The sequence below is a fragment of the Streptomyces nidicola genome (assembly GCF_050106155.1).
Taxonomy (GTDB): domain Bacteria; phylum Actinomycetota; class Actinomycetes; order Streptomycetales; family Streptomycetaceae; genus Streptomyces.
The window spans coordinates 1174477-1621652 of record NZ_JBNBPI010000001.1 but is presented as its reverse complement, the minus strand read 5'-3'; the positions used below and the strand labels follow the sequence as shown (position 1 = coordinate 1621652).

The window sequence follows — 447176 nt, the reverse complement described above, 5'->3', positions numbered from 1 at the left end:
TGATTTTGCCCACCCGCCCCCAACCCAGCAGGAGCCCGAGCGCCATGACCTCGCAAGCGCACACCACCACTGTCGCCGGAGTCCCCGTCGACACCCGCCACTACATCGGCGGCGAACGCGTCGCCTCCGCCGACACCTTCACCGATGTCTCGCCCATCGACGGCGCCGTACTCGGCGAGATCGCCCGCGGCGCGAAGAGCGAGGCCGACGCCGCCGTCGCCGCCGCCAAGGCCGCCTTCCCCGGCTGGGCCGCCACGCCGCCCGCCGAGCGCGGCCGGCTGCTGCACGCCCTCGCCGACGGCGTCGACAAGCGCATCGAAGAGCTCGCCATCGTCGAGACCACCGACAACGGCGCGCTCCTTCGCTCCCACCGCCGCGGTGTCATGCCGCGCGTCGCGCACAACTTCCGCTTCTTCGCGGACTGGCTGACCGAAAACCTCGGCCACGACGACTTCGACACGCGCGGACACACCAACCACGTCAGCTGGGACCCGGCGGGCCCCTGTGTGCTGATCACGCCGTGGAACGCCCCGCTGATGCTGTCCAGTTGGAAGCTCGCCCCGGCCCTCGCCGCCGGCAACACCGTCGTCCTCAAGCCCGCCGAGTGGACCCCGCTCACGGCCTCGCTGTTCGCCGACATCGCCGAGGAGGCGGGCCTGCCGCCGGGTGTGGTGAACATCGTCCAGGGCTACGGATCCGAGATCGGCGACGCCCTCACCTCCCACCCCGACGTGCGCCGCGTCAGCTTCACCGGCTCGGTGCCCACCGCGCAGCACATCGCCGCGCAGGCCGCCCCCAACCTCACCCCGCTCAGCCTCGAACTCGGCGGCAAGTCACCGCTGTTGGTGTTCGCCGACGCCGACCTCGACCTGGCCGTCGACCTCGCCGTCGAGCAGTTCGACAACGCCGGGCAGGTCTGCCTCGCCGCCACCCGTATCCTCGTGGACGAAACGATCGCCGACGAATTCACTCGTCGATTCGTCGACAAGGCGGCCCAGTTGCAGCAGGGCGACCCGCGTGACGAGGCCACCGACATCGGCCCCAACATCCACCCCCGTCAGCTCGACAAGATCGACGGCTTTGTGCGGCGGGCGCTCGACGCCGGCGCCCGCGCCGTCATCGGGGGCCGGCGCGGCGAGGGCAACTACTATGCCCCCACGCTCCTCACCGACGTCGCCCAGGACTCCGAGATCGTGCAGGAGGAGGTCTTCGGGCCCGTCCTCACCCTCCAGACCTTCGCGGACGAGGACGAGGCCGTCCGCCTCGCCAACGACACCCGCTTCGGCCTCGCCGCCACCGTCGCCACCGGCGACCACGCGCGCGCCGAGCGCATCACCGCACAGCTCGTCGCGGGCACCGTCTGGGTCAACTGCTTCTTCGTACGCGACCTGCAGGCGCCCTTCGGCGGCTCCCGCCAGTCGGGCGTCGGCCGCGAGGGCGGCACGTGGAGCTTCGACTTCTACTGCGACCTCAAGAACACCGTGACCGCCCCGAAGGGCTTCCAGCAGCAGAAGGGTACGGACCATGGGTGACATCGTCGGCGCGGGCCTGCTCGCGCACGTCCCGACCATCGTGCTGCCGGAGGGCGACCGCCTGGAGCTGAACGAGGGCAAGGAGATCACCCTCGTCACCGGCCTGCACCAGCTCCGCAAGGACGTCTTCGACCGCGACGACTACGACACCGTCGTCGTGCTCGACTCCCACTGGGCCACCACCGTCGAGTTCGTCGTCACCGCGCAGGACCAGCGTGCCGGCCTGTTCACCTCGGAGGAGCTGCCGCGCGGCATGTGCCGCATGCCGTACGACTTCCCCGGGGATCCCGAACTCGCTGAGAACATCGCCCAGTTCGCCGACAAGTACGGCACCTGGATCACCCCGATCGCCGACCCGTACCTGCCGATCTACTACGCCACCATCAACCTGTGGAAGTTCCTCGGCGAGGGCTTGCCCGACAAGCGGTGGGTCACCATCGGGGTCTGCCAGACCGGTGACGTGGAGGACCATCTGCGGCTCGGCCGCGCGCTCGCCGACGGCATCGCCGCCACCCCCGGCCGCCGCGTCCTGCTCATCGCCTCCGGCGCCCTCTCGCACACCTTCTGGCCGCTGCGCGAACTGCGCGACCACGAATCCAGCGACCCCTCGCACATCTTCACCCCGGAGGCCCGCGCGGCCGACGAGGAGCGCATCGCCTGGTTCAAGGAGGGCCGCCACGACCGGGTCCTCGACACCATGGACGAGTTCTACAAGTTCAAGCCGGAAGCCAAGTTCTTCCACTACCTGATGATGGCCGGCGCCCTCGGCGAGCGGGCCTGCACCGCCCCGGCCCGCCAGTACGGCGCGTACGAGAACTCCGTCGGTACCGGACAGGTCCACCTCTGGTTCGACTGCCCCGCCGACGGCTGGACGTCCCCCGCCCCCACCCGCGTACAGGAGAACACCGCACATGCCTGAGTACCGCCGCATCCTCCTCGACGGCGCCGCCGTCCAGGTCACCGTCGACGGCGACGAGCTGGTCGCGGGCGACGGCCGCCGCGTCAAGACGGACGAGGCCCAGCACCTGCCCCCGGTGATCCCCTCCAAGGTGATCGCCGTGCACCTCAACCACCGCAGCCGCGTCGACGAGTTCCAGATCGGCCTGCCCGACACACCCACCTACTTCCACAAGCCGACCTCCGCGCTGAACAGCCACAAGGGCGCCGTCGTCCGCCCCGACGGCTGCAAGTGGCTCAACTACGAGGGCGAGGTCGCCATCGTCATCGGGAAGACCGCGCGCAACATCGCCCCGGAAGACGCGGGGGAGTACATCGCCGGCTACACCGTCGCCAACGACTACGGCCTGCACGACTTCCGGGACACCGACGCCGGTTCCATGCTCCGCGTCAAGGGCTCCGACACCCTGTGCCCGCTCGGCCCGGGCCTGGCCACCGACTGGGACTTCCACGGCAAGCGCCTGCGCACCTACGTCAACGGCGAGGTCGTCCAGGACGGCTCGACCGACGAGATGAAGTGGGACATGCACTATCTCGTCGCCGACATCGCCCGCACCATCACCCTGTACCCCGGCGACGTCGTGCTGTCCGGTACGCCCGCCAACTCCCGCCCCGTCAAGCCCGGCGACGTCGTCGAGGTCGAGGTCGAGGGCCTCGGCCGGCTTACCAACCACATCGTGACCGGCCCCACCGCCGTCCGCACGGACGTCGGCGCCCAGCCCACTGAGTCCGAGGAGGTCCTGTCCACCGCGCTCGGCGGCGACTGGGAGTTCCGCGGCATCAGGCCGCCGAAGCGCTGACATGGGCGCCGCCGTCCGGGCCGGTAGGCTCGACACCATGTCCGACTCCGCCCCGCCCACCGGCGAGCAGAGCCGGTCCCGTAAGCGCGTGAAGAGCTACGGGACCGGCCGCACCGCCCTGCTCGACGCCGCGGTGCGCGTGGTGGCCCGGGGCGGGCTGCGGGGGCTCACCTACCGGGCCGTCGCCCAGGAGGCCGGAGTCACCCACGGGCTCGTCGTCCACCACTTCGGTTCGCGCGACGCGCTCATCGAGGAGGCGGTCAGCCACGCCATCCACACCTCGCTCGGCAGCAGCTCCCTCGACGTCGGCACGGGCGACCCCGCGGACTTCTCCGCGAGCCTCGTCGACATGGTCGAGTCCGATCCCGAACTCCAGGCGTTCCAGTACGAGTTGCTGCTCGAAGCCCGCCGCAGGCCCGAGCTGCTCCCGCGGCTGCGGGACCTGTACGAGGAGTACTTCGAGGCCACCCGCCGGGAGCTGGACCGGATGCTGCCGGGGACGGTGGACCGGGGCACGTACCGCCTCGTCTTCGCCGCCCTGGAGGGCCTGGTCCTGCACCAGCTCGTCTTCGGCGAGCGCGAGGTCACCGAAGAGGCGCTGACCCGGCTGCGGGAGCTGCTGGCGGACCTGGCCCGCGGCTGACGCCACCCCGCTCTCCCTCTTCTTCCTTCACGCAACACCCGTGGTCCGGAGGACAACCGACGATGACCCCTGCCGCCATGCCCACCTACGACACCTGGCAGCGCCGCGCCAAGGAGCTCACCCCGAACGGAACACACCTCATCGACGGCGCCGACGAAGCGGGCGGCGGCGCCACCTTCGAGGGGCTGTCACCACGCGACGGGCAGCGGATCGCCGAGGTCGCCGACGGCGGTCAGGCCGAGGTGAACGCCGCGGTGGCCGCGGCCCGCCGCGCCTTCGACCAGGGCCCGTGGCCGCGCCTGGCCCCCGCCGAACGCGGCCGGGTCCTCGGACGAATCGCCGACCTCCTGGAAGAACACCGCGCCGAACTGGCCCTCACGGTCAGTCTGGAGATGGGCAAGACCATCTCCGACGCCCATGACATCGAACTGCGCGCCGTCATCAACACCTTCCGCTGGTACGGGCAGTTGGCGGACAAGCTCACCGACGAATCCCCGCACACCGCCCCCGACGCGCTCGCGCTCGTGACGCGGGAGCCGGCCGGCGTCGTCGGCGCCGTCGTCCCCTGGAACTTCCCCCTCACCCTTGCCGGTTGGAAGCTCGCGCCCGCCCTCGCGGCCGGCTGCACGGTCGTCCTCAAGCCCTCCGAGAACTCGCCGCTGTCCGCGCTGCGGCTCGGCCGCCTCGCCCTGGAGGCCGGACTACCGCCCGGCGTCCTCAACGTGGTGAACGGCAACGGTCCCGTCGCGGGCAAGGCCCTCGGCCTGCACCCCGACGTCGACGTCCTGGCCTTCACCGGCTCCACCGCCGTCGGCCGCCACTTCCTCCACTACGCCGCCGACTCCAACCTCAAGCGGATCTGGCTGGAGCTCGGCGGGAAGTCCCCCAACATCGTGCTGCCCGACGCCCCCGACCTGGACAAGGCCGCGGCCACCGCCGCCTGGGGCATCTTCTTCAACCAGGGCGAGATGTGCACCGCGCCCTCCCGCCTGCTCGTCCACTCCTCCATCGCCGAACAGGTGACGGAGGCGGTCGTGGAGCGCGCCCGAGCCCTGCGTGTCGGCGATCCGCTCGACCCGGCGACCGAGATGGGGGCCCTGGTGAGCGAGCGCCACCTCGACCGCGTCCTCGACCACGTACGGGACGGGGTGGCGGGCGGCGCCCGACTGCGCACCGGCGGCGCCCGCACCCGCACCGAGGCCGGCGGGATCCACATGGAACCCACCGTCCTCGACCGGGTCGCCCCCGACAGCCGCACGGCCCGCGAGGAGATCTTCGGCCCGGTCCTGTCGATCCTCACCTTCGACGACCTCGACGAGGCGATCACCCTCGCCAACGCCACCGAGTACGGCCTGGCGGCAGGCCTGTGGACCTCCGACCTCACCACAGCCCACCAGGTCTCCCGCGCCCTCAAGGCAGGCACGGTCTGGGTCAACTGCTACGAGGAGGGCGACCTGACCGTCCCCTTCGGCGGCATGAAGCAGTCCGGCAACGGCCGCGACAAGTCGGCCCACGCCCTGGAGAAGTACATGGAACTCAAGACCACGTGGATCCAACTGTGAGCGAACTCCCGCACGTGCGAAGCCCGTTGATCGCCATCCCGGCCCGCTTCTCGGCCACGACCTCCGCGCTGCGCTACGCCGCCGAGGTCAACGCCCGCGCCCTCATCGAGGCCGTGTGGCGCGCGGGCGGCGAACCCGCCACCCTCCACCCGCACGCCCCCGGCGGCATCGCCGACCCCGCCGAGGTCGCCTCCCGCCTCGCCCGCTTCGACGGCCTGCTCCTCCCCGGCGGCGGCGACCTCGCCCCGCACCGCTACGGAGCGGAGCACGCCCACGAGGCGGTGTACGACGTGGACGACGAACAGGACGCCTTCGACCTGGAGTTGGCCCGCCAGGCCCTGGCCTCGGGCCTCCCGCTCCTCGCCGTCTGCCGCGGCCTGCAGGTGGTCAACACGGCCCTCGGCGGCACCCTCCACCAGGACATGGGCGGCCCCGACAGGGAACACCGCCACGTCCGCCATCCGGTCGCCCTCACCCCCGACTCGGCCCTGGCTCGCGCCACACGCACCGACAAGGTCGAGGCCTCCTGCTACCACCACCAACAGGTTGACCGCCCGGGAGAGGGCCTGCACATCACGGCCCGCGCCACCGACGGCACCATCGAGGCCCTCGAACTCCCCACCCACGACGGCCTGTTCCTGGCGGTGCAGTGGCACCCCGAGGACACGGCCCATGAGGATCCGGTGCAGCAGCGGGTGTTCGGGGCGCTGGTGGAGGCGTCAGCGCGCCGCTGACGGGTCGGCGAGGCGGAGGGTCCCCGCCCAGGTGAGGGCCGCGCCGAGCGCGCAGCCGGTCAGGACACCCACACCGTGGTTGTTGGCAAGCAGGCACAGGACCACGCCGCTCGCGGGGACCAGTGGGGCCACGCGCCGCACGGCGGTCAGCGCGCCGCGCAGCGCGTACGTCGTGGCCAGCGCGCCGACCAGACCGCAGATAGCGACCGAGTCACCGCCGCCCCGTGGGCCCCAGCCCGCCACGCTCACCGCCTGCGCCGCCACACCACTCACCACGTAGACGGCGAGCATGCGCGCAGGGCCGAACGCACGCTCCGCGACCGGGGCGACGACGAACAGCGCGGCCAGATTGAAGACGACCTGGAACCAGCCGGAGGACTGCACCAGCAAAGCGGTCGGCACCCGCCACCACGGCCCGTCCGGCACCCGCTCGAGCCCGCCGACCAGGGCCGGAACGACGGTCTGCGCGACGGCGAGGACGACCATCAAGGCCACCAGGACTGCGGCCGTCCACGGCACCGGCCGGCGCCAGATCAGGCGCGGCGTCGGCGGCCCCGCCGCGTCGCGCGACGGTGCGGCGACGGCCGCCAGTATCTGGGTGCTGGGCACGATGACGGCTATCGCACAGCCGTAGAGGAGAAGGGTTCGCAAGTCCACGACCGGCAGTCTCGCAGGCCGCGGGCGGCCGTGTGATCAGGACTTGGAACGCCGCCCACTGAGGAGCCGGTGCAGCAGCGGGTGTTCGGGGCGCTGGAGGAGGCGTCAGCGTCACACGGGCCGGAGCGCCTCCCATAGCCGGCCGCCGCCTGCTGCCACAGAATCCTTGACTCACGTCACGCGTCATGTTGCCCTCGCCTCCTGCGGCGAGACGCTGGGTCTGCCCTTCGTGAATGTCCCTCACCCGCTCCCAGCCGGGCTTGGCCGGCGGCCCGAGCCGCGGGTCATCGGGAGCACAGCCGTCTCGCAGGGCATGCATGTACCCCAGATCCGGGGCGACCCGTGCGCGGATCTCATCGCCCTGGGCGACGGACCCGTGACCGGGCACGAGGACATCGAAGCCGTCCGCCACGTCCGCGAGCAGCCGCAGCCCGACGAGGTAGTCCTCCAACGCGTCGGCGGTGCCGTCGAGCATCGGAACAGGCACATCGGACAGCATGCGGCCGGCAACGAGAACCCCGCATTCCTCGATCAACAACGCTGCATGGCCCGGAGCATGCGTCGGATGCTCAACGATCCGGACCTCCGGTCCGTCACAGGGAATCCGCTCAGTTCCCGCAGCCAGGCCGGTGACGAGGCGGAACAGGTCCAGCGGTGTCTTGTCGGCGATCTCCGGCGGCAGTCCCTCCGCGATATGCACCTGCCAGTCTCCAGGATGGCGAACAGGGCCTCGGTCAGCTTCGGCCGGGCCGCCGAATCCGCCGAGCGCAAGGACGCGTCCAGTGCTCTTCCCAGGCGCGGCGCCATCACTGGACCGAACGGACGCTGACCCGCAGCCGTTTGGTCACCTCAGCATTGTCGACCCCAGTAGCGAACAGCCCGGCCGCCTGCAGACGGATGCCCTCGCGAAATGCCCGCCGCTCGGCCGTCAGGCTACCGCCTCGCGGATACCTCATAAACCGGGCATACCGCCATCGCCACCATCTGTCAGCCCCCACGACAACACGCCAACGAAGTCAGTAACTGCTGCTCAGCAGCGTCTGCCCGAGAAGTTCCTGCGTGCACCGGGAGTGCCGGTAGAGCCTGCTGACCGAAAGGTCGACGGCCGTGGCGATGTCCTCCATCCCGGTGGCCCGGTACCCGGAACGCTGCAAGCACTCCATCGCGGCGGCCAGGATCTGAGCCTTGCGGTCGCGCGGGCGGCGGGCTGGCTGGGGCGTCACGGGCGTCACATCGGGCATCCGATGGGTGAGCGTCGCCGGCGTCCCCCTTCCCGGCGGCGGGGAGCTACCCCTTCGAACGCCGCCCACTGCGCCGCGGCGCGGGCTCCGCACCGTCGAGCAGTGAGAGGCGGCGCTCCTCGCCGTGCTGCTCCACCTGCAGCACCACGCGGCGCAGCGCGTCCGCGACGGAGCGGCACTCGGCGTCGTCGAGTTGGCCGGCGACGAAGGCCTCCTCGTCGTTGAAGCGGGGGAAGAGGTGCTGCATCATCTCCTCGCCCTCGTCGGTGAGGCTGAGCAGCACGAGTCGGCCGTCCTCGGGATGGCCGGCCCGGCGCACGAGCCTGCGGGATTCCAGGGTGCGGGCGACACCCGTGAGCGTGCCCTTGGAGATGCCGGCCTCCTCCGCCACGTGCCGGGTCTCCGACTCGCCCCACACCCAGACCACCCACAGCACCACGAAGGCGGTCCAGGTCAGTTCGGACTCGCGCAGCACCGAGTTCTCCAGGTGCTGGCGCACGGCCGCGGCGGCGCGGTGGATATTGGCCACCACGGCCATCTGCTCGTGCCGGATCGGCAGCCCGCCGAGCTTCGCCTCGACCAGCTTCTCGGCCGCGCTGATGGATCGTTCGCCGGGCACGGGCACACTCCTTCGATGCCGCCGCGCGGTCCGGGCAGCCATACGTTCGGGCTCAAATTATAGGGAGTGCCGATCGTCGTCCGTGGTGCCCGTCCGCGTCACGCCTTCGTGGAGGTCAGCCGCGCGACCACTCCGCCCACGCCCCCTCGCCTTCCCGCGCCACCCGCACCGCGAGATCCAGCAGATGCCGGTCGCTGCCCTGCGGCCCCACCAGGCAGAGCCCCACCGGCGCGGTGCGGCTGGGCACGGGGACGCCGACGGCGGGGCGGCCGGTGAGACCGGCCAGGGGGGGTGAGTTGGAAGGTCTGGGCCCTGGCCTGTTCGATGACCGGGCCGCCGATCGCGGTCTCCTCGCAGGTCGGGGCGGCCGAGGGCGCGGAGGACAGCAGCAGGATGCGGTCGCCGAGCAGGTCGTCCACGCGGGAGGGCGCCTCGCGCAGGACCGCTTCGGCCGCGGCGAGGTCGCTTTGCGTGTACGCCGATGGATGACATTTTCGGCAGGCGCAACGTTCCCCAAACTCGAAGACCAGATGGTCACCTGGCTCGTCGGTAAGGACTCACCCGACCGCATGGACGCCGCAGTACACGCCTTCACCGAACTCGCCGACCCCGACCAGCTCGATACCGGCATCACCACTGCACGCGACAATCGTCTTACCGGCCACAGATGAATGCGTAACGACCCCAACAGATAACTGTTCCGCGGGCTATGGACGGTCAGTTGGCTGCCAGTCCTGCGGGAGCACCACTCCCGGTGGATACGGACCGCGGTGGTCGTTCAGTAGATCCCGGGGGCGATCGCCTCGGACAGTCGAAAAGTCGACTTGGCCGCCAATGAACTCCGCCTGCGAAAAAGATATTTCACCTTGGAACTGTGATTCCCTGAAGGATGTGGTGCCGTTGGTGAATTTGGCGTTTGCGAAGGAGATATTTCCCGAAAAGCGCGCACCGTCAAACGATACGACACTGCCGTCAAACTGGGCTTCAGGGAAGTCGATGTGTCCGGCGAAGTTTGAGTCGTCGAATGTTACAAAACTCCCGACGAATTTTCCTCCGGGGAAGGATGTGTGTCCAAGGAAGCCGCATTCACCGAAGAGGACGGAGCCGCCAAGAAATTCGGTTCTTTGGAAGGTGGAGTGCCCGGAGAAGGTGGCTCTGCGAAAGTCTACTCTGCTGGTGGCGAAGTGTGTCTCCGTGAAGACGTTGCTGCTTTTAAATGTTGCTGCGAAGAATGTGACTTGCGTGCCACTGAATCGTACGCCCGTGAAGAACGTGTGCTCCCCCTCGAATACTGCTTGCTCGAAGGAGACAGTGCCACTCAGGAATTTGGAATAGGAGAAGAAGGTGTTATCGCCCTCGAACTGTGCTCCATAGAAGACGACGGAGGATCCATCGAATATTGCGTTGCGAAACGATGTTGCACCAGCGAAAATTACCGCTGTAAAGGAGACGGTGCCGCCGGTAAACTGTGCCCCTGTGAAATCGGCTGCGTCGAGGACGGCTCCGGTGAAATCGAAGTCGTGGCCTCGCCAGGAGCGAGTTTGGCGGAGATCTAGTTGTAGGTGGTCGCGTATGAGCCGGATAATCGTATTGCGCACCTCTCGGTGTGCAACGAAATCCTGATGTCCTTCCGGGTCAGATAGTCCGGGATCTGGGATGTAGGGCATGCGTAGGTACGCGCACAAAACGTCGATGCAGGTTTGACGTAGCTCATCAGTGGGGGCGTCATCGGCAAGTCCTGCTAGGGCGTGAACGGCGCCGAGTCGCACAGCAGGCGATGGGTCACCGAGGTGAGTGAATGCAGAGGTAAAACGCTCGGTGTGCAACCGGGTCGCGTCGCGTAAGGCGCTTTCTTCATCAACACGTTGCTTGCGATAGGCAACGACGAGGGCGACGAGTGCCCCGGCCCCTGCAACCACACCGAAGGACAACTTGACCATGTCGAACAAAGTCTTCGATGTCAGGCGTGTCTCAGTCTTCAGGTGACGAACATCGAGTACGTCCACGAGCGCCGTGAACACGCCGCCAGCGACGGTCACCGAGGCGACGAAGACGAGGGCAAGGACAAGTCCTACCGGCCACAGCTTTCGGCTACGCCTCTTGCTTCTTCGCGGCTGTGATGCGGCAGTTGGCGTGCTCATGGTGTGACCCTATGTGGACCTGGGGGCCGTGTGCCGGTTTCTGATGATTGAACTGGGGAACTGCGAGCCAGCCGCGGTTACCGTCCGCGCTCATGGGGGGGGTGCCTCTATGTCCTTCGTCAAGCGAGGCGAGGCGTTCGGGGTTCGTAGAAGGTGCCGTCGCGGAGCATTGCGAAGAGCACGTTGATGCGTTGTCTGGCGAGGCGGAGGAGGGCTTGGGTGTTTGTGTCCTGAACGTGAAAGGGATCTGTTTGTAGGGCAGTTCCCGGAAGCGGTGCTGTGCGGAAGATGAAGGTGTGGCCCTTCGAAGTCGCCCTGCGGGGGGGGCTTCAAACCACCTCATGCTGCGTTGGCTGAAGACCGTCGTGGTGAGCGATGAGGAAAAGGCATCCAAGAGGTGTCAGGTGGGGACTGGGAAGACGAGTGCAAGCGAATCACTGCTGACGTGTCGTAAGACCTTCAGATGACATCAAAACCGGGGTGTATACCCAGCTCCGGGATAAGCCTGGGGATCAGCCGCAGGGCGGTGAAGGCGTGGGAGACGGCGATGCAGGCCAGGCGTAGGAGCATGGACAGTGATCATTGCCGACCGCTGTCGTCGGCGCGATAGCGGTGCTGAACTGCACCGACGTAATATTCGGCACCCACAGGGCGAAGGAGTGGGCCCCGGCGACGACTGCGAAGCTCAGCGAGATAAGGAACTCCCTCAGTCTCGGTGGACTCAGGTAGGCGGAGAAGGAAACGGACACCCGTGACGGCGTGGTCGGCCTCGTCCAGATGATCGGCGCTGCCAGCTGCCTCCTCGCCGCCCGTCACGATCGAGATCACGAACTACGGCTGGAGTACTAGCCAGGAGCGGCTGACCTCAGAGGCCCTCGGGGCCACGCTCTGGCTCGTTGGTGCCACTGTCGGGAGTCATCAGCAAGGTAAGGCGCCGGATCAGCGCCTCGGCGTCTCTTGCGGAGAGTCCGGTTCGAGTCTCGAATTCGGACCTGCCCAAGTGGTGAAGCGTCGTCGTGGCCGCCGAAAGCGTCTTCAGGAACGTGTCTGCCTGGACCGCGAGGGATTGAGGCGAGGCGACGGATTGCATTCTTTTGGCTTTGCGGATTGCGCGTACATCGTCGACGAGTGCGCGCGCGTCAGCGATGACTCGGGCATCGTCGATGATGTACGACGCCTGGACAACCTCCTTGAGGACGTGGAAGAGGATGCTTCCCTCTCCAGTGGAGAGGTCCAGGGTCGGCCCGCCGCGAACGTTGATTTGCATGGGTGTCAGCTACTCCAGGTCTTCAAAGTATGTGTGTCCCTCCTGGGGTGTGAAAACGGAGCCTCCGTGAGGACTACCGGGGTCCTCAATAACGACGGCTCCAGTGTCTGGGTCCCAGTAGGCCGTTCTTCCGCTGTTCAGCCCGTATCGCGTCTCGACCCCGTCGATGTCACCTTCAAGGACGTTGGAGACGTAATTTGCCAGCTTGTCTTGGGGGATGTTCTTGACGTGATGATCCAGTGCGCCGTCGCTGAATCTCTCGTTTGCGTGCTGCGCAATGCTATTCGCCTCAGGCAGCGGGTCTTCGCACTTGAGGCCCAAGGCATCGATCCACGCGAGTGGATTGGCGACGTACGCGTGGTGATTTACGGCGGGCCGGAGACCGAGCGGGTCAGGGCTGAGGTATCGGGCGGTTTCGGGGTCGTAGTAGCGCTGATTGTTGTAGTAAAGGCCAGTTTCGGTGTCAATGTACTGGCCGGGGAAGCGTAGGGGGCAGTCGACGATGTCGGCCGTCGTGACAGCGGGGAAGGGCGCGCCCCACAAGGTCGTGCGCTGTTGCCATTCGATCTCGCCGTCGGGGGTGACGAGTTCCGTCGGGGTGCCGACCAGGTCGGTGACGATCGCGTGGAAGCGGGCGTCGACGTCTGCCTGGGTGAGGGTTTGGGCCAGGGGGCGGTGGGTGCCGGGGGTGTAGTCCCAGGTAGTGACGGTGCCATCGGCGGTGGCTTGTTCGGCGAGGCGGGTACCGTCCCAGGTGAAGTGGACGGATTCGGTACTTGCGCCGGTGTCGTCGAGGCGGTGCTTGGCGGTGCGGCGGCCTGTTGGGTCGTACGTGTACCGCCAGCGCGTGCCGTCAGGGGTGGTCGCTTCGGTGAGGCGGTCCTCGGTGTTCCAGGCGTAGGTCCAGGTGCGCTTCTGGCCGTTGAGGAGCCGGCGAGTGCGGCGGGTCAGGCGGCCCTGGGTGTCATACGTGTAGTGAGTGCGGCCGGCGCGGTGGAGCAGGGTGCCGGTCGTCTCGCGGAGGCCGTCGGAGTCCTCGGTGACGGGGGTTGCGGCCGAGGAGAGGTTGCCGGTGGAGTCGTAGGCGTACGACTCGCTCCAGCCGGTGGCACGGACCACGGTGGCCCGGCCGGTGGGGGTCAGGTCGAAGCGGCGGGTGCTGGTGGCCGTTCCGGATTCGGTGATCTCGGTGAGGTAGCCGTCCGCACGGTAGGTGTAACTGCGGTGCTGGAGTGGGGCAGTGTCCAGGTCGTGGGTGTGCAGGGACTGGGTGCTGAGGTGGCCTGCTGCGTCGAAGGTCTGAAGGAAGAAGGCGCTGTCGTCGACGGTGCGGGTGATCTCGTTGCCTGCGGCGTCGTAGCCGAAGTCGAGGCGGTGGCCGGTCGAGGTGGACAGCGCCTCGGGGTTGTTTCCGGCACCGTAGGTCCAGGTGGATATGTGGCCGCTCGGGGTGGTGCGGGAGGTGCGGCGACCGAGTGCGTCGTAGCCGTACGCCGTGGTGCGACCGTTGACCGTCTCTGACAGGACGCGACCCAGTGGGTCGTGCGTGTAGGTGACAGCTGCGTCCAGGTTGGACATTGCGGTCAGCTGTCCGCCGGGCGTGTAGTCGAACGTGGTGCGGCGGCCGTCGTCCGTGAGACGTGCGGTGGTACGGCCGAATGCGTCGCGCTGGAAGGTCTCGGTCTCGTCTGCGCCGTTGGTGCGTGAAGCCAGACGGCCCGCTGCGTCGTGGGTGTAGGTGAGGGTGCGGCCGTTGAAGTCGGTCTCGGCGCGCAGGTGTCCGGCCGCGTCGTAGGAGTAGCTCCAGTTCAGCCCGGCCGGGTTGGTGACCTGAGTGAGACGCAGTTCGGTGTCGTACGTGAACGTGAACTCGGCGCCATCCGCGTCGGTACGGTTGGCCGGCAGGTCGAAGTGTGTATAGGTGTGGTGGGTGGTGTGTCCGGCGCGGTTGGTGTGCGTGAGGAGGTTGCCCTCGCCGTCCCAGGCCCACGTATCGCATGTGCCGTCGGGGTGCCGGCGCGACAGGGGCTTGCCCTCGACGGACCAGGTGGTGTGTGTGGTGCAGCCGCGGGCATCGGTGACGGTCACCGGGCGGCCGAACGCGTCGCGGGTGGCTGTTGTGGTGTGACCGTCCGCACCGGTGACGGTGAGGGGCAGGCCTGCCGCGTCGTTGGTGATGTGGCGACTGTGGCCGAGTGCATCGGTGACTGCGACCAGGTGCCCGAGCGTGTCGTACGCGTAGGTGGTGGTCGCGCCCGTCGGGTCGGTGGCCGAGAGGCGATTGCCGTGGATGTCGTAGGTGTAATGCCAGGTGGCGCCGCCCGGCTGGGTGACTTGCACGGGCTGGTGCAGTGTGTTGTAAAGAGCTGTCGCGCGGGTGCCGTCGGGCAGTAGTACCCCGGTGAGATTGCCGTCCGTGTCGCGTTCGTAGCGAGTGGTGTTTCCGAGCGGGTCGATCACCGCAGTGAGGTGGCGGCCATCCGGTGTCCACTCCTGCGACGTCGCGTTGCCCAGCGGATCGGTGGTCCGCAGCAGCTTGTTGCGCTCGTCGTACTCGTACAGCGTCGCGTGGCCGAGGGAGTCGGTGTAGGTGGTGCGGCGCTGGGCGGGTTCGTAGCGGAAGGTGCCGGACCACATGCCGTCCGGGCCGAGGGTGCGCAGGACGCGGCCGGCGTGGTCGTAGACGTAGGCGAACGTGGTGTCGTTGCGGTCGGTCCAGGACGTGACACGGTCGGCGTCGTCGTAGGTGAAGCGCAGAGGTGTGCCGGAGGAGTTGGTCACTCCGGTGAGGTTGCCGAGTGCGTCGTACTCGTACGTGACGATCAGTGTGTCGGCCATACGCAGGGCCGTGATGCGCGGCAGGTCCGGGTGGGTCTCGACGGTGACGTGGTAGCCGCCGGAGTGGCGCAGCGCGATCGGGCAGCCGGTCTCGGTGTCGTAGTCCAGGTCGATACGACGGCCGGAGCGGTCCTCGATCCCGGTCAACGGGTAGCCGGTGTGCGGATGTTCGGCGAAATGGAGGGTGCGGCCGGTATGCGGGTCGGTGAGGCGGAAGTCGCTCTCGTCGTCGCGGTGCAGGGGCCATTGCGCGCCGTGGGTGGGGTAGGCGGTCTCGCCGGTCTTGGGCAGCGGGTAGGCGAGCAGCACGCCGTCCGCCGCGGCGAACACGACGGTGTCCTCGTCGACTTCGAGGTGCTGGTCGAGAGTGGCGGCCCAGGAGCGGCCGAACCAGCCGCCCGCTCCGTAGTTGGACAGGTGGGTGCGGGTGAGGACGAGGGGGAGGGCGCCGGGGAGGGTGAGGTCGGTGTGGGTGAGGGACATCTCGCCGGTGGCGATGTCGATCGGCTCGCCGGCCTTGCACTTGTCGCCGTCCGCGCGGCACACGTCGTCGGGGCGGGTGTCGGTGTCCTCGCGGCCCTTGCCGTCGCGGCGCAGATTGGACACCCGGTCGGCGATCCGGTCCGCGGCACGGGCACCTCGCGTGGCGGCGGCGCTGGCGCCTCCGGTGACCAGGGCTGCGGCGGCGTCGGGCAGGATACGGCCGACCCAACGTGCGGGTTCACTCTTGAGCGTGTCCCAGTCGGCTACGGCCTTGGCGAACTCGACGGGGTGCTGGGCCCCGTACACCATGCTGTCGGTGGCGCTGGCCAACGTCATGCCCCAACGGGAGGGATGGACGAGGATATTGGTCAGCTGCCCCATGCCTTCGAGGCCTTCGTAGCCACCCTTGAGGATGTTCTTGCCGCCGCCGAGCAGCTTGCTGAACCAGCCGGGTTCGTCCGGAGCCGCCTCGGCTGCCGAGTCCAGATGCTTCTTGGCGCGGTGAGCGGCCTCTTCGACCTGCTCGCGCAGCTTGTCGATCTGGGCTTGGCAGTGGTCCATCGCCGCTGCTCCCGGGTCGGTCTCCGGCGGGCGGGTGGGAAGCGGGTCGGCGTCGCGGTCGACGGCGGCGTTGTAGTCGTCGACGTCCTGCTGGTGGGTGTGCGAGGCGCGACGGGCGTCGGCTGCGTCCTCGATGATCGGCCGCACTTTGTGCTGTGCCTCGGCGAGCACGTCGGCGTAGTCGGTGACCGCTTTGGCGGCCCGGTCGAAGGACTCGTGCGCCGTGTCCAATGTGTCGGGGATGTGGCGTACGGCGGAGCGGAAGTCCATCGCCGCGGCGCCCTGCCAGTCGTCCGCGTCCACGGTGCGCAGCCGCAGCTTGGCGTCGGCGAACGCACCCGCGTAAGCGCGCAGCGTCGCCCGCAGGGTCTCCAGCTGTTCGACATCGCCGGGTATGAGGTCCTTGGGCGTGCTGTCCGCGCCGATCGTGCCGCTCATCCGAACGCCCAGTCCTCGAAGCCCTGCTGCCAGCCGTCGGCGCCTTTCTCCCAGCCGGGCTTGTTCCCGGGCAGGTCCGGGTGGGTTTGGTCGTACTGCCACTGGCCGACCGGGCCGGAGGGCAGCGAGGCGAGGTTCTCGTCGGTGGGCGTGAAGTTGTCGATGCCCAGCTCCTCGGCCTGTTCGTAGCCGGCGATGGTCTCGTTCAGCTTGTCGACGATGTCCTCGGAGTACTTGATCAGCTCGCCCATGCCGTAGTCCCAGGACTCCAGGAAGCCGTCGACCGCCGAGGTGACAACTTCTGATCCGGCGTGCGTGGCATGGGAGGCGATGTCGCTCTTCTTGGCGCGGACGTCCTTGGCCGCGACCATCGACTCCTCCAGCGGTGCCACTGTGCGCTGCAACGCGGAGATCTCGACCTTGTAGCCGTCACTCACCGGGGATCGCTCCCCTTGCTGGGTTCGGCGCTGTCCGCGGGATCGGGGCGCAGTGGGTCCAGAAGCTCGGCGGGCAGTAGCTGCGGTGCGCTTCCGGCAAGATCCACGACCAGTCCGTGATCCTCGGGCAGCAGTGTCATCAGGTCCGCACCCAGAGTGGAGAACCACTCGCACGCCCCGGCGTAGCGGGCCAGCTCCGCCACGGACGAGAACACCGCGACCAGTGGCCCCTCCGGCCCCTCGACCGCAAAGAACCCAGGCTCCTCGCCCCGCTGGAAGTACCAGCGGCCCCGCAGGAGCGCCTCACGTATCTCGCCGGGCAAATCCGCCTCGGCCGTCCCCCGACCTGCCATGCGCAACATCCAATCATGGGCGCATGATGTGTCGGCGTGCCGGGTCGTCCGGAGGCAGCGGCCCCGCAGGCCGGGATGGCCGGCCGGCGGCTTACGGCAGCAAGGTGCGGCCGGCGGCGGAATCTTGCACGCTCGCCGCGGTGACCAGCACCGCCAGAGGCAGTCCGAGGGTGTCGGTGATGATGCTGTGTTTGCATCCGACGATCTTCTTGCCCGCCTCGGATCGGCGGCGACAAAACGGGCGCGGTGCAGAACGTGGTCGGCCAGAACATCTCCAATGTTCACCAGCACGCCGCGCCTCACACGACCACAGACCCCGCCGCCGTGCGAGACCTCTTGGCTGCGTTCCGCGTACAGGTCGACCAGACGTCACTGGAGAATGCCGACGTGCTGCGCGCCATGGTCACTGGCATCGACACTCAACTCGCCGACCCAGCTGGACACGCGGAAGGTTTGCGGGGAGTCGCCGGGGCCTGCCTGCGCTTGTGGGCGGGACGGTCGTGCAGCAGGGAGGGGAGGCGTTGGCCAACCCGGCGTGACCTGCGGGTCAGCGTGCGTCGTCGTTCCCGGGGCGTTTGCTCAGGAACTCGTTGGCAGCCTCGACTGCTTGCCGGTTGAGCTTTGCACGCGAGATGTCCCAGTTCTCTTCCCAGTCGTCCAGGTTGTGGGCGTAGTGGACGAGCGGTTCCAGGTCTTCCGGATATCCAAGGTCGTAGGCGATGTCTGTCCGGATGAGGTGTGTCCCGGTGGCCGGGTCGAGCGAGCCGTCGGCGATCTGGCCGACGATCCAGTGTGCCATCGCCCACTTCGCGGCCCTGGGGTCGGCCGGCGGGTGAAAGGCCAGCCCCAACTCGTCCAGCACCTGGTCGTAGAGTTCGGGTGCTTCGGGCTCCTCGCTGGGAAGGAGACCCGCCAGCAGGGCGAGTGAAGGGCTCTCGACGCCGGCGATCAGGGCGTCCAGCCCGGCCTGAATGAGGCGGTCGGATCCGACATGCGTTCCGAATGTCCTCTCGCGTGCCAGGTGGCTGAGCTGCTTGAGCGCCTCGTCGTGCGTCATCTGGGCTTCTTCTTCGGTGGCATGGTGCGGCAGCCTCGCATCCCCGCCGCGTCAGCGCCAACGGTTTCGGGCATGCTTCTGCCGCGCTGAAGCTCGTACAGCTGATGGAGGGCTGCGAACGTGCAGGCGCTCAGCGCCGTGCAGAGGCGATTCTTCGAGGGGCGCTTCTCGGCGGTGCTCGGGGAAGTTGTCCAGTCCTGCCATGCCCACACTCTTGTGACTGAGTACTTCAGTTGGCCGCTTAGCGGTTCAGTTGGCCGTTCATGCCTCGTTTCAGTGCCTTCACTGAGGCTCGTCCGCGTCCGCGGGTCAGTCCTGACCATTACTTCGATGACAGTCGTAGTATGGGTGGGTTGCCGGTATCGCTTTTAGGAGTTGTCTGTGGCCCGCCCCCGTTCCGCCCCCCGGACAGTGGATCATCCCGACCTTGCCCAGGTGGATCTCCAGCAGGTGATGGAGGCGCTGGCGGACCCGGTGCGCCGGATGGTGGTCTCCCAGCTCGCACGCAAGGGCGAGGATATGAGCTGTGGCACGTTCGAGGCGCCGGTCTCCATCTCCACGCTCACCCACCATTTCAACGTGCTGCGGGAAGCGGGGGTGATCCGGCAGTACTACGCGGGCGTGACCAAGATGAACACGCTGCGCACCGAGGAGATGGAGGAGCGGTTCCCCGGCCTGCTTCCGGCCGTGATCGCGGCCTGTACGGCGAAGACCGGCTCGGGCGTCGACTGAGGGAGGGCGCCGCCCCCGATGTACATCTTTCGATGGTGGTCATAGTTTGACCCTCATCGAACCTTGGGGCAGGGTGGAGGAGGAAGCCGGTGCCACACCGGTTCCCCCAGCGCACCCAACCGCACCAAGGAGCCACGCATGAACCGCGCCGTCCGTTTCCACCAGACCGGCGGACCCGACGTCCTGCATCTGGAGGAGGCCCCCGTGCCCGAGCCCGGGGCGGGTGAGGTCTTGATCCGGACCCGGGCGCTGGGCCTGAACCGGGCGGAGTCGATGTTCCGGCTGGGCCAGTACGGGGTCGATCCCGTCTTCCCCTCCGGCATCGGCTACGAGGCGGCCGGAGTGGTCGAGGCCCTCGGTGACGGCGTGCGCGGGCTGAGCGTGGGTGAGCCGGTCAGCGTGGTGCCGTCCTTCGCCATGACCGACTACGGCGTGCACGGGGAGGCGGTGCTCGCCCCCGCCCACGCGGTCGTCGCCCACCCCGAGCGGCTCTCCTTCGAGGAGGCGGCCTCGGTGTGGATGCAGTTCATCACCGCCTATGGCGGCCTGGTCGACCTCGCGGGTGTCCGCCCCGGCGACACCGTCCTGATCTCCGCGGCCTCCAGCAGCGTCGGCCTCGCCGCCATCCAGGTCGCCCACAAGGCCGGCGCCCGCGCCGTCGCCCTGACCCGCACCAGCGCCAAGCGGCAGCAGCTCCTGGACGCCGGCGCGGACGAGGTCATCGCCACCGCCGAGGAAGACGTGCCCGCCCGGGTGCGGGAGCTGACCGACGGCCAGGGCGCCCGCATCATCTTCGACCCCGTCGGCGGCGCAGCCCTGGCCGACCTCGTCACCGCCGCCGCCCACGAGGCCCACCTCGTCCTCTACGGCGTCCTCGACCGCACCCCCACCCCGCTCAACGTCGGTGAGGTCCTCTTCAAGCACCTCACCATCCGGGGATTCGAACTCTTCGAGATCACCACCGACGACCGGCGACGCGCCGAAGCGGTCGCCTTCGTGGCCGACGGTCTCGCCAAGGGCGAGCTGACCCCCACCATCGACAAGACGTTCCCTCTGGAAGACATCGCCGAGGCGCACCGCTACCTGGAAGCCGGCGGACAGGTCGGCAAAATCGTCGTCACCGTTCCCGGCAACTGACCCTTCTCAGCGGGCGCGCACCTCGCCGGGCCGGGGGGTGGGGCACCTGCGGCCTCTTGCCCTGCATCCTGAGCCGAGCACTCCGCGAGCACTCCATCCATCCGACTGGTCAGCTCGACGCTGAGTGCGAGAGCGGCCAACTGAACCGCTAAGACGTTGTCCTATGTGGTGAGGCGGAGTAGTCGCTTGTAGCAGCACAGGGCGGCGGCGAGGCCGAGGAGGCCAGGTAGTTGCGGGGGGGCGTTCGTAGCGGGGGCTGAGTCTGCGGGATCCGGACAGCTAGGACAGGGTGCGCTCGATCACCCAGCGGCGGCGTCCTAATCGTTCGCTGGACTCGGTGCCTTTGCGTGCGATGCGCACACCGATGTGTTTTCCCCACAGCTATCTCCGCAGGTGGGGAATGTCGTAGGCCTTGTCGGCGTGGAGGCGTTGGGGTTTGAAGTACCGATCCGGTCCCGTGCGGCTGGCCGCGTTCGGCGATCGCCGGACGAATCCCGCGCTGTCGTACCTGGCGGCGGTAGATGTCGTGGTCATAGCCCCGGTCGGCGAACAACAAGTCCGGTTTCCTGCGGGGCCGTCCGACCATGCCAGCCACCGGTGGAACCTTGTCGAGCAGGGGCAGGAGTTGAGTGACGTCGTTGCGGTTGCCGACGGTCAGCGACACCGCGAGCGGGATGCCCTGGCCGTCGGTGAGCACATGGTGCTTGCTGCCCGGCCGCGCGCGGTCGACCGGGCTCGGCCCGCTTTTGGGCCACGCCGAGCGGCCCGGACGTGCGAGGAATCGATCACCGCCCGGGACCAGTCCAGCTTGCCCGCCGACCGCAGCTTCTTCAGCAGCACCAGGTGCAGTTCGTCCCACACACCCGCCTCGTTCCAGGCGGCCAGCCGGCGCCAGCAGGTCATGCCCGAGCCGAAGCCCAACTCCTGGGGCGGGTACTCCCATTGGATGCCGGTGTGCAGGACGAAGAGGATCCCGCACAGTGCCTGCCGGTCCGGGACCCGTGGTCTTCCCTCGACCTTCTTCGGGCCCGGTTTCGGCAGCAACGGCTCGATCATCGACCACAGTTCGTCCGACACGATCCATGGCCGCGACTGACGCTCTCCCATGACCAGACCTACGAGCAGGCAGACCGAAACACTCATGATCAGCAGCTTTTGTTAGAGCCACTTATGTAGGCGAAGCAGGCGACTGATGCCCCCCTTGCCGCTCCTCCCGTTCGAGATCACGGCCCCGAACCACAGGGGGAACCAGCGAACCGACTCTGGCAGGGCGGACGTGAGGACGAGCCCCCCACGGAACAGCGTGCTGCCCACCACGTTGCCGCAGCGCTTCACCTTCGCGCTCGCACCCTGCTGCATCGATTCCATGGCCATCCTGCGACGGTATGCGGGAGCCTCACCACCCGTCTGAGTACGCATACTCACAGGGCTTGCCAGTTGAGTGTGGTCAGATCCCGCGGTGGAAATCAGATGAGACAACTTCAGGCGTCTGGAGAACCGTCAAACTTCAGTTCGAACCACCAGTCAGGACCGGAGGGCAGCGTGGGCGGCGTTCTCGGCGAGCGCGACGGCGACGGGATACTCCACGTCCACAGGCCCAGTTGACGGGGCGCCGGGCGCCTGCGCTGCTGGGCCGGACGCCGCAGTCAGGCCGCCTCGTAGCGGTACGCCCGGCCACCGCGCCACTTCGCCCAGGACGATTTTGAGTGGTCCAGGAGGAGGCAGGGTGATCAGGCCTGGGGTGTGACAGTGCGCTTTATGACGATCATGGCGGCGTCGTCGTTCAGGTGTCCGCCGACATGGTTCAGCAGGTCACGCCGCAAGCGACCGAGGAAGGCGGCGGGGTCGTTCTCGGTCCAGCCTGTGATGCGCTCGGCGAGCGGGTAGAAGGTGCCGGTGGAGTCGCGGGCCTCGGTGACGCCGTCGGTGTACAGCAGCAGAAGGTCTCCCTCCCCGAACGGGAAGCTGTCGACGTGGTAGCGCGGATGCGCCAGTTCGCCCAGGCCTAACGGAGGTGCGGGATGAAGAGTGTCCATCGTCGTCGGTCGGCCGTTGCGCTGGACGAGCGGCGGGGGGTGGCCGCAGGCGACCATCTGGACCCGGCCGCCGTGGTCGGGAATGTCCAGGATGGTGGCGGTGATGAAGGTTTCTCCGTAGCGGCCCGTCTCACCCGGCTCCATCAGGTCCCAGCACACGCTCTGGTCTAAGTAGGTCACCAGCTCACCCAGGCTCGCCTGGCGGTGAGCAGCGATGCGGAACGCTCCCAGCAGCAGAGCGGCGTCATTGACCGCAGTCATCCCCTTGCCTTGCACGTCGCCGACGATCAGCCGGGTGCCGGAGGTGGTGCGCGCCGCCGCGTACAGATCCCCGCCGATCTGGGCCTCGGCCTCTGCGGCAAGGTAGAGGGAGGCCACTCGCAGCGGCCCGATCTCCTCGGGCAGCGGCGGCAGGACCACCCGTTGGGCGGCCTCGGCCACGTACCGCACTTGCGCCATCACCTTTGCGCGGCGCTCCCGCACTACACAGAAGATCACCAGGCTCGTGCCGACCAGCACGAGGGCGATGATCTGTGCCTGGTGGTTGGCCGAGAACATCTGCTCAGGCTCGCGCACGATCCCGATGATCGTCTGCGCGATCACCGCCAGTGCAGAGACCAGGCCCACCGTCCGGGGCCCGCCGAACAACGGTGTGATCGCCGGGGCCGCGACGAGCAGCGGACCCAGATGAATGTCGGGCGGAGCAAGAAGGTCGATCACGGACACCGCAAAAATCCACGCGATCGGGATGACGAGCAACGCCCGACCCGCTCGCACCGGCCGTCGAAGTCCTTCGCCGCGCTGCGACATGATTCCTGTCTACATCGCCCTTGCTCGGCTCGCATCGGCGGAGTCGGGCAGCGCGGTCGCCTGCCGCCGGGCACGCGGCTACACCTCACCGAGTGGGACCGCGGGCGGGAGTGGCCGCTCCGCGAGTGGCCTGCCGCTGCGGCGACTGCAGGTGTCGGGTGATCTTGCGGATCTGCTGCGTCTACTCGTGGTCGAGGCGCTCGACTGTCGAAATGTGTGAGGCGTGCAACGAACACCCATGATCAATTTCCGCCGCGCCCGGCACGCCGCCTAGCGTCCCCCGGACACATCGGCAGTCGGGGGGCTAATTCGAGCGGAGCACGGACCATGCTGTATCTCGCACGAGGCAGGGGCGGGGGCCTCATCGCCGACCTGCTGCCCGACTGGGCGGCTCTGCCGACCCTGGTGCTCATCTTCGTCGTGCTGATCGGCCTATGCGTCTACGGCCGCTACAAGCAGCGCCGCGAGGGCGCCAAGCCCCTTCCCACCGTGAACGTCGCGCTGCTCCGGGCCTCGGCCTGGGGCGTCGTGTGCGCGGCCTCCCTCGGCGAGATCCTCGGCGTGATCTCGTTCTTTGCTCTCGGGGCTACGTGGTGGGTAGCCGTCCTGCCGCTGCTCCTGGTCCCCTGCGGGGTCTTCCTGGTCCAGAGCGCCCGCGAGGCGGCGGAGCAGCGCAAGTGAACGGGTCCATCCCGAGTGGGTACCTCCCGCCCGACCTAACGCACGACCAAGGGCTCGTGGTCCTGATCATGGGGACCGCCATCGCGGTCGGCGTCTTCGTCTACATGTTCCGGAGGCGCAAGTGACGCGTACACAGCTCGGGATGATCCTGGGCGGCATATCCCTGGCCCTGGTCGGGAGCGCCTTGAGCGTCGTGATGGCACCAGAGGTGTCGGCCTGGACGCTCACGGTGCTCATCGTCGGCGGCACGTGCGGCGTCGGCGCCTGCGGCATAGCCCTGCGCGAGTACCGCCGTGGGTGGCCCAAGTGAAGCCGCTCTCGGACAAGTGGATGGACGTTTTCATCTCGGCCGTGGCGGTCGTCGTCACCGTTCACATCGCGACGGATCCCAGAAACTCACCCTGGGGCCCCGTGTACGGGCTGGCCGCCACCCTCTACATCCTCGGCTGCCTGTGCTGGCGGTATGTGAAGCGCCGCCGTATGCGCGATGAGGTGAAGCGCCGATGATCAAGCGTCTGAAGAAGCTCGCAACAACGCCCGCCAGTGGACCGGCCGCAGCGAGCGGGGCCGGTGGCGGCGTTGGCGCCTGGAGCGGACTCGGTTCCGACGCCCCCCTGGTTATGCCGGGGTGGCTGTGGGCCCTGTTGGGGGCCGTCCTCGCCGTGCTGGTCGTGGCCACCGTCAAGAACATCCGTGACGTCTTCCGGCTGGAAAGGGAGAGCCGATGAAGTCGCGTTGGGAACGGTGGCAGTCGGCGGAGCCGCCGAAGAAGCTCACCCTCCGGCAGGCCGTGGCGACCGTCGTCGTGTTTGCCGTCGTCTTCGGCGTCTATGGGCTCATCACCGGCGACTGGGACGGTGCGATCGGCGGAGGGGTCAGCGCCGGTGGGGGCAACCTGCTGTACCAGTGGTGGAACGGCCGCACCGACCAGCCCGAGTACGAAGAGGAAGACAATGAGTAGCCCCATGGGGCCGATAGGGCCCTTCCAGACGGAAGACCGTGCCGAAGCCATGGGCTGCGTCAGCGGCTGCTTCATCTACGTCTTCGCCGTCGTCCTCGCGGTCCCCGTCGGGGCCGTCGTACAGGCCGTGTGGCACACGAATTGGCTGACGCTCGCGGTCGGGGCGCTCGTGCTGGCCGGTGGGTGCTGGCTCGGCTCCCGGCTGTGGCCGCGCGTGGAGCGCTTCGTGCCCGACCCGTACCCGGAGGATGACGACGATGATCAATAAGGTGCTCGTCCGGATCATGTACGCGCTGTTCTTCGGCGGCATGGTCGCCTACGTAGCCCAGGGCGTCTTCCACGACGGCCGGGTGTCCGCAGGCTTCGGGGCCGCCACCGCCGCCGTCTTCGGCGCCTGGAATCTGCGCCGGGCCACCGTGCCCCGCGACCGGCAGCTCGGCCGCGTCGGCAGGTTCCTGATCACCCCGGCTGGCCTGGCCGTCGGCCTCGGCCTGGTGGCGCTGGCCGGGGTGCTGGTCGGGCTCGGCCTGGGCGACTGTCCTCCGTCGCCTGGCCCCATGACCTGCGATCTGCCCAGCCACATGAATTGGTAGCCAAGCAAGGAGCCGGGATGGCTACCCTTTCGGCGGCTGCGGGTGTCGGGTGACCTGCCGGAGCTGCTTCTCGGCGTCGTGCCGGTTGAGGTCGTTGTCCTGCGCGAACTTGGTGACCGCGGCCTGAGCTTTCGCCGCGGCCTCGAACCACACCTCGCGCTGCTTCTCGCGTTCATCGTTGTCGAGGTGTTCCAGCTTCTTGCCCTCGTCGTCGGCCGCGCGCTGCAACCTGATCAGGTCATCCGGAAGTTCGATCGCCACGAGCGGATCTTAAGCGGCGGGGTTTCGACCCGCGCGACGAGCCACACCCAGCGCGCGTCGACGCCCGAAACCGCGCACGCTGAAGTCATGTAGGACGGGCTTTGGCAGGTCATCGGTACCGCGCTTGGCGGTTTGATCTCTCTCGCAGCCACGTGGTTCACCATCCAGCACCAGCGCAAGTCGTCCGCATCGCAAGCCGGCGTCGCCGCGGTCGAACTTGCCCTCGCGGAACTCGACGGAGTGCACGAGCTCGCAACCCGGCCCCCCCACCGGGGAATGGGACACACGGGAGGCAGAAGCCAAGCAGCGACTTAGACGCCATTTCAGTTGGTCAGTCTGCGGTGACAAATGAGGGTCGCGGCGATGGAGGTGAAGGCGAGGAAGTGTTCTGGCTTTCGCTCGTAGCGGCGGTGGAGGCGTCGGCAGCCGGATAGCCAGGACGTTGGGTCGGCCGCGCGGCGAGGTGCCTGCCGTGGCAGGTCCTTTTCCTCGCGGCCTCCCGCCGAACCGGACTTGACGGTTTCCCGGTCATCCGGCTCTCCAGTGATCACGGCGTGAATGATCTGGTCGCCCGTGCCTCATGGATGCGGTCGTGGCAGGTATCGCAGGCCACGACCGTTTTGCGGCGCCGGTCGAGCATGACGCGCGCCCAGTCAGACGGCGGCCATCCGGCATGAGCAAGATCGGCAAGGACACGAATGTGATGCACCGTGACATCACCGGTGCTCCCGCAGACCTCACAGGTGTCCGCCAAGAGCCGTGTGACCAGCTCTTTATGCGGATAGTCCACCCAGACCGGCCGACGGTCCACGATCAACGCCGACCGCTGCCGGTCTAGGGGAATTCCTCCGAACCGCGCCACCAGTGGCTTCCTGTTCATCCGCTCGATGCGGGCCTCAAAACAAACTCGGGGCCCCTGCTCTGTGTCGATTCTGGCCTTGTGCTTGGCGGCCATTTTCGACACAGACGAACGGTGCTTTGCCGCAAGGGTCTTGAGCATGGACGTCTCCATGACCCATCGCAGGCGGTGCAGTCGGGAAACATCCCCGGCGAGCAGGTAGTACTGGACGATGCCCCGATATACGGACCCGAACGTAGCGACGATTGCATGGTCGTTGCTGTTGACGAGTTCCTTTCGCTTCGCGGGCCTGCCGCGGGCGAGATAGGGCACGCACTTGGCCTTGATCACATCCAGGGGGACACGCAGTGCGATCTGACCGTTGACCCGTCGGTAACGGCCAGTCCTCTTTGTGTCGTTGTGCTGGATCGTGATCTCATAGCCGAGGAACCTCGCTGCCCCGGTTCGGGCATGAGTGATCAATGTCTTCTCCTGGGAAAGTTCCAGCTTGAGTTCGTCATGCAGGAACGCTGCCAGGCGCTGCTTGATCTGCTCGGCCTCGGCCTTCGGTCCGGTGAATCCAAGGAGATGATCGTCCGCGTAACGGACGTAGCGCAGCCTCCGGTAGCCCGGATCATTGGGGTCCGAGCTCGGCAGGCTGGTCATCTGTTGACGCAGATTCCGGGCCTGGGCCCGATCGCCGCGCCGGCGAGCTTTCGCCAGCCGGTTCGCCAACTCCAAATACGCCGGGTTTCGGGCCCGACGTTCCCCTCGGGTGTACTCCGGAATCAGTACCGACTCTACGAACTCGTCCAACTTGTGCAGGTAGATGTTGGACAGGATCGGGGAGGCCACTCCGCCCTGCGGTGCCCCGGAGAGCGTGGCGCCCCACCTCCAGTCCTCCAGATATCCGGCTGTCAGCATGTTCCGCACCAGCCGCAGAAACCGCTGGTCACGGATCCTCTCGCCGAGAATCACCAGGAGAATCTGGTGGTCCAAACTGCCGAAGCAGTCGGCGATATCGCCCTCGATGAACCAGGCTGTCCCGGTCCAAGTGTGGTCGACCTCCCGCAAGGCGGTATGGCAGCCACGCCGGGGGCGAAACCCGTGCGAGCGATCGGAGAACGTCGGCTCGTAATACGCCTCCAGCAGGAGGCGCACGACTTCGCCAACGAGTTTGTCCGACCAGGTCGGTAGGCCCAGCGGACGCGTCTTGCCATTCCTTTTCGGAATATGGACACGCCGGACCGGACGGAAACGATAGCGCTCGTGGCGCATCGCCTCAATGGTCCGTTCAATTTTCCGCTGCGACATGCCGTCCACAGTTTCCGACGTGACTCCGGGCGTCATCGCACCGTGGTTGGCGTAGATGCGTCCGTAAGCCAGCAGATACAACTGCGGGTTGAACAACTGTCGATACAGTTCATTACACGGCAAGCCCCGCCTGCCGCGTTCGCGCAGGACACCCAGCACCGTTGCGGCGCTCTGCATTTCGCATACCTCCCGAGTTCGGGTGTCCGAACCACCTGGCCCCCTTCGCCCTGCGGACGGCTTTCCCGTCCTCCCTGGCCGGGCGCTACTCCGACGACTACTACGAGGCCTCCGTCGCCGTAGGACTCGCGTCCCGTAGGCGATCCCACGTTCGTCTCTGTCTGTACGTTCTAGCGTGACGTAGGCGTCCCACTCATCTCCTTGAATGTCCTCGTTGGACATCGCTCCGTGCTCCGGAAGTTGCCCCGACCACACGAATCGAAGTCAGTGCAGAGCGCGGCGTCGGTTTCAGCTGCCTTTCCGACGGATGGGAACTTGCATCTTCTGGAGATTGGGCTTCAAACAATCCAGTCTTCGCCATATCACGCGGGCCACCCAGTGCACCGTGTCGGACAACTGGCCCCGGTCACTGGTTTCCTGACATGCTTTTGTCCCTTTCACTTTCAGATCCAGGTAAGTCATCGGGCCCAGGAACCTCCTTCCGAGTTCCTCCCGGCTCAGCTGGGGATACAAACAGAGCGCCTCGTGGCGCACACGGTCCGCTCCACGACCCAGCGGTTCCGGGCCAGGTGTCGGGATGACTCGATGCCCCTGCGGGCGAGGCGGTGTTGGATGCCGCGGGATGCCAGCCACCGTCGCAGGTGGCGGTAGTCGTAGCCCTTGTCACCGTGCAGCTTGCCGGGCCGCCGGCGTCGCCGGCCGCGACGTGAGCGGATCGGAGGGATGCCCCGGACCAGCGGGATGAGTGCCTGACTGTCGTGGAGATTCGCGGCAGAGATGCCGATCGACAGGGGCAACCCGCGACGGTCGACGATCAAATGGATTTTCGACCCGTTCTTGCCACGGTCGGTCGGATTCGGTCCCGTCAGCAGCCCCCTTTGAGGGCCCGGACGCTGACGGAGTCGATCGCACACCGCGACCAGTTCAGCCCGCCCTGGGAACCGAGTTCGTCCAGGACCAGGCGGTGGAGCTTGGCCCACACCCGGGCTTCGGTCCACTCGGTGAACCGGCGGAAGGCGGTCACCCCCGACAGCCCGAAGCCGGGCGGCAGTTGGTTCCACGTGCAGCCCGAGGTGGCCACAAAAATGATTGCGGCCAGCACCTCTCGGTCACCTCGTCGACGATGGCCTCCACCCTGCGGGCGAACCGGTGCCGGCGGCACCACCCGTTGGAACAACTCCCACAGGTCTTCCGGCGCCATCCGTTCGACAAGCGCAGCAGTCATCACCCCAGACTGCCGCAAGATCACGCCAATTGAAATGGCTTCTTAGCCGGGCGGATCGTGCCGTGTTGCGGATTCCCAATAGGGACCTGCGCGTCCGAGTCCACGAACTCACCCGCCTCGCTGGCAGCGCGATGTCGTGGTGCGAACATCTCCCAGATAGTCGATCAATCCCGGACACTGTGGCCCAACCGGGCGAGGAGTTGAGCCAGCTACTCTTTGCCTACATTCGCGGAGACGACCTCCCGTCACCCAGCAGGTTCGCCGCCGATCTTCGACTCGACCTCGATGACCATTACGCGACGCTCGCCGACACCCCCGACTATGACGACTACGTAGCCGAGGTCGAGGATAGAGAGCGGCGACGCAGACGCGCCGACTGACTCGCGGCCGTACAGCCGCCACACCTTGCGTCAGCCGACGGGGCAGTCCGGCAGCGCGCCCTGCAAATCTCACGCCGCCCTCTCCAACGCGGCGGCACGGAAAGAAGCTGCCCCAGCTACTGACGTCCCGCCGTTATAGGGCCACACTGCTACTTGCCTGCACCGAAGTGCCGGTTCCCTTTTAACCGACGCCCCGAGGGGCACCGAACGAGGGAGTCCGGCCATGGAGCCTATTTCGCTGCTGATGATCGCGATCATTCTTCTGATCGTGAACAACAATCTGCGATAGGTGGTGCAGGTGCCGAAGGCCCGTCCGGGGGTCTTCGGTCTGTCGAAACGTCGCAGCCCTTCTCTCGCTGCCGCTGCGCTTCCGTAGCCTGTCGACGCCTACGTTCCTTCACTGCAAGCAGCGCGCCGCCCTCGCCGTACAAGCGGTACACGGCAGCCCGCCTAGCCTGCCCCGTCTCCGCGCTCAGCGCCATCATCGACTGCACCCTTCGTCGGCGGACCAAGCCGGTCCGTTCGGTGCCCCTGCCGCGTCTTCCTGCTCCGGAAGCACGGCTCAAGCACGCGCCAGTCGAAGAGCCGGATGCGTCCAACCTTCGGGGCCTGGTCCAAAGGGACGGGCCAGTCCGGGTCTGTCTCGGCGAGCTTCCGGATCCGCTGGACGGTGAGCGGAGTGATTCTCGCGCGGACCAGTCGGTCGGGCATCGCGCGCGCCGTGCCGTTGTACCCAAGCCTTGCCCCGAGGAGTTCCGCGAGGGTGTCGTACGAGTGGCGCGCACCCGCGGACCGAGAGGTGACGCTGGAGCAGAAGGCTGCCGACTTCGGTGTCCGGGTGATGACGTTGTCGAAGCGTATGCGCCGTGCCCGCATCGTGGACGAGGGGGAAACCCGGAATGACCGGCCGGAAAGGTGCGAAATTGAGGGAAGCCCACCGACGTTAGCGGAGGGGGGGCGGAAGTGGTGCTCGTTCCAGGTGAGGGTGCGGTTCGGGAGTTCGTGGCGGCAAGTCTGAAGCCGGCCTGCGCTCGGACATCTGCGGACTCCGGTGGCCCAATCATCCGCCGGTCATCCAATGCTTCGACTCGTGCGTGCTCTGTGGGCATTTCCTTGATCAATTACGCTCGCCAGGCGGACCCAGCCAGGGGGTGGGACGTCCGCGAATACGTCAACGGTGGACGGCCGATTTGAAGGCGTTGTCCAGAGTTGGGCCCGTCGCCCTCCGCCCATTTCAAGTGCCATCCTGCTGGGGTAGACATCGCGGCAAGCTCCCTCGACTGCAGGGATCAGCCCCTGGTTCTCCAGGTCTCGTCGCACGTTGACGAGGGCAGTAAAGAGATTCCAGGCCGTGTGCTCCGAAGTGTGCTGGTTCCAGCTGATACGGACGGTGTAGCCGGGACCGGACATGGAGACGAACAGATGGCCGGCGATCTCGTCCTCCGGCGAAACGAGTGTGACGGTCTTCTGGTACAGAATCTCGACTTCATCGGCCATAGGGAGCCTCGGGAGCTGTCGTGAACGGATGGGGGGCAAGACGTCGAGCTCAAGCAGTCGGGACCCCATCGAGTTTGGGCGCGGAGCTCCAGCGGTGGCCGACAGGTCGTGGTTACCGCAGCCCCGCTGCGCTGGTGCGGCTCTTGAGGTGTTCGGTCAGGGTGCGGAGTGTTGCCCAGGCGTCGGCGCTGGTGCCATCGCCCAGCGGATAGTGGAGCGATGGCGCTGCGGTGGCGCCGAGTTGTACCGGCTTCATCGCGAGCGGTGGGCGGCGGGCGTAGGCGAGGCCGATGGCGCGGACGTCGGACGCACCGAGGGTGAACGTCACCGGGAGCGGTGGGGCGGTCAGGAGCGGTGGCACGGTGAGGTCGGAGCGGGCCGCGCGGAGGGTGGTGAGCATCGTAGCGAGGTTGTGGGCGTCGACGAGTTCGGCGGCGAGGGGCTCGATGGCGTCCAGAGGGACGGTCTCGTCGGCGTCGTAGCCGACCGTGAGGGTGATGTCCTCGGTGATGCTGGTCGTGGTGCGTGTGGTGCGGTGGGTGGCGATGGCCGGGCGGTCCGGGGTGCCGATCGCGAGGGTGTGGGTGGGCTCGGGGGCGCGGTCGCGGGCCAGGTCGGTCAACTGGCGGGGTGACCAGGGGAGGTTGATGGGTTCGGCGGTGCCCCAGCCGGCCGGTGGTGTGCCCACGAGGTGGCGCCAGGCGGTCTCCAGTGCGGTGCCGAGCGTCAGGTCCGCGTCCGGTGAGTGGAGCGTGCGGAATGACACCGTGAGTTGGTGCTCTTGGGTGGGCTCGACGCCGGTCGTGAAGGCGGTGGCGACCTTGCCGATGCCGGCCGGTGTGAACGTGCCCTCTCGCCATGTGAGTTGGGCGCCGGACAGGCCGTCGTAGTAGCCGTCTTGTGGGTGTTGGATGACCCAGCGGTTGGGGGCGCCGCCCAGCGCTGTCCGTAGGGGCAGGGTGAGGCGGGCGTGGGGTGGTGTCACGATGTGCAGGGCGCGGTTGGCTGCGGTTGTGATGCGTAGGACGTCGGCGAGCCAGGTGGTCAGGCCCAGGACGGGCCGGTCCGCGATGACGACTGCTGTGGAGTCGGTCAGGGCGTCGACGATGGGGAGAGCACCCGCTGCGGCGGGCGTGGGGGTGATGTCGGCTGGTGGCGTCTCGGCCGTGTCTACGACGGCCGTGGTGTGCGTGTCCCGTGGCCAGGTGGTGCCGCCCAGCAGCATCGTCAGGCGGGCGGCCACCGAGGCGGCGATGCTTTCGGCCTCGGGGACGGCGCTGGATGCGCGGAGTTCGGTCCACCAGAACGGCGGTTCCGGCGCGGCGAGTTGAGGGCCGAGGAGGCGTTCCGCCTCGCCGGCCGTGTGGACGAGTACCGGTGCCTCGACGGAGACCAGGGGGCGGCCTGCCGCGGTGCACAGGTGGATGACCGCGTCGTCGTCGGTGGTCGTCAGGGTGAGGTCGGGGCCGCCGGCGTGCAGGGCTGCGAGGAGGGCTGCGGGGTCGGGCATCTTCGGGGTGAGGGCGATGATGTCCTGGGTCACGCCGGGGCCTCCTCGTGAGATTCGGCTTCGGGCGCGATGGCGGTCTGGATGAGTTGGTGGCGGCGGCCGCGGCGGGCCAGGGTGCCGCGGCCGGGCGGCTGCGGGGATGCGTAGAGGCCGGGCAGGAGTTGGCCCTCGCTGCGGTCACCGGTCATGACCAGGGCGGTGGCGCCGGTTTCGCGCAGGGCCATGAGGAACGGGTCGTACAGGGCGCGGGAGGAGCCCGCGACGCGGCGGGTGACGACGAAGTGCAGGCCGATGTCCTGGGCCGAGGAGATGTACGGCAGGAACGGGTCCAGGGGGTGCTGGCCGGCGGCGGTGAGGATGTCGTAGTCGTCGACGAGGATCACGATGCGTGGGCCGGTGAACGACGGTTCCGTGTCTGTCGCGTCAGGGTCGGCGGTTTCCGGGAGGCGTTTTTCCAGTTCGGTCGAGATGCCGGTTGCGAGTGCGTTCGCGAGCTTGGAGTTGTGGGCGTAGCCGCCGCGGTACGGCTCGGGGATCGCGCCTCGTAGGCCGCGACGCGGGTCGAAGACACCGAAGACCAACTCCTTGTCTCCGTAGCGGTCGACGAGGGAGCGGGAGATGAGAGTCAGGAGGTTGGTCTTGCCGCACTCGTTGTCGCCGAGGATCAGCAGGTGCTGGTCGGTGCCGAACAGGTTCAGAACGGCGGGGGAGAGGGAGTCCTGGTCGAGGCCGATGGGTACCGCGTGCGGTTCCGCGGTGGCGGACGGCAGACGTTGTGCGGGAAGACGGGTCGGCAATACCCGTACAGGGGCGGCGAGTTCGCCGTGCCAGGTGGCGCGGATGGTGCGGGCGGCCTCCTCCAGGGCGGGGCCGATGTCCGTGGTGGTGGTCCTGGTGTCGATGCGCGGCAGGGCCGTGTGCGCGAAGAGTTTGCCGTCGGTGAGGGCGCGTCCCGGGGTGTCCGGTGACAGTGTCTCGGAGAGTTTGCGGTCGATGGAGGAGTCGGCGGGGTCGTTGAGGCGCAGTTCGATGCGGCTGCCGAACATGGACTGGGCGGCGATACGGACGTCGTTCCAGCGGAGCATGCCGGCCACGATGTGGATGCCATAGCCGCTGCCGCGCTTGAGGAGGTCGGCAACCGTCTCGTCGAGGTGGGCGAACTCGTCGCGAAGCGCGCCGTAGCCGTCGATGAGCAACACGATGTCGGTGGAGCCGAGTTCGGGCAGGCGGCCCTGGGCGCGCAGGGTGCGCAGTTGGTCGACGGAGTCGATGCCGTGCTCGCGGAACGCGGTCTCGCGGCGGTCCAGCATGGCGCGGACCTCGGCGACGGTGCGTGCGGCGCGTTCGTGGTCGGCGCGGCCCGCGATGCCGCCGACGTGCGGCAGGTCCGCCAGCGCACTCAGGCCGCCGCCGACCAAGTCCAGGCCGTAGAGGGCGACATCGGTGGGGGTGTGGGTGAGCGCGAGGGACAGGGCGAGGGTGCGCAGCAGGGTTGTTTTGCCGGACTGGGGGCCGCCGATGATCGCGGTGTGTCCGCCGGCCGTGTTGAGGTCGTGGATCCAGGGGCCCTGCCACTGGCGGGCCGGGTCATCGAGGATGCCGAGCGGTGCGCGCAATCCGCCTTCTGCTGTGGCGAGTTGGAGGCCGTCGGTCGAGGCCTGGATGGGGCCCGCGGCCGTGTCCAGGGTGGTCGCCTCAGGGAGCGGGGGCAGCCAGATGCGGCGCACCGGCTGGACGGCGGCTTCGGTGAGTTGGGCGACCGCGGTGGACAGGACCGTCGGTCCCGTCTCGCGTTCCCGCATCGTCGTCGGTTCGGTGTCCTCCGGTGAACTCCCCCGTGCCTGGGGTGTGTTGAAGGCCGGGTACGGCCATACGTGAGGTGTGTCGTCGGCCGTGGTGTCGTGGAGTGCCGGGCCGCGGTAGGCGCCGGAGACGTAGCCCGCCTTGAACCGGGTGTACGTGGAGGTGTCGACCTTGAGGTAGCCGAAGCCGGGCAGGGGCGGCAGGTGGAAGGCGTCCGTGGTCTCCAGGACCGTACGGGACTCGTCGGCGGAGAAGGTGCGCAGGCCCAGGCGGTAGGACAGGTAGGTTTCCAGGCCCTTGAGGTTGCCGCCCTCGATGCGCTGGCTGGACAGCAGCAGGTGCACGCCGATCGAGCGGCCGATCCGGCCGATGGACAGGAACAGGTCGATGAAGTCCGGTTTCGCCGTGAGGAGTTCACCGAATTCGTCGATGACGACGAAGAGGTGGGGGAGCGGCTCGAGATCGGGCCGCTCGTTCGCGCGCAGGGCGCGGTAGTGGCCGATGTCGGCGATGTTGCCCGCGTCCTTCAACACCTGTTGGCGGCGCTTGATCTCACCGGCGAGGGAGGTGTGGACGCGCTCGACGAGTCCGGCCTGGTTTTCCAGGTTGGTGATGACACCGGCGACGTGCGGCAGGCCGGTGAACGGGGCGAAGGTGGCGCCGCCCTTGTAGTCGACGAGGACCATCGCCAGGTCGTCCGGCGCGTGCGTGGCGGTGAGTGCGAGGACGAGGGTGCGCAGGAGTTCGCTCTTGCCGGAGCCGGTGGCGCCGACGCACAACCCGTGGGGGCCCATGCCGAGTTCGGAGGATTCCTTGAGGTCGAGGAGGATCGGCTGGTGGCGGTCGTCGAGGCCGATTGGGACGCGGAGGAAGTCGCGCTCACTGCGTGGTGCCCACTGGCGGGGCAGGTCGAGGGCCGCCATGTCCTCGATGCCCAACAGGTGGGGGAAGTCGACGGGGCCGGACACCGGGGCGCCTTCGGCCGCGGATTCGGCCGACAGGCGCAGTGGGGCCAGGACGCGGGCGAGTCCTTCGGCGGCGGCCGGTCCGGCCTCGTCGGCAAGCCCCCATGTGCGTACGGGGAGTTGGGGGCGCAGATCGTCGACGGCGATCCGGTCCTCGTCGACGGTGATGCGCACCGAGACATGGTCGGGCTCGTGCCGCTGGTCGGCCAGCAGGTGGACCACGGTGACACCCATGGCGTGGAGCGGGACGGCCGCGTCGGGGCGGGGCAGGTCGGTGGCGTTCTCGCCGTAGGTGTCATGGACGACCACGAGCCGGTCGGTGAGGTCGAGGGCCCGCCGGTCGGCGAGGCCGCGGCGTACCTCGGCGGCGTAGGTGGCGCGCTGTTTGAGGTCTGCGCCGAGCACCTGGGCCAGTTGGTTCAGGTCGGGCGCGATGCGGCGTGCCGGGGTGGCTCCGTCGGGGGTGTCGTTCGGGTCGAGGGTGTGCGGGAGCCACTTCGCCCACTCCCACTCCTCGATACGTTCCCCGGGCACGGCCAGTGCGAGGGTCGCGTCGTCCGGGGCGTGGGTGGCCGCCACCTGCATGAGCAGGGCTCTGGCGACCCGCAGCACACCTTCGCGGTCGCCGACGACACTGACATTGCCGGCCCGGTCGAGCGGAACGGTCACGGGGTGGTCGGGTGTGGTGGCGTAGCGGGCCTGGAGGGCGCGGGCCTCGTTGAGCATGAACGGGTCGGGCGGTGTCATCGCCGTCCCGGACGTGTTCTGCCCGACGGCCAGGTCCTGTACGGGGACGTCGCCGACGCCGATACGTGCCTGGAGGAAGTCGGCGTCGGAGCGGCGTCGCTCCCACAGTCGGGCGGGGTCACGCACGATGTCGTGGAGGGCTGCGGGGTCCGGGTGCAGGAAGCGGGCCGCGCGGCGACGGTCGCGCTCGGCGTCGGCCAACTCGGCGCGCAGACCTTCCAGATACTCCAGGTACCGCTCGCGCTGGGTGCGCCGCTGGCGCTGGGCCTTGCCGCGCTGGGAGAGGAACAGGGCCACCGCGCCGAGCAGTGCGATGACCAGGACGACGGCGCCGAGCCCGGCGAACTGGCTGGAGCGGATCACCGTCATCATCACGACCGATCCCATGACACCTGCCATGGGGAGCAGCGCGGTGGCGGCGCTGCCCGTCTTGCCCTCGGGCAGGTTCGGCGGCGGCTCGATGGTGCGGGTTTCGGCGGGCGGCAGCGGGCGGTGCGAGCGGGCCGGGCGGTGGACGAGGTGCTGGGTCACCGGGTGCGCACCGCCTGCCGGTTCAGGTGTTGGGTCATCGAGCGTGCACCGCCTGCTGCTTCAGGTGTTGGGTCATCGGACGCGCACCGCACGCTGCATCGCCTCGGCGGACAGTTCGGTGGCGGCACGCCGGGTGGCCTCGCCGAGCCGGTCGGTGCGGATGGGGCCGCCGCCCGCCAGATGGCGGTCGTAGGGCAGGTGCACGACGGTCACACCCGTCTCGCGCAGATGGGCCATGGCGACCTTCAACTCCAGGCTCGGATCGGTGCTGTTCGTGGTGAGCGCCACGATGGTCGAGGCGAGCGCGTCCTGTGGCAGCTGGGCCAGCCAGTCCAGGACGATCCGGCTGCCGTTCACACCCTCCGCGGTCTGCGGCGCGACCACGATGCGTGTGTGGGCGGTGGCCATCGCGGTGCGGGCGATCTCGCCGGGCAGCGACTCGCAGTCGACCACGGTCACCGCGAAGTAGCGGCGCAGCGAGAGTGTCACCTTGCGATACATCGGGATGTCCAGCGGTGCGACGCCGAGCCGGCCCTGGCTTGCGGGCAGCAGCCAGCCGCCGTCCCCGATGGGCGCCAAGTAGCCGGTCACGTCGGTCAGTTGCATCGACGGGGTGAGGATCTGGGCCAGGTCGGTGGCCGACCAGCGCACGGTCTCCGCCCCGAGGCGCACCGGCAGCGTGCCCAGCGCGGAGTCCGCGTCCAGGGCCAGGACCGGGTCGTGCCGGTAGTGGCTGAGGGTGCGCGTGAGGAGCGCGGAGGTGGTGGTCTTGCCCGCGCCGCCACGGATCGACGTCACCGCGATGACGCGACCGGTGGTTACCGGCTGCTGCAACAGCCCGGCGAGCCGGGTCTCCTCGCCGACGTCGTGCGCGGCGGACGAGGCCAGTTTGCGCAGGCCGCGTCCGGTGCGTCGGGCCAGCGAGTCGCCGTGCTGCGGCGTGCCCAGTGCGTAGGCGAGGCGCGGGTCGAGTGTGGGTACGGACTCTGGGGATGCGACCGGGGATCGGGGCGCGTTGGGCGGTGGTGCGGCGGGGGAGGGACTGGTGGGGTGAGGCTGGGCGGGTGCGGGTGCGGGTGCGGGTGCGGGTGCGGGTGCGGGGGCCGGAGGGGCCGGTGGTGCCTGGTGAGACGGGCCGGCCGGATGGGGCGGCGCCGCTTGCGGCAGCGGCTGCGGCATCGGCTGTGGACCGGCCGGCTCCGCCGCCGGGCGGGCCGAGGTGCGTGGCTGCCCCGGGTGAGGGCGCTGCTCGTCAGGGCGACGCACGGGCAACGGCGAGCGGCCATCGTCAGGTGCGGGAGGTGCGGGTTGCTCGGCGGACGCGTTGAGCTCTCGCAGTATGTCGTTCTGCCACCGGCCGGATGTCGTCATCACCGCCCCCTTACGCGAACGTGCCGAGCAGCCGCCCGTACACCCCGAACACCCCGAGAACCAACGGGAACAGAGCGATCACCTCGACCGACTCCAATACGTCCCCGACCTTGCGCAGCCGCACGCGTACATGCTCGGCCGGCTCCACGGCGAGCACACCGAGTGGCACCAGCGCCAGCACCACCAGCACGGCGAGCGGCCCAGCAACGCCCTGCTCTTCCAGCCACAGCCACGCCAGCCGCGCCACGACGACACCCGACGCCAGCAGCAGCGCGACGACCTCGGCCACCAGCGGATACGCCCTGGCCCGCAGCGCGAGAGCGAGGGCGACGGTGACCGCGAGGAGCACCGTCCACACCGATACCGTCCGGACGACCAGCACGCCGGCGAGGGCTCCGGAGGCCGCCATCACCACCGTCGCCAGGGCCAGGCCCCGGTGCGTAGCGGCCATCGCGGTCCCCACCTGGAGCCGACTTACCGAAGTGCCTGCCGAGCGCCGGTCGTCGAGCCCGGAAAGCCCCGATGCCATCAACGCAAGCCGTGGCAGTACTCCCGAGGCCACCACCGACACCACAGCGAGCAGCGCCGCAGCACGAGCCGAGCCCACGGCCTGCTCGCCGCCGGACTGCACGGCGAGCGCGACCTCCCAGCACACCCCGACCCCGGCCAGAGCACCGGCACCGACAAGAGCACCCCGCCCGAACGGCGAGAACCCACCGAACAGCAACAACGCCACGACCACCACCGCGACCACGGCGCCCCACCGCACCGCCGCGGACCACCCGTTGGCGTCCGCGAACGACCACGCCGCCACGATCCCGACAGCGGCACTCGCGCCGATCAGCGCCGTGGCGAGTCCCTTCCGCCCGGACCGCCCGAGCAGCACACCGGCAACTGCAGCGACGGCTGCGGTGATTGCCAGCGCGCTCCCGACGGTGCGCGCTTCGTACCCGTCGCGGGCGATGAACGACGCGGCCACGGCCCAGGCGACACAGGCGCCGGCAGAGACGATCCTCCGCGACCGCGCGCCCCACCGCCAGGCCCTGACATCCAGATCGTCGGCCGCCTCATCACTCACGTCATGCACGACGGGAGTGGACGGCGCGTGCTCGACGCATACCAGCCGCAGCACGGCACCATCGGGTACGCCCGCGGACTCCAACGTGGCGTCCTGCTCCAGGGCACTGCCGTCGGCCGTCACCAGATGGCGAGCCTGCGGCCGTTCACCGACCCGGTCGTCCAGCAGCCGCATCACCTCAGGAAGAAGCAGCCCGATCGGCTCCTGCGACGGCAGCACCAGATCAATACGGCGCCGCTCCCCGACCAACGTGATACGGCTCAACACCGTACGGCTCACAGCCCCCTGGGATATCACGTGTTCGAACCTATCATCGGGCGGAATCCGCACTCTGGGGCGTTGCGGAGCCGGAAACAGAAGGAGCTGACGGCGTCGACGCGGGCGTGGACGTCCCGTATCCGGCCTTCCCGATCACCCGATGCGAAATGAACGACCAGCCCACACATCCGGCACACAGCACCGCGGCAATCACGACACCGGCGAACGCCTTCCCCAACCGCTCATCCACGGTGCGGCGTCGCCGTCGCGCGCCGAACAGCACGGCATCGCGCAACCGTCGGCGGCGCACCGCCACCGACTCGAGAAGCTGACTGTCGTAATCCTGGGCTGGCATGACTCAATTCCGGTGGGAGTCTCAGGTCTCGAACTCGCCTGCCCACGCCCCCTGCAGGAGGGCTCTGGGAAGGTAATCGGATTCTATGTCGACGGGGAAACCCGCATCGTGGGCGAGGCACGCCATGGCGAGTGGCCCGACGGCGACAGCTCCTGAACTGAGGCGGGAACGATCCTCGTCCGCCGACCAGTAATCCCGGTGCCACTGCACGGCCTGAGCAAGCGTGCTGCTGAATCGAAAGTGGTCCTGTCGGAGGAGTTGATGCAGCAGCTCCATCGGGGGCCACGTAATTTTCGACAACAGATCAGAAGGAGCGATGCGTGGCACAGATGGTGTCGTGCCCCGGGCTGCGGCCACGAGCCTGTCACTCAAACCTGGCCGACCGAGCCAGTAAGCTTGGAGCGCTTCAATCCAGTCATAGATGTATTCGTCGGACTCGGCGCCCGATGCCCGGAGCAGAGAGACTGGAACCTGGCACAGCCTGGTGAGACGGTCCTTTTCGCGGCAGATCACGCAGAGCCAGAACGCGGTGGTCCAGTTGGCTGCGTTGACATGCGGCTGTGCGCCCGTGGCAGGGATGGTCCGCAACTCGCGTGCGATGCGAGCCTGCACCGTTCCACTACTGACCACGGCGGCATCGAAGAGCGCGGCGCCCGCTTGCATAGCGGTGACCCAGGCATCCCAAGTCTCGAACTGATCTGCCAGCGGGTCCTTGATACAGCAGGTCTGTGCGCGAGTCAGGGCCGAGTGAAAGGCGTCGCTGACTGCCTCGGGTGCCTCGTCAAGGTCTTCAAGCGCCCATGTCACGTTGCGATTGAGCACCAGCAGGTCTGCCGCCAGATTCTCCCGGGGAAGAATGTGGCGAGAATCAACGTGGGGCACGCCATGTCCATCCACTTTTTGGTCCGTCTGTCAGTGGAACCAGTTCGTCACGTCAGGGCCCAGGCCGTGCTCGTCCGCGTCCGGTTCAGCGAGGCCGTCAACGGTAGCTGCCCCGAAGTAGGTCGGTTCTCCGGGTTCCGGAGGCATGCCAAGCAGGTCCGAGAGATCGTTCAGCGCGGCGGTGAGCCTGGGGGCATTGTTCGCACGAACGGTGGGGTGGGGCCGTCCCGAGAAGTCGTATTGGCCCCAAACGTCATGGTGCACGGACAGCTCGGCCGAGAGACCGGTGGGGGCGGTGCACAGGGACAGGTCGACCAATCGGTATTCGGTCCGGGCTTCGCCCCCTTCGTTGATCCACGTGCCCGTGCCCAGCACTTCGACGAATGAGATATGAGCGGACGGGTGGGAGCATGGGCGGCTGCCACGCACCCGTTCCGGAAGGTTCTGGTCGCCGAGCGATGTCTTGGCGAGGTCAAGCGTGGTGGTGATTCCGGTGGTTCCCATGCCTGTGACGTTCCAGACGTATTGCAACTGGATTGGAGTGAGGAGTTCGTGTCGGGTCAGCACCTCAGTCACCCGCGCGCCGAGCAACAGTGCAGTCTCCAGGCCCGGTGCATCGAATTCGTCGAGATCCCAGTACCAGGAACCGCGTTCCTTCGGTGAACGCATCAAGGTCGACATGGTCTTTCCTTAGGGGAGTGCGGGGCCGTTCGGAGGTACAGAAATGGATCCGTCGGTGAAGCGAAGGACGAACGTCGCGCCGATGTCCCGCGCTTGAAATTCTGCCTTGTCAAACATTCGAGGTGTCAGATCTCGCATCGACTGATGAACGTCCAGGATGGCGACGCGGTGGTCGATCCCCTCGTGGTTGAGCTGCTTTGCCGCCTTCTCCACCGCACTCTTGATGCCCTTGATGTTGTCTACGTCCTTGAGTTGGTATCCGTAGTCGATGGAACCGTCGGCGTGGCGAGAGTAGACGTCCAGGTCAAACGTCGTCGTGTCGAGTTCCACCCCGACCCGCCCGACACCGTGCTCCTGCAAGTCAGTAGCCAGCCTCATGGCCATGTACGCAGCCGGGACCATGCCCTTCGGATTGCCCTTGGTCGGGCCGTTCTTGCACATGTCCAGCAGCTTCCCGTATCCGTCCACTTCCCGCAGATGCCCCCGAGAGATCATTTCAGCGACGCCAGCCCCGTACGAGTCCTTACGCAGGGCGCGGAGCACCTTCTGTTGGTCGGGCTCGGGCATTTTGGAGCGGGACAGTTCGTCGAGGACCGCGGCTTCCTGCGCCGGCTCCATGGATCCAGTATTGGCCTGGGCGATGTCGTCGATGTTCTTGCTGTACTTGGCTGGGTCAATGTCGGCGGGCCCGTCCGAAGTTCTGCCGTGCGCCTGACCTTCGCCGGGCGTGTCCGGGGTGCCATGCCCCGATATTGGATCGCTGGGGTGCCCGGGCCCGATAGTGGGACCACCACCATGTCCGCCACGTCCTCCCGACGCGCCGTCGACGCCTGTGTGAGCAGCCGACTCGCTGTTGTGGGGGGAATCCATGTGCCCGGCCGGTGTGGCGTGTCCGCCGGCTCCATCCGAGGCGCTTCCGCCTGTGCGTCCGCTGCCCCCGGGCCCCGTGTCCGACACCGCATTGGTCGCCCTGTGCGCGCCAACCAGTTCGGGATTACGTGTGCTGCTGCCTGCATCCAGCCGTGCCCGATCCGCCGCCGACACCTCACCCGGCGCCTGGTCGGCATGCTGGACCAGCTTGCCGTCGGCGTTCAGCAGGTGCCCTTGGTCGGTGAGGTAGACGACCTTGCCGGTGGCGTTGTCGACGTACGGGATCGCCGTTTCGGGAATGCTGGGCGAACGGAATGCGTCGGCCTGGCGGATCAGGTCGACCGAGGCGCCGGTGCGGAGGTTCTTCAGCGCGCTGAAGGTGTCACCGACCTTGACGAAGGCGAACTTGCCCGCCTTGCCGACGTACGTCATCGGGTCGACGATCCGCGCGGCCTTGCCTGTGATGGACAGCGCGCGGGCGACCGCTCCCGCCTTGCCCGCGCCGGAGGCGGCGCTGCCCGCGCCGCCGGTGAAGATGGCGGTGACGGCATTGAAGGTGACCGCTCCGGCTGCGCGGGACGGGTTGGTCTTCCAGGTGTCCCAGGCGACCAGGGCCTTGCCGGTCTCCTTCATAGTGGTGCGCGATTCGCGCAGCCAGGAGGGGAGTTTGTCGTCGGGGGCGGTCCAGTAGGCGGCCGCGACCCCGGCACCGCCGAACAAGGCGGTGGAGGTGATGGCCAGGCCGGTGCCCAGCTGGGCGAGATGCTTCCAGGCCTCACCTGCCGCCGCCCAGCCGTCGGTGCCGACGAGGGTGCCCAGACCCGTGATGGTGCCCCACACGCCGTCGACGATGAAGCCATCCCACACGTAGCTCTTGATCTGGTGCCCGAGCCAGGCCAGGCCCTCGTACTCGCGCTCGGCCGACGAGCCCCACGGAGTCTCTTCGGCATGGTCGAGGTCGCCGGCCCTGAAGCCGTACATGTTCTTGGCGTGCGAGCCGTCGTCGGTGGTCAGCGCCGTGCCGCCGATCAACGCCATGATCTTGTTGTAGGCGGCGCGCTCGGCGGACTGGAACGCGGCGACCGTGTGGTTGACGTCGTGCCACAGGTCGTTGTTGTGGTCGACCTTGTCCTGGTCCTTGCGCCAGTCGTCGTCCCCGGACACCGAGTTCACGAACGCCGTCGCGTCCGCCTTGAGCGTGTCCAGCTTCTTGACCAGCGGCTGGACCTCGCTGCTGTAGGCGGACAGCGCGGAGGACACCTGCTCCAGGTCGTCGGCGAACGCGTCCGTCTTCGTCTTCACCGGCAGCGTGGTGGCGAACAACTGGTCCGCCTCCGGCGCCTGGTAGAACGCGGACAGGCCCTGGAACTCGGCGTTCACATCCGCGCCCGCCGAACGGAACTCTCCCGCGTGCGTAGTCAGGTTGGTGACATCGGTGTCCAGGGTCGCCAGGTCACCGATGAAGTGCGGGATCCCGGACGGATCGATCAGCTGCTCGCTCACCGCTACCGCCCCTCCGTACGACGCCCGGTCTCACCCGCGCCCGGACCCTGGGCCTGGCCCGCCCCCGGCATGTCGATCTTCGGCTCCTTGGCTGCGGCTTGCTGGGCGTTCGCCGCCTGCTCACGCGCACCGTGCATGTAGGCGGCGGTGGCCTCGGCCGCGCCGTTCAGCGAATTCTCGGTGCGCTTGGCGATATACAGCAGGTCCCGGTTCCAGTGCTGCGCGAACTGGGCCAGCGCCGCACCCACCACACCCGCCGTGCTGGTGTAGGGGCCGTACTGGCTGGTGAGCGTGCCCGCGGCGGAGGAAGCGGACTCCAGATCCTTCTGCATCGCACCGCCGGCCTTCGACATGTCCTGCGCGGCGGCGCCCGACTTGGACAGCACGCCCGACACCCCGGCCGGGTCGATGTCCCACCCCGTCACGACCATCCCCCTCATCCCCGTCGACGGCGCGCGCCAGAGCCCGCGCCGGTACTCGCATCACGTAACTCGGCGTGCGTCAGCCGATGTTGTTCACGGCCGAACGCGCCCGGGCGAGGGTGGACTGGGCCGTGGCGTCGTTCTTCTCCAGCGTCGTGCGGACCAGCTGGATGATGTCGCGCACCTCGTTCGCGGCACGGTTCCAGCGGACTTCCTTGCCGTGGTACTCGTCCGAGACCCCGTCGGCCTGGTAGTCGGCCATCGCCGTCTTCACCGCGCGGTCGCGGTCGCCGAGCACGGTCTCCAGGCGGCCGATGATGCCGTGCAGGCTGCCCTGCACCTCGGCGGAGGCGCCGGTGTCGTACGAACGTCGGTCCTGCGTCGCCATGATGGTCAAACCCCCGTGTGTCTCAGCCGCTGAAGCGTGCCGCGTCGAAGTTCGCGGCGCCCATGTTCTGTTGCGCGTTGTCGGACTGCTCCTGGTCGCCCGTACCGAACGCGGTGTCCATCCCGGACTGACCGCCCAGGATCGAGGACAGCGAACCGTTCAGCGCGGCCGTGATGTCGTCCGCGTTCGCCTTGAACGCGTCGAACATCGCCTTGCCCTCACCGTTGAACTTCCCCTCCAACGGCTGCGCGGCGGTGATCAACTGCTGGATCAGCGCGCCCAGATCGTCACTCGACCCGCTCGTGCTCTTGGCCAGCGTCGACAGAGTCGTCGACCCCATGTCGAACTTCATCGCTCCCCCTTGGTCACTAGGGCTCGGCGCACCGCTGTGCCTCGCGCGGCACGTGAGCACCGTACGTCCCATAGTTCACCGAACATCCTCTCGCAGACCGTATTGCGGGGGCAATGTGGTTGGAGAGCAGTGGCGTGAATTGTGCCCTGTGGCGCTGGGCGTGGTGGGGCGAGGGGTCTCAGGCTCCGCTCCCGCTGTGTCCGTCACATGAGCAGTCGATGCCTCGTTGAGAACGCAACCGGCCGTGATGGAGGGCGTCCGCCCCAGGCGGGTGGTATCGCTGCGGACGTGACGTGGGAACGCGTGGCTGAGTGGCCTCTACTTCAGGGCGACGGGCAGTCAGCCGTTGTCGACAGAGCATCGTTGCCCCTGGAGTAGTCGGCCTCAGCTGTCGCCCGCGGGTGCCCGCGCCGCGAGTACGGGAATCGAGGCGATCTTCGCCGCGTCGAGGTGTTCCCAGACCAGACCCGAGGGCCGGTGAGGCGCGGGACACGTGATGATCTCTTCGGGGGTGACGATGAGGTCTACGCCGAAGTCGTGTTCCGTGGCCGGAAGCTCCTCGTCCACCACCTGGAGGCAGTGGACGGTGGTGACGACGATGGTGCGCTCGCTGATCAGACCCGCTTCCATCAGGAACGCGAACTCCAGGTCGGAGTAGCCGGCGCCCTTGCCGATGCGGATGCCGGCGCGGTTCACGGCCACGCTGCCCACGACCACCATGTCGACCGGACGCAGGTTGCTCACGTCCACTCGAGCGGCGATGGTCGCGGCGACCTTGCTGGATGCCGCCTCGGCCGGAGACATACCGCCGCCTCTCGGACGGCGCCGGAAGCTGACGGCGGACGGGCTGGAACCTCTGATGGCACACTTTCGATCTGTCACACCGGCGCGAGGGGCGTCCGGGGGCAGGGGAGGTGTGGCCGGTGCGCGGGCGGGTGCATGACGTGGTCTGGGGGACGGTTCGGGTGGTGTTGGCCGTCGTGCTGCTGGGGGTGGTGTGGCAGCTGGCACGGAGCGCGGAGCGTGCCCGCTCCGCCGACCTCGACTTCCCACGCCTGGCGATACACGACGCCCAAGGGCGGGACACCGGCAGGCTGAAGGTGTGCGGGGACCGGTACCAGGAGCCGTTCTGCATGCGGGCGGAGCAGGTGGCAGTGGACGAGGTACTGCTGAAGCTGCACAAGAAGACCGGGGCCCGCTACCAGTTCGAGTTCGGCCGGACCGGCGGGCGCACGCTGGCCATCAAACTGGACATCGATGGCGCGGACCGGGACCTGGTCGAAGCCGCCGACGGTCGCGGAAGGGCAACCCTGTTCTGGTGGCGCGATTCGGTGCGGCTGCTGGAGGTGTCGGCGGGCGGTGAGGAGCTGACGCTGCGCACAGCGCACTACCCGGGCCGGGAGTTCGTGCTTCCTGCCGCATTCGGGGCGGCCCTCGCCGGGCTGGGTGCGGCGTTCCTGTGGTCGGGGCTGTGGCGGATGGTGCGTGGGGGCGTGTCCCGGTTGAACTGGCCGTGGCAGACGGTGGTGCCGGGCGTGTCCTTCACCATGGCTGGGCTGGGCGGGGCGCTCGGCGCGTTCTTCGCGGAGGACCGGCCCTGGACGATGGCGTGGACCGGGGGTGCCGTGGGTGCGCTGAGCGCGGTGGGCATGGCCTGCTGGGCGTACCGGTTGATGCGGCGCAGGCTGCCGGCACTGGTGCGGATGGAGCCCATCGTGCCGGTGGCGGAGCGCCGCTTCCAGGGCATCGTGTGGGGTCCGGGCCCGTGGCAGCTGCTGTCGATGGGGTGGCTGCGGACCGGGCCGCAGGGGCTTGCCGCCGTATCCGGACCGGCCGTGGGCACCGGCAGCTTCGGGATGCGGCTCTTCCCCGGCACTCTGCGCCTGGTTCGGGTACGGCCACCGCACCGTGACGACCCGTTGCGGCTGCGGTTCGGCCGCTACGGGCGTACGGACGGGGCGAAGGAGGCGCAATTCGGGCTCGTCGCCGAGTGCGAGGCCCTGGACGGACCGGTGCCCGGCGCGCGCATACTGATCGGCGCGGGCAGCGAGGACCTGCCGTACGTGCTCGGCGCCCTGTCGGCTGCCACGCCGTCCCCGCCTTCCGTGCCCTCCGCCTAGCTAGTGCTCTGCCCGGCGAGGTTTACCGGGTCGGCGGGTGCCGGACGACGTGGCGCTGAGCGGCTCCGAGGACCTGCCAGTGGGAGTGCTCGCAGGGTGGGCCTCGTACGTGCTCGGCCAGGCGTTGTCGTAGCCCCGGTGTAGCGTCCAGGCCGCAGATGATCTGCAGGAGACCGGAGGCGCGTTATGGCGAGTGCGACAGGTGCGACAGGAGAGCTGGGAGAGACAGCTGGCGGGGGCGCTGGAACGCCTCGCCGATCTGCGTACCGTGCGGTGGACGCCGAACTCGACGCCCTCAAGAATGCTCTTGACCACCAGCGCAATCACGTCATCGGAGTTCTCGAAGGGCTGTCGGAGGAGGATCTGCGGCGGCCGGTCCTGCCCAGTGGCTGGAGCTGTCTGGCGTTGCTGCGTCATCTCACTGTGGATGTCGAATGCTTCTGGTTCCGCGGGGTGATCGCGGGCGATCCGGATGTGGCCGGACAGCTCACTGCGGGCGCGGAGGCGCACTGGTACGTGCCCGAGGGGATGAGCGCCGAGCAGGTCTTCGCCGATTACCGGGCAGCCATCACGGCCGCGGACGCCGTGCTCGCCGCCACCGCGCTCGACCAGGAGCCGGCTGCTTGGCCTGTGGAGTTCTGGCCGACCTGGCGACTGCCTGATGTGCGGCGCATTCTGATCCACGTGCTCACCGAAGTCTCGTGTCACAGTGGCCACTTGGACGCGGCACGCGAACTGATCGACGGCACCACGTGGCTCGGCGGTAACCCCTACGCCGGCTGATCCTGTGACCGGATGAGGTTCGCCGGGTTCCTCAGGCCGCGGAGGCGAGGGGGCGTCCGCCCCATCGGATGCCCTTCTCGCTGCGGATCCGGGCCCGCTCGCGGCGCTGGGCGGCGAGCACGTCGGGGTGGCGGGCGTTCTTGTTGCGCCGGCGCAGGTAGGTGTGCAGGGCCCGGGTCTGGACCGTGTGGTTGCGGTGGTTGGAGTTGGCGATGGTGAACTGCCGCAGAGGCCCGAAGTGGGCCTCGATCGGATTGGCCCAGGACGCGTAGGTCGGGGTGAAGCACAACTCGACCCGGTTCCTCCGCGCCCAGTGCCGGATCGTCTCGCCCTTGTGGGCGGACAGGTTGTCCAGGATGACGTGGATCGGGGCGCCGTCCGGGCGGGCCGCGCGGATCGACCGGAGGGCGGCCAGCGTGTTGTCGGCGCCCTTCCTGCGGCGGTTGACGCCCCAGAGCTTGTCGTCGCCGATCGAGTAGCAGCCGTGGAAGTACCGGACGACGTGAGTGCGGTGATAGGCCGCTGGATGCCTCTCGGGCCGGCCCTGCTCGGCCCAGCACGACCCGCCGGTGGGCCGGATGCCGAGGGGCCCGAACTCGTCGAACGCGAAGACCCGGTCGGGGAAGCGGTCGAGCACGTGCTCGATCCGGTCGAGCTTGGCGTCCCGCTCCGGGTCGGGTGACTCCTTCCACGTCTTGGTGCGCTGGAAGGTGATGCCGCGGCGGGCGAGCAGGCACCGTAACGCCTCACGGCCGATCCGGATCATGCGCCCGTGCACCTTCCGCAGGTAGGCGGCGTCGGTTGTCGTGGACCAGATGAAGGTCTGGGGTGCGGCTCGGCGCCAGCGCGTAGGGCGGGGCCATGCAGGGCGGGGCCATGCGATGGGCACTGCCCGGGGCCGTCGTGGGTCCTGGGGATGTCCCGGCAACTCGGCCGGATGTCAGTGGCGTTGGTTAGCGTGTACGCAGTTGACGAGACCCTTGAAAGGCACGGTGCATCGGTGCGGACGGCGAACCGTCGAGGCGCGGCGGCAGAGTACCTATAGGGGCGCCTGGCCGGCGCTCTCCTGTGGCGACGCCCATCGGGCGGCGACGTCGTGACACGGCCCCGGCAGCGGGACGACTCCTGCCCCGGTGTCCGTGACGGCGTTCTGACGATGCCGTGGAGGGCCTTTCGTGTCCGCAACCACTTCCACCTGCGACCACCGCGTGCACCACGTAGTGGTCGTCGCTCTGATCTCCGTCATCGTCGGGCTCACCTCCGGGATCGGTCTTGCCGCTCTCGGACAGTCCCCGCTCGCCGCTGTCGCTTCAGGTGGGGCGGTCGTGCCGCTCGTCTTCTCCGCCGGCATGATCGCAGTCACGTACGTGAAGCGGCAGGCACAGCAGGCGACTTCGTGGGGTGCCTTCTTCAGGCCACCCGGTGGTCCGGAGCGTGACCAAGCCGGGAGTTCGGGGTTGAGCAGGCGATGTCCCGTCGTCGTCGAAACAGGGAGAACTCCCAGATGCACATCCGCTCCGCCACCGGCGCCCTCCTCCTGGCCCTGGCCGCCTCCGTCGCCTGCTCCACCCCGGCTCCGGCCGCCGGCCCCGAGCCGGGCACCGGCACGGTCGTCCTGTCCAACGAGGCGTACGACAGCCTTGTCCGCGCCGATGAGGACGAGCAGGAGCTGATCCTGACGAACCCGTCCTACCGCGAGGCATGGCTCTTCTGCCTCGGCTCCACGGAACCCAGCCACGTGGAACGGAACGCATGGGGCCAGGGGTACGTGTGCATTCCGGACGGCGCGGTGCAGTAACCGCGCCGTCCCGCTGACGGACACCGTGGGGGTTCCACCTCCGGCCGACCGATGTCCACCCGGAGGTCCACCCATGGGTCCAGGTGGTCGAGGCCCCGCCGCAGCAGTCTTATGGGCATGACTACGACCGAGTGGATCACCGACATCGCTCTCCTCCTTGTCGTCTTCCGGCAGTTGCGGGAGGGCCGACTGGACTGGCGGACCTTCCTCATCCCGCTGGGGATCGTGGCCTTCGTGGCCCACCAGTACCTCGAATCCGTACCGACCGGAGGCAACGACCTGGTGCTGATCGGCACCCTGGTGGCCACGGGCGCCGTACTCGGCATCGCCGGCGGCGTCTACACCAGGGTCCGGGTCTCCGGGGAGCACGTCCTGATCAAGGCCGGCGCGGTCTCGGCGGCGCTCTGGGTGATCGGGATGGGCGCGCGCATGGGATTCCAGCTGTGGACCGAGCACGGCGGCGGCGACGACGTCGCCCGCTTCAGCATCACCCACCAGATCACCAGCGACCAGGCGTGGGTCGCCGCGTTCGTCCTCATGGCCCTCACCGAGGTCGTCACCCGGCTGGCCACCATCTTCGTACGCGGCCGCATGGTGGCCGGGCGGCCGGCGCCGGAGACGCGTCCTGCCCTGAGCGTCGATCGCAGCGTCTGATCGTGGGTTATCGTCGCGCCGTGCCAGTACCTGAGAGCCGTCCGGACTCCGCGCCCGTCCCGGAGTCCGGGCACCCGGCGGTTCCCCGCAGAGATCCCAGGATGCACTGGGCCGTCACGCTCGTGGTCATCGCCAGCAGCTTCCTGACGGTCCGCCCCCTCGGCCTCAGCGGCCGGGGCCTCGCGGTCGCCGCGCTTCTCGTGCTGTGCTCGGCGGCGCTGCTGGTCCGTCAGCTGCCCGAAGCCAGGTTCTCCCCGCGCGTCGTCCTCGTAGGGATGTCACTGGGTGTCGTCGCGTCCGCCGCGTTGATCGGGGTCAGCCGCACCGGCTCCAGCTATCTGTTCGCCTACTTCCTCGTCGGCCACATCGGCTACCGCTTCCCGCTCAAGTGGTCCCTCCCGCTGGCCGCGTCCAGCAGTCTCCTGTGCGCCGTGGTGCTCCACTTCCACTTCGGCCCGGGGCACCACCAGTTGGCATGGGGCCTGGGACTCACGACGGGCCTTCCTGTGGTGGCGGGCATCCTCAGCCGGAGCAAGCAGCGCGCGCTGGAGGCGGTGATCGCTGCGGCCGAGTCCTCCGAGCGTGCCGCACGAGCCGAGGCCCGGACCGCCGCGCTGACCGAGCGCAGCCGGATCGCCCGGGACGTGCACGACGTGCTGGCGCACTCGCTGGCGGGGATCAACATGCAACTGGAGCTCGCCGACGCGCTGTTGGACACCGGCGACCTGGACAAGGTCCGCGAGGCGAACCACAAGGCCCACAGCATGGTCAAGGAGAGCCTCAAGCAGGCGCAGTGGACGGTGCACGCGCTGCGCGAGGACGCACTGCCGCTGGTCGCGACCCTGACCGCGATGCTGGAGTCGTCCGGCCACCGGGATGCGCTCACGGTCATCGGCTCCGTCCGGCCGCTCTCGGCGCGCGGCACCCAGAATCTGCTGCGGATCGCGCAGGAGGCCCTGACCAACGCCGGGCGGCACGCCCCCGGCGCGGCCGTCGCGGTGCGGCTGACGTTCGCGGAGGCGTCGACGACGCTGACGGTCCGCAACGGGCCGGCCACCCGTGAAGTGACCGCGGGACTCGGCAGCGGGATGGGACTGATCGGGATGCGCGAACGGGTCGCCCTGCTGGATGGCACCCTTGCAGCGGGACCGGTGCCGGAAGGACCGGATGCAGGCGGCTGGCAGGTGGAGGCAGTGATCCCGGATGAGAGTGATCCCCGATGAGAGTGATCCCCGATGAGTGAACAGGCCGATCAGCAGAGCCGGTTGAGAGTGATCGTCGCCGACGACCAGGCCGCCGTCCGTGAGCCTCTCGCCGCGGTGCTCGCCCTGTCCGAGGACATCGACGTGATCTTGGCCGCGGCCAACGGCACCGAGGTGCTGGCCGCGGTGGCGGCCGGGCCGGTCGACGTGGTGCTGATGGACCTGCGGATGCCTCAGATGGACGGCATCGAGGCCACCCGCAGGCTGAGCGAGGAACACCCCGGTGTGGCGGTGGTCGTGCTGACCACCTTCGCCGACGACGAATCCATCCTGGCCGCCCTGAGCGCCGGAGCCCGCGGGTACCTGACCAAGAACGCCGGGCGACAGGACATCCTCCGGGCGATCCGCGCGGCCGCCGCCGGTCAGTCCGTCCTCGACCGCGAGGTCCAGGACCGGCTCCTGGCCACGGTACGCACCACCGCACCGGCCGCCACCCGGTCGCTGCCCGCGGACATCACACCGCGCGAGCGCGAGGTCCTGACGCTCATCGGCCAGGGCCTGCCCAATCGCGCCATCGCCGAGAAGCTGTTCATCAGCGAGGCCACGGTCAAGACCCACATCAACAACCTGTTCGCCAAGGCCGACATCCGCGACCGCGCCGACGCCGTCCGCCGTGCCATCGCCGCGGGCCTGGCCTGAGACGCCCGCGGACCTGTGCGTGCCGATAATTACGCACTTGCAGGTCAGGAAGCATGTTGGTACTCGTGTAGCACGCCGCCGAGACGGTCGCGTCGGCGTATGTGAAGACGCTCGATCTGTGCTGGTTCGAGCGGTTCGCGGACGGCGTGAAATGGCGCGGCAGGCTGCAGTGTGCGGTGGGTGCGGTGATGGTTGTGGTGCTGTTCGTACTCGTGGAGCGCTCGCCGCAGGTGGGCTTCGTTCCAGAGCAGGGCGCATTCGAGGAGTTCACGGCGCAGGCTGCGAACCCAGCGTTCCATGATTGAGTTCATGCGTGGTGTGCGGACAGCGGCGAGCACGGTGCAGAGTCCGACCTGGAGTGCGCGACCCTGGGGATACAGCAAGCCGACCGGGTGCTACAAGGACTACAGGGGCAAGAACCTCGCGGAGAACCAGAAGGTGCACATCTGGGCCGGCGCCGAGACATCCAAGGGGCGTGACTGCGCTTCGGCGAAGGCGACAGGGAAGCCCGCCAAGTCGTAGGCACGCAGCGGGGGGGTGGAGGCGGCCGTGGAGAGGGCAGGGCCCCATCCCCACGCCCGTTGCGGTTGAGTCGGTCATCGAGCCGGCCGACGGATGCTGAGCCGTCCACAGCAGTCCTGATACCGCAAGTCTGTCAACCATGGTCTGCGCACCCACCCCGACAGGCGATTCGTGGGCTATTCACGCGACGGGTCCCAACGCGTGTCGTCACATGGGGTGGAGAGATCGAACGGGGGCCTCACTGGCTGCCTGCCCCGGCGAGTGAGGCATTGGATGCACACCCTCCTTGTGTGGCTTTCCGACCCGGTCGCGTTCCTCGAACCAGCGCGACGGGGCCCCTGCCGCACCGGGGGACGACGGCAGGGACCCACTGGAAGATCGCCACTCCGCTCAGAGCAGCTCCCTCAAGGAGCCGATGACTTCCTGAAGTGTGGGTCGGTCTATTGGGTTGTAGCTGAGCGTGTGCTCGACCAACTCCCCCAGCGGCCCGTCGATGTTCACCGGTCGCCAGTTGCGTTCAACCGCCGGCCCGCAGGCGTTCGGCGAGGGGGTCTTGTGGGGTGAGCTCGACCTCCAGTTCGCCGCTGAGGTACTGGCGGGCGAACTCTTTGTTCTCTCCCACGTACGAGCCCGTGACACGGGCGATGCGTCCGGCGGTGAGCAGAATGCAGAGGCCGCGACTGTCCACGCCGTAATTGTTGGAGACGACTTCCAGGGCGCGGGATCCCTTGGTGTGCAATGCCCGGATCAGCGTCTCGGGTACGTCGCAGAGGCCGAATCCCCCCACGGCGAGGGGCACTTCGTCGTCGATGTCGGCCACGGCCTCCTCGGCGGAGCCCACGGTCTTGTCCATGTGCGTCTTCCTTGTGCGTGTTCCACGAGCTTGTACGTGTCCAGGTGTGAGAGCGCGGGCCGGCCGGGTCAGCTTCCGGAGGCTTCGAGGGGCTTGCGCGAAACGGGAGGCAGGCGTGTCGTGCCGGGCGGTGCAGTGCGTACCTGCTCCCTCAACTGGCCGACCAGGTCATTCAGTTCGCTGGGTGTCGCGGCTGCGCCGAAGAGGTAGAAGTCCGGGCGGACGACGGCCGCGACGTGGCCGTGGTCGCGCAGGTGCGGCAGATAGGCGTTGTCCGTGTCGACGTATTCCGCGCCGGGTGTGCTCGGGGTGTGCAGTGTGAGAAGTGTCGCGCCGATCCGGTCGAGGAACTCCCGATCGTCGGTGTCGAGTTCGGAGCAAGCCGCTTCGCCGTCGGCCAGGACGACGAAGCCGCCGCCGGTGATGTCGTCCAATGGCGCGGTCCGGCCCCGGTGGGTGACGCGGTGCTGAGAGGTGAGGTGCCCGACGTCCGAGGCGGGTGTGTCTCCGTCGTGGCTGCGTTGCAGGACGCCGTCGCCCAGGACGGGCGGGGGTGTGTCCGGCAGTGCGCGTGCGGGATCCGCGTCGGCGGCGATCATGCGGGCGTCGCGCTCGGCGGCTTCGGCCTCGTCGGGGACACAGATGACCCGGCCCAGCGCCATCGACATGCCGATGGCGTGCTGGACGTGGTCACGGCGTTCGCTGGTGTAGGTGTCCAGGAGGGTGGGAGACGCGGTGCCGCCGAGCACCAGGCCGAGCTTCCAGGCGAGGTTCATCGCGTCGCGCAGGCCGGAGCACATGCCCTGTCCGGCGAACGGTGGCATCTGGTGCGCGGCGTCCCCAGCGAGCAGCAGTCGTCCTTCGCGCCAGGTGTCGGCCCAGCGGGCCTGGAAGGTGTAGACGGCGTGCCGCTCGATGGTGGTGTTGTCGGGAGTACGGCCCCAGGGCTTCAGCAATTCCCATGCGGTGGCGAGGGAGTTGAGGTCCATGACGCTTTCGCCGGGCAGGCGCATGAACTCCCAGCGGCGCCGACCGGGACCGCCCGAGACGATCGTCGTAGGTCGCTTCGGGTCGCACAGCTGCCAGTTCATCGGCGACCAGACGGTGTCGGTGTCCTGAGGGATGACGTCGACGATGAGCCAGTCGTAGAAGAAGCCCAGGTCGGTGACATCCGTGGTCATCCGGGAGCGGACGAAGCTGTTGGCGCCGTCGGCCCCGATGACATAGCGGGCGCGAAACTGCGCTCCCGTTCCGGTGGTCAACTCGACGTGCTCATCGGTCTCTTGGAGATCGGTGACCTCCTGGCCGCGGTGCAGGGTGATGCCGGGCTGTGCCGCGGCCGCCGCCGTGAGGACGGCTTCCAGGTCGGGCTGGGAGAAGAAGTTGGCGACCGGCCAGCCGGAGGGGCCGTCGCCCGACCAGTCGATACGGACCAGGGCGTCACCGTCGCGGTTGCGCCACTCGTAGTGGTCGGGCACCGGCTCGGTGACCGCCCGGACCTGCTCGCCCACGCCGGCGGCCTGGAAGATCCGGCCGATCTCGTCGTCGAAGTGCACGGCGCGCGGCAGGTCGTACGGCTCGGGCCAGCGTTCGAGCACGAGGATGTCGTGTCCGGCGCGGGCCAGCAGCAGGGACAGCAACTGGCCCACGGGCCCGAAGCCGACCACCGCCACGTCGTGGATGCGGGGTGTCTCGTGGGTCACCGGGTCACCGCTCCGCGCTGTGCGTGCCGGTCATCAGCGCGCCGAGGTCCTCGGGGTGCAGGAACGACGGGGGCGGCGGCGGACCCCAGTTGAACAAGCCCTTGGCGCCTTCGAGGACTTCGGGCGTCCACAGCTGGTCGTCGACGACGCAGTCCATGTCGGAGTAGTACTCGGAGAAGTTCCCGGCCGGATCCTTGAGGTACCAGAAGAAATTCGACCCGGCGTGGTGGCGGCCCAGGCCCCAGATGTGCCGCTCGGGGTGACCCTCCAGCATGGCGGTGGCGCCGCGCCCCACGTCGTCGACGTCGTCGACCTGCCAGGAGGTGTGGTGCAGGAAGGCGACCGGGGCGTTCAGCACGAGGATGTTGTGGTGGTCGGTGGAACAGCGCAAGAAGGCGCCCGCGTCCTTGATGTAGTCACTGGCCTTGAAGCCGAGGCCGTCGCGGAAGAACGCGGTGGTCCCCTCGAAGTCGGTGGTGCCGACGACCGCGTGGCCGAGCTTGCGCGGCCGTACGGCGTCGGCGCGCAGGATGCCGGGGGCGCGCGATCCGGTGCGCTCCACGCGCCCCGGGCCGTTGTAGGGCGTGGCCGCGACGGTGGACTGGGTGGGCCTCGGGGCGACTTCGAGGACGGCGCGGACCGCGGTGGCCTTGTCGTACGCGGTCAGGGCGCTGCCCTGCCGGTCACTGGTGACGCCGATGCGCTCCAGATGGAACGCCGCGGAGGCCAGGTCGTCCGGATCGTCGACGCCTATGCGCACCTCGACCAGGCGGCGGGTGGCGGCGTGTACGATCCGCAGCTGACGGCCGCCGTCGCGGGTCGAGAACCAGCCGTCGCCTTCGGGTGAGAGGCCGAAGTCCGCGTAATAGGCGGCGGTTTCGGCGACGTCGGGAACCCCCATGGTGATGGAGGTCAGGCGGTGCAGTGCCATGACGGGACTCCTTTGTCCGGTTCCATTGCCGAGGGCGGGCGGGTCAGCCGTTGAAGGTCTGGCGCAGCTCGCCGATGCCTTCGATGGATGAGACCAGGACGTCGCCGGGGGCCAGCCAGCGCTGCGGTTCGCGGCCCAGACCGACGCCGGCTGGGGTGCCGGTGAAGATGACGTCGCCGGGCAGCAGCGGCAGCACGGCGGACAGCTTCGCGATCAGCGCGGGAATGCTGAAGATCAGGTCACGGGTGCGGCCCTTCTGGACCTCTTCGCCGTTGATGGAGCACATCAGCTCGAGGTCGTCCGGGTTGTCGAACTCGTCCGGGGTGACCAGCCACGGCCCGATCGGCGCGAACCCGGGGAAGGACTTGCCGAGACTGAACTGCGGGGCAGGGCCTGCCAGTTGAGAGACCCGCTCGGAGATGTCCTGACCGGCCGCGAGTCCGGCGACGTGCGACCAGGCATCCGCCTCGGCGATGCGCTCGGCCCGGGCGCCGATTACCGCCACCAGTTCCACCTCCCAGTCGGTGTGCCCCTCGGGCGGCAGCGCGACCTCGGAGACCGGACCGGAGATGCTGGTGGCGAACTTCGTGAAGACAGGCGGCAGTCCCTTGGGTGCCTGGAAGCCGGACTCGGAGGCGTGATCCCGGTAGTTGAGCCCGATGGCGAGCAGCTGGCGTGGGGCGGGGGCGGGGGAACCGAGGTCGGTGGCCTCGAAGGGGCGCCCCGCCGACAACTCGGCCGTGTCGGCCCACGCGCGAAACTCCGCCCAGCGTTCGTAGACGGCCTGCGGGTCGGAGCCGAAGCGCCCGCCGCTGGCCTCTTCGACGTCGACGGCCCGCTTTTGGTCGTCGGTGATCAGGGCCAGTCGGCCGGTGAGATTGGCGATACGCATGTGGCGCTCCTCGTCGGTGTCATGGGGTTCACCTTGCTGGCGTGCAATTCAGCATGATGATTACGTCGATGTTGGGGCCGGGGTTCGAATGACGTCAAGAGGGGGTCGGGGGTAACCTTCATAATGAATTAACTGGAACCCTCGAAGGAGAGCCTTGAGCACCGCACGCGGAACCGCACGCACGAGCGCGTCCAGCCGGGCCGAGCAGGCGGCGCAGCGTATGGCCGTGCTCGCCGAGGCCGCACAGCCGGGTGCCAGGCTCGGAACCAAGGAGTCGCTGCGTAACCAGTGCGCGGTCTCCGTCGGGACTTTCAACGAGTCGCTGCGGCTGCTCCAGTCACGCGGCCTTGTGACCGTGCGCCCGGGGCCCGGAGGCGGGATCTTCGTCGCCGAGCAGTCCCCCATGGTGCGCCTCGGCAACTCCGTCCTCGCGCTCGACGCTCAGGAGACGGACGTCGCGGACGCCGTACGTATCCGCGATGCGCTGGACCCGCTGCTGATCGAGGACGCCCTGTGGCATGCCTCGCCCGCCGACATCGCGAGCCTGCGCGAACAGATCGAAGCCATGGCTGAGGCGGTCAGCGCGGCCGACCCGGTCGCCTTCGTCCATGCCAACTGGCAGCTGCACGCCCGGATTGCCGCCATCAGCCCGAACCCGCTGCTGCGATCCCTCTACAAGAACCTGCTCGACCTGATCGAGGCACACACCCTCGCCGTACTGCCCGCGAGCGAGCAGCCGCTCGCCGAATACATCGCCGAACGCCACGAACTCCACCGCGACCTCGTGGACGCCCTCGATACCCGTGACCGCGAGGAGGCGCTGCGGCTCATCCGAAAGCACAACACGAGCCTCGCCTACTGAGGTCGTCCGGGTGCCCGGGTTCGTATCGGTGTGTGAGGGGCCGCTCAATGTCCGTCACCGCCCGTGGATCCTGGCCGGGTGTCAGTGGTCGCGTCGGAACAGGTGCTCGGCGTTCGAGATGGCGCGCGGTCACTGTCCGCTCCTAGCCGGTCAGGGTTTGCCGGCGCAGGTGCTCAGCCCGCGCTGATACGTGTCTCCAGGAGGCCCACTCCGGTCGGAGTCGGCCGTGTCGTCGTCATGGGTGGCTGCGGACCGGGCCTGCCGGGACACGACGGCGTCTTCGGTCGGGGCGGGGCCGCATGGTGGCGCGCGACCTAGCCACGGTGCCAACGCGGCACTGTGTCCGGCCGACCCGGCAGCCGCAGACTGCGCAGCACGTCCAGTGGCAGCCGGTGCAGCAGCGCCGCCAAGAACGCCCGGTCGCTCATCGGTAGCGGGCGCAGCATCGCGAACGCGTTCGCCACACCCAGGTGGGCCGGTCGCAGCACGGTGGACCATCAGGCCGCGTTGATCATCAACCTCACCAGGACACGATTCCGACTGACCGTGATCAACCCGTGCACGGCCTCACGCCAGGGCGGATGTGGTGATCGGCAAGGGCAGGGTGTCCGTGCTTCAGCTCGTGCAGCAGCCCCGGCTCGTCAACGAAGACAGATTCGCCGCATGATCTGAAGCAGCGCTTTTCGAGTGGTACAAGGGAGGCGACCCACAACCGGGCGGCGGGTTTGTATCGCATTGCTGTATTGGGCAAGCAGCAGCGAACAGTTGAGCTCAACAGGGAGGGGGGAGGGCGGTCCTCGTGTCAGACGGCCGAGAGGTGGGTGCGGAAGGTTTGAGGGACGTCACCCCTCGCCGTCTCAAGGCTCTTGACGGAGTTGAGGTCAGGGCGCGGCCAGTAGGGCCCGCAGGGAGGGCAGGTTCCGTGCGACTGTCCACAGCAGCAGCGAGACGAGAACTAGAGCCGCCCTCCCCGAGGGGACGGGGCGTCGGGGGCTGTCTCGACGACGCAGACCGCGTAGCCACAGAGGGACAGCGAAGAGCAAGACAATCACCAATGCCGCGTTGTGGTTCAGTGCAGCCGGAAAGTTGCCCGATGTCAGATCGTGAAGCGCCCGCAGACTGCCGCAGCCGGGACACGACCAGCCTGTGATCACGCGAAAGGGACAGGCCGGGTAATGGCCCGGCTGATGGGGGTCCACGACCGTCACCAGCACGGACACAGCAGCCAGCACCGCGGCGCAGGACCACGCTTCGACGCAGTTGCGAGAAAGGGGCTTCAGCGTCATCAATACTCTGACGAGCCACCCGAGGCGCTCGACACGATGATGATGAGCAACACGACGACACCAATGGCTGCGCTCACGATGCACAGCGTTTTCGCCCTGTTCGAAGCGACTTGGGCGCCGCCGTAGTCGTAAGCGTTGAGCTTCGACGTTACCTGCGTGGCGAAGACGATCGCGGCGATCCCGGTCGGCAGGAAGCAGAAGAGGGTCACCAAAACGGCCGGGAGCATGTAGGTGCGGGTCTGCTTGGGACCGGCATTCGGAGGCGGAGTGGGAATGAAGGGGTTCCCTCCTCCGGGCGGCGGAGGTGGACCTGGATGGGGTGGTGGCTGCTGGGGGCCGTGCGGCGTGCCGCCCACCCAAGGGTTGCTGCCCCAGTCGCTGTTGGGGTCGGGGCCCTGCTGCGGATTGCTCATGTTGTTGTCCGATCTTCGGATTGCGCCTCGTAATGGTCCGTGTGCAGTTGCCAGGTTCCCTGCTGCGGCTGCCAGAGCCACCGTCCTGGCTCGGTGCCCGGATCGAGCGCTATCGCCTGACGGAAGGCCTCCTCCGGAAGCTCGCCGGTGAAGACGAACCCCGTGTTTGTGCGGACCGACTGGATCACCACGCTCTTGGGCACGGCCGTCGCTGTCTGCCCGCGCCCCAGAAGCCGGTGAACACACTCGCGCAGTTTGTCGCAGGCCTCGTTGCCGAGACGTTCGAAGACAGCGCTTAGGAAGGAGTGCAGCGCCGGGGTGGCGAGCATGAGGAGGACATAGCTCTCGGCGCCACGGCGGAGGGCCTGGGAGCGGCACACGGCACCGATCCCCGCCGATCGAAGTGCCGCCTCGGTGTCAAACGCGGCGTCGGGAGGTAGGGACGCCGGCCAGAAGATCTCGACTTCCGTCATGTCTGCAGCCCCCCTGGCGGGGCCGGGACTTCAGGGGTCAGCGGCCACTGCTCCACGACGCCCTCCACGGTGCAGGTCATGAGTCCTGTCCCTCCTGAGAGCACACCGATACCGGCGGGCGGCCCGTAGGCCCAGCCCTGCGCGGTGCACTGACCAGAGCTGTTCCACAAGGACAGCGAGCCGTCGTCGGATGCAGCCGCCAGCAGCGTGTTGTCGTGGGAGAGGGCAAGTCGGCGCACCGATGCCGCCCGGCGGATGCGCAACAGCAGCTGCCCGTCCCAGCCCCACAAGCAGATGCGGCCGTCCGGGCCTCCGGTCGCGACGCGGCTTCCGGTCGCTGCCAGTCCGGCGACGGGCTGGGGGTGAGGCCACGTCCTGATCAGCCGCCCGTAGACGTCGAGTTGTCGCAGCAGACCCTCACCGGTGCCGACGAGGAGGTGGCGGCCGTCCGGGGAGAAGCTCAAGGCGCCCACGTTTGTCGCAGAGGTGCGTTCGGCGAGTGGATCCAATGGCAGATCGCGTACGCGGGAGCCGTTCGAGTCGTAGACGTGCAAGCGGCCGTTGCCGGCGACAGCGAGCCACCGGCCGTCGGGGCTGAAGGCAAGGGTCTGCATCTGTCGGGGACGGCCGGGAAGCACCCGCACCGGAACCTCCGTGGCCACATCCCACACCACGGTGCTGCCGTCCTCGTGCAGGCTTGCCACGTTGCGCGGCCAGGGACTCCACGCCACTTGGAAGGCCCTGTTCCCGGGTCGGAACGTGCAGTCGGCCACGAGATCGCCGGTGGCGGACGAAGCGACGCGGACGCTTCCGTCGGTGCGGGCCATCGCAAGGAGATTTCTCGGGCCCAGGGACACGTGGTAGCAGGCCCCCAGGGGGGACAGCGACTTGGTCCTGCGGAGCTCTCCGGGGGCCGGCCCGCTGTTCGGGGCCGCGGACGGCTCGCCGCTGGGTCGCGGCGGTGCGAAGGTGGGTGCGCTGCTGGGGCCGCTTTCGGGAGGTCGGGTAAACGTGGGTCCGTGGTTCCTGTCCTGCCAGGGATGGTCCGAAGGCCTGGTGGTGCGCTTCCGCAGAAAGTCCGTCACTTTGGCACGGACCGTGTTGGGCACGTCCTGGACCTGGGACGGCCCCGTCGTAGCATCCGGCCAGGAAGTGGACGACGGCGGAGTCGGCATCGGGCCTGGAGATGGGTCCTGAGGGTCGACGTCCTGTGGCGGCGCTTCCGGCAGCTTGAACAGGCGTGGATCCTTGGAGGCGAGGAACAGGACCGGCGTGGCCCACTCGAGCGTTCCCGACAGGGTCATCTTGACGCTCTCTCGTGCCAGCGTCATGGAGCGGTCGACCGGCAGGCCCTGCGCTATGCCCGTGTAGAAGGAGGAGGCGAATGTGAGGGCGGCGGGATCGGTGATCTCGAATTGCATGGCCACCACCGCGGGGACGCCCTCGTGGATGATGCGCGCGGCCGTGCTGGTGAAAACCCCCTCCGCCCCGCAGGTGGCCGACTCGCAGGCGTTGAGGACGATGAGCCGGAGCTGCGGGATCTCGCGCACGAGTGTGCCGAGATCGGTGCCCGATACGTGCAGCGACGCCCCGTCCTCCGCGGTCAGTTCGATGTAACCCGAGTCCCTCTCCTCGTCGAAGCCTCCGTGGCCAACGAAGTGCAGCACGTGCGGCCTGCGGTCACGTACGGCGGCAGCCACATCGCTCCACCTGTCCCCGGCAAGCCATTCCACGGAGACACCGGTGCTCATTCCCTGCAACGCTCGGGTGATCTCCTCGCGTTCGCGGTCCGAGTCCAGTGTGGGCCGGTCGGATGGGCGAGCCATCACGCCCAGCACACGCAGGGGCGGCGAGAGCGGATAGGGCTCCACGGACTCCATCAACTGCGGTGAGCGCACCATGGGGACGCGCAGTGCGAGATAGGCGTCGCGGGCCGCGGGGTCAACGGCGAACTCCCACGGAATGCGGGAGAGGTTGGGGCCGGTGGGGGCGAGGAGCAGCCTGAGTGGCACCCCCTGTGCCCGCGCCTGCTTGCGGCACTGCTCGAAGAGCAGCCGGACGTCGCCGGTGAACACGGAATCCGTGAGGAGCTCGCCGAATTCGCGGGTCGTGCGTTCGACTGCTGCGGCGCGGCGCGTGATGACTGGGCTGGCCGAGCGGATGAGCGCCTTCTCGACGTCGGACAGGGCGAGGTGCAGGGACTCCGACGTCATCGGGGCTCTTACTTTTGTCGCCGCCCCTCCGAGCGGCGACGTGCAGACGATCACCCAGTCATTGTCTGTCTCGACTAGATCCAAGCGGAACCGGATATCCCCCATGATCGAATTCCTCCCCCGAGGTGCCGCATAAAGCAAGCTGTTTCGTATGCTATCGAAGAATTCAGCGCATGGACGGTTTCGGGTGGACGGGTTGAATCTATTCCGTGAAGAGAGGTGATTACAGTGACGCGTCAAAACTCAGTGGAAATTTGCGGCCACTTCTCTATCTCGATGTCCCGTACACAATTCTCGATCGTCTCCCGCGGTAGACGCTGTTGAGGCGGTGACAGGGTCCCGTCCTAACCGATCACTCCCACGGCGAGTCGGATAGTGACGTTCCCGGCATCGGCTGGCTGGCGCTCGGTCACGACGGTCGGACGGGAGCCGTGGGCGGTCGTGTGGTGGACGTGTCCAAAGTCCTCAGTGCCAGGTACGACAAGCAGATCAGCGGTGTGCATCATTGCGGGTTCTGCCGCACTGAACGGCCCGTCGTCCGTGGTGGTCCGTTTCTGGACACCAAATGTGGTTCGGGTCAGCCGAAACCCGGGTGCGCGGAGCAGACGGCAGGTTCTATGTCGCACCGAACTTGGCGATTCACTGCACCACGGAACACCAGTGCTGCCCGCCTGAACGGTTCTGCGACGCAGTAGTTGGGGTGGCGGAAACTATACAGCCGGACATCTCGCCGTCGCCGAGTGAACGGATGTCCTCTCGGCCGACAGCGTGTGCACGGATGGAGAGCGGATGGCCGACTTGGGGTCGCCCGTACATCAGTCCGGCCCCGTAGAAGCGCAGGGCTGGGCGGGGCTGGCGTTAATCAATACATCAGCCGGCCGGCATCGTCCCGAGTCGGACAGTGAACTCCTGCTTGGAGTGCTCGCCTCCTCGCCTCCGGGGCACTCCAAGCTGCCTGAACGAGCCGATCACATCGGTCAACGTTGTGGTGCCCGTGCGAACTCGCAGACGCTGCTACGCCGTGCTGACGTGATCAGTCAATGGTTGCCCGAGCGCCGCCCGCCATCGCCGAGTCTTGTCTGGCGAGGAGGGGATGGCCCTGCGGGAGGAGGTCCGCGCTTGGCCCTTCGAGCAGGTAGCACAACAGTTCTCGTTGTCTCCAGCCGCTGGACACAAACTCCACGTCGTCTGGCGGTGCAGGGTGAAGAGTCCGGCTGGAGAGACGGAGCTTCAGCGAACTGCAGACCCTGCGAATTCCTGCAGGGTCAGGCGCTGCTCGCCATGTCTACCAAACGATCTGCGAGCTGGTAGTGGCGCATCCGGTTACCGGTCAGGCGTAGCCACTTTTCATCACGGTTCGTTTGCATTCGGTAGAATTGGTAAACCAGTTGACGCGTCGACCCAACGAGATTGTTCAGAATCCCACACGCAAACCACTGGGTTTGGGGTGTTGCTCTCTGGGGCGCACCACTGTCGACCATTCCAGAAGATCACTCCGACGGCGTGGAGTTGGCTCTGTAGTGGTGCGAAGTCGATGCCCGGCAACTGTGCAATGGCCTTCGCTGAAGTAGCTGGATGGATACTCACTTTCAGGCCTGTGTCGGTGGCGAGTTCGAGGCTTTGTGGTGGCAATTGCCCGGAGCGCGCCACTGGCGCGTGGACGTGAATCTGCCCGCGAATGAACCGCCGCAAAGCCCTGCGAGTCCACGGCCCGGCACTGTTCGCGAGACGGGTGCCGAAGGCTTGCGACACCGCTTGCACGAAGGGCGTCAGTGCCCATGCGGCCGCTATGACTTCCCACCCTCCTTGCCAAGGAGAGGCCCCCATTCATCACTTGGGGAGGGGCTGTTGCCAGGGAGAGGCTCTCGGACGGCCGTGTCGTCGCGCCGTGGCGGATGTGAGTCTTTCGGGCGGTCGGTGGCCATTACGGACCTCCAACTCTTCGCCCCTCCTATCTTTCCGTGGGAGCTGTCAGGGGTGACGCGTTCCGCTGACGTTGTTACAGATTGGGAGGGTTGATGCCGTGCGCTCCTGTGCGCGCTCCCGGTCGCCACGCTCACCACCCGCACGACCGTGTTCCTCGGGTGGTGCCCCGCTGACCGCGGTGGCCGGCGTGATGCCTGTGCCATCCGGATACTTATCGCTACCGACCGTGAAGACGCTGCTCCGGCAGCGGCGCGGTATCAGCGACGACAGCGCAGCCTGCCAGAACCGGTCCGCGGGCTCGTAGCGGGCCGGGCCGCTGAGTTGTCGTCGCAGCCCGCGTTTTCGTGCTGCAGCACCAGCAGTTCGGCGTCCTTGGCCGTGTCCCGGCGCAGCAGGACCATGGGTATGGACAGCAGCGCCCGGGTGGCCCCGTACGGCATCGAGATGATCACAGGCGCAGCATCCCAGCCATTGCGGAGGGCCTGGCACGCAGGCTCTCACCTGCAGCGATGACTTTACGAGCCCCACACGGTTCGTGACAGCGGGGCGAGGAGGGCGGCCAGGAAGGCGTGGTCGGCCGCCTGCAATCCGGGGCGTTGGTTGCCGAGCCGACGTTGCAGGACGGCGAGCTGGTGACGCAGCGCGAGGATCTCGATGTCCTTCGTAACGGAGCCGGGGTCGCAGACGGACGGGGTCAACTGCCGCGACGGGGGCCTGTCCTGGTCGGCGTGCGAATTCGAGATCGCGAGTCTCATCCTGACGGGCCTGGTGGAGCGGCTCCACGCCGACGGGCTGGAACCCGAGCGCGGCGGCGACCGGGTCGAGCTCTCGTCACGTCCTTTCGAACTGGTGACGCTCCGGCTGGCCGTTGCCCGCAGCCAGGAGGTACACCGGTAGGACCGGAACTCGGGAGGCGCGGTCCCATGAGTGAGATACACCTGTCGGCGGGCGACAGTGAAGTCACGGTGCGGCTCGGCGACGTCGTCGTCGTACGGCTGCCCGAGAACGGCACCACCGGATATCAGTGGCAGGTCCAGGACGTCGAAGGAGGTCTGGAGGTGACGGGCAGCGACTTTCTGCCTCCCGGCGAGGTCGTGCCCGGCGGGGGCGGCACCCGGGTCCTGCGGGTGCGCCCGACCAAGGCCGGGGACGGGCGCCTGGCGCTGCACCTGAAGCAGCCGTGGGGCGATGACGTGGCCGAGCAGTACGCCCTGCGGGTCACGGTGGAGTGACCCGGTAGGGGGCCACGTCCGGCGCGACCGGACGCGGCCCCCTCGTATGCCGTGCAACGGATGTGCTACCCGAGACGGATTGCGCTACCAGAGGTAGATCTCGTGGACCATGCCGTCCGACTCCTCGCGGAAGGAGATGGGCTTGCCCGTCTGCCTGGACTGGGCGGCCAGGGTCGTGAGCGCGGTGAACGACCAGTCGCTTGCGTTGTAGATCTTCTTCCAGGCCCCACCCTTGATGTGCACCCAGACGTTGCGGGTCTGGTTGATGCTCCACATGGCGTCGACCACCGCGTTCTGCGTCCAGGTCCCGGTGATCGCGGCGGCAGTCTGCGCCGCTGCGAATGCCTGAAGACTGCCCTGGAGTTCGGGCGTCAGGGTCGGCCGGGCCTCACCGGCCGCCGACTGCTCGAACCGCTGGACCATCACATCACTGGCCGGCTTGCCCGGCTCGGTGATCGCGATGCCACTCAGGCCGACGTCCACACCCGGAGGCAGCAGTACCGGCCGCCCCGCCTCGTCCTGCGAGGCCGAAGAGCGGACGTTCTGTGTACTGGGTGCCTCTTGCTTCGGTTTGTCCTGCCCGCTCTTCTGCTGAGGGCTCATGCCGATCACTCCCTTCGCCGGTGTCACCAGGCGTAGATCTGCTGGGCGGTGCCGTTGTCCTCGTAGATGCCGACCTTGGCACCGCTCGCCTTGGACGCGGCGAGTTCGGCGAGCATCGACGCGTCCGTCGCGCCCACCGCCCCGTTGAGACTCAGCCAGCCCCGCAGTTCGGCGTACGCGTAGACGTTGGCGTCGACCTCGTTGCTCCACAGCGCGAGGATTCGCTGGTCGGGCAGCCAGTTGTGGATCAGGGTGCCCAGAGCCGCGACGTTGTGCCAGCTCTCGATGCCGCACTCGCCGTACCCGATACGGAAGAAGCCCTGCTCGCCCCAGCCGGGCCCCCAGCTGTTCTTGGCGATCCAGCAGGACTGCGCGTCGTCGTAGCCGACGAGAGTCACGCAGTGGCCACCGAGGAGGTTGCCGGCCGTGTGCCGGTAGACGCCGCTCGAATAGCTGTAGAAGTCCTGGTAGACGTAGAAACAGGCCGTGATGGAACCGTAGGTGGCGATGTTCTCCTTCATCAGAGCCGGGTTGTTCACCTGCTGCCAGGAGCGCACCTTCACCAGACGGTTGGCCCAGTCCGTGTTGAGCTTCGAACAGTCCTGGTCGCCCGCCGTGTACGGGAAGTACTCGTCGATCGTGATGCCCGAGTCGCGGGCCTTATCGTGCAGCGGCTCAGGGAACCAGCCGTTGGCGCAGTTGCGGCCCGCCTCGCGGCCGTAGCAGTAGAACGCCTGCGCCTCGGAGAGGTCGACCGGGAGATACGGGGCCCGGTAGCCGAAGCGGGTGACGTGTTCCATCGTCGCGACGGTGCCGAAAGCCACGCAGGAGCCGCAGTTGCCCTGGTTCTTCACCGGCGTCGTGTAGTTCAGCCCGCCGATGTTGCGTAGGTCGAAGGCGGCGGGTGCACCGACGGACTCGGCGGTCGCCTGCTCGGCGGCCGCGACGTTGCTCTCGTGCGCGCTCTCGACGGCGGCACGCTCAGTTTCGTCCACGGGCACACCGAGCCGCACTTGCCGCTGTGCCTCGGTGAGCATGGTCATGCTGGTCGTGGCCATCTGCCACGGATGGCCCGCCTGGTCGAGAGCCTCCCTCAGTTGCCCGAGGTCCAGGGGTTCGCTTGCAGGCATATGGAGCCCTCCTTCGTGCGGAGTGCATGCCGAGGGCGCGCCGGATGGCGCACAAACGGCGGAAACAGGGCAGGGTTTTTCGGCACCGGGCCACCTATGACGGTGCCGATGCGCCCCGATGAATTGCAGACGGAATGCTTCACGCGCAGACACGGAGACCTGCCGTGACGAAACGTCGTACACGCGTCATAACGTCCAAGTGGAGTAACTGAGTTGACGCAGAACGACGATGAGCGTTGGCGAGGTTACGTTCTTGCCGAGGCTTTCACAGCCGACCCCCCGAAACCGAGTGACAGCCGACGACGCGACGCGGCTGTCGCATAAGCAGCTAAGCAGAGAATCCGAGGGTCGGGAATACCCGGGTCACGGCGGCCGAAAGGGGGGGGCGGGCTTCCCTTTGCGCGGTCGTGGCCGTCCGCTCCAGCGCGCCGCGGTAAGGAACGCCCGTCACGAACCCAGTTGCCTCCTGAGCCACTGCTTGACCTCGCCGACCTGGGCAGCGGCCGCCGTCAGTGCTGCCTTCGGGTCGTGGTGGGACTTCAGACTAGTTACTGATCGTTTCAGTAGCGGTCGGTGCGTATCCGCAGGGTGGCTTGTTCGCTGTGCATCCTGCGGGGCCCACCACGGGTTCTCACGGACCAGGCACGGACCAGCGTGCGGATGGAGCGGACCGCGGGTGGTCGGCCCGGCTTCTTCGGCCGGCATGTACGGGCGTGGCGCCCTTTGATCGGGTCGCGATGCCATCGCAGCACGGTGTCGGGCCGGACCAGTAACCGGAGCCGGCGCAGGACCTGACGGGGGCAGGGGCACCAGCAGAGTGGCAAGGGATGCTCGGTCTTCCGCAGTGAACTTCACCCGGTCCGCGCCGAGCTGCCGCTCCAAGACGGTGAGTTGGTGGCGCAGCGCGAGGATTTCCGCGTTCTTGTCGGGGTCGCTCATCGATAGCAATGGCAGTGCGGTGAACAGGTTGGTGACGACCAGATAGACAAGACGCGGCAGCGCGAGTGCTCATCCTGCCGTACCGTCGCAGACGCTCCTGATCTGCTTAAATGTCATTTCCGGAGGGCCTCAACTGGCCTGGCGCTCGCGGGATTTTGGTGGCCTGGGTCTGGGCCTGACGGGGGCGTTGACCTTGCTCGTCCGTCGCTCGTTTGCTACCCACAGTGCCGCGTCTGGTAGTTGACCGTGTCGTTGCCGTGGACCGGCTTTGACGCGTTGCCGATGCGCACCCAGAACTCTGTCGCTGTCCGTCCACCGCCCGGTTTTGGAATACCGGTTTCCCGGAAGCCGCAACGGACTTGTGCCGCTCGAAAACTCATCGCTGCTGGTCAAGCGGAACTTGCTGTGCAGCGTATGAGGCTCAGGCGACGTGCTGGTATTCGTTGATGAGGCCACGTTATAGACCAGAACGTGATCGAACAGCTCTCTGCGGAGGGTGCCGACGAGGCGGTCGCAGACTGCATTCGCCCGTGGCGCCCGTGGTGGGGACTTGAGGACTTCCACATCCTCGGCTTCGAAGACCGCGTCGAAGGAAGTGGTGAACTTCGCGTCCCGGTCCCGGATGAGAAACCTCAGCCCCTCCATCCGGATGTCCAGCTCGACGGCCAGGTTCCTCGCCTGCTGCGTGACCCAGCCTCCGGTCGGACGAGCAGTTGCTTCGGCCAGGTGCAGACGCAGAGTCTCGTGCTCGACGAACACCAGGATGTAGATCCGTTTCAACGTCAGGGCGCAGTCCACGTGGAGGAAGTCGCAGGCGATCACCCCTCTTGCTTGAGCATGGAGGAACTGTCGCCACGTGGGCCCTGAGCGGCGCGGGGCCGGGGCAATGCCGGCTGCGTTCAAGATTTCCCGAACCGTGGATGCCGCGACCGGGTACCCCAGCCGGGCCAGTTCGCCCTGGATCCGACGGTGTCCCCAGCGGCTGTTCTCCCGGGCCGGCCGCAGCACGAGCCGCTTCACCGCGACCCTGGTAGGGGGTCGGCCCGGGCGTCGAGGATGCTCGCTGTAGTCGCACTTTCGCGCGACCAGGGAGTGGTGCCACGCCAGGATCGTGGCGGGTGCAACCGCGAAGACCTGTCCCCAGCGGTGTCGAGGTATCAGGCGAGACAGCGCCGCGAGCCACAACCGGTCCGCCGGCTCATATCGCACCCGTGGCAGCTGTCGACGCAGCACCTCATTCTCGTGCTGCAGGACCAACAACTCCACTTCCTTGGACGGGTTTCGGCGCAGCAATACGACTGGTATCGACAGCAGACAGCCAGTCTCCGCTACCGTAGGGAAGCTCACCCCTGAACAGTGGCGATGAGTTTCCGAGCGGCACAGGTGTGGGTGGGTAGGAGTCTGCGGCCTTCGAGCTCGTGCATGGTGATGGGCCGCTGGTCGGCGTCCGGAGGGCGTTGGTTGCGGGCCCGGTGCGGGAGCTTCTTCCTCGGCTGCGGCCACGCGGACTCCAACGCCTTCTGGACCGTGGGGTGTCCCACCCCGTACTTGCGCATCAGAGCACGCTTGCCCAGCCCGGCACGATGGCCACGGCGGATCGCCGCGTACAGATCAGACCTCGACTTCGACGCCATCGACGGCCCCCAGCGGTATGGAGCAACCTCATGCTCCCCCCGTTGCTGGAACTCGCCCACAGACTCACGGGTGGGGTGTGCGGTGACTCCGGCGATGTGCAGGCGTCGGGTGCCGTGTTCGAGTAGCGCCAGCGTCCGGGGCGGTGTCGAGGTGGAAGGAATCGACGGCGATGATGCCCTGGGCCTGGTTGGTGAGGAACTCTCGCCAGGTTGGCCCGGGACGGCGCGGGGCTGGATCGGTGCCCGCCGCGTGGAGGGTCTCCCGTACTGTGGAGGCTGTGATGGGGTGCCCGAGTCGGGCCGGTTCGCCCTGGATCCGCGGGTGTCCCACCTCGCGTTCTCTTGAGCGGGCTGCAGGATCAGCTTTTTGAGCGATGTTCTGGTGGGCGGGCGTCCGGTGCGGCCGTGTCGGGCGCTGTAGTCCCACGTCGCGGCAATGAACCTGCCGTGCCAGGCCGGCAGGGTACCGGGTGTGACCGCGAAGACTTCGCGCCGGCGGCGCCGGGGTATCGGGCTGGAGAGTGCGGTCAGCCAGAACCGGTCGACGGTTCGTAGTGGACCGGACTGGAGATCTGACGTCGTAGGACCGCATCCTCGTGGCGGAGGACACGCAACTCGGCGTCCTTCGAGGTGTCGCGGCGCAGCACCGCGGGTGCGGACAGCAGTTTGCGGGCTACCTTGTACAGCATCGAGAGGATCACGGCGAACATGGCACCAGCGGGGGCCGCTCTACCGTTCCACCTGCGGCGATGAATTTGCGAGCCCCACAGGCAGGATGAGCCGGGCCTTACGGACGGCAACTCGCTCACCGACACCGTGGGGTTCCAGGCCCCCGTCGGGGCGGCCGCGGAAGACTCGGCTGCTGTCCGGCACCGTCGAGGTGTACTCGGACATGTCCCTTCCACGCCCTTGCCGACAGGCGCTCAAGGTTCGATGACAGTGCTCAACCTTTGCGAACTCCATCGGTGCAAGCGCGTAGAACTGCGGTAACAGGATCTCCTGGATCTCGGTTGGCTTCGCAACCCCGAGCTACCAAGAAGCCCTGTCTTCATGCCCGCAGCCAGCACCGATCATCCGAGCGAGACTGCCGTCAGTCTGCTGGCCGTTCTAGGCCGGCCGGGGCACCCGGCCCGCAGCGACGATCGTGTAGCCCCCGCGTAGCGCATCGCGCTCGTCGGCGACGAAGCGGAGCGCGGTCTGCCAGCCGTCGCCCAGCACACGTGTCACATTCGTTGCGGTCAGATTCTGCTCGCCGATCCGTTCGGCGAGCAGTTCGCGCAGGCTCGGTCCGCGTTCTGTTGTGATGAGGGGCTCGCGTCGTTCGTCGCCCACGAAGACACGGAGCCGGGCACGGTCCGGGACCGCTCCGGTGAGCTGGTCGAGGAGCGGCCCCAGGTCCTCCCCGCCGACGAGGATGGTGAGGTTGTGCTGGGCGACGTGCCGGTCGTTGTTGGGGTCCAGAGTGTTCGACCAGGGATCGCCCGCGCAGTGGGCGCTCGCCAACAGGCATTCGTGGGCCGCGTAGTTGGGCACGACGGTCCACGTCTGCTCCATCTCGACGATCCGGTGGCAGCCCGGCTGCGTCCGGTCGTCGAGCATGTCGATCCAGGTGCCGCCGATGAGGTTGGCCCTGCCGTCGAAGAAGCCGGGCGCGGCCCACCAGGCACGCACCGCGACGCCGTAGGCGGGGAACCGGCCCAGGTTCCACACATGGACGAACACCCGGTACGTGGTGTGGGCCCGGGGCTGCAGAACCATCTGGGTCCGGTCGAAGGGGCCCTGCACCCGCGCGTCCATCAGCATGATGTCCGGGCTCTCCCAGCACGGGGTCGGCGGCCACAGCGGGCGGGCGGCCCGGTCTCCCGGCACGGTGCCGCGGAGCAGCAGGCAGGGGAAGAGCCCGGTCTTACGGTTGGCGGGCCGGTTGCCGCCGATCTCGTTGACCTGGCCGCGCAGCCGGTTGTACGGCCCTTCGTTGGGCCGCCAGCCGGGTGTCGCTGTGAACGGCGGCGGATAGGGCCGGGCGCCGACCGCGCGTCGGTCGCTGCCGCCGCGCGCCTGACGGTCCTGCTCGGGGGTGAGGACGGGGTGCGGCGGGCGGGCCGCGGCGGCGCGGGCGCGTTCCCGCCGTGCCTCGGGGGTGTCGGGAGCGTCGGGCATCTCAGGGGCCGCCTTCCGGGGTTCCTCCGGCCTGGTCGATCTCTTCCTGTGTGACCCGTCGCCGCCCCTTCTCTCCGTCGTCGCACGGGCCGGGAGCGGGGGCCCGGACGTCGAGGTAGTGGGTCGAGAGGTTGAGCCTGGGGTCGTACGCGGCAGGGGTGGACGTCGGGTACTTGGCGGCGTCGTAGAGCTCCGGCACGGTGCAGGCCTGCGGGAAGGTGAATCGGTCGTTGACCGACGGGTCGGGCACGGGGTTGTTCAGCTCCGGCCTGCAGTTGAATCCGGGGTGGCGTGACGGGTCGGTGCGCAGCCAGTCCCAGCACCGTGAGGCGTAGCCGCGGTCGGCGTCCAGGTTGAAGTCCGGTATGGGGCACACGGGTTCTCGCCTGGCGGCCGCCAGAGCGCCGATCAGGTGGACCGTGTAGTCGACGGGGCCGCCGAGGTGCTCGCCGTGCGGCAGGTGGAGGCCGCATGCCTTGGCGGTGTCCTCCGGTGTGCCCGCCGCCTCGAAGTCGGCGATGGCCGCCGCGCTGGAGGGCACAGGCGCGAACAGGATCGAGGTGTCCTCTCCGATCAGATGCGGCCCGGGGTGGGCGAGTTCGCCTTCCCAGCCGACGCGCAGCTGGGCCTCGTTGCGCAGCGGATACCGCCACGGAGCGATCCAGGCGCTCGGCCCCGAGGGGTCCGGCGGGGTACCGGGGGCGACCCAGCTGAGGTACGTCGCGTTCGGGAAGAGCAGGTGCAACAGGCCCATCCGTGACTGACGGTCGTGCACGATCTGCCGCGGATACGCCGGGTCCGCGCTGAACGCGTCCGTGCTGCTGCGACGGCCCGATGGTTCGGGGGAGCCGGGAACCCGAGCGGCGAAACCGCTCGGGGTGTCCAGGCTCGCCGCCAGGGAGGCGTCCGTCATGAGGGAGGGGAGCCCCAGGGTGACCAGACCCTTGTCGATCTCTTCCGGCTTGGGCATGAGGAAGCCCTCGTAGACGAGGAGCCGGCGCGCGACCATGTAGAGGTTCCACGCGGGGACCAGGACGTAGTTGTACACGGCGTCACGTGCGGGGAAGGTCGTCACGTCGGCGATCAGACTCGGCAGCACTGTGACGAGCCATGTGATGATCTGACCGACGTACAGGATCCACGCGAACAGAGCCAGGATCACGTCGAGCACATTGAAGTCGTCGTCGTCGAGGTCCACCCCGCGCGCCGGGTCGTCGTTCACGGAGTCGAACCCGGGCGGCACCGGGAACGGATGCTCGTTCATCAAGGTCGGTGGGGCGGGCATGCTCGGGGCGAGCCCGTCGGAGCCCGCCAGCTTCAGATACCGGTAGGCAAGCTGCCACATGTCCTGCAGCGCCGCTTCGTTGGGGCGCCCCGAACCGTTCTGGCCGAACGCCGGGTCCGTCTCCAGGATCCGGGGCCCGTCGGCGCCGTACACCGTGTCCATCGCTTCGATCAGCGCATCGCAGAGATGGCCGGGCAGCGGCTGGGTGTCGAGGTCGAAGAACTGATGCCGACTCAGCTGGCCGACTGCGGTGCGCGACAGGTCGTACGCGGGGAAGCCGTTGAAGTAGTCGTACGCGGGCTGGTCCTCACGTCCCACGTACCCGGGCTCGGCGCCGCCGCGGAACGCGATCCTGAAGTGCAGGGCACCGGTCCCGTACTCGGCGTAGAACGGTGAACCCATCTGCTGGCCGTTGTAGTTGTGCGAGTCCATGTGGTTCTCGACCAGGTGGTGGCGCTGCCAGTGCAGCCGGTAGGGGCCGCCCGTCTTGGCGTTGGTCCAGGCGTGCCCGGTGACGTCGGTCGCGCAGTGCGAGATCCAGCCGAGGGCGAAGACCATCCGGGCCTCGGCGCTCTTGCGGTTGTTCTCGCGTTCCTCGTCGGTGTCTCCGTCCGGTGCGTCACGGTGGGCGCGGGCGGTGCGGTACAGCTCCCACGGGAACTGGTACGTGCTGCGGTAGTGGAACATGTCCGACCAGTAGAAGGCCGAATTGTTGTAGGACTTGGGGACTCCGCTGCCCAGGATGCCGAAGATGTCCCCGAACCGGGTGAGCAGGGTCAGGCCGAAGTCGAGGAGGCTGGTGCCGAGCAGGTCGAGGGCCTCTCCAAGCTCGTTGGTGAGCCCGCCCGACAACTGGCCGGCCAGGTCGGCGTCGTTGGCGCCGATCGGTTCGATCCACTTCTCCCAGATGCTGAGGAAGTGGTCGTCGATGAACTGCCATACATCTAGAGACGTGTGGACGACCTCCCGGATCAGGGCACCGGGGCGGCCCGAGAAGTCCGGCAGCAGGTAGAAGAGATCGGGGCCGAGGGAGCCGAGCGCCAGGTAGTTGCGCCACATGTACGCGAGTTCGCCCAGTTCCTGTGCCTCGCCGGTGGTCAGCGGCCAGCCGGTCGGGACGTCTCCGGCCCGGAGCCGGTCGGCGGCCATCCGTGCGGTCTCAGTGTGTACGTACCAGCCGGGCATGAGGCCCCCTAGTCCTTCAGCCAGGTGAAGGTGGTGCGCGAGCCCGCCGGAAGGCGTTCAAGCCCTCGGAGCAGGTAGGTGTCGCTGAGCAGCGCCAGCGTCTTCGCCTTGCGGAACGTGAGCCATTGGCCGTTGTGGACCTGGCCGGCCCACAGGCCGATGGTGTCGCTGAACTGGCGGCCGCCGCCCGGTGGGGCGCCGGTGTGGATGTTCCACGACGAGCCGGATCCGTCGGGGACGTTGATCTCCTTCCACCACCACAGGTCGCTCATGATCGTGAACTCCACGACCGACGCGGGTACGGCACCCTGCTCGATGTCCACGTGGATGACGTCGCCGTCGTCGAGCACGGCGGACATCAGCAGCTCGCTCCAGGTGATCTCGTACGGCCAGGCGTGGTTGAGCCCCACGTACACGATCGACTGGAGCGGTGTCGTCGGTTGTACCGGCGGCCCGGTGTTCGCGGTGACAGTGACGTAGTGCGGCGTCGACACCTCGATGAGCTCGTAGGGCCGCAGCGACTCCAGGAAGATGTAGACGACGGCACCCGCATGACTTACGTACGAGCTGTCGGGCAAGATCCGCGGACCGCCGGGCCGGGCAAAAGAAGCGCTGGGAGCAGGGCCCCGACCGCCGAACCATTTCACCTGGAACGCCTGCATGAGGCCTCCCGAGAGTCGTCTATCAGTGCGGGCACCGTACTGCGCGACACGCGAGAGAGTTAGCGGCTGCGTTGACGATCATGCACTGAGCCTCTTTCAACCTCACGCTGATGCGTGGTGCAGGACCGGCTTTCACGACGTCGGTGAAGCAGTTCGTGCTGCAGCGAAGCCTCCGAAGGAGACGCCAGTCCTTGAGGGGGCCATGGCCTGCTCACCGACGGGTCGGATCTTGGTGTGGATGGTGTTGTGGCGGCGCTTGCATCGCTTGAGGCGGCGGCCTCGGAACGGGACCGTACGGGCCCGCCAGCGCCTTCGGTCATCGCTTCAGCATTTTCGCCAGCTCCGATCGGCTCCTATTTCCCGTCGATCGATTTGAATGCGATCGCGAGCCCGACTGCTGACAACAACTCCGATAAATCGATCCCGGCTCGCTGCTCAACCTCTGCCTCCAGCACCATCCGCCACCGTGCGGTCGGGCTACGGCCCCAGAAGCAGTCCGTGGCGCCGCCGCCCAACACTTCCTGTCCGGGAGTGGTGACCGCTTGCTGAGGTGCCAGCCGGGACGGTTGTGTCACCGCAAGGACGGTGGCGGGAGCGTCCGCCAGGCGGACCCGGGCGTCACCGGTGTGCTCCAACTGTACGGAGAATTGTGGCGGTTGGGCGTTCGACCCGATGAAGGCCATCCACACGCCCGTCACCTTGGCCTCGCGGCGGCTGTTCGACAGGTCGTCCAACGGGAGTTCGAAGACCGCGCACTTCGCGGTGCGTAGGGCCTGCAGGAGTAGCGGATCGGTCAGGTTCCAGAAAGTGAGATCCGCGTTCTGCGCTACGTCGTAGGTCTCGAACGCATCGCGTAGGCCCGCCACTTGGGGCAGGCACTCCCACGAGGTGGCCGAAGTCCGTCCGGATCCCATTCCGAGGCCGCCGCCTCAAGCGATGGAAGCGCCGCCACAACACCACCCACGCCAAGATTCGACCCGTCGGTGAGCAGGTCATGGCCACCCTCAAGGACTGGCGTCTCCTTTGGAGGCTTCGCTGCAGCACGAACTGCTTCACCGACGTCGTGAAAGCCGTCCTGGTCCTGCACCACGTACCAGCGTGAGGTTGAAAAACGCTCATTGTGCCGACCTGCTGCGGCGCGTCGGCGCCTGAGCCCAGGGGGAGCGTGCGGTGCGCCCGTAGTCAGCCGATCGCGTTCTTCAGTATCTGTAGCCCTGTATCAATGAGGGTCATGACAGCGGTGATATCCGCACAGCGCCTTGCGATACGGCGCAGGGAGGTGCGGGCCTCCTCGCGCCCCTCTTCGTCGGAGAGATCCGTGGCAGCGGCCTCGTCCAGTTCGTGCACGGCCGCGTCGTACTCGGGGATGCTGTCGCGATGTTCGGTCAGCCCAGCCCGGATTCCCGCTATCACGGCGCCCCACTGCTCCTGCGTCGGAGAGCCGGCGGAACTGATGTTGGTGTTGACCGCGGTCGCATGCTCCGCACCTGCCTGGTGGGCGACGTTGGTCATCGAGCCGTAGTTCACCATCCCTGAGAAGCCAGCTTCACTGCCTTTGTTCTGCTTCATTGGTCCGTGTCTCCCTTGGTCGAGGACGGTGTGGGCGTCGGGGGTGTCGTCGTGACGTTCGTATGGGTGTTGGTAGCGGTGGCGTTCCGGGCGTTCGGCTGGAAGGCGACGTTGGTCATCTCTCCGGAATTGACGATGCCGCTGTTCTCCAGCACGTAAGTGACCTGCTTGACGAAGCCGCCCAGGTCGACGTTGTGATCCTTGAGGAATGCGTGCACGGCGAACAGGACTCGGCGCTGCATCCAGTCGATGTACCGGGCCGCGTCGTCGTACAGGAGCATGTCGTCCAGGAACCGGGACGAGTAGATCTCCCTCAGGCTCACCGGGCCTTTGCCCGGGTCGACTTCCGGTCCTCGGCTCCGCAGCGGGGTGATCGCCCGGTGCGCCAGATACGGGATGTCGCACAGGGCGTTGACGGCGGTGCGCCAGTGCCAGACCCAGCCTCCGTGTTCGACGGCACGGCCCGCCTTACGCAGGGTGGGATGGACGGGGAAGAGTACTTGCGGGCGGATGACGACCCGCAGAAAGTGGTGTTCGTAGGCGAAGGCCACATAGAGGGACGCGACGAGCTCGCCGTCCCAGGACCGGATGCGTACACACAGGAACCGGCGCGCCTTCTTGGTCTCCGTTGTGGCCCCGGCATCGTCGGCCCCCTTCTGGGCCAGGGCGAGCAGGGCCTGCCACTTCGTTTTGTCTATGCGGGGCCACCGCTCCGCCGATATGGCGGCGACATCGAAGACATCGAGACGGTTGTCCGGATGGAAGCGCGGCTTCGGCTGGAACGGGGACTTCAGTTGCTCGCTCACGTAGCTGTGGAGCTCGTCCGGAGTGAAGGGGACCACCCCCTTCCCACCATGGGGGTCGGTCCCGGTCAGGTCGGCCACACTGCGGAACGCCTGGCGAACCAGTCGTTCCTCCTCGGTCTCGTGCTCGAGCTCGTCGGCGGACAGCGAGGGCGCCACGTCGATGCCGATGGAGGAGTCCCCGGCGACAGGCCCGGCGCCGATGAAGTGATGAACGGGCTCCTGCCCGTCCCGAAGTCGCAGCGCGTACGGGACGACGAGCCCGTTGCGGAGGTCGGGTTCGGCCCGGAGGCGACCGCTGCGCCGAGGAGAGACCCACCATCGGTGGCGGAGCGGGCGGCTCTTCTCCCAGTGCCGGGTTCGTGTGCGGACGTAGCCGAACATCCGGTCCATGTAGCAGACGACCCAAGCGGCGAATACGGCCGCCAATACGGTCGCGGCCACCGGCGCTCCCTGCAGGGCGAGGGCCGCACCCACTCCGACGGGGAGGGCCAGCAGCAGGAGCCGCCGTAGATGGGTCAACAGTTCGGAGGTGGCGCAGGCCTGGACGACCGGGGTCAGATGGAACCCTTGGGACGGCACGGGCCGGGGCCGCGCTATGCGCCGTCGTACCCACCGAGCGTAGTCGTGCCCCAGAGGCACCCGCCATTGATCGTCGACCGGCCGGAGAGTACGCAGCAGGGCCCGGCGCTCGTTCCGTCGCCGCTTGCGTTCACGACGCTTGCCGGGCCGCAGAGTCAGCCACAGCAGAGAGGGGAGCGCGGGTGCGTACTTCCTATAGCCATCGGCGATGTCGCCTACGTGGTCATAGCGCGCATAGGCGGCGGCGCACAGCCAGTGGGTCACATCGGACAACTGCTGTGCTGGTGCGTCCCGTTCATCCTGAGGTACGACAGATGCGGGCTCCGGCAGGGGCGCAGGCTCCGGCTCCTTGCGCAGACTGAGCCGTTTCCAGGGCGACGGCCTCCGCGGTCCCTCCGTCTTGGGGACGCTCGCCTCGAACCCTGCGCCCAGTCCCATGCGCGAACCACCTTCCCCGTCCTGTAAGCCGAGGAGAGCAGCGTCGGGCCTACAAAGCGATTTGGGAAGAGGGCCTGTAACCAGCTTGTTCAGCCGTGCGGCATCTCGACCGCCAGGTCCATGTGCGTGATCCACGTGGCGGAGGAGGGCGGAGGCGTGTGGCGAGGAAGACTCGGTCTGCTGGTGCGAACTGAGGCCGTTGCGGACCGAGTTGCCGTTGCAGGACGGTGATCTGGTGGCGCAGGGCGAGGATCTCGAGGTTCTTGTCGCGGTCGCTCGCCGGGAGTAGCCGCAGCGTGGCGAAGGCGTTGGCCACGGTCAGACAGGTCAACCGAAGCAGTACGGTCGTTCATCATGCCGGGCTGCCAGGGCACGATGACGGCTTGAGTGGCCTGCGCGGATGGGGTTCTCGGCACGCACACGGTCAGCGCGGTGGCCCCGTGGACGACCGGACGACGAGTTCCGTGGCGAGTTCGATGTGGTGGGACTCGACGCGCTCGCCGTTCGCCAGGCGCAGCGCGGTGCGCAGCGCGATGCCGCCCATCTCGCGCAGTGGCTGGCGCACGGTGGTCAGGGGCGGTGACACCATCCGGGCCAGGAGTGTGTCGTCGAAGCCCACCACGCTCAGGTCCTCGGGGACGCGCAGGCCGCGGGAGCGGGCGGCCTCGATGATGCCGAGGGCGATCTCGTCGTTGCCCGCGAAGAACGCCGTCGGTGGTTCGTCCAGGTCGAGGAGCGCGGCGGCGCCGAGCAGGCCGGTGCGGTGGGTGAACTCGCCGTGCCGGACGTACGCGGCGGGCGTCGGGGCCTCCGCCGCCTCCAGAGCGGCGCGGTAGCCGTGCATGCGGGCCTGGTTGCACACGGCCATGGCCGGCCCGCCGAGATAGCCGACGCGGCGGTGGCCGAGGTGGAGCAGATGCTCGGTCGCGGCCAGGCCGCCGGCGAAGTTCGTCGCCCCGACGCTGTGGACCCGGTTGTGCGGCAGGTGCAGCGGGTCGAGGACGACCAGCGGAAGGCCGGCCCTGGTCAGCTCCTTGACGTGCGCGGCCGTGTACATGCTGGTGACCGCGATCAGCGCGCGCCGTCCGGCCGATACCAGGTCTCGCGCCCAGTGCGGGGCGGGCGCCGACTTGCTGATCACGACCGAGGCGCCCAGTTCGGCGGCGGCGTCGATGATGCCTTCCAGTGCCTCCGCCGAGTACGTCTTCAGGTCGTTGTTGAACTGCACCTCGATCGTCGGGTTCTCGGCGGTCTCGGTGTGCCGGAACACGGGGGCCAGGTAGTCGTGTTCGTGCAGCAGCTCCAGCACCCGGGCGCGGGTCCCCGGCGCCACGTCACTGCGGTCGTTGACCACTTTCGACACGGTCGCGACGGAGACCCCCGCCTCGCGGGCGATGGTGGCCAGGGTGGTGCGTCTAGCGTGCGGTGGCATCGGCCTCTTCCAGGGTCACATCCACCGGCGTGGTGAGGCGCCGGTCGTGGCCGACCTCCCGGGTGGGGCCCGTCAATCGTACGACAGCCAGGCAGGGCAGCTCCTGTGACGAGGCGCCGACCTGCACCTCGATCGCGCCCGGCTCGACGATCCGGGTGAGATCGCGGCCCGTGAACGCGGTCCGGTCGGCGTGCACCCGGAAGCTCACCCGTGCGCTCGCCCCGGGGGCCAGATCCACCTGTGCGAAGCCGGTCAACTGCCGTACGGGGCGGCTGACTTGGGCGACGGGGTCGCGCAGGTACAGCTGGACGACCTCGCGTCCCGGCCTGGCACCGGTGTTGCGCACCCGCGTCGACACCGTGAACTCGCCGTCGGTGGGGACCTCGTGCGCGCTCACGCGCAGGTCGCCGATCTCGAAGGTGGTGTACGACGCCCCGTACCCGAAGGGGAACAGCGGCGTCGGGTCGACGCTGCTGATGCCCTGCGTGTGCGCGCCCAGCGGCGGTTGCAAGTAAGTGCCGGGCTGGCCGCCCGGGCGGCGCGGAATCTGCACCGGCAGCCGGCCCGCCGGCTGGACGCGTCCGGACAGCACACCCGCGATCGCCGCCGCCCCCTCCTGCCCCGGCATGAAGGCCTGCACGAGGCCGGCCGCCCGCGGATGCACCTCGCCCAGGGCGTAGGGGCGGCCGGACAGGACGACCACGACCACGGGAGTCCCGGTGGCGAACAGTTCCGCGAGCAACTCGGCCTGTACGCCCGGCAGTTGCAGGTCCTCGACGTCGCAGCCCTCGCCCGACGTGCCGTTGCCGAACAGGCCCGCGCGGTCGCCCACCACCGCGATGCACAGCTCCGCCTCGCGGGCCGCGGCCGCCGCCGCGGCGAAGCCGGACCGGTCTTGCTCGCGCACGTCGCAGCCCGGCTCGAAGACGACCTCGGCGTCCGGGAGTTCGGCGCGCAGCGCCTCCACGACCGTCGGTGCCGAGATGCCGAGCGGCAGGTCGGGGTGGCGAGGCAGGACGTGGTTCGGGAAGGCGTAACAGCCCATCAACGTACGCGAGTCGGCCGCGCACGGTCCCACCACGGCGACCCGGCCCGGCGCCGCGCGCCCCGCGTCCGCGTCGACGAGCGGAAGCGCGCTGCCCGCGTCGAGGAGGACGACGGACCGCTCGGCCAACTCCCGTGCCAACTCTCGGTTTTCCGGTGAGTTCAGGTCTCTCTCCGCGGCGGCGACCGAGCCCTCGGGCGTCCAGTCGGCGTCGAGAAGGCCCAACTCGACCTTCTGGGTGAGCAGTCGGCGCACCGCCCGGTCGAGCAGGGACTCCTCGAGTTCGCCCCGCGCAACCCGTTCCTCCAGGTGCCGGCCGAAGGTGAGGGTGTCCGGCAGCTCCACGTCGATGCCCGCGCCGAGTGCCATGACGCCCGCCTCGTCGAGGTCGGCCGCGACGCCGTGCAGGCCGGCGAGGAACGCGAGTGACCCGTAGTCGGAGACGACCGTGCCGGTGAACCCCCAGTCCTCGCGCAGCAGTTGGGTCAGCAGCCACGGGTCGGCGCCGGCCGGTACGCCGTCGATGTCGGAGTAGGAGTTCATCACGGAGCGGGCGCCGCCCACCGCGATCGCGGTCTCGAACGGCGGCAGGATGACATCCAGCAGCTCGCGGCGGCCCATCGGTACGGGGCCGTGGTTGCGGGCGCCGCGGGCCGCCGAGTATCCGGCGAAGTGCTTCAGGGTGGCGACGACACCCGCGCCCTCCACCCCGCCGACGTACGCGGCGCCGAGCATCGACACCAGATAGGGGTCCTCGCCCATGGTCTCCTCGACCCGGCCCCACCGGTAGTCCCGCACCACGTCCAGGACCGGTGCGAGTCCCTGGTGCACGCCGAGCGCCCGCAGGTCCCGCCCGATCGCCCCGCCGATGCGGCGCACCAGGTCGGGGTCGAAGGCCGCCGCCCAGGCGAGCGGCGCGGGATAGACGGTGGCGCCGTACGTGTTGAACCCGGTGAGGCACTCCTCGTGGGCCAGGGCCGGGATGCCGAGCCGGCAGCCCTTGACGACGGTGTGCTGCTGCGCGACCAGGAGCGCCGCGCCCTCCTCCGCGCTCACGGGACGGCTTCCGTATACGCGCGTGAGGTGGCCGAGTCCGTCGCGCGCCGCCTCCTCGAGGGACACGTGCCCCGCATCCTTGAACAGGTCCTCCAGGGGCGCAACTTGAGGCCGTTCGCCCTCACGGTCGTTGCTGTCGGTCACGTCGCCGTCGCCGTCGTCGCCCGCGTCATGTCCCATGAAGTTGCCGAGCCAGCGGCTGCCGAGCTGTGCGACCTTCTCCGCCACCGTCATCTCGGCGAGCAGCGCGTCGACCCGCTCGGAGGCGGGCAGCGCCGGGTCCTGCCAGCGCTGCGCGGTCTGCCCCGTCGTCGCATGTGAATCAGCCGTGGACATCCGCATCCTCCTGTGTTTTTGTCCGCGGCATCTCGAAACATTTTCGAAGTCTGCTGCGGTTCCATGAGAGTCCTGCTCGTCTGACGTTATGCGGAAGTCCCTTGGCTCACAACGTTGTTGCGCATGCCTTGACAGCCCCGTGGCTGCTACCTAATTTGCAGTCACAGAGCTGAAAGTCAGCTGGATTTCGAAAAGTTTTCACAGCGGCTCATGAGTGGCCGGTGGCTCTCGAGTGCGGAGAACAGACATGGAAATCCCCAACTCACGGCGTCCCGTCTCAAGACGGAGCGTCCTCGGCGTCGCCGCCGCCGTCCCGCTCTCCGCGGCGCTCACGGCCTGCGGATCGTCAGGGCCGACCAAGGACGGTGCGAACGGCAAGGCGGGAGCCACGTACTGGTACCTGAGCGGACAGCCCGACGAGGGCGTCAGGGCCGATGCGGTGAAGGCCTTCAACAAGGCCCATCCCAAGAGCCAGATCGCAGGCACCTCGTTCCAGAACGACGCGTTCAAGACGAAGATCAAGACCGCGATCGGTGCCGGGAAGGCGCCCACCATCATCAAGAGCTGGGGCGGCGGGACGCTGCGCAGCTACGTGGAGGCGGGCCAGGTCGAGGATCTGACGCCGTGGCTCGACAAGCACCCCGAGGTCAAGGAGAAGATCTTCCCCACGGCGTTCCCCGCGGCGACCGTGAAGGGCAAGATCTACGCGATGCCCGTCGAGCGCGTGCAGCCCATCTTCCTCTACTACAACAAAAAGGTCTTCGACAAGGTCGGTGTGAAGCCGCCGCAGTCGTGGGACGACATCATGGCGCTCGTGCCCAAGTTCAACGCCGAGGGCATCGCGCCGTTCTCCCTCGGCGGGCAGTCCCGGTGGACGAACATGATGTGGCTGGAGTTCCTCTTCGACCGCATCGGCGGCCCGGAGGTGTTCCAGGCCATCTTCGACGGCGAGAAGAATGCCTGGTCCAACCCCGCGGCCATCGAGGCGCTCGGCATGGTGCAGGACCTGGTCAAAGCCAAGGGCTTCATCAAGGGCTTCTCGTCGATCACCGCGGACTCCAACGCCGACCAGGCCCTCCTGTACACCGGCAAGGCCGCGATGATGCTGCACGGCTCCTGGTCGTACGGAATCCAGAAGAACGACGGCGGTGACTTCGTCTCCAGCGGCGGCCTGGGCTACATGAACTTCCCGCCGGTCAAGGGCGGAAAGGGCGATCCGAGCAACACCGTCGGCAACCCCGGCGAGTACCTGTCCATCTCCTCGAAGGCCGGCGCCAAGGAGAAGAAGATCGCCGAGGAGTTCTTCGCCAAGGGCATGCTGCAGGACGCCGAGGTGAAGGCGTGGATCGACGGCGGCGGCGTCCCGGTCAAGCTGGGCACGGAGAAGCTGCTCGCCGCCTCCAAGGACTCCGACTTCCTGCAGTTCACCTACGACATCGCCACCAAGGCCAAGTCGTTCAGCCAGTCCTGGGACCAGGCGCTCAGCCCGACGGCGGCCGAGACGCTGCTCGACAACATCGTCAAGCTGTTCCAACTGTCCATCTCGCCGCGGCAGTTCGCCGCCAACCTCAACGAGGTCATCGGGAAATGACCTCGCTCACCGCCCGCCCGGCCCGTCGCGGTCAGCGCAGCGTCCTGCCGTGGCTGACCGTGCCGGCGCTCGTGGTCTTCGTCGGGTTCGCCGTCGTCCCGCTCGTCGGTGTCTTCGTACTGTCCTTCACCACCTGGGACGGAATCGGCGCCATCCACCCCTCGGGCCTCACCAGTTGGCGGTCGGTGCTCTCCAACCCGGGCCTTCCGCATGCGGTGTTGGTGACCTTCGGGGTCATGATCGCCTCCTGGGCGTTCCAGACCCCGGTGAGCATTCTGCTCGGCACGTTCATGGCGGGACGCCAGCGCTACCGCGCGGTCCTCGGCGTGGTGTACTTCGTCCCGCTGCTGCTCAGCTCCGCCGCGATCGCCGTCGCGTACAAGGCACTGCTGAACCCCACCTTCGGACTGGGCGCGGGCCTGGGGATCGAATGGCTCAGCAAGGACTGGCTGGGCCGGCCGGGGCTCGCGTTCGGCGTCGTCGTCTTCATCGTCTCCTGGCAGTTCGTCCCGTTCCACTCGCTGATCTACCAGGGCGGGGTGCAGCAGATCCCCAAGTCCCTCTACGAGGCGGCCCAGTTGGACGGCGCGGGACGCATCCGGCAGTTCTTCAGCATCACGCTGCCCCAGCTGAAATACACCATCATCACCTCGTCGACACTGATGGTGGTCGGCTCGCTGACCTTCTTCGACCTGATCTACGTCCTGACCGAGGGCGGGCCCGGGGACGCCACCCGCGTCCTCGCGCTCGACATGTACAAGCGGGGATTCCAGGCCAACCTGATGGGCCCGGCCAGCGCCATCGCGGTCATCCTCGTCCTGCTCGGCCTCGTCCTCGCCCTGCTGCTGCGCCGGCTCGGCGGCCGGGACGCCAGTGAGAGCCAGCTCGAGGGGGCCTGACATGACCGCCACACTGACCAAGGCACAACCGCGGAAGGACGACCACCGCGAGCGCCGACGCGGCCGCACCCGGGCGACCGCCCAGCGGCGCAACTGGGCGGGCGGCCTGGCCGGATGGTGCTGGCTCGTCGTCGTCATCATCCCCCTGTACTGGACCCTGATCACCAGCCTCAAGGACCAGAGCACCTACTACAGCGGCAACGCGCTGCTGCCGTCGGGCGACTCCACCTTCGACAACTACCGGTTGGTCATCGAATCCGACTTCCTCCACTACTTCCTCAACAGCGTCGTGGTCGCCGTCGGAGCGGTGGTGCCGGCGATCACGTTCTCCTTCATGGCCGCCTACGCGATCGTGCGCGGCTGGCGGATGCGGTTCCTGCGGATGGTGAACGGCCTCTTCCTCATGGGCCTCGCCATCCCGCTCCAGGCCACGATCATCCCGATCTACCTGATCATCATCAAGCTGCACCTCTACGACAGCCTTTTGGCACTCATCCTCCCCTCCATCGCCTTCGCCATCCCGCTCTCCGTGCTGGTGCTGTCCAACTTCATCCGCGACGTGCCCGAGGAACTCTTCGACTCGATGCGGGTCGACGGAGCCACCGAGTGGTCCACGCTGTGGCGCCTCGCGGCGCCGCTCACCCGCCCCGCCCTCATCACCGTGACCATCTACAACGCGTTGACGATCTGGAACGGATTCCTGCTGCCGCTGATCCTCACCCAGAGCCCGTCCCAGCGGACCCTGCCGCTCGCCGTGTGGACCCTCCAGGGCCAGTTCCAGGTCAACGTCCCCGCGATCCTCGCCGCGGTCATCCTCACCACCCTGCCGATCCTGATCCTGTACGCGTTCGGCCGCCGGCAGCTGCTCAGCGGGCTGACGGCCGGGATCGGCAAGTGACGTGAGCGACGTGTTGTCCACCGTGACGTCCGCGGGTGGGGGCGGCCGGGACGGTCGAGGGGGCATCCAGTGCCCCGGTCACGGTGGGCGGGTGAACGGAGTGGATCCCGCGCCCGATCGTGACGTGCCCGCTCAGCCTCAGCCCGGGGACCTGTTGCCTCTGTTGAGCGCCGACAGTGAGGCCGTCGCCTTCTTCGCGGGAGTCGCGGATCTCGACGCGACGGATCCGACGGCTCATGACCTCGAGGAAGGTGTCCGGCTCGCGTCCGGGGCGCGGCTGGAGCAGTTTGCGCGGGCCGGCTCGGGTGACGCGTTCTGTTTCGTCGGCGAGGGCGGGGAGGAACGACCCGTCGTGTACATCAGCCTCGACGGGGAGGCAGGACTCATCGCCCTCGGGCTGCCGGAGCTGGTGAGGCTGTGCCTCGTGGTCCCGTGGTGGCGGGACGCTCCTGGACGCAGCACCGAAGAGCTGTGGGCGCTCAACGGTGAGTACTTGGACGACATGCCCGACCTCGATCGGCGACAGGACCGCGCGGCCCGGGCGCTCGGCCTCGACCCGATCGCGCTCCCCAGCCAGGCGGAAGTTCTGAACCGGCTTCTCTTGGACCTCCCCCGGGAACCGGTCGCGGACAGCTGCCTCGTCGTTGATGACGAGGGCGTTCCGCTCGACCCCCTGTTCTGCGACGCTCCGCACCGCACCTGACGCCTGCACCGGTGCGGAGCGGGCGGCGGCCCGCCTGCCGGGGGACTACTGTCGGCGCCATGACGACTGACAACGCGCTGCGCAGCGTGTCCATCGAACGTTCCGGCCCGGGCCGGTTCAGCGCGACCAACGTCCGTGGGGGCACCCTGACCTTCGGCACCGGCGAGGGCACGGACTTCACCCCCGTCGAGCTCTTCCTCGCCGCGCTCGGTGGCTGCACCGCCGTCGACGTGGAGGTCGCCACGACGCGGCACACCGAGCCGGACGGGTTCGTCGTCACGGCGTCCGGGGACAAGGTCGAGGACGATGGCGGCAACCGGATGGCGGACCTCTCCGTCACCTTCCACGTCACCTTTCCCGACGGCCCGGAAGGGGACCGGGCCCGCGCGATCCTGCCGCGGGCCGTGAAGAGTTCGCACGACCGCCTGTGCACGGTGAGCCGCACCGTAGAGGCGGGCACCTCGGTCACCGCCACCGTGTCGGACGCCTGAGCGCCATTTCGTCAACGCAGCCCGCAGCAAAGCGAATTGTGTGCCGTGTCCGGCAGGTACCGCACATCGTCGCCGTCAGAGTCCCGCCGCACCGCGGAGCCGGCCCACGGCCACGCCGGGCGCGCTGGTCTCGGCGGTCGTCGTCCCTGTGGGACTCGGGAAGTCGTCGCTGCGGTTCAGGCTGCGTATCGGTACTCCTTGATGACACCGCCGAGGATGCGGGTGTGTAGGAGCCTGCGGCCTTCGTAAACAGTGATGGGACGCTGATCGTTGGTTGCGGGCCCGGTGCGGGCCCGGTGCGGGCGGTGGTCGTTGTAGTGCCGCTCGTAGGCAGTCAAGACGTGCTGGGCGCGGGCTTCGTTCAGGAGATCAGGGCGTGGTCGATGGCTTCGCGCCGGATGCTGCCGATCACTCGCTCGCAGTGGTCGTTGGTCCGGTACGGCGCGGGGCTGGATCGATGCCCGCGGCGAGCGGCACCCACATCGCTCCGAAGCCATGGTCCACCTCGCGATGATCGACCTCATGGCCCGCCGCCTCACCCACGAAGTCACCCCCAAGTGGTGCGGCATCTAACCCGCAACCAATACACACCCCAGGGCGAAACACTCAGTAAAAGGCTCGGCGCACATGTGAGACACGCGGCCGCATTTCCCTCGGGATCCCGGGGGAGCCCTCAGATACTTGTCCGCCCCAGTGATCGGTAGCATTCAGGGTCACCGTAGTGACACTGGGCCGGCATCCGTCGAGGGCATGGGTCACGAGGCCGTGCGGAGCGCATGCGGCGACTTCCGCGAGTCGTGGCAGTACGGCATCAAGCAGATGGCCAAGCTCACCGCTGCGGTCCGGGACGGTCTTGAGGCAACCGCCCAGGCCTACGGTGCGACCGATCAGGCCGTGGCGAAGGCGCTGGCGCCCTCGGGCGTGCCGGCACCGAGCGGGGGGAGCGGCGAGGCCTCGCCGTTCGGCTGAGTCCTCGAAGCCCGCCCGAGCCAACCCAGTAGCCCAGTAGTCCTGTCCGGATTTTGGCCATTTTGGCCACAAGCGAATGACTCAGGGGGAAACGGTATGTTCGCCATACCTGACGCCGCGTACCCCGCGATTGGCTTCGACCCGGCGCCGGGCACACCCGGCGCCGTGCAGGCGCTCGCGGACGACATCAACGACGCGTACGGAAGACTCAACGCGGCGCAGGATGTCCTGGCCGGGATCGTCAACGGCAGCGGCAGCTGGACGGGGGCGGCCGCAGACGCCTTCTCCGCGAAGGTGAAGGAACTGCCGCGCATGCTGTCCACAGCGACGGACAGCTTCCAGCAGGCCCAGGAGGCGCTGGTCGACTGGCAGCACCAGCTGTCGACGATGCAGCGGACCGCGCGCGACTACGAGGCCCGGGCGGAGCAGGCGCGTCAGCAGGTGCGCACCGCGCAGGCCAATACGGATCTGCAGCTGGCCGGGCAGAGCTTCGACAACGGGGCCGAGCTGGCCGAGGCACAGCAACGTCTGGACGCCGCCACGCAGCAGCTTGACCGCGCGCAGGCCGACCTGGACCGCATCATCCAGGACGCCGCACGGCTGCGGGAGCAGCACGACGCGCAGGGCGAGGAGATCGCACGACTGCTGCGCAGGGCCGCCGAGGAAGCCCCTGACAAACCGGGCTTCTTCGACAGCATCGCGGAAGGCTTCAAGCAGCTCGTCGAAGCCCACAAGATGCTCGCCAACGAGGTGGCGGACTGGGTCCACGAGCACGCCAACGCCATCTCCGCCATCGGGGACGTGCTGTCCACGGTCAGCACGACGATCGGTATCGTCGGCCTGGCCCTGGACGCGACCGGTGTCGGTGTCCCGGCCGGCGCCGTCCTGGGTGCCGTGTCCGGCGGTCTCGCGGCGGGTGCGCTGGCGACCCATGGTGTGGCTGCGCTCGGCGGGGCGGACGTGCCCGCGCGGACGTTCGCCGAGGACGCGGCCGGTGTCGTGTCACTGGGAGCGGGCAGCGCTGTGCTCAAGGGTGTGGGGATGGCGGAGCGCACGGTGGCCGCCGTGGCCGGTGGCGAGAGGTTCGTCGGGATCGGAGGCACCGCCGACTCGGTGTGGGCCGCGGTCGAGGACAGCACCGCGGTGGGCTACTTCGTCCCACGCGACGCTCGCCAGGGATTCGAGACGGCGGTTCCCGGCGGACCGCTCGCGGTCGCGTTCGAGAACGCCTGGAAGACCGGCAGTGAGAAGGACCGCGAGGCAGCGGCACAGACGGCGGAGAACTGAGGCTCGGACATGTCCCTCGCAGTACCGATCCTCGCGGTCGTCGCATTCACGGTGCTCGTCCTCGTCGCTCTGCCGATCTTCTTCTACCAAGTTCATGTCGGCTCCACCGGCGCGCGGCAAAGGCGCCAGCAGGAGATCCTGCGGTCCCTCGACGGGAGGCCGGAGGTCAAGGTCCTGGCCTCCGGCACCGGCTGGTCCATGGAGCAGACGGTGTGGGTCGCCCAGCAGCACGGATACGAGCTTTCGCACGTGGAGGGCGTGCGCGCGCAACCCCGATATCTGGTGCTGCGCTCCACGCAGGCGTTCGCACCCTTCCCGCCTCCTCCGCCGCAGGGGGCGTTTCCGCCTCCTGCGCAGGGGATGTTCCCGCCTCCTCCCGGGGCGCCCGAACTACGGCCCGCGTCCCAGGAGATGAGAAAGGCCGGCAATCCGGACGCCGTCTACGGCCTGGCCGTCATCTTCGGCCTGCCGGGCTGCGGCATGGTGGTGAAGGCCGTCACCGCCGCCCGGCACGGTGAATCCTTCACCGTGCAGGCTCTGCTCGGTGTCGCGATGCTGGCCGGGGCAATCGCCCTCATCGCTGTGGCCCGTCGCATGACACGACGAAACACCCCCGGGAGCAGACGGTGAACGTCACCTTCCAGGTGCCCCCGTTCTTCCAGGAGATCGTGCCGGGACTCGCCCCCGACCGGGCACGCACCGCAGCCGCGGCCCGGGCAGGCAGCCGTGCCGACACCCTCAGCGAGGACCAGCTCGACGGCCTCGCCGCCGAGTACGCCCGAGCGTCCGCCGCGCTGGCCGCGGCAAACGTCTTCTACGCGGCCACCTGCCTGGTCACCATCGGCGGTGATCCGTCGAGCGGCACTCTGCTGCTCGCACGGGAACCCCTGACCTATCGCGACCCAGGGACGGCGGTCGCCGGTATCGGTGAGGTGATGGCACGCCGGCACGGCACCGATGGCGCCGTCAGGCAGTGGGACCTGCCCTGCGGCCAGGCAGTCCTCGTGTTCGAGCAGAGCGCGGCGCTGCGCATCCCGGGGGAGCTGACCGCGTCGGGCGAGGACGTCCCGGTCGAGGTCGTGCAGATCCAGGCGTACGTACCGGTGCCGCACGAAGCCGTGCCTGGCGCGCAGGACATGATCGTGGCCACCTTCAGCACCCCCAGTACGGACCACTGGGAGGAGTACTGCGAGGTGATGGCGGCGCTCCTGAGGAGCCTCACCTTCGCGCCCGAGGGGGAGCCCTCCGCGTCGACGCCGGCCGGGGGAGTCCCGGTGGCGTAGGCCGGACCTGTCCGGGGGCTCAGTTCAGTGGTTCTCGGTTCCTTGCGAGGAAGTTGATGATGAGCTCCAGCCATTCCTGCGGATATTCGGTGTACGGCAGGTGCCCAGTGGGCAGCTCGGCGACCTCGGGTGGGGGCCCCGGCGGCGAGCTGCCATTGCAGGGCCGGAGAGATGAGCGGGTCCCCGGTCGTGACGATCGCAAGGGTCGACACGGTGACCCCGGCGAGATCGGTCGCGCCGCATCCGCTTCGTACAGGGTTCAGCTCCGCAGGCGCTGCGCAGAGCGCCGGAGGTGCCCGCGTACGACCTCTGCTTCTCCGCACAGGCCCTGCACTACAACCTGAGCGAGGGCCGCGTTGGGTGTCGACCGGCGGTGCAACCGCCCGCGATCGTAATCGGGTAGCAGTCGGGCCCGTTCAACGCCGCGCTCGCCCCGCTGATCGAGGAGGACGCCTCGGTGCTGACCTTCCTCGACCCGGTGACCTGACGCCGGGGGAGGCGTGGCGGGCGCGACGTCGCGGTGACGGTGTCAGGTCGTCATGCCTCCCATCTTCCAGACCTTCAAGGACGTGACGGTGCTGCCCTCGCCGAAGAGCTGGATGCCGAGGGAGTCCGTGCGCGACGGGTACGCACGGGTGGTGATTGAGCGGTGCGTGTTCGCGTACGCCTCGATGATCGAGCGGTCCACGAACACGTCGAGGCTCAGCTTGCCGTCGGCGAGGGCGAGTTGGCCCTTCTGGATGCCGAGGTCCGGTACGGCGCTGGAGACGTTGCCTGACCGGGTCCGGTCGACTCCGAACTCCTTGGCCCCGGTGTCGTAGAAGAGGCGGGTGCGTTCCTCGTCGCCGGGGCTGCGCAGTACGTCGAGGCCGAATGTGCCGGCGCTGCCCGCTTCCATCGTCAGCTTGATGTGGAGCAGGTCGCCCTTGACCGGGGCGAGGGCGGCGTTCGCGTCGGCGACGGAGGTGGCGCTGTCGATGGTGACCAGGGCCGCGCCGTCGTGGAGGTTCGCCACCTCGGCCACGGGCCCGAAGGCGAGGTCGCCGTCCGCTCGCATCGACAGGGCGATGGGCAGGCCCGCGTTGTGTGCCCATCCGGCGTCGTAGTGGCCCTGTTCGGAGCGCCGGTCCTGGGCGATGGTGAAGACCAGGGAGCGGCCCTTGTCGTCGACCGTGCCGCTGGGCCCCGTGAAGTGGTCGCCGTAGTCGAGGAGTTGGGGCTCATCCTGGTCGGGGTTCCAGGTGCGGGAGGCGGCGTCCCAGGTGCCGACCCAGTAGAAAACGTACTTGCTGCTGTACTCGCCGGGGCCGTCGGGGAAGGCCGGGTTGATGAGGAGCGCGCGGCGTTCGCGGCCTTGTGCGTCCTTGCCGATCGGCAGGAAGGTCGGCAGTTCCCACACCTGTCCCGTCTTCGGGTGTGCCGCCACGTCGCCGACCATCAGCGGGCCTCGGTACGTCCAGTCCGTGAGGTTCGTGGACGTGTAGAGCAGCGCGGTGCCGCCGACGGCGCCGCCGGAGGAGGTCTGGACGCCCGAGCCGACCAGCTGGAACCAGGTGTCGCCGTCCTTCCAGGCGAACGGGTCACGGAAGTCGCCGAAGCGGACCTTGCGGTCGGCGCCGACGTCGAGGTCGGCCTGCTGGCTGATCACGAGCGTGGGGTGCATCGTCCACTGCGCGAAGTCGGGGTCGCCCGGGTCGGTGGGGCGGGCGAGGCCGACCGCCTGGTTGGGCTTTTGGGAGTCGTTGCCGGCGGTGAAGAGGAGGGCGGGGATGCCGTCCGCGTCGAGGGTGGAGGCTCCGGACCAGACGCCGTCGGGGGACACGCTGTCGGCGGTGGGGACGAGGGCGACCGGCAGGTCCCGCCAGTGGACGAGGTCCTTGCTGACGGCGTGACCCCAGCAGATGTTGTGCCAGTACGGGCCGTGCTGGTTGTGCTGGTAGAAGAGGTGGTACTGGCCACCGACCTGGATGGGGGCGTGCGGTTCGTTCATCCAGTGGTTGGGCGCGGTGAAGTGGAAGGCCGGGCGGTAGCGGTCGCCCTCGTAGCGCGAGCGGTGCATGGTCAGGGCGGGTGCGGCCTTGGGGATCGTCCCGCCGTCGAAGGTCTTGAGGTCCGCCTGGTGGCTCGCCGCGACCTCGGCGTCGGTCAACGCGCCGCCGTGCAGCTTCAGTTCGTCGATCAGGCCGTTGAACATGTTGACCGCGAACGTGCCGTTGATGACGGCGGGTTGGTTGTGCCGGCCGACGAGCAGGGGCACGTCCGCCTTGTTCAGCCGGGCGGCCGTCGGGATCGCCGTCTGTGCGACCGGGTCACCGTTGACGTACAGCCTGATCGCGCCGTCGGCGGGGGAGAACACGGCGGCGACGTGTGCCCACGTGCCCGCGGCCAGCGCGGCCGACTTCGGCGAGGTGACCTCGTACCAGGCGTCTCCCGTGCCGATCCCGAACTGCCAGACGCCGTGCCGGCCGACGCCCAGGCAGAAGCCGCGCCGAGCGCCCTTGTCCTGCTGGTTGATGACGACGGACGGCTTGCCGTCGTCGCCCCACTCGAAGGCGCGCGGCGCGACCCAGGCCTCGACGGTCAGTCCGTCGGCGGGGAGCGTGACGGCGGAGGCGTCGCGGGCGATCCAGGTGGAGTAGCCGTCGAAGAGCAGGGCTCCGGACAGGACGCCGTTCGCCTCCTGCTTCGCCGTCCACAGCGGGGCGCTGTCCGGCTTGTAGACGGCGTCGTTGAACACGTACTTGATCGCGTCCGTGGACTGGGTGACCTTCTCGCGTGTGCTCGTCCCGGTGCCCTCGGGGAAGTCCCAGTGGGCAGTGAGGCTCGCGGCCAGTTTCCGGTCGGTTTCCGCCGAGGCGGTGGCGGTGCGGGCGAGCGGGACGAGTGCTCCGCCGGCGGCGACGGACAGGACGCGCAGGACTGTTCTTCTCTTCATGACGGCTCCAGAGTGAACGGTGATGCCAAATCGGTTTACCTGTGCGGACGGCAGGCATCGTTCGGCGAGCGGAGCTGCTAACGCAAGAGCTAACGCAGCACCGGTTACGACGACGCGGCGCAAAATCGGGACCAACTACCCAGAAGTGCGGCCTTTGTTGATGACCGATGTCCAAGGCGTTGACAGGACGTGGCGCTAGCAGCATTCTCGATCCGCACTTGCTAATCCGATTTAACGGAGGTCCGGAAGCCGATGCCCGGGAACCGCGTGACCATGGCCGATGTCGCCCGCCGTGCGGGGGTCTCCCCGACGACGGCGTCCTTCGCGCTGTCCGGCCGTACCGATATGCGGATCTCGGACGCGGCCCGGGACAAGGTCCTGGCCGCGGCGGCCGACCTCGGGTACCGGCCCAACGTCACGGCGCGCAGCCTGCGCACCAAGTCGAGTCAGACCATCGGCTTCGTGTCCGACACCATCACCACGACCCCCTTCGCGGGAGAGGTGATCCGCGGGGCCCTCGACGCGGCGCGGGAGAAGGAGAACCTGCTCTTCATCACGGAGACGGGCGGCGACCGTGCGGTGGAGTCCGGCCTGGTCAACGGCCTGCTGGACCGGCAGGTCGACGCCGTGATCTACGCGGCCATGTACACCCACTACGTCACCCCGCCGCCGGAACTGCACGGGCGGCGTGTGCTCCTGCTCAACTGCCTGGCCCCCGGCTTCGACGCACCGTCGGTGATCCCGGACGAGATCGAGGCGGGCCGCACGGCCGCACGGGTGCTGCTCGACGCCGGGCACACCCGCGACATCTGGGCCATCGGCGGCCACCAGGCGATACCCGCCTCCCCGGACGGCAACTTCGCCGGGATCGAGCGCATGCGGGGCCTCCAGGACGTGCTGCGGGACGCCGGCGCCCGCCTCGACGGCGTCGTGGAGTGCGACTGGGGAGCCGAGGACGGCTACCGGGAGGTGTCCCGACTGCTCGCCGAGGGGCGCCGCCCCCGGGCACTGGTGTGCTCCACCGACAGGGTGTCCTTCGGCGCCTACCAGGCTCTCGCCGAGGCCGGCCTGTCCGTCCCGCAGGACGTCTCGATCGTCTCCTTCGACGACCAGGACATCGCCGGCTGGCTCCGTCCCGCGCTCACCACGGTCGCCCTGCCGCACAACGAACTCGGCCGCAGGGCCATCGAGTTGATCCTCGCGGACGACCCCCTGGACGCGACCGTCCACCGCGTTCCCATGCCCCTGCGGGAGCGCGGGTCCGTCGGGCCTCCCCGCTCGGCGAACTGACCTGTGCACATCCGGTGGGGCCGGGCTGCCACCCGGCCCCACCGCAGTCCATCCGTGCCACTCAACTCAAGAACGGACGAACCTCAATGCGCAGAACCATCGTAGTCGCGGTCTGTGCCGCCCTGGGACTGACCATCAGTGGTTGCTCGGGATCCGGCGACACGGCCTCCTCGGAGGGCTCGTCGTGCGACGGAAAGATCGACGGCAAGCGGACGATCAGCACCTTCTACCACGGGGGAGGCGCGGAGAAGAAGACGTTCCTGGGCGTGGTCAAGGACTTCAACAAGAGCCAGGACCAGGTCACCGTGAAGGTGCAGAGCGTTCCCGAGGGGACGTACAACGACGCCGTCCAGGCGGCCTCCGCATCCGACAAGCTTCCCGACGTCCTCGACTTCGACGGCCCCAACCTCTACAACTACGCCTGGAACGGCGACCTGATCCCCCTGGACGACTGTCTCAAGGCCGGGACGCGCAAGCAGTTGCTGCCCTCGATCATCCAACAGGGCACCTACGACAAGAAGTTGTACGGGGTCGGTGCGTTCGACTCCGGCGTCGTCCTGTACGCGTACAAGTCCGCCCTCAAGAAGGCCGGAGCGCGCATACCCACCGGCATCGACGACGCCTGGACCGCCGCCGAATTCACCGACGTCCTGGGCAAGTTGAAGAAGGCGGGCTACGCCCGGCCCCTCGACACACACATGTGGTACGGGCGTCAGGGGGAGTGGTTCTCCTACGCCTTCAGCCCCATCGTCCAGTCCGCCGGCGGCGACCTCATCGACCGTGACGGGTACAAGACGGCCGCGGGAGCGCTGGACAAGCCCGAGGTCGTCAAGGCGATGCGGACCTTCCAGTCCTGGTACACGAAGAAATACGTCGACACCGAGGCCCAGGACGACACCCCGTTCCTGAAGAAGACGAGCCCCATCGCCTGGAACGGCATGTGGGCGTACAAGAACGGCTACAAAAAGGCGGCCGGCGACGACCTCGCCGTCCTTCCGCTCCCCGACTTCGGCACCGGCTCGAAGACCGGCATGGGCTCCTGGCAGTTCGGCATCACACGCAAGGCCGAGGACCCCGACGCCGCGGCGGCCTTCCTGGAGTACCTGCTCACCAAGAAGAGCCTGCTCACGATGTACGACGCCGTGGGTGCCCCGCCCTCGACGACCGCGGCGCTCAAGGACACGGACATCTACGCGCCGAACGGCCCGATGAGCCTGGTGACCGACAGCCTCAACCAGGCGCCCAAGGTGGCGGTATCCCGCCCCCAGACGCCGGCCTACCCCACCATCACGCAGGCGTTCTCACAGGCCATCGACGACATCAGCCTCGGCAAGGACGTCCCCGACGCCCTGAAGAAGGCGGTCGACACGATCGACCAGGACATCAAGGACAACGACGGCTACCCCGTCAAGTGAGACAGCCCGGTGCGGCGGCGGCCGCCCCGCCCCGCCGCCGCACCGGGCCCTTCACGCTCCGCCACCGCACCACGTCCTGCGCCTTGAGGTGACCCACCATGCACACCACCCTCGACAAACCACCCGTGCCGCGAACGCCGAAGGCCCCAGTGGCCCGACGCCGCGCCCCTGCCAGGTCCGGCGGCCGGGGCCGGGCCGCCGCGCTCCTGTTCTCCGCCCCGGCCGTGGCCCTGCTGGCCGTCTTTCTGATCTTCCCGTTCGTCTCCGCCGTCGTGCTGTCCTTCACCAACCAGCGGCTCGCCTCGCCGCTGCCGGTGGAGTTCACCGGCCTGGAGAACTACCAACGCATCTTCACCGACGGCCAGTTCTGGCGCTCGTTCGGCAACAACACGCTGTTCGCCGCCGTCGTCGTGCCCGTGCAGACGGCCGCCGCCCTCGCCCTCGCCGTCCTGGTCAACCGGCGCCTGCGACTGCGCCTCTTCTTCCGCACGGTCTACTTCCTGCCCACCGTGACGGTGATGGCGGTCGCCTCCGTCGTGTGGAAGGTGCTGCTGCTTCCCGACTCCGGCCTCGTCAACGGAGTGCTGGGCACGCTGACCCTCGGGCATCTGCAGCCGGGCTGGCTGTCCAGTACGAGCTGGGCGATGCCCGCGATCGTGCTGACCTCGGTCTGGCAGGGCGTCGGCTTCCAGATGGTGATCTTCCTCGCCGGCCTCCAGGCCATCCCCGCCTCGCTCTACGAAGCGGCGCGCGTCGACGGGGCGAACGCCTGGCAGCAGTTCCGCCACGTCACGCTCCCGGGGCTGCGCAACACCCTGGTGTTCGTGATCAACGTGACGGCGATCTTCGCCTTCCGGCTGTTCGACCAGGTGTACATGATGCCGCAGTTCCCCGGCGGCCCCACGGACTCCACCCGCACGATGATGCTGCAGCTCCTGCAGACCGGCTACACCCGGCGCATGATCGGCCAGGCGTCCGCCATCGCCGTCGTCTTCTTCCTGTTCGTTCTCGCCGTCACGCTGGTCCAGCGCCGGCTCGGCCGTGAGGAGCGCGCCGTCCGATGACACTCTCCACCGCCCCCGGGCGCCGCGCCGCGCAGTCCGCCCCTCGGCGAGCCCGCCGCCACCCCCACAACCGTGCGCTCCACTACCTCGTCTGCGGACTCATCGCGCTGGTGATGCTGGTCCCGCTGGTCTTCATGTTCGCCGGCGCGCTCAAGCCGAACGCCGACGTCCTTGCCGACGGCGGCAGTTGGCGCGCCCTGATCCCACTGCACCCGACCTTCGACAACTTCACCAGCGCCTGGGAACGCTCCAACTTCGGCCGCCTGCTGCTCAATTCACTCGTCGTGTGCGGCGCGACGGTCGCCCTCGGCCTCGTCGTCAACAGCATGTTCGGCTACGCCCTCGCCCGGCTGCGCTGGACCGGCCGCAACATCGTGCTCGCCGCCGTGGTCGCGCTCATCATCATCCCGTTCGAGGCGCTCGCCATCCCCCTGCTGCTGATGATGACGGAGCTGGGCTGGCTGGACACCTACCAGGCGCAGATCGTGCCCTTCATCGCCAACCCGTTCTTCGTCTACCTCTTCTACTCCTTCTTCCTCGCGCTGCCCCGGGAGCTGGAGGAAGCCGCCCGGGTCGACGGAGCCGGCCCCTGGCGGACCTTCCGCAGCATCATCGTGCCGCTGTCGAAGCCCGCGTACGCGTCGGTGGCGATCCTGAGCTTCCTGATGACATGGGGGCAGCTGCTGTGGCCGGTCATGGCCACGCGCAGCGAGGACGTACGGCCGCTGCCGGTGGGCATGTCCGTCTTCCAGACCCTGCCGCCGCTGCAATGGGGAGACATCATGGCGTTCGCCGCGATGATGACCGTCCCCACCCTCGTGGTGTTCCTGATCTTCCAGCGCGCCTTCGTGCAGGGCGTGGCGGCCCAGGCGGTCAAGGAGTGACCGCACAGGCACAGGCCCATTCCTCCATCGAAAGGCGGCCCATGGCCGACGACCGCATTCGGGACCCGCACCTCCCCGAGGTGCACCTGAGACCGCCGGCCAACTGGATCAACGACCCCAACGGCCTGGTGCATCACGCCGGTTGGTACCACGTCTTCTTCCAGCACAACCCGCAGGCACCCACGCACGACCACGTGCACTGGGGCCACTACCGAAGCCGCGATCTGCTGCGCTGGGAGCCCCAACCCCTGGCGCTCACCCCCGACTTCGGGCACCCCGACGAGGACGGCTGCTTCTCGGGTAACGCCGTCTCGCGGGACGGCCGGATCACCGCCTTCTACTCGGCGCACCGCATCGGCCACCCCTGGCAGCCCGTCGCGGCGGCCGATTCCGACCCGGACGGAGCCATCTTCGTCAAACGCCCCGAACTCCTCGTGGCTCACGCCCCGTCGGGGGTCACCACCTTCCGTGACCCCTACGTGTGGCGGGACGGTGACCGCTGGCGCATGCTCGTGGGCGCCGGATACGCGAACGGAGACGGCGCCGCCCTCGCGTACACCTCGCACGACCTCACGGAGTGGACGTACGACGGTCCGCTCCACCGCCGTGCGGACACGACACCTGACGACCCGGCGGCGGTCCGTACCGGGGAGGCGTGGGAGTGCCCTCAACTGGCGGTCTACGACGACGGCCGGGCCCTACTCCTCACGAGCGCCTGGTACCAGCGCACCGGCCCGTCCCACGTCGTGGCATGGCCGGGACACCGCGAGGCGGCCGGTGGCATCCGGTTCGAGGCGGCGACCCGCTTCGATCACGGCCCCGACTTCTACGCCCCGGCCCTGATGCGCGCACCGGACGGGCGGTGGCTGCTGTGGGGCTGGTGCTGGGAGGCGCGGGAGGAATCCTGTGCCAAGGAGGCGGGCTGGGCCGGAGTCCTGACCGTCCCCCGGGAACTCACCCTGCGCCCCGACGGCAGCCCTCACCAGGCGCCGGCGCGCGAGCTGGACGGACTGCGTACGAGCACATGGCTGAAGGCAACGCGGGCCGGGCCCGGGACGACATCTGTGCTCGGCGGCGTCGACCCCGCGGCCGACATCTGTGTCCGCCTCGGCTTCGGGAGGGATGCCGCCTGGGGGCTGCGGATCGTCTGCGGGCCGGGTGGCGCCGACGGCGGCGACGACACGAATCACCTGGACCTGGAGATCCGCGACGGCGCGCTGACGGTCGACCGAGGTCACGCCTCGGCCGACACCCGCGCCCACGTGGGCGCCTACCGGATGCCACTGCCGGAGCTCACCCCGGAAGGGGAGCTGGAGCTGCGCATCATCCTGGACCACTCCGTCGCCGAGATCTTCAGCGGATCCGGTGAGGCACTGACCCTGCGCTTGTACCCCGCACGCAGCGAATCGTGGACCTTGGTGTCACGGGGGCTCGCGAGTGACGCGGTCGAGGTGACGCTGACGGCGCACGCACTGCGGACACCGGACGCCGTCGATTCCGCGTAGGGCGGGGCCCGTTGTGCGGGCCCTGGGGTCGAGACCGTACGTATCGCGTCGGGACCGTATGCATCGCGTCATGCGTGTGCGTACGGTCCCTCGCTGTTCGTCTAGCGATCTCGTGCGTCGTACTCCTCGCGGCTGGTGAGGACTTGGTCCATATGGGTCTGCGCCCACTGACGGAGCCCGCGCGTCAGGTGGTGGAGTGAGAGGCCGAGGTCGGTCAGCTCGTAGGTAACGGTGACGGGGACCGTCGGCGTCACCGTGCGGGTGAGCAAGCCGTCGCGTTCGAGGGCTCGTAGGGTCTGAGTCAGCATCTTCTGGCTGACGCCGGCCAGTAGCCGGGCGAGCTCCGAGTAGCGCATCGCCTTGGGGGCGTGCGATGCGCCGGGCTGTTCGGACGCGTCGCCGCCCAGCGCGCAAAGGATCAGGACGACCCACTTGTCCGAGATCCTGTCGAGAAGCTGACGGCTGGGGCACATCGCCAGGAACGCGTTGTACTCCGCCTTGGCCTGCGCCTTCTTGTCGGCCTTCGTCGTCGTCACTGAGGTCGCCTCTCACTCCCGGGGTGGTTACGCACTTCATAGTGCCTACTTCCCGTCAGGAAGTAACTCTCCAACACTGATGCAAGGGGTCGGAGACACCACCCCTGGCAAGAAGCGAAAGGCACTGTGATGACCACGCCCTCCACAGCATCTCTTCCGGGCGGATTCTGGACGCTGGGTGACTCGACCGTCACCCGGTTCGGATACGGCGCGATGCAGCTCGCCGGCCCGTGGGTCATGGGTCCGCCCGCCGACCACGACGGCGCCCTGGCCGTCCTGCGCGAGGCAGTCGGTCTCGGGATCACCCACATCGACACCAGCGACGCCTACGGACCACGCATCACGAATGAGCTGATCCGTGAAGCACTGCACCCGTACCCGGAGTCGCTGTTCATCGCCACCAAAGTGGGCGCGACCCGAGACGCACAGGGCGGCTGGCCCACGGCCCGGCGCCCCGAGGACCTGCGCAAGCAGGTCCACGAGAACCTCGAATCCCTCGGCGTCGAGGCTCTCGACCTGGTCAACATGCGCATGGGAGACGCTCAGGGCCCCCAGCCCGGCTCGATCACCGAAGCGTTCGAGACGCTTGTCGACCTCCAACGAGAGGGCCTGATCCGACACCTCGGCGTCAGCAATGTCACGCCGGATCAGGTCGCCGAGGCACGCGGTATCGCCCCGATCGTGTGCGTGCAAAACATGTACAACCTCGCCCACCGCCATGACGACGATCTCGTGGACCGCCTCGCTGCCGATGGCATCGCCTATGTGCCGTTCTTCCCCCTGGGAGGCTTCACGCCGCTCCAGTCCGAGGCCCTCTCGAAGGTCGCGAGTCGGCTGGGGACGACGCCGATGTCGGTCGCGCTGGCTTGGCTCATGCAACGCTCGCCGAACATCCTGCTCATCCCCGGTACGTCGTCCACCGCCCACCTGCGCGAAAACATCGCAGGCGCCGGAGTCTCCCTTTCCGACGAGGCTCTGGCCGAACTGGATGGCATCGGCCACTGAGCAACACAGGTCACTGACCCGGACCGGGCAGCTCCCTCCAGGGGTGCACGGGCCGCCGACGCACGGACGTCGCCCGCATGCTCGACGCCGGCGTCCTCAAGGCCGGCACGCACGGTTGTGGGCGGCGAGAGTGTCCGGTGTGTTGATGGGGCGTCAAGGTTACGGCGTTACGGCGGCCAGTGCGGCGCGGATGGTGTCCGTGCCGGCCGGTGCGCCCTTCTCGTTCGAGTAGGGGCCGTACGGCGTTCCCCACACCGGCGTGCCGGTTGACTGCCGCCAGCTGTCGGCGAGGGATCCCGCGTCGACCAGGTCGTAGCCGATGGAGTCGATGAACGCGCTCACCGCCGCCTTCGCCGGTGCGGAGTCGCCTGCGATGGGAAGGCAGGAGCGGTCGGGGGCCCCTGCCGGGCGGGCGAGGGAGAGCAGGTGCTTGTAGAAGATGTTGTTGAACGCCTTGACCAGCAGTGCATCGGGCAGATGCCGCAGGAGCAGCTCGCTGGAGGTGAGAACCCCGCTGTCGAGGTCGGCGATGTGTCCGTCCCGCTCGGGTCCGTAATTGCAGGTGTCGATGACCGGCTTTCCGGACAGGGGCGCGGCGGGTATGTGCGGGAAGGCGCTGACCGGCACGGTGACCACCACGATGTCACCGGCCGACGCGGCCTCTTCGCTCGTGGCCGCGGACGCCCGTGGCCCGAGTTCGCGGACGGTCTCCGCGAGCGTGTGGGGGCCGCGGGAATTGCTGAGCACCACCTGATGTCCGGCGTCCACCGCCAGGCGTGCGAGAGTCCTGCCGATGGCTCCGCTTCCGATGAAGCCCACCGTTGTCATGGTTCTCCGTCCTTTTCACAGAGTTGGGCGTGCCGGGGTGGTCACGAGTCGCGGATGGTCCGGCTCAGGCGACGGGGAAGTAGTGGCCGTTGTCCAGGTCGGCGAGGAGGCGCGGCTGGGCGGGTTCCCAGCCGAGGGTGCGGCGGGTGAGGGCGTTGGACGCCGGGTAGCTCTGCGTGGCGATGTTGGTGAGGAATCCGAAGTGGCCCGGGGTCATCAGGGCGTCATTGGGAATGCTCACGGCGGGCAGGCCCAGACGGTCGGCGAGTGCCTCGGCGATGTCGCGGAAGGGCGTGCCCTCGTCCTCGACCGCGTGCCAGTAGCTGCCGGCCGGCCCGTTTTCCAGGGCCAGGCGGAACAGGACGGCGGTGTCGCGGATGTGGACGGCATTCCACACGTTGGCGCCGTCACCGGGGTAGCCGGCGAACCCCTTCTCCTTCGCGAGCGCGATCAGCGTGGGAAGGAAGCCCGCCACATCACTCGTGCCGTGCGCGATGTTGGCGATCCGTACGACCGAGGACCGCACCCCCTGCCCGGCCAGGTCGATCACGGCTCGCTCCACGACATTGCGGACCCGCAGGGTGCCCCGGTGCTCCTCGCCGGACGGCAGGGCAGGGTCTTCCTCGGTGGCCGGCCGCCCCAAGTTGCCGGGCGAGCCTATGCTCCCGGCCGTGACCAGCGGCTTTCCGGTTCCCGCGAGGGCCTCGCCGTAGGCGAGCATGATGGGGAGCTCTGCGGCGGCCACGGCGTCCATGCCGCCGGTGGGCAGGAGGTCCTGTCGGTGGGCGACGTGGATGACGCCGTCGGAGGCGGCGGCCGCTTCCTTGAGCCCGTCGAGATCCTCCAGGTCGCCGCGCCGTACCTTCGCACCGAGTGCGGACAGGGTTCTCGCGGACGCGTCCGACCGGGCCAGACCAGTGACCTCGTGCCCTGCGGAAATGAGCTCGGGAATGATGTGAGAACCGGAATGCCCAGTCCCGCCGGCGACGAATACACGCATGTGGATTGTTCCTTAAAGAGGTGGGCCGGGTTTTCCGTGCCGCTCGTCGTGCCCTAATGCTGGACGCGGCACGGGAAAGACGAGCGGCGCTGTTCAGCGCAGAATAGTGACGTTGAGGGAGAAATCGGCGTGCTTGACGGAGTGGCTCATCAGGCCCAGCTCCAGCAGGCCGACATTTTCCAGTGCGCGCGCCATGAACAGATCGCCGGTGTCCCAGGGGCGCAGCCCCAGGCTCTCGACAAACGCCGACACGCGGGCCTTGGCCTGCGCGTCGTCGCCGGCGAGGAACACGTCCACCGGTCGGCCTCCGGCGGACCCGGCGGCCACCACGTGGGAGAACACCGTGTTGAACGCCTTGACGACGTGCGCGTCATCGGGAGCCGCCTTGGCGATCTCCCGCGCTCCGGAGCTGTCGTCGGGCACGACGAAGCCCTGCAGATCAGGGGTGACGGGGTTGGTGACGTCGACGATGATCTTGCCGCGCAGTGCGTCCCCGTACTCCCTCACCACCGCTGCTGCGCCGGTGTAGGGCACGGCGAGGATCACGATGTCCCCGGCCGGGACGTCACCGGCCGTGCCCACCGTGGCGCCGCCGAGTGCGGCTGCCACCTCCTTCGCCTTGGCTTGGTCGCGGCCGAGGATCTCGACGGTGTTCCCGCCTGCGAGTGCCCGTCCGGCCAGAGCCTGGGCCATGTTCCCCAGCCCGACAATGCTGATACCGCTCATCGGTATTCCTGCTTTCCGGTTTCTGGATTCCGGTCCTGCCGGAAATTCATGTATCGAATTCACTTCCGGCGCCATGGGGTGCCGCATTTGATGCTGTCACCGTCCCCAGGAAACGTCCAAGACCTCTTTAAACCCTGGTGATACCCTGAAGGTCTCACCACGCTGGGGGTCGTATGGATCTCGATCTGCGCAAACTGCGGTATTTCGTCGCCGTGGCCGACCGGCTCCACTTCGGCCGCGCCGCCGAGGAACTTCACATCGCGCAGCCGGTGCTCAGCCGACAGATCCGCGCGCTCGAACAAGATCTCGGCGCGGCGCTGTTCACCCGGGACCGTCACGGCGTCGAGCTGACCGACGCGGGCCGGCAGCTGCTGACCGGCGCCGGCCCGCTGCTCGCCTCCACGCACGCGCTGCGGCGCCGGGTGTCCGAGGCCGCCGGCGGCCGGCGGCGGCTCATGGTCGGCTTCCGTGCCGGCATTCCCGTCACCCCGGCGGCCCGCGCGTTCGAGGGCAAGCACCCGGACGTGATCGTCGACGTGCGGCGGATCGAAGGCGCCGACCAGGCCGTGATGCTGCTCGACGGGCGCATCGACGTCGCCTTCGTGCGTCTGCCCATCGACGAAACCGGCCTGCGCCTGACGCCGCTGTACTCCGAACCGCGGGTGGCGGTGCTGCCGGCCGGACATCGCCTCGCCGGCAAGGCGGAGGTCACCGAGACCGACCTGGCCGGTGAGCCGCTGCTGTGGGACGGTGACGCGAGCTCGCAGCCCACCGAGCGCCCGTTCGCCAACGCCGGATACCCGGTGCGCGGGGTCGACGAGACCCTCGAACACGTAGCGGCCGGACGCGGTATCTCCTTCCTGGCCCGCTCGGCGTCCGTGTTCTACTCGCATCCCGACATCGCCTACGTGCCGACCCCGGACCTGGCGCCCGACCAGGTGCATCTCGCGGTGGCGGAAACGTATACCTCACCGGTCATGGACGACTTCATCACGGCGGCTCACTCGGCGGCCGAGACCACGGCGGAATGCGGCAACTACGAGATGTGGCAGCTCGGGGGCGACGCCCTCACACGGCACGCGTAAGCAGACGCTGGAGACTGCCGCCGGATTCGAGATCTTCGCCCCCCCGGCACACACCGGGCGAGAGGGTCGAGGAGTGCGGCGAGCGAGGCCCGGTCTGCTGGTGCGAACTTGGCCCGTTGCGGGCCGAGTTGTCGCGCGCTCACGCTCCGCGGGCTTCGGCCTGCCCCCCGGGGCGGCTGTGACCAGGTGCATCTTGTTCGTCCGGGATGGGTGGCACGGCCACGCATCAAGTGTCGCGGGGTCGCGATGGAGCTGTCATGGCCCTGTAACCGGCCTTACGTGGGACGCGGTTGGTGCGTCAGGGTCGTTGTCGACCAAGCGTATTGATCAGCCGGTCGACGGCCGGTCCTTCACCACATCCGCCAAGGGGGAACACGCTCATGCTCCGCAGCCACCGCCGCAACACCGTACTCGCCGCCACCGCTCTTCTGGGCTTGACCACGATGCTGACGGCCTGCCAGGGGGACACCGGAGCCTCTGGCGGCTCCGGTGGCTCCGGCGCGTCCGCCGCCTCGGACTCAGTGGCCAAGAACAGCGGCTCCGACAACTCCGAGGACAACGGCAGCGTCCCCGGCCGCACCACCACCGGGGACTCCGACAGCGGCGACAACGCGGCCCCGGCCGACAGTGGCTCCGGCGACAGCGGCTCCGCCGCGAGCGGCACGGGCATCAGCCACACCTACCTCGGCGTCGTCAAGTACGTCGCGCCCGGCAAGTTCACCGTCTCCAGCCAAGCCTTCAACATCTCGGGCACCACCGAGATCGAGGGCCGCGGCGACATCTGCGGACAGCCCGAGGGGCAGGCCACGAAGTGCTCCGAGGCGCAATTGGAGAACGCCGCCAAGAACGAAACTCTCAGCGCCGTGGTGAAGGTGGTGAACGGCCTCGCGGTCAACATCACCGACGATGCGAACGTCGGCAGCGGCCACACGACCGGCAAGGTGTGGGGCAAGCTCGGCAAGGAGAGCCGGAACAGCTACTACGTGACGAACAGCGACGGCGTAAGGGTCTTCTTCGGGCTCCACCGCCTCACGACCTTCGTCGGCAGCGGCCTGATCTGCGGCAGCGCGAACGCCAACGCCATCTGCACACAGGCGCAGTTCGACGCGGCCTCCCGCAAGGGCGTCGAGGTCGTCACCGACCTCGTCAACGGCACGGCCCTCAACATCGGGGAGAACCACAACTGACCCTGCGCCACCGTCGGCCCGGCCCCGTCCTCGAACGTCGGGCCGACGCGCACGTGCGGGCTCTACTGAGTGCTTCGCCGTGTGATGTGCGTTTGGTTCCGTCGGCGGGCACCGCAGCCCACTGACACCCTGTCACCGCCCGCCCCTACCCCGGCACGGCAGTCGTCCCGCTCAGTACGGACCGCGGCGAGTCCCACTCCCGCAGTCGCACCCCGACCCGGTCGTCCCGTTCATCGCGCAGCGCCTCCTCGTATGCCTTCGCCAATACGTCGTCGATCAGGACACGCCGCCCCGCGCGGGCCGACTCGACCGCTGCCTCGACCATCGCGAGGCTGAGGATGTTCTCGTGGACCTCGCCCATCGGCACCGTGCCGGTGCGCAGGGCCGCCGTGAACACCTCCAGGGCGCCCGCGATGCCGCCAAGGGTGCGGGCCGGGTCCAGCGGCGGGGCGGCCGGCGGGTCGGTAGTCGGGGGTGTCTCGCCGTCCCACAGGGCCGTTCCCTTTTCGCCGGAGAGCCGCCAACGGCCGTTCCAGGACGTCTCGTCGCCGCCCTGGCACCAGCTGCCGTGGTACGTGTAGCGGACGCCGCCGGCGAATTCGAAGACGGCGCTCGCCGCCGCGTCGCCCGCGTACCAGCTCCAAGGCGGGTTGTACGAGTCGCAGTAGACCGCCACCGGTTCCGCGCCGATCAGGAAGCGGGCCGTGTCGAAGGGATGGATCGCCATGTCCACCAGGAGCGGATACGGCATGGCGTCGCGGAAACCGCCGAAGCGGGGCGCTCGGTAGAACTCCGTTGTCACGCCGCCGAGTTGGCCGAGGTGTTCCGTCACCTGCGACCGCAGTGCGAACACCTGGGGGTTCCAGCGCCGCGACTGGCTGACCATGAACAGCTCGCCGGTCACCTCCGCGGCCGCCGCGAGGGAGAGCGCGGACGCGACCGTGGGGGCCACCGGCTTCTCCCCGAGGACGGGAAGCCCGGCAGCGAGCGCGTCGGTCGTGACCGGGTGATGGGCCGCGGGGACGGTGACGTTCACGATCGCCTGCGCACCGGTCTCCGCCGCGAGTCGCACCGCGTCCGCGCCGACCGGCAGGTCCGGGCGTCCCGTCTCGCGCGCCGCGTCCCGCGCCGCCTCCAGGTCGAGGTCGACGATGCCGACGAGCGCGGCCGTCGGCGAAGCGGCCAGCGCCCGCAGCCACGCGCGTCCCATCCCGCCGGCGCCGACCAGGAGCACGCGCAGCGGATCCTCGGGGCCGTTCGCGATGACCCGGTGGCCCATGTGACCCAGGTGATCTATGTGATCCATGTGGTTCACGACAGCGGGCCCTGGTACGAGCCGCCCTTGAAGAACTCGCCGGTCTCGTAGCGGAGCAGCTCCGGGTACGCCCGCTCCGGGCGGTCCGTGCGCGCCCATTGCACGCCGTTCGCGATGACCTTGCGGACGTGCTTGTGGTGGTACGTCGGGAAGTCCTGGTCGCCGGGGCGGAAGTAGAAGATCTTGCCGTGGCCGCGCCGGAAGGTGCAGCCGCTGCGGAAGACCTCGCCACCGCTGAACGACGACACGAAGACCAGCTCGTCGGGGGCCGGGATGTCGAAGAACTCGCCGTACATCTCGTCCTCGGGAATCTCGATGGGGTGCGGCACCCCTTGCGCGATCGGGTGCGTCGGGTCGACGGTCCAGATCAGCTCGCGGTCGTGCTCGCTGCGCCAGCGCAGGGTGCAGCTGGTGCCCATCAGCTTGGTGAAGATCTTCGACCAGTGCCCGGAGTGCAGCACGATCAGCCCCATGCCGGACAGCACGTGCCGGTGCACACGCTCGACGACCGCGTCGCTGACGTCACCATGTGCGGCGTGCCCCCACCAGGTCAGTACGTCGGTGGCGGCGAGTACCTCCTCGGTCAGGCCGTGCTCGGGCTCGTCCAGGGTGGCGGTGCGCACGGTGCAGTCGTCGCCGAGGTTCTCGCGGATGCCGTCGGCGATGGTGGCGTGCATGCCGTCCGGGTAGATCTTCGCGACGTGCTCCTCGATCTGCTCGTGGCGGTTCTCGCCCCAGACGGTCACACGGATCGGGGCGTTGTCCTGGGAGGAAGACTGGGATGCAGACATGGGGTGAATCACCTTTCTGGTGGGGGTGGTTGGAGCCTTGGCGCCGGGCTACTTGACCGATCCGCCGGCCACGCCCGCGGCCACGTACCGCTGCGCCGCGACCAGCAGCAGCACCGCGGGAATGCACGCGAGCGTCGCCGTCGCCATGACCGCGCTCCAGTCGTTCACGTGCGCGCCGAGGTACTGATAGAGGCCGAGCGTCACTGGGCGGACCGTCTTGGTGGTCGTCAGCGTGAGCGCGAACAGGAAGTCGCTCCAGGCGAACAGGAACGTGAACAGGCCCGCCGTGATCAGCGCGTTGCGGCTCATCGGGACGACGATCGAGAAGAAGGCACGTGTGTGCCCGGCCCCGTCCACTCGCGCCGCCTCGACGAGCGACGGCGGGATGGCGCGCATGAACGCCAGCATGATCAGGATCGCGAACGGCACGCCGTGCGAGGCGTCCGCGAGGATCAGGCCGCCGACCGAGTTGAGGAGACCGAGCTGGTTGTACGCGCTGTACAGGGCGTTGGCGATGACGATGCCCGGGATCATCTGGCTGATGAGGATGCCGAGCAGGACCGGGCCCGCCCAGCGCAGCTTGAAGTGCGAGAGCACATACGCGGCCGGCGTCGCGATGAGCAGGCTGACCGCGACGCTGCCCAGGGACACGGTCAGGCTGGTGACCAGGTTGTGGCCCTGGTCGCGGACGGCGGCCGTGTAGCCGTCGAAGTCGAAGGAGCTGGGGAACCAGTCGGTGGCGGTGGCCGCACTGCCGGGCTGGAAGGAGACGTTCACCATCCAGTACACCGGGAACAGCATGAACACCATGAGCACGAGGCCGATCGCGGTGTTGCCCCAGGCCCGGCCGCCGCCGCGGGCGGGGGAAGGTGTCGATGACATGGGGGAGGGTGTCGATGACATGGGGAAGGGTGACGATGACACCATGGCGGACCTCACTCGTCGACAGCACGCCGGTTGGCGCGCAGGTAGAGGACGGCGAAGACGAGGGACATCACGATGAGCACGTTGCTCAGCGCGGCGCCCTGCCCGAAGTCGAAGGTCTGGAAGGAGAGTTGGTAGGACTGGGTGGCCAGCGTCTGGGTGGCGTTGGCCGGGCCGCCGCCGGTGAGACCGAGGATGATGTCGAGCACCTTGAGCGTGTAGACGATGCCGAGGACGAGGACGACGCTCACCACCGGGCGCAGCAGCGGCCATGTCACATGGCGGAAGGCGCGCCAACCGGTGGCTCCGTCGAGGGACGCCGCTTCGTACAGCTCCTCGGGGATGTCCTGGAGCCCGCCGTACAGGATCGTCGCGTTGAAGGGGATGCCGATCCAGATGTTGACGCCGATGACGGCGACCAGGGCGAGGGAGGTCGTGGACAGCCAGCCCGTGTGCCCTTCGGTGAGGTGGAGGGCGGCGAGGAACTGGTTGAGCGCGCCGTGGTCCTGGTCGAGGATCCAGCGCCACACCGCGCCGGACACGATCAGCGGGATCAGCCACGGCAGCAGGAGCAGCGAGCGGAAGAGTCCGCTGAGCGGGAAGCGGCGCCGGAAGAAGACGGCGATGGCGAGGCCGATGACGAACTGCCCGAGCAGCGAACCCACCGTGAACAGCAGGGTGTTGAGCATCGCCTGGGTGAACACGGACGAGCCGAGCACGGCCGCGTAGTTGTCCAGGCCCACCCAGGGTGCCTCGCCGGTGTAGTACGTCTTCGTCGTGTAGTGCTGGAACCCCATGACGAGGTTGCGCACCACCGGATAGCCGAAGAACGCGAGCAAGTAGACGACGGCGGGGCCGAGGGCGAGAACCTGGAAGAGGCGGCTTCGGCCCGCCGAGGTCTGCCACCAGCGGGGGCGCGGCGGGACGCTGCCGGATCGCGCCGTGGATGCCGCGGGCCCTTCGGCGGCTTCGGCGGTCAGTGTCGCGTCAGTCATTCTGTGCCTGCCTCACTGCCTGCGCCGGCGTGGCGCCGCCGGTGAGCGCGGTCTGCAGGGCGGTGTAGATACGGGTGGCGGCCTTCGGCCAGGCGGGGCCGAGCAGCGCGGTGCGGGCACGGGCGGTGCGCACCTGCTCCACGAAGGCACGGAGCCGGGGGTCGTGGGCGGCGAGCCGCGCGGCGAGGTCGGTGCGCGCCGGTACGAGATCGCGCAGGCGGCCCAGCTTCAGCTGCACACGCTCGGAGTTCATGCAGGCCACGAACCGGGCCGCCTTCTTCTGCGTGCGCCGGTCGCCGGTCTGCGGCAGCGTGAACGTCTCGCCGCCCAGCGGAGCCACGGACATCTTCTTCCCCGCGGGCACGGGGATCTTGGCCACGCCGAATTCGAGGCCCTTCTTCTTGTGCGCCTCGTCGAGCAACGGCAGCTGCCACGGGCCGTTGACCATCATCGCGAGGTTGCCGTTCTTGAACTGGTCGTTCACGTCTGCCTGCGACCAGTTCACGACCGACTTGGGCGCCGATCCGTCGGCGACGAGGTCGCGCCACAGACCCACGGCCTGCGCGGTGGCCGGGGTGGCAAGGTTGCGTTCGGTGCCACCGTTGGACCACATGAACGGCAGGAACTGCCAGGCGCCCTCATAGGTGGCGACGGCGGAGAAGCCCATCCCGTACGTGTCCGAGACCGTCAACTCCTTTGCCGTGCGCCTGAGTTCGTCCCACGTTCGGGGCGGCTCGACTCCGGCCTCCTTCAGCAGCTTCTTGTTGTAGAAGAGCGCGAGGGTATTGGCCGCCGGCTGCAGCCCGTAGACCTTTCCGCGGTACGTCGACGAGGCGACGACACCGCGCGCGTACCCCTTCGTACTGAGGCCGAAGTCGGCGATGGGCGCCAGCGCGCCGACGGAGGCGATCTGCTGCAGATCCGGGTTGTCGAGCATCAGGACGTCGGGCAGCGTGCGCGACGCGGCCTGCTGCAGCACCCGCGGCATATAGCCCGCGCCGGCCACGGACTCGCGGTCGATACGGACCCCGAGGCGCCGGCCGCAGGCGTCGTACAGCCGCTGATAGATCTTGGTGTCGGGTTGGTTGGTGTAGTAGTCGAGCACCCGCAGGCTGACGACGCGCCCCGAGGAGTCCACCCCGGGCTCGACGCCGTTACCGCAGGCGGTGACGGTGAGGGCGAGGGCGAGGACGGTGGGCGGCAGGGTGCGGCCGATCAGCCGCCTTCGCCGCGTACGCCGCCTGCGTATCGTGCGCGTGCGTATCTCTCGCCATTGAGACATGCGCTTCCTCCCGGTCGATGGTCCGGTCGATACGTATCGATGACGCGCTGCGTGGTGGGGGTGCCGGCCACGGGGTGGGCGTGGATCAGGGGGACGAGGACGGGGATGTGATCGTGGTGTTGATGCGCGGGACGGCCGTCGTGACCGTCACGGCGGTGGTGTCGGTATCCGGGACGGTCGTCGTGGCGCGCCTGGTCAGCCGCGGTGCCACCAGCTCGACCGTGGACGAGGCCCCCGCACCCTCCTGGTCCAGGAGGCGGAACAGCAGGTCCATGGCACGGCGGGAGACCTCGCGCGGCTCCGTGGAGACATTGCTCGGCTGTGAGGGCTCGGCGACGGCCCGCTCGTCGGTGCACAGCGCCACGACAGCGGCGTCCTCTCCGGGCACCCGGCCGAGCGCGCGCAGCGCCGCGAGCACGTGCGGGAGCGCGCGGTGCCCGGCGACGACGAACCCCACCGGCCCCTCCGCGTCCGCGAGTTGGCGTCGCACCTCGTCCGTCACCGGACCGTGCTCGGGCTCCAGCGGGCTGACCGAGCGGAAGCCGAGGCCCGCCACCGCGGCGGCCCGCTCGGCCCCGCGCGCGAACCGCGCCACGTAGTTGAGGCCGCGCGCCACCTCCGACTCGGCGTGCCCGAGCAGGACGACCTTGCGCAGCCCGCAGGCGGCCAGCTCCTCCACGGCGAGCCGCCCCGCCATGCTGAAGTCCAGGTCCACGCAGTGCAGTTCGGACGGCACGTCGGGCACGCCGATCGTCACCACGGGCACCGGGAGCGCGGCGGCGACCGGGATCCGCTCGTCGTCCGCCTCGATCCCCATCAGGACGACGGCGTCGCACAGCGCGCGCCCGGCGAGCCGGCGCAGCCCCTCGGCCCCCTCGTCGGCGGTGACCAGGAGTACATCGTGGTCCCGCTCACGGGCGCAGGTGGTGATCGTGTCGAGGAACGGGATCAGCCCCGCGGGATCGCCCGCGGTCCCGAAGGGCACCACCAGACCGATCACCCGCGTCCGCCTGCTCACCAGCGCCCGCGCCCCGGCATGCGGCTGGAAGCCCAGCTCCCGGATGGCGTCCTCGACCCGCCGCCGGGTGTCGGCGGAGACCGGCCGCCGGCCGTTGAGTACGTACGAGACGGTGCTCTGCGCGACCCCGGCGAGCCGCGCGACGTCCCTGCTGGTGGCCGACATCGTCCTGCCTCACCTGCCTCATCCGCGTCGTGGGCCGGAGGTACGCACGCCTCTCTTGCGCGGTGTGCGCGTCGATACCCCGCGGTACGTACGTCGACACACGCGATGCACGCCGCGACACACGCCGCGACGCGTCGATGCGTATCGATGGTGTCTGTCCGGGACGCTAAAGGGGGCGCGCGACGGGCGTCAATCCCCGTGCAGCTGGCGGTGGTTGATGCCGACAGGAGCAGCACGGCGCTCCTGTTGCCGATAACCCCGTCCGCGCAGGTCATGCGGGACGACGGTATTCGTGCAGGATGCCGCCGAGGCGTTCACGTCTTCGTATGTCCAGGCGCGCGATGTCCTCTGGACCGGCGTGGAGGCCTTCGAACTTCCGCAAGGCGTGGTGGAGATGGGGCTGGCTCCGGATCGAGGTGCGGTCCAGCAGCTGGCATCGGCAGGTTCGCGCCCAGCTCTCCGTGGTTGAGCGCACTCTCGGCATCTGGACCCGGTTGAGTACGACCCTGGTCCCCACATCGCGCAAGTTGACGTCGAACAACTCGGGGAACTTGCCGCTCCCGGAACAGGAACTCGGCCTCGACGCTGTCGTCGTCGAGGTCCGTGACAAGGTTCTTCGCGGCCTGCGTCACCCAGGAGGCGGTCGGGCGCGCGGTCGCTCCCAGGATTCGGGTTCTCCGGCGGCCGTGCTCGATGGCTGCGAACACGTACATCCGCGCCCCGGGGGCGGGTCTGTGCCGGCCTCTCTTTGGGGATCTCGCATACCGTGGAGGGGCCAGCTCCACTCCCGGCATGAGCAGTTCGCCGTGCAGGCGTCCGTATCCCCGTTGGGGATATTCTCGTGAAAGGTGCAGCACCAGAGTGCGGACCGAGGGTAGGTCCGTGGTCGTCGAGGGCGCTTGGGCCGGGAGACGGCAGCGTGGTGGCGTGTGAGTAGATCGCGATGCCATCGCAGTACCTGTCGGGGGGCACCGGGAGCCGCAGATGGTGCAGCACATCTCTCGAAAGCCGGTATGCGAGCGTCGCCAGGAACACCCGATCGCTCGGTTCAACCGCGCCCCAGCCTTGCCGAGTTGGTGGCCCAGCACCGTGATGTGATGACTCAAGGCGAGGAGCTCCGCGTCCTTGTCCCAGTCATTCATCCGTAGCAGGCGCGGCACGGCGAACGTGTTCGTCACGCCGAGGCAGGCCAGTTGCAGTAGCACGGTTGATCATCATGGTGCGCCCACTGCGCGCCGCGCGAGAGCGCCGACTTGAGCGACCGCGGCCGGCGCCGTGGAAAACCGCTCCCACCTGTGTGGATGAGGTATGCGGCAAGGGCAGCGTTGTCGGCGCCGCTTCGGGAGCGGCTGGCGCGCCGTACGCGACGAACATCTCCGCACCGGCTTGGTGCCGACGCCGTTCTCCACCCAATGCACCGCATCCGGCGCGATGACGACCAAGTCTCCCGGGGCGTAGTGGGCGGTCGCGAGGGTCGGACGGCCGCGAGAGCATCGGGACGGGGGTGGCGGCTCCGAATGCACCGTGGGGGCGGTGACCACGCGCCCGGACAGGTGGCACATCAAGGCGCCCTGGCTGCCCAAAACGGGAGAACGAGCCAGATGCGGCAACCACAGCGTCGTCCGGGCCCGGCTGGGCGGGAGGCCCGCCTCTACATCGCATCAAGGGTGAACAGCGGCCTGACGACCATCGTTTCGCAGGCCTGGCGGAAGGGCCGATATGGGCCCCTGACAGTCGTTGGCGCGCCCCGTACGATTCCTCCTGCTGTGTGCCGCAGTAGGGGGACATTGGGGGCTTGCGTGCTCGACGCGAAGCAGCATCAGGGCAAGTTCGGCGAGGACTACGTCCGTGTGCTGGCCTCTGCGGCAGGGTTGATCGTCCTGCATGGCGATCTCGACGCGGACGGGGTCGACCTCGGATTCCGCGCCACCGGCCGCTACGGACGGACGCTGTCCCCCACGGTCGAGGCTCAGATCAAGACATGGTCGAAGCCGTCCGTGTCGAACGGCCACCTGAACTTCCGCGGGCTCAATGAGCGGCAGTTCAACAAGCTCGCCGGTCCCGACTTCACCGTGCCCCGGTTTCTGTTCGTCATCTGCGTCCCCACCGACAACCAGGCGTACGCGGCCATGAGCACCGACGGTGTGCTGCTCCGCCACCTCGGCTACTTCGTCTCGCTGCGCGCCGAGGAGCCGATCAAGGACCCCGACCGTGACCGAATGCGTCCGGTCAGAGTTCCGACAGCGAACGTGCTCACCGCCGCCTCACTGCGCCGGCTCACCGAGACGCAGTCCGACTGGTAGGGGAACCGATGACGATTCCGCTGAAGGTCGACGACATCGCCAGCTATCTGGCGGATACGGGTTGGGAGCGGGATCCACGAGGCTGGCGCGGAGCGAGCGTCTGGCAACATCCGGGCGACTACGAGGTGTTGGTACCCGCTCGCGACGGCATGGGCGACAGCGACCGCCGAGTACGGGAGATCCTGCGCAGTCTGTGCGCGCTGGAGGACAGGCCGGTGGGCGACATCGCCCTGGAGATCGCCAGACCGCAGCTGGACAAGCAGTCCTTCCGCACGTTTCCCGACGGCCACGACCCGGGCTACACCTCGCTGCTCCTGGGTACGCAGACGGTTCTGGGGGTCCGCAATCTCCTGACGACGGCAGCGCGCACCGTCGTGCAGGGTCCGCACTTCGCTTTCGCCGGCCGGCAACCGGCGGCGGTGGGCGACCTCTTGCGCACAGCCGAACTCGGCCCCTCCCGTGCCGGGAGCTACATCGTCGAGATCCGGGTGGCGGCGGACGCGATGGCCCAAGCCCCGAGCGGGGAGCAGGTCACCGGGCGGGCCGTGCTGGTCCAGATGCTCGAGGCGGTGAGCGCGGCCCAGGCGGCAGTAGCGGCGGACGCGCCCGCGGCCTTCGACGAGACCGTCACGGCCGGCGTCTCCGCGGATCTGTGCAAGGCGCTCAGTGAGCTCTCCGGCCACGACCGGAACGAGCCCTTCGAGATCGGCTTCCGGTGGGCGCGCTCGCAGCCACTCGATGTGCCGTCACACGTCGTCGCGTTCCCGGAGACCTCCGGATCACTTCTGCGCGCCGCGTCCCTGCGGCTTCGCGGCCTCAACGCCACCGGTGCCGCCACGGTCTCCGGTGTGGTCGAGGGGCTGCACGACGACTCCTCAGGCATCGACCGGTGGCGGATCAAGGTCCGCGGTGAGCTGCGCACCGAGCACGCCGAACTGGTCGGGAAGGTCGTCTGGGTGCGGCTCCCGGACCAGGCCTCGTATGACCGTGCGATCACCGCGCATCGGGAACGGCAGGTGATCACCGTCGTGGGCGAGTTGTCCAGCACGACCGGCCGGGTGGAACTGGTGCCCGGGCGGGGGTTCGACATCTGACCGGATTTCGGCTCATCGAGGAGGGGTCTGTGCCGACGGAGTTGACTGTACGGGATCATGCATCGCTGTTCGCCCTGATGGTGGTCGCACGGCCGGTGACCAACCGTGAACTGCGCGAACTCGCCGGTCTGGAGATCACCGCGGCGGTGCGACGGCGAGTGAACCAGGATGCCGAGCGGATCGTGACCAGGAAGCCTGGTGCGGTCAACACACACCGGCTCACGCCCGCGGGCCGGACCTGGTGCGAGTCCGCTCTGGTGGCCGGACGCCCGGACGGAGCGAAGTTTCCGGCCGGAGTGCTCTATGCGGTGCTGGACAACATCGGCCAGTACTTGGCCCGCTCCGGCACCAAGTTCGGCGAGTTCTTCCAGCCCGACGTCGAGGACTGGATCCGCGCGGTCTACGCGGAACTCACCGTCCGCCGGAAGCCGGGCAGTTGGGTCAGGCTGTCGGCGCTGCGCCCATGGCTCGACGACCTGCCGCGAGGGGCCGTCGACGCGGAACTCGACCGGATGATCGAGCAGAACGACGTACAGCTGATGGGCGAACTCAACCAGCGCACGCTCAGCGACGAGGACCGCGGAGCCGCCGTCGACATCGGCGGCGAACCCCGCCACCTGCTGCGGATCGGACCGGCGTGAACGGGGAACTCGCGGCCCTGGAGAAGCTGTACATCAACACCGCGCTGACCCAGGACGAGATCTGGACACCGGTGACCTCTTACCACGTCGACGGCCTTCATCCCGAGGTGTTCCGGCGGTTGGGGAGGGCGATGAGCGCCGTCGAGCGCGCCCACTCGCCGGTCGCGACCGTGGTGCGTGGCGAGAGCGGCTCGGGCAAGACGCATCTGCTCGGCTGGACCCGCCACGAGATCCAGGAGCGTGGCGGCTCCTTCTTCTACATCAAGCTCGTCACCGGCCGGAACTTCTGGGAGAGCGCCGCCGACAGCCTCGTCGACAGTCTCTACCGGGAGGACGAGGGCGGCCAGGAACAACTGATTCGCCTGCTCGACAAGCTGTCGCGCCAGGCTCGCCTCGACACGGACACCCATGCCGCCGTCATTGGCCAACGCGAGCTGACGCGCGCCCATGTCGATGCGTTCGTCCGGGGGATCCGGACCATCGACCGACAGGTGGGCAACGAGGCCGCGGACACGGCCCGCGCGCTGACGCTCGTAGCCTCCACCGGTGATCCCGTGGAGGTCGGCAGGGCCTATTTCGCGCTCAACGACGACGACGGGGACAAGCGCGCCGCCTGGGGGATGTCGCCGGGCGGGCGACCGGCTCAACGCGTCCTCCGTGATCTGACGCGCCTGTTCGCCCTGGTCGGACCACTGGTGTTCGCCTTCGACCAGCTCGACACCCTGGTCTCCGCGGCGGATACGTCGTCGTTGACGTCGCCCGCTTCCGGCGAGGGGCGGGCCGCGAAGCGGCTGAGCAGTGAGATCGCCACCGGCCTGATGGAACTGCGGGAGGAAGCCCGCCGGACCCTGATGGTCGTGGCCTGCCACGAGGACACCTGGGAACAGATATCCCGGACGGCGGTCCGGTCCGCCTTGGACCGGTTCGAGGTGCTGCCGACGCTCGGCGCGATTCCCGACGAGGCCACCGCCGCCGCCATCGTCAGCAGCCGCTTTCGGCCCTACTACGAGTCGGTGGGGTTCACTCCGCGGTATCCCACCTGGCCGGTCACCTCGGCGGCGCTGGCCGAAGCCCCACACCGTTACACCGCACGGCGGCTGCTCATCCGGGTCCAGAAGCACATCGAGGCGTGTCTGCAGACCGGCACGGTGGCCGAACTGACCTCCCTGGCAGGCGCAGAGCCCATGGCGGCCGCACCGCCCGCACCGGCGAGGGCCGTCAACCTGAGCACCGTGACGGAGTCCTTCGACAAGCTCCGTGCCGAGGCGGACGACCTCGGGCCGCTCGACCCCAAGACCGAGGACGGGTCGATGCCCGCTCTGCTGGGGGCGGGGCTGCGGAGTCTGGTCAGAGAACTCGGTGCCGACGAGACGCGGTTCTCCATCGAGACCGACTTCGGCCGCAAGGCGGCGTTGCACGCCCGGTTGCGCTATGTCGTGGACGAGGCCAGCGAGAACGAGTTCCACTGGTCCTTCCGGGCGATCGCCGCGAACAACGCCATCGCCGCCCAGAGCCGGATCCGTAACGCGGCGGTGGAGGCCGGACTGACGGCCGACCTGGCGAGCCGCCGGCTGATCCTGCTGCGGAACATGCCGTACCCGAGCGGCCCCAGGACCAAGGACATCAAGGACGACTTCGCGGCGCGCGGCGGGGTGTCCTTACCGATCGGCGCCGCCGACCTCCGGACCCTGGCCGCCCTCCGGGCCATGCTCGACGACCACGCGTCGGGCCTGGACGAATGGCTGCGACAGGAGCACCCCGCGTCCCGCATCGAGGTCTTCGCGCCCGTGCTGCGGGACTTACGGCAGCATCTCGGCATCGCGGCCACCACGGAAGCCAACTCCGGGGCGGCGGTGGACGCAGCGAGCGTACCGGAGGTCGCCGAGCCCGCTCGTACCGAAATCGTCGTCGGAACCACGGTCCGGGGCGGCCGCTCGTTCGCGGTACCCATGGAACGGCTCCGGATGCACACCGCGGTGGTGGGCGCGTCGGGATCGGGCAAGACGGTCCTGATCAAGCGACTTGTGGAGCAATGCGCTCTGCGCGGCGTCTCGGCGATCGTGCTGGATCCGAACCAGGACCTCGCACGGCTCGGCGACCCCTGGTCGCGCCCGCCGAAGGGTTGGACGGACGACCATGAGCGCGAGGCCCGACGCTATTTCGCGGATGTCGAAGTGGTGGTGTGGACACCCGGCCTGAACCGGGGACGTCCGCTCTCCTTCTATCCGCTTCCCGACTTCGGTCCCGTTCTCGACGACGAGGACGACTTCCCCCGTCTGGTGAGGTCGACCGTGACCTCACTCGCGCCACACGCCGGTATACGCGGCAGCAGTGCGCGCGCGACGCAGCAGCTGGGGGTCCTCAAACGTGCCCTCGAGCGGTACGCGCGCGACGGCGGCAAGACCCTGGCCGGTTTCGTCGACCTGCTCGCCGAGCCTCCGAACGACATCGTGAACAGCAGGACCAGTCGCTTCGCGGTTCAGATGGCGGACACGCTGGAAGCCGCGATGGAGACCGACCCGCTGTTCGGGGAGTCCGGCGCGCCCGCCGACCCCGGCATGCTCCTGATCCCGTCGCCGGGAAAGGCCGCCCGTATCTCCGTAATCAGCTTCGTCGGCTTGTCCGGCGACGGGCCGGCCCAATTCGTCAGCCGCCTCCAGGCGACCTTGTTCTCCTGGTTCAGGGCACACCCGGTCGGCGACCGCCCCCTGGGCGGGCTGCTGGTGATGGACGAGGCACAGAACTTCGTGCCCTCCGGTGCCTCGAAACCGAGTACGGAGAGCACGGTCGAACTCATCAGCCAGGTACGCAAGTACGGACTCGGGATAGTCCTCGCCTCACAGCTCCCCAAGGGGATCCACAACCAGGCGCTGGGCAACACCGTGAACCAGTTCATCGGCCGACTCACAGGACCCGTCCACATCGAGGCGGTCACGGCCATGGCTCAGGCGCGGAACGCGGTCCTCGACAACCCCGCCGGTCTCGATGCCGGCATGTTCAACGCCGCGAGCGAGGGGACCGGATTCAGCAAGATCGAGGTGCCGCTCTGTCTCAGCCACCACGATGTGCCGCTCACGGAGGACGAGATCGTCGAGCGAGCCCGCCGGGGTACCTGAGCGGTCGTGAGGTGGTGAGCGCATCCTGCTCCGTGCCGAGACCCTGGCCGCCCTGCACTGGTGTGTCCGTGCTGAAGATCGTGACCTGCGCTGGCGGGGTCTTGTGGGTCCGCATGGTCTCTCTTGAGACGGTCGAGTGCGGCATCAACCGTAGTCACAAGGCACCGGGCGGTGGCCACCCGCTACCCGAAGCTCGCCGTCCGCTACGAGGCAACCATCCTGGTCGCTGCCATCAATGAGTGGCTGTGACCAGCATCTTCGCTACCGGTATGCCAGCTGTTTACTGGCTCTCCGACTCGAACGCCTGGGCAACGGCAAGGCTGTCCTCGTAGACATGGTGCCGGGTCACGAGGTCATCTTCGACGGTGAGGTGCCAGGCGAACCGCGCGCGATACGCACGTCCGGTCCGCCTGGCGGTCTGACGGATCTCGCCGAGCACGACCGCCTCGTTGCCATCGATGAGGATGCGCTCGACCTCGGTGGCCACGTGTTCCGGGATGTGGCATTCGGCAAGCTCGCGGTAGTGGGAGGCCGCGTCGGCTCGGGTTGACCGATGACGGATCCACGGCGTGGCGGTGCGGCCGTGCTCGGCCTCCGGCCAGTCCAGCTTCCAATCGACCTGCTCCGCATACAGCTCGGAGATGCGCTCGGGATCGCCCTGACCGATCCTGCGCAGCAGTTCCTCAACCACGGTGCGCGTGTTCGCAGGTGCGGCTATCGACATGGCAAGCCTCTCCCCTCCTGGTCCGCGTCCTTTCGACGCGGAGAGATCACCGACCTTGCCGGCGCAAGCCAGCCGAAGCGATTACCTCTGAAGTAAAGCAGGCCCATCGCCAAGATCAACTTTCGATACACGCACGGGCGCGGCCCTCGAGATGCGCCACCGGTGCCCGAATGTCCGGACGCCACCCAGGAGTTGTTCCAAACAAGGCTGCGGGTCTACCCCCACGATGCGATGGAGTTCTCCATTGCACGGGTCGGCCAGGGACCGATTCCGAACAGCGCACAGAGCGAACCGGCTCTTCGTCATCCACGGCTACGCGGCCACTTCCTTTGCCGCTATCGCCACGGACGCCGCGGCCGACCGTCTTCGCCGCGTTTGGCTCCAAGGCCGCATTGCTTCGTGAGGTGGTGGGTCAGGCACTGGCGGGTGACAACGAGCCCGTGCCGGTGGCCGAGCGCCCCTGGTTCCGGCCCGCACGGGAGGGCGGACTCCACAGGCGGGGCCTGAGCGCCTATGCCGAGGTCTGCCGTATCGTCGGCGGGCGCGCCGAGGAGGTACCGGGCTGCGCGGGCTTGAAACGAGCGTGCCGTGGACGTGGTGTGTGTTCAATAATCCTTCCCGCCACCGGTCCCTGGGCCAGGCGTGTGGCTGGAGTGAGCAGGAGTGCACCGCCTGGATCGCCGACCAGATGGGCCACGGCCTCGGCGACTCGTGGCGCGGTGGCCGTACTCCGGCCACCACGACGCACGAGCGACTGCGGCTGGCGCCCTGGTTGGACAGTCCGCATTCATGATGCCGTCTCGCGACCGCGCGGTCAGCGAACGGTCAAGTCATGCCGCACATCCTTTCGCCGCAGTCTCATCCCCGTGAACGTATGTGGTCACGGCACTTCACAGACCGAGTTCGGCGGTGAACTCGCCGGCCTCGAGGATCTGCTTGACCGTGGTCAGGTAGCGGGCGGCGTCCGCGCCGTCCACCAGACGGTGGTCGTAGGAGAGCGTCACGTAGGTCATGTCACGGACGGCGATGGTGTCGCCGAGCTCCGGGTCGGAGATGACGACGGGGCGCTTGACCGTGGCGCCGATGCCCAGGATGGCGACCTGGTTCGGCGGGACGATGACGGTGTCGAAGAGGGCGCCGCGCGATCCCGTGTTGGAGATCGTGAAGGTCGCGCCGGACAGGTCGTCCGGGGCGATCTTGTTGGTGCGGACCTTGTCGGCCAGCTCGGCGGTCTTCTTGGCGATGCCCGCGATGTTGAGGTCACCGGCGCCCTTGATGACCGGGGTCATCAGGCCCTTCTCCGAGTCGACGGCGATGCCGACGTTCTCGGAGTCGAAGTAGGTGATGGTGCCCTCGTCGTAGTTCAGGCGGGCGTTGATGACCGGGTGGGCCTTCAGTGCCTGGACGGCGGCCTTGACGAAGAACGGCATCGGGGAGAGCTTGACGCCCTCGCGGGCGGCGAAGCCGTTCTTGGCCTTGTTGCGCAGCTTCATCAGCTTGGTGATGTCGACCTCGATGACCGAGGACAGCTGGGCCTGCTCCTGCAGCGCCTTGTGCATGTTGTCCGCGATGGCCTTGCGGATGCGCGGCAGCTTGACCGTCTGACCGCGGAGGGGAGAGGCCTCCAGGGTCGGGGCGGACTTGGAGGCAGCGGCGGCCGGTGCGGCGGCGGCCGGGGCCTGCGCCTTGGCGGCCTCGGCGGCGGCGGTGACGTCCTGCTTGCGGATGCGGCCGCCGACGCCGGTGCCCTTGACGGTGGACAGGTCGACGCCGTGCTCGGAGGCGAGCTTGCGCACCAGCGGGGTCACGTAGGCGCCCTCGTCGGCCGGGGTGACCGGCGCGGCGGGGGTGGCCGGAGCGGCCGGGGCGACCGGGGCCGGGGCGGCGGGAGCCGCGGGGGCGGCCGGGGCCGGAGCCGGAGCCGGAGCGGGCTCGGGAGCCGAGGCCGGAGCGGCGGCCGGAGCGGCCGGGGCCGGGGTCTCGGCGGCGGCCGGGGCACCGATGACGGCGAGCTTGGCGCCGACCTCGGCGGTCTCGTCCTCGGCGACGGTGATCTCCAGGAGAACGCCGGCGACGGGGGAGGGGATCTCGGTGTCGACCTTGTCGGTGGAGACCTCGAGCAGCGGCTCGTCCTCCGCGACCTCCTCGCCGACCTCCTTGAGCCAGCGGGTGACGGTGCCCTCGGTGACCGACTCGCCCAGCGCAGGCAGGATGACAGCATTCGGCATGATGGTTACTCCTTTCCCGTCAGGCCGTAGCGCGTGATGGCCAGTTCGGGCAGTCCGGGCTTGATGTCGCCGCGGGCGGCGAGAGTGCGCAGTACGTGGACGACGATGGACTCGGCGTCGACACCGAAGTGGCGCCGGGCGTTGGCGCGGTTGTCGGAGAGGCCGAAGCCGTCGGTGCCGATCGAGGTCCACTGCTGGGGCACCCACGGGGCGATCTGATCGGGCACCGCGCGCATCCAGTCCGACACCGCGACGACCGGGCCCGGGGCGTCGGCGAGGGCCTCGGTGACATACGGGACCCGGTCCTGGCCCTCGGCCTCCATCGCCTCGCGGCGCAGCAGCGTCCAGGACGGTGCCGACCACACGTCGGCCGCGACGCCCCAGTCCTCGGCCAGCAGTTCCTGCGCCTCGAGGATCCAGTGGATCGCCGTGCCGGAGGCGAGGAGTTGGACGCGCGGGGCGTCGCAGTCCGCGTCGGTGGCGGCGCGGTAGCGGTACAGGCCGCGCAGGATGCCCTCCTCGACGTCCGCGCCTTCGGGCATCGGCGGCTGGAGCTTGGTCTCGTTGTAGACGGTGAGGTAGTAGAAGACGTCCTCGGCCTCCTCCCCGTACATGCGGCGCAGACCGTCCCGGACGATGACACCGACCTCGTAGGCGAAGGCCGGGTCGTACGGAAGACAGGCCGGGTTGGTCGAGGCGATCAAGTGCGAGTGGCCGTCGGCGTGTTGCAGGCCCTCGCCGGTCATCGTGGTGCGTCCGGCGGTGGCGCCGATGACGAAGCCACGGCCCAACTGGTCGGCCAGCGCCCAGAACTGATCGGCCGTCCGCTGCCAGCCGAACATCGAGTAGAAGATGTAGAAGGGGATGAGCGGCTCGCCGTGCGTCGCGTACGAAGTCGCGGCGGCGGTGAAGGAGGCCAGTGAACCGGCTTCTGTGATGCCCTCGTTGAGGATCTGGCCGCTGATCGACTCCTTGTAGTAGAGGAGTTGGTCGCGGTCCACGGGCTCGTACGTCTGGCCCTTGGGGGAGTAGATCCCGGCGGAGGGGAACAGGGACTCCATGCCGAAGGTGCGGGCCTCGTCGGGGACGACGGGCACCCAGCGCGGGCCGGTCTCCTTGTCCCGCATCAGGTCCTTGACCAGCCGGACGAACGCCATCGTCGTGGCGATCTCCTGGCCGCCCGAGCCCTTGGCCAGCATCTCGAACGGCTTGGCGGGCGGGGCCGGGAGCGGGCGGGCCGCGACGCGGCGCGCGGGCGCAGGGCCGCCGAGGGCGCGACGGCGCTCGTGGAGGTAGGCGATCTCGTTGGAGTCGGCGCCGGGGTGTGCGTACGGGACCAGGTCCTCGCCGAGCCGGGAGTCCGGGATGGGCAGCTCCAACAGGTCGCGCATGGCGCGGAATTCCTTGCCGGAGAGCTTCTTCATCTGGTGGTTGGCGTTGCGCGACTCGAAGCCGGGGCCGAGCGTCCAGCCCTTGACCGTCTGGACGAGAACGACGGTCGGTGCGCCCTTGTGGTCGACGGCCGCACGGTACGCGGCGTGGATCTTGCGGGGCTCGTGGCCGCCGCGCGAGGTGCCCACGATCCGGGCGAGGTCCTCGTCGGAGTACGGGCGGGCGAGACCGGCGAGCGGACCCGCGAAAAGGCGTTCGCGGATGTACGCGCCGTCGCGCGCGGCGAACGTCTGCAACTGCCCGTCGGGCAGCGTGTCGAGGGCGTCGAGAAGCTGCCCGTCGGTGTCGGAGGCGAGCAGGCCGTCCCACTCCACGCCCCACGGCACCTTGACCACGTTCCAGCCCGCCGCGCGGAACTGCGCCTCCAGCTCCTGCACGATCTTGAAGTTGCCGCGCACCGGGCCGTCCAGGCGCTGCAGGTTGCAGTTGACGACGAAGGTGAGGTTGTCCAACTCCTCGCGAGCGGCGAGGTTCAGCGCGGCCGTCGCCTCCGGCTCGTCCATCTCGCCGTCGCCGAGGAACGCCCACACGTGGCTGTTGCTGGTGTCCTTGATGCCGCGGTGGTGCAGGTAGCGGTTGAAGCGGGCCTGGTAGATGGCCGACAGAGGGCCGAGTCCCATCGACACGGTCGGGAACTCCCACAGCCACGGCAGGCGCCGCGGGTGCGGGTACGAGGGCAGGCCACCTCCGCCCGCCTCCATCCGGAACCGGTCCAACTCACCTTCGTTCAGGCGGCCTTCGAGGAACGCGCGGGCGTAGACACCGGGGGAGGCGTGCCCCTGGACGTAGAGCTGGTCGCCGCTGCCGTCGGCGTCCTTGCCCTTGAAGAAGTGCTGGAAGCCGACCTCGTAGAGCCAGGCCGCGGAGGCGTAGGTGGCCATATGGCCGCCGAGGCCGCCGCGTTCGTTCCCGCGGGTGACCATCGCGGCGGCGTTCCACCGGTTCCACGCGGTGATCCGCGTTTCCATCGCCTCGTCACCCGGGTAGGTGGGCTCGTCGCCGGTGGGAATGCTGTTCACGTACGGAGTGGTGAGCGGGGGCGGCAGTGGCACGCCTGCCTGCCGTGCGTGGTCGAGGACGCGATGCAGGAGCCGGCCGGTGCGGCGTGGGCCGACGGCGCCCAACGCGCCGTCCACGGAGGCCAGCCACTCGGCGACCTCCTGCGGATCGGGTTCCGGCAGTTGGTCCAGTTGATGGCTCGGAGACATGGGAATCGCCTTTCTGTGACACGACCGACCCGCGCATGGTGAACGCTGTCGGACGGGAGACGGTAGGAGCGCCCGTGATGACGGGCGTTCGGCCGCGGCGTCCGGTCAGATGTCTTGCGTGACCGGACGCCGCGGCCTCCCGGTGACCGGCCCTGTGGGTGAAGCCGGTCGATTGCGGCGACGAACTCAACATTCCGCATGTTGGAAGATCGATTTCTCATTACAGAAACTACGTGCCGTCAGATGGGCGGGTCAACGACTACTGGGCAGTAATTTTCAATGATCGATCATTTTTGAGTGGGAGATGCTGGCTGTTCGGCCAGCTCTGCGGCGGTGTGCAGGATCGTCTCCCAGGCCCCCGGATCGTCCTTGGTGACTTCCGGGAAGCCCGTGCCGTAGGCGCCGTGCCAGGTCGCCTCGACGCCAGGATTGGCCCAGTCGGAGCCGTCGGACAGGAAGATGTGCGGGCTGCAGTGCACGTCGTGGCGGCGGGCGCACTCGTAGTCGTGCGTCACCAGGCGGCGGGCGCGGCCGTCGTCCAGTCCTTCGGCGATCGCGCCGACATCGACACCGCCGGTTTCGCGGGCGACGGCCAGGACCTCCGAGCGTGCGCCGATGGGGCGGCTGTGTGCCCAGAAGGCCTGCCGCAGCGCCAGATCGAGTGCTTCCGAGGAGGCGGGTCCCTGATCCTTGGCCAACTGGACCGCCTCCAGCGCGAACAGTGATGTGGAGGGGAACTTCCAGTCGGCGGACCGCCACATCTGCCAGCCGGCCTCGGGGGCGATCCGTGCGATTCCGCCGACTTCGGAGTCCGTACCTCGGCGCGGACTCGGGCCGTCGTTGAACAGTTCCAGGGGGAAGGCCCGGTGGTCGATGCGGAGTCGATCCGTCAGGCCCAGTCGCTCGCGCGTGTGGTGCAGGCGGTGCACGGCGACATGCGCGAACGAGCACCAGATGTCCGAGAAGACCGTCAAAGTCCCCGGTGGTGTCGTAGTGCGGGGGTCCTTGCTCCGGAGGCTCAAGTCTTGCTGTTCTGTGCTGCGTTGAAGTGGCATCAGGTGCTCCTCGATTCGTTGGCGTAGTCCATGATGTGCAGTTCCATCAGCCGTCCGAGGTGGGTGTCGCCGCGACGCAGGCCGGCGACGATTTCCTCGTGGTCCTCGGCGTTGTCGTGGAGTTCGGTGCGCAGCCAGCGCAGCGACAGCCGCGTCCAGGCCTCGACCCCGAGCCAGTCCCAGTGCCTGATCAGGACGGGATTTCCGCAGGCGTACACGATGGCGCGGTGGAACGCCACGCCGTGCAATGCCTGTTCATCGGTGTCGCCGTCGACCGCGGCCCGGCGCATCGCGAGCAGGTGTCGTTCGAGCACGGTGACGTTCCCGACCATTCGTGGCGCCGCGAGCATGACCGCGCGGCGTTCCAGGGATGCGCGTACCAGGTATACATCCCGCAGCTGGTCCAGTGTGAGCTCCCGGACCCGAACTCCCTTGTTCGGTACGGATGTCACCAGCTCCATGGTCTCCAGTTCACGCAGTGCCTCGCGCACCGGCGCCTGGCTGACGCCGAGCTCCAGTGCGACCCGGCGCTCGACGATGCGGTCGCCCGGTTCCCACCGGCCGGCCACCAATCCCTCCAGGACGAAACGGCGCACCCGCTCGTGCAGGGGGACCCGCTCGAGCGGACCGCCGCGCCCCTGGGGCACGGCGGGTTGCGGTACAGGCATGGCAACTCTCGTTTCTCTCAACCCATTTGAGCAATGATCGATCATCAGCTACCGTACTCGACACGACGAACCGCCCCCGCAGGCAGAACCCTTGCCGTTGCGTGTGGACCGGGTGTGGGCCCGGATCCTGCGTTCTGTCGATTTCTCACCAGCGCCGTGGCGCGCTTTCCCCGACAGCCCTTCGCCGACCGGTCCCCGGGCGCCTGCCCAGTTCAGGCCTCACCGGGCCGCCGGAACAGCCATGCCCAAGGAGCGTCATGACCGAGCAGCTGCTCGACCTCACCCAGCACGAGATCCAGGCCTTGCAGACCCGCTTCAACCTCGCGGACGCCCACACCCACCAGGAGCAGTCCCGGACACAGCGCGACATCGTCGCGGCGCTGCCGGAACTCTGGTACGAGGCGGAGCGATCGCGTCAGATCGATCTGGAGAACAAGTTCAAGGAGGCGTTCTTCCGCCTCCACAAACAGCACAGCGTCCGGGCCGACACCACCATGCTGTCCTACGCCGCGTCGATCTCCACTCTGGTCGCCGGCATGTACCTCAGTCGGCACGACATATCCGTGTCTCTGGTGGAACCGTGCTTCGACAACCTGCCCGACGTGCTGAAGAACGTCGGAGTCCACCCGAAGCCCGTCCCCGAGAGCGCGCTGCACGACGTGGACCACATCTACGACGAGCTGACCCGGCATGTGAAGACCGATGCCCTCTTCCTCGTCGACCCGAACAACCCGACAGGGTTCACACTCCTTCAGCACGGCCGCAAGGGATTCGAGGAGGTGGTCCGCTACTGCGTGGACCACGACAAGCTCTTCGTCGTCGACCTGTGCTTCGCCGCCTTCGCGCTGGCCGATCCCCGCTTCGACCGGTTCGACCTCTACGAACTGCTCGACGGCTCCGGCGTGCGCTACATCGCCCTTGAGGACACCGGCAAGACCTGGCCGCTCCAGGACGCCAAGTGCGCCATGCTCACCTGCAGCGCAGACCTCTACGACGAGGTCTACAACATCCACACCAGCGTCCTCCTGGACGTGTCCCCGTTCATCCTGAACTTCCTGACCCGCTACGTCGAAGACTCCATCGCCGACAACATGCAGTCCGTGCGCGACATCGTCACGGAGAACCGTGAAACCGCGCAGAAGGTGCTGGAGGGAAGCCTTCTCGAGCACATCGAACCGGCCGTCAACGTCAGCGTCGCCTGGTTCCGCATCACGGACGAGCGGATCACGGCGACCGAGCTCCAGCGCGTCCTGTCCGAGCACGAGGTCTACGTGCTGCCGGGCACCTACTTCTTCTGGGACACCCCGGAGAACGGCGAGCGCTACGTGCGCATGGCGCTCGCCCGCGACAGCGCGGAGTTCACCGAGTCCGTGGTCACGCTGCGCAAGGCGGTGGATTCGTTTGGCGGCTGAGATGTATATCGACGCGTCTTTGTTCATGGGCATGCACGCGGCGGTTCCCGGGACCCGGCAAGCCTGTGCATCCTTCTTCGCCGAGCATCTGCGCGACCGCGTGTGGATGACGTACGAGGAAGTCGGCCGCTGCGACGACGTCGTCTGGGCGCTCCCCAGGGATACGCAAGACGCCTACTACCCGTTCATGGACGTCCTCCACAGCACCATGCCGGTCAAGCGTGTCCCGTACACGGAGGATGCCTGGAAGACCGCGGCCGACCTCCCCGGCCGGGGCGTGCTGTCCCTGCGGGAAAGGCTGCTCATGGCCACGGTGATCGCGTCGGACAGCCGGCTCGTCACCGTGAACCCGAGGCTGCTGAACCTCGCGGACCAGGGGCTCCCCGTCGCTGCCCCGGAGAACAGCGACGGCCGGCACGGCGCGTTCCCGGAGCCACTCGCAGGCCTGTACCGCACGTCACTCGCCCTGGAGATCGACCATGCCCGCATCTGACATGTCGGAGAACATCACCCGACTGCGCTCCCTCACCGGCATCGTCGTCCCGCTCGTCACGCCCGTCGATGAGAACGGCAAGGTGGACGAGGGAAGCGTCGCCCGGCTGCTGGAGAGTCTGCACGGCTCGGTGTCAGGTTTCATGCCCGCACTGAGTTCTGGAGAGGGCTGGAAGCTCTCGCTGGCCCAGTGGATGGACATGGTCCGCTACACGGTGCGCCACGCCAGGGGGCTGCCCGTCCTGGCCGGCGCCGAGCTCGGATACGCCCCGCTGATCGCCGGCCGCGCGGAGTTGGCCGCCTCGCTCGGAGCCGACGCCATCGTGGTGCCTCCTCCTTTCCGTACGTCCGACGGGACGCATCACGACATCGTCGAGCACTTTCGCGCCATCGCACAGGAAAGCGACCTGCCCCTCTTCGCCTACTGCGAGAACGTCGTGTCGCAGTGGCCGCTCGACGCCAAAGAGCTCGTGGACGTTTGCCGACTGCCAGGCGTGGTCGGCGTCAAGGAGTCCAGCGGCGACGAGGAGTTCACCCGGAGAGTGATGTCCCACGGCATCGACGTGCCCGTGTTCCAGGGCTGGGAACACCTGATCACCAAGACCCCCGGAACGGCCGGCTTCATCGGATCCCTGGCGAACCTCGAGCCACAGGCCTGCCTGGACGCGCTCGCCGAACCGACTCCGGACCGGCAGCGCGTGATCGATGAGCTCAGCCACCGGTACGGACTGGCCGCGGACGACTGGTACGTCCACCTCAAGAAGGAACTCGTCGCCCGCGACATCCTCAGCACCGACCGCCCTGTCGACTGACGTACCGCGGCCACCAGGAGGAAACCTCATGACCACAGTGCTCGACGGCGACCGCCGACTCGGCGCGCAGGCACGGTTGTTCACACTCAACCGATCCATCCCCACCCCGGACGAACTGCGCGAGCTCATCACTCTGGAAGACGAGCAGATCGCGCAACGGGCGGCCCGTATCGAAGCCACGGCTCCGGCCATGGCCGGTCGCACGGATCTGATGCGGCTGATCAAGGAACGACTCGCCCTCGAAGAAGCCGAGCCGCCCGCATGCGAGAGAGTCATGGCAGAGGAGCTCACCCGCAACCAGTTCCGGGAAGTCGTCGCACAGTTCGCCGTGGACGGACTCACGGAATCCGAGTCCTTCCTGCCGATCGTCTGGCGACTCCCCAGGAAGTCCAAGATGGCCATCTTCCGGGTCCTGGTCGATGAGTTCGGCTGCGGAAACCTGGATCAGGCTCACTTCAACATCTACCGGGAACTCGCCGGAGAGCTGGGGCTGTCCCAGGACGAGCGGGATTATTTGCACACCACCAACCCGGAGACGTTCGACTACGTCAACATGTTCTTCTGGGCAGCGGCAAGGGCGCCACGCCCCGAGTACTTCCTCGGCTGCCTGTGCTACCTCGAGACCAGCATCCTGTACGCCTTCAAGTGCTTCGCCGACGGCGCACGGCGCCTCGGACTGGAAGGCGCGCGCTACTACACCGAACACCTGCACATCGACCACTTCCACGCGCGAGAACTACAGAACGCGATCCGGGAATTCGACAACGAAGCCGACCTGCAGCCCACCAAGGTCTGGACCGGCTTCATGCTCGCCAGCGAAATACTGGGCGCAGCGACCGAAGCGGCGGTCGCCTCGGCCAAGCAGGTTGCCCCGTGAAGGACTCACCGGACGTCGCCATAGACCAGATCGACGATGACAGGCTGCGCGTGACCGTCGGTGACAAGCAGTACGACATAGAGGCCTACTGCCCTCACCGACGCGGCCACCTCGCACACGGGTACGTGAACGCGCGTGCACTGCGCATCACTTGCCCACTGCACCATTCCAGCTACAGCTTGGAGACGGGGGAGCCGACAGGCGGGCCGAGCGGACGCCCTCTGTGTGTTCGACAGGTCGACGATCCCCGAGTACCTGAGTAACTCAGCTCTGATAGCCCGCGCTGACCAAGTCTGACGCCATCCCGCCGCGTGCGAGGGGGGACGAAGGGCAGGCAGCGGGAGGCAGTGCCGCAGCACGGATTCCACGTGCTGCGGCACACCTACGCCTCGCTCATGCTGGAGTCGGGACGAGGTCACGCAGGGACGTGGAGCGGGCACGAGCACCTCTTTACGGTTTCGGAGGAGGCGCTGGACCTGCGTTTCGGTCCTGGTGCTGCCCGGCGAGTTCGACGTGAGCCCGCTCTCATGAACAAAGGCAAGGAGCTGATGGACAGCGTCAGGTGCTGAACGGACCCTGACAGCAAGCCAGTCCGGGTTTGCGTCTGGGGAGCCTCCAAGCAGGTGTCGTCGAACTCGATGTAGTGGGTGACCTCTGTCTTCGCCAGTGTCAATCGAAGCACTTACGCCGTTGGATCAGGCACGTAGCTGGCATCTTCGGCGGGGAAGTCGTCGGGGAAGACTTCGCTGAGCAGTTCACCGCGCAGCACGCGCAACAGGTATCCCTCGATGGGGCCTTCGTAGAGGTCGTATTCCTGGCCGCGGCTGATCACGGTCAGTACGGACCAGTTCTGCGGATCGGGGTGGGGGACGAGGAGGCACAGGTCGGCGTTGTCGGTGCCGCCCCAGCGGATGAGCCGGTCCGGCGAGGAGCCGCGTTCCTCGAGGAGGTGCTGGATGTGGGGTCGCGTCGCGCGCATCGTCTCGCGCCCGGCGAGGAGCTCGCGCCGCCGAATGCGTCGAAGAATGCCCGGACGCCGGGCGGGATGGTGACGTTCAGTGCCTCTTCCGCCGCGTGCCAGTCGTTGTGGACCGATTCGGCCGTGCCGTACGCGCGGTGCGCGGCCAGCTGCTCAAGGTCGTTCACTGGTTACCGGCTGGTTGATGGTCGTCTGATTGATGTCGAGCCCGTGTCCCGTGGCTCGTACGTGGATGCCGGTGGGGATGAGGTCGTCGGGGTGGGCGGTCGTAGATGGTCTCGATGTTCGTCTCAGCGCGGCCATCGCCGCCCAGTGCGCGGACCAGCAGGCGCCCTCGTGTGTGTCCGGCGGCTGCACCCTTGCAACCTGGCGGCAGGCCATTGAGCGATGAGTCATCAAATATCTTGCTTTCCGGCCAAATTGACGACGCCCTCTCGTCGCCCATTGTCTTCCGGCACGGCGGGACTACTTTCACCCGTGGAAGCACCATCCACGGTGAACGGAAGGGGTTCCACATGTCCGGATTCGCTGTCCACCCCCTCGGTGCGACGCAAGCCCCCACGGAACCACGCGGCGGAATCCGCGTACCCGAGGCGACGTGGCAGCTCGACGGCGGCTGGGGCTGGGTGTACTTCGCCCAGGGACACGACGCCATCCAGCAGCCGATCATCCTCTCGGACGGCTTCCACCCGGGTGAGTCCGACCGCAACGCGCTCTACCTGGGGTTCAACGACCCGAACGGCTACCCGCTGATCAACGAGCTGAACCAGCGGGGCTACGACGTCGTCATCCTCGGCTACCAGGACTGCACCGCCTCGATCTACGACAACGCCAGGACGGCGACCACCGCGATCATGCGGGCGAACGCCGAGAACCTCACCGACACACCACTGGTCGTCGGGGGCTTCAGCATGGGCGGACTGATCCTTCGCTACGCGCTGCTGCGCCTCGAATTGATGAGGATGGACCACCGGGTCTCGGTCTACTTCTCCTTCGACACCCCGCACTCGGGCGCCTGGATCCCGGTCAGCCTGCAGTCCTTCGCGTACTACATCCAGCCCCTGTACTCCGGGCTGGCCGACATGATCGACAGCCCCGCCGCCCGGCAGATGCTGTGGCGGCACAAGACGAACCTGGCCGCCGAACCCGTCGAGCACCCGGACCGCACGGAGTTCGTGGCGCAGTTGAAGCGGATGGGCGACTGGCCGATGCGCCCCATGAAGATCGGCGTGGCGAACGGCCGCGGCGACGGCCGGGGCAACGGCAATCCGCCTGGCAGGGCCGCGTTCAAAGTCACCGGCGGGCTGTACATCGGCACCGAGCTGTATCTGCAGCCCAGCGGGGAGGCGGAAACCGTCGCCAAGCTCTGCAGGCTGCTCGGCTTCCCGGTCTACAAGCGCACTTCCGGTTATCCCGAGCTCGACAGCGCCGCGGGCGGCACCCTCGACTCGTTCGGTATCGCCGCCGAGACACTGAATGCCCTCGTCGGGCAGTCCGCCGAGGCGCCGTATCCGACCATCACCTTTGTGCCCAGTATCAGCGCCCTCGCCGTCGACGGCGCCGACATCGGCAAGCAGCAGGACCTCGATCTGAACATCGACCAGCTCGGCGAGGACCGCTTCCCCTTCGACGTCTGCAAGACGTCGCCCGACAACACCGGACACACCGAGATCACCCGCGATCTCTGCGCGTGGCTCGTCGACCAGCTACCGGCCAAGTAGCCACCGCACACTCCTCGCCGGTGCGGGCCCGCCTGCAGCACGGTGCCGCGCCCCTTCGCCCCCGGCCCAGCCGGTCCGCCGAGGCACGTGCCCAACATGCCAGAGACCGTGCGAGCCCCACGGACGGGCCGGGGTCCCACGCACGGCCCGTCCTCCGCGTGCCGGAGTGTGTGTTCTGGCCCAGGCTGGATACGCGGGGTCGCAGACCGGACCCCGCTTCGGACGTCGGACGAGGGAGCAGAGCGCCCATGGCAACCGGTGCCTTCCACTCGGCAGTGTCACTGACCGTGAACGGCAAGGGCTGCGATCTCACGGTCGACCATCGCGCCACCTTGCTGGACGTCCTGCGCGAGCGACTGGATCTGACTGGCGCGAAGAAGGGGTGCGACCACGGTCAGTGCGGCGCCTGCACCGTGCTCGTCGATGGGCGCCGCGCCAACAGCTGCCTGCTGCTGGCCGTGGCCCACGAGGGATGTGACATCACCACTGTCGAAGGTCTGCGCGCCGACGACGGTGGTGGTGGCTCCGAGGGTCAGGGCGGGGGCGACGGCGGGGAAGGGCACCTGCACCCGCTCCAGCGCGCCTTCCTCGCCCGGGACGCCTTCCAATGCGGCTACTGCACACCCGGCCAGCTCTGCTCGGCCGTCGGTGCCATCGCCGAGGCCGCGGCGGGCCACCCCTCGTACGCGACGGATCCGGGCGCGGAGCCGGGCGACCCCGTGGCGCTGAGCAGGGACGAGATCCGCGAGCGACTCAGTGGCAATCTGTGCCGCTGCGGGGCCTATCCGCACATCGTCGAGGCCGTCGAGGACGTGACCCGATGAAGGCCTTCCAGTACGTACGCGCCCACAGCGTCGACGAGGCGACCGCGGCCCACGCGAGTCACCCCGGCTCCCGCTACCTGGGCGGTGGCACCAACCTCGTCGACCTGATGAAGCTGGGGGTGGAGACACCCGGAATGCTGGTCGACGTCAGCGGGCTGCCGTTGGACGCGGTCGAGGAGCTCGCCGACGGATCCGTGCGCGTCGGAGCGACCGTCCGCAACAGCGACCTCGCCGCCCACCCCTTGGTGCGCACCCGCTATCCCGTGCTGTCGCAGGCACTGCTCGCGGGGGCCTCGGGGCAGCTGCGCAACATCGCCACGACCGGCGGCAACCTCCTGCAGCGCACCCGCTGCCCCTACTTCCAAGACCTGGGCAAACCCTGCAACAAACGCGAGCCCGGCACCGGCTGCGGGGCCCGCGACGGCGTCCACCGCGACCACGCGGTCCTGGGGCACTCGCCGCAGTGCATCGCCACCCACCCCTCGGACATGGCGGTCGCGCTCGCCGCACTCGACGCCCAGGTGGAGCTGCACGGCGCGGCAGGCCGGCGCACGGTGCCCGCGGCCGGGTTCCACCGGCTGCCCGGTGACCGTCCGGACCTGGACACCGAGATCGCGCCCGGGGAACTCGTCACCGGCGTCCTGCTCCCGGCCGCCACCGCCGGGCTGCCCTCCGCCTACCGCAAGGCGCGCGACCGCGCCTCGTACGCCTTCGCGCTCGCCTCGGTGGCCGTTGCCCTGAGGGTGGAGGACGCCGTGGTGCGCGAGGTCCGCATCGCGTTCGGCGGTCTGGCGCACCGCCCCTGGCGGGCCCTGCGCGCCGAGGAGGCACTGACGGGCGAGGCCGCGGACGACGAGGCGTATCAGCGGGCCGTCGACGCGGAACTCGCGGCCGCCGAACCGCTGCGCGACAACGCGTTCAAGGTGCGCCTCGCCCGCAATCTGGCGTGCGACATGCTGCGCCGCCTGACACCGCCCGCACGTTCCTGACCGACATCCCAGGCGGCCTCACCACACCTGCTCTCCAGGGAGAAGAACCATGCCGGACACCACCAGCGCTCTCGGGTCGCCTGCCGCGCGCAGGGAAGGCCCGGCCAAGGTGACCGGGGCCGCCCGTTACGCGGCCGAACACACCCCCGAGGGTTGTGCCTACGCCTGGCCGGTGCCGGCCGGCGTGGCGCGGGGTGAGGTCACCGCTGTCGACGACACGGCGGCGCGGGCGCTGCCCGGTGTCGTCACGGTCCTCACCCACCTCAACGCGCCGCGCCTGGCCGAGCCGGACGACGCGACGCTCAAGGTGCTCCAGAACGCCCGGGTCCCGCACCGCGGCTGGTTCGTCGCCCTCGTCATCGCCGACAGCCTGGAAGCGGCACGCGAAGGAGCCGCCGCCGTCCGTGTCACCTACGCCGAGGAACCCCACGACGTCACCCTGACCGCCGACCACCGCGACGCCTACGTTCCCGAGGACACCGACGGCACCTCGGGCGAGCACACACGCGGCGACGCCGACGTCGCGTACGCCCGCGCGGAGGCCCAAGTCGACGTCACCTACCGGGTGCCGCCGCTGCACAACCACCCGATGGAACCGCACGCGGCAACCGCCCACTGGGAGGACGACCGGCTCACCGTGTACGACTCCAGCCAGGGCGCCAGCACGGTACGCGACGTCCTGGCCGGCCTGTTCGAGCTGCCGAAGGGCCAGGTGACGGTCGTCTCCGAACACGTCGGCGGCGGCTTCGGCTCCAAGGGCACACCACGGCCGCACGTGGTGCTCGCCGCCATGGCGTCCCGCGCCACCGGGCGACCGGTCAAACTCGTCCTGCACCGGCGGGAGTTGGCGGCCGTCGTCGGCCACCGCTCGCCGACGGTGCAACGGGTACGGCTCGCGGCGGAGGCCGACGGCACACTCACCTCCGTGGTTCACGAGGTGACCTCGCACACCTCCCGTATCAAGGAGTTCGTCGAGACGGCGGCCGCCGTCACCCGCGTCATGTACCCCTCGCCGCACGCCCGCACCACCCACCGGGTGCTCCCGCTCGATGTGCCCAGCCCTTCCTGGATGCGCGCACCGGGGGAGGCGCCGGGCATGTACGCCCTGGAGTCGGCGATGGACGAACTCGCGGAAACCCTCGGCATCGACCCCGTCGAACTGCGGCTGCGCAACGACACCCAGCGTGAACCCGACAGTTCCCGCCCCTTCAGCAGCCGCCACCTCGCCGAGTGCCTGCGAGAGGGAGCCCGCCGCTTCGACTGGTCCGCACGCGACCCGCGCCCCCGCTCCCGCGCCGAGGGACCCGTCCTGGTCGGCTCCGGCGTGGCCGCGGCGACGTACCCCGTGAACGTGGCGCCGTCGCGCGCGAGCGCCCACGCCGCCGCGGACGGCAGCTTCGTCGTCCGGGTCAACGCCACCGACATCGGGACCGGCGCGCGTACCGTCTTGGCCCAGGTCGCCGCCGACGCACTCGGCGTCCCGGTGGACCGCGTGCGTACCGAAGTCGGCAACAGCGACCTCCCCACCGCCCCGCTCGCGGGCGGCTCCTCCGGCACGGCGTCCTGGGGCTGGGCCGTCCACGAGGCCTGTACGCGACTGGCGGCTGACCTCGCCGACCGCAAGGGGCAGCTTCCCTCGTCCGGGCGCGACGGGCTCGATGGGCTCTGTGCCACGGCCGACACGGCGGGCCGCGCCGACGCCGACAGCGCCTACGCGCGCCACGCCTTCGGCGCACACTTCGCCGAGGTCGGTGTCGACACGGTGACCGGCGAGGTCCGCGTGCGGCGCCTGCTCGGTGTCTACGCGGCGGGCCGCATCCTCAACTCCCGTACCGCACGCTCCCAGTTCATCGGTGGGATGACGATGGGCCTGGGGATGGCCCTCACCGAGGGCAGCACGCTGGACCCCGCCTTCGGTGACTTCGTGGAACGCGACCTCGCCGCCTACCACGTACCGGCGCACGCCGACGTGCCCGCGATCGAGGCGCACTGGATCGAGGAGGACGACCCCCACCTCAACCCCATGGGCAGCAAGGGCATCGGCGAGATCGGCATCGTCGGAACGGCCGCCGCCATCGGCAACGCCGTGCACCACGCGACCGGCGTCCGGCAGCGTGAACTGCCGATCACGCCGGACCGGGTGCTGGCGGGCGGCGGCTGAGGCGCCTACTCCCGCCTACTCCTCGACCTGCTCAGGGTCGATCGGGATCTCGGGTGCCGTGTTCTCGGCGCGCTTCTCGGCGGTCAACTCCCGTGCCACGGTCCCACAGCAGCGGTTGAACTGGTTCTGCCAGTCCGTCTTGAACATGTCGTAGCTGGACTGGCCGACCAGCTTCAGGTCCGACTCGTCGTTGTGCCAGACGCCGTTGCTCGTCCAGTTCGAGGAGCCGACGAACACGACTCTGGCGTTGGACGAGCTCGCGTAACCGCCGCTGACCATCATGTACTTGTCGTGCGTGTAGTGCAGGGCGTTACCGTTCGCGTCGATGCCGCGGGAGGTGTCGTGCACCTCGATGTTCGCCCGGTCCTTCAGGTAGTCCTCCACGCTGCCGTCAACCTGACCGGCGGTGAAGAGTATTCGTATCTTGACGCCGGTCTTCCCCAGGCTCACCAGCTTCTTCGGCAGCTCCAGATAGTTCCGGTCGCCCGGGTCCCCGTGAGAAGTCCACTGGAACATGGCGATGTTGATCGTGGCCGGCGCCTTGACGTTGTTCAGGAAGTCGACCCAAGTGTCGCTCTTGGAGCGCGCCTTGGGCCACTGGTACGAGGGCGGGGACAGTGTCGTCCTGGCGTCCGTGCCGCTGGTGGTGTTGTAGTAGTCGGGCACCAACGGGCCCGGCCCATTCAGCGCCCCCTTGGCCATGGCTGTGAAGTAGCGGACGTAGGAGTTGTACAGGTCGACGTTGCCCTTGACGGTGGCGCCACTGTTCCACGCGGTTCTGGCCTGGGCGGAGGTGGGGTTGGCGCTGCTGACGGTCACGGTCCTGTTCGCGTCGCTGCCGCCGCTGAGCATGTAGTACTTCGCGTGCAGGGCGGAGCCGGCGTAGTGGGTCAGGCAGCCGCCCGGACACAGCGCGGCGAAGCTGGAGGCGCGCGGGTCGTTGCCCAACTCGGCGACCATCGACTGCCAGACCGCATTGTCGCTGTGAGAGTCCATCAGCGCCTTGACGATCACGCCGCGTTGGTGCGCGGCGATCAGGGCGTTGGCGAACTCCGGGCCCGGGTGCGTGCTGCCGATCGAGTACATGGCGACGCGTATGGTCTGCCCGCAACTGGCGCTGTTGATCGACTCGATGATCGGGCCCATGATGTTCATCTGGGCGTCGGGGTCCTCGGGGTCGCTGAACTGCGGGCCCGGTCTTGAGGTGAACGTCCGGGACTCGCAAGTGAGCGGAGTCTTGGCCTTCTTGACCGCCGCGTGCGCCGTTGTGGGCGACAGTGCGGTGATGGCCAGCGCGGTGAGCAACGTGAGCGTGCGCTTCATGGAGGGGCCTTTCGCAGGGTGGTTGACGATGACGAGTCGGGTATTGCTGTGCTGATCGACGAATGAATCGACGAATGAATCGACGAATGAATCGACCAATGAGTGTTCGCCGAGGTGGGCCTGGTGGCCGACGTCGCGGTACGGGCCCGCCCGGCAGTCCGGTGTGACGGAGGTGCCGGTCGTCCGGCCGGATGAACTGCTCACGGCTGCGGATCAGTTGGCGGCGTTCGCTCCGAACATCGGGTAGCCCTCCCCGCTGGAATCCGCCTTGTGGTGCGTGACGGAGTCGGCCGTGCGGGCCGTGCCCGCCGACGAGGCGTCCGCTGTGGCGACGCGGATGCGCGTCGGAGGCGGGGCGGTAGGGCGTATGTGGTTGGCCATGCGTTGAGCTCCTGCAAGGGACAGAGGCGTCCGGAGGACATCCCGCTTCGACGAGGTGTTGGTCCGTTGGCGTTTGCCCCAATTTGTTGCAGGCGTGACTCGCCGTTCGGCACACAGGAGACTCGTAAAGGCGGCCGAGGGTTGCACGAGAAAGCAGGGAAGCCGGCCGTGATGCTGAGCACGTTGAGTCAGAGGGCGAGTCGGTCGACCGGGGGGCGTTCGGAGGGCTGCTGGTGGGCGGGCCAGTTGCCGAGGCCGGGTTCAGCGTCGTACCGATGCTGCCCGTCGTGTTCGGCCGCGTTCGTCCGACGCGCGCCCGCGGCAGGCGCGGTGCGCCGGGGAAAATGACCGAGCCCCCTACCAGGTCGGCAGGGGGCTCGGTGCAGCGGTCAGAGGGAGCCGTTGACGCTGATCTGGTGCGGCTGGGCGAAGGCGTTCTGCGCCTGGGCGGCGGCGCCGAGGGCGGTTCCCTGGGCCAGGGCCATCAGGTCGGCGGTGCCGACGGTCTTGTCGTCGATGGTGAGACTGCCCTCGGGGCTCAGGCCGCCGGAGACGCCGTCCAGGTCGGAGTCGGAGATCTCGAGGGTCTGCATCTGGTGAGCGGAGTTCATGGGGAAGTCCTTCGCACGGGGGATTCAAAGGGGGAGTGGCGCGGGCGATCACACCACACGGTGCGCCGGACAGCCAGCCAAGGTCAGGTCGCCCGCGGGCAGTTGATGGAACCGAGATGACCTTCATGTGGGCGCGGGCACGAAATCGGGGCAGTTCCTCCACCTCGCTCGCCACGCACTGCGTTCACAGGTGTTGCTACCGGCGCCGCGGGGACGACAATTCCCCACCAGCGGTGCGAGGGTACTCGGAAGTTGCGCACACTCTGTGCAAGTTCTGGCCAACACGGCCCAGGGGTGCTCATGGGGCGGCGGATTCTCACGCTGGACGGAGCGCGGGACGTGATTGCCCGGATGTCCAAGTACTCGTCGGCGATGTCCATGGACCGCGTCGTGCGGAGCCGGGAACCCTCGGGTCCCATGTGGACCGAGTCGCGCACGACACCACCCGCCCGGCGCCGCAGACCGTATCTCGTCGGTCTGGCCGGTGCCGCCCTCGCCCTCGTCGCCGGGGCACTGCCCGTCTCCGCCGCGCCCGGAGCGTCGCCGCAGGAAGCCGTCCCGCGGACCCTGCCCGCCCTCGACAACTGGGTGCCGGGCGCGGGAAGTTACAGCTACGGCGACCGCACCCGCCTCGTCGCCGGCGACGAGGCATCGCGCCGCGTCGCCCGCACCCTCGTCGGTGACCTGCGCGCCGCGGGCCACGGCACCGTACCCGTCACCGGCGGCCCCGCCCGGACGGGAGACATCGTCATCGACGTCGCCCCCGGCCGCCGTCAGCTCGGCGCCGAGGGGTACGAACTGCGGGCCGGCGCCCGGCTGGAGATCACCGGCGCCGCCGAGACCGGCGCCTTCTACGGCACCCGCACCCTCCTCCAGATGCTCGCACAGGGCGACGCGATCCCGGCGGGCCGAACCGTCGACGTACCGCGGTACAAGGAGCGCGGGGCCGGCGTCTGCGCCTGCTACGTGCACATCTCCACCGACTGGCTGGAGAACCTGGTGCGCGAGATGTCCTACCGCCGGCTGAACCAGCTGCTCCTCGAGATCAAGGTCAAGAGCGACAGCCACCCCGAGGCCAACACCTGGGGCTACTACACCAGGAGCGATATCCGCAGGATCGTCGCGCTCGGCGCCAAGTACCACGTCACGATCGTCCCCGAGATCAACTCGCCCGGTCACATGGACCCGTGGATCGAGAACCGCCCCGACCTCCAGCTCGTCGACAAGGACGGCAAGGCCCAGCCCTCCCGCCTCGACGTGACGAAGCCCGAGGCGTTCACGTACTACAAGAGCCTGATCGACGAGTACGCCGAGGTCTTCCCGTCCGGCTGGTGGCACATGGGCGCGGACGAGTACATGCTGGGCTCCGACTTCGCGAAGTACCCGCACGTGCTGGAGTACGCCCGGGCCAAGTACGGAGCGGACGCCACGCCACAGGACGCCTTCATCGACTTCGTCAACCGCGTGCAGGCCTACGCCGAGAGCAAGGGCAAGCGGCTGCGCATCTGGAACGACGGCCTGACCGGCGCCAACACCGTGCCCGTCGCCCCGGGCACCACCGTCGAGCACTGGCTGGACGTCGACGTGAAACCGAGCGCCCTGATCGCGCGGGGCCACCCCGTGATGAACGCCGCCTACTCCCTCTACCTGGTGCGCGGCGGCTTCCACACCGACACCCGCAAGCTGTACGACCAGCGGTGGGACCCGCGCAGTTTCGAGGGCGAGAAGCTCACCTCCGACCGCGGGATCACCGGCGCGAAGATCAGTCTGTGGCCGGACAACGGACGTGGCGAGACCGAGAACGAGGTCGCCCGGGCCACCACCCCGGCCCTCGACCACCTCGCCCAGGCCACCTGGGGCGCCGCCCACCCCGACGCCACCTACGACGCGTTCACCGCACGCGCCGCCACGACGGGCACCGCGCCCGGCGTGCGCGACCTGACCCGCGTCCCGGTCGCCGACGGCACGTACACGTTCGCGGACCGCGGCGGCCGCACCGACGCCCGCACCGTCCGCATCACCCGCACCGCCGACGGCTACGCGACCCTCGCCGACGACACCAGCGGCGCCTGCTTGGAGACCCGGAGCGGGAAGCTCACCCTCAACGTGCCGCTGCAGCCCGGCTCCGCCGCCACGTGGGAGAAGTGCGACCCGAAGAACACGCTCCAGCGGTGGCAGATCGCACGGGCGCCCGGCGGCCACACCCTCACCAACGCCATCACCCGCATGACACTCGACACCACCGCCGACGGAGGCCTGGCGCAGTACCCGCCGGACCAGCGGACCCCGACGACCTGGACCCTTTCCCGAGCCGCCACGCTGTTTCGATGAATGAAGAACGGTCACATCCGTGACTTCTTCTCGCTGCTTCGAGTCGTGACGGCGGTGGTCGGACGGCGCACATGGTCTGCGGAATGGGTAACTCGCGCTGGTCGTCGGCCTCCTGGTCGTGCCGCCGGTCGCATCTCGGCGACACGCCGCGGCCATGAAGCTGTCACGTGTTCACATTCATGGCCCGTTCGGTGGATGCAAGACCATTGTGGCCGCCGGGCCGGGTCTGCGAGCATCGGCGGGCGATCTTCGAGCCGTGGTCGCGCCGGCGGGCCGGCTCGGACGGGCACGACGGCCTGCGCGTCCCGGCGGGGCCGAACTTCGTCGAGGGGATGAGCACACGATGCGTCGAAGAGACATCCTGCGGGGCACCGTCGCCCTGGGAGCATCCGCGGTCGCGTCGCGTGCCACCTCGGTGGCCGCGGCCCTGTCGGCCGAGACCGTCCCCGGCACCGGGGACGGACTCGACTGGCCGCGGTTCGCTCGCGAGGCGCGCCCCTGGACCCGCTGGTGGTGGCTCGGCAGCGCCGTCACCGAGACGGGGCTCGCGCGCCACCTGGAACGATTCCAGCAGGTCGGATTCGGCGGCGTCGAGATCCAGCCCATCTACGAGGCCCAGGGCTACGAGGAACACGACCTCGCCTACCTCGGCAGGGATTGGCTCGCCGCGCTCGACGCCACCACCCGGCATGCCCGGCAACTCGACCTCGGCGTGGACCTCACCACGGGCTCCGGCTGGACCTTCGGCGGGCCCTGGATCAAGCCTGAACAGAGCGCGGGCAAAGTCGTCGTGGAGCACTGGGAGTTGGGGCACGGCGAGCGGCTCGGCGTTCCCGTGCGCACCACGCAGCCGCCGCACCCCGGCCTCGTCGACGAGGAGAAGCTCGCCCGGCCCGACCTGCGTCCGCCCATGGACCCGCTCCCCGAGCCGCCGCTCGCCGCCCTGGTCGCCCGGGAGGCGGACAGCGGCGACACCGTCGACCTCACCGCGCGTGTGCACGAGGACGGCACCCTCGACTGGACCGCACCGGCCGGGAGTTGGGAACTCACGGGCGTGTTCAGCGGCCTGGTGCTCAAGCGGGTCGAGCGGGCGGGGCCCGGCGGCAAGGGCCTGATGGTCGACTACTTCGACGGCGCGGCCGTGCGTCATCACCTCGACCACTTCGGCGAAGCCATCGGCTCGGGGCGAGGGATACGCGCACTGTTCCACGACTCCTTCGAGCTGGAGGCGACGGACTGGACACACCGGGCCGTCGCGGAGTTCGCCCGGCTGCGCGGCTACGACCTCGTCCCGCACCTGCCCGAGGTGTTCACCGACGCCGGCACGCCCGAGGTGCGCTCGCGCGTCCTGTCCGACGTCCGGGAGACGCTGGCCGACCTGTTCCTCGAGCAGTTCGCCGAGCCGTGGGACGCCTGGAGCGCCGAGCGCGGCTGGCTCACCCGCAACCAGGCGCACGGATCGCCCGCCAACCTGCTCGACATCTACGGTGCGGCGGACATCCCGGAGACCGAGTACGCGGGCGCCGAGCTGATCCCGATCCCCGGTCTGCGCCAGGGCGCGGGGACCGCCAACGCACCCAAGTCACTTGTGTGGCGCTTCGCTTCGTCGTCCGCCCACGTACTGGGTAAACCGCTCGCCTCGGCCGAGACACTCACCTGGCGCGACGAACACTTCCACGTGGCGCTCTCGCAGGCGAAACCCACCGTGGACCTGCTGTTCGCCGCAGGCATCAACCACCTCGTCTTCCACGGCACGGCGTACTCGCCGGAGGAGACCCGGGACATCCCCTGGCCCGGCTTCTCCTTCTACGCGGCCGCCGAACTCCAGCCCGCCAACACCCTCTGGGGCGACCTGTCCGAACTCAACGACTACATCACCCGCTGCCAGTCGGTGCTCCAGTCCGGCGAACACGGCAACGACATCCTCGTCCACTTCCCCCAGCACGATCTGTGGGCCCTGCCCGACGGCGGGGTCGGCGACGGCGCCGAGGACATCGAGCTGTCCCCGGACTACAAGTGGGAGGGCACCGACTGGATGTACGGCCACCCCAGCGGTGCCGGTGACATCGCCGCGGGCCTGGAGGCGCGCGGCTGGCAGTTCGACTGGGTCTCCGACCGGCAGCTCGCCGGCTTCCGCGGCTCCGCCGACGGCGTGTCCAACGGCCACAGCCGGTACGCGGTGGTCCTCGTGCCGAACGCGCGGCTCATCCCGCTGGAGACCGCCCGCAGGCTCCGTGACCTCGCCGCGGCGGGAGCGACGGTGGTCTTCGTCGGCGAGCTGCCCGAGGACGTGCCGGGGCTCGCCGAACTCGACCGCCGCCGGGCCGAGTTCAAGCGGATCGCCGCCGAACTGTGTGAGCGGCGCGACCCGAGCCACAGGGGACGGTTCCGGGTCGGGCGCGGCCGCGTCGTCGTCACCGGGCGCGGCAGTGGACTCGACGCCGCTCTCGCCGCGGCGGGCGCGGTGCGCGAGCCGGTCGCCGACTCGGGGCTCCGTGTGCTGCGCCGCCGCCATGCCGAAGGCAGCCACCTGTTCCTCACCAACGTCACCGCGGAGCCCGTCGACGGCTGGTGGCCGCTCGGCTCGCATGCGGCATCCGTCGGGGTCCTCGACCCGCTGCGCGACACCCGGGGCCTCGCGCAGACCCGGCGCGACAGGGCTGCGGTCGAGGTGCGGCTGCGGCTCGAACCCGGCGAGTCCCGCATCCTGCGCACCTTCACGACGCGCGCACTCTCCGCGGCCCCCGCCCCCACATCGGTGCCCACCGGCCGCGAGCGCGAGCTGACCGGGCCGTGGACGCTGGCGTTCCGCGAGGGCGGCCCCGAGCTGCCGCCGACGAGGACACTGGACAAGCTGGTGTCCTGGACCGAACTGGGCGACCAGGAGACGGAGTTCTCCGGCACCGCCCGCTATACGCTCCGCTTCAGCGCCACCGATACGGAGCGTGCGCGCGACTGGCTGCTCGACCTCGGCGACGTACGCGAGAGCGCCCGCGTGCGGTTGAACGGCCGTGACGTGGCCACAGCTTGGGCGCTCCCGTTCCACGTGCCGTTGGGGCGCGCGCTGCGGGAGGGGGAGAACGTCCTGGAACTCGACGTCACCAACCTCGCGGCGAACCGGGTCCGTGCCCTGGCGCGGCGCGGTGAACTGGACCTGCACCACTACATGCAGTGGCGCTCGACCCCGCCCCAGGACTGGGATCCGATGCCGTCCGGTCTGCTCGGGCCGGTCCGGCTGGTGGAGGTGGGGCGCTGAGCCGACCGATCCGGATCAGGACCGGTCGACCCTTGCTCCGTGCACGGGCGGGTCACCCGTCCCCGCCGCGCCGTACCCGCCCGTCCGCTGGAGGCCGCCTTGACCGCATCCGCCACCGAAACCGCCGCTCTCGGGCCCGCCCTCGACGCGCTGCTTGCCGCGCTGCCCGCCGAAGCGGTCACCGTCGATCCCGATGTGCTGGCCGCGCACAGCACCGATCACGCGCCGTTCTGCCCCAGTGGCACACCGGCCGCCCTGGTGCGGGCCCGTACCACCGACGAGGTGGCGGCGACGCTGCGGATCGCCAACGAGCACCGCGTGCCCGTGGTGCCGCAGGCCGCCCGCACGGGGCTGTCGGGCGGGGCGAACGCGGTCGACGGGTGCGTCCTGCTGTCCGTGGAGCGCATGACCCGGATTCTCGACATCGACGACGTCGAGCAGGTCGCGCGGGTCGAAGCAGGTGTCGTCAACGCCGACTTGTCGCGGGCCGTCGCCGAGCACGGCCTGTTCTATCCGCCGGACCCGTCCTCCTGGGAATCCTCCACACTCGGCGGCAACGCGGCCACGAACGCGGGCGGCCTGTGCTGTGTGAAGTACGGCGTGACCGGTGACTTCGTGCGCGGGCTCACCGTGGTCCTGGCCGACGGCAGCGTGCTGCACACCGGCCGCACCACCGCCAAGGGCGTCGCCGGTTACGACCTCACCCACCTCTTCGTAGGATCCGAAGGCACCCTCGGTGTCATCACCGAGATCACCGTCGGGCTGCGGCCCGCCGCCGAACGCCCGCTGACCGCCGTGGCGTTCTTCCCGACCACGACCGCCGCATGCGCGGTCGTCCCCGCGTACATGAGCAGTGGTCCGCGGCCCAGCCTCCTGGAGTTCATGGACCGGCCCAGCATCGACGCGGTCAGCGCGTACCGCGACCTCGGCTTCCCGGACGATGCCGGCGCCGTGCTCATCGCCCAGTCCGACCGGGGCGGCGAGGCGGCCCCGGCCGATCTGCGCCGCTTCGCCGACATCGCCGAGGCGCACGGCGGTACCACCGTGATCGCCGAGGATGCCGCCGAGGCCGAACTCCTCCTTGCGGGGCGCCGTTTGGTCGGCATCGCGACCGAACGGCTCGGCGCCTATCTGGCCGACGACGTGTGCGTGCCGCGGGGCCGGCTCGCCGAGATGATCGACGGGATCGCCGAACTCTCCGAACGGCACGGCCTGTTGGTCACCTGCGTCGCCCACGCCGGTGACGGCAACGTCCACCCCAACGTCATCTTCGACCGCGACGACGCCGACGAAGTACGGCGCGCCCACGAGACGTTCGGCGCGATCATGGACCTCGGCCTGCGCCTGGGCGGCACCATCACCGGCGAACACGGTGTGGGCCTGCTCAAGCGCGACTGGCTCGCCAAGGAACTCGGACCGGCCGGTGTGCGCGTTCATCAGGGCATCAAGGCGGCTCTCGATCCGCACGGGATCCTCAACCCCGGGAAAGTACTGGAAGTTTGAGGGTGCGTTATGTCGTCATGCCGCTGCCTTTGCGTGCTCGGCGCTCCGTACGCGTCGGCCGAAGAGGAGAGCGCCAGGGCGAGTACGACCGGTGCACGAGTGGTGCGGCGGTGCGGCGGTGGGCCGGCTCAGTCGGGCAGTTCCGCACGGGGCAGGGTCTTCGGTTCCCTCTGCGTTCGCCAGGTCCCGGGGGAGACGCCTTCTCTTTTGGTGAAGGCGCGGCTCAGTGAGGTTCCGGTGTCGTAGCCGACCTGGACGGCGATTTCCTGAATGCTCAGGGGCGTATCGCGGAGCAGGACCTTCACTCGGTACATGCGCCATGCCGTGAGGTGGCCCAGGGGAGTGTCTCCCGTCTTCTCCTTGAACAGGGCGGCGAACGCCGAACGAGACATCCCTGCCGCGTGGGCGAGTTCCTCGACCGTCCAGGGGTGGGACAGGTCCGCGTGCAACTGCCGCATGGCGGACGCCAGGCGTGGCTCGCGCAGCGCGGCGATCCAGCCGACGGTGCCGCTCCTGACATCCGTGCAACAGGCGCGCAGTGCCTGGACGAAGAGCACGTCGGACAGGCGGCTCATGATGAAGCCACTGCCGAGGCCGTCCGCCGAGTTCTCTCGGGCGATCAGGTCGAAGGTGGTGCGCAGGAGCCGGCTTGCGGTGTCGTCCAGATTCAGCCTGAACAGTGGTGGCAGCAGCGCGAAGAGGGGCTCGGCCGCGACCGCGTCGAAGGCGAATCGCGTGGACACGATGCGGGTCAGCTCGCCCTCGCCGCCTGCTCTCGCCGAGTGGTCCGATTCGTGGAAGGTGAGGCCGTCGCAGTCGGTGACCTCGCGGCCCGGAGCGTCCTGGAGCGTGAACCCCACACCGGCGCGCACCAGAAGGCAGTCGTTCTTCTCCAGCCACTGTGGTTGGTCCAGCGAGTCTGCTTCCAGTTGGCACGAGCCGCTGGCGACCAGTACCAGCCGGGCGAGGTGTCGCGGGGGAAACGAGATGCCCCACGGGGCGTGGGCGTCCACGCGCACGTATCGGGCGTCCTCGACCTTCATCGTGGCGAGGAGGTCGTCGATCGGGTCCATCCGCCCTCCGCCCTCCGTTCTCCTGGACGATCTGCACCAAACAGCGGACCCCAAGATACAACGCGTCCAGCCATGCGTTCCTAGTCTGGTGTGCATCGCCGAACGAAAGGGTGGAGTAGCAGCAGATGCGCTCTTTTCACATAAAGGCGGGCGGCGGGCTGACGGCCTCGACCGAGCGCCCGACGCCGCGTCCGTCCGCCGGTCAAGTGCTCGTACGAGTGATGGCCACTTCCGTGAACGCCCGTGATCGCGTCATCGTCGCGGGCAGGTACGCCGTCCCCGTGCCGGCGGGACGCATCCCGCTCTCCGACGGCGCGGGCGTCGTGGAGGCCGTTGGAGAGGGAGTCACGCGGTTCGGGGTCGGGGACAGTGTCATGGGTACCTTCCATCCGGACTGGGTGCAGGGCCGGTTCCCGGGGTGGGGTGAGCTGCGTGGCACGCAACGTGATGGATGGCTGGCTCAGTACGTTGCCGTTGACGAGCAGAGTCTGGTGGCGGTGCCGGACCGGCTGTCCTTCGAGGAGGCGGCCACGCTGCCGTGCGCCGCTCTGACAGCGTGGTCGGCCGTGCGCGGTGTGGGTCCGGGGGACACGCTGCTGGTCCAGGGTTCGGGAAACGTGTCACTCTTCGCGCTGCAATTCGGCCGCTCGCAGGGCGCACGTGTGCTGGCCACGACGTCCAGCGCCGAGAAGGCCCGCCGCCTCAGCGCCCTCGGCGCGTCCGACGTCGTCGACTACACCAGTACGCGGGAGTGGGGCGCCCGGGTGCACGCGCTGACCGACGGCGGCGTCGACCGCATCGTAGAAATCGGCGGCGGCGCCGAAACCGTTGCCCAGTCCGTGGAGGCCGTCGCCTACGGAGGGCAGATCGCCCTGGTCGGCAACCTCGCGTCGGGCGGCGGCATGGAACTGACACGCTTCTTTCAGCGCGCGGCGACTCTCAGGTCCGTAAGTGTCGGCAGCCGAAGCGACTTCGAGGAGATGAACAGGGACATCGCCCGACACCGCCTGACCCCGGTCATCGACCGCGTCATCGCGTTCGAAGAGGCTCCGGAGGTGTTCGCCGGCGTCGAAAATCGGGGTCACTTCGGCAAGGTCGTCATCAGTCACGGCTGAGGTAGGCCCTGTCCTCATTGCCCCGTCCCCTGGCCGAGGCGATGAGGACGCTGCTCCGTCCCTGGCCCTTGCGGCACGGGAACGGAGCCCGCACGCACGTCGTGATGACGGAGCTGGCGAATTCGTGCTCTCGGGCTTCCACCGGTTCAGCAGCCCCGACATCGTCCGCCGCGAGTATGTGGCGTGGAGGGTGGCAGACGAACGCCGCATTCAACGGATGAGGGACGAGCACCTGCAAAGCCCGGGCCAGTTCCCGCGCCCACTGCCTGGCGGCCGCCCCCTATGGCATCCGTGCTGGATCCCTGTCTGGCCCGCGGCGGCCGCCCGTTGCCCTCGCGGTATGAGGGCGGTGTCGGCCGGCACCGTCCTGCCGCTGCCTGCCGACGATCCGCCCGCCCTTTGGTGCCTCAGAGTGACTTGAGTACCTTCTCGACGATCCGGTCCGCGGCCAGACCGTACCGGTCGTGCAAGGTCGGGAGGGCGCCCGCGTCGATGAACTCGTCCGGCAGAGCGATCGGCAGGACGGGCTTGCCGAGGCCGGTGCGCACGACGGCGGAGGCGACGGTCTCGAAGAGGCCGCCGACGACCGTGTGGTTCTCCAACGTCACCGCGAGCCGGTCACCCGCCAGTTCGCGCAGCACGGTCTCCTCGTCGAACGGCTTGAGCGTCGGACTGTGCACCACGGCCACGTCGACGTTGTGAGCGGCGAGCTTCTCCGCCGCCTGGAGCGCGCGCATGGTCATCAGGCCGCTGGAGACGAGGACGACGTCCCGGCCGCCGCGCAGCACCTTGGCCTTGCCGAGCTCGAAGGCGTAGTCGTACTCGTCGAGCACGAGGGGCACCTTGCCGCGCAGCAGGCGCAGATAGGTGGGACCGTCGTGGGCGGCGAGCTGCGGGACGGCCTGCTCGATGTCGAGGGCGTCGCACGGGTCGACGATGGTGAGGTTGGGCATGCCGCGGAAGATCGCGACGTCCTCGGTGGCCTGGTGGCTGGGCCCGTAGCCCGTGGTCAGACCAGGCAGGCCGCCGACGATGTTGACGTTGAGGTTCGGCTCGGCGATGTCCAGGCAGATGAAGTCGTACGCGCGACGGCCCGCGAACACCGAGTACGTCGACGCGAACGGGACGAGGCCCGTCTCCGCCATGCCGGCCGCCGCGCCGAACAGCAACTGCTCGGCCATGCCCATCTGGAAGAACCGGTCGGGGTGCGCCTGCGCGAAGACATGCATGTCGGTGTACTTGCCGAGGTCGGCGGTGAGGCCGACGATCCGCCGGTCGCTCTCGGCGAGTTCGGCGAGCGCCTTGCCGAAGGGGGCCGGGGAGGTGCGCTGGCCGGGGTCGGCGAAGGAAGCGATCATCGCCGAGGTGGTAAGTCGCTTGGGCTGTGCGGCAGTTGCGGTGGCAGTGGCCGTCGTAGTCGTAGTCATGGTCAGGCTTCCGTTCCGTTGGTGGCCGCGGCGTCGTGACCGGCCGTCAGCTGCTGTCGGCAGATCTCCCATTCGTGCTCCTCGATCCGCATGAAGTGGGCCTTCTCGCGGTTCTCCAGGAGCGGGACCCCGCGTCCGATACGGGTGTCGCAAAGGATCACGGAGGGCCGGCCTTCGGCGGCGGCCTGCTCGGCGGCCGCGTCCAGGGCGCGCAGCAGGGCCTCGACGTCGTTGCCGTCGACGCGCTGGGTGAACCAGCCGCAGGCCTGCCACTTCTGTTTGGCCGGCTCGATGGAGAGCACGGTGTCGGTGGCGCCGTCGGCCTGGAGGGCGTTCATGTCGACCAGGGCGGTGAGATGGCCGAGCTTGTGGTGGTGGGCGCCCATGGCCGCCTCCCACGTGGAACCCTCGTCGAGTTCGCCGTCGGAGAGGAAGTTGAACACCCGGGCGGGGTTGCTCTGGTGGCGCAGGCCGAGGGCGATGCCGACGGCGACGGTCAGTCCGTGCCCGAGCGAGCCGCCGGAGATCTCCATGCCGGGCGTGTACGAGGCCATGCCGGACATCGGCAGGCGGGAGTCGTCGGTGCCGTACGTGGCGAGTTCGTCGACGGGGATGGTGCCGGCCTCGGCGAGCGCGGCGTAGAGGCCGATCGCGTAGTGGCCGGTGGAGAGCAGGAAGCGGTCGCGGCCGGACCACTCGGGATCCTCGGGGCGCAGCCGCAACTGGTCGGTGTAGACGGCGGCGAGCGTGTCGGCGGCGCCGAGGGCCTGGCCGACGTAGCCCTGGCCCTGTCCTTCGCCCATGGTCAGGACGTGGTGGCGCATGCGGTACGCGGCCTCGCCGACATGGGCGACGCGCTCGGCGAGGGTGCGGGCCGTGTCGCGGGCCCCGGTCACGGTTGTGGCAGTCATCGGACCTTCTCGGGGATGGGAGATGGGGGTGGGGAGAGGGGGAGGTGGCCGACGAATCGGCGGAGGTGGACGGTGTGCGTCACCGGCTCAGTGGATGTGCGAGCCACCGTTGACGTCGTACGTCACGCCCGTCAGGTAGCCCGACTCGGGACGGGTCAGGAAGGCGATCACGTCGGCCACGTCCTCGACCTCGCCGATCCGGCGCACCGGGACGTCGGCGATCATGGCGGCCTTGCGGTCCTCGTCGAGCTTGCCCTGGGTGATGTCGGTGTCGATGAGGCCGGGTGCGACGCAGTTCGCCGTGACGCCGGCGGGGCCCAGTTCGCGGGCGAGGGCGCGGGCGAAGCCGAGGAGGCCGGCCTTCGCCGCGGAGTAGGCCACGCCGCCGAACACACCACCGCCGCGCTCCGCGGAGACGGACGACAGGAAGACGATGCGCCCGAAGCCGCGCTCCGCCATCCCGGCCGCCACTCGCTGGGTGACCAGGAAGCTGCCGCGTACGTTGACGTCGAAGATCCGGTCCCATTCGGCGGGGGTGACGTCCAGGAAGCGGACCGGCGAGGTGATGCCCGCGTTGTTGACCAGGGCGCCGATGGGCGGGAGCGCGGCCTCGACCTCTCCGATCGCGGCGTCCACGGCGGCGGGGTCCGTCACGTCGGCGGCGAGGCCGAGCGCCTGGACGCCGTGCCGGTCGGCTACCTCCTGGGCGACGTCGAGCGCGGCCTCCTTGTCCAGGTCCAGGACGGCGACGTGATAGCCCGATGCGGCGAGCGCGTGCGCGGTGGCGCGGCCGATGCCGCGGCGGGACCCGGCACCGGTGATGACGGCCGTACGGGGGGTGGTTGCGGTGGTCATGCGGTTCTCCTCAGAGGTGGTGGGCTCAAGGGGCGGGGAGGGGGCGGTGTCAGCGGGACGCGTCCGCGGCGGCGAGCTGCGCGTCGGGTTCGGGGCGGCTCGACCGGCCTTCGGCGTCGGTGCGCTCGCCGGGGCCCCAGGTCTCGCGGGTCACCAGCGCCGCCACCAGGCCGACCAGCCCGCAGCCGCTGAACAGCAGCGCGGGGCCGGTCCAGCCGGTGGCGGAGTAGAGGGCCGTGGCGATCATCGGGGTGAAACCGGAGACGACGGCGGAGAGTTGATAGGCCAGTGATGTGCCGGCCGTGCGGGTCTTCGTCGCGAACAGCTCGCAGAACCAGGCGCCTTGGACGCCCGCCAGGGAGTTCTGGCAGACGACGTAGCTGACCACGAAGGCGGCCATGACGAGCACGGCGGCCTCGGTGTTGACCAGCAGGAACAGGGGGAGGCCCCAGACGACGCTGAACGCGCAGCCGAAGAGATAGACGGGTCGGCGGCCGACGCGGTCGGACAGGCGGCCCCACAGGACGGTGGCGGCGATGCCGAGCGCCGCGGCGACCACGAGGGCCAGGAGGCTGGTGCTGCCGGAGATGTCCGGGGCGGTGCCGTCGTCGAGGTAGGACAGGACGAAGGTGATCGACACGGCGTAGCCGGCGGTCTCGGCGATCCGCAGCGAGAAGGCCCGCAGGATGTTGCGCCAGTCCTCGCACACCACCGTGAGCAGCGGGTTCTTGACGACCTCGCCGGACTGCTTCAACTCCTCGAACTGCGGCGACTCGTCGACCTTGAGGCGGATCACGATGCCGACGACGATCAGGACGGCGCTGAGCAGGAACGGCACCCGCCAGGCCCAGTTGTCGTCGAGCGTGTGGCCGCTCACGAGGAAGGCGAGGTTGGCGAGGAGCAGGCCGACGGGGAATCCCGCCTGGGTGATGCCCGTGTACTGACCGCGCCGGCGCCACGGCGCGTGCTCGAAGGACATCAGGATCGCGCCACCCCACTCGGCGCCGAAGGCCAGCCCCTGGATCACGCGGACGAGCACGAGCAGGACCGGCGCCCAGACACCGACCGTCTGGTACGTCGGCAGGCAGCCGATGAGGACGGTCGCGACGCCCATCGTCAGGAGCGAGGCGACCAGGACGGGCTTGCGGCCGATGCGGTCGCCGAGGTGTCCGGCGATGACGCCGCCCAACGGGCGGGCCGCGAAGCCGATTCCGAGGGTGGCGAAGGACAGCAGGGTGGCCGAGAGCGGGTCGGAGTCGGGGAAGAACACGTCGCCGAAGTAGAGGGCGGCGGCGGTGCCGAAACCGATGAAGTCGTACGTCTCGATGGTCGCGCCGACACCGGAGCCGACGGCGACCCGCATCCGGTCCGGCGAGCCCTGCGCGGCCCCGGCCTCCTGGCCGGGCCCCGGACGCGGCATGGATTCGGGCATGGCGATCCTCCTTGATCGGGCGTGGGCGGCTCCCTCGCACTCCCGACTGCTGACTGTTAACAGTCGGCAGACGAGAGATGATGCTCAATGCGTGCGGCGGTGCTGTCAACCCGTGCGGAGGGATCGATGTGGAACAGTGTCGACTGTTAACACTCGCTGCTTGCTTCGGGCTACGATGACGGCCGGAGCAGTCCAAGGAGGGTTCGACCGTGCCTGGTCAGACGCTAACCAGCCTCACCCGCACCACCACCCTGCGGGAGCGCGCGCTCGTGGCGTTGCGTACGGCCATCACGACCGGCCAGTACCGGCCCGGTGATCACCTCGGCGAGGTGGAGATCGCGGACCGGCTCTCGGTCAGCCGGGGCACGGTGCGGGAAGCGCTGCGTCATCTGCAGCAGGAAGGTCTGGTCACCGCGGGCGCGCGGGGCATGCTGCGGGTCTCGCAGCTTTCGCCCACCGAGGTGCGGGAGTTGTTCCAGGTACGGGAGGCGCTGGAAGGTCTGGCGGTGGCGCAGCTGATCGCGTCCCCGCAGCGGAAGCGGTCGGCTCAGGCCCTGCGGGAGGCGCTCGACCAGCTCCAGCGCACCTTCGAGGCCGACGCCGACCTGGCGGCCAAGGTCGAGGCCGACCTCGGATTCCACCTGCTGCTGTGCGAACTCGCGGGCAACTCCATGCTGTTGCGCACCTGGAAGCAGCTCGAGGGACCCATGCGGGTGGCGATCATGAGCGCGGGCGACGAGCTCCGCGACGAGGCCATGTCACCCGGCGCACACGCCCCGATCGCCGACGCGATCGAGCGCGGCGACGCGGCGGCGGCCCAGGAGATCCTGCACGACCACATGGAGGCGGCGATCCGCCGGCTCGGCATCGAGCGCGAGAACATCGAGGGCGCCGGAGGTGCCGCGCACGAGAGTGCTTGAGCGTCCGCCCCGCCGTGGAGCGGGGCAGGGCGTCGGCGGTGTCGCCGCGGTCCGGCCGAGCGACGGCGAGGGCCGCCAAGTGACCGCGGTCCACGGCTCTCGATGTGCCGCTCAGCCGCGGAGGTAGGGTCGATCCCGTGGCAGCGGAGGAGACGACGTCAGGCAAGCGGCAGCGCCGGAGGAGCCCCGAGGATCCCGGGCGCCGGCGTGACCCGGTGCGTACGAGGCGTGCCATTCTCGCCGCGGCCACCGCGGAGTTCGGGGCCCACGGCTTCGACGGTGCGCGGGTCGTGCAGATCGCGAAGGCCGCGGGCGTCAGCCACCAGCTGATCACCTACTACTTCGGCGGCAAGCGGGGCCTCTACGAGGCGTTGAGCGAGCAGTGGCTGGAGACATCCATGCCGCTCACGCACGCGCTCCCGTACGCCGAAGCCGTTCAGCGCTATGTGCAGATGGCGCACGAGGACCCCGACTGGGCGCGCACGCTGGCCCGCGAGGAGTTCGGCGCCCGGCCCCCTGCCGAGGACGACCGTGCGGCCGAACTGTTCAAGACCGTCGAGGAGTTGCGTGCCCGGCAGGCCCGCGGCGAGTTCCGCTCCGACCTCGATGTCGGCGCGGTGTCACTGGCTTTCTTCGCCGCGTCGATCGCGCCGGTGATACTGCCGTGGATCGCCCGCGAGTTCACCCAACAGGACCCGGCGTCACAGGAGTTCACCGATCACTACTCCGAGCAGGTGGCCCGGATGATCTCCGCACTGGCGGAGGTCGCGTTCGGTGAGTCGGCGGCGGTGGGGGAGAGCGGCGAGGAGACCGGTTCCGCACCCGGGCCCGGGCCCGGGGCCTGAGGGGATGCGCGGATGGAGCGTGTCTCTTTGGCGGATGGAACGTGTCTCTTTGATGGGGCGGCCAATTGATCGGATGTCGCTGTCCGATCGGTGATCGGATGTTGCTGTCCGATCAGTGGTCGACCCAGCGGCGTCCCCGGACCGGATCCCGGATCGGCCGACATGAGCGGCTCGTTCCGGTGGTTTTGACCGTATTTCAGGTGTAAGCGGTGGTGTTCGGGGATCCTGCCGAGGTACCTCCGAAAACCACCGCAAGGAGACCCCCATGCGCCGCCCGAACCGGAAAGCCTTCGCCGCCCTCATCGCCGCAGCCGCCCTCGCCCTTCCCCTCCTCACCCCCACATCCGCCTCGGCCGCCACCGCCACCAGCCGCTTCGCGAACTACCGCTACGGTGACTGCCTGCGCGAGACCGACGAAACCGGCCTCAAGGGCGACCGCTGCACCACCGGACGCGGCAGCCTCCTGTGGCAGTGGAACGGCCGCCTCAACACCAGCACCACTCTCAAGAACAACTTCTGGGGCCGCTGCCTCGACAGCAATGACCGGGGCGACGTCTACCCCCTGCGCTGCAACGGCGGCTCTTACCAGAAATGGCGCACCGTACGGCCCGCCGCCCGCAGCGCCATCATGCTCCAAAGCGTCGGCACGGGCCGCTGTCTCTACCAGCAGGACGACGGCTACTACCGCACTGCACGCTGCGACCGAGGCGCCCAGAACCAGCGCTTCACCATCGGCTGACCGGATCTCCCGACCGCATCAAGATGCCGCCGCCGTACGGAACCCGGCCCCTACCTCGCGAGCGCGTCCAAGGCGTCCGCGACCGGGGTGGGATCCAGCGGGCCGACGTGTGATGCCTCAGGGAAATCGTGCATGCGGAAGCCGTTGCCGGGGGTGGACGCGTCGGCTTCCGCGATCATTCTGTCCTGGAGCGCGGTCGCGATCGTACGGTCCTTGCCGAAACGCAGGTACGTGCGGGGGATACGACCCCAGGTGCCGGCCCGGCCGACCGCTCGGCCCGCGTAGGCGGCGACGGGCTCGTCGGTCTGCATGCCGGCCAGGACCCGGCGGAAGTCGGCGTCGGGGTAGTCGGCGCAGATCATCTCCTTCAGGAGGGCCAACTCGCCGCTGACGCCCGTACGGAAGTTGAGCCGCAACACCCCGAGCCGGTCCGGGTCACCCACCGTCAGCTCCACCGGGCTGACGGCGTTCGCGTTCTCGGGTGCCGCCGTGCAGGCGTCCGCCGTGGGAAGGGCGCGGCTGGGGCAGAAGGCCGCCATGTAGCAGATGTGGTGAAGCAGGTGCGGGACGGCGTCGCCGACACGGCTGACCGACACACCACCCAGGCTGTGCCCGACCAGCACCACCGGGCCGTTCCGTGCGGCCTGCCGCACGATGCCCGTGACGCGCGCCTCGTAGTCGTCGAGGCCGAGGCCCTTCAGCGGGGAGGGCTCGACCGCCATCGCCGTGAGGTCCTGCCGCTGGTACGACGCGGCCACGAAAGCCTCCGCGCCGTGCCGCGGCTGGTCCACCATGACGACGCGGTGGCCACGCAGCACCAGTTCCCGCGCGATCGGCATCCAGAACGCGCCGGCGCTGTGGGTGCCGTGCACCAGCACGTACGTCGCGGGCCCGCGACGCGGGCCCGCCGCGGCCGGCGAGGTTCCGAGTCCGGTGGCCAGCGCCATGCCTCCCGCCGCGAGTCCCAGCCCCCGCAGGGCCGTCCGTCGGGTGGCACCTTTTCGCTGTTCGTTCGTGTCATCCATCATGAACACAACGCTAGGAACGGCCCGTTGACCCCACCATCGGTCCAACACCCCTACCGGGGGTGGACCTAGGACCACCGTGAAGCCTCAGTCGGCGATCTGGGCCGCCAGTCGGTCCGCTACGGAGCGGGGCTCGCGGCCGAGGAGTTCGGCCAGCAGGGGGTCGGCTTGCGCGAAGTAGCCCGCGCTGCCGGCCTCGAACCAGCCGAGCAGGAACCGGGCCACCTGCTCCGGCACACCGGCCGAGATCTGGTCGGCCATCCACTGTTCGTCGTCCACGACGATGCGCTCGACGGTGCCGCCGGTGAGATCAGAGGCGATCCGGGCGGCATCGTCGAAGGTGACGGCGGTCGGCGCGGTCAGGTTGACGGGACCGTCGAAGGAACGGTCGCCGGCGAGAATCGCCGCGGTTGCCTCGGCCACCTCGTCACGGTCGACGTAGGGGACGGGGCCGTCCTTCGGCTGAGCGATCACACCGGTCCGCTGCCACGGGCCGAGCACCTGGTCCAGGCTGCCGTACGCGCCGTTGCGCAGGGCGGTCCAGGCCACGCCGGACTCGGCGAGGATCGCTTCGGTGGCGATGTGGATGTCCGACGGCGCGTACGGGTTGCCGGGGACGGCGCCGTGCTGGCTCGTGTAGAGGATCCGCCGGGCTCCGGCCGCCACCGCGGCCTCGATGGCATTGCGGTGCAGGTGGACGATGTCGTCGCCCGGCTTCCCGCCGGAGACCACGAGGACCTGCTCCGCGTCGGCGAACGAATCCCGCAGCGCGTCCGGGTCCTCGTAGGAGCCCTGCCGCACGCGCACCCCGCGATCGGCGAAGTGCCGCGCCTTGGCGGTGTCGCGGACACTGACACCGATCCGCTCGGCGGGCACGCGTGCAAGGAGGTGCTCGACGGTGGCGCCGCCCAGCCCACCGGTGGCGCCGGTGACAACGATCATGTTCGTGCCTCTCCCTGTGCGCCCGCGCCGGCTGTCCTGGTGGCGCGGGCGGAACCGTAACTTGACCATGCTGGTCAGTTTCTCTCTGTCGACGACCGTAGGTAGGCTGACCCGGAGAGTCAAGTTGCGGCGATGGGCGACCGCGGGACAGAGGGACGGTGAGGGCCTTGGCCGGTGCGGCGAACTCTGAACCCCGGCTGCGCGCCGACGCCAGGCGCAATTCCGAGCAGATCCGCGCTGCTGCGATCGGCGCTTTCCAGGGGCGAGGTCTGACGGTGCCGCTGGAGGAGGTCGCCAAAGCGGCAGGGGTCAGCAAGGCCACGATCTTCAACCGGTTCGGCGGGCGGATCGGCCTCATCGAGGCCGTCGTCGAAGAGGTCGTCGCGAGGGAGTTGTTCGCCGTCATCGACCACGCGCGGACCATCGACGACATCGGCGAGCGGATCACGTACTACGTCACCGCGCTCCGCGACCTCCAGTACCGCCAACCCGCCGTCAACGACGTCCTGTTGCAGACGTATCCGCACGCGCGGCAGCTCATGGAGATCTGCCGGGTCGGCAGCGAGGCCAACGACGAACTCGTCGCATCGGGGCGGGCCTCCGGCACGCTGCGACCGGAGTTCACGGCAGCCGACCTCCAGGCGCTTTTCGTCGACACCGCCCTCGCCCTCAAACACGGCACGCGCCCTCCCCGGGCCGATTACGACCGCCGCACCACGTACCTCCTGGACGGAATCCGCGAGCCCCCGCCCGCCTCCGGCCGACGATGACAGCGCCCTTGCCCTGATGCCGCACATCACCCTGCGAACACATGTCGCTCCGGCGCGGCGCGCCATCCGTGCCGCCGGTTCACGGATGGATGGTCCTGGCGAAGCCGCCTAGCCCGGTGGCACCCGCCGCGCCATCTGGAGGTGCGCGAGTTGCCAGCCGTGCGTCGGTGAGTCGTGCCAGACGCGGGTGACCGCCGCCTGGATGACGAACGGGGGCAGGTCAGGGACGGAGGCGACGCGCATCTCCTGGATGCAGGACACCACGGCGGTCGCGCCGAACCTGCGCACCGTCACCTCGAAGGTGTCCACCTGGCTGGTGCGGCCCAACCGGGCCGCGTAGCCCAACCATGCGTCCGCGTCGTGCTGGTGGCCGACGGGGGAGTGCACGATGACGCACTCGGGGTGGAGCAGGGCGCGCAGTGCCGGTTCCGGGTCGGGGAGGGTCTGGGCCGCCCGCCAGGCGGCCTCCGCCTCCTCGACCGTGGCCGGGGTGGCGGCGGGAGTGGTGGTCACAGGTCGAGCTCCAAAGTCGGGGTGTGCGAGCGCGAGGAGCACGGGGTGAAGAGCCCCGCGGCGCGCTCGTCGTCGGTCAGGACGTCGTCGCGGTGGTCCGGTTCGCCGGCGCGCACCCGCACGATGCACTCGCCGCAGATGCCCTGGCCGCAGGAGAAGGCCGCGTCGACGCCGTGCGCGTGGAGCACGTCCAGGACGCTCTCGTCCTCGGCCACGGGGTATTCCGCGCCCGTCGAGGCGAGGCGGACGGTGAACCCGCCGACCGGCCCGCCCTCGCCCGCGTCGGTCGGACCCGCGCTGAACCGTTCCGTGTGCAGGGCGGACGTCGGCCAGCCGAGGGCCGCCGCCTGTTCCAGTACGTGGTCCATGAAGCCGCCGGGGCCGCAGACGTAGACCGCCGTGTCCGCGTCCGGTGACCCCAGGTCGCGGGGCAGGTCGAGGCGGTCGGCCGGGGCCGGGGCGTCGTCGAAGTGCAGGGTGACGCGGGGGTGTTCGGCGAGTTCGGCGGCGAAGGCCGCCTCGGCGCGGCTGCGGGCGCAGTAGTGCAGGTGGTGGTCGCCGCCCGTGGCGTCGAGGGCCTGCGCCATCGACAGCAGCGGGGTGATGCCGATGCCGCCCGCGAAGAGCAGGTGGCGGCGGGCGGCGGGGGCGAGGCCGAAGCGGTCGCGGGGCGCGGCGATGCGCAGGGTGTCACCCTCGGCGAGGGCGTGCATGGCCCGTGAACCGCCGCGCGAGGCGGGCTCGTTGAGCACCGCGATGCGGTACTGCTTGTGCTGCCCGGGCGGCCCGCACAGCGAGTACTGCCGGACGGGTGCCGACGCGTCCGGCTGCACGTCGATGTGGGCGCCGGGCTCGTACGCCCACAGCTCGCCGCCGTCGGTCCGGGCGAGGTCGAAGACCGCGATGCGCGGAGTGGTGTCGTGGCGGGCGACGACGACCGCGTCCGTCCAGGTGGTGCTCACGGTCCGGTCACGCTCCCGGGGCCGCGGCCGGCACCGACGGTTCGGACCCGGTCCCGGCGCGGGTGAAGAGCCCGGCCTCCACGCGGCGGGCCGGCTCCCCGGGCCCGGCGACACCCGCCGGGGTGCGGCCCGCCTCGACGTCGTCCACCATCGCCCGCAGCATCCGGCGCAGCATGACGACACCCCGGTCGGACGGGGCGAGGGTCTCCTCGGAGTGCCGGGTGATGTCACCCTGCGAGCGCTGCGCCTCGTAGTCGCCGGGGAAGCGCTGCTGCTCCTCCTCGCTCAACTCCCAGCCGTTCTTGCCGTTCTGCTTGATGCCGAAGACGAAGGACGAGGCGCGCTCCGGGTCGGCCGAGCGCAGCGAGAACACCAGGCGGTGGTGGGTGTCGTCGACGGGCACCACCCACAGCAGCATGTCGTGCCGGACGTCGGGCACGGTCCGCACGAAGTCGGGCAGCGCGATGATGTTCGGCAGCAGGCACTCGACCGACCAGTCCAGGTCGACGGGCCCGCCGCCCGGCCCCTTGGTGTCCTGGTAGCGCCAGGTGTACTTCACGCCGTGCGCGGTGCGGTGGTACGTGGTGCGGTCGGCGGCGGTGGTGTGGTCGTAATAGCCCTCGGGGAAGCCGGTCGTGCCGGTGCCCTCGAACTGGAAGCCGCTGTGGTTCGAGTGCAGCCAGGCGGCGTGCACGGGGTCGACGGCGTTCTCGAAGATCTGGAGCCAGTTGAAGTCCTGTTCCAGGCCCAGGACTTGGGCCCCAGGAGCCAGCCAGTCCGTGTGGTACGACTCGCCCTCGCCGAGCGGTTCCAGGCACTCGTAGCGGGGGAGTGGCGGCTTCTGGTCGGGCGGGCCCATGTAGACGAAGACCAGGCCGTAGCGCTCCTCGACCGGGTACCAGGGCTGGCGGGCGAGGCCGCGGCGCAGGCCGCCGTCCTTCTCGCAGGCCTGTTGCAGGCAACGGCCCTGCACGTCGAACTTCCACCCGTGGTAGCAGCAGCGGATGCCGTCGTCCTCGATCCGGCCGTAGAAGAGGCTGCTGCCGCGGTGCGCGCAGCGTTCGAAGACGACACCGGGCCGGCCCTGTCCGTCGCGGAAGACGATGAGATCCTCGCCGAGCAGGCGGGCGCGGTGCGGGACGTCGGAGGTGAGTCCTGCGGAGCGGGCGACGGGATGCCAGTGGCGGCGCAGCGCCTCGCCCATGGGGGTGCCGGGGCCGACCTCGGTGAGGCGGGCGTCGTGAGTGGCGGGGCTCCGGCCGTATCCGGTGCCGGTGTCCGCGGCGGCGCCGGCCGCCCGGATGGGGGTGTCCGTACGGGTGTCGGTCATGCGGGTGTCTCCCTCGGCGTTGAGGCGGTGACGCCGTTTGTACGGGGCCTGATGAAATCCTGTCAATGGGCCCGACCTGGTTTGATGAAATGCTTGCAAGTCTCTGGCGGGGGCGGCGAAGGCGCTGTTACGTTGACGCCGCGCCGAGGTGGCGGCCCGCGATGCGGGGCCGCGCCGGTCCGCGCATTTCACCTGCACGAAGGAGACGACGATGTCTGGACCTTCCGCATGAGCACGAAGAACAGTGCCGAGTACGACTACGTCGTGGTCGGTGCCGGAACCGCCGGCTGTGTCCTGGCGGCCCGACTGTCCGCCGATCCGGCCGCCCGCGTCCTGCTCGTCGAGGCGGGGCCGCCCAAGGACCGTCACCCGCTCGTCCAACTCCCGGCGGGCGTCGGCCTGTTGTCGGGGTGCGACGGCATCGGCTGGGGCTACGAGAGCGAGCCGGAGCCGGGCCTCGGCGGCCGCAGCGTCCCCGTGCCGCGCGGTCGCCTGGTCGGCGGCACCGGATCGATCAACGGCTCGACCCATGTCCGCGCCCACCGCCTCGACTACGACGACTGGGTCAAGGCCGGTGCCACCGGCTGGGGCTGGGACGATCTGCTGCCCTACTTCCGCCGCTCCGAACGCAGTTGGCGCGGCGACACCGAGCACCACGGCGGCTACGGCCCCGTCACCGTGTCAACTGCCCCCCAGCGAGGCCCCTTTGGGCAGCGCCTCGACCGCGCGGCCCGCTCCCTGGGCATCACCATCCCCGACGACACCCAGACCGGCGACCCCACCGGCGCAGGACAGTGCGAGAACGCCCTGCACCGCGGGCGCCGCCACAGCACCGCCGCCGCATATCTGCGCCCCGCCCTGCGCAGACGCCCGAACCTGACCCTGCTCACCGGAGTCCTCGTCGACACCGTCCTGCTGGAGGGGGAGCGGGCGGTCGGTGTGCGGCTGGTCAAGGAGGGCCGCAGCCGCGAGGTCCGCGCCACCCGCGAGGTCCGGGCCACCCGTGAAGTCATCCTCAGCGCCGGAACCTTCAACTCGCCTCAGCTGCTGCTGCGTTCGGGCATCGGGCCCGCCGCGCACCTGCGGGAGCACGGCATCGAAGCGCGGGCCGAGCTGCCCGGCGTCGGCGCCAACCTCCAGGAACACGTCGCAGCCCCGGTCGCCTTCGACGTCAAGGAACCCGTCACCTTCCACGAGCACCTGCGTGCCGACCGGCTGCTCGTCAACGGTGCGCGCTGGGTCCTCACGGGCACGGGGCCGCTCGCCGAAATGCCCGAGTTCCTCTCCGCCTACGTACGCACCCGCCCCGAGCTCGACCGGCCCGACGGGTTCCTCGGCATCCTCGCCGGCGGCTTCGACGCACGCCCCTGGTTCCCCGGCATCAAGCCCCTGCGCGCACGCCACTGCGTCGCCCTCAACGCCGTCGCCACCCCGCGCGCCAAGGGCACGGTGCGGCTGCGCTCCGCCGACCCGGCCCATGCCCCGCGCATCCGCTACAACTTCCTCACCGAACCGGAGGACCTCGCCGCCCTGCGCGAGATCGTGCGCACCACCCTGGCACTGCTCGCCGCGCCCGACGTCGCACCGATGATCGAAGCGGTCCGCATGCCGGATCCCGGGAGCCGGACCGACGCCGCACTCGACGCCTTCCTGCGCGAGGCCGCGTACCCGGGCAACCACGCGAGCGGCACCTGCGCCATCGGCACGGACGAACAGGCCGTCGTCACCCCGGAGTTGAGGGTGCGCGGCGTGGACGGGCTGCGGGTCGTCGACGCGTCCGTCCTGCCCACGGTCCCCGGCGCCAATGTGAACGCCACCGTCATCGCCGTGGCCGAACGGGCCTCCGATCTGATCCGCGGCATCCCGCCGGCCACCGGAGCCACCGGAGCCACCGGTGTCACGGGTGTAACGGGTGTCGCCTCCGCCGACGGGAGCACCTCATGAGAGCGCCCCTGACCTACGAGATCGCGCACACCGCAGCCGAGGCCGCGTTGGCAGCCGCCCGGACCGGGGGACTCGCCGTCTGCGCCGTCGTCACCGACCGCAGCGGCGGCAGCAAGGTGCTGCTCGCCGACGACGGCGTCGGCCCCATCGGCGTAGAGACCGCACGCCGCAAGGCGCACACCGCGGCCGTCTCCGGCATGCCCACCGCGGCCTTCGCCGAACTCGCCGCGAGCCCCACGATGGCCGTCGCCCCCGTCCGTCTCCTCGACGACCAGCTGCTGCCCGTCCCCGGCGGCGTACCGATCCGCGTCGACGACGGCGAGGTCATCGGCGGCATCGGCGTCGGGGGAGCGGACGCCGCCACCGACGACCGGCTCGCCCGCGACGCCCTCGGGGCGATCGCCGAGCTGCTCGCCTGAACGCCCCGGACCATCCCACACCCGCACCCACCTCCCGAGGAGAAGAGCAGTGATAGAAGGCAACCTCGTCGTCGAAGGCGTGGCCCACAACTACAACTTCCGGCCCGAGAACTGCGTGACACCGCCCGTCGGAGCCGCCATCGGCGAACACCTCTACAGCCTCCACAAGCGCACCAGCGGCCCCGCCTACACCCTGGAACGCTCCACCTACATGCAGGGCGCCGGCGCCGACATCATCGGCCGCGCCCTGCTCGCCGAGAGCCAGACCGACCTCGTCGTCTTCCACGAGACCCCCATCTACGGGCACTTCAAGGACGGCGGCTCCGCCCTGCACATCGGCCTGGAGATGCGCGAGAAGTGGCCCGAGCGCGTGCTGATCTACGGAGCCGTGTCACCGCTGAGGCCCGGCGTGCTCGAACGCGTCGACGAACTCGTCGAGAAGCACCGCGTCAACGCCCTCAAGCTGTACCCGATCGACGTCGTCGACGGCCGGGTGACCGCCCTGGACATGGGCGACCCGGAGGTCTGCTTCCCCGTGTTCGAGCGGGCCCGGCAGCGCGGCATCAAGGTCGTCGCCATCCACAAGGCGCTGCCGGTCGGCCCGGGGCCCAGCTCCGCGCTCGGCATGGCCGACGTCGAGGCCGCCGCGCTCGCCTTCCCCGACCTGCAGTTCGAGGTCGTGCACGGCGGGATGGCCTTCGTCGAGGAGACGGCCCTGCAACTGGAGTCGTTCCCCAACGTCTGGGTCAACCTGGAAGCCACCTCGTTCATGGCCGTCTACGCACCCCGGCGCTTCGCCGAGGCCATCGGCGCGTTTCTCGCGGCCGGCGCGGGCGACCGGATCATCTGGGCCACCGGCTGCGACGCGGTGCACCCGCGCCCCGTCCTGGAGGCGTTCTGGAACTTCGAGATGCCCCGCGACCTCGTCGAGGAGTACGGCATGCCGGACCTCACCCGCGACATCAAGACCGGCATCCTGGGCCGCAACTTCCTGCGCCTGCACGGCATCGACGAGAACGAGCTGCGCGCGCGGATCCGCGGCGATGAGTTCGACACGGATGTGCTCCAGCCGCCGTGGGGCGGCCGGATCGAGCCCGTGGGCGACGAGGTCCCGGCAGGTGCGCGGTGACCGTCACCGAAGCCCAGGTCCGGGCCGTCCTCAACGAGATCGTCGACCCGTGCAGCATCACGGCGGGCGTCCCGGCCGGCCTCGACGACATGGGTCTCGTCAGCGAGGTCCGGGTTCAGGAGGAACTCGAAGACACGGGCGGCTGGCGGGTCGCGGCCACCGTCGGTGTCACCGAGCCCAGTTGCGTCCTCATCGGCTCCTTCGCGAGCGAGGCGCAGGCCCGCCTCGCCGCGCTGCCCGGCGTCACGGCCGTCGAGATCAGCCTCGCCGACGACTACGAATGGACTCAGGACCGGCTGGCCCCCGCCTACCGGCGGCGCCTGGAGGAACACCGCGCGCGCAAGCGCCGCGCCCTCCCCCTGCTCCTCGCGAACGGCACGGCAGGCACCGCGGGCCGCCCCGATGACCGCTGACCGCACCCGGGGCGCGGCGGCCCGAAACGCCGAGGTCATGCGCCGCTTCATGGAAGGGCTCGGCCAGGCCCCGCCCCCGCCCGAACGGGTCGAACCGATGGCGGTGCGGGTGGTGCGCGACCTCGCGTCCCGCGCCGCCGCCGACGGCGACGCGTACGGGGACGCGGACCTGCGGATGGACCTCTACCTCCCGCAGGCAGTCACCGCCGACGCGCCCCCGACCCCGCTGATCGTCTGGTTCCCCGGAGGCGGCTGGCGCCACCAGCGCCGCGGCAACGGCCCACGCCTCGCCCGCCTCTTCGCCGAGCGCGGCTACGCCATGGCCGACATCGAGTACCGCTCCTCCGACACCGCGCCCTGGCCCGCCCAACTGCACGACGTACAGGCCGCGTTGCGACACCTGTGCTCCCTCGCCGACGAGTACGGGATCGACGCGGACGCGATCGGCCTGTGGGGCAGTTCGGCCGGCGCCCACCTCGCCCTGCTGGCAGCCCTCGCCACCACGCCCGCCTCGCCGGGCGTCCGGGCGGTGGTGGCCGGCTACCCGCCCACCGATCTGCTCCGGCTCAACGAAGACGCCCTGCCCGGCGGTGTGTTGGGGGTGGACGACTCCGACCCGGCGTGGGGCCTGCTCGACGGCCCACCCGCCGAACGGCCCGAAGCCGCCGTCGCCGCAAGCCCCGCCCGCCACGCCCACCCGGCCGCGCCGCCCGTCCTTCTCCTGCATGGCGACGCCGACCTCGTCATCGGACCCGGCCAGAGCGTCCGCCTGCACGACGCCCTGACCGCCGCAGGCGCCGATTCGCACCTGCTGCTCGTCCACGGCGCCGACCACGGCTTCCTCAACACGGGCGACTGGGAGCTGCGGCCGAGAAGCGCCACCGCGTACTCCTCCCGGCACCCCGGCACCGTACGGCCGGCACTGCTGACACCCGCCGTGGTCGAGCGCTTCTTCGACCGCCACTTGCGAACGGACCCCTGGAATGCGAATGGCTGAAAGCCCAACCCGCGGTGGGGCGCCTCCTCCTCTGCCGCGGCGCGCTGCCGCCGCTCACCCGCCTCACCGACCGTCAGCTCGTGCGCGCCAACGCGGCGCTGCATGTCACGGCCCGCGCGGCGCTCGCCACCGGCGTCGCCCCACGACCCGCCGCCGTGGCCCTCGCGGGCGGTGGCCGAAGTCGCCGTGACGCTCGGGCGCGGGCGGCGGTCGGCAGCGCGAGTTCGGTGCTGCTGCCCCGGACCCCAACTCCTGTGTCCAGGTTGGTGAATTCGTCGTAGGAGACTCCGGCAGGACCGGACGGCGTGACGGCTATTCATGAAGTCGCGGTGCGGGCGCAGGACAGTTCGTGGCAGCGGGGCGAGGAGAGCGGACCCGCGATCGCCGTCATGCAACCGCGAGTCAGCCGGAGGGGTTCGCGGTGGGCGGTAGGGCCGCACTGAGGTGGATCGTGGCGCCGTCTGGTGCGTCATGAATCTGCTGCGCGAGGGGGGCCACGAATCCGCATGGCGACAGCGCCGTCCTTGACGGACAGACTGTCGAAGGCGTAGGAGCCGCCCCCGACGAAGAATTGACGCGGGATCAAACGTTCCCCGTGCTTCAGGGCGCCGTTCTCCTTCTGGAAGGCGTACGAGAACGAGTTGACCCCATTGACGTCGGGATCCGACTGCAGCCACGTCGCCCAGTCCTCGAGGCTGGTGCCGATGGGCTCCACATCAGCGGTTTCCGGATCGAACCGAACAACTTCCTCGTCACCGACAATGGCGAACTGGGCGCCGAAAAGGTCCTGCCCGAAGCAGAACAGGTCATCGGCCAGGCCGCCGTAAGTGTCTTTCCAGACCTCGCCGGTGTTCCACGAGAGCATGTCCGGTCCGAGCCCTTCCTCGCCTGCGCGGAAAACCTGGACACCACCGTTGAACAGGAAGAACCCGTTCATCCTGGCGATGATCCCGCCGAGCTCTGCCCCGAGGTCTGCCCCAAGGGCGCCGTCCTTCACCAGACGTTGCCATGTCTCATGAGACACGGTCCACGTGCGGGCCGGCTACTTGGTGGGGGCGTGCAGAGGACTGACGACCTGAGTGCTGCTGACGTGCTGGTAGATCACGTTGCTGCGGAAGTTGACGACCTCGCGGCGCGGGCTGAAGCGGTCCATCAGGAAGGCGTGCAGATGGTCGACGTCCGGTACGGCCACGTGGACGAGGAAGTCTTCGCTGCCCGCGATGACGAACACGGACAGAACTTCCGGGAGTTCGCTGACGTACGCCTTGAAGCCCTCGATGACGTCTCTGCTGAGCGGGCGCACTTGGATCGACAGCAGTGCCTGGACGGGCCGGTTGAGCGCGCGCAGGTCAACTGCCGCGTGGAAGCCTGTGATCACTCCGCGCTGCCGTAGTGCGCGCGTGCGTTCCAGGCATGTTGATGCGGCGATCCCCAAAGTGCGGGCCAGTTCCCTGTTGGTGATCCGTGCATCGCGCTGCAGATGTTCCAGGATCTGCGAATCAAGTTCGTCCATGACCGTCATTCTCGCCCCTGCGCCGAATTGCCTTCGGCTCAGACCCTGAACTCTTGTCCATCGCTCTACGTTCGCCGTCGTCAGCCGAACCAGCGAGTGGAGACGTGTGATGGAGAGGCAGTCCGGCCTGGGGGTCGGTACTGGTACGGCCCTGTGTATCGGTGCGGTGCTGGGGCCCGGGGCACTGACGTTGACATCGGCGGCAGCGGCGGCCGCCGGGCCGGCGTCGATCGTGGCGTGGCTCGGCCTTGTCGCAGTGAGCCTGCCGATCGCCTGGGTGTTCGCGGCGTTGAGCGCCCGGCATCCCGACGGGGGCGGGGTGGCTGCCTTCACCGGCCGGGCCTTCGGGCCGTTCCTGGCCGCGCCGGTGGGCTGGTGGTTCTACTGGGCCGTCCCCCTGGGAGTCCCGGCCGCGGCGCTCATCGGCGGACAGTACGCGGCCGTCGCCGCGGGGTGGGGGCGGACCGCGGCCTCGGTGGTCGCTCTGCTGGTGCTGGCCGCGGCGTATGGCAGCAACCTCGTCGGGCTGCGCTTGTCGGGCCGGATGCAACTGCTCATGGTCGGACTTCTGGCTGCCCTGCTGGCAGTCACGATCACTGTCTCCGGCACTCATGTCCAGCCGACCCACTTCGCTCCCTTCCTGCCCCACGGCTGGAACTCCGTCGGGATCGCGGCCGGCATTTTGTTCTTCGCTTTCGCGGGCTGGGAGGCCGTCAGTCACCTCGCGGCGGAGTTCTCCACCCCGCGCCGTGACCTTCCCCGGGCGACCCTGCTGGCCTGGGGGATCGTCAGCGTCCTCTACCTGGGACTCGCGTACGTCACCATCGGCGTGCTCGGGCCGCGGGCCGCAACCACCACCACACCGCTCACGCTCCTGCTGGAACAAGACTTCGGTGCACCCGCCCGCGCCGTCGCGGCGACCGCCGCGCTCTTGCTCACCTTCGGCGCGGTCAACGCCTACCTCGCGGGAGCCTCCCGGCTCGGTGAGGCCCTGGGGCGGCAAGGCGCCATGCCGCGCGGCATCACCACGCAACCCACCGGAGCCGGCGTCCCCCGGCGCAGCCTCACCGTCGTCACGCTCGCCTCCGTGTCGATCACGATGGCGGCGGCTCTCGGGCTCATCGGCCTGGACGGCCTGCTGCGCGCCACCTCTGCCTGTCTGGCGGCGGTCACCCTCGCCGGACTCGCCTCGGCGACCGTCCTGTTGCGAGGCCGCACCCTGCTGCGGATCAGCGCCGCGGTGAGCTGCGGAGTAGTCGGTACGGTGCTCGTCTTCTGCGGACCGTTCCTGTTGGTACCCACTGTCCTGGCCGCCGCCGCCATCGGCTTCCGGGCCGTCAGCAGCACAGGGGACGCGGGAACGGACTCGGCAGCGGTGCGCCGTGACGTTGTGGCAGGTGACCGCGCAGAAGACCTCACCGTATGACGGACGCCCACCGTGCCCGGTCTGTCGCCGCACACGGCGGCGGATGGCCTCGCCCCTCGAATACGCACTACCCCGGAGCGACGTGGACGACTACGTCTACGAAGCGCTACGGGCGGGCGCGAGCAGCTTCTTACTGAAGGACGCGCCACCGACCGACCTGCTCGCGGCAGTACGCATTGTCGCCTCGGGCAACGCCTTCGTGACCGCGCACAAGTGGACGCCTTCTCCTGCGAATCCGGGCTGGTCACCCTCGGCGAGTAGACCCGCGCCGACGCCAACCGCCCGTACACCCCCTACTGCGGTATCACCTCCACATTGGCTCCCCGGTATGACGCGCGGCCCGCAGTCGTCCCCGCACTCTTCACCCGTCAGCACGAGAAGATCGCGAGAGGTCGCACCATGAGGCTGCGCAGGAACAAGAGGGGCATCGTCCAAGCGCTCGCGGACGTCGACCTCGCCGTCCCCGCGGTACCTTCACCGCGATCACGGGACCGTCCGGCTCCGGGAAGTCCCCCGATCGTGCTCGCCGTTGCCTCCTCGGCACCGCGATCGCCGCGGCCACGCTGATCCCCATGATGAGCGGCATGACCGGCGAGGCACCGTACGCACCCCCGCTGGTCTACGGATCGTTCGCCGCGGCCGCGGGCGGGCTGACGCTCCTCGCGATCGCACTGCCGGCGCGGGGAGCACTGCGCCGCTGGTCGTAGCGCCCCGCAGCGATGGCGGCGGCGCTGGCCGTACGGCCTCCCCGGGGAGGGGCCGCCACCGCACCCCTTGCCCGTACCGCGCCGGCCCCCGGCGAGCACACCTGCCCTGGACGGCAGCGCCACACGACGAAGCCGCCTGCGACGCCCCGTCATGTATGGAGAGGACGCCCCATGACCACAACCCTCGACCCGCCGGTCCGCATCGGGAAGGCCGCTGTCGGCGCGGTGGGCCTGCTGGCACTGGCCACCGGCGCGCTGGAGTCGGTGGTGACCCCGACGCTCCCACTGCTGCAACGCGAACTCGACATGACCGCGGCCCAGGGCGCGCTGCTCAGCATCGTGCTCCTCATCACCGGCGCGCTCGTCACGCCGGTGGCCGGCAAGTTCGGCGACCGTCTTGGTGGCAAGCGCGTGCTGACGCGTTTGATGGCGGTGGTGTCGACCGGTGGCCTGGTGTCCGCGCTGGCGCCGAACCTGCCGGTGCTGTTACTCGGACAGGTGCTGCAGGGGGCGATGGTGGGCGCGCTGCCGCTGTCCTTCATCGTGGTGCGCAAGCATCTGCCCGAAGGGGACGCGAAGGTGGCCATCGGGGTGGTCAGCGGCTTGTTCGTCGGCGGCGGCATGGCGGGGACGCTGGCGGCAGGCCCCGTGGCGGAGACGCTGTCCCGGCACTGGATGTTCGCACTGCCGACCTGCGCCGTCATCGGGTCCACCCTCCTGGTGCGCAGGCTGCTGCCGCACGATCCGCCGGCCCGGTCCGAGCATGTCCGCATGGACTGGGCCGGCCTGGGCCTTCTGTGCGGCGCGCTGACCACGCTCATGCTCGTGCTCGCGCTGGCCCCGGACATGGCTTCGCAGCCGCTGGTGCTCGGCGCCCTCGTCGTGGTGCTGGCCGCGTTCGTGACCGGATGGACAGTGGTGGAACGACGCGCGGCCTTCCCCATGATCGATCTGCGCATGCTGGCACGGCCCGCGATATGGAAGGCCTGCGTGCTGACGTTCGTGATCTGCGTAGGGACGTCGATGGCGGTCTATCTCGTCCCGCAGCTGTTCGCGGTGTCCACCGACGCGTACGGCTTCGGGGCCAGTGCCACCGAGATCGGCTTCTTCCTGCTCCCCGGCGCTGTGGCCGCGTCACTGGCCGGGCCGCTCGGCGGGCTCGCGACGCGCCGGCTCGGCTCGCGCCGGGTGGTCGCCGCGGGAGTCGTGATGATGGCCGCTTCCTTGGCCGCCGTGGCGGCCATGCACACCGAGTCCTGGCACCTCGTCGTCGGCAAGGCACTGATCGCGCTGGCCAACGGCCTGTGCGTGACGGCGATGATGACCAGCACCGCCACCTCCGTCGACCCGGCCGACACCGGCATCGCCAGCAGCCTGGTCCTGGTCACGCGCGTGGTCGGCTACGCCGTAGGAGCGCAACTCGGAGGTGCGCTCCTGACCGCCGCCACGCCTGCCGGATCGGATGTCCCGGCCGAATCGGCCTTCGTCACCGGCTTCGTCATCGCCGGCGCCGTCACCGCGTCGGCCCTGTTCGTCACCCGCACCATGCGAAAGGGAGTCACGACATGACCCGTACAGAGCCCATGAACACCCGCGCCGCGTCAAGGCGTTCGGTCCTGATCTCCGGTGCCAGTATCGCGGGGCCCGCCCTCGCGTTCTGGCTCAACCGTGCCGGATTCGCGGTCACCGTCGTCGAGAAGTCGGCCGCGCCCCGGCGCGGCGGCTACCCCATCGACGTGCGCGGCACCGCACTCGACGTCGTCGAGAGGATGGGAATCCTGCCGCGGCTGCGGGAGGCGCACATCGACCTGCACCGGATGACGTTCCTCGACGCGGAGGGCGGTGAGGTGGCCTCGCTCCACCCGCACACCGTCTCCGGCGGCGCCGCGGGACGTGACCTGGAAGTGCGGCGCGGAGACCTCACCGACGCCCTGTACACGGCCGTGCGCGACGATGTGGAGTTCATGTTCGACGACTCCATCAACTCCCTTGACGAGACCGGCCACGGGGTCGACGTCACCTTTCGCAGCGGCGGCAGCCGCAGGTTCGACATGGTGATCGGTGCGGACGGAGCGCATTCCCACACCCGCCGACTGGTGTTCGGTGCGGAAGCGCCGTTCCACCACTACCTCGGTTACTGCTTCGGCATCTTCACCCTGCCCAACACCTTCGGGCTCTCGCACGAAACCGTCATGTGGAACACCCCGGGTAGGGCCGCCGCCCTCTACGCGGTCGGCGCGACCGAAGAAGTGCACGCGTTCTTGAACTTCGCCCACCCGCAACCGTCGTTCGACACGCTCGCGGAACCAGAAGCCCAACGGAAGCTGCTCGCCGAGGTGTTCGCCGACGCCGGATGGGAGGTCCCGGGGCTGCTCGCCGCCCTGCGGGACGCCGACGACCTGTTCTTCGACGCGGTCGGCCAGATCCGCATGCCGCACTGGTACAGCGGCAGGGTCGCCCTGGTCGGCGACGCCGCGTACGCGCCCTCGTTCCTCACCGGCCAGGGCACCAGCCTCGCGCTCGTCGGCGCCTACATGCTCGCCCACTCCCTGACCGCCCGCTTCGGCGACCATGCCGAGGCCTTCGCCGCATACGAACGTGACACCCGCGAGTTCGTGACCTTGAATCAGTCACTGGTCGGCAAGGGTGGTGCCACGCTCTTCCCGACCACGGCGCGAGCTCTGGAACAGCGCAACGCCAGGCTGCGCACGCTCGCCACGATGCCGGCCGCGGAGGCACGTCCGGCCCATTCCGCCCTCGCCCTGCCCGAATTGACCGCCGCCGCTAGGGAAGCCACCGCGTCCGCCGAGGTCGGGTCGTGCGGGCATCGCCTTCTGCGTCGGTAGCACGGCGAGCCGGACGCGGCCCACGTCACCGGTCAGCCACGCGCTCGCGACCCGGGTGAAGCCGCCCGGTCGCCGCCGCGATCCATTCCGTCGCGGCGACGCACTGGGCGCATTGTCGTTGGTCGCACCCGACGAGGGCGGACCCCGTACCGCGACCGTGACGGCGCTGCGCAGGGCGGGTCCGGCGATCTCCCGGGCCGCGAGGCCGTGAACCACGCCTGCGCCGGGCAACAGGCAGGCGCCCGCCGGCAGGAACGCCCCGGCCCGGTGCCCGTCGCCAGGCAGGCCGACCACGGCGCCGCCGTCGTGGACGGCCGGGACGACACACCGCCCTCCGCCAGGCTCGGCCGTGCAGCCGCCGGTGGCTCAGGGCTCGACGAACTTGTCCGCCAGACCCCGTTCCAGGTAGTCGTCCGGCAGATCCTGGATGACCAGCTCGGCTTCGGTGCGCTCGGTGTGCAGCCTCCAGTAGGCGTCGGCGATCGTCTGCGGCTGGGAGTCGTGGCCCCCTTGGCCGATGAAGGCGGCGATCGCCACGTGCGCGGCGTAGACGCCTGTGCCGGAAAGCGCCGCGTGCAGGTTGAGGATCCAGTTGCGCAGCCCGCCGGTGGCGATCTGGACGTTCGCCACATGCGGGGCGATCACCGGCCCCGACCCCGCCCCGCTGCTGACCAGGATCGTCCCCGTGCCGCGCTCCAACATGCCGGGCAAGACGTGCTGCACCGCCGCCACACCCCCGAGCAGATAGAGGTCAAGCTGGGCCAGAACCGAGTCGACGGTGATCTTCGTGGCCTCGACCAGTGGCGCCCGGCGCAGGTCGGCGGGGGAGGGCGCGGGCGAGTACTCGAGTATGTCGATTGGTCCCAGCCGCTCCTCGGCGGCGGTGAGCGCCGCGTGCAGAGCGGGACGGTCGGTCACGTCGGCGGGGAACACCTCGGCCCGCACGCCCGTGTCGGACAGGTCGTCGGCCACCGCCTGCAGCGTCGTACGGTTGCGGGCGATCAGCGCCACGTCGACCCCCTCGGCGGCGAACCGCCGGCCGATCGCGCGCCCCAGTTGAGGGCCTGCGCCCACGATCGCGAGCGTGCTCAATTCGCCACCTCATTACCCTTGTTCAACATTCCGGCCTGCGGATGTCGGCTCTTCGATGCATGCCGGAACAACGGTAGGAAGCGTGTGGTCCCGGCGCCTCGGACCGGCGCGTCAGCCCGAACAGGAGATTCGCGACAACGATGAGCGGCACTTTCTCGGCGGACGTGAGCGGCGCGAACGCCTTCAGCGACTTCGCACACGAGTGGCGGAGCCGGATGGGCGAGACCTTCGCGCTGGCACCCTTCCGCCGGACGACCGTGTCCGGCTTCTCGGCGCGCTCCCGCGGGTTCCGGGTGCGGGACGCGATGTTCAACCGCTTCGAGACCGCGACCGCCCTGCGGACGGCGGGCCGACGGGTCGGGGCCGACGATCACGTACGCCTGTGGATCGTCCACCGGGGGACCTGGCGGTTCGAGGAACCGGGAGGAGCCGAGCACACGGCACCGGCCGGCCGCCTGCTCGTACAGACGGGAAGGCTGTCCCACTTCTCCGCGGCGCCACACACCGCCGTGCAGGTACTCGTCCTGCCCGCCGCAGAGGTGCGGTCCGGACGGGGCGGGGCGGCCTCCGGTCCGGCCGACACCGCAGAGGTGCGGCTGCTGACGGCGCACGCCGCCATGGTGGGCCGGATGCTGGACCGTCTCGGTCCGGCCGGGGTCGACGCCGCCCGCAGCACCCTGGCCGAGTTGGCCCGGGCCGCCGCCGGGGGCGGCCTGGACGACGTGGAGCCCCTGCTGTCGCCGGCCCTGGCCCAAGCCGCGCGGGACCTGGCCGACCGCCGGCTCACCGACCCGGCCCTGTCCCCCTCGGCTCTCGCCCGGGAGCTGAACGTCTCCCCGCGTACCCTCCCACGTGCCTTCGCCAGGGAGGGCCGACCGCTGAGCGCCTACATCCGGCGCCGCCGCCTCGAGGAGGCATGCCGCGCGCTCGTCGCACCGCACCGGCGCATGACCGTCACGGAGATAGCCGCCCGCTGGCAGTTCGCCGACAGCGGCCACTTCGCCCGCGCCTTCCGCAAGTCCTACGGCCTGACCCCGACCGACTACGCCGCGACCGCCGCTCGTGAAACGGAGGCCACCTAGCTGGGCGGGGCCGGTGCCGCCACCCGCGACTGGCGCGGGCGTCCTCGACCCGCACCGGCGACGGCGGCCGCTCATCGTGCTCGGTGCTCTGCAGGCTTGAACACCATGCTGCTGATGTGTTCGCTACGGGGCCAGTAGAGGATGTCAACCACCTTTGCCGGATACTGAGGGGGTCAGGGACAGGATTAGTCGATCAAAGCGGTTGCCCGCGACGAGTGGGCTGATCGTCCGTCATCGGACCGGGGAGGTCGGCGTGGACTATGGCGACAAGCTTTTCTGGCTCTCGGTTGTGATTCAACGCAAGTACGCGCAGATCGCCGCCGAGTTCGACCTGACCCCCTCGCAGGCCACTCTGCTGTGCGCAGTCAGGAACGAGCCGCGGAGGATGGCTGACCTCGCGGCGGCGTTGGGGATGAACAAGAACGCACTGAGCCAGCTGGTCGATCGCACCGCGCGGCGCGAGCTGGTGGGCCGGGCAAGCTCGGCGCAGGACCGACGGGTCGTCATGCTCAGCGCGACGCCCACGGGGAAGGTGCTCGCCGAGGCCCTTTACGCCGAGGTCGCCAAGCGTCTGCCCGAGATCGCGAGAAACCTCGACGCCGACGACCAGCGCGACTTCGAGCGCGTGGCCACCGCCATCGTGGACACCTCGGACCTCTCTCCGCCCACCTAGAACCCACCCATCACACCGTGAGGTCTCGCTCCACCCATACCTTGACGAAGTTCATGCCGTGAACTAATTTCGTTCACGCCATGAACCAATGAAGGGTGGCAGCGATGCGCACACAAACGACCGGCACGATCGCAGTCTTCGGCGCGACGGGGCAGCAGGGCGGGGCGGTGGTCGACGCGCTGCTGGATCACAAGGCGCGGGTACGGGCTCTGGTCCGCGACCCGCAGTCCGACCGGGCCCAGGCGCTGGCCGCCCGCGGCGTCGAACTGGCCGCCGTCCGGGCCGACGACCCGGCGTCGCTGGCCGCCGCGCTGGCGACGGTCGAGGGGTTCTACTTCATGACCCCGGAGGCGAACAGTCTCGAAGAGGTCGAGGCGGAGATCCGCATCGGTACCGCGCTCGTCGACGCGGCGGTCGAGGCGGGCGTCCCGCACGTCGTGTTCAACTCGGTCTTCGGAGCGGACCGGGAGTCGGGTGTGCCGCACCACGACTCGAAGCACTCGATCGAGGAGCACCTGAGGAAGTCCGGCCTCAGGGCCACGATGGTTCGCGCGACCGCTTTCATGGAGAACTTCGCGAGCGTGATGGCACCGAGCCTGGAGCATGGGGAGATCGTGCTGAGGCTGCCGCTGCCGGAGGACGTCGCCCTGAAGATGATCTCGGTCAGGGACATCGGCCGGGTCGCCGCCGCGCTCCTGCTCGACATCGCGGAGGCGCCCGGCGGAGCCGTCGAGCTCGTCGGCGACGAACTGACGGGCCCCCAGATCGCCGCGGCGTTCGGCGCGCGCGCCGGGCTCCCGGCACGGTACGAGACCCTCCCGTTGAGCGTGCTTCCCACCGACCTCGACCAGGCGATGTTCCGCGAGTTCGCGAAGGCGGTGGCATCCCCTTCGGACCTCGCGGCGGTGCGCTCGATCGAGCCGGCCACCCTGGACCTGGTCGAGTGGATCCGAGCCACCGGCTGGACCGCGCCCACAAACGTGGCTGGTTCCTGAGCCTGGTCGGCTACCTCATGTCGCACCGATCCGGAGGCGTCCCGTCAAGGCGACGGAATCTCGTCCCTCTCCAAGAATGGTGCTCGCGCCGCGCGGCCGGCTTCCTCCACGGCCGGGTCAGCCAGTTGAAATGGCCCGCCGCACAAGGCGAATACGCCACCCGGTTTCAGCAGCGCGGCCACTGGCCCTCCGGGTTCGACCAGCGACGTCCTTCCCACCTGCCCCACAGGGCAAGCCAGTTCAGACAGGGATCGGTCGTGCAATAGGCCCGAACCATCAGTGGGACCCGGCCGACCGTGTCGCCGATGCCCTCTTCTGGGGCAGCAGCCGCGAGACCTGGAACATGGTCCAGAAGCACAGGCAGCATCGATCACTCCCACCGGGGCGAGACGTTCTCTCGGTCAGTCGGAGAATGCGGCGAGATAGGACGCCGCGCACGTCTGTGGTGTGGATCGGGAGGTCACGACGTGGCCGACGACGGTCACCGGCGGATCGAGCGGCACGTGTGTCACCCTGCCGGACAGCGGTGCGGCAAGCTGTTCGGCAGGCATCAGCGTCCAGCTCTCGGGGTCTTGGCTGACTTGGAACAACACGTTGACCAGGTCCCCGGCAGGCGGTCTCGGCGGCGCGACGGGCAGGACGGCGAGCATGGCGTCGTGCAGGGGCGGGTCGGTATCGCGTGACGGCAGGCGCAGTTCGGCGGGGTCGAGGTCCAGCAGGCTGAGGAACGGTTTACCAGCGGCCCAGTGGTTGGTCGCCAGCACTGCGTGCAGTGGCTCGGACCAACTGGGCATCACCCGAAGCCCCGGCTCTGCGACCGCGCCGCGGACGAGCGCGAGATCGAGGTCGCCGTCGCGGACGGCGTCCAGACGCGCGGTCACCGGCAGGTCGACGAGGTGCGGAGCGGCGGGGCGATCACTGTCACGCAGGCGGGCCAGCGCCCGGTCGAACCGCGGGGTGACGCAGGACGCCAGGCCGATGCGCAGCGGGGCCGCCTCTTCGCCGGCGACCACCCGGACGCGAGCTGCGGCGGTCAGCGTCTCCCGGGCCGCTACCAGCACCCGTTCGCCCACTGCGGTGAGTCGGACGCTGCGCGACGTGCGCTCGAGCAACTGCACGCCGAGTTCCCGTTCGAGCCGGGCGATCTGCTGGCTGACCGCCGGTTGCACGATGTGCAGCCGTTCGGCCGCCCTGCCGAAGTGCAGCTCTTCGGACACGGTCACGAAATATTGCAACGCCCTCAGTTCCACTCCCCTGATCTATCACGCGATGTGATCGCTGGCTATCGGTCCTGACCGTTGTTCGCCCATCGCACTCCAGGTGAGATGGATCTATGAAGACACCAACACTTGGCATCATCGGCACCGGCATGGTCGGCTCAGGCGTGGCCCGTCGCGCCGTCGCCGCCGGCCTCGATGTCATCCTGAGCAACACGCGCGGCCCGGAGTCACTGGGCGGTCTGGTCGCCGAGCTCGGCCCGAGGGCCCGGGCCGCCACCCCGGCCGACGCTGCGGGCGAGGCCGATCTCGTCCTGGCCGCGGTGCCGCTGAAGGCCCGTAAGAAGCTGCCGATCGCCGAACTTGTCGGCAAGACGGTGATCGACCCGATGAACTACGCGGTCTACCCCGGGGCAGAGATCGCGGAGCTCGACGGCAACGAGTTGACCTCCAGCGAACTGGTCCAGCGTGACCTGCCGGGCGCCCGCGTGGTGAAGGCGTTCCACAACATCGGCCCCAAGCAGCTTCAGTCGCTGGCCCGCCCGGACGGGGCTGTGGACCGTACCGGAATTCCCCTCTCGGGTGACGACCCGGCGGCGAAGAAGGAGGTGGCGGATCTGTTGGATCTTCTGGGATTCGACGTGGTGGACCTCGGTTCCCTGGCGGAGAGCTGGCGCAGCGAACCCAACACACCGCTGTACGCCATCGCCTACACCGGACAGCCGCCGACCGGCCTCAGCATCCCGGATGTGGTGGCCTGGTTCCAGAACGCTCCCGGGGTGCCGATCCCGGCTGCCCGGATCACGGAACTGGCCGCAACCACCACACGGGGACCTGCCGGCTTCCGGTTTTGAGCACCGCAAAACGAGACGGGGGCGACCCCCGTGAAGTGACGGTCGGGTCAGGCGGAAGGGTGCAGTCCTCGGTGAGATCGCCTCGCGCCATGACTGACGATCCATCAAGACCGGGCCTCGGCGTGCAGGTGATCCACCGAATCGCGATCCGAACTCCAGGCAGGACCTGGAACCCAAGCTGGAAGCGGCGGGGCTCGGTCACGCGATCAGCGGGGGCAGATGTACGTCGACGGAGTCGTGACCCAGTCGCCGGTTATGGTGCTGCTCAACCACCGCACGTAGACCTTCGCGCGGATGAGCTTTCGTGCCGAGGAACCGCACGAGTACGTGGTGGTGCGCGCGACGTCCTGGTCGTACTCCCAGTAGTTGCCCGGGACCTCCTGCTTGAGGAGGTGCCAGCCACCGTCCACGTAGTATTCGAGCCGCACCTCGGTGACCTGGACGTCGTAGTCGGTGCCGTTGGCGGTGTCGGTCACTCGGCCGTGCGCGTTGAAGACGCCGGTGGACGGCATTTCGATGTTGGCGCAGCGGACGACCGCATCGCCCTCGCAGTAGTGCGCGATCTGGGTGGCGGACGCCGGCGCGGCAGTCAGCATGGTCGTCCCGAGCGCGGTGCCGACGACGGCCATCAGAGCGCTCATGAACTTTCTGTGGTTTCGCATGGCAGGAGCTTGTCGGGCGCCGTCGGCGGAAGATTGCAGCATCCTGCAGCCGACGACGGTTGCGGTCGGGTCAGGCGGGGGTCCGGCTCAGGAGTTCGCGGAGCCGGACCCCCGCCACGAAGCGGGTCGGGGCGTCGAGGAGATCGAGGATCACGGCGACCTCCGTCCGGACCGTGCGCACGCTCAGTTCGAGTCGGCGGGCGATCTGTTCGTCCGACGAGCAGGTGAGCAGGAGTGCGACGACGCGGCGCTGGCGTTCGGTGAGGCCGTTGGCGGGTGGCTCCTCGGCGGCGCACGGGTACGTCGTCGCACGCACCGCGTCCCAGTAGTGGCGCGCGGCGGCCATGCACGCGGCGTCCCTCACGACGATGACGGTCGTCTGGTTGCGGATGGTGGGCCCCTCGAGGAGCACCTCGACCCCGTCGACGATCTTCATCTCCAATGGCCCGTATCCGAAGAAGTACACCTGTGGGTCCTCGCCGGACAGCACGAGCCGCGCCTCCGGGCTCAGAGCGTCGCGATGCCACACGCTGATCATCCGGAGGCCGGCGTTCATCGCGAACGTGTTGATCGGGAGGCTCACGGCGAGTCGCTCCACGGAGCCGCTGGGCTTGACGGAGTCGAGGGTGCGCCGGGCCGGGAGCTCGCGGCTGAGATTCTGGTTGATCTCCTCCCCGCCTCGTCCGAGGACACGTGCGGCGACCGGCTGCCCGCGTTCCATCGCCCGGACCACCCGCAGCCGTTCGGCCTCCAGGCGCGTCATCGCCTCCGTCACCCGCAGCCGCGCCGGTCCGGAGAACGGAACGGGAGCGGCGAACACCGAGAAGTCCTGTTCAGGCAGTGCGCGCTGGTCCACCATTCTCCCCCCGGTACACCCCGGCCTGTGGAGAAACGGCCGTCAACTAGGCCGGAATATTAGCGCCCCACCTACGAATTCACACGAAGTCACACCAGGTCGAGAACGCGTCCCGGGCTGGGTCCCACGGCGGTCGTCGACGGTGCCCCGTCGAGTGGCGTAAGCAGCCCGGCCTTGTGGGTCCGCATGTGCCCCTGCCGAATATCTCGTCCGAAGGGACGACTGCCCAGGTTCGGGCATGAGCCCTATGTCGGCGGCGATGGAGCACCTGCGCTACATGGCCGCACTCGCCAGACGGAAGTTCCTGCTGCTCCGGGCGGCGGTCGACTGTCTGCTGGGTGGGCTGCGCCACCAGGGACTTGCGCGTGGGTGCTCTCCTCGGACTCGACCGCGCCCGCATCACCGCCGCCCGGATGGACTGCTCGGCCGCCCGGGCCGGTCCGAACAGTTTTGGCTGCCGCGCCTTGCCCGATCACCGGCGAGTAATACGTCTTGCTGAACGTCTACCCCGCCACGACGGCGAACCTCTGCACCTGACCCGCCGCAACGTCTCCAACCTGCTGGTGATTAGGGGGAGTTGGATCATTGTGCCCGGGCTTCCCGTGAGTCGAGCTCTTCGCCGTTAACCCCGCCGGCCCCGCTGCGGTCTGTGTCATATTTGGTGCCCGGATACCGTTGAGTCGCGCAAGGGGGGCGGCGTGGGCAACAGAGCGCTGGTGTGGAAGGGGCTGGCGCGCGATGGCGAATGATCCGCCTCCGCAGCCAGAGCCGGATCTGCCAACTCGGTGGTGGGGCTTGTGCGTTGTCTTCGTGATCAGCGGTCTCACCATCGGGCTGCTGAGCATGGGCGCGAAGAGTTCAAACATCACCGGCGTACTTTCACTCGGCGTCTCGCTGCTTGCGTACGCGTTGCCTCAGGGTGTGGAAATACTGCGGCAGTATCTGCGAAGCCGTCGGGATCCAACCGCACCCACCCCGGATCCGGCCCCGGAGCCCGATCGCCCGGAACGCACCTGGACGCAGCGCGTTCGCGGGCGTCTCAGGCGTGTTGCCCCCCTCTCCCTGGCAGTCCTGGTGGGTGTCGGCGTGCCGATGGGCATCTGGTACGGACTCCACAAGCCGGATGCCAATGTGACCGACCAGGTTCGTGTCGTTTCCGGCAGCGAGATGCAGAACGGCAGCACAGCAACCCTGTCCGTTCCGAAGTATCCCGACCGGGACGCCTTGTCTCTCACGCTGACGATGACCAACTCCCGCGCCTTCGGCGACTGCGTGGTGCCGGCGACGCTTCGTGCCACTTCCTTCGTAGACGGCCGCGCTACTGGTTCGGCGACCGTTCGCCCGGGCAAGGAGACACGCCTGGCGATGGGGAAGGTCGAACGGCAGGCCCGCGTGACGCTGCTTCTGCGCGAACCGGACCGTTCTTGCAGTGTCGACCTCGGTGTGGCCGAGGCCGTGCTCTACAACAGGGGGATCTTGTGACGCTCAGCCGCTCCGCCTCTCGGAGGAAGACCCCAAAGTCTCTGACGTCGCTCACCGCGGCGTTGTTGTTGCTCTCGACGCTGACGGCGTGTAGCAGCAGCGGCGGCAGTGCTGACAACACGGGCGGCCGCACGGCCGCCCCCGCTCCGGACGCCACGTCTGTCGTGAGGCCGGGCGCGCGGGTCAATGTCGGCGTGCTGGGGGATCTGCCGGGCTGGAGTGAGCTCGACACCGGGTCGAACAAGCTGAGGGGCTTCCAGGCCGACCTGATGTACTGGCTCGAGGAGGAGTTGAAGATCGACGTTACGCCGGTCCAGGTTACCTTCGACCAACGCATCAACTACATGACGAATCACAAGGTCGACATCCTGCTCGCGAACGTCGCCATGAACGACGAGCGCCGTAAGTCCGTCGGCTTTGCGGGGCCGTACGTGTACAGCGACCAAGAAGTCATGACCACCAAGAGCGGGCCGAAGATCGACAAGTCTGCGGATCTGGGAGGTAAGGCCGTGTGCACCATGCGCGGAACCACCTCCCTGCAGCAGCTCAACGACCGCCTCGCCGTGAAAATGACCATCGCGGAACGCGACGGCCTTTCGCAGTGCGTCGACGACCTGAAGAAGGGAAAGGTGGACGCTGTCTTCACCGCCCAGGTCGACCTGCTCGGTTATGCCCAGGAGGACAAGGACCTTCGTCTGCAGAAGGTGCATGTGGGGGCGCAGGACCGCTTTGGTATCGCGACCCCCAAGGGTGACAAGGACTCTTGCGAGCGTCTGACCAGGGCTCTCAAGACCTTCATCGCAAGGGGCTATTGGGACCAGTTCTTTCGCGAGCACTTCCCGAACGAGAGCAGCAAGAGTATCTCCGCTCATAAGCCCACCCCGGACGACCTGGTCCCCTGTGAATGAGGGCCCTGCCTGTTGTCGCCGACTGGCGCTGCGGACCGGGCACATGCGGCAATCATCCGAAGCCGGCATTCGCGGTCCTGAATCCCGAGGTGATCTCGGGATTCGTCGCCAACTTCGGCAGTTGTGGCCCTGACTGCTTCAGGACGGTCGTTCCGACGTACCTTGAGCCGGGTGATCTGTGTGTGGGGGAGGGGCGAGGGCGGCGTGCAGTGGTGCTACAGATCGCAGCCATGTTCATCTGGGCGTCAGGATGATTCAGAAGAAGCGCCCGAGCGGGGTGTCTCCCCGATCCCTGTCGGCACGTTGGACCGATGGACGAGGCGAAGAGCGAGTCCGTGATCGGCTGCGGGCGGAAGTGGCCAGTATGCGCGAGCGGGACCCTGGTGGTCTCCGGGCTCGGCAGCGGGCGCTCGGAGAATCACGAGATGTGGTTCGGCCTCGACGAGGTCGACCGGTCTGCCCGGATCTCCACCGACTCGCTCCGCGGACTGGGCGAGGAGCCGCCCGACGCGCGGTGGACCTGGCGGAAGGACCCGCCGGCGTGAGCGGCCGGAGCGACGAACGCGATCGCGTCGGCCGCTTCCGCCTGCCGGTGATCCCGCCACCGATCACCCCCCGCCTCGGCCCCAGATTCGGGAGTAATGGCTCAACTCGTGGCCACCGCGCCCCAGTTGGGGTCCGTCTTCGAACAGGTCTCACCCACGGCGCCCACGGCCACTGCCCGGACGGGCTCACGCGGAGGCGCGGGCGATGGTGCCCGCGGTGAGCGTGGCCAGGGTGTCCTGCAGGGCCGTCGCGAAATCCAGCTTGAACGCGGTGAGCGAGGGGTCGGCTTCGTAGGCGGCGAGCATCGCCGGGGAGGGGCGTGCGTGTGTCCACACGGCGCCGACCGTCATGATCATGGCTGCGGTCAACTGCGGTGCGCCGTCGCCCAGTTCAGGAAGGTGTTGGCGGGCCAGCGCCGCGATGTCGGCGACGTTGGCCACGGCCGCGCGCTTATGGCGGGCGGCCACCTGCGGGGAAACATTGTGCTCCAGTACGCCGGCCTGTGCGCTCAACAGGCCGCACAGGACCGGGCGTTGGGCGAGGGAGCCCGCGATGACGGCGGCGAACTGCTCTGCACGCCGGCTCGCCGGAGCGTCCTGGTCGATGTCGGGGCGCGCAAGGGCAGGCAGGTCGGCCACCCACTGCCGCCAGGCGCGGTCGAGCAGCTCCAGCAGGATCGCCTCACGTGACTCGAAGTAGCGCAGCACATTGGACTTCGCCAGCCCGACGCGGCGGCTCAGCTCGTTCAGGCTGATCTCGCCGATGGGCATCTCCTCGAGCATGGCGGCGGTGGTGTCGAGGATGGCCTGGCGCCGCATCTCGCGCTGCTCCTCACTGCGCGCGCGCTGGAAGTTCGTCATGTCCTCAGGTTACAGACTGCCGGTCTTTTGACATCAGGCCGGTGGTCTTCTACGTTGGGGGAGCAGTCGAACAGACCGCCGGTCTGAAATGGGGGCAGGTCGCCGCGGCGCCGACGCCCACAGGGAGTTCATGGCCGCATGGCTGCATGGCCGAGCGCAGGATCAACGAATCCGAGGAGCGTGACAACGGTGAACCACTGGACTCCCGACGACATCCCCGATCAGACCGGCCGCACGGCGCTGATCACCGGCGGCAACAGCGGGATCGGACTCGGGACCGCCCGCGCGCTCGCCCGGCACGGGGCCCGCGTCATCCTGGCCGGCCGCAGCCGGACCAAGTTGGACCGGGCCGCGGAGGCTGTGCGTGCCGCGGCCCCCGGGGCCCGGACGGACACCCTCGTGCTCGACCTCTCCGACCTCGCCTCCGTCCGCGACGCGGCCACCCGGATCGCCGAGACCGAGACCGTCGACCTGCTCTTCAACAACGCCGGCGTGATGAACCTGCCCGAGCGGCGGACCACCCACGACGGCCTCGAGATGACGGTCGGCACCAATCACCTCGGCCACTTCGCCTTCGACGCCCAGGTCTGGCCCGCCGTGCGCCGCTCGTCCGCGCCGCGCGTGGTCACCGTCAGCGCCATCGCGGCGCGGTGGCCGATGGGCAGGCTGGACGACCTGATGAGCGAGAAGAGCTACCGCGCCATGGGTGCCTACGCCAAGTCCAAGCGCGCCAACATCGTCTACACCCTCGAACTCGCGCGCCGCACGGCAAGCAGCCCCGTCGAGGCGCTCGTCGTTCACCCGGGGTCGGCGATGACAGGTCTGCAGCAGCACGGAAACGGCACGCTGAGCCGCATGGTCACCCCAATCGCCGCGCGCCTGCTGATGGGCTCGGCCGAGGGTGCGGCCTGGCCCTCCCTGTACGCGGCGACCAGCGCGGACGTCCGGTCGGGCAGCTTCATCGGCCCCGCCGGACGGGACCAGACCTCCGGCACCCCCAAGCCCGCCAAGCTCCCCACGGGCGCCGACGACCCCGCGGAGGGCAGGCGGCTGTGGGCGGCGAGCGAGCGGCTCACGGGTGTCCCCTTCGACCTCGAGGCCGGGGCCGCGCTCTAGGGTCCGTCTTCATGGGTCGCCGGCCGTCACGCCGGGAATTCCGTGCTACGGCGGGTCGTTGGGGGTTGAGTGCGTGCTGTGTGTGCGCCGCTCTCCTGCCTGCGGTGAGCGCCCTGAGTGGTCCGGCCTGTCCGTGTGTGCCAAGTTCCTGGCCCGCGGCGTACGGCCCGGCCCATGACTTCGACCGACTCTTGCGAGGTACCGCCCCACATGAGCCAGCCAACCAACGTCGAGAGCGCGGACGCGCCCGGTGACAGCGGCAGTACGGCCGCCCCGTCTGCGGGCGGGACACCGACGCGCGCGGGCGTCCTCATCGCGGTGCTTGTCGCGTCCGCGTTCGTGATGATCCTCAACGAGACGATCCTGAGCGTCGCCCTGCGCGACCTCACCGTTGACCTGGGGGTCTCCACGACGACCGTGCAGTGGCTGACCAGCGGCTTCCTGCTGACGATGGCCGTGGTCATCCCGATCACCGGCTTCCTGCTCGAGCGCTTCTCCGCGCGCCAGATCTTCCTGGCCTCGCTGACGGCCTTCAGCACCGGCACCCTGATCAGCGCCCTCGCGCCCGGCTTCGGCGTGCTGCTGACCGGACGTGTGGTGCAGGCGTTCGGCACCGCTGTCATGATCCCGATGCTGATGACGACCGTGATGCGCCTGGTCCCCGCGGAGCGCCGCGGGGCGATGATGGGCACCATCACGATCGTCATCGCGGTGGCCCCGGCCATCGGCCCGACGGTGGGCGGCGCGGTGCTTTCGTCGCTGGGCTGGCGCTGGATGTTCTGGATCGTGCTGCCGCTGGCGCTGGCGGCATTGGTGATCGGCGCGATACGGCTGCGCCTGGACAGCGAGACGCGGAAGGTGCCGTTGGACGTGCTGTCGGTGGTGCTCTCCGCCATCGGCTTCGGCGGCGTCCTCTACGGCCTCGCCTCCATCGGCGAGTCCGGCGGCGGGGAGCACACCGTCGAGCCGTGGATGCCGATCGTCGCAGGCCTGCTGTCCCTCGCCGTGTTCGTCGTACGTCAACTGCGCCTGCAGCGCCAGGATCGCGCCCTGTTGGACCTGCGTCCGCTGGCCAACCCCACCTTCTCCGTTGCCCTGTTGCTGTCCGCGCTGCTGTTCATGTGCATGCTGGGCGCGGCCGCCATCCTGCTGCCGCTCTACCTTCAGACGGTCATGGGGACGACCACCTTCGTCAGCGGCCTCGCCGTCCTCCCCGGCGGCCTGCTCCTCGGTGTCCTCGGCCGCCCGGTGGGCCGGCTCTACGACCGCGTCGGCGCCCGCCCGTTGGTGATCCCGGGGGCGGCCGCGTTGGCGGCCTCGCTGTGGCTGTTCTCGCTGCTCGGCCCGGACTCTTCGCTGGTGGCGGTCATCGGCATGCACCTGCTGCTGATGGGTGGGCTCGGTCTGATGATGACGCCGTTGATGACGGCGTCCCTGAGCGCGCTGTCGGACCACCTGCACTCCCACGGCAGTGCGATCCTCGCGACGGTGCAGCAGGTCGCGGGTGCCTTCGGTACGGCAGTCTTCGTCACCGTGGCGTCCCGTGCGTCCGACGGGGCATCCGGCGCACCCGACGCGAGTGGCCTGAGCGCGGCGTTCGTCCTCGCGGGTGTCATCGGCCTGGTTGCGTTCGCGGCATCGCTGTTCTTCGGCCGTGGTGCGGGCTCCGTGCGGAGTTCCGCGACTGTCGCGGGGGCCGGAGCGCCCGATGCCGCCGAACGCCGACCGGAGTCGGCAGCGTAGGCGCGGTTCAGCATGGCCCAGGCGCGGTGGCCGGGGTCAGCCGGCCGCGCCGTCGTCGACCTTGAAGTCCATGTCGACCCGGCCGTTGACGACCGACTTGGCAGTGACCGTCACCCCGTACTGCTTGCCCTCCGACGCCAGCTGGCAGCGGACGACGGCACCCACCTTGGCCGGGAGGTCCTCGGGGCAGGAGAAGGCGTCGGGCTCCTTGCCGACCTGCGCCGTCAGGGCGGCCTTGCCCTGACGGGCCACCTCCGCCCTGCTCACCGACTGGCCGCCGGTGCCGGTGCTCGCCGCGTCGGTGGGCTCCGGAGCCGCGGAGTCGTCGGCGCCCGCGGCGTCGTCGACCTTGAAGTCCATGTTGACCTTGTCGCCGTCGACGGACTTCGCGGTGACCGTCATACCCAGCTTGTCGCCGCCGTCGGTGAGTTCGCAGCGGACGGTCGCGCCCACCTCGGCCTTGAGGTCGTCCTCGCAGGTGATGTCGTCGGGCTCCCGGCCGATCTGCTTGCCCAGGGCCGTCGATGCCTGCTTCGCGACCTCGTCCTTGCTCACATTCTTCGATCCCACGCTCGCCGAACAGCTCGCCGCGAACGCCACCGCCAACAGCGTCCCAACTGCTCTCATGGCGATCCGTCGCTTGGCCGACTGCTGCATGGGGGCTCCTCTTGCGTCAAAGGCTGTTCAGGTCAGGCTCCGGGACGCGCAAAGCAGCCCCCTTGGTTCCGGCCACAATCTTTGCCCACGATGTCTTCCCCATGGCCGTGACGTCGCTCATTGGCAACTGCCAGGCTCCGTTGGCCATTTGGGCCGGCGAAATCGGTGAAACAGGCGAAACACGTGATGCAGTCCAGGTCCGGTGCCGCCGGGGAGTTCGACCTGTATGCCTGTTTTCCCGCCCCGTCGGCTGTATGCCTCGAGGGGCGGCCCCCACTGGCACCGGCTCTACCGAAGCCACCGACGTATCGCTACGAGCATTGACCGCACGAGTTCCAGTCCGGGCCCATCGTGATCGAGCCCGGGACTGTGTTCCAGTGGTCTGACGGGGCTCCGCAGGTCGCCTTCTGTGTCGGCCCGCCGCCACGGCTCGCACGCGCCCCGGCTCCGTCCGCGGTGGCGAGACGCATCACTGACGCCGCGTCAATTGTATTTACGTGCGGCCAGTTGGCCGGAGGCCCCTCCGGCCGGGCCCGCCAGGGTGGGTACCGGTCGGGACGCGTAGCCGTACCACCCGGTTCGCGGCCGTCTTCTGGAGCAGTCCGTAGGCCAGGACCGGCAGGAGCAGATGCGGCTTGTCGGGTAGGGCCGTGGTCAACAGGACCGCGCTGGCGCTGCTGTTGTTCATTCCGCAGGCGAGGGTGAGTGAGGAGGCCTGCGGCGCGTCGAGTCGCAGGGCGCGGGCGGTGAGACGGCCGAGCAGGAACGAGAACGCACAGACCAGTGCGGCAACCGTCACGGACGCAACGAACAGCAGGGGGCGAGGGCGGCGGAGAAACGAGCCGAGCGCGCCGCTGGCGTTGACGTAGGTCAGGAGCAGCGAACCCATCAGGGCGGCGGGGGCGACGGCGGCCGAGACCCGCTCGGCCCAGCGGCGGGAGAGCAGCAGGCGGATCGCGCACCCGGCCGCGCACGGCAGTACGACGGCGGTGAGCGCAAACCCGCTGTGCAGGCTCCGCCCGGCCGAGGTGAGGGTGTTCGCGTAACCGCCGCCGAGCAGCGGTGCCAGCACCGACACGGTCAGTGGAATCGTCAGCGGACTGAGCAGCGTGGAGGCCAGGACCAGTCCCACCATGGTCGGTTGGTCGCCCTGGCCCTTGCCGGTCCACACCGTCGCTCCCGCCGCGACCGGCATGGCCACGATCAGGATCATCGCGGTGACCAGGCCGCTGCCGCCGTCGGTGTCGGGGGAGCGGTGCAGGAGGAACGCGACGAGCGGGATGATCAGCAACGGGATCGTCAGGTGCAGCGCGAGCCCGGCCAGCAGGATGCCCGGCCGGCGCAGGAGGCGCCCCAACTCCCGTAAGGGGACCTGGAGTCCGGCCGAGAAGAGCACCAGGGCGAGGAGCCGGCCGGTGACGTTCACGGACAGCGGCCGGCCCGCAGGGAACGGGAGAGAGTGCGGATGGCGCAGCCACACCCCGGGGTCGGGCAGGAGCAGTGCGGCGAGATAGGCGGCGGTGACGGCCCACCCGAGGTGTCGGCGGAGCAGGGTGACGGCCCGCTCGCTACGGGAGTTCATGATGTTCATGCTGTGCGTGCTGGGACCGGGGCGCGGGGTGAACCACGCGGCAGTCAGGATGTGTTCAGGTTCCCGGTGACAGCGTCGGGCCCCATGACATCCGAAATCTCCGACACCTCGTCCGCCACAGGCGCGGCTGAGCGGGCGACCCACCGCCCTCCGCGCTGGAACAAGGTCCCCGAAGTCACCGTCTACTTCTGGGTCATCAAAGTGCTGTGCACGACGGTCGGCGAGACCGCCGCCGACCTCCTCAACGAGAAGCTGGGGCTCGGCCTGACCGGCGTCTCGCTGCTCATGGGCACCCTGTTGGCGGTCGTGCTCGTCGTCCAGTTCCGTGCGAACGCCTACCGTGCGGGCGTCTACTGGACGGCGGTCGCCTTGATCAGCATCGTCGGCACGCTCGTCAGCGACAACCTCACCGACAACTTCGGGGTGCCGCTGGAGACGAGCACCACCGTGTTCGCCCTGTGCCTCGCCGTCGTCTTCGTGCTCTGGTTCCGCAGCGAGCGGACCCTGTCCATCCACAGCGTCGACACGCCCCGCCGTGAGTGCTTCTACTGGCTCGCCGTGCTGTTCACCTTCGCGCTGGGCACGGCGGCCGGGGATCTGATCGCGGAGCGGATGGCCGTGGGGTACTGGCTTTCCGCGGTGCTGTTCGCGCTGGCGATCGCGGCCGTCGCCGTGGCGCACTTCGCGTTCGGGATGAATGCGGTGTGGAGCTTCTGGACCGCCTACGTACTGACCCGCCCGCTGGGCGCATCGGCGGGGGACTACCTCTCCCAGCCGGCCGGGGACGGTGGCCTCGGGTTCGGCACGGTGGTCACCAGCGTGCTGTTCCTGGCGGTGATCCTCGCCCTGGTCGTGTTCCTGGCCCTCACCCGAAAGGACATCACCGAGCGGGAGCGACGGGCCCACCGCGCCGGGGTGCCGTCGGTCACGCGGGAGGCAGGCGGACGGTGAACCGGGTGCCCGGGGTGTGCTGCTCGTCGTAGTGCACCTCGCCGCCCACCGAGCGGGCCAGGCGCCGCGCCAGCGGCAGGCCGAGGCCCGCTCCGTCGTGTCCGTCGCCGGGGGTAGCGCGCCGGCCGGGAACGAAGAGCTGCGCGGCGAAGTCCGGCGGTACGCCGGGGCCGTCGTCGGTGACGTCGACGAGTACGCCGTCGGCGTCGGACCGGGCTCGTACGCAGACGCAGGAGCGGGCGTGGCGCAGGGAGTTGGTGAGCAGCGGGCCGACGATGCGTTCGAGCAGGGCGCTGCCCACGCCGGCCTGAAGGTCCGAGTCCTGGCCGACGACGGTGACGGTGAGCGACAGATGGCGGGGCAGGTCGATCTGCTCGACGGCCCGGTGCAGCGCGGGCAGCATGAGCGTGGTGCCGGGCGTGGTGGGGACGCCCGCGCGGGCGTCGAGGAGCAGGGTGTCGCAGATGGTGTGCATGGATGCGGCGGCGGTCGCGATCGTGGTGTGGGTGGCGCGGGTGTCTGCGGAGGTGCGGGGGCGGGCCTGCCACCAGTCGAGCTCGGCGATGATCCGGCTGAGCGGCGTGCGCAGTTCGTGCGAGAGCTCGGCGGTGAGCTGTCGTTCGTGGCGCAGCAGCGTGCGGATGCGATCGAGTAGCGCGTCCAACGATGCACCCAGACGGGCGAGTTCGGCGGGCAGTTCGCCTGCGCCGAAGCGTTCCCCGGACGCGACGGCGCCCCACTGGGTCGCTTGGTCGGTCATCGCGCGGACCGGACGCAGGGCGCGACCGACGGCCAGCCGGGTCAGGGTGTAGGTGCAGGCGAGCATCGCGGCGTCCATCGCGAGGGAGCCGAACAGCAGGGTGTCAGCCGAGCTTTGGTAGGGCGTCAGGTCGAGCGCCGTGACGACGGTGGCGCCTGCCCCTCGGCCCGGAAGGTGCAGCGCGCACAGGCGCACCGGCCGTGGCCCGCCGGTGGTGGCGCAGCGTCGTCCGTCGGTGGCGGCCAGGGTGAGCGCCGCGCGGTCGAGCGGACCGCCCGTCGCGGCGTTCGGCGGCCGCTCGACCGGCCGACTGCCGCCGTAGATCCATACGTTGCTGTCGAGGAGGTCGTCGTGGGTACCTTCGTGGACCCGTACGATGGCCCGGCTCGTGTCGACGGTGGTGGCGACGGCCGCGGCCCGGGCGTGCAGTTCGTCGTCCGCCTGGCGCTGAAGGTGCTGCCGGGCCACCGCGTTGAAGCCGACCGTGAGGACCGTGATCAGGAGTGCGGCGCTGGTGAACGCCGCCAGGGACAGTCGTCCGCGCAGGGTGCGGGGTGCGAGGCGGGCGAGGGGTGCGATCACGACAGGCGGTGGCCGATGCCGCGTGCCGTGTCGATGGTGCGCGTGCTGCCGGCCTCGCGCAGCTTGCGGCGCAGGCGGGTCAGGTACTGGTCGAGCGTGTTGTCGTTGACGCGTGCGCCTCCCGGCCAGCCGGCCCTGACCAGATCGCGTCGCCGCACCATGTCTCCGGATGCCGTCATCAGCGCGGCGAGGAGCCGGAACTCCGTGGGGGTGAGGGCGAGTTCGGTGTCTCCGACGGTGCATCGGTATCGCACGGCGTCGAGGGTCAGGTCGCCGGCGGTGGAGGGCCGCGCGGGGCCGGACCGCTTCAGCGTCGCGCGCAGCCGTGCGACGAGTTCGACGAGGTGGAACGGCTTCGGCAGATAGTCGTCGCCGCCCGCCGAGAACCCGGAGAGCCGGTCGGTCAGCTGATGGCGGGCCGTCAGGAAGACGACAGGGAAGGCCAGTCCGTTCGCGCGCAGGGCCTGGCACACATCGCGGCCGTCCGCGTCGGGCAGTCCGACGTCGAGCACGGCGGCGGCGACGTTGTCGGACGCGAGCCGCAGTGCGGTGGCGCCGTCCACGGCGGGCATCGGGTCGAAGTCCTCCTCGCGCAGCCCGCGTAGCAGTACGTCACGCAGTGCGTGATCATCCTCAACGACCAGGATCTTGTGGCGCACGGTGGCCCTTCCCCGACTCGATCGGCATCTGTGGCGTACGGGGGATGAACCGCTCGGGCAGCCACCAGGATGCGGCGCACAGGCACGATCCACCCCAGCCGACGGCGAACAGCCAGCCACCGAGGACGTCGGTGCACCAGTGGACACCGAGCACGCTCCGGCTCAGTCCGACCGTGATCCCCCAGAGCAGGATCACGGCGGTCAGCGGATTCCGTCCGTGCGGAGCCCGGATGCGTACGGCGAGAATGATGAGGCCCGCGGTGAGGGCGGCCGTGGTGGAGTGCCCGGAGGGGAACGACCAGCCGGAGGCGTGTGTCGCCCAGTCGGCCTGCGGCGGGCGCTGCCGCTGGACGATGACCATCGCGCCGTAGCGCAGGGCCTGGCCGGCGGTGAGGCACAGCAGGCCCAGCGCGGCAGCGGCCAGCCGCTGCCGCGCCGTGTGCCCCACGAGGGCTCCCGCCAGTACGACCAGGGCGTAGGGGAAGGGGCCTGTGCCGGTGGCGGTCACGCCCCGGGCAAAGGCCAGCAGTTCGGCGGGCCGGTGCCCGAGCGCCCACGCCCACACCTGGTGGTCCGGCGTCGGCGGGGTGTCGGGCCGGCCGATCGCGATCATGCCGAGGAGCCCGAAGGCGGCCCACGCGCCGAGGCTGACACTGCCCGCCAGGTCCGCCGTGTCCCGGCGGTTCATGACCCGGCGAGCAGGAGCGGGCGCAGCCGTGACGCGGCGAGCCGCCGGGCCACGGACGTCGGCCGGCTCCGGAGCACGGTCAGGCCCACCAGTGCGGTCAGGGCGCCGACGGCGATCCCCGCCGCCACGTCGTGCGGGTAGTGCGCCCCCACCCACACCCGGGACGCGGCCATGGCCAAGGCGGCGACGACCGCGACGACGCCGAGCCGGCGCGAGACGAACCACAGGGCGACGGCGGCCGCCGCGGCGAGCGCGGCGTGATTGCTGGGAAAGGACCAGTCGCCCGGTGCCGGGCACGCCTCCAGGGTCGCCAGGTGCAGGCTGCGGCAGGGGCGCACCTCGCGCACCACCGACTTCACGAGGGTGTCCACGGCGAAGGCGGCGAGCACCAGGACCGGCGCTGCGAGTGCCGTCAGCGCGGCCTCGGGTCCCACCCGCCGGGCCCGCCACCAGGCCCACACCATGAGCACGGCGAACAGCAGGAGCCCGTACGTCGACCACAGGGCGACGGTGGAATCGAGCCAGCCGGGCGCGCGCCCGGCGAGGCGCACCACATCGCTGTAGGCGGCCCCGTCGACCGATGCCCCGTCGAAGGCCGCGAGCGGCCCGTCGTACGCCGCGATCATCCCCGTGCCTCCGTCGCCTTGTGCGCCCGCGCGGCCCGGCGCGAGCGGTACAGCTCGGCGGCGAGCGGCAGCAGCGAGACCACCACGATCAGTGCGACCAGCGGCAGCAGATAGTGGTCCACGTTCGGGACGGACGAGCCGAGGGCGTACCCGGCGAGCGTCAGCCCCACGGACCAGATGACACCACCGATGACCTGCCACAGCGTGAACGTGCGCAGCGGCACCCGCAGGGCGCCCGCCATCGGGTTGAGCACGGTGCGCACCACCGGCACGAATCGGGCCAGGACCACCGCCTTGCCGTACCCGTACCGGCCGAGGAGTTCCTCGGCCCGTCGGGCGCCCTCGTGCAGTCGCTTCGAGTGGCTGCGGTCGAGCAGGGCTCCGCCGCCCTTGCGCCCGAGCAGATAGCCCACCTGCGCTCCCGCGAGCGCGCCGACGGCGGCCGCGGCCAGCAGTGGAACCAGTGGCAGGCGCAGCCCGCCGTGGTCGCCGCCGGAGCTGAGCAGGCCGGCGGTGAACAGCAGCGAGTCACCGGGCAGGAAGAACCCGATCAGCAGGCCGGTCTCCGCGAAGAGCACGGCCGCCACCCCGAGCACGCCGAAGGAGGCTAGCAGTGAATGGGGGTCCAGCACATTGACGGCGAGCTGCGACGATAGAGGGAAGGCAGGGGGCATCGCTGTGAGCCCTCGCAATCTGGTCGTGGCCGGCCGGAGGCGGCGCAGCGGCATCCGGCGACCGACTACAATCCTGTAGACGGTCTACTCGACTGTAGACGATGGTGGGGTGAGGGCGGTTCCATGACCGACAGCAATGACGAACGCCGACCCGCGGGCGAACTGGAGGCCGCGGTCATGTCCGCCCTGTGGGCGGCCGACGGCCCGCTCACTCCGGGCCAGGTGCAGGCCGACCTCGCGCGGGGCCTGGCCCGGACCACCGTGACGACGATCCTCACCCGGCTGTTCGAGAAGGGGATCGTCGGGCGCGAGCGCCAGGGGCGCGGCTTCGCCTACTTCCCGGTGCAGGACGCACCGGGTCTGACCGCGCGGCGCATGCACACCGAACTCGACCGGGACCACGACCGGGAATCGGTACTGGCCCGCTTCGTGGACCAACTCGCCCCGGAGGACGAGCAGTTGCTGCGTCAGCTCCTCGAAGGTGGCGACACGTGAGCCCGCTGCTCCTGATGTTGCTGCCGCTCCTGCTGCCGTTCGCGGCGCGGCCGCTGGCCCGGCACGCCCTGGAGCGTCTGGCCCCGGCGCCGGCCCTGTACGTGCTCACCGCGACCGCCCTCGTACTGGCGGCGGCATCGGTCATGTCCCTGGGCACCGTCGTGTTCACCGGGCTGCTCACCCTCCCCGTCCTGGCCCCGCTCGCCGAACTCATCCACCCGCTGCGTGTCCCCTCCGGCCTGATCGTTCTGCCCATGGCCGCGGCGGCCATGGGCGCCCTCGCCATCAGCGCCTGGACCCTGACCCGCTGGACCGTCCGCCAACTGCGGGCCCTGCGCTCGGCGACCCGCCAGGCCGACCACCGCCCCACCGTCGGCGACCTGTGCGTCATCGATTCGCCGGACGCCGACGCGTACGCCCTGCCGGGCCGCCCGAACCGGGTCGTCGTCACGACCGCGATGCTGCGCAGCCTGGACGCCGCGGAACGCGAGGCCCTGCTGGCCCACGAACGCGCCCACAACCAGGGCCGCCACCACTACGTCCTCGCCGCCGCCGAACTCGCCGCCCACTGCCACCCCGCCCTGCGCACGATCCGCACCGCCATCCGCCTCGCGGTCGAGCGCGCCGCCGACGAATCCGCCGCCCGGGCCACCGGCGACCGGCGCCTCACCGCCCGCGCCGTCGCCCGTGCGGCGCTCGCCGGCCACTCCGCCGGATCTCCGCGCGGCACACGCCCGGACTTCGCCCCGGCGGCCACCACAGGACCGGTACCCCAGCGGGTCGCCGCCCTGCTCGCCCCCGCACCGAGGCGGCGCGCGGCACGGTGGATCGTCCTTCCCCTCGCCTGTTGCGCCGCCCTGTCCCTCGCCGCGGGTGCCGCCGGACTGGTCGCCGTCCACCATCGCGTGGAGGTGGCCCAGGGGGAGGAGTCCGGCTGACAGTGCCAAGTCGCGGGAATGACAGCCCTGTTGGGCCGGGAGTTGCTCCGCTGATCCCCCAGCAAGATGACCGAGCCGTTCCGCCGCGGCGGTCGGGCCAAGTGGCCGGCGGTCTGCATCGTCCGTGCCCTGGGCTCGGTCGAGCGCGCTTTACCGGTGCTCTGGTCGCTCAGTGGTCGGAATAGCTGAAGTCGCCCACCGTCCAGGCGTTGACGTCCTCAATCGCGACGCGGTACATCCCGCCGGTTTCCGGGATCCCCACCGTGCCCTGCAGGATCCGGGCGACGTGGAAGTGTAGATGCGTGGGCGGCCCGCTCTTCTCCGCAGCGGTATCGAAGATGGCGGAGAACTCACCCAGGTCGGTGGAGTCCGTCAGGACCTCCTCGACACGCCGGCGCCACACTTTTTCGGGAGCCAGTCGACCGGTGATGACAGCGCCACCGGTCACGACGGTCAGGGACATCTGATTGCTCTGCCCGGACTCCACCAGGGCGGCGATGGCAACGAGCAGCTCATCATGCTTCGACATGGGCGAGATTGTATTCGCCGACGCTCCGGCCGCTTCAACGGTGGTGCCACCCGGCGAGACGCGCGCTCACGGTCTTGCCGCCGGAGGCCAGGCGATGAACGCCTCGCTCCCACCTGCCGTCACCGTTCGAGGTCGATTTCCTCACTGGCGAACATGCAGAAATCTATCCCGGCCGGAGTAGACATTGGGTGGTGGTGTGGTTATGGTTTCTCTCGTAGCCGAGATCGAGCAAGCCCGGCAGAGATGAACTGCCGGGCAGTAGTACCCGCATGTGAAGTTCGCAGGACGGTGCGGTGGTGGAGTTTCGAAGCCAGGGCTTTTGCAGGACGGCGACGGGACTGACGACCGGACCGGGTGGCCCGCAGTGATCAGGGGCCGCCACCAGCAGTACGCATCACCAGCAGCACCGGCAGTACCAGCAGTAAGTAAGTGATTGATCCCAGAGGAAGAAACGGAGGAGCCGAGCGCCATCAGGATCGCCCGGGCGGACGTCTTGAGCCCGGGTACCGCAGGACATCGATAGTGAGGTGGTCTCCGGTCAAGCAACCGCGATCCCCGCATCCCCGACATCTTCCAGGTCGGGTCTGCGGACACAGAAGGCCGGCGCAGTATCAGGGCCGGCAGATGGTGTAGCAGTTCCTTCGGGGCCCGGGTGCCGTTCGGCACCCGGGCCCCTCGACGCGTTTTACAGAGAGGTGCAAGTGACAGCAGACGATTCGTTCGGACGTCTTGATGACGACGACTACCCCGCCTACACCATGGGCCGGGCCACCGAGATACTCGGCACCACCCAGGGCTTTCTCCGCGCCATCGGCGAGGCCCGCCTGATCACCCCGCTGCGTTCCGAGGGCGGCCACCGGCGCTACTCCCGCTACCAGCTGCGCATCGCCGCACGCGCCCGGGAACTCGTCGACCAGGGCACCCCCATCGAGGCCGCCTGCCGCATCATCATCCTCGAGGACCAACTCGAAGAGGCCCAGCGCATCAACGCCGAATACCGCGCCGCCGCATCAGGCGACAAGATGGCCGGGGCTTGAGAGGGCCGGGACCTGCAACTCTCGGCGGGAACTTCGCGGTTACGGCCCCCGCATGTTGCTTGGGACGCGCCGCCTGGGTGCGGCGTCCCCGGGGATATCGCCTGCAGAGACTTTCGTCCGTCGAGAGTGACCGACGCTGTGCCAGTCCAGGCACATGACAGGCTCGCGCCTGCCCCGCCGATCAGGCGGGCGCGGGGGCGCCCAGCATGACGGAAGCCCGCTGGAGCGGGCTGATGCCGAGTGTGGGCGCGGCCGCGGGCCGAGTCCGGCAGGTGAAGCCCAGCCGGGCCATGGCGCGGAGGACTTCGCCCGCGCTGAAATCACGGCGGTCCTGGCGGGTGATGACCTGGCCGACCTGTTTGACGGGGTAGTGGCGGCGCCCGATGATCACGGACTCACCGGTGACCGGCTCGGGCTTGACGCCCTTCATCGTTTCCAGCACTCCGCTCTTGGTCAGGTCGAACGGGAAGCGGGCGATGACACAGCGCATGAGACCTCACAGGAAGAAGGACGATCGTGGTGAGCCGGTTCAGCGGGCGAGGGCGAGGCCGCCGTCGCCGAGGTCGCGCAGGCGGATCCGATCCGTGTACGCGGAGCCGTCACGGACAGCCGTGAGCCTTGCCCGGGTGACCAGTCCGGTGCGTCGGCCGTCCTGGTCGCAGACGAGCAGGTGCCCGACGCGGGCGCCGGCCATCACGGACAGGGCGACCTCGACCGTCATGTCGTCCCAGACCCGCGGCCCGGCATCCTCAACGGGGTGGGCAACGGTGTCCGCCGAGGGCCCGCGCACGGGGGCGCTACGCATCGGGCGGGACTGCATCTGTACCAGTGTCAAAAGGTGCCTCCGGCAAAGGTTGGCCAGTGTTCTGATCACGAAGGTCTCTAGGCCGCCGCGTCGGCAGCAATCCGCTGGGGCGCGGAGGTGCGTCGTGCCGCGGAAGCGGGGCGGCGACGGCCGCGGGAGGCGGTGCCGCGCTTGGGGCGTTCGGTGACCGGCGCGGTGATGACGACCGGGATGCCCGACGGGGCCTGAGCGCCGGTGATGCGGTGCAGTTCCTGCTCGCCGGAGCGGACCTGGGTGATCTGCGGGCGGATCCCGGCGTCCGACATGAGGCGGATCATGCCGCGGCGCTGATTGGGGGTGACCAGGGTGACGACGCTGCCGGACTCGCCGGCACGGGCGGTGCGGCCGCCGCGGTGCAGGTAGTCCTTGTGGTCGGTCGGCGGGTCGACGTTGACGACGAGGTCGAGGTTGTCGACGTGGATGCCGCGGGCGGCGACGTTGGTGGCGACGAGCACGGTGACGTGTCCGGTCTTGAACTGCGTCAGGGTGCGGGTGCGCTGGGGCTGCGACTTGCCGCCGTGCAGCGCGGCGACCCGTACGCCGCTGTTGAGCAGGTCCTGGGTCAGCCGGTCGACGGCGTGCTTGGTGTCGAGGAACATGATCACGCGGCCGTCGCGGGCGGCGATCTCGGTGGTGGCCGTGTGCTTGTCGGCGCCGTGGACGTGCAGGACGTGGTGCTCCATCGTCGTGACGGCGCCGGCCGAGGGATCCACCGAGTGCACGACCGGGTCGCTCAGGTAGCGGCGCACCAACAGGTCGACGTTGCGGTCCAGCGTCGCGGAGAACAGCATCCGCTGCCCCTCCGGGCGTACTTGGTCGAGCAGCGCGGTGACCTGCGGCATGAATCCCATGTCGGCCATCTGGTCGGCCTCGTCCAACACCGTGATGCCCACCTGGTTCAGGCGGCAGTCGCCCCGGTCGATGAGGTCCTTGAGCCGGCCCGGGGTCGCGACGACGACCTCGGCCCCACCGCGCAGCGCGCCGGCCTGTCTGCCGATCGACATGCCGCCCACGACCGTGGTCAGGCGAAGCCTGACAGCGCGGGCGTACGGAGTGAGTGCGTCGGTCACCTGCTGGGCGAGTTCGCGGGTGGGGACCAGGATCAGTCCCAGCGGCCGGCGGGGTTCGGCGCGCTGTCCGGCGGTGCGGGCGAGCAGGGCGAGGCCGAAGGCAAGGGTCTTGCCGGAGCCGGTGCGCCCGCGGCCCAGGACGTCACGGCCCGCGAGGGAGTTCGGCAGCGTCGCGCCCTGGATCGGGAACGGCACGCTCACGCCCTGTCTGCCGAGTTCGGCCAGCAGCTGCTCGGGCAGGCCGAGTTCGGCGAAGCCTTCCACGGCGGGCAGAGCCGGGGTGACCGTCTTGGGGAGCGCGAACTCACCCTGCACGGCGGCGGGCCGGCGGCTGTAACCACCGGACCGGGCCGGCCGACCGGACCTGCTCCGGTTTCCGGCACCGGAATTGGCGCCGCCACCGCCGTTACCGGTGCGGGCGAATCGGTCGTTTGTACGTGTGCGGTTCATGCGGAACCTTCCTTGATGCGGTGCATATCAAGGAATTCTTCCCGCGATGAGCGGCACAGAGAATCACAAGAAATGAACCGACAGTAAAAGCGAAAGCGGATCTGGCCGACTGATAATTCATGCGGGCGCAGGCGCTGAAAATGAGCGACGCGAAGAGGGGGCTCGCCCGGAGCGTCGACTGCAGATGTGGTCGGATTTCATCCGAATCGCCCGCAGGTCGAATCACTGCGGGAAATGCCTGCAGCTGGGGCCCGCACCCCGAAGGATGCGGGCCCCAGCTGCAAGTGTGCGTTCGCGTCAGGCGGGAACGATGTTCTCGGCCATCGGGCCCTTCTGGCCCTGCGCGATGTCGAAGTTCACCTTCTGGCCTTCGAGCAGCTCACGGAAGCCCTGGGCGGCAATGTTCGAGTAGTGGGCGAAGACGTCAGCGCCGCCACCCTCCTGCTCGATGAAGCCGAAACCCTTTTCCGCGTTGAACCACTTCACGGTGCCAGTAGTCATGTCAATCTCCTTTGGGGCAGTACAACGGATATCCGCACTGTGCGGACACCGTGTCGCCGCGATGATTACCCCGCCCGGAAATGACCGGTAATACAAAAGTGCCCCCACCGCAGTATGCGGCCAGGAGCACTTGAAGTTTTCGGGAACCACAACTGCAACTGAGATGACAGTAGCATGCCGTAGCGGCCCGTGGGCACGGAATAATCCCGCTCTACTCATTGCGCTAAAAACTCTCCCTGCCCGGATCGTTAAACCCTCACTTCGCGAACACAGACATTGGTTTGTCGAGCGCGGCGTTTCGGAAGAGTTCCGGATGCCTGTTGCCGGGTTAACCGGTTTTTCCGCCATGCCAGGGCCAATGATGTCTGGCGGCTACCGCCTCCACGCATCGACGTAGTCGTGCTCTCCCGGCGTGAGGGCGGCCGGGTGTGCGCGTCTGCGCGTCACTCGTTGCCCCAGGCATGGAACGCGATGAGACACCGCCCTGCTGCCTCGACCAGAGGCCGAAGTCGGGCTCATCACCGCTGTCACTGGCTGACTCTCGCCCCTGGAGCAGTGATTGCTACGCGCGTCGGATGGTAAAAGCCCTGACAGCGTCCCCGCTGCACATGACGTCATGCGTCGGCAGGGGCTGCGGCGAGGAAGCGTGACTCCCCTTCACGCGCTGCCTCGCAGGCTCCATCCGGTAGCGCAGCGGGACGCGGGAACTGGCCCAGCGACGCAGTGGATGGAGGTTACCCCTCTAGTTGAGGGAATTCCGGGTGTTGGGTGAGTCTCCGCTGATCGGCTGACTGGGGGATCGCCGAGCGTACGGGCCGTTCAGGCGGTCACTGGTGAGGTTGTCGAGTGGGATCCGGACAGTCATCCGGTGCTGCTCCCGTTCGTGCGGGTGGGGCACTGCGGGCCGTGCAGGCTGCCGCTGGTGATGAGCCACATCGAGCAGCACGCGCCGTCGAGGACGGGGCCGGTCGGGCGCGGGCTGTCGGTGCCGTGGGCGGAGCCGCCGGAGGGCTCGGCGAGTCGGCAGCACGGCGCGGCATCGAGGTGTTTGCTGTGAGCGGCGTGGCGGGCCTGCTTCTGCTCGGCGAGGAGCCGGAGGTGATGCGCTCGCTCGCAGGCCGCGCACCACAGGAGTACCGCGGCGGCGTACAGGCAGGGGAGGAGTAGCCACCAACTGAGGGTGAGGCCGAGGTAGATGCCGCCCGCGGTGAGGATTGTGGCGGCGGTGGTGAGGCTGTGGGCCGTGCGTTGTGCGGGGGACATAGGTAGCTCCCGGCGAGCGGGACGACGTGGATGTCGGCGGGGTGGGTGCCGGATGGGCTGTGCTGGTGGCGCAGGTCGGGTGCGTCCTCGTAGTCCTCATTCTCTCAGTAGGGTTCGCAGTCGAGGGCGAGTTGGGCCAGAGCGTTGGCCTCGTTGTAGACCAGAACGTGATCGAACAGTTCTCTGTGGAGGGTGCCGACGAGGCGATCGCAGACTGCATTCGCCCGTGGCGCCAGAGCAGCTCGGTGAAGAGGAACTACCGCTGCTCCTCGGTTTTTTGACGTCGGATCACATTGACGTAGGCGAAGTGGCTCGGTGGGATCTGGGCGAGGCTGGCGTCGGCGGCGGCCGGCAGATGGAAGTTCTCGGCGAGGGTCTCGGCGGAGCCGTCCGCCCCACCGTGTTCGCCGAGGACGGTGACGGCGAGCAGGCCGGACGCGGAGAGCCGGTCCAACTCTGCGCGCGGCAGGCGGCGTTCGACGTCCCGTGCGGAGGCGTCCGTGCGGAACTCCTAGGCGAGCGACGCGGCCACGGTGAGAGCCTCCGCGTGGTCGGCGATGCTGTGGGCGGCCATTGCTCAGCCCGCCGCGGCCGGCAGCGGCGCCCGGCCGAGCGCCGACACGAACTGGTCGAGGACCTGGGTCAGGGCCTCGCCCGCGGCCGACGCGACGGTCAGGGTGCCGTCCTCGTGGGCGGTGAGGTCCTTGTCGAGGGTGAACCAACCCTGGACGATGTGGTCCGCGCCCATGGAACTGAGCACCGGGCGCAGGGCGTAGTCGATGGCCAGTACGTGGGCCGTGGTGCCGCCGGTGGCCAGGGGGAGCACGGTCTTGCCGGTGAGTGCGTACTGCGGGAGCAGGTCGAGGAGGGACTTGAGGGCGCCGGAGTAGGCCGCCTTGTAGACGGGGGTGCCGATGACGATTCCGTCGGCGCGGGCGAACAGCTCGGTGGCCTCGATGATCGCGGGGTGGCGGAAGTCGGCGCCCAGGAGCGCTTCGGCGGGGATGGTGCGGACGTCGAGCGGGATCACCTCGTGGCCCTGGGCGGCGAGGAGCGTATCCAGGTGGCGCAGCAGTTTTCCGGTGCGGGAGGAGGCGGAGGGGCTGCCGGAGAGGGACAGGACGGTGGCCATGGGTGCCCTTTCGGATGGCGGGGCGCCTCCTGTGGTGCGGGAGGCGCCCCGGGAGCGATCGGGAGTACCCGGTCGGTCAGGAGTACCAGGTCGGTTCGGGCAGCTCACCGTCCAGGACCCAGCGTCCGACTTCGCGGCGCTTGTAGGCGACCGGGTCGTGCAGGGTGTGGGTGCGTACGTTGCGCCAGAACCGGTCGAGTCCCTCGGAGCTGGCGGTGGAGCGGGCCCCGGTGACCTCGAAGATGCGGCTGGACACTTCCAGGGCGACGTCCGTGGCGCGTGCCTTGACCGCGGCCACCCGCACCTCGAATTCGCCGCGGGACTGTTCGGTGACCGCGTCGGGCTCCTCGTGCAGTCGCTGCCCTTCGGCGGCGACGGCGTCGGCCAGTGCCTCTACCGCCCACAGCTTCGCGGTGAGGTCGCCGTAGATGTCGATGACGTACGGCTCGTCGGTCGCGCGCTCGTGGCCGCCGTGCAGCCAGGGGCGAGCCTTCTCGCGTGTGTAGGTGGCGGCTGTTTGCAACGCACCGGCCGCGATGCCGAGGTAGAAGCTGACGAACACCAGTTGAATGGTGGGGACGTTGAGGGTGTTGTAGACGCGCGGCTGGAACTCCTTGTCGACGTATCCGGCCGCCGAGGCCCACGGGGTGCGGACACCATCGAGGGTGACACCGCCGCTCTCGGTGAGGCGCTGGCCGATGTTGTCCCAGTCGTCGTGGAAGGTCAGGCCGTCGCTGTCGGAGGGGACGATCGCGAAGACGTGCTGGTCGGTGCCCTCGAAGACGCCCTCCAGGACGGTGACGTCCGAGACCTTGCTACCGGTGGAGAAGGACTTTCGACCGGTGAAGACCAGGTCGTCCCCGTCCTCGGTGACGACGACGTCGGCGTCGCGCGGATTGACGGCTCCGCCGAAGAACCAGCGGTTCCTGGCCGCCTCGGCCTCCACGTGCTCCCACTGCTCGCGGGTGCCCACCAGACGGGCGGCCCAGTTCCACAGGTAGTGGTAGCCGAGGAGCTGGCCGATGGAACCGTCGGCCTTGGACACCTCGCGGACCACCCGGTAGGCGGTCGGCCAGTCCTGGCCCGCGCCGCCGTGCTCGGTGGGGCCGAGCAGGGTGACCAGGCCCGATTCCTTGAGGAGTTGGACCTCGGCGTACGGAGTGGCGCCGGCGTGGTCGCGGGCGGCGGCGTCGGTGGCCAGGACGGTGGCGACCTCGGCGGCGCGGGTGACCCAGTCCTCGGCCGACTGCGGGGCGGGGCGGGCCTGCCAGTCGACGGGCGTGACGGTGCTCATGGTGCGTGACCTCTTTCGCGGAGCGGTGCGGTGCGGAAGGTGGGCAGTACGGAAGGTGCGTGGGTGCCGTGCGGTAATTGAGCGCGTGAACCAGCCCTCGGAGTACGGGAGTTGGTACTCAAGCTCGCGCAGGGCCTCCGTGCCACGGGCGATGAGGAAGCCGTTGAGGCCGAACTAATTTCGGGCACGCCGAATTCGGCAGGATTGCGCGGGAGCCGAATTCAGGCAGTGCGAGGACAGCACGGCACGCCGGTCGGTAGGACGGGTGCGGGTGCTGGGGGAGGGCGGCGGATCAGCAACTCAGTCCGCGCGTTGGCGGCTCAGGCTGCCAGTCGGCGATCAGGGCCGCACGCACGACAGAAAGCACTGGTGACGCGCGCGAGGTCGACATGGAGTCGCCGCGTGAGGTCCAGTTGCTTGTTCATGGATTCGATGCTGGCAGGGCGTCCTGAGAAGCGTCAAGGGAAACCAGACCGGTTTCGCATCGTCGACCATTGAATTTCACGAGCCTGTGACAGGGGAACCCCTGCGCCGTCCGGATTGCCATCCGCATTCTGCTGGCATGCGGACCGCGCTCCGGATCGACGATGAGCGCACAGGGCCCGGGCCGCTTCACACGCCGCCCCACACCTCCTCCGCGGTCTCCACGATGAGCCGTAGCTTGGCCAACTGGTCGTCGATGGTGAGCTTGTTGCCCTCGACGGTGGAGGAGAAGCCGCACTGCGGGGACAGGCACAGCTGGTCGATGTCGATGTAGCGCGAGGCCTCCTCGATGCGCCGCTTGAGGGCGTCCTTGTCCTCCAACTGTGGCCGCTTGGTGGTGACGAGGCCGAGGACGACGTGCTTGTCCTTGGGGACGTAGCGCAGCGGGGCGAACCCGCCGGAGCGCTCGTCGTCGTACTCCAGGAAGAAGCCGTCGACGTCGAGCCCGCCGAAGACAGCCTCTGCGACGAAGTCGTAGCTGCCCGAAGCGGCCCAGGAGGAGGCGAAGTTGCCGCGGCACATGTGGGTGGTGACGCGCAGGTCGTCGGGGCGGCCGGCCAGGGCCTTGTTGATGTTGGCGATGTACGTCTCGTGCTGGTGCTCGGCGTCGCCGCCGATGGAGGAGACGTACGAGCGCTGCTCGGGGTCGTTGAGATAGGCGAGCGAGGTGTCGTCCAACTGGAGGTAGCGGCAGCCGAGTTCGTGCACGCCGCGGATCTGGGCCGCGTACGCGTCGGTCAGGTCGGACCAGAAGGCGTCGAGGTCGGGGTAGACGGACGCGTCGATCGCGGCGCGGCCGCCGCGGTAGTGGACCATGCTCGGCGAGGGGATGGTCAGCTTCGGGGTGACGCCGTCGGTGACGGTGTCACGGAGGAAGGAGAAGGCGTCGGCGAAGATCGTGCGCTCGAGACGCACCTTGCCGTCGATGCGCGTGGAGGGCGGCGCGAACTCGATGTCGCCGTCCTCGTTGTGGAAGCGGACGTGCAGCGACTCGTCCTCCACGCGGCTGATGCCGCCGAGAGAGTAGATGAAGTCCATGTGCCAGGAGGCGCGGCGGAACTCGCCGTCGGTCGCGCTGCGCAGTCCTGCCTCCTTCTGCAGCGCGACGACCTCACGGACCGCCGTGTCCTCGGCGGCGGCGAGCGCGGCGTCGTCGATCTTCCCTGCGGCGTGTTCCGCCCGCGCTTGCAGGAGCGCGGGCGGGCGCAGCAGGCTGCCGACGTGGTCGGCGCGGAACGGGGGCTGGGCGGTGGCGGCCATGGCGGGTCATCCCTTCATCGACTACACCCCACAGCCTCACCCGGAATGATCCGCCTCTCAACCATCTGACCGGAGTCCGTGGGAATTCCCGCGGTACCGGGCGTACGGTGACGGGGTGCCGACGCGCTCCACGTCCTAGTGCTGGATTCCTCTTTGGCGGGGTAGGTGTAGTAGTGCGGGGTGCTGATTCGGGCTGCTCGGGGGGCGAGTTGTTGTGCCAAAGGTGTTATCGGCCCGTCCGGCTTCGGACGTGGCGGAGGAGAGCAAGGTCCGCAGGCTGGCCGGGGCGAGGCACGCGCCGGCTGACTGGATTCTGCGGGCGGGGATCATCGCGCTGAGCTGGGACGGCCTGCACGTTCCGGTGATCGCGCACCGGTTGGGCTGCCATCACAAGACGGTCCGTAAGTGGTTGCACCGGTTCAACACCCAGGGCCTGGACGGACTTGGTGACCGGCCGGGCTGCGGCCGCAAGCGCAGGATCACCGAGGACGAACGCTCCCGCATTATTGCCCTGGTCAAGCTGACTCCGCCCGGCAGACTCGAGATCCAGCCGTCCAACGAACTGTGGGCGGCCGATGTGAAGGGTCCGGAGGAGTGGACTCTGGACGCGCTGGCCGCCACCGCCCAGGCCGAAGGCATCCAGGTCGGCCGGTCTCAGGTCCGCCGGATCCTCATGGCAGAGGGCGTGCGCTGGCGCCAGACCCGTACCTGGACCACCAGCCGGGATCCGGAGTTCTCCCCAAAAGGACGAGGATTGTCGGCCTCTACACCGAACCGCCGAAGGGCACCACGGTGATCTGCGCGGACGAGCTCGGGCCGGTCATCCCGCGTGCCTTCCCACCCGCGCCCGGCTGGTCACCGGACGGGCACCGGATCAAGGCGGAGCTCGACTACAGCCGTGGCCCGGAAAAGACCTGGGTCTACGGTGGCCTGCGGGTGCGTGACGGCATTGAGGTCACCACCACGGCCGCTTCCCGCAACAGCGTCAACTACCAGCAGTTCCTGCAGAGAATCGAGGACGCCAACCCCACCGGTCCGCTCTGGATCGTGACCGACAACCTGTCCTCCCACAACAGCAAGTCCACTCGCGAGTGGCTGGAGGGCCACCCCCGCATCCACCATGCCTTCATCCCGGTCGGCGCCTGCTGGCTCAACCTGCAAGAAGGCTGGTGGCGCCTGTTCCGCAAGGCTGCCCTGGCCGGCCGCTCCTTCTGCGGACCCGACGACATCGCCGAAGTCACCACCGTGGCCACCGCCCAGCTCAACGCCCGTGCCAAACCCTGGATCTGGGGCCGACCGGCACCATCAACGCGCGTCCTCCGGCACCGTTTTGAGTACCGCCTTTGAGGAATCCAGCACTAGGCGACCGTGAGCACGATCTTGCCGCGGATGTGCCCCCGGGCGGCACGCTCGTGCGCGGCTCGTGCGTCCGGGAGCGTGAACGTGCTGTCGATGGCGACGCGGACCGTGCCCGTGTCGAGCAGGCGTCCCAGCCGGCCGAGTTGCACGCCGTTCGAGCGTACCTGGGTGGTTGAGACCGTGACGTCCAGCTTCGCGGTTTCTTGTTCGTCGAAGTCCCCGGGAAATACGGGGAATTGGGCGCCGCCGCGCTTGAGCGTACGCAGGAAGCGGCTGCTGTGGGGGCCGCCTACGGTGTCCAGTACGAGGTCGAGGTCGTGTGCGAGCTCCTCGGGACGGCTCGTGGTGTAGTCGATGAACCGGTCGGCGCCGAGTTCCCTCAGGAACGGTTCGTGCGCGCCGGATGCCACCGCGATGACGCGTGCGCCCTTCCATTTCGCGAGCTGTACTGCGAAGTGGCCGACGCCGCCCGCGGCGCCGTTGACGAGCACCGTCGTGTCGGCGTCGAGTGCCCTCGGGTGATGCCGTTCCTCCTGGAAGGGCGAGGGGTGATCGTGGCCGACATCGATCAGGAACTGCCACGCGGTGAGTCCGGCCATGGGTGCCCCGGCGGCGTGCACGTGGTCGATGCCGGCCGGTTTGCGGGCGAGGTCCGACGCGGGGGCGGCGACGTACTCGGCGTATGCGCTGCCCTTGAAGCTGGGAAAGCGCAGGAGGCCGAAGACTTCGTCGCCCACGGCGAGTCCGTGCACGTCCGTGGCGACGGCCTCGACGACGCCCGACACGTCCGTCCCCGGAACCACCGGCAGGCTCACTGCCGATTCCGGGTCCCCGGGCATCGTGGTCAGCCCGCCGCGCAGGTACTAGTCCGGAGGATTGATGCCGATGGCGTGCACGCGGACGAGCACTTCACCCGGCCCCGGCTCGGGGATCGGTACCTCGTCGTAACGCAGAACTTCAGGGCCGCCGTGCTCGTGGAGCCGGACTGCCCGCATCGTGTGTGTCGGCATCGTTCTTCTCCTGCCAGGGCTGCCGGATACGCTTATCCGGATCAGCGACCCACATAAATGGATCGCTGATCCGAATATATGGACCACCGATCCGGATAGTCAAGAGGCGCAGATGCGGGCCGACGCCAAGAAGAACCGTGACCAGGTACTCGCAGTAGCGGGCACCGCCATCACCGAGCAAGGTGTCGACGTGTCGCTGCGCGACATCGCGCGCAGGGCGGACGTCGGGCTCGCGACGCTGCTTCGGCACTTCCCGACCCGCGAGGCGCTGCTCGATGCCCTGCTCCGCACCAGCTTCGACGAGCTGGCGGCGAAGGCGGACGAACTCGAGGGGATGAGCGAACCCAAGGACGCTCTCGTCTCGTGGCTGCGCGACTGTGTCGCGTGGACGACCGAGTACCGGGGGGTGACCGTGTTGATGGCGGCCGCCATCGAGGACACCGAATCCGCGCTCCATGCCTCGTGTGTGACCTTGCGCGCGGCGGGCGCGCGGCTCCTCACGCGGGCCCAGGCCGTGGGCGCGGCCCGGACCGATATTGACGGCACCGATCTGTTCGCGCTGGTGGCGGCGCTCGCCTGGCTCGGCGACCAGCCCGCGCTCGCCCCCCGCGCCGATCGCCTCTTCGACGTCATCGCGAGCGCGATCCTGACCAGTGCGGGGAGCGGCGGTACCGAAGGGTGACGCCGTGCCGGGGGCATGGCTGAGAGTTGGTCGCGCACGCGGGGCGCAGTGCGAGCAACCCGCCGCCGGAAGCCCTCAAAGACCCGAAGTCTCAAAGACCCAAAGCCTCAAAGGCCCTAAGGCCCAAAGATCCAAGGGGTACGGTCCAAAGAAGTCATTGTGCGTCGCGCGGGCTGTGGAGGACTGTGGGTGACGCGCTATGGGCCGGTAGAGGGGTATGGATGTTGAAGATCACCAAGACCATCGCTCTGAACATCGACGGCACGACCTATCGCGGTGACGTCGACAACGATGCGGACTTGTCCGCTCTGCAGGAGGCCGCGGCCGCGTACGAGGAGGCGGCGCAAGAACTCCGGGCGGCAGCAGAGGAGTTGGGCATCGCTCCGCGCTCGGGGCCGCCGGTGACAGCACTGCCTCCCCTCGGCCGGGGTGCAGGACCGGCCGGCCCGTCGGCCCACGCCGACAGACGGGACCGTCTGTGCACGGAGAAGTACGGCGGAACCTACGATGAGATCAAGGCCTGGGCCCGAGAGAACGGCTATGACATCAGTGGGGCGAAGGCGAACATGCCAAAGCCGCTCGGCAATGCCTTTGCTGAGGCTCACGACTTCACCGTGCCCGACTCCCACAAAGCCACCGCGGCGAAACCGCTCAGGTAACAGTGCGCGAGTGGGCAGGGCCCATGACCCCGGTCAGGTGCCGACCGGGGCGTACCTGGCGAGCATGGTCTGGACGGCCTGTTCGACGGCGTCGTGGATGTCGGAGGCCGCGGGGTTCCAGTCGGTCAGCAGCATGCGGGGCCACAGGACGTAATTGGCGATCATGCCGAGGAACTGGTTCGCGGCGCTCGTGGCGTCCGGGACGTCGGCGTTGCCCGCCTCGTGCTCGGATTCCAAGTAGTCCTGAACGGACGTGAAGTAGGGCAGTTTGCCGAGCTCGAACTGCATCCGCCCCAGTTCGGGGAAGCGGGGCAGTTCGGCGATGACGATCCGGAACAGGGCCGCCATTTCGGGCCGGCCGACCAGGTCGGCATAGCGGTGGCCGACGGTTGTCAGTCCGGAGCGCAGATCTCCGGTCCGTGGCCGCGCGGCGGCGTCGCCGGCGTCACGCTGCCAGGACTCGGTGACGATGGCCTCGAAGAGGGCCGCCTTGGTGGGGAACTGCTTGAACAGGGTGGACTTCGAGACCCCGGCCGCCTCGGCGATCCGGGCCAGTGAGGTGCCGTCGTAGCCGCGTTCCAGGAACAGTTCTGTGGCTGCGGTGGTGATCGCTTCGCGCTTCTGCTGAGCGAGCCTGCGGTGGTGTGCGGAGAGCTCTGCTGCCATGCGGACAGTATGCCGCAGCCCCGAGGCGAGTCACTTGACTCGCCTCTTTGGTCCTGCTTACGGTGCCAGTGAAAGGCGAGTCGAGTGACTCGCCTCCTATCTGCGGCGCCCGGGCGTATTCCGGTAGCCGCGCCGTGGAGGAACAGCTCATGACGAACGACAAGATCGCTTTGGTGACCGGCGGGAACCGCGGCCTCGGACGCGCCGCGGCCGTCGCCCTGGCCGGGCGCGGGATGCGGGTCGTGGTCACCCACCGCGGTGACGCGGCCGGGGTCGAGGAGACGGTGGAACAGGTGCAGGCGGTGGGTGGGACTGCCGCTGTCCTCCGGCTCGACATCGGCGACGTCTCCTCTTTCGCGTCCTTCACCTCCGAACTGAGCGCGCAGCTGAAGCGCTGGGGCGCTTCGCGGCTCGACATCCTGGTCAACAACGCGGGAGTGGGGATCTTCGGGCCGCTGGAGGACGTCACCATCGACGACTTCGACACGGTGATGGGCACCAACGTCCGGGGCACGTTCTTCCTCATCCAGTCACTTGTGCCGCTGCTGGCCGAGGGCGGTCGTGTCATCAACGTCTCGACGTCACTGACCCGCCACACCAGCCCCGCCACCTCGGTCTACTCCGCCTCGAAGGCCGCCGTCGAAGCCCTGAGCCGCACCCTCGCCGGGGAACTCGGCCCGCGCGGCATCCGGGTCAACTCCATCGCCCCGGGACCGACCGCCACCGATTTCAACGGTGGAGCGATGCGGGACGACGCCGGGATGCGCCAGGTCCTGGCCGGACAGACCGCGCTCGGCCGCGTCGGCGAACCCGAGGAGATCGGCGACGCCATCGCCACGCTGGCCTGCGAGGGTCTGCGCTGGGTCACCGCCCAGCGGATCGAGGTCTCCGGCGGCGCCCTCCTCTGAGCGACCGGGCGGCCGGTGTCGGCGCCGGCCCCGCATCGATCCAAGGCAGGCCGTGTCTCAGGGGGCCGTCGAGATTGTCATCACCCCGTAACCGCGCTTCCCCCGAACACACCCGATCAGGCAAGCTCAAGATCGAACAAGGGCACGGCCCGGCCGTTCGACCGGCCGCACATCCATACAGCAACGGGGGAACACACCATGTTTCGCAGCCACCGCCGCAAGGCCGTCCTCACCGCCGCCGCTCTGATGGCCACGACCACTCTGCTGACGGCCTGTCAGGGAGGCGCGGACGGGGGCGACGCGTCGAGCAGTTCCGGGTCGTCGACCGCGGCATCGGATGCGAAGGAGAAGTCCGGTGCGAAGGAGAAGTCCGGGAACGACGGTGCGGGTTCCGCGGGCGGCACGGAGTCGCAGGCCGGCGGCGGTTCGGGAGGTACGTCCCAGGGCAAGGGCGTGAGCGGAACCTGGTTCGGCACCGTCTCCTACCTGGCACCCGGCAAGTACACCGTCAGCGACCTGAAGGACACCGAGCAGGCCTTCTTCACCTCGACCGACACCGACATCCAGGGCGCCGGCAGGATATGCGGCGACGCCGAGGGCCAGGCCGCCACCAAGTGCACCGAGAGCGAGCTCGAAGCCGCGTCCAAGAACGGCGTACCCGCCACGGTGAAGATCAAGAACGGCACGGCGACCAGCGTCGTCGAGGACCGCTCCAGCAGCGGTGGCGGCGACGAGTCGGACACCGGCAAGCCGAACGGCCTGCGCTCCGGGGAGCTCGGCTACCTGGCCCCGGGCAAGTACTCCCTGGTCGACAGCGACGGAAACACCATCTCGTTCTTCAGCGCCACCGCGACGACCATCAACGGCAACGGCTGGATCTGCGGCGAGAACGGCGACAACAAGCGCTGCACCGAGGGCGAGCTCGAGGCCGCGGCGAAGAAGGGCGGCGTGCGGGTCGTCGTCAAGCTCGACAACGGCGCCGCCGTCACCATCGACGAAGAGCACAACTGAGCCACCACCAGGCCGACTTGGCCCGGGTCCGGCACAGTCCAGTCGGATTGGAAGCCGGTCGGCGATACCGCAATCGACCACGCGGTATCGCCGACCGGGAGACGCTACTGCTCGTCGAGGACGCCGGGGGTGTCGTGCAGGACGACGCTCTGTTCGAGCTGGGCGCGTCCCATGTGGAAGCCGTTCACCGGTGCGGTCGTGTCGGCCGTACCGAAGGAGATGCCGAACAGCAGCTTGAGCTCCTTGGGAACGTCCAGGAACTCGCGGACGGTGTCGGCGTACTGGCCGAGCATGGTCTGCGGGATGCCGCCGAGGCCCCGGGCCGTCAGCGAGAGCAGGAAGTTCTGGGCGTACATGCCGATGTCGCCGCCCACCCGGACCCCGTCGCCGAATGCCGGCATGAAGAGGAAAGCGGCGTGCGGGGCGCCGAAGAACTCCAGGTTCTCGCGGGCGTGCGCCTGCCGTGCAGGCCGGTCCGAGCGGGATATCCCCACGGACTGGTAGACGGTCGCGGCGTGCTCGTGGGCCCGGTCGATGTAGGCGCCCTCGCCGAAGTCGGCGTAGCTGAAGGAGAAGTCGGGGGAGAACCGCTCCTCCTCGTCGGCCTTGAGCAGTTCCTTGCTCAGGGCGTCGCGCGCGGCACCCGAGACGACATGCACCGTCCACGGCTGGGTGTTGCAGTTCGACGGGGCGGCCTGGGCGTCTTCCAGCACACCGCGGATGTCCGACGGGGACAGCGGGGTGGGCAGGAACTTCCGGACGGAGTACCGGGAGTTCACGATGTCGGTGATGGACGAAGGTGTGGCGGTGGCGGGCAAAACAATTCCTTTCCAGTGTGGTCCGTGGCGGTGACCACGGTTGAGTCCCACGGGGTCGTTGCAGGGGAGAGGTGGCCGGTGGCGGCCTCCCCCTCGTTGTCGTCCTGTTCGCGGTATCCGCTTTCGATGAGCGCGCGCAGGCGGTCGAGCGCCTGTCCGTCGGCAGCGCCGTCGCCCTTGATCCAGGCGACGGATACGGCCGCGAGGAACAGGTCGTAGCCCTTCACCGACGGGCGTGCGTGCCCCACGCGCTGCGCCGCCCGCTGAAGGCGCTGAAGTACTCCTCCATCGCCCGCAGCCACTGCCGCAACACCTCGGAGGCGTCATCGAGTTGCGCGATGTCCGCCCGGCGCGCGGGGCTGGCGACCTTGCTGTCCCTCGACGCCCATACGTCCTCCTGCCTCATGCGATCCTGCGCGCCCCCATAGCGAAACGGAGGGTGACTCCGTTGAGGTCGAGCCTAAAACGGAGGCTGCATCCGGTCAACTCGTCGCGGGGTGGGGTGCGCGGCCCCGGATGGGCCGTTGACGGAGCCCGGGAACGGGACTTGTGAGACCGCGTACTCGACCGGCACCGGCGGCGCCGGCGACACTTGGGCTCCCGGTGTGGCGCGTGGTCAAGCGGCCGGACTCTCTCCCTCGTGGATGCCAGGAGCCGTACGCTTCAATCGATCGCGACCACCGCGGTCACGGCTTGAGCCGGATCGTCCTGGCCGTTCTTCAAGGAGACGGCACTGAGGAGAATCACCGTGCGGCGGTCCCTACGGTCCACCCTGTCGGCGCTTGCCCGGACCGCGTTGCGCCGGTGTGCCGTCAACAAGGGCTCGGCGCTCGCCGCTTCTTTCGAAGAGAGGTGGGCCGGGACGCCGGATGTGATGGAGATGCGCACCACCAAGAACAACACACTGCCGTTCCTCGGCACGTCCACCGGCACCCTGACCGTCGACGAAGGCACGCCTGCCGAGCGCGTGGCGCAGCTGGTGGGTGAGCTGCGGAGGTATGTCGTCCGTCACGGCAAGGTCACCGGCCGGATCGCGGCGAACGACATCACCTTCACCGTCGTCGCGGACGAGGGGCGCACGGGCGAGGTCCTGGCGCTCTGGCGGTCACTGACGGCCGATGGCCGGGTGAAGCGCGCCGACATCCATGATGCGCCGTGGAGAGAGGCCACCGTCCGTTGGCGGATCGAGGTCACCGCGGTCGATGCCACCGGGGCGTTGACGGTGTTCAAGGACATGTTGACCGAGGGCGGCCGGCACCGGCCGCTCACCGGTGTGACGGTCCTGAGGGTCACCGCGCCGGGGCTCTTTGTGGAGACCGACTTCCACGACGCCTTCCCTGCCGAGGCGATCGCCGCGTACGAGGCGGTTCTCGCTCAGCATTCCGTCACCGGTGCGGCCCTGCGCCGCGACGCCGTGTCCGGATCCGCCGCGACCATCGTCGTGGCGGACAGCGCTGACGTGGCCCATGCCGCAGAACTCGCCAGGAGCGCGGCGCCGAACCTCGGTGCCGCGGTCGAGGTGAGGGGCCGCACCGGTACATGAGCGCGTCGGCCTGCAGGTGCGGGGAAGATTGTCAGTGGCGTGGCGTACAACGGTTCACATGGACAGGGAACTCGAAGCTCGTATCAACGACATCGTGGGGCTGACCGGCTTCGATGCCGAGGGCCCGAGCGTTGCCGAGCAGGCGCTGGTTCAGGAACGTACGCGTAGGACGCGGGTGCGTGCCTGCCAGGGCAAGACCGAGTTTCTTGACCGTGAGAGTGCTGAGCTGCGGTTGCGGGAGATCCGTGAGCGTCCGCGGCACACCGGCGTGGTTCCGCAGCGGGTGTACGAGTGCCCGCAGTGCGGGCGTTGGCACCTCTCCTCGCGCGCGGAGTGGAAGGCGAAGCCGCCGAAGAAGCCGGCGTCCGAGCAGTCGGATGCGTCGCCGGCCTCGTACCGCAAGCGCCGTGCTCGTGCCTTGCTGCGCGGTCGGGAGGCGCTCGTGGCGGCGCACATCGCGGAGTTCAGAGAGGAGCACGGAAGAGGCCCGTCGTGGGGTTACCTGCGTGAGCGTTTCGACTGGACCGTGGCCGAGCTCGCCGGTGTTCTCGAATACCTCGCCCAGCGCGGGGTGGTCACCTACACCGACGCTCCGTACAGCCTGGGGCTCGGTGCCACGCCGCCGGAGGACTTGCCGCGCACGTCGACCGGCCTGTCCGCGCAAGAACAGCGGGAGGCTGTCGCCTGGGTCTGCACGTACGACCGGCGTGCCGGCGGGCACCCCACCGCTCATCAGCTACGGAGTGCCTTCCACTGGAGCGACGAAGAGTACCTGGGGCACCTGAGGAGCCTGGTCGACCTCGGCCTGCTGCGGTACGTCCCCGTGGACGGGACCGTGCAGGTCGGACAGGCCGCACCGCGAGCGTGGACCGAGCGGTCGGACGAGTGAGCACGGGGTGGACTCCTCGCGCTCGTCCGGCAAGGTGAAGTCAGGCAGGGAGCGAGTCGCGGTCGGCTTCTTCGTGTGGTCCGCGTGGGCCGAGCCGGTGGTCGAGCGCGGCACCGACCACGGGGCAGTTCGTGCGGATGACGTCGAGGAAGGCGTTCAGTGCCGGTGACACGTCCCGGGCGCTGAAGGACAGGACCAGGTCGGGCAGCGGCGTGCGCGGGGCCACCTCGCAGAACCAGGTGCCCCGCCGCGGGGCCGTCAGCATGCGAGAGGGGCCCAGGCCGATGCCCACCCCGCAGGCGGCGAGGCCGATGATGGTGTGGATGTCCCTCGCGACGGTCGCGCCTTCGAGCGCCGGCGAGTCCTTGCCCAGCAGGGTACGCAGCCCTCTGGCGACAGCGGGCTCGTCCTCTCCCGATGACACGATCAGCGGCTGACGCCGCAACCGGTCCACGTCCACCGACGGCTGACCCGCGTACGGGTGCGTGCTGCTCACGACCGCGACCAAGTGGTCCTGTCCGATCGGGACCGACACCAACTGCTCGGCCCCGACACCCGCCGGCCGGCCGAGGCCGATCGCCACGTCCAGTTCGCCGGCGACGAGCGCGGCTGTGCTGCGCCTGGTCGCCATCTCGTGCAGTTCCAGCCGCACATCGGGCCGTTCGCGGCCGAACCGGCCGAGGACGTCCGGCAGGGGTTCGAGCAGCGCCGAGGCGATGAACCCCAGGCGCAGCCGTCCCGTCTCGCCGCGCGCCGCCCTGGCCGCGTCGACCGTGGCCGCCGCGATCTCGTCGAGTGCCTTGCGCGCCCGGGAGAGGAAGGCCGCGCCCGCGGCCGTCGGGAACACGCCCTGCCGGGTGCGATCGAACAAGCGGGCGCCCACTTCGCGTTCGAGGTCGGCGATCTGCTTGGACAGCGGCGGCTGCGCGATGCCCAGCGCACCGGCCGCCCGGCCGAAGTGTGCGTGCTCGGCGAGGGCCAGTGCGTACCGCAGGTGCCGCGCCTCCATGTCAGCCTCCCGGCCATATCTCACATGTATCGTCGGCCAGCTTGTCAGATCTTTCGCTGGATGATCGGGGCCGGGCCGCGTGGAATGCGGTCATGGCTGATTCCCCCTCCACCGACACCCGCACCCCCGCCTGTACTGGCACCCCCGCCCGTACTGGCACCGGCACCGGCACCCGCACCGGCACTGTCTTCGTCCTCGTGCACGGGGCGTGGCACAGCTCCGGGCAGTGGGCGGCGACGCAGCGCGCACTCGCCGAATCCGGTGCCGCGAGCATGGCCGTCGACCTGCCGGGGCACGGCTTCGACGCGCCACTGCCCAGCGGATACCTCAAGGCGGGCCAGCCGGGCCTGTCGACCGAGAAGTCCGCGCTCGCCGCCGTGACGATGGACGACTGCGCCGAGGCTGTCCTGGACACGTTGCGCCGGGCCCGCCACCACCGTCGTGTCGTGCTCGTCGCGCACAGCGCGGGCGGCGGCCCCGCGTCACTGGCCGCCGAGCGGGCACCTGAACTCGTCGACGAGATCGTCTATCTCTCGGCCTTCGTGCCCGCCGGACGGCCGCGGTTCTTCGACTATCTCGGCTCGCCGGAGAACGCCACGGCACGGGGCCAGAGCCTCAACCTCGGCGACCCCGGGGAACTGGGCGCCGTGCGGATCAACCCGCTCTCGCAGGATCCCGCCTACGTCGAGGAACTGCGCCAGGCCCACTACCACGACACCCCCCTGGACCGCTTCGACCGCTGGCGCTCGGCACTGAGCCCGGACCTGCCGCTGGCGATCCCCTCCACCCCGGTCGCCGTGACAGCGCAGCGCTGGGGGCGCATCCCGCGGACCTTCCTGCGCTGCGCGGACGACCGCGGGCTGCCGACGGCCACACAGGACCTGATGATCGCGGAAGCCGACCGGGCCATGCCCGGCAACCCGTTCACCGTGCGCACCCTCCCGGGCAGTCACAGCCCGTTCGCCGCCCGGCCCCGCGAACTCGCCGCGGCTCTGCTGCCGTGAGCGGCGTACGCCCCGTCCTCTCCACCTCCGGGACACCGGCGCGGTGGCACCCGCCGTCGCCTCACTCGCCTTCCCGTCGCTCGCCCGGCGCCAGCAGGAGCACCTCGAGGGCCCGGGCGCACGCGCGGGTCCGTTCCAGGAACCAGGGGAGTGCCGCCGTTGTGATCACGTCAGGGGTCGCCCGGACCGCCAGGGCGAACCGTGCGTGGCCCCCGCGGTCGAGGACCGGCACCGCGAGGGTGCGCACACCGTGCGCCGACTCGCCGTCGTTGAGGGCGTGACCGTCCTCGCGCACCCGGGTCAACTCCTCCCGCAGCGCGCCGTGTTCGACGATGGTGCGCTCGGTGAAGGCGGGCAGCGGGGGCAGTGACTCGGGGCCCGCGTCGCCGGGACGCGGCCAGGCCAGCAGTACCTTGCCGAGCGCCGTCGAGTGCAGCGGGCGGCGCAGCCCCACCTTCGGTGTCACCGAACCGCCCGCCACGATCACCGCGTACGGGCCGCTGCGCAGCGCCAAGTCGGCGGTGGCGCCGGTGCGTTCGGCCAGATCGGCGAGTTCCGGTGTGGCCAGATGCAGGCCGCGCTGGTGGTAGGAGAGCCTGCCCAGTTCGGTGACCGAGGGGCCGAGCCGGTAGCGGGACGTGCGGAAGTCCTGCTCCAGGAAACCGGCGGACAGCAGGGTGCGGGCCAGCCTGTGTGCCGTCGACACCGGCAGGTCCAGACGCCGGGCCAGCTCGGAGGCGCTCAGGTCGGGCCCGTTGTCGTGGAAGCAGTGCAGCAGGTCCAGCGCCCGCCGCACCGCCTGGCTTCCCGACGGTGCCCGCGCGGGGGCGGGAACGTCGACAGGAGCCGGGCGGCGGGCGTCGGCGGCGGGGTCGGTCACGGTGCCCCTCAGGTGGACGGCGGCAAGGGGTCTCTCACATTACGGCAGGCCCGAACCCGTGAAATGCGTGCAGGCAATACGCCGTTCACATCCGGTCCCACATGGTGGCAAGGTGCTTGTCGGGCTGTGGAGGGCGTGTCAGGGTGTGGCCACAGCACACCACCGTCGCCCGTACCGGAGAAGGGAGCCGCGCCATGCACCGTCGCACCGACCGCGTCGCACCCGCCGCCCTCCCGGTCACGACCGCGTTCACGCTGCGCCGCCACATCGACCTGGCCCGCGCGACGAGCGCTGCCTGTCGCCCCGCCGCCTCAGGCACCCGCGCCTGACACGCCGCACCGCCGCAGCTCACACCCGTACGACTCCGCGCCACCGCACACCTCACACCCGTACGACTCCGCGCACCCCGCCGGGCCCCTCCCGGCCTGCCCGCGTACCCCTGCCGCCTGAACCCCGGGACCCGCCATGCCTGCGCACACCCTGACCCGCGCCACCCCCGACACCCTCTGGTTCACCCGCTGTCCGGTGCCCACGGCCACCGGCATCGCCGCCGACCGGCAGTGGCTGGCCGATGAGTTCGCCGCCGACGGCATCGCCGTACGTTCCCTCCAGGACGCGGCGCCCGACGTCGACCGGCAGACGCACTTCACGCACGCCCTGCCCGGCCTGTTCCGCGAGGGCGGCAACGTGCCCGCCTTGTGGGCCCGGGCGCGCGGTGAACGCACCCGGCTGATCGGGCTGACGTGGATCGAGGAACGCCAGGCGATCCTCGTGCGGCCCGACAGCGCGGTGCGCGGCGCCGAGGGGCTGCGGGGGCTGCGGGTGGCCGTGCCCCGGCACACCATCGCGATCGACTTCTGGCGGGCCATGGCCGTGCGCGGCTTCGAGGGCGTCCTCGCCTCCGCTGCCCTCACGCTCGACGACGTCCGCCGCGTCGACATCTCCGCCGACGGATATCCCGGCCAGTGGGGCGCCGAACTCGACGCGCTGCGGCACGGCGACGTCGATGCCGTCTACGTCAAGGGAGCCCTCGCCGTCGAGGCGGCCCGCCGCGCCGGGGCCCGCGTCGCCGTGGAACTCGACGAGCTGCCCGAGCGCGGCCACCGCGTCAACAACGGCACCCCGCGTCCCATCACCGTGCACCAGCAGCTCCTCGACGACCATCCGGACCTCGTCGACCGGTTCCTCGCTGTGCTGCTGCGCGCCGCCGACTGGGCCGCCGACCACCCCGACGCCGTCGCCCGCATCCTCGGCGCCGAGACCGGCGCCGGCGCCGAAGGTGTCACCGGCGCCTACCGGCACGGCACCCACCGCACCCTGCACCCCGACCTGTCCGCGGACCGCCTCGACCTGCTCGCCGTGCAGGAAGAACGGCTGCGCGCGCACGGCTTCCTGCCCGCCCCCGTCGACGTACGCGAGTGGGCCGCCCCCGAGCCGTTGCGCCGCGCCCGCACGCTCCGACCCGCCCCTGAACGCCCGTGAGGACCACCGCCATGCGCATACCGAAACCCGTCGCCGCCCTCGCCGCAGCCGCGGCGCTCAGCGTCCTCGCCTCCGGATGCGGCACCTCGCAGGCCGACGCAGGCAAGGGGGAGGGCGGGCAGGTCACCGTCCGCATCCCCGATCCCGGCAACTCGGGCGTCCTCGCCGTGGGCAAGAAGGACGGCAGCCTCGACAAGGCCCTCGCCCAGGTGCACGCGAAGGTCGAATGGACCGGCAGCGCGGGCCCGTTCGCGCCCGCCGCACAGGCCATGAACGCCGACCAGCTCGACATCGCCACCGGCTCGATCACCTCCGGCATCACCTCGCTCACCCAGACGCCCGGCTTCACGTTCTTCTCGGCGACCGCACCCGACGGCGCCGGCGAGGGCATCCTCGCCAAGAAGGGCTCCGGCATCGACTCCGTCGAGGACCTGGCCGGCAAGAAGGTCGCCGTCAACCAGGGTGGCACCGGCGAGTACCTCCTGCTCAAGGCGCTCGCCGAACACCACATCCCGGCCTCCAAGGTCAAGCGGGTGTACCTCAAGCCCGACCAGACCGCGGCCGTCTTCAACAGCGGCAAGGTCGACGCCTGGGCCGCATGGGCCGCCAACTCGGTCGCCGAACTCGGCACCGGGAAAGCCGAGTTCATCGCCACCGGCAAGCAGATCGGCTCCGACAACTACAGCCTCAACGCCGTCCGCACCGCCTTCGCCGACCAGCACCCCGAGGTCGTGCGCGCCCTCTACGACTATCTGCACACCGCGAGCGCGAAGCAGAAGCGGGACCCGGCCGCCTACCTGAACGTGAACACCGACGCCGGACCGCAGGCCCTCACCGGCGCCGCGAAGAGCGCCCAGATCGCCATCACCCGGCAGGCCGGCACGGTCGAGCCCGTCACGCCCACCGACATCAAGCGGTTCGAAGAGGTCGCCCGGTTCTACGCCGCGCAGCAGGTCACCCCCAAGACCGTGGACATCGCCGCCCATGTCCTGGACGTGGAGAAGCTGTCATGACGACACCCGGCACCACGCTGGTGGCGCCACGCCCGCCCCGTGCAAGACCCCGCCGCCGCGGGCACACCGCGTTCGTCAGGGCCCTCGGCCCGCTCGGCCTGCTCGCCGTGTGGTGGCTCGCGTCCGCGACCGGCGTCCTCACCAAGGACGTCCTCGCATCGCCCGCGCAAGTCGTCGCAGCGGTAGGGGAGTTGTGGGGCAACGGTCAGCTGTCCGACGCGCTGGCAACCTCCCTCACCCGCTCCGGGATCGGCCTGGTCATCGGGCTCACCGCCGGACTGACCCTCGGCGTCGTCACCGGCTTCACCCGCCTCGGCGACGAACTCCTCGACTCCTCCATCCAGACCCTGCGCACCATCCCGTTCCTCGCCCTGGTGCCGCTCTTCATGGTCTGGTTCGGCATCAACGAGGCCGCCAAGATTCTGCTGATCGCCGTCGCCACCACCTTCCCCATGTACGTCGCCACGTACGGCGGGGTCCGCAACGCCGACCGCAAACTCGTCGAGGCCATGCGCAGCTTCGGCATGAGCCGTCTCGCCGTCGTCCGCGAGGTCGTGCTGCCGGGCGCGCTGCCCTCGCTCCTGTCGGGGCTGCGCCTGTCGATGACACTCAGCGTGATCGCCCTGATCGCCGCCGAGGAGATCAACGCCACCGCCGGCATCGGCTATCTGATGGCTCAGGCCCAGAGCTACGCCCGCACCGACATCCTCGCGGTCTGCATCGTGGTCTACGGCCTGCTCGGCCTCACCGCCGACGCCGTCGTACGTCTCCTGGAGCACCTGCTGATGCCCTGGCGCGGAGATGCGCGATGACCACCGCCCCCGGCGGAGACACCGCCGTCCACATCCACGGCCTGCGCCGCGTCTTCGGCGACCGGGCCGTCCTCAACGGCATCGAACTGACCATCCGGCGCGGCGAGTTCGTGGCCCTGCTCGGCGCGAGCGGCAGCGGCAAGACGACCCTGCTGCGCATCCTCGGAGCGCTCGACGGCGCCGACGACGGCGAGGTGCTCGTGCCCCAGGCGCGCACCATCGTGTTCCAGGAGCCACGCCTCGTCCCGTCCAAGAAGGTGCTCGCGAACGTCGCCGTCGCGCTGCCCCGCGGCCGCGCCACCCAGGAGCGGGCCCGCACCGCGCTCAGTGAGGTCGGCCTCGACCGGCACGCCGACGCCTGGCCCGGAACGCTCTCCGGCGGCGAGGCCCAGCGGGTGGCACTGGCCCGCGCCCTGGTCCGCGAACCCGAACTCCTCCTCTTGGACGAGCCGTTCGCCGCCCTCGACGCGCTCACCCGCCTCAAGATGCAGGACCTCGTAGGCGACCTGTGCCGGATCCACCGGCCCGCCGTCCTCCTGGTCACCCACGACGTGGACGAGGCCATCCGCCTCGCCGACCGCGTCTGCGTCCTGCGCGACGGACGGCTCGTCACCGATGAGTCCGTCACCGTCGAACGTCCCCGCGAGCCGGGCGATCCCGCCTTCGCCGACCTGCGCCGCCGCCTCCTCGCCGACCTCGGCGTCCACCCCGCCGGCCGCACACCCCTCCCGACAGGAGCCCCCTGAATGACCGTCACCATCGGTGTCCACAACAGCAATCCGACGCTCTACTACCTCTCCCGCCTGACCTACGCCCAGGAAGAGCTGGCGGCACTCGGCGAGAGCGCCGCCTTCCACCCGTACACCAACGGCGTACGCACCGGTGAGCTCCTGACCGACGGCGTCATCGACTTCGGCGGCACCGGCTCCACCCCGCCCATCACCGCCCAGTCCGCCGGCCACGACATCGTCTACACCGCCGCCTCCGCGCCCCGCCCCGACCACGGCGCGCTGCTCGTCCTGACGGACAGCCCGCACCGGTCCGCGGCCGACCTCAAGGGCGGCACCGTGCACCTCGCGATCGGCTCCTGGCAGACCCACCTCGTGGCCAAGGCCCTCGACGGGGCCGGACTCTCCTACGCCACCGACATCACCGCCGAACGCTCCACCAGTGACAGCGAACAGCGGCTGCGCGCAGGGGAGATCGACGCGTGGGTGGCGCAGGGCCCCGACCTCGTCGCCGCGCTGCGCACCGGAGGCGTCCGCGTCCTGCTGCCCACCGCCGACGTCATCACGGACCGCTCCGTCTTCTTCGCCCGCCGCGACCTCGCCGAACAGCGGCCGGAGATCGTCGCCGCCCTGGTCCGCGCGCTGCGGCGGGCGGACGACTGGGCCAGGACGCACCCCCGCGATGCCGCCGAGATCGCCGCTGACCACCAAGGAGGTGGTGCCGACGACTGGGAGACCGCACTGAAGTCACTGCCCTGGCACATCGAGGACATCACACCGACCTTCCTCGCCGAACAGCAGGAAGCGGCGGACATCTTCGTACGCACCGGGTTCATCGAGCGGGCCGTGACGGTCGCGGACGCCGTCGCGGGCGCGGGGGAGCACCGGCCGTGACGACCACCGACGCCCCCGAAGTCCTCTGGTACATCATCCCCCGAGAGGGCGCCTACCCCTGGGAGCCGGACGGCCGCCGCCCGGTCGACCTCGGCTACCTCCAACAACTCGCCGGAACCGTCGAACGCCTCGGCTACAGCGGAGCCCTGCTCGCCACCGACCTCTACGACGTGTGGCCGCTCGGCAGCGCCCTGGCCGCGTCGACCGGCCCGGGCTTCCAGCCGCTCCTCGCCGTCCACCCGGGCCTCATCTCGCCGACCCTGCTCGCGAAGATGGCACTCAGCTTCGACACCCTCTTCGGCGGCCGCCTCCGCTTCAACGTGGTCAACGGGGCCACCACGTCGTTGCGCGAGTACGGGCTGCACGTCGAGCACGACGAACGCTACGAGCTCAGCGCCGAGTACTGGTCGATCGTCAAACGCCTCACGGCGGGCGAGGTCTTCGACCACAAGGGCCGCTTCTACGAACTCACCAACGCGGGAGCCTCCTTCCGCGACCTCAAGCCGGTGCAGTCCCCGCACGTGCCGCTGTGGTTCGGCGGCTCGTCGGAGCCGGGTATCGAGATGGCGGCCGAACACGTCGACGTCTACCTCACCTGGGCCGAACCCCCCCACCTGCTCAAGGAGAAGCTCGACCGGGTGCGCTCCCGCGCCGCCGCGTACGGCCGCACCCTGCGCATCGGCCTGCGCCTGCACCTCATCGTCCGCGACACGGAGGACGAGGCGTGGGCCGCCGCCGACCGTCTCCTCGACGTCACGAGCGAGGCCACGTACGCACGCCAACTCGGCGCCAAAGCTGGGGAGGACGGCACCGGCTGGCAACGCCAGTTCCGCCAGCACGGCGGCCGCGTCCCGGCCCGGGCCCGGGAGCTTGAGACCCACCCGAACCTGTGGCCCGGCATGAGCCTGTTCCGCCCGGGCCCCGGCACGGCGATCGTCGGTTCCACGGCCCAAGTCGTGGACCGCTTGCAGGAGTTCAGGGACCTGGGCGTGGACACCTTCATCCTCTCCGGCAACCCCCTCCTGGAGGAGGCCTACCGGGTGGCGGAGACGGTGCTGCCGGCGCTGGGGGTGGGCCCGCGCCAGTGAACCGGCCTGCCCGCCTACGGCCCCGACCGCACCCGCCCCTCCCCGTCGATCCAGACCGTGAACCGGTCGAAGACCTCGCGGCTGGAGCGGGCGACGCGGATGTCCCAGCGGCCCGGGCGTACCCGCCAGGCCGACGTGTCCTCGTCCCACCAGGAGAACGCCCGGCGCTCCAGGGCGATGGTGACCTCGCGTTCCTCGTCCGGTGCGAGCCGTACCGTCGAGAAGCTCGCGAGCTGCTGTTCCGGTCGGCCCTGGACCGGAGCACCCGCGGTGTCGCGCGTGTGCAGTTGGGTCGAGCGCCACGTGATGTCGGCGTAGCCGAGGCCGTGGCCGAAGGCGTAGTGCGGGGCGATTCCGTGGGTGTCGAAGTGGCGGTGGCCGGTCAGGAGGCCCTCGGCGTAGGAAAGGGTGCCGTCGGGGGCGGGGCGCTGACGATGACGACGGTGCGGCTGTTGGCCGCGCAGACCCGCTCGATCAGGGCGACCTGATCGGCGGGCAGGGCCAGGCTGTCCCGGTCCGCCGACTCCAGTGCGCCGTCCTGCGTGACACCTACGCACATCAGAGCTGCGTCCGCGCAACTTCCGGTGGGCGGCGGCGCGTCGCCATCACCGACGAGATCTTCAACTCCCTCGCCCATCACCTCACCAAGGACGGAACCGTCAGCCAGAAAGCCGAGTAGAACTACCTTCAGGATTTCTGGCGCGCCGCACTAATCCACCGCCAAGCGCTCCAACAGCCCTCTGAGGTGCGCCAGTTCATGGGGGCTCAGCACGGAGAACTCCTTGGCCAGGGTCTGCCGGACGGGGGCCTCGCAGTGCTGCACCAGCGCGCGCCCGCTTGCGCTCAGCCGATGTCGGTACACGCGTCCGGGTCCGGCGCAGCGGTCGACCAGGCCTCCGTCCACCAGGCGGCGCAGCAGTGTGCCCAGGGACTGGTCGGTCTGTGCGGTACGTACTGCCAGGTCGTGCGAGGAGGAATCCGGGTGCTCGGCGGTGGCCAGCAGCACCACGTACTGCGACATCGATGTGCCCAGCGGGGCGAGGGCGGCGTCGATCGCCTGGTGCTTGCGCTGGTGGAGTCGACGCAGCAGCACTCCGGCCGCCCAGGCGTCGCTGTCGCCCACTGGCCCGTTCTCGTCACTGTTGGTGTCGGTCGCCTTCACGAGGAAATCGTAATCGCCCTGAGGTGTCACCCAACAAAGGTGAACCTAACTAAGGTGCCTTATAGTGTGGCGGAGAACGAGCGGGAGAGAGAAAGAGGTGGTCCCGCTGAGCCTCCTCAGCACACATCACGGCCTGTCGGCCCCGCCGCGGGGACGGCTGGGCCTGCCCGGCCTGCTGGCGCTCAACCCCGGGCCGTGGCTGTGGGGACAGGCGGCGCTGGTCGCCGTGACCGGCGCCGCGCTCTTCTCCGGCGGATTCCAGCTCGCCGGCCTGACCTGTGGTCTCGCGGTCTTTATCGGCGGCTGGAACGTCATGCTGGAGCAGCGCACCCCGGGCGCCCACCGCCGCCGGCTCGCGCCCGTGACGGGGGCCGCCCTGGTGCTGTCGGCGATGGCCGGGTTCGCTGTGTCCGCGGCGCACGCCCCGTCCTGGGTGGTGATCGCCGGAGGGTCGGTGCTCACCGCCGGCTGCTACTACGTCTGCCAGGTGTTGCGGGCCGCCCCGCCCGGGGGCTATCTCTACCTCCTCGCCTACGTGCTGTGTTCCACCATCCCCGTGCCGGTCGATGAGCTGCCCCGGCTTGCCGCCTGGGCCGCTGGGGGCGCGGCGGCCGGCTGGCTGGTCATCCTCATCGAGACGCTGCTCGTGGGACGCGCCGCCGAGTACCGGGCACTGGCCCGCGTCTTCCGCTCGCTGGCGGCGCTGATCGCCGCGGCGGACGGCGGGCGCACGGACACCGCCCGGCATGCGGCGGTGGCCGACCTCGACAGAGCCTGGGACACCGTGCGCCGTGGGGTCACCGCGCGGATGCGGCGCACAGGGGAATGGGATCGGCTGATCGACGTGTGCCAGTACGCGGCTGCCGCGGTGGCCGAGGCCGGAGCGCTTGCCGACGGGGCGCGCCCCTCGCCGGCCGCGGCGGCCCGCGCCGCGGAATGCCGGTCTGTCGCCGAGGAGTTGGCCCGCGATCTGTTGCTGCGCGCCCGCCGGGGACCCCTGCGGGCGCGCATTGCGGAGGCCACGGGCACGCTGGAGGGAGGCCCCGCGGTCCGTCCCGAGGACCGTCTGTTGCAGTCCCTCCGCAGCGCCCGACACGTCCTGGACACGCCCGAGCCGGCCGGCCACCACCCGCTGGACAACAACCGATACCCCTCCTTGTGGAGCGCTCTCGCCGCCGGTGCTCAGCCCGGCGCCGTCGCCTGGCGTTACGCGCTGCGCTCCGGCGGCGCGGTCTTCGCGGCCGGCGCCCTGACCCATCTGGCCGGGATCAGCCGACCGGGCTGGGCGATGCTCGCCGCGGGCTCGGTCCTGCTTGCCCCGGGCAGCGTGGGAGTCTTCAACCGTGCGGTCCAGCGCAGCATCGGCACTCTGATCGGCCTGGTCGCCACCGCCGGCGTCCTCGCCCTCCACCCCGGCACGTGGACGGTACTGCTCCTCGCCTCGACGCTGGTCGGCCTGGCCCAGCCCTTCCTGGCCAAGAATTCCGGGCTGGCCATCGCTGTGCTCACCCCGGGCGTAGTGCCACTCTCCTACCCGGGCGACGGCGCCTTCCTGCCGATCCTGGACGAACGACTGCAGGCCACCGCGATCGGCAGTGCAGTCGCGCTGCTGCTGGCCCTCACGGTGTGGCGACGGCCGGGCGCGGAGGCACTGCGCGGGCAGCTGACCGCCGTCCTGCGCGCCCTTGCCACCGAACCCGAAGGCCCCCACGCCACCCGCCGCTGGCGGCGCACCGTGCTGACCGCGCTGCAGAACACGGGCGACACCTTCCAGCACATCCTCGGCGACGTCCGCCCACCCCGGCCCGCCACCGCACTGTGGCCGGTGTTCCTCGCAGTGCAACGGCTGGGGTTCCAATTGATTGCCCACACACCGTCCGCGCCGGAGCGGGCGCAGGCCCTGCCGGCGCTGCGCGAACTGGCCGAGGCGGTGGCCGAGGATGCCGCCCCCCGCCCGGTCCCCCTTCCCCCCACTTGGGCCACCCCGGACGCCAGGGACGCCCTGCGACGGCTGCGCTCTCTCCTCGGCGAAGGCGAAAGCGACAGCAGGCAGGCGTCGGTGATCCGTGGCCAACTCAGGGACCCCGACGGAGCGTTGATGCCGCACACCGCCGTCACCCTGATCGACCCCTCGGGCACCCAGGCCGACGCCGCCTACACCGACGCCGAGGGCCGCTTCACCATCCACCCCCGCGCCGCCGGCCGCCACCTGCTGGTCGCCTCGACGGACGGCCGCACCGCGCCCGAGGCCCGCGCCCTGCTGGTGCCGTCTTTCTCTACGGGCTCCGCATGCGATCCGCGATGGCAACGGGCAGGGGCGCACTGGAGTGCGGCGGTCACGGAATGGGACGCATGCTCGTCGGCTACGTCCGCACCTGGGCCAGGGAACACGGCCGGGTCACTTTGATCGTGCACTGCACGCCTCGCACTAGAGACGGTCGTACCTTCTACCAGGCACTCGGGACGGGCCGTGGCCGCGGGGCACACCTCTCAGCCACGTTGAGGTCACCCGGTGAGGCGGATGGCGCGCAGGGTTTCCTGAGGATCCAGGAAGGCGAGTACCCGGCCCGCGGCCAGCGGGGCGCTCTTGCCGATGCTCGCCGTGAACTCGCCCTTCCACAACGTGCGGCCGTCGGCGGAACGCAGGACGCGCACCGTTTGCCGGTGCTGGAACAGCCGGGCGGTGCGGGTGTGCCGGACCATCGTGTAGGCGCCCGCGGAGGCGATGTCGAGGTCCGCACCGCCCTCGGTCCGCCAGCGTTCCGTACCGTCGTCGGCGTTGAGACAGACGACGCCGTCGCGTGTGGGAAGGACGAAGCCGTCGGGGGTGGACACCGGTTCGGGGGCGCGGTCCCCGGTGGGGGCCCCACCCTTGAAGGTCCACTTCTCCTTGCCGGTGCGGACGTCGATGGCCGTGGGTCTGCTGCGCTCGCCCTTGAGGCGGGGGAGCAGGAGGGTGGTGCCGGAGAGCGGGGCCGCCGGTGGATCCTCCTCCTCGAGGCTGCCGGGGGCCACCGTCGTGACCTCGGACAGGGGGACGCGCCACTTCTCCTTGCCCGTGCGGGCACCGAGCAGGACGAGATCGACGCGCCGCTTGGTGACCTTGTCGTGGAAGAGGACGGCATCGTCCGTGCGCTGCGGCGCGCTGATGCGCTGGCCCAGCTCGGTGTACAGGTTCATGCCGGGCCGGTCCCACAGCTGCTTTCCGGTCGCTCCGTCGAGTGCCTTCGAGCCCACCAGGGCCATGTCCCCGATCCCCTCGATGGTGCCTGAATCGTCAAACTGCTGGGTCCAGCGTTCCTTCCCCGTGCGTGCGTCGAAGGCGGTGACCGTCTGCCGGTTGGGGTCGCCGTTGCCGAAGAGCACCAGTCCGCTGCGGTCGAGGACGTGCAGGCTGTAGTCGTCCTCGTCGTACAGTTCCCGCTTCCAGCGGGTCTTGCCGGTGGCGCCGTCGAGTACGTACAGCATCGCGATCCGGTCCTGGGGCAGTTGCACCAACGCGAGCACGGTGTCGCCGTCGTCGATCGCGGCCGCCTCCGAGTTTCCGGACAGGGGCCACTCGAGGTCCAGGTCGCGCTTCCACAGATGCTTGCCGTCGGCGAGTTCGAACGCCTGGAACGCGGCGCCGTCGTGGGCGGGGATGAAGCAGCGTGTGCCGGACAGGATGGGCTGGTCCCAGCCTTCGCGGCGTTCGCCGAGGCCGTGCGACCAGGCGAACGCGTCGTGTCCGGGGTCGGCGCCGAGATAGACGCCCGCCGCAATGCCGGCCGTGGCGACCGCGGCGAACCCGGCGCCGCCCAGCAGCAGTCCACGGCGGCTCAACTCGGGGCGGCCGCCGGCTTCCGGGGTGCTGTGTTGCGCGGCCGTGACCGTGACGGCGGCATCGAGGGGTACGGGGGCGGCGGGTGCGGCCTCCGGCTCGACCACGGTGGGCGGGTGTCCGGGGCGCGGGGCCGGCAGCGGTGTCGCGGGGACGGCCTGCCCTTCGAGTTCGCGCAGCACTTCGCCGAGTTCGGTGGCCGAGCCGTACCGGTCCCCGGGGGCCTTCGCCAGCAGGCGCAGGATCAACGAGTCCCAGGCGGGGGAGAGGCCCGGCGCGACGCTGCTGGGCACCGGCGGCGCGTCGTTGAGGTGCGCTGTCAGGAATCCGAGGGTGTCGGGGGCGGTGAACGGCAGCCTGCCGGTGCGCAGTTCGAACAGGACGCAGCCCAGCGCGTACAGGTCGCTGCTCTGCTCCGGGTAGCCGCGGGCCTGTTCGGGTGCCATGTAGGCGGCCGTCCCGATGACCAGGCCCGTGCGGGTCAGCCGGCCATCGGTGGCCGAGGCGTCGGCGGCCCGGGCGATCCCGAAGTCGAGGACCTTGACCCGGCCCGATGCCGTGACGAAGAGATTGGCGGGCTTGATGTCACGGTGAAGTACCCCTGCGGCATGCGCCTCCGCGAGCGCCTCGCAGACCTGCCCGCCCCACCGGGCCGCCTCCACCCCGTCGACCGGGCCCCGGCGGACGGCGGCATCCAGGCCCTCGCCCCGCAGCAACTCCATGACCAGGAACGGTGTGCTGCCCTCGGCGGTGACGGCCGTGCCGACGTCGTGCACGGTCACGATGTGCGGATGCTGCAACGCGGCGGTGATCCGCGCCTCGCGCAGAAACCGGGCGCGCGCCTCGTCGGCGGTACTGCCACCACCCGCGAGCATCGAGATCACCTTGACGGCGACCGGACGCCCCAGGGCCTCGTCGCGGGCCTCCCACACTTCCCCCATCCCGCCCTGGCCCAGAGGCCTGACGAGCCGGTACCGGCCGGCCAGTATGCGATCCGCCACGCCTCAAGTCCCCCAGATCGCACCGTGGTTCCAGCAAAGTGATCGCAGCGTAGCCTCCTGGCGCGGGGCGTGTGTACGGCCAGGTGTGTGGAGAAGCCATGGACGCCGGGGCTCGCGCGGGTACGGCCGGCCGGCTCGACCCAGAGCTGGATCGCCTCGAGTCGCCCACGGGTCACGGATGGAACTGCCACCGGCCTTCTGAAATGACGTCCACCTTGCCGTCCCTGACGAGGACGGCCGTCTCGTCGTCGATGAAGTAGATCGGGAAGTCCGCCCGCGCGGCGATGCGTTCGGCCCAGGCGTCGTCCCGATCCGGGAAGTCCGGTGAGTTCAGATGCGGCTTGAGGTACCAGTCGAAGAGGCCGAACGGCGGCTCCACGGTCGTCGCGCCGAGCGCGTGGAGGTCCGCGGTGTCCCCGATGACATCGGCGGAGTGCCCGGTGAGATGACGGCTGAAGATCATTGATCCGGCGCTGAACCCCACATAGACCCGGCTCTCCAGCGCCTCCAGGAAGGCATCGGCCAGGCCGTTGCCGGTGATGCTGCGCGCGAGGTGGTAATGGTTGCCGCCCGCGACGTAGATGACGTCGGCGTGGAGCAACCGGTCGAGCACCAGCTGCCGGGGCAGACCGTTCAGCTCCAGGATGTCGAACTCCTGCCAGCCGAGGGCATACAGCCGGTTCAGGTCCGCGACGGACCACCCGTGGTCCCCGGACTCGGCGACGGATGCCGTGGGCACGTACACGACGTTCGCCGATCCGAACGGCTTGCCCAGCATGTCCCGCAGCGCTTCCCGCTGCGTCTCGTTACGCAGCCCGGCTGCCGTCAACAGAAGGTTCATCGAGCGAGCCAAGCACGGCTCACGGGGACGGCGCAACGAACCCAGGAACTACGGGCGGCCTCGTGAGCGCGGCGGGTGACCGGCTCCAGGACGCCGCCCGCCGGGCGGCCCTGGCCCTGCCGGGCGTCAGCCACGGATACCCCTTCGATGAGCACGCACCGAAGCGCGCCCACGAGCCGCTGAGCCCACGACTGTCAGTGCCGCGTGCAAGGCTTGTTATGCCCGCCCGCACACCTCCGCCCACAACCCGAGAGACCAATGGAACCGACCCTGCCGCTGTTCGACGAGGAGCCCACCCGGCCGCTCGCCGACCGCCTGCGCCCCACCCGGCTTGACGAGGTCGTCGGACAGGACCACCTCCTGGCCCCGGACGCCCCGCTGGGCCGCATGGTCGCCCAGCAGCGCCTCGGCTCCGCCATCCTGTGGGGGCCGCCCGGCGTCGGGAAGACGACCATCGCCCGGCTCCTCGCGGACGCCGGCAACCTGGCGTTCGAGCCGGTGTCGGCCACCTTCTCCGGCGTCGCCGAGCTGCGGAAGGTCTTCGCCGCCGCGCGCAGCCGGCGCACCATCGGCCAGAGCACCCTGCTGTTCGTCGACGAGATCCACCGCTTCAACCGCGCCCAGCAGGACAGCTTCCTGCCCTACGTCGAGGACGGCACGGTCGTCCTGATCGGCGCCACCACGGAGAACCCCAGCTTCGAACTCAACGGCGCCCTCCTCTCCCGTACTCAGGTCCTCGTCCTCAAACGCCTCGACGAAGCCGCACTGTCCACGCTCCTCGACCGCGCCGAGCACCTCACCGGCCACCCACTGCCCCTGGACGACGACGCCCGCCACGCCCTGATCGCCATGGCCGACGGCGACGGCCGCTACCTCCTCAACATGGCCGAACAGCTCCACGCCCTCCCGGAGACCGAAACCGGGACCGGGACCGAGGCCGGGACACCGCTGGACACCGCCGCGCTCGCCCACCACATCCAGCAGCGCGCCCCGCTGTACGACAAGGCGCAGGAGGGCCACTACAACCTGATCTCCGCGCTGCACAAGTCGATGCGCGGCTCCGACCCGGACGCGGCCCTGTACTGGCTCGCCCGCATGCTCGACGGCGGCGAGGATCCCCTGTTCGTGGCCCGCCGCCTGGTCCGCTTCGCCAGCGAGGACATCGGGATCGCCGATCCGGGCGCCCTCCAGCAGACGCTTGCCGCCTGGGACGTGTACGAGCGACTCGGCTCTCCCGAGGGCGAGTTGGCGATCGCCCAGGCCGTCGTCTACCTCGCCACCGCCCCCAAGTCCATCGCCGTCTACCGCGGCTTCAACGCGGCACACCGCGCCGCCCGCCGCACGGGTTCCCTCATGCCGCCCGCCCACATCCTCAACGCCCCGACCCGGCTGATGAAGGACCTCGGCTACGGCAAGGACTACCAGTACGACCCCGACACCACCGACGGCTTCTCCGGCGCCGACTACTTCCCCGACGACATGGACCGCGAGACGTACTACCAGCCCACCCGCAACGGCTACGAAGCCCAGATCGGCGAACGCCTGCGCCACTGGTCCGCCCTGCGCAGCCAACACCGAAACCCGGAGGGCTGACGCCCGCTTCTGCTCGTCGCCTTCCTCACGAATCGGCGTCTCCTTCGGACGTCGGCGCTCACGACTTCGAGGCCGCACGCATGAGCCGCAGTTGCCCGATCTCAGCGACGTTCTTCATCAACTCGGCGTTCAGCCAGGCGACCATGTGTCCCACGGTGTTGTCCGGCGGAGACTGCCACGGCAGCGTGGAGGTGTCCTCCAGGTCGACGTCGGTGAGCTTGTCCAGGATCGCCAGCCACTGAGTGCGCAGTTCCCGGAGCCAGGCGACGGCCGCCGGCCCGTCGCCGGGCCAGGTGATGTCGGCACGCTCCCGAGGCGTACGTTCCCGCGCGTGATCGATGGCGGTGCTCCACCACCAGCCGATGTGCCAGCTCACCCAGCCGATGGTGGGAACCGGCACCGGGTCGGGTTCGGTGTCGGCCCAGTCCGGTAGCCAGTTCCCGGCAGCGTCCGGGCGCACGGTCCACGACAACTCGGAGGGCTGCCAAAGGAAGTCTTCGGGTGCGAGCCGCTCCAGGTGGTACTCGAACAGCGACCAGGTCATGTCGAACTGCCAACGCAACAGCTCGCAGCGAGGATTGCTCATCGTTCGACCCTGGCATGTGCCCTGCCGGGCAGCCACCCCGTTTGGGTTCGGCCCACCGTGCCGGTTCCCGCTGCCCGAAGCTGCCACCGAAGAGGTCATCGCCTCGTACTGAGTTCACGGGACGACGGTGGCGTGAGGTCGTCCGACCCGCTCTCCGGTGAGGCGGACGGCTTTCGCAGGCGGTCGTGCAGGCGGCGCAGCGGGCCCGGGGCCCACCAGTTGGCGCGGCCCGCCAGGCGCATGGTGACCGGGAGGAGGACGACGCGGATCAACGTGGCGTCGACCAGGATCGTCAGGGCGGTGCCGATGCCGAGCTCCTTGAGGAAGAGCACGCCGCCCGAAGCGTAGGAGAGGAAGGACAGGGCCAGGATGCCGGCGGCCGCGGTGATCAGCGGGGCGGTCCGGCGGATGCCCTCCGCGACGGCCGGGCGGGTGCTGCCCGTGCGGTCGTACTCCTCCTTGATACGGGCGAGCAGGAACACCTCGTAGTCCATCGAAAGGCCGTAGGCGACGCAGAACATCAGGACCGGGATGCTCGGTTCGATCGAGCCGGTCGCGGTGAAGCCGAGCAGTCCGGAGAGGTGGCCGTCCTGGAAGACCCACACCAGGCAGCCGAACATGACGGACAGGCTGAGGAGGTTGAGGATCGTCGCCTTCAGTGGCAGCAGGATGCTCCCGGTCATGGCGAAGAGGAGGAGGTATGTCGCTCCTAGGACGATTCCCGCGGCGAGCGGCAGTCGGTCCAAGAGGGTGGCGCGGAAGTCGGTGGTCTCGGCCGGGTAGCCGCCGACCAGGACGGACGTGGTGGGTGGCTCCGTGGTGCGGATGCGGTCGACGAAGGCCGGGACGTTGCCGTACATGGCCTGCTGGGCGGGGGTGAGGGCGAGGCGGACGCCGCCGTCGGGGGAGGTCAGGCCGGACTGGCCGGGTGTGCCGGTGCGTTGCCCCTCGCGGTAGGCGCCGGTCGGGGCGTCCACCTGGAACGTACCCGGGATGCGGGACAGTTCGGCCGCGTACGAGGCGAGGGCTTCGGGCTCGGGCGCGGTCCCCCGCAGGACGAGGTGGACGGTGTCGGTGGGCTCGGCCGGGAACGTGCGGTGGATGATCTCGGACGTGGTGCGCGAAGAGGCGCCCTCCGGGAGCGTGCGCTCGTCGGGGAGGCCGAAGCGCAGGCCGAGCAGGGGCGCGCCCGCGAGGAGCAGGATCGCCAGGACGCCGATCCCGGACGCCACCGGTCGGCGCATCGCGCCGAGCGCGGTGCGGTGCCACAGGCCGGAGTGGCGTACGGGGGACCGGCGTTCGACCTTGTCGCCCCAGCGGGAGAGCGCGGCCGGCAGCAGGATCACGGCCCCTGCCAGCGCCGTCAGCACGACCAGCGCGCCCGCGTAGGCGAACGAGCGCAGGAAGAAGAACGGGAAGACGAGCAGCGCGCTGAGCGAGGCCGCCACCGTGACGCCGCTGAACAGGACGGTGCGGCCCGCCGCCACCGTCGCCCGGGCCACCGCCTCCTGCTGCGCGTGGCCGCCCGCCCGTTCCTCCCGGTAGCGGCTGATGACGAACAGGCTGTAGTCGATGCCGAGTCCGAGGCCGAGCACGAGCGCGAGGTTGGCGGCGAACGTCGACACCTCGGTGAACTGTGCGAGGGCCCGCAGCCCGGCGAGCGTCCCGACCACCGCGAGGAGACCGACGGCGACCGTGAGGAGGGCCGCCACCGTGCGCCGGTAGAGCAGGATCAGGAGCAGGGTGACCGCGGGCAGCGCGAACAGTTCGGCGCGCAGGAAGTCCGTCCGCGCCTGCTCGCCGACCTGCCGCGAGATCTCCTCCTGGCCGCCGACGCGGACATCGACGGCGGATCCGGCCGTACGCGTCAACCGCGGTGAAAGTCCGGCCAGTTGGTCGCGGGTGTCGGTGGCGCTGCCTTCCAGGCGGACGAGCAGGAGTCCGCGGCGGCCGTCGCTGTCGCGCAGGGCGGGGCTGTCCGCCTGCCAGTAGGAGGTGGTGTCGGTGACGTTCGGGACCTTCTCGACCTCGCGTTGCAGCTGGTTCGCCGCCCGGCGGGTCGCGACGCTGTCGACGTCGCCGTCGCGGGCGGTGACCAGCAGGGCGACGTTGGGGTTCCCCGTGCCGAACTCATCGCGCAGCACCTCCCCGGCGCGGACGGACTCGGTCCCCGGTGAGTTCCACCGCGACAGATCGAGCTCCGCGAGCCCGCCCGCCCCGTACCCGGCAAGCCCAAGGAAGGCCAGCAGCGAGACAACGAGGACGGTGCGGGCTCGGTGTACCGCGAGCCGGGCCAGAGCGGTGAGCATGGTGAACTGCCTTTCCCAGGGCGGATGTTCCGTGACCGCCAGGCTCGATCCCACCGCTGACCGAGCGCTGGAACGCCCGCTGGAACAACCGCTGGAACGCCGCCCGGGCTACGCTCGCCCCATGGGCGAGGGGGCGGACGTGAAGGCCGAGCGGGTGTTGAGGTTCGAAATGCTGGGCCCGGTACGGGTGTTGGGTGCGGACGGGCGGGAGGTGCCGCTGGGGCCGCCGCAGCAGCGGGCGGTCCTGGCTGTCCTGCTCCTCCAGGAAGGGCGCTCGATCTCGTACGACGCTCTGGTCGACGCCGTCTGGGGCAGTCAACCGCCGCGCCACGTAAGGAACTTGGTGCAGAAGTACGTCTCCGGACTGCGCCGCTGCCTCGGCGATGCGATCGACCTGATCTGGACAGGCGGCGGATACCGGCTGACCGGCCCGCGCATCGACGACCTGGGCGAGCGACGCTCCCTGGTGGACCGGGCCATCGCCGCCCGGGACGCCGGCGACCTGACTGCGGCCGCCGAACTTGTCCGACGCGCCGAGGAGTTGTGGCGCGGCGACTTCGCCGAAGGGCTGCGCGCCCCCTACCTGGAGGCCGAACGCCAGCGCTGGGCGGAGAAGCGCGTGACCGTACAGGAAGAACGACTGGCCGGCGAGATCGCCCACGGCCGCTCCTTCGAACAGGTCCACGAACTGATCCGGCTCATCGCCGCGCACCCGCTGCGCGAGCGGCCCGTGGAACTGCTGATGCTCGCCCTCTACCGCACCGGCCGCTCCTCCGAAGCCCTCGCCGCGTACGAGTCGACCCGACACCGCCTCGCCGAAGCCCTGGGCGCGGACCCGGGCCCGACGCTGCGCGCACTGCACGCGCGCATCCTGCGGCAGGACGAGGACCTGCTGGCGGGGGTCGGCGTGCGGTGAACCGCTGAGGCCTCAGCCCCGTGGCGCGCCACGACCTAGAGGCCCCACAGCCCCTTGCCCACGGCCAAGGCACCGCCCGTCATGGCGAGGCAGAGCACCATCACCCGCACAGCGCGCTCGGGGACCCGCCCGGCCAGGCCCCGGCCCACGAGGGCGCCGGCGGTGAGGGCAGCGCCCGCCACCCACCAGGCCCGCCGGTCCAGCCCTGGCAGGCCTCCGGCGGCGACCGAGACGACGTTCACCACGACGCCGTAGAACTGGGCGTTCGGCACGAACTCGCGCATGGACCAGCCCGCGTTCACTCCGTACAGGGACATCGGGGGCCCGCCGACGCCGGCCGCCGCGTTCATGAATCCGCCCGCACCGCCCGCGGCGAGTGCCCCGCCCGTGCCGCCGAGGGCGGGCAGCCGCAGCCCCCGCGCGACCAGGTCGACGGCAAGGCAGACCAGGGAACCGAGCACGACCATCAGGACGGGTTCCGACAGCCGGGCCGCCGCCCAGGTGCCCACCGGCACCGTGCACACGGACGCGACGACGAACGGCGCCATCGCCCGCAGCCGCACCCGGCGCCAGCCGCCCGCCAGGCCCGCGCAACTGACCACTCCCGCAGCACAGTTCGCGAGCAGTACCCCGTCGTTCGGGCCGAGCAGGAACACCAGGGCGGGCACGGCGACCAGCGCGAAGCCCATCCCGGTCAGCCACTGCACGCATCCGGCGACCACGACCGCGCAGGCCAGCACCACATCACTCACCGCGCGAGCGTAAGAGCCCACGAGCTGGAGAAGAACCCCTGTGACGGCGTCACCGCCGATGAGCTCTCCACAACAAGTGGGCCAGAGTCCCGGTTCGGCCAGCACTTGTCATCCAACGGCCAGCGCCACCATGACCGCCCAGCCGATGTAGAGGAGGTTGACCACCAGTCGGGCCAGCGCGCCGACCGGCCGCTCCAGCAGACGCGGCTGATCAGGACACGCACGATGCAGGGCGTCGAGATGAGAGAGCAGGTACGTGGTGATGAGCGCGGCAGCGGCCCAACCGCCGGCCGCTCGGGCCTGCGGAGTCAGGATCAGCGCGCCTACGACGATCTCCGCCGCTCCAGTGGCGGCAACGAGTACTCCCGGCAGGCCGAGCCAGGGCGGGACCAGGGTCCGGAAGTAGCGAGGAACCACGAAGTGCGCGATCCCCACCGCAATCAGGAAGACCGCCAACGCAATGGCCGCGATAACGTACATGGCGTGATGGTCGCCGCCGGTCGCGCATGGGAGCTTGAACAAAACGATCGCCGACTCGTCTTCTCCTCCGGCCCCGAAGCGACGCTGTTCGCCGAGACCCGCGCGTTCAGCGTCACTCGGCACTGCCACCCGGCATGGAAGGTCGTCCTGCCGATCCGCGGCCACGTCGAAGTCGCGACGGACGGGGGTCGTACCGCCTCGGCGGCCGGAGTGATCGTGCCTCCTCGGCTTGCCCACACCTGTGCCGCGACGTCGTCGTATGCCGCGCTCTTCATCGACCCCTGGCTGCTCCGTCCGGAACTGGGGCTCACACGCCTCGACAAGGCCACAACGCACCGGATACTTGCCGCACTTGGACCCGCTGACGTACGTGCTTCCGGAGCCGACCTCGCTGCCGCCAGAGCCGAGCTCACCGACCTCACCGGAGCGGGACACCCGCTCGATCCACGCGTGGCCCACGCGGTACGGGAGTGCACCAGCGCCGAGCCTCGCGCCGACATCGAAGCCATCGCCGCCGATGTCGGGCTCTCGCCGCCCCGCATGCGAGCCCTCGTCCGCGCATCCGTCGGAATCCCGCTCGTGCGGCTGCGTCAATGGTCACGACTGCGTACGGCCATCGCCGGCCTGCCCGGTGAATCGGTGGCCGCAGCCGCGGCCTCCGCGGGCTTCTCCGACCAGGCTCACCTGGCCCGCACCGCGCGCAGGCTCATCGGGCGCGCACCTGCCTCCATCCCCGGTCGCGCCGGCCCGGCGTAGGCGTCGGATCGCAAATTAAGTCAGTCGGTTGACTTAGTCGGAAGCGTGCGGTCTAGTGATCAAGAGCGCGGAATCAAGGAGGCCGACATGGTGAACAGCACCCAGCCCCGCACCGGCCGCGGTGCCGACACCCGCGAGGCCATCATGGCCGCGGCCGAGCGCCTCTACGCCGAGCACGGGCTGTCCAACGTCTCCAACCGGCAGATCGGCGAGGCGGCAGGCCAGGGCAACACCACCGCCGTCAGCTACCACTTCGGCAGCAAGGCGACGCTCGTACGGGCCCTCATGACCAGGCACGGCGATCAGGTCGACGTGATCCGCACGCGCTACGTGGACGCCGCCGGTGACAGTGACGACCTGCGCGACTGGGTCCGCTGCCTGTTGCGTCCGGTGACCGAATATCACGCGGCCCGCGGTGTTCCGTCCTGGCACGCGCGGTTCGCCGCGCAGGTGATGACCGACCCGCTGATGCGGACGCTGGTGACGGACGAGTCCCTCACCCGTGACAGCCTGCGCCGCACCCTCGAGGGTCTCGGCCGGTGCCTGTACGACATCGTGCCCCCCGAAGTCCGCCCCCAGCGCGCGGAGATGGCCCGCCACCTCATCACCCATACCTGCGCGGAGCGCGAACGCACCCTCGCCGAAACCCCGACCGAGCCCGGTCCGCCCTGGGAGCGCACCGCCGACGCGCTGGAGGACGCGCTGGTGGGACTCCTGGCCGCGCCTACCACCCGTAACTGAAGGCTGTTGTAAGGCTACTGACAGGCCGTCACGGACGGATGCGAGCCAACCCGGTCCGACCTGGCCCGACTTGAACCGCCCCGTCCCGGCCCGCCCCGTCCCGTCCCGACCGACCCGACCCGCCAAGGGAGACAGCGTGAAGATAACCGTTGACGAGGAGAAGTGCTGCGGCGCCGGCCAGTGCGTACTGATCGCGCCGGAAGTGTTCGACCAGCGTGACGAGGACGGCATCGTCATCCTGCTCGACGCCGCGCCCGCGGCAGAGCACCACGAGGGGGTCCGGGAGTCCGCAGGTGTCTGCCCCGCCGCCGCCATCCACCTGCACGAGGACGCGTGAGTACGCCGTCGGACGTGCTCGTCGTCGGGGCCAGTGCCGCGGGTCTCGCCGTCACGGAGAACCTGCGCCGCAAGGGCTACCGCGGGCGGATCACCCTGCTCGGCGAGGAGGAAGTCGCGCCGTACGACCGCCCGCCCCTGTCGAAGCAAGTACTCGCCGGTACCTGGGAAGCCGAGCGCACGCAGCTGCGCACCCGTGACGTGCTGGACGCCCTGGACGCCGAACTCGCCCTCGGTGAGCGCGCGGTGGCCCTCGACGCCGACACGCGCACGGTGCGTACCGCGAGCGGAGCGGAGCTGCGGGCGGAGGCCGTCGTACTGGCCACCGGACTGCACGCGCGCAGGCTTCCCGGCCTGACGGGTGTGGCGGGTGTGCATGTGCTGCGGACCCTCGACGACGCCGGCCGGCTGCGCGAGGAACTGCTGAAGGCCGAGCGTGTCGTGGTCGTCGGCGACGGCGTGCTCGGCGCCGAGATCGCCGCCACGGCCCGCCTCATGGGCGTCGACGTGACCATGGTCGGGCCTCAAGGCGCGCCGATGCAGGAGCAGTTGGGTCACGACATCGCCCGGCGGCTCGCCGCACTGCACACCGAACACGGAGTACGGCTGCGCCCGGACACACTCGTGGACGGACTGGAGACGGCCGACGGACATGTCACCGGTGTCCGCCAGGGTGACGGTGAAATCCTTCCCGCCGATCTCGTCGTCACGGCGGTCGGCGGCACCCCCGCCACCGACTGGCTGACCGACAGCGGACTGGCGCTGCGGGACGGCGTGGAGTGCGACTCCCGCTGTCGCGCCGCCGACGGCATCTACGCGGCGGGAGACGTGGCCCGCTTCCACCACGAAGGCCTCGGACGGTCGTTGCGGCTGGAGAACCGCACGAACGCCACCGAGCAGGCCATGCTGGTCGCCGCGAACATCCTGGGCGAGGACCGCGCCTACCGCCCCGTGCCCTACTTCTGGACCGATCAGCTCGGCGTCAAGATCCAGGTGTACGGGCTGCCCACCCCCGCCGCGACCGTGCACATCGTCGAAGGTGACACGGAACAGGGCCGGTTCGTCGCGCAGTACGTCGACGAGGAGGGGCGACCCATCGCCGTCCTCGGCTGGAACATGCCCAAGCAGGCCCGCCAACACCGCCAGCGGCTCCTCGACCGGTACGCCCCCGCACCCCGCGTCGAACCCGCCGCCACCCCGAGCTGAGAAGCGGCCATGGCCGAGTGGCGGGTACGCCTCGCCCCGCACACGCCACCGGCTCCCTCATGCCCCCACCGGAGGACACCATGACCACCACGCCCGCCACCCCCGAAGCCGGCACACCCGAGATCCCCGACTTCCCCGCGGCGCGCTCCTCGCAGTGCCCCTTCGCACCGTCCCCCGACATGCGGGCGCTGTCCGACCACGGCCCCATCACCCGGGTCCGCTCCTGGGGCGACAGCACGCCGTGGGCCGTCACCGGGCACGCCGAACAGAAGGCCCTGCTGTCCGACCCGCGCCTGAGCGTGGAGTTCACCCGGCCGGGCTTCCCCAGCCCCGTGGACCCGGCCCACGCCCACGCGGGCAGCACCGACCTGAGCTTCGTCGGCATGGACGACCCCGAACACGCCCGGCTGCGCCGCATGGTCAGCGGCGCCTTCACCATCAAGCGCGTCGAGGCGATGCGCCCCCGCGTGCAGCAGATGACCGACGACTTCCTCGACACCATGCTGGCCGGCCCCAAGCCCGCCGACCTCGTCCAGGCCCTCGCCCTGCCGATCCCCTCCCTGGTCATCTCCGAAATGCTCGGAGTCCCGTACGAGGACCACGAGTTCTTCCAGGCCAACAGCAAGACCATCGTCTCCGCCGTCGCCTCGCCCCAGGAACGCCAGACGGCCCACACCAACCTCGCCACGTACCTCGACGACCTCGTCGGCCGCAAGCTCGGCGAGCCCGGCGACGACCTCCTGTCCAGCCTCTGCACACAGATCGAGAGCGGCGAGATCACCCGCCGTCAGGCCGCCACCATGGGGGTGCTGCTGCTCCTGGGCGGACACGAGACGACCGCGAACATGATCAGTCTGGGTACGCTGCTGCTCCTGCAGCACCCCGACCAACTGGCCCTGATCCGCGACACGGACGACCCCGCCGTCGTCCGCGCGGCCGTCGAGGAACTCCTGCGCTACCTCTCCATCGTCCACCTCGGCCGCCGCCGTACCGCCATCGAGGACATCGAGGTCGCCGGGCACACCATCCGCGCAGGGGACGGCGTCATCCTCCTCGGCGAACTCGCCAACCGCGACCCCTCGGTCTTCCCCGAACCCGACCGCCTCGACCTCACCCGAAACGCCCGCCAGCACCAGGCGTTCGGCGCCGGCGCCCACCACTGCGTCGGCCAGCCCCTGGCCCGCATGGAACTCCAGGTCATCTACCCGACCCTGCTGCGCCGCATCCCCACCCTCCGCGCCGTCGACGACCTCGACGCGATCCCGTTCAAGTACGACGCCATCATCTACGGACTGCACGCACTGCCCGTGACCTGGTAGCGGGTCGAGCAGCCCGCCCGCCGGCTGCCGCCCTGTCCGCAATTGCGTTGAGCCCACTCCCTGCCATCGTGTTGGCTTGTGGCACTGAACCGTCAGTACCGCAGGTGTTCGTCGGCTTGGCCGTAGCGGGGAGTTGAACGTGCAGGACATGGGTGTCGACCCCGTTGCCCACAATCGGGCGGCCTGGGACAAGTGCGTCCAGGACGGCAACGAGTGGTCGAGGCCGGTGAGCGCCGAGGATGTCGAGCGCGCCCGCGCGGGCGACTGGTCGATCGTTCTCATCGGGCGTGAACCCCTCGACCGCTCCTGGCTGCCGGCGGACCTGACCGGCAAGGACGTGTTGTGCCTGGGCTCCGGCGGCGGTCAGCAGGGTCCGATCCTCGCCGCCGCGGGGGCGAGGGTCACCGTATTCGACAACTCACCCCGCCAGCTCGGCCAGGACCGGATGGTGGCGGCGCGCGACGGGCTCGAGCTGCGCACCGTCCTGGGTGACATGCGCGACCTCAGCGCCTTCGGAGACGCGACATTCGACGTCGTGTTCCACCCGGTCTCCAACCTGTTCGTACCGGACCTGGCGCCGGTGTGGCGTGAGTGCTTCCGCGTCTTGCGGCCGGGCGGAAGCCTGCTCACGGGTTTCCTCAACCCTGATGCGTACTTGTTCGACCACGAGGCGCTCGACGAGCGCGGCGAGCTGATCGTCGTGCACACGCTGCCCTACAGCGACGTCGCGCAGTACTCCGCGGAGGAGCGCGCCACGAAGTTCGGCGCGGATGCCCCGCTTGAGTACAGCCACACCCTCACCGACCAGATCGGCGGGCAACTCGCCGCGGGGTTCGTCGTCACCGGCTTCGCGGAAGCGCCGCACCAATCCAACGCATCCGCCCAGTACATGTCGAACTATTTCGCGACGCTGGCGGTCAAGCTGGGCTGACCCGGCCGTCGGACGCCGACCCCCGCCCACCCTTGCCTTCGGCCCCCTGCCTCCGGTCACCCTTGTCCCCGCCCACCCATTCCGATACCGTATTTATTAAAGCCGGTTTCCATAAACGGGACGGGGGCGACGGACACCGCGATGGACACTGCACGGGAGGCCGTTCAGGCGGAGCGGGCGGCGAATCAGGTCGCGTGTCTGGGGGTGTTGGCCGAGGCCGACGAGGCGTGCACGATCGGCGTGATCAGTGAGGCCACCGGCCTGTCGCGGCCGACGGTGCGGGCCGTTCTCGACGACCTCGTCGATCTCGGAATGGTCGAGGGTGTCAGCGCCGCGACGGCAGGGCCCGGCCGGCCCGCCCGTGCTTTCCGGTTCGCGCGTGAGGGGGGCCTCGTCGCCGGGGTCGACCTCGGGCCCCGCGGGGCGCGCGCGATCATCTGTGACCTGTCCGGCCGCCGGGCGGGCTACGCGGAAGTGCCGCCCCACAAGCACGCCGACGTCGCGCTGATTTCGCGCGCGCTCGACGCCGCGGCCGGTTCGCTCGATCTCGCACGGCTGCGCGCGGTCGGAGTCGCACTGCCCGGCGTCGTCGAGACGGACGGGCGACTGCGGGCCAGCCTCGCGATGCCGGACCTGGTCGGCCTGCCGGTCGCGGAACTGCTGGCGAAGGACCTCGGTTCGTCCGTGGTCGTGGACAACGACATCAAGCTGGCCGGTCTCGCGGAGCAGCGCGCGGGCGCGGGCCGCGGATACTCCGATGTCGTCTATCTCCAGATCGGTCACCGGCTGTCCGTGTCGATCGTGCTGGACGGTTCGATCCGGCAGGGCAGCCACCGCCTCGCGGGCGAACTCGGCGCGCAGCGCGGCATGCGCTGGACACGGAACGCGCGGCGCGGGCAGTTGGTCTGGTCGGCGCGCCCGACGAGCGCGCAGGTGCTGAGCGCCGCCGCCGCGGGCGACGCCGACGCGCTGGCCGAGGTCGAGGACTTCTGCGCGCAGATCGCCGAGCGGGTCGCGACCGTGCTGCTGGTGGTCGACCCCGAGGTCGTGGTCGTGCGGGGCGGCGCGGCGAAGGACGTCGGGGCGCTGCTGCGGCCGCTCGAGGCCGCGATCGAGAAGGAGTTGGTCTTTCCCGAGCGTCCCTCGTTCGTCGCGTCCGGTCTGGGGCGCGAGGCGGTGGTGCTCGGTGCCGTCGGCAACGCGTTCGACCAGTGCGGTTCGGAGATCTACGGGGTCCACGGCTATCCCAGCCCGTGGGCCCGCATCACACACGACGTGGAGGGGATCACCAAGTGAAGCTCGGAGTCAGTTCGTACTGCTTCCGCCAGCTCCTGAGCAGCGGCGAGATGGACCTGATCGGTGTACTGGACTGGGTCGCGGCCTCGCGGGCCGGGCACATCGAGATCGCCGCGACGGACGGGGCGTACTACCTGGAGAACGAACGCGTCGTACGTGACACGGCGAAGCACGCCGAGGAAGTCGGCGTACCGATCGTCAATTACCTGGTGAGCGGCGACCTGAGGGAGGCGGACGGCAAGGAAGTCGACCTGCTGCGGCGGCAGTTGGACGTCGCGCAGGCCTTCGGCGCCGGGATCTTCCGACACGACGTCGCGCCGTGGGCCTGGCGTGAGCGGGACCCGGGGGAGTTCGAGTCGACCTTCGAGAAGGTCGTCGAAGGCTGCCGCGCGGTCGCCGACCACGCGGCGGAGCTCGGCATCGTGTCGACCATCGAGAACCACGGCTTCTTCATGAACGGCAGCGACCGTCTCGCCCGGCTCGTGCACGCCGTGGACCGGCCGAACTTCCGCGTCACGCTCGACCTCGGCAACGGCCTGTGCGTCGGTGAGGTGCCGGGGAAGACCGCCGCGGGACTGATCGACGTGGCGGCGTCCATCGGCGTGAAGGACTTCCACATCCGCCGCTCCGCGGGGGAGGGCTGGCTGAAGACGCTCGCCGGCGACTACCTGCTGGGCACCGTCTCGGGCCACGGCGACGTCGATCTGCCCGGCCTCCTCGCCCTGGTCGCCACGAAGCCCGACGTGCCGGTGAGCCTGGAATTCGAGGGCATGGAAGCGCCACTGCCCGCCATCGAGCACTCCCTTGCGAACATTCTTCGACTGACGGAAGGCGTGGCCTGACATGACGACCCGTATCGCGGTGATCGGCCTCGGGGCCATCGCCACCGAGCACTTGAGCGCCTACCAGAAGAACGACCGGGCCGAGCTGGTCGCCGTGTGCGACATCGACCCGGAGCGGGCCAAGGCCCGGGCCGAGCAGTTCGACGTGCCGCGGGCCACGACCGACGTCGCGGAGATCCTCGCCGACCCGGACGTGGACGCCGTGAGCGTCTGCGTGCCGAACACCCTGCATGCCCCCATCGCCGAAGCGGCGCTGCGGGCCGGGAAGAACGTACTGATCGAGAAGCCGATGACGGTCACCGTCGCCGAGGCCGAGTCGCTGGTGAAGGCCGTCGAGGAGACCGGTCGGGCGCTGCAGATCGGCTACGTACGGCGGTTCGCGCCGAACGCGCTGGTGACGAAGCGGTTCCTGGACGCGGGCGAGTTCGGTGACATCTACGCCGCCCGTGCCACGCTGCTGCGCGCCGCCGGGAACCCGGGCGGGTGGTTCGGCGATGTGGAGGTGTCGGGCGGCGGTCCGCTGATCGACCTGGGCGTCCACATCATCGACCTGTGCTGGTACCTGATGGGCGGGCCGAAGGCGGTGTCCGCGTCCGGTGTCACGTTCGCGCCGCTGGGCGCGCGGGACAACATCCAGAACCTCAAGCGGTACCGTGCCGCATCGGCGGCCCGGCCCAACACCGTGGAGGACTACGTCACCGCGCAGATCCGCTTCGAGGACGGTCAGGTGCTCGATGTGGACACCTCGTACTCGCTGCACGCACGCAACGAGATCAGTGTGCGCATCCACGGCGACAAGGGCGGCGCGGAGATCGAGCCCGAACTGCTGATGCTCACCGAGCGGCACGACACCCTCCTGCATGTGCGGCCGCAGATCGACTCGCTCGGCTTCGACTTCAAGGCCGGGTTCGCGAACCAGATCGACCACTTCCTGCGGATCTGCCGGGGCGAGATACCTGCTGACGCCACCGCGGAACAGGGCCTGGAGATGGCTCGCATGCTGAGCGCGATCTACGCGTCGGCGAAGAGCGGCGCCGAGGTGAAGATCGAGCGCTGACCCGGCCGGTTCAGTTGCCCGGGACCGGACCGTCCCGGGCAACTGGCATGCCGTCGCCGCTCCTTCGCCGTTCCTTGACCGCCGCCCGGAACCGACTGCTCCACCTGTACCTGCTGCACGGTCTGCAACGCGGATCACAGTTCAGTCGCCACTTCAAAAAGGGTCTAGACCTCCTGGTGAGAACGTGATGAGAATCTGCGTACTCACGGGCACCATCACTTCCCTGCTGTACTGCTAGCTGTAAGAGGAGCCACCACCCATGAACCGACGCGTCATCGCAGCCACCAGCACGGCCCTGGCACTCGGGCTCTCCGCCACCGCCTGCGGAGGGGGTGGCTCGGAGGCCGACGGCGGGACCGACGGCAAGGGCAAGACGCTCACCGTGTGGGTCATGGAGGGGACAAACCCCGACGCGAAGCCCTTCTTCAAGGAGGCCGCCGCCGCCTTCGAGAAGAAGACCGGCGCCAAGATCAAGGTCGAGTACCAGCAGTGGGCCAGCGCCCAGCGGAAGTTCACCACCGCGATCGAGGGCGGCGCCGACCAGGTGCCCGACGTCGCGGAGGTCGGCACCACCTGGGTTCCGGGCTTCGCCGACAAGGGCGCGCTCGTCGACGTCTCCAAGGAGGTCGACAAGGCCGGCCTGACCGACGACCTCGTCCCCGCCCTCAAGGACGCGGGCACCCTGGACGGCAAGCAGTACGGCATGCCCTGGTACGCGGGAGTCCGCTCGGTCGTCTACCGCAAGGACATCTTCGCCAAGCACGGCATCAAGCCCCCGACCAACTGGAACGAGCTGCGCTCGGCCGCCAAGACCCTGAAGAAGGACGAGCCGAAGATGCTCGCCTTCCCCGTCGCCGGCGGCGCGGAAATGTTCGCAACTCCCTTCATCTGGGGCGCGGGTGGCCAGCTCGCCGTGGAGAAGGGCGGCAAGTGGCAGTCGGCCATCAACTCGAAGAAGGCTGTCGAGGGCATCACCGCCTACACCGACCTCGCCCTCAAGGACAAGGTGTCCCCGGCCAAGGTCAACACCTGGACCGAGAAGGAGGTCGGCGACGCCTGGAACAAGGGCGAGGTCGCCATGTCCCTCTCCGGCAACTGGACCCCGAAGGCCTTCGCCGAGGCCAACCCCGACCTCAAGGGCAAGCTCGGCGCCATCCCGATCCCCGGCCAGAAGGGCGGCATGTCCCCGTCGTTCCTCGGCGGCTCCTACCTCTCCGCGTTCAAGACGGACAAGCAGGCGCTGTCGTGGGAGTTCATCAAGCTCCTCACCACCGGCAAGTTCGCCAAGAAGTGGGCCGAGCAGAGCAGCTACCTGCCGCCCACCAACACGGACCTCGACAAGATGCCCGACAAGGACGACGCGCTGGTCAAGCCGTTCGTCAAGCAGTTCAAGGACGGCGGCGCGAGCGTGCCCAAGGCCAAGTCGTACACCGAGATCCAGGCCACCCAGGTCATCCCGAAGATGGTCCAGTCGATCCTGGCGGGCAAGGCCACGCCGCAGCAGGCGGCCGACAAGGCGGCCAAGGAAATGGACGCGATCTTCGCGCAGAGCGAGTGACCTGCTCCGCAGGAGTCCGTTTCCTCTCCGCTCCGAAGAGCGGAGTGTCCACGAAGGAATCAGATGAACCGCACGCTCGCCACGAAGGCCGTGGATGCCCCGGAGCGCCAGGGCAGCCGGCCGTCCGTGCCCTCGCCCGAGTCCGAACGCCTGCTGAGGCGTAAGCGCAGGACCACCCTCACCCGGCCCTGGCTGCTGCTCGCCCCCTCCCTCGTCGTCCTCGCGGGGCTGCTGCTCTGGCCGATGATCCAGGTCGGGATCCTGTCGCTGCAGGACTACGAGGTGAAGTTCGGCGGCGGCGTCGCCACCTTCACCGGCTTCGACCACTACGTCGAACTCCTCAGCGGCGATCTGCTCTGGAAGACGGTGCTGCCCAACACCGCGTTCTTCGCGGTGGCCTGTGTCGGCCTGACGGTGGCGCTCGGCACCGCGATCGCCCTGCTCCTGAACAGGCTCGGCCCGGTCTGGCGGACCATCTGCTCCACCGCGATCATGGCCGCCTGGGCGATGCCCGCGGTGACCGGTACCTACGTGTGGATCTGGCTCTTCCAGCCGGGCGACGGCCTGTTCAGCGCTCTGGTGGGCGGCTCCGACTCCAGCAACTGGTTCACCGACCGCCTCTCCTTCTACGCCATCGGGACCCTCAACGTGGTCCACCACGGCTTCCCGTTCGTCGCGATCACCGTCTTCGCCGGACTCCTGACCATCCCCAAGGAGCTCTACGAAGCGGCGATGCTGGACGGCGCGAACGCCTGGCAGCGGTTCTGGAAGGTCACCGTCCCCGCCATCAAGCCGGTGTTCCTCGTGGTGACGATCCTGTCGACCATCTGGGATTTCAAGGTCTTCACGCAGATCTTCCTGATGCCCGGAGGCCAGGGCCAGAACGAGCAGGTCGAGAACCTCGGCGTCTACTCGTACCTCGAAGCCTTCGCCAAGGAAGACTATGGAATGGGCGCCGCCGCGGCGGTCCTGCTCACCCTCCTCCTCCTCGTGATCACCATCATCTACATTCGCACCCTGTTCAGGCAGGGGGAGGAGGACCTGTGAGCACCACCGACATGCCCGCCACGACGCGGTCCTCCCTCGGCTCCAAGGTCGGTCTGCCGGCAGCGGTCGCCGCACTCCTGATCTTCACCCTCTTCCCGATCTACTGGATGGTCTCGACGGCGCTGGACCCGAGCGCCCAGAGCCGCGGAGCGAACCTCCTCCCCGGCGGCTTCACCTTCGACCACTTCAATACGGTCTTCGAACGCGGCAACTTCGGTACGTACTTGCTGAATTCGGCCATCGTGGGCCTGGGCACGGTAGTGGTCTCGGCGGCCCTCGCGCTGTTCGCGGCTGTCGCGGTCGCCCGCTTCAAGTTCAAGTTCCGCACATCCGTGCTGGTCATGGTTCTGATCGTGCAGATGGTGCCGCTCGAGGCGCTCGTCATCCCGCTGTTCATCCAGATGCGCGACTACGACATGCTCAACAGCCTCCTCGGCCTGACCATCGTCTACACCGCGCTGTCGCTGCCCTTCGCCATCTGGACCCTGCGCGGCTTCGTGCAGACCGTGCCCAAGGACATCGAAGAGGCGGCGTACATCGACGGCTGCTCCTGGTGGCGGATGTTCCGCTCCGTGCTGCTTCCGCTGGTCGCGCCCGGGCTCGTCGCCACGTCGATCTTCGCGTTCATCACCGCGTGGAACGAGTTCGTCTTCGCGTACACCTTCATGAAGAGCAGCGACAAGTACACCGCCGCGGTCGGCATCTTCCAGTTCTTCGGCGAGAACACCACCAGCTGGGGCCCGGTCATGGCCAGCTCCACGCTGGTCACGGTGCCGGTCCTGATCTTCTTCGTGGCGGTCCAGCACCGGCTCGCCTCCGGGCTTGCGGCAGGAGCGGTCAAGGGCTGACCCGCGTGTCGGCGCCGGGGCCGGCCGAAGTCCTCGGCCGGCCCCGGCGGTTGTGCGGGTGCGGACACTCAGATGCGGCCCTTGCCGTAGTAGGTGCCGATCTGGTCGTGGTACCCGGCGTCTCCGACGTGCTTGTCCTTGTCGAATTCGGGGGCGTCCTTGATCTGTGCCTTGGTGCGGTCGACGTGAATCGTCTTGTTCTTGGTGTCGATCCGGGACACGGTGCCCGCGGGAAGCAGGACATGCTTGCCGAAGATCCACACACCGGTGTCGACGACGAGGTAGGCGGAGCCGACCTCGTCCGAGTGCTTGTCGACCTTGCCGATGCTGCCGTCGGAGGCCTCCACCTTGAAGCCGATCAGATCGACTCCCTGGGTGTGGCCGCTCGTCGGCGGATAGCCCCACATGTTCTCGTTCACGTTCGGCTCCTTCATCGACGATGTACGGCTCGGAGCGCCCTGTTCAGCGATGCCGGCGCTCCTCGGGTCGGCGGGTGCCCCCGCTCCGGGGATGAACACAACTGACCATGGAGCAACCGACTTTGCCGTGCCGCGCGGCCGCGCGACGTGGCGCCCTCGATCTAGTGCAGTTCGGCGTGCGGAACGTGCGGAATGCGTTCGTGAGCAGGTGCTCGTACGCGACGGTGTCCGACTGCCTGATCTGGCTGTACTGGCGGTGGAACGCGGCCTGCCCCGCGTCTCCTCGCCACGGTGCGAGGAAGGCATCGAGGACTCCAGGACGGAAGCCGACGTGTGTCGCGTGCCGCAGGTGGCTGGCGACCGATGCCTCATCAGTAGGCAGCCCGGTACCAACGAGCCCGCCTCACTGACTGCGGTACGTCCCCGTGGGCGGGACCGTGCATGTCGGACAGGCCGTTACGCGGTGACCGTGTCCGTCGCGTCCGTGGCCGCGGGGGCGTCGTCGAAGGTCATCTCCGGTGCGGGTCGGCGGAAGCCCTTGGTCAGGACGGTCAGGTAGACGACGCCGATCGCCAGCCAGACGCCGCCGATCTGGAGCGCGACGTCACTGAGCTTCGTGAGCAGGTAGACGGAGACGGCGGTACCGATGACCGGCATCACCAGGTACGAGAACAGGTTGGGGGTACGGCCCTGCCTGCGCTCGCGGACCAGGTGGGCGATCACGCAGATGTTCACCAGGGCGAAGCCGAGGAAGGCGCCGAAGTTGATGAACGAGGTGGCCGTGGTCAGGTCGAGTCGCATGGCGACGACACCGGCGGCCGCGGTCAGCAGCAGGTTCGGCACGGGCGTGCCGGTCTTCCGCGACAGCTTGCCGAAGACGGCCTTGGGCAGTGCGCCGTCGCGTCCCATGACGTACATGAGGCGGGCCGCGGAGGCCTGCAGGGCGATACAGGAGGCGATGGATCCGGCGATGGTGACGAAGTTGATGATCTCGGCGTACGTCTCGCCGCCGACCTGGACCTTCAGGTGGTAGGCGGCCGCGTCGACGTCGGCGAACTTCGCGCCGGGGTGCACCAGTTGCATCACGAAGGACAGCACGATGAAGATCGCTCCGGCGGCGATGACGCAGCCGATGATGCCTCGGCCGATCGTCCGTGCCCCGCCCTTGGCCTCCTCGCCCAGCGTGGAGACGGCGTCGAAGCCGAGGAAGGAGTACGCGGCGATGGCGGCGGCCGCGGTGACCGCGCCGATCGACGTGCCGGAGTTCCACACGGCATCCGTGGCGGGGGTGGAGGAGCCGTGCTTGCCGAGGAAGACGACACACAAGGTGGCGAAGAGGACCAGAGATCCCAGAGCGATGAACATCAGGACCTTGTTGACGCGGTCCGCGAGCTTCATGCCGAAGACGTTGACGGCGGTGGTGAGCCCCACAGAGACGATCAGCCAGACCCACTTGGGTACGTCGGGGAACTGGGCGTTGAAGTAGATCGCCGTGATCAGCCAGCCGACCATCGGGATGAAGAAGTAGTCGAGCAGCATCGCCCACCCGGACAGGAAGCCGACGCGGCTGTCGAGCATCCTGCGGGCGTAGGTGTAGACCGACCCCGCGCCGGGCACGGCGCGCGCCATCTTCGCGTAACTCAGCCCGGTGAGCAGCATCGCGACGGTGGCGACGGCGAACGCGGTCGGGGCCGCGCCGCCACTGGTGGCGGCGACCACACCGAAGATCGTGACGACGATGCCGGGGGAGATGTAGGCCAGGCCGAACAGGACGACGGAGAACAGGCTCAGGTCGCCCTTCAGCCCCATGGTGGTCGTGCCAGGTGTCTCGCTGGTCATCGCGGTGGCTCCTCGGTGGTGTGGGCGGGGTTCCAGGTGGCGGGGTCGATGCGGCCCCCGTACAGCGGGAGTTCGAGGGCCGGGTCGCCGGGGCGGAACTGGTCCCAGACCCGGTTGAGACCGGCGGTGCCGTAACGGCGTACGTTGCCGACCTCGTCGAGGTCGATCACGTCGGTGAGGGTGGAGTCGCCGGCGTCGATGGTTTCGGCGCGCACCGTGCCCTGTGGGTCGATGACGAGGCTGCGGCCGATCCCGGAGGGGGCGGCGGAGTTGACGCTGGCGACGAAGACCTGATTGGTGATGGCGTTGGCACGGTTGAGGACGACCTCCTGCGCGCGGTCGCTCGTCGGCGTGCGGACCACGTTGACGATCAACTCGGCTCCCATCCAGGCCAGTTGGCGGGAGATCTCCGGGAACCAGGTGTCGTAGCAGATGGAGAGGCCGATGCGGCCGACCCCCGGGAGGTCGACGACCTCGAACCGGTTGCCGGGCGCGGTCGTCTCGTACGGGCGCCACGGGCAGATCTTGCGGTACGCGGCGAGGCGCTCACCCCGTGGTGAATAGACCGGCGCCGTGTTGTGGACGAGGTCGCCGGTGCCCCGCTCGTAGACGCTGCCGGGTACCAGCCAGATGCCCAGGTCCCCCGCGAGCTCGGCGAAGGCCGTATCGCGTTTGCCGTCGAGCGGCTCGGCGGCCTGCTCCGGGGCGGCCGGGATGCCGGGGGCGCTCTCGCCGAGGTGCAGTTCGGGGTAGACGACGAGGGCGCCGGGTGCGCGCAGTTTCACGCGCCGCTCCACGTCGGCGGCGAAGCCCGCGAGGTCGTCGGCCGGGCGGCCGGGCGCCTGGGCGAGGATCAGGGGCAGGGGGCGGGCCATGCGGGAACACCAGCCAATCGAAGGGACTGAACGAACCGAAGGAACTGTTCGGGGGGAAGTCGACGGAGGTTCGGGTGCCGATCACCAGAAATTCCGGTGGGACAAGAATGCGGCCGGTCACCCATAGCCTCAAATACTTGATAGGGCTGATTAGCATGCCTCCGAGGCATGCAAGTGTCATGCCTCCGCCGTCCGCCGTCTCTGCCTCCGTCTTCGCCTCCGTCTCTGTTTCCGTCTCCCGAGGGGCCACCGCCATGGAACTCCGAGTGCTTCGCTATTTCCTGACCATCGTGGAGACGGGTTCCGTCACCAAGGCCGCCGAGGTGGTCCGCGTCGCCCAGCCCTCGCTGTCACGCCAACTACGCGGCCTGGAAGGGACGTTGGGGATGACGCTCTTCGACCGCGACGGCAAGCAGATGGTCCTGACGGCGGCCGGCCGGCGCTTCCTTCCGCTGGCCCGCGACCTGGTCGCCCGCGCGGACAGCGCCGAGGCCGCGGTCGGTGCGCTGGCTGCCGGTCGTGCCATGCGGATCACCGTGGCGGCGCCGCCCACCACCATCACCGACGTGATCGCCCCGTTCCTGGCCACCTGGGGGCCGGAGGACCCGCTCGTCACCGTGCAGGCGGAGAGCCCGGCACGTGCGTACCAGGCCCTGGCGAGGGGCGCCGACGTGGCCATCTCCTCGGCACCTCCGAGGCGCCGTTTCGCCGGGCTCCCGGTGGCCCGGCTGCCGCTGTGGGCCTACGTCCGCGCCGACCATGCCTGGGCGGACCGGGACCGGGTCACCATCGACGAACTTGCCGCGGAGCCCCTCATCGTCCTCACCCCGGCACACGGCACCCGCCGCATCCTGGACCACGCCGTGCAGGACGCGGACGCCTCGTACGACATCGTGCTCGAATGCGACACACCGCATGTCGCCCAGGCCATGGCGGCGTCGGGGCATGGTGTCGCGGTGGTCTCCGACGATCCCCGCTTCGACCTGCACCCGCTGCTGATCCTCGACGACACGGGCGAACCGCTGCAGATCCACCTGCACGCGGCATGGGACGCCAGCCACTACGCGCCGCGCAGCATCGAGGCATTCGCGGCCGGGTTGTCACGCTTCTGTGTCGAGCGGTACGGGTCGCAGGTCGCCGCCCGCCTGTGAACTGCGGCGACGACCACGTGGAGGTATGCCTGGCAGGCAGCCTGATCAGACCGGGCAGGCATTGGACGGCGGCCCCGGGACACCACACCATGCTGCGAAATCCCGCATCAGCCGCCAGCCCGAGAGGCCTCGCACCATGCCAAGACCGTTCCCTGCCCGACGACTACGCCGTGCCGCTGCCGTCGCCGCCGTGCTCGCGGGGCTGTTCGCCGTCCTGCCGTCGACGATGGCGGCGCCCGCCGCGACCGCAGCCGCATCCGTGCCGGGTGATCCGCTCACCGGAAGCGGTGCGGTGACCCGGACGACTGTCACCGCCGCCCAACTCACCAAGGGGAGCCCCCAGGACACCGTGCCCGACAGCGCCTTCGCCCTGCCGGCGCAAGCGGCACCACCCACGCACAGCTTCGAAGGAACCCTCGCCCTCAAGGACCTCGCCACCGCCGGCGGATTCCGCGCCCTGAAAGACCCGGACGGATACGCGGACGCGGCAGCGACCCGGCACCTGCCGCCGGTCGACATCGCCCTCGTGCAGAACGGCAGCCACCTCGTCCCAGCGAAGCGCGGATTGCAGTACACGGACAACCCGGCGTGGAACCTCGCGGTGGGCCCCGGCCGTGCGTGGAACGAGGACGGCGACGGTCAACGCACGCGCGCCTCCCTGCCGTTCGCGCTCGTCGAGCGCAACGCCAACTGCGTGCACAACGGCGCCCTCACCTTCCTCTTCGACGACACATCGATCTCCGAGGTCCGCTACCAGATCACCACGGAGACCTGCGAGTACTTCCAGTTCGACATGTGGGGCCAGGTACCGGCCGACTACCGGCCCGGCCCCGTCGACGACGCCGACACGCTGCGCGACGCGTACGCCTCGGAGACCAAGGACCGGCTTCCGACGAAGCCCATCTCAGCGCTGGCCACCGACCACCCGGACAGCGGGGTGGATGTCTCGAAGTTGACCTCCGGCATCACGCCGTCCGCGCTGAGCACCTTCGGCCTCTACTTCGACGGAGTCCACTACGTGGGCAACTGTCGTACGAGACAAGGGAATTACCCGTTCTGTGGCCAGATGCTGCTGCCTTCGTACTCGACCGCGAAGTCTGCGTTCGCGGGGACAGCCATGCTGCGTCTGGCGCAGCGCTACGGCCCGGCCGTGACCCAGGAGCAGCTCTCCGACCACATCCCCGAGACGGCCGGCAGCCCCGCCTGGAACGGCATCACCCTCGACCACACCCTCGACATGTCCACCGGAAACTACACCTCGCCCGGCTACGAGACCGACGAGTCGGGCCGCACCATGGCGGACTTCTTCGCGGCCGAGCCCTACGCCGACAAGATGCGATTCGCCCTGTCCTTCCCGCGCAAGGCCAAGCCCGGCAGCAAGTGGGTCTACCACACCTCGGACTCCTTCCTGGCCACCCGCGCGATGAACAACTACCTCCGGGACAAGGCCGGTTCGGGCACCGACCTCTTCACCATGCTCCGTGACGACGTCCTCAAGCCCATCGGTGTCGGGCCCGACTCCCTCGTCTCCTCCCGCACCGACAACAGCCCCGGCGGAGCGCCCTTCGGCGGCTACGGCATGTTCTGGACGCAGGACTCCGTCGCCAAGTTCGCGAAATTCCTCAACAACGACCACGGCGCCGTGGGCGGCAAGCAGCTGCTCGACCCGACCCTGCTGGCAGCCACCATGCAACGCACACCCGGGGCCCGGGGTGTGACCACCACCGGCACCAAGCCCATGAAGTACCAGAACGGCTTCTGGGCCCGCGAGTTCACCTCCGCCGACAACCCCGCCTACAGCAGCCCCTTCTACGTACCCTTCATGTCGGGATACGGCGGCATCACCGTCGCGATGATGCCGAACGGCGCGACCTACTACTACTTCAGCGACAACAACGAGTTCAGCTGGGACGCCGCCGTCGCCGAAGCCGACAAACTGGCACCCATGCCCGGTGGGTCAACTGCCGCAAGGTAGACACCATCGAGTGCCCTTCGGCTGGGGTACGTGCATCCTCGTCAGGGGAGCGAATTGGGGCCCAGAGGTCTTGGGGCATAGGTTGACGGCATGGTGGAGGGGGCGGACTCCGCGGCGCGGACCATGCCGCAGGAGCAGCAGAACAGGGGACGGCGTGCCGTTCGACGGAAGAAGGACAAGGGCGGGCTGGCTCGTTCGTCGTTGTTGATGGCTGTTGGCACGGTGGTGTCACGGGCGACGGGGCTGATCCGTCAGGTGTTGCAGGCCGCGGCGCTCGGCACAGGTTTGCTGGCCAGTACGTACAACACGGCGAACACCGTGCCGACGAGTCTGTACACGCTGCTGATCGGTGGGGCGCTCAACGCCGTGTTGGTGCCGCAGCTGGTTCGGGCCAGGGCGACGCAGCCTGACGGCGGACGCGCGTACGAGCAGCGTCTGGTCACGCTCGTGGTCTGTGTGCTGGGTGTGGGCACGGCGCTGGCGGTGTGGGCGGCGCCGCGGATCGTGGGCCTGTACATGCGGGACACCCCGGACAGTCACGAGGCGTTCGAGCTGACGGTGACGTTCGCGCGGTTCCTGTTGCCGCAGATCTTCTTCTATGGGCTCTTCGGCATCTACGGGCAGGTGTTGAACGCCCGCGAGAAGTTCGGCGCGATGACGTGGACCCCGGTGCTGAACAACGTCGTGCTGGTCGGCATGTTCGCCGCCTATCTGGGGCTGATGACGGTTCCCGACCGGGTGGAGGACATCACCGCCGACCAGGTGCTGTTGCTGGGAATCGGGACGACGGCGGGCATCGCCGTGCAGGCCCTGGCGCTGATCCCGTTCGCGCGGGCGGCCGGTTTCCGTTTCCGCCCGCGGTTCGACTGGCGGGGCACGGGGCTCGGCAAGAGCGTTCACGCGGCGAAGTGGACGCTGCTGTTCGTCCTCGCCAACCAGGTCGCCCTGACGGTGGTCACGAATTACGCCAACGCCGCCGACCAGGAGCTGCCGCGGGCCGGCGCGGGCTACTCGGCGTACACCTACGCGCAGACCATCTGGCTGCTGCCGCAGTCGATCGTGACGGTGTCCCTGGTGACGGCCTTGCTCCCGCGTATGAGCCGGTCCGTTGCCGAGGGCCGCATCCCGGATCTGCGCGCGGACCTGTCCAGGGCGCTGCGGATCAGCGGCGTGGTCATCGTGCCCGCCGCGTTCCTCTTCCTCGCTCTGGGGCCACAGATCTCCTCGCTGCTGTTCGCCCACGGGGCGGCGGACGCCGACTCGGCCCGCCCCCTGGGGTACATGCTGCAGGCGTTCGGACTCGGCCTCATCCCGTTCTCCGCCCAGTACCTCCTGCTGCGCGGCTTCTACGCCTACGAGGACACGCGTACGCCGTTCCTCATGGCCGCCTGGATCGCGGCCGTGAACATCGCCCTGGCCACCGCCTGTCATGTGCTCCTGCCCGCCCGCTGGGCGGTCGTCGGCATGGCCGGCGCCTACACCGTCTCCTACGCCGCCGGTCTCGCACTCACCGCGCATCTGCTGCGCAAGAGACTTGGGGGCCGCATCGACGACGACGGCGGCCTGCGGCGCACGTACGTGAAGCTGTTCTGCGCCGCGGGACCGGCCGCAGGGCTGGGCTGGGCCGCGGCGCGCGCGTGTGCGGGCCTGGGCAGTGGCACGTGGCCCACGGCGGTCGCACTGGCCACCGGGGCGTTGGTGACAGCCGCGGGATTCCTCCTTCTCGCCCGGCTGATGAAGGTCAACGAGCTGCGTCGGTTGCCCGGGATGCGCTGAGTCCGGGCGGACGACGCCAGGAAGCGTGCTTCATAAACGTTCCTGCGCGCGGACGGTCAGCGGTCGTCGTCGCCTCGCGCCGAGCCTGGCGGGCGCGCGCCGCTGCGTACGCGAAGATGGTCGCGTTCCCCGGTCCGACTCGGCGGAGGCCGCGTATGAGTACTCGTTTTCAGGAGATCGACTGGCGTCCCACGCCCCTGGGTGACATCAGCCTGCGCCGCAGACGGGACCCGGTCTCCGGTGAGGACGTGTACGAGGTGAAGTTGGGGGAGGAGTTCCTGATGTCGAGCCTCTTCACCGCGGCGGAGATCGAGCTTGCCCGGCTCGGCCTCGGTCTCCTTGCGGACACGGAGCTGGACGTCGCCGTGGGCGGCCTCGGCCTCGGATACACGGCCGGGGCCGCACTCGACGATCCGCGGGTGCGTTCGGTGACGGTGGTCGAGGCGCTGGGAGAGGTGATCGATTGGCATCGGCGGGGGTACGTGCCATTGGGCGGTCGTCTCACGTCGGACCACCGGTGTCGGCTGGTTCAGGGCGACTTCTTCGCGATGGTCGCCGAGGGCGGCGGCCTGGACCCGAGCGATCCGGACCGCCGCTTCCACGCCATCCTGCTCGACGTCGACCACTCTCCCCGGCACGTCCTGCATCCCCGGAACGCGGCCCTCTATCGGCCTGAAGGGCTGCGCGCCCTTGCTCAACTGCTCGTCCCGGGCGGTGTGTTCGCCCTCTGGTCGAACGATCCGCCGGACCGGGAGTTCGAAGCCGCGGCCGGGGAGGTCTTCCCGAGCGTGCGGAGTCACGTCGTGGAGTTTCCCAATCCCCTGCAAGGTGGTTCTTCCACCAACACGGTATACGTGGCGCGGTAGTGCGTAGAGCGACTTGCCGCGCTTGAGGTCGCCACCGGCAAGGTGATTGGTTCACTCCACCGTCGGCACCGCGCCGAGGAGTTCAAGAAGCTCCTCGTCAAACGAACAAGCGGATACGACGAGGTGTCCACCGGTCCGTCCAGGCCCTGGAGCAGGACATCCGGTCCAGGACCTAGGACGTGCGGCCCGTGGTCGACGCGAAGCCCAGCCAGGTGTGGCGGTTGTTCCACCAGCACCAGCCGACCTTCGGGGCGTTGCGCCGCTCGCGGCCGTCCCGGCCCGTGCCGTTGCTGATCCAGATCGCCGGCGTACGGGCGTCGAAGTCGCCCTTCGCCTTGCGCAGCCGGGACCCGATCGTCATGAAACAGAGGTTGCGCTCCAGCGCGGCCGGCTGCTGCAGCACCCAGTGGATGCCCTCGCTGAGCGTGAGCGGCGTCCGGTCCTCCTTGGTGAGTGCGGGAAGGGCTTCCTCCGGGCTCCAGTTGGACATGTGGTCGCCGCGGTCGATACCGCTCACCAGATAGAGCGGGGCCTCGGGCACCTCGACCGCGCCGACCGGTGCGAAGTCGTCGACGTCGGGCATGTCGACGACCACGAAGCCGGGCTTGTCGTCGCGACGGAGCAGTGGAGCGAGGGCCGAGGCGGGGGCGCGGTCCGGGTGGACGGCGAGCAGCGTGTAACCGTCGGCGTCGCCATCCGTGAACTTATCGGCGAAGGCGCGCAGTTCGTCGGCCGGGATCCCCGAGATCTCGTGCACGCCGAGCTCGATCAGACGCTGGGCCTGGGCGGCGAGCGGTGGGAGAGCGGTCACGGTGGACGATGACTCGGGCACGGTACTCCTTGAATCGGCGTATGTGGGACCGGCGTACACGGGACCGGTGCAGTGGGCCCCGAGGGAACGAGGGAGGCGGGTGGGAAGTTCCCGGCGCAGAGCGCCAGTGTCGGCGTCGGTGACGACCTGGTGGTTCGTGGAATATCGGTAGTTCTCAACTGCTCGGCGACGGTGTGATCGCGGGTGGACACCAGGGTGCCGTCCACGATGAGCACGGTGTCCTTGGCGAACCGTTTGCGGGGCTGGAGGGGCCGCGACCAGCAGCGCCCGGTCTTCCAGCGGAAGGCTCCACGGCCGGCCCTTGTGCCGGTCCGCCCGGGCACTCGGATTCATCCGCCGCCGATCCATCTCACGATGAAGCCGTACCATCCTCGCCATGACCATCGACCTCCTCGCCGAGGACCTCCAGCCCGGCGACCTCCTGGAACTCTCGACCGATTCGGGCACCCAAATCCTCCGGTTGACTCATGTGGAGCGGCGTACCCAAGGCATCAAGTTCATGGGGCTAAATCACCAGGGGGCCCTCTACTCCAGCGGCATGAAGTACGGCGAGCTCGCGCGGTGCGTACGCCCGTAGAGCATCGCTCGGACTGCCGATGGGAGTTACGGGACAACCATCGAGTGGCGTACCGCAGGGATCACCCAGCGTCACCCGACCTCACGGCTGCGGGCCAGTTCGATGGCTTCGGTGTGGTCGGTCACTTCCAACAGGAACCAGCCGCCGAGGGTTTCTTCGCCGGCGTGTACGGGCCCGTCGGCCACCGATACGGTTCCGTCGGTCGCCGTGCGCACGGTGACAGGACCCTGAGCGTGACGCATCGGTCTCGAAGATGACGAGGGCGTACTTCATGACAGGTTCCTCTTCTCGGTGAGTACAGCGGAATTGGTGGTTTCGGTAACGGCGGTGGTCGGGGCGAGGCGCGCCAGCGCACCTGTCTCGAGCGCGGTCCACAGCGCGCCGTCCGGGCCCACCGTGATGCCGTGTGGTTCGGAGGCCGGCGTGGGCAGGTCGTGGACGGTGATGATGCCGTCATCGGTGATCGAGCCGACTCGGTTCCCGCCCCACTCGGTGAACCACGCGGTGCCGTCGGCGTCGGTGGTGATGGCGTGCGGCCGGGCCTGCCGGTCGGGCAGTGGGTACTCGGTGATCTGGCCGTCGGGTGTTCTGCGGCCGATCTGGCCGGCCGCGATCTCGGTGAACCAGACGGTGTCGTCGTGGGCCAGGGTGACGCCTACCGGTGCGGCCGCTTCGGTGGGCAGCTCGTGGACGGTGATGCGGCCGTCCATGGCGATGCGCCCGATGGCATTGGCCTGGTTCATCGTGAACCACATCGCGTCCTGGGCCGCGGCGATCGCGGAGGGGAACGCGCCGGTGCGCGGCAGCGGGTACTCGGTGACCGAGCCCTGCGTGGTGATCCGGCCGATGCGGTCGGCGGCGGTTTCGGTGAACCATAAGGCGCCGTCCGGCCCGACCGCGATACCGAAGGGACCGCACCGCGCGGTGGGCAGGGGGAACTCGGTCACCTCGCCGGCGGTGGTGATCCGGCCGATCCGGTGCGCACGGTACTGGGTGAACCACAAGGCGCCGTCCGGGCCGGCACAGATGACGGTCGGGCCGCTGTCCGGGGCCAGTTGATGATGGATCGAATCCTGCCCCGGGGCGAATCGTCCGATCCGGCCGCTGTGCACCAAGGTGAACCACAGTGCGCCGTCAGGCCCCGTGGTGATCGCGTACGGACCGCCGGCGGGATCGGACACCACATACTCCTCGACCGGCCGTGCCGTCATCGCTTCCCCAGACCTTCGGTGGCGGCGATGCGGGCGATGTCCTGCGGGGAACCGGCCATGATGGTGCGGGAGTTGGCGCTCACCAAGTGGACGGGCCAGTCCCACCAGGCGGCGCGGAGAAGCTGCTCGACGGCCTGGTCGTCGAAGCGCTGTCTGATCGCCCTGGCCGGGTTCCCGCCCACGACGGTGTAAGGCGGCACATCGGTCGTGACCACCGCACCCGCCGCGATCACCGCACCGTCGCTGATCCGTACTCCCGGCATCACCGTGGCCCCGTATCCGAACCACACGTCGTTGCCGACCACCGTGTCGCCGCGGCTGGGCATGCCGGTGACGATGTCGAGGTTCTCCTCGGCCCACCGGCCTCCGAACATGGTGAAGGGGAAGGTGGACGTCCCCATCGACGGATGGTCGGCGCCCGCCATCAGAAACCTCGTGCCGGTGGCGATCGCACAGTACTTGCCGATGATCAAGCGCTCCGGGCCGTAGGCGTACAGCACATTGCGCTGGACGAACTCGGTCGCGCCGTCGGGGTCGTCGTAATACGTGAAGTCACCCGCCACGACATGGGTCCCGGTGACCAGGGGTTTGAGGAAGACGACCCGTTCGTGCGTCGGCAGTGGATGAAGCGTGTCCGGGTCGGGTGTGCACACGGCATTGCGGTCAGGCGTCACGCGGGAATCTCTCCCTATGAGTTCCGAGGGGCAGGTAAGCAGGCAGCGCAGGGTGTGAGAGCCCCCGAGGCGGCTGAACCGGCTCCGTCCAAGCATGCGGAGCCCCGAGCCCGGGAACAACTGCCGATCTTGTTAAGGTCGTTAACTCAGAAGTTCATGATCCGGGACCGCCCGGCAGCCGGATCCGGAGCCGTGCGGAGGGGGCGGAGCGGGATGGAACTGCGGGACATACAGATCTTTCTGACGCTCGCCGAGGAGCTTCACTTCGGCCGCAGCGCGGAACGTCTGAACGTCTCCCCGGCTCGAGTCAGCCAGGCGATCAAGAAGCAGGAACGTCGCATCGGAGCGCCCCTTTTCGAGCGGACAAGTCGACATGTACGCATGACTTCCCTCGGTGAAGAGCTGCACCGGAGGCTGAAGCCGGCCTATGAGGACATCCAAGCGGCCTTGGCCGAGGTGACCGCCATCGCCCGCCGACCTCCCGCCACGCTGACAGTGGGGGTGATGGGTGCGCAGATGCATGAGATGCGCTCGGTCCTCGACCACTTCCGGTCCCGGCATCCCGCAGTCGAACTCCGGTTCAAGGAGGTGTTCTTCAGTGATCCGTTCGGAGCGCTGCGGGCAGGCGAGGTCGACACCGTGGCCGCCTGGCTGCCGGTGCGCGAGCCGGACCTCACCGTCGGCGTGGTGCTGCGCGAGGAACCGCTTCGCCTGATGGTGGCCGCGGACCATCCGCTCGCCGGGCAGGGGACGGTGAGCATGGAAGTGCTCGGCGACCACCAGGTGCCGAGCCTGGCCGGACCGCTTCCCGCCTACTGGGTGAGCGCCGTCCTGCCGCTCTGCACACCGGCGGGACGCCCTGTCCGCCGCGGCCCGTCCGTCGCCACCTTCTACGAGGTCCTCGCCCTCGTCGCGACAGGAGATGTGGTGTGCCCTTGCCCTGACGAGGGACGGCGCTACTATCCACAGCCCGACATCGCCTTCCTGGCCATCCACGATGCGCCGCCCGTCCAATGGGGCCTGATCTGGCGCACGGACCGCGCGACCCCGCTGGTGCATGCACTCGCCGAAGCAGCGACGGAACGCGGAGCCCGACGGTGCGGTAGCGGCGGGCCCCTTGGCCCGGCCGGCTCCCCTCACGGCGCCGTCGCTGCGCCGACCGGAGGCACACCTGAACTTCCCGGGCGATGATCTTGTCGTCCTGCTGCCCGGCGAACATCTCGGCCGCCGGCATCCGGATGCCCGGGCGACAACACCACTACATCCTCAGTGGTTCAGAGAAGGAGCTGCTGTGCCGGGCGGGCAGCAGCTCGACGTGCTCGGCAGAACGTTCTGGCTGGAGGGTGTCGCTGCAGGCGTTGAGGAAGGGCGGCACCCCAGGCCATACCCACACCGTGCAGACGGTCCAGGCTCCACCGGTGGTCCAGGAGAGGAGCGTCGGGGAATCCCCGGCCTCCACGAACCGGAGCCACGCAGGGTAGGGCAAGGCGGTCTGGGCGCGATCACGGGACTCCCTGGCCGCCCAACCACCGAGCGACATCCAGCTCGTCCTGCCGGCGGCGTGCGATGGCGGCCAGGTCGTCCGGGTGGGCCCGGCCGGCTCAGCGTCTGCGGCCGGCGTGCAGTTCCAACCGCTCGGCTTCGAAGTGCGCACGGAAGTCGCGGTCGTGCGAGACGGCCACCACCGCCCCGGGGTACGCCGCGAGCGCCGCCTGGAGGTCCTCGACCAGGTCGAGCGCGATGTGGTTGGTCGGCTCGTCGAGGACGAGGAGGTCCGCGGGCCGGGTCACCAGGGTCGCGATCTGCAGCCGCCGCTGTTGTCCCACGGACAGGGCGGCGACCGGGACGTGCAGGTCCTGTTCGCGGAACAGGCCCAGGGACAGGAGCTGTTGGGCGTACTCCTCCGGCAGCCCGGGCCGTCCGGCGGCGAACGCGGCCAGCAGCGGCAGCCGTGTGGCGTGCGCGGGCAGTTCCTGGGCGAGGTAGCCGATCCGGGCGGGGCGGCGCGCCGTGCCCGCGTCCGGCTCCAGGTCGCCCGCCAGGACGCGGAGCAGCGTCGTCTTGCCCGCGCCGTTCTCGCCCGTGACGAGGAGGCGCGCTCCGGGCGCGATCGCCAGAAGCCCGTCCAGGTGCAGCCGTTGCCCGACCCGTACGTGGTCGAGTTCGGCGAGTGCGCCCCGGGTCGGGCCGCCGGCCGCCGACGCCAGTGCCGTCGTGAACCGGAGCGGTGCCGGCGGCTCCGTCACCGGGTTGCGCCGCAGCCAGTCCAGGCGCTCCCGCACCGAGCGCACCTGCCCGCCGAGCTTGGCCTCGCTCGAGCGGCGGTGTTTGCCGAAGCCCTGCTTCGGGTCCCGGCCGGTGGTGGCCAGCCGCCTGCTCGCGGCCTCGAGCAGCTCCTCCGCGCGGGCCACCTCCTCGACCCAGTCCGCGTACCGCTGCTCGGCTCCGCGCCGGGCGGCGGCCTTCGCGGCGCGGTAGCCGGTCCAGCCGTCGCCGTACCGGCGCACGGTGCGCTCGTCCCGGTCGACCTCGAGGATCGTGGTGGCGATGCGCTCCAGGAAGCCGCGGTCATGGGTGACCGCGACGACGGTGCCGCGGTGTGTGCGCAGGTGTTCCTCCAGCCAGCGCACGGCCGCCGCGTCGAGGTGGTTGGTCGGTTCGTCCAGGAGCAGCAGTTCGGGGGCGGCGGCCAGGACGCAGGCGAGCGCGAGGCGCGACTGCTCGCCGCCGGACAGCGAGCCGAGCAGGCGCTCCCGGGTGATCCGGGCAAGGCCGAGCCCGTGCATGGCGGCATCCACCCGGGCGTCGGCCTCGTATCCGCCGCGTTCCTCGTAGGCGATCAACAGGTCGCCGTACGCGGCGAGTTCCTCGTCCGAGGCGTCGGTGAGCAGCTCCTCTGCCGCTCGGAGCCCTCGCTCCATGTCGCGCAGTTCGGTGAGGGCGAGGTCGACGGCGTCCTGCACGGTGCAGTCCGCATCGAGTGCGAGTGTCTGGGCGAGGTGGCCGATTCCGCCGGGGAAGCGGACGGTGACCTCCCCGGCGTCCGGCGTCTCGGCCGCGGCGAGCAGCCGCAGCAAGGTGGACTTGCCGGAACCGTTCTCACCGATGACGGCGGTCTTCTCGCCCGGCCGGACGGTGAAGGAGACCTGGTCGAGGATGGTCCGGGTGCCGTACGACTTGGTGACGGACTTGACGGACAGCTGCGCCACGGCGGTGGCGGGCAGGGTGGTATGGGCGCGGTCGCGCATGGGGCTTTCCCTGGGCATGCGAAGGGGCTACGGGCAGCAGAAACGGCGGCGGGCGCCGTGCCCGGACTCAGACGAAGAAAAGGAAAGCCATGCGCCCACCATAACAAGACGAAGCGTCTCGCCTCAATCCGTTTGGGGCACGGCAGCGGTCGCGTCCAGGTTGAGGCGCTGGCTCACCACACCGTGCCGGCATCGACGATCCGTGGGTCGGCGCCGTCGGCGATGACGCGCAAGGTGATGTCCCGGTCGGTGACCACGCCGAGCAGCCGGTCGCCGTCGCAGACCAGCCGCCCGGATCAGCTCCTGCGCGGCCTGCCCGTCCTCGGTGAAGCCCATCATCAGCTGCGGGATCCCGTAGGGGAAGTCGCCGCGGTCGTACTGCCACGTGTGGAAGGTCTTGCCGTAGGTGGTCACGAGGTCCTCGAAGTAGGCGTGTTCAGCCACGTCGGGGATGCCGGGGTCGGTGAGGATGCCGGACTTCACCTCGTAATGGTGGCTGTGCCACAACCGCTTCTCGTCCTCGGGCAGAGCGCGGAAGCGCTCCTCGCTGATGATGTACTCGATGCCGATCAGGCTTGCTGATCGTCGCCGCTTTGCGGCCGGACAGAAGGCCGAGCGCCGCCGTCAGATCGGCCGCGGCGCCGACGCCGAAGGTCGCGGCCGACGCCCAGCCCGAGCGGTGCGTTCTACGAGTGAAGGACATGCGCGGTGAGTGCCCCGTGCCCGGCGGCCGTAACGGGGCGCGCCGAAGCATGGCGTGCGCCCACGTGGGAGCGGAGCTCGGCAAGCGGCTCCTGGGGGCACGCTTGACCAGCTGACGACAGGGTCGTCGGTCCGCCGCGGGCCACGTCGTTCGGCCGACCCGAATGATGTGGCCCGCAGCGCGTTGCGATGCCGGCTCCGCCCTGGTGCGAGGTGTGGGGGCATGCATGGGCCGTTGACGTTCGGGTACCGGAGTATCCCCTGGTGACAGCGCCGGAGAGACCGGAGAGACCAGAGAGGCCGCAGCGAACGAACACGAGGCGATCATGAGCGACGAGAGCATGGCGGACGACGCCTACCAGCCCACGGGCGGCAACGAGGAACAGGAGGACGCCGCACCCCTGGATCTCCAGGACGCGGTGGACGAACGGGACTACGACGAGATGCTCGACGAGGGGTACTCGCCGCCGGAGAAGCCGCTCGGTGTCACCAAGCCCGGCGTCACGGCGGCGGAACAGCACGAGGGCGAGTCCCTGGAGGAGCGGCTGCGCCAGGAAACACCCGATGCGGACGAGACCCCGGGAGACGTGTCCGACGGATCCGGCGAGACCCTCGATCCCGAGACGGGAACGGACCGCGCCGGGCGGCTGGTCGCGCCGGACGAGGGCTCCCACCCGGATACGACGAAGGAGGCGATCGCCTTCGACCAGGGTGTGGACGGTGGTGCGGCCGCTGCCGAGGAGGCCGCCGAGCATGTGGTGCCCGACGAGCAGCTGCCGCCCGCGGAAGGGGAACAGTAGCCGCGGAGCGGGCCGGTCACCCGGGCCCGGGGGCGACAGAGGAGCTCGCCCCGGCCTACGTCTCCGCGCCTCGGAGCCCGATTCCAGCTACACGATCGGGGAGACCATCGCGGTGACCGGCGGGATGACCGACAGCCGCTGAAGCGGGGTCAGGTCCGCCGTGCGTCCCGCAGGGGACGCAGCAGCGCGCTCCTGCCCTGTCGCCACTGCGCCAACAGCCGTTCGCCCAGGCGGCCTTCGAGGAAGCTGGTGGCGCACACGCCGAAGGCGATGTCACCGTCGAGGGAGGGCTCCGCGTCCAGCAGGCCGTCGACGACCTCGTGGCGCACCACCTGTTCGTGCACCGCGTCGGCCTCCACGTGTTCGTCGTAGAACCGCTGGGCCGCCGGGCCCGCGCCCAGCCGTCGCAGGGCGGCCGCCAGCCGTCGCGAGCCCGGCGGCGAAGTGATCTCGACCGTCGCGAAGTGGCCCACCAGCGCGCCGCGCAGGCTGCGGTGCAGGCCGAACAGGGACATGAGGTTGACGGTGGCGAGGGCGCCCGCCGGCGCGGAGTCGAGGTAGTGGCCGTAGGCGGTCTCCAGGCCGAGGTCCGTCATCAGGTCCGCGAACAGGTCGGCGTGGATGTCCTCGGCTCGCCCCGCCCCGAACTCGTCGTACTCGACGGCCACCATCGCGGCCTTCGCCCTGCCGTGCAGGCGGGGGATGACCCAGGCGTGGGGGTCGGCCTCCTTGAGGTGGTAGAGCGAGCGCAGGGCGGCGTACTCCCTGAACTGCCCTATGTGGCCGTCGCGTTCGAGGTAGTGGCTCACGCTGTCGTCCTGGTGGCCGACCGGCTCGACCTGCAGCTCGGCCAGCACCTGGGCGGCGCCCGCCCGCGGAGCGGCGTCGGAGCGCAGCGCGTCGAGGAATCGGTGTTCGAGTCGGCGTCGCAGCGCCAACAGGCCCGGCTCCCACTCCAGTTCGGGGTCGACGCCCCGAAACCCTTGGTAATGGAGCTCGTAGAGCGTGTACAGGGCGAGTTGGAGGTCCTCGCCGTACGGCTCGGCGGTGGTGATGGTGTGCTGCTGCGCAGAGGTGTCGGGAGGAGTACTGTCGCGCAGCGCAGCGATCACCCCGCTGGACAACTCGCCGCGCGGGACCGGGAGTTCGGGCCGGTGCGCGCGCGGGGCCGGCGGACGTGGCGGGGACGTCAGGTGCGTGGCGGTCATGTCTCCTCCCCTTCGGCACGGTCCGGCTGTGGGGCGGCTTTGCGGCGGCGGTGGCTGGTGTCGCACCAGGGGAACGTACGGCTGCGTCGGCACATGCAGATCGCGACCTGGAAGCGGTCGGACGCGTGCACCACCCCGTCGCCGTCGGTCACCTCGACAGGACCCTCCACGAGCAGGGGGCCCTCGCGGTCGACCCTGATGCGGCGCGGGCGCTCAGGGGAGTGCTGGTGCCCAGAGGAGTGCGGGTGCTCAGGGGAGTGCTGGTGCTCAGAGGAGTTCGGCACGGATGACCACCAGCTCTTCCCTCGTCGCTTCCCGGTCGAGCAGGCCCTGAGCACAGAGCCAGTCACGGCGTGCACGCATCACCGGGCCGAACGGCACCAAGCCCCGGTCGATCACTGCCGGCTTCATGCCGAGACCGTCCAGGCAATCCAGGGTCTCTTCCTCGTCGCACAGCGCGGAGTGGACCATCAGCAGCGTGCCGCCGGCGCGCAGAGCCCGTGCCGCGCCGGCGCAGGCCCGGTCGACGACCGTGCGGCCGGAGGGGCCGCCCTCCCACGCCACCGCGGCGCCGTGTGTCGGCGGTGACTCGGGGGACGGTACGTAGGGCGGATTGCTCAGGACCAGGTCGAACGTGCCGAGACCCGGTACCACCCCGAGGTCACCGTGCCGGACGGTGACGGCGGCACCGCTGAGCAGAGCATTGAGCCGCGCCGTCCACACCGCACGCCACGAGATGTCGACCGCGGTCACCCGCGCCCCGTGCCGCGCCGCGGCGAGGGCCAGCGCACCCGAACCGGTGCCCAGGTCCAGCACGGCGGTGCCCGGATCGAGAGGCTCGCGGTCGAGGGCCTGGAGCAGGAGCGCGGTGTCCGCGCCCGGCCGGTACACGCCCCGAGGCGCCAGCAGGCGGTGTCGGCGGGGTGGCAGTGCCATGTGTGCCGTCCTGGGCTGTGTCGTCATGCGGTGCTCACCACACTGGGGATCACAGAGGTCAAGACCGGTCCGTCCTTTCACCTTGCGACGCCGTGCCTCGATCGGCCACTCGACGCATGCCGTGACGCGCCGTGCACCTGAGCCGTGGGGACGCGCCGACACGTAGGAGTGCCCCGGTGTCGGCGGATGAACCGTGGCGGGTTCTCCGCGATGCGATCGGTCGGCCGGCGTCCGCCACGGACGGGTTTGCCGTGAGCGAAGGAGGTCAACCGGCCTATTCGGAGGTCTGAGCCGATGTACGCCACGAACGAAAGGAGCCCGGTATGACGACGGCGCCTTCCGGTGGCGACGGTCGAGGTGGTCGGGTGGCCGGCCAGGAGGCCGGGTACACACCGGACCCGCAGCGGTGGCAGGCCCTGTGGGTCACTTTGGTGGCCGGCTTCATGAGCCTGCTCGACGTGACGATCGTCGCGGTGGCACTGCCCACCATCCAGCGCGACCTCGACGCCTCACCGGCACAGGTGCAGTGGGTGGTCTCCGGGTACGCACTCGCCTTCGCCCTGGCTCTGGTGACCGCCGGCCGCCTCGGCGACGCCCTGGACCGGCGCCGCATCTTCCTGCTCGCGCTCGGCGGCTTCGTGCTCTGCAGTGCCGCCTGCGGGGCCGCCCCCACCGTCGGCCTGCTGGTGGCGGGGCGGCTCGCCCAGGGCCTCGCCGCCGGGTTCATGGCCCCGCAGAATTCGGCGTTCATCCAGCAGCTGTTCCGCGGCGCCGAACGCGGACGCGCCTTCGGCCTCTTCGGCGCGACCGTCGGCATCTCCTCGGCCATCGGCCCCCTCGCCGGCGGCGCGATCCTCGGCCTCGCCTCAGGACCGGACGGCTGGCGCTGGATCTTCTACGTGAATGTGCCCATCGGCCTCGTGGCCGTCCTGCTCGGGCTGCGACTCCTGCCGCGCGTGCGGCGCTCCGGCCGCGGCCATGTGGACGTTCCCGGCGTCGTGCTCCTCGGACTCGGCGTACTCGCTCTGATGTACCCATTGGTGCAGGCGGACTCGGGCGGCCTCGGCCGGCTGTGGTGGATGTTCCCGCTCGGTGCCGTGCTGCTGACCGCGTTCGCGGCGTGGCAGCGCCGCCTGGTGGCCCGCGACGTGCAGCCGCTGCTCGATCCGCGCCTGTTCACCACCGTGCGCGGCTATGCGGTCGGCGCCGGTGTCGGCACCCTCTACTTCATCGGGTTCAGCGGCGTATGGCTGGTGTTCGCGCTCTTCTACCAGCACGGGCTCGGCTTCTCCCCGCTGCGCTCGGGTCTCGCCGTGACCCCCTTCGCCCTGGGCTCCGCGAGCGCGGCCGTGGTCGCGGGGCGCCTCGTGGACCGGTTCGGGCGTCTGCTCACGGTGTGCGGCCTGACCTGCGTGATCGTCGGCCTCGGCGGCACCGCCCTGCTGCTGCGCCTCGCCCCGCTGGACATCGCGCCCTGGGTGGCCGCGCCGGTGCTCTTCATCGGCGGGGCGGGCAGCGGCTTCGTGGTCTCACCGAACATCACGATGACGCTGCGTGACGTGCCGGTGCGGATGGCGGGCGCGGCGGGCGGCGCCCTGCAGACCGGGCAGCGGCTCGGCGCGGCGGTCGGGACGGCGGCGCTGCCCGGCCTGTTCTACCTGGTGCTCGGCGAGGGGGAGGACTACCGGGGCGCGCTGGCCATCGCACTGGGAACCGCCCTGATCGGGATGGCGGCGTCGCTGGTGCTCGCCACGTTCGACTGGCGACGCGACCGGCTCGCCCGCGGCGCCCACCGCACATGCCCGCAGGAACTGGAGAACGATCCGGTGCACTCGCGGCAGACGTGACGTCAGTGCCGCCTGTGCTGGGGGCGGCGCCTCACACGCCGTGGTGCCTGTCCGGAGGCGGGTGCCTCACACGCCGTTGTGCCTGTGCGGAGATGGGCGCCTCACACGCCGCTGTGGGTCCTGCGTACACACTCCGCGACCACCTCCCGCAGGCTCTCCGTACGCCGGAACACCTCGCGTTGCAGGAAGGTGCCGTTGCCGTCACGCAGCAGCCGGGACACCAGCGTACGGGCCTCCTCGAAGTCACCGGCGTCCTCCAGCGCAGGCCGCACGTGTTCCAGGAGCGAGTCCACCGCGGCCCGCGCCGGCACGGGCCGCATCAGCCGGGGGCTCACGAGCCGATCGCCGAGGCCCGAGCGGCTCGCGCGCCAGGCCGCGAGGCGCAGCAGCGCCACGGGGTGGTCGGCAGCGGGCTCGCCGGACCGCCACTCGCGCGCCGCCGTCTCGACCAGGCCGCGTACCAACATGGCGAGCAGAACGGTCGTCGACGGCTCGAGACACACGTCGGCGACGCGCACCTCGACGGTCGGGTGCGCGGCCGACAGCCGGGCGTCGAAGTAGACCATCCCCTTGTCCCGTACGACACCGGTGGCGACCATGGCCTCGACCTGGCGGTGGTACGCGGCGGCGTCCTCGTAGAGCTCCACCGGGCCCGCCGACGGCCACCGCCCCCACACCTGGCTGCGATAGCTGCTGTACCCGGAGTCCTTGCCCTGCCAGAACGGCGAGTTGGCGCTCAGCGCGACGAGCACGGACAGCCAGGGGCGGATCCGGTTCAGCACGGCGACGCCCTCTTCGTCCGACTCGACGGCCACGTGAACGTGGCAGCCGCAGGTGAGCTGCTCCTGCGTGGTCAGGCCGAACTCCTTTGCCAGCCACTGATGTCGTGCACCGGTACCCACGGTGGGGCTCACGGGGAGCGGGGACGTGGCGAGAGCGGCGGCCGCGCAGCCCAGCCGCTCGGCGTGATCGGTGGCGGCCCTGCGCCACTGGGCGATGTCCTCGGCGAGGTCCGACATCGCCTCGTGCGGGCTCGTGGCGAACTCCAGCTGCTCGCGGTGCAGTTCCGCCTCGAAGTCCTCGTCGCCGCTGCGGGCGGCCACCGCCATGACCGCGCTCGACATCGAGCGTGGTTCTCCGCTGTCACGGTCGACGAGCAGCAGTTCCTCTTCCACCCCGACAGTGCGCATGTGTCACGTTCCCTCTCGGTGTACCGGAGCCGCCGCGTACCCAGGCTCACCGAAGCGAACCGGCGGGCGGGCCCCCGCCTGCCCGTGTCGGGGCACGGCGGGGGCCCGAGCCGTCAGGCGGCCTGTTGGGTCTCGGGGACGCCGTGTGTCGCGTACTCCCTCACCTGGGCGCAGCTGCGGCTGATGAGGCGGGAGACGTGCATCTGGGAGACACCGATCTCCTGGGCGATGTGGGACTGGGTCATGTCCTCGAAGAAGCGCATGTAGAGGATGGAGCGCTCACGTTCGGGGAGGGTCCGCAGGCCTTCCTTGGCGGCTTCCCGGTCGGCGACCAGGTCGTAATCGGGCTCCTCCTGGCCGAGCGTGTCGGCGAGACTGATGCCGTCCCCTCCGTCCGGGGACGAGCCGAGTTCGGCGTCCAGGGACAGACTGCTGTAGCTCTCCAGCGCCTCCATGCCGTCGCGGACCTCGTCCAGGGTCAGCCCGGCCCGGGCCGCGATCTCCTCCAGGTCCGGTTCGTGCTGGTGATCGGGCTCGTCGAGCAGGTCGCGGCGCGCGGCACGGACCTTGTTGCGCAGGTCCTGGACGCGCCGCGGGACGCGCACGTCCCAGGTGTGGTCACGGAAGTGGCGGCGCAGTTCGCCGGTGATCGTGGGAACCGCGTACGCCTCGAAGGCCCCGCGCCCGGGCTCGTAGCGTTCGACGGCCTTCACGAGGCCCAGCGCCGCCACCTGGTTCAGGTCATCCGGATTCTCGCCCTTGTTGCGGTACCGGCCGGCCAGGCGGTGTGCCATGGGCAGCCAGGCCTCCACCAGTTGCTCGATCAGGGTGTCCCGTTCGCGCCCCTCGGGCGTGTTCGCGAGCCGGAGAAAGTCCTGTTCGGTGTCAGGGGCGTCGTCGTGCACGTGACGTGTGGCCATGGTTCGCTCCTCATCGTCGCGGTCCGCAAGATGACCAGGGGCCGATCAACACCCGTTCCGGGTGGCTCGTGCTCCTGGAGCGAGCCTGTTTTCCCAAGCTCGTGCTCGTTGTGTCTCCGACTCTACAAAAGAGCGGGCGATGTCGACCACCGGGCAGCGGAGTCGCACATCGTCGGCCTCTCACATGCCGGAGCGGTGGGACAGGACGGCCAGGGAGTGCGCCTCCAGCCGGATGGTCGCTTCGGCCTTGAACTCGGACTCGTCCGGCACGCCGTCGGCTTCCGCCGTGTCGATGAGTGTCGTCCAGGAGTCGCCGTACGACGCGTCGGGCAACCGGAACTCCATCGCGTTCCAGAAGAAGTTGAAGAGGACCAGGAACGAGTCGTCGACGACCCGTTCTCCGAGGCTGTCCCGCTCCACCATGGCGTCGCCGTTGAGGAAGACGGCCAGGGCATGCGCGTCGGGCCGGTTCCAGTCCTCCTCCGTCATCTCTGTCGCGTCGGGGCGCAGCCAGACCAGGTCCGGCAGGCCGTGGCCCGCGGGGGCCTCGCCGCGGAAGAAGCGACGCTGGCGCAACACCGGGTGGGCGGTGCGCAGTTCGATGAGATCGCGGGTGAAGGACAGCAGGGAGGCGCGTTCGTCGTCGAGGTCCCAGTCGACCCATGTCAGTTCGTTGTCCTGACAGTAGGCGTTGTTGTTGCCCTGCTGGGTGCGGCCCAGTTCGTCTCCGTGACTCAGCATCGGCACGCCCTGGGAGAGCACCAAGGTGGCCAGAAGGTTGCGTTGCTGCCTGGCGCGCAGGGACAGCACGCCGGGGTCGTCGCTCGGCCCCTCCTGGCCGCAGTTCCAGGACCGGTTGTCGCTCTCACCGTCGTTGTTGTGCTCGCCGTTGGCCTCGTTGTGCTTCTCGTTGTACGACACGAGGTCACGCAGCGTGAACCCGTCGTGCGCGGTGATGAAGTTGATACTGGCCCGCGGGCGGCGGCGCTCGTGCTGGTAAAGGTCAGCGGACCCGGTGAGCCGGGAGGCGAACTCCGCGAGGGTGCCGTCCCGCGCTCGCCAGACGTCCCTCACGCAATCGCGGTACTTGCCGTTCCACTCGGACCACAGCGGCGGGAAGTTGCCCACCTGGTAGCCGCCCTCGCCGAGGTCCCAGGGTTCGGCGATCAGCTTGACGCGGCTGATCACGGGGTCCTGCTGGATCAGGTCGAAGAAGGCCGACAGCCGGTCCACCTCATGGAACTGGCGGGCCAGCGTGGCCGCCAGGTCGAAGCGGAAGCCGTCCACGTGACACTCGGTGACCCAGTACCGCAGCGAATCCATGAGCAACTGAAGGACGTTGGGGTGTCGCATGAGGAGGCTGTTGCCGGTGCCCGTGGTGTCGTAGTAGCGGCTGAAGTCGTCGTCGGCGAGGCGGTAGTACGACGCGTTGTCGATACCGCGGAAGGACAGTGTGGGGCCGTTCTCGTTCCCCTCCGCCGTGTGGTTGTAGACCACGTCGAGGATCACCTCCAGGCCTGCGGCGTGGAGCGACCTGACCATGCTCTTGAACTCGGTGACCTGTTCGCCGAGCGTGCCGTGTGCGGCATAGGCATGGTGCGGCGCGAAGAAGCCGATCGTGTTGTAGCCCCAGTAGTTGGAGAGGCCGCGGTCCCGCAGGAACCCGTCCTGTACGAACTGGTGGACGGGCAGCAGCTCGACCGCGGTCACCTTCAAGTCGGTGAGGTGGTCGAGGACCGCGGGCGTGGCCAGGCCCGCATAGGTGCCCCGCAGGTCCTCGGGCACACCGGGGTGTCTCGCGGTCAGGCCCCGCACATGTGCTTCGTAGATGACGGAGTCGGCGTACGCGTGGTCCGGTGGTGTGTCGCCGGACCAGTCGAAGTCCGGGTCGACGACCACGCTGCACAGGCCCTCCCCGTCGACTCCCGCCGCGCCGCCGCGGTCGTGGACGGCCTTGGCGTAGGGATCGAGCAGGAACGCCTCGGCGTCACACCGGTGCCCCGATGCCGGCTCCCACGGGCCGTGGATGCGGTACCCGTACTGCTGGGGCGGCCCGGCGTCCGGCACGTAGCCGTGCCACACGGATCCGTAGACCTCGGGCAGTTGCACCGTGCGTTCGGTGCCGTCGGCGTCAAGGAGGACGAGATCCACCCGGTCGGCCACGGCACTGAACAAGGCGAAGTTCGTGCCGTGGCCGTCGTAGGTCGCTCCGAGCGGATAGGGCCGCCCACTGCGCACATGGACCCCGCCCACGGGGCGTGCCGTCACGAAGCGGTGCCGGTGGTGACGGGCACGGACTCCGGAGCGGCGACCGGCAGTGCGGAGCGGGGCAGCTGCAGCGCCTCGCTCGCATCCGGAACCGGAAGCTTGGGGACCAGGACCTCCCGTACCCCGGCCCTGCTGCGCAGCGAGAACCACACGATGCGCCGGGCCTCCTGCGTGCAGCTGCCCCACCCGTCGCTCAAGGCCGCGATCTGCGCGGAGCAACGCTGGGGAAACCCGCGAGCGGCTCCGCAGGCCCGGGCCTCGTAGGACACGGCGTTGATCAAGTGCTGCCCGTTCCACCACGTCTCGACCTCGATGCGGCTGTCCGGACGGCCCTCCACGGCCAGTTCCAGCAGGACGCCGAGACCGCGGATCGTCGAGGGTGTCAGACGCTCGAGACCCCAGTAGCGCGTGTGTGCGGCCACGATGCGCTGGACCTGGCCGACGCGCTCGGGGGCCGGCTCCACGGCGATGTGGTAGTAGCTGGGCGTTGCCTGGTGCATGGTTCCTGCTCCTCACCGCGTAGCTCACGGCCTTGCCGGGACGGCGGAACAACGTGAACGGACCGTGAGCATGGATCGCTTGAGAGTCACCGATCAGCCTGTGCGCTGTACTCCATTCGTGCAACCGGACGTGACCGCGGGGCGACGCTCCGCTCAACAGGACGGATCGCCGACCACGTCGCAAGATGGGGAAGGAGCAGCCCACGGTAACGATGGGAACTCTCTCCGTGAACGGCAGGCGGGCCCGCTGGGCCCGGCGTCGCGGAGGCCCGGAGGCCAACCATGGCGACACCGCGTGTCACCGCAGAGGTTGACCAGTGCCTGGCGAGCTACCGCTTCTGGGAGCGTCGATTCCTGGCTTCTCCGGACGATGCCGAGGCGCGCGAGAACTTCGAGCGTGCCGTCGCCGCCTTGTGCCATGCCACGGGCGCGCGATGCGGCCGGGAGGCCGCCGAAGCGGCACAGAGCTCGAGCCACTCCCTTGCAATCGAGAAGGGTGACACCGCATGACGACGCCGTCGAACACCGCTGTGCCCGTCCCGATCGAGGACGTGAGGCCGTCCGTCGACGGAGGCCGACGTCCGGCCAAAGCGGTCGCGGGGGAGCCCTTCACGGTCACGGCCCTGGTCTTCGTCGAGGGCGACGGGGTCCTCGGTGCCGAAGTGGTGCTGCGTACGTCCGACGGGGACGAGGCGGGCCGGTGGCCGATGACGCCGGTGGCTCCCGGGACCGACCGCTGGAGCGCCGAGGTGAGCTTCGACAGGTGCGGGCGACTGAGCTACTGCGTCCGGGCGTGGCGCGACCCCGTGGCCACCTGGCTGCGGGACGCCACGATCAAAATCCGTGCCGGCGTCGACTGCGGGATCACGCTGGAACAGGGGGCCGTGTACCTGGAAGAGGCCCTGGCTCGGGCCTCGAAGAAGGAGACGCGCGAGGTCCTGGGCGCGGCCTTGGACGCACTGTGCGATACGGACCGGAGCCCGCTGGACCGATTGGCCACGGTCTCGACCCCCGCGGTGCGCACCGCACTGAGGGACGTCCCGCTGCGTGAACGCCTGACCGAGAGCCGGGCTCTCCCGTTGCTCGTGGAGCGGGAGCGGGCGTTGTTCGGGTCCTGGTACGAGTTCTTCCCGCGGTCCGAGGGTGCCGTGGTCGAGCCGGGCCGGCCGCCGGTGAGCGGTACGTTCCGCACGGCGGCCCGTCGGCTTCCGGCCATCGCCGCGATGGGTTTCGACGTGGTGTATCTGCCGCCCGTGCATCCCATCGGCACCACGTTCCGCAAGGGCCCCAACAACTCGCTGTCGCCGGGCCCGTACGACGTGGGGGTGCCGTGGGCGATCGGCTCGCCGGAGGGCGGTCACGACGCGATCCACCCGGACCTGGGGACGTTCGAGGACTTCGACGCGTTCGTGGGCCGGGTCCGGGAGTTGGGCATGGAGGTGGCCCTCGATTTCGCGTTGCAGTGCTCGCCGGACCACCCCTGGGTGGACAAGCACCCCGACTGGTTTAAGCACCGCCCGGACGGCACGATTGCGTACGCGGAGAATCCTCCGAAGAAGTATCAGGACATCTATCCGCTCGCCTTCGACAAGGACATGCCGGGACTGATCGCCGAGACGGTGCGGATCCTGCGCCTGTGGATGGATCACGGGGTGCGGATCTTCCGCGTCGACAACCCGCACACCAAGCCGGTCGTCTTCTGGGAGAAGGTGATCGCGGACATCAACGGCACCGACCCGGACGTGATCTTCTTGGCGGAGGCGTTCACCCGGCCCGCGATGATGCACACCCTCGCGGCGATCGGTTTCCAGCAGTCGTACACGTACTTCACCTGGCGCAATTCGAAGCAGGAACTCACCGAGTACGCCCTGGAGTTGAGCGGGGAGGCGGCCTGCTACATGCGGCCGAACTTCTTCGTGAACACCCCCGACATCCTGCACGCGTTCCTCCAGGACGGCGGCCGCCCCGCCTTCGAGCTGCGTGCCGTGCTGGCCGCGACCCTCTCGCCGACGTGGGGTGTCTACAGCGGCTACGAACTGTGCGAGAACACTCCGCTGCGCGCGGGAAGCGAGGAGTATCTGCACTCCGAGAAGTATCAACTGCGGCCCCGTGACTGGGAGTCGGCCGAACGAGAGGGCCGCACGATCGCCCCGCTGATCACCGCGCTCAACGCGATACGCCGCCGCAACCCGGCCCTGCGCACCCTGCGCGGCGTGCACTTCCACGAGGCCGACCAGGACGCGGTGCTCGTGTACTCGAAGACCGCCACGTCCGCACAGGGCTCGAACACGGTCCTGGTGGTCGTGAACCTCGACCCGCACCACACCCAGGAAGCCACGGTCCGCCTCGACCGCGAGGCCCTGAAGGTCCCGCCGGACAGCACCTTCCCCGTGCGCGACGAGTTGACCGGCCGGACGTACACCTGGGGTGCCACCAACTACGTCTGTCTGACGCCGGGCGAGACGCCCGCGCACGTTTTCACCATCGGTTGAGTTTCCACCATCGGTTGAGTCAGGAAAGCGCTCTTCCATAATCGTCATGAACGACCGAGGGAGAAGCCCTCATGACAACGGACGAATACATGCTGCCCGAACGGCCAGGGATCCTGCCCCGGGACCCTGACTGGTTCAAGCGCGCGGTCTTCTACGAGGTCCTGGTCCGCTCCTTCCACGACAGCAACGGGGACGGCGTCGGCGACCTCAAGGGCATCACCGCGAAGCTGGACTATCTCCAGTGGCTCGGGGTGGACTGCCTCTGGCTGCCGCCGTTCTTCAAGTCACCACTGCTGGACAACGGTTACGACGTCGCCAACTACATCGTCACCTTGCCCGAGACCGGTGACCTGGCCGACTTCGTGGAGTTCGTGGACGCGGCCCATCAGCGTGGGATGCGCGTGATCATCGACTTCGTGATGAACCACACGAGTGATCAGCACGAGTGGTTCCAGCAGTCCCGCTCCGACCCCGACGGACCGTACGGCGACTACTACGTCTGGGCCGACGACGACAAGCAGTACGAGGACGCCCGCATCATCTTCGTGGACACCGAGGCCTCCAACTGGACGTTCGACCCGGTGCGCAAGCAGTACTACTGGCACCGCTTCTTCTCCCACCAGCCCGACCTCAACTACGAGAACGCGGCCGTCCAGGAGGAGATCCTCGCCGCCCTGCGCTTCTGGCTCGACCTCGGGATCGACGGCTTCCGCCTCGACGCGGTCCCCTACCTCTACGCCGAGGAGGGCACCAACTGCGAGAACCTCCCGGCCACCCACGAGATGCTCAAACGGGTCCGCAAAGAGATCGACTCCCAGTACCCGGACGTGGTGCTGCTCGCGGAGGCCAACCAGTGGCCGGAGGACGTCGTCGACTACTTCGGCGACCCGGCCACCGGCGGCGACGAATGCCACATGGCGTTCCACTTCCCGGTGATGCCGCGGATCTTCATGGCGGTGCGGCGCGAGTCGCGCTATCCGGTCTCGGAGATCCTGGCCAAGACCCCGCCGATCCCGTCCGGTTGCCAGTGGGGCATCTTCCTGCGCAACCACGACGAGCTGACCCTCGAAATGGTCACCGACGAAGAGCGCGACTACATGTACGCGGAGTACGCCAAGGAGCCGCGGATGCGCGCCAACGTCGGGATCCGCCGCCGCCTCGCACCCTTGCTGGACAACGACCGCAACCAGATCGAACTCTTCACCGCACTCCTCCTCTCCCTCCCCGGCACGCCGATCCTGTACTACGGCGATGAGATCGGCATGGGCGACAACATCTGGCTCGGCGACCGCGACGCGGTGCGCACCCCGATGCAGTGGACCCCCGACCGCAACGCGGGCTTCTCCTCCTGCGATCCGGGCCGTCTCTTCCTGCCCACGATCATGGACCCGGTCTACGGCTATCAGGTCACGAACGTGGAGGCGTCGATGTCCTCCCCGTCGTCCCTGCTGCACTGGACCCGCCGGATGATCGAGATCCGCAAACAGAACCCGGCCTTCGGCCTCGGCTCCTACACCGAACTCCCCTCCTCCAACCCCGCAGTACTCGCCTTCCTGCGGGAGTACAAGGACGACTTGGTGCTGTGTGTGCACAACTTCTCCCGCTTCGCGCAGCCCACCGAGCTGGACCTCCAGTCGTTCAACGGACGGCACCCGGTGGAGCTGATCGGCGGGGTGCGCTTCCCGGCCATCGGTGAACTGCCGTACCTGCTGACGCTGGCGGGACACAGCTTCTACTGGTTCCGGCTGAGCGAGGACTCAGTACCGGACGACCGCACCGCGGGGGGCTCCGCAGGATTGGACGTCACACTATGACCCGCCCCCTGGTCGAACTCGGTGACCCGCGCCCCGCGCTTCTCGGCTCCTCGCTCAACGAGCTGCTCAGCCGCTGGCTCCCGAGACAGCGCTGGTACGCGAGCAGCGGCCGTCCGATCACGGAGATCTCGGTAGTGGCCGCGACCGCACTGACACCCGAGTGCTTCCACCTGCTCGTGCAAGTGAAGGAAGCCGGTCAACAGGTCGAAACCCACTACCAGTTGATACTGGGCGCGGCCGTCGACCCGCCCCCGCGGCTGTGGCAGCACGCCCTCGGGCAGATGGACGGACCCGCCGGGGGCACCCTGATGGTCTACGACGCCCTTCATGACCGCCGTGTGGCGGTCCTGCTGCTGGACCGGCTGCGCGAGGGCGGAAAGGTCGGGGCGCTCCGCTTCGAGTCCTTCCGCCGTGCGTCGTTGCCGACGGGTCTTGCCCCCCGCGTCCTGGACGCCGAGCAGTCCAACTCCTCGATCGTGTACGGCGACAGACTCATCCTCAAACTGTTCCGCCGCATCCAGCAAGGCATCAACCCCGACCTCGAGGTGACCGCTCGGCTGGGGCGCTGGGGACACGCCTCGGTGCCGGCGCCCGAGGCCTGGTTCTTCGTGACCGAACCGTTCTGGGGCACCCTCGGCATGGTCCAGCCCTTCCTGACCGGGGCCACGGACGGCTGGGAGCTGGCCCTGGACTCGGCCGCCGTTCAAGGCGACTTCGTCAAGCAGGCGTGGGGCCTCGGCCGCACGACGGGCGAGCTGCACGCGGCCCTCGCCCAGGTCTTTCCCACCGCGAAGCCGGAGGAGCATCACCGGTCCCGTCTCGCCGAGGAGATGATGCACCGGCTGAAGCGCTCGGCCGAGGCGGTGCCTGCCCTGCGCCGTCATGTGCCCGCCATCCAGAGCATCTTCGCGGACGCGGCAGCGACCGACAGCGAGCCGCCCCTGCAACGGATACACGGAGACCTCCACCTGGGGCAGGTGCTGTGGGCCGACGGAAGTTGGCACGCGGTCGATTTCGAGGGAGAGCCCTCGCGCCCGCTGGCGGAACGCCGTGCGGACCGATCACCGATCCGCGACGTGGTCGGCATGCTCAGGTCCTTCGACTACGCGGCGCACATGAGCCCCACCCCGAGCCCCCAGTGGGCCGACCAGTGCCGCACCGCCTTCTGCTCCGGCTACAGCGAAGCCGGGGGCTTCGAGCCGACGGAGGCGCCGGAACTGCTGCGTGCGTACGAGGCCGACCGCGCCGTCTACGAGGTGCTGTACGAGGCGACACACCGCCCCGACTGGATCACCGTCCCCCTGGAGGCCGTGGCCCGTCTCGCCGGCACACGCTGAGGTCGTCGTGACGCCGCCCACCGCCTTCCGAAGGAGCCGACCATGACCGCCGACACCACTGCCGATCCGCTCCTGCACCGACGCGCCAGGCCGGGACCGGGCGTCGACGGAGGTACGCGTACGGCACTGCTGAGCGGAACCCACCACGACCCGCATGCGGTGCTCGGAGCACACCCGGTGCCGGGAGGCGTGATCGTCCGCTGCCTCCTCCCGTACGCCCTCGATGTGGTGGTGCTGGCAGGTGACACGTCATGGGGGCTGCCGGACACGGGCGACGGCCTTTTCGAAGGTGAACTCCCGAGCGCCACTGTCAGTGACTACCGGCTGCGGGTGACCACCGCCGAAGGCGTCGTCGAGATGGAGGACCCCTACCGATTCCTGCCGTCCCTGGGGGAGTTGGACCTGCATCTCATCGGCGAGGGCCGCCACGAGAAGCTGTGGACGGCGCTGGGCGCCCATGTCATGGAACACCAAGGCGTGCGAGGAACCCGCTTCGCCGTGTGGGCCCCCGACGCGCGCGGTGTCCGCATGGTCGGTGACTTCAATTGCTGGAACGGCACCTCGACACCCATGCGCTCGCTGGGGCGCTCGGGGGTGTGGGAGCTGTTCGTGCCTGGCGTCGGCGAGGGTGAGCTGTACAAGTTCGAGATCATCGGCCCTGACGTCTCGCCCCGACAGCACGCGGACCCCATGGCGCGCCGCACCGAGAAGCCGCCGGCGACCGCGTCGATCATCGATGTCTCCCACTACACGTGGGGTGACGAGGCCTGGCTGGAACAGCGCACGGCCCGTCCCGTCCACGAAGCCCCGTTCTCCGTCTACGAGGTGCACCTGCCGTCCTGGCGCCCGGGCCTCACCTACCGCCAGCTCGCCGACCAACTCCCCGTCTATGTCCAGGACTTGGGCTTCACTCACGTCGAACTCCTGCCCGTGGCCGAGCACCCGTTCGGGGGCTCCTGGGGCTACCAGGTCACCGGCTTCTACGCGCCGACGGCCCGCCTGGGCAGCCCCGACGACTTCAAGCACCTGATCGACCAGCTTCACCAGGCAGGCATCGGCGTCCTGATGGACTGGGTCCCCGCCCACTTCCCGCGCGACGACTGGGCACTGGCGGAATTCGACGGCCGCACGCTCTACGAACACGAGGACCCATTGCGCGCCGCGCACCCCGACTGGGGCACCCTCGAATTCGACTACGGCCGCAAGGAAGTCCGCAACTTCCTGGTGGCGAACGCCCTGTACTGGTGCCAGGAGTTCCACATCGACGGCCTGCGGGTCGACGCGGTCGCCTCGATGCTCTACCTCGACTACTCGCGCGAGGAGGGCCAGTGGACGCCGAACCAGTTCGGCGGCCGCGAGAACCTCGACGCCGTCGCCTTCCTCCAGGAGATGAACGCCACCCTCTACCGCGAGGTGCCGGGCGTCGTCACGATCGCCGAGGAGTCGACGGCCTGGGACGGCGTCACCCGCGCCACCCACCACATCGGCCCGGGGGGCTTCGGTGGCCTCGGTTTCGGGCTGAAGTGGAACATGGGCTGGATGCACGACTCGCTGGACTACATGAGCCACGAGCCGGTGCACCGCAAGTTCCACCACAACGAGATGACGTTCTCGATGGTGTACGCCTACAGCGAGAACTACGTGCTGCCCATCTCCCACGACGAGGTCGTGCACGGCAAGAAGTCCCTGGTCTCCAAGATGCCCGGCGACTGGTGGCAGCAACGCGCCAACCAGCGCGCCTACCTGGGCTTCATGTGGGCCCACCCCGGCAAGCAACTCCTCTTCATGGGCCAGGAGTTCGCCCAGGGCGCCGAATGGTCCGAGACGCACGGCCTGGACTGGCACCTCATCGAAGAAGGCCATGCCGGCAGAGAGGACCATCTGGGAGTGCAACGCCTGATCCGGGACCTCAACCGGCGCTACACGGACCTCCCCGCGCTCTGGGAGAGGGACTCCGACCCGGCGGGCTTCCGTTGGGTCATCGCCGACGACGCGGACGACAACGTGCTTGCGTTCCTGCGTCACGCGGCCGACGGCAGTCCTCTGCTGGCGGTCTGCAATTTTTCGCCCGTGGTACGGGAGGGCGTCCGACTCGGTGTCCCGCGGACGACCTCCGGCGTGTGGCGGGAAGCCATCAACACCGATGCGAAGCGGTACGGCGGCAGCGGGGTTGCCAACGGCGCCTCACTGACTGAGGAGCCGACCGCCTGCCACGGCCTGCCGGCTTCGCTGGAGGTGTGCCTCCCGCCGCTGTCCACTTTGTGGCTGACGCCGAGCTGACGCCGAAGGCCTGCGCGTGCTGGTTCCCGAGATCCATACGGACGTCTTAAACAAACGTACTAAACAAACGTCTTGTACGCCCGTATAGATCTGGTCTACGGTGACGCCATGAACACCGACATCGCCAAGCGCTCCGCGCTCACCATCGACGGCCGCACCCTTTCCTACGTGGACTTCGGCGGCCCCGGCCGCCCGCTCCTCGCGCTGCACGGGCACATGTCCGAGGGCCTGTCGTACGCCGGGCTCGCCGCCACGCTCGCCCCGGAGTGGCGGGTCATAGCCCCCGACCAGCGCGGCCACGGCGAGAGCGACCGCGCGGCCGACTACGGCCGGGAGGGCTACCTCGCCGACCTGAAAGCCCTCATGGGTCACCTCGATCTGGACCGGGCGGCCCTCCTCGGCCACTCGCTCGGCGCGATCAACGCCTACCAGTTCGCGGCCCGCCACCCCGAGCGCGTCACCGCACTGATCAACGTCGAGGGATGCGCCGAACTCGGCCTGGACGGCGGCAATCCGCTGGCGTTCGTCCTGAACCTGCCGCAGGGCAGCGCCCCCGACCGGGAGACGTTCGTCGGGCAACTCGGCCCGTTCGCACCGCACTTCGAGTCGGCCGTCCGCGAGCGGCCGGACGGCACCTGGGGCCTGCACTTCCACCCCCAGGACATCTACGACTCCGAGGACCAGGTGCACGGCGACCACTGGGCCGACTGGACCGGCTCCACCTGCCCGGCGCTGCTCGTTCGCGGCGCCAAGGGCGGCGTGCTGCCGGCGGACCAGGCGGAACGGATGGTCACCCGACGCCCCGGCACCCGCCTCGTCGAGCTGGAGACCGACCACTTCGTATACGCCAACGACCCGACCGCCTTCGCGGCCGCGGCCCGCGGCTTCCTCGCCACGGTCTGACGCGGGTCCGCAGCCGCCGGCCTCGATCGCAGGCTCCGGTGCACCCCAACCACCCCTCGTGCGGCGGGCGTTGACGAGGCGTGGCCGCCACGGGAGGATCGGGAGAGTCGGCGCCGGCCAGCGAAACGGGGTTCACCGTGAGCGAGGACCGTAGGGAAGAACCCTCAAGCGCGGACATCGATCGGCAGTTCGCCGCCATCGTCCAGGGCATCGCCGCTGACGTGGAGGCTGGGGGCCCGTTCGATCGCGTTCAGCCCGCAGGCGCCGCGAGCGAAGGCAAGCCGGGGTGGTACCTGGTCCCGCTGGGAATGCTCTGCTCGATCACGTTCTTCATGACGCTGTGTTCCTGCATCGCGGCCTATGGCTGCGTCATGAACGACGCGCGTTGGGGCACGGCCACGCTGATCAGTTTCTGCGTGGCGGTCGGCAGCGGAGTCTGCCGACGCCTGGCCAAGACCAGGTACGACCGACGCAACCGGTAGTCGGCGCCGACAAGTACCGCATCTGTTGCTTCATCCGTTGCAACCCGGCCGGACCCGCACGGAATTGCGTTGACAGCGCCGGATGCCGCTTGGAACATCGCCCCTGACCCGTCGATCCCTGATCGACCGAGAGAAACGGACTTCATCATGCGCCAACTCGTGTGCCCCGCCGTCGCCGCCGACCCGCACACGAGGAGCCATGAACCGTCCGAACTCTCCCGCCCCCGCACGCCATGACACCACTACTGCCGGCCCGGCGCCCAGCGCCCGGCAGCTCAATCTGGGCGTGGTGGCCCACGTCGATGCCGGCAAGACCAGTCTGACCGAGGCGCTGCTGCACGTCGGCGGTGCCATCGAACAGGTCGGCCGGGTGGATGACGGCACGACCCAGACCGACACCCTGTCCCTGGAGCGGCAACGGGGCATCACGATCCGGTCCTCCGTCGCGGCGTTCGCGATCGACGACGTCACCGTCAACCTCGTCGACACTCCGGGCCACCCCGACTTCATCGCCGAGGTCGACCGCTCGCTGGCGGTCCTCGACGGCGCCGTCCTGGTGTTGTCCGCCGTGGAGGGTGTGCAGGCTCAAACCATCGTGCTGTACCGGGCGTTGCGCCGCCTCGGTATCCCCGTGGTCTTCTTCGTCAACAAGATCGACAGATCCGGCGCGGCGCCCGAGCGGGTCCTTGAGGGAATCCGGAGCCGCCTGAGTCCGGCACTCGTACCGCTCGGTCACGTGCACGACCCGGGCACGGCCGCGTCCGAGGCGGCACCGTGCGCGTGGGACGACCCGGTCGAGTCAGAGCATCTGACTGAATTGATCGCGGACCATGACGAGGGTCTACTTGAGGACTGGCTCGCCCGGGGCCGATCCATCGGACCGCAACGGCTGCGTGCAGCCCTTGGCGCGCTGACCCGTGCCGGTGGTGTCCACCCGGTTCTGTTCGGTTCGGCCAGGACCGGTGCGGGCGTCCGTCCCCTGATCGAGTCCGTCATCGATCTGCTCCCCGTGGCGCTTCCCGTGGCGACCGGTGGCGACGACACACCAGCGGTGGCACAGGTGTTCAAGGTCGAACGGTCGGGAGGGCAGCGGGTCTGCACGGTGCGGATGCGTGCCGGAACGCTCGGCGTCCGCGATCGGGTGTCGCTCGGCGGTGACCGGTCGGCGACGGTGACAGCCCTTGAGGTCTTCAAGCCCGGCGGTGCCATGCGGTGCGACCGTGCGACGGCCGGTGAGATCGCCCGCGTGCGGGGCCTGGACGGTGCCCGGATCGGGGACTGGATCGGTTGCCGCCCGTCCGCCACCGCGGCGGCGGCAGCGTTGCCGGCACCGGGCTTCGAGACCAGGGTGGTCGCCCACGACCCGTCCCGGCAGGGCGAGTTGCACCGGGCCCTGTCCGAACTCGCCGACATCGACCCGCTGATCGGCCTGCGTCCCGAGCGCGGTGCCGCGCGGATCAGGATCTACGGCGAGGTGCAACAGGAGGTGCTGGCCGACACGCTGGCAGTCGAATACGGCATCGACGTCGACTTCCGCGACACCGGCGTGGTCTGCATCGAACGACCCTCCGGGACCGGCAGCGCCGCGCTGAATCGGGGTACCCCCGGCCACCTGTACGACTACACGCTCGCAGTGACCGTCGAGCCGGCCGCCCCCGGCACCGGAGTCGAACTCGCCATCGCCGCCGACCGGTCCACGCTGCCCCTGCACGTGTACGGCAACGTCGACGGATACCGGGCGGTGCTGCTGGACTACCTCCACGAACCGTTGGCCGTGGGCCCGCACGGCTGGCGGGTGACCGACGCGCGGATCACGGTCACCGACAGCGGCTATCAGCCGCCGGCGCCCCAGGCCGCAGACGTCAGGCGCACCACCGGCCTGGTGGTACGCCAGGCCCTCGAACGGGCCGGGACGACTGTCTGCGAACCCATCGACCGGTTCGTACTGGAGGCACCAATGCAGGACCTGTCCTCGGTGCTTGCCCTGCTGGCCCGCCACGGTGCCGTCCCCGATGCCCACCGGACCACCGGACCCCTCGCCGTGATCACTGGAACCCTTCGGAAGGCGGAGGTGAACGCGGTACGCGGAGGCTTGCACGGCGCGGCGCATGGCGAGGGCGTCCTCGATTCCACCCACGACCACTACCGGCCCGTACGAACCATGCCGGGCGGCTGATCTCGCGTAGCGGCGGGTGCGGTTGTGCGGCGGGCAGCGCCTCCGGGCAGGCCGCACAGCACGGAGTCAGCTCGACACGTCCTCGCGTCGCCGGCCCTCGCCGGCCGCGGCGGGGACGGCGTTGTCGATGAGGACGGCGGCGATGGCGGCGGCGGTGGGGAAGGCGTCGGCGTCGAGAACCCGGGTGCGGGCCGCGGCGCCGTCGATCAGCAGCGCGAGCTGCTCGCCGAGCTGCTCGGGGTCGGAGGCGCCGGCTTCGCGGGCGGTGTCCGCGAGCCGCGCGGCGACGGCCCTCTTGTAGTCGCGCGCGTACTGGGACGCGGGGTGCTCGGGGTCGTGCAGTTCGACGGCCGCCGCGATGTAGGGGCACAGAGGTGTGTCGGGGGAGACGTCGAAGGCGGCGAGCAGCCGTTCGCGGGGCGTGAGGTCCGTGCGGTCGAACACGCCGGACAGGACGGAGGGGTCGAACCGGCGCAGGTACTCGGCGACGAGTTCGTCCTTGCCGGAGAAGTGCTGGTAGGCCGTGCGCTTGGACACCTCGGCGGCCGCGCAGAGCTCGTTCATGCCGGTGCGGTTGATGCCCTGCTCGCGGAACAGCCGCTGGGACGCGCTGATGATGCGCTCGCGGGCGCCCCGGCCGCGGCGGCGGCCCGTGGGGCCCTTTTCCCGTTCCGTCTCCGTCTCCGTCATGGCCCCATGGTACCCGAGATGGGTAACGACCGGTGTACATAGATTGCGCGTCGGCGACCCACCCCGTACGGTAAGCACACAGGACGGTGTACTTAACGCCGTCGACCCAGGTACACACGGCATTACCGACGCAAGGGAACGACCATGGGAAAGCTCGACGGCAAGGTCGCGGTCATCACCGGCGGCACCACCGGCATGGCACTGGCCGGCGCGAAGCTCTTCGTCGACGAGGGGGCGTACGTCTTCATCACCGGCCGCCGCCAGGAAGCGCTGGACGAGGCCGTGCGGCAGATCGGTCGCAACGTCACCGGCGTCCAGGGCGACGCCGCGAACCTGGACGACCTGGACCGCCTGTACGACACCGTCAAGCGGGAGAAGGGAAGCGTCGACGTGCTGTGGGCCAGCGCGGGCGGGGGCGAGCCCGCCCCGCTCGGCGAGATCACCGAGGCCCAGTTCGACACCTGGTTCGGGCTCAACGCCCGCGGCACCCTGTTCACCGTCCAGAAGGCCCTCCCGCTCTTCAATGACGGCGGCTCCATCCTCATGACCGGCTCCAACGCCTCCCTCGGCGCCTTCCCCGGCTGGAGCGTCTACGCCGGCAGCAAGGCCGTCCAGCAGGCATGGGCGCGCGTCTGGCTCAACGAGCTCAAGGACCGCCGCATCCGCGTCAACGTCCTGACCCCTGGCCAGGTCGCCACCGCCAAGCAGGAAGAACTCTTCGACGAGGCCACCATGCGCCAGTTCGAGTCCCTCATCCCCCGAGGCCAGATGGGCCGCCCCGACGAAATCGCCGCGGCCGCCCTCTTCCTCGCCTCCGACGACTCCAGCTACGTCAACGGCATGGAGCTCGTCGCCGACGGCGGCACCACCGCCCTCTGAACCGCACACCACCCGACAACCAGGGCAGGACACCTCATGAGCAGCATCAGCATCATCGGCACCGGGAACATGGCCCGCACCATCGGAGCGCGGGCGATCGCGGGCGGCAACACCGTCGAGGTCATGGGCCGCGATCAGTCCAAGGCCGCCGACCTGGCCAAGGCGCTCGGCGGCGGCGCCACGACGGGGGAATGGGGCACCGCCCCGGCCGGCGACATCGTCATCGTGGCCCTGCTGTACGACGGCGTCGTGCCGGTCGTCGCCAAGTACGGGGAAGCTCTCGCCGGCAAGGTCATCGTCGACATCAGCAACCCGTTCAACTCCACGTTCGACGGGCTGGCCCACCACGAGGAGACCTCGATCGCGCAGGAGGTCGCCAAGGTGGCACCGGCCGGCGCCGGCGTGGTGAAGGCGTTCAACACCGTCTTCCGCCATGTCCTGGAGAAGGGGCGGTCCGACGTCTTCATCGCCGGCGACAGTACGCAGGCCAAGGGAAGCGTGGCGGCGTTCATCGAGAGCCTCGGCATGCGCCCGCTGGACGTCGGCGGCCTCAAAATGGCGCACTGGCTCGAAGGTGCGGGCGTGGTCACGGTGGGCCTCGCCAACCACGGGGTGGGGAACCTGGACTTCGCCCTCGGCGTCACCGAACTCCCCGTCTGAGCCGACGGAGTCGACGGATCCGGCGGCCGGCAGCGTCAACTCCAGCCGCGTCTCCGTGTGTTGGGCTCGCGGGGCTCCGGTGCTACTCGGGTACCGGGAAGAGCAGGCAGCTGCTGGTGGCGTGGGCGAGCAGTCGGTCGTCCGCGTCGACCAGCTGGGCCTGGGCGAGGGCGGTGCGGCGCCCGCCGTTGACCACCGTGCCGATGGCGCGAACCCGGCCCGTCTCCGCGGTGATCGGCCGCAGGAACTTCACGGTCAGATCGAGCGACGTGTACGCCATCCCCTGCGGCAGCGTGGACTGGACGGCGCAGCCCGCCGCCGAGTCGAGCAGGGTGGCGAACACGCCCCCGTGCACGCTGCCGATCGGGTTGTAGTGCTCTTCGCCCGGCAGCACGGAGAAGACCGCCCGGCCGTGCTCCACCTCGTCGAGGTCGAAGTCGAGGGTCTGGCCGATGGGCGGTCGCGGGATCTTCCCCGCCTGCATCGCGCGCAGGAAGTCCAGGCCGGCCATCTCGCGGGCGGACTGCGCGGGGATCGAGGGGTCGTCCCAGCTGTACGTACGCGTGCGTCCCACAGTCCAGCGCCTTCCGTCCGGCCGCCCTCGGCCAACCCGTCATCTGACTTTATTTGTTGAAGCTAGCCCCGCCCGCATCTGACTGTCAACGGTGAAGCCAGGGCCCTACGATGACGGGATGGAGTGGCTTGAGGCGAGCACGGAGAACTGCCCGGTCCAGCGCGCCCTGGACGTGGTGGGGGAGAAGTGGACGCTGCTGATCCTGCGCGACGCCGTCAACGGGGTGCGCCGCTTCGACGACTTCCACCGCCACATCGGGCTCTCGGAGGCCGTCCTCAGTGACCGGCTGCGCAAACTGACCGCGGTCGGCGTCCTGGAGACCGTCCGCTACCAGGAGCCGGGCCGCCGCTCCCGCAACGAGTACCGACTGACCCGCAAGGGCTGGGAACTGTGGCCCGTCCTGATGGCGCTGGGCCAGTGGGGGGAGCGCCACGCCCTCGGCCCGGAGAGCCCGGGACCGGTCCTGGACGTCCGCCACACCGACTGCGGCGCGCCGGTCCGTGTCACCGTCCAGTGCACCGCGGAGCACACGTCGCTGACCCCCCGGGACGTCACCGCCGAACTGGGGCCGGGGGCGCGCCGACGGGCGTGAGCGGGTCGGCCGTTGTGAGCGACTCTCACCGTGGGGACGGATGGTTCGGGCTGTGCCCTAACCGAGCCGCGCGCCGAGTTCCGTGGCGGCGGCGACGACGGCGTCGCTGAGGAGGGCGAGTTTGGCGTCGGCCCGCCTCGCCGGGCCGGACACGGACAGTGCACCGCAGGCCACACCCTGCCGGTTCCGTACCGGGGCGGCCACGGCGCAGAGGTCCTGTTCGCTTTCCTCCATGTTGGTGGCGTAGCCGGCCTCCCTCACCTTTTCGAGCTCGGCCTCGAGCGCCCGGCGTGTGCTCACCGCGTGCTCGGTTCCGCCGCGCAGCCGCGAGCCGGGATAGCGGCGCCGCAACTCTTCGCGGGACAGCTCGGCGAGCAGGGCCTTCCCCGCGGCGGACGCGTGCGCCGGGCCCCGCTGCCCGGTTCGCAGCCCGGCGCGGATCACCTGCTGGCTCTCCACACCTTCGATGAAGACGGTCTCGGTCCCTTCGAGGACGAGCAGATGCGCGGTCTCGGAGGTGTCTTCGACGAGCCTTTCCAGCAGGAGACGCGCCTCGTCGCGGAGGGAGACCGCCCCCATCACGGCGATGCCGAGCCTGGCCAGCGCGGGCCCAGGACCGTAGCCCTTGGTCCGGGCGTCCTGGCGGAGCAGATCGCGGGCCTGCAGGGTGGTCAGCATCCGATGAGCGGTCGACCTGGCCACCCCCAACTCGGCGGACACGTCGGCGACTCGCAACGACGGCTTGTCCACCAGCATCAACAGGATCCGCGCCGCGTTGTCGATCGATTCCACCGGGTAGGCGGCCGACACTGCCACGACCCCTCCATCTCGCCGTCGTCACCGCGACTGTTCTGGTGATTGAACTGCATTTCGCCAGCCAGAATAGTCGCCGCAGTGGCCACGATGCCACCGATGCGCGCCTCATTCGGTGTTCTGCTGAGTAGAACGCCAGCGGTTGAACGGAACACATCACCGTTGACGGGGTGCTGGAGCCGAGTTACCTTCCAGAACATGATCTGCCCTGCAGAACACTTTCTAGGAGGAGCGGCGTGACGACTTCAACGCCGTCCATCGCGGAACTCGGCCATGTGGGCCTGCGCTGTCACGACGTTGGCCGGCAGCTGGCGTTCTACAGCGACGTACTCGGGCTGACGGTCACCGACCATGACGAACGGCTCGGCGTCTGGTTCCTGTCCGCCCGGCCGGACACCGAACATCACGAACTGCTGCTGGCCGAGGGCCGGGACGCGCCACTCGGGATCGGACTCATCCAGCAGGTGTCGTTCCGCTGCGCACGCTTCGAGGACGTCCTCGGCTTCCACCGGCGCTTCCGGGAGCACGGCGTCAGGCTCGACATGATCGTCTCGCACGGCAACGCCGTCGGCGTCTATTTCTACGACCCCGAGGGCAATCGGTGCGAGGTCTACTGGCGGACCGGCCTCGTGGCACGACAGCCCTTCGTCGAGCACATCGACATCGAGACCGATCCCGAGGAGCTTCTGGACGCCATCCGGGCTTCGGTCGAGCGCCACGGCGCGACGGGCTTCACCGAGGAGAGCTACCGCGCCTGGACGCGCGAACAAGCGGCGGCGACCGATGCCGCAACGGCCAAGGAGGTGGGGCGGTGAAGTTCGTTCGTTACGCGGACGGCACGTCCTCGCGCGTCGGCGTGGTGGACGGTGACCTGGTCCGGGTTGTCGACGGTCCGGCGGATCTGCTGCCTCTCATCGAGGCGGGCGACGCCGAGTTGCTCGCTGCCGGACGGGCCGCGCTGCGGCGCGGTGCGACCGTGCCCCTGCCGGACATCGTTCCCCTGTCACCGATCGCGACGCCTCCGACCGTCCGCGACTTCTACGCCTTCGAACAGCATGTCCGGGCAGGGCGTGCCTGGCGGGGCCTCGAGATGGACCCCGACTGGTACGAGCTGCCCGTCTTCTACTTCTCCAACCCCTACGCCGTGATGGGCTGCGGGCCGGTGCCGATGACGCCGGGTGCGGAGCGTTTCGACTTCGAACTGGAGGTCGCCGCGGTGATGGGGCGCGGCGGCCGCGACCTGACCGCGCGGGACGCCGAACAGGCCGTCGCCGGTTACTGCGTGCTCAACGACTGGAGCGGGCGGGACGTTCAGCAGCGCGAGATGAAGCTGTCGATGGGGCCGGTGAAGGGCAAGGACACCGCGACGAGCCTCGGCCCGTACTTCGTGACCCCGGACGAGATCGCCGACTTCCGCGAGGGCAACGGACACCGACTCGAAATGACCTGCACGGTCAACGGCGTCCCCTACTCCCGAGCCCTGTGGTCGGACATCCACTGGTCGTTCGGCGAAATGATCGCCTATGCGTCCCGCGGCGCCGAAGTGCGGCCCGGTGATGTGATCGGCTCCGGCACCTGCGGCACCGGCTGCGTCATGGAGCTCTCCCGCACGCACGGCTCGGCGGCCTACCCCTGGTTGCGGTCGGGCGACGAGGTCGTCGCGGCGATCGAAGGTCTCGGCGAGTTGCGCAATACCGTCATCGAGGCGGCGCCGGTGATTCCGTTGCGCCGCCGCACCGACGAAGCCGCGCGCTGATGGACGCTCCCGTATCGGCGCAGGACCCCGCCAAGCTTCGGGCCGCGTTGCTGCGTGCCATGCCGATGTCCCGCATGCTCGATTACGGCATGGACCACGGGGACGCCACCCACCTGGCCAATGCGGACGTCTCCGAACCGTGGCACGAGGCCGCGACTTGCCTGGCCGAGGCGCAGTTGACCCGCGCGGAGGCGGCCGCCGACCGAGGTGATGTCGAGACCGCGGTCGCGTGCTACCGCAGGGCAACGGCCTCCCTGGTCTTCGCGCAGATGGCGTTCAACACCGACAACCAGGCCAAACGTGCGCTCTACGTCCGGCTGACCCTGGCCTACCAGGCCGCGGCCGGGCTCGACACCGAGTTGTCCGTGGAACGGCTGTCGATCCCGTTCCGGCAGCGCCACTGCACCGCCTGGTTCGTGCGTCGCTCCGGCGCCCGCCCTGGCCCCACGGTGGTCATCGTCGGCGGGCAGAGCGGTTGGGGCCCGGCCTTCCATCGGCAGGCCGAAGCCCTGGCACGGCGGGGGCTGTCCGCCGTCCTGCTCGAGGCGCCGGGCCAGGGTGATACGCGCATGACCGGCGGCCTCCACCTCGACGGGCACGTCGACGGAGCCTTCAGCGCAGCCCTCGACGCCGTACGTGCTCGTACCGGCTACGACGGCCCGTACGGGGTATGGGGAAACAGCTTCGGGGGACTGCTCGCCGCCCGCGCCGCGGTGCACGACGGCCGCTTCGGCGCGTGCTGCGTCAACGGGGCCACCGCGAAACCGGAGCCACTGCCGTTCCGGACCGCGCGCGAACAATCGCGGGCGCTCCTGGGCGTCGACACCGACGACGAAGCCGCGGCCGTCTTCCGCACCCTGTGGCTCGACCCGGCGGTCGACCGCACGAACGCCGCGTTGCTCGTGCTGCACGGCGGCAACGACCCGCTGGTCACCCTCGACCAGCAGAAGGTGTTCCTCGACCTGTCGGCGCATCACACCCTGCGGGTCTGGGACGACGGCGAGCACACCATGTACAACCACGCGGCCGAGCGCACGGAGTTCGTCTGTGACTGGTTCCGCGCCCAGCTCGGCCGCGCGTGATCCACGCGACCACGCACAGTCAACTCCCCGTATCTGAAAGGACATTGAGGTGACCATGAAAGCCATCGCACTCCCGCGCTACGGCGACGCGGACGACCTGGAGCTCACGGAACAGCCGACGCCGGCGGTCGCGCCCGGGGAATTCCTGGTTCGGGTCAAGGCAGCCGGAGTGAACCCGGCCGACGAGAAGATCGCCGTCGGCAATCTCGACGGCATCATGGTGACCCACTTTCCCCTCATACCGGGCTTCGAGATGGCCGGCGTCGTCGAGGCCCGCGGTTTCGGCGCCACCGAGTTCGAGATCGGCGACGAGGTGATCGGCTTCGTCCTCAAGGACTGGGCGCAGAACGGCACTTACGCCGAACTCGTGTCGGCCCCGGTCCGTACGCTGGCACGCAAGCCGGAGTCCTGGGACTGGCCGCATGCGGCGTGTCTGCCGCTGAACGGGCTGACGGCCTACCAGGCCATCAAACGCATCGACATCGGCGAGGGCGACACCGTCCTGATCCACGGGGCCTCCGGTGGCGTCGGCACGCTCGGTGTGCAGATCGCGGTCACCCGGGGCGCTCATGTCATCGGCACCGCGAGCGAGCGCAACCACGACTACCTGCGTGAACTCGGCGCCACACCCGTCACCTACGGAGAAGGGCTGGCCGACCGGGTGCGCGAGCTCGCGCCGGAGGGCGTCGACGCGGCGCTCGACTTCTACGGCGGGGACGCGGTGGCCGTCTCGCGGAAGGTCTTGAAGGATCCTGCGCGGGTGGCCTCCGTGGCCGACATCAACGCTCCCGAACAGGGTGGTCAATTGGTGTGGGCGCGCGCGAACGCCGACGAGCTGACGGAGGTGGCCGCGCTCGCCGAGTCCGGGAAGTTGTCCGTCCCCGTGCATCGCACCTTCCCCCTGGAGCGGGCCGCCGACGCCTGGCGGATGCTCCACGCGGACAGCCGCACCCGCGGCCGGGTCGTGCTGGACCTCGAGGGCAGGCACGCATGAAGCCTGCCGATGCCCCTCGCACATCCACCCTCACGCCGGATGCCGTGGACGCGGACGTCCTCATCATCGGGTACGGCCCGGTCGGCCAGACCCTGGCTGCGCTCCTGGGGGCGTCGGGGCACCGCGTACTGGTGTGTGAACGGCGGGTCGGACGCTACGAGACACCACGGGCCGGACACTTCGATCACGAAATCATGCGTGTCTTCCAGTCGTTGGGCATTGCCGACGAAGTACGGCGCATCGCCGAACCGGCTCGTGTGTATGAATTCCTCGATACCGACGGAAGCGTGCTCTCTCGGCTGCCGAGGGAATGGGCCGCCCCCTCCGGCTGGGACGCGTCGTACCACTTCTACCAGCCGGAACTCGAGGATGCCCTGGACGCGGCGGTCCGCGGGGCATCCACGGTGGACGTCCGTTTCGGCGCGGAGCTGGTCGACCTGCGCCAGGAGGCCGAGCACGTGGTGGTGACGTTGGCGGACGGCGGTGTCGTCACGGCTCGTTACGTGGTCGGGGCGGACGGCGCCAACAGCGCGGTCCGCACGCTCTGCGGCATTCCGACGGAAGACCTCGGGTTCCGGGGCGACTGGCTGGTCGTCGACGTCCGGCCGCGGCCCGGCGCCCCCACCCCGGACATCCCGGACACCGGTCAGGTGCTCGACCCCGCGCGGCCGAACCATATGGGCCGGGTGGCTCAGCGGTACTTCCGCTGGGAGTTCATGCTCGTCGAGGGCGACGATCCCACCGAGATGGTGAAGCCGGAACGCGTCTGGGAGTTGCTCGGGCCCTGGATCGGCCCGCAGGAGGGGGAGTTGATCCGGCAGACCGTCTACCAGTTCCGATCCGTCGTGGCCGATACGTTCCGCCACGGGGCGGTGCTGCTCGCCGGCGACGCCGCTCACGTCATGCCGCCGTTCCTCGGACAGGGCATGAGCTCCGGCATCCGGGACGCCGCGACCCTCGGCTGGATGCTCGACCTCGTGCTGACCGGCGCCGCCGACCCGAAGCTCCTTGACCTCTACACGCTCTCGCGAAGACCACAAGTCGTCGACTACATCGAAGAGTCGGTGCGGGTAGGGACCGTCGTCTGCGAGACCGACCCCGTTCGTGCGGCGCGACGTCGTGAGGAGATGCGTTCGGCGGCCGAACTTCCGCCACCGTTCGAGCCGCCTGTCGGCGCAGGCTTCCGAGACGGACAACCGCTGGCCGGTCACTTGGCCGTACAGCCCCTTCTGCGTACGAGCAGCGGGAAGAGCGAGCGGTCCGACGACGTGCTCGGCCGCGGGTTCACCCTGTTCAGCCTGGTCGAACCGGACGCGGCGACGACCGCGGCCGTCGCGGAACTCGAGCGTGCGATCGGGCTGCGTTCCGTGCTGCTCGGCGCCGAGGGGGTCCAGGAGGAGGGCGAGGCGCTGAGTGACTGGCTCAAGGAGGCCGGTGGCGTGGCCGTGCTGGTCCGCCCGGACTTCTACGTCTTCGGCACTGCTACCGGACCCTCCGAGATCGTGGATCTGCTCGCCTCGCTTCGCACGAGCCTGTCACTGGTGTAGCGGCGTGACACCTGCCCGCACGGCGACCGACGACAGCCCGGACCACACGACACACGGAGGGACCCCATGCCGAAGACGCACAACGGAATCCACTACGAGGAGCGGGGAGACGGGCCTGACTCGATCGTGCTGCTGCCCGGCCTCGGGTGCTCACTCGACTGCTGGTCCGAGGTGGCACCCCTGCTCGACGGCCATCGCCTCGTTCTCATGGACCTGCCGGGCCACGCGGGCTCGCTCCACGCGCCCGCCGACGGATCGAGCCTCGCCCGGATCGCCGAAACGGTGATCGACGCCTGTGACGAGCTCGGCCTCGAACGCTTCGCCCTCGTCGGTCTCTCCTTCGGCGGCGCGCTCAGCGTGCGCATCGCTCTGGACCGGCCCGGCCAGGTGTCCGCGGTCATGGCGCTCATGCCGTGGAACGCGGGCGGTACCGAGGCGGGCGACCCCGTCATCGAGGGGTTCCACAGGTCCTTCCGCGACGTCGAAGCCATCACGAAGGCCATCGGGTCCATCTCGCTCGACCCGACCAGAACTACAGACGTCGTGCACACCATGACGAGTGCTGTCACCGAGCAGTTCTGGCGCAGCTGGCTCGGACCCGGTGGCGGTGCCTACACGAGCATGTACGAGGAACTGTCCGGGATCGCCGTGCCGGCGTGCTACGTCATCGGCGGCAGAGACACCATCGCCCCACAGGACAAGTTGATCGCCGACGTCCGTGCGATGCCCGGGGGCCGACTGGTCTTCCTGTCGGACGCAGGGCATCTCGCCCCGTACGAGTCTCCCGAACTGGTCGCCCGGGAGATCCGCGAGTTCATCGGCCGCTACGCGAACACGCCGTCGCCCCGCCCACGATGAGCAGGGTTCAGCGCGGCAGGAGCCGCATCGTGGTGGAGGACGCCTCGGGGCTCGTGATGGCCTGGATGATCCGGGCCGCGTAGTGGCCGTACTTGCTGCGGTAGGCGTCGTCCACGTGTCCGTTCAGCTCGGGGTCCGCGTCCAGGATGGTGACGTCCTTGTCGGCGCCGGCGGCCTCGACGCGGCCTTCCTGCCGGACCCGCGTGGAGCGGTACCAGTCGGAGCCCGGCCCGTTCACCGACCGTACGTAGATGCCGTCGCCCACGCGCACCACCCAGATGGTGCGCGGTGTGCTCAGTTCGCCGTCCCGCCGCAGGGAGGCGATCTCCAGTTCCTCCGCCTCGCCGATCCTGTCGAGTTCATCGTCCGTCCACTCCACCGGCATCTGCTGATCTCCTTCGCATGGGCGGGCGCGGGGGCGCCGTTGCGAACACCATGCGCGGCGTCGGCGCCCCCGGCAAGCGGGATACGGCCCGCCAGGGGTGCGCCCTGGCGTGCGGGCGTCTCCGGGGCCGCGTCGAGGAACGTCGAGCCCGTGATCAGTCGACTGCCTGGTAGAGCGTGGTCCAGAAGTCGCTCATCGCACGCGGCGAATCCGGCGTGGACAGTCCGACCTGCGTCAGCAGGATCCCGGTGAGCTGGTTGGTCCTGTCCGCGTAGGCGGTGGTGCCGGTGCCGCCGAACCAGCCGAACTGACCGGCGGGCGCGTAGCCGTTGCGCTCGGTGCGCACCGACATCCCGAAGCCCCAGCCGCCATCCGCGCCCTGGCCGGACGACACATGGGCGACATTGCTGAACATGGCTTCCCTCGCGGCCAGTTGAGCAGGCGTCAGACGATTGGTGGTCATCAGCTCGACGGCGGCCCGGGAGAGGATCCGCTCGCCCCCGTGCGTCCCGTGGTTCAACAGCATCTGGAAGTAGGCGTGGTAGTCGTCGACGGCGGAGACGAGTCCGCCGCCGGCGCCCTGGAAGGCGGGAGGCACGGCGGACCTGCCCCCTTCCGCCTCGTCCCACACCAGGAACTCGCCGGTCGCCGGATCGGGCCCGTACAGAGGCGGCAGCCGGTCGATCTTCTCGGCGGGCACGTGGAACGCGGTGTCCTTCATCCCCAGCGGATCGAGGACGCGTTCCCGCAGGAACGTCTCCAGCGGCTGTCCGGCGACCCGGGAGACGAGCACACCGACGACCTCGTTGCTGAGGTCGTACTGCCACCGGACTCCTGGCTGGTACTGCAGCGGCAGCTCGCCGAGGCGGCGCATCCATTCGTCCGGCTCGGGCGCGGGCCCGGAGGCCACGCTGTAGTCGAGACGCTCGAAGGTCGCGGCCCTGATCGGGGAGGCCATCGACTCGAAGTCGACGCCGAGCCCGAACGTGGAGGTCAGCAAGTCCCGTACGGTGATCGGCCGTTGCGCCGGCACGGTGTCGTCCAGCGGTCCGTCGGGGCGCCTCAGGACCTGCCGGTCGGCGAGTTCGGGCAGCCACGGATCCACCGGGTCGTCGAGCCGCAGCCGGCACTCGTCGAGCAGGATCATCGCCGCCGCCATGGTGACCGGTTTGGACGTGGACGCCATCCGGAAGATCGTGTCCCGGCGCATCGGTGCGCCACCGTCGGGGCGCATCGTCCCGATCGCCTCGACGTGCGTCCGGCCGCCGCGGCTGACGAGGGCGACGAGGCCGGGGATCTTCTTGGACTCGACATGCCGTGCCAGCACCTCGCGCAGTCGGCGCAGCCCCGCCTCGGAGAAGCCGTTGCTGTTCGTTCCCATGGTGACGCTCCTGTTCACAGTGTGTGCTGTCACCGCGGCGCGGTGGCTGCCCGGCCCCTTCGAAGCGGCCGTGTGGAGAGCGTGCATCCTTGACCCAGGGTCAAGGTCAACCTCCGTTCGAAGCAGTGGGGTTGGATGAGAAGCGGACCGAAGTCGTCCACGAGGGGAAGGTGTGCGGAGCCGATGGTCAACGGACTCACGATCGGTCAGGCGGCGGCGTTCGTCGGTGTCACGGTCAAGACGGTGCGGCACTATCACCGGCTCGGCCTGGTCGCCGAGCCGGACCGCGACGCCTCCGGCTACCGCCGATACCGATCGGGCGAGCTGTTCCGGCTGGTCCAGGTGCGGACCCTGGCCGCGGCCGGTGTGCCGCTGGCCGAGACGGTCGACCTGCTCGATGCCGATGCCGAGACCTTCGCCGTCACCCTGGAGAGCGTCCATCACCGGCTCACCGAGCGGATCGAGGAACTGACCGCGCGCCGCGACCGGCTGCACCGTCTCGACCACGGCGACCGGGCCCTGCTGCCCGACCGGGCCTGCGCGGTCCTGGAACGACTGGCCGAACTCGGCTTCGGGCCCGACTACGTGTCCGTGCAGCGGGAGGCGCTGGTGCTGTCCCGGGCGCTGGTCCCGGAGATCTTCGACATCTTCCTGACCCAGCTCGAGCGTTCGCTCGACGATCCCGAGTCCGTCGAGTTGACCAAGCGGGGTTGGGAGGCGAGATCCTGGGACCCGGACGACCCACGGATCGAGGAACTGGCGGCGGCGATGACCGACAAGTTGCTGGCCGACCGCGCGCTGCTGGCCATGCCGACGGAGTTCCGGAACCAGTCCGACGCCGCCTCCCGGTACGCACTGGTCAACCAGCACCGGGAGGACGAGTCGGCATCCGTCGTCCGGTTGAACAGGCTGGTCGAGGCGAATCTGCGGGAGGCAGGCATCGCCGTTCCCGGCCAGTGACGGCCGTACGGGGGGGACTGATTAACGTCCGGGAGCACTGGCGGCCGACCGCGAGGATCAGGTGAGTTCCGCCGAGAGCCGCTGCAGCGTAGTGGCGTGGCCGAGAGGGGTGCCGCTCTCCACCCAGTGGGTGAGCGGCCCGGTGGCGAACAGTCCCGAAGCGGCGAGGAGTCCTGCGCCGGTGACGCCTTCGAGATGGTCGAGGGACGCGGCGCGCACGGTCAGTCCGGCGGTGACGAGGCGGATGCACCGCGCGCGCACCGTCGACGAGACGAGCTCGACGAACCGGGGGCCGGTGCGCAGCACGCCGCCGCCCAGGACGAGGACCCCGGGGTTGCAGAAGTTGACCAGGTTGGCGATGACATCGGCGACCAGCCGGGAGCGCTTGTCGATCATCTCCAGGGCCAGCGCGTCGCCGGTGACCGCGGCCGCGCCGATCTCGCCCAGCGTCAGTCGGCCGGTCCGCTCCAGCGTCTTGGTGAGGTAGGGGCTCTCCGCCACCCGGCGGTGGGACTCGTCGAGCATGGACCAGCCGCTCGCGACGGCTTCCAGGCAGCCGGTCTGCCCGCACCGGCAGACCGCTGACGAGTCGTCGGTGACGTGCGTGTGCCCGATGTCGCCGGCCGCCCCGCGGTCTCCGCGCAGCAGGCGGCCCCCGTTGACCAGGCCCGCGCCGATGCCGGTGCCCACCTTGATGAACAGCATGTCGCGGCCGTCGCGCGGGGTGCCGCACGTCCACTCGCCCAGGGCCATCAGGTTCACGTCGTTGTCGACCCAGACCGGCGCGTCGTAGTGCTCGCGCAGCCAGGACCGGACGCTGAAGCCGTCCCAGCCGGGCATGATCGGCGGCGCCACCAGCCGTCCGGTGGCGAACTCCACAGGGCCCGGCACCCCGATCCCGATGGCCCACGGCCTGCCGAGCCCGGTCTTGAGCGCCAGGGCGGAGAACGCCGCCTGCACGCGCTCCATCGTGGGCTGGGGACCGGCCTCGACGTCCCAGTCCTCGTGGTGCGAGGCGATGACGGTGCCGGAGAGGTCCATGATCGCGGCGGTGAACTCGGACGCGCCCATGACCGCGGCGTAGAGGTGTCCCGCTCCTGCCCGGAAGCGCAGGGTCCGTGCCTGCCTGCCACCGGACGACGCGGCCAGCTCACCGTCCTCGACCAGGCCCAGCGCGAGGGCCTGGTCGACGCGCTGGGCGACGACCTTGCGGCTGAGACCGGTCGCGGTGACCAGCTCGGGCCGGGTCGTCGCGCGGCCGGAGCGGACGAGGTTGACGACGATCGCGAGGGGCGCCGCTTCGAGCGGCGGCAGGGTGGCGGCGGGGGCGAACGGCATCGGCTGCTCCGGTGGCGGAGCGCTGCCGGTCGGGACCGGGCGGTCCATGTCTTCCCCGTTCGTCGTTCCGCGTGCGCCGTCTGGGCGGTTGCCTTTGACGCGATGTTACGACAGCGCCGATGCGCCCCGAGGGCGGTGTCGCGGTGGCACCGCCGCCGGGGGAGTCGACGGGCGTCAGTGCCCTCTGGCCTCGCGCTCCAGCTTCCGCAGCAGCGCGTGCTGGCGGCGGACCTGTTCGAGCGAGCGGTAGGGGATCCGGTCGCCCTCGTACTCGCTGGAGAGGTAGCCGGTGTAGCCGTGCTCGACGAGTGTCGTGACGATCTCCTGCCACGGGATGTGCGGATCGGTGAGGTCTTCGGTGATGTCGAAGAACTTCGCCTGGACGAAGGCGACATACGGCAGCACCGCCACCAGATCCGCCATCGGTACGGCCAGGGGGCGGCGCCAGCCGGCCTCCTGGGCCTCCTCGTCGAGCCCGGCGTGATGTGCGTCGGTCGCGGCGCGCTGGAAGACGCCGGTGTCGATGAGCAGCCGGAAGTGGTCGGTCCCGGTGCGCTCGATGAACGCGAGGTAGTCGTCGACGACTTCGTGCTTGATGGGGGTGGGCGCGTGGATCTCGGGGCAGATGACGATGTCCAGTTCGGCCGCGCGGTCCAGTACGCGCTCGATGACCGCCTCCCAGATGGGGTGCGGCTTGAGGTCCATCGAGATGACGCCGATCTTGGGGCGCAGGGTGGTGAAGCCGAGGGTGGAGGCCAGTTCCAGGTCCCGGCGCAGGATGGTGACACCCTCGTCGACCGTCAGGTCGCGGTGCTGCCACATGCGCGAGTCGATCCAGGACCCGTAGTTGGTGGCGGTCAGCCCATGGCGTTCCAGGCCGGTGTGCCAGTCGTCGATCCAACGGGTCGACGGCGTGGGGTAGTCGCTGATGTTGCCCTCGCCGAGGATCTCGATGCCGCTCGCGCCGAGGTCGGCGATCTCGGCCATGGCGTCGTCGAGGGTGAGCAGGGTGTACATGTCCCCGGTGTAGCTGTAGAGGGAGACGCCGTACTTCAAGGTGTCGTGTCCGCTGTCGAGGGTGCCGCTTCCACTCGTCAGGGTGTCGTGTCCGCGCGTCACAGGAGCGTGACCTTTCGCTCGGCGTGGAAGACCGAGGGCTGGAACTCGGCCGGGATGTAAGGGGCTTGGAGGGCGATGTCGACCTCGAGGAGGTGCACGCCCGCGGGCAGGCCGCCGGGGTGGGGGACGGTGATGGTGGCCGGCTCGTCGAGCTGCCAGCGGACATCGGTCGAGGTACGCAGTTCGGCGCAGGTGAACTCGCGGCCCTGAAGCGTCCACCGTGGTGTCTCACGGTCCCAGCGCAGGTCGCCGACTTTTACGGAGACACCTTCGATGAGGCTGCCCCACAGTCCTCGGTAGTTGGGCATCCGCAGGCGGAACTGGAAGCCGATGATCTCCCCGCCGGCGTCGACGTTGCGTACGCCGCGGTTCTGGATGATGTCCCGGTCGAGCATGGAGCCTCCGGTGGTACGGATCGGGAAGGGGGAGTGAGGGCGGTCAGGGCGGTGAGGTCAGCTTTCGGCGGCCGCGATGCTTCGCGCACCCCCGACGGCCAGGGCGACCGAGGTCAGAGTCGGGTTGCAGGCCGTGGCGGTGGGGATGACGCCGTTGCCGGCGACGAACAGGCCGCGTACGCCCCAGACTTGGCTGCTCGGGTCGCACACGGAGGTGCCGTCGTCGGTGGCGCCCATCCGGACGGTGCCCTGGTAGTGCAGGGAGGCGCCGGCCGGGAAGAGGAGGGGCGGGGTGTCGTCGAGGGGCTCGCCGAGGGCGGCCGCCGCGTGCAGGATCTCGGTCCGGGCGCCGTCGATGGCCGCGTGGTCCGCGCCGGTGAGCCGGTAGTGGATGTCCATCGCCGGCATCCCGTAGCCGTCCGACTCGTCGTCCCGGAAGGCGATCCGGTCCTCGGCCCGTAGATCCTTGGCGCAGAACCAACCGAGCCCGACGACGGAGCCGGGTGCCGGGGCGTCGTCGGCCAGGGGTACCGGTGAGGCGTCCAGCTGCATGACCTGGCCGTGGTACGGGTGGGTGTCGGTGAAGGGCACCCAGGCCACGCCGCTGCTGGCCGTGACACCTACGCCGTCGTCCTGCGCGGGCGGGAGATCGGGCAGGTCGCGCATGCGTACGGCGTACACGAGCTGCGGCTGGTCGTTGAGGTAGCGCCCGAGGGCGGTGGGGCGGACGCCGGAGGCGTACAGCAGTTGCGGGGTGCGCAGGCTGTCGGCGGCCACCACGACGTAGCGGGCCGCGACCTGGTGTTCGGTGTCCGTACGCCGGTCACGCACGCATACGCCGCGCGCGGCCTGCCCGCCCTGCCCATCGTCACCGAGCAGGACCTGGGTCACCAGCGCTTCCGCGTGCAGCGAGAAGTTGGGGTTGGCCCGGGTGGCGTCGCCGAACACCATGTCCGCGCCGCACCAAAGGAGTTGGCCGTCCGGTGTGCGACGCACGGCCATCGGCATCGGCTGGATCTGCCGGTCCCCGGGGCGGTCGTGGTCGAGGGCCACCGAGAGACGCTTGCGGACCTCGTCGGCGAACGGCGCGTCGGCCAGCACCTCCGCGGAGACACCGAGCAGCCGCTCGGCCTCGCCCAGCCAGTCGGTCAACTCCGGGAGAAAATCGATGACTTCACTGTCTCCCGGGCGCGGACACGCTCCGGTCCAATGCGCGCCCATACCGCCGACGTTGCTCGACATCGCCGCGGCGGGCAGTCCGTCCTCGGAGCCTCGCCGCGGTGTCTTCTCCAGCAGGAACGTCCCCGGCCGCTGAAGGGTCGGCCGGTCGCTGGCGTAGTCGTCCATGGTGTCGGTCGACACGGCCTCGACGATCGGGCGGGGCCCCTCGGAGGCACGCTGGGCGCGGGCCCGCTGCTCGGGGTCGCCGATGTTCTTCACGTGCGTACCCGGCGGGTCGCTGATCAGTGGCCCGGCCTCGAAGACGGCGAGCCTCAGCTGCGGCGCGAGTTCGCTCAGGGCGCGGGCGTAGGCGGCTCCGGCCGGGCCGCTGCCGACGATCGCGACATCGACCTCGTCGGGGAATCCACTGGCACAGCGGGACATCCGGGCTCCTCTGTCTGACGCATTCACAGGCGGCTCAACTTATGTGCGGAAGGAACATAAGGCAAGAGTGTTAGCGCAATGGAGCGCGAAGTGCCCTGCTGCACGACCGGTTCTGTCCGAAGCGTTGACTTAGGTTCGCGAGGCACACAAGATGCGCTGCAGGCCATCCAGGCAATGACGCTGAGGTGAAGGACTCGATGATGAGCACCAGGCAGCCCAGAACGCCCGGCAGGGACTCCGTTCGGCCGGACCCCGCCCAAGACGATGGCGTCGCCGGTGTGCCGTTCGGCGCGGCGGACGACCCACGCGCGGTGCGCCGCGGTGAACGGGCGGCCTTCGCCCTCGGAGACGTGGCGTCCAACCTGACGTGGACCACGATCTCCAGCTACCTGCTCTTCTTCTACACCGACGTCGCCGGAATCGTGGCGGGGGCCGCCGGCACGCTGATGCTGATCGCGCGGCTGCTCGACGCCTTCTTCGACCCCGCGGTCGGCCTGGTCGTCGACCGCACGACCTCACGGTGGGGGCGCGCCCGGCCCTACCTCCTGTTCGGCGCGCCGCTGCTCAGCGCGCTGACCCTGCTGACGTTCCTCACGCCGGGCGGCGGCGGTGCGGCCGCGATCGTCTACGCGTACGTCACGTTCGTGCTCGTCGGACTGGCGTACTCGCTGGTCAACGTCCCGTACGGCGCGCTCATGGCCATGGCCACGCGGGACTCCGGGACGCGGATGCAACTGGCGGGGATGCGCTCGTTCGGTGTCGGCATCGGCCTCATCGTGGTGTCCACCGCGACGCAGCCGCTGATCAGCCTGTTCGGTGGCTCGTCGACCTCGCGGTCCGGGTTCGCCTGGACGATGGCGCTGTACGCAGCGATCGGCATGATCCTCTTCTGGGCCGTCTTCGGCCTCGTCAAGGAACGTGTGCCGGTGGCTCCGATCGCCAAGGACAGGGCCGGGATCTGGCTCTCCATCAAGTCGTTGGCGCACAACCGGCCCTGGCTGACGGTCTTTTCGTTCTCGATCCTGTCGTTCGCGCGGCTCGGCATCATCACCGGCGGCGCCGTGTACTTCGCCCTCCACGCCCTGCACAAGCCGTCGGCCGTCCCGGTCATCCTGCTCGCCTTCTCGTTGTCCGCGGTGCTCGGTTCCCTGGTCACCGCGAGGCTCCTGCGGCTGCTGGGGCAGCGCCGGGGCATCCTGCTGGGCCTGGTGGTGTGCATCGTCCTCAGCGGCCTGCTGTTCTTCCTGCGCGAGAACCTCATCGCGTTCACCGCTGTGTTCTTCGTCGCCAACCTCGTCGGAGGCCTGGGTTTCGTTGCCGGCCCCGCGCTGGTGGCCGACACGGCGGAGTGGCACGAGTGGCGCAGCCGGCGCCGCGACGAGGGGCTGCTGTTCGCCGGCTACAGCATGAGCACCAAGATCGGCGCCGCCCTCGGGTCGGCGTGTCTGGCCTGGGGTCTGTCGGGCATCAACTACCGCCCCGGCGCCGTCACTTCAGACGTGAGCGACGGGATCGCCCTGCTGTTCATCGGCCTGCCCATCCTGGTCGCAGCGCTCCAGGCCGCGGTGATCGCCACGTACTCCCTGGAAGCGAAACTGCCCGGCATCAAGGCGGACAACCTCCGCCTGCGCGAGGGGTGACAGTTCGGCGCGTGGCAGATCGAAACTCACCTCACACCCGGGGAAACACCCGTGTGGCGTCGGGGGACCGCTTGCAACGAGTCCTCACGGGGTACCAGAGGTCCATGATCAACGATGCCTCCCAGTCCTCCGACGCCGTCGACGTACAGGCCCTGACCGCGCTGCTCGACGGCGAGTACGCCGAGATCCGCGATCTGGTGCGTACGAATCTGGCGGCGCACGCCTCCGTTCTCGAAGAGGCCGAGGAGCTCGGCATCGACGCGTTCCGTGAGCGGGTGCGCGAGCTCACGGTCGAACTGGCGGCCACGGGCCAGACGGGGATGGGATTCCCGAAGGAGTACGGCGGGGGCGGTGACATCGGCGCCTCGATCGCCGCGTTCGAGACGCTCGCCTACGGCGATCTGTCGCTCCTGGTGAAGGTGGGTGTGCAGTTCGGCCTCTTCGGCGGCGCGATCCTGCACCTCGGCACCGAACGGCATCACCGGGCCCATCTGCCGGATCTCATCACCGGGAAGCTGATGGGCTGCTTCGCGATGACCGAGACCGGGCACGGCTCCAATGTCCAGGCGCTCGGCACCGTGGCGACGTACGACGCCCCGAGCCAGGAGTTCGTGATCACCACGCACGGCGACGCCGCGCGCAAGGACTACATCGGCAACGCCGCCCGGCACGCCGAACTGGCCGTCGTCTTCGCCCAGTTGGAGGTGGACGGCAAGCGGGAGGGGGTGCACGCGTTCGTCGTGCCGATCCGTGTCGACGGCGCACCGGCACCGGGCGTACGGATCGAGGACGCCGGCCGCAAGATGGGACTCAACGGAGTCGACAACGGCCGCCTCTGGTTCGACGGCGTGCGGGTGCCGCGCGAGGCGCTGCTCAACCGGTTCGCCGATGTCACGCCCGACGGCGCGTACGAGAGCCCGATCGAGAACCCCGGCCGCCGCTTCTTCACCATGCTCGGAACCCTGGTCCAGGGGCGGGTCAGCGTCGGTGGCGGCGCGATCAACGCGGCCAAGGTCGCCCTCGCGATCGCCACGAAGTACGCGGTGCGCCGCCGGCAGTTCGAGGCGGCGTCGGACGGCGCAGAGCAACTGCTGCTCGACTACGGGATGCACCAGCGCCGCCTGCTGCCGCTGCTCGCCCGCACGTACGCCCTGCACTTCGCCCAGGACGTGGTGCGCACCCAGTTGCACGAGGTCTTCTCGGGGAACCAGGACGACGAGCAGGCGCGGCGCGAGCTGGAGGCCCGGGCCGCCGGCACGAAGGCGCTGGGCACCTGGCACGCGACGCGGACGATCCAGGAGTGCCGCGAGGCGTGCGGCGGCGCCGGCTACCTCGCCGTCAACCGCTTCGCCGCGCTCAAGGCCGACAGCGACGTCTTCACCACCTTCGAGGGCGACAACCACGTCCTGCTGCAGCTCGTGGCGAAGGGGCTCCTCACGAACTACGCGCACGAGTTCGAGGACCTCGACCAGCTCGGCATGGTCCGGTTCGTGACCGGTCAGGCCGTGGAGACGGTCATAGAGAGGACGTCGGTGCACAAGCTGCTGGAGCGCGTGCGCGACCTGCTGCCCGGTGGCGACGACTGGGACCAGGAGGCCGGCCTGCTCGACCCCGACTACCAACTCGCCATGGTCCGCTTCCGCGAGGAGCACATGCTCGCCGGCCTGGCCCGGCGGCTCAAGCGCGGCCTGGACGAGAAACGCGATCCCGGTGTCGTCTTCTCCCACGTACAGGATCACGTGATCGCGGTGGCCCGCGCGCATGTCGAACGCCTGGTCCTCGAGGCGTTCGTCGACAAACTGCGGACGCTGCCGGACGACGGGGACGTCGGGGACGGCGGGGACGGCGGGAACAAGGCCGCACTGGGGCTGCTGTGCGATCTGTTCGCCCTGTCCACGATCGAGTCCGACCGGGCGTGGTTCATGGAACACGGCCGGCTGACCGTCCAGCGTTCCAAGGCGATCAGCCGTGAGATCAACAACCTCTGCCGGAAGATCAGGCCCCTCGCGGTCGACCTCGTCGACGCGTGGGGCATCCCGTCGGCGATGCTGCGCTCGCCCGACCTGGTGGGCTGAACCGGTTCCGATCAGTGCGCGGTGTCGCGTTCGGGTTCGTATTCGCCTTCGAGTTCGCGCTTGAGGTTGTGGAGCGTCAGCTCGATGTTCCGCTTTTGGAATACGGCGAACGTCTTCCCGGAGGTGGCGACACGGTCGAAGGCGTTGGCCACGAACGTCGGCCAGGCGCGCCGGTCGTCGGTCCAGGTCTCCGTCACGCGGGTGCCGCTGCCGGCCGGCTCGAACCGGTACTCCCACGTGGCGATCGGGCCGCGCAGGAAGGGCCGCTTGAGCCCGATCGCATGGACGCGGAACGCGAAGCGGCGACCCGGCTCGGCCGCCGTGACCGTGCACCGGGTCGTCCACCGGAACGCTCCGCGCTTGTTGCGGCCGACGAACGTGGTGCCGGGACCGGCCGGCCCGGCGGGTGACTCGTCCGTCGTGCCGAGGTTCTCCGGGCTCCAACGCCCCATGTCCGCGGGGCGGTTGACGGCCTCGTACGCGATGTCGGGCGACACGGCGATGGTGATGCTGTCGCTCACGGTGAAGACGCGGGCCACGGGATTCCTCCAACTGACGGCATTCGGTTTCCGACTCACGACGCGAAGCTACTGCTGAGTAGGAGCATGGCATGCCGGAGAGGGCGTCGCGGACGTGTGGGGCCTTCCGGGTCGGGCATACGGACACGAACCGATCCGATGAGAGCGGTGACCGCACATGTACGACGCCACAGCCGACGGCGTGTCGGCCGTTGTGGAAGCAGGGGAAGCAGGGGGAGCAGCAACAGAGTCGGAGCGCGAGGACATCAGCTGCGCGGACATCAGCTGCGCGGACGCCCGGATGCAGGTCCGCTCGGTGCTGATGGGGGCGTGCGGCGGCCTGTCCGTGGCCCGCGCGCAGCAACTGCGCGGGGACGCGCTGCTCGTGGTGAGCGAGTTGGTCACGAACGCGCTGCTGCACGCCGGAGCGGTGACCGGCTTCCGCGCCCGACTGGCCGGGGACGAGCTGCAGTTGAGGGTCAGCGATGCCAGCCGTGAGGTGCCGAAGGCACTGGCGCCGGCGCCGGGCCGTCAGGGCGGGTACGGCTGGACGATCGTCCAGCGCCTGTGCTCGCGCGTGCAGGTCGACAGGGAGCCGGGTGGGAAGACGGTCACGGCCGTCCTGGCGCTGGCGTGACCGCCGGTGCCTCACGTTCCGTGACACGTCCCGGGCGGTGCATGTGCCGCGCCGTCAACAGGAGGCGCGGGCTCCGGCTCGTTCGTCCGGCGCCAGGGGCGATCGCGCATGAGCCTCGCGCCGCCCGTGGTCACCGGTCCCGGGCCACGCTCACCGGCGGCGCAGCCGAGCGAGCCACCCGCGGGCCTGGGCCTGCCGGCGGGGGTCCGATGCCGTCCGGCGTGCCGTCGCGATCGCCCGCCTGCCCTGCGGGCTGCGGCTGAACTGCTTGATCCGGTCGAGAATGCCGGCCATGAATCCTCCGTGGTGTCCGTCGTTCGACAAGAGCAGCGACACTGCGCCCTCGCTCTCCCTGCGGCTACCCGGGAAGCGGTACGGAACACAAAGGCGGGCACTCGGTAGTCGACGCCGGTCTCGGCTCGGGCCCGCTCACGTGCGGGGGGTCGCTCGCCTCCTCGTGTAGTGGGTACGGGCCGCCATGCCCAGCAGGGCCACACCCGCGAGGCCGACCAGGAGAGTTGTCCACTCGGGCAGGTGGGCCGCCCGCAGGAGACCGGAGACGCCGAAGCTCGTATCCCATCCGGCCTCCGTGATGGCGGATCCGAAGCCCTGGACGGCGAGGATCGCGCCGAACAGCCACAGCAGCCCCTCGCTCGAGCTGCTGTGGCTGTTCGGCTTCTTGAGCTGCTTGGTCATGGCGGGCTCCCCCTTCGGGTGTCGGCACACCGATGTGATGCGCTCGCATCACATCGTGCAGCGCGGTCGGTTATGATGCAAGTGCATCGAAACGAAGGAGTGGGCCGTGCCCAAGCAGGTCGACTACGAGGACCGGCGCCGACGCATCGCCGAGGCGGTCTGTACCTTGATCGCGTCTTCAGGGATGGAGGCCGTCAGTCTCCGTGACGTCGCCGCTCAGGCCGAGGTGTCCATGGGTGCCGTCCAGCGTTGCTTCCGTACCAAGCAGGACATGCTGCTCTTCGCCCTGGAGTACATCACTCAACATGTCAGCGCACGCGCCAACCAGCGCATCGGCGCCACCGCCACGCCTGAAGCCGCTTCGACCCTGCTCTCCCACACCGTGGCCGAACTCGCCCTCCTGGATGAGGAATCGACGACACTCGCGCACGTCTGGCTGGCCTTCGTCGCGCAGGCCCCCGCCGGCGAGAAGCTGGGCGCGGTGCTTCACGAGACGTATGCCAAACTCCACGACCTCGTGGTGTGGCTCATCCGCTACGGCCAGGACATCCGGGAGGTTCGCCGACACCTCGACCCGGACCTCGAGGCGCGAACGCTCCTCGCCCTGGCCGACGGCCTCACGGTCCATGTCGTGGCGGGCCATCGCACCTCGGCCGCGGCGCTGGCCGTCCTCCAGCGACACATCGACGGCCTGCTGGAAACCCCGCCCGCCCGCGGCTGACGCCACCACTCGCCGGCAACTCTGCCTCGCCCGGGAGCCCCCAGCGTTCGGCCCGCGGCTCAGCCCGACGGGGTCTTCGGGTTCTCCGACTCGGCGGCGGCGCGGTATTCGGCGTTGATGCGCTGGGCCTCTTCGAGTTGGTCCTCGAGGATGATGATGCGGCAGGCGGCCTCGATGGGGGTGCCCTGGTCGACGAGTTCCCGGGCGCGTGCGGCGATGCGCAACTGATAGCGGGAGTAGCGCCGGTGGCCGCCCTCGGAACGCAGCGGGGTGATCAGGCGGGCCTCGCCGATGGCGCGGAGGAAGCCCTGGGTGGTGCCGAGTATCTCGGTGGCCCGGCCCATGGTGTAGGCGGGGTAGTCGTCGTCATCAAGACGTCCGAACGAATCGTCTGCTGTCACTTGCACCTCTCTGTAAAACGCGTCGAGGGGCCCGGGTGCCGAACGGCACCCGGGCCCCGAAGGAACTGCTACACCATCTGCCGGCCCTGATACTGCGCCGGCCTTCTGTGTCCGCAGACCCGACCTGGAAGATGTCGGGGATGCGGGGATCGCGGTTGCTTGACCGGAGACCACCTCACTATCGATGTCCTGCGGTACCCGGGCTCAAGACGTCCGCCCGGGCGATCCTGATGGCGCTCGGCTCCTCCGTTTCTTCCTCTGGGATCAATCACTTACTTACTGCTGGTACTGCCGGTACTGCCGGTGATGCGTACTGCTGGTGGCGGCCCCTGATCACTGCGGGCCACCCGGTCCGGTCGTCAGTCCCGTCGCCGTCCTGCAAAAGCCCTGGCTTCGAAACTCCACCACCGCACCGTCCTGCGAACTGCACTTGCGGGTACTGCTGCCCGGCAGTTCATCTCTGCCGGGCTTGCTCGATCTCGGCTACGAGAGAAACCATAACCACACCACCACCCAATGTCTACTCCGGCCGGGATAGATTTTCGCGAGTCGGGCCGAGAGGAAACCGAACACGGTCACTGAGCGGGTGCTGATGCCCGGTGTGTCAGCGGAGCCACTGGCTCTGGTCGGCAGGGCGGTACAGGGTGATCGCGTTGGTGATCTTGTCGAGGACGAGGTGCCGGTACGTCGCGTCCGTGACCTCGCCGTCGTACGCGAAGTGCGGGTCGCCGTGCAGGACTTGCAGGTCCAGGCGGCGTACCTGCGCGGTCGTCAGGACCCGGGAGTTGTGCAGGGTTCCGGTCAGGACGGCGAGGAGGAGCCGAGTGCGGGCCAGCGGGGTGCCGGCCTCCACGGCGCGGATGTCGAGCAGTCCGTCGTCGAGCTGGGTGCGGTACGTCGGGGCGAAGCCCGCCGGGTGGTAGATGCCGTTGCCCGCGAAGAGCAGCCAGATGTCGCGGGGGCGGCCGTTGATGGCCACCGAGAGCGGGGTGCCGGTGGCCAGGACCTTGGCCAGGCCCACGGCCAGCGCGGGCCATTTGCCGATCCGCTTCTCCAGGCGTTCCCGGGCGTGGACGAGTTCGGAGTACACGCCGATGCTGAATGTGTTGAGGAACAGCTGCTGTTCGCTGTTGCTGTGAGGGCGGCCCGGCGCCCCGTCGGACGGGCCCTGCGGGGCATCGTCCCCCGGGCCTGTGTGGGGGCCCTCGGGCGGTGTTGCCCGGCCCGCGTCGGCGGTGACCGCCTCGCCCGCCTGGATCGCGCGGGCGACATCTTCCAGGGTCTGGTTGCCGAGGTCGCCCGCGAAGTGGTTGAAGGTGCCGCCGGGGAAGACCGCGAGCGGTACGTGGTGGCGGGCGGCCGTCGCGGCGGCCGCGTTGACGGTGCCGTCGCCGCCGCAGACGCCCAGCGCACCGCCGTCCGCGACGGCGCGCAGCGCTGCTGCATGGAGCACGTCCATGAGGTCGTCACCCGGTTCGAACACGGTGATCGCCGCTTCGGGAAGGAGTGTGCGCAGCACTGTCGCCGTGTCCTGCGACCAGGAGATGCCGGAGGACGGGTTGACCACCAGGTGCAGCCCCTTGCCCTCCTTGAGGGCCGGTGCGGGTTTGCGCGGGGGAGCAGCAGCCGCGGCGGTGTCCGGCTTCACCGGCCACCAGCGGAGGGTCAGCAGTGCGGCGCCTGCGCCCGCGATGACGCCGGCCGCCAGACGGCCGCGGTGGTGGAGGCTCTCGCGGTCGCGTATGTAGGCGAGTCCCGCGGCGAAGGGCAGTACGGCGAGGCCGTGGCGGGGCGACTCCACGGCGACCGCGGAGGCGAACGCCGCGGCCGGCGCCAGCGGGCCGGAGCGCAGGGGCGTGCTGCCGGGGTGGGGGAAGTGCCTGGTGAGGGCATTCGTACGGGGACGGGCGCCGTGGGCGGCGGGTTTGGTCAGAGCCCGGTCCAGTGCCGCGACGATGGCCACGGACCCGATGCCGCGCAGTGCGGCCCTTCGGCCGCTCCTGCCGCCCGCCAGGCCGAGCACGGCGGCGGCACCCAGCCATACGGCGTCGTGTTCCGCGACCGTGTGCAGCAGGCGGATCGCTGAGCTTCCGCGCGGTGGCCGCTTCGCGGAGAAGCCGGAGAGGGCGGGGAAGGCGGGGAAGTGCGCCTTCGGACGCTTTCCCAGTCCTTGGATCTTTCCCAGACGTCCAGGTCGATTCATGCGCTCGCTACACCTCTGCACATCCAGTCCACTGCGCGACGACCGGGACGACCGTGGCGTCACGTCACCCTATCGGCGCCTGGTTCCCGTACGGTCGGCAGCTGTCTGCGTCCGGGTGGTCGCGGGCCTGGGGCGGCCAGGCGGGGCGATGTTCCGGGGGCAGGGCCGTGAGGGCCTGGCTCACGGTGGGGTGGGAGGGCAGCAGCTCGCTGCTGCCGGTCTGGGCGAGCAGTTCGGTCAGGCGGCGCCCGGAGCCGGCCAGCAGGAGCATCCCCTCTTGGCGCTGCAGCAGCCAGCGGGCGGCGAGCAGGCAGTTGAGGCCGCGCGAGTCGCAGAAGGTGAGCGCCGTGACGTCCAGCACCAGGTGCCGGTGCCCGGCCAGGACCCGGGATCCGATGGTGCGGAGGAAGAACTGCTCGCAGTCCTGGTCGAGTTCGCCGCGCACCCGCAGTACCGCGCAGTGCTCACAGTGCGTCAGGTCGGTGACGGACAGGCGGCTGGTCTGCGGGGACATCGCGGCTCCCTTCGGCCGTGTGGTCACGATGTGTGAGATGCGTCCGGCGCAGCCTCATCGTACGGAGTCTCCTTCCGGTTGCCCCGAGAGTTTCCTCGTACGCGCCGGAGTTCGCCAACAGGTGGAATTCGGCGCCTAGTTGGGAGTGTGCGGGCTGTGGTGGTCGGTCTCCGTCTGCGGGACTGGGGGATGCCGCCGCGGGCTTTGCGTATGTTACGGAGCGTCAAATCGCGGGTGTGGTCCGGAAGATTGCGGGTATGAGGCGTGCACGCCGCACTCCCGACGGGGGAGTGCCTTCGGATTGAGGGAGCGACGATGATGCCCCAGGCCAGCAGCCATCCGGCACAGCGGTCCGATGTACCCGAGCGACATATGACCGGCTTCGGGAGCGCCGCCCCGTCGGCGGACGTCCCGGGCCTTCCGTCACTCTCCGACACCGACACCGGCGGCGGCACCGACCCTGGTACTGGCACCGGCACCCTTGCGCCGGCGGACATCCGTGACCTGTCCAAGTCGCTGTTCGCCCGGCTCGACGAGGTCGAGGAGGGCACCCACGAGTACGCCTACGCACGCAACACCCTCATCGAGCTCAACCTCAACCTCGTGCACTACGCCGCACGCCGCCTGCGGGCTCACGGCGATTCCTACGAGGACGTGGTGCAGGTCGGCACGATCGGCCTGATCAAGGCCATCGACCGGTTCGAGCTGCAGCGCGGCGTGGAGTTCACGAGCTTCGCCCTGCCCACCGTCATGGGTGAGATCAAGCGCTTCTTCCGCGACACGACATGGGCCGTCCATGTCCCCCGGCGCCTGAAGGAGCTCAGCCTGCATCTCGACCGGGCGAACACCCTCCTCGAGCAGGTGAACGGGTACGCCCCCACCGTCGCCGAACTCGCCGTCCACCTCGGGCTTGACGAGTGTGAGGTCGCCGAAGGGCTGAAGGCGGTCAATGGCTGCACCGCTGCCTCGCTCGACCGAGCGGTGGACGCCGGGGAGCCCGACGACACTCTGGCCGCCCATATCGGCTGCCACGACCCGGAGTTGGCCAAGGCCGAGAACCTCCAGGCGCTCAAGCCGCTGATCGCCGCCCTCACGCCCGACGAACGCAAGCTCCTCGCGCTGCGCTTCGTCGACGAGCTGACGCAGGCCGAGATCGGACGCGAACTGGGTGTCTCGCAGATGCAGGTCTCACGCCGCCTCACCCGCGTCCTGGACCGGCTTCGGATGAAGCTCAGCGCGTAGGCCGCGGCCGCCGGGCCCTCGGGAGGATCGAGATCCGTGGAGGCCCTGGGGAGCGGAGTCACTCCGCTCCCCAGGGCCTCCACGGCTGCGCGGCTACTCGCTTCCGCGGACGCCGCTTCGGGGCAGGGTCGCGTGGATCGTCTTGCCGCCGGGGCCCGCGGTCACCGCGACGGACCGGGACAGGTGGCGGACCATCGGCCAGCCGAAGCCACCGGTGCCGTTCGACATGTCGGGGGATCGTTCGTGGGGCGGTCGCCGATCGGCGTCGCTCACCGCGACCACGATGCTGTCCGCGCGGGCCTGCAGTCGCAGGGAGCAGCGGCTGCCGCGCGCGTGGCGGACGGTGTTGGTGACGAGCTCGGAGACGACGAGCTCGACACTGGCGGCGTCCTGCTCCTCGACGGCCGGGTGCAGTCGGTTCATGAAGTCGCGTGCCGCCAGCCGGGCGTCGGCTGCGGCTTCCGGTCGCTTGCTCAGCGCCACGCCTTCGTGAGCGCTGCTGTCGCTGTCCGTGTGCATCTGCTGCGTGCGCACTCTTGGACCCTCCTTGTGCGTGTGGGGGTTGAGGGTTCAGGACACGAGGGTGGCCTGTCGGCGAACGTCCGCCCGCGCCCCGGCGGGCTGCAGGACGTGGTCGCAGGTGTCGAGCAGCGACTGGTGCCTGCGCAGGCTGGTGGTCCGCAGCCAGGTCAGTGCCTCGCCGACCGGGCAGTCCTCGCGCGCGGCGACGTAACCGGCGGCCCGGTGGACGCGTTCCCAGCGTGCCGCGCGGGTGTCGGTGGCCCACACCGGCTCCGGGCCGTCGGCGTGCAGGGGCCTCCAGCGCAGGAGTTCCGCACCGGCGAGTGGGGTGGCCCGTTCGGCCTCGGCGATCTGTGCCGGGGTCGGCGGGGCGGAGTGGGTGTAGTACAGACAGATCACGCCGAGCGGCCCGTGCTTTCGGTGCAGCGGGAGTGCCAGAACGTGCCGGAGCGCGGGGAGTTCGTCGGACCAGCGCCGCGGACGCGTACGGCGGCCGTTGTCGGTGTGATGGACATCGGGGATGAAGGCGGTCCGAGCCCCCAACGCGGCGTCGACCGAGGGCCCTTCCCCGTGGGCGAACTGAGCGGCCTCGGCCTGCAGGGCGCCTTCGTCATTGGCGTACAGCAACTGCCACTGCTCAAGACACGGCAGCAGCGACATGGTCACGTGCTGCGCGCCCAGCGATTCGGCGAAGGCGGTGCACAATCTCATCGGCAGGGCCCGGCGCCCCACGGCCGCCGCGAGCGACACATCATGAACGATCGACCGGTCTTCCTCCAGCATGCGCCTCACTTCCTTTCTGAACGGGCCTTCGCCCGCCCAGCGATTGCGCCGGCGTCGCGGCGGAACGTGCCCGCCGCGACGCGGGGATGGAGATCCGCCTACCACCCGCACACCGGTTTCACGCGTGCAACAACCCGGCTCGCGCTCGCGTAGCCGAGCGTGATGAGAGTGGTCGACGACGTGGAGCAGGCGATGGAGCGGTGGAGGAAGGCGCTGTGGAGGTTGCTGCAGCAGCGTCAGCGATGCGCGTGATCAGGCCGCGTCGTCGGGGTAGGCGGCGGTCGCCTGGATCTCGATGAGGAGTTCCGGGCTGGCGAGGCCGCTGACGCCGATGATCGACCAGGCGGGGTAGGGGGCTTTGACGAGGCGCTGCTTGGCCGCGAGGAAGCCGGACATGTTCTCGCGGATGTCGACGTGATAGCTGGTCACGTCCACCAGGTCGCCGAGGCCGAGGTTCTCCAGCCGGAGGATTTCCTCGAGGCGGCGGATGGCGAGCTCGGTCTGCTCCTCGGCGGTTTCCCCGGGGGCGCCGTCGGGGCGGCGGCCGATCTGGCCGGAGATGAACAGGTGCCCGTGCGAACGGATCGCGGGGGCGTGGCCGAAGCGCGCGAAGGCGCTGGTGGTCCCTCCGAAGACGGGCGAGTTGTCGGGGACCTCTACGGGGTGGATGGCCATGGTGTGTCCTTTTCTCTGATCTGTGTCGTGTTCTCTGGCGTCTGTGTGCGACTGGGGATATGGATATGGCGTCTTCGTCGACCGGGCGGTGGGCCGGGCGGCGTTCGTCAGTTGCCCCATCGGGAGGAGGCGCAGGCGTGCTCCATCCGGGTCCGGCCGAAGGTCTCGCGTTCGCGCAGGAATTCGCCAGGAATCGCGTAACGCGGGCCGTTCTTCGGGCTCTTGGCGGCTTGCGCGACGATCGCGTCGGTGAGTGAGCGGATCATCTCCAGCCGCGGGTACGCGGCGTGGACGACGTCGGCCTGCTCGTCGCTGAGGACGTCGGCGTAGGTGTTGCCCATCGGGCCGCCGAAGTCGAGCGCGACGCCCTCGCGGACGAGCACACACAGCGTGCCGCGGCGTTCCGCGATGCCCGAAGAGGTGTGCAGGGCGATGGCCTGCCAGACCTCGTCGGCGTCCGCCTCGGACCGTCCGTGTTCGACGAGGAACGCGGCGGCCCGGTCGGCGCCCTCGACCTCGAACCGCTGGGTGTGCGGGCCGTCCGGCGCCACGCCGAGGTCGTGCATCGTGCATGCCGCGAACAGCAGGTCGTCTTCGTAGTCCTGGCCGGCGGTCAGTTCGAGGCGCGCGGCCACGAGTCGGGCGAACAGGTAGGTGCGAATGCTGTGGTTGAACACCGAGGGCGATTCCACCGGCTTGATGAGCTGTACGACAGCGCCGGTGAGCGCTGTGTCGGGCAGCGCGATCAGGTCGGTGGCTGCCTGGGGGGCCACCTGGTTGTGGGTCGATCCGGTCATGTCCACCAGGCTGGCACGCACGCTCTGACCAGGTGAGTGGCAGTCTTGCCCACTGTCGTTAGAATATTGCCATGACGACACACCGAGTCGCGATCCTCGCGTTGGACGGCGTCACCCCGCTCGACCTGGCGATCCCGGCGCAGATCTTCAACACCCGCCCGGAGACCCACTACGAGACGACGGTGTGCGGGCTCGGCTCCAAGGTGACGACGACCGGCGGCTTCTCCCTCGAGACCGAGGGGGGCCTGGACCAAGTGCGCGCCGCCGACACCGTGATCGTGCCGGGATACCAGTTGGGGAACGAGTCGTTGGAACGGCCGTCGGAAGAGGTGCTCGACGCGCTGGCCCGGACGCGCGACCGGGGCCGGCGGGTGGTGTCGATCTGTACGGGCGCCTTCGCGCTGGCCGAGGCGGGCATTCTGGACGGACTGCATGCCACCACCCACTGGCAGTACATCGACGGCTTCGAAGCGGACTTCCCGTCCGTCACGGTCGACCGCGACGTGCTGTACGTGGACGAGGGGGAGGTGCTCACGTCGGCCGGAGTGTGCTGCGGCATCGATCTGTGCCTCCACCTTGTGCGTCGCGACCTGGGGGCGATCGTGGCCAACCGGATCGCCCGCGGTCTGGTGGCCGCGCCGCACCGCGACGGCGGGCAGGCCCAGTACATCCCGGCTCCGGTCACCGTGGCCGGGGAGACGTCCCTCTCCGAGACCCGGGGGTGGGCGCTGGGCCGCCTCGACGAGCCGCTCACGCTCCGCGAACTCGCCCGGCATGCGGGCGTCTCGCCGCGCACCTTCATGCGCCGGTTCGCCGCGGAGACGGGCACCACGCCCCTCCAGTGGCTGCTGGGCGCCCGCCTCGGCAAGGCGCGCGAACTACTGGAGACGACGACCCACTCGGTGGACCAGGTGGCCCGGGACTGCGGCCTCGGTACGGCGGCGAACCTGCGGCTGCACTTCCGACGAACCCTCAACACCACCCCCACCGCCTACCGACGCACCTTCACTCACTGACACCGCTCGCGCGCCGACGCGTAACTTCCTTGTTCACGTTCGTAGTTGGCCCGTGAGGCGGCCCCTGTCGTCAACCATCCCGTAACCGAGCGTCCTCCCGCTGCCGATCACTACGCGACGATCTCGTGGCGATCCACGGCGCGGCAGGTGTGAACGCATGGGGTCCCCTCGGGTGCGGAGGGCTCGTGGTGCCGTTGACAGGTGGTGCATGTGGCGCATCTGGCGCTTGAGGGGGCAGTAAGGGGCAGGCCCCGACTCGAAGTTGGCGTGAAACTCCGGCTCCGTGTAGCGGACAGGTTCAGGTCTCCGCTTTCCTGGCGCGGGCCCGCACATAGGGCGAAGTTCGCGATGGAGGTAGATATGTCTGTGTTGAGTGCCGCTCGTGTCGGGGCGAACCGTGCCTTGCGTCCCCTTGGTGTGCAGATGGTTCGTGGGCACAGTGACGACCCGGCCATCCAGTCCTTCGTCTCCGCCCGAAGGACGGTGGCGGCGGCCCGGCGGGCCGGGGTGTCCCTGGAGGACTACATCGACCAATACAGCGCCGCTCCGGGTGCGACCGGCGAGACCGTGGACGCGCTGTTGCGGCTGGCGGATCTCGGCGAGAAGGTGGAGCGGGTGTGTGAGATCGGCCCGGGATCGGGCCGGTACGCGGCCCGGGTGATCGACGCGACGCACCCGAACACCTACGAGATCTACGAGACCGCGGGGGACTGGCTGACCCGCCTGAAGACGCTGCCGAACGTCCTTGTGCAACCCGCCGACGGGCGCACCCTGAGTGCCACCGCCGACGACTCGGTGGATCTCGTGCACGCCCACAAGGTGTTCGTCTACCTCCCGTTGGCCACCAGCATCGGCTATCTCGACGAGATGGCCAGGGTCGTGCGCCGGGGAGGGATCGTCGCGTTCGACGTGGTGAACGAGGACTGCCTCGACGACGAGATGACGACGAACTGGGTCTCGAACAGTGCGACTCTCTACGGCATGATCTCGCGCTCGTGGCTGCTCGACCGCCTGGCCGAGCGCGGGCTGTCCTTGCTGGGCAGCCACTTCGTACCGCTCAGCGGCGGACGCACCGAACTGCTGGTGTTCCGACGGGCGTGAGCGTCCTGCTGCGCGATGCGGTGCGACTACCGGCTCTCCCCGCCCTCACCTTGGTGACCGCCGCGATCGCGGCTCATTGTCGTACCCCCCTGTGAGACTGGCGCGATGACCATGAACGCCGACACGGTGATCTACCGGCAGTACGTCCGGCCCTAAGAAGTCTCAACCGCCGTACTTGGCGGGGTGATTGACTGCGGGATCGAGGTGAGCGATGCGGGCGGGGCCGCCCTCATGCGGCGTTTCGGCTGGAAGGAGATCGGCCGCCGCCCCGGCGCGCTGCGACTGGCTCCGGGGCATGACCGTGACGAGATCCTGATGCACCTCGCGCCGCTGTAGCTTCGCGACATGGTGCCCCGCAGGGCTTGTACGGTCTAGCGACCCGATGGTCAGCGCAGCGCGGTCGCGTTGGCCGGTGAGCCGACTCCGCCGGTGAGGTGGAGGGGCTTCACGGTCAGGAGGCTGTCCCAGCGGCCGGTGGCGCGGCAGTCCTCGGCGAGAGCGGTCAGGTTCCACAACTCGCCCAGCGGGAGGCCGAGTTTGGCGATGAGTTCCTGGTGCATCATGCCCGCGTCCTCGGGCGCGCTGTCGTGGAAGTCGCTGCCGGGAAGGACGGGCAGGACCTCGACGGCGAACGTGTCGGTGGCCATCAGCGCGATGCGGTGGTCCCAGCACCAGGCGGCGAACTCGCGTGACTGGGCGAAGCCGGTGGCACGGCGTGCGGCACGTGCCTCGGTACGGGTGTCCGTGTCGGTGGTGAGGTACCAGTGGGCCCAGCCGGTGTGGACGAGGATCAGGTCGCCGTCCTCGATGGTGCAGTGCTGTGCGGCGAGGGCCTCGTCGAGCAGGGAGGGGGTGAGGGCGGGGCCCGTGGTGTGGTCGAGCGGGGTGCCGCGATCGCGCAGGAATCCGTCGAGGTCGATGAGCAGGCCGCGGCCCACCAGGGGTGTCTCGGACCAGAGTTGGACGCCGAGGCGCGGGCTGCGCGGGGTGATGGCGTCATCGGGTACGCCGTTGTAGAAGCCGTGTCCGGAGGCGCGGCGGTGGCGCAGCCCGTCGACCTGGGTGCTTGCCTGGAGGTGGAAGCCGTCCAGGGAGTCGTCGCGGGCCTGGTCGTGCTTGGCGGTGATGTGGTGCTGGGGGATGCCGCGGGCCCGGGACATGGGAGGGTCGAACGCGTCGAGGGCGTAGTCGAGGCTGATGGCCCGGCCTTCGCGAACGCAGGGTGTGGCGCGCAGGATCTGCTCGGTGCCCGCGAAGTTGGCCATGCCGCGCTCGGGCTGTTCGGTGAAGAGGTGCCAACTGGAGCCGGCGGGCGCGTCGGTGCGGGCGAGGAGATCGGCGTAGGTGGGTATCGGCTGGGGCACGGCGGCGCTTTCGGTCAGGCGCAGCGGGCTGCGATGGCCTTCGCTGCGTGGCGGACTTCGGTGATGATGCTCTGGTGGTCGGCCTCGGGCAGATCCGTGCTGGGGCCGACGATGCTGAGGGCGCCGAGCAGGGTGTCGTCCTTGAGGATGGGGGCGCTGACGGAGGTGACTCCCTGGACGCGTTCGTCCTGGGAGAGGGCGTAGCCGTCGGTGTGCACGCGCTGGAGTTCGGCGGTGAGGTCCTCGGCGGTGACCTGCTGGCCCGACGCCCTGGTGAAGGGGGTCGCGGCCGTGACGTAGGCCGCTTGTTCGTCCTCGGGCAGCCAGGCGAGCAGGGCTTTCCCGGCTCCGAGATGGAGGGTGAGCTTGTCGCCGATGGGGAGTTGGTAGCGCAGCGGGTTGCGGCCCTCGACGCGTGCGATCGGCACCCGCGAGTGGCCGACCCGGACGAACAGGGTCGGGGTGAGACCGGTGGTGGCGGCCAGCTCCTGCAGGATGGGCAGGGCGACCGGGCTGAGCCGGTTGTTGACCAGGAAGGCGTGGGCGGTGGCGACGGCCGCGGGCCCTGCGACGTACCCGGTGTCCTCCCGGGCCGCGTAGCCGCGGTCGACGAGGACGTTGAGGATGCGCTGGGCGGTGGCCACGTGCAGTTCCGCGCGGCGGGCGATGTCGCTGAGCCGCAGCGGGTGCCTGGCGTCCTCGAGGACTCCCAGTACGTCGAAGGCCCGGTCGAGCGAACGCATGGGAGTGGCGGATGGGCTGGCCATGGGCTGGGGCTCCTGGTCGTCGGCGCGGCACCCGGTGTGCCGTTGCCTGATAAGAGTTATCAGACTGTCGGCCGACGGCGGCGCGGGTCTCCCAAGAGCTTGCTCGCCCGCCCGCGCAGGGGCGCCCGCCCGTCAGGGGGAGGTCGAGCCCGCGGCGGGTTGCAGGTCGTGCGCCGCGGCGGGGGCGTCCGGCTCGGGCTTCTCCTTGTCGACGTAGGACAGGATGAAGGCGAGCAGGCCGCTGACGCTCGCGGTGATGAAGGTCGGCGGTCCGGCCTGCTCACCGACGGCGGCGACCCAGCCGGCGTCGCCGAGCGCGATCCCCAGGGCCTGGGCGATGACGACGAGGAACCCGCCGGCCAGGAAGCCGATGACGCTGAGGCGGAAGAGGATCTGGAGTGTGCGGACGGTCATGGGACGGCCTCCGGTTCAGACGGGCAGGACGCCGGTGGCCACGGCGGCGCCGATGAGCAGGATGGGGATGCAGTAGTACGTGAGCAGGGGCATGAAGGTGCGTGAGGGGTCGACGCCCGCGATGCCGCTGGCCACGTAGATGGGTGCGCCGGACGGGGGAGAGGCCCCCTCGGTGGACGCGAAGATCAGCACGGCGACGCAGGCGGTGGCCGGGGAGACACCCGCGCCGATCAGCGCGGAGACGGCGACCGGTCCGATCGCGGCCATGGTGGCACTGGCCGTCAGCGGGATGGCGACACCCACCACCAGGAGGCCGACGACCAGGGCCAGCACCCACAGCGGCGCGTCCACTCCCGAGAGCAGGTCGGACAGCTGCGCGGGCAGCCCGAGTTCACCCAGCGCGTTGGCCGCGGAGAACGCGGCGACGATGGTGACACCGAGCACGCCGAACTTCGGTGCGGCCCCGCCGAGCAGCTCCCACCACGCCTGCCCGCCGCGCGGCAGATGACGGCGGCCGAGCACCAGCACGATCGCGATCATCAGGACGGGTATCCAGGTGATGAGGCTGATGGCGTCGGACATCTCCACGCCGTCCAGGTAGCGGCCGAGCGACCCGGCGAGCGGCCCGCGCGTCAGCAGCAGCGGCACGACGATCCCGCCGAACAGGAGCAGGCTGGTCCAGCCCACGCCCATCGTGCGGCGCAGCGGCTTGAGTTCCTCGCCGGCCACCGGCTGGATGCCGTGCCGACGGACCATGATGAACGCGGCGATCAGCCGGTAGCCGAGACACCACAGTCCGCCGATGAACAGCGGCAGCACGATGTCGTCGGTGGAGACCACGGAGGCGACGCCGGCCGAGCCCATGAGGATGAACATGGTGGAGCTGAACGGGAAGGTGACACCCATCCCCGCCCCTCCGGCCGCGACGGTCGCGGCGAGTTCACCGCTGACGTTCGACCGCTTCATCCACGGGATCGTCACCGATCCGACGGCGGCGGTGACCGCGGCGCCGACGTGCGCGATGGCACCGAACACACCGGCGGCGACCGTCGAGGTGTAGACGGGTCCGCCCCGCAGCCGCCCGAGCAGCGAGTTCAGGATGTCCAGGAGGTGGTCGAGGACCGGGGTGCGGGCCAGGACGTAGCTCATGAACACGAAGGCGAGCGCGGCGAAGGTGACTTCCTCCTGTAGCGCCTCGGCCAGGCTGCTCCACAGCACATGGGCGATGTCACCACCGGAGAACAGGCCGGTGACCAGGAAGCCGACGATCAGTGCCTCGCCGATGTTCCGCTTGAGCACGGAGTTCCAGATGAGGATGGCCGCGATGTAGCAGCCCAGCGCCCATACGGCGATCATGATGCGTCTCCCGTTCCTGCCGCCGCGGCCGCCGTGGCGCGGATCGTGGCGCGCCGGCCGGCCTCGTCGGCCTCGACCGCGCGCGCCGCGGCGAGCACCGACTCTGCCTCCTCGGCGGCCACCACGGCAATGCCGTCGCCGTCCGCGACCACCAGGTCACCGGGGCGACACACCAGGCCACCCACCGCGACGGGCACGTTCACGTGTCCGGGGCCGAACTTGTACGGACCGGCCGGTGTCACCGCGCGCGCCCACACCGGGAACCCGATCTCGGCGAGTACGTCGATGTCACGGGCCGCGCCGTCGAGCACCATGCCCACCACACCGTGCGCCTTGGCCCGCTCGCAGATCAGCTCACCGACCAGCGCCCGGGAGGTGTCGGCCTCGCCGTTGACGACGATGATGTCACCCGGCTTCGCGACCTTGATGGCCTCATGGATGGCCCGGTTGTCGCCGGCCCGCGTCCACACCGTCAGCGCCCGCCCGATGGCACGCGCCCCGCTCCACATGGGCCGGATCCCGGAGTCGAGCAGTCCCAGCCGGTCGACCGCGTCACCGATGTTCGCGGTGGCCACGTCCTGGTGTGCGGCCAGCAGTCCGTCCGACACCCGCGGCACATCGCGCAGCCCCTCCGGGCGGGCCGCCAGCAGGTGTACGTGTCCGATCGCCCGGGCGAGCTCCGCGTCCAGGTCGAGGTCGGCCATCAGCTCGGCGGCGGCCGAGGCCTCGAACGCCCGGCGCTCACCGTGCTTGGCGGTCCCCGTGTACAGCCGCTCCAACGTGCCTTCACCGCCCGCGAGTTCGGCGGCGATCTGCTCGCGCACCCACCCCTCGTCCCCGGCTGCCCGGCCCGCCTCCACGGTCTGCACGATGATCGCGCCGAGCCCCTTCATGAACACACTGCGCAGCAGCTTGCGGGCGGACGCGGCCCCCGGCTCGCCGCCCAGGTCCTCCACCGGCGCGCCCAGGCCGCCGAAGTGGTCCGCGACCACGGCGGCCCCCGGGCCACTGGCCACCAGCGCGGTGCGATGCCGGTACGCCGGGACGGACCCGATCACCGACACATCCGCGAACGCGGCCTCGGAGGCGACGCCCACCGCGTCCGCGATCCGGCCCTTCAACTGCGGGGCGCCCGCGTTCATGTCGGCGTAGACCGTGGTCTTCCCGAGGTGCGGGGCGGCCTCCTGGGCCACGGCCAGCGCGGCCTTGGCCCCGGTGAGCCCGAGCACCAGATCGCTTCCGGCCACCGCTGCCTCGACGCTGTCCGCCCGCTCCACACCGTCCGGCGTCGGGACGTCCCCCGGGTCGTACCCAGCGACCGACCAGCCGTTCTCCAGGAACCCGGTCGCATACAACGCTCCCGCCTCGCCCAGTCCGAGCACCGCGACGCGCATCTGTGGCCTCCTTGCCACCCCACCAGGGGATTCTCATTGCGTGATAAGGATTATCGCTTAATGAGTAGGGATGTTGCCTGCGTGTGAAGTAGGCGTCAAGGGCTGTTTCGTCGCGCGATCGGAAGGGGCCCGGATGGTTGGCGGCCCGGCAAGGGTGTACGACCCCGCCTTGAGAGTGCTATAGAAGTACAACATGCCGAAGAACGCGGCGCTTACAGCACAAAATCTTCGTGATTGTTCTTCTATTGCACGCCCCCGGCCGATGGTCGGGCCTACCCCGAGAGATGGCGCACGGATGACTGAGATCGTGATTGTTGGCTGCGGCGAGGTCGGTCTCGCCTATGCCGAAGCCGTGCGGGAGACGCCGGCGTCGGGACTGCACCTGCTGGATCCCGCTCCCGCGCCGACGGCGCTCGCCCTGGCCCGCGAGGCAGGTCTGGAACTGCACCGGGAGGCCGGCCCCTGGCTGCACCCGGCCGAGGTGGTGCTCCTGGCGACACCGGGCGGAGCGCTGACGTCGATACTTGACGCCCTGCTGCCCCACGTGGCGGCGGGCGCCGTCATCGGGGACCTGAGCACCGCCTCGGCCGAAGACAAGCGGGCCGCCGCCGTCCGCTGCGAGGAGTCGGGACTGGGGTATGCCGACATCGCCATCACCGGATCCGTCGCACTGGGCAAGGCGCGGACACCGCTGCTCTACGCGGGCGAGGAGTACCCGGAACTCATCAGCCTGCTCAAGCGGTTCGACGCGCCGCTGACCGTGCTGGGCGACTCCCGTCCCGGGGACGCGATGCGCGTCAAACTGCTGCGTTCGGTGATCATGAAGGGTCTTGAGGGCCTGGCGGTGGAGTGCCTGCCGGCCGCCCGTGAGTACGGCGTGCTCGACCAGCTGTGGGCATCACTGGCCGACGTCGACCGCACCGGCTTCGTACCCCTGCTGCACGCCATGGTGCGCACCCATCCGCAGCATGCGCCGCGCCGTGAGCACGAGGTGGCCCAGGCGGCCGAGCAACTGGAACAGCTCGACTACCCCAGCACCATGACCCGGGCCGCCGAGCGGCGCTTCGCCGCGACCAACTCCGCTGCCCAGCAGTCCCGTTCCGTGCCGGAGACGGAGACGGAGACGGCCGACGCCGCCATCGACTGGCTGGCCGATCTCTCCCGCATCGGCAGGCGATGACACGCACCCACACCCATCGGTTCGCGTAATCCACCGTTCCCCTCCGGAGAGTCATGTCCATACACCCCAACGATGTGGCGGGACAGTACAGGCCGGCCGTCATCAACAAGATCAAGATCCGTCTCGTGCCGTTCCTGGCACTCCTCTACGTCATCGCCTTCATCGACCGGGCCAACGTCGGCTACGCGGCGCTGGAGATGAACGCCGACCTCGGCATCACATCCACCCAGTTCGGCCTGATCGCGGGCCTGTTCTCGATCGGCTACTTCGTCTTCGAAGTGCCGAGCAACATGCTCATGCGCAAGGTCGGCGCCCGCCGCTGGATCGCCCGCATCCTGGTCAGCTGGGGCGCCGTCGCCGTCGCGACCGGCTTCGTCCACAACTTCACACAGCTCGCCGCCGTCCGTGTCATCCTCGGGATCGCCGAAGCGGGATTCTTCCCCTGCGTCATCCTCTACCTCAGCCAGTGGTTCCCGGAACGCGAACGGGCCCGCGTGGTGGCGCAGTTCATGGTCGCCCTGCCCGTCGCCACGCTCATCGCCGGCCCGCTGTCCGGCCTCATCCTGGACCACGTGCACTGGCTTGGTGTGTCCAGCTGGCGGTGGGTGTTCATCCTCGAAGGTGTGCCGGCCGTCCTGCTCGGCCTCGCGACGCTGTTCCTCCTCACCGACTCACCACAGGCCGCACGTTGGCTGACGGCAGACGAGAAGCAGTGGCTCAACCGCACACTGGAAGCGGAGAACGCGGCCAAGGAGGCCCGGCACCGCCAGGTCGGCTTCTGGCGCAGCCTGGCGGGCTGGCGCACCCTCGCCCTGGCGCTGATCTACTACAGCAAGTCCGTCGCCATCTACGTCCTGGCCTTCTTCACCCCGCAGATCGTCAACGGCCTTCAGGACAGCCTCAGCAACACCTCCGTCGGCCTGCTCAGCGCCCTGCCCTACGCCGTGGCGGCCGTGTTCATGGTCTGGTGGGCCCGACGCTCGGACCGGCTGCGGGAACGCCGCTGGCACGTGGCCATTCCCCTGTTCACCGCCGCCGCGGGCCTGTGCGCCATGGTCCTGGTGGAGGACAGCCTCGTACTGTCCCTGCTCCTGCTCACCGTGATCACGGTGGCCGTGTACGCGACCTACGGACCGTTCTGGTCGCTGCCCTCGCTGTTCATGACCGGATCGGCGGCCGCCGTCGGCATGGCCTCGATCAACTCCATCGCCAACCTCGGCGGCTTCGTCGGTCCGTACGGGTTCGGCGCCCTGGAGAGCGCCACCGGCAGCATCTACACCGGCCTGGCCATCGTCGCCGCCGTCCTCGTCGTCTCCGGCCTGCTCGTCGTACGCCTCCGCTTCGTCCGAGAGGCGGAAGCGACCGCCCGCTCGGCATCCGCGCCCGACCGGGCCGGCCTGCCCAAGACCACTGCTCACGACGCCGCCTGACCGCCCATCAGTTATGACCACCCACCGGCAACGAAACGGAAGATCCATGCCCCTCACGCGAACAGCCCGCACGCAAGCAGCCCGCCCCGACCGGAAGAGTCTCGACCGGCTCGGTGAACTCGGAGCGGCCACGGTCTACGAGGCCAACGGCCAGTTCGGAGCCTTCGACGCCGGCCTCAAGCCCCTGGACCCCTCCCGCACCCTGGTCGGCACCGCGGTGACACTCGACCTGCCGCCCGCCGACAACTGGTACATCCACCTCGCACTCCTGGAAGCCGGCCCCGGTGACGTCCTCGTCGTCGACGCCAAGGGGTACCTCGAAGCCGGACCCTGGGGCGACGTGCTGACCTGCGCCGCCCAGGAGCGCGGCCTGGCCGGACTGGTCATCGACGGAGCCGTCCGCGACAGCCGGGACATCATCGCCAGTGGCTTCCCGGTCTTCACCCGCGGCCTGTCGATCAAGGGAACGAGCAAGGCGGTGCCCGGCCGGATCAACGTGCCCGTCCGCGTCGGCGGGGTCCGCGTCGAGCCCGGCGACATCATCCTCGGCGACGCCGACGGCCTTGTTCGTGTCCCCGCCCACCAGACGGACGAGGCCCTTGCCGCCTCCGAAGCCAGGGCCGCCAAGGAGGCCGGCTTCCGCGACCGCATCCGCACCGGTGCGAGCACACTGGACCTCCTGGGGCTGCCGCGGCCCTGACCAGTACGGGCCGGTGATCCAGTCGACTAGGCTTGCCGGGGTCCACGACGGTTGAAGGAGGCGGGTGGAGATGGGACGACCGGCTGATGCCATCTATCTCGCGCTGAAGTCCGCCATCCAGACCGGACAGTTGGCCCCTGGCGCCCATCTGGTCGAGGACACCATCCGCGAGCAGTACCAGGTGAGCCGGACCCCGGTCCGTAACGCGCTGCGGCGGCTGAGCGACGACGGCCTGGTCACCATCGAAGCCAACCGCGGCGCCTTCGTCGCCTCCTGGACCAGCGACGACGCCGCCGAAGTCATGGCGATCCGCGCCATGCTGGAACCCTACGCGGCGCAACTCGCCGCCCAGCGTCGCACCAGCGGCCAGCTCGATCAGCTGACCAAGCTGTGCGACGCGATGGAGGCCTGCGAGCGGATCCGCGGCGATCGCTTCCGCGACGAACTCGCCCGCCAGAACCACGAGTTGCACCAACTCGTACTCGAATGCGCGGCCTCCCCGCGCCTGTACAACATCGCCGCCAACCTGACCCGCGCCCCACTGATGCTCGGCTCGTTCCAGTTCTACGACGACCTGCAACTCCAGCGGAGCCTTCAGGACCACCGACAACTGGTCACCGCGATCGCGGCGCACGACAGCGCCACGGCCCGCGCCGTCATGGAAGCGCACCTGCGGCTGTCCTACATGGCACTGACCGCGTCATCCCAGCACACCAACGCACCCGAAGCGTCGTCGGACGACACCTGAGACCGGGGCCGCCGCCCTGCGGCATCCCACTGCTGCTGATGGCGGCTGAGCCCCTCAGTTCGGGTCGGCGTTCCCGGTCACCACGGCCACTGCGTGGCGACGGTGCGCGGCGAAGAGATCGAGCGCGGTTTCGGTGTCGCGGGAGCGGAGTGCGGTCACGAGTTCGTGGTGTTCGCGCGGGATGCAGCCGAGGTACCCGTCGGTGCTGAGGTTGATCCGGGTCAGCAGGAACAGGTGGACCTGGCACCGGATGCCGTCCCAGGCGTCGGCGAGGCGCCGGTGGCCGGCGGCGGCGAAGACGGCGTCGTGGAAGGCGATGTCGAGACGCACCATCTCGTGGGCGTCCGTGACGTGCTTCATGACCTCGGCCGCCTTGGCGAGGGACACGAGGTCCTCGTCCGAGGCCCGCGCGATCACTTGACGGACGGCCAGGTCTTCCAGCGCGCCACGCAGACTGTCGAGCTCGGCGGCATCCTCGGCGGACACCGTCGTCACCGTCGTCCCGCGATGCCACGCGCAGTGGACCAGCCCCTCCCGTTCCAGTACGCGCAGTGCCTCACGCACCGGACCGCGGCTGACCTCCATCGCGGTGGACAGCTCCACCTCGCGGAGCTGTGCGCCGGGGGCGTAGACCCCGCTGAAGATGGCCTCGCGGATCCGGTCCGCGACCTCGTCCGACAGGCCGCGGCGGCGGGCCGGGGACACCTTGCTCTGATCACCCATGTCCGATGCACACCTCCTCAAGCTACGTCTGAATGTTAACATCGTGCTGATGTCGCAATGTTAACATTGCGACAAGTTAATCCTCTGAGTCCACTGGACCCTCTGCATTCTCTGGGTCCACTTGGTCTACTTGGCCCACTCTCGGAAGGCAGTGTCATGAGCGTTCTCGAGTCCCCGATCCCGCGGTTCCACCTCGCCGTACCGGTCGACGACCTGTCCGCCGCGCGTCGCTTCTACGGTGACGTGCTGGGCCTGGAACAAGGTCGCAGTGCGGACACCTGGGTGGACTGGAATCTGCACGGCCACCAGTTCGTCACGCACCTCGCACCGGAGCGCGCGCAGCGCATACACAACCCGGTCGACGGTCACGACGTCCCGGTGCCGCACTTCGGGGTCATCCTGACGATCCCCGCCTTCCAGGAGCTCGCCGAGCGGCTGCGCGCGGCAGGCACCGAGTTCGTCATCGAGCCCTACGTCCGCTTCGAGGGGGAGAAGGGCGAGCAGCACACGATGTTCCTCCTCGACCCGGCGGGCAACGCCCTGGAGTTCAAGGCGTTCGCCGACGACTCCCAGGTGTTCGCCGCCTGACCGGCAAGCACCGCACTTCCCACTCCCTACCCCCTCACTACTCGAAAGCCGGGACGAACTCATGAAGGTGTTTCAGATCGGGGCGGCCGGTGGAGTCGGCCGCCGCCTCGCCCAACTCCTCACCGCGCGCGGCGACTTGGTGACCGGAATGCACCGTCGGCCCGAGCAGGGCGAGACCGTGCGTGAGGCCGGCGGGACACCGGTGACCGGCGATCTCATCAACGACTCGGTCGACGACCTCGCGCAGAAGATGCGGGGTCACGACGCGGTGGTCTTCTCGGCCGGCGCGCACGGCACCGGCATGGACAACACGACCCTCATCGACGGCAAAGGCCTCCGCAAGGCTGCCGACGCGGCCGCGCTCGCCGGGGTGGCGCGGTTCGTTCTGGTCTCGGTCTTCCCCGATGCGCTGCGTGGCGGCGAGGCCGGTGAGGGCTTCGAGCACTACATCAAGGTCAAGAAGAGCGCCGATGTCTATCTGGCGGGCACCGAACTCGACTGGCTGATCGTCCGTCCCGGGACCCTGCTGGACACCCCCGGCAGCGGCCGGGTCACGGCCGGCCCGGCCGTCGAGTACGGCGACGTGCACCGCGACGACGTCGCCGCGTTCATCGACGCCGCCCTGCACGAGCCCGGCCTCAGTCGCGTCATCGTCGAGCTGACCTCCGGCGACACCCCCGTCGCGGATGCGGTCGCCCGCCTAGCCGCCTGAGCCCACGGGCCCCGCGCTGTCGTCCGTCACCGACCACGACCACAACCACGACCACGAAAGAAGCCCCCCGCATGACTGCCCTGTTCACCCCCTTCACCCTGCGGTCCCTCCAGATACCCAACCGGGTCTGGATGTCCCCGATGTGCATGTACTCCGCCGCTCCCGAAGGCCCGGACACCGGTGCACCGACCGACTTCCACCTCACCCACCTGGCCTCCCGCGCGGCAGGCGGCGCCGGTCTGGTCATGGCCGAGGCCACCGGCGTACGCCCCGACGGGCGCATCAGCCCCTGGGACCTGGGCCTTTGGAACGACCGCCAGCAGGAGGCGTTCGCCCGCGTCACCGAGGCCATCAAGGCGCACGGCGCCGTCCCGGCCGTCCAGCTCGCGCACGCGGGCCGCAAAGCGTCCGTCGACAAGCCCTGGCTGTCCGACCGGAACCTGCCCGAGGGCGAGAACGGCTGGCAGCCCGTCGCCCCCAGCGCGATCGCGTACGACGGGCTCGCCGTCCCGCACGCGCTGACCGTGGACGAGATCCAGCAGCTCGTCGCCGACTTCGCCGACTCCGCGCGGCGCGCGCTGGCCGCCGGCTTCCAGGTGGCCGAGGTGCACGGCGCCCACGGCTACCTGATCAACTCCTTCCTCTCCCCGGTCTCCAACCACCGCACGGATGTCTACGGCGGCAGCTTCGAGAACCGCATCCGCTTCGCCCTGGAGGTCGTCGAAGCCGTCCGCGCCGTGTGGCCCGAGGACCTGCCCGTCTTCTTCCGTACCTCGGCCACCGACTGGCTGACCGAGAACCCCGAGGACGCTCGCGAGGGCTGGACCGGGGACGACACCGTCCGCCTCGCCAAGGAGCTCCAGGCCCGCGGCGTCGACCTGCTGGATGTGTCCACCGGCGGCATGGTCCGCGACGCGAAGATCGTCGCGGGACCGAACTACCAGGTGCCGTTCGCGGACCAGGCCCGCGACCAGACCGGCATCCCCACCGCCGCCGTCGGCATCATCACCGAGCCGCAGCAGGCGGAGGACGTCATCTCCAGTGGGCAGGCCGACGCGGTTTTCCTCGGCCGTGAACTGCTCCGCAACCCGTACTGGGCCCAGCACGCCGCCCTCGCGCTCGGCGCCGAGCCGGCCTGGCCGGACCAGTACGCGTACGCCGTCGAGCGCCGCAAGCGCTGACAACCCGGCAACCTGACCCTATGAACGACCTTAGGGCGGGGCGTCGTCACCATCGGCCTGTTCCTGGGCCTCCTCGTTGGGGGAGAGGGCGTCGCCGCTCTCACCGCGGCGGCGGTCCTTGTTCTTCCTGTGCTGCGGGTCCAGTTCCGCCTCCTCGAACCCCTCCAGCACGCTCTCCACTGCGGTCTGCGCCGGACGGTCGTGGTCCTCGGCGCCCTCGTGCTCGTGGCGGCGGGAGTGCTTGTGGTGGGACATGGCGCTCCTTGCGGTGAGGTGTTCTTCTCGTTCAGATGTCGCGTCGTCGAGGTGTCGTGTCGTTGAGATGGCGCGTCGTTCAGATGTCGCGTTGTTCCAGGGGGTTGGTGGCCGGGCCCTGCACCACCTGTCCGTCCGTGGCGAAGCGGGAGCCGTGGCACGGGCATTCCCAGGCCCGTTCCTCCGCGTTGAACGCGACGAGGCAGCCCAGGTGTGTGCACCGCGCCGACACGGCGTGCAGGTCGCCGTCCGGGTCGCGGTAGACGGCGGTGTGGCGGCCGTCGAGGTGCAGGACGGCGCCGCTGTCCGGCGGCAGCGCGTCCGGCGTGTCCGGTCCCGTGCTGTGCAGCCGGTCGCCGACGAAGTGCCGTGCCACGTCCGCCTGTTGGCGGAGGAGGCGGGGCGCGTCACGCAGCAGCGGGCCGACGCGTCGCGGGTCGTAGAGGTTCTTCCACGGTGGTGGCTCGCGCCCGGTGATCAGCGCGGTCAGGAGGGAGCCGGCCATGATGCCGCCGCTCAGCCCCCAGCCGCCGAAACCCGTGGCGACGTAGGTGTGCCGGGCCGCGGCGTGCAGTGGGCCGACGAGCGGCAGTCTGTCGCTGGGGAAGGTGTCCTGGGTGGCCCACACGTACCGCGGCTCCCCGCCCGGGAAGTGCTCGGCTGCCCACGCCTCCAGACGGGCGGCCTGGACGGCCGGGTCGCCGGTGCCGGGTGTGAACTTCTCACCCGTGACGACCAGCAGCCGCCGCCCGTCCTCGTACGGCGTCGTACGCACGGAGCGGGTGCCGTCCTCCGGCGTGATGTACATGCCCTGCGGGTCGCGGTCGGCCGGGATCGGCGCGGCGACCACGAACTCCCGGCGCACGGCGAGCCGGGCGAACAGCAGCGCCCGGTCGAAGACGGGGTAGTGGGTGGCGACGACGACGTCACGAGCGCTCACCCGGGCGCCCGACGCGGTCGTGACCCGGCAAGGACGGCCCTCCTTCAGGCCGACCACAGGAGACTGCTCGTAGATCTCGCAGCCCCGGGCGCGCAGGTCGTCGGCGAGGGCCAGGAGGTACCGACGCGGATGGAACTGGGCCTGGTCCCGGACGCGCACCGCGCCCGCCACGGGGAACGGCAGCCCGGTCTCCGTCACGAAGGAGGCCGGCAGGCCCGCCTCCCGCGCCGCGTCCGCCTCGGAGCGCAGCGCACCGGCCCGGCGCTCCGCGCGGGTGTAGGTGTAGGCGTCCGAACGCTCCCACGCGCAGTCGATGCCGAGCAGGTCGACCACGTCGGCCGCGTGCTCGACCGCGTCGGTCTGGGAGCGTGCGTACAGGCGGGCCGCCTGTGGGCCCCGGGTCCTTCGCAGCCGGGCGTAGACCAGCGTATGCAGGGCCGAGAGCTTGCCGGAGGTGTGTCCGGTGACCCCTTCGGCGACGCGCCCCGCTTCGAGAACGGCCACGCTCGCCCCGGCGCGGGCCAGCTCCCACGCCGTGCTGAGCCCGGCGATGCCGGCACCGATCACCGCGACGTCCACCGTCACGTCCCGCTCCAGCGACGGCAGCGCCGGACGGGGCGTGGAGGCCGTCCAGTACGAACCCGGGGAGCGATCACTCTTGGCCATGCGCGACGAGTCCCCCGCTGAGCGGGACTCACGCCTCCCACCTCGCCGGACGCGCCGGCGCCTCAGTGGCCGCGCACGGTCTCCGCGATCGCCGGTGCGATGCGTTCGAGGGGCAGGACGAGGTCGACGAGGCCCGTGTTGATCGCCGATTGCGGCATGCCCTGGAACGCGGCGGTGTCCGGGTCCTGCACGATGACGGTGCCGCCGTGTGCCTTGACGGCGGTGACGCCTTGGGTGCCGTCACCGTCGGCGCCGGTCAGTACGCAGGCGATGACACCCCGCCCGAAGGCCGTCGCCGCCGATTCGAAGAGCGGATCGGCGGCAGGGCGGGCGTAGTTCACCCGCTCCTCGTCCGTCAGAAACAGCCTCCTGCCGTCCTGCCGTACGCACAGGTGCCGGTCGGGCGGTGCGATATGAACGACTCCCGCGCGCAACGGCTCCCCGTTCCTGGCCAGCTCGACCTCGAGCGTGGTCGCACGGGACAGCACCGGAACGATCTGTGTCTCACGGCCGCGGCGCAGGTGCTGCGCGACCAGCACGGTCAGCGGCAGCTCGCGGTCGAGCCCGCCCAGCAGTGTCCGCAGGCCCTGCACACCACCGGCCGATGAGGCGACCACCATGACCGCGCGGTAGTCACGTGGCTTTCCGGCGTCGGACATGAGGGCTCCGGTGGGTGTCGTACTCCACTGCCACCATGGCAGCCTTCGCACGGCCCCGCAGCCGCGGATCGGCGTATTGCGGTGGTCGCGCGAGCGGACGGCGGCTCTCGGAGGAGTGCCCAGGGCGGGGCGTTGCATGCGGAGCGCGTCTGGGTCGGCGGCTGCCGATGTGGTGACGTGCCCCGTACGTTGTGGAAAGAGCGCCCTGTCGGGGAACGCGTCCGATCATGACCGTGGACCACGCACAGGCTCCCGTACTGGCGGCGCTCGACGCCTACCGTGACTCCGGCATGCTCGCCTTCAGTCCGCCGGGCCACAAACAGGCCCGTGGCGCCGATCCCGAGGTGCGGAGGATTCTCGGCGACGCCGTCTTCCTCGGCGATCTCCTGGCCTCGGGCGGCCTCGACGACCGGCGCATGCGGGGCCGCTACCTGGAGCAGGCCGAGGACCTCATGGCCGACGCCGTGCACGCCGAGCACACCTTCTTCACCACCTGCGGCAGCTCCCTGTCCGTGAAGGCGGCCATGCTGTCGGTGGCGGGCCCCGGCGACCAGCTGCTGATCGGCCGTGACGCGCACAAGTCCGTGGTGTCCGCCCTGATCCTTTCCGGCATCGAACCGGTGTGGGTGGAACCCCGCTGGGACGCCGAGCGGCACCTGGCGCACCCGCCGTCCGCCGCCGACTTCGACGCCGCCTTCGCCGCCCACCCCGGGGCGACCGGCGCCCTGGTCACGAGCCCCACCCCGTACGGGAGTTGCGCGGATCTGCGCGGCATCGCCGAGGCCTGCCACCGGCGCGGCCGGCCGCTGATCGTGGACGAGGCGTGGGGTGCGCATCTGCCCTTCCACCCGGATCTGCCGACGTGGGCGATGGACGCCGGCGCGGACGTCTGCGTGACCAGCATCCACAAGATGGGCAGCGGCCTCGAACAGGGCTCCGTCTTTCATCTCCAGGGCGACCTCGTCGCGCCCGACGTGCTCAAGAACCGGGCGGACCTGTGGGGCACCACCAGCCCTTCGGTGCTCATCTACGCGGGCCTGGACGGCTGGCGGCGCCAGATGGCCCTGCACGGCCGCGGCCTGCTGACCCACGCGCTGGAGCTCGCGGCCGAGGTACGCGCCGCCATCGAGGAGATCGACGGCATGCATGTGCACGGCCGTGAGGACTTCTGCGGACCCGGTCTCGCCGACGACCTCGATCCGCTGCCTGTCGTCGTCGACCTCGCGGGCCCGGCACTGTCCGGCTACCGCGCCGCCGACTGGCTGCGCGAGCACCGCGACATCAACGTCCACCTCGCCGACCATCGCCGCATCAACGTCCAGATCACGCACGCCGACAGCAGGGAAACCACCGAACCGCTGGTGCGGGCGCTGCGGGATCTCGCCGATGCCTCTCGCGACTGGGATCCGGCACCGCGCGTGGCCGTGCCGGATCCCGAAGCGCTGCGCATGAAGCAGGGGTGCCTGCCGCGGGACGCGTTCTTCGCGCGCACGCGGGACGTGCCCGTGGCGCAGGCGGTGGGACGGACCGCCGCCGAAATGGTGACGCCGTACCCGCCCGGCATCCCCACGATCCTGCCCGGCGAACTGCTCACCGAGCCCGTCCTGACGTACCTGCGCACCGGCGTCGAGGCGGGCATGAACCTGCCCGACGCGGCCGATCCGGCCTTCCGCACGGTGCGGGTCGTCGAGGAGAGGAGCGACCGGGCCGGCTGAGCCCGGGGTCCGGGGCCCGGGGCCGGCCGGCTACAGCGCGTCCCTCGGGACCGTCTCGTTCCACGTGCGGGACACGATGCGGCGGTCGGCCTCGTACGCGTCCAGGGTCGCGTTCACGTGGAACGCATCGGCGTCGCAGCGCAGCGTGGTGCTGGTGCGGACGTGGACGTCCCAGTCGCCGCGCCGGAAGCTCATCGTCCAGGTCGATTCGCCCGCGGGGGACGTGAAGTCGTCGGCCGTCGACGTGTACCGCTCCAGGACGTGGCAGCCCACGTCGAGGTCGATCGCGTCGAAGTGCACCGTGCCCCGGTCCTTGACGATGTTCAACGTCGAGCCGTAGTCGACCAGGTCGCGGGTGACCTCCCAGCGCTCCTCGGGCGGCGTGACGCGGTGGGTGGCGAGGGGAGGGGCTCCCTCCGGTGTCCCGAAGGGGGACGGCGTCACCGGGTCCCCGTCGTCGGCGGGGCGCACCGGCAGCACCAGGCGGCACGGCTCCTCGTGGACGGTGAGCGCGGTGGGGTGCGGCGGCGGCCAGGCGAGCGGCCAGTACGACGTCGACAGGGACAGGCGTACGCGATGCCCGGGCGGGAAGGCCTGCGCGACACCGTTGAGGCGGACGGTCGCGCGGCAGGGCTGCCCGGGCTCCAGCGCGTCCGGTTCGTCCGCACCGTCGCGGCGGGTCAGGTTGAGGATGCCGTACGAGACGCGGGTGGCACCGCCGTCGGGCGCCACGTCGGACAGCCGTGCCGCGACCATCGCGACGGGCCGGTCCGCGCTCACCTCCAGCTCCACGCGCGGTTCGCCGAGGATCTCCAGACGCTCCGGCAGCGGCTCCGTCTCGTAGACGAGCGAGCCGCCATCCTCCTCGCGCTGGTCGTAGGGCAGGTCGGGCGGCGCGTTGTACGAGGCCCATTTCCCGGCGAACTGCCCCACGGACAGCGGCGATTGGACATGGGCCGAGACTGCCGCCGCAGACCCGCCACCCGAGACCGCAGCGCCTGGCCCGTCATCCGAGGCCGCAGCGCCTGGCCTCTCATCCGAGGCCGCAGCGCCTGGCCCGTCGCCCGAGGATGCTGCCTCCGGCCTCTCATCCGAGGCCGCAGCGCCTGGCCCGTCGCCCGAGGATGCTGCCTCCGGCCTCTCATCCGAGGCCGCAGCGCCTGGCCCGTCGCCCGAGGATGCTGCCTCCGGCCTCTCATCCGAGGCCGCAGCGCCTGGCCCGTCGCCCGAGGATGCTGCCTCCGGCCTCTCATCCGAGGCCGCAGCGCCCGGCCCGTCATCCGGGGACGCCGCCCCCGACCCATCCCCCGGGGCCGTCAGCCGCCCCCCACGCAGGGCGTGCGCCTCCTCTCGGATGGCCGGGGACGGCCAGACGGGCTCGCCCACCCAGCGGCCCGGCCGCTCCTCGTACGCGGTGGACGGCGGCACGCTCTCCTGCATCCACGCCCGCAGCATCGGACCGTCCATCACGCCGTTGTCCTCGCCCTTGAGCCAGTGGTCCCACCACCGCACCACCTCCTGGAGGTAGCCGATCGCGGGGCCCGGCTCGCCCAGGTGCGGGTACTTGTGCGACCACGGGCCGATCAAACCCTTGCGGGGGACGTCGAGGTGGGCGAGCAGCCGGGTCACGGCGTTCGAGTAGCCGTCCGCCCAGCCGCTGGAGGCGAGCACCGGGCAGCGTACGGCCGTGTAGTCCTCACACACCGAGGCGTGCCGCCAGTACGCGTCGCGGCGCTGGTGGCGCAGCCAGTTCAGCACCCACGGATCGACGCTCTCCAGGCGTTCCTGCCACATCTCGCGCCACCGGTCGCCGACGGTCGCCGGATCGGGCGGACACGTGGAGTAGGCGAACATGGTGCCCGACTCGGCGAGGTTGTCGGAGAGCAGCGCGCCGCCCATGTAGTGCATGTCATCGGCGTACCGGTCGTCCGTGAACGAGGAGATGACGATCGCCTTGAGGCTCGCCGGGCGGCGCGCCGCCACCTGGAGCGCGGCGAAGGCGCCCCAGGAGATGCCCATCATCCCGGTGCCGCCGTCACACCATGGCTGCCCCGCGAGCCAGTCGAGCACCTCTTCGGCGTCGGCCTGCTCACGCTCCAGGTACTCGTCGGTGAGCACACCCTCCGAGTCGCCGGTGCCGCGCAGGTCGACGCGTACGCACGCGTAGCCGTGGCCCGCGATGTACGGGTGGTGGATCGAGTCGCGGACCGAGCTGAGGTCCCGTTTGCGGTACGGGATGTACTCCAGGACGGCGGGAACGGGGTCGGTGTCGGAGGAGACCGGCCGCCAGATCCGGGCCGACAGCCGGACGCCGTCGGACATCGTGATCCGGATGTCGTCCTCTTCCTTGATGGCATGGGGCAGGTTGTCGACGTGTCGCATGGATCGGTCAGGAAGCCTCTCGGTTCGGGGGATCGGTCGGGCTGTCGAAGCCCAGTCGCAGTGCCGCCACGCACTGGTCGTACTTCTCGCGCAGCTCCTGCTCGCTGTCGCCGCCGGTGAAGATGTGCGCCACCTCGTAGCTGTAGCTGTCCTGGCCGCCGATCTCGGACAGGCGCTGCGCCTCGTCGGGCACGACGTCTACGCGTACCCCGGGGATCGACTTGGTGACCTTCGCGACCTCCTCGGCCGTGGGCACCTCGTGGACCACTCCGTCCGCGAACCAACGGAAGTACCACTTGGCGGCCATCGCGTACGGGCCCGCCCGGTGCGGAAGGGCGGGGTCCTCGCCGAGGGCGAGCGCCAGCATGCAGTGGTGGTTGGGTATCCCGTCGACGTAGGCGAAGAGTTCGGCGTGCGACTGCGAGTGGCGCGGGTTGATCTCAAGGATCGCGAGGGTGTCGGTGCCCGGGTCGTAGAAGAACTCGATGCTGAACGTCGCCTCGGACATGCCGATCCGGCGCATCACCCTGGACGAGACGTCCCGCAGCCGCTGCTGCACCGGGTCCGGCAGGGCAGAGGGGTACTGGTGGCGCAGGAAGCTCGTGGATTCCGGGTAGTTGATCGAGTCGAGTACGCCGTAGACGGTGACCTCGCCCTCGCGAACGTAGCCCTCGACCGCGACCTGGACGCCGCTGAGCGCCTCTTCCGCGAGGCACACCTGGGCGCCCACCCCCGCCATCTCCGGCGGCAGTTCGAGCCGGCCCAGTATGTGCTCGAAGGGGCGGCCGACCCGGTGGATGCCCTCCTTGATGTGCTTGACTGCCGCGTTGAACTCGTCCATGTCCCCTACGCCGTAGGCGAGTTCGGAGGAGTAGGAGAGCGCGGGCTTCAGCCACATGGGGAAGGCGACGCCCTTGGGCGGCTGCGGCTCGGCCGCCTCCAGGTCGACGCGGCCGAAGCGCGGGTGCTCGTCGGCGACCTCCTCCTGCACGAGCCGACTCCAGTACTTGTGCTCGCACTTGACGATGGATTCGAGGCTCGTCGCCCGGGTGCCGTAGCGCTCACCGAGCAGTGACACCAGCGTGCTCACCGGGAAGTCCCAGTAGCCGACGATCGCGTCGATCGGACCGTCGAACGCGTCGAGGGTGCGGCAGGCACGGTCGATCAGATCGGCGACGTTCACCTCGCCCTCCTGCAACTCCTCGATGGTCAGCAGGCGGTGGAAGGTCATGGACTCCGCGCCCGGAACGGCCTGGAGGGACGGCAGGTTCGCGTCGTCGAGGCCGAGTACGAAGACATTGCGGTGAGTTGGGCTCACGATCGCCTCCCCTGAGTCTGTGGTGCGGGCCTGAGTACCCGTCGGCTCCGGAGGCACACGTCGCGCCCCGATGTCGACACCGCCCTGCTGTCCGGTGCCGCCACCGGTCGGGGGAACCCTGCGGTCCGTGGGTACACGGGCCACTCGAACCCGCTCGTGTGGTGAGCCGTGCCGGGATCGCGCAACCTGATGAGGGTGGCGCCGAGGAGCCACGGGCCCCGCCCTGGGCGCGCGACGACGCAGTGAGGAGAGCAGGCAATGACGCGTTTCGGATACTTTCTGGCGAGCGAGGAGTTCACGCCCGCCGAACTGCTGGAGCAGGCACGCGCCGCGGAACAGGCCGGATTCACGTGCCTGGCCATCTCGGACCACTACCACCCGTGGACGGACGAGCAGGGGCAGAGCCCCTTCGTGTGGTCGATGATCGGCGCGCTCGCCCAGGCGACATCACTGCCCGTGACGACGTTCGTCACCTGTCCCACCGTCCGCATGCACCCGGCGGTCAACGCTCAGGCCGTCGCGACCTCGGGCATGCTCACCGGCAACCGCTTCCGGTTCGGCGTGGGCAGCGGTGAGGCGCTCAACGAGCACATTCTCGGTGACACCTGGCCGGCCGTCGACGTACGCCTGGAGATGCTGGAGGAGTCGATCCAGGTCATCCGGAGCCTGCTGAGCGGCGACGAGATCACCCACCGGGGCAAGCACTACACCGTGGAGAACGCCCGCCTGTACACGGTGCCCGACGAGCCCGTCCCCATCTACGTCTCCGGGTTCGGCCCCAAGGCCGCCGCGCTGGCCGGCCGGATCGGGGACGGATTCGTCACGATGACGCCGGACGGTGACCTGGTGGGACAGTTCCGGCGCGCGGGAGGCGGCCGGAAGCCCGTGCTCGGCGGCATGAAGGTGTGCTGGGGCGCCGACCGGGACGACGCGGTCAAGACGGCCCACCGGCTGTGGCCCACCCAGTTCCTGCCGGGCGAACTCGGCCAGGTGCTGCCCGACCCGGCCCACTTCGAGCAGGCGTCGACGCTCGTGACCGAGGAGGCCGTCGCCGACGGCATGGTCTGCGGCGACGACGTGGACGAGCACGTCCGCGCGGTGACGGCGTACGTCGACGCAGGATTCGACGAGGTGTACGTCGGCCAGATCGGGCCCGACCAGCAGGGCTTCTTCGACTTCTACCGCAGCGACGTCCTTCCGCGGCTGAACACCCAATGACCCCGCGCATGCCGCGCCCCGCACACAACGCCCCGCCGCAGTAAGCCCCGCACAGAAAGGTGCACACCATGACCGACCGACGACTCGACGGCCGTAGCGTCCTCGCCCTCGTCACCAACTACGGCGTCGAACAGGACGAACTGCTCGTCCCGCAAAGGGAGTTGCGTAAGGACGGCGTCGACGTCACGGTCGCCGCGGTCAGCACGGACCCCGTCCAGACGCTGCAAGGTGACAAGGATCCCGGCGAGAGCGTGGACCCGGACGTGGCGCACGAGGCCCTGGGCGCGGCCCCGCACGACCTGCTGCTCATCCCCGGCGGCACGATCAACGCCGACCAGCTGCGGCTGGAGACGGTCGCCGTCGACACCGTGAAGGCGTTCGCCGCGAGCGGCCGTCCCGTCGCCGCCATCTGCCACGGCCCGTGGGCACTGGTCGAGGCCGACGTGCTGCGCGGCAAGACGCTCACCTCGTACCCGTCCCTGCGCACCGACATCACCAACGCGGGCGCCAAGGCGTGGGTGGACGAACCGGTCGTCGTGGACGTGGCGGGCGGCTACCCGCTCATCACCTCCCGCACCCCGAAGGACCTGGACGACTTCGTGACGGCGATCCGTGAACGGCTCGCCCAGGTCTGAGTCGTCCGGGCCTGGCTCGCCCAGAGGCCTGAGTGAACGGAGGAGGGGCGCGGGCTCTCAGCGCCGTCCGAGCGCGCTGCCGTCGAGGTGCCTCAGCAGGTCCGCCGTGTCCGCGTACACCTCCGCGGCCCCCGCGTCCTCCAGCTCGGCGCGGCACACTCCGCCGCTCAGCACGGCGATCGGCAGCACGCCCGCGCGCCGCGCCGCGCGCATGTCCCAGACCGAGTCGCCGACGAAGACGCTGCCTTCGGCCTGGGCGCCCACCAGGCCCAGGGCGTGCCGGACCGGATCGGGGGCCGGTTTGCCCGCGTCCACGTCGTCGGCGCTCGCGGTCTCGGTGATCGCCTCGTCCGCGTCGATCGCCGCTCGGAGGGCCTTCAGTTCCGGCCCGCTCGCCGAGGTGGCCAGCACGACGGGCAGGCCGTCCGCGTGCAGCCGCCGCAGCAGGTCGCGGGCGCCGTCGAAGGGGGCGAGGCGCTCGTGCCAGGTGCCGTACAGGGCTTTGTGGCCGGCGCTGATGGCGGAGTCCTCGTCCGGGTCCCGGTCCTTGCCCAGCAGATGCTCCAGCAGGTCGCCCGAGCCGAGCCCGATGGCGCCGTGCACCGCGGTCATGGAGACCCGGTGGCCTGCCTGGCGCAAGGCCTCCCACCAGCACACCGCGTGCAGGTGATTGGTGTCCACGAGGGTGCCGTCCACGTCGAAGACGGCGGCGTACGTACTCACGGTGATGCCTCCTTGCGGCGCCGAGCCACGATCGACCACTCGGAGCGCATTGTGACGCACCGAAGCGCATCACCTGGCCGACCGTGGGTACGCGGAGTGTCCGCCGCTACAGGAAGTGACGTCACGTGGCGGGATGTCGCACGGTATGAGCCCCTGGAAGGGGACCTTTGCCGCTCGACGAAAGGAACGGTCATGCCCGCAGGAGCGAACCGGAAGAGGGAACGGCAGTACGAACACGTCAAGGAGAGCGCGAAGCAGCGCGGGGAGTCGAACAAGCGGGCCGAGGAGATCGCCGCGCGCACCGTGAACAAGGAGCGGGCCCGCAGCGGCGAGTCCCGTACGGCCAGCCGCACCTCCACCAAGGACTCCAAGTCGGCGTCCGAGCGGGGCGGCGAACGTTCCCACCAGGGAGCGCAGGGCCGCACCAAGGACCAGCTGTACGCCGAGGCGCAGCGCAAGAACATCAAGGGCCGTTCCTCGATGAACAAGTCGGAACTGGCCAAGGCCGTGGGCCGCTGAACAGCCCCTGCACGTAACGCACTTCGGGAGGCACGTCGGCATGCGTGCTCTGACATGGCAAGGAAAGCGCGACGTACGGATCGAGGAGGTCCCCGACCCCCGCATCGAGAAACCCGACGACATCGTCGTCCGCGTGACGTCGACCGGTATCTGCGGATCGGACCTGCACCTCTACGAGGTCTTCGGCCCCTACCTCGACCCGGGGGACATCCTGGGGCACGAGACGATGGGTGTGGTCGCGGAAACCGGCCCCGAGGTGACGGGAGTGTCCGTCGGGGACCGGGTGGTGATTCCGTTCAACGTCTCCTGCAACACCTGCTGGATGTGCAGCCGAGGGCTGCACTCCCAGTGCGAGACGACGCAGGTGACGTCCATGGGCAGCGGAGCCGCTCTGTTCGGCTACACGAAGCTGTACGGGCAGGTGCCCGGCGGCCAGGCCGAGTTCCTGCGGGTTCCCTTCGGCAACACGCTGCCCATCAAGGTTCCGGACGGGCCTCCGGACGACCGGTTCGTCTACCTGTCCGACGTCCTGCCCACCGCCTGGCAGGCAGTGGAGTACGCCGACATTCCGCCCGGCGGCAGCGTCACCGTCCTGGGCCTCGGACCCATCGGGGACATGGCGACCCGGATCGCCCGGCTGCGTGGCGCGGAACAGGTCATCGGGGTCGACCTCGTCGACACCCGGCTCGAACGGGCCCGCAGGAACGGTGTCACCACCCTCGACCTGCGCGAACACGACAAGGATCTGGGAGACGCCGTACGCGACCTCACCCAGGGCCGCGGGTCGGACGCGGTCATCGACGCGGTCGGCCTGGAGGCACACGGCGCGCCGGTGGCCCAGGCGGCGCAGTGGGCCACAGGCCTCCTGCCCGACAAGCTGGCCCGCCCCCTCATGGAGAACGCCGGCATCGACCGTCTCGGCGCCCTGCTCCCGGGGATCGACGCCGTGCGCCGCGGCGGCACGCTGTCCATCAGCGGTGTCTACGGCGGCGCCGCCAGCCCGCTGCCCCTGCTCACGATGTTCGACAAGCAGCTGCAGGTGCGGATGGGGCAGGCGAACGTGTGGCGCTGGATCGACGACATCCGCCCGCACCTGACCGACGACGACCCCCTGGGCGTCGACGGCTTCGCCACGCACCACCTCCCCCTGAACGAGGCCCCGTCGGCGTACGCGACGTTCCAGGCCAAGGAGGACGGGATGGTGAAGACGCTGCTGAAGCCGTGAGCACGCGCCTCGGCGCCGAGGCGTCCGTCATGTCATCAACGCGCTCATCCCCAGAAGGGCAACGCAATGACCGACCGCGCTCGCCACCCTGCCCGGCTCAAGGGGCCGGGGGCCCTGGTCACCGGCGGCTCCCGGGGGCTCGGGCTGTTCATCGCACGGCACCTGGCCGAGCGTGGCTGCACCGTGACCATCGCCGCCCGGGACGAGGCCGAACTGGAGCGTGCGGCAAGCCAGTTGCGTGAAGAGACCGGCGCGACCGTGCACGTGTCGGTGTGCGACGTACGCGACCGGGCCGCCGTCCGCGAGCTGATGCGCGTCACCCATGAACGCGACGGTCTGGACATCGTGATCGCCAACGCCGGGGTCATCCAGGTCGCGCCGGTGGAGGCGGTCGGTCCCGAGGAGTTCACCGACGCGATGGAGACGATGTTCTACGGGGCGCTGCACACGTCGTTGGAAGCGCTGCCCCATCTGCGCGAGACCCGTGGACGCCTCGGTCTGATCGGCTCGGTCGGCGGCCTGCTCGGCGTACCGCACCTGCTGCCGTATTCGTGCGCCAAGGCCGCGGTCGGCGCTCTCGCCGAGGGGCTGCACGCGGAGGCGGCGGCCTCCGGCGTGAGCGTCACCGCCGTACACCCCGGACTCATGCGAACCGGCTCCCACCGGCAGGCGGAGTTCGGCGGCGACACGAGTGCCGAGTTCGGCTGGTTCAGCGCCGCGGCGGGCGCTCCGCTGCTGTCCATGGACGCGGACCGGGCGGCCCGCCGGATCGTGGACGCGGTGATCCAACGCCGCGCCCGCCTGGTGCTCACCGCACCGGCCAAGGCGGCACAACTCGCGCACGGCGTGGCCCCCGCCCTGACGACCCGTCTGACGGGGCTCACCGCACGGCTGTTGCCATCAGCGGACGGCCGAGGCCCGTTGCGCCAGGGGCATGAGGCAGGGCTGCCACGCCACCGGATCGCCCGCAAGATCCGCGCCTGGGGCAGCACCCTGAACGACCGCGCCACCCGCGCCGCCAACCAGCAGGACCCGGGGCCTCGCACGAGTTCGTGACCTTGCCCCGGCCCGCGTGGTGTCGGGGTGGGTGGGTCACGTGTGGTGGGGGGTGAAGAGCATGACCCAGTGGTCGTTCTCGGGGTCGTGGAGCATTTCGCTGTCGAAGGTGAGCGGTCCCTTGGCCGGATGGTTGACGTGTTTCATCGCGGAACTCCAGGTCCCGATCTCCCCCTTCTGCCAGTGGCGGTCGAACTCGGGGTTGTTTGCCGAGAGTTCGCGGAACAGGGAGCGGAGGTACTCGTCCTCCGGGTAGTGGCTGAGTGCTTTGCGGAGTTCGGCGGTGGCCACCCGGGCCAGTTGTTCGGCCCCTTCGTTCCCGAGTGCTTTGTCGAGTCCTGTCGAGGTGAAGGCCTGGTAGGCGATGTTGCGGCCGTAGGGTCCGTCGTCGAAGAGGGGCCCGAACAGGTCGGCGGCGGTGTTGAAGGCGAGCATGTCGAGCCGGCCGTCGTGGATGGTGACCGGCATGACGTCGTTCAGGCCGTCGAGCAGCTGCCGGAGGCCGGGGCGGATCTCGGTGGCGGGTGCCCGCGACGGCGGCGGTCGCTCGCCGGCGAGGCGAAAGAGGTGGTCCCGTTCGGCGTTCGAGAGCCGGAACGCTCGGGCCAGTGCGGTGAGGATCTCCCGTGACGGGCGGCCGGCGCGGCCCTGTTCGAGGCGGGTGTAGTACTCGACCGAGATGCCCGCGACGTCGGCGAGTTCCTGACGCCGCAGACCCGGGACACGCCGGTGGGACAGAGGGGAGGCTCCGGGCCGGTCCCGGGGCGCCATCTGGGAGCGGTGGTGACGCAGGTACCCGCCCAGGCCCGACCGCTCATCTCCCCGCATGGATCCATTGTCCCTCCCCGTGGGGCGAGTTCCAGCTCGGAGTGTGGCCCTGTCGGTACCAGGCTCGAGGCGATCTCCCCGACCGTCGGAGGCTGCGCCAGGGTCGGTGGTGACGCAGGACGCGGACGTCGACGCGCGGCGACGCCACCACCGACACCCACCCGGCTCCAGCCCAGGAGACTCCCATGACCACAGCCAGCCGATCCCTGATCATGACCGGCGCCACCCGAGGGATCGGGCTGGAGGCCGCGCGGGACGTCCTCACACGCCGCCCCGACACGCACCTGGTCGTCCTCGGACGGGCCTCCTCCGCCGCCGAGACACTGCCGGGCCTGCGGGAGATCTCCCCACACGTCTCACACGTCGACATCGACCTGGCGAGCAAGGCCGACGTCGCCGCCGCGGGCGCGCGCCTGGAGGACCTCCTCGACTCCGGCGCCCTGCCTCCGCTGTGGGGTCTTGTCCTCAACGCGGGCGTGCATCTGTCCAACGCGTTGGAGTCCACGGTCGACGGTTACGAGCGGACCTTCGCCGTGAACGTCATGTCCACCCACCAACTCCTGCGGCAACTCCACCCCCACCTGCACCCACCGGCCCGCATCGTCGTCACGGTCAGCGACGCCCACTTCGGCGACCTCCGGCACACCGGAGGAACCATGCCCTCGCCCCGGTGGGCCATCCCGGACATCTCCCGACCCGGAGCGTTCAACCGCTCCGGGAACGTCCGAGCCGGTCGCCGTGCCTACGTCACCAGCAAACTCGGCGGCATCTACCTGGTCCACGAGTGGTCCCGCCGCCTGCCCGAAGGCGTCGACATCATCGCCTACAACCCGAGCCTCGTCATCGGAACCGGACTCGCCCGAGAAGCCGGCGGCGCGTTCCCCTTCCTGATGCGGAGAGTCGTCCCGGTACTGGCGGCCACACCGCTGGTGGACACCCCCGCCGCCGCGGGCCGGAAGCTCGCCGACGCCATCCTCGGCGCCACCTCCGCCCCGACCGGCGCCTACATCCACCGAACCAAAGCCATGCCGTCCTCCGCGGAGTCCTACGACTCCGACCGCGAACACGCCCTGTGGAACTGGCTGGAACAACTCCCACGGGAGCAGGCCCCACGAACGACCAACTGACAAACCTCTCTGAGCGGCAGAGGGGAGCGGGCCGGTACGGGGGTGCCCTTCCGTACCGGCCCGGGCGGGCTCGGTCCTCACCTCACAGCATCAGCAATGTGCGGTGCGCCGCCGGGCCCGTCGTCCTGAGGGGGAGGACCGCGAGGCGTATCAGGACCAGGGCGTTGTCGTCGCCCGCGACGCGGTTGGTGGAGAGTTCGCCGCACGAGAGGCACTCGTGGACGATCAGCCACTCGCCGTCCGGGCGGCAGGACACCGTCAGGGCGTCCATCCGGCCCCGGCAGTCCGACGCGCGGTCGCCGGGGATCCGGGCGTCCACGTGCAGGCTGGTCAGGCAGTTCGGGCAATGGTTGCGGTGGCCGCTGCCCGGCGCGTCCAGGGAGACCTCCAGGCGGCAGCCCGCGCAGCGGAAGTCGCGGGTGCGGTGGCCGTCGCTCCGGCGGCGCCGCCGGTCGGCGGGTCCTTCGGACGACGTTCGGTTACGGCGTGGCATGCCGGTCCTCCCCGCTCACAGTGTTCCGAACGTTTCGAGGGGGAAGGGCGGTTGGGCCAGTGGCCGTACCGCCATCCGCATCAGGACCAGCTGGTTGTCGTCGGGGCTCACCGGGTTCGAGGTGAGCTCGTCGCACCGCACGCAGCGGTGGACGATCATCCAGTCGCCGGTCCGCAGGACGGCGATGGCGATCGGTGACATCCGGCCGTGGCACTCGGTGCGGCCGCCCTGAACGTGGTCCAGGACATGGCGCGAGTGCAGACACGAAGGGCAGTGGTTACGGCTACGGCCGTCCGGATCGGCGGTGGTCACGGTGAGACCGCACCAGGCGCAGACGAACGTACTGATCTTGAGGGTTGGACTGGGGTTGGGGCTGGGGGTGTGCTCGGACACCTGTGCTCCTTGCTGGGGAGTTGGTCATCGACAGCAAGAGCAGGCCGAGCGGCCTCGACGGCTGGATCGGTCGGTTATCCGCGGCGTGTACGTGCGGTACGGGCAGTACGTGTACGTGCCGTACGTGTACGCGGTACGTCGCCGTGAGGCGCGCTCGGCGCGGGCCGGGTCATCAAGACACCCTCTCGTGGGCGCGGGGCCCGGTGGTTCGGCCGCACGGGCAGGGGTGCCCGCGCGGAAGTCGGCAGCGGGGCAAGGGTAGGCAGGCCGGCGGAGCGTATGCGAGTGAATATTTCCGCGCGCCAGGAGCCGCGGCGGCCACCGTCGTCCGTGGCCCCCGCGGCTCCTGGCGCTCGGCCGGGCTATGCGGCGTATCCGCCGTCGATCCTCAGCACAGCGCCGGTGACGTAGGAGGCTTGCGGGCTGGCGAGGAAGACGACGCCTGCGGCGATCTCCTCCGGCCTGCCGTACCGCCCCATCGCCGTGGTCGGAAGGAACGTGGGTGCGGCCGGGCTGTCCGCGGGGTTTCCTTCGGTGTCGACGAATCCGGGCTGGACGACGTTGACCGTGATGCCCCGGTGCGCCAGATCGCGGGCCGCGCCCCGACTGAAGCCTTCGAGGGCCGACTTCGTGCCCGTGTAGTACGCCATCCCCTGGAAACCCGCCCGAGCGGCCACGCCCGAGCTGATGTTGACGATCCGTCCGCCGTCGGGCAGCAATGGCACCGCGGCCTCGATCCCGGCCACCACGCTGGAGTAGTTGACGGCCAACTGCCGCTCGATGGCGGCCTGGTCGATGACCTCGCTGTCGACGAGCCCGCCACCGCCCGCGGCCGCGTTGTTGACCAGAATGTCGAGCTTGCCGAACTGTTCGACCACGCTCCGGATCAGGCCCGTCGCCTGCGCCGCGTCCGCCTGGTCGGCCTGGAAGGCCGCCGCCCGCACCCCCTTCGCCTCCAGCTCTGCGACCACGGCCTTGGCCCGGTCCGCCGAGGACGAGTAGCTGATCGCGACGTCGGCTCCCTCGTCGGCCAGCGCCAGCGCCGACGCCGCCCCGATTCCCCGCGACCCGCCGGTCACGATCGCCACCTTGTTGTCCAGCTTTCCCATGTGCTTGCCACTTCCCTGGGTGCAACGTGCCACGGAGTTCTTGACTGTTCGGTCCACCATAAGAATGGTGGACCGAACAGTCAAGAACCCGTATTCTGTTCGCATGGCACGTCCGCGACAGTTCGACGAGAAGCAGGTACTGAACGCCGTCCGTGATCAGTTCTGGGACGCCGGCTACGCCGCGACGTCACTGGAAGACCTGATGCGGGCCAGTGGCCTGGGCAAAGGCAGCCTGTATGCGGCGTTCGGCGACAAGCGCCAGCTCTTCCTCCGGGTGCTGCGCAGCTACACCGACGACGGCCACGACCAGCTTCGACAGGCTCTTGCCGAGACTTCACGGGCCGTGGACGCACTACGCATGCTCCTCGAGGCACCGACCGACGCCCCGACCGGCGCCGCCGGCGCGCGGCGTGGCTGCCTGATGGCCAACAGCACCTGCGAACTCGGCAACGCCGACCCGGAAGTCCTCGACCACGTCCACCGCGCCTACGAGAAGTCCACCGCGCTGATCGCTGACTGCGTCGTGCGCGCCCAACACGAGGGCGACGTACCGGCCGAAGCGGACCCGATCGCACTGGCGCGGGCCATCCTGGCCGCGCAACAAGGCATCGTGTTCATGAGCCGAACCGGGCTGGACACGGCCACCCTCACGGCCACGGCTCGCTCGCTCGCGACCCAACTCCTGCCGGACCACTCCGGAGCCTGAACCGCCGGGTGGTTCCACTCCGGTAGGGGACTCCACGTTCCACTCCGGTAGGGGACAACGAACTCAGCCTTGCCAAGCGACGTAGCGTCCGTGTTCATGGTGTCTCTGTTCGCGTTGTTCGGTCCGCCCGCAATCACGGTCTTCGTCTTCGCCGTGGGCGCGATTCCGTACGCGTTGTGGGTGTCCAGGAGGAAGCCCTCCCGGTCGGCCCGCTGGGCTGTGATCGGCAGCGTGGCAGCGATCGCCGCCTATGGGGCCGGGTCCGTATACGGGCTCGCCTTCACGAATCCGCTCGACGTGTGCGCGGACGAGACCGGCGCCGGTGTGTACATGGACGCGGGGCGGGACTACAGGCTGACATCAGTCGACGTGAACGGTTTCCCGCCGTCCGTCAGCTGCCACTGGAGCAGCGGCTACAGCACTGAAGCGGTGTGGTCCTGGACTTCCCTCCTGCTCTGGGCAGGGTTGGCCTGCGCCGTTGCCTGCTCCATCCGGCTCCTCGTCAACCGCCGCTCCAGGTCGAACGGTTGACCGGGTCATCCCCCCAGGTCCTCCGTCACGGGCAGGTACTCGGCGAGGAGGTCGACGACGTCGCGCCAGGCTCGCTGCGCGTGCTGCGGGTGGTAGCCGACGCCGGGGACCGTGGGGTGGTCGACCGGTGGGTGGTGGAAGGCGTGCAGGGCGCCGCCGTAGACCGTGAGGCGCCAGTCGACGCCCGCGGCCTGCATCTCAGCGGTGAACGCGTCCCGTTGCGTGGGCGGCATAATCGGGTCTTCCGAGCCGACCCCGGCCCACACCGGGCAGCGAATGCGCGCCGCCTCGCCCGGTCGGCCCGTGGTCAGTGCGTTGACCGTGCCGATCGCGCGCAGGTCGGCGCCGTCGCGCCCGAGTTCCAGCCCGATGGCGCCCCCGGTGCCGTAGCCGACGGCGGCGATCCGGTCGGGATCGGTCCGCGGTTCGGCGCGCAACACGTCGAGCGCCGCATGGCCGATGCCCCGCATCCGGTCGGGATCGGCGAGCAGAGGCATGCAACGGGCCAGCATTTCCTCGGGGTTGCTCAAGTAGCGCCCGCCGTGAAGGTCGAAGGCCAGCGCTACATAGCCCAGCTCGGCGAGAGCATCGGCCCGGTGGCGCTCGACGTCGCTGAGCCCCATGCCCTCCGGCCCGAGCAGCACCGCGGGGCGGCGGTCGGCACCGGCCGGCAGCGCGAGGTGCCCGATCATCGTCAGACCGTCGGCCGGGTACTCGACCGTACGAGTCGTCATCGTCCTCATCGTCCTCATGGGGCTGGACTGTAGTGACCGTCGAGCTCGGTCCGGCCTCTGTTCTGCCGCCGGCAGAGCGGCGGACGGACGGCTCCCGGCCGGGGTCACGCGGTGGCGTGTTGGGTGTCGGCAGGGGCCTCGGTGGCGATGCCGTGCTGTTCGTCTTCGGGGCGTCCCTGCTTGGGCAGCAGGAAGGTGATCGCGAGGAAGGCCACGAGCAGACATGCCTGGACGATCAGCGCCCGGTGGAAGCCGTTCGTGAAGTCACCGGTCTTGGTCTGGGCGAAGAACACCGAACCGAAGATCGCCACGCCGATGGATCCGCCCACTGCCTGCACGGCCGACAACACGCCGGAGGCGGAGCCGATCTCGTCGTCGTCGACCGCGGCGAGGATGAAGCTGAACAGAGCGGCGATCACCATGCCCGCTCCGATGCCTGCCACCGTGATGCCGGGGGCGATGTCCCAGATCGAGAACGAGGCGGCGGAATCGAGGCCGTCCAGTTCGAACCAGAGCAGAGCCGCGCCGGCCAGCTGGATCAGCGGGCCGATCTGCAGCACCTTGCGGCCGATCTTGTCGGCGAGGAACGCGCCGCTGACGGCTCCGCCGATCGCGGTGCCGATGGCGAGCGGCAGGTTGCCGAGTCCCGCGTCGCCGGCGGTGAAGTGCTGACCGATCTGCAGGAACAGGGTGAGTACGAGCTGCGTGCCGATCAGGCCGCCGAAGAACAGGGCGATGCCGCCGAGCCCGACGGTGAAGGCGGGCTTGCGCAGCAGGGCGGGGGTGACCAGCGGTTCCCGGCCCGCCGCGGCAGTGCGGCGCTGTTGTACGGCGAACAGGGCGAACCCGATCGCGGAGGCGGCCATGCACAGCCATGTCCACAGCGGCCAGCCGTTCTCCTGCCCCTGGTTGAGCGGCAGGACCAGGAGGGCGCAGGAGAGCACGACCAGGGCCGCGCCGGTCATGTCGACCCGCACCGTGCGGTCGCCCGGCTTCTTGGGGACGAACTTCGCGGCGATGATCAGTGCCGCGAGGCCGATGGGCAGGTTGACCAGGAACACCGACCGCCAGTCCAGGCCGAAGAAGTCGCCCTCGATGAGGAAGCCGCCGAGCACCGGGCCGATGATGCCGCCCAGGCCGAGGACGGGGCCGAAGATCGCGAAGACCTTGGTGAGTTCGGGCCCGGAGAAGTTCTCGCGCAGCAGGCCGAGGCCCTGGGGCAGGAGCATCGCCCCGGCGGTGCCCTGCAGCAGACGGAAGACGATCAGTGACGCGATGTTCGGTGCGAGTGCGCACAGCAGCGAGGCGGCGGTGAAGGCGGTCAGGCCGATCAGGAACATGCGGCGGCGCCCGTAGCGGTCGCCGAGCCGGCCGCCGAGCACGAGCCCGGCTCCCAGGGTGAGGGCGTAGCCGCCGATCACCCACTGCAGCCCGACGGAACTGGCGCCGAGGGATTCCTCCAGCGCCGGTCCGGCGACGTTGACGATCGATGCGTCAAGGAGATCCATGATCTCCGCGATGATCATCACGACCAGGATCAGCCACCGCCATCGGTGGGGTTCGGGGGTATGACCGGTGGCCTCGTCGGGAGCCTCGCCGGTGGTGGGGGACGGGCCGCGCATCATCGGTACCTCCATGGTGAAATGATTCTATCATGAAGCTAAAGTGGTGGCGGCGGGTTGTCAAAGCGGTCGCCGACGCGGGGTGCGCGACAGAAATGAGGGCGGCGGAGCCTGGGGTCACTCCCGTCACGGCTCTTACCGAAAATCCGTTACTGCGTCATGATCCACCGAAGCGCAGCGAAGAGAGATCCGAGCCATGTGCCTGTAGGAGTGACTGACTGATGACGTCTCGCCGCCAGATCCTCGGTGTCCTGGGAGCCGCCCCCGCGATCGCCGCCCTCGGCAGCACCGGTGCATACGCCGCCGCTGTGCCGAAGGGGGCACCGGCCGGTGGCGGGGGCCGCGTCCGCCCCGCCTCGATCATCCCGGTCGCGGGGGAGGACACCGCGGAGCAGATCGTCGCCAAGGCCGCGAACGTCGTACCCAGGAAAGGGCAGTTGGCGTGGCAGCGGCGGGAGATCACGGCGTTCACGCACTTCGGGATGAACACGTTCACCGACCGTGAGTGGGGGTCGGGTGCCGAGGACCCGGCGACGTTCGCGCCGACCGCTGTCGATGCCGACCAGTGGATCCGCACGTACCGGGCCATGGGCGCCGAGCTCGCGATGATCACCGCCAAGCATCACGACGGGTTCACGCTGTTCCCCAGTCGGTACACACCTCACTCGGTCCTCAAAAGTCCCGGGCAGCCGAATGTCGTCCGGACTTACGTGGATGCGGCGCGCGCCCACGGGATGCGCGTAGGGATCTATCTCTCGCCCTCCGACGGCGGTGAGTTGCCGCATGCCTGGCACGCCGAGTGGATCGATTCGCTGCGGAAGAAGCAGGCCGAGGGCGGGAAGCTGACCTCGGTGGAGCAGACCGCGCTCGACGACGGCGACCGTGCGCCCGGCGGACTCGGCCGGTTCGGCAACGGCAGTGCGGTCAAGGAACACACCATTCCCACGCTCGTGGAGGGCGACGACCGGGCGGACGCCGTGCGGTCGGGGAAGCTGCCCACGTTCACCGTGCAGGTCAATGACTACGACGCGTACTACCTGAATCTGGTCTACGAACTGTTCACCGAGTACGGGCCGTTGGACGAGTTCTGGCTGGATGGCGCCAATCCGTGGGCCGACGCCGGGATCACCCAGGAGTACCGCTTCGAGGAGTGGTTCCGGGTGATCAAGGGGCTGTCGCCGGACACCGTCGTCTTCGGCGGTCCGGCGGGTGTGCGGTGGGTCGGCAACGAGGACGGGGTCGCCCGCGAGACCGAGTGGAGCGTCGTGCCGACGACCGCAGACCCGTGGACGTACCACGGTGAATGGCTGCTGCCGCACGGCGCGAGCGTCGACGACATCGGTTCCAGGGCCCGGCTCACCGAGTCCGGCGTGACCCATCTGTCCTGGTTCCCCGCGGAGGCCGATGTCTCCAATCGGCCGGGCTGGTTCCACCACGCGGACGAGAAGCCGAAGACGGCGGCCCAGCTCTTCGACCTGTACGAGAAGAGCGTGGGGCGCAATGCGACCCTGCTGCTCAACGTACCGCCCTCGAAGGCGGGGACGATCGATGCCGCGGATGTCACCGAGTTGACGGCGTTCGGGCAACGGGTACGCAAGGTGTACGGCCGGCCGGTGGCTCCGAACGCCGACGGGACGACCACCTTCGACCGGGTCGCGGTCCGCGAGGACATCGAGCACGGGCAACGGGTGGAGAAATTCGCAGTGGAGGCCGAGGTCGGAGGGGCCTGGCGGCGGATCGCCACCGGCACCACTATCGGCCATCTGCGGATCCTGCCGCTCGACGCCCCCGTCACCGCGAGCCGCGTCCGCATCAAGGTCCTCGCGTCCCGCGCGGAGCCCCACTTGGGTCGGACGACGCTCCACCGGGCGACCGATTGACCCACGTGTGCGGGCGCCGGCCCCCGGGCCGATGCGTTTACCAACTGGCGCTGAGCCGTGGGGTGTTCCGCATGTGTGATACCGGAGTCTGATGGGGTCCGCCGACAGGGGTACGTTCAAGTACCCCTGGAGGCCGACGTGTTGGGGGAGAGTCAGGGCCTAGCTTCGACTGCATGACCCCAAGCCCCAGATCCAGCCCCAGATCCAGACACCGCAGCGCCGCTGTGGCTGCTCTGCTCACTCTCGCCCTGTCCGCGCCGCTTTTGGGCGCCGCCGCACCGGCCGTCTCCGCCGACACCGAGCGGACCGCGCCCCGAGCCCGATACAGCAGCGGGTTGGAACTGCCGCCCCTCACCGGTCCGCATCCCGTGGGCCGACGCACCCTGCATCTGGTCGACCGGAACCGCACCGATCCGTGGATGCCGGCGGCCGGCGGTCGGGAGCTGATGGTGACGGTGTCCTACCCGGCGCGCTCGGCGAGGGGCTTGCCGGCTGCGTACATGACCGACGAGGAGGCGCAACTCCTATTGGAGGCACGGGGACTTGGCGGCGTGGTGCCGCGCGAAACCGTTGCTGGCGCGCGGACCCACGCGCACGTGGGCACTCGCCCGGCATCGGGGCGTTTCCCCCTGGTGCTGCTCTCCCCGGGCTTCTCGATGCCGCGCACCACACTCACCTCGATCGCCGACGAGCTCGCGAGTCGCGGCTACGTCGTCGCCTCGGTGGACCACGCGTACGAATCCGTCGGCACGGCCTTCCCCGGGGGCCGGACGCTGACCTGTGTGGCCTGCGACCGGGTCGACACACCGGAGGAGAAGGCGGCCGTGGTGCGCGGACGGGCCAAGGACATGTCTTTCGTGATCAGTGAGTTGACCAAGGGGCGACAGGCCGGGGCGCTCGCCCGTGTGATCGACCGGACCCGGATCGGGATCGGCGGGCATTCGATCGGGGGCGCGACCGCGGCGGCGACCATGGCCACCGACCGTCGTGTGCGGGCGGGGGTCGACCTGGACGGTGACTTCTTCCTGCACCCTGCCGCGGCAGGACTCGGCGGGCGCCCGTTCATGATGCTCGGCACCGAGTCCACCCACAGTCCCGGCAACCGGGAATCCGACTGGCCCGAGGCGTGGAACCAGCTGAACGGCTGGAAACGCTGGCTCACGGTGGCCGGCGCCGAGCACTTCTCCTTCACGGATCTGCCCTACCTGGCCGTGCAGTTGGGCCTGTCGGACCCCGCCGTACCGCTGTCCGGAGAACGCGGGTGGCGCACCACCCGCGACTACGTGTCGGCCTTCTTCGACCTCCACCTGCGGAACATCTCGCAGCCGCTCCTCGACGGGCCCACGGCCACGCATCCCGAGGTCGAGTTCCAGCAGCCATGACCGGGATGGGGGGGGCACGTCGCGGAGGCGGTGGACGTACCGGCTCGCGTGTTCGATCATGGTCGTGATCTCGTGGAGAACTGCGAGCAGTTCAGCGTCGGCGGACGGAACTCGGAAGGTAGTGGGTGAGTTTTCCGGCGTGTTTAGTGGAGTGACGGGGAGAGGCTATGGCGAAGGCAGTTCGGGCGTGGTTGGGGGAGAAGTCGATCACCTGTCAGGTCTGCGACGGTGATCTCTTTCGCGAACGGGGCGTGAAACTCAACAGCACCGGCGGCGAGTTCCTCGGACTGGCGTGGGCGGACGAGACCGCGACCGGGCTGATCTGCTGGCACTGCGGGTTCGTCCACCTCTTCGTCAACCGGGACATCGAATTGCGTCGCGTCAAGGTGTGACCGGCTGAGCCTCGGCGCCTACCTCGACGAATGTCCGGAGGACTCTCGCACCACTGTGGTCGTGCGGCTGTCCGCTGGGGCGCCGTGGGCGTCGGTGGGGCGCAGCTCCGGCAGGGGGAGGCCGCTTGCGTCCACGAGGGTCGAGCGGGGTTCGTCCGGGGTGAAGGCGTGCCGCTCGCCCCACTGGCGCATGGCCACGATGACGGTGAAGAGGTCACGTCCCGTGTCCGTGAGGGCGTAGTGCCGGCGGCGACCTGAAGGGGCCGTCTCCTGGGCGAGGATGCCGCGTTCGACCAGGCGTCGAAGGCGGTCGGTGAGGATGTTGCGCGCGATTCCGGTGCGGTGCTGGAAGTCGGTGAACGCCCGCGCGCCGTCCATCGCGTCGCGAATGATCAGCAGACTCCAACGGTCTCCCACCAGGTCGAGCGTGCGCGCGACCGGACAGGTGGGGTCCGTCCAGTCCGGCGCCGTCTCATCGGTGCGCGCCGTGGTCCGTGTCATCACTCCTCCTGAAGAGTTGCGGATCAAAACCATTCTGCCGTACCGTCGAATCAGTTGCGATCTGCTACTGATTTGTGAGGGGGGGGCGAGGGCGGTGACAGGGACGATGGCTCTGACGGTCGGGCGGAGGCTGCTGCTGGCGACGGTCTGTGCGGTGGCGGTCGCGACGGTCTATGTGGCGCAGCCCGTACTGGCCCAGATCGGCCGTGACTTGGGCGTGCCGGAAGCCGCCCTGGGGTGGACCGTGACGGCGGGTCAGGTCGGCTATCTGGCCGGCCTTGCCTTCCTCGTACCACTGGGAGACATGCTCGACCGACGCAAGCTCATCGCCGGGCACCTTCTCCTCGCCGCGGTCGGCATGCTGCTGGCCGCGGTCGCCGCCCAGCTCTGGTTCCTGCTCGTCGGGCTGGCCGTCGCGGGGTTGTTCGCGGTCGTCGTGCAGACCACCGTGGCGTTCGCCGCCGACCTGTCGCCCGCGGCCGAACGCGGGCGCACGCTCGGCATCGTCACCTCCGGTGTCATCACCGGGATCCTCGGCGCCCGCGTACTAGCGGGCGGTCTCGCCGGGCTCTGGGGGTGGCGAAGTGTCTACGTGGCGCTGGCCCTGCTTCTCGTCGTGCTCGCGCTCCTCGTGCTGAAGCTGCTGCCGGCCGACCCCCGTACCGCCAACGCGACGTACGGGGGCGTACTGCTCTCGCTCGTACGGCTCTTCCGTGAGCGGCTGTTCCTCTCGCGCGGCCTGCTCGCGTTCTTCCTGTTCGCGTCCTTCGGCACGCTGTGGAGCGGCCTGGCGCTGCCGCTCGCGGCGGCGCCGTGGCATTTGAGCCCGGCCCAGATCGGCCTCTTCGGAATCGCGGGACTGGCCGGCGCTCTCGGCGCCGCCCGTGCGGGGAAGTGGGCCGACGCCGGGCGCGCCAATCTCGTCACCGGAGGCGCGCTCGTGCTGCTTGCTATGTCGTGGTGGGCATCCGGGCAGGCGTCCTGGTCGCTCTGGCTGGTCGTCGCCGGCGTGATCGCTCTGGACTTCGCGGTCCAGGCGGTGCACGTCAGCAATCAGCACCTGCTCACCGCCGCGTACGCCCACCGGACGAGCAGTGTCATCGGCGGCTACATGCTCTTCTACTCCCTCGGCTCCGCGCTCGGCGCGACGGCCACCACTGCGGTGTACTCCGCCGCGGGGTGGGCGGGTTCCGCGATTCTCGGAGCGGCATTCGCCGTGTGCGGGCTGCTTGTCTGGGCGGTCAACCGGGCCGCCGATCAGCGTGCGACCGTTCGGCGGCGGCAGGACGTTCCTGTGTGACCGCGATCGGCCATCATGTGGCAGGGAGGGCTCGTATGGGGCAGTTGCCGGCCGCTGGGACTGTCGAGGTTCTCGTGGAGAACGGCACGCTCGGCCTGGTCGAACGATCGCGAGAGAGCGACATCCACTACCCGCATGCGCCGGCAGGGAGCTGGCTGCGCCCGGCCGAAGGGATGGTTCACGCGCACTGTCCCTCGAACGTGATCGACGCCCGGGTGCGCGTGGAACTGTGGACGGGAGCCCCGACCGGCAGCGGAGCCCCGACCGGAAACGGGGCGTGGTCGCACCGCGAGGAAGCCGAAGTGTTCTTACCCGCAGGGGAGTTGTGCGTCTACACGCTGGGCGAGACGTTCCCCACGGAGATCGGGACGGCCGCTCCAGGGTGGTACCGGGTGCGGATGTCGTGGGCGTTCAACCCGGAGACGGGACCGTTCTACGCCCCGTTCAGCGGGCAGGGCGGCGCCCTGGAGTACGCAGCGGCCGGTCATGAAGCCGGCCTGGAAGGCGTGGATCAGTACTGTCTGGCGCAGGTCTGGAATCTTTTTCGGTGAGTGCGGCAACCTGCCGCGGGTTCGCGCGTCGTGTGGGGGTGAAGGGTGCCGTCCGGCATTCTCGCCCCGACCGTGGAGTACGACCGTGAACCACTTTGTTCCTGTGCGCAGTGCCGTCGTGGCCACCGGCCTGTTGGCCGCCCTGGCCGCGATTCCCGCCGCCCACGCCACGCCGGTGCAGTCGTCGGCCAGTCCCTCGGCCGCCACCACGGCGACGCCGAGCGCGGTGCCCGCCGCGCCCGGCACCAGCGTCCCGAAGCCGGCCTCGAGCACCCCGCCCTCGGCCGAGCCCACCGCCCCCAACGGCAAGGGCGGCGCGGCTTCTTCAGCGGTGCCGAGTGCCGCCCCCACCGAGCCGGGCACGCCCGCTCCCGCCCCCACCAAGCCCGGCACACCCGCCCCCGCCGAGGACGAGCTCGCACATACTGGGTCCTCGAACACGACCAACACCGTCCTGGGCGCCGGGGCCGTCGCACTCGTCGCCGGTGGCGCGGGGACCCTCTTCGCCGTACGCCGCCGCGCCCACCGCTGACCCAGCACACCCGAGGAACCCCGTGCACACCGCCGCAGCCCACGAACTCGCCCCGCCACCACGGCCGTTCACCCTCCCGTGCGGTCGCGTCCGCCCAGGTTGGCGGGGTGTGCTGCGTGGGCTGCTGCGACGCGACCGGTCCGCTCTCGAAGGTGCGCCCGGTATCGACGTGGCACCCGGCCCGGCCACCGACGCACCGGGCCGGCCCACACTCCCGTACGCGCATCCGCACGGCGGCACACCCTCGACCCTCGACCGGCCGCCCACGATCGGCGAGCTGTACCACGCGCACAGGCTGCGCATGGTGCGCCTCGCGGTGCTGCTCGTGGACGACCTGGCCACCGCCGAGGATGTCGTGCAGGACGCGTTCACCGCCCTCTACCGCCGCCACGGCGAACACATCACGCAGGTGGACAACGCCCTCGGCTACCTGCGCACCGCGGTCGTCAACACCGCACGGTCCGTGCTGCGTCGCCGCCGCACGGCCAGGGCGTGGACCCCGCCCCCGGCCGGCGAAGCCCCCTCCGCGGAGGACTCCGTCGTCCTCGACGAGGCACACCGAGAAGTCCTCGCCGCCCTGTCCCGCCTCACACCGCGCCGCCGAGAAGTCCTCGTGCTGCGCTACTGGGCCGACCTCAGCGAGGCCGAGATAGCCACCACCCTCGGCATCAGCAAGGGCGCGGTGAAGTCGAACGCCAGCCGCGCCCTGGACGCACTGGAAAAGATCCTGGAGGGCCGGATATGACTCCCCGCACACCACCTGTCCGTCCGGCCGACGATGCCGAACGCCCGGTGGAGCGACGGCTGCGCGAGGCGCTGGCCGTGCGCGCCGACAGCGTCACCGTACGAGCGCTGCGCCCGGCCCTGCCACCCGGACCGCAGCTGCGCCGACTGCCTCGACTCCGCGACCTCGGCCGGCGCTACGCCCTTCCGGTCGCCGGGCTCGCCACTGCCGCGGCCATTGCCGTCGGCTACGTCACCCTGGCCCCGGAATCGGACCCGCACCGCACCCCCGTGCCGCCCGCCGTGCCACCGTCCCCGACCGCCCCCGACCACCGCTCGACGCCCAGCCCTTCGCAGCCTGCGCCGTCCACAACGGCGGTCCCCACCCCGGCGACGCCGTCGACTTCGGTCCCGTCCGCCTCGTCCCCGCCGACCACGTCCCCGTCCTCCGAGTACCCGTCCTCCGACTCCCCGACCGCGACGGACGGCGAACGCCCCACGGCCGGCGCGAGCCCACCCGGGTGAGCCGGGGCGGGCCGCGACGTCAGCGGCCCGCCCCGGCACGACCCGACCCTCACGCCTTGGGGTTCTTGTGCCAGTTCCCCTTCTTGCAGGTGTCACCCGAACCCCAGACGTCGTTCTTGCAGACGACGACGCGGGCCTTCTTGACGTTGAACCCGTCCGAGAAGCGCGGGAACGTCGTGGTCTTGCCGCGTCCGACGCAGTCGCTGTTGTCGTTCCAGGCCCGGCTCTCGCCGGTGATGACGGCGCCGTCGGCCCCCTTGAACTGCATGAAGGCGAAGGAGTCGTAATCGTCGCGGCAGCGCTGGTCGTTGACGTACACCTTGACCTTGCCGGTCGAGCCGGGGCCGGCCCACTTCCAGGTGGCGTGCGCGTAGGCGTAGCTGGCGTTGGCCTTCGAGTCGCCGTGCACCCCGCGGGCCGAAACGTCGCCCGCGCCGCCCGGCTGCGCGACGGCAGCGCCGAGACCGCTCCCGGTCAGCATCAGCACGGCCGCCCCGAGCCCGACGAGGTTCTTCTTGGTTGTGCGCATGGTGTTCCACTCTCCGTTCTGCGCCGCGCTGTTGGAGTGGCGGCGCCCCCGTTGGAGAGAACGGTGCCGGGTGGGCTCCGGGGCGTGACAGGTGTTTCGGCCGGGTCCGAAACAAGCGGGATGGTGGCGGTGCGCGAGCGGATCCCGTGGTCAAGGACCGCTCAGTAGGCGCGTGTTGGAGATCTGCATCCCCGGAGCGTAGCCCGCGCAACCGCCGCGTCAGCGGGCGTCATGCGTGACGCGGGTGTGCTGTACGTGGTGGTGGCGAGGCCGCGGGTGAACGCAGCGCGTCGCGCAGGAGCGCGATGGTCGCAGGTATCTCGGTGTCGTTGATGTTGCCGTAGCCGAGGACGAGCGCGGGTTCTGTCGGCCGGGGCGTGCGGTAGTCGTCGAGGTCCGCCAGGCGCAGGCCCGCGGCGGCCGCCGCCCGGACCGTCCCGCGGGGATCGGCGCCGTCCGGCAGGTGGAGCAGGACGTGCAGCCCGGCGGCGGTGCCGGAGACCCGGCCCTCCGGCACCTCGACACCGAGTGTGCGGACCAGCAGGTTGCGGCGCGTGCGGAACCGCCGCCGTGCCGCGCGCAGATGGGCGTCGTACCACCCGCGCTCGATGAAGGTCGCGAGCGCGAGTTGGTCGAGCACCGGTGGCGCGGCGGCGACGGGGTTCGCCGCCCGGAGCGCCGGGGCCATCGAGGCGGGGGAGACCAGCCAGCCAAGGCCCAGGGCCGGTGACAGTGTCTTGCTGACCGAGCCGAGGAGGAAGACCCGGCCCGGGGCCATGCCCTGCATGACGGCGACCGGGTGGCGGTCGTAGCGGAACTCGGCGTCGTAGTCGTCCTCGATCACGAAGCCGTCGATCTCGCGGGCCCAGTGCACCAGATTCGCCCGGCGCTCCGGGGACAGCACCGTGCCGGTGGGGAATTGGTGTGCCGCGCCGACGATGACGGCCCGGGCCGGTGTGCGCGCGAGGTCCTCGACGTCGAGGCCGTCGTGGTCCACGGGTACCGGGTGCACGCGGAGTCCTGCGCTGGTCGCGGCGTCCTGCAGCCGCCTCCATCCCGGGTGTTCCACCGCTACGTCGGCGATCCCCTCGGCGCGCAGTGCCCGACATGTGCGCAGCAGGCCGTCGGTGACGCCCGCGCACACGGTCACGGACCCGGGGTGCGCGTCCGCGCCGCGCGAGCGTCGCAGGTACTGCGCGACGGTGGTGCGCAGCACGGTGTGTCCGTCGGGGTCGGGCAGGCCGAGGTCGTAGTGGACGGCCGAGCCGATGACCGCCCGGACGGCGTCCGCCCACCGGCGGCGGGGAAAGGCCCGCAGGTCGGGCAGTCCGGGCGCGAGGTCGTACCGGACGGGCGGCGGGGCCGGTGAGCGCCGACCGTGCGGGCGCGGTGGTGTCGGTCCCGATGCCTCCGGCGTCCACGAGACGCGCGTGGCGGAACCCACCCGGGCGGAGAGGTACCCCTCCGCGATGAGCTGCCCGTAAGCCTCCGTCACCACCCAACGGGAGAAGCCGAGTTCCTCGGCGAGCGCTCGGCTCGGCGGCACGGCGGCGCCCTCCGCCAGCCGGCCGTCCCGGATCGCGGTGCGCAGCGCGTGTGCCAGACGGTCATGCAGACGGCTCCGCCGCCCGCCCTCCGGAGAACCGACATCCAGCAGCGTCGCCCACGCGAAATTGGTCCGGGAATCAGCCACGACATTGGAGCGTACCGCCGAACCGAACGCGCCTAGCGTGAAGCACATGACGGAGAAACTGGCCCTTGGGGCCATGCTGTTCGGCACGGCTCAGGACGAGCGCCGATCGTTCGAGATACTGGACCGCTTCGTGGACGCCGGAGGCGTCTGGATCGACACCGCCAACTGCTATGCGTTCTGGGCCGATCCGTCCGGCTTCGGCGGGAAGAGCGAGGAGATGATCGGGCGCTGGCTGGCACGCCGCCCGGGCGTCCGTGACCGCGTCAGGATCAGCACCAAGGTGGGCTGCGAGCCGACCGAGGCCGGACGCTTCCCGGAGACCGCCGAGGGACTGTCGGCCAGGGCCGTCAAGAGTGGGATCGAGGACAGCCTGCGACGACTGGGCACGGACCACGTCGAGCTGTACTGGGCCCACATGCCCGATCCGGCAACCCCGCTGGAGGAGACGGTTGCCGCCTTTGGTGACCTCGTGTCCGCGGGCACGGTCGGGCGTCTCGGCTGCTCCAACTACCCTGTGTGGCAGGTCGATCGGGCACGGCGGATCGCGCGGGACCACGGCGGCGCCGGCTTCACCGCGGTGCAGCTGCAGCGTTCGTACCTTCAGCCGCGTCCCGGGACGCGGCCCAATGTGTCGCACCGGTTCGGTGCGGTCAGCGACGAGGTGCTGTACTACCTGGAGCACCACTCCGACATGGCGCTCTGGGCGTACACACCGCTGCTGAGCGGTGGTTACACCCGCGCCGACAAGCCACTGCCGCAGGAGTACGACCACCCCGGCACCGTCCGCCGCCTCGCGGTGCTCGACGAGGTCGCCGCCGAGACCGGGACGAACCGCAACCGGGTGGTGCTGGCGTGGCTGACCGGAGGGAATCCGGCCGCCACGCCGATCGTCGGCGTCAGCTCGGTCGAGCAGTTGGACGAGGCATTCGCGGGCGTGGCACTGGAGTTGACGGCTCATCAGCGCGAACGCCTGGACTCCGCGGTGTGACCTGGAAGAAGCCGAACGCCTCCGCGTTCGGAGCGAATCTGCTGTCGTGATGAGCCGCCCCGCCCGCACCCGGATCGTTCCCGGCCGCGCCCTGTCCTGCCGTACACGTCAGCGCCGGCCGCCGCACTCCCAGGCCCGCGTCTCCACCTCCGCCGAGCCGCGGACCACCGTCACCTCGTAGCGCCCCGTGGGAGCGGGATACACCTTCTCCGTGAGCATCGCCCGCTCGTCGACGAACGCCTCGATCAGCGGGCCGTCCACCAGGACGCGCAGGTGGGAGCGTGTGCCGCCGGGCACGGTCGCGATCGCCTCGGAGGTCCGGGGCAGCGGATGGGACGCCGTCGCGGGAGCGGCGGTGCGGTCCAGGACGAGCGTCCCGCGGGTCGGGTTCACCCGGAGGGACACCGCCGCGCCGAGGTTCAGGACGATCTCGCTGTCGGGCCGGTCGACCCGTACGTCGAGTTCGATCTCGTACGCCGCGGGAAGCTCCGCCCCGACGGGCAGCGGCGTCCCCCGCAGTGCGGTCAACTCGCGGGCGGGGGCGAGCCGCAGGGTGCCGTCCGGGTGCACGCCGATCTCGCGCGGGTGGGTGAGGCAGCCCGCCCAGCCCGCGGCCACGGACTCCTCCTCGGTGCGTGACTCCCAGCTCCAGCCCCACAGCAGGGTGCGGTCGTCCTCGACCAGGGTGGTGGGGGCGTAGAAGTCCCTGCCGTGGTCGAGCATTCCGCCGCTCGCGGGCACGAAGCGCAGGCCCTCGCCCGCCGCCCGCAGGTCGCCGACGAGATACGACGTCGAGTACGTGATGTCGTCGATCCACAACGAGAGAAGCAGCACCCAGCGGCCGTCGCCCGTCGGCAGCAGTGCCGGGCACTCCCATGCCGTGGCGGGTCCGGCGATCCGGCCCGCCACCGGGTCGGCGGCGTCGACGAGCGAACCGGTGTAGGTCCACTCGGTGAGCGAGTCCACGCGGTAGAGCAGCGCGTCCCCGGCCCCGCTCGCCCGGTGTCCCGCGCCGATCAGGGCCCAGCGTTGCCCTTCGTACGAGAAGAGGTACGGGTCGCGGAAGGCGACGAGGTCGAGGCCGGGCGGCGGTCCCGCGACGACCGGCTCGGGCTCGGCCTTCAGCTCGGTGATCAGGTTGTCCGTGGCACGGGCCAGCATCACGGAGCCGATGCCGTCGTCGCGGTCCATGCCCGTGTAGACGGCGGTGGGCACCCCGTCGTCGACCACCGCGCAGCCGGACCAGGCGCCGCGTCCGTCCCGGCCGCCGGGGGTGGGCGCGAGCGCGATGCCGTGGTCGGTCCAGGTGACCAGGTCGGGGCTCGACGCATGGCCCCAGTGGATGTCGCCCCAGACCGGCGCGCCGGGGTTGTGCTGGAAGAAGAGGTGGTAGCGGCCGGCGTGGAAGAGCGGCCCGTTGGGGTCGTTGCACCACTGCCCGGCGGCAGGACGTACATGGTGACTCGGGACGTTCCGGTCGTCTGCCTCAGTCATGGTGATGTCACTTTCTTGAAATCGGCCTCTTGCCAACCGGAACCTAACACGTGATAGTTGACCCGCCCTAGCACGTGTAAGGAAACGACCGGGACAGTTTGTTCCGGCATCATGAGTCGGCGCTGCGCGGGACACCGCAGTGCCCAGCGCGAGGGAGCGCCCATGACCACCCAGAGCCCGGCCGCCGAGAGCCGAGCCGCTCAGAGCCCCGCCGCGACCGCCCCGGGGCGAAGCAGGCGCGGCCTGAACTTCACCCTGATCAGCGCGGCACTTTTCATGTTCTTCGTGACCTGGTCGCTGTCCTGGTCACTGTTCTCCATCTGGCTCACCCAGGACATCGGCCTGAGCGCGGGCCGCAGCTCCCTGGTGGTCAGCGCCAACGCCATCGGCTGCCTGGTGACCATGCCGGTCTACGGCTTCGTCCAGGACCGCCTCGGCCTGCGCAAGAACCTCCTGTACTGGATCGGCGGGCTGATGCTGCTCGTCGGCCCGATGTACATCTATGTCTACGGACCGCTCCTGAAGACCCATTTCGCGATCGGGTTGATCGTCGGCTCCGCCTATCTGGCCATGGCGTTCGCGGTCGCCGTCGCCACGCTGGAGAGCTACGCCGAGCGGCTCGGCCGCTTCCACGGCTTCGAGTTCGGCCGGGCCAGGATGTTCGGCTCGCTCGGCTGGGCCGCGGCGACCTTCTTCGCGGGGCGCCTCTTCAACATCGACCCGGACCTGAACTTCTGGGCCGCCTCCGTCGCCGCCGCCGTCTTCCTCGTGCTCCTGGTGGCGATCCGCGTGACGAACGGCCGCCGGGCCGCCGCCGTCGACCACGCCGCTTCGTCCGTCTCGGTCGCCGACGTGAAGTCGCTCCTCGCGTACCCGGCGTTCTGGGGGCTGCTGCTCTTCGTGGTCGCGGTGACGGCGACGTACAACACGTACGACGCGATGTTCCCCTCGTACTTCGCCTCGCTCTTCTCCACCACCGCCGACGGCAACCGCATGTACAGCGACCTCAACTCCGTCCAGGTCTTCCTGGAGGCGGGCGGCATGGCGCTCGCGCCGTTCCTGGTCAACCGGCTGGGGCCGAAGCGGTCGCTGCTCGTCTCCGGCTGCGTCATGGCGACCCGGATCTGTCTGTCCGGACTGGTCACCGATCCGGTCGCGATCTCCGCGGTGAAGCTCCTGCACGCGGTCGAGCTGCCGATCATGCTGATCGCGATCTTCAAGTACATCAACCGGCACTTCGAGCCCCGGCTCTCCTCCTCGATCTACCTCGTCGGGTTCCAGCTGGCGACGCAGATCGGCGCCGCCGTCATCTCCCCGCTCGTGGGCATCGGCTACGACAGCATCGGCTACGCCCACACGTACCTGATCATGTCGGGCTTCGTCGCCGCGTTCACCCTGATCTCGGTCCGGGCGCTGCGGACCGACGGGAAGGGGTTGCCGGAGGCCGTGGCGGCACCTGCGGCCGCGGAGCCCGCTCCGGAACCGGCCAAGATCTGACCCCCGCCGCTCCCTCTCTGCCCAAGCAGTCTTGTGAAAGGAACACCCCTGTGATCGTCGTCGCCGGTGAGGCATTGATCGACCTGGTGCCGCAGGCCCATGGTGACGTGACCGCGCCCCTGCTGCCCGCGCGTGGTGGTGGCCCGTACAACACCGCCATCGCGCTCGGGCGGCTCGGGGCGGGGGTCTCCTTCTGCTCGCGGATCTCGACGGACGCGTTCGGGGCCTCGCTCGTCGAGCGGCTGCGCGCCGAGCGGGTGGGCACCGGACTCATCCAGCGCGGCCCCGAGCCGACCACGCTCGCCCTCGCCTCGATCGACGCGGGCGGCTCGGCCGCGTTCAGCTTCTACGTCGAGGGCAGCGCGGACCGGCTCTTCGAGCTGCCGGGTGAACTGGCCGCCGACACACGGGCGTTGTCGCTCGGGACGTGCTCGCTCGTCCTCGAACCGGGAGCGAGCGCGTACGAGGAGCTGATGCGGCGCGAGGCGGGGCGCGGCATCTTCATCGCGCTCGACCCGAACATCAGGGCCGGCCTCATCCCGGACGCGGACGCCTACCGGGCCCGTTTCAAGAGCTGGCTCCCGCATGTCTCCCTGCTGAAGCTGAGCGAGGAGGACGCGGACTGGCTGGGGTCCGATGTCGAGGGGTGGCTCGCGGCAGGTCCGGCCGCCGTCGTGATCACCCGTGGCGGCGACGGCCTGACGGTCTTCACCCGGGACGGCCGGGAGTACTCCGTGCCCGGCGAACGTGTCGACGTCGTGGACACGATCGGCGCGGGCGACACCGTGAACGCCGCGCTGCTGTACGCGCTGTCCGAGCGGGACCTGCTTTCGGCGCGGGCCCTCGCCGCGGCCCCGGGCCGCACCTGGAGGGAGGTGCTCGCCTTCGCCGCCCGCGCGGCGGCGATCACCTGCTCACGGGCGGGGGCCGAGCCGCCGAACGCGAGTGAGATGAGGACTGGCGCCGAAGCGCACTGCTGAGGCTCAGCGCGCCCCCGCCGGCGGGCAGACCGAGTCCCGGGTGACCACCGGGCACGTCAGGCGGCGCGCGGTCTCCCGGTCCACCGGCTCGCCCGCTTCGGAGGCGTCGAGCAGCATGCGGACCGCGGTCGCGCCCATCTCGTGGTGCGGGAGCCCGATCGTCGTCAGGGCGGGGACCAGGTGGCCGGCCATCTGGTCCTGGTCGTCGTAGCCGACGACCGACAGTTCGGTGGGTACGTCGATCCCAAGGCGGGCCGCCGCGAGCAGCGCGCCCGTGGCCATCCGGTCGTTCGCACAGACCAGGCCCGTCGGCCGGACGGGACGGTCGAGCACCCGCAGCGCCGCCGCGTACCCCTCGTCGATCTGCCAGCCCGCGCGGAGCACCCACTCCTCGCGGGCGACGATCCCGGCGGCCCGCAGCCCGTCGCGGAAGCCGCGCGCCCGGTCCGCCGCGGCGATGTCACCGGTCGAGCCGCCGAGCAGCGCGATGTCGCGGTGCCCCGCCTCGATGAGCACGTCGACCGCGGAACGGCCGCCCTTGCGCTCGTCCGGCACCACCGAGGCGTACGAACCGGGCTCGCGCGGCAGGCAGTTGGCGAGCACCGCCCGGGACGGGTCGATGCCGTCGGGTACGGCGGTGCGGCGCATGGACATCGCCGCGTACACGATCCCGTCCACCCGGCGGGCCCGCAGCTCGGCGACCGCCTCCGCCTCGGCGGCCGGGTCGAGGCGGGACTCCAGGAGCAGCACCTGGTGCCCGCGCTCACGGGCCGCCTCCATCGCGCCGAGCACCAGACGGCCGGCGAACGGGCTCGTCGCGATCTCGTCGCTGAGCAGTCCGATCACCGCGCTGCGCTGCCTGCGCAGCGAGCGCGCCACCTCGTCGGGGCGGTAACCGAGCTGATCGGCGGCCTTCCTGATGCGCGCCTGGGTCTTGGCGGAGAGATTGCCTTCGGCGCGGCCGCTGAAGACGAAGGACACGGCGGCGCGTGACACCCCGGCAAGCTCGGCGACATCGAGGGCGGTGGGGCGGCTCACGTCGTGTCTCCTCCTGGTGGATGGATCGGTGGGTGGCTACGGGCAACGATGGGCAACGCCAGTATCGCCGGAGCATCAGGCCATGTCGGGACGCAGGGGGCGCGGCTAGGGTGACCTGGATCAAGACGGGTCACCCGTGCGGCATCGAACAGGTCTCCCGTGCGGCATCGAAGGGGGCGGGGAACATCGAGAACGCCGACAGCCTGGGCAGGTCCGAGCGGCCGACGTCGAAGGACGTCGCGCGTCTCGCCGGTGTCTCGCACACCGCCGTCTCCTTCGTCTTCAACGGCCGCGCCGAAGGCAATCTCTCGCCCGCCACCCAGGCGCGCATCCGTAAGGCCGCCGAGCAACTCGGCTACCGGCCCAACGCAGTCGCCCGCGGTCTGCGCCGCCGCCGAACGGCCGTGATCGGCCTGGTCACCGACCACATCGCCTCCTCACCGTTCGCCGGAGCGCTGCTGCGCGGTGCGATGGAGACCGCCTGGAACCGCGAACACCTGGTGCTCACCGTCGACTCCACCGGCGACCCCGCCAAGGAGGACGCGGCCGTCGCCGAGCTCCTGGACCGGCGGGTGGACGGCATCATCTACGCCGCCATGTCCCTGCGCTCCGCCCGTGTCCCCGCGGCCCTGAAGCGCACCTTCGCGGTGCTCGCCAACTGCCTTCCCGACGACGGCTCGCTGGCCGCGGTGATCCCCGCCGAGCGGTCCGGCGGCCGGGCGGCGGCCAAGCTCCTCCTCGACGCGGGGCACCGCAGGGTCGCCCTGGTCGGCGGGCTCGACGACATCGCGTCGGCGGAGCGGCTGCGCGGATTCCGGGACGCGTTGCGGACGGTGGGGGAGCGCGCGGGCGAGGACCGGATCGTGCGCGGCGGAGGCGAGATCTCCGCCGGCTACGCGGGAGCGATGCGCCTGCTGGACGGGGTGCCCGCCGAGCGGCGCCCCACGGGCATCGTCTGCTACAACGACCGGGTCGCGGCGGGCGTCCTGCACGCCTCCGCCCGGCTCGGCATCGACGTCCCCGGCGAACTCTCGCTGGTCGGCTACGACGACCAGGAGCACATGGCGGGATTCCTGGACCCGCCACTGACCACCGTCGCGCTGCCGCACCGTGCCATGGGCGAGGTGGCGACGGGGCTGCTTCTGGACGCCATCGAGAACGCCACGCCCCCTGCCGTGGAGGTCCGGCGTCTGGAGTGTCCCGTGGTGGTGCGGGACTCGGTGGGGCCGCCTCGTTCTTGAGGGCGCGGGGTGCGGACCGTCTGCGCGGCCCGTCCGCGGAACGCGCTGTGACACGGCCGGCTCACTCGTGTCCCGGCGGTGTCACTTCCCAGCCGGTGACCCGTGCGCCTTCTCCGACGACCGTCAGCTCGGCGACGTCGTCCGGGCGTGCGTAGATACGTTCCGTCGCCACCGCGCGGTCCGTCACGAAGAGCTCGAGCAAGGAGCCGTCGACCAGGATCCGGACGTCAAGTCCCTCTGAAGTGGCAGGAGGTGACTTGAGCGTGATCGGTGCCGCGCCGCCGGATCGTTCGTCGGGCCGTTCGCGGGGCCATGCGGCGCGGTCCAGCATCACCGTGCCCGCCGCCGGGTCGAGCGTCAGCGTCAGCCCCGCGCCCGACGCGGCCCGCAGCAGCGTGACCGTGGTGGGTGCGACGGCGGTGACCTCGATGTCGTACGCGAGGGGGAGTGGCGCCCGGCTGTCCTGCTCGGTCACGAACGGCGTCTGTGCGCGCAGGAGTTGGAGCTCCGGCGCCGGGCTGACGCGTACCATCCCGTCGGGGTGCGTGCCGATGACCCGCGGCGCCGTCAGGACACCGGACCAGCCGGCCTCGTCCACCTCCCGCTGCCCCCGTGCCTCCCACGACCAGCCCCACAGCAGATTGCGGCCCGCCGCGGTGTCGTGCAGCACCGCCGGTGCGTAGCAGTCCCGGCCCAGATCGAGCGGGCCGCCGACGTGCGGCGTGAAACCGGTCAAGTTCCGGTCGCCTGAAGTTATGAGACGACCCGTCAGGTACCCCGTGGACAGCGGCGATCCGTCCCACAGGGACACCACCAGCGTCCAGTCGCCGCCGTCCCCCTCGAACAGCTGAGGGCACTCCCAGCCCACCGCGCCGGATCCGAACGCCTTCTGCGCCACCGGATCGTGCCCGTCCACCAGCACCCCGGCGAAGCGCCACGACCTGAGGTCGTCGCAGTCGTACAGGAGGGCCGAGGGTGTGCCGTCCGCGTGACCCGCGCCGACCACCGCCCAGCGGCGCCCGCCGTGCCGGAAGACGAACGGGTCGCGGAACATCGTTACGTCGAGGCCCGGTGGCGGTCCGGGAACGACCGGCTCGGGCAGGGTGTGCCAGGTCGTCAACTCCGGGGAGTCGGGGGATGCCTGGGCCAGGCAGATCCTACCGGTCCCGGTGTGTGCGTGGTCGATGCCGGTATAGACGGCGGTGGGGATGCCCGCGTCGGCCACCACACAGCCCGACCAGCAGCCACCCTCGTCCGGGCCGCCCGGTGTCGGGGTGAGCGCGATGGGGTGGTGCTCCCAGTGTGCGAGGTCGGCACTGGAGACGTGGCCCCAGTGCATGTTCGTGTGCACGGGAGCGTCCGGGTTGTGCTGGTAGAAGAGGTGGTAGCGGCCGCGCCAACGGAAGGGACCGTTCGGGTCGTTGATCCAGTTCGCGGGGGGTCTGACCCGGAAGCGCGGGGCGTGGACGTCGTTCTCGTCGGGTTCGAGGCGGTGCGTGCTCAACGGTTCACTCCGGCGGATGTGATGCCCTCGCGCAGCGGGCGCTGGCCGACGGCGAAGACGGCGATGGCGGGGACCATGGAGAGCACGACACCCGCGAGGACCACGGACACGGACCCGGTGCCGAGGTTGCCCTGGAGCGAGACCAGGCCGAGCGGCAGCGTGAAGTTCTCGGTCGACGTCTCCAGGATCAGCGGGCGGAAGAACTCGTTCCAGTGGTAGTTGAAGGCGAGGACGCCCACGATGGCCAGGCCCGGCGCGGCCAGTGGCGCGTACACCGAGCGGAAGATCCGCCAGGGGCCCGCGCCGTCGATCATCGCCGCCTCGCCGAGATCCTTGGGCATGCCGAGGAAGTACTGTCGCATCAGGAACGTCCCGAACGCGGTGGGCCAGGCGGGGATGATCAGTCCGAGCAGTGTGTCGGTCAGGCCCATCGACTTCAGGACCAGGAACACCGGGACGATCGTGACCTGCAACGGCACCATCATCGTCGCGAGGACGAGCCCGAACAGCGGCTTCTTGAACCGGAATTCGAGCCGCGCGAAGGCGTATCCCGCGAGCCCCGCGGTGATCATCTGGCCGACCGCGATCAGCGCGGTCACCAGCGTCGAGTTCAGCGCGTACAGCCATACGTCGATCTCCGCGAAGACCTGACGGTACGCCTCGGCCGTCGGAGCGGACGGAATGAGCTGCGGTGGCAGGTCGAAGGACTCGGCGGGGGTCCGCAGGGAGGTGGACACGGTCCAGATCACCGGGCCGAGGGTGAGCAGCGCGACCACGGTCAGACCGGCGATCCGCGCCCAGGAGGACAGGCCGTACTTCATACGGTTCACAGGGATCACCTGGCTCACTGGTAGTGGACGAATCGCCGGCTGAGCCGGAACTGGAGGGCCGTGACCGCGAGGATCAGGGCGAAGAGCAGCACGCCGACCGCCGAGGCCTCGCCGAACCGCAGCTGCTCGAAGGCGCTCTGGTAGATGACCATCACGACGGTGCGGGTGGAGTCGCCGGGCCCGCCGTCGGTCAGGACGTACGGCTGCTCGAAGACCTGAAGGGCGTTGATGATGCCCACCACCGAGGCGACGAGGAGGGTGGGCGAGAGCAGCGGCAGGGTGACGGCGAGGTGCTTGCGGAGGCCGGTGGCTCCGTCCAGCGACGCGGCCTCGTGGATCTCCTTGGGGATGTTGTTGAGTCCCCCGATGAAGAGGAGGAAGGAGAAGCCGAACTGCTGCCAGACATAGACCAGGACGACCGCCGCCATCGCGGAGTTCGCGGAGGTGAGCCAGGGGATCGGGCCGATGCCGACATGGCCGAGCAGCCAGTTGACCACCCCGAACTCCTGGTTGAAGAGGTACTTCATGACCACCGAGATGGATGCCGCGGACAGCACGAGCGGGAAGAAGAACGCCGAGCGGAACGCCGAACGCAGCCAGCCGGGAAGCCGGTTGTTGAGCGTCAGCGCGAGGGCGAGCGCTAGCAGCATCTGCAGGGCGACCGCGAAGAACATGAAGAGGAGGGTGTTGGCGAAGGAGACGCGGACCGTGTCGTCGGTGAAGGCCTCGCGGTAGTTGTCGGTCCCGGCGAACGTCGGCGGGTCGATGACGTTCCAGTGGAAGAAACTCAGGACGACGGACCCGACGATCGGTACGACGGTGAAGACGAGGACACCGACGATGGTCGGCGCGAGGAAGAGCGCGGCCAGGAGGCGTGATCCACGGCCCTGGGCGGTGGGCCGGGGCTCCGGCTTCCCGACGGCGGCCCTGGTGTCCGCCCTGCGCTGGGTGGTTGTCATGCGTCACGCTCCATGGCCTTCTCCAGATCGCCCTGCAGCCGCCGCAGTGCGGGACGCACCCCGCGCGGATCGGCGAGCGCGGTGCCGGTGTGCTTGAGGAGGAGCTGCTCGACCTCGGCGACCTGGGGCGGTGCCGGGATCGGTCCCGTGGTGGGGAACTTGTCGAGGGTGTCGTAGAAGACCTGCCAGTTCGCCGGCCCCGTCTTCGCGTAGCGGGCCGCCTGGACCATCGAACGACGGGCCGGGGTCGTCTGGTTGGCCACGAAGAGCTCGGCGAGGACGTCCTTGCGCACGGAGTACTTGATGAACTCCCAGGCCGCGTCCTGCTTCTTCGACGTGCGCAGGAGCGCGAAGCCGGCGGCGCCGAACTGGTGGCGCTGGGTGCGCCAGCGGGGGAAGTACTGCACGTCGTACTCCGTGCGCCGCATGCCCGCGTCGTGCAGTCCGCCCGCCCAGAAGCCGCCCGCCGGGGTGACACCGACGCGGCCGGTGGAGAAGACACCGACCAGGTTGTCGCCGTTGCCGCCCTCGGGGCGTGAGCAGAGCCGGTCCTGGATGAGCGAGGCCAGATGGTCGTAGACCTCCTCCACGCGTTCATGGGTGGCCTGCGGGGTGCGCCAGCGGAAACCGCCGCCGCGGCCACGGCGTTGGGCCGCCGGATAGAAGCCGTCCCAGAGCCAGTCACCGCCGGGCGCCTTGGACTCGGCGAGGATGTTCGTGTCGTTGGCGAACAGCCAGGGGACGACTCCGCCCCACAGCCGGTTCGTCCAGAAGTACGGCGTGAAGTGCGAGCCGCCGGTGCGTTTCATGTCCCGCAGCAGCGCCGTGAAGTCGTCGCGGGTCCAGTCGGGCGGCGGCAGTTCGGCGCCCGCCTTCTTCAGGACCTCGCTGTTGAGATACATGTCGGCCGCGTTGAACTCGACGGGAAGCTGGTAGAGGCTCCCCTCGTACATCATCGACTCGACGAGGGACGGGTGGACGTCCGCGAAGTACTCGCGCAGCTCGTCCGCGTCGCGCCGCACCAGGCCGTCGAGCGGTACGCCGAGGCGCTGGGCGAAGAGCTGCACGCCCTCGGTGGCGACATAGACGAGGTCGGGTTCGGTGCCCGCCGCGATCTGGGTGAGGATCTTGGCGAAGAAGTCCGACCAGTCGGTGGCCTGGATCGGCAGCAGGCGCAGCTTGATGTCCGGGTGCAGCTTCCGGAACCCTTCGCGCAGAGCGCGCTGCGCCGCCGGGTCGAAGGTGGAACCGAGCGTGGCGACGACGAGCGAGTCGCCGTCCCGGCCGGGGATGTCGGCGCCGGTGAGCCGGTCCCAGCTCGCGGCGGTACCGGCGAGTGCGGCGGCGCCGGCGCCGTAGCCGCCGTAGCGCAGCACGGTGCGGCGAGGGAAGGTGCGGTCGGGAGGGTGGGGCGAGTCGGTCATCGGATGGCCTCACTCATGAAGGGCCTAACTCGTGTTAGTAAACTTCCGTGACCCAGATGATGAGAACCCTGTTACGTCGGTGTCAAGGCCCCTGCCGCGCTTGACCTTTAACGAGTTAGGTCTACAGTCCTGACCCAGCGTGGACCGGCGCCGCACGGCGCGGTCCCGCCATGAGCCGCCAGTGTCAGGAAAGGGACGAGTGACGATGCGAGGCATGACCAGAAGGACGCTGATCCGGGCCGGAGCCGTGGGCGCGGCGCTGGCCGCGACACCCGCCGGATCGGCGGCCGCCCTGCGCGGCAAGTCCGGTAAGCAGAGCGCGAGTTACCGGGCCGAGTACCATTTCACGGTCCCCGACCAGTGGAAGAACGACCCGCAGAAGCCGATCTGGATCGACGGCGAGTACCACTACTACTACCTCTACAACGCGGACTATCTGGCCGGCGGCACGACCACCGGCACGGCCTGGCGCCTGGCCACCAGCACCGACCTGGTCTCGTTCAAGGACCGGGGCATCGCGATCCCCAAGGACACCACCTCCAACGGTGACGTCTGGTCCGGCTCCGCGGTGGTGGACACCGGCAACACCGCGGGCTTCGGCGCGGGCGCGGTCGTCGTCCTGGCCACCATGCAGCCGGACGATGCCGCCAACACCCAGGCCCAGTACCTGTGGTACTCCACCGACAAGGGCCGCACCTTCAAGAACCACGGCACGGTTCCGGCCGTCCCCAACCCGGGCGTGAAGGACTTCCGCGACCCCAAGGTGATCCGGGACGAGGAGCGCGGCCGCTGGGTGATGGTGCTCGCCGAGGGCATCAAGGTCGGCTTCTACCACTCCGCGAACCTCAAGGAATGGACGTACGCAGGCGGCTTCGTGAAGGAGGGCATCGGCGTCCTGGAGTGCCCCGACCTGTTCCGCATCACCACGGCCGACGGCACCGCGAAGTGGGTGCTCGGGGGCAGCGCCAACGGCAAGGCGTCCGGTCTGCCCAACACCTACGCGTACTGGACGGGCGAGTTCGACGGCACGACCTTCACGCCCGACGCTCCGGAACCGCAGTGGCTGGACCACGGCTTCGACTGGTACGGCGCCGTCACCTTCGAGAAGCACGCCGCGAACGGCGCCGTCGACCCGGCCGTCCGCTACGCCATCGGCTGGCTCAACAACTGGGACTACCCCAACACCACCCCGACCATCGACGCCGACGGCTTCAACGGCACGGACTCGATCGTCCGCGAGCTCACCCTGCACCGCGCCGCGTCGGGCACCCACTACCTGGCGTCCCGCCCCGTGCGGGCCCTGGATCAACATGTCTCACGGACCGTCGACCTCGGCGACGTGACCGTCGACGGCCAACTGGTCCTCGACTACACGGGTACGGCGTACGAACTGGCCACCGAGATCACCTGGGACCAACTGACCGGCTCGGGCGTCCAGTTGCGCAGGTCCGCCGACGGCAGCCGGCACATTGACGCGGGCGTGTACGGGGACTACGCCTTCGTGAACCGCCGGGGCGCCGTCAACCCCGACACCACCGGCAAGTGGCAGGAGAGCAAGAGCCCCTTCGACGCGTCGGCCCACAAGGTCACGCTGCGCGTACTGGTCGACCGCACCTCGGTCGAGGTGTTCTTCGACGACGGCCGGCACACCCACTCGATGGAGGCGTTCCCCTACCTCGCGGACACCCGGCTCGCGCTGTTCACGATCGACGGCAAGGCGGTGTTCAGGAACACCGTGATCCGGGAGTTCACCGTCTGAGCGGACCGAGTGGGGTCCGTGACCGTCAGGTGGTGGCTGTGGTTCCCGTTGCCGCGCGTGCGATGAGCGCGGCGACCTCGCCGGGGTGGGAGACGTACAGGGCGTGGCTGCCGGCGGTCTCGGTCACGGTGGCTCCGGCGCGTTCGGCCATGGCCGTCCCCCAGCAGGGGGCGCCGGGGACGCCGTGCGGCGGCCTCGGCGATGGCCCCGGGGTGCCGTGCCCGCAGGGCCGTGAGATCGGGGATGGAGACGCTCAACGGTCGGGCCTCTTTCGGTGGTCGATGCGTACGGGAGGTCAGCGGCCCGCGAGGAAGTCGCCCAACTCCCCCTGGGTGGGCATCGCGGAGGAGCAGGCGAGCTTGGAGGCCACGAGGGCGCCGGCCGCATTGGCGTACCGCATGATGCGCGTCAGGTCCCAGCCGGACAGCAGGCCGTGGCAGAGCGAACCGCCGAAGGCATCGCCCGCGCCCAGGCCGTTGACGACCTCGACCGGGGTGGGCGGCACCTCGGCGACCGTGCCGTCGCGGTGCACGGCGAGCACACCCTTGGGGCCCTGCTTGACCACGGCCAGCTCCACCCCGGCGTCCAGCAGGGCCTGCGCGCACGCGCGGGGTTCGCGTACGCCGGTCGCGATCTCGCACTCGTCGAGATTGCCGACGGCGACGGTGGTGTGACGCAACGCCTGGGCGTAGTACGTGTGCGCCTCCTCGGAGTCAGCCCAGAACATCGGCCGCCAGTCGAGGTCGAAGACGGTGGTGCCCTGCTTGGCGCGCGCTTCGAGGGCGGCGAGCGTGGCGGAGCGGCTCGGCTCCTCGCTCAGGCCGGTACCCGTGATCCAGAAGATGCGTGCGGCGCGGACGGCGTCCAGGTCCAGCTCGTCGGTGTTGATCTCCAGGTCCGGTGCCTTGGGCTGCCGGTAGAAGTACAGGGGGAAGTCGTCGGGCGGGAAGATCTCGCAGAACGTGACGGGCGTCGGGAGGGCGGACACCGGGGTCACCCAGCGGTCGTCGACGCCGAATTCCTTGAGGGCCTCGTGCACATAGGTGCCGAACGGGTCCTGCCCCGTCCTGGTGATGACGGCCGAGGAGCGGCCGAGGCGGGCGGCGGCGACCGCGACGTTGGTGGCGGAGCCGCCCAGGAACTTGCCGAAGGTGGCGACCTGGTTCAGGGGAACACCGGTCTGCAGCGGATAGATGTCCACTCCGGTGCGGCCCATGGTGATCACGTCGAAAGACTCTGGCTCGTTCATGCGCGGCTCTCCGGCTCTCCTGTGTGCGGGGGCACGGGGCGGACGGGCCCCGGCCGTTTCAGGTGTAGTCGGCGCGCGGGACCAGGGTCAAGCGTATGTAAGGACATATTGTCTTGAGGGGTAAATGATGTCTCGGCGGACGTTGACCCCGAGGTGTGCCGACGGTTCCATCTCTTGGTATGTCACCTATGCCAATGCCAACTCAGCGAGAACTCGGCGTGGCCGTCGTCGGGACCGGCAAGATGGGCGCGGACCACGTACGCCGCATCGAGCACGTCATCAGCGGTGCGCGGGTGACCGCCGTCGTCGACATCGAGGCCGAGCGGGTCAAGTCCCTTGCCGAGGGGATCGAGGGGTGCACGGCCTACACCGACCCCGCCGCCGCCATGGCGGCGGACGACGTGGACGCCGTCCTCATCGCCTCGCCAGGACCCGCCCACGAGGCGGCGCTGCTCGAAGCGCTCGGCCGTGACCTGCCGGTCCTGTGCGAGAAGCCGCTCACCCCCGACGCGGCCTCCGCGCTCCGCGTCCTGGAGGCCGAGCGGCGCCTCGGTCACCGGCGCATCCAGGTGGGCTTCATGCGGCGCTACGACGCCGAGTACGTGCGGCTCAAGCGCCTTCTGGACGCAGGGGAGTTGGGCCGGACGCTGATGCTGCACCACCGGCACCGCAACCTGTCGATGCCGCCGTGGTTCACCAACGAGATGCTCATCAGCGACTCGGTGGTCCACGAGATGGACGTGACGCGCTGGCTCCTCGATCAGGAGATCACCGCGGTCACCGTGCTCAAGCCGGCCTCGTCGTCGCTCGCGCCCGAAGGCATGGACGACCCTCAACTCGTCCTGTTCGAGACCGACTCGGGCGCCGTCGTCGACGTCGAGATCTTCGGTCACTGCGGCTACGGGTACCAGGTGCAGGCCGAAGCGGTCTGCGAGCGCGGCACCGCACGCATCGGGGACGAACCGGGGCCACGGGTCAGCGCCGACGGCCGGTGGGGCGGCCGCATCACGCCCGACTACATCGAGCGCTTCGAGGACGCGTACGACCGCCAGGTCCAGGCGTGGGTGGACGCCACCCGGCGCGGCGAGGTCACCGGGCCCGGTGCCTGGGACGGCTACGCGGCCGCGGCGGTGTGCGAGGCGGGCGTCCTCGCGCAGCGCGAAGGGCGGCGCGTCGAGGTCGAGTTGATCGAGCGGCCCGCGTTGTACCGGTGAGGCGCTCGCGCGCATGACGGGGCGAGGGAGGGGCGGTGCCGGACCGGCACCGCCCCTCCCTGCTCGTTCCCGCCCGTCACGCCAACCGACGACCCGCTCGACGCCGTGTTCCGTGGCGAAGGCGGCGGCCCGGTCGCGGTCGCGGGCCGCCACCGCGACAAGACGGTGACCGCAGGACCGGGCCGGTCCGACCATGGACAACGCGGCGATGCGGGACGCGCCGAGCACGCCGATCCGCAGGGGCTCGTCCGTCATGCCCTACGCACCTCGCTCCGTACGCACCTCGTCGAGCCGCACCGGCCGGTGCTCCGTCAGGGAGAGCGTGCACGCGTCGGCGATCCGGCTCGCCTCGATGGCGTCGGCCACGGTGCACGGGGAGGGCCGGGATCCCGCGACGACCTCGGTGAACGCGGCGAGTTCGGCGCGGTAGGCGTCGGCGAAGCGGTCCATGAAGAAGTCGTGCGGCGTGCCTGCGGGGAAGGTGACTCCCGGCTCGACGGAGCGCAGCGGCAGCTTGTCCTCCAGGCCCACCGCGATGCTGTCCTTCATGCCGTGCAGTTCCAGGCGCACGTCGTAACCGCGGGCGTTGTGGCGGGAGTTGGAGATGACGGCGATGGTGCCGTCGTCGAGCGTGAGCAGCGCGGACGCCGTGTCGACGTCGCCCGCGTCACGGATGTACCGCTCGCCCCGGTTGCCCCCGGCCGCGTACACCTCGGTGACCTCGCGGCCCGTCACCCAGCGCACGATGTCGAAGTCGTGCACGCTGCAGTCGCGGAAGATGCCACCGGAGACGGCGACATAGCCGGCCGGCGGCGGCGCCGGGTCCAAGGTTGTGGACCGCACGGTGTGCAGCGCCCCCAACTCGCCGCTCACCACGGCCTCGCGGGCCGCGACACAGCCCGCGTCGAAGCGCCGGTTGTAGCCGATGTGCACCTCGACACCGCTGCCCTGCACCGCGTGGAGCACATCGAGGCTCTCCGCGACGCTGCGCGCCACGGGCTTCTCGCAGAACACCGGCACCCCGGCCTTGACCGCGGCGAGGATCAGCTCCGGGTGCGCGTCGGTCGCGGCGGCGACCACGACGCCGTCGACGCCCGCGGCGAGCACCGCCTCGGGGGAGTCCACGGCGGTGGCTCCGAACCGCTCTGCGGCGGATGCGGCGGCCGCGGCCACCGGGTCGGTGACCACCAGTGAGTCGACCGAGTCGAGTCCGGCCAGGGTCTGCGCGTGGAACGCGCCGATCCGGCCGAGCCCCATGATGCCTATACGCATGTGATTCCTGTTCCTTGAGCCAAGGGGACGGGTATTGGCGGGCGGTGCCGGGTGTCAGTCGAGTCCGCCGAAGACGGTCTGGTCCCAGTCGATGACCGATCCGGTCACCACGCCGCTGCGGTCGGACAGCAGCAGGACGACGAAGTCGGCGATCTCGTCGACCTGGCCGAGCTTGCCCATCGGCTGCGCCTTGGCGGCCTGTTCGCGCCAGTCGTCGCCCGCGCCGTGGAAGGCGCGCTGGGTGGCGTCCTCGCCCTCGGTGTCCGTCCAGCCGATGTTGAGCGCGTTGATCCGGATGCGGTCCCAACGGTGGGCGTGTGCCGCGTTCTTGGTCAGACCGGCGAGCCCCGCCTTGGCGGCGGAGTACGCCGCCAGATGGGCCGGGCCGCCGTTCGCGCAGTTGGAGCCGATGTTGACGACGGTGCCCGGAGCCTTACGGGCCGTCATATCGGCCACCGCGGCCTGCATGGCGAAGAACGGCGCCCGCAGATTGATGGCCATGTGCGCGTCGAACAGCTCGGGTGTGGTGTCGAGGAGGGAGCCGCGCGAGGTGAGCCCGGCCGCGTTCACCACACAGTCGACGCGGCCGTGCGCCGTGACCGCCCGGGTGACGCTGTCGCGCGCCTGCTCCGGGTCCGTGAGATCCGCGCGGACGAAGAGCGCGCCGGTGTCCGCGGCGAGCTTCTCGCCCACCTCGGCGCGGCGTCCCGTGAACACGACGGCCGCGCCTTCGCGCACGGCCGCTCGTACGACGCCCGCGCCGACGCCCTGGCTGCCGCCGTTGACGAGGACGACCTTGTCCGCGAGCAGGGGGGTGTCCAGAAGGCCCATAGCTGCTGTATCTCCTTGGGGTCGGACGGCCAGTTCGGCAGGTCGGTTCGGAAGGCCGGTCAGGGGGGCGTCAGCTCTGGCGGCGCTTCGCGCCCGCCCGCAGCTCCTCGCTCAGCCGCGCGGGGTCCCAGCCCTCGCTCACGGCCTGCCAGAGGGTGTCCGCCTGGGACGGCGGAGCGAGTCCCTCGACCGGCGGGTCCAGGTCCAGGTTCGTCGGGAACGGGTAGCCCTCGGCGGTGGCGGCGACCACGCGACGGAGCCAGTCGTCCGACACACCTTCGGACTTGCGCTGGAGCAGGACGGGGAAGACGGCGTTCGCCATGGCCTCGCGGTCGACGGTCTCCATGGCGCGTCCGAAGGCGGAGGACACCTGCAGCAGGTTCGCCATGCGCCTGATGTCCGCGGAACGGTTGTGCCCTGCGGCGTGGAACAGCGCGGGGTTGAAGAACACCGCGTCACCCTTGTCCAGCGGCAGCTGCACGTGATGGGCGTCGAAGTACTCGACGAACTCCGGCCGCCGCCACGCCAGATAGCCGGGCTCGTACTTCTGCGAGTGCGGAAGGTACAGCGTCGGACCGGACTCGACCGGCATCGCGCAGTGCGCCACCGCGCCCTGCAGGGTCAGCACGGGGGAGAGGCGGTGGACGTGGGCGGGGTAGGCGGCCGCCCGTTCCTGGGAGAGGAATCCGAGGTGGTAGTCGCGGTGCGCCGACTGGGCGGCGCCGCCCGGGTTGACCACGTTGATCTGCGACGTGACCTGGTACGCGGGGCCGAGCCAGGCCTCGGAGACCAGCGCGAGCATGTCGTTGGCGTAGTAGTCGGCGAAGACCTGCGGCGCGCGGACGGCCGCCTTGTCGAGGGCGTTCCACACCCGGTCGTTGGCGCCCGGCTTGGCGAAGTGGTCGCCGCGGGAGGCACCCGTCGCACGCTCCTCCTCGATCAGCGCCCGGAAGACCTCGGACGCCCGGTCCACGACGGCGGTGTCCGCGAACGCGCGCTTGAGGACCACGATGCCGGGACCGTCGAGCAGGGCCCGGGCCAGCTCTCCCTGCACGCTCCGCCGGCCCTCGGCCGTGGCGCCGAGACCGCGGAGCCGCTCGCTGTCGTAGACGACGACGTTCTGCTCGATGCCTGCCGCCGACGGGTAGTCACGCACGTCGGTGCGCTGCTCGACCAGAGAGCGGAACTCGTCGAGTGCGCAGTCGCCTTCGCTCAGCCACGCCCGCGATCCCGCATCTGTGAGGGACATCCCGGATCCTTTCGAAGTCGTTGTTCTTCTGCCAGTCTGATGAACCAGAGACCCTCATTCAATCCGCAGAAACCCTTCAAAAAGCCATCAACGAAAGGGCCGTCGACGCAGCGAACGGCCATCGAGGAAGAGTGGGACCGAGCGATGCGACACCCCTATCCGATCAGGGAGATCGCCCGTCAGGCCGGGCTCAGCGAGGCCACGGTCGACCGGGTACTCAACGACCGGGGCGGCGTACGGGAGAGCACCGTGCGGGAGGTCCGGCAGGCGATCAAGGACCTGGACCGGCAGCGGACCCAGGTCAGGATCGGCGGACGCACCTTCATGATCGACATCGTGATGCAGACACCGGAGCGGTTCTCCACCGCCGTGCGCGAGGCGCTCGAGGCCGAACTGCCCGCGCTGCACCCGGCCGTGATGCGCTCGCGCTTCCACTTCAGGGAGACGGGGCGCGCCGCGGACCTGGCGGCGACCCTGGACAAGATTGCCAAGCGGGGTTCGCAGGGTGTGATCCTCAAGGCTCCCGACCTGCCGGAGGTCACGGCCGCCGTCGGCCGGCTGATCGCCGCCGGCATCCCCGTCGTGACCCTGGTGACCGACCTGCCCGGCACCGCCCGCCGCGCGTACGTCGGCATCGACAACCGGGCGGCCGGGGCCACCGCCGCGTACCTCGTCGGGCAGTGGCTCGGCGACCGGCCGGGCAATGTGCTCGCCACGATCAGCCGGGGCTTCTTCCGGGGCGAGGAGGAGCGCGAGATGGGCTTCCGCAGCGCGATGCGCAACCACCAGCCGCACCGCACCCTGGTCGAGGTCACCGACAGCGACGGCCTGGACGCCACCCAGTACGACCTCGTACTGGAAGCCCTCGAACGGGACCCGTCCGTGAACGCCGTCTACTCCATGGGAGGCGGCAACGCGTCGACCGTGGCGGCCTTCGACGCCCTCGGCAGGGAGTGCGCGGTGTTCATCGCCCACGACCTGGACCACGACAACACCCGGCTCCTGCGCGAGCAACGCATCTCCGCGGTCCTCCACCACGACCTGCGCCAGGACATGCGCCACGCCTGCCAGACCATCATGCGGGCCCACAAGGCGCTGCCCGACGACGGACCTTCGTTGCCGTCGCCGATCCAGGTGGTCACGCCGTACAACGTGCCGCCCAAAAGGGCGGTGTCGGTGGGGAGTTGAGCAGCGCCGGGTCCTGCTTCAGACCTTGCGCCAGCGGGCGTTGGCCCAGGAGAACGCGCCGAAGGCCATGAGGCCGAGCGCGATCAGGGCCAGCAGCCAGGGCCCGACGGGAGTGTCGGTGAAGGCGCGCAGGGTGTCGTCCACGCCCTTGGCCTTGCCGGGCTCGTGCCGGACGGCCGCGGCGATGGCGAAGGCGCCGGCGACACAGAAGACCGCGCCCCGCGCCGTGCCGCCGAGGACCCCGGCCGCCTCGACCGCCCGGCGAGGGCGCCTCGACATCTGGGACATCTTCAGGTGCTTGCGGAACTTGCGCAGGAGAGCCCGGACCGCGAGCGACAGGCCGATCACGACCAGCGCGGCACCGGCGACCCCCACGATCCACCGGCCGCCTGGCCAGTCCAGCGCCTCGGCCGTGACGTCCTGCGAGTTCTTGTCCGAGCTGCCACTGCCGCTGCCCTCGTTCCCGGCCGCGTAGCTGAGCACGGAGTACGAGACGAATCCGTAGAACACGCAACGGGCCGCGGACATCGCCCGCTTGCTCGCCTTACGGCCATCAGGTCCCGCCTGACCGAACGCCGCCTCGGACAGCCGCCACAGCGCCATCCCCGCCAGGGAGATGCCGAGAAGCCACAACAGGGCGCTGCCGAAGGGCTGTTGGGCGATCTGGGTGACCGCGCCGCCCCGGTCCGCCTGATCGCCTCCGCCGTCGGAGAAGGCGATCCGCAGGGCCAGGACGCCGATCAGGACGTAGAGGACTCCCCGAGCGACGAAGCCCGCACGGGCTCCTGCCGCGACCGCGTTGCTGTTCGCCGCGCGGCGCGCTCGCCCGCGTCCGCGTGCTGGTGCCCATCGAGTGGCCATGTCCCACCGAATGCCCCCGGATCGGGAGGCGATGCATCGAGGCGTCCGGGCGAGCGGGGGCCGGGCCTCATGGGCCCGTTGACGCATGGGCGGCGGACGGCGGGGCACTCGGAGCAGGCACGAGGAGCCCGTACGCACCGAAGAGCCCTTGAGATCGGAGCCCGAAAATGATTGTGCTCGGCGCCATCTTGCTCATCATCGGCCTGCTGGTCGGTGTCTCGCTGCTCACGATCGTCGGCAGCGTGCTCGTAGTGGTCGGCGCGGTCCTGTGGATCGCCGGCTCGACGGGCCGCGCGGTCGGCGGCCGCAAACACTACTTCTGAGCCGCACCCCTGCGTGGTCGTCGGCACGCCGAAAGCGCCCTGCGCCGTACCGGGGCCGGTGGAGAAGGTCTCCACCGGCCCCGCAGGTGTGAGGCGCGTCGTCGGGCCGGAGCGGACGGACGCCGCAACGCCGAAGCGACGGTCGGGTAATCAAGGGCAGAGCCCTAAAGGCGCTGAATGCGCCGGATACGAGCCCTGGTTGTACGGGAGGCACGCGCAGTACGCTCGGTTCCACGCGCTCGTTGCCTGTCGGCTCCCTGCCCCCGATGTCGACGCCAGTCCATCAGGGCCCGCTGGAGCCGCGCCATTCCGAATCGGCGCGGATCCAGCATCCCCGCCCATCTGCGCGACTACGAGCGGGGTACTCCCGCTCCCCGCTGTCGCAGAGGGCACCCGCGCGAGGAGACGGTGGGGGAGCCGCCCGTCCTCGCGCTCGACGGCCGCCACCGATCGCCATGATCGGTGGCGGCCGTTCCAACTTGACGGGTGTCCCTTCCAGTTGAAGGCATGCCGGGGGCTGGGCGGGTATCCGCTGTTCGGCTGACGGGGTGGTGGGCCGTCGAGCGTACGGGTTCCCTCCCCGCGGGCCGATCGCGGCTCCCGCGCTGTCTGTGACGGCGTGGCTGAACTCGTCGGCGGCAGCCTGGGTAGATTGTCGAGGACGGTCTGCGAGTGCAGGTCCGGCGATGGTGACGCAGACGCAGGGGAAGGACGGCCCGTTCGTGATGGAGGAGTCGGCGCTCGACGAGGTGGCGGCGCGGCGTGAGGCGCTGGTGGAATCCCTGAGGGTCTACGGCGGCCACTACGCGGAACTCAGCCGCAGCTTCGCCGCCCACCTCGGCCTGTACTCCACGGACGCGGCCGCACTGTTGGAGATCATCGCGGCCGAGGAGCGCGGCGCCCCGATCTCCCCGGCCCGCCTCAGCAAGCGCATCCTGCTGTCGTCCGGGGCGACGACCTCCCTCCTCAACCGCCTCGAGGAGGCCGGACACATCGTCCGCAGCCGCGAACACAGCGACCGCCGCGTGGTCACCCTGCGCAGCAGCTCGCACATCCAAGAACGTGCCGACGAATTCTTCCGCCCCCTGGCGGCCCCCATGGACACCGTCATCGGCCGCTACCCGCCCGAACTCCTCGAGCAGTTCGGGGAGTTGCTGGGGGAGATGTGCGCCGCGATGGACGCCCATCTCGCGCAGGTCAACCAGGACGCGTAATGACGGTGCCGGCGCGTGCGGTTGTGGATGCACCCACGGATATCGGCTCTCGTGGGGGGAGGACGGTGTCACCCGGCGGAACCAACGAAGCCGATGCTCTTGGCCGCGAGGTCCGGCGTATCGGGCAGGGGCGGCGGCAGGTCACCGTCGGCCGGGCCGGGGCAGAAGGTACGCGGCGCCGCACGATTCGGCGAGGGTCGGGCCGAAGAGGGCGGCCGGAGTGTATGCGCCAGGTCGGCCCTCACCGGCCAGCAGCCGCCGGGCGATCTCCGCGGACACCGCTCCGGTGAACTCCTGCGCGTCGCCCAGGCGCAGCCAGCCCTCTCGGGTCTCACCGTCGGCCCACGTCACCACGGCGTGCCCCCAGGAGTGATCGCGGGGGCGCTCCTTCGCTTTGACGCGCACCCGGGCGAGGCGACGTGTGGTGAACGAGCGCAGCCGTTCCGCTCGCATGAGGGTGCTCAGGGCGGGCATCATCGCCCGGAGCAGAGGCGAGGAGGGTGCTTCGCTGGTCGCCGAAAGCACATGGCGGGCCCCGCTCGCCCGGTGCGCCGCAAGCAGCTCGCCCGACGGCATGCTCGCGGTGGTGACCTGCGAGCCGTCCGGCAGGGTGAGGCGCTCCGCGTCGCCGAAGATCCGGGCCGGTGCCAGGTGGCCATCGGTGATCCGACGGCCATGGAGGCTGCCCAGAAGGGTGCCGATCAAGGCTTCACCGGCGGTGCCTTCCTCCATCGCGATCGAGGGCACCATGTCGACACGGACCCGAAGCGGGGCGGGCCGGCCCTCGCAGAGCTTCACCACGACGCTCTCGGTGGCGGTCACGCCGAACCCGGCACCCGTGACCACCGTATGCCCCGCCTGGACGGCCGCGTCGTGCATCTCGTACGCGGCGGAGAGCGCGGCGACATCGTTCGCCAGGTCGATGTAGTGGCTGCCGACGTCGCGGCAGGCGTCGACGATCCCCGGGGCCGTCGTGGTGAACGGTCCGACCGTGTTGATGACCACGGCGGGGCGTCGCTGCCGGATCTCCGCGGCGGCGGCCGCAAGGGACGGGGCCTGCAGCATTTCGCTGCCGGTCTGCTGTGCCGCGGCGCGCAGGCGGTTCGCGTCCCGGCCGACGAGGACGGCTGTCCGGCCGAGATGGGCCAGCTGCGCTGCGATGGTGCGGCCGCTGCGCCCGGTGCCACCGAGCACCCAGATCTGTTCAGTCATGCGAAGAGTTCCTCTGGTTGAGGGGCGAGGGTCGGACGGATCCGAGGGTCAGCCTGTCGTGATGACGAGCTTGCCGCCCTTGGGCGTGCCCTCGCGCTCGAGCTCGGTCAGGGCCTTGATGGCATCGGTGAGCGGCACCGTGCGGGCGATCGGCACCCGCAGGCTGCCGCCTCCGGCGGCGCGAGCGACCTCCTCGAGGTCCGCCGTGACGGGCCTGGTGATCAAGACGTTGTACGGGCCCGGCAGTGCGCTCTTGGCCATGTTCGCGGGGGTGGGGTGGATGCTGACGATGCGTCCGCCCGGCTTCAGCATCTTCTTCGCCGCGTCGGTCGGGAGCGTGTCGGCGGTGTCGAGGACGAGGTCGAATCGCCCGCTGAGCGCCGTCGGGTCGAAGCCGAACTCGACGATCGGGTCGAGGCCGAGGTCGCGCGCATCCTGCGTGGCGGTGGCCCGGCAGCTGCCTCCCACCGAGGCGCCGTGCGCCAGCGCGATCTGGGCGCCGGCCCGGCCGACCCCACCGAGGCAGCCGTTGATGAAGGCCGATTGCCCGGGCCGCAGTTTTCCCTTGTTGACCACGGCCTGGAGTGCGGTGAGGCCGACGGTCGGGACGGCGGCGGCCTCCTCGAAGGAGAGGTTCGCGGGCTTCTTCACGACGCCGCGCTCCTCGGCGAGGACCATCTCGGAGAAAGCTCCCGACGCCTTGATGGACGCCCCGCCGAGCACTTCGTCGCCGACGGCGAGCCGGGTGACGCCCTTGCCGACCGCCTCGACGACGCCCGCGAAGTCGTAGCCCAGTGCGCGCGGGAACTTCCGCCCCGTCACCATCTTCATCGCGCCGCTGCGGATACCCCAGTCCATCGGATTGGCCGCGGCCGCCCGCACGCGGACGAGGACCTCGCCGGAGCCAGGGTGGGCCGGCTCGAAATCTTCCAGACGCATGACTTCGGGTCCGCCGTACTGGTGGTACTGGATGCGCTTCATCCCGGGCCTCCATCAAGTGATGTCATTGAATGACATCACTCTACCACTGCGATGTCATCGAGTGACATCGCGGCGATCGGAGCGGGCTGTCACGAGGTGACATCACCTACACTCTCGGCATGGGACGGTGGAAGCCTGGGGCCGGTGACCGGCTGCGCGAGGCGGCGCTGTCGCTCTATCTGGAGCGCGGCTTCGAGCAGACGACGGTGGCGGACATCGCCGAGCGGGCGGGCGTCACCGCCCGCACGTTCTTCCGGCATTTCGCCGACAAGCGCGAGGTCCTCTTCGACGCGTCCTCCGCCCTGGAAGAGGAGTCGCTGGCTGCTCTCGAGGGGGTGCCCGCCACGGCGCCGGCGCTGGATGCCGTCGCGGCCGTACTCGACAGCGTGGCCCTGATGGTGGGCGACGACCGTGAGAGCGCCCGGAAGCGACAGGGTGTGATCATGGCCAACGCGGAGCTCCGCGAACGAGAGTTGATCAAGCTCACGTCCCTGTCGGCCGCCCTGGCCGACAGGTTGCGCCAGCGGGGCATCGGCGACATCGAGGCCGGCCTGGCCGCCGAGACAAGCATCGCCGTGTTCCGCGTGGCCTTCTCGCGATGGGTCACCGCCACCGACGATCAAGACTTGCGGGACATCATTCGCGAGACCTTGGACCGACTGCGGACCCTGGCCGCCGGCGGCTGAACCACATTCCTGCCCGTCATCTGTCCGCCGGCGCTCGCGTCGGTGGGCTCCACGTTGCTGCGCGCCCACCAGTGCGCCGCCGGCCTGCCCAAAACGTGCCCCGGCCTGTGAACCGGCCTGCCATCGTGGGAATCGACACTGCGACGATAAAAATCGACACTGTGTAGACTTTGCCGAAGGGGCAGACCCGTTCCCTCGAGACCTCTCCGTAGGAGGAACAGTGGCGAAGCAGAACTGGCTCATCACCGGCGTCAGCACAGGCCTGGGACGCGCTTTCGCCCAGGCGGCCCTGGCAGCCGGGCACACAGTCGTCGGCACCGTCCGTTCCGAGAAGGACGTGCGGTCGTTCGAAGAGCTCGGGCCCGGGCACGCTCACGGCCGCATCCTGGACGTGACCGACGATGACGCCGTATCCGGCGTGGTCGCCGAGGTCGAGAGCAGTGTCGGTCCGCTGGACGTCGTCATCGCCAACGCCGGGTACGGCTTGGAGGGGACCTTCGAGGAAACCCCGCCGGCCGAGGTGCGGCGGCAGTTCGAGGTCAACGTGTTCGGGGCGGCGGCCACCCTGCGGGCCGCACTGCCCCACATGCGCCGGCGCCGCCGGGGACACCTGATGGCCGTCACCTCCATGGGCGGACTGATGGCGGTGCCCGGCATGTCCGCCTACTGCGGCAGCAAGTTCGCCCTGGAAGGCATCCTGGAGGCGCTGGGCAAGGAGGTCGCGCAGTTCGGTATCCACGTGACGGCGATCGAGCCCGGCTCCTTCCGCACCGACTGGGCCGGGCGATCCATGACACGCGCCCCGCAGTCCATCGACGACTACGACGAGCTGTTCACCCCCATCCGTGAGGCGCGCCAGAAGGCCAGCGGGAACCAGCTGGGCAATCCGGCCAAGGCCGGGGAAGCGGTCGTGCACATCACGTCGGTCGAGCAGCCGCCGGCCCACCTCGTCCTGGGCTCGGACGCGCTGCGGCTGGTCACCGCCGCGCGCACGGCGGTGGACGAGGACATCCGTGCGTGGGAGACGCTCTCGCGTACAACCGACTTCGCAGAGGGTGCTCAGCTTTGACGACCGGCGACCAGCCCGCGCGCAGCCGTCGCGCCACCGAACGCAAGGGCGACGTTCGGGAGCGGGCCATCCTCGACACCTGCGAGGCCCTGCTGGTGCAAAAGGGCTACGACGCCATGACCGTCGGAGACATCGCCCAGGGCGCGGGCATCACCCGAGGCGCTCTGTACTTCTACTTCGGCTCCAAGCAGGAAGTGGCCACGGCGCTCGTGGCCCGGACCGTCGAGCACCTGTGGAAACGGTCCGAAGCCACCGCGCGGGCCGACGAGCCGCGCCAGGCCATCGCGGCGGCCCTGGAACGCACGGTCGAGCTGTGGAACGAGCACGGCCTGGTCATGCGCACGGCGATCGACCTGTCGCTGACCGTGCCGGAGATCGGCGAGCTGTGGAATCACACGGCCGACCTGTTCATCGCGGCCATCACCGCCGTCCTGGAGCGCGCCGGCGTCCAGGCCGGCAGCGCACCGGACCAGGCCTCGGCGATGGCGCGCGCCCTGTGCTGGATGATCGAGCGGACCTTCTACCACGCCTCGCAGGAATCCCGCGAGAAGCTCCGGGAGGCGTCGGCGACCTGCGAACACATCTGGCTGACCAGCGCCGGCCTGACCACCTGATCACGCGCCCTGATGATGGCGAGGCGCACAGTCATACGGAACCGATTCCGCTGATGGGAATCGGTTCCGCTATGCGGCGAGGGCGGCAATGACCTTGTCGGTCATACGGTCAAGGAGGCCCGGGTCGGTGGGGGCCTGCCGGACCGCGGTGGCCCAGTACAGCGGGCCCGCCAGGAAGTCGAGGCCGAGGTCCAGGTCGGTGTCGGCGGGCAGTTCGCCGCGGTCGACGGCCCGGCGCAGGATCGTACCGACCCTTTCGCGGCGCTCTTCGCCGATGCGATCGCCCAACGTGGCGGCGATGCCCGGGTGGTAGGCACGAGCGGCGAGCAGGTCGGGCAGGATGCGGGAGGCCAGCGGATGGCGCAATGCCTGTTCGGTCTTGGTGAGGTAGGCCAGTACGTCGCCGCGCAGGCTGCCGGTGTCGGGGGTGTCGGCGGCGGTCACCGAGACCTGCACGACGAGGTCGACGGTCATGGCCTCCTTGGACGGCCAGCGCCGGTAGATGGCCGCCTTGCCGGTGCCGGCGCGGCGGGCGACGGCTTCCAACGACATTTTCCCGTAGCCGACTTCGGCGAGTTCCTCGAAGAAGGCGGTACGGAGCGCGTCGGTGACGGTGTCCTGGAGGACCGGGCCACCCGGAGGGCGGGCTGGGGCTGATCGGCTCATGATCGAGAGCATACCCAAGACGAGACGGTTGCGTCTCGGGTAGTCGGGGGTTACGGTCGCACTCCAAGCGAGACGGAACGGCACCGTCTCGACAATGGGTGGGAGATCACCATGGAATTTCTCTTCGACGACGAGTCCTTCACCTTCGAGACCCTGCGCACCGCCTGCTTCGCCCCCTACGGCGGCGCCGATCTCGGGGAAATCATCGTCACTGCCCGTGCCATCCCCGACGGTGACGAGGACGCCTGGTACCAGCAGTGGCGCGCCACCGCCGCCCGGGTCCACGCCCTGGGCGAGAAGGCGCTCGCCGCCGGCCACCGAGTGAGCGCTCGCGAAGCCCTGTTGAGGGCCTCGAACTACTACCGCACCGCCGAGTTCTACCTCCGTGACAACGCCTTCGACGACGACCGGGCCAAGGAGCTCTCGTGCCTGGCACGCAGCACGTTCGCCACGGCCGCCGCCCACCTGGACACCCCGGTCGAGCCGGTCTCGATCCCTTACGAGAACACGACCCTGCCCGGCTACCTCTTCCTGGTCGACGACTCCGCGACCCCGCGCCCAACCGTCATCTTCACCAGCGGATTCGACTCGATCCTGGAAGAGTCCTACTTCGCCGTCGCAGCGGCCGCCCTGCGCCGCGGCTACAACTGCCTCGCCTACGACGGCCCCGGGCAGGGCGCCGCCCTGCGCGAGCAGCGCCTGTTCTTCCGCCCCGACTGGGAAGCCGTCCTCACCCCTGTCGTCGACCACGCCCTCACCCGACCGGAGATCGACCCCGACCGCATCGCGCTGCACGGCTACAGCTTCGGCGGCCACTTGACCGCCCGCGCCGCCGCCTTCGAACACCGCGCCGCGGCCCTCGTATTGGACGGCGGCATCTACAGCTACTACGACGCCACCAGCCGGCTGGTCCCGTCGTGGCTGCTGCAATGGGCCCTGGACGGCCGTGACGAAGAAGTCGAGCAGGTCCTGCCGGCTCTGACGCACAGCACATCCCTGCGCTGGGCTCTGCGCAACGGCGTCTGGACCTTCGGCGCGGACTCCGTGCCCGATTACGTGCGCCGCTCCCGCGCCTACACCCTTGAGGGTGTCGCTCAGCAGATCACCACCCGGGCCCTCGTCTTCGACCCGGACAACGACTTCGCCTTCAACGGCGAACCACTCCGCATGCACCAAGCCCTCAAGAGCCCAAGCACGTTGATCACCCTCCCCGAGACGCAGGGAGCCGGCGAACACTGCAGCTACGGCGGCCGCTCCACCCTCCACCAGCACATGTACGACTGGCTCGACGAGACCCTCCCCGGGGCCACGTGGCTCAGCGCGAGCGGTGCCGGGGGCTCAGGCGCTCCATCCACGGAGTGAAGGCGAGCAGCAGCAGGCTGTAGAACTGCAGGGCCGGCACGGCGAGCGCGATCGCAAGAGCTATGACCAGCGCCACGACGTTGCGGATGGACTCGGCGTAGGAGTGGTTGACCAGGTCGCGAGAGCTCTCCCCCTGGGAGGCGAGCAGTTCGGGGTGCGACTTCAGCACCCTCAGCATCGCCGTGTGGCACACCGTGCTGGCCAGGAGTGTGAGGTAGTAGAACGTGGCCGCGAACCGGTCGCGCCCGAAGGACCCGATCATCTCGGTCGGGAGGGGCAGGACCACGATGCACAGCAGCCAGCCCATGTTCCACACCGTCAGGGAACGGTTGAGCGAGCCGACCGCGGAGTAGGACCGGTGGTGGGCGTACCAGAACCTGGCCACCACGGCGAAGCTCAGCAAGAAGCTCCAGATCTGGTCGAGATGGTCGAAGATGACGTCCCGGGCGTGCTCATGGGCGGACGCGGCCTCGGGGACGAGGTCGACCAGCGGCAGGACCAGCAGCGTGAGGGAGATGGCGGTCACCGCGTCGGTGAACAACAGCAGCCGTTCGCTCGGCAGGCCTGTCGTCTCCTGGCCGGTCGGCGCGGCACTCATGGTCGTACGTCTCCTTTGTCGGGAAGTCTGGTGAACTCGTCGTGCGGGACGGTGATGAGGTCAATGTCGTTGATCTGCGGCTGCTGCCTTCTTCAGGAGCCCCGGGTCGGACAGCGAGGCGGGGTGACGCAGCATGTAGGAGACGTTGCTGAACGCCCGTGCCACGTCCGCGTCGACGAGAGTGGCGCCGACGATCTGTTCCATCGCCCGACGCTGCTGCCGCACCTCCTCCGGCACGTCGGTACCGTTCTCGGCGTCGATGCGGGCGGCGTCACCTCCCGCGGACACGGCCCAGGCCGCGTCGACGATCACCTGCTGCAGACGGAAGAACTCCGTGGCTGCCGCATCGAGGTCGGCGCCGCTGTCGAGGTAGGAGGTCAAGCAGGAGGCGTGCAGAGCGGCAGAGCTCATTCCCTGGCCGTAGACCGGGTTGAAGGACGCCACGGCGTCTCCCGCGCCGACAAGGCGCGCAGGCAGGCGGCCGGCTTCGGTGAAGTGACGCCGCCTGCTCTCCGCCTGACGGTACGTCACCACCCCGCGGGTGATGGCGCCGCTGGTGGCTTCACTGAGGACCGCGGGTAGTCCGGCGCACTTCGCGCGGAACTCGTCGATCGTCCCGCCGGGCCGGTTGTCGCCGTATCCCATCAGCATGACGAGCCACTGCTTGTCTTCGATCGCGTTCGCCGCCGCGACGGACACTCCTCCGGACGGGTACCGCGGTGTGAACAGCTGCAGTACCGTCCCCGCTTCCAACTCCTCGAGCCCCGCCGCTCGCTCGAACAGAGCGGTCGCATAGTTGACCGGGGCTTCCAGCCTCTCGAGCCGGGGCTGGTCGTAACCGTCCTGCGCGAGCCAGCTCGACAGCCTGCTGGAGCGTCCCATCGCGTCCACGGCGAAATCGGCCACGAGCACCTCCTCCGCCCGCTCTCCCTGAACTCCCGTTCCGGACCTGGCGAAGCGCACGCCGGCGACGGCCCCGTCGCCGTACCGCAACCCGGTCGCCCGCGCACGCAGCACCGAGACGTTGGGCAGTGCGGTGACCCGGGCCCGGACGAGAGCTTCCAGCAAAGGGCGCCCCACCGCGAGGAGATGAGGGCCCTCGCCGTCCGACGCCTGCCGGATGCCGTCGTAGCAGACGAGCACCTTGTCGGGTCCGCAGAGCGACGCGCCAAGGTCCTGTGCCTCCTGCGTGACGCCGGGAAGCCACCGCTCGATCCACTGTCTGCCGGCCGGCAACAGCGTGTGCACCTGCTGGTCCTGGGGCACCCCGGGGCGTGTCCCGGCTCCCGCTGACATGTCGTCGGGCTCGACGATGACGACCTTGCGCGCGCGATCGGCGAGCACCCGTGCCGCGAGGAGTCCCGCGATGCTCCCGCCCATCACGCACGCCGTGTCGAACAGAACGGATGCGTCGTGCGGCGGCTCGGCGCCGAGGAGACCCTCGAAGAGGGCCGCCACGGATTCGGACACTGAACACTCCAGTTGGTGAGCGAGAGGGCCTGGGCGGACGGATCAGCGCCCAGGAGGTCGGAACAAGGGCCCGAAGGTCCGGCGCAACCTGCTCGTCTCCGGACGGGAGAGCCCGCTCGTGCCGGGGGAGGAGGAATGGCGCCCGATCATGCTCACAGGGCCCGGAGGACGGTGACGTGTACCGGTCGGCCACGTGCGTTGTACTTCCCTGCCACCCGGGGCCGCACGATGAGCCCGGCCGGCGGCGGTGGCCAGGGGAAGGAGGAGTAGCTTGGCCCGGATGAGCACCGGAGCCAACGTGTCACCCTGGCGGGTCGGGGACCCCTCCACACCCGTGGTCGACGTCGCCGTGCCCTACGCGAACGAGAACCGGAACCATGTGTTACTCGGGGAGTGGCGGCGCCAGGGCGGCGAGCAGGTGCCGGCTCCGCCACTGCTGCTGCCGCGGCACAGCGAAGGGACGTACCGCGCCCGCATCTGGAAGCAGAACATGCTCGACTTCTTCCTCGAGGACCAGTACAGCGACGCGGTCACGGGGACCACCGGGGGCCCGGAGGGGCACCTTGAGGACCGCATCGTCACGAGCATCACGCTCCAGGGGGAGTGGCGCTTCACCTCGGGGAGTCGGCTCTCCACGGCAGCGGCCGGAACGGTGTTGGTACGAAGGAACGAGCACCCGTGGGACTTCGAGATCGACCGGGGCACCCGGGCGGTCACCCTGGTCCTTCCCGCGAGCGAGATCCGCTTCCCGGCCAACACACAGGCGGTCACCGCGGAACAGGCGTCGCCCGCGGCGGCACTTCTGCTCGCCCAGCTGCGTCTCTGGGCCGAACTGTCGGACGGACTCGGTGCTGCCGCCGCCGGGGCCGCCCGCAACGCGACTCTGGAGCTGTTCAGAGGGCTGCTGAACGACCAGGTCATCGACGACGCGGAGTGCGCACCCGCACTCCTCAGGGCGGCGACCGACCTCATAGAGGCCCGGCTGCGGGCCGACCCCGAACTCAACCCCCGGGGGATCGCGGCGGCTTTGAACGTGTCCGTCCGCACCCTCTACCGCGCGTTCGGCCAAGGCGGCACGTCGTCGGTCATGGGATACGTGCGCGAACGCCGCCTCGAACGCGCCAGGGCCGAGTTGATCTCGACACGCCTGACCGTGTCCGAAATCGCCGCTCGCTGGCACTTCGCCGACAGCAGTCATTTCGTCAAGGCATACAAGAAACAATTCGCCGAAACTCCCACCGCGGGTCGGAACTCCTCATGAAAGGCCTGCCCGGTCGTCGCCGGCGTGTTTCGTGGCGGCGACGGTCAGAGCTACCACGCTTCCTGCGTGGCGAAGAACCTCCTCCAGAAGTCGAGCCGCTCGGGTGACGCGACCGCGACCGGTCCGAAGCGGTCGCCGACCTCCATGGTCGTGGGTGAAGTGGGCTTGTACGTAGGCCAGTTGGAGAGGCCGTGGCCGTTGGGGTCGCCCGTGGCGGCGTAGTTGGCCCAGTAGGACGACATGACGTCCGCGATCTCGTGGTCCTTGTCGGTCCAGTACGTCGTCGGGTTGGCGAAGACGTAGGCGATCTCGGAGGCGTGGTACGCGCCGCGGATGTCGTGGTCGGGGCCGGGCGGCCGGTGGGTCCAGAAGTAGGTGTGCACGGGGCGGTCCGTGTGGCGGGTCCAGCGCGTGGCCCACAGGTACGTCGAGGCGCGCGCGTTGTCGCGGACCGCGTCGTTGCTCGCACGGGCCGCCTCGTCGTCCGTGGTCGCGGGGTAGAGCCGGAGGAACTCGTCGGCCATGGCGCCGAACTTCCGCCGGGCGGCGCCGGTGTAGTCGTCGAGGGTGACATGGATGGGTGGCGCGCCGGGGCGGTCGGGGTAGCCGGCCTTCCGCCAGTAGTCGAAGGCGGTCTCCGGGACGGCGCCGCTCTCGTCGAGGTTGTTGCCCGCGAGGAACATGACGTCGTTCTGGGTGCCTCGGGTGAGCGTCGTGGCGTAGTCCGACGGGATCAGCCAGCCGTCCACGACGGGTCTGAACAGGGGCGGTTTGGCGATGCTCCCGGTGTCGACTGTGGTGTCCGGGAGGGCCGCGGCGTCGTTCAGGTCCTGCCAGCGCAGGGCGCGCAGCTCCTTGAGGTTCGCCGCGCCGTGCGAGGAGGCGTAGGCGCTGCCCTGCTCCTCGGCAGTGGCGGCCTTGCGGTAGGAGGTGCCGAGGTAGCGCAGTTCGGGATCGCCCGGGTCGCGGACCTGGCTCTCGGCGATCGAGCGCCGGAAGAGTCCCGTGGCGAGCGGTGACATGGACAGGAACCCGACCGAGCCCGCGCCGGCGGACTGGCCGCCGATGGTCACGTTGCCCGGATCGCCGCCGAACGCGGCGATGTTGCGCCGCACCCACTTCAGGGCCGCGACCTGGTCGAGCAGGCCGTAGTTCCCGGAGACGCCGTGCGGGGACTCCGCGCTCAGCTTCGGCGTGGAGAGGAAACCCAGCGCGCCGAGACGGTAGTTGAAGGTCACGACGACCACGCCCTTGCGGGCCAGGTTCTCGCCGTCGAACAGCGGGTCCGAACTCGTGCCGCCGGAGAATCCGCCTCCGTAGATCCAGACGAACACCGGCCGCTGCCGGTCTCCGCGCGATGCGCCGGTCCAGACATTGAGGAACAGGCAGTCCTCGCTCATCGTCAGGCTGCCGTCGGCGGTCTGGGCCTGCGGGGGAGAGGCGCCGAACGCGTCGGCATCGCGTACACCCTTCCACGGGGCGGGCAGCGCCGGCGGCTTCCAGCGGAGGTCCCCGACCGGGGCGGCGGCGTACGGGATGCCCTTGAAGGCGGTGATGGATGTGTCGCTTCCCGGGGTGCCGCGCAGCATGCCGGACGCGGTCCGTACGGTGCGTCCGGTGGCGGCCGAGGCCGGGCCCGCCGTGGCGAGGACCGGTCCGGCGGCCGCGGCGAGGAGCGCGGAGGCGAGCAGGGAGCGCCGGGTGGGTGTCGTATCACCGAACCTCATGCCACGGTCCTCCTCAACTCGCCAGGTAGCTGGTCGTGTCCGCGTCGAATCCCACGACGACCCGGTCGCCGGGACGACACCCGAGGCCGGCCCGGGCGGAGACCGTGATCGGTATGTCGGCGGCGCGGACGACCAGTTCGAGGCGGTCGCCGAGGAACTCGGAGGAGTCGACCGTGGCGAGGAACTCGGCGTCCCCCAGCGTCGGTTCCTGTCCCTCAGCGGTGGTCCGGACCTTCACGTTCTCCGGGCGTACGCACACGTAGCCGCCGCTGCTGGGCCGTTGGCTCTCGTCGGCCGACGAGCGGCCGCAGACCACCGGGCCGACGTCGGTCTTCGCGGTCACGCCGACGCCGTCGCGCAGGGGCGAGACATCCTGCACGGGCAGCAGGTTGGCGCTGCCGATGAAGTCGGCGACGAAGGACGAACGGGGGTGGTCGTAGAGCCGTTCCGGGTGGTCGATCTGCTCGATGTGCCCGTGGTTCATCACGATCACGATGTCCGAGAGCGCCAGGGCCTCCGCCTGGTCGTGGGTGACGTACAGCGCGGTGACCCCGAACTGCTCCTGGAAGGAACGGAGTTCCTGGCGGAGCTTGGAGCGCAGCTTCGCGTCGAGGTTCGACAGCGGCTCGTCGAGGAGCAGCACCTCGGGGTCGCCGAGCAGGGCACGGGCGAAGGCCAGGCGCTGCTGCTGGCCGCCGCTCAGATGGGTGGCCCAGCGGTCCGCCATGGGGGCGAGACCCACCTGGTCGAGCATGTCCAGGGCGCGCCCCCGGATGTCCTGGCCCTTGCGGCGGTTGCGCCCGTGCCGCATCGGGAAGGCCGCGTTGTCGAGGACGGTCATGTGCGGCCAGATGCCGTAGGACTGCGGGACCATCGCGATGGGCCGGTCCTCGGGGCGGACATGGATCTTCTGCGGCACATCGAACATCACCTGCCCGCCCATCTCGATCCGCCCGCTCGTGGCCTGTTCGAGGCCCGCGACACAGCGAAGGGTCGTCGTCTTTCCGCACCCGCTGGGCCCGAGCAGCGTGACGAACTGCCCCTTGGGGACGTCGAAGGAGACACCGTCGACGGCGTACGCGGACGCGCTGCCGGCCGCCCGGTCGTAGGACTTGCGCAGCTCCGTGATGACGATCGAGTTCACGGGGTTCTTGCTCATCGTTTCCACCATCTCTCTCAGGCCTCCTGCATGTCGCTGCGCCGGTTGACCAGCCATACCGCAGCCGTCGAAATCACCACGAGGACCACGGCCAGGGCGCTCGCCGTGGGGTTGTCGACGCTGGACGTGAACGTGTCCCACAGGACCACCACCAGCGTGCGGTTGTCCGAACTGGTCAGCAGCAGGGCGATCGGGAGCTCGCCCAGCGCGTGGGCGAAGACCCACAGCCAGCTCTTCCACAGGGTCGGCCGCAGCAGCGGGAGCAGCACCGTGCGGGTCACGGTGGCCGGGCTCGCGCCGGTGACGCGCGCGGCCTCGATGAGGCCGTCGTCCAGTTGCAGGAGCGCCGTCTGCACCATGCGTGAACTGCGGGGCAGGAAGCGGGTCACGAGTGCGACGACGATGATCCATACGGTGCCGTAGATCGGGATCGGAACGAACAGGTACAGGAACAGGACGGCGGCGCCGAGGACGACGCTCGGAATCCCGAAGACCGCGAACTGGGTCTCGAACAGGAGCGTGCTGCCCCGGAACTGCCGCCGTGCCGCGGCCACGGCGATCCACACCGACATCGCCGTGGTCACCGTGGCGGTGACCAGGACGACCTCCGCCGTGTTCAGCAGGATCTTGCCGATGTCCGGGATGTCGAGCAGGTTGCTGTAGTTCGCGAAGGTCATCGACTCGAACCCGGACCACGTGATGGGTCGGGTGTAGGGCGAGAAGCTCGTCCACAGCAGGGCCAGGATGGGCAGCACGATGCCGATGAACATGTAGGCGCAGACGACGATGAAGACGGGGATCCGCCACTTCCCGAGGCTGACCCGGGTCTGGCGGTAGCCCTTGCCGACCACGACCCGGAACCGGTTGGTGTCACGGACGCGGCGCCGGTACACGGCGAGCAGGACGAGTGACACCACGAGGATGAGGACGCCGTAGGTGCTGGCCTGACCGTAGTTGGGGATGCCGCCGGGCGGTTGCAGCGAGTACTGGATGAGGCTGCTGAAGACGAAGATCTTGTCCGGCAGTCCGAGGACCGCGGGAATGGCGAACCCTTCGAGCGCCACGACGATGAACAGGATCCCGGCCGCGGACACGGCAGGTGCCACGAGCGGCAGGACGATCAGCCGCAGGCGCCGCCACAGGGAGGCACCCACCGTCGCGGCGGCCTCCTCGAGTTCGGGATTGAGCCGGGCGAGCGCCGGGGCGATCATCAGGTACATGCTGGGCACCCCGAAGATGCCCATCACCAGAATCATCCCGGGGATGGAATAGATGTCGATGTGGACGCCGAAGATCTTGTGGATCAGGATCGCCAGCGGCCCGTTCGCGGGGTTCGCGACGAGTGCCCACGCGATCGCCATCACTGTGACCGGCACCGCCATCGGGGCCAGCGCCATCGGGCTGAGGAACCTGCGCCCGGGCAGGTCGGTCCGCTCGAAGAGGTAGGCGAGGCTGAGGCTGAGTACGAGGGCGACGAGGAGCGAACCGACCACGTAGATGACGGTGTTGAGTGTCACCGTCCCCAGCCGGCTGGACTCGAACACGGCCTGGAAGTTGTCGAGCGAGAAGCCGGGGACATCGAAGGGCAGCTCGGTGGGGGACGGCTTCAGACTGCTGTAGATCAGGATCGCGAGGGGGACCAGGACCAGATAGCCCACCAGGACGGCCATCGCCACGGTCAGCAGCGTGCCGGCCGCCGGCGCGAGCTTCCGCCGTGTCGCGGCAGTGCGGTTCTCCGGCGCCATGGGCGGTTCCCCGACCGCCGGCGGTGTCGTTTCGTCGGTTTTCAGGACCATCGCGGGCCCCCGGTCTTGTTCATATCGCTAGCCCACATCGGTCCCGAATTCCTTCTCTACCTTTGGATAGAACGTGGAGAGCTTGTTGTACTTGGCGAGTGTCTTGGTGCCGTACCACTTCAGATGCGCCGCGCACATCGCTTCGAGGACGGCGGTGTCACCCGGATCCGAGCAGTCGGTGTCCACCGGGATCCGGGAGTTGTAGCTCTTCGCGAGCACCTTCTGGGCGGCGTCGGACGACAGGAACGAGGTGAGCAGCGCCGCGGCAGCCGGGTGCTGGGCACCCTTGGGGATGTAGAGGTACGACTCGCTGGCGCTGGTCGGCGAGATCGGCGCGATGCCGACGGGCGCTCCCTTCGCCTTCGCGGCGAGGGCCAGACTGGCGAGACTGGTCCCGATGGTCACCTGGCCCGACTCGATGGGTGCTTCGGCCTGGGTGACGTTCGGCGAGTAGTGCGGCTTCAGTGCGCCGAACTTCTTGGCCCACGCCAGTGCCTTCGTCTCGCCCATGGAGTCGTCGAGGTCCCAGACGGACATGAACGACGCGCGCGACTCCGCGGAGATCTTGCCACCGGACCACTTGGCGTCGAGCAGATCGTCCCAACTCTTGGGCACATCAGCGGGTTTGACTTTGTCGGTGTTGTAGGCCCACACCTTGGGCGTGGCCCAGACGTAGACGAAGTTCTTGGCGAAGACGTTCTTGTCATCGATGCCGTACTTCGACCAGTCGACGTCACCGGCCAGCTTGACCGCCGGTGTCATGGTGAGTCCGCCGGCGTTCGCCACGTCGATCGACACCTTCTTGGCGGCCTGCTCCATCCTGAGCTGGCTCACCTGGTCCGGTGCCTTGATGTTCGTGTACTTGACCTTGATGCCGGGATGCTTCTTCTTGAACAGGTCGATCGCGGGCTGCATCTGGGCTTCCGGGTTCCAGGAGGCCCAGACGACCTCGCCCTCCTTCTTCGCCTGTTTCTCCAGGGCAGTCATCGACGCGGGGAGTTCGGTCTGCGTGGCTCCCGCTCCGCAGCCGGTCGCGACGGCCGTCGTGAGCAGCGCGAGTGCCGCGCAACCGGTGGCACTGCGCCGTGTCACCTTTCTCTTCACGTTATGACTGATCGCCATCCCCTCCTCGGGGGTACGCGCCCAACGTTGCGCAGGGCACCTGGTCTACGTCACGCGCTCAGCGGCAGCGGCGCGTCATGTTCTTCTGCACAGCAACAGGGATGAACGTGGGAGGCGGGGCACCGGGCGGCGAAGACCTCTGGTCGACGCGGGCAGGTGCCGGGCCCTGGCGGTGCGGGCGACTGTGAGTGGACCGTGGCGGCCCCTCGCGGCTCAGACGCTTTGTCAAACAAAATGGACCGTAGCACCGGCCCTGCTCGACGTGAACCCCGTCACGCAAAAATCCCGTTCCCTCGCCGTTTCCGCCTGTTGTGCGCATGGACAGGTGCCGCAAAGGTGCTGGGTGTAGGGGTGTAGCGGCCGTGGTCGGATCCCGGATTCCGTGAGGGGTGGTCTCTCATTGTTGGACAAAGAGTCGGTGTGCGATCTCTCGCGCGGCACCGCCCGTCCGGTTCTGGCGCGGCTCGGGCGGGAGGCGCCGTCCTCGGCAGGTGCGGGGGCGCCCGCCGAGCCGGATTGTTTGACGATTCTCATGCCGGAGCCTTGTGGATGGGGCGAAACCGCTGTTAGCTTCCCCGCATTGTCAAACAAAAAGCGTCCGGTGAGGAGAACGACATGATCAGTCAACGCCGCCGTAACGCAGGGTTCCGCAGGAGCCACCGAGGGGTCGCACGATGACGCGGCTCACGGTGGCGCTGCGTCGCTACCCGCATACGGAACCGCTTCTCGACGGCACCGTGAAGGTCGCCTGCGAACTCGACTTCCCGGAGATCGAGCCCATCCACCGGGCGTTCGCCCCGATGGTCCGGGAGCTGCGCTACGACGTCTCCGAGCTCGCCATCGCCACCCTCCTGCAGGCCGTCGAGGCCGGTGTCCCGGTGGCCGCGCTGCCCGTGGTCCTGCACGGCAACTTCCACCACAAGTCCATCTCCGTATGGGGCGGTGAGGGGCAGCTCCGCCCCGAGGACCTGCGCGGACGGCGGGTCGGTGTGCGTGCCTACAGCCAGACGACGGGCCTGTGGGTCCGTGGTGTGCTCAGTGACACCTACGGTGTGCGCTCCCAGGACGTGACATGGGTGACCCGCGAGGGTGCACACGTCGACGGCGCACCCGAGCCCCCCAACGTCGAGCGCACCTCGCGCCCCCTGGTGGACGCCCTGCGGGACGACGAGCTGTCCGCGGTAGTCATGGGTGCGCGCTCGGCCGACCACGTGGACGGCCTTGTCCCGCTCATCACCGACTGGAAGGCCCAGCAGGCACGGTTCCTGGAGGACCACGGCTGGGCCCCGATCAACCATCTCGCCGTCGTGCGCAAGGACCTCCTGGAGTCCAGGCCCGACCTCGTACGAGAGGTCTACCGGGGTCTTTGCGCCGGCATCGACGCCGCCCGGCCCGTCGAGCCGACCGGCTCCACCCGCGAACTCGTGGTGCAGCACGGTGTCAGCGACACCCTCCTGGCCACCCTCCAGACGGCCATCCGCTACGCCCGCGAGCAGGAAGTCATCAAGGGCGACCTGGACGCGGCGGATCTCTTCGCCGACTTCAACCGCCACGTGGGCCGCCCGTGACCGGCTCGCGCGGCCGGACCCTTCGTACACCGCTGCCGTACACGCTGCACCGACACCGTTCAGAGGAGAGCTGATGCGCTACTTCGACACCCACACCCACGCCATCTCCAGCGACGCCGACACCTACCCGCCAAAGCCGCTCGGCGGCACCCGCTCCGAGTGGTCCCAGACCCGGCCCGTGGATGTCACCGGCCTGATCCGGAGCCTCGACGAAGCGGGCGTCGAACGGGCCGCCCTCGTGCACGCCTCCACCGTGTACGGATTCGACAACCGGTACGCGGCCGACGCCCTGGCCAAGTACCCGGACCGCCTGGTCGGTGTCTGCGCCGTCGACTTCCTCTCCGACTCGGCCGTGCCCGACCTGCGGCACTGGATCGAGGAGCGCGGCTTCAGCGGCGTCCGCATCCGGGTGTCCGACGGCACCACGAAGGTCCCCACGCCGGGCAGCGGTCTCTCGGACGAGCGGATGGCCGCGGTCTGGGACTACGTGGAGAGCCGTGGTGTGCCGGTGTGCATCCAGATGCACTCGAAGGACACCGGCAAGCTCCTCCAAGTACTCGAAGCACACCCGACGTTGACCGTGCTGCTCGACCACGCCGGACGCCCCGACGCCAGTGGTGGCCCCTCGTACCCGAAGCTCGACGAACTCGGGCAGCTGGCCCGCTTCCCGCGGGTCAACCTCAAGATCACCCCTCCGGCGCTGCGCCGCCTCGAGGACACGGAGGGCGCCGACGTCGCCGAGGTGCTGCGACGCCTCGCGGGCATCTTCGGCGCCGATCACCTGATGTGGGGATCGAACTTCCCGGCGTCCGACGGCTCCCTGAAGGACCTGCGCGACTCCATCGAGGGCCTCCTGTCCTGGATGTCACCGGACGAGCTCGAGGCCGTCCTCGGCGGCAATGCCGCCCGTGTCTACAACGCTCCCGCGACCAACCGATAGCCACTGCCAACCCCGCGTGGGCGGACACGACCTGAGGACGTCATGTGATGGGACAGGAACGAAGGAGCGGGACGGGTCGCAAGCGGTTCGCCCTGACGGCGGCCACCGCGCTGGTCGGCGCGGCCGCCATGGCCGGCTGCGGCGCGCGGGCCGAGAGCGCCGATCTGCCGAAGTCGATGGACGCGCTGGTGAAGCAGGCGAAGCAGGAAGGGGAGGTCGAGTGGTCGGCCCCCAAACCGCAGCAGCAGATGCAGCCGGCGATCGACCTGTTCGAGAAGAAGTACCCGAGCATCAAGATCAAGTACACCAACACCAAGGCTCCCGACCAGGTGAGCCAGCTCAGGATGGAACAGGCCGCCGGGAAGGTGTCGGTCGATGTGGCCAACGCCGGCGGGATCACCGTGACCCCGTCCGCCGACATGGCGGACGACATCGACTGGTCGACGTACGGCATCGGCTCCAAGAACCTCCTCGACAAGAAGCTGGTCTACATCTGGGCGGTGCCGAAGGTGTGGGCCTACAACACGGAGAAGGTCAAACCCGCGGACGTGCCGAGGACTTGGAACGATCTGCTCGACCCCAAGTGGTCAGGCGGCAAGATCTCCGCGGAGTCACGCGCGTCGTTCCTGACCCCCTGGGCCCTGGATTCGTCCATGGGTGAGGCGAAGGCACTGGCGTGGGCGAAGAAGTTCGCCGCGCAGAAGCCCCACTTCACACCGAACACGACCCAGTCGGAGGCGCCGATCGAGTCGGGAGAGGTGAGCGTCGGCACCAGCCTCATCAACCTCGTCCTCCAGGCCAAGAAGACCGGCGCGCCCGTCGAGGTGGCCCCCATCTCGCCGACCAACGCCAACGAGTCGTACCTCTACGTCCCGAAGGGTGCGCCGCACCCCGCCGCCGCGGCGCTGCTCACCTCGTTCCTGTCCTCCGACAAGGCCCAGCAGGCCCTCGCCACGACGTACAACTCGCGGATCCCGGCGAGCACCGACTGCTCGGACCCGAGTGGCACACCTGTCCTCGAAGCCATCTGCGAGGCGAAGCTGAAGTGGTACCCGACCGCGACGCTGGCCGAGTACGACGACCTCACGACCTTCTTCCCCAAGGGGGAGGACGCGATGGGTACGAGTGTCGGGTGAGGACACGGGACTGAGGCCCGGCCCGACCCATGGCGAGGGCCGCCCGGGCAGCTTCGCCTCGCTCAGGATCCGCAACTACCGCCGGTTCTCGATCGGGCAGTTCACGTCGGTGGCCGGCAACTGGATGCAGAACATCGCCGTCGGCTGGCTCACCCTCGAACTGACCGACAGCGGGACCGTGCTCGGCATCGTGACCGCCGCTCGGTACCTGCCGATCCTGCTGCTCGGGGCCTGGGGTGGACTCGTGGTCGACCGCCACGACACCCGCAGGCTGCTGCTCCTGACCCAGATCTGCTTCGCCGTCCAGGCCGCGGTCCTCACCGTGCTGTCCTGGACACACCTCGTGACACTGCCGCTGCTCATCGTGGTCATGCTCGGGCTCGGCCTCACGAACGTCTTCGACAATCCCGCACGCCAGAAGCTGATCAGTGAGCTCGTCGACGCGGAACACCTGTCCAACGCCATCGCGATCAACTCCACCTTCGTCAACACGGCCAAGCTCGCGGGACCCGGCATCGCCGGATCCGTGATCGCGTCCCTGGGGGTGGCCCCGTGCTTCGCCCTGGACACGGTCTCGTTCCTCGCCGTCATCGTCAGCCTGCTCGGGCTGCGGACGGCGGAGATGTATCCGGCCGAGCGCGAGGAGTACGCGAAGGGGCAGATCCGCGCCGGAATCGGCTACATCCGGCGCACGCCCGAGCTGCTGTACCCGATGGTCATGGTGTACGTGACGGGCATCTTGACCTGGGAGTTCCCGGTGAGCCTGCCGCTGCTGACCCGGTCGGTGTTCGGGGCGGGGCCGGTCGGCTACGGCACGGCGATGGCCGTCATGAGCGTGGGCGGGGTGCTCGGCGGCCTTGTCGCGATGCGCCGAAGACGGCTCGGCACCCGGTCGCTCTCGGTGTCCGCGGTGATCTGGGGAGTCCTCATCTGCGGCGCGGCCCTGGCCCCCACCCTGCCCGTGGCGCTGGTCGTGCTCGCGTTCGTGGGCTCCGCATCGATCACGTTCAACTCCTCGGCCAAGACCCTCATGCAGGTGTCGGCCGCCCCGCAGATGCGTGGGCGGGTGCTGTCCATCTGGTCGATCGGCTGGCTCGGGGGCACCGTCATCGGCGGCCCTGCCGTCGGGGCGATCGGCGCGTCCTGGGGCGCCCGCGGCGCGCTGCTCGTCGGCGGGCTCGCGGCGGCCGGCGTCGGCCTCGCCGTACTGCTGGCCTCCAGGCAGACTCTTTGTCGGACAATAAAGTGCTGATCGCTTTCGGTGTTCCTGTGAATTCCAGGTTCTTCCTGCCGACTTCTTGTCCCTGCCTGGAGGCGGTGTTACGTTCGCATCACTGGTTGTCCGACAATCGCGGAGGCGGGGAGACAGATATGTCGACCACACAGCGCAACTCCCACTCGGAGGCACTCCGTCTGGAGAACGTCACCCTGCAGTTCCCCGGCACCCATCGACCGGCGATCCAGGACGTCACGTTCAACGTCGATCGCGGCAAGGTCGTCGCCGTGATCGGACCCAGCGGGTGCGGGAAGAGCACCATCCTCAACCTGGCCGCGGGGCTGCTCACTCCCACGCAGGGAGAGGTGCACTACGCCGGCGAACGGGTCACCACCGTCAACTCCGATGCGGCGTACGTGACGCAGCAGTCCCACCTGCTGCCCTGGCTGAGCGTGCGGGCCAATGTCGGCCTGGCGCTCAAGTTCCGCAAGGTCCCCAAGGAGGAGCGCGAGGCGCGCATCGCCGACTGGATCAAACTCGTCGGCCTCACCGGGTTCGAGGACCACTTCCCCCGGGAACTGTCCGGCGGCATGCAGAAGCGCGCCGCGATCGCGCGGGCGCTGATCTACAACCCGTCCATCGTGCTGATGGACGAGCCGTTCGGGCCGCTGGACGCCATCACGCGCCTCAAGCTCCAGCAGGAACTGCTGAACATCTGGCAGGAGCAGAACGGGACGCTCATCTTCGTCACGCACGACCTCAACGAGGCCCTGTACCTGGCCGACGAGGTCGTCGTGATGTCACGGGGCCCGGGCACGATCCGCCGTGTCATCAAGGTGCCCTTCGAGCGGCCCCGCAGCATCGGCTCGCTCGTCGAGACACGTGAGTTCTCCGAGCTCTACAACGACCTCTGGGGCCTCTTCGCCTCCGAGCAGCGGGAAGCCGCCTGACGCGGCAGGGCCGCAGCCCCACCAGCCAATACACCGCAGAGCGCGCCGGCACGTTCCATTCGGATGCCGTCACGCCTGCCGCCCAGTGAGGTTCACAGCGTTGCTATCGATCACGGAAGAGATCGCCGTACCGAGTCCGCCCAAGCGTGTCTGGGAGGTCATCTCCGACCCCCAGGCCGTCGTGTCGTGCATCGGCGGCGCAGAGCTCGGCCCCTCGCACGACGACGGGTCGTTCGACGGAACCCTCGTCGTCAGGTTCGGCGGCATCCGGGTCAAGTTCGGCGCCCGGGTCTCCCTCGACCTGGACGAGTCCGGGCACGAGGGCAGGCTCACCGCCCGCGGCAAGGACGGACAGGGTGCCACGCGCTTCAGCGCCCAGGCCACCTTCCGGGTCGTCGAGGGGGACACCCCCGACACTTCACTGGTCTCGGTCGACGGTGAGATCCAACTCAACGGAAAACTCGCCAAGTTGATCGAGTCGGGTGCGGGGGCGGTGATCTCCCGGATGACCAAGGAGTTCTCCGACCAGCTGATCCAGAAGTGCGCGCCGCCCGCCGAGCCGGTCACGGCCGCGACTCCCGAGACGCAGACCGCCACGACCGTCCGTCCGGCCCCGGCCCGCCCGACCGGCCTGTTCGCCCGGCTGCGTGCCTGGTGGGCGGGGCGGCGCTCCAAGCGCGGCGCGCAGCGGTCGCAGACGGCATCCAGTTCCGCGAACAAGTCCGGTGAAGCACTCGGTCGAGGAGGACGACGATGACGACGCAGGCAACGAAGGCAACAAGCAGGCACAACAAGGTGATCGGCGCCCTCGAGGCGGGCGAGCACGTCTTCGCGACCTTCTCGGCGGCCGACCCGACAGCCGCCATCGAGCTCACCACCACCAAGTACGACACCGTGGTGTTCGAGATGGAGCACAAGCCCTGGGACATCAACGCGCTCCGCGACAGCTTCCAGTACCTGCTCAGCCGCCGCCAGATCTTCGGCGCCGACAGCCTCGCCCCCGCCGTCACCCCCATGGTGCGGATCCCCGCCAACGGCGCCGAGAAGGCGCAGTGGCACGCCAAGCAGGCCCTCGACCTCGGCGCGTTCGGCATCATCTGGCCGCACATCTCCACCGTGGAGGAGGCCCGCAACGCGGTCGCCGCCTGCCGCTACCCGCGACTGCCCGACGCCCCGCTGTACGAGCCGGCCGGCCTGCGCGGCGACGGCCCGCACGCGGCGACGCGCTACTGGGGCATCTCGAACATCGAGTACTACGCCAAGGCCGACGTCTGGCCGCTCGCCCCGGACGGCGAGATCCTCGTCGGCCTCATGATCGAGGACCAGCGCGGCATCGAGAACCTGCCGGACATCCTCGACCAGGTGCCGGGCATCGGCCTGATCCTCATCGGCGAGGGCGACATGAGCCAGGAGCTCGGCGTCCCCCGCCAGTACGAGCACCCGAAGGTCCTGGAGTGCAAGCGGCGGATCCTCGACATCTGCACGGAGCGCGGGATCGCCGTCGGCCATCCGCATGTGACCGCCGACAACGTCAAGCAGGTCCTCGACGACGGCTACCGGTTCCTGATGTCGGCGCCGGTGCGCACCTACCCCGGCCTGGAGAAGGCCCGCGAACTGACCGGCCGTGACGCCTGACCGGCCGTGACGCCTGACCGGCCGTGACGACCGAACGGCCGCGACCGACGGCGTCCCCCTCCCGACTTCGGAGCAATTCATGATCATCGACAGTCACGGCCACTTCACCACGGCGCCCCCGGCGCTGGGGGAGTGGCGGCAGAAGCAGATCCGGGCGTTCGAGGAATCCGGCGCACGTGTCTCGCCCGACCAGCTGCACATCACCGACGACGAGATCCGCACCGCCATCGAGAACGGGCAGCTGAAGCTGCAGACGGAGCGCGGCACCGACCTGACGCTCTTCTCGCCGGGCGCGGGCAAGATGGCCCACCACTACGGCGACGAGCGCACGAGCCTCGACTGGTCCCGGGTCAGCAACGACCTGATCGCCCGGGTGTGCGGGCTCTTCCCCGAGCGGTTCGTCGGGGTGTGCCAGCTCCCGCAGTCGCCGGGCGAGGCCCTGCCCGCCTCCATCGCCAACTCGGTCACCGAACTGGAGCGCTGCGTCGAGGAGTTGGACTTCGTCGGCTGTCTGCTCAACCCGGATCCCTCCGACGGCTTCTACCAGGCCCCGCCGCTGACCGACCGGGTCTACTACCCGCTCTACGAGAAGCTGGTCGAGCTCGACGTCCCGGCCATGGTGCACGTCGCCATGTCGAGGAACCCCGCGCTTCAGGGCACCTGCGCCCACTATCTCGCCGGTGACACCGCGGCGTTCATGCAGCTGTGCGAGTCGGACCTGTTCAAGGACTTCCCGGACCTGAAGCTGATCCTGCCGCACGGCGGCGGCGCCGTCCCGTACCACTGGGGCCGCTACCGCGGCATGATGCAGGACCGCGGCCGGCCGCCGCTGGAGGAGTCGATCCTGCGCAACGTCTACTTCGACACCTGCGTGTACCACAAGCGCGGCATGGAGTTGCTGCTCGACATCATTCCGGCTCAGAACGTCCTGTTCGCCTCGGAGATGATCGGCGCCGTCCGCAGCGTGGACCCGGAGACGGGCCGGCGCTTCGACGACACCAAGTACACCCTCGACTCCATCGACACACTGAGCGACGCCGACCGGCAGTCGATCTACGGAGGCAATGCGCTGCGGGTCTTCTCCCGGCTCGACGGCGTCCTGAAAGCGCGGACGACGGCCGCGGCGAACGTGAAGGAGTCCCACAAGTGAAGGTCTACGAAGCCCTGGCCGAGGCATTCGTCAAGGAAGGCACCAGCGATGTCTTCGGCATGATGGGCGACGCCAACATGCACTGGATGGCCGCCCTCGCCGACCGCGGTGTGCGCCTCTACGAGGTCCGGCACGAGGGCTCGGGCCTCGGCATGGCGGACGGCTGGGCGCGCGGCGCCGGACAGCCCGGCGTGGTCACCACGACCAGCGGCCCCGGTGTCTCGCAGCTCGCCACCTCCATGATCGTGGCGAGCCGGGCGCGCACCCCGCTGGTCGCCTTCTGCGGGGAGACCCCGCTGGGCGACGAGGGTGCCACCCAGTACCTCGACCAGCGGCGCTTCGCCGCCGCGATCGAGTGCGAGTTCATCCACGTGACCCGACCCGAGAACGCCCAGGACGCGGTGCGCAAGGCCTTCTACCTGGCGCGCACCGAGTCCAAGCCGGTCATGATCAGCGCACCGTTCGACGTGCAGATCGCCGAACTGGACGACTACGACGACGAGTACGTGCCGTCCACCGCGCTGATCGAGAAGCCCCGGCTGCTGCCGGACCCGGCCGGCATCCAGGCCGCCTGCGACCTGATCCAGGACGCCAAGCGCGTCGTCATCATCGCGGGCCGAGGCGCGCGCAAGGCCGACTCCGGCGAGGAGATCCTCGCGCTCCAGGAGCAGACCGGAGCCCTGCTCGCCACCACGCTCCAGGCGAAGAACTGGCTGTGCGACCGCACCGACTTCCACGTCGGCCTGTCGGGCCTGTTCGGCGACAAGCCGTCCATGGAGCTGCTCCAGGAGGCTGACTGCGTGATCGCGGTGGGCGCCAGCCTGAACCACTACACGATCGAGAGCGGCTACCTCTACCCCGAGGCCAAGTACGTACAGATCGACACATCGCCGCACGTGGTGATGGGCAACGGCAAGGTGGCGGACTGCTACCTCCAGGCCGACGCGGTCACCGCCCTCACCGAGCTGGCCCGCGAACTGCGCGGCAGGTCCGTCCGGTTGGAGGGCTACCACACCGACGCGGTCAAGCAGCACCTCACCGCCCGCATCCAGCAGCCCGAGTACGTCAGCGAACCCGGACGGCTCGACCCGCGCGAGGCGATCTGGATCCTGGACCACGAACTCCCCGGCGAGATGGGCCTGGTGCTCGGCAGTGGCCACCAGACCGACTTCGGCACCATGCTCTTCCAGCGCTCCCGTGACGTGCTCTCCAACTACGGCATGTTCGGCGCCATCGGCCAGGCCCCGCTGATCGCGCTCGGCCAGCTGATCGCGCAGGGCAACAAGCCGGGCTTCGTGGTGGAGGGCGACGCGAGCTTCATCATGCACCTGGCCGAGTTCGAGACGGCGGTCCGCTACGACGTCCCGCTCCTCGTCGTCGTGATGAACGACCAGGGCCTCGGCGCCGAGTACCACAAGGCGAAGGCCAAGGGCCTCGACCCCGACCTCGCGACCATCTCGACACCCGAACTCGGCGCGGTGGCCCAGTCGTTGGGCGGCGGCGGAGCCACGGTCCGCACGGCACAGGAGCTGCGCGACGCGCTCGCGGAGTACGTGCGCGAGCCCCGGCCCACCGTGATCGACGTCCGTATCACCCGCGAGGTGCTGAGCACCCCGTACCGGCGCATCCAGTACGGAGAGGACGTGTGAGCCGCATGGACCAGAAGACACCACTGAGCGTCGTCCTCGGCAACCACCCGCACACCCGCCCGCTGAAGGACGGCACCGTGCGCGTGGACGGGGTGGAGTGCCACTACCCGGAGTTCTCCCCGCTGCCGCCGGCCTTCGCCCGGATGGTCCGGGAACTGGCCTACGACATCTGCGAGATGCCGATGGCCACCTACCTCCAGGCCCGCGACGCCGGCGTGCCGGTGACATTGCTTCCGGTCGTCCTGGTGGGCAGCACCCACCACCGCTCCCTGACCCGGCTGCCCGAGGGCGAGGCACTCGGCCCCAAGGAACTCGTCGGGCGACGCGTAGGTGTGCGTTCGTACGGCCAGACCACCGGCCTGTGGGTGCGGGGCTGGCTGCGCGAGGAGTACGGCGTCGAGTCCTCGGACGTCACGTGGGTGACCACCGAGGACGTCCACGTCGCCCAGTACCGCAACCCCGCCAACGTAGAGCGCTCGGACAGCGGGCGGGTCGCCGACCTGCTGCGCGCCGGAGATGTCTCCGCCGCGGTGCTCGGCCCGAAGGCGATCGGCGGGCAGGGAGCCGGACTCGTCCCGCTCGTCAAGGACGCGGAGGACGCCGGACAGGCGTGGATCGAGCGGCACGGCACGGTTCCGGCGAACCATCTGCTGGTGGTGCGCGACGACATCCTGCGCGACCGGGAGGACGAAGTGACCGCCGTGTACCGGGCGTTGAAGGACGCGATCGCCTCGACCGCGGGGGAGCGCGACGACTCACCGGCCGGACGCGCGGTGACGGCCGGCTGGAGCGACTCGCTCGCCGCCTGCCTGGAGATCGCCGGACAGTACGCCCTGGAGCAGGGCCTCATCGGGGAACCGGTGGATGTCGCGGCGATCGAGGAGAAGGCCGCCTTCCTCGCAAGGTGAGCAGGCGAGCGGCAGGGGTGCGCCCTTGGGCGGCGCACCCGTCATGGAACAGCGACAAGAGCGACAAGGAGGAGCGGCGATGGTGGCGCTGCGCAAGCGGGGCAACGCGCCCACGCGCAAGCCGGAAGTCTGGACACCGGATCTGCTCGAGAAGGTCGCCTGGCGGGTGAAGGCGGCGAACGAGCCCTTCCGCGGAGTGGGCACGTCGGACGGCATCAGGCCGGGGCTGTTTCCGCTGCGCGACACGGGCGCGGACGTCCGCAAGGTGTACCGGGCCGCGGAGGAGTACCTGGCAGGTCTGACGGAGAAGCAGCTCGTCGATGGCCGCTTCCCTGTGGACGACGTGAGCTGGCGCCACTGGAACAACGGCGCCCGGTACTTCCTGCGCCACGGCATCTGCCTGGAGGAACTGGACGAGGCGCAGCGCGAGCGCGCCATGGCCGTGGTACGCAAGAGTCTCAGCGCCGACGGCTACGGCCAGATGGTCGACTTGATGCATCTCAACCGCACCATCGGGGAGTTGAGCGACAACGAGGACGGCCTCAACGAGTGGCTGTACTGGTTCTCCGTGTACGGGGAGCCCGAGAACGGCGGCCCGTGGGGCTGGCAGCTCGACGGCCACCACGTCAACGTCAACTGCGTCTTCGTCGGCGACCAGATGGTCCTCACCCCGTCCTTCCTCGGCGCCGAACCGGTCATCGCCGGGTCCGGCAAGTACGCAGGGACGGTGGCCTTCCGGCACGAGGAAGCACTCGGCCAGGAACTCTTCACCGACCTCGGCCATAAGCAGCGCGAGCGGGCCGTCATCGCGGACACCCTGCCGACGGAGCTGTTCGTCGGCGCGTTCCGCGACAACTACGAACTCGACTACCGGGGGCTGCCGTTGAGCGCAATGTCCCCGGGCCAGCGCGGCACCGCACTCCAGCTCCTCGGCCGGTACGTGAACCGGGCCGGCGACCACCACGCGCGGGTGCGCATGGAGGAGGTCCTGGCCCATGAGGGAGACACCCACTTCGCCTGGGCGGGGGACCCCGACGGCACCTTCTACTACCGGTTCCACAGCCCGGTCATCCTCGTCGAGTTCGAGCACATGCCCGGCGTCATCTTCGGCAACGACTACCCGTCGCGCCGGCACATCCACACCATCGTCCGCACCCCCAACGGCGGTGACTACGGCGCCGATCTGCTGCGCCTGCACCACGAGCGGCACCACGGGCCACGGGCGACGAAAGCATAAGGAGACAGACATGAAGTTGGTGCTCGGCCGCGACGATCTCGCGGCAGCCGCGGAGGCGGCGATCCGCGAGAGCGGAACCGAACCGGAGCGGCTCGACATCAGCCCGGTGCACAAGGCGTCCCGCGGCTTCGTGAACGAGTCGAACGCGGACCTGTGCGAGGTGGCCATCGCGACCGTCCTCCAGGCCGTCGACCGGGGCAGGCCGGTACTTCTCCTTCCGGTCACCACGCTCGGACGCCACCAACACCAGACCCTGGTGACCCTCGGCAAGCTGTCGGTCGCCGACGTCGAGGGGCACAGCGTCGGAGTCCGCTCCTGGAGCCAGACCACCGGCGTGTGGATGCGCGGCTTCCTCAGCGAGCAGTACGGCATCGACCTGCGCAAGGCCGACTGGACGACGTACGAGGGCAGCCACGTCGACGGCGCCGACGACCCCTCGTGGGTGCAGCGGGCGCCGGAGGGCGCCAAACTCCAGGCGGACTTCCTGGAGGGCCGGCTCGACTTCGGGATCATGGGGAACGGGCTCCCGGACGACGACCGCATCCGTACGGCCGTCGACAACGCCCGCGAGACCGCCGAACAGTGGTCCAAGGACCAAGGGTTCATCCCGGTCAACCACGTCGTCGGTGTGTCCGAGCAGGCAGCCGCGGAGCACTCCGCCGCCGTCCTCGCCGCGTACGACGCGATGAAGTCCGTGCTCACCGCCGACGCCGAGCCGGGCCCCGTGCCGCTGCACCCCGTCGGCTTCGAGGCGCTGCGCGGCGCGTTCACCAAGGCCGCCTCCTACGCCTACGAGCAGGGCGTGATCGAGCGGGCGGTCGACTACGACGAGATCGTCGAGCGGTCCTGCGCGGCGCTCAAGGTGACACCGGACCGCCTCGGCGGCTGAGCCCGCACACGTACAGCAGCCACCACCACAAGACGTACAGAAGCAGTCGTACAGAAGCAGGAGATAGCTGAGCATGGACAAGCTCACGATGGTTCTCGGGGAGTACCCGCACGGGCAGGCGCTGCTCGACGGTGACGTCGAGATCGACGGTTACGCGGTCGACCCGGTGGAGGTCAAGCCGGTCATCGGCGCCTACCGGCGGATGATCCGGGACCTGGAGTTCGACGTGTGCGAACTGGCCCCGGTCTCCTACCTGATGGCCCGCCAGGAGGGCATCGCGCTGACCGCGGTACCGGTCTTCCTCAACCGGCGCTTCCACCACGGCGACGTGCAGTGCGCCGCGAACTCCGGCATCCGCGTGCCGCGCGACCTGGAGGGGCGCCGGATCGGTGTGCGCGCCTACTCGGTCAGCACCGGTGTGTGGGTGCGCGGTGTGCTGCGCGACGAGTACGGCGTGGACATCGACAAGATCACGTGGGTGGTCGACGACGACGACCACATCGAGGGCCGGGTCCCAGCCAACGTCGAGCGCGTCACCGACGGCCGCTCGCTGGGGGACCTGCTGCGCGCCGGGGAGATCGACGCCGCGCTCACCGGAAATGCCGGGACCGGGCGGGCCGGTGCGCCGCGGGCCGGCTGGACCGCGTCGGCCGAACCGGAGCCGGGGGCCGACGACAGCCCCTACCCGCTCTTCCCCGAGGCCGGCACGCTCGCCGTGGACCACTACCTGCGCAAGGGTGTCTACCCGCTGCACTCGCTGATCTCCGTGCGTACCGAGCTCGTGGAGCGCGACCCCGACCTGCCGACGAAGCTGTACGCGGCGTTCGCCGAGAGCAAGCGCCGCCACCTCGCCGAGCACCCCGACTGGGCGGCCGTGCCCCGCCTCGCCCGCCAGGGCCGCGCGATCGCCGCCGACCCCGTCCCGTACGGCATCGGGGCCAACGAGCCCAGCCTGAACGCGATGGTGCGGTTCGCGAAGGACCAGGGGCTGCTCGACCAGGACTTCCCCGCCGACCTGCGCTCGCTGTTCGCCGCGGGCGACTACCCGGACGCCTGATCCCGGGCGTAGGGCCTCTACAGCACACCCCGAAGAACCGGTCCCCGCCGCACAACCCGCAGACCAAGGGAGCACCTTCATGCACATCGTCGACGCGCACTGTCACATCATCTCCGAGGACGAGACCGCCTATCCCCGTGCCCCGCTCGGGGGCAAGCAGTCGACGTGGGCCGCGACCCGCCCGGTCACCGCCGAGGGCATGATCAGCCGCATGGACGACACGGGCATCGACCAGGCCGTCCTGGTGCAGGCCACCACGAACTACGGCTACGACAACTCCTACGTGCTCGACAGCTGCCGGCGCTGGCCTGAGCGCTTCGTCGCCGTCGGCACCGTCGACCCGCTGCGCCCGGACGCGGCCGCCTCCCTCAAGTCCGCGGTCGGCGAGGGCGGGCTGTCCGGGGTCCGGCTCTTCACCAGCGGCAGCACGGTGCCCACGCAGGGGGAGTGGTTCGCCGCCCCGGAGACGTACCCTTTCTGGGAGCAGGCTGGCGAGCTCGGTGTGCCGGTGTGTCTCCAGATGCGCCTGGGCCCCGCCACCAAGCAGCTGGTGGAACTCCTGGAGCGGTTCCCCGGTGTCACCGTGCTCCTCGACCACATCGGCTACCCCGACATCGCCGCCTCGCCCGCGCAGGCCGGCGCCGAGGTAGCGGAGCTCGGCGTGCACCCTGGGCTGCACCTCAAGCTGACCCACCGCAACCTGGAGCGGCTGCAGGACGCGGGGGAGCGGGCCGGTGACTTCCTCGCCCCGGTCGTCGAGGCCTTCGGCGCCGAGCGGATCGCCTGGGGCTCGAACTGCCCGGCGGCCGAGCAGTCCCTGCCCGAGCTCCTCGTCCTCGCCGAGGGCGTTCTCGCGGGCCTGTCGGAGCAGGACCGGCAGCAGATCTTCGCGGGCACGTCCCGGCGTCTGTACGCGGGCCTGGGTGGATAGGGAGCTGGGCTGACATGCCGTCGGTTACTGTTCCCGCCTCGGTCCTCATCTCCACGGAACGTAAAGGCGGTCAAGGTGAACAGCTCGGGCAGCGAGAGCATCGGTGCGGAATCCGGGGCGAAAGCGTCGGGCACGCGCTACAGCCACGCGTACGAGGGACTGCGTTCCTTGTTGCTGTCGGGCAGCATCCCGCCCGACACGCGGCTGACCGAGGCGGACCTCACGCGGATGTTCGACGTGTCGCGGAGCACGATGCGGACGGCTCTCGCGCGGCTGACGCAGGAGGGCTACATCACCGGCGAGGTCAACCGGGGGGTGCGGACCAGGAGCTTCTCCGTCGACGAGGCGGCGGACATCCTGGAGGCGCGGGAGATCCTGGAGGCCGCGCTGGCCGCGAAGGCGGCGGAGCGGGCCACGGAAGAGGAGATCGAGGAGCTGCGCCGCATCCTTCAGGACATGGAGGAGGCGCAGTCCCGGGGCGACCAGGACACCTACTCGCGTGGCAACCGGCGTTTCCACCAGCAGATGAAGGACTCCGCACACCAGCAGACCCTGGCCCGCGCCTACGACACGCTGCTGTACCCGCTGGTGATGCGGCAGTACCGCAATCTGTCCGCTCCGCACCCCAGGACCGGGTCGCTGGAGGAGCACCAGGCGATCTTCCTGGCCGTCGTCACCCGCAATCCCGATGCCGCGCACGCCGCGATGCGCCACCACGTCGGCTCCGCCCGCAGGGCGCTGCTGCTCGACAAGTCCCCGGAGTCGCCCGCCAGTTGACGGGCGGCCGGGGCGGAAAGGAACGAATGCACCGCCCCATCGCGGACACCGAGGCCGGCCCTGTCCAGGGCATCCTCTGCCGGGACCGCACCGTCAGCGTCTTCCGAGGCATCCCCTACGCCGCCCCGCCCGTCGGCCCCCTGCGCTGGCGCCCGCCGGAGCCACCGCACCGCTGGGAGGGCGTCCGGCTCGCCGACCGGTTCGGTCCCATGTGCCCGCAGGCTCCCACCGAGGCGGCGGCGACCGGCGTCGACGTGCCCATGAGCGAGGACTGCCTGAGCCTGAACATCTGGACGGGCGCGGCCTCCTTCGACGAACGCAGACCGGTGCTCGTCTGGATCTACGGGGGCGGCTTCCGCGAGGGCACCGGGGCACACCCTCGCTACGACGGCGAGAACCTGGCCCGCCGGGGAACCGTCGTCGTCACCTTCAACTACCGCCTCGGCGCCCTCGGATTCCTCGCCGCCCCCGAGCTGAGCGAGGAGTCCGAACACGGCTCCTCCGGCAACTACGGACTGCTCGACTGTGTCGCCGCCCTGCGCTGGGTGCGCGACAACATCGAGCACTTCGGCGGCGACCCCGGCCGTGTCACCATCGCGGGCCAGTCCGCGGGCGCGGGCCTCGTCAACTTCCTGGCCATGTCCCCGCTCGCCCAGGGCCTGTTCCACCGGGCGATCGCCCAGAGCCACGCCCGCTACTCCCGCGATCCCGAACTGCGCTACCTCTCCACCTCGTACCGCCTCCCGGCCGACGCCGAGAGCGCGGGCACCCGGTACATACGCGAGCACGGTGCACGCACCATCCGTGAACTGCGCGCCATGAACTGGCACAAGCTGATCGACGGCAACCACCCCGTCGACCCCGGCGTCGACACCGGCGGAGCCGCGGCACCCCCGCTGCTCCGCCCGGTCCTCGACGGGTGGGTGATCCCGACCGGCTACGACGAGACGTACACCAAGGGCCTCCAGAACGACGTCGACTACCTCACCGGGAACAACCTCGACGAGAGCGGCGCCGTGCCCGGGACACTCGTCGCCGCGCTGCGCTCCGGCCGGCGTACGATCCGGCCCGGATCGCCTCCGGTCCATGTGACGCTGGAGCAGCACCAGGGCGCCGCCCACCGCAAGTTCGGCCCGCTCGCCGAGGAGTTCCTGCGGCTGTACCCGGCCGCCACGGACGACGAGGCGGCGCACGCGAGCAGCATGGCCGCGCGCGACAACTCCCGCCTGTCCACCCACCTGTGGGGCGAGGACTGGACCCGGCACACCACCGGCCGCCTGCACACCTACTTCTGGACCCACCGCAGCGGCGTGCGCGGCGCCTCGCACGGCTCCGAGATCGACTACGTCTTCGGCAACCCCGAGGGCGGCACCGGGGCGTGGGCCGACGAGGACCACGAGATCGCGCGGACCCTCTGCGCGTACTGGACCAACTTCATCGCCACCGGCGACCCCAACGGCGACGGCCTGCCCCACTGGCCCGCCTTCCGGCCGGACACCGACTCCGTCATGGAGCTCGGCGCGCACTTCCGGCCCCTCCCCGTCGCGGACCCGGAGCACACGGACTTCTGGCTCCGCTTCTTCCGCACCCAACAAGCTTGGTGAACAAAAAGCTTGGTGAACAAAGGAGTTCCCATGCGACATCGCACCACTTCACGGATACTCGCGCCGGCCTGCGCCGCGCTGCTCGGCGTCACCCTGCTGACCGGCTGTGGTGACCAGGGCGCGGTCGAGGTCGGCGCCGACGGCACGACGACCCTCTCGGTCGGTGTGAGCGGCAACATCTTCGACCTGTCCATCCGCGTCGCGGACGAGAACGGCTACTTCGCCCGGCACGACATCAAGGTCAAGTACGTGACGCTGAACGCCTCGACGGGCCCCGCCGCCCTGCAGTCGGGATCCGTACACGTGCTCAACTCCAGCCCCACCGGGTTCCTGGCCGCCCTCTCCAAGAAGCTCCCCATGGAGTCCGTCGCCACCAACGGCGGTGGCAACCCGCTCGGCGTGGTCGTCAGTACCGAGTTCGCGAAAAAGCACCACCTCACCGCGGACACCTCCGCCGCCAAGGTGGCCAAGGCCCTGGCCCACTCCACGGCCGGCGTCAGCTCCGCCAACACTCAGGGCGAGGCCGGCATCTACCTCAAGGCCCACGGCGTGAACCCGGACCAGCTCAAGTGGGTCACGCTGCCGAACCCGGCCGCCGACAAGGCCGCGCTCGCCAAGGGGGAGGTCGACTGGTTCATCACCTCGGAACCGATCCCGCTGCAGGTGCAGAACGAGGGCGACGGCGTCGTGGTGGCCGACCCGCTCAAGGTGCCCCAGTGGTCCTACGACGACGCCGGATACGGCCAGGCCGTCACGGTGAAGAAGAGCTTCGCCGAGGACAACCCCAAGGTCCTCAAGGGCTTCGCCACCGCCGTCCAGCAGGCGACCGCCTACCTCAGCACGCACGAGTCCGACGACAAGGCCGTGCTCGCCGCAGCGCGCAAGACACTGCCGGGCCTGCCCGACGACGTGCTGAGCGCCTCCGTCGCGCAGGTCGACTGGCCGAAGAGCGCCAAGCAGAACGCGGCCGGGTGGAAGAAGACCCAGGCCTTCGTCAAGTCGATCGACCCGGAATCCGACACGGACGTCGGCAGCGACGACTGGACCAACACCTACCTGCCGTGACAGCGGCCGACCCCGACCGAAAGGAGCAGACCATGGCAACCGTCACCGAGAAATCCGTGGCCGAAACCGCCGTACCACCGGCCAAGAAGTCCGCCGCCCGCTGGGGCGGCACCGGCACCGTCATCGTGCTGCGCGTCCTGGTGATCGTGGCCGCGCTCGCCCTGTGGCAGTTGATGAGCGGCCCCGTCGTGCCCGAGTACGCGGTCAGCAAGCCCACCGCCGTGGCGCAGTCGCTCGCCGACATGCTCGGCTCGGCGTCCGGCTGGACCGACATCAAGGTGACCACCGTCGAAGTGCTCGCCGGCTTCGGGCTCGGCGTCGCCATCGGCACCGTGATGGGCCTGGTCCTCGGCTCGTTCCCGCTCCTGGGACGCGTGCTCGAACCCCTCGTCGCGGCCATCAACGGCATCCCGAAGATCGCCCTCGCGCCGCTGTTCCTGCTGTTCTTCGGCATCGGCTCCTGGTCGAAGATCACCATCGCCATGACCGGTGTCGCCTTCGTCGTCTTCTACAACATCTATCTCGGCCTGCGGATGCGGGAACGCGAACTCGTCGAGGTGGTCCAGGTGATGGGCGGACAACGCCACCATGTCCTCGGCTACGTGACGATCCCGACGCTCGCCGCCCCGTTCTTCGCCGCGCTCAAGACCGGCGGACCACTGGCGATCCTCGGTGTCATCGGCGGCGAGTTCATCGCCTCCACCGAGGGCGTGGGCCACGAGCTGTTCACCGCGGCCCAGAACCTCGACGCGGCCGCCGAGTTCGCCGGCCTGATCGTCCTCGTCGTGCTGACCCTGCTGCTCAACGGAGTACTGACCGCCCTCGACACCTACGCCCTCAAGACCCTCGGTCTCGCGGCCCGCCGCAGGCCCAGCACGAAGGCCTGAGAGCGCGCGCCACGCATACCGGTCAAGGGCATCCCTTCACCGGACCGGACGAAGACATCCCTTCACGGGAAAGGGCACACCTTGCGATGAAGGACTCTCCACACGTCCGGCCGGCGGAGGTGCACGGCGGTGCCGAGTCGTCCCGCTCACCCTCGCGCAGGGCGCTCCTGTCCGCTGCCGCCGCCGCTACAGCGGCACCGCTGCTGTCGGCGGTGGACGCCGACGCCACCACTCGGCAACCGAACGACCTGCTCTACGTGGGTACTTGGGGGCAAGGCCAGGTGTACGCGGTGTGGTTCGACCCCGGCCGCGGAACGATGACACCCATCGGCCCTGTGGCGGAGGTCGCCTCCAACTGGGTCGTGACACACCCCAACCGCCCGGTCCTGTACGTCGCCGGAAGCGAGCAGGGTGGCCTCATCCGCACTTTCCACATCGACGGCACCACCGGGGCCCTCCGCCTCGTCGGCACACTCACGACGGAGCCCGCCCCGACGGGCAGCGGCGGCCTGTCGTACATCGGCGCGACCTCCGACGCGGACACGCCGCTGGTCGCCGACTTCGCCGACGGCTCGGCGTCGACCGTGCCGATCCGCGCTGCCGGCGGGCTCGGCACGGTCGCCTCCCGGATCCAGGACTCGGGTTCCGGCCCCAACGAGCGACAGCAGGGCCCGCACGTGCACCACATCGTCATCGACCCCGACCACCGATTCGCGCTGGTCGCGGACTTCGGTGCGGACCGGGTGTTCGTCCACGCCTACGACCGGGACTCCCGCGGACTGTCCGCCGGCTTCCACTCGTTCTCGACCGCGCCAGGTTCGGGCCCGCGCCGCCTGGCCTTCCATCCGGCCGGGCGGACGGTCTACCTGCTCAACGAGCTGACCGCGGACATCCAGGTCCTGGGCTGGGAAGCGGTGCACGGCACCCTGTCACCACGCCAGACCCTGTCGACGAACGCGCCGGATCACACGGGTGCCACGAGCGCCGCCGAACTGTCGATCAGCCAAGACGGCCGCCACGTGTACGTCTCCAACCGGGGCGGGAACGCCGTCGTCGTGTACGCGACAGACCCGGTGACGCACCTGCTCACCGAGGTGCAGCGTGTTCCCTGCGCGGGTGTCACACCATGGAGCATGTCCCTGCACCCGGGCGGGCGCTGGCTGTTCGTCGCGAACAAGGGGAGTGGCACGGTGAACCTGTTCCGGGTCGACCGGAGCTCGGGGCACCTGACGAACACCGGTAGGTCGGTGGCCGTGCCGGCGGCGGACTGCGTCGCGGTGCGCGCCGCACGGATGTGACTGAGGACGCTGCGGCTTCAGTCCGCGGCGATGCGTGCCGCCGCGGTCTTGAGCGCGCTCGACAAGGCGGGCAGGAGTGCGCGCGACCAGCGGGCCGACGGCATGGACAGGGAGATCGCGGCGGGTGGGTGGCCGGCCGGGCCGGTGGGCAGGGCGACGCCGAGCGCCGTGAGGCCGGTCTCGGTGGCCTCCTGGTTGAGGGCGTGGCCCTCACGCCGGGCGCGTTGGATGGCGCGTCGGTGGACGCCGCGCTGGTCCGGGGCGAGGCCGCAGCGGTCCAGGACTTCCTCCACGGCGGCGTCGTCGTACCGGGCGAGCAGCGCACGGCCGCCGGATGCGGCGTAGGCGGGCAGGATGCGCCCGGTGCGGTCGCCGACGCGGAGCACCTGGTCGGCCTCCTCGGTGGCCAGGAAGCGGACCCCGGTGCCCTCTTCGTCCAGCAGCAGAAGGTTGGCGGTCTCGTGCCAGTGGTCGCGCAGCGCACGCAGCTCCGGGCCTGCGGCCTCGCGCAGCCGGGCCACGGGTGCCCGGGAGGGGGCCCGGCCCATCTGCGGTCCTGCGTCGTAGCGGCGGTCGGGCAGCTGCACGGCGAAGTCGCGGTGCACGAGCGTGGCGAGCAGCCGGTGTGCGGTCGACACGGACACCCCCACGCGTTGCGCGGCGTCGGTGACCCGCATCGGCCCCTCCTGGCGCAGCACGATCGCCAGCAGCAGGGCGGAGTCGACGGAGGCGACGGCGTAGGCAGGTTTGTTCCGCATGGCAGAAAAGTCTATCCCTCATCGTGGGACGTGCGGAGAATCGTGGCGTCACCCGCCTTGTCTGCCCAGGAGTTCGCATCGTGCAGTTTCATCTCGACGGATACCGACCCGGCGACCCTTCGGTGCAGGAGGCGCATCCCGCCGCCCGGGCCCCGGAGGCCGGCCTGCCCGAGACCGCCGATGTGCTGATCGTCGGCTGCGGCCCGGCCGGTCTCGTCCTGGCGGCGCAGCTGGCCGCCTTCCCCGGGATCCGGACGGTGGTGGTGGATCGCAAGGACGGGCCGCTGCAGGTGGGACAGGCCGACGGGGTCGCCTGCCGCACCGTGGAGATGTTCGAGGCCTTCGGGCTGGCCGAGCGGCTGAAGCAGGAGGCCTATCAGGTCAACGAGGTGTCCTTCTGGCGGCCTGTCTCCGCCGATGGCCCCGGCCGCTCCGGGATCGTGCGCACCGCGCGGATCCAGGACGTCGAGGACGGCATCTCCGAGATGCCGCACCTGATCGTCAACCAGGCCCGGCTGCTGGACTTCCTGCGCGAGCACATGGCCGGTTCGGCCGCCCGCATCGCCCCGCACTACGGGCTGCGGGCGAGCGCGGTGGAGATCGCCGGCGGGGAGGCCGGGGAGGAGTACCCGGTCGCCGTGACCCTGGAGCACCAGGGCGGCACGTCCGTGGTGCGTGCCAAGTACGTGGTGGGCTGCGACGGTGCGCGCAGCGCGGTGCGCACCGCGATCGGCCGCCGGCTCGAGGGCGACGCGCTGAACCAGACCTGGGGCGTCCTGGATGTCCTGGTGGACACGGACTTCCCCGACATCCGGCTGAAGTCCGTGGTCCAGTCCGAGGCCGGCGCGCTCCTGATCATTCCGCGCGAGGGCGGCTACCTGGTACGGCTCTACATCGAACTCGACGCGGAGCGGTACGGGGATCTGCTGCGGGAGCGGGCCGTCACCCCCGCGGTCCTGGCCGCCGCCGCGAACCGGATCCTGAGCCCCTACCGGGTCGAGGTGAAGGACGTCGGCTGGTGGGCGGTGTACGAGGTCGGCCAGCGGCTGTGCGCGAAGTTCGACGACGTACCGGACGAGGAGATGCCCGACCGGCTGCCCCGTGTCTTCATCGCGGGCGACGCCTGCCACACCCACAGCGCCAAGGCCGGGCAGGGCATGAACGTGTCGATGGCCGACGCCTTCAACCTAGGCTGGAAACTCGCCACTGTGCTCACCGGCACGGCCGCCCCCGAGCTGCTGCACACCTACTCCGCCGAGCGGCAGCGGGTCGCCCAGGACCTCATCGACTTCGACCGCGACTTCGCCTCCAAAATGGCTGCGGGCTCGCGCACCCCCACGGCCGCATCGCAGGCCGACGAGGAGCAGTTCGCCGACTACTTCCGCGCCCAGGGCCGCTACACCGCCGGACTTTCCGTCCGCTACGAGCCCTCGATGATCACGGGCACCGGCGAGCACCAGGACCTCGCGAAGGGCTTCCCGATCGGGATGCGGTTCCACTCCGCGCCGGTGGTGCGACTCGCCGACGCCCGGCCCGTACAGCTGGGGCACGCGGCCCGGGCCGACGGCGCCTGGCGGCTCTACCTCTTCGCCGACCGGGAGGGACTCCAGGCCGCCGACGGCCCGTTCCGTCGACTCTGCGACCATCTCGCCTCCGCGGCCTCCCCGTTGGCCCGCTTCACCCCCGCAGGCGCCGAACCGGACGCGGTCCTCGACGTCCGCGCGATCCTGCAGCAGCCGCACCGCACCCTTGAGCCGACCGCGCTGCCCGCGGTGCTGCGCCCCCGCAAGGGCCGCTTCGCCCTGGTGGACCACGAGAAGGCCTTCTGCCCGGACCCACAGCACACGGACATCTTCGACCTGCGCGGAATCGACCGGGACCGCGGCTGCATGGTGCTGGTCCGCCCCGACCAGTACGTCGCCCACGTCCTCCCGCTGGACGCCACCGCGCAGCTGTCCGACTTCCTCCAGGGTGTCCTGCGCGAAGCCGACTGAGGTCGACACGTCGACCCGCTCCACCGGCCCGCGGGCTGCGCTTTACAGAAAGGCAGGCCTGCGTGCGGGGTGTTCGCTCGCGGGCCGGTGCGTACGGTCGGCGTGCGGCGGCACGTTAGGATCCCCGGCATGGCGAACCTTCGACAAGCGCAGAAGCAGATGACGCGTCGGCTGCTGCTCGAGTCGGGTCTTGAGCTGTTCACCACCAAGGGATACGCCGCCACCAAGGTCGACGAGATCGCGACCGCCGCGGGCACCACCCGGGTGACCTTCTACGCCTACTTCCCGTCCCGCAGCGATCTCATGAAGGCGCTCATCGACGAGCGGCTCAACGAGGCGCTCCAGCGTGTCCGCTCGCCCGACCACGGCTCCACGGCCCAGGACTTGGTCGCCACCGTGGCCGACGGGTCGCCGCAGACGATCGCCGCGTGGCTGCGGCGCACCGCCGACAGCTGGCCGGAGATCCGGCCGATCATCCGGGTGGGCAGGGACGCCGCGGCCGTGGACCCGGAACTGCGCGACCTGGTGGAGCGCTGGATGGAAGAGGCCATCAGTGACATCGAGGACGGGCTCACCGCGGCCGGGCGCTTCGCGCCCCACCAGCGCCGCTTCCGGGGCGTCCTGGCGATGGCCGAGCTGGACTACGTCGCCCAGCACTGGGGCGATGCCGACTGGAAGCTCACCCGCGAGCAGCTGCTCGACGAGCTGAGCGCCAGCTGGGTCCGGCTGCTGAACTGACCGCGGCGGGGGCCCTTCGGCTCACCCACCTCGCACCAAGGCTCCTTCGAGGCCCTCGACGGCCTCGAAGGAGCCTTTTGTGGTTTACGCGACGGCCCACGCCCGACCGGTAATTGCCCACGTCAAGCCGTATCTGCCCACGTCAGTGCGGCACCGCTGTGCTCACACGCCGCACTCCGACGCAACGCTGCGGCCAATGTTTTTTCGTGGTGTTCGTTTCATTGACGCCATGTAAAGCGAATGGCTAGCGTGACCGCAGTCACCGGGTGCGCCGCCGCACCCGCACCGGACACGTGAGGCAGGCATGAGCGTGAACAGCACCACCGTGAACACCGTCCTGGGCCCGGTGCCGGCCGATGAGCTGGGCGTCGTCTCGGTCCACGAGGCACTGCTCTCGGTGTTCCCGGGCGCCGAGCACGCCTTCGACATCACCATCGACCGCGCCGAGATCTTCGAGACACTCGCCGCCAAGCTGCGCGACTTCCGCGCCCACGGCGGCGGCACGATCGTCGACAGCACCGGCATGTTCCACGGCCGCGACGTCCGGCTCTACGAAGCCCTGTCCCGCGCCACCGGAGTGCACATCGTCGCCTCCACCGGCCAGGGGCCCGAGGAGCTGCTCGGTGGCTACTTCCTCACCCCGCAGACCAACCCGCCGACCCCCTGGCCGGCCGAGAAGTTCGCTGACCTCTTCGCCCGGGAGATCACCGAAGGCATGGTGGTCCCGCGCGTGGAGCGCCGCGGCCCCGCCGGACTGATCACCACCGCCGTGACCCGGGCGGGCGTGACCGCCACCGACGAGAGCCTGCTGCGCGGCGCCGCCCGCGCCGCCCTCGCCACCGGCACGGCCGTCTCGTTCCGTCACGGTGTGGACGCAGTAAGGGAGTTGGAGACCGTCCTGGACGAGAAGCTGCCGGCCGACCGCGTGGCCGTCGGCGGCCTGGACCGCAAGGACGCGGTCGCTGCCGGCGCACCCGAGAAGGTCGCCGCGCGTGGTGCCCGCGTCGTCCTCGACCGCATCGGCACGGAAGGCGGCGAGTACCTCACCGACGCCGAGCGTGCGGATCTCATCGCCGACCTCGTGCGTGCCGGACACACCGACCGGATCCTGCTCTCCGTCGGCGCGGCCGGGGTGGCCAAGGGGCACCCCGCGAACGACCTGGCGTACAGCCACGTGCTGACCGCATTCGTGCCGCTGCTGGCGGAGCACGGCGTCGCCGAAGGCGACGTGCTGCGCATCCTCGAGGCCAACCCGCGCGACCTGCTCGCCATGCGCTGAACACCCGGTCCGCCCTCCCCAACCGTCAAAAAACCCTTCCGAAGGTGAGTGTTGTGTCGCGAGTGAACACCGTCCTGGGGCCGATCCCCGCCGAGGAGCTGGGCTTCGTGGCGATCCACGAGCACATCGGCTACGGCATGCCGGGATCCGAACTGGACACGCAATGGTGGAAGGCGCCCGAGCGGCGCTACGAGGAGACCGTCCCGAAGCTGCGCCGCTTCCACGAGCTGGGCGGCGGCACCTTCGTCGACGCCACCGGCATCTGCAACGGCCGCGACGTCGACCACTACAAGTCGCTGTCGGCGAAGACCGGCGTCCACATCGTCGCCTGCACCGGCTTCGTCGGCGGCGACACCGCGCTGCCGCACTTCGCCCGCGCCGACGTCGACTACCTGACACGGCAGTTCGTCCACGAGATCACCGTCGGCATCGGCGACACCGGCAGCCGCGCCGGTGTCATCAAGGTGGGGGTGAGCCGGGGCGGCCGCATGACCGATCTGGACAAGCGCATCTACCGCGCCGCCGCCCGCGCCGCGCTCGCCACCGGTGTACCGATCCTCACCCACCTCGCGATCGACGCCGAGAACGCCGTCGCGATCTTCAACGAGGAGCAACTACCCATGGACCGCGTGCTGTTCGGGCACGTCGACGACGGGGTGAACGCCGACAAGACGCGCGACGTATGGATCGCCGAGCAGGGCGGCCGCATCGGCTTCGACACCTTCGGCTACGAGACCGAACTGCCCGACCCGCCGTTCTGGGCCCGCCCCCGCAAGGAGCGCCTGGACCACTTCCTGCGGTTCATCGACGGCGGCCGCCGCACCGGCCGGGTCCTTGCCTCCGCCGACGCCAACTGCTCCCCGCTGGGCTGGCCCGGCGTCAAGGGCCACACCGTCAACTACCTCTTCGACGACCTGATCCCGGACCTGCGCGCCGCCGGCCTCGACGAGGCCGCCATCCGGACGATCTTCGTCGACAACCCCGCCGACTTCCTGACCATCCAGAAGTGAGAGAGCCACCTCCATGCAGTCCCTGGACTTGAAAGACCTGAAGATCGCGATCGTCGGCGCGGGCTACGGGGGCGCCGCCGCGGCCAAGGCCCTCAGCCTGCTCGGCGCGGACGTCACCGTCTACGAGCAGGCCGGCCGGATCCGGGAGGTCGGCGCCGGCATCGGCCTGCGCCCCGCCACCATGAACCGGTTCCGCCAGTGGGGGATCCACGACGCGATCGCCCAAGTCAGCTCTCCCAGCGCGTACTTCGAGATCCTCACCCCCACCGGCGCCCCGATCCTGAAGGAGTCGTGGCCGGCCGACGGCGAGCAGACCCGTACACACCTGATCCACCGCGGCGACTTCATCGAGGCACTGCTCGGCGCGCTGCCCGAGGGCATGGTGCGCCTCGGCCACCGCCTGGAGGGCGTCGAGGACAAGGGCGACGGCGCCGTCCTGACGTTCGCGGACGGCACGACCGCCGAGGCGGACCTGGTCATCGGCGCCGACGGCATCAAGTCCGTCGTGCGGCAACAGCTGTTCAGCGACCAGGCCCCGGTGTTCTCCGGCGAGCACGCCTACCGCGCCGTCATCTCCGTGGCCGACGCCCACGGCATGGTCACCGACGACAACCTGCGCATGTACATCGGCCGCGGCACCAAGGTCTACCTGCTGCCGCTGCGCCACCGCGACCAGGTGTCCTTCGACATCACCGCGCTGCACCCGGACGGCACGTGGACGCCGCAGGTCACCAAGGAGGACATGCTGCGCACGGTCGAGGGATTCGACGAGCGCCTGGTGGACATCACGCGCGGCCTCGACATGGGCACCGTGAACATCCGCGCCGTCTACGACATCGACCCGATCGACACCTGGCACTCGGACTCCGTCGTCCTCATCGGCGACGCCGCGCACTCGATGCTGCACCACCAGGGCCAGGGCGCCAACTCGGCCATCGAGGACGCCGGAGCGCTCGCCGACGCCCTGAGCAGGGCGGGCCACCTGAAGGAGGGACTGGCCGAGTACCAGGCCATCCGCAAGCCCGTCACCGACAAGCTGCAGGCCGTTTCGCGGCAGGGCTGGACCGAGGACGAGATCGACGAGGTCTTCCCCGGCCAGACACCCGAGACCACCGAGACCCCCGACATCCCCGCGTCCGCCGCGACCAAGGAGTAGGAACCATGCCGCTGGACCCCGAGATCGCGAAGTTCCTCGCGACCCTCCCGCCCCCGCCCGAGGGCCCGCTCGACCCGGTCGCGATGCGCGCCGAAGAGGAGGCACACGTCCCCCCTGTGGAGGAACGCCTGCCGCTGCACGCAGTGGAGGACCTGACCGCACACACCACTACCGGCGATGTTCTGGTGCGCGTCTACACACCCACCAGCGCGGACCGCCACGGCCTGATCGTCTACTTCCACGGCGGCGCGTTCTTTCTCGGCAGCCTGGAGACCCACGACCACCTCGCGCGTCAACTCGCGAAGGAGACCGGCCTGAAGGTCGTCTCCGTGGACTTCCGCCGGGCACCCGAAGCCGCCTTCCCGGCCGGCCTCGACGACTGCTACGCCGTGACCCGATGGGCCGCAGAGCAGGGCGAGTCGCTGGGCTGGGACGGCACGACCCTCGCCGTCGCCGGCGACAGCTCCGGCGGCACCTTCGCCACCGCCGTCGCGGCCCGCGCGCACGACGACGGCTTCGACCGGATCACCCACCAGGTCCTCTACTACCCGTCCCTGGACCTGGACTTCGACGAGAACCGGTACGCCTCGCTCAGGGTGAACGCCGTCGGCTACGGCCTGGAGACCGCCGGACTCAAGCCGTTCAACGCCTTCTACCTCGACAGCGGCGCCGACCCGGCCGACCCGCTGGTCTCCCCGGCCAAGCGCAGGGACCTGAGCGGACTGCCGCCGGCCCTGGTCGTCACCGCCGAGTTCGACCCCATGCGCGACGAGGGCGAGTTGTATGGCAAGCGACTGGGCGAGAACGGTGTGGCGGCGACGGTGACCCGGTACGAGGGCGCAGGACACGGATTCGTCCAGCACTTCTCCTGGATCCCCGAGTACCACCGCGTCTTCGCCGAGACCCGCGACTTCCTCGCCGGGCGCTGAGCCCATGACCCACGAGATCCCCGTCCACCCACTGGTCTCGCCCTGGGGCCGGTTCGGTCTTTACAGCTTCTACGTCGACGCACCCGAACCGGCGATCGTCGACACCGGTATCGCCACCTCACCCGCCGAGGGCATGGCCCCCGCGCTGGAGGCCATCGGGCGCCGCATCGAGGACGTGCGCTGGATCCTGCTGACACACGGTCACATCGACCACGTCGGCGGAGCGCACACCCTGTGGGAACTGACCGGCCGCCGGGCCCAGGTGGTGATCCACGAGGCCGACGCACCGATGCTGCGCTCCCGGCAGGCGCACGTTGAGGAGTACCGGGCCGGACGCGGCCGCTACCTCCGCGACCCCGACGGCGAGGCCAAGGTCGCGGCGGCCACGAACGCCGTCATCTCCGGGGAGTTGGAACCCACGCTGCTCGTCAAGGGCGGCGAGACACTCTCCCTCGGCGGCGACGTCACCGTCTCGGTGCACGCGATCCCCGGTCACACCCCCGGATCGGTCGCCTACGCCGTCGAGGGACAGCGCTCGGTCTTCGCCGGTGACGCCGTACAGGTGCACGGCGCCGCCAACGGCTTCCCCGGCTACACCGACCCGCCCGCCTACCGCGCCGGCCTCACACACCTGCGCGACGAGGTCCGCCCGCGCCACCTCTACCTCGGACATCCCTACCGCCGCGCCGACGGCACACCGTACGGCGTCCACCTCGACGAGACGCAGGCCCGCGAGGCCATCGACCAGAGCCTCGCCGCCGAGTACCGCGTCGCCGAGGCCGCCTGCCGATGCCTGGAGGCGGGCCTCACGGAGACGGACTCCCCCTACTCGCCGTTCGCCGCGGCCGCTGAGGAACTCGGCTACACCGGCGACCCCACGCTCGAACCGTCACCGTTCTTCACCTCGATGCACGGCTACCGCACGCGCGACGAGAACGCGTAACACAGCCGCGCACTACAGGAGTTCCGCAGACATGAGCAACCAACACACCATCCAGGCGGGCGAGCAGTCCATCGCCGTCCGCAAGGACCTCCGGGTGCCGATGCGCGACGGTGTCACGCTGGCCGCCGACACCTACAGCCGCGCGGACGACACACCGCGTCCCGCCCTCGTCGCCCTGAGCCCCTACGGCAAGGAACTCCAGGCCCTGGCCCTCACCACACCCCCGCAGCGCCGACCCAGCCCGATGTGGGACGGCTGCGTCGAGGCCGGTGACATCGCGCGCGTCGTCAAGGAGGGCTACGTCCACGTCATCGGCGACCTGCGCGGCTCCGGAGCCTCCGAGGGCGCACACATCGGCAACTACAACGCCGGCGGCGTCCCCCTCGGCCAGGACGCGTACGACTTCATCGAGTGGGTCGCGGCGCAGCCGTGGTGCGACGGCAACGTCGGCATGATCGGCATCTCGTACTTCGGCTCGATGCAGGTCCTCGCGGCGGCCGAACGCCCGCCGAGCCTCAAGGCCATCTTCGTCAGTGGCGGCCACTACGACTTCTACGAGACGACGTACCACGGCGGCATCATGTGGCTCATGCCGCGCGCCGCCCGCGAGGGCCGGGGCGGCGACTCCGGCTGGGCGTTCACCGACGGCGTCAAGTCCCGCATGCTGGAGACCTGTTCGCCCGAGGAGATCAAGAAGCGGGTCGCCGAACGGCTGAAGGACCCGGACGTCGCCGCCTGGCCCAACCTGGTCCATGTCCTCAACTACCCGAAGAACCACGAGGCCTGGTTCGACATCGTCATGAACGAGGTCGACGGAGACTGGTACGAGGAGCGCAACCCGATCACGCTCGCGCCGAACATCGACATCCCGGTGTGGCTCCAGATCGACCAGGGCCGCGGCTGGACGATGGACGGCACCATCGAGCTGTTCCAGGCGCTGAAGGGTCCGAAGAAGCTCGACATCGGCCCGTACCCGCCGATGCAGTCGCGCCCCTTCGTCGAGGAGCACGACAAGATGTTCCGCTGGTACGAGTACTGGCTCAAGGGCATCGACAACGGGGTCATGGACGAGCCCGCCGTCACCGTCCACGTCGAGGGCTCCCGCGAGACCGTCACCGGCACGCAGTGGCCCCCGAAGGAGGTCGAGCACCGCCCGCTGTACCTCCGCCCGCGCCGCAAACTGTCCTACGAGCCCGAGCCGATGGGCGCCGAACACGCCGCCCCCGACGGCTTCTACCAGGCGCCGCTGACGGTCACCGACAAGGTGGAGATCCTCAGCTGGAGCACGGCCCCTTTCACCGAACCCACCGAGCTGATCGGCCAGGGCGCGGCACACTTGTTCGCCGAGATCGACCAGCCCGACACCAACTTCATCCTGCGCATGTGGGACGCAGCACCGGGCGGCAGGCGCCAACTCATCACCACCGCGTACCTCAAGGCGTCGCACCGCGAACTCGACGAGGAACGCACCACCGAGGGCGACCCACACCACCCGCACACCCGCACAGTGCCTGTCGAGCCGGGGAGGATCGAGGAGTACGTGCTCCGGATCTACCCCTTCGCGGCGACGTTCCTGCCGGGACACACGCTGGTCGTGGAGCTCTCCAACGACGAACCGTTGGCCGACGAGCACAACGCGCTCCTGCCGCCGGACGCCTTCCACCTCCCTGTGGGCCGCCCCGTCACCCACAAGATCTACCGGGACGCTGCACACCCCTCCCGTCTGGTGCTGCCGTTCGCCAGGGATGCGGTGGCGCCACGGTAGAGGGACGGGCTCGAGCCCGCCGTGGGCAGCCCTGTCCGGCTGTCGATCTCACAGTTTTCTCAGGGGCGGGTACTAACGTCCTTGGGCGATGACAACACTTGGCCCCAAGCACGCACCTTTGCCCGCCGCCTGTGAGTCACGCGGAACGTGGACACCGCACAGACCGGACGGGCGAGAGGCAGGCACGGGGAAACGGCCACCCCGGCAGCGTGACCCCTTCCTGGACAACGCGAAGTACCTCACGATCGTGCTCGTCGCGCTGGGACACGCGTGGTCGCCGCTGGCAAGCGGCAGCCGCGCGGTGAGCGCGCTGTACATGGTCGTCTACGCCTTCCACATGCCGGCGTTCATCATCGTCTCCGGATACCTCTCCCGCAGTTACGAGGGCACGCCGCGCCAGCTGAAGCGGCTGGTCACAGGCGTGGCACTGCCCTACGTGATCTTCCAGACGCTCTACACCGTCTTCATGCGGATCATCGACAACCCCGACCGCGCGTTCCACTACCAGCAGCCGGCCTTCGCATTGTGGTTCCTCGTCGCGCTCTTCGTGTGGCGCTTGTCGACGCCGCTGTGGAAGGGGATCCGGTGGCCTCTCCCGGTGGCGCTGGTCATCGCCGCGGCGGCCAGTGTGACTCCCAGCATCGGCGCCGATCTCGACCTGATGCGCATCGCCCAGTTCCTGCCGTTCTTCGTGCTCGGCCTGAAGCTGCGCCCGGACCACTTCCAGCTGCTTCGCAGCCGGGCGGCGCGGCCTCTCGCGGCCGCCGTCGGCGTGGCCACGGTGTGCTTCGCGTACTGGGCCGTGCCGAAGATGTCCAACGCCTGGCTGCTGCACGACAAGGCTGCGCAGCAGCTGGGCGTGCCCGCGTGGACCGGGGTGATGATGACCTTCGCCCTCTTCGGATGCTCCATGGTCCTCACCGCGTGCTTCCTGGCGTGGGTGCCCAGGCACCGCACCTGGTTCACGGCGTTGGGCGCCGGCACCCTCTACGCGTATCTGCTGCACGTCTACCCCGTCCGGTTCGCCCGCGTCAGCGACTGGTACGACGCGGGCTGGGTGGACACACCTCTCGGACGCCTTGCCATCACGGTGCTCGCCGCCGCGATGATGACGCTGCTGTGCACGACGCTGGTCAGGAAGTGCTTCCGGTTCCTGGTCGAGCCGAAGGTGCGCTGGATCTTTCCCGCTTCTCACCCGGGAGCAGGCTGACGGTCAGGGCGCGGGGCTCACCGCGTCCCAGAGTGCGCAGTGGTGCTCCTTGTCGATCTGCGCGTGCGTCACCCGCCGTGCGCTGGGTGCCTGGAACTGGAGCATGCTGCCCTGAGAGCTGTACGCGGGCCAGGCCGGCGCCGACTTCACGGCGGGGTCGCCGTCCTCGGTGAAGCTGCCCCAGTAGCTGATCATCTGGTTGGAGAGGGCCACCTGATCCGTGCTGAACGGCAGGGCGGTGCCGAGGTAGTCCCACAGATAGCCGAGGTCGTTGACGTGGGTGGCACCGAACGGATAGTCGGTGCCGAGGCGCCAGATGGAGGTGAACGGCGGGCCGTCCTTCTCCGCGAACTCATAGGCGTACGAGCGGGTGTCCGCGGCGAGCCGCTCGCGCTGCGTCTGGTCGCGGCAGGCCCGCTGATCGCTCTGGATCGCGCCCCACGCCACCGTCGGCGACCAGTAGTCGTCGACCGGATAGGCGGCCTCGATCCGGTCCGCGCCGTCGGGGTAGGTGTCCTCGACGAGGCCGGCGACCTGTGCGGCGGTGAGTGGGTTGCCGCGGTAGTCGTACTGACTGTAGACGCTCTGCTGGGACTCGTCGGAGGTGCCGCCGACCACGACCGGCAGCTTGGTGAGATTCCCCGCCTTCAGCAGGGCCAGCGGGTCCTCGGGCAGCACGGACGTGCCGTACACCGACGAACTCTGCGCGACCTTCTGCTGGGCGGCCAGGATCTCGGCCGGACTCTTGCCGCGCAGGCACGCCAACTGATCCTTGGTGGCTGGGCAGTTGAGCGCGGCCGAGAAGCCGTCGCCGCTCTTCGCGGCCTCCTGCGTCGACCGGGTGGGGGAGGTGCAGCCGCCGCTCTGCAGGATCGCCCGGTCGAACAGGCCGCGGGCGCCGGGAGCGGCGAGTTGTGTGCACGTGTTGCGGGCGCCCGCGGACTGGCCGGCGAGCGTGACGTTGTCCGGATTCCCGCCGAAGGAACCGATGTTGTGCTGCACCCAGCGCAGCGCCGCCTGCTGGTCGAGGAGACCGAAGTTGCCGGCAGCGCCGTCCTTGTTGTCCTTGGCCAGCGCGTCGCTGTAGAGCCAACCCATGGCGCCGAGGCGGTAGTTGATGGTGACGTACACGACGTCCTGGCGGGTGACGAACTTGTCGGGGTTGGTGTCCCGGCCCGCGCCGCCGGTGTTGCCGCCGCCGTGATTCCACACGAAGACCGGGAGGTTCTTCTTGGCGGAGCGGGAGGGCCGGTACACGTTCAGGTAGAGGCAGTCCTCGTTGAGGGTGGGCTTGTCGTACCCGGGATCCCAGCCGGAGCCCTGGGTGCAGGAGCCGCCGAACGCGGTGGCGTCGCGCACCCCGTTCCACTTGGCGGCGGGCTGCGGCGCCTTCCAGCGCAGGCCACCGGTCGGCGGCTTCGCGTAGGGGATGCCTTTGTACGAGGTGACCAGCGCGTCCGCCTGGCCGCGCACCTTGCCGTGGTCGGTGGCGACGACCGGGTGCTTGCCGCGATAGCCGCTCGCCTGATCGTCCCCTGAGGGCGAACTCCCGCTCTGTGCCGTCGCGGTGAGGGCGCCGGCCGCGGCGAGCGCGGCCGACACCGCCGCCACCACCATCGTCCGGACTCTGCCGTGTGTGCTGTGTCTGCCGTCTGTGGCCATGGCGCCGGGTGCCTCCTCCTGAGAGCTCCTGCGTGCGGAGAGTCTCGGCCGACCGGCGGCGAAAGGACAAGAAGCGTGCATGGACGGGCGGGTGGGGCTCCTGGGTTCGTGCCGGTCTCGCACGGCTGCCGTGCGCCGGGGCCCGTCGACGAGCGGGGACGATGCGGCCGGGAGCACGCCAAACGTCCGGGCGCGCAGTCATTGCTTGCGCACCCCGCGGGGTCACCCCATCTGGTCCTCGGCCGTCAGGTGTTCCACCGTCCTGCCGGTCTCGGTGAACGTCCGGGTCACGTGCCCGGAGGAGTACACCCACAGAATACGCAGCGGCACCTCGCCGACATTGCGGAACAGATGCGGGATCGGGGAGGGGACGTACGTCGTGTCGTACTGCTCCAGCTTCGTCACCTCGCCGTCGACCACGACCTCCGCCTCGCCTTCGAGGATCGTGACGTGCTCGTCGCAGTTGTGCGAGTGCAGCGGGGCGCCGGAGCCGACCGGATAGACACTCATCCCGCTGGTGATCTTGTTCTCGCCCGCCGCGGACGGCGTGGTGATCAGCGGAGTCGTCACGACGGCGCCGCCGCGGTCCAGCAGCGGGACGTCCGACACCTTGATGATCGTGGTCATCCGGGGAGTCCTTTCGACGGTGTGATGTCGCCCGAGGCTAGGTGAGCCTCCGTGCTCACGGATGCCGTCCAGCGTGCAGCTTTACCTTGCACTCCCGGAGGGGTCGGGGCCGGTGGATGCGGAGGTACGGTCGGCCACCGTCGCACGGCGGAACCGGACCGTGCCCGAACTCGAAGGCGACATCCGACCATGAGGCTCCCTGTTCTCACCGAAGACGAAATGACCGAGCGCCAGAAGGAGTTGGCCGCACGGATCGCCGGCAAGCGCGGTGCGGTCCGCGGCCCGTTCCGGGTCTGGCTGCACAGTCCGGAGATGGCGGAACGGGCGGACTCCCTCGGCGCGTTCGCCCGCTTCGACTGCTCGCTGCCCAAGCGACTGCGGGAGCTCGCGCTGCTGATGGCGGGCCGCAACTGGGACGCCCAGTACTCCTGGAACGCCCATGTGCACCAGGCGGTCGAGGCGGGGGTGAGCGAGGAGAACATCGCGGCCATCGCCGAGAAGCGGTACGCAGACGTGACGTTCGACGACCCGGCGGACCAGGCGTTCTTCCGGTTCGCGCACGAGGTGCTCGACGAGCATTTCGTCAGCGACGAGACGTACGCCGCGGCCCTGGAGCACTTCGGGCCGCAGGGCCTGGTCGACACGATCGGCGCGCTCGGTAACTTCACCATGCTCGGCATGTGCCTCAACACCTTCCAGGTGGACCTGCAGGCCGACAAGGAGCCCCCCTTCCCGGACATCCGCGGGTACGGGCGCCTGCCCGGGGGCGGCGCGGCCGGGGGCGGCGCGGAGGCACGGCCGTGAGCGGGGCCGTCGTCCGGATGCGCGGCGTCACCAAGAGCTTCGGCGGCGCGGCCGCCCTGAAGGACGTCGACCTCGACCTGTACCCCGGTGAGGTGCACGCCCTGATGGGCATGAACGGCGCGGGCAAGTCGACACTGGTGCAGGTCCTGTGCGGCGTCCACCAGGCCGACCGCGGAACCATCGAGGTCGACGGGGCCGCCCAGCCCGGCCTGAGCGTGCGCCGGGCCCGCCGCCTCGGCATCGCGTTCGTGCCGCAGCGCCGCGAACTGGCGATGGGACTCACCGTCGCCGAGAACATCATGCTCGGCGCCCTGCCGAAGACGCGCGGCGTCGTGAACTGGCGGGCCATCAACTCCGAGGCGCAGCAAGCCCTTTCGGATCTCGACCTGGACATCGATGTGCGCCGCCTCGCGGGGGAGCTGACCGTCGCCGAGCAGACCATGGTCGAGGTGGCGCGCGAGGTGCGGCGCGGCGGCCGGGTCCTCGTCCTGGACGAGCCGACCGCCTGCCTGAGCGCCGAAGCCGCCACACAGATACGGCAGTTGGTGCGCAGGCTGCGCGACGAGGGCGTCGCCGTCGTCTACATCTCGCACTACATCGGCGAGGTCATGGATATCGCCGACCGCGTCACGGTGCTGCGCGACGGCGGTGTCGTACGCAGCGCCCCCGCCGCCGAGTTCGACGCGGCCTCGCTGGTACGGGGCATGGTCGGGCGCGACGTGGTGTCCACACGGCCCGAACGGCCGGTACCCAAGGACGAGTTGGGGGTTTCGGTGCAGGACCTCAGCCGTGGCCGGACGATCCGTGACTTCTCCGTACAGGTGCGGAAGGGAGAGGTCGTCGCGGTGCTCGGGCCTGCCGGGGACGCCCAGTCCGCACTCTTCGACCTGCTGTCGGGCCGGGCCCGGCCCGACACCGGAAAGCTCCAGATCGACGGCCGCGCAGTGCGCTTCGGGAAGGTGACCGCATCGCTGGCGAGCGGCCTGCGCTGCGTCACCGGCGACCGCCGCACGCTGGGGCTCGTCCCCGAGCTCTCCGTCGACGAGAACCTGATGCTCGCCGGCGACCGCCTCGCCCGCCGCCGCTGGCATCGCACCGGCAGCCTCGCCCGGCGCGCGGCGCCACTGCGTGACAGCTACGGGGTGGTCGCGCTCGCCGGGAACCCGCCGGTGGGCGCCCTGTCCGGCGGCAACCAGCAGAAGGTGCTGCTCGCCAAGTGGCTGGAGACCGAGCCGGTCGCCTGCTTCCTGGAGGACCCCACCAACGGCGTGGACATCGCGGCGATGGCGGACATCCACACCCTCGTCGACCAGCTCGCGGGGCGCGGCGTCGCCGTCCTCCTCGCGTCCTCGTCCGCCGAAGAGGTCATGCGGCTCGCGGACCGGGTCGTGGTGGTCAGCGCAGGACGGGCCGTCGCCGAGCACGAAGTCACCGCCATCACCCACGACGAACTCGTCGCCACCGCACTCGGAGGTCGGTCACAGTGAGCCTCAAGATCCCCTCGGCCGCCCTGGAGCGGGCGGGCGCCCCGTCGACCGCCACCGGCACGCGCGGCATGGGCGGTGCACTGCTGCGCATCCCGCACGGCGGCCTCATCGCCGTGCTCGTCGTCGTGATCCTCTTCACCGCGCTGCGCGCCGACTCGTTCACCACCTCGCAGAACCTGCTCAACGTGCTGCGCCAGATCAGCGTGAACGCCGTCATCGCGGGTGGCCTCACCCTGCTCATGACCGCAGGCGGCATGGACTTCTCCATGGGGTCGAACGCCGCCGTGACCACGGCCGTCGCCGCGCAGATGCTGTCCGGCGGGCAGTCCACGGCCGTGACCGTCGTCGTCGCGCTGGTACTGGCCGCCGTCATCGGACTCGTCAACGGGCTCGTGGTCACGTTCACGAACGTCGCGCCGTTCGTCGCGACCCTCGCCACCGCGATGCTGCTCGACGGCGTCGCCCTGCTCGTACTCAACGGCATGAGCGTCACCATCGGCGACAAGATGCAGGCCCTCGGCAACTCGACGGTCGCGGGCGTCCCCTGGCTGCTGGTGGTGGCCGTCCTCGTCCTGCTGATCATCGGGCTCGTCATGCGCTTCACCACGTTCGGACGAGACACCTTCGCGATGGGCGGCAACGAACACGTCGCCCGGCTCAGCGGCATCAACGTGCCCGCCCGGAAGCTGGCGCTCTACGCCCTGGCCGGTGCCCTCGCGGGCCTCGCGGGCGTGATGCTGCTCTCCCGCCTCGGCGCCAGCGCACCCAACACGGCTGGTTTGCAGACCCAGTTGACGGCCGTCGCGGCCGTGGTCATCGGCGGTACGTCCCTGGCGGGTGGCCGCGGCACCATCGTCGGCACCGCGCTCGGTGTGACCCTCCTCGGCGTCGTCGCCAACGCCCTCAATCTGCTCCAGGTCAACAGCAACTATCAGCTCGTCGTCACCGGCGCCGTGCTGCTCATCGCCGCCGTCATCAACGGCTTCCAGCGCCGCAACGACCCTGGCCACTGACAACTCTGACGTGACGTCAGTCCCGTATGCCCTTCCCTCAACGCCGCAGGAAAGGTACGACCCTCATGACCACTACTGTTCGCCCGCGCAGACTGCTCGCGGCCTCCATCGCCGGTGTCACCGCCCTGGTGCTCTCCGGTTGCGCCGACAGCAACGCAGACAGCGGCGGTTCCGCCGACGGCTCAGTCTCGCTCGGCTTCGTCAACGGCGCCAACACGCACTTCCACACCTGCCTGCAGAAGGCCGTCGAACAGACCGCCAAGGCGAAGGACGCGAAGGTCTACACCGCCAACTCCAAACAGGACGCGGGTACCGAGCTGTCCAACATCGAGGACATGATCGCCCGCAACGTGAGCGCGCTGATCGTGCAGACGGTCAACGTCGATGCCCTGGAAGGTGACATCGCGAAGGCCAAGGCCGCGAACATCCCGATCTACCTGACCTCGGTCGCCACCGACAAGGCCTCCGACATCCTGGGCGCCGCGGTCGTCGACCTGAAGAAGGTCGGCTCGATGGACGCCGGGTGGATCGCCAAGGACGCGGACGGCAAGGACGTCACCGTCGGCATCGTGGCCGGCGCGCCGGGCGCGGCGTCCGACCTGCTCGTGGGCGGCTTCAAGAAGGCGCTGCCTGCCAACGCGAAAGTGGTCGCCAACCAGCCCGGCATGTTCAACCCGGCCAAGGCGCAGGACGTCGCCGAGAACATGATCCAGGCGCACCCGAAGCTCGACTACGCCTTCGTCGCCAACGAGGAGATGGCCTTCGCGGTACGCAAGGCGTTCAACGCGGCCGGAGCCAAGCAGGTGAAGATCGTCTCGGTCAACGGCTCCGAGGACGGGATCGCCGCCATCAAGGACGGCCGGCTGCAGGCCACGGTGTCCAACTCGGCGGCGGTGATCGGGGAAACCGCGGTCAAGCAGACCGTCAACCTTCTCGGCGACAAGAAGGTTGACAAAATCAGTAAGGTCCCCCTTACTTTGATCGCCAAGGACAACGTCGACCAGGCCCCTCAGTACTGCCCGAAGTAATCACCGCTCCATGAAAAGCGCCTGAGAATTCGAGGGATTTATGGACCGTCTGCTGCTCATGCACAGTTTCGTGACCGTCGCCCAGAACGGCAGTTTCAACGGGGCCGCCAAGAAGCTCGGATCGTCGGGCTCACTGGTGTCACGGCACGTGGCCGAGCTGGAGCGACAAGTGGGCGTCCGCCTGGTGCACCGCACGGCCCGCTCGGTGAGCCTCACGGAACAGGGGTTGCGCTACGCCGAGTTCTGCACGCGCATACTCGACGAGATAGCGGCGGAGGACGACTCCATCGCCCAGCTGCACGACCGGGCCGAGGGGGCGCTGAGCATCATCTGCCCCAAATGGATCGGCAGTCTCGACCTGGGCGACGCCATCGCCGCATTCTCCGCCGCACACCCGAAGATCCAGGTCCGTTTCGAACTCGGCGGAATGTCGGACCGGACGTACGACTTTCTGGACAGCGGATTCGACGTCGCGTTCCACACGCGGGACCTGCGGGATTCCGGGGTGCGCCTGAAGAAGGTCTCCTCGCTGCCCTTCGTGCTCTGCGCCTCGCCGGAGTATCTGGCCCGGCACGGCGGGCTCGACGAGCCGAACGCGATCGCGGGGCACGACTGTCTGGTGCACCTCAACGACCCGGTGTGGCGCGTCGGGCACGGGCACGCCTCGACGCTGCACAAGATCCGCAACGTGGCGTTCTCGTCGAACTCGTACATCGCGCTTCAGAAGGCCGCCGTGCACGGCCGCGGGATCGGGCTGCTGCCGCAGCGGTCGGCCTACGACGATCTGCTCACCGGCGCCCTTGAAGTGTTGCTGCCCGAACTCGGCGTACCCGACCGGCCGTTGTTCGCCATCTACGGGCCGGGACAGAACACTCCGAAGAAGGTCGCGGTGTTCCTCGAATTCCTCACCGAATGGTTCACGAAGAACCCAATTCCGAGCATTCCAGCACCCATCTGAAGCGGCCGACGCGGTGTGCAATCAAGGGTTGCGAAGTCTGGTCCGTGGAGTCATTGAGGCGGGCAGACAGTAAATCTACGATCGCCGGGGGAAACGATCCGGAGGGGAGAATCAATGGGGATCCAGCGCATAGAGTCGGTGACGTACGACGTTCGCAGCGGCGAGATTCTCGAAGAGACTGTGCGGTTCTTCGAGGATTTCGGCCTCCTTATGGTGGAACGCACCGATGAACACGCGGTGTTGGAGACCCTGGCCGGGCAGACCGTCCAGCTGGACACCGCCCCGGGGCAGCTGTTCCCGCCGTCCGTCGAGTCCGGCCCGACGCTGCGCGAGATCGTCTGGGGCGTGGACGACACCGAGGCCCTGGAGCGGCTGGTCGCCGGCGCCGGCAAGGACCGGGCGGTCCGGGAGGGCGCGGACGGCGTGCACCACACCGTCGACGAGACCGGATTCGGGGTCGGGCTCACCCTCGCCAGACCGCGCGCCCTCGACGTGACCCCGCGCCCGGCCAACGTGACGGGCAGCGTGGGGCGTTGGAACACACCGCTGGCGCCGATCGGGCAGGTGCGGCCGCTGCGGATGTGCCATGTGGCCCTCAACATCCCCAAGGCGGGGCGGGAGGTAGCCGTCGCCTTCTACGTCGAGCGGCTCGGCTTCCGCCCCACCGATGTCGTCGAACCCATGGGCGTCTTCATGCAGGCGCCCGGCGACGACGACCAGCACACCTTCCTGCTCTGCCACCGCCCCGACAAGGCGGGGATCAACCACATCGCGTACGAGGTGCCGGGCGTCGACGATGTCATCGAGGGCGGCAACAACATGATCGAGCGGGGGTGGCGCGAGGCCCGCAAGCTGGGGCGGCACACCATCGGCTCGAACATCTTCCGCTTCCTGCATGCGCCGTGCGGCGGGCGGGTCGAGTATGCGTGTGACATGGATCGGGCCGATGCGTCGTACGAGACCCGGGTGTATGCCGACGCGCCGCCGCACACGATTTGGTCGTTGCGGCAGAACCGGGACGTTGCGCCGTAGCGGTGTTGCGGACGCGGGGCTCTGCCCCGGACCCCGCCGGCCCTCGTCCGACGGCGGGGCTTGATTTGTCTCCTTACACGCTCGGAGAGGTCCATCCCATGACCACCAACCGACACGACACCTACCCCACCGTCCGTCTCCACATAGCCGGTGAGTGGCGTGACTCCGGTGCCGGACGGAGCGCGCCCGTCATCAACCCGGCCACCGAAGACACCATCGGCACCGTCCCGCTCGCCACCACGGCCGACCTGGACGACGCCCTCGCCGCGGCTGAGGACGGATTCCGTACCTGGCGGAGCACCCCCGTGGCGCGTCGCACCGAGATCCTGCACCGGGCCGCCGACCTGATCACCGAACGCGCCGCCGAGATCGGGCGCGTCATGACCCTGGAGGGCGGCAAGCCGCTCAAGGAGGCCGTCGGTGAGGCCAAGCGCACCGCTGACACCCTGCGTTGGCACATCGAGGACGCCCGCCGTGCCTATGGCCGGTCGATCCCTGCCGCCCCGGGAACGCTGCTGACCGTGCGGCGCGAGCCGATCGGTCCGGTCGCCGCGTTCGTGCCGTGGAACTTCCCCGTCGGCGGCCCGAACCGCAAGATCTCCTCGGCCCTGGCCGCGGGCTGCTCGATGGTGATCAAGGCGTCGGAGGAGACACCGGCGACGGCCGCCGCACTGGTGGCCTGCTACGCCGACGCCGGGCTCCCGGCCGGCGTGCTCAACCTGGTCTTCGGTGAACCCGCGGACGTCTCTACCCACTTGATCGCCTCGCCGGTCACCCGGCTCGTCGCGTTCACCGGCTCCGTGCCCGTCGGCAAGCTGATCGCGGCCAAGGCGGGCGAGGTCATGAAGCCGTCCCTGATGGAGCTGGGCGGTCACGCGCCGGTCGTCGTCTGTGCCGACGCCGACCCCGTGAAGGCCGCGCGGCGCGCCGCCCAGGCCAAGTTCTTCAACGCGGGGCAGGTGTGCACCTCGCCCAGCCGCTTTCTCGTGCACGAGTCGCTGTACGAGGCCTTCGCCGCCGAGTTCGTCAAGGCGACGGAGGAGGTCGTGACCGGTGACGGACTCGACCCGGCCACCACCATGGGCCCACTCGCCAACGAGCGCCGCCTCGTCGCCGCCGAGCGGCTGACCGCCGACGCCGTACGCCGCGGGGCGACCGTCCGCACCGGAGGCCTGCGCCCCGACAGGGCCGGCTACTTCTTCGCGCCGACCGTCCTGACCGACGTACCGGCGGACGCGCAGATCATGAGCGAGGAGCCGTTCGCACCGCTCGCGCCCATCGTGCCGTTCAGCGATCTGGACGAGGCGCTCGGCGTCGCCAACTCCCTGCCGTTCGGGCTCGCCGCGTACGGCTTCACCGAGTCCGCCGCGACCGCCGAGAAGCTGTCGGCCGGACTCGAGGCCGGGATCCTCTCGATCAACCACTGCGGCGGCTCCGTCCACGAGGCACCGTCCGGCGGCGTGAAGGAGAGCGGGTACGGAAGGGAAGGCGGGCCCGAGGCCCTGGACGCCTACCTCGGCACCAAGCGCGTCTCCCACAAGCTCGACTGACGGGGGACTGAACTGCCGTGAAATACACCCGAGTCGAGATAGAGGGGCGCCCCCGCTGGGGCCGGATCACCGAGGACGGCACCACCGTGGAGCTGCTCTTCGCCTCCCCGCTCGACACCCCGCCGTCGCAGAACCCGGTCACCGGCGCCCTGCCCGTGACCGGCGCCCGATGGCTGCCGCCGGTCATCCCGCCCGTCTTCTACGCCGTCGGCTTCAACTACCCCCGCCACATCGCCGAGCACGGCGCGGGGACCCCCAAGAGCCCCGAGATCGGCTACCGGGCCAACAACGCGCTCACCGGACACCGTTCGCCCATCGTCAAGCCGCACGACGTCGTCGGCCGCTTCGAGGCCGAGCCCGAACTCGTCGCCGTCATCGGCCGCCGGCTGCGGCATGCCTCGTACGAAGAGGCGCGCGCGGGCATCTTCGGCTGGACGATCGGCAACGACGTCAGCGCCCGGACCTGGCAGCACGAGGACCGCACGTTCTGGCGCGCCAAGAACAGCGACACGTTCAAGCCGATGGGCCCCTGGATCGAGACCGGCGTCGACGCGCTCGCGCAGGCCACGACGCTGCGGGTGAACGGCGCCGTGCGGGCCCAATTCCCCACGGGGGACATGGTGTTCGACCCATACGACTACATCGTCGCGATGAGCCGGCGTCTCACCCTGCACCCTGGGGACGTGCTGTGGATGGGCGCCGAGTCCACCTGCCAACTGGAACCGGGGGACACCGTCGACATCGAGATCAGCGGCATCGGCGTGCTCACCAACCCCGTACACGAGGAAAGCCCCGTACACGAGGAAGCATTCGAGGAAGGTCCTCCGCCATGAGCAAGGAACCCCGCTACATCCACCACGTCAACTTCCCCACCACCGATCCCGACCGGACCGCCGACTGGTACACGAAGGTCTTCGGGATGAAGCGGATCATGCCCAAGTCCAACACCCGCGTGGTGCTGATGACCCGCGGCAACTTCGACCTGCACTTCACTCCGGTCGAGGAGATGGAGCGTATGGCGCCCTACCACTTCGCCGTCGAGGTCGACGACTGGGACGACTTCCTGGAACACCTGGGGGAGTTGGGTGTCCGGCACACCCGCCCGATCGAGCGCCCCGAGAACCAGTCGAAGTTCTGCTACATCCACGACCCCGACCACACCATGATCGAGCTCGTGTACCACGCCAAGCGCGCCAACTGACCGCCTCCGAACGGGAGTTGCAGCATGCCCTACACCCAGTCCGGGGACGGCACATCCCTCTACTACGAACGTCACGGCAGCGGCCCCGCCATCCTCTTCGTGCACGGCTCCGGTGGTCACCACGCAGCGTGGTGGCAGCAAGTGGCGGTGCTACGCGAGGAGTTCACCGTCCTCACCGTCGACCTGCGCGGCTTCGGCAAGTCCGACTCGTCCATGCCCGAGTTCGACGGGCAGCACTTCCCCGGTGACGTCGTCGCCGTACTCGACCAGGAGGACATCACCGACGCGATGCTGGTCGGCCAGTCCATCGGCTCCGTCGCCGCCCTGCGCGCCGGACTAGCCCGCCCCGAGCGTGTCTCGTCCGTCGTCCTCGGGCACTCCCTCGGCGGTATCAGCCATCCGGAACTGAAGGAGCTCGCCGCGGCCGACCGCGCCGAGGCGGTCAAACTCCCGGTCATCGACCGGCTGTTGACGAAGGAGTTCCAGACCGGGCGCGCCGATCTGACGTTCCTGTTCCAACAGATGGGCACGTTCAACGTCGCCAAGATGGCCGACCTGCGCAACCTGGACACCAACGGGCCCTCGCTCGACGACATCGTCGCCTCCGGCGTCCGTGTCGCGTTCCTGGCCGGCGAGAAGGACGCCGTACTGAGCGTCAAGACCGTCACCCGCGCCCACGAACTCCTCCCCGGCTCCCACCTGGAGATCGTCGAAGGCGCCCCGCACTCCATGTACTGGGAGACGCCGCAGCGCTACAACGCCGCCGTCGCCAAGCTGCGCCGCACTCTCACCGCCACTAAGGAAGCCGTATGACCGCGCTCACCCTCGACGCCGCCGAAGAGATCATCGCCTCCGCACACCAACGCGCTCAGGAGGTCGGCAAGGCGGTCAGTGTCGCCGTCGTCGACGCCGGCGGCTTCGTCGTCGCCGTCCGCCGCCCCGACGGCGCCCGACCGCTCACCCCCGACATCGCCCGCGCCAAGGCGTACACCGCGGCGATCATGCAGCGGCCCGGCAAGATGCTGAAGAAGTGGCAGGAGAGCCAGCCCGTCTTCTTCTCGCAGCTGTCCCAGCTCCCCGGCGCCTCGATGCCGATCATGGCGACCGAGGGCAGCCTCACCATCAAGAGGGACGGCGAGATCATCGGCGGCCTCGGCATCGCGGGCGGCACCGCCGACGAGGACCAGGCCATCGCCGAGGACGTCCTCAAGTCCCTCGGCTACGAGCTGGAGTTCGCGGCGTGGGGCGTCGCGGGCGTGCCCACGGAGACTGCCGGAAAGGACGTCTGACCCATGGCCGATACGTTCAACTACCGCATCGACCACCACGGCAGCCTGGTCCGCCCGTCGGGCCTGGACCGCGCCGACGCCGTGGCCGTCGAGGCGGCGATCGAGGAGTCGGTGGC

Annotated in this window: 425 protein-coding genes and 20 pseudogenes (1 of these 445 running past the window's edge); 236 read left to right on the top strand and 209 right to left on the bottom strand. The window is 69.6% G+C overall.

All coding sequences use genetic code 11. The features are described from left to right. Positions 1–44 precede the first annotated feature (44 nt). From ACOKM3_RS07695 to ACOKM3_RS07670, 6 genes are all read left to right on the top strand, one after another. Entirely contained in the window at positions 45–1532 is a 1488-nt protein-coding gene (locus tag ACOKM3_RS07695; protein WP_426898253.1) for an aldehyde dehydrogenase, read from the top strand. Beyond that, positions 1525–2451 (top strand): 3,4-dihydroxyphenylacetate 2,3-dioxygenase, encoded by a 927-nt coding sequence (locus ACOKM3_RS07690; RefSeq protein ID WP_426898251.1) that lies wholly within the window; start codon positions 1525–1527, stop codon positions 2449–2451. Before ACOKM3_RS07695 ends, ACOKM3_RS07690 begins: the two co-directional genes overlap by 8 nt. Further along, positions 2444–3289, top strand: a complete 846-nt coding sequence (locus ACOKM3_RS07685; RefSeq protein WP_426898249.1) for a fumarylacetoacetate hydrolase family protein — start codon at positions 2444–2446, stop codon at positions 3287–3289. Before ACOKM3_RS07690 ends, ACOKM3_RS07685 begins: the two co-directional genes overlap by 8 nt. Positions 3290–3326: 37 nt before the next feature. Beyond that, on the top strand, positions 3327–3932 hold the full coding sequence (locus ACOKM3_RS07680) for a TetR/AcrR family transcriptional regulator (RefSeq protein WP_426898247.1): 606 nt from the start codon (positions 3327–3329) through the stop codon (positions 3930–3932). A 62-nt stretch (positions 3933–3994) separates the two neighbouring features. Beyond that, complete coding sequence (locus ACOKM3_RS07675; protein WP_426898245.1) at positions 3995–5494, top strand: aldehyde dehydrogenase; 1500 nt, start codon at positions 3995–3997, stop codon at positions 5492–5494. A 14-nt stretch (positions 5495–5508) separates the two neighbouring features. Further along, complete coding sequence (locus tag ACOKM3_RS07670) at positions 5509–6228, top strand: gamma-glutamyl-gamma-aminobutyrate hydrolase family protein (RefSeq protein WP_426906726.1); 720 nt, start codon at positions 5509–5511, stop codon at positions 6226–6228. On the opposite strand, the gene ACOKM3_RS07665 is transcribed toward ACOKM3_RS07670, so the two are convergent. From ACOKM3_RS07665 to ACOKM3_RS07645, 5 genes and pseudogenes are all read right to left on the bottom strand, one after another. Then, positions 6214–6885, bottom strand: a complete 672-nt coding sequence (locus ACOKM3_RS07665; protein WP_426898243.1) for a rhomboid family intramembrane serine protease — start codon at positions 6883–6885, stop codon at positions 6214–6216. The genes ACOKM3_RS07670 and ACOKM3_RS07665 overlap by 15 nt on opposite strands. Before the next feature lie 707 nt (positions 6886–7592). Beyond that, positions 7593–7841, bottom strand: a pseudogene (locus ACOKM3_RS07660) (helix-turn-helix domain-containing protein); the annotation flags it as partial. A 60-nt stretch (positions 7842–7901) separates the two neighbouring features. Continuing rightward, a complete protein-coding gene (locus tag ACOKM3_RS07655; RefSeq protein ID WP_426898241.1) occupies positions 7902–8108 on the bottom strand; it encodes a TetR/AcrR family transcriptional regulator in 207 nt (68 codons plus the stop codon). A 64-nt stretch (positions 8109–8172) separates the two neighbouring features. Then, positions 8173–8745, bottom strand: a complete 573-nt coding sequence (locus ACOKM3_RS07650; RefSeq protein WP_426898239.1) for a MarR family winged helix-turn-helix transcriptional regulator — start codon at positions 8743–8745, stop codon at positions 8173–8175. Between the two features lie 115 nt (positions 8746–8860). Then, positions 8861–8992 carry a hypothetical protein gene (locus ACOKM3_RS07645; protein ID WP_426898237.1) on the bottom strand — a complete coding sequence of 44 codons (132 nt, stop codon included), beginning with the start codon at positions 8990–8992 and terminating at the stop codon, positions 8861–8863. A gap of 49 nt (positions 8993–9041) precedes the next feature. Here ACOKM3_RS07645 and ACOKM3_RS07640 point away from each other — a divergent pair, with 49 nt between their 5' ends. Next, a complete protein-coding gene (locus ACOKM3_RS07640; RefSeq protein ID WP_426898235.1) occupies positions 9042–9416 on the top strand; it encodes a hypothetical protein in 375 nt (124 codons plus the stop codon). Between the two features lie 36 nt (positions 9417–9452). Here the strand turns inward: ACOKM3_RS07640 and ACOKM3_RS07635 are convergent, their stop codons facing one another. From ACOKM3_RS07635 to ACOKM3_RS07605, 7 genes and pseudogenes are all read right to left on the bottom strand, one after another. Beyond that, complete coding sequence (locus tag ACOKM3_RS07635; RefSeq protein WP_426898233.1) at positions 9453–10886, bottom strand: pentapeptide repeat-containing protein; 1434 nt, start codon at positions 10884–10886, stop codon at positions 9453–9455. An 865-nt stretch (positions 10887–11751) separates the two neighbouring features. Beyond that, the gene (locus tag ACOKM3_RS07630; protein ID WP_426898231.1) at positions 11752–12153 is read right to left on the bottom strand and encodes a hypothetical protein; all 402 of its coding nucleotides are present in this window, start codon (positions 12151–12153) and stop codon (positions 11752–11754) included. 9 nt (positions 12154–12162) lie between these two features. Further along, complete coding sequence (locus tag ACOKM3_RS07625) at positions 12163–16473, bottom strand: putative T7SS-secreted protein (RefSeq protein ID WP_426898229.1); 4311 nt, start codon at positions 16471–16473, stop codon at positions 12163–12165. Further along, positions 16470–16910 (bottom strand): hypothetical protein, encoded by a 441-nt coding sequence (locus tag ACOKM3_RS07620; protein ID WP_266722928.1) that lies wholly within the window; start codon positions 16908–16910, stop codon positions 16470–16472. The genes ACOKM3_RS07625 and ACOKM3_RS07620 overlap by 4 nt, the downstream gene beginning before the upstream one ends. Further along, entirely contained in the window at positions 16907–17263 is a 357-nt protein-coding gene (locus tag ACOKM3_RS07615; RefSeq protein WP_426898227.1) for an SseB family protein, read from the bottom strand. The genes ACOKM3_RS07620 and ACOKM3_RS07615 overlap by 4 nt, the downstream gene beginning before the upstream one ends. 97 nt (positions 17264–17360) lie before the next feature. Then, a pseudogene (locus ACOKM3_RS07610) lies at positions 17361–17483 on the bottom strand (transposase); the annotation flags it as partial. Between the two features lie 327 nt (positions 17484–17810). Further along, the gene (locus ACOKM3_RS07605) at positions 17811–18320 is read right to left on the bottom strand and encodes a hypothetical protein (RefSeq protein ID WP_426898225.1); all 510 of its coding nucleotides are present in this window, start codon (positions 18318–18320) and stop codon (positions 17811–17813) included. A gap of 453 nt (positions 18321–18773) precedes the next feature. Here ACOKM3_RS07605 and ACOKM3_RS07600 point away from each other — a divergent pair, with 453 nt between their 5' ends. Together ACOKM3_RS07600 and ACOKM3_RS07595 are read left to right on the top strand one after the other, a co-directional pair. Then, the gene (locus ACOKM3_RS07600) at positions 18774–19052 is read left to right on the top strand and encodes an ArsR/SmtB family transcription factor (RefSeq protein ID WP_426906725.1); all 279 of its coding nucleotides are present in this window, start codon (positions 18774–18776) and stop codon (positions 19050–19052) included. Between the two features lie 138 nt (positions 19053–19190). Beyond that, positions 19191–20189 carry a zinc-dependent alcohol dehydrogenase family protein gene (locus ACOKM3_RS07595; protein WP_426898223.1) on the top strand — a complete coding sequence of 333 codons (999 nt, stop codon included), beginning with the start codon at positions 19191–19193 and terminating at the stop codon, positions 20187–20189. Between the two features lie 161 nt (positions 20190–20350). Here ACOKM3_RS07595 and ACOKM3_RS07590 read toward each other — a convergent pair. Continuing rightward, positions 20351–21296 (bottom strand): annotated as a pseudogene (locus tag ACOKM3_RS07590) (IS5 family transposase). 623 nt (positions 21297–21919) lie between these two features. After that, positions 21920–23035, bottom strand: a complete 1116-nt coding sequence (locus tag ACOKM3_RS07585) for a PP2C family protein-serine/threonine phosphatase (RefSeq protein WP_426898221.1) — start codon at positions 23033–23035, stop codon at positions 21920–21922. Between the two features lie 327 nt (positions 23036–23362). On the opposite strand from ACOKM3_RS07585, the gene ACOKM3_RS07580 reads away from it, so the two are divergent. The 8 genes from ACOKM3_RS07580 to ACOKM3_RS07545 are packed head-to-tail and all read left to right on the top strand — an operon-like array spanning position 23363 to position 25270. After that, the gene (locus ACOKM3_RS07580; protein WP_426898219.1) at positions 23363–23716 is read left to right on the top strand and encodes a hypothetical protein; all 354 of its coding nucleotides are present in this window, start codon (positions 23363–23365) and stop codon (positions 23714–23716) included. Continuing rightward, positions 23713–23841 (top strand): hypothetical protein, encoded by a 129-nt coding sequence (locus tag ACOKM3_RS07575; RefSeq protein WP_426898217.1) that lies wholly within the window; start codon positions 23713–23715, stop codon positions 23839–23841. The genes ACOKM3_RS07580 and ACOKM3_RS07575 overlap by 4 nt, the downstream gene beginning before the upstream one ends. Beyond that, positions 23838–24026 carry a hypothetical protein gene (locus tag ACOKM3_RS07570; protein ID WP_426898215.1) on the top strand — a complete coding sequence of 63 codons (189 nt, stop codon included), beginning with the start codon at positions 23838–23840 and terminating at the stop codon, positions 24024–24026. The genes ACOKM3_RS07575 and ACOKM3_RS07570 overlap by 4 nt, the downstream gene beginning before the upstream one ends. Before the next feature lie 20 nt (positions 24027–24046). Next, positions 24047–24223: a hypothetical protein gene (locus tag ACOKM3_RS07565; RefSeq protein ID WP_426898213.1), complete on the top strand. Its 177-nt coding sequence runs from the start codon at positions 24047–24049 to the stop codon at positions 24221–24223. Beyond that, positions 24220–24444, top strand: a complete 225-nt coding sequence (locus ACOKM3_RS07560) for a hypothetical protein (protein ID WP_426898211.1) — start codon at positions 24220–24222, stop codon at positions 24442–24444. The genes ACOKM3_RS07565 and ACOKM3_RS07560 overlap by 4 nt, the downstream gene beginning before the upstream one ends. Continuing rightward, positions 24441–24677, top strand: coding sequence for a hypothetical protein (locus ACOKM3_RS07555; protein ID WP_426898209.1), 237 nt, complete (start codon positions 24441–24443; stop codon positions 24675–24677). Before ACOKM3_RS07560 ends, ACOKM3_RS07555 begins: the two co-directional genes overlap by 4 nt. Then, on the top strand, positions 24670–24945 hold the full coding sequence (locus tag ACOKM3_RS07550) for a hypothetical protein (protein WP_404081035.1): 276 nt from the start codon (positions 24670–24672) through the stop codon (positions 24943–24945). Before ACOKM3_RS07555 ends, ACOKM3_RS07550 begins: the two co-directional genes overlap by 8 nt. After that, entirely contained in the window at positions 24935–25270 is a 336-nt protein-coding gene (locus ACOKM3_RS07545) for a hypothetical protein (RefSeq protein ID WP_426898207.1), read from the top strand. Before ACOKM3_RS07550 ends, ACOKM3_RS07545 begins: the two co-directional genes overlap by 11 nt. A 21-nt stretch (positions 25271–25291) precedes the next feature. On the opposite strand, the gene ACOKM3_RS07540 is transcribed toward ACOKM3_RS07545, so the two are convergent. The 4 genes and pseudogenes from ACOKM3_RS07540 to ACOKM3_RS07525 form a co-directional block, all read right to left on the bottom strand. Further along, on the bottom strand, positions 25292–25531 hold the full coding sequence (locus tag ACOKM3_RS07540) for a hypothetical protein (protein WP_426898205.1): 240 nt from the start codon (positions 25529–25531) through the stop codon (positions 25292–25294). Positions 25532–25854: 323 nt separating this feature from the next. Further along, positions 25855–25971 (bottom strand): annotated as a pseudogene (locus tag ACOKM3_RS07535) (IS5/IS1182 family transposase); the annotation flags it as partial. Between the two features lie 107 nt (positions 25972–26078). Further along, positions 26079–27860: a reverse transcriptase domain-containing protein gene (locus ACOKM3_RS07530; protein ID WP_426898203.1), complete on the bottom strand. Its 1782-nt coding sequence runs from the start codon at positions 27858–27860 to the stop codon at positions 26079–26081. 533 nt (positions 27861–28393) lie between these two features. After that, positions 28394–29085 (bottom strand): annotated as a pseudogene (locus ACOKM3_RS07525) (IS5 family transposase); the annotation flags it as partial. A 200-nt stretch (positions 29086–29285) separates the two neighbouring features. On the opposite strand from ACOKM3_RS07525, the gene ACOKM3_RS07520 reads away from it, so the two are divergent. Beyond that, the gene (locus ACOKM3_RS07520; protein WP_426898201.1) at positions 29286–29465 is read left to right on the top strand and encodes a hypothetical protein; all 180 of its coding nucleotides are present in this window, start codon (positions 29286–29288) and stop codon (positions 29463–29465) included. 1609 nt (positions 29466–31074) lie between these two features. Here the strand turns inward: ACOKM3_RS07520 and ACOKM3_RS07515 are convergent. The 12 genes from ACOKM3_RS07515 to ACOKM3_RS07460 form a co-directional block, all read right to left on the bottom strand. Beyond that, complete coding sequence (locus ACOKM3_RS07515) at positions 31075–32505, bottom strand: DUF6177 family protein (RefSeq protein WP_426898199.1); 1431 nt, start codon at positions 32503–32505, stop codon at positions 31075–31077. Then, on the bottom strand, positions 32502–36518 hold the full coding sequence (eccCa, locus tag ACOKM3_RS07510; RefSeq protein WP_426898197.1) for a type VII secretion protein EccCa: 4017 nt from the start codon (positions 36516–36518) through the stop codon (positions 32502–32504). The genes ACOKM3_RS07515 and eccCa overlap by 4 nt, the downstream gene beginning before the upstream one ends. Before the next feature lie 72 nt (positions 36519–36590). Beyond that, positions 36591–37697: a MinD/ParA family ATP-binding protein gene (locus ACOKM3_RS07505; RefSeq protein WP_426898195.1), complete on the bottom strand. Its 1107-nt coding sequence runs from the start codon at positions 37695–37697 to the stop codon at positions 36591–36593. Positions 37698–37899: 202 nt separating this feature from the next. Then, complete coding sequence (eccD, locus tag ACOKM3_RS07500; RefSeq protein ID WP_426898193.1) at positions 37900–39246, bottom strand: type VII secretion integral membrane protein EccD; 1347 nt, start codon at positions 39244–39246, stop codon at positions 37900–37902. Between the two features lie 31 nt (positions 39247–39277). After that, positions 39278–39580: a hypothetical protein gene (locus ACOKM3_RS07495; protein WP_426898191.1), complete on the bottom strand. Its 303-nt coding sequence runs from the start codon at positions 39578–39580 to the stop codon at positions 39278–39280. Between the two features lie 21 nt (positions 39581–39601). Next, positions 39602–40462 carry an immunity 49 family protein gene (locus ACOKM3_RS07490; protein ID WP_426898189.1) on the bottom strand — a complete coding sequence of 287 codons (861 nt, stop codon included), beginning with the start codon at positions 40460–40462 and terminating at the stop codon, positions 39602–39604. A gap of 30 nt (positions 40463–40492) precedes the next feature. Further along, positions 40493–41143 carry a hypothetical protein gene (locus tag ACOKM3_RS07485; protein WP_426898188.1) on the bottom strand — a complete coding sequence of 217 codons (651 nt, stop codon included), beginning with the start codon at positions 41141–41143 and terminating at the stop codon, positions 40493–40495. 9 nt (positions 41144–41152) lie between these two features. After that, positions 41153–43516, bottom strand: coding sequence for a hypothetical protein (locus ACOKM3_RS07480; RefSeq protein WP_426898186.1), 2364 nt, complete (start codon positions 43514–43516; stop codon positions 41153–41155). Positions 43517–43518: 2 nt separating this feature from the next. Further along, the gene (locus ACOKM3_RS07475; RefSeq protein WP_426898184.1) at positions 43519–43941 is read right to left on the bottom strand and encodes a DUF6507 family protein; all 423 of its coding nucleotides are present in this window, start codon (positions 43939–43941) and stop codon (positions 43519–43521) included. Positions 43942–44017: 76 nt separating this feature from the next. Further along, a complete protein-coding gene (locus tag ACOKM3_RS07470; RefSeq protein ID WP_267068312.1) occupies positions 44018–44326 on the bottom strand; it encodes a pore-forming ESAT-6 family protein in 309 nt (102 codons plus the stop codon). 22 nt (positions 44327–44348) lie between these two features. Beyond that, on the bottom strand, positions 44349–44678 hold the full coding sequence (locus ACOKM3_RS07465) for a hypothetical protein (RefSeq protein WP_426898182.1): 330 nt from the start codon (positions 44676–44678) through the stop codon (positions 44349–44351). 384 nt (positions 44679–45062) lie between these two features. Beyond that, positions 45063–45482, bottom strand: a complete 420-nt coding sequence (locus ACOKM3_RS07460; protein WP_426898180.1) for a 5-formyltetrahydrofolate cyclo-ligase — start codon at positions 45480–45482, stop codon at positions 45063–45065. 164 nt (positions 45483–45646) lie between these two features. Between ACOKM3_RS07460 and ACOKM3_RS07455 the strand changes: the two genes are divergently transcribed. Both ACOKM3_RS07455 and ACOKM3_RS07450 read left to right on the top strand, forming a co-directional pair. Next, a complete protein-coding gene (locus ACOKM3_RS07455; RefSeq protein WP_426898178.1) occupies positions 45647–46798 on the top strand; it encodes a hypothetical protein in 1152 nt (383 codons plus the stop codon). A gap of 273 nt (positions 46799–47071) precedes the next feature. Continuing rightward, on the top strand, positions 47072–47581 hold the full coding sequence (locus tag ACOKM3_RS07450; protein ID WP_426898176.1) for a DinB family protein: 510 nt from the start codon (positions 47072–47074) through the stop codon (positions 47579–47581). 31 nt (positions 47582–47612) lie between these two features. Here the strand turns inward: ACOKM3_RS07450 and ACOKM3_RS07445 are convergent. Continuing rightward, positions 47613–48377: pseudogene (locus ACOKM3_RS07445) on the bottom strand (IS630 family transposase); the annotation flags it as partial. A 708-nt stretch (positions 48378–49085) separates the two neighbouring features. On the opposite strand from ACOKM3_RS07445, the gene ACOKM3_RS07440 reads away from it, so the two are divergent. The 4 genes from ACOKM3_RS07440 (at position 49086) to ACOKM3_RS07425 (ending at position 51934) form a co-directional block, all read left to right on the top strand. Continuing rightward, a complete protein-coding gene (locus ACOKM3_RS07440) occupies positions 49086–49379 on the top strand; it encodes a hypothetical protein (protein WP_426898174.1) in 294 nt (97 codons plus the stop codon). Positions 49380–49496: 117 nt separating this feature from the next. Then, positions 49497–50033 carry a hypothetical protein gene (locus ACOKM3_RS07435; protein ID WP_426898172.1) on the top strand — a complete coding sequence of 179 codons (537 nt, stop codon included), beginning with the start codon at positions 49497–49499 and terminating at the stop codon, positions 50031–50033. A gap of 101 nt (positions 50034–50134) precedes the next feature. Further along, entirely contained in the window at positions 50135–51256 is a 1122-nt protein-coding gene (locus ACOKM3_RS07430; protein ID WP_426898170.1) for a sensor histidine kinase, read from the top strand. Positions 51257–51268: 12 nt separating this feature from the next. Further along, positions 51269–51934, top strand: coding sequence for a response regulator transcription factor (locus tag ACOKM3_RS07425; protein ID WP_426898168.1), 666 nt, complete (start codon positions 51269–51271; stop codon positions 51932–51934). A gap of 44 nt (positions 51935–51978) precedes the next feature. Here ACOKM3_RS07425 and ACOKM3_RS07420 read toward each other — a convergent pair whose 3' ends face one another. Beyond that, complete coding sequence (locus ACOKM3_RS07420; RefSeq protein WP_426898166.1) at positions 51979–52233, bottom strand: hypothetical protein; 255 nt, start codon at positions 52231–52233, stop codon at positions 51979–51981. A 10-nt stretch (positions 52234–52243) separates the two neighbouring features. On the opposite strand from ACOKM3_RS07420, the gene ACOKM3_RS07415 reads away from it, so the two are divergent. Continuing rightward, entirely contained in the window at positions 52244–52456 is a 213-nt protein-coding gene (locus ACOKM3_RS07415) for a hypothetical protein (RefSeq protein ID WP_426898164.1), read from the top strand. A 520-nt stretch (positions 52457–52976) separates the two neighbouring features. Here ACOKM3_RS07415 and ACOKM3_RS07410 read toward each other — a convergent pair. The 4 genes and pseudogenes from ACOKM3_RS07410 to ACOKM3_RS07395 form a co-directional block, all read right to left on the bottom strand. Further along, positions 52977–53309: pseudogene (locus tag ACOKM3_RS07410) on the bottom strand (CoA transferase subunit A); the annotation flags it as partial. A 68-nt stretch (positions 53310–53377) separates the two neighbouring features. Further along, positions 53378–55012, bottom strand: a complete 1635-nt coding sequence (mhpA, locus tag ACOKM3_RS07405) for a bifunctional 3-(3-hydroxy-phenyl)propionate/3-hydroxycinnamic acid hydroxylase MhpA (RefSeq protein WP_426898162.1) — start codon at positions 55010–55012, stop codon at positions 53378–53380. Positions 55013–55016: 4 nt separating this feature from the next. Beyond that, entirely contained in the window at positions 55017–55943 is a 927-nt protein-coding gene (locus tag ACOKM3_RS07400; RefSeq protein ID WP_426898160.1) for a VOC family protein, read from the bottom strand. A 43-nt stretch (positions 55944–55986) separates the two neighbouring features. Further along, a complete protein-coding gene (locus ACOKM3_RS07395) occupies positions 55987–56835 on the bottom strand; it encodes a fumarylacetoacetate hydrolase family protein (protein ID WP_426898158.1) in 849 nt (282 codons plus the stop codon). Between the two features lie 154 nt (positions 56836–56989). Between ACOKM3_RS07395 and ACOKM3_RS07390 the strand changes: the two genes are divergently transcribed. Further along, a complete protein-coding gene (locus ACOKM3_RS07390) occupies positions 56990–57697 on the top strand; it encodes a FadR/GntR family transcriptional regulator (protein WP_426898156.1) in 708 nt (235 codons plus the stop codon). A gap of 314 nt (positions 57698–58011) precedes the next feature. Here the strand turns inward: ACOKM3_RS07390 and ACOKM3_RS07385 are convergent, their stop codons facing one another. The 5 genes from ACOKM3_RS07385 to ACOKM3_RS07365 all read right to left on the bottom strand — a co-directional run bounded on the left by ACOKM3_RS07385 (position 58012) and on the right by ACOKM3_RS07365 (position 62082). Continuing rightward, a complete protein-coding gene (locus tag ACOKM3_RS07385; protein ID WP_426898154.1) occupies positions 58012–58185 on the bottom strand; it encodes a hypothetical protein in 174 nt (57 codons plus the stop codon). 393 nt (positions 58186–58578) lie between these two features. Further along, positions 58579–58983: a DUF2752 domain-containing protein gene (locus ACOKM3_RS07380; protein ID WP_426898152.1), complete on the bottom strand. Its 405-nt coding sequence runs from the start codon at positions 58981–58983 to the stop codon at positions 58579–58581. Further along, on the bottom strand, positions 58983–59396 hold the full coding sequence (locus tag ACOKM3_RS07375) for a CD225/dispanin family protein (protein ID WP_426898150.1): 414 nt from the start codon (positions 59394–59396) through the stop codon (positions 58983–58985). The genes ACOKM3_RS07380 and ACOKM3_RS07375 overlap by 1 nt, the downstream gene beginning before the upstream one ends. Beyond that, on the bottom strand, positions 59393–59869 hold the full coding sequence (locus ACOKM3_RS07370) for a hypothetical protein (protein ID WP_426898148.1): 477 nt from the start codon (positions 59867–59869) through the stop codon (positions 59393–59395). Before ACOKM3_RS07370 ends, ACOKM3_RS07375 begins: the two co-directional genes overlap by 4 nt. After that, positions 59866–62082 (bottom strand): CHAT domain-containing protein, encoded by a 2217-nt coding sequence (locus ACOKM3_RS07365; RefSeq protein WP_426898147.1) that lies wholly within the window; start codon positions 62080–62082, stop codon positions 59866–59868. The genes ACOKM3_RS07370 and ACOKM3_RS07365 overlap by 4 nt, the downstream gene beginning before the upstream one ends. Positions 62083–62644: 562 nt before the next feature. On the opposite strand from ACOKM3_RS07365, the pseudogene ACOKM3_RS42545 reads away from it, so the two are divergent. Then, positions 62645–62914, top strand: a pseudogene (locus ACOKM3_RS42545) (DUF7919 family protein); the annotation flags it as partial. Between the two features lie 1351 nt (positions 62915–64265). On the opposite strand, the gene ACOKM3_RS07360 reads toward ACOKM3_RS42545, so the two are convergent. Continuing rightward, complete coding sequence (locus ACOKM3_RS07360; protein WP_426898145.1) at positions 64266–64460, bottom strand: hypothetical protein; 195 nt, start codon at positions 64458–64460, stop codon at positions 64266–64268. Positions 64461–64523: 63 nt separating this feature from the next. Continuing rightward, positions 64524–64763: a hypothetical protein gene (locus tag ACOKM3_RS07355; protein WP_426898143.1), complete on the bottom strand. Its 240-nt coding sequence runs from the start codon at positions 64761–64763 to the stop codon at positions 64524–64526. 168 nt (positions 64764–64931) lie between these two features. Here ACOKM3_RS07355 and ACOKM3_RS07350 point away from each other — a divergent pair, with 168 nt between their 5' ends. Further along, positions 64932–65240 carry a protease inhibitor I42 family protein gene (locus tag ACOKM3_RS07350; protein ID WP_426898141.1) on the top strand — a complete coding sequence of 103 codons (309 nt, stop codon included), beginning with the start codon at positions 64932–64934 and terminating at the stop codon, positions 65238–65240. 84 nt (positions 65241–65324) lie between these two features. Here ACOKM3_RS07350 and ACOKM3_RS07345 read toward each other — a convergent pair whose 3' ends face one another. From ACOKM3_RS07345 to ACOKM3_RS07305, 9 genes and pseudogenes are all read right to left on the bottom strand, one after another. Continuing rightward, positions 65325–65843, bottom strand: a complete 519-nt coding sequence (locus tag ACOKM3_RS07345; RefSeq protein WP_426898139.1) for a hypothetical protein — start codon at positions 65841–65843, stop codon at positions 65325–65327. A 23-nt stretch (positions 65844–65866) separates the two neighbouring features. Further along, entirely contained in the window at positions 65867–66973 is a 1107-nt protein-coding gene (locus ACOKM3_RS07340; protein WP_426898137.1) for a C1 family peptidase, read from the bottom strand. A 1068-nt stretch (positions 66974–68041) separates the two neighbouring features. Further along, positions 68042–68932, bottom strand: a complete 891-nt coding sequence (locus tag ACOKM3_RS07335) for a hypothetical protein (protein ID WP_426898135.1) — start codon at positions 68930–68932, stop codon at positions 68042–68044. Positions 68933–70073: 1141 nt separating this feature from the next. Beyond that, positions 70074–70256: a hypothetical protein gene (locus ACOKM3_RS07330; protein ID WP_426898133.1), complete on the bottom strand. Its 183-nt coding sequence runs from the start codon at positions 70254–70256 to the stop codon at positions 70074–70076. A gap of 397 nt (positions 70257–70653) precedes the next feature. Then, entirely contained in the window at positions 70654–71706 is a 1053-nt protein-coding gene (locus ACOKM3_RS07325) for a hypothetical protein (protein ID WP_426898132.1), read from the bottom strand. Position 71707: 1 nt separating this feature from the next. Further along, positions 71708–74176, bottom strand: coding sequence for a zinc dependent phospholipase C family protein (locus tag ACOKM3_RS07320; protein WP_426898130.1), 2469 nt, complete (start codon positions 74174–74176; stop codon positions 71708–71710). 8 nt (positions 74177–74184) lie between these two features. Next, positions 74185–74754 carry a hypothetical protein gene (locus ACOKM3_RS07315; RefSeq protein ID WP_426898128.1) on the bottom strand — a complete coding sequence of 190 codons (570 nt, stop codon included), beginning with the start codon at positions 74752–74754 and terminating at the stop codon, positions 74185–74187. Between the two features lie 211 nt (positions 74755–74965). Beyond that, a pseudogene (locus ACOKM3_RS07310) lies at positions 74966–75129 on the bottom strand (IS5/IS1182 family transposase); the annotation flags it as partial. A gap of 62 nt (positions 75130–75191) precedes the next feature. After that, positions 75192–75704 carry a hypothetical protein gene (locus tag ACOKM3_RS07305; protein WP_426898126.1) on the bottom strand — a complete coding sequence of 171 codons (513 nt, stop codon included), beginning with the start codon at positions 75702–75704 and terminating at the stop codon, positions 75192–75194. 32 nt (positions 75705–75736) lie between these two features. On the opposite strand from ACOKM3_RS07305, the pseudogene ACOKM3_RS07300 reads away from it, so the two are divergent. After that, positions 75737–75940 (top strand): annotated as a pseudogene (locus tag ACOKM3_RS07300) (IS5/IS1182 family transposase); the annotation flags it as partial. 80 nt (positions 75941–76020) lie between these two features. Here the strand turns inward: ACOKM3_RS07300 and ACOKM3_RS07295 are convergent. The 4 genes from ACOKM3_RS07295 to ACOKM3_RS07280 all read right to left on the bottom strand — a co-directional run bounded on the left by ACOKM3_RS07295 (position 76021) and on the right by ACOKM3_RS07280 (position 82099). Then, positions 76021–76407 (bottom strand): hypothetical protein, encoded by a 387-nt coding sequence (locus tag ACOKM3_RS07295; RefSeq protein WP_426898124.1) that lies wholly within the window; start codon positions 76405–76407, stop codon positions 76021–76023. Next, entirely contained in the window at positions 76404–77792 is a 1389-nt protein-coding gene (locus ACOKM3_RS07290; protein ID WP_426898122.1) for a hypothetical protein, read from the bottom strand. The genes ACOKM3_RS07295 and ACOKM3_RS07290 overlap by 4 nt, the downstream gene beginning before the upstream one ends. Positions 77793–78654: 862 nt before the next feature. Then, complete coding sequence (locus ACOKM3_RS07285) at positions 78655–79662, bottom strand: LacI family DNA-binding transcriptional regulator (RefSeq protein ID WP_426898120.1); 1008 nt, start codon at positions 79660–79662, stop codon at positions 78655–78657. After that, the gene (locus ACOKM3_RS07280; protein ID WP_426898118.1) at positions 79646–82099 is read right to left on the bottom strand and encodes a glycoside hydrolase family 3 N-terminal domain-containing protein; all 2454 of its coding nucleotides are present in this window, start codon (positions 82097–82099) and stop codon (positions 79646–79648) included. Before ACOKM3_RS07280 ends, ACOKM3_RS07285 begins: the two co-directional genes overlap by 17 nt. Before the next feature lie 247 nt (positions 82100–82346). Here ACOKM3_RS07280 and ACOKM3_RS07275 point away from each other — a divergent pair, with 247 nt between their 5' ends. From ACOKM3_RS07275 to ACOKM3_RS07225, 11 genes and pseudogenes are all read left to right on the top strand, one after another. After that, a complete protein-coding gene (locus ACOKM3_RS07275) occupies positions 82347–83690 on the top strand; it encodes an extracellular solute-binding protein (protein ID WP_426898116.1) in 1344 nt (447 codons plus the stop codon). Beyond that, a complete protein-coding gene (locus tag ACOKM3_RS07270) occupies positions 83687–84589 on the top strand; it encodes a carbohydrate ABC transporter permease (RefSeq protein ID WP_426898114.1) in 903 nt (300 codons plus the stop codon). The genes ACOKM3_RS07275 and ACOKM3_RS07270 overlap by 4 nt, the downstream gene beginning before the upstream one ends. Before the next feature lies 1 nt (position 84590). Next, positions 84591–85487, top strand: a complete 897-nt coding sequence (locus ACOKM3_RS07265; protein ID WP_426898112.1) for a carbohydrate ABC transporter permease — start codon at positions 84591–84593, stop codon at positions 85485–85487. A 163-nt stretch (positions 85488–85650) separates the two neighbouring features. Beyond that, entirely contained in the window at positions 85651–86190 is a 540-nt protein-coding gene (locus ACOKM3_RS07260) for a hypothetical protein (RefSeq protein WP_426898110.1), read from the top strand. Positions 86191–86249: 59 nt separating this feature from the next. Next, positions 86250–86681: an OsmC family protein gene (locus tag ACOKM3_RS07255; RefSeq protein WP_426898108.1), complete on the top strand. Its 432-nt coding sequence runs from the start codon at positions 86250–86252 to the stop codon at positions 86679–86681. 468 nt (positions 86682–87149) lie between these two features. Continuing rightward, positions 87150–87254: pseudogene (locus ACOKM3_RS07250) on the top strand (IS5 family transposase); the annotation flags it as partial. 177 nt (positions 87255–87431) lie between these two features. Next, entirely contained in the window at positions 87432–87650 is a 219-nt protein-coding gene (locus ACOKM3_RS07245; protein ID WP_426898106.1) for a hypothetical protein, read from the top strand. A 96-nt stretch (positions 87651–87746) separates the two neighbouring features. Then, complete coding sequence (locus tag ACOKM3_RS07240) at positions 87747–88937, top strand: putative T7SS-secreted protein (protein ID WP_426898104.1); 1191 nt, start codon at positions 87747–87749, stop codon at positions 88935–88937. Positions 88938–88946: 9 nt separating this feature from the next. Beyond that, a complete protein-coding gene (locus ACOKM3_RS07235) occupies positions 88947–89567 on the top strand; it encodes a hypothetical protein (protein ID WP_426898102.1) in 621 nt (206 codons plus the stop codon). Next, entirely contained in the window at positions 89564–90220 is a 657-nt protein-coding gene (locus ACOKM3_RS07230) for a hypothetical protein (RefSeq protein WP_426898100.1), read from the top strand. The genes ACOKM3_RS07235 and ACOKM3_RS07230 overlap by 4 nt, the downstream gene beginning before the upstream one ends. 409 nt (positions 90221–90629) lie before the next feature. Next, positions 90630–90707, top strand: a pseudogene (locus ACOKM3_RS07225) (putative quinol monooxygenase); the annotation flags it as partial. A gap of 42 nt (positions 90708–90749) precedes the next feature. Here ACOKM3_RS07225 and ACOKM3_RS07220 read toward each other — a convergent pair. Beyond that, on the bottom strand, positions 90750–93155 hold the full coding sequence (locus ACOKM3_RS07220) for a GH32 C-terminal domain-containing protein (protein ID WP_426898098.1): 2406 nt from the start codon (positions 93153–93155) through the stop codon (positions 90750–90752). A 252-nt stretch (positions 93156–93407) separates the two neighbouring features. Between ACOKM3_RS07220 and ACOKM3_RS07215 the strand changes: the two genes are divergently transcribed. The 5 genes from ACOKM3_RS07215 to ACOKM3_RS07195 all read left to right on the top strand — a co-directional run bounded on the left by ACOKM3_RS07215 (position 93408) and on the right by ACOKM3_RS07195 (position 99313). Next, entirely contained in the window at positions 93408–94445 is a 1038-nt protein-coding gene (locus ACOKM3_RS07215; protein WP_426898096.1) for a LacI family DNA-binding transcriptional regulator, read from the top strand. Between the two features lie 86 nt (positions 94446–94531). Next, positions 94532–95860 carry an ABC transporter substrate-binding protein gene (locus tag ACOKM3_RS07210; RefSeq protein ID WP_426898094.1) on the top strand — a complete coding sequence of 443 codons (1329 nt, stop codon included), beginning with the start codon at positions 94532–94534 and terminating at the stop codon, positions 95858–95860. A gap of 98 nt (positions 95861–95958) precedes the next feature. Further along, a complete protein-coding gene (locus tag ACOKM3_RS07205) occupies positions 95959–96924 on the top strand; it encodes a carbohydrate ABC transporter permease (RefSeq protein ID WP_426898092.1) in 966 nt (321 codons plus the stop codon). Beyond that, entirely contained in the window at positions 96921–97808 is an 888-nt protein-coding gene (locus tag ACOKM3_RS07200; protein WP_426898090.1) for a carbohydrate ABC transporter permease, read from the top strand. The genes ACOKM3_RS07205 and ACOKM3_RS07200 overlap by 4 nt, the downstream gene beginning before the upstream one ends. A 41-nt stretch (positions 97809–97849) precedes the next feature. Next, the gene (locus ACOKM3_RS07195; RefSeq protein WP_426898088.1) at positions 97850–99313 is read left to right on the top strand and encodes a glycoside hydrolase family 32 protein; all 1464 of its coding nucleotides are present in this window, start codon (positions 97850–97852) and stop codon (positions 99311–99313) included. Between the two features lie 101 nt (positions 99314–99414). On the opposite strand, the gene ACOKM3_RS07190 is transcribed toward ACOKM3_RS07195, so the two are convergent. Next, a complete protein-coding gene (locus ACOKM3_RS07190) occupies positions 99415–99786 on the bottom strand; it encodes a winged helix-turn-helix transcriptional regulator (protein WP_426906724.1) in 372 nt (123 codons plus the stop codon). 192 nt (positions 99787–99978) lie between these two features. Between ACOKM3_RS07190 and ACOKM3_RS07185 the strand changes: the two genes are divergently transcribed. Further along, a complete protein-coding gene (locus ACOKM3_RS07185; protein ID WP_426898087.1) occupies positions 99979–100854 on the top strand; it encodes an aldo/keto reductase family oxidoreductase in 876 nt (291 codons plus the stop codon). Positions 100855–101013: 159 nt separating this feature from the next. Here the strand turns inward: ACOKM3_RS07185 and ACOKM3_RS07180 are convergent, their stop codons facing one another. The 3 genes from ACOKM3_RS07180 to ACOKM3_RS07170 form a co-directional block, all read right to left on the bottom strand. Next, complete coding sequence (locus ACOKM3_RS07180; RefSeq protein WP_426898085.1) at positions 101014–101682, bottom strand: NADPH-dependent F420 reductase; 669 nt, start codon at positions 101680–101682, stop codon at positions 101014–101016. Positions 101683–101746: 64 nt separating this feature from the next. Beyond that, positions 101747–102682 carry an SDR family oxidoreductase gene (locus ACOKM3_RS07175; protein ID WP_426898083.1) on the bottom strand — a complete coding sequence of 312 codons (936 nt, stop codon included), beginning with the start codon at positions 102680–102682 and terminating at the stop codon, positions 101747–101749. A gap of 93 nt (positions 102683–102775) precedes the next feature. Continuing rightward, complete coding sequence (locus ACOKM3_RS07170) at positions 102776–103408, bottom strand: NADPH-dependent F420 reductase (protein ID WP_426898081.1); 633 nt, start codon at positions 103406–103408, stop codon at positions 102776–102778. A 173-nt stretch (positions 103409–103581) separates the two neighbouring features. Here ACOKM3_RS07170 and ACOKM3_RS07165 point away from each other — a divergent pair, with 173 nt between their 5' ends. Continuing rightward, the gene (locus ACOKM3_RS07165) at positions 103582–104493 is read left to right on the top strand and encodes a LysR family transcriptional regulator (RefSeq protein WP_426898079.1); all 912 of its coding nucleotides are present in this window, start codon (positions 103582–103584) and stop codon (positions 104491–104493) included. A 380-nt stretch (positions 104494–104873) separates the two neighbouring features. Continuing rightward, complete coding sequence (locus ACOKM3_RS07160) at positions 104874–105680, top strand: hypothetical protein (RefSeq protein WP_426898077.1); 807 nt, start codon at positions 104874–104876, stop codon at positions 105678–105680. Between the two features lie 145 nt (positions 105681–105825). Here the strand turns inward: ACOKM3_RS07160 and ACOKM3_RS07155 are convergent, their stop codons facing one another. From ACOKM3_RS07155 to ACOKM3_RS07130, 6 genes are all read right to left on the bottom strand, one after another. Then, positions 105826–106986, bottom strand: coding sequence for a Gfo/Idh/MocA family protein (locus tag ACOKM3_RS07155; RefSeq protein ID WP_426898075.1), 1161 nt, complete (start codon positions 106984–106986; stop codon positions 105826–105828). A 5-nt stretch (positions 106987–106991) separates the two neighbouring features. Next, positions 106992–107786 carry a ThuA domain-containing protein gene (locus ACOKM3_RS07150; protein WP_426898073.1) on the bottom strand — a complete coding sequence of 265 codons (795 nt, stop codon included), beginning with the start codon at positions 107784–107786 and terminating at the stop codon, positions 106992–106994. A gap of 48 nt (positions 107787–107834) precedes the next feature. Further along, the gene (locus tag ACOKM3_RS07145) at positions 107835–108668 is read right to left on the bottom strand and encodes a carbohydrate ABC transporter permease (RefSeq protein ID WP_426898071.1); all 834 of its coding nucleotides are present in this window, start codon (positions 108666–108668) and stop codon (positions 107835–107837) included. A 53-nt stretch (positions 108669–108721) separates the two neighbouring features. Further along, positions 108722–109705, bottom strand: coding sequence for a carbohydrate ABC transporter permease (locus tag ACOKM3_RS07140; RefSeq protein ID WP_426898069.1), 984 nt, complete (start codon positions 109703–109705; stop codon positions 108722–108724). After that, positions 109698–110987, bottom strand: coding sequence for a sugar ABC transporter substrate-binding protein (locus tag ACOKM3_RS07135; protein ID WP_426898068.1), 1290 nt, complete (start codon positions 110985–110987; stop codon positions 109698–109700). The genes ACOKM3_RS07140 and ACOKM3_RS07135 overlap by 8 nt, the downstream gene beginning before the upstream one ends. A gap of 85 nt (positions 110988–111072) precedes the next feature. Continuing rightward, positions 111073–112170 (bottom strand): LacI family DNA-binding transcriptional regulator, encoded by a 1098-nt coding sequence (locus ACOKM3_RS07130; protein WP_426898066.1) that lies wholly within the window; start codon positions 112168–112170, stop codon positions 111073–111075. Positions 112171–113969: 1799 nt separating this feature from the next. Between ACOKM3_RS07130 and ACOKM3_RS07125 the strand changes: the two genes are divergently transcribed. From ACOKM3_RS07125 to ACOKM3_RS07110, 4 genes are read left to right on the top strand one after another with little or no spacing between them, the layout of a single operon-like run. Beyond that, positions 113970–114473: a DUF4365 domain-containing protein gene (locus ACOKM3_RS07125; protein WP_426898064.1), complete on the top strand. Its 504-nt coding sequence runs from the start codon at positions 113970–113972 to the stop codon at positions 114471–114473. Between the two features lie 8 nt (positions 114474–114481). Further along, complete coding sequence (locus ACOKM3_RS07120; RefSeq protein WP_426898063.1) at positions 114482–115567, top strand: hypothetical protein; 1086 nt, start codon at positions 114482–114484, stop codon at positions 115565–115567. A gap of 29 nt (positions 115568–115596) precedes the next feature. Then, complete coding sequence (locus tag ACOKM3_RS07115; RefSeq protein ID WP_426898061.1) at positions 115597–116208, top strand: hypothetical protein; 612 nt, start codon at positions 115597–115599, stop codon at positions 116206–116208. Then, a complete protein-coding gene (locus ACOKM3_RS07110; protein ID WP_426898059.1) occupies positions 116205–119324 on the top strand; it encodes a helicase HerA domain-containing protein in 3120 nt (1039 codons plus the stop codon). The genes ACOKM3_RS07115 and ACOKM3_RS07110 overlap by 4 nt, the downstream gene beginning before the upstream one ends. Before the next feature lie 280 nt (positions 119325–119604). On the opposite strand, the gene ACOKM3_RS07105 is transcribed toward ACOKM3_RS07110, so the two are convergent. The 5 genes from ACOKM3_RS07105 to ACOKM3_RS07085 all read right to left on the bottom strand — a co-directional run bounded on the left by ACOKM3_RS07105 (position 119605) and on the right by ACOKM3_RS07085 (position 126659). Further along, positions 119605–120048, bottom strand: coding sequence for a nuclear transport factor 2 family protein (locus ACOKM3_RS07105; protein ID WP_426898057.1), 444 nt, complete (start codon positions 120046–120048; stop codon positions 119605–119607). An 890-nt stretch (positions 120049–120938) separates the two neighbouring features. Continuing rightward, on the bottom strand, positions 120939–122276 hold the full coding sequence (gene sucB / locus ACOKM3_RS07100; protein WP_426898056.1) for a 2-oxoglutarate dehydrogenase, E2 component, dihydrolipoamide succinyltransferase: 1338 nt from the start codon (positions 122274–122276) through the stop codon (positions 120939–120941). A 5-nt stretch (positions 122277–122281) separates the two neighbouring features. Continuing rightward, the gene (gene aceE, locus ACOKM3_RS07095; protein ID WP_426898054.1) at positions 122282–124936 is read right to left on the bottom strand and encodes a pyruvate dehydrogenase (acetyl-transferring), homodimeric type; all 2655 of its coding nucleotides are present in this window, start codon (positions 124934–124936) and stop codon (positions 122282–122284) included. A 287-nt stretch (positions 124937–125223) separates the two neighbouring features. After that, a complete protein-coding gene (locus tag ACOKM3_RS07090; protein WP_426898053.1) occupies positions 125224–125910 on the bottom strand; it encodes a DsbA family oxidoreductase in 687 nt (228 codons plus the stop codon). Positions 125911–125990: 80 nt separating this feature from the next. Then, complete coding sequence (locus tag ACOKM3_RS07085; RefSeq protein ID WP_426898051.1) at positions 125991–126659, bottom strand: GntR family transcriptional regulator; 669 nt, start codon at positions 126657–126659, stop codon at positions 125991–125993. A 257-nt stretch (positions 126660–126916) separates the two neighbouring features. Here ACOKM3_RS07085 and ACOKM3_RS07080 point away from each other — a divergent pair, with 257 nt between their 5' ends. From ACOKM3_RS07080 to ACOKM3_RS07060, 5 genes are read left to right on the top strand one after another with little or no spacing between them, the layout of a single operon-like run. Then, complete coding sequence (locus ACOKM3_RS07080) at positions 126917–128071, top strand: pyridoxal phosphate-dependent aminotransferase (protein ID WP_426898049.1); 1155 nt, start codon at positions 126917–126919, stop codon at positions 128069–128071. 1 nt (position 128072) lies between these two features. Continuing rightward, positions 128073–128564: a DUF6190 family protein gene (locus ACOKM3_RS07075; RefSeq protein ID WP_426906723.1), complete on the top strand. Its 492-nt coding sequence runs from the start codon at positions 128073–128075 to the stop codon at positions 128562–128564. Beyond that, complete coding sequence (locus tag ACOKM3_RS07070; RefSeq protein ID WP_426898047.1) at positions 128551–129375, top strand: dihydrodipicolinate synthase family protein; 825 nt, start codon at positions 128551–128553, stop codon at positions 129373–129375. Before ACOKM3_RS07075 ends, ACOKM3_RS07070 begins: the two co-directional genes overlap by 14 nt. 28 nt (positions 129376–129403) lie before the next feature. After that, entirely contained in the window at positions 129404–130252 is an 849-nt protein-coding gene (locus ACOKM3_RS07065; RefSeq protein ID WP_426898045.1) for an iron-containing redox enzyme family protein, read from the top strand. After that, positions 130249–130515, top strand: coding sequence for a Rieske (2Fe-2S) protein (locus ACOKM3_RS07060; protein ID WP_426898043.1), 267 nt, complete (start codon positions 130249–130251; stop codon positions 130513–130515). The genes ACOKM3_RS07065 and ACOKM3_RS07060 overlap by 4 nt, the downstream gene beginning before the upstream one ends. Positions 130516–130934: 419 nt before the next feature. Here ACOKM3_RS07060 and ACOKM3_RS07055 read toward each other — a convergent pair whose 3' ends face one another. Further along, entirely contained in the window at positions 130935–131231 is a 297-nt protein-coding gene (locus tag ACOKM3_RS07055; protein WP_426898041.1) for a hypothetical protein, read from the bottom strand. A 515-nt stretch (positions 131232–131746) separates the two neighbouring features. On the opposite strand from ACOKM3_RS07055, the gene ACOKM3_RS07050 reads away from it, so the two are divergent. The 4 genes from ACOKM3_RS07050 to ACOKM3_RS07035 all read left to right on the top strand — a co-directional run bounded on the left by ACOKM3_RS07050 (position 131747) and on the right by ACOKM3_RS07035 (position 136926). Next, complete coding sequence (locus ACOKM3_RS07050; RefSeq protein ID WP_426898039.1) at positions 131747–132952, top strand: esterase/lipase family protein; 1206 nt, start codon at positions 131747–131749, stop codon at positions 132950–132952. A 248-nt stretch (positions 132953–133200) separates the two neighbouring features. After that, positions 133201–133776, top strand: a complete 576-nt coding sequence (locus ACOKM3_RS07045) for a 2Fe-2S iron-sulfur cluster-binding protein (RefSeq protein ID WP_426898037.1) — start codon at positions 133201–133203, stop codon at positions 133774–133776. Then, on the top strand, positions 133773–134765 hold the full coding sequence (locus ACOKM3_RS07040) for an FAD binding domain-containing protein (protein ID WP_426898035.1): 993 nt from the start codon (positions 133773–133775) through the stop codon (positions 134763–134765). The genes ACOKM3_RS07045 and ACOKM3_RS07040 overlap by 4 nt, the downstream gene beginning before the upstream one ends. Positions 134766–134814: 49 nt before the next feature. Then, positions 134815–136926, top strand: coding sequence for a xanthine dehydrogenase family protein molybdopterin-binding subunit (locus ACOKM3_RS07035; protein ID WP_426898033.1), 2112 nt, complete (start codon positions 134815–134817; stop codon positions 136924–136926). A 15-nt stretch (positions 136927–136941) separates the two neighbouring features. Here the strand turns inward: ACOKM3_RS07035 and ACOKM3_RS07030 are convergent, their stop codons facing one another. The 3 genes from ACOKM3_RS07030 to ACOKM3_RS07020 all read right to left on the bottom strand — a co-directional run bounded on the left by ACOKM3_RS07030 (position 136942) and on the right by ACOKM3_RS07020 (position 139241). Continuing rightward, on the bottom strand, positions 136942–138249 hold the full coding sequence (locus ACOKM3_RS07030; protein ID WP_426898032.1) for a phospholipase D-like domain-containing protein: 1308 nt from the start codon (positions 138247–138249) through the stop codon (positions 136942–136944). Positions 138250–138462: 213 nt separating this feature from the next. Beyond that, positions 138463–138630 (bottom strand): hypothetical protein, encoded by a 168-nt coding sequence (locus ACOKM3_RS07025; protein ID WP_426898030.1) that lies wholly within the window; start codon positions 138628–138630, stop codon positions 138463–138465. A 389-nt stretch (positions 138631–139019) separates the two neighbouring features. Beyond that, the gene (locus tag ACOKM3_RS07020; protein ID WP_426898028.1) at positions 139020–139241 is read right to left on the bottom strand and encodes a hypothetical protein; all 222 of its coding nucleotides are present in this window, start codon (positions 139239–139241) and stop codon (positions 139020–139022) included. Positions 139242–139658: 417 nt separating this feature from the next. Between ACOKM3_RS07020 and ACOKM3_RS07015 the strand changes: the two genes are divergently transcribed. From ACOKM3_RS07015 to ACOKM3_RS07005, 3 genes are all read left to right on the top strand, one after another. Then, positions 139659–141572 (top strand): family 20 glycosylhydrolase, encoded by a 1914-nt coding sequence (locus ACOKM3_RS07015; protein WP_426906722.1) that lies wholly within the window; start codon positions 139659–139661, stop codon positions 141570–141572. A gap of 343 nt (positions 141573–141915) precedes the next feature. After that, entirely contained in the window at positions 141916–144828 is a 2913-nt protein-coding gene (locus ACOKM3_RS07010; RefSeq protein WP_426898026.1) for a glycosyl hydrolase, read from the top strand. A gap of 99 nt (positions 144829–144927) precedes the next feature. Continuing rightward, positions 144928–146331 carry an FAD-binding oxidoreductase gene (locus ACOKM3_RS07005; protein ID WP_426898024.1) on the top strand — a complete coding sequence of 468 codons (1404 nt, stop codon included), beginning with the start codon at positions 144928–144930 and terminating at the stop codon, positions 146329–146331. A gap of 128 nt (positions 146332–146459) precedes the next feature. On the opposite strand, the gene ACOKM3_RS07000 is transcribed toward ACOKM3_RS07005, so the two are convergent. Then, a complete protein-coding gene (locus ACOKM3_RS07000) occupies positions 146460–147404 on the bottom strand; it encodes an AraC family transcriptional regulator (RefSeq protein ID WP_426898022.1) in 945 nt (314 codons plus the stop codon). A 125-nt stretch (positions 147405–147529) separates the two neighbouring features. Here ACOKM3_RS07000 and ACOKM3_RS06995 point away from each other — a divergent pair, with 125 nt between their 5' ends. Further along, positions 147530–148519, top strand: a complete 990-nt coding sequence (locus tag ACOKM3_RS06995; protein ID WP_426898020.1) for a zinc-dependent alcohol dehydrogenase family protein — start codon at positions 147530–147532, stop codon at positions 148517–148519. Positions 148520–148926: 407 nt separating this feature from the next. Here ACOKM3_RS06995 and ACOKM3_RS06990 read toward each other — a convergent pair whose 3' ends face one another. The 4 genes from ACOKM3_RS06990 to ACOKM3_RS06975 form a co-directional block, all read right to left on the bottom strand. Continuing rightward, positions 148927–149877 carry a transketolase family protein gene (locus ACOKM3_RS06990; protein WP_426898018.1) on the bottom strand — a complete coding sequence of 317 codons (951 nt, stop codon included), beginning with the start codon at positions 149875–149877 and terminating at the stop codon, positions 148927–148929. 71 nt (positions 149878–149948) lie between these two features. Then, positions 149949–150857 (bottom strand): transketolase, encoded by a 909-nt coding sequence (locus tag ACOKM3_RS06985; RefSeq protein WP_426898016.1) that lies wholly within the window; start codon positions 150855–150857, stop codon positions 149949–149951. Positions 150858–150944: 87 nt separating this feature from the next. Next, entirely contained in the window at positions 150945–151712 is a 768-nt protein-coding gene (locus ACOKM3_RS06980; RefSeq protein ID WP_426898014.1) for an SDR family NAD(P)-dependent oxidoreductase, read from the bottom strand. Positions 151713–151761: 49 nt separating this feature from the next. Beyond that, complete coding sequence (locus ACOKM3_RS06975; protein ID WP_426898012.1) at positions 151762–153144, bottom strand: MFS transporter; 1383 nt, start codon at positions 153142–153144, stop codon at positions 151762–151764. A 209-nt stretch (positions 153145–153353) separates the two neighbouring features. Between ACOKM3_RS06975 and ACOKM3_RS06970 the strand changes: the two genes are divergently transcribed. The 3 genes from ACOKM3_RS06970 to ACOKM3_RS06960 all read left to right on the top strand — a co-directional run bounded on the left by ACOKM3_RS06970 (position 153354) and on the right by ACOKM3_RS06960 (position 155648). Then, positions 153354–154064, top strand: a complete 711-nt coding sequence (locus tag ACOKM3_RS06970; RefSeq protein ID WP_426898010.1) for a GntR family transcriptional regulator — start codon at positions 153354–153356, stop codon at positions 154062–154064. 137 nt (positions 154065–154201) lie between these two features. Further along, positions 154202–154909: a TetR/AcrR family transcriptional regulator gene (locus tag ACOKM3_RS06965; protein ID WP_426898008.1), complete on the top strand. Its 708-nt coding sequence runs from the start codon at positions 154202–154204 to the stop codon at positions 154907–154909. A 265-nt stretch (positions 154910–155174) separates the two neighbouring features. Further along, positions 155175–155648: an RICIN domain-containing protein gene (locus tag ACOKM3_RS06960; RefSeq protein ID WP_426898006.1), complete on the top strand. Its 474-nt coding sequence runs from the start codon at positions 155175–155177 to the stop codon at positions 155646–155648. A gap of 50 nt (positions 155649–155698) precedes the next feature. Here the strand turns inward: ACOKM3_RS06960 and ACOKM3_RS06955 are convergent, their stop codons facing one another. Together ACOKM3_RS06955 and ACOKM3_RS06950 are read right to left on the bottom strand one after the other, a co-directional pair. Further along, positions 155699–156682, bottom strand: a complete 984-nt coding sequence (locus ACOKM3_RS06955) for an alpha/beta hydrolase (RefSeq protein ID WP_426898004.1) — start codon at positions 156680–156682, stop codon at positions 155699–155701. Between the two features lie 78 nt (positions 156683–156760). Further along, positions 156761–157615: an NAD(P)H-binding protein gene (locus ACOKM3_RS06950; protein ID WP_426898002.1), complete on the bottom strand. Its 855-nt coding sequence runs from the start codon at positions 157613–157615 to the stop codon at positions 156761–156763. Positions 157616–157773: 158 nt separating this feature from the next. On the opposite strand from ACOKM3_RS06950, the gene ACOKM3_RS06945 reads away from it, so the two are divergent. Continuing rightward, complete coding sequence (locus tag ACOKM3_RS06945; RefSeq protein WP_426898000.1) at positions 157774–158385, top strand: TetR/AcrR family transcriptional regulator; 612 nt, start codon at positions 157774–157776, stop codon at positions 158383–158385. Between the two features lie 108 nt (positions 158386–158493). Here ACOKM3_RS06945 and ACOKM3_RS06940 read toward each other — a convergent pair whose 3' ends face one another. Genes ACOKM3_RS06940 through ACOKM3_RS06930 form a run of 3 tightly spaced genes read right to left on the bottom strand, consistent with a single transcriptional unit; the run spans position 158494 to position 161190 of the window. Beyond that, positions 158494–158898, bottom strand: a complete 405-nt coding sequence (locus tag ACOKM3_RS06940) for a nuclear transport factor 2 family protein (protein ID WP_426897998.1) — start codon at positions 158896–158898, stop codon at positions 158494–158496. Further along, complete coding sequence (locus ACOKM3_RS06935; RefSeq protein ID WP_426897996.1) at positions 158895–159860, bottom strand: PDR/VanB family oxidoreductase; 966 nt, start codon at positions 159858–159860, stop codon at positions 158895–158897. The genes ACOKM3_RS06940 and ACOKM3_RS06935 overlap by 4 nt, the downstream gene beginning before the upstream one ends. Positions 159861–159867: 7 nt before the next feature. Next, positions 159868–161190 carry a Rieske 2Fe-2S domain-containing protein gene (locus ACOKM3_RS06930; protein WP_426897993.1) on the bottom strand — a complete coding sequence of 441 codons (1323 nt, stop codon included), beginning with the start codon at positions 161188–161190 and terminating at the stop codon, positions 159868–159870. Between the two features lie 228 nt (positions 161191–161418). Here ACOKM3_RS06930 and ACOKM3_RS06925 point away from each other — a divergent pair, with 228 nt between their 5' ends. From ACOKM3_RS06925 to ACOKM3_RS06900, 6 genes are read left to right on the top strand one after another with little or no spacing between them, the layout of a single operon-like run. Beyond that, positions 161419–163134 carry a GMC family oxidoreductase gene (locus tag ACOKM3_RS06925; protein ID WP_426897991.1) on the top strand — a complete coding sequence of 572 codons (1716 nt, stop codon included), beginning with the start codon at positions 161419–161421 and terminating at the stop codon, positions 163132–163134. Continuing rightward, positions 163131–163553 (top strand): GlcG/HbpS family heme-binding protein, encoded by a 423-nt coding sequence (locus tag ACOKM3_RS06920; RefSeq protein WP_426897989.1) that lies wholly within the window; start codon positions 163131–163133, stop codon positions 163551–163553. The genes ACOKM3_RS06925 and ACOKM3_RS06920 overlap by 4 nt, the downstream gene beginning before the upstream one ends. A gap of 49 nt (positions 163554–163602) precedes the next feature. After that, positions 163603–164682 carry an amidohydrolase family protein gene (locus tag ACOKM3_RS06915; RefSeq protein ID WP_426897987.1) on the top strand — a complete coding sequence of 360 codons (1080 nt, stop codon included), beginning with the start codon at positions 163603–163605 and terminating at the stop codon, positions 164680–164682. Further along, positions 164679–165095 carry a metal-sulfur cluster assembly factor gene (locus ACOKM3_RS06910; protein WP_426897985.1) on the top strand — a complete coding sequence of 139 codons (417 nt, stop codon included), beginning with the start codon at positions 164679–164681 and terminating at the stop codon, positions 165093–165095. Before ACOKM3_RS06915 ends, ACOKM3_RS06910 begins: the two co-directional genes overlap by 4 nt. Next, on the top strand, positions 165085–166092 hold the full coding sequence (locus ACOKM3_RS06905) for an alpha/beta hydrolase fold domain-containing protein (RefSeq protein WP_426897983.1): 1008 nt from the start codon (positions 165085–165087) through the stop codon (positions 166090–166092). Before ACOKM3_RS06910 ends, ACOKM3_RS06905 begins: the two co-directional genes overlap by 11 nt. Positions 166093–166106: 14 nt before the next feature. Next, a complete protein-coding gene (locus tag ACOKM3_RS06900) occupies positions 166107–166373 on the top strand; it encodes a hypothetical protein (RefSeq protein WP_426897981.1) in 267 nt (88 codons plus the stop codon). 188 nt (positions 166374–166561) lie between these two features. Here ACOKM3_RS06900 and ACOKM3_RS06895 read toward each other — a convergent pair whose 3' ends face one another. Together ACOKM3_RS06895 and ACOKM3_RS06890 are read right to left on the bottom strand one after the other, a co-directional pair. After that, positions 166562–167029 (bottom strand): SMI1/KNR4 family protein, encoded by a 468-nt coding sequence (locus tag ACOKM3_RS06895; protein WP_426897979.1) that lies wholly within the window; start codon positions 167027–167029, stop codon positions 166562–166564. 105 nt (positions 167030–167134) lie between these two features. After that, positions 167135–167605 (bottom strand): Lrp/AsnC family transcriptional regulator, encoded by a 471-nt coding sequence (locus ACOKM3_RS06890; RefSeq protein WP_426897977.1) that lies wholly within the window; start codon positions 167603–167605, stop codon positions 167135–167137. Positions 167606–167714: 109 nt separating this feature from the next. Here ACOKM3_RS06890 and ACOKM3_RS06885 point away from each other — a divergent pair, with 109 nt between their 5' ends. The 5 genes and pseudogenes from ACOKM3_RS06885 to ACOKM3_RS06865 all read left to right on the top strand — a co-directional run bounded on the left by ACOKM3_RS06885 (position 167715) and on the right by ACOKM3_RS06865 (position 172584). Further along, the gene (locus ACOKM3_RS06885; RefSeq protein WP_426897975.1) at positions 167715–169031 is read left to right on the top strand and encodes an APC family permease; all 1317 of its coding nucleotides are present in this window, start codon (positions 167715–167717) and stop codon (positions 169029–169031) included. Between the two features lie 73 nt (positions 169032–169104). Continuing rightward, positions 169105–169233: pseudogene (locus ACOKM3_RS06880) on the top strand (DNA-binding response regulator); the annotation flags it as partial. A 331-nt stretch (positions 169234–169564) separates the two neighbouring features. Further along, positions 169565–169738: pseudogene (locus tag ACOKM3_RS06875) on the top strand (ABC transporter permease); the annotation flags it as partial. 171 nt (positions 169739–169909) lie between these two features. After that, a complete protein-coding gene (locus ACOKM3_RS06870) occupies positions 169910–171307 on the top strand; it encodes an MFS transporter (protein ID WP_426897973.1) in 1398 nt (465 codons plus the stop codon). Continuing rightward, on the top strand, positions 171304–172584 hold the full coding sequence (locus ACOKM3_RS06865) for an FAD-dependent monooxygenase (RefSeq protein WP_426897971.1): 1281 nt from the start codon (positions 171304–171306) through the stop codon (positions 172582–172584). Before ACOKM3_RS06870 ends, ACOKM3_RS06865 begins: the two co-directional genes overlap by 4 nt. A 366-nt stretch (positions 172585–172950) precedes the next feature. Here the strand turns inward: ACOKM3_RS06865 and ACOKM3_RS06860 are convergent, their stop codons facing one another. Next, the gene (locus ACOKM3_RS06860; RefSeq protein WP_426897969.1) at positions 172951–173676 is read right to left on the bottom strand and encodes an SDR family NAD(P)-dependent oxidoreductase; all 726 of its coding nucleotides are present in this window, start codon (positions 173674–173676) and stop codon (positions 172951–172953) included. A 140-nt stretch (positions 173677–173816) separates the two neighbouring features. Here ACOKM3_RS06860 and ACOKM3_RS06855 point away from each other — a divergent pair, with 140 nt between their 5' ends. The 3 genes from ACOKM3_RS06855 (at position 173817) to ACOKM3_RS06845 (ending at position 176426) form a co-directional block, all read left to right on the top strand. After that, on the top strand, positions 173817–174758 hold the full coding sequence (locus ACOKM3_RS06855) for a helix-turn-helix domain-containing protein (RefSeq protein WP_426897968.1): 942 nt from the start codon (positions 173817–173819) through the stop codon (positions 174756–174758). Positions 174759–175011: 253 nt separating this feature from the next. Further along, positions 175012–175431: a MarR family winged helix-turn-helix transcriptional regulator gene (locus ACOKM3_RS06850; protein ID WP_426897966.1), complete on the top strand. Its 420-nt coding sequence runs from the start codon at positions 175012–175014 to the stop codon at positions 175429–175431. Positions 175432–175535: 104 nt separating this feature from the next. Continuing rightward, the gene (locus ACOKM3_RS06845; RefSeq protein WP_426897964.1) at positions 175536–176426 is read left to right on the top strand and encodes an NmrA family NAD(P)-binding protein; all 891 of its coding nucleotides are present in this window, start codon (positions 175536–175538) and stop codon (positions 176424–176426) included. Between the two features lie 401 nt (positions 176427–176827). Here the strand turns inward: ACOKM3_RS06845 and ACOKM3_RS06840 are convergent, their stop codons facing one another. Next, entirely contained in the window at positions 176828–177676 is an 849-nt protein-coding gene (locus ACOKM3_RS06840) for a LysR family transcriptional regulator (protein ID WP_426897962.1), read from the bottom strand. An 83-nt stretch (positions 177677–177759) separates the two neighbouring features. Between ACOKM3_RS06840 and ACOKM3_RS06835 the strand changes: the two genes are divergently transcribed. Beyond that, complete coding sequence (locus ACOKM3_RS06835; protein ID WP_426897960.1) at positions 177760–178497, top strand: NADPH-dependent F420 reductase; 738 nt, start codon at positions 177760–177762, stop codon at positions 178495–178497. Positions 178498–178703: 206 nt separating this feature from the next. Here the strand turns inward: ACOKM3_RS06835 and ACOKM3_RS06830 are convergent, their stop codons facing one another. Together ACOKM3_RS06830 and ACOKM3_RS06825 are read right to left on the bottom strand one after the other, a co-directional pair. Further along, positions 178704–179159, bottom strand: coding sequence for a hypothetical protein (locus ACOKM3_RS06830; protein WP_426897958.1), 456 nt, complete (start codon positions 179157–179159; stop codon positions 178704–178706). Positions 179160–179229: 70 nt separating this feature from the next. After that, positions 179230–180018 (bottom strand): helix-turn-helix transcriptional regulator, encoded by a 789-nt coding sequence (locus ACOKM3_RS06825; protein WP_426897956.1) that lies wholly within the window; start codon positions 180016–180018, stop codon positions 179230–179232. An 807-nt stretch (positions 180019–180825) separates the two neighbouring features. On the opposite strand from ACOKM3_RS06825, the gene ACOKM3_RS06820 reads away from it, so the two are divergent. The 3 genes from ACOKM3_RS06820 to ACOKM3_RS06810 all read left to right on the top strand — a co-directional run bounded on the left by ACOKM3_RS06820 (position 180826) and on the right by ACOKM3_RS06810 (position 182950). Then, the gene (locus tag ACOKM3_RS06820) at positions 180826–181497 is read left to right on the top strand and encodes a hypothetical protein (RefSeq protein ID WP_426897954.1); all 672 of its coding nucleotides are present in this window, start codon (positions 180826–180828) and stop codon (positions 181495–181497) included. Beyond that, positions 181494–182405: a transporter substrate-binding domain-containing protein gene (locus ACOKM3_RS06815; protein WP_426897952.1), complete on the top strand. Its 912-nt coding sequence runs from the start codon at positions 181494–181496 to the stop codon at positions 182403–182405. The genes ACOKM3_RS06820 and ACOKM3_RS06815 overlap by 4 nt, the downstream gene beginning before the upstream one ends. A gap of 311 nt (positions 182406–182716) precedes the next feature. Further along, positions 182717–182950 carry a hypothetical protein gene (locus ACOKM3_RS06810; RefSeq protein WP_426897950.1) on the top strand — a complete coding sequence of 78 codons (234 nt, stop codon included), beginning with the start codon at positions 182717–182719 and terminating at the stop codon, positions 182948–182950. A gap of 186 nt (positions 182951–183136) precedes the next feature. On the opposite strand, the gene ACOKM3_RS06805 is transcribed toward ACOKM3_RS06810, so the two are convergent. Then, entirely contained in the window at positions 183137–183811 is a 675-nt protein-coding gene (locus tag ACOKM3_RS06805) for a TetR/AcrR family transcriptional regulator (protein WP_426897948.1), read from the bottom strand. 189 nt (positions 183812–184000) lie between these two features. Between ACOKM3_RS06805 and ACOKM3_RS06800 the strand changes: the two genes are divergently transcribed. Together ACOKM3_RS06800 and ACOKM3_RS06795 are read left to right on the top strand one after the other, a co-directional pair. After that, positions 184001–184927, top strand: a complete 927-nt coding sequence (locus ACOKM3_RS06800) for an oxidoreductase (RefSeq protein WP_426897946.1) — start codon at positions 184001–184003, stop codon at positions 184925–184927. 210 nt (positions 184928–185137) lie between these two features. Then, complete coding sequence (locus ACOKM3_RS06795; protein ID WP_426897944.1) at positions 185138–186670, top strand: DHA2 family efflux MFS transporter permease subunit; 1533 nt, start codon at positions 185138–185140, stop codon at positions 186668–186670. 36 nt (positions 186671–186706) lie between these two features. Here the strand turns inward: ACOKM3_RS06795 and ACOKM3_RS06790 are convergent, their stop codons facing one another. Both ACOKM3_RS06790 and ACOKM3_RS06785 read right to left on the bottom strand, forming a co-directional pair. Beyond that, a complete protein-coding gene (locus tag ACOKM3_RS06790) occupies positions 186707–187327 on the bottom strand; it encodes a DUF4333 domain-containing protein (RefSeq protein ID WP_426897942.1) in 621 nt (206 codons plus the stop codon). 493 nt (positions 187328–187820) lie between these two features. After that, positions 187821–188909, bottom strand: a complete 1089-nt coding sequence (locus tag ACOKM3_RS06785; RefSeq protein WP_426897940.1) for a bile acid:sodium symporter family protein — start codon at positions 188907–188909, stop codon at positions 187821–187823. 93 nt (positions 188910–189002) lie between these two features. On the opposite strand from ACOKM3_RS06785, the gene ACOKM3_RS06780 reads away from it, so the two are divergent. After that, on the top strand, positions 189003–189869 hold the full coding sequence (locus ACOKM3_RS06780) for a COG4705 family protein (RefSeq protein ID WP_426897938.1): 867 nt from the start codon (positions 189003–189005) through the stop codon (positions 189867–189869). Here ACOKM3_RS06780 and ACOKM3_RS06775 read toward each other — a convergent pair. From ACOKM3_RS06775 to ACOKM3_RS06755, 5 genes are read right to left on the bottom strand one after another with little or no spacing between them, the layout of a single operon-like run. Then, positions 189844–191208 carry a sensor histidine kinase gene (locus ACOKM3_RS06775; RefSeq protein WP_426906721.1) on the bottom strand — a complete coding sequence of 455 codons (1365 nt, stop codon included), beginning with the start codon at positions 191206–191208 and terminating at the stop codon, positions 189844–189846. The two genes, ACOKM3_RS06780 and ACOKM3_RS06775, sit on opposite strands and share 26 nt — an antisense overlap. After that, positions 191208–191870, bottom strand: a complete 663-nt coding sequence (locus tag ACOKM3_RS06770) for a response regulator transcription factor (RefSeq protein WP_426897936.1) — start codon at positions 191868–191870, stop codon at positions 191208–191210. The genes ACOKM3_RS06775 and ACOKM3_RS06770 overlap by 1 nt, the downstream gene beginning before the upstream one ends. After that, positions 191845–192558, bottom strand: a complete 714-nt coding sequence (locus ACOKM3_RS06765) for a phosphatase PAP2 family protein (protein WP_426897934.1) — start codon at positions 192556–192558, stop codon at positions 191845–191847. Before ACOKM3_RS06765 ends, ACOKM3_RS06770 begins: the two co-directional genes overlap by 26 nt. Further along, the gene (locus tag ACOKM3_RS06760) at positions 192555–193184 is read right to left on the bottom strand and encodes a phosphatase PAP2 family protein (protein WP_426897932.1); all 630 of its coding nucleotides are present in this window, start codon (positions 193182–193184) and stop codon (positions 192555–192557) included. The genes ACOKM3_RS06765 and ACOKM3_RS06760 overlap by 4 nt, the downstream gene beginning before the upstream one ends. Next, a complete protein-coding gene (locus ACOKM3_RS06755) occupies positions 193181–193858 on the bottom strand; it encodes a DedA family protein (protein WP_426897930.1) in 678 nt (225 codons plus the stop codon). The genes ACOKM3_RS06760 and ACOKM3_RS06755 overlap by 4 nt, the downstream gene beginning before the upstream one ends. A 123-nt stretch (positions 193859–193981) precedes the next feature. Between ACOKM3_RS06755 and ACOKM3_RS06750 the strand changes: the two genes are divergently transcribed. Beyond that, positions 193982–194353: a BlaI/MecI/CopY family transcriptional regulator gene (locus ACOKM3_RS06750; protein WP_426897928.1), complete on the top strand. Its 372-nt coding sequence runs from the start codon at positions 193982–193984 to the stop codon at positions 194351–194353. After that, positions 194350–195291, top strand: coding sequence for a M56 family metallopeptidase (locus ACOKM3_RS06745; protein WP_426897926.1), 942 nt, complete (start codon positions 194350–194352; stop codon positions 195289–195291). Before ACOKM3_RS06750 ends, ACOKM3_RS06745 begins: the two co-directional genes overlap by 4 nt. Positions 195292–195460: 169 nt before the next feature. On the opposite strand, the gene ACOKM3_RS06740 is transcribed toward ACOKM3_RS06745, so the two are convergent. After that, positions 195461–195820, bottom strand: coding sequence for a hypothetical protein (locus ACOKM3_RS06740; protein ID WP_426897924.1), 360 nt, complete (start codon positions 195818–195820; stop codon positions 195461–195463). Between the two features lie 701 nt (positions 195821–196521). Between ACOKM3_RS06740 and ACOKM3_RS06735 the strand changes: the two genes are divergently transcribed. Next, positions 196522–196857: a MerR family transcriptional regulator gene (locus ACOKM3_RS06735; protein WP_426897922.1), complete on the top strand. Its 336-nt coding sequence runs from the start codon at positions 196522–196524 to the stop codon at positions 196855–196857. A 181-nt stretch (positions 196858–197038) separates the two neighbouring features. Here the strand turns inward: ACOKM3_RS06735 and ACOKM3_RS06730 are convergent, their stop codons facing one another. The 10 genes and pseudogenes from ACOKM3_RS06730 to ACOKM3_RS06685 form a co-directional block, all read right to left on the bottom strand. After that, complete coding sequence (locus tag ACOKM3_RS06730) at positions 197039–197347, bottom strand: SCO5918 family protein (protein ID WP_426897920.1); 309 nt, start codon at positions 197345–197347, stop codon at positions 197039–197041. Between the two features lie 57 nt (positions 197348–197404). Beyond that, a pseudogene (locus ACOKM3_RS06725) lies at positions 197405–197692 on the bottom strand (CBS domain-containing protein); the annotation flags it as partial. A gap of 47 nt (positions 197693–197739) precedes the next feature. Continuing rightward, a complete protein-coding gene (locus ACOKM3_RS06720) occupies positions 197740–199221 on the bottom strand; it encodes a DEAD/DEAH box helicase (protein WP_426897918.1) in 1482 nt (493 codons plus the stop codon). A gap of 297 nt (positions 199222–199518) precedes the next feature. Then, on the bottom strand, positions 199519–199722 hold the full coding sequence (locus ACOKM3_RS06715) for a cold-shock protein (protein WP_426897916.1): 204 nt from the start codon (positions 199720–199722) through the stop codon (positions 199519–199521). 861 nt (positions 199723–200583) lie between these two features. Continuing rightward, positions 200584–200985, bottom strand: coding sequence for a hypothetical protein (locus ACOKM3_RS06710; protein ID WP_426897914.1), 402 nt, complete (start codon positions 200983–200985; stop codon positions 200584–200586). A gap of 259 nt (positions 200986–201244) precedes the next feature. Continuing rightward, positions 201245–201559: pseudogene (locus ACOKM3_RS06705) on the bottom strand (acyl-CoA dehydrogenase family protein); the annotation flags it as partial. Positions 201560–201562: 3 nt separating this feature from the next. Beyond that, positions 201563–202117, bottom strand: a complete 555-nt coding sequence (gene ssuE / locus ACOKM3_RS06700) for an NADPH-dependent FMN reductase (RefSeq protein WP_426897912.1) — start codon at positions 202115–202117, stop codon at positions 201563–201565. Positions 202118–202193: 76 nt separating this feature from the next. After that, on the bottom strand, positions 202194–203411 hold the full coding sequence (locus ACOKM3_RS06695) for an acyl-CoA dehydrogenase family protein (protein ID WP_426897910.1): 1218 nt from the start codon (positions 203409–203411) through the stop codon (positions 202194–202196). A 320-nt stretch (positions 203412–203731) separates the two neighbouring features. Further along, on the bottom strand, positions 203732–203836 hold the full coding sequence (locus ACOKM3_RS06690; RefSeq protein WP_426897908.1) for a putative leader peptide: 105 nt from the start codon (positions 203834–203836) through the stop codon (positions 203732–203734). Positions 203837–204023: 187 nt separating this feature from the next. After that, positions 204024–205154, bottom strand: a complete 1131-nt coding sequence (locus ACOKM3_RS06685) for a 5-methyltetrahydropteroyltriglutamate--homocysteine S-methyltransferase (protein ID WP_426897907.1) — start codon at positions 205152–205154, stop codon at positions 204024–204026. Positions 205155–205404: 250 nt separating this feature from the next. Here ACOKM3_RS06685 and ACOKM3_RS06680 point away from each other — a divergent pair, with 250 nt between their 5' ends. Both ACOKM3_RS06680 and ACOKM3_RS06675 read left to right on the top strand, forming a co-directional pair. Further along, positions 205405–205950 carry a helix-turn-helix domain-containing protein gene (locus ACOKM3_RS06680; RefSeq protein ID WP_327668343.1) on the top strand — a complete coding sequence of 182 codons (546 nt, stop codon included), beginning with the start codon at positions 205405–205407 and terminating at the stop codon, positions 205948–205950. After that, on the top strand, positions 205947–206501 hold the full coding sequence (locus ACOKM3_RS06675; RefSeq protein WP_327668342.1) for a transposase: 555 nt from the start codon (positions 205947–205949) through the stop codon (positions 206499–206501). The genes ACOKM3_RS06680 and ACOKM3_RS06675 overlap by 4 nt, the downstream gene beginning before the upstream one ends. 11 nt (positions 206502–206512) lie before the next feature. Here ACOKM3_RS06675 and ACOKM3_RS06670 read toward each other — a convergent pair. Further along, positions 206513–207523 (bottom strand): annotated as a pseudogene (locus ACOKM3_RS06670) (NADP-dependent oxidoreductase). A 112-nt stretch (positions 207524–207635) separates the two neighbouring features. On the opposite strand from ACOKM3_RS06670, the gene ACOKM3_RS06665 reads away from it, so the two are divergent. After that, positions 207636–208205, top strand: a complete 570-nt coding sequence (locus ACOKM3_RS06665; RefSeq protein ID WP_426897906.1) for a TetR/AcrR family transcriptional regulator — start codon at positions 207636–207638, stop codon at positions 208203–208205. Between the two features lie 221 nt (positions 208206–208426). Then, positions 208427–208864 (top strand): hypothetical protein, encoded by a 438-nt coding sequence (locus ACOKM3_RS06660; RefSeq protein ID WP_426897904.1) that lies wholly within the window; start codon positions 208427–208429, stop codon positions 208862–208864. Positions 208865–208897: 33 nt separating this feature from the next. On the opposite strand, the gene ACOKM3_RS06655 is transcribed toward ACOKM3_RS06660, so the two are convergent. Next, the gene (locus ACOKM3_RS06655; RefSeq protein WP_426897903.1) at positions 208898–209530 is read right to left on the bottom strand and encodes a TetR/AcrR family transcriptional regulator; all 633 of its coding nucleotides are present in this window, start codon (positions 209528–209530) and stop codon (positions 208898–208900) included. A gap of 149 nt (positions 209531–209679) precedes the next feature. On the opposite strand from ACOKM3_RS06655, the gene ACOKM3_RS06650 reads away from it, so the two are divergent. Together ACOKM3_RS06650 and ACOKM3_RS06645 are read left to right on the top strand one after the other, a co-directional pair. Next, positions 209680–210438 carry an SDR family NAD(P)-dependent oxidoreductase gene (locus tag ACOKM3_RS06650; RefSeq protein ID WP_426897901.1) on the top strand — a complete coding sequence of 253 codons (759 nt, stop codon included), beginning with the start codon at positions 209680–209682 and terminating at the stop codon, positions 210436–210438. Between the two features lie 198 nt (positions 210439–210636). Beyond that, positions 210637–211449 (top strand): hypothetical protein, encoded by an 813-nt coding sequence (locus ACOKM3_RS06645; RefSeq protein WP_426897899.1) that lies wholly within the window; start codon positions 210637–210639, stop codon positions 211447–211449. Between the two features lie 104 nt (positions 211450–211553). Here the strand turns inward: ACOKM3_RS06645 and ACOKM3_RS06640 are convergent, their stop codons facing one another. The 4 genes from ACOKM3_RS06640 to ACOKM3_RS06625 all read right to left on the bottom strand — a co-directional run bounded on the left by ACOKM3_RS06640 (position 211554) and on the right by ACOKM3_RS06625 (position 213161). Further along, positions 211554–212267 carry a nitroreductase gene (locus tag ACOKM3_RS06640; protein WP_426897897.1) on the bottom strand — a complete coding sequence of 238 codons (714 nt, stop codon included), beginning with the start codon at positions 212265–212267 and terminating at the stop codon, positions 211554–211556. Continuing rightward, on the bottom strand, positions 212225–212494 hold the full coding sequence (locus tag ACOKM3_RS06635; protein WP_426897895.1) for a hypothetical protein: 270 nt from the start codon (positions 212492–212494) through the stop codon (positions 212225–212227). Before ACOKM3_RS06635 ends, ACOKM3_RS06640 begins: the two co-directional genes overlap by 43 nt. Further along, the gene (locus ACOKM3_RS06630; protein WP_426897893.1) at positions 212491–212673 is read right to left on the bottom strand and encodes a hypothetical protein; all 183 of its coding nucleotides are present in this window, start codon (positions 212671–212673) and stop codon (positions 212491–212493) included. Before ACOKM3_RS06630 ends, ACOKM3_RS06635 begins: the two co-directional genes overlap by 4 nt. 257 nt (positions 212674–212930) lie before the next feature. Then, positions 212931–213161: a hypothetical protein gene (locus tag ACOKM3_RS06625; RefSeq protein WP_426897891.1), complete on the bottom strand. Its 231-nt coding sequence runs from the start codon at positions 213159–213161 to the stop codon at positions 212931–212933. Here ACOKM3_RS06625 and ACOKM3_RS06620 point away from each other — a divergent pair. After that, positions 213148–213810 (top strand): hypothetical protein, encoded by a 663-nt coding sequence (locus ACOKM3_RS06620; protein ID WP_426897889.1) that lies wholly within the window; start codon positions 213148–213150, stop codon positions 213808–213810. The genes ACOKM3_RS06625 and ACOKM3_RS06620 overlap by 14 nt on opposite strands. 58 nt (positions 213811–213868) lie before the next feature. Continuing rightward, positions 213869–214699, top strand: coding sequence for a hypothetical protein (locus ACOKM3_RS06615; protein ID WP_426897887.1), 831 nt, complete (start codon positions 213869–213871; stop codon positions 214697–214699). Between the two features lie 40 nt (positions 214700–214739). Here ACOKM3_RS06615 and ACOKM3_RS06610 read toward each other — a convergent pair whose 3' ends face one another. Then, positions 214740–215708 carry a LysR family transcriptional regulator gene (locus ACOKM3_RS06610; protein WP_426897885.1) on the bottom strand — a complete coding sequence of 323 codons (969 nt, stop codon included), beginning with the start codon at positions 215706–215708 and terminating at the stop codon, positions 214740–214742. A gap of 92 nt (positions 215709–215800) precedes the next feature. Here ACOKM3_RS06610 and ACOKM3_RS06605 point away from each other — a divergent pair, with 92 nt between their 5' ends. Beyond that, positions 215801–216712: an alpha/beta fold hydrolase gene (locus ACOKM3_RS06605; protein ID WP_426897883.1), complete on the top strand. Its 912-nt coding sequence runs from the start codon at positions 215801–215803 to the stop codon at positions 216710–216712. 61 nt (positions 216713–216773) lie between these two features. Here the strand turns inward: ACOKM3_RS06605 and ACOKM3_RS06600 are convergent, their stop codons facing one another. Continuing rightward, on the bottom strand, positions 216774–217592 hold the full coding sequence (locus ACOKM3_RS06600; RefSeq protein WP_426897881.1) for an IclR family transcriptional regulator: 819 nt from the start codon (positions 217590–217592) through the stop codon (positions 216774–216776). 194 nt (positions 217593–217786) lie between these two features. Here ACOKM3_RS06600 and ACOKM3_RS06595 point away from each other — a divergent pair, with 194 nt between their 5' ends. The 7 genes from ACOKM3_RS06595 to ACOKM3_RS06565 all read left to right on the top strand — a co-directional run bounded on the left by ACOKM3_RS06595 (position 217787) and on the right by ACOKM3_RS06565 (position 223609). Further along, positions 217787–217921, top strand: a complete 135-nt coding sequence (locus ACOKM3_RS06595) for a hypothetical protein (protein ID WP_426897879.1) — start codon at positions 217787–217789, stop codon at positions 217919–217921. 136 nt (positions 217922–218057) lie between these two features. Beyond that, positions 218058–219074: an ABC transporter substrate-binding protein gene (locus tag ACOKM3_RS06590; RefSeq protein WP_426897877.1), complete on the top strand. Its 1017-nt coding sequence runs from the start codon at positions 218058–218060 to the stop codon at positions 219072–219074. Between the two features lie 11 nt (positions 219075–219085). Next, positions 219086–220087, top strand: coding sequence for an NrtA/SsuA/CpmA family ABC transporter substrate-binding protein (locus ACOKM3_RS06585; protein WP_426897875.1), 1002 nt, complete (start codon positions 219086–219088; stop codon positions 220085–220087). Further along, the gene (locus ACOKM3_RS06580) at positions 220084–220899 is read left to right on the top strand and encodes an ABC transporter permease (protein ID WP_426897873.1); all 816 of its coding nucleotides are present in this window, start codon (positions 220084–220086) and stop codon (positions 220897–220899) included. The genes ACOKM3_RS06585 and ACOKM3_RS06580 overlap by 4 nt, the downstream gene beginning before the upstream one ends. Then, positions 220896–221645, top strand: a complete 750-nt coding sequence (locus ACOKM3_RS06575; protein ID WP_426897871.1) for an ABC transporter ATP-binding protein — start codon at positions 220896–220898, stop codon at positions 221643–221645. The genes ACOKM3_RS06580 and ACOKM3_RS06575 overlap by 4 nt, the downstream gene beginning before the upstream one ends. Next, complete coding sequence (locus ACOKM3_RS06570; RefSeq protein WP_426897869.1) at positions 221646–222521, top strand: ABC transporter substrate-binding protein; 876 nt, start codon at positions 221646–221648, stop codon at positions 222519–222521. It begins immediately after the preceding gene. Continuing rightward, complete coding sequence (locus ACOKM3_RS06565) at positions 222518–223609, top strand: LLM class flavin-dependent oxidoreductase (RefSeq protein WP_426897867.1); 1092 nt, start codon at positions 222518–222520, stop codon at positions 223607–223609. The genes ACOKM3_RS06570 and ACOKM3_RS06565 overlap by 4 nt, the downstream gene beginning before the upstream one ends. A 14-nt stretch (positions 223610–223623) precedes the next feature. Here ACOKM3_RS06565 and ACOKM3_RS06560 read toward each other — a convergent pair whose 3' ends face one another. From ACOKM3_RS06560 to ACOKM3_RS06550, 3 genes are all read right to left on the bottom strand, one after another. Then, positions 223624–223896 carry a fibronectin type III-like domain-contianing protein gene (locus ACOKM3_RS06560; RefSeq protein ID WP_426906720.1) on the bottom strand — a complete coding sequence of 91 codons (273 nt, stop codon included), beginning with the start codon at positions 223894–223896 and terminating at the stop codon, positions 223624–223626. A 95-nt stretch (positions 223897–223991) separates the two neighbouring features. Then, the gene (locus ACOKM3_RS06555) at positions 223992–224168 is read right to left on the bottom strand and encodes a hypothetical protein (RefSeq protein WP_426897865.1); all 177 of its coding nucleotides are present in this window, start codon (positions 224166–224168) and stop codon (positions 223992–223994) included. A gap of 150 nt (positions 224169–224318) precedes the next feature. After that, positions 224319–224771 (bottom strand): MarR family winged helix-turn-helix transcriptional regulator, encoded by a 453-nt coding sequence (locus ACOKM3_RS06550; RefSeq protein ID WP_426897863.1) that lies wholly within the window; start codon positions 224769–224771, stop codon positions 224319–224321. Positions 224772–224868: 97 nt separating this feature from the next. Here ACOKM3_RS06550 and ACOKM3_RS06545 point away from each other — a divergent pair, with 97 nt between their 5' ends. Then, on the top strand, positions 224869–227178 hold the full coding sequence (locus tag ACOKM3_RS06545) for an FUSC family protein (protein WP_426897861.1): 2310 nt from the start codon (positions 224869–224871) through the stop codon (positions 227176–227178). A 98-nt stretch (positions 227179–227276) separates the two neighbouring features. Here the strand turns inward: ACOKM3_RS06545 and ACOKM3_RS06540 are convergent, their stop codons facing one another. After that, a complete protein-coding gene (locus tag ACOKM3_RS06540; RefSeq protein WP_426897859.1) occupies positions 227277–229592 on the bottom strand; it encodes a protein kinase domain-containing protein in 2316 nt (771 codons plus the stop codon). A 172-nt stretch (positions 229593–229764) separates the two neighbouring features. Beyond that, positions 229765–230433 (bottom strand): Type 1 glutamine amidotransferase-like domain-containing protein, encoded by a 669-nt coding sequence (locus ACOKM3_RS06535; RefSeq protein ID WP_426897857.1) that lies wholly within the window; start codon positions 230431–230433, stop codon positions 229765–229767. 258 nt (positions 230434–230691) lie between these two features. Between ACOKM3_RS06535 and ACOKM3_RS06530 the strand changes: the two genes are divergently transcribed. Then, positions 230692–232026 (top strand): replication-associated recombination protein A, encoded by a 1335-nt coding sequence (locus tag ACOKM3_RS06530; RefSeq protein ID WP_426897855.1) that lies wholly within the window; start codon positions 230692–230694, stop codon positions 232024–232026. A gap of 58 nt (positions 232027–232084) precedes the next feature. Here ACOKM3_RS06530 and ACOKM3_RS06525 read toward each other — a convergent pair whose 3' ends face one another. Then, positions 232085–232612 carry a DinB family protein gene (locus ACOKM3_RS06525; RefSeq protein ID WP_426897853.1) on the bottom strand — a complete coding sequence of 176 codons (528 nt, stop codon included), beginning with the start codon at positions 232610–232612 and terminating at the stop codon, positions 232085–232087. Between the two features lie 95 nt (positions 232613–232707). Continuing rightward, positions 232708–234921: an MMPL family transporter gene (locus tag ACOKM3_RS06520; RefSeq protein WP_426897851.1), complete on the bottom strand. Its 2214-nt coding sequence runs from the start codon at positions 234919–234921 to the stop codon at positions 232708–232710. Between the two features lie 121 nt (positions 234922–235042). Here ACOKM3_RS06520 and ACOKM3_RS06515 point away from each other — a divergent pair, with 121 nt between their 5' ends. Continuing rightward, positions 235043–235837, top strand: a complete 795-nt coding sequence (locus ACOKM3_RS06515; protein ID WP_426897849.1) for an AfsR/SARP family transcriptional regulator — start codon at positions 235043–235045, stop codon at positions 235835–235837. A 35-nt stretch (positions 235838–235872) separates the two neighbouring features. Here the strand turns inward: ACOKM3_RS06515 and ACOKM3_RS06510 are convergent, their stop codons facing one another. Together ACOKM3_RS06510 and ACOKM3_RS06505 are read right to left on the bottom strand one after the other, a co-directional pair. Further along, the gene (locus ACOKM3_RS06510; protein WP_426897847.1) at positions 235873–236589 is read right to left on the bottom strand and encodes a sulfite exporter TauE/SafE family protein; all 717 of its coding nucleotides are present in this window, start codon (positions 236587–236589) and stop codon (positions 235873–235875) included. Between the two features lie 108 nt (positions 236590–236697). After that, the gene (locus ACOKM3_RS06505) at positions 236698–237069 is read right to left on the bottom strand and encodes a DoxX family protein (RefSeq protein WP_426897845.1); all 372 of its coding nucleotides are present in this window, start codon (positions 237067–237069) and stop codon (positions 236698–236700) included. 6 nt (positions 237070–237075) lie between these two features. Between ACOKM3_RS06505 and ACOKM3_RS06500 the strand changes: the two genes are divergently transcribed. The 12 genes from ACOKM3_RS06500 to ACOKM3_RS06445 all read left to right on the top strand — a co-directional run bounded on the left by ACOKM3_RS06500 (position 237076) and on the right by ACOKM3_RS06445 (position 249006). Beyond that, positions 237076–237825: an AraC family transcriptional regulator gene (locus ACOKM3_RS06500; protein WP_426906719.1), complete on the top strand. Its 750-nt coding sequence runs from the start codon at positions 237076–237078 to the stop codon at positions 237823–237825. An 87-nt stretch (positions 237826–237912) separates the two neighbouring features. Continuing rightward, positions 237913–238566 (top strand): TetR/AcrR family transcriptional regulator, encoded by a 654-nt coding sequence (locus tag ACOKM3_RS06495; RefSeq protein ID WP_426897843.1) that lies wholly within the window; start codon positions 237913–237915, stop codon positions 238564–238566. 136 nt (positions 238567–238702) lie between these two features. Continuing rightward, positions 238703–238903, top strand: coding sequence for a ferredoxin (locus ACOKM3_RS06490; RefSeq protein WP_327665103.1), 201 nt, complete (start codon positions 238703–238705; stop codon positions 238901–238903). Continuing rightward, entirely contained in the window at positions 238900–240108 is a 1209-nt protein-coding gene (locus ACOKM3_RS06485; protein WP_426897840.1) for an NAD(P)/FAD-dependent oxidoreductase, read from the top strand. Before ACOKM3_RS06490 ends, ACOKM3_RS06485 begins: the two co-directional genes overlap by 4 nt. Positions 240109–240188: 80 nt before the next feature. Then, on the top strand, positions 240189–241427 hold the full coding sequence (locus tag ACOKM3_RS06480; protein WP_426897838.1) for a cytochrome P450: 1239 nt from the start codon (positions 240189–240191) through the stop codon (positions 241425–241427). A 139-nt stretch (positions 241428–241566) separates the two neighbouring features. Further along, positions 241567–242358, top strand: coding sequence for a class I SAM-dependent methyltransferase (locus tag ACOKM3_RS06475; RefSeq protein ID WP_426897836.1), 792 nt, complete (start codon positions 241567–241569; stop codon positions 242356–242358). Between the two features lie 141 nt (positions 242359–242499). After that, complete coding sequence (locus ACOKM3_RS06470; protein WP_426897834.1) at positions 242500–243654, top strand: ROK family transcriptional regulator; 1155 nt, start codon at positions 242500–242502, stop codon at positions 243652–243654. Then, positions 243651–244496, top strand: coding sequence for a sugar phosphate isomerase/epimerase family protein (locus tag ACOKM3_RS06465; RefSeq protein WP_426897832.1), 846 nt, complete (start codon positions 243651–243653; stop codon positions 244494–244496). Before ACOKM3_RS06470 ends, ACOKM3_RS06465 begins: the two co-directional genes overlap by 4 nt. Before the next feature lies 1 nt (position 244497). Continuing rightward, the gene (locus ACOKM3_RS06460; protein ID WP_426897830.1) at positions 244498–245553 is read left to right on the top strand and encodes a Gfo/Idh/MocA family protein; all 1056 of its coding nucleotides are present in this window, start codon (positions 244498–244500) and stop codon (positions 245551–245553) included. Between the two features lie 259 nt (positions 245554–245812). Then, a complete protein-coding gene (locus tag ACOKM3_RS06455) occupies positions 245813–247111 on the top strand; it encodes a sugar ABC transporter substrate-binding protein (RefSeq protein ID WP_426897828.1) in 1299 nt (432 codons plus the stop codon). A 63-nt stretch (positions 247112–247174) separates the two neighbouring features. Further along, complete coding sequence (locus ACOKM3_RS06450; protein ID WP_426897826.1) at positions 247175–248158, top strand: carbohydrate ABC transporter permease; 984 nt, start codon at positions 247175–247177, stop codon at positions 248156–248158. A gap of 11 nt (positions 248159–248169) precedes the next feature. Then, on the top strand, positions 248170–249006 hold the full coding sequence (locus ACOKM3_RS06445; RefSeq protein WP_426906718.1) for a carbohydrate ABC transporter permease: 837 nt from the start codon (positions 248170–248172) through the stop codon (positions 249004–249006). A 68-nt stretch (positions 249007–249074) separates the two neighbouring features. Here the strand turns inward: ACOKM3_RS06445 and ACOKM3_RS06440 are convergent, their stop codons facing one another. The 3 genes from ACOKM3_RS06440 to ACOKM3_RS06430 form a co-directional block, all read right to left on the bottom strand. Then, positions 249075–249425: a PRC-barrel domain-containing protein gene (locus tag ACOKM3_RS06440; protein WP_426897824.1), complete on the bottom strand. Its 351-nt coding sequence runs from the start codon at positions 249423–249425 to the stop codon at positions 249075–249077. A 456-nt stretch (positions 249426–249881) separates the two neighbouring features. Beyond that, positions 249882–251264: an APC family permease gene (locus ACOKM3_RS06435; protein ID WP_426897822.1), complete on the bottom strand. Its 1383-nt coding sequence runs from the start codon at positions 251262–251264 to the stop codon at positions 249882–249884. After that, positions 251261–252139 (bottom strand): carbon-nitrogen hydrolase family protein, encoded by an 879-nt coding sequence (locus ACOKM3_RS06430; RefSeq protein ID WP_426897820.1) that lies wholly within the window; start codon positions 252137–252139, stop codon positions 251261–251263. Before ACOKM3_RS06430 ends, ACOKM3_RS06435 begins: the two co-directional genes overlap by 4 nt. Before the next feature lie 254 nt (positions 252140–252393). On the opposite strand from ACOKM3_RS06430, the gene ACOKM3_RS06425 reads away from it, so the two are divergent. The 4 genes from ACOKM3_RS06425 to ACOKM3_RS06410 all read left to right on the top strand — a co-directional run bounded on the left by ACOKM3_RS06425 (position 252394) and on the right by ACOKM3_RS06410 (position 257907). After that, on the top strand, positions 252394–253290 hold the full coding sequence (locus ACOKM3_RS06425; protein WP_426897818.1) for a LysR family transcriptional regulator: 897 nt from the start codon (positions 252394–252396) through the stop codon (positions 253288–253290). A 136-nt stretch (positions 253291–253426) separates the two neighbouring features. Then, complete coding sequence (locus tag ACOKM3_RS06420; RefSeq protein WP_426897816.1) at positions 253427–255265, top strand: serine hydrolase domain-containing protein; 1839 nt, start codon at positions 253427–253429, stop codon at positions 255263–255265. A gap of 90 nt (positions 255266–255355) precedes the next feature. Next, positions 255356–257041: a murein biosynthesis integral membrane protein MurJ gene (gene murJ / locus ACOKM3_RS06415; protein ID WP_426897814.1), complete on the top strand. Its 1686-nt coding sequence runs from the start codon at positions 255356–255358 to the stop codon at positions 257039–257041. A gap of 155 nt (positions 257042–257196) precedes the next feature. Further along, a complete protein-coding gene (locus ACOKM3_RS06410) occupies positions 257197–257907 on the top strand; it encodes a polyamine aminopropyltransferase (RefSeq protein WP_426897812.1) in 711 nt (236 codons plus the stop codon). A gap of 172 nt (positions 257908–258079) precedes the next feature. On the opposite strand, the gene ACOKM3_RS06405 is transcribed toward ACOKM3_RS06410, so the two are convergent. Beyond that, positions 258080–258739: a DUF5701 family protein gene (locus tag ACOKM3_RS06405; RefSeq protein ID WP_426906717.1), complete on the bottom strand. Its 660-nt coding sequence runs from the start codon at positions 258737–258739 to the stop codon at positions 258080–258082. A 105-nt stretch (positions 258740–258844) separates the two neighbouring features. Further along, positions 258845–259042: pseudogene (locus ACOKM3_RS06400) on the bottom strand (IS5/IS1182 family transposase); the annotation flags it as partial. Positions 259043–259115: 73 nt separating this feature from the next. On the opposite strand from ACOKM3_RS06400, the gene ACOKM3_RS06395 reads away from it, so the two are divergent. Then, positions 259116–259316, top strand: a complete 201-nt coding sequence (locus ACOKM3_RS06395; protein ID WP_426897810.1) for a hypothetical protein — start codon at positions 259116–259118, stop codon at positions 259314–259316. Positions 259317–259387: 71 nt separating this feature from the next. Here the strand turns inward: ACOKM3_RS06395 and ACOKM3_RS06390 are convergent, their stop codons facing one another. From ACOKM3_RS06390 to ACOKM3_RS06380, 3 genes are read right to left on the bottom strand one after another with little or no spacing between them, the layout of a single operon-like run. Further along, positions 259388–259558, bottom strand: a complete 171-nt coding sequence (locus ACOKM3_RS06390) for a YciI family protein (protein WP_426897808.1) — start codon at positions 259556–259558, stop codon at positions 259388–259390. A 27-nt stretch (positions 259559–259585) separates the two neighbouring features. After that, the gene (locus ACOKM3_RS06385) at positions 259586–260527 is read right to left on the bottom strand and encodes a Vgb family protein (RefSeq protein ID WP_426897806.1); all 942 of its coding nucleotides are present in this window, start codon (positions 260525–260527) and stop codon (positions 259586–259588) included. Next, complete coding sequence (locus tag ACOKM3_RS06380) at positions 260524–261201, bottom strand: CatB-related O-acetyltransferase (protein ID WP_426897804.1); 678 nt, start codon at positions 261199–261201, stop codon at positions 260524–260526. The genes ACOKM3_RS06385 and ACOKM3_RS06380 overlap by 4 nt, the downstream gene beginning before the upstream one ends. Before the next feature lie 213 nt (positions 261202–261414). On the opposite strand from ACOKM3_RS06380, the gene ACOKM3_RS06375 reads away from it, so the two are divergent. Then, on the top strand, positions 261415–262392 hold the full coding sequence (locus ACOKM3_RS06375; RefSeq protein WP_426897802.1) for a LysR family transcriptional regulator: 978 nt from the start codon (positions 261415–261417) through the stop codon (positions 262390–262392). Between the two features lie 410 nt (positions 262393–262802). On the opposite strand, the gene abc-f is transcribed toward ACOKM3_RS06375, so the two are convergent. Both abc-f and ACOKM3_RS06365 read right to left on the bottom strand, forming a co-directional pair. Further along, positions 262803–264449, bottom strand: coding sequence for a ribosomal protection-like ABC-F family protein (gene abc-f / locus ACOKM3_RS06370; protein ID WP_426906716.1), 1647 nt, complete (start codon positions 264447–264449; stop codon positions 262803–262805). Between the two features lie 123 nt (positions 264450–264572). Further along, positions 264573–265025 (bottom strand): annotated as a pseudogene (locus ACOKM3_RS06365) (DUF1264 domain-containing protein); the annotation flags it as partial. 452 nt (positions 265026–265477) lie between these two features. On the opposite strand from ACOKM3_RS06365, the gene ACOKM3_RS06360 reads away from it, so the two are divergent. After that, a complete protein-coding gene (locus ACOKM3_RS06360; protein WP_426897800.1) occupies positions 265478–265951 on the top strand; it encodes a DUF5709 domain-containing protein in 474 nt (157 codons plus the stop codon). 149 nt (positions 265952–266100) lie between these two features. On the opposite strand, the gene ACOKM3_RS06355 is transcribed toward ACOKM3_RS06360, so the two are convergent. From ACOKM3_RS06355 to ACOKM3_RS06345, 3 genes are read right to left on the bottom strand one after another with little or no spacing between them, the layout of a single operon-like run. Continuing rightward, on the bottom strand, positions 266101–267159 hold the full coding sequence (locus ACOKM3_RS06355) for an iron-containing redox enzyme family protein (protein WP_426897798.1): 1059 nt from the start codon (positions 267157–267159) through the stop codon (positions 266101–266103). After that, positions 267156–267443: a CDGSH iron-sulfur domain-containing protein gene (locus ACOKM3_RS06350; RefSeq protein WP_426897796.1), complete on the bottom strand. Its 288-nt coding sequence runs from the start codon at positions 267441–267443 to the stop codon at positions 267156–267158. Before ACOKM3_RS06350 ends, ACOKM3_RS06355 begins: the two co-directional genes overlap by 4 nt. Next, entirely contained in the window at positions 267427–268095 is a 669-nt protein-coding gene (locus ACOKM3_RS06345; protein WP_426897794.1) for a HemK2/MTQ2 family protein methyltransferase, read from the bottom strand. The genes ACOKM3_RS06350 and ACOKM3_RS06345 overlap by 17 nt, the downstream gene beginning before the upstream one ends. Before the next feature lie 323 nt (positions 268096–268418). On the opposite strand from ACOKM3_RS06345, the gene ACOKM3_RS06340 reads away from it, so the two are divergent. After that, positions 268419–269942 (top strand): MFS transporter, encoded by a 1524-nt coding sequence (locus ACOKM3_RS06340; protein ID WP_426897792.1) that lies wholly within the window; start codon positions 268419–268421, stop codon positions 269940–269942. Positions 269943–270043: 101 nt separating this feature from the next. On the opposite strand, the gene ACOKM3_RS06335 is transcribed toward ACOKM3_RS06340, so the two are convergent. From ACOKM3_RS06335 to ACOKM3_RS06320, 4 genes are all read right to left on the bottom strand, one after another. Beyond that, positions 270044–271132: a glutamate--cysteine ligase 2 gene (locus ACOKM3_RS06335; protein WP_426897790.1), complete on the bottom strand. Its 1089-nt coding sequence runs from the start codon at positions 271130–271132 to the stop codon at positions 270044–270046. A 113-nt stretch (positions 271133–271245) separates the two neighbouring features. Further along, positions 271246–272052, bottom strand: a complete 807-nt coding sequence (locus tag ACOKM3_RS06330; RefSeq protein ID WP_426897788.1) for a SigB/SigF/SigG family RNA polymerase sigma factor — start codon at positions 272050–272052, stop codon at positions 271246–271248. A 180-nt stretch (positions 272053–272232) separates the two neighbouring features. Further along, entirely contained in the window at positions 272233–274320 is a 2088-nt protein-coding gene (gene glgX / locus ACOKM3_RS06325) for a glycogen debranching protein GlgX (RefSeq protein ID WP_426897786.1), read from the bottom strand. Continuing rightward, positions 274317–274820, bottom strand: coding sequence for a pep a2 (locus ACOKM3_RS06320; RefSeq protein ID WP_426897784.1), 504 nt, complete (start codon positions 274818–274820; stop codon positions 274317–274319). The genes glgX and ACOKM3_RS06320 overlap by 4 nt, the downstream gene beginning before the upstream one ends. 282 nt (positions 274821–275102) lie before the next feature. Here ACOKM3_RS06320 and ACOKM3_RS06315 point away from each other — a divergent pair, with 282 nt between their 5' ends. The 8 genes from ACOKM3_RS06315 to ACOKM3_RS06280 all read left to right on the top strand — a co-directional run bounded on the left by ACOKM3_RS06315 (position 275103) and on the right by ACOKM3_RS06280 (position 286304). After that, positions 275103–275330, top strand: coding sequence for a DUF5133 domain-containing protein (locus ACOKM3_RS06315; protein WP_426897782.1), 228 nt, complete (start codon positions 275103–275105; stop codon positions 275328–275330). Beyond that, entirely contained in the window at positions 275327–277312 is a 1986-nt protein-coding gene (locus ACOKM3_RS06310) for an alpha-1,4-glucan--maltose-1-phosphate maltosyltransferase (RefSeq protein ID WP_426897780.1), read from the top strand. Before ACOKM3_RS06315 ends, ACOKM3_RS06310 begins: the two co-directional genes overlap by 4 nt. Positions 277313–277383: 71 nt before the next feature. Next, positions 277384–279126, top strand: coding sequence for a maltose alpha-D-glucosyltransferase (gene treS, locus ACOKM3_RS06305; protein ID WP_426897778.1), 1743 nt, complete (start codon positions 277384–277386; stop codon positions 279124–279126). Further along, complete coding sequence (locus ACOKM3_RS06300; RefSeq protein ID WP_426897776.1) at positions 279123–280463, top strand: maltokinase N-terminal cap-like domain-containing protein; 1341 nt, start codon at positions 279123–279125, stop codon at positions 280461–280463. The genes treS and ACOKM3_RS06300 overlap by 4 nt, the downstream gene beginning before the upstream one ends. A 42-nt stretch (positions 280464–280505) precedes the next feature. Beyond that, positions 280506–282743 carry a 1,4-alpha-glucan branching enzyme gene (gene glgB / locus ACOKM3_RS06295; RefSeq protein WP_426897774.1) on the top strand — a complete coding sequence of 746 codons (2238 nt, stop codon included), beginning with the start codon at positions 280506–280508 and terminating at the stop codon, positions 282741–282743. Positions 282744–282851: 108 nt separating this feature from the next. After that, entirely contained in the window at positions 282852–283646 is a 795-nt protein-coding gene (locus ACOKM3_RS06290; RefSeq protein ID WP_426897772.1) for an alpha/beta fold hydrolase, read from the top strand. A gap of 137 nt (positions 283647–283783) precedes the next feature. Beyond that, entirely contained in the window at positions 283784–284128 is a 345-nt protein-coding gene (locus ACOKM3_RS06285; protein ID WP_426897770.1) for a hypothetical protein, read from the top strand. Positions 284129–284327: 199 nt separating this feature from the next. Continuing rightward, complete coding sequence (locus tag ACOKM3_RS06280; protein ID WP_426897768.1) at positions 284328–286304, top strand: GTP-binding protein; 1977 nt, start codon at positions 284328–284330, stop codon at positions 286302–286304. A gap of 66 nt (positions 286305–286370) precedes the next feature. Here the strand turns inward: ACOKM3_RS06280 and ACOKM3_RS06275 are convergent, their stop codons facing one another. Beyond that, positions 286371–286994, bottom strand: a complete 624-nt coding sequence (locus ACOKM3_RS06275; protein ID WP_426897766.1) for a TetR/AcrR family transcriptional regulator — start codon at positions 286992–286994, stop codon at positions 286371–286373. Positions 286995–287138: 144 nt separating this feature from the next. On the opposite strand from ACOKM3_RS06275, the gene ACOKM3_RS06270 reads away from it, so the two are divergent. Together ACOKM3_RS06270 and ACOKM3_RS06265 are read left to right on the top strand one after the other, a co-directional pair. After that, a complete protein-coding gene (locus ACOKM3_RS06270; RefSeq protein WP_426897764.1) occupies positions 287139–287873 on the top strand; it encodes an SDR family NAD(P)-dependent oxidoreductase in 735 nt (244 codons plus the stop codon). A 36-nt stretch (positions 287874–287909) separates the two neighbouring features. Beyond that, positions 287910–288533 carry an NADPH-dependent F420 reductase gene (locus ACOKM3_RS06265; RefSeq protein ID WP_426897762.1) on the top strand — a complete coding sequence of 208 codons (624 nt, stop codon included), beginning with the start codon at positions 287910–287912 and terminating at the stop codon, positions 288531–288533. A gap of 82 nt (positions 288534–288615) precedes the next feature. On the opposite strand, the gene ACOKM3_RS06260 is transcribed toward ACOKM3_RS06265, so the two are convergent. Further along, the gene (locus ACOKM3_RS06260; protein ID WP_426897760.1) at positions 288616–289107 is read right to left on the bottom strand and encodes a PaaI family thioesterase; all 492 of its coding nucleotides are present in this window, start codon (positions 289105–289107) and stop codon (positions 288616–288618) included. Between the two features lie 118 nt (positions 289108–289225). Here ACOKM3_RS06260 and ACOKM3_RS06255 point away from each other — a divergent pair, with 118 nt between their 5' ends. Continuing rightward, entirely contained in the window at positions 289226–289699 is a 474-nt protein-coding gene (locus ACOKM3_RS06255; protein ID WP_426897758.1) for a winged helix-turn-helix transcriptional regulator, read from the top strand. 57 nt (positions 289700–289756) lie between these two features. Here ACOKM3_RS06255 and ACOKM3_RS06250 read toward each other — a convergent pair whose 3' ends face one another. Next, positions 289757–290515 carry an IclR family transcriptional regulator gene (locus tag ACOKM3_RS06250; RefSeq protein ID WP_426897756.1) on the bottom strand — a complete coding sequence of 253 codons (759 nt, stop codon included), beginning with the start codon at positions 290513–290515 and terminating at the stop codon, positions 289757–289759. Between the two features lie 233 nt (positions 290516–290748). Here ACOKM3_RS06250 and ACOKM3_RS06245 point away from each other — a divergent pair, with 233 nt between their 5' ends. The 6 genes from ACOKM3_RS06245 (at position 290749) to ACOKM3_RS06220 (ending at position 296749) form a co-directional block, all read left to right on the top strand. Further along, complete coding sequence (locus ACOKM3_RS06245; RefSeq protein WP_426897754.1) at positions 290749–291327, top strand: VOC family protein; 579 nt, start codon at positions 290749–290751, stop codon at positions 291325–291327. Continuing rightward, positions 291324–292268 (top strand): fumarylacetoacetate hydrolase family protein, encoded by a 945-nt coding sequence (locus ACOKM3_RS06240; protein ID WP_426897752.1) that lies wholly within the window; start codon positions 291324–291326, stop codon positions 292266–292268. Before ACOKM3_RS06245 ends, ACOKM3_RS06240 begins: the two co-directional genes overlap by 4 nt. Continuing rightward, positions 292268–293350, top strand: coding sequence for an alpha/beta hydrolase (locus ACOKM3_RS06235; protein WP_426897750.1), 1083 nt, complete (start codon positions 292268–292270; stop codon positions 293348–293350). The genes ACOKM3_RS06240 and ACOKM3_RS06235 overlap by 1 nt, the downstream gene beginning before the upstream one ends. A 55-nt stretch (positions 293351–293405) precedes the next feature. After that, the gene (locus ACOKM3_RS06230; protein WP_426897749.1) at positions 293406–294344 is read left to right on the top strand and encodes an NADP-dependent oxidoreductase; all 939 of its coding nucleotides are present in this window, start codon (positions 293406–293408) and stop codon (positions 294342–294344) included. Further along, positions 294341–295891: a bifunctional 3-(3-hydroxy-phenyl)propionate/3-hydroxycinnamic acid hydroxylase MhpA gene (gene mhpA / locus ACOKM3_RS06225; protein ID WP_426897747.1), complete on the top strand. Its 1551-nt coding sequence runs from the start codon at positions 294341–294343 to the stop codon at positions 295889–295891. The genes ACOKM3_RS06230 and mhpA (ACOKM3_RS06225) overlap by 4 nt, the downstream gene beginning before the upstream one ends. A 66-nt stretch (positions 295892–295957) precedes the next feature. Then, a complete protein-coding gene (locus ACOKM3_RS06220) occupies positions 295958–296749 on the top strand; it encodes an alpha/beta fold hydrolase (protein WP_426897745.1) in 792 nt (263 codons plus the stop codon). A gap of 7 nt (positions 296750–296756) precedes the next feature. Here ACOKM3_RS06220 and ACOKM3_RS06215 read toward each other — a convergent pair whose 3' ends face one another. Both ACOKM3_RS06215 and ACOKM3_RS06210 read right to left on the bottom strand, forming a co-directional pair. Beyond that, positions 296757–297134: a DUF2255 family protein gene (locus tag ACOKM3_RS06215; protein WP_426897743.1), complete on the bottom strand. Its 378-nt coding sequence runs from the start codon at positions 297132–297134 to the stop codon at positions 296757–296759. Between the two features lie 154 nt (positions 297135–297288). Continuing rightward, positions 297289–298515, bottom strand: coding sequence for a serine hydrolase domain-containing protein (locus ACOKM3_RS06210; RefSeq protein WP_426897741.1), 1227 nt, complete (start codon positions 298513–298515; stop codon positions 297289–297291). A gap of 183 nt (positions 298516–298698) precedes the next feature. Here ACOKM3_RS06210 and ACOKM3_RS06205 point away from each other — a divergent pair, with 183 nt between their 5' ends. Further along, entirely contained in the window at positions 298699–299475 is a 777-nt protein-coding gene (locus ACOKM3_RS06205) for a MerR family transcriptional regulator (RefSeq protein WP_426897739.1), read from the top strand. A gap of 57 nt (positions 299476–299532) precedes the next feature. On the opposite strand, the gene ACOKM3_RS06200 is transcribed toward ACOKM3_RS06205, so the two are convergent. From ACOKM3_RS06200 to ACOKM3_RS06185, 4 genes are all read right to left on the bottom strand, one after another. Beyond that, a complete protein-coding gene (locus ACOKM3_RS06200) occupies positions 299533–300861 on the bottom strand; it encodes an ROK family protein (protein WP_426897737.1) in 1329 nt (442 codons plus the stop codon). A 126-nt stretch (positions 300862–300987) separates the two neighbouring features. Continuing rightward, on the bottom strand, positions 300988–301932 hold the full coding sequence (locus ACOKM3_RS06195; protein ID WP_426897735.1) for a sugar phosphate isomerase/epimerase family protein: 945 nt from the start codon (positions 301930–301932) through the stop codon (positions 300988–300990). Beyond that, complete coding sequence (locus ACOKM3_RS06190; protein ID WP_426897733.1) at positions 301929–302327, bottom strand: C-glycoside deglycosidase beta subunit domain-containing protein; 399 nt, start codon at positions 302325–302327, stop codon at positions 301929–301931. The genes ACOKM3_RS06195 and ACOKM3_RS06190 overlap by 4 nt, the downstream gene beginning before the upstream one ends. Positions 302328–302384: 57 nt before the next feature. Then, on the bottom strand, positions 302385–303932 hold the full coding sequence (locus ACOKM3_RS06185) for a GMC oxidoreductase (RefSeq protein WP_426897731.1): 1548 nt from the start codon (positions 303930–303932) through the stop codon (positions 302385–302387). A gap of 200 nt (positions 303933–304132) precedes the next feature. On the opposite strand from ACOKM3_RS06185, the gene ACOKM3_RS06180 reads away from it, so the two are divergent. Further along, on the top strand, positions 304133–305572 hold the full coding sequence (locus ACOKM3_RS06180) for an MFS transporter (RefSeq protein WP_426897729.1): 1440 nt from the start codon (positions 304133–304135) through the stop codon (positions 305570–305572). A 104-nt stretch (positions 305573–305676) separates the two neighbouring features. Then, positions 305677–307647 carry an acyl-CoA dehydrogenase family protein gene (locus tag ACOKM3_RS06175; RefSeq protein WP_426897727.1) on the top strand — a complete coding sequence of 657 codons (1971 nt, stop codon included), beginning with the start codon at positions 305677–305679 and terminating at the stop codon, positions 307645–307647. An 11-nt stretch (positions 307648–307658) separates the two neighbouring features. On the opposite strand, the gene ACOKM3_RS06170 is transcribed toward ACOKM3_RS06175, so the two are convergent. After that, positions 307659–308186 (bottom strand): SRPBCC family protein, encoded by a 528-nt coding sequence (locus tag ACOKM3_RS06170; protein ID WP_426897725.1) that lies wholly within the window; start codon positions 308184–308186, stop codon positions 307659–307661. A gap of 157 nt (positions 308187–308343) precedes the next feature. Between ACOKM3_RS06170 and ACOKM3_RS06165 the strand changes: the two genes are divergently transcribed. Beyond that, a complete protein-coding gene (locus tag ACOKM3_RS06165) occupies positions 308344–308802 on the top strand; it encodes an ATP-binding protein (RefSeq protein ID WP_426897723.1) in 459 nt (152 codons plus the stop codon). 150 nt (positions 308803–308952) lie between these two features. Here the strand turns inward: ACOKM3_RS06165 and ACOKM3_RS06160 are convergent, their stop codons facing one another. Together ACOKM3_RS06160 and ACOKM3_RS06155 are read right to left on the bottom strand one after the other, a co-directional pair. After that, entirely contained in the window at positions 308953–309096 is a 144-nt protein-coding gene (locus ACOKM3_RS06160; RefSeq protein WP_426897721.1) for a hypothetical protein, read from the bottom strand. Positions 309097–309231: 135 nt separating this feature from the next. Next, positions 309232–309498, bottom strand: a complete 267-nt coding sequence (locus ACOKM3_RS06155) for a hypothetical protein (RefSeq protein ID WP_426897719.1) — start codon at positions 309496–309498, stop codon at positions 309232–309234. A gap of 106 nt (positions 309499–309604) precedes the next feature. Between ACOKM3_RS06155 and ACOKM3_RS06150 the strand changes: the two genes are divergently transcribed. Continuing rightward, complete coding sequence (locus ACOKM3_RS06150; protein WP_426897717.1) at positions 309605–310219, top strand: TetR/AcrR family transcriptional regulator; 615 nt, start codon at positions 309605–309607, stop codon at positions 310217–310219. 59 nt (positions 310220–310278) lie between these two features. On the opposite strand, the gene ACOKM3_RS06145 is transcribed toward ACOKM3_RS06150, so the two are convergent. The 3 genes from ACOKM3_RS06145 to ACOKM3_RS06135 all read right to left on the bottom strand — a co-directional run bounded on the left by ACOKM3_RS06145 (position 310279) and on the right by ACOKM3_RS06135 (position 313337). Next, positions 310279–310620 (bottom strand): MerR family transcriptional regulator, encoded by a 342-nt coding sequence (locus ACOKM3_RS06145; RefSeq protein ID WP_426897715.1) that lies wholly within the window; start codon positions 310618–310620, stop codon positions 310279–310281. Positions 310621–311224: 604 nt separating this feature from the next. Continuing rightward, positions 311225–312823: a diacylglycerol/lipid kinase family protein gene (locus tag ACOKM3_RS06140; protein WP_426897713.1), complete on the bottom strand. Its 1599-nt coding sequence runs from the start codon at positions 312821–312823 to the stop codon at positions 311225–311227. Between the two features lie 64 nt (positions 312824–312887). After that, a complete protein-coding gene (locus tag ACOKM3_RS06135; RefSeq protein WP_426897711.1) occupies positions 312888–313337 on the bottom strand; it encodes an STAS domain-containing protein in 450 nt (149 codons plus the stop codon). Between the two features lie 318 nt (positions 313338–313655). On the opposite strand from ACOKM3_RS06135, the gene ACOKM3_RS06130 reads away from it, so the two are divergent. Continuing rightward, complete coding sequence (locus ACOKM3_RS06130; protein ID WP_426897709.1) at positions 313656–314579, top strand: SigB/SigF/SigG family RNA polymerase sigma factor; 924 nt, start codon at positions 313656–313658, stop codon at positions 314577–314579. A gap of 93 nt (positions 314580–314672) precedes the next feature. On the opposite strand, the gene ACOKM3_RS06125 is transcribed toward ACOKM3_RS06130, so the two are convergent. The 4 genes from ACOKM3_RS06125 to ACOKM3_RS06110 form a co-directional block, all read right to left on the bottom strand. Continuing rightward, on the bottom strand, positions 314673–315113 hold the full coding sequence (locus tag ACOKM3_RS06125) for an ATP-binding protein (RefSeq protein WP_426897707.1): 441 nt from the start codon (positions 315111–315113) through the stop codon (positions 314673–314675). A 36-nt stretch (positions 315114–315149) separates the two neighbouring features. Then, positions 315150–315884 (bottom strand): GAF domain-containing protein, encoded by a 735-nt coding sequence (locus tag ACOKM3_RS06120; RefSeq protein WP_426897705.1) that lies wholly within the window; start codon positions 315882–315884, stop codon positions 315150–315152. Positions 315885–316136: 252 nt separating this feature from the next. Beyond that, complete coding sequence (locus ACOKM3_RS06115; protein ID WP_426897703.1) at positions 316137–316559, bottom strand: RidA family protein; 423 nt, start codon at positions 316557–316559, stop codon at positions 316137–316139. A 107-nt stretch (positions 316560–316666) separates the two neighbouring features. Next, positions 316667–317356: an HD domain-containing protein gene (locus tag ACOKM3_RS06110; RefSeq protein ID WP_426897701.1), complete on the bottom strand. Its 690-nt coding sequence runs from the start codon at positions 317354–317356 to the stop codon at positions 316667–316669. A 71-nt stretch (positions 317357–317427) separates the two neighbouring features. On the opposite strand from ACOKM3_RS06110, the gene ACOKM3_RS06105 reads away from it, so the two are divergent. From ACOKM3_RS06105 to ACOKM3_RS06095, 3 genes are all read left to right on the top strand, one after another. Then, entirely contained in the window at positions 317428–318372 is a 945-nt protein-coding gene (locus tag ACOKM3_RS06105) for a GlxA family transcriptional regulator (protein WP_426897699.1), read from the top strand. 423 nt (positions 318373–318795) lie between these two features. After that, on the top strand, positions 318796–319473 hold the full coding sequence (locus ACOKM3_RS06100; protein ID WP_426897697.1) for a methyltransferase domain-containing protein: 678 nt from the start codon (positions 318796–318798) through the stop codon (positions 319471–319473). Positions 319474–319677: 204 nt separating this feature from the next. Then, entirely contained in the window at positions 319678–319809 is a 132-nt protein-coding gene (locus ACOKM3_RS06095) for a hypothetical protein (protein WP_426897695.1), read from the top strand. Between the two features lie 50 nt (positions 319810–319859). Here the strand turns inward: ACOKM3_RS06095 and ACOKM3_RS06090 are convergent, their stop codons facing one another. From ACOKM3_RS06090 to ACOKM3_RS06070, 5 genes are all read right to left on the bottom strand, one after another. Then, positions 319860–320837, bottom strand: a complete 978-nt coding sequence (locus ACOKM3_RS06090) for a cyclase family protein (RefSeq protein WP_426897693.1) — start codon at positions 320835–320837, stop codon at positions 319860–319862. A 14-nt stretch (positions 320838–320851) separates the two neighbouring features. Then, positions 320852–321604, bottom strand: a complete 753-nt coding sequence (locus tag ACOKM3_RS06085) for an IclR family transcriptional regulator (protein ID WP_426897691.1) — start codon at positions 321602–321604, stop codon at positions 320852–320854. A gap of 132 nt (positions 321605–321736) precedes the next feature. Continuing rightward, complete coding sequence (locus tag ACOKM3_RS06080) at positions 321737–322018, bottom strand: hypothetical protein (RefSeq protein ID WP_426897689.1); 282 nt, start codon at positions 322016–322018, stop codon at positions 321737–321739. 15 nt (positions 322019–322033) lie between these two features. Beyond that, entirely contained in the window at positions 322034–323374 is a 1341-nt protein-coding gene (locus ACOKM3_RS06075; protein WP_426897687.1) for a TRAP transporter large permease subunit, read from the bottom strand. Then, the gene (locus ACOKM3_RS06070; protein ID WP_426897685.1) at positions 323371–324768 is read right to left on the bottom strand and encodes an RraA family protein; all 1398 of its coding nucleotides are present in this window, start codon (positions 324766–324768) and stop codon (positions 323371–323373) included. The genes ACOKM3_RS06075 and ACOKM3_RS06070 overlap by 4 nt, the downstream gene beginning before the upstream one ends. A gap of 295 nt (positions 324769–325063) precedes the next feature. On the opposite strand from ACOKM3_RS06070, the gene ACOKM3_RS06065 reads away from it, so the two are divergent. From ACOKM3_RS06065 to ACOKM3_RS06050, 4 genes are all read left to right on the top strand, one after another. Then, complete coding sequence (locus ACOKM3_RS06065) at positions 325064–325948, top strand: NAD(P)-dependent oxidoreductase (protein ID WP_426897683.1); 885 nt, start codon at positions 325064–325066, stop codon at positions 325946–325948. Between the two features lie 53 nt (positions 325949–326001). After that, the gene (locus ACOKM3_RS06060; RefSeq protein WP_426897681.1) at positions 326002–327378 is read left to right on the top strand and encodes an MFS transporter; all 1377 of its coding nucleotides are present in this window, start codon (positions 326002–326004) and stop codon (positions 327376–327378) included. Positions 327379–327424: 46 nt separating this feature from the next. Next, complete coding sequence (locus tag ACOKM3_RS06055) at positions 327425–328078, top strand: 4-carboxy-4-hydroxy-2-oxoadipate aldolase/oxaloacetate decarboxylase (protein WP_426897679.1); 654 nt, start codon at positions 327425–327427, stop codon at positions 328076–328078. Positions 328079–328148: 70 nt separating this feature from the next. Next, the gene (locus tag ACOKM3_RS06050; protein ID WP_426897677.1) at positions 328149–328826 is read left to right on the top strand and encodes a GntR family transcriptional regulator; all 678 of its coding nucleotides are present in this window, start codon (positions 328149–328151) and stop codon (positions 328824–328826) included. A 54-nt stretch (positions 328827–328880) separates the two neighbouring features. Here the strand turns inward: ACOKM3_RS06050 and ACOKM3_RS06045 are convergent, their stop codons facing one another. Then, a complete protein-coding gene (locus ACOKM3_RS06045; protein ID WP_426897675.1) occupies positions 328881–329549 on the bottom strand; it encodes a GntR family transcriptional regulator in 669 nt (222 codons plus the stop codon). Between the two features lie 156 nt (positions 329550–329705). On the opposite strand from ACOKM3_RS06045, the gene ACOKM3_RS06040 reads away from it, so the two are divergent. From ACOKM3_RS06040 to ACOKM3_RS06030, 3 genes are all read left to right on the top strand, one after another. After that, positions 329706–330137, top strand: a complete 432-nt coding sequence (locus ACOKM3_RS06040; protein WP_426897673.1) for a VOC family protein — start codon at positions 329706–329708, stop codon at positions 330135–330137. 61 nt (positions 330138–330198) lie between these two features. Then, positions 330199–330849 carry an NAD(P)H-binding protein gene (locus ACOKM3_RS06035; protein ID WP_426897671.1) on the top strand — a complete coding sequence of 217 codons (651 nt, stop codon included), beginning with the start codon at positions 330199–330201 and terminating at the stop codon, positions 330847–330849. Positions 330850–330920: 71 nt separating this feature from the next. Then, entirely contained in the window at positions 330921–332030 is a 1110-nt protein-coding gene (locus tag ACOKM3_RS06030; protein ID WP_426897669.1) for an NADH:flavin oxidoreductase/NADH oxidase, read from the top strand. A 30-nt stretch (positions 332031–332060) separates the two neighbouring features. On the opposite strand, the gene ACOKM3_RS06025 is transcribed toward ACOKM3_RS06030, so the two are convergent. The 3 genes from ACOKM3_RS06025 to ACOKM3_RS06015 form a co-directional block, all read right to left on the bottom strand. Then, positions 332061–332285 carry a hypothetical protein gene (locus tag ACOKM3_RS06025; RefSeq protein ID WP_426897667.1) on the bottom strand — a complete coding sequence of 75 codons (225 nt, stop codon included), beginning with the start codon at positions 332283–332285 and terminating at the stop codon, positions 332061–332063. 79 nt (positions 332286–332364) lie between these two features. After that, the gene (locus ACOKM3_RS06020; protein ID WP_426897665.1) at positions 332365–333891 is read right to left on the bottom strand and encodes an FAD-dependent oxidoreductase; all 1527 of its coding nucleotides are present in this window, start codon (positions 333889–333891) and stop codon (positions 332365–332367) included. A 62-nt stretch (positions 333892–333953) separates the two neighbouring features. Further along, the gene (locus tag ACOKM3_RS06015; protein ID WP_426897663.1) at positions 333954–334550 is read right to left on the bottom strand and encodes a chemotaxis protein CheB; all 597 of its coding nucleotides are present in this window, start codon (positions 334548–334550) and stop codon (positions 333954–333956) included. A 227-nt stretch (positions 334551–334777) separates the two neighbouring features. Between ACOKM3_RS06015 and ACOKM3_RS06010 the strand changes: the two genes are divergently transcribed. Then, positions 334778–336265, top strand: a complete 1488-nt coding sequence (locus ACOKM3_RS06010) for an aminotransferase class I/II-fold pyridoxal phosphate-dependent enzyme (protein ID WP_426897661.1) — start codon at positions 334778–334780, stop codon at positions 336263–336265. Positions 336266–336295: 30 nt separating this feature from the next. Here the strand turns inward: ACOKM3_RS06010 and ACOKM3_RS06005 are convergent, their stop codons facing one another. Together ACOKM3_RS06005 and ACOKM3_RS06000 are read right to left on the bottom strand one after the other, a co-directional pair. Beyond that, entirely contained in the window at positions 336296–338647 is a 2352-nt protein-coding gene (locus ACOKM3_RS06005; protein ID WP_426897659.1) for a CocE/NonD family hydrolase, read from the bottom strand. Positions 338648–338654: 7 nt separating this feature from the next. Next, positions 338655–339965, bottom strand: a complete 1311-nt coding sequence (locus tag ACOKM3_RS06000) for an ATP-grasp domain-containing protein (protein WP_426897656.1) — start codon at positions 339963–339965, stop codon at positions 338655–338657. A 258-nt stretch (positions 339966–340223) separates the two neighbouring features. Here ACOKM3_RS06000 and ACOKM3_RS05995 point away from each other — a divergent pair, with 258 nt between their 5' ends. After that, positions 340224–341183, top strand: a complete 960-nt coding sequence (locus tag ACOKM3_RS05995; RefSeq protein ID WP_426897654.1) for an LLM class F420-dependent oxidoreductase — start codon at positions 340224–340226, stop codon at positions 341181–341183. Between the two features lie 68 nt (positions 341184–341251). Beyond that, on the top strand, positions 341252–341818 hold the full coding sequence (locus tag ACOKM3_RS05990; RefSeq protein WP_426897652.1) for a DJ-1/PfpI/YhbO family deglycase/protease: 567 nt from the start codon (positions 341252–341254) through the stop codon (positions 341816–341818). 57 nt (positions 341819–341875) lie between these two features. Here the strand turns inward: ACOKM3_RS05990 and ACOKM3_RS05985 are convergent, their stop codons facing one another. Further along, complete coding sequence (locus tag ACOKM3_RS05985; protein WP_426897650.1) at positions 341876–342541, bottom strand: HAD family hydrolase; 666 nt, start codon at positions 342539–342541, stop codon at positions 341876–341878. 192 nt (positions 342542–342733) lie between these two features. Between ACOKM3_RS05985 and ACOKM3_RS05980 the strand changes: the two genes are divergently transcribed. The 3 genes from ACOKM3_RS05980 to ACOKM3_RS05970 all read left to right on the top strand — a co-directional run bounded on the left by ACOKM3_RS05980 (position 342734) and on the right by ACOKM3_RS05970 (position 345341). Next, complete coding sequence (locus ACOKM3_RS05980; protein WP_426897648.1) at positions 342734–343060, top strand: plasmid stabilization protein; 327 nt, start codon at positions 342734–342736, stop codon at positions 343058–343060. Between the two features lie 40 nt (positions 343061–343100). Beyond that, positions 343101–344285, top strand: a complete 1185-nt coding sequence (locus ACOKM3_RS05975; protein ID WP_426897646.1) for a zinc-dependent alcohol dehydrogenase — start codon at positions 343101–343103, stop codon at positions 344283–344285. Positions 344286–344351: 66 nt separating this feature from the next. Continuing rightward, positions 344352–345341, top strand: coding sequence for an SDR family NAD(P)-dependent oxidoreductase (locus ACOKM3_RS05970; protein ID WP_426897644.1), 990 nt, complete (start codon positions 344352–344354; stop codon positions 345339–345341). A gap of 36 nt (positions 345342–345377) precedes the next feature. On the opposite strand, the gene ACOKM3_RS05965 is transcribed toward ACOKM3_RS05970, so the two are convergent. Next, a complete protein-coding gene (locus ACOKM3_RS05965; RefSeq protein ID WP_426897642.1) occupies positions 345378–346169 on the bottom strand; it encodes a helix-turn-helix transcriptional regulator in 792 nt (263 codons plus the stop codon). A 185-nt stretch (positions 346170–346354) separates the two neighbouring features. On the opposite strand from ACOKM3_RS05965, the gene ACOKM3_RS05960 reads away from it, so the two are divergent. Then, positions 346355–347296 (top strand): SDR family NAD(P)-dependent oxidoreductase, encoded by a 942-nt coding sequence (locus ACOKM3_RS05960; protein WP_426897640.1) that lies wholly within the window; start codon positions 346355–346357, stop codon positions 347294–347296. An 82-nt stretch (positions 347297–347378) separates the two neighbouring features. Here the strand turns inward: ACOKM3_RS05960 and ACOKM3_RS05955 are convergent, their stop codons facing one another. The 3 genes from ACOKM3_RS05955 to ACOKM3_RS05945 all read right to left on the bottom strand — a co-directional run bounded on the left by ACOKM3_RS05955 (position 347379) and on the right by ACOKM3_RS05945 (position 349291). Further along, the gene (locus tag ACOKM3_RS05955) at positions 347379–347789 is read right to left on the bottom strand and encodes an RNHCP domain-containing protein (protein ID WP_426897638.1); all 411 of its coding nucleotides are present in this window, start codon (positions 347787–347789) and stop codon (positions 347379–347381) included. A 15-nt stretch (positions 347790–347804) separates the two neighbouring features. Further along, entirely contained in the window at positions 347805–348182 is a 378-nt protein-coding gene (locus ACOKM3_RS05950) for an RNHCP domain-containing protein (protein ID WP_426897636.1), read from the bottom strand. Positions 348183–348544: 362 nt separating this feature from the next. Further along, complete coding sequence (locus ACOKM3_RS05945; protein ID WP_426897634.1) at positions 348545–349291, bottom strand: SDR family NAD(P)-dependent oxidoreductase; 747 nt, start codon at positions 349289–349291, stop codon at positions 348545–348547. Positions 349292–349394: 103 nt separating this feature from the next. Between ACOKM3_RS05945 and ACOKM3_RS05940 the strand changes: the two genes are divergently transcribed. After that, a complete protein-coding gene (locus ACOKM3_RS05940; RefSeq protein WP_426897632.1) occupies positions 349395–349997 on the top strand; it encodes a TetR/AcrR family transcriptional regulator in 603 nt (200 codons plus the stop codon). A gap of 96 nt (positions 349998–350093) precedes the next feature. Next, positions 350094–350528: a hypothetical protein gene (locus ACOKM3_RS05935; protein ID WP_426897630.1), complete on the top strand. Its 435-nt coding sequence runs from the start codon at positions 350094–350096 to the stop codon at positions 350526–350528. A 5-nt stretch (positions 350529–350533) separates the two neighbouring features. Here the strand turns inward: ACOKM3_RS05935 and ACOKM3_RS05930 are convergent, their stop codons facing one another. After that, entirely contained in the window at positions 350534–351271 is a 738-nt protein-coding gene (locus ACOKM3_RS05930) for a dienelactone hydrolase family protein (protein ID WP_426906715.1), read from the bottom strand. Between the two features lie 95 nt (positions 351272–351366). Then, positions 351367–352884, bottom strand: coding sequence for an MFS transporter (locus tag ACOKM3_RS05925; RefSeq protein ID WP_426906714.1), 1518 nt, complete (start codon positions 352882–352884; stop codon positions 351367–351369). 221 nt (positions 352885–353105) lie between these two features. On the opposite strand from ACOKM3_RS05925, the gene ACOKM3_RS05920 reads away from it, so the two are divergent. From ACOKM3_RS05920 to ACOKM3_RS05910, 3 genes are all read left to right on the top strand, one after another. Continuing rightward, positions 353106–354764, top strand: a complete 1659-nt coding sequence (locus ACOKM3_RS05920; RefSeq protein WP_426897628.1) for an alpha-L-fucosidase — start codon at positions 353106–353108, stop codon at positions 354762–354764. A 173-nt stretch (positions 354765–354937) separates the two neighbouring features. After that, complete coding sequence (locus ACOKM3_RS05915) at positions 354938–356146, top strand: alpha/beta hydrolase family protein (RefSeq protein WP_426897626.1); 1209 nt, start codon at positions 354938–354940, stop codon at positions 356144–356146. Positions 356147–356313: 167 nt separating this feature from the next. Further along, positions 356314–356538, top strand: a complete 225-nt coding sequence (locus ACOKM3_RS05910) for a hypothetical protein (RefSeq protein ID WP_426897624.1) — start codon at positions 356314–356316, stop codon at positions 356536–356538. An 18-nt stretch (positions 356539–356556) separates the two neighbouring features. Here ACOKM3_RS05910 and ACOKM3_RS05905 read toward each other — a convergent pair whose 3' ends face one another. Beyond that, a complete protein-coding gene (locus tag ACOKM3_RS05905; protein WP_426897622.1) occupies positions 356557–357039 on the bottom strand; it encodes a winged helix-turn-helix transcriptional regulator in 483 nt (160 codons plus the stop codon). A gap of 112 nt (positions 357040–357151) precedes the next feature. Here ACOKM3_RS05905 and ACOKM3_RS05900 point away from each other — a divergent pair, with 112 nt between their 5' ends. From ACOKM3_RS05900 to ACOKM3_RS05880, 5 genes are all read left to right on the top strand, one after another. Further along, positions 357152–358339: an MFS transporter gene (locus tag ACOKM3_RS05900; protein WP_426906713.1), complete on the top strand. Its 1188-nt coding sequence runs from the start codon at positions 357152–357154 to the stop codon at positions 358337–358339. A 35-nt stretch (positions 358340–358374) separates the two neighbouring features. Continuing rightward, complete coding sequence (locus ACOKM3_RS05895; protein ID WP_426897620.1) at positions 358375–358890, top strand: hypothetical protein; 516 nt, start codon at positions 358375–358377, stop codon at positions 358888–358890. Positions 358891–358993: 103 nt separating this feature from the next. Then, positions 358994–359422: an LAETG motif-containing sortase-dependent surface protein gene (locus tag ACOKM3_RS05890; protein ID WP_426897618.1), complete on the top strand. Its 429-nt coding sequence runs from the start codon at positions 358994–358996 to the stop codon at positions 359420–359422. A 22-nt stretch (positions 359423–359444) separates the two neighbouring features. Continuing rightward, positions 359445–360167: an RNA polymerase sigma factor gene (locus tag ACOKM3_RS05885; RefSeq protein ID WP_426897616.1), complete on the top strand. Its 723-nt coding sequence runs from the start codon at positions 359445–359447 to the stop codon at positions 360165–360167. Next, the gene (locus ACOKM3_RS05880) at positions 360164–360670 is read left to right on the top strand and encodes a hypothetical protein (protein ID WP_426897614.1); all 507 of its coding nucleotides are present in this window, start codon (positions 360164–360166) and stop codon (positions 360668–360670) included. Before ACOKM3_RS05885 ends, ACOKM3_RS05880 begins: the two co-directional genes overlap by 4 nt. A gap of 49 nt (positions 360671–360719) precedes the next feature. Here the strand turns inward: ACOKM3_RS05880 and ACOKM3_RS05875 are convergent, their stop codons facing one another. Next, the gene (locus ACOKM3_RS05875) at positions 360720–361199 is read right to left on the bottom strand and encodes a hypothetical protein (RefSeq protein WP_426897612.1); all 480 of its coding nucleotides are present in this window, start codon (positions 361197–361199) and stop codon (positions 360720–360722) included. Positions 361200–361428: 229 nt separating this feature from the next. Beyond that, positions 361429–362892, bottom strand: coding sequence for a MocR-like pyridoxine biosynthesis transcription factor PdxR (gene pdxR / locus ACOKM3_RS05870; protein ID WP_426897610.1), 1464 nt, complete (start codon positions 362890–362892; stop codon positions 361429–361431). A gap of 46 nt (positions 362893–362938) precedes the next feature. On the opposite strand from pdxR, the gene ACOKM3_RS05865 reads away from it, so the two are divergent. Beyond that, positions 362939–363880 (top strand): aldo/keto reductase, encoded by a 942-nt coding sequence (locus ACOKM3_RS05865; protein ID WP_426897608.1) that lies wholly within the window; start codon positions 362939–362941, stop codon positions 363878–363880. A gap of 108 nt (positions 363881–363988) precedes the next feature. On the opposite strand, the gene ACOKM3_RS05860 is transcribed toward ACOKM3_RS05865, so the two are convergent. Further along, positions 363989–365374 carry a glycoside hydrolase family 32 protein gene (locus ACOKM3_RS05860; RefSeq protein ID WP_426897606.1) on the bottom strand — a complete coding sequence of 462 codons (1386 nt, stop codon included), beginning with the start codon at positions 365372–365374 and terminating at the stop codon, positions 363989–363991. A gap of 162 nt (positions 365375–365536) precedes the next feature. Between ACOKM3_RS05860 and ACOKM3_RS05855 the strand changes: the two genes are divergently transcribed. Further along, the gene (locus ACOKM3_RS05855; RefSeq protein WP_426897604.1) at positions 365537–366871 is read left to right on the top strand and encodes an oligosaccharide MFS transporter; all 1335 of its coding nucleotides are present in this window, start codon (positions 365537–365539) and stop codon (positions 366869–366871) included. Between the two features lie 50 nt (positions 366872–366921). Next, entirely contained in the window at positions 366922–367851 is a 930-nt protein-coding gene (locus tag ACOKM3_RS05850) for a carbohydrate kinase family protein (RefSeq protein ID WP_426897602.1), read from the top strand. A gap of 3 nt (positions 367852–367854) precedes the next feature. Here the strand turns inward: ACOKM3_RS05850 and ACOKM3_RS05845 are convergent, their stop codons facing one another. Beyond that, the gene (locus ACOKM3_RS05845) at positions 367855–368889 is read right to left on the bottom strand and encodes a LacI family DNA-binding transcriptional regulator (protein WP_426897600.1); all 1035 of its coding nucleotides are present in this window, start codon (positions 368887–368889) and stop codon (positions 367855–367857) included. Between the two features lie 185 nt (positions 368890–369074). Here ACOKM3_RS05845 and ACOKM3_RS05840 point away from each other — a divergent pair, with 185 nt between their 5' ends. After that, the gene (locus ACOKM3_RS05840; RefSeq protein ID WP_426906712.1) at positions 369075–370130 is read left to right on the top strand and encodes a LacI family DNA-binding transcriptional regulator; all 1056 of its coding nucleotides are present in this window, start codon (positions 369075–369077) and stop codon (positions 370128–370130) included. A gap of 61 nt (positions 370131–370191) precedes the next feature. On the opposite strand, the gene ACOKM3_RS05835 is transcribed toward ACOKM3_RS05840, so the two are convergent. From ACOKM3_RS05835 to ACOKM3_RS05820, 4 genes are read right to left on the bottom strand one after another with little or no spacing between them, the layout of a single operon-like run. Next, on the bottom strand, positions 370192–371634 hold the full coding sequence (locus tag ACOKM3_RS05835) for a glycoside hydrolase family 32 protein (RefSeq protein WP_426897598.1): 1443 nt from the start codon (positions 371632–371634) through the stop codon (positions 370192–370194). Continuing rightward, positions 371631–372455, bottom strand: a complete 825-nt coding sequence (locus tag ACOKM3_RS05830) for a carbohydrate ABC transporter permease (protein ID WP_426906711.1) — start codon at positions 372453–372455, stop codon at positions 371631–371633. Before ACOKM3_RS05830 ends, ACOKM3_RS05835 begins: the two co-directional genes overlap by 4 nt. Before the next feature lie 23 nt (positions 372456–372478). Then, entirely contained in the window at positions 372479–373423 is a 945-nt protein-coding gene (locus ACOKM3_RS05825) for a carbohydrate ABC transporter permease (protein ID WP_426897596.1), read from the bottom strand. After that, on the bottom strand, positions 373420–374847 hold the full coding sequence (locus ACOKM3_RS05820; RefSeq protein ID WP_426897594.1) for an extracellular solute-binding protein: 1428 nt from the start codon (positions 374845–374847) through the stop codon (positions 373420–373422). Before ACOKM3_RS05820 ends, ACOKM3_RS05825 begins: the two co-directional genes overlap by 4 nt. A 205-nt stretch (positions 374848–375052) precedes the next feature. Here ACOKM3_RS05820 and ACOKM3_RS05815 point away from each other — a divergent pair, with 205 nt between their 5' ends. Continuing rightward, the gene (locus tag ACOKM3_RS05815; protein WP_426897592.1) at positions 375053–376606 is read left to right on the top strand and encodes a glycoside hydrolase family 32 protein; all 1554 of its coding nucleotides are present in this window, start codon (positions 375053–375055) and stop codon (positions 376604–376606) included. Positions 376607–376901: 295 nt separating this feature from the next. On the opposite strand, the gene iolC is transcribed toward ACOKM3_RS05815, so the two are convergent. Further along, positions 376902–377855 (bottom strand): 5-dehydro-2-deoxygluconokinase, encoded by a 954-nt coding sequence (gene iolC, locus ACOKM3_RS05810; protein WP_426897590.1) that lies wholly within the window; start codon positions 377853–377855, stop codon positions 376902–376904. 194 nt (positions 377856–378049) lie between these two features. Between iolC and ACOKM3_RS05805 the strand changes: the two genes are divergently transcribed. Next, the gene (locus ACOKM3_RS05805) at positions 378050–379069 is read left to right on the top strand and encodes a Gfo/Idh/MocA family protein (RefSeq protein ID WP_426897588.1); all 1020 of its coding nucleotides are present in this window, start codon (positions 378050–378052) and stop codon (positions 379067–379069) included. Positions 379070–379156: 87 nt separating this feature from the next. Here ACOKM3_RS05805 and ACOKM3_RS05800 read toward each other — a convergent pair. The 4 genes and pseudogenes from ACOKM3_RS05800 to ACOKM3_RS05785 form a co-directional block, all read right to left on the bottom strand. Then, positions 379157–379324 (bottom strand): annotated as a pseudogene (locus ACOKM3_RS05800) (Gfo/Idh/MocA family protein); the annotation flags it as partial. Positions 379325–379327: 3 nt separating this feature from the next. Then, on the bottom strand, positions 379328–380341 hold the full coding sequence (locus tag ACOKM3_RS05795) for a Gfo/Idh/MocA family protein (protein ID WP_426897586.1): 1014 nt from the start codon (positions 380339–380341) through the stop codon (positions 379328–379330). 54 nt (positions 380342–380395) lie between these two features. Next, a complete protein-coding gene (locus ACOKM3_RS05790) occupies positions 380396–381172 on the bottom strand; it encodes an SDR family oxidoreductase (RefSeq protein ID WP_426897584.1) in 777 nt (258 codons plus the stop codon). Positions 381173–381242: 70 nt separating this feature from the next. After that, a complete protein-coding gene (locus tag ACOKM3_RS05785; protein WP_426897582.1) occupies positions 381243–382421 on the bottom strand; it encodes a phytanoyl-CoA dioxygenase family protein in 1179 nt (392 codons plus the stop codon). Between the two features lie 144 nt (positions 382422–382565). On the opposite strand from ACOKM3_RS05785, the gene ACOKM3_RS05780 reads away from it, so the two are divergent. Further along, entirely contained in the window at positions 382566–383609 is a 1044-nt protein-coding gene (locus ACOKM3_RS05780; RefSeq protein ID WP_426897580.1) for a LacI family DNA-binding transcriptional regulator, read from the top strand. Between the two features lie 18 nt (positions 383610–383627). Here ACOKM3_RS05780 and ACOKM3_RS05775 read toward each other — a convergent pair whose 3' ends face one another. Next, positions 383628–384470, bottom strand: a complete 843-nt coding sequence (locus ACOKM3_RS05775; RefSeq protein WP_426897578.1) for a DUF1206 domain-containing protein — start codon at positions 384468–384470, stop codon at positions 383628–383630. 167 nt (positions 384471–384637) lie between these two features. On the opposite strand from ACOKM3_RS05775, the gene ACOKM3_RS05770 reads away from it, so the two are divergent. Together ACOKM3_RS05770 and ACOKM3_RS05765 are read left to right on the top strand one after the other, a co-directional pair. Next, positions 384638–384793 (top strand): DUF6131 family protein, encoded by a 156-nt coding sequence (locus ACOKM3_RS05770; RefSeq protein WP_426897576.1) that lies wholly within the window; start codon positions 384638–384640, stop codon positions 384791–384793. A 725-nt stretch (positions 384794–385518) separates the two neighbouring features. Beyond that, positions 385519–386007 (top strand): MarR family winged helix-turn-helix transcriptional regulator, encoded by a 489-nt coding sequence (locus tag ACOKM3_RS05765; RefSeq protein ID WP_426906710.1) that lies wholly within the window; start codon positions 385519–385521, stop codon positions 386005–386007. A gap of 141 nt (positions 386008–386148) precedes the next feature. On the opposite strand, the gene ACOKM3_RS05760 is transcribed toward ACOKM3_RS05765, so the two are convergent. Continuing rightward, the gene (locus ACOKM3_RS05760; protein ID WP_426897574.1) at positions 386149–387219 is read right to left on the bottom strand and encodes a saccharopine dehydrogenase NADP-binding domain-containing protein; all 1071 of its coding nucleotides are present in this window, start codon (positions 387217–387219) and stop codon (positions 386149–386151) included. A gap of 48 nt (positions 387220–387267) precedes the next feature. Next, positions 387268–388200, bottom strand: coding sequence for an NADP-dependent oxidoreductase (locus ACOKM3_RS05755; RefSeq protein ID WP_426897572.1), 933 nt, complete (start codon positions 388198–388200; stop codon positions 387268–387270). A gap of 119 nt (positions 388201–388319) precedes the next feature. Between ACOKM3_RS05755 and ACOKM3_RS05750 the strand changes: the two genes are divergently transcribed. From ACOKM3_RS05750 to ACOKM3_RS05740, 3 genes are all read left to right on the top strand, one after another. Then, positions 388320–388886, top strand: coding sequence for a TetR family transcriptional regulator (locus tag ACOKM3_RS05750; protein ID WP_426897570.1), 567 nt, complete (start codon positions 388320–388322; stop codon positions 388884–388886). A 220-nt stretch (positions 388887–389106) separates the two neighbouring features. Further along, entirely contained in the window at positions 389107–389955 is an 849-nt protein-coding gene (locus tag ACOKM3_RS05745; protein WP_426897568.1) for an oxidoreductase, read from the top strand. Further along, positions 389952–390569 carry a TetR/AcrR family transcriptional regulator gene (locus ACOKM3_RS05740; RefSeq protein WP_426897566.1) on the top strand — a complete coding sequence of 206 codons (618 nt, stop codon included), beginning with the start codon at positions 389952–389954 and terminating at the stop codon, positions 390567–390569. The genes ACOKM3_RS05745 and ACOKM3_RS05740 overlap by 4 nt, the downstream gene beginning before the upstream one ends. Positions 390570–390638: 69 nt before the next feature. Here ACOKM3_RS05740 and ACOKM3_RS05735 read toward each other — a convergent pair whose 3' ends face one another. Next, the gene (locus ACOKM3_RS05735) at positions 390639–391235 is read right to left on the bottom strand and encodes a TetR/AcrR family transcriptional regulator (protein ID WP_426897564.1); all 597 of its coding nucleotides are present in this window, start codon (positions 391233–391235) and stop codon (positions 390639–390641) included. A gap of 111 nt (positions 391236–391346) precedes the next feature. Between ACOKM3_RS05735 and ACOKM3_RS05730 the strand changes: the two genes are divergently transcribed. Continuing rightward, positions 391347–392597 (top strand): alpha/beta hydrolase family protein, encoded by a 1251-nt coding sequence (locus tag ACOKM3_RS05730; protein WP_426897562.1) that lies wholly within the window; start codon positions 391347–391349, stop codon positions 392595–392597. Here the strand turns inward: ACOKM3_RS05730 and ACOKM3_RS05725 are convergent. Both ACOKM3_RS05725 and ACOKM3_RS05720 read right to left on the bottom strand, forming a co-directional pair. Then, complete coding sequence (locus ACOKM3_RS05725; protein WP_426897560.1) at positions 392551–393195, bottom strand: TMEM175 family protein; 645 nt, start codon at positions 393193–393195, stop codon at positions 392551–392553. The genes ACOKM3_RS05730 and ACOKM3_RS05725 overlap by 47 nt on opposite strands. 60 nt (positions 393196–393255) lie before the next feature. Beyond that, the gene (locus ACOKM3_RS05720; RefSeq protein ID WP_426897558.1) at positions 393256–394665 is read right to left on the bottom strand and encodes an FAD-dependent oxidoreductase; all 1410 of its coding nucleotides are present in this window, start codon (positions 394663–394665) and stop codon (positions 393256–393258) included. A 280-nt stretch (positions 394666–394945) separates the two neighbouring features. Here ACOKM3_RS05720 and ACOKM3_RS05715 point away from each other — a divergent pair, with 280 nt between their 5' ends. Further along, complete coding sequence (locus ACOKM3_RS05715) at positions 394946–395926, top strand: helix-turn-helix domain-containing protein (protein ID WP_426897556.1); 981 nt, start codon at positions 394946–394948, stop codon at positions 395924–395926. 50 nt (positions 395927–395976) lie between these two features. Here the strand turns inward: ACOKM3_RS05715 and ACOKM3_RS05710 are convergent, their stop codons facing one another. The 4 genes from ACOKM3_RS05710 to ACOKM3_RS05695 all read right to left on the bottom strand — a co-directional run bounded on the left by ACOKM3_RS05710 (position 395977) and on the right by ACOKM3_RS05695 (position 401700). Continuing rightward, entirely contained in the window at positions 395977–397653 is a 1677-nt protein-coding gene (locus ACOKM3_RS05710; RefSeq protein WP_426897554.1) for a carboxylesterase/lipase family protein, read from the bottom strand. 13 nt (positions 397654–397666) lie between these two features. Next, complete coding sequence (locus ACOKM3_RS05705; protein WP_426897552.1) at positions 397667–398812, bottom strand: ABC transporter ATP-binding protein; 1146 nt, start codon at positions 398810–398812, stop codon at positions 397667–397669. 17 nt (positions 398813–398829) lie between these two features. After that, on the bottom strand, positions 398830–400557 hold the full coding sequence (locus tag ACOKM3_RS05700; protein WP_426897550.1) for an ABC transporter permease: 1728 nt from the start codon (positions 400555–400557) through the stop codon (positions 398830–398832). Positions 400558–400635: 78 nt separating this feature from the next. Further along, positions 400636–401700 carry an ABC transporter substrate-binding protein gene (locus ACOKM3_RS05695; protein ID WP_426897548.1) on the bottom strand — a complete coding sequence of 355 codons (1065 nt, stop codon included), beginning with the start codon at positions 401698–401700 and terminating at the stop codon, positions 400636–400638. 704 nt (positions 401701–402404) lie between these two features. Between ACOKM3_RS05695 and ACOKM3_RS05690 the strand changes: the two genes are divergently transcribed. From ACOKM3_RS05690 to ACOKM3_RS05600, 19 genes are all read left to right on the top strand, one after another. Next, positions 402405–403298, top strand: a complete 894-nt coding sequence (locus ACOKM3_RS05690; protein WP_426897546.1) for a substrate-binding domain-containing protein — start codon at positions 402405–402407, stop codon at positions 403296–403298. 73 nt (positions 403299–403371) lie between these two features. Then, positions 403372–404238 carry an amidohydrolase family protein gene (locus tag ACOKM3_RS05685; protein WP_426897544.1) on the top strand — a complete coding sequence of 289 codons (867 nt, stop codon included), beginning with the start codon at positions 403372–403374 and terminating at the stop codon, positions 404236–404238. Between the two features lie 47 nt (positions 404239–404285). Further along, entirely contained in the window at positions 404286–405374 is a 1089-nt protein-coding gene (locus ACOKM3_RS05680) for an ABC transporter substrate-binding protein (protein ID WP_426897542.1), read from the top strand. Then, positions 405364–406626, top strand: coding sequence for an MFS transporter (locus ACOKM3_RS05675; protein ID WP_426897540.1), 1263 nt, complete (start codon positions 405364–405366; stop codon positions 406624–406626). The genes ACOKM3_RS05680 and ACOKM3_RS05675 overlap by 11 nt, the downstream gene beginning before the upstream one ends. Positions 406627–406745: 119 nt before the next feature. Continuing rightward, the gene (locus ACOKM3_RS05670) at positions 406746–407540 is read left to right on the top strand and encodes an ABC transporter ATP-binding protein (protein WP_426897538.1); all 795 of its coding nucleotides are present in this window, start codon (positions 406746–406748) and stop codon (positions 407538–407540) included. A 100-nt stretch (positions 407541–407640) separates the two neighbouring features. After that, positions 407641–408297: an SRPBCC domain-containing protein gene (locus tag ACOKM3_RS05665; RefSeq protein ID WP_426897536.1), complete on the top strand. Its 657-nt coding sequence runs from the start codon at positions 407641–407643 to the stop codon at positions 408295–408297. Beyond that, the gene (locus ACOKM3_RS05660; protein ID WP_426897534.1) at positions 408294–409175 is read left to right on the top strand and encodes an HpcH/HpaI aldolase family protein; all 882 of its coding nucleotides are present in this window, start codon (positions 408294–408296) and stop codon (positions 409173–409175) included. The genes ACOKM3_RS05665 and ACOKM3_RS05660 overlap by 4 nt, the downstream gene beginning before the upstream one ends. A gap of 79 nt (positions 409176–409254) precedes the next feature. Beyond that, the gene (locus tag ACOKM3_RS05655; RefSeq protein ID WP_426897532.1) at positions 409255–410325 is read left to right on the top strand and encodes an amidohydrolase family protein; all 1071 of its coding nucleotides are present in this window, start codon (positions 409255–409257) and stop codon (positions 410323–410325) included. Then, the gene (locus ACOKM3_RS05650; RefSeq protein ID WP_426897530.1) at positions 410322–411974 is read left to right on the top strand and encodes a thiamine pyrophosphate-binding protein; all 1653 of its coding nucleotides are present in this window, start codon (positions 410322–410324) and stop codon (positions 411972–411974) included. Before ACOKM3_RS05655 ends, ACOKM3_RS05650 begins: the two co-directional genes overlap by 4 nt. Next, positions 411971–412882: a substrate-binding domain-containing protein gene (locus ACOKM3_RS05645; protein ID WP_426897528.1), complete on the top strand. Its 912-nt coding sequence runs from the start codon at positions 411971–411973 to the stop codon at positions 412880–412882. The genes ACOKM3_RS05650 and ACOKM3_RS05645 overlap by 4 nt, the downstream gene beginning before the upstream one ends. Before the next feature lie 43 nt (positions 412883–412925). Further along, positions 412926–414119, top strand: coding sequence for a DUF3500 domain-containing protein (locus ACOKM3_RS05640; RefSeq protein ID WP_426897526.1), 1194 nt, complete (start codon positions 412926–412928; stop codon positions 414117–414119). Between the two features lie 10 nt (positions 414120–414129). Continuing rightward, positions 414130–415008 (top strand): hypothetical protein, encoded by an 879-nt coding sequence (locus tag ACOKM3_RS05635; protein ID WP_426897524.1) that lies wholly within the window; start codon positions 414130–414132, stop codon positions 415006–415008. Between the two features lie 73 nt (positions 415009–415081). Then, complete coding sequence (locus tag ACOKM3_RS05630; RefSeq protein ID WP_426897522.1) at positions 415082–416065, top strand: ABC transporter substrate-binding protein; 984 nt, start codon at positions 415082–415084, stop codon at positions 416063–416065. A 79-nt stretch (positions 416066–416144) separates the two neighbouring features. Next, positions 416145–416996 carry an amidohydrolase family protein gene (locus tag ACOKM3_RS05625; protein WP_426897520.1) on the top strand — a complete coding sequence of 284 codons (852 nt, stop codon included), beginning with the start codon at positions 416145–416147 and terminating at the stop codon, positions 416994–416996. 75 nt (positions 416997–417071) lie between these two features. Further along, on the top strand, positions 417072–417773 hold the full coding sequence (locus tag ACOKM3_RS05620) for a GntR family transcriptional regulator (RefSeq protein WP_426897518.1): 702 nt from the start codon (positions 417072–417074) through the stop codon (positions 417771–417773). A gap of 26 nt (positions 417774–417799) precedes the next feature. After that, positions 417800–419377: a carboxylesterase/lipase family protein gene (locus ACOKM3_RS05615; RefSeq protein ID WP_426897516.1), complete on the top strand. Its 1578-nt coding sequence runs from the start codon at positions 417800–417802 to the stop codon at positions 419375–419377. Between the two features lie 30 nt (positions 419378–419407). Then, positions 419408–420442 carry an ABC transporter substrate-binding protein gene (locus ACOKM3_RS05610; RefSeq protein ID WP_426897514.1) on the top strand — a complete coding sequence of 345 codons (1035 nt, stop codon included), beginning with the start codon at positions 419408–419410 and terminating at the stop codon, positions 420440–420442. A gap of 32 nt (positions 420443–420474) precedes the next feature. Beyond that, the gene (locus tag ACOKM3_RS05605) at positions 420475–421329 is read left to right on the top strand and encodes an ABC transporter permease (RefSeq protein ID WP_426897512.1); all 855 of its coding nucleotides are present in this window, start codon (positions 420475–420477) and stop codon (positions 421327–421329) included. An 86-nt stretch (positions 421330–421415) separates the two neighbouring features. Further along, positions 421416–422627 carry a lactonase family protein gene (locus ACOKM3_RS05600; RefSeq protein WP_426897510.1) on the top strand — a complete coding sequence of 404 codons (1212 nt, stop codon included), beginning with the start codon at positions 421416–421418 and terminating at the stop codon, positions 422625–422627. Positions 422628–422644: 17 nt separating this feature from the next. Here the strand turns inward: ACOKM3_RS05600 and ACOKM3_RS05595 are convergent, their stop codons facing one another. After that, the gene (locus ACOKM3_RS05595) at positions 422645–423385 is read right to left on the bottom strand and encodes an IclR family transcriptional regulator (protein WP_426897508.1); all 741 of its coding nucleotides are present in this window, start codon (positions 423383–423385) and stop codon (positions 422645–422647) included. Positions 423386–423465: 80 nt separating this feature from the next. On the opposite strand from ACOKM3_RS05595, the gene ACOKM3_RS05590 reads away from it, so the two are divergent. The 9 genes from ACOKM3_RS05590 (at position 423466) to ACOKM3_RS05550 (ending at position 434409) form a co-directional block, all read left to right on the top strand. Beyond that, positions 423466–425379, top strand: a complete 1914-nt coding sequence (locus ACOKM3_RS05590) for an FAD-dependent monooxygenase (protein ID WP_426897506.1) — start codon at positions 423466–423468, stop codon at positions 425377–425379. 129 nt (positions 425380–425508) lie between these two features. Beyond that, positions 425509–426117 carry a TetR/AcrR family transcriptional regulator gene (locus tag ACOKM3_RS05585; RefSeq protein ID WP_426897504.1) on the top strand — a complete coding sequence of 203 codons (609 nt, stop codon included), beginning with the start codon at positions 425509–425511 and terminating at the stop codon, positions 426115–426117. Positions 426118–426421: 304 nt separating this feature from the next. Next, positions 426422–427396, top strand: coding sequence for a phosphotriesterase family protein (locus tag ACOKM3_RS05580; RefSeq protein WP_426897503.1), 975 nt, complete (start codon positions 426422–426424; stop codon positions 427394–427396). A gap of 53 nt (positions 427397–427449) precedes the next feature. Further along, entirely contained in the window at positions 427450–428406 is a 957-nt protein-coding gene (locus tag ACOKM3_RS05575; RefSeq protein ID WP_426897501.1) for a phosphotriesterase family protein, read from the top strand. Between the two features lie 13 nt (positions 428407–428419). Further along, positions 428420–429562 carry an FAD-dependent oxidoreductase gene (locus ACOKM3_RS05570; RefSeq protein WP_426897499.1) on the top strand — a complete coding sequence of 381 codons (1143 nt, stop codon included), beginning with the start codon at positions 428420–428422 and terminating at the stop codon, positions 429560–429562. Between the two features lie 5 nt (positions 429563–429567). After that, positions 429568–430491, top strand: coding sequence for an alpha/beta hydrolase (locus ACOKM3_RS05565; RefSeq protein ID WP_426897498.1), 924 nt, complete (start codon positions 429568–429570; stop codon positions 430489–430491). A gap of 4 nt (positions 430492–430495) precedes the next feature. Beyond that, on the top strand, positions 430496–431434 hold the full coding sequence (locus ACOKM3_RS05560; RefSeq protein ID WP_426897496.1) for an MBL fold metallo-hydrolase: 939 nt from the start codon (positions 430496–430498) through the stop codon (positions 431432–431434). Between the two features lie 31 nt (positions 431435–431465). After that, the gene (locus tag ACOKM3_RS05555; RefSeq protein WP_426897494.1) at positions 431466–433199 is read left to right on the top strand and encodes a CocE/NonD family hydrolase; all 1734 of its coding nucleotides are present in this window, start codon (positions 431466–431468) and stop codon (positions 433197–433199) included. An 88-nt stretch (positions 433200–433287) separates the two neighbouring features. Further along, positions 433288–434409: an acyltransferase family protein gene (locus tag ACOKM3_RS05550; RefSeq protein WP_426897492.1), complete on the top strand. Its 1122-nt coding sequence runs from the start codon at positions 433288–433290 to the stop codon at positions 434407–434409. A 3-nt stretch (positions 434410–434412) separates the two neighbouring features. Here the strand turns inward: ACOKM3_RS05550 and ACOKM3_RS05545 are convergent, their stop codons facing one another. Continuing rightward, on the bottom strand, positions 434413–436071 hold the full coding sequence (locus tag ACOKM3_RS05545; protein ID WP_426897490.1) for a carboxylesterase/lipase family protein: 1659 nt from the start codon (positions 436069–436071) through the stop codon (positions 434413–434415). A 222-nt stretch (positions 436072–436293) separates the two neighbouring features. Further along, positions 436294–436698 (bottom strand): cupin domain-containing protein, encoded by a 405-nt coding sequence (locus tag ACOKM3_RS05540; protein ID WP_426897488.1) that lies wholly within the window; start codon positions 436696–436698, stop codon positions 436294–436296. Between the two features lie 219 nt (positions 436699–436917). Here ACOKM3_RS05540 and ACOKM3_RS05535 point away from each other — a divergent pair, with 219 nt between their 5' ends. The 12 genes from ACOKM3_RS05535 to ACOKM3_RS05480 form a co-directional block, all read left to right on the top strand. Further along, entirely contained in the window at positions 436918–437502 is a 585-nt protein-coding gene (locus tag ACOKM3_RS05535) for a carboxymuconolactone decarboxylase family protein (protein ID WP_426897486.1), read from the top strand. Then, positions 437499–438989, top strand: coding sequence for a sugar ABC transporter ATP-binding protein (locus tag ACOKM3_RS05530; RefSeq protein ID WP_426897484.1), 1491 nt, complete (start codon positions 437499–437501; stop codon positions 438987–438989). The genes ACOKM3_RS05535 and ACOKM3_RS05530 overlap by 4 nt, the downstream gene beginning before the upstream one ends. Next, positions 438986–440002 carry an ABC transporter permease gene (locus ACOKM3_RS05525; protein ID WP_426897482.1) on the top strand — a complete coding sequence of 339 codons (1017 nt, stop codon included), beginning with the start codon at positions 438986–438988 and terminating at the stop codon, positions 440000–440002. Before ACOKM3_RS05530 ends, ACOKM3_RS05525 begins: the two co-directional genes overlap by 4 nt. A gap of 65 nt (positions 440003–440067) precedes the next feature. Further along, on the top strand, positions 440068–441030 hold the full coding sequence (locus tag ACOKM3_RS05520; protein WP_426897480.1) for a sugar ABC transporter substrate-binding protein: 963 nt from the start codon (positions 440068–440070) through the stop codon (positions 441028–441030). 40 nt (positions 441031–441070) lie between these two features. Further along, entirely contained in the window at positions 441071–441988 is a 918-nt protein-coding gene (locus tag ACOKM3_RS05515) for a LysR family transcriptional regulator (protein WP_426897478.1), read from the top strand. 114 nt (positions 441989–442102) lie between these two features. After that, on the top strand, positions 442103–443020 hold the full coding sequence (locus ACOKM3_RS05510) for a VOC family protein (RefSeq protein WP_426897476.1): 918 nt from the start codon (positions 442103–442105) through the stop codon (positions 443018–443020). 98 nt (positions 443021–443118) lie between these two features. Beyond that, positions 443119–444570 carry an NAD-dependent succinate-semialdehyde dehydrogenase gene (locus ACOKM3_RS05505; protein ID WP_426897474.1) on the top strand — a complete coding sequence of 484 codons (1452 nt, stop codon included), beginning with the start codon at positions 443119–443121 and terminating at the stop codon, positions 444568–444570. A gap of 17 nt (positions 444571–444587) precedes the next feature. Beyond that, positions 444588–445403 carry a fumarylacetoacetate hydrolase family protein gene (locus ACOKM3_RS05500; protein ID WP_426897472.1) on the top strand — a complete coding sequence of 272 codons (816 nt, stop codon included), beginning with the start codon at positions 444588–444590 and terminating at the stop codon, positions 445401–445403. Next, the gene (locus tag ACOKM3_RS05495; protein WP_327673146.1) at positions 445400–445771 is read left to right on the top strand and encodes a VOC family protein; all 372 of its coding nucleotides are present in this window, start codon (positions 445400–445402) and stop codon (positions 445769–445771) included. Before ACOKM3_RS05500 ends, ACOKM3_RS05495 begins: the two co-directional genes overlap by 4 nt. A 24-nt stretch (positions 445772–445795) precedes the next feature. Next, positions 445796–446584: an alpha/beta fold hydrolase gene (locus tag ACOKM3_RS05490; RefSeq protein WP_426897469.1), complete on the top strand. Its 789-nt coding sequence runs from the start codon at positions 445796–445798 to the stop codon at positions 446582–446584. Further along, on the top strand, positions 446581–447060 hold the full coding sequence (locus ACOKM3_RS05485; protein WP_426897467.1) for a GlcG/HbpS family heme-binding protein: 480 nt from the start codon (positions 446581–446583) through the stop codon (positions 447058–447060). Before ACOKM3_RS05490 ends, ACOKM3_RS05485 begins: the two co-directional genes overlap by 4 nt. 3 nt (positions 447061–447063) lie before the next feature. Continuing rightward, on the top strand, positions 447064–447176 hold the start of the coding sequence (locus tag ACOKM3_RS05480) for a uroporphyrinogen decarboxylase/cobalamine-independent methonine synthase family protein (protein ID WP_426897465.1). Its footprint extends 880 nt past the window's final position; 113 of the gene's 993 nt are visible here — the first part of the coding sequence; it begins with the start codon at positions 447064–447066; the stop codon falls past the right edge of the window.

What these genes read in the sequence shown, in the direction of transcription:
- ACOKM3_RS07695 (WP_426898253.1), top strand. Translation starts at nt 45, where the DNA reads ATGACCTCGCAAGCGCACACCACCACTGTCGCCGGAGTCCCCGTCGAC.
- ACOKM3_RS07690 (WP_426898251.1), top strand. Translation starts at nt 1,525, where the DNA reads ATGGGTGACATCGTCGGCGCGGGCCTGCTCGCGCACGTCCCGACCATC.
- ACOKM3_RS07685 (WP_426898249.1), top strand. Translation starts at nt 2,444, where the DNA reads ATGCCTGAGTACCGCCGCATCCTCCTCGACGGCGCCGCCGTCCAGGTC.
- ACOKM3_RS07680 (WP_426898247.1), top strand. Translation starts at nt 3,327, where the DNA reads ATGTCCGACTCCGCCCCGCCCACCGGCGAGCAGAGCCGGTCCCGTAAG.
- ACOKM3_RS07675 (WP_426898245.1), top strand. Translation starts at nt 3,995, where the DNA reads ATGACCCCTGCCGCCATGCCCACCTACGACACCTGGCAGCGCCGCGCC.
- ACOKM3_RS07635 (WP_426898233.1), bottom strand. Translation starts at nt 10,886, where the DNA reads ATGAGCACGCCAACTGCCGCATCACAGCCGCGAAGAAGCAAGAGGCGT.
- ACOKM3_RS07630 (WP_426898231.1), bottom strand. Translation starts at nt 12,153, where the DNA reads ATGCAAATCAACGTTCGCGGCGGGCCGACCCTGGACCTCTCCACTGGA.
- ACOKM3_RS07625 (WP_426898229.1), bottom strand. Translation starts at nt 16,473, where the DNA reads ATGAGCGGCACGATCGGCGCGGACAGCACGCCCAAGGACCTCATACCC.
- ACOKM3_RS07615 (WP_426898227.1), bottom strand. Translation starts at nt 17,263, where the DNA reads ATGGCAGGTCGGGGGACGGCCGAGGCGGATTTGCCCGGCGAGATACGT.
- ACOKM3_RS07605 (WP_426898225.1), bottom strand. Translation starts at nt 18,320, where the DNA reads ATGACGCACGACGAGGCGCTCAAGCAGCTCAGCCACCTGGCACGCGAG.
- ACOKM3_RS07600 (WP_426906725.1), top strand. Translation starts at nt 18,774, where the DNA reads ATGGAGGCGCTGGCGGACCCGGTGCGCCGGATGGTGGTCTCCCAGCTC.
- ACOKM3_RS07595 (WP_426898223.1), top strand. Translation starts at nt 19,191, where the DNA reads ATGAACCGCGCCGTCCGTTTCCACCAGACCGGCGGACCCGACGTCCTG.
- ACOKM3_RS07585 (WP_426898221.1), bottom strand. Translation starts at nt 23,035, where the DNA reads ATGTCGCAGCGCGGCGAAGGACTTCGACGGCCGGTGCGAGCGGGTCGG.
- ACOKM3_RS07580 (WP_426898219.1), top strand. Translation starts at nt 23,363, where the DNA reads ATGCTGTATCTCGCACGAGGCAGGGGCGGGGGCCTCATCGCCGACCTG.
- ACOKM3_RS07565 (WP_426898213.1), top strand. Translation starts at nt 24,047, where the DNA reads ATGGACGTTTTCATCTCGGCCGTGGCGGTCGTCGTCACCGTTCACATC.
- ACOKM3_RS07560 (WP_426898211.1), top strand. Translation starts at nt 24,220, where the DNA reads ATGATCAAGCGTCTGAAGAAGCTCGCAACAACGCCCGCCAGTGGACCG.
- ACOKM3_RS07555 (WP_426898209.1), top strand. Translation starts at nt 24,441, where the DNA reads ATGAAGTCGCGTTGGGAACGGTGGCAGTCGGCGGAGCCGCCGAAGAAG.
- ACOKM3_RS07550 (WP_404081035.1), top strand. Translation starts at nt 24,670, where the DNA reads ATGAGTAGCCCCATGGGGCCGATAGGGCCCTTCCAGACGGAAGACCGT.
- ACOKM3_RS07545 (WP_426898207.1), top strand. Translation starts at nt 24,935, where the DNA reads ATGATCAATAAGGTGCTCGTCCGGATCATGTACGCGCTGTTCTTCGGC.
- ACOKM3_RS07530 (WP_426898203.1), bottom strand. Translation starts at nt 27,860, where the DNA reads ATGCAGAGCGCCGCAACGGTGCTGGGTGTCCTGCGCGAACGCGGCAGG.
- ACOKM3_RS07505 (WP_426898195.1), bottom strand. Translation starts at nt 37,697, where the DNA reads ATGCCGCAGCCGCTGCCGCAAGCGGCGCCGCCCCATCCGGCCGGCCCG.
- ACOKM3_RS07495 (WP_426898191.1), bottom strand. Translation starts at nt 39,580, where the DNA reads ATGCCAGCCCAGGATTACGACAGTCAGCTTCTCGAGTCGGTGGCGGTG.
- ACOKM3_RS07485 (WP_426898188.1), bottom strand. Translation starts at nt 41,143, where the DNA reads ATGTCGACCTTGATGCGTTCACCGAAGGAACGCGGTTCCTGGTACTGG.
- ACOKM3_RS07470 (WP_267068312.1), bottom strand. Translation starts at nt 44,326, where the DNA reads ATGGCGACGCAGGACCGACGTTCGTACGACACCGGCGCCTCCGCCGAG.
- ACOKM3_RS07465 (WP_426898182.1), bottom strand. Translation starts at nt 44,678, where the DNA reads ATGAAGTTCGACATGGGGTCGACGACTCTGTCGACGCTGGCCAAGAGC.
- ACOKM3_RS07460 (WP_426898180.1), bottom strand. Translation starts at nt 45,482, where the DNA reads ATGTCTCCGGCCGAGGCGGCATCCAGCAAGGTCGCCGCGACCATCGCC.
- ACOKM3_RS07440 (WP_426898174.1), top strand. Translation starts at nt 49,086, where the DNA reads ATGCACATCCGCTCCGCCACCGGCGCCCTCCTCCTGGCCCTGGCCGCC.
- ACOKM3_RS07435 (WP_426898172.1), top strand. Translation starts at nt 49,497, where the DNA reads ATGACTACGACCGAGTGGATCACCGACATCGCTCTCCTCCTTGTCGTC.
- ACOKM3_RS07430 (WP_426898170.1), top strand. Translation starts at nt 50,135, where the DNA reads ATGCACTGGGCCGTCACGCTCGTGGTCATCGCCAGCAGCTTCCTGACG.
- ACOKM3_RS07425 (WP_426898168.1), top strand. Translation starts at nt 51,269, where the DNA reads ATGAGTGAACAGGCCGATCAGCAGAGCCGGTTGAGAGTGATCGTCGCC.
- ACOKM3_RS07420 (WP_426898166.1), bottom strand. Translation starts at nt 52,233, where the DNA reads ATGGAACGCTGGGTTCGCAGCCTGCGCCGTGAACTCCTCGAATGCGCC.
- ACOKM3_RS07415 (WP_426898164.1), top strand. Translation starts at nt 52,244, where the DNA reads ATGCGTGGTGTGCGGACAGCGGCGAGCACGGTGCAGAGTCCGACCTGG.
- ACOKM3_RS07400 (WP_426898160.1), bottom strand. Translation starts at nt 55,943, where the DNA reads ATGGCACTGCACCGCCTGACCTCCATCACCATGGGGGTTCCCGACGTC.
- ACOKM3_RS07395 (WP_426898158.1), bottom strand. Translation starts at nt 56,835, where the DNA reads ATGCGTATCGCCAATCTCACCGGCCGACTGGCCCTGATCACCGACGAC.
- ACOKM3_RS07380 (WP_426898152.1), bottom strand. Translation starts at nt 58,983, where the DNA reads ATGACGCTGAAGCCCCTTTCTCGCAACTGCGTCGAAGCGTGGTCCTGC.
- ACOKM3_RS07375 (WP_426898150.1), bottom strand. Translation starts at nt 59,396, where the DNA reads ATGAGCAATCCGCAGCAGGGCCCCGACCCCAACAGCGACTGGGGCAGC.
- ACOKM3_RS07370 (WP_426898148.1), bottom strand. Translation starts at nt 59,869, where the DNA reads ATGACGGAAGTCGAGATCTTCTGGCCGGCGTCCCTACCTCCCGACGCC.
- ACOKM3_RS07365 (WP_426898147.1), bottom strand. Translation starts at nt 62,082, where the DNA reads ATGACGTCGGAGTCCCTGCACCTCGCCCTGTCCGACGTCGAGAAGGCG.
- ACOKM3_RS07355 (WP_426898143.1), bottom strand. Translation starts at nt 64,763, where the DNA reads ATGAGACTCGCGATCTCGAATTCGCACGCCGACCAGGACAGGCCCCCG.
- ACOKM3_RS07350 (WP_426898141.1), top strand. Translation starts at nt 64,932, where the DNA reads ATGAGTGAGATACACCTGTCGGCGGGCGACAGTGAAGTCACGGTGCGG.
- ACOKM3_RS07345 (WP_426898139.1), bottom strand. Translation starts at nt 65,843, where the DNA reads ATGAGCCCTCAGCAGAAGAGCGGGCAGGACAAACCGAAGCAAGAGGCA.
- ACOKM3_RS07340 (WP_426898137.1), bottom strand. Translation starts at nt 66,973, where the DNA reads ATGCCTGCAAGCGAACCCCTGGACCTCGGGCAACTGAGGGAGGCTCTC.
- ACOKM3_RS07330 (WP_426898133.1), bottom strand. Translation starts at nt 70,256, where the DNA reads ATGTTCGCCGTGATCCTCTCGATGCTGTACAAGGTAGCCCGCAAACTG.
- ACOKM3_RS07325 (WP_426898132.1), bottom strand. Translation starts at nt 71,706, where the DNA reads ATGCCCGACGCTCCCGACACCCCCGAGGCACGGCGGGAACGCGCCCGC.
- ACOKM3_RS07320 (WP_426898130.1), bottom strand. Translation starts at nt 74,176, where the DNA reads ATGCCCGGCTGGTACGTACACACTGAGACCGCACGGATGGCCGCCGAC.
- ACOKM3_RS07295 (WP_426898124.1), bottom strand. Translation starts at nt 76,407, where the DNA reads ATGAAGCAGAACAAAGGCAGTGAAGCTGGCTTCTCAGGGATGGTGAAC.
- ACOKM3_RS07285 (WP_426898120.1), bottom strand. Translation starts at nt 79,662, where the DNA reads ATGCCACCGCACGCTAGACGCACCACCCTGGCCACCATCGCCCGCGAG.
- ACOKM3_RS07280 (WP_426898118.1), bottom strand. Translation starts at nt 82,099, where the DNA reads ATGTCCACGGCTGATTCACATGCGACGACGGGGCAGACCGCGCAGCGC.
- ACOKM3_RS07275 (WP_426898116.1), top strand. Translation starts at nt 82,347, where the DNA reads ATGGAAATCCCCAACTCACGGCGTCCCGTCTCAAGACGGAGCGTCCTC.
- ACOKM3_RS07270 (WP_426898114.1), top strand. Translation starts at nt 83,687, where the DNA reads ATGACCTCGCTCACCGCCCGCCCGGCCCGTCGCGGTCAGCGCAGCGTC.
- ACOKM3_RS07265 (WP_426898112.1), top strand. Translation starts at nt 84,591, where the DNA reads ATGACCGCCACACTGACCAAGGCACAACCGCGGAAGGACGACCACCGC.
- ACOKM3_RS07255 (WP_426898108.1), top strand. Translation starts at nt 86,250, where the DNA reads ATGACGACTGACAACGCGCTGCGCAGCGTGTCCATCGAACGTTCCGGC.
- ACOKM3_RS07245 (WP_426898106.1), top strand. Translation starts at nt 87,432, where the DNA reads ATGGGTCACGAGGCCGTGCGGAGCGCATGCGGCGACTTCCGCGAGTCG.
- ACOKM3_RS07240 (WP_426898104.1), top strand. Translation starts at nt 87,747, where the DNA reads ATGTTCGCCATACCTGACGCCGCGTACCCCGCGATTGGCTTCGACCCG.
- ACOKM3_RS07235 (WP_426898102.1), top strand. Translation starts at nt 88,947, where the DNA reads ATGTCCCTCGCAGTACCGATCCTCGCGGTCGTCGCATTCACGGTGCTC.
- ACOKM3_RS07220 (WP_426898098.1), bottom strand. Translation starts at nt 93,155, where the DNA reads ATGAAGAGAAGAACAGTCCTGCGCGTCCTGTCCGTCGCCGCCGGCGGA.
- ACOKM3_RS07215 (WP_426898096.1), top strand. Translation starts at nt 93,408, where the DNA reads ATGCCCGGGAACCGCGTGACCATGGCCGATGTCGCCCGCCGTGCGGGG.
- ACOKM3_RS07210 (WP_426898094.1), top strand. Translation starts at nt 94,532, where the DNA reads ATGCGCAGAACCATCGTAGTCGCGGTCTGTGCCGCCCTGGGACTGACC.
- ACOKM3_RS07205 (WP_426898092.1), top strand. Translation starts at nt 95,959, where the DNA reads ATGCACACCACCCTCGACAAACCACCCGTGCCGCGAACGCCGAAGGCC.
- ACOKM3_RS07200 (WP_426898090.1), top strand. Translation starts at nt 96,921, where the DNA reads ATGACACTCTCCACCGCCCCCGGGCGCCGCGCCGCGCAGTCCGCCCCT.
- ACOKM3_RS07195 (WP_426898088.1), top strand. Translation starts at nt 97,850, where the DNA reads ATGGCCGACGACCGCATTCGGGACCCGCACCTCCCCGAGGTGCACCTG.
- ACOKM3_RS07190 (WP_426906724.1), bottom strand. Translation starts at nt 99,786, where the DNA reads ATGTGCCCCAGCCGTCAGCTTCTCGACAGGATCTCGGACAAGTGGGTC.
- ACOKM3_RS07185 (WP_426898087.1), top strand. Translation starts at nt 99,979, where the DNA reads ATGACCACGCCCTCCACAGCATCTCTTCCGGGCGGATTCTGGACGCTG.
- ACOKM3_RS07180 (WP_426898085.1), bottom strand. Translation starts at nt 101,682, where the DNA reads ATGACAACGGTGGGCTTCATCGGAAGCGGAGCCATCGGCAGGACTCTC.
- ACOKM3_RS07175 (WP_426898083.1), bottom strand. Translation starts at nt 102,682, where the DNA reads ATGCGTGTATTCGTCGCCGGCGGGACTGGGCATTCCGGTTCTCACATC.
- ACOKM3_RS07170 (WP_426898081.1), bottom strand. Translation starts at nt 103,408, where the DNA reads ATGAGCGGTATCAGCATTGTCGGGCTGGGGAACATGGCCCAGGCTCTG.
- ACOKM3_RS07165 (WP_426898079.1), top strand. Translation starts at nt 103,582, where the DNA reads ATGGATCTCGATCTGCGCAAACTGCGGTATTTCGTCGCCGTGGCCGAC.
- ACOKM3_RS07160 (WP_426898077.1), top strand. Translation starts at nt 104,874, where the DNA reads ATGCTCCGCAGCCACCGCCGCAACACCGTACTCGCCGCCACCGCTCTT.
- ACOKM3_RS07155 (WP_426898075.1), bottom strand. Translation starts at nt 106,986, where the DNA reads ATGGATCACATAGATCACCTGGGTCACATGGGCCACCGGGTCATCGCG.
- ACOKM3_RS07150 (WP_426898073.1), bottom strand. Translation starts at nt 107,786, where the DNA reads ATGTCTGCATCCCAGTCTTCCTCCCAGGACAACGCCCCGATCCGTGTG.
- ACOKM3_RS07145 (WP_426898071.1), bottom strand. Translation starts at nt 108,668, where the DNA reads ATGTCATCGACACCTTCCCCCGCCCGCGGCGGCGGCCGGGCCTGGGGC.
- ACOKM3_RS07140 (WP_426898069.1), bottom strand. Translation starts at nt 109,705, where the DNA reads ATGACTGACGCGACACTGACCGCCGAAGCCGCCGAAGGGCCCGCGGCA.
- ACOKM3_RS07135 (WP_426898068.1), bottom strand. Translation starts at nt 110,987, where the DNA reads ATGTCTCAATGGCGAGAGATACGCACGCGCACGATACGCAGGCGGCGT.
- ACOKM3_RS07130 (WP_426898066.1), bottom strand. Translation starts at nt 112,170, where the DNA reads ATGTCGGCCACCAGCAGGGACGTCGCGCGGCTCGCCGGGGTCGCGCAG.
- ACOKM3_RS07120 (WP_426898063.1), top strand. Translation starts at nt 114,482, where the DNA reads ATGACGATTCCGCTGAAGGTCGACGACATCGCCAGCTATCTGGCGGAT.
- ACOKM3_RS07105 (WP_426898057.1), bottom strand. Translation starts at nt 120,048, where the DNA reads ATGTCGATAGCCGCACCTGCGAACACGCGCACCGTGGTTGAGGAACTG.
- sucB (WP_426898056.1), bottom strand. Translation starts at nt 122,276, where the DNA reads ATGCCGAATGCTGTCATCCTGCCTGCGCTGGGCGAGTCGGTCACCGAG.
- aceE (WP_426898054.1), bottom strand. Translation starts at nt 124,936, where the DNA reads ATGTCTCCGAGCCATCAACTGGACCAACTGCCGGAACCCGATCCGCAG.
- ACOKM3_RS07085 (WP_426898051.1), bottom strand. Translation starts at nt 126,659, where the DNA reads ATGCCTGTACCGCAACCCGCCGTGCCCCAGGGGCGCGGCGGTCCGCTC.
- ACOKM3_RS07080 (WP_426898049.1), top strand. Translation starts at nt 126,917, where the DNA reads ATGACCGAGCAGCTGCTCGACCTCACCCAGCACGAGATCCAGGCCTTG.
- ACOKM3_RS07075 (WP_426906723.1), top strand. Translation starts at nt 128,073, where the DNA reads ATGTATATCGACGCGTCTTTGTTCATGGGCATGCACGCGGCGGTTCCC.
- ACOKM3_RS07070 (WP_426898047.1), top strand. Translation starts at nt 128,551, where the DNA reads ATGCCCGCATCTGACATGTCGGAGAACATCACCCGACTGCGCTCCCTC.
- ACOKM3_RS07065 (WP_426898045.1), top strand. Translation starts at nt 129,404, where the DNA reads ATGACCACAGTGCTCGACGGCGACCGCCGACTCGGCGCGCAGGCACGG.
- ACOKM3_RS07055 (WP_426898041.1), bottom strand. Translation starts at nt 131,231, where the DNA reads ATGCGCGCGACGCGACCCCACATCCAGCACCTCCTCGAGGAACGCGGC.
- ACOKM3_RS07050 (WP_426898039.1), top strand. Translation starts at nt 131,747, where the DNA reads ATGTCCGGATTCGCTGTCCACCCCCTCGGTGCGACGCAAGCCCCCACG.
- ACOKM3_RS07045 (WP_426898037.1), top strand. Translation starts at nt 133,201, where the DNA reads ATGGCAACCGGTGCCTTCCACTCGGCAGTGTCACTGACCGTGAACGGC.
- ACOKM3_RS07040 (WP_426898035.1), top strand. Translation starts at nt 133,773, where the DNA reads ATGAAGGCCTTCCAGTACGTACGCGCCCACAGCGTCGACGAGGCGACC.
- ACOKM3_RS07035 (WP_426898033.1), top strand. Translation starts at nt 134,815, where the DNA reads ATGCCGGACACCACCAGCGCTCTCGGGTCGCCTGCCGCGCGCAGGGAA.
- ACOKM3_RS07030 (WP_426898032.1), bottom strand. Translation starts at nt 138,249, where the DNA reads ATGAAGCGCACGCTCACGTTGCTCACCGCGCTGGCCATCACCGCACTG.
- ACOKM3_RS07025 (WP_426898030.1), bottom strand. Translation starts at nt 138,630, where the DNA reads ATGGCCAACCACATACGCCCTACCGCCCCGCCTCCGACGCGCATCCGC.
- ACOKM3_RS07020 (WP_426898028.1), bottom strand. Translation starts at nt 139,241, where the DNA reads ATGAACTCCGCTCACCAGATGCAGACCCTCGAGATCTCCGACTCCGAC.
- ACOKM3_RS07015 (WP_426906722.1), top strand. Translation starts at nt 139,659, where the DNA reads ATGTGGACCGAGTCGCGCACGACACCACCCGCCCGGCGCCGCAGACCG.
- ACOKM3_RS07010 (WP_426898026.1), top strand. Translation starts at nt 141,916, where the DNA reads ATGCGTCGAAGAGACATCCTGCGGGGCACCGTCGCCCTGGGAGCATCC.
- ACOKM3_RS07000 (WP_426898022.1), bottom strand. Translation starts at nt 147,404, where the DNA reads ATGGACCCGATCGACGACCTCCTCGCCACGATGAAGGTCGAGGACGCC.
- ACOKM3_RS06995 (WP_426898020.1), top strand. Translation starts at nt 147,530, where the DNA reads ATGCGCTCTTTTCACATAAAGGCGGGCGGCGGGCTGACGGCCTCGACC.
- ACOKM3_RS06990 (WP_426898018.1), bottom strand. Translation starts at nt 149,877, where the DNA reads ATGATCGCTTCCTTCGCCGACCCCGGCCAGCGCACCTCCCCGGCCCCC.
- ACOKM3_RS06985 (WP_426898016.1), bottom strand. Translation starts at nt 150,857, where the DNA reads ATGACTGCCACAACCGTGACCGGGGCCCGCGACACGGCCCGCACCCTC.
- ACOKM3_RS06980 (WP_426898014.1), bottom strand. Translation starts at nt 151,712, where the DNA reads ATGACCACCGCAACCACCCCCCGTACGGCCGTCATCACCGGTGCCGGG.
- ACOKM3_RS06975 (WP_426898012.1), bottom strand. Translation starts at nt 153,144, where the DNA reads ATGCCCGAATCCATGCCGCGTCCGGGGCCCGGCCAGGAGGCCGGGGCC.
- ACOKM3_RS06960 (WP_426898006.1), top strand. Translation starts at nt 155,175, where the DNA reads ATGCGCCGCCCGAACCGGAAAGCCTTCGCCGCCCTCATCGCCGCAGCC.
- ACOKM3_RS06950 (WP_426898002.1), bottom strand. Translation starts at nt 157,615, where the DNA reads ATGATCGTTGTCACCGGCGCCACCGGTGGGCTGGGCGGCGCCACCGTC.
- ACOKM3_RS06930 (WP_426897993.1), bottom strand. Translation starts at nt 161,190, where the DNA reads ATGACCGACACCCGTACGGACACCCCCATCCGGGCGGCCGGCGCCGCC.
- ACOKM3_RS06925 (WP_426897991.1), top strand. Translation starts at nt 161,419, where the DNA reads ATGAGCACGAAGAACAGTGCCGAGTACGACTACGTCGTGGTCGGTGCC.
- ACOKM3_RS06920 (WP_426897989.1), top strand. Translation starts at nt 163,131, where the DNA reads ATGAGAGCGCCCCTGACCTACGAGATCGCGCACACCGCAGCCGAGGCC.
- ACOKM3_RS06905 (WP_426897983.1), top strand. Translation starts at nt 165,085, where the DNA reads ATGACCGCTGACCGCACCCGGGGCGCGGCGGCCCGAAACGCCGAGGTC.
- ACOKM3_RS06895 (WP_426897979.1), bottom strand. Translation starts at nt 167,029, where the DNA reads ATGAACGGGTTCTTCCTGTTCAACGGTGGTGTCCAGGTTTTCCGCGCA.
- ACOKM3_RS06890 (WP_426897977.1), bottom strand. Translation starts at nt 167,605, where the DNA reads ATGGACGAACTTGATTCGCAGATCCTGGAACATCTGCAGCGCGATGCA.
- ACOKM3_RS06885 (WP_426897975.1), top strand. Translation starts at nt 167,715, where the DNA reads ATGGAGAGGCAGTCCGGCCTGGGGGTCGGTACTGGTACGGCCCTGTGT.
- ACOKM3_RS06870 (WP_426897973.1), top strand. Translation starts at nt 169,910, where the DNA reads ATGACCACAACCCTCGACCCGCCGGTCCGCATCGGGAAGGCCGCTGTC.
- ACOKM3_RS06865 (WP_426897971.1), top strand. Translation starts at nt 171,304, where the DNA reads ATGACCCGTACAGAGCCCATGAACACCCGCGCCGCGTCAAGGCGTTCG.
- ACOKM3_RS06855 (WP_426897968.1), top strand. Translation starts at nt 173,817, where the DNA reads ATGAGCGGCACTTTCTCGGCGGACGTGAGCGGCGCGAACGCCTTCAGC.
- ACOKM3_RS06845 (WP_426897964.1), top strand. Translation starts at nt 175,536, where the DNA reads ATGCGCACACAAACGACCGGCACGATCGCAGTCTTCGGCGCGACGGGG.
- ACOKM3_RS06835 (WP_426897960.1), top strand. Translation starts at nt 177,760, where the DNA reads ATGAAGACACCAACACTTGGCATCATCGGCACCGGCATGGTCGGCTCA.
- ACOKM3_RS06830 (WP_426897958.1), bottom strand. Translation starts at nt 179,159, where the DNA reads ATGCGAAACCACAGAAAGTTCATGAGCGCTCTGATGGCCGTCGTCGGC.
- ACOKM3_RS06825 (WP_426897956.1), bottom strand. Translation starts at nt 180,018, where the DNA reads ATGGTGGACCAGCGCGCACTGCCTGAACAGGACTTCTCGGTGTTCGCC.
- ACOKM3_RS06810 (WP_426897950.1), top strand. Translation starts at nt 182,717, where the DNA reads ATGGACGAGGCGAAGAGCGAGTCCGTGATCGGCTGCGGGCGGAAGTGG.
- ACOKM3_RS06805 (WP_426897948.1), bottom strand. Translation starts at nt 183,811, where the DNA reads ATGACGAACTTCCAGCGCGCGCGCAGTGAGGAGCAGCGCGAGATGCGG.
- ACOKM3_RS06795 (WP_426897944.1), top strand. Translation starts at nt 185,138, where the DNA reads ATGAGCCAGCCAACCAACGTCGAGAGCGCGGACGCGCCCGGTGACAGC.
- ACOKM3_RS06790 (WP_426897942.1), bottom strand. Translation starts at nt 187,327, where the DNA reads ATGCAGCAGTCGGCCAAGCGACGGATCGCCATGAGAGCAGTTGGGACG.
- ACOKM3_RS06785 (WP_426897940.1), bottom strand. Translation starts at nt 188,909, where the DNA reads ATGAACTCCCGTAGCGAGCGGGCCGTCACCCTGCTCCGCCGACACCTC.
- ACOKM3_RS06780 (WP_426897938.1), top strand. Translation starts at nt 189,003, where the DNA reads ATGACATCCGAAATCTCCGACACCTCGTCCGCCACAGGCGCGGCTGAG.
- ACOKM3_RS06765 (WP_426897934.1), bottom strand. Translation starts at nt 192,558, where the DNA reads ATGAACCGCCGGGACACGGCGGACCTGGCGGGCAGTGTCAGCCTCGGC.
- ACOKM3_RS06760 (WP_426897932.1), bottom strand. Translation starts at nt 193,184, where the DNA reads ATGATCGCGGCGTACGACGGGCCGCTCGCGGCCTTCGACGGGGCATCG.
- ACOKM3_RS06755 (WP_426897930.1), bottom strand. Translation starts at nt 193,858, where the DNA reads ATGCCCCCTGCCTTCCCTCTATCGTCGCAGCTCGCCGTCAATGTGCTG.
- ACOKM3_RS06750 (WP_426897928.1), top strand. Translation starts at nt 193,982, where the DNA reads ATGACCGACAGCAATGACGAACGCCGACCCGCGGGCGAACTGGAGGCC.
- ACOKM3_RS06740 (WP_426897924.1), bottom strand. Translation starts at nt 195,820, where the DNA reads ATGTCGAAGCATGATGAGCTGCTCGTTGCCATCGCCGCCCTGGTGGAG.
- ACOKM3_RS06730 (WP_426897920.1), bottom strand. Translation starts at nt 197,347, where the DNA reads ATGCGCTGTGTCATCGCCCGCTTCCCGTTCGACCTGACCAAGAGCGGA.
- ACOKM3_RS06720 (WP_426897918.1), bottom strand. Translation starts at nt 199,221, where the DNA reads ATGAACCGCACACGTACAAACGACCGATTCGCCCGCACCGGTAACGGC.
- ACOKM3_RS06715 (WP_426897916.1), bottom strand. Translation starts at nt 199,722, where the DNA reads ATGACTACTGGCACCGTGAAGTGGTTCAACGCGGAAAAGGGTTTCGGC.
- ACOKM3_RS06710 (WP_426897914.1), bottom strand. Translation starts at nt 200,985, where the DNA reads ATGTCCCCCGCACAACGCACGGCCCACAGCCTCACCACCGCCGCCACA.
- ssuE (WP_426897912.1), bottom strand. Translation starts at nt 202,117, where the DNA reads ATGGCCACCGTCCTGTCCCTCTCCGGCAGCCCCTCCGCCTCCTCCCGC.
- ACOKM3_RS06695 (WP_426897910.1), bottom strand. Translation starts at nt 203,411, where the DNA reads ATGAGCACCGTCACGCCCGTCGACTGGCAGGCCCGCCCCGCCCCGCAG.
- ACOKM3_RS06690 (WP_426897908.1), bottom strand. Translation starts at nt 203,836, where the DNA reads ATGAACAAGCAACTGGACCTCACGCGGCGACTCCATGTCGACCTCGCG.
- ACOKM3_RS06685 (WP_426897907.1), bottom strand. Translation starts at nt 205,154, where the DNA reads ATGGCCGCCACCGCCCAGCCCCCGTTCCGCGCCGACCACGTCGGCAGC.
- ACOKM3_RS06665 (WP_426897906.1), top strand. Translation starts at nt 207,636, where the DNA reads ATGCGGGCCGACGCCAAGAAGAACCGTGACCAGGTACTCGCAGTAGCG.
- ACOKM3_RS06660 (WP_426897904.1), top strand. Translation starts at nt 208,427, where the DNA reads ATGTTGAAGATCACCAAGACCATCGCTCTGAACATCGACGGCACGACC.
- ACOKM3_RS06655 (WP_426897903.1), bottom strand. Translation starts at nt 209,530, where the DNA reads ATGGCAGCAGAGCTCTCCGCACACCACCGCAGGCTCGCTCAGCAGAAG.
- ACOKM3_RS06650 (WP_426897901.1), top strand. Translation starts at nt 209,680, where the DNA reads ATGACGAACGACAAGATCGCTTTGGTGACCGGCGGGAACCGCGGCCTC.
- ACOKM3_RS06645 (WP_426897899.1), top strand. Translation starts at nt 210,637, where the DNA reads ATGTTTCGCAGCCACCGCCGCAAGGCCGTCCTCACCGCCGCCGCTCTG.
- ACOKM3_RS06630 (WP_426897893.1), bottom strand. Translation starts at nt 212,673, where the DNA reads ATGAGGCAGGAGGACGTATGGGCGTCGAGGGACAGCAAGGTCGCCAGC.
- ACOKM3_RS06620 (WP_426897889.1), top strand. Translation starts at nt 213,148, where the DNA reads ATGCGCACCACCAAGAACAACACACTGCCGTTCCTCGGCACGTCCACC.
- ACOKM3_RS06615 (WP_426897887.1), top strand. Translation starts at nt 213,869, where the DNA reads ATGGACAGGGAACTCGAAGCTCGTATCAACGACATCGTGGGGCTGACC.
- ACOKM3_RS06610 (WP_426897885.1), bottom strand. Translation starts at nt 215,708, where the DNA reads ATGGAGGCGCGGCACCTGCGGTACGCACTGGCCCTCGCCGAGCACGCA.
- ACOKM3_RS06605 (WP_426897883.1), top strand. Translation starts at nt 215,801, where the DNA reads ATGGCTGATTCCCCCTCCACCGACACCCGCACCCCCGCCTGTACTGGC.
- ACOKM3_RS06595 (WP_426897879.1), top strand. Translation starts at nt 217,787, where the DNA reads ATGCACCGTCGCACCGACCGCGTCGCACCCGCCGCCCTCCCGGTCACG.
- ACOKM3_RS06590 (WP_426897877.1), top strand. Translation starts at nt 218,058, where the DNA reads ATGCCTGCGCACACCCTGACCCGCGCCACCCCCGACACCCTCTGGTTC.
- ACOKM3_RS06585 (WP_426897875.1), top strand. Translation starts at nt 219,086, where the DNA reads ATGCGCATACCGAAACCCGTCGCCGCCCTCGCCGCAGCCGCGGCGCTC.
- ACOKM3_RS06580 (WP_426897873.1), top strand. Translation starts at nt 220,084, where the DNA reads ATGACGACACCCGGCACCACGCTGGTGGCGCCACGCCCGCCCCGTGCA.
- ACOKM3_RS06575 (WP_426897871.1), top strand. Translation starts at nt 220,896, where the DNA reads ATGACCACCGCCCCCGGCGGAGACACCGCCGTCCACATCCACGGCCTG.
- ACOKM3_RS06570 (WP_426897869.1), top strand. Translation starts at nt 221,646, where the DNA reads ATGACCGTCACCATCGGTGTCCACAACAGCAATCCGACGCTCTACTAC.
- ACOKM3_RS06555 (WP_426897865.1), bottom strand. Translation starts at nt 224,168, where the DNA reads ATGTGCGTAGGTGTCACGCAGGACGGCGCACTGGAGTCGGCGGACCGG.
- ACOKM3_RS06535 (WP_426897857.1), bottom strand. Translation starts at nt 230,433, where the DNA reads ATGAACCTTCTGTTGACGGCAGCCGGGCTGCGTAACGAGACGCAGCGG.
- ACOKM3_RS06530 (WP_426897855.1), top strand. Translation starts at nt 230,692, where the DNA reads ATGGAACCGACCCTGCCGCTGTTCGACGAGGAGCCCACCCGGCCGCTC.
- ACOKM3_RS06525 (WP_426897853.1), bottom strand. Translation starts at nt 232,612, where the DNA reads ATGAGCAATCCTCGCTGCGAGCTGTTGCGTTGGCAGTTCGACATGACC.
- ACOKM3_RS06520 (WP_426897851.1), bottom strand. Translation starts at nt 234,921, where the DNA reads ATGCTCACCGCTCTGGCCCGGCTCGCGGTACACCGAGCCCGCACCGTC.
- ACOKM3_RS06515 (WP_426897849.1), top strand. Translation starts at nt 235,043, where the DNA reads ATGGGCGAGGGGGCGGACGTGAAGGCCGAGCGGGTGTTGAGGTTCGAA.
- ACOKM3_RS06505 (WP_426897845.1), bottom strand. Translation starts at nt 237,069, where the DNA reads ATGTACGTTATCGCGGCCATTGCGTTGGCGGTCTTCCTGATTGCGGTG.
- ACOKM3_RS06500 (WP_426906719.1), top strand. Translation starts at nt 237,076, where the DNA reads ATGGTCGCCGCCGGTCGCGCATGGGAGCTTGAACAAAACGATCGCCGA.
- ACOKM3_RS06495 (WP_426897843.1), top strand. Translation starts at nt 237,913, where the DNA reads ATGGTGAACAGCACCCAGCCCCGCACCGGCCGCGGTGCCGACACCCGC.
- ACOKM3_RS06480 (WP_426897838.1), top strand. Translation starts at nt 240,189, where the DNA reads ATGACCACCACGCCCGCCACCCCCGAAGCCGGCACACCCGAGATCCCC.
- ACOKM3_RS06470 (WP_426897834.1), top strand. Translation starts at nt 242,500, where the DNA reads ATGGACACTGCACGGGAGGCCGTTCAGGCGGAGCGGGCGGCGAATCAG.
- ACOKM3_RS06460 (WP_426897830.1), top strand. Translation starts at nt 244,498, where the DNA reads ATGACGACCCGTATCGCGGTGATCGGCCTCGGGGCCATCGCCACCGAG.
- ACOKM3_RS06455 (WP_426897828.1), top strand. Translation starts at nt 245,813, where the DNA reads ATGAACCGACGCGTCATCGCAGCCACCAGCACGGCCCTGGCACTCGGG.
- ACOKM3_RS06450 (WP_426897826.1), top strand. Translation starts at nt 247,175, where the DNA reads ATGAACCGCACGCTCGCCACGAAGGCCGTGGATGCCCCGGAGCGCCAG.
- ACOKM3_RS06445 (WP_426906718.1), top strand. Translation starts at nt 248,170, where the DNA reads ATGCCCGCCACGACGCGGTCCTCCCTCGGCTCCAAGGTCGGTCTGCCG.
- ACOKM3_RS06435 (WP_426897822.1), bottom strand. Translation starts at nt 251,264, where the DNA reads ATGACCAGCGAGACACCTGGCACGACCACCATGGGGCTGAAGGGCGAC.
- ACOKM3_RS06430 (WP_426897820.1), bottom strand. Translation starts at nt 252,139, where the DNA reads ATGGCCCGCCCCCTGCCCCTGATCCTCGCCCAGGCGCCCGGCCGCCCG.
- ACOKM3_RS06425 (WP_426897818.1), top strand. Translation starts at nt 252,394, where the DNA reads ATGGAACTCCGAGTGCTTCGCTATTTCCTGACCATCGTGGAGACGGGT.
- ACOKM3_RS06420 (WP_426897816.1), top strand. Translation starts at nt 253,427, where the DNA reads ATGCCAAGACCGTTCCCTGCCCGACGACTACGCCGTGCCGCTGCCGTC.
- murJ (WP_426897814.1), top strand. Translation starts at nt 255,356, where the DNA reads ATGGTGGAGGGGGCGGACTCCGCGGCGCGGACCATGCCGCAGGAGCAG.
- ACOKM3_RS06410 (WP_426897812.1), top strand. Translation starts at nt 257,197, where the DNA reads ATGAGTACTCGTTTTCAGGAGATCGACTGGCGTCCCACGCCCCTGGGT.
- ACOKM3_RS06395 (WP_426897810.1), top strand. Translation starts at nt 259,116, where the DNA reads ATGACCATCGACCTCCTCGCCGAGGACCTCCAGCCCGGCGACCTCCTG.
- ACOKM3_RS06390 (WP_426897808.1), bottom strand. Translation starts at nt 259,558, where the DNA reads ATGCGTCACGCTCAGGGTCCTGTCACCGTGCGCACGGCGACCGACGGA.
- ACOKM3_RS06385 (WP_426897806.1), bottom strand. Translation starts at nt 260,527, where the DNA reads ATGACGGCACGGCCGGTCGAGGAGTATGTGGTGTCCGATCCCGCCGGC.
- ACOKM3_RS06375 (WP_426897802.1), top strand. Translation starts at nt 261,415, where the DNA reads ATGGAACTGCGGGACATACAGATCTTTCTGACGCTCGCCGAGGAGCTT.
- abc-f (WP_426906716.1), bottom strand. Translation starts at nt 264,449, where the DNA reads ATGCGCGACCGCGCCCATACCACCCTGCCCGCCACCGCCGTGGCGCAG.
- ACOKM3_RS06360 (WP_426897800.1), top strand. Translation starts at nt 265,478, where the DNA reads ATGAGCGACGAGAGCATGGCGGACGACGCCTACCAGCCCACGGGCGGC.
- ACOKM3_RS06355 (WP_426897798.1), bottom strand. Translation starts at nt 267,159, where the DNA reads ATGACCGCCACGCACCTGACGTCCCCGCCACGTCCGCCGGCCCCGCGC.
- ACOKM3_RS06345 (WP_426897794.1), bottom strand. Translation starts at nt 268,095, where the DNA reads ATGGCACTGCCACCCCGCCGACACCGCCTGCTGGCGCCTCGGGGCGTG.
- ACOKM3_RS06340 (WP_426897792.1), top strand. Translation starts at nt 268,419, where the DNA reads ATGACGACGGCGCCTTCCGGTGGCGACGGTCGAGGTGGTCGGGTGGCC.
- ACOKM3_RS06335 (WP_426897790.1), bottom strand. Translation starts at nt 271,132, where the DNA reads ATGCGCACTGTCGGGGTGGAAGAGGAACTGCTGCTCGTCGACCGTGAC.
- ACOKM3_RS06330 (WP_426897788.1), bottom strand. Translation starts at nt 272,052, where the DNA reads ATGGCCACACGTCACGTGCACGACGACGCCCCTGACACCGAACAGGAC.
- ACOKM3_RS06320 (WP_426897784.1), bottom strand. Translation starts at nt 274,820, where the DNA reads ATGCACCAGGCAACGCCCAGCTACTACCACATCGCCGTGGAGCCGGCC.
- ACOKM3_RS06315 (WP_426897782.1), top strand. Translation starts at nt 275,103, where the DNA reads ATGGCGACACCGCGTGTCACCGCAGAGGTTGACCAGTGCCTGGCGAGC.
- ACOKM3_RS06310 (WP_426897780.1), top strand. Translation starts at nt 275,327, where the DNA reads ATGACGACGCCGTCGAACACCGCTGTGCCCGTCCCGATCGAGGACGTG.
- treS (WP_426897778.1), top strand. Translation starts at nt 277,384, where the DNA reads ATGACAACGGACGAATACATGCTGCCCGAACGGCCAGGGATCCTGCCC.
- ACOKM3_RS06300 (WP_426897776.1), top strand. Translation starts at nt 279,123, where the DNA reads ATGACCCGCCCCCTGGTCGAACTCGGTGACCCGCGCCCCGCGCTTCTC.
- glgB (WP_426897774.1), top strand. Translation starts at nt 280,506, where the DNA reads ATGACCGCCGACACCACTGCCGATCCGCTCCTGCACCGACGCGCCAGG.
- ACOKM3_RS06290 (WP_426897772.1), top strand. Translation starts at nt 282,852, where the DNA reads ATGAACACCGACATCGCCAAGCGCTCCGCGCTCACCATCGACGGCCGC.
- ACOKM3_RS06280 (WP_426897768.1), top strand. Translation starts at nt 284,328, where the DNA reads ATGAACCGTCCGAACTCTCCCGCCCCCGCACGCCATGACACCACTACT.
- ACOKM3_RS06275 (WP_426897766.1), bottom strand. Translation starts at nt 286,994, where the DNA reads ATGACGGAGACGGAGACGGAACGGGAAAAGGGCCCCACGGGCCGCCGC.
- ACOKM3_RS06270 (WP_426897764.1), top strand. Translation starts at nt 287,139, where the DNA reads ATGGGAAAGCTCGACGGCAAGGTCGCGGTCATCACCGGCGGCACCACC.
- ACOKM3_RS06265 (WP_426897762.1), top strand. Translation starts at nt 287,910, where the DNA reads ATGAGCAGCATCAGCATCATCGGCACCGGGAACATGGCCCGCACCATC.
- ACOKM3_RS06255 (WP_426897758.1), top strand. Translation starts at nt 289,226, where the DNA reads ATGGAGTGGCTTGAGGCGAGCACGGAGAACTGCCCGGTCCAGCGCGCC.
- ACOKM3_RS06235 (WP_426897750.1), top strand. Translation starts at nt 292,268, where the DNA reads ATGGACGCTCCCGTATCGGCGCAGGACCCCGCCAAGCTTCGGGCCGCG.
- ACOKM3_RS06230 (WP_426897749.1), top strand. Translation starts at nt 293,406, where the DNA reads ATGAAAGCCATCGCACTCCCGCGCTACGGCGACGCGGACGACCTGGAG.
- mhpA (WP_426897747.1), top strand. Translation starts at nt 294,341, where the DNA reads ATGAAGCCTGCCGATGCCCCTCGCACATCCACCCTCACGCCGGATGCC.
- ACOKM3_RS06220 (WP_426897745.1), top strand. Translation starts at nt 295,958, where the DNA reads ATGCCGAAGACGCACAACGGAATCCACTACGAGGAGCGGGGAGACGGG.
- ACOKM3_RS06215 (WP_426897743.1), bottom strand. Translation starts at nt 297,134, where the DNA reads ATGCCGGTGGAGTGGACGGACGATGAACTCGACAGGATCGGCGAGGCG.
- ACOKM3_RS06210 (WP_426897741.1), bottom strand. Translation starts at nt 298,515, where the DNA reads ATGGGAACGAACAGCAACGGCTTCTCCGAGGCGGGGCTGCGCCGACTG.
- ACOKM3_RS06205 (WP_426897739.1), top strand. Translation starts at nt 298,699, where the DNA reads ATGGTCAACGGACTCACGATCGGTCAGGCGGCGGCGTTCGTCGGTGTC.
- ACOKM3_RS06200 (WP_426897737.1), bottom strand. Translation starts at nt 300,861, where the DNA reads ATGGACCGCCCGGTCCCGACCGGCAGCGCTCCGCCACCGGAGCAGCCG.
- ACOKM3_RS06190 (WP_426897733.1), bottom strand. Translation starts at nt 302,327, where the DNA reads ATGCTCGACCGGGACATCATCCAGAACCGCGGCGTACGCAACGTCGAC.
- ACOKM3_RS06185 (WP_426897731.1), bottom strand. Translation starts at nt 303,932, where the DNA reads ATGTCCCGCTGTGCCAGTGGATTCCCCGACGAGGTCGATGTCGCGATC.
- ACOKM3_RS06180 (WP_426897729.1), top strand. Translation starts at nt 304,133, where the DNA reads ATGAGCACCAGGCAGCCCAGAACGCCCGGCAGGGACTCCGTTCGGCCG.
- ACOKM3_RS06175 (WP_426897727.1), top strand. Translation starts at nt 305,677, where the DNA reads ATGATCAACGATGCCTCCCAGTCCTCCGACGCCGTCGACGTACAGGCC.
- ACOKM3_RS06165 (WP_426897723.1), top strand. Translation starts at nt 308,344, where the DNA reads ATGTACGACGCCACAGCCGACGGCGTGTCGGCCGTTGTGGAAGCAGGG.
- ACOKM3_RS06160 (WP_426897721.1), bottom strand. Translation starts at nt 309,096, where the DNA reads ATGGCCGGCATTCTCGACCGGATCAAGCAGTTCAGCCGCAGCCCGCAG.
- ACOKM3_RS06155 (WP_426897719.1), bottom strand. Translation starts at nt 309,498, where the DNA reads ATGACCAAGCAGCTCAAGAAGCCGAACAGCCACAGCAGCTCGAGCGAG.
- ACOKM3_RS06140 (WP_426897713.1), bottom strand. Translation starts at nt 312,823, where the DNA reads ATGAATCGACCTGGACGTCTGGGAAAGATCCAAGGACTGGGAAAGCGT.
- ACOKM3_RS06135 (WP_426897711.1), bottom strand. Translation starts at nt 313,337, where the DNA reads ATGTCCCCGCAGACCAGCCGCCTGTCCGTCACCGACCTGACGCACTGT.
- ACOKM3_RS06130 (WP_426897709.1), top strand. Translation starts at nt 313,656, where the DNA reads ATGCCCCAGGCCAGCAGCCATCCGGCACAGCGGTCCGATGTACCCGAG.
- ACOKM3_RS06120 (WP_426897705.1), bottom strand. Translation starts at nt 315,884, where the DNA reads ATGCTGGAGGAAGACCGGTCGATCGTTCATGATGTGTCGCTCGCGGCG.
- ACOKM3_RS06115 (WP_426897703.1), bottom strand. Translation starts at nt 316,559, where the DNA reads ATGGCCATCCACCCCGTAGAGGTCCCCGACAACTCGCCCGTCTTCGGA.
- ACOKM3_RS06110 (WP_426897701.1), bottom strand. Translation starts at nt 317,356, where the DNA reads ATGACCGGATCGACCCACAACCAGGTGGCCCCCCAGGCAGCCACCGAC.
- ACOKM3_RS06105 (WP_426897699.1), top strand. Translation starts at nt 317,428, where the DNA reads ATGACGACACACCGAGTCGCGATCCTCGCGTTGGACGGCGTCACCCCG.
- ACOKM3_RS06100 (WP_426897697.1), top strand. Translation starts at nt 318,796, where the DNA reads ATGGTTCGTGGGCACAGTGACGACCCGGCCATCCAGTCCTTCGTCTCC.
- ACOKM3_RS06085 (WP_426897691.1), bottom strand. Translation starts at nt 321,604, where the DNA reads ATGGCCAGCCCATCCGCCACTCCCATGCGTTCGCTCGACCGGGCCTTC.
- ACOKM3_RS06080 (WP_426897689.1), bottom strand. Translation starts at nt 322,018, where the DNA reads ATGACCGTCCGCACACTCCAGATCCTCTTCCGCCTCAGCGTCATCGGC.
- ACOKM3_RS06075 (WP_426897687.1), bottom strand. Translation starts at nt 323,374, where the DNA reads ATGATCGCCGTATGGGCGCTGGGCTGCTACATCGCGGCCATCCTCATC.
- ACOKM3_RS06070 (WP_426897685.1), bottom strand. Translation starts at nt 324,768, where the DNA reads ATGCGCGTCGCGGTGCTCGGACTGGGCGAGGCGGGAGCGTTGTATGCG.
- ACOKM3_RS06065 (WP_426897683.1), top strand. Translation starts at nt 325,064, where the DNA reads ATGACTGAGATCGTGATTGTTGGCTGCGGCGAGGTCGGTCTCGCCTAT.
- ACOKM3_RS06060 (WP_426897681.1), top strand. Translation starts at nt 326,002, where the DNA reads ATGTCCATACACCCCAACGATGTGGCGGGACAGTACAGGCCGGCCGTC.
- ACOKM3_RS06055 (WP_426897679.1), top strand. Translation starts at nt 327,425, where the DNA reads ATGCCCCTCACGCGAACAGCCCGCACGCAAGCAGCCCGCCCCGACCGG.
- ACOKM3_RS06050 (WP_426897677.1), top strand. Translation starts at nt 328,149, where the DNA reads ATGGGACGACCGGCTGATGCCATCTATCTCGCGCTGAAGTCCGCCATC.
- ACOKM3_RS06045 (WP_426897675.1), bottom strand. Translation starts at nt 329,549, where the DNA reads ATGGGTGATCAGAGCAAGGTGTCCCCGGCCCGCCGCCGCGGCCTGTCG.
- ACOKM3_RS06040 (WP_426897673.1), top strand. Translation starts at nt 329,706, where the DNA reads ATGAGCGTTCTCGAGTCCCCGATCCCGCGGTTCCACCTCGCCGTACCG.
- ACOKM3_RS06035 (WP_426897671.1), top strand. Translation starts at nt 330,199, where the DNA reads ATGAAGGTGTTTCAGATCGGGGCGGCCGGTGGAGTCGGCCGCCGCCTC.
- ACOKM3_RS06030 (WP_426897669.1), top strand. Translation starts at nt 330,921, where the DNA reads ATGACTGCCCTGTTCACCCCCTTCACCCTGCGGTCCCTCCAGATACCC.
- ACOKM3_RS06025 (WP_426897667.1), bottom strand. Translation starts at nt 332,285, where the DNA reads ATGTCCCACCACAAGCACTCCCGCCGCCACGAGCACGAGGGCGCCGAG.
- ACOKM3_RS06020 (WP_426897665.1), bottom strand. Translation starts at nt 333,891, where the DNA reads ATGGCCAAGAGTGATCGCTCCCCGGGTTCGTACTGGACGGCCTCCACG.
- ACOKM3_RS06015 (WP_426897663.1), bottom strand. Translation starts at nt 334,550, where the DNA reads ATGTCCGACGCCGGAAAGCCACGTGACTACCGCGCGGTCATGGTGGTC.
- ACOKM3_RS06010 (WP_426897661.1), top strand. Translation starts at nt 334,778, where the DNA reads ATGACCGTGGACCACGCACAGGCTCCCGTACTGGCGGCGCTCGACGCC.
- ACOKM3_RS06005 (WP_426897659.1), bottom strand. Translation starts at nt 338,647, where the DNA reads ATGCGACACGTCGACAACCTGCCCCATGCCATCAAGGAAGAGGACGAC.
- ACOKM3_RS05995 (WP_426897654.1), top strand. Translation starts at nt 340,224, where the DNA reads ATGACGCGTTTCGGATACTTTCTGGCGAGCGAGGAGTTCACGCCCGCC.
- ACOKM3_RS05990 (WP_426897652.1), top strand. Translation starts at nt 341,252, where the DNA reads ATGACCGACCGACGACTCGACGGCCGTAGCGTCCTCGCCCTCGTCACC.
- ACOKM3_RS05980 (WP_426897648.1), top strand. Translation starts at nt 342,734, where the DNA reads ATGCCCGCAGGAGCGAACCGGAAGAGGGAACGGCAGTACGAACACGTC.
- ACOKM3_RS05975 (WP_426897646.1), top strand. Translation starts at nt 343,101, where the DNA reads ATGCGTGCTCTGACATGGCAAGGAAAGCGCGACGTACGGATCGAGGAG.
- ACOKM3_RS05970 (WP_426897644.1), top strand. Translation starts at nt 344,352, where the DNA reads ATGACCGACCGCGCTCGCCACCCTGCCCGGCTCAAGGGGCCGGGGGCC.
- ACOKM3_RS05965 (WP_426897642.1), bottom strand. Translation starts at nt 346,169, where the DNA reads ATGCGGGGAGATGAGCGGTCGGGCCTGGGCGGGTACCTGCGTCACCAC.
- ACOKM3_RS05960 (WP_426897640.1), top strand. Translation starts at nt 346,355, where the DNA reads ATGACCACAGCCAGCCGATCCCTGATCATGACCGGCGCCACCCGAGGG.
- ACOKM3_RS05955 (WP_426897638.1), bottom strand. Translation starts at nt 347,789, where the DNA reads ATGCCACGCCGTAACCGAACGTCGTCCGAAGGACCCGCCGACCGGCGG.
- ACOKM3_RS05945 (WP_426897634.1), bottom strand. Translation starts at nt 349,291, where the DNA reads ATGGGAAAGCTGGACAACAAGGTGGCGATCGTGACCGGCGGGTCGCGG.
- ACOKM3_RS05940 (WP_426897632.1), top strand. Translation starts at nt 349,395, where the DNA reads ATGGCACGTCCGCGACAGTTCGACGAGAAGCAGGTACTGAACGCCGTC.
- ACOKM3_RS05935 (WP_426897630.1), top strand. Translation starts at nt 350,094, where the DNA reads ATGGTGTCTCTGTTCGCGTTGTTCGGTCCGCCCGCAATCACGGTCTTC.
- ACOKM3_RS05930 (WP_426906715.1), bottom strand. Translation starts at nt 351,271, where the DNA reads ATGAGGACGATGACGACTCGTACGGTCGAGTACCCGGCCGACGGTCTG.
- ACOKM3_RS05925 (WP_426906714.1), bottom strand. Translation starts at nt 352,884, where the DNA reads ATGCGCGGCCCGTCCCCCACCACCGGCGAGGCTCCCGACGAGGCCACC.
- ACOKM3_RS05920 (WP_426897628.1), top strand. Translation starts at nt 353,106, where the DNA reads ATGACGTCTCGCCGCCAGATCCTCGGTGTCCTGGGAGCCGCCCCCGCG.
- ACOKM3_RS05915 (WP_426897626.1), top strand. Translation starts at nt 354,938, where the DNA reads ATGACCCCAAGCCCCAGATCCAGCCCCAGATCCAGACACCGCAGCGCC.
- ACOKM3_RS05910 (WP_426897624.1), top strand. Translation starts at nt 356,314, where the DNA reads ATGGCGAAGGCAGTTCGGGCGTGGTTGGGGGAGAAGTCGATCACCTGT.
- ACOKM3_RS05905 (WP_426897622.1), bottom strand. Translation starts at nt 357,039, where the DNA reads ATGACACGGACCACGGCGCGCACCGATGAGACGGCGCCGGACTGGACG.
- ACOKM3_RS05895 (WP_426897620.1), top strand. Translation starts at nt 358,375, where the DNA reads ATGGGGCAGTTGCCGGCCGCTGGGACTGTCGAGGTTCTCGTGGAGAAC.
- ACOKM3_RS05880 (WP_426897614.1), top strand. Translation starts at nt 360,164, where the DNA reads ATGACTCCCCGCACACCACCTGTCCGTCCGGCCGACGATGCCGAACGC.
- ACOKM3_RS05875 (WP_426897612.1), bottom strand. Translation starts at nt 361,199, where the DNA reads ATGCGCACAACCAAGAAGAACCTCGTCGGGCTCGGGGCGGCCGTGCTG.
- ACOKM3_RS05865 (WP_426897608.1), top strand. Translation starts at nt 362,939, where the DNA reads ATGACGGAGAAACTGGCCCTTGGGGCCATGCTGTTCGGCACGGCTCAG.
- ACOKM3_RS05860 (WP_426897606.1), bottom strand. Translation starts at nt 365,374, where the DNA reads ATGACTGAGGCAGACGACCGGAACGTCCCGAGTCACCATGTACGTCCT.
- ACOKM3_RS05855 (WP_426897604.1), top strand. Translation starts at nt 365,537, where the DNA reads ATGACCACCCAGAGCCCGGCCGCCGAGAGCCGAGCCGCTCAGAGCCCC.
- ACOKM3_RS05830 (WP_426906711.1), bottom strand. Translation starts at nt 372,455, where the DNA reads ATGAAGTACGGCCTGTCCTCCTGGGCGCGGATCGCCGGTCTGACCGTG.
- ACOKM3_RS05825 (WP_426897596.1), bottom strand. Translation starts at nt 373,423, where the DNA reads ATGACAACCACCCAGCGCAGGGCGGACACCAGGGCCGCCGTCGGGAAG.
- ACOKM3_RS05820 (WP_426897594.1), bottom strand. Translation starts at nt 374,847, where the DNA reads ATGACCGACTCGCCCCACCCTCCCGACCGCACCTTCCCTCGCCGCACC.
- ACOKM3_RS05815 (WP_426897592.1), top strand. Translation starts at nt 375,053, where the DNA reads ATGCGAGGCATGACCAGAAGGACGCTGATCCGGGCCGGAGCCGTGGGC.
- iolC (WP_426897590.1), bottom strand. Translation starts at nt 377,855, where the DNA reads ATGAACGAGCCAGAGTCTTTCGACGTGATCACCATGGGCCGCACCGGA.
- ACOKM3_RS05805 (WP_426897588.1), top strand. Translation starts at nt 378,050, where the DNA reads ATGCCAACTCAGCGAGAACTCGGCGTGGCCGTCGTCGGGACCGGCAAG.
- ACOKM3_RS05795 (WP_426897586.1), bottom strand. Translation starts at nt 380,341, where the DNA reads ATGCGTATAGGCATCATGGGGCTCGGCCGGATCGGCGCGTTCCACGCG.
- ACOKM3_RS05790 (WP_426897584.1), bottom strand. Translation starts at nt 381,172, where the DNA reads ATGGGCCTTCTGGACACCCCCCTGCTCGCGGACAAGGTCGTCCTCGTC.
- ACOKM3_RS05785 (WP_426897582.1), bottom strand. Translation starts at nt 382,421, where the DNA reads ATGTCCCTCACAGATGCGGGATCGCGGGCGTGGCTGAGCGAAGGCGAC.
- ACOKM3_RS05780 (WP_426897580.1), top strand. Translation starts at nt 382,566, where the DNA reads ATGCGACACCCCTATCCGATCAGGGAGATCGCCCGTCAGGCCGGGCTC.
- ACOKM3_RS05775 (WP_426897578.1), bottom strand. Translation starts at nt 384,470, where the DNA reads ATGGCCACTCGATGGGCACCAGCACGCGGACGCGGGCGAGCGCGCCGC.
- ACOKM3_RS05770 (WP_426897576.1), top strand. Translation starts at nt 384,638, where the DNA reads ATGATTGTGCTCGGCGCCATCTTGCTCATCATCGGCCTGCTGGTCGGT.
- ACOKM3_RS05765 (WP_426906710.1), top strand. Translation starts at nt 385,519, where the DNA reads ATGGAGGAGTCGGCGCTCGACGAGGTGGCGGCGCGGCGTGAGGCGCTG.
- ACOKM3_RS05760 (WP_426897574.1), bottom strand. Translation starts at nt 387,219, where the DNA reads ATGACTGAACAGATCTGGGTGCTCGGTGGCACCGGGCGCAGCGGCCGC.
- ACOKM3_RS05755 (WP_426897572.1), bottom strand. Translation starts at nt 388,200, where the DNA reads ATGAAGCGCATCCAGTACCACCAGTACGGCGGACCCGAAGTCATGCGT.
- ACOKM3_RS05750 (WP_426897570.1), top strand. Translation starts at nt 388,320, where the DNA reads ATGGGACGGTGGAAGCCTGGGGCCGGTGACCGGCTGCGCGAGGCGGCG.
- ACOKM3_RS05735 (WP_426897564.1), bottom strand. Translation starts at nt 391,235, where the DNA reads ATGAGCCGATCAGCCCCAGCCCGCCCTCCGGGTGGCCCGGTCCTCCAG.
- ACOKM3_RS05730 (WP_426897562.1), top strand. Translation starts at nt 391,347, where the DNA reads ATGGAATTTCTCTTCGACGACGAGTCCTTCACCTTCGAGACCCTGCGC.
- ACOKM3_RS05725 (WP_426897560.1), bottom strand. Translation starts at nt 393,195, where the DNA reads ATGAGTGCCGCGCCGACCGGCCAGGAGACGACAGGCCTGCCGAGCGAA.
- ACOKM3_RS05715 (WP_426897556.1), top strand. Translation starts at nt 394,946, where the DNA reads ATGAGCACCGGAGCCAACGTGTCACCCTGGCGGGTCGGGGACCCCTCC.
- ACOKM3_RS05710 (WP_426897554.1), bottom strand. Translation starts at nt 397,653, where the DNA reads ATGAGGTTCGGTGATACGACACCCACCCGGCGCTCCCTGCTCGCCTCC.
- ACOKM3_RS05705 (WP_426897552.1), bottom strand. Translation starts at nt 398,812, where the DNA reads ATGAGCAAGAACCCCGTGAACTCGATCGTCATCACGGAGCTGCGCAAG.
- ACOKM3_RS05700 (WP_426897550.1), bottom strand. Translation starts at nt 400,557, where the DNA reads ATGGCGCCGGAGAACCGCACTGCCGCGACACGGCGGAAGCTCGCGCCG.
- ACOKM3_RS05690 (WP_426897546.1), top strand. Translation starts at nt 402,405, where the DNA reads ATGACGCGGCTCACGGTGGCGCTGCGTCGCTACCCGCATACGGAACCG.
- ACOKM3_RS05685 (WP_426897544.1), top strand. Translation starts at nt 403,372, where the DNA reads ATGCGCTACTTCGACACCCACACCCACGCCATCTCCAGCGACGCCGAC.
- ACOKM3_RS05680 (WP_426897542.1), top strand. Translation starts at nt 404,286, where the DNA reads ATGGGACAGGAACGAAGGAGCGGGACGGGTCGCAAGCGGTTCGCCCTG.
- ACOKM3_RS05670 (WP_426897538.1), top strand. Translation starts at nt 406,746, where the DNA reads ATGTCGACCACACAGCGCAACTCCCACTCGGAGGCACTCCGTCTGGAG.
- ACOKM3_RS05660 (WP_426897534.1), top strand. Translation starts at nt 408,294, where the DNA reads ATGACGACGCAGGCAACGAAGGCAACAAGCAGGCACAACAAGGTGATC.
- ACOKM3_RS05655 (WP_426897532.1), top strand. Translation starts at nt 409,255, where the DNA reads ATGATCATCGACAGTCACGGCCACTTCACCACGGCGCCCCCGGCGCTG.
- ACOKM3_RS05640 (WP_426897526.1), top strand. Translation starts at nt 412,926, where the DNA reads ATGGAACAGCGACAAGAGCGACAAGGAGGAGCGGCGATGGTGGCGCTG.
- ACOKM3_RS05635 (WP_426897524.1), top strand. Translation starts at nt 414,130, where the DNA reads ATGAAGTTGGTGCTCGGCCGCGACGATCTCGCGGCAGCCGCGGAGGCG.
- ACOKM3_RS05630 (WP_426897522.1), top strand. Translation starts at nt 415,082, where the DNA reads ATGGACAAGCTCACGATGGTTCTCGGGGAGTACCCGCACGGGCAGGCG.
- ACOKM3_RS05625 (WP_426897520.1), top strand. Translation starts at nt 416,145, where the DNA reads ATGCACATCGTCGACGCGCACTGTCACATCATCTCCGAGGACGAGACC.
- ACOKM3_RS05615 (WP_426897516.1), top strand. Translation starts at nt 417,800, where the DNA reads ATGCACCGCCCCATCGCGGACACCGAGGCCGGCCCTGTCCAGGGCATC.
- ACOKM3_RS05610 (WP_426897514.1), top strand. Translation starts at nt 419,408, where the DNA reads ATGCGACATCGCACCACTTCACGGATACTCGCGCCGGCCTGCGCCGCG.
- ACOKM3_RS05605 (WP_426897512.1), top strand. Translation starts at nt 420,475, where the DNA reads ATGGCAACCGTCACCGAGAAATCCGTGGCCGAAACCGCCGTACCACCG.
- ACOKM3_RS05600 (WP_426897510.1), top strand. Translation starts at nt 421,416, where the DNA reads ATGAAGGACTCTCCACACGTCCGGCCGGCGGAGGTGCACGGCGGTGCC.
- ACOKM3_RS05595 (WP_426897508.1), bottom strand. Translation starts at nt 423,385, where the DNA reads ATGCGGAACAAACCTGCCTACGCCGTCGCCTCCGTCGACTCCGCCCTG.
- ACOKM3_RS05585 (WP_426897504.1), top strand. Translation starts at nt 425,509, where the DNA reads ATGGCGAACCTTCGACAAGCGCAGAAGCAGATGACGCGTCGGCTGCTG.
- ACOKM3_RS05580 (WP_426897503.1), top strand. Translation starts at nt 426,422, where the DNA reads ATGAGCGTGAACAGCACCACCGTGAACACCGTCCTGGGCCCGGTGCCG.
- ACOKM3_RS05570 (WP_426897499.1), top strand. Translation starts at nt 428,420, where the DNA reads ATGCAGTCCCTGGACTTGAAAGACCTGAAGATCGCGATCGTCGGCGCG.
- ACOKM3_RS05565 (WP_426897498.1), top strand. Translation starts at nt 429,568, where the DNA reads ATGCCGCTGGACCCCGAGATCGCGAAGTTCCTCGCGACCCTCCCGCCC.
- ACOKM3_RS05560 (WP_426897496.1), top strand. Translation starts at nt 430,496, where the DNA reads ATGACCCACGAGATCCCCGTCCACCCACTGGTCTCGCCCTGGGGCCGG.
- ACOKM3_RS05555 (WP_426897494.1), top strand. Translation starts at nt 431,466, where the DNA reads ATGAGCAACCAACACACCATCCAGGCGGGCGAGCAGTCCATCGCCGTC.
- ACOKM3_RS05550 (WP_426897492.1), top strand. Translation starts at nt 433,288, where the DNA reads ATGACAACACTTGGCCCCAAGCACGCACCTTTGCCCGCCGCCTGTGAG.
- ACOKM3_RS05545 (WP_426897490.1), bottom strand. Translation starts at nt 436,071, where the DNA reads ATGGCCACAGACGGCAGACACAGCACACACGGCAGAGTCCGGACGATG.
- ACOKM3_RS05540 (WP_426897488.1), bottom strand. Translation starts at nt 436,698, where the DNA reads ATGACCACGATCATCAAGGTGTCGGACGTCCCGCTGCTGGACCGCGGC.
- ACOKM3_RS05535 (WP_426897486.1), top strand. Translation starts at nt 436,918, where the DNA reads ATGACCGAGCGCCAGAAGGAGTTGGCCGCACGGATCGCCGGCAAGCGC.
- ACOKM3_RS05520 (WP_426897480.1), top strand. Translation starts at nt 440,068, where the DNA reads ATGACCACTACTGTTCGCCCGCGCAGACTGCTCGCGGCCTCCATCGCC.
- ACOKM3_RS05515 (WP_426897478.1), top strand. Translation starts at nt 441,071, where the DNA reads ATGGACCGTCTGCTGCTCATGCACAGTTTCGTGACCGTCGCCCAGAAC.
- ACOKM3_RS05510 (WP_426897476.1), top strand. Translation starts at nt 442,103, where the DNA reads ATGGGGATCCAGCGCATAGAGTCGGTGACGTACGACGTTCGCAGCGGC.
- ACOKM3_RS05505 (WP_426897474.1), top strand. Translation starts at nt 443,119, where the DNA reads ATGACCACCAACCGACACGACACCTACCCCACCGTCCGTCTCCACATA.
- ACOKM3_RS05495 (WP_327673146.1), top strand. Translation starts at nt 445,400, where the DNA reads ATGAGCAAGGAACCCCGCTACATCCACCACGTCAACTTCCCCACCACC.
- ACOKM3_RS05490 (WP_426897469.1), top strand. Translation starts at nt 445,796, where the DNA reads ATGCCCTACACCCAGTCCGGGGACGGCACATCCCTCTACTACGAACGT.
- ACOKM3_RS05485 (WP_426897467.1), top strand. Translation starts at nt 446,581, where the DNA reads ATGACCGCGCTCACCCTCGACGCCGCCGAAGAGATCATCGCCTCCGCA.